The organism is Paracoccus indicus (assembly GCF_003056335.1).
Taxonomy (GTDB): domain Bacteria; phylum Pseudomonadota; class Alphaproteobacteria; order Rhodobacterales; family Rhodobacteraceae; genus Paracoccus; species Paracoccus indicus.
Window position 1 is genome coordinate 220,289 of the sequence record NZ_PYWA01000001.1, and the last position, 353,407, is coordinate 573,695.

Annotated in this window: 345 protein-coding genes, 2 tRNA genes, 1 pseudogene and 3 riboswitches; of the genes and pseudogenes, 177 read left to right on the forward strand and 171 right to left on the reverse strand. The window is 65.7% G+C overall.

Annotation, left to right across the window (positions count from 1 at the left end; genetic code table 11):
* Positions 1 to 8: 8 nt before the first annotated feature.
* From DDE75_RS01160 to DDE75_RS01175, 4 genes are all read right to left on the reverse strand, one after another.
* On the reverse strand, positions 9 to 404 hold the full coding sequence (locus tag DDE75_RS01160) for a hypothetical protein (RefSeq protein ID WP_108500554.1): 396 nt from the start codon (positions 402 to 404) through the stop codon (positions 9 to 11).
* Positions 405 to 414: 10 nt separating this feature from the next.
* On the reverse strand, positions 415 to 1,200 hold the full coding sequence (locus DDE75_RS01165; RefSeq protein ID WP_108500555.1) for a DUF6478 family protein: 786 nt from the start codon (positions 1,198 to 1,200) through the stop codon (positions 415 to 417).
* Between the two features lie 186 nt (positions 1,201 to 1,386).
* The gene (locus DDE75_RS01170) at positions 1,387 to 1,725 is read right to left on the reverse strand and encodes a 4a-hydroxytetrahydrobiopterin dehydratase (RefSeq protein WP_108500556.1); all 339 of its coding nucleotides are present in this window, start codon (positions 1,723 to 1,725) and stop codon (positions 1,387 to 1,389) included.
* Positions 1,726 to 1,738: 13 nt separating this feature from the next.
* The gene (locus tag DDE75_RS01175) at positions 1,739 to 2,530 is read right to left on the reverse strand and encodes a phenylalanine 4-monooxygenase (RefSeq protein WP_108500557.1); all 792 of its coding nucleotides are present in this window, start codon (positions 2,528 to 2,530) and stop codon (positions 1,739 to 1,741) included.
* Between the two features lie 118 nt (positions 2,531 to 2,648).
* Here DDE75_RS01175 and DDE75_RS01180 point away from each other — a divergent pair, with 118 nt between their 5' ends.
* Positions 2,649 to 3,110 carry an Lrp/AsnC family transcriptional regulator gene (locus DDE75_RS01180; protein WP_108500558.1) on the forward strand — a complete coding sequence of 154 codons (462 nt, stop codon included), beginning with the start codon at positions 2,649 to 2,651 and terminating at the stop codon, positions 3,108 to 3,110.
* A gap of 18 nt (positions 3,111 to 3,128) precedes the next feature.
* Here DDE75_RS01180 and cls read toward each other — a convergent pair whose 3' ends face one another.
* Entirely contained in the window at positions 3,129 to 4,556 is a 1,428-nt protein-coding gene (cls, locus tag DDE75_RS01185) for a cardiolipin synthase (RefSeq protein WP_108500872.1), read from the reverse strand.
* A gap of 88 nt (positions 4,557 to 4,644) precedes the next feature.
* Between cls and accD the strand changes: the two genes are divergently transcribed.
* Entirely contained in the window at positions 4,645 to 5,571 is a 927-nt protein-coding gene (gene accD / locus DDE75_RS01190; RefSeq protein ID WP_108500559.1) for an acetyl-CoA carboxylase, carboxyltransferase subunit beta, read from the forward strand.
* A gap of 58 nt (positions 5,572 to 5,629) precedes the next feature.
* Positions 5,630 to 6,901 (forward strand): bifunctional folylpolyglutamate synthase/dihydrofolate synthase, encoded by a 1,272-nt coding sequence (locus DDE75_RS01195; RefSeq protein WP_108500560.1) that lies wholly within the window; start codon positions 5,630 to 5,632, stop codon positions 6,899 to 6,901.
* Between the two features lie 12 nt (positions 6,902 to 6,913).
* Here the strand turns inward: DDE75_RS01195 and DDE75_RS01200 are convergent, their stop codons facing one another.
* Together DDE75_RS01200 and lysM are read right to left on the reverse strand one after the other, a co-directional pair.
* Entirely contained in the window at positions 6,914 to 8,797 is a 1,884-nt protein-coding gene (locus DDE75_RS01200; protein ID WP_108500873.1) for an acyl-CoA synthetase, read from the reverse strand.
* 166 nt (positions 8,798 to 8,963) lie between these two features.
* Positions 8,964 to 9,479: a peptidoglycan-binding protein LysM gene (gene lysM, locus DDE75_RS01205; protein WP_108500561.1), complete on the reverse strand. Its 516-nt coding sequence runs from the start codon at positions 9,477 to 9,479 to the stop codon at positions 8,964 to 8,966.
* A gap of 171 nt (positions 9,480 to 9,650) precedes the next feature.
* On the opposite strand from lysM, the gene DDE75_RS01210 reads away from it, so the two are divergent.
* Positions 9,651 to 10,157 (forward strand): CAP domain-containing protein, encoded by a 507-nt coding sequence (locus tag DDE75_RS01210; protein ID WP_108500874.1) that lies wholly within the window; start codon positions 9,651 to 9,653, stop codon positions 10,155 to 10,157.
* 6 nt (positions 10,158 to 10,163) lie between these two features.
* On the opposite strand, the gene DDE75_RS01215 is transcribed toward DDE75_RS01210, so the two are convergent.
* Both DDE75_RS01215 and DDE75_RS01220 read right to left on the reverse strand, forming a co-directional pair.
* Entirely contained in the window at positions 10,164 to 11,960 is a 1,797-nt protein-coding gene (locus DDE75_RS01215) for an ABC transporter transmembrane domain-containing protein (RefSeq protein ID WP_108500562.1), read from the reverse strand.
* Positions 11,961 to 12,032: 72 nt separating this feature from the next.
* Complete coding sequence (locus DDE75_RS01220) at positions 12,033 to 12,659, reverse strand: 5'-methylthioadenosine/S-adenosylhomocysteine nucleosidase (RefSeq protein WP_108500563.1); 627 nt, start codon at positions 12,657 to 12,659, stop codon at positions 12,033 to 12,035.
* A 128-nt stretch (positions 12,660 to 12,787) separates the two neighbouring features.
* Between DDE75_RS01220 and zapE the strand changes: the two genes are divergently transcribed.
* Entirely contained in the window at positions 12,788 to 13,891 is a 1,104-nt protein-coding gene (gene zapE, locus DDE75_RS01225; RefSeq protein WP_108500564.1) for a cell division protein ZapE, read from the forward strand.
* On the opposite strand, the gene DDE75_RS01230 is transcribed toward zapE, so the two are convergent.
* Positions 13,888 to 14,517, reverse strand: a complete 630-nt coding sequence (locus tag DDE75_RS01230; protein WP_108500565.1) for a DsbA family protein — start codon at positions 14,515 to 14,517, stop codon at positions 13,888 to 13,890. The two genes, zapE and DDE75_RS01230, sit on opposite strands and share 4 nt — an antisense overlap.
* 59 nt (positions 14,518 to 14,576) lie before the next feature.
* Between DDE75_RS01230 and DDE75_RS01235 the strand changes: the two genes are divergently transcribed.
* On the forward strand, positions 14,577 to 14,906 hold the full coding sequence (locus DDE75_RS01235) for an HNH endonuclease family protein (RefSeq protein ID WP_108500566.1): 330 nt from the start codon (positions 14,577 to 14,579) through the stop codon (positions 14,904 to 14,906).
* Between the two features lie 441 nt (positions 14,907 to 15,347).
* Complete coding sequence (locus DDE75_RS01240; RefSeq protein ID WP_108500567.1) at positions 15,348 to 15,935, forward strand: outer membrane protein; 588 nt, start codon at positions 15,348 to 15,350, stop codon at positions 15,933 to 15,935.
* A gap of 65 nt (positions 15,936 to 16,000) precedes the next feature.
* Here the strand turns inward: DDE75_RS01240 and DDE75_RS01245 are convergent, their stop codons facing one another.
* The 4 genes from DDE75_RS01245 to rimO are packed head-to-tail and all read right to left on the reverse strand — an operon-like array spanning position 16,001 to position 20,899.
* Entirely contained in the window at positions 16,001 to 16,903 is a 903-nt protein-coding gene (locus DDE75_RS01245; protein ID WP_162798865.1) for a GIY-YIG nuclease family protein, read from the reverse strand.
* Complete coding sequence (gene ettA / locus DDE75_RS01250; RefSeq protein WP_108500569.1) at positions 16,903 to 18,558, reverse strand: energy-dependent translational throttle protein EttA; 1,656 nt, start codon at positions 18,556 to 18,558, stop codon at positions 16,903 to 16,905. The genes DDE75_RS01245 and ettA overlap by 1 nt, the downstream gene beginning before the upstream one ends.
* 60 nt (positions 18,559 to 18,618) lie before the next feature.
* On the reverse strand, positions 18,619 to 19,497 hold the full coding sequence (locus tag DDE75_RS01255; protein WP_245894575.1) for a sulfotransferase family protein: 879 nt from the start codon (positions 19,495 to 19,497) through the stop codon (positions 18,619 to 18,621).
* Between the two features lie 37 nt (positions 19,498 to 19,534).
* Positions 19,535 to 20,899, reverse strand: coding sequence for a 30S ribosomal protein S12 methylthiotransferase RimO (gene rimO / locus DDE75_RS01260; protein WP_108500570.1), 1,365 nt, complete (start codon positions 20,897 to 20,899; stop codon positions 19,535 to 19,537).
* Positions 20,900 to 21,021: 122 nt separating this feature from the next.
* Here rimO and DDE75_RS01265 point away from each other — a divergent pair, with 122 nt between their 5' ends.
* Together DDE75_RS01265 and DDE75_RS01270 are read left to right on the forward strand one after the other, a co-directional pair.
* The gene (locus DDE75_RS01265; protein WP_108500571.1) at positions 21,022 to 21,384 is read left to right on the forward strand and encodes a dihydrodipicolinate reductase; all 363 of its coding nucleotides are present in this window, start codon (positions 21,022 to 21,024) and stop codon (positions 21,382 to 21,384) included.
* Positions 21,385 to 21,438: 54 nt separating this feature from the next.
* Positions 21,439 to 21,894, forward strand: coding sequence for a hypothetical protein (locus DDE75_RS01270; RefSeq protein WP_108500572.1), 456 nt, complete (start codon positions 21,439 to 21,441; stop codon positions 21,892 to 21,894).
* Between the two features lie 6 nt (positions 21,895 to 21,900).
* Here DDE75_RS01270 and DDE75_RS01275 read toward each other — a convergent pair whose 3' ends face one another.
* Both DDE75_RS01275 and DDE75_RS01280 read right to left on the reverse strand, forming a co-directional pair.
* Complete coding sequence (locus DDE75_RS01275) at positions 21,901 to 22,671, reverse strand: ABC transporter permease (RefSeq protein ID WP_170310906.1); 771 nt, start codon at positions 22,669 to 22,671, stop codon at positions 21,901 to 21,903.
* Positions 22,668 to 23,603, reverse strand: coding sequence for an ABC transporter ATP-binding protein (locus DDE75_RS01280; protein WP_108500573.1), 936 nt, complete (start codon positions 23,601 to 23,603; stop codon positions 22,668 to 22,670). The genes DDE75_RS01275 and DDE75_RS01280 overlap by 4 nt, the downstream gene beginning before the upstream one ends.
* Positions 23,604 to 23,789: 186 nt before the next feature.
* Between DDE75_RS01280 and DDE75_RS01285 the strand changes: the two genes are divergently transcribed.
* A complete protein-coding gene (locus DDE75_RS01285; protein WP_108500574.1) occupies positions 23,790 to 24,512 on the forward strand; it encodes a rhomboid family intramembrane serine protease in 723 nt (240 codons plus the stop codon).
* A 35-nt stretch (positions 24,513 to 24,547) separates the two neighbouring features.
* Here DDE75_RS01285 and mnmC2 read toward each other — a convergent pair whose 3' ends face one another.
* Complete coding sequence (mnmC2, locus tag DDE75_RS01290) at positions 24,548 to 25,252, reverse strand: tRNA (5-methylaminomethyl-2-thiouridine)(34)-methyltransferase MnmC2 (protein WP_108500575.1); 705 nt, start codon at positions 25,250 to 25,252, stop codon at positions 24,548 to 24,550.
* A 44-nt stretch (positions 25,253 to 25,296) separates the two neighbouring features.
* Here mnmC2 and DDE75_RS01295 point away from each other — a divergent pair, with 44 nt between their 5' ends.
* The 11 genes from DDE75_RS01295 to kynA are packed head-to-tail and all read left to right on the forward strand — an operon-like array spanning position 25,297 to position 36,348.
* Positions 25,297 to 26,319, forward strand: coding sequence for an NAD(P)/FAD-dependent oxidoreductase (locus DDE75_RS01295; RefSeq protein ID WP_272482558.1), 1,023 nt, complete (start codon positions 25,297 to 25,299; stop codon positions 26,317 to 26,319).
* A 55-nt stretch (positions 26,320 to 26,374) separates the two neighbouring features.
* Positions 26,375 to 27,646 (forward strand): DUF4202 family protein, encoded by a 1,272-nt coding sequence (locus DDE75_RS17800; RefSeq protein WP_335672027.1) that lies wholly within the window; start codon positions 26,375 to 26,377, stop codon positions 27,644 to 27,646.
* Positions 27,647 to 27,687: 41 nt separating this feature from the next.
* The gene (locus DDE75_RS01310; RefSeq protein ID WP_108500576.1) at positions 27,688 to 29,970 is read left to right on the forward strand and encodes a bifunctional salicylyl-CoA 5-hydroxylase/oxidoreductase; all 2,283 of its coding nucleotides are present in this window, start codon (positions 27,688 to 27,690) and stop codon (positions 29,968 to 29,970) included.
* Positions 29,967 to 30,692: an SDR family NAD(P)-dependent oxidoreductase gene (locus tag DDE75_RS01315; protein WP_108500577.1), complete on the forward strand. Its 726-nt coding sequence runs from the start codon at positions 29,967 to 29,969 to the stop codon at positions 30,690 to 30,692. The genes DDE75_RS01310 and DDE75_RS01315 overlap by 4 nt, the downstream gene beginning before the upstream one ends.
* Positions 30,689 to 31,123 (forward strand): MarR family winged helix-turn-helix transcriptional regulator, encoded by a 435-nt coding sequence (locus DDE75_RS01320; protein ID WP_072296537.1) that lies wholly within the window; start codon positions 30,689 to 30,691, stop codon positions 31,121 to 31,123. The genes DDE75_RS01315 and DDE75_RS01320 overlap by 4 nt, the downstream gene beginning before the upstream one ends.
* Positions 31,120 to 31,932: an enoyl-CoA hydratase family protein gene (locus tag DDE75_RS01325; RefSeq protein ID WP_245894576.1), complete on the forward strand. Its 813-nt coding sequence runs from the start codon at positions 31,120 to 31,122 to the stop codon at positions 31,930 to 31,932. Before DDE75_RS01320 ends, DDE75_RS01325 begins: the two co-directional genes overlap by 4 nt.
* Positions 31,933 to 31,989: 57 nt before the next feature.
* On the forward strand, positions 31,990 to 33,120 hold the full coding sequence (locus DDE75_RS01330) for an acyl-CoA dehydrogenase family protein (protein WP_108500578.1): 1,131 nt from the start codon (positions 31,990 to 31,992) through the stop codon (positions 33,118 to 33,120).
* A complete protein-coding gene (locus DDE75_RS01335; RefSeq protein WP_108500579.1) occupies positions 33,117 to 33,506 on the forward strand; it encodes an acyl-CoA thioesterase in 390 nt (129 codons plus the stop codon). Before DDE75_RS01330 ends, DDE75_RS01335 begins: the two co-directional genes overlap by 4 nt.
* Positions 33,499 to 33,894, forward strand: coding sequence for a RidA family protein (locus DDE75_RS01340; protein WP_108500580.1), 396 nt, complete (start codon positions 33,499 to 33,501; stop codon positions 33,892 to 33,894). Before DDE75_RS01335 ends, DDE75_RS01340 begins: the two co-directional genes overlap by 8 nt.
* 16 nt (positions 33,895 to 33,910) lie before the next feature.
* Positions 33,911 to 35,530, forward strand: coding sequence for an AMP-binding protein (locus tag DDE75_RS01345; RefSeq protein WP_108500581.1), 1,620 nt, complete (start codon positions 33,911 to 33,913; stop codon positions 35,528 to 35,530).
* A complete protein-coding gene (gene kynA, locus DDE75_RS01350) occupies positions 35,527 to 36,348 on the forward strand; it encodes a tryptophan 2,3-dioxygenase (RefSeq protein ID WP_108500582.1) in 822 nt (273 codons plus the stop codon). Before DDE75_RS01345 ends, kynA begins: the two co-directional genes overlap by 4 nt.
* Here kynA and DDE75_RS01355 read toward each other — a convergent pair.
* Positions 36,345 to 37,064, reverse strand: a complete 720-nt coding sequence (locus DDE75_RS01355) for a GNAT family N-acetyltransferase (RefSeq protein WP_108500583.1) — start codon at positions 37,062 to 37,064, stop codon at positions 36,345 to 36,347. The genes kynA and DDE75_RS01355 overlap by 4 nt on opposite strands.
* The gene (locus DDE75_RS01360) at positions 37,064 to 37,804 is read right to left on the reverse strand and encodes a competence/damage-inducible protein A (protein ID WP_108500584.1); all 741 of its coding nucleotides are present in this window, start codon (positions 37,802 to 37,804) and stop codon (positions 37,064 to 37,066) included. The genes DDE75_RS01355 and DDE75_RS01360 overlap by 1 nt, the downstream gene beginning before the upstream one ends.
* 109 nt (positions 37,805 to 37,913) lie before the next feature.
* Between DDE75_RS01360 and map the strand changes: the two genes are divergently transcribed.
* The gene (gene map, locus DDE75_RS01365; protein ID WP_108500585.1) at positions 37,914 to 38,711 is read left to right on the forward strand and encodes a type I methionyl aminopeptidase; all 798 of its coding nucleotides are present in this window, start codon (positions 37,914 to 37,916) and stop codon (positions 38,709 to 38,711) included.
* Between the two features lie 85 nt (positions 38,712 to 38,796).
* Here map and DDE75_RS01370 read toward each other — a convergent pair whose 3' ends face one another.
* The gene (locus tag DDE75_RS01370) at positions 38,797 to 39,402 is read right to left on the reverse strand and encodes a YqgE/AlgH family protein (RefSeq protein WP_245894577.1); all 606 of its coding nucleotides are present in this window, start codon (positions 39,400 to 39,402) and stop codon (positions 38,797 to 38,799) included.
* 104 nt (positions 39,403 to 39,506) lie between these two features.
* Here DDE75_RS01370 and DDE75_RS01375 point away from each other — a divergent pair, with 104 nt between their 5' ends.
* Positions 39,507 to 40,358 (forward strand): protein-disulfide reductase DsbD domain-containing protein, encoded by an 852-nt coding sequence (locus tag DDE75_RS01375; protein WP_108500586.1) that lies wholly within the window; start codon positions 39,507 to 39,509, stop codon positions 40,356 to 40,358.
* On the opposite strand, the gene DDE75_RS01380 is transcribed toward DDE75_RS01375, so the two are convergent.
* The 5 genes from DDE75_RS01380 to DDE75_RS01400 form a co-directional block, all read right to left on the reverse strand.
* Entirely contained in the window at positions 40,355 to 43,705 is a 3,351-nt protein-coding gene (locus tag DDE75_RS01380) for an efflux RND transporter permease subunit (RefSeq protein ID WP_108500881.1), read from the reverse strand. The genes DDE75_RS01375 and DDE75_RS01380 overlap by 4 nt on opposite strands.
* Positions 43,698 to 45,020, reverse strand: coding sequence for an efflux RND transporter periplasmic adaptor subunit (locus DDE75_RS01385; protein WP_162798867.1), 1,323 nt, complete (start codon positions 45,018 to 45,020; stop codon positions 43,698 to 43,700). The genes DDE75_RS01380 and DDE75_RS01385 overlap by 8 nt, the downstream gene beginning before the upstream one ends.
* 65 nt (positions 45,021 to 45,085) lie before the next feature.
* On the reverse strand, positions 45,086 to 45,913 hold the full coding sequence (locus DDE75_RS01390; protein WP_108500588.1) for a uracil-DNA glycosylase: 828 nt from the start codon (positions 45,911 to 45,913) through the stop codon (positions 45,086 to 45,088).
* A gap of 31 nt (positions 45,914 to 45,944) precedes the next feature.
* Positions 45,945 to 46,649 carry a response regulator gene (locus DDE75_RS01395; protein WP_108500589.1) on the reverse strand — a complete coding sequence of 235 codons (705 nt, stop codon included), beginning with the start codon at positions 46,647 to 46,649 and terminating at the stop codon, positions 45,945 to 45,947.
* 7 nt (positions 46,650 to 46,656) lie between these two features.
* Positions 46,657 to 47,175 (reverse strand): MarR family winged helix-turn-helix transcriptional regulator, encoded by a 519-nt coding sequence (locus DDE75_RS01400; RefSeq protein WP_245894593.1) that lies wholly within the window; start codon positions 47,173 to 47,175, stop codon positions 46,657 to 46,659.
* Between the two features lie 156 nt (positions 47,176 to 47,331).
* Between DDE75_RS01400 and DDE75_RS01405 the strand changes: the two genes are divergently transcribed.
* Complete coding sequence (locus DDE75_RS01405) at positions 47,332 to 48,201, forward strand: branched-chain amino acid aminotransferase (RefSeq protein WP_108500883.1); 870 nt, start codon at positions 47,332 to 47,334, stop codon at positions 48,199 to 48,201.
* Between the two features lie 60 nt (positions 48,202 to 48,261).
* On the opposite strand, the gene DDE75_RS01410 is transcribed toward DDE75_RS01405, so the two are convergent.
* From DDE75_RS01410 to DDE75_RS01445, 8 genes are all read right to left on the reverse strand, one after another.
* Positions 48,262 to 48,450 (reverse strand): hypothetical protein, encoded by a 189-nt coding sequence (locus DDE75_RS01410; protein ID WP_108500590.1) that lies wholly within the window; start codon positions 48,448 to 48,450, stop codon positions 48,262 to 48,264.
* Between the two features lie 63 nt (positions 48,451 to 48,513).
* Positions 48,514 to 48,978, reverse strand: a complete 465-nt coding sequence (locus tag DDE75_RS01415) for a PTS sugar transporter subunit IIA (protein WP_108500591.1) — start codon at positions 48,976 to 48,978, stop codon at positions 48,514 to 48,516.
* 88 nt (positions 48,979 to 49,066) lie between these two features.
* A complete protein-coding gene (gene hpf, locus DDE75_RS01420; RefSeq protein ID WP_108500592.1) occupies positions 49,067 to 49,642 on the reverse strand; it encodes a ribosome hibernation-promoting factor, HPF/YfiA family in 576 nt (191 codons plus the stop codon).
* Between the two features lie 198 nt (positions 49,643 to 49,840).
* On the reverse strand, positions 49,841 to 50,578 hold the full coding sequence (gene lptB / locus DDE75_RS01425) for an LPS export ABC transporter ATP-binding protein (RefSeq protein WP_108500593.1): 738 nt from the start codon (positions 50,576 to 50,578) through the stop codon (positions 49,841 to 49,843).
* Positions 50,578 to 51,054, reverse strand: coding sequence for a lipopolysaccharide transport periplasmic protein LptA (gene lptA / locus DDE75_RS01430; protein ID WP_108500594.1), 477 nt, complete (start codon positions 51,052 to 51,054; stop codon positions 50,578 to 50,580). Before lptA ends, lptB begins: the two co-directional genes overlap by 1 nt.
* A gap of 21 nt (positions 51,055 to 51,075) precedes the next feature.
* Positions 51,076 to 51,660 (reverse strand): hypothetical protein, encoded by a 585-nt coding sequence (locus DDE75_RS01435; protein WP_108500595.1) that lies wholly within the window; start codon positions 51,658 to 51,660, stop codon positions 51,076 to 51,078.
* A 4-nt stretch (positions 51,661 to 51,664) separates the two neighbouring features.
* Positions 51,665 to 52,609, reverse strand: coding sequence for a KpsF/GutQ family sugar-phosphate isomerase (locus DDE75_RS01440; protein ID WP_108500596.1), 945 nt, complete (start codon positions 52,607 to 52,609; stop codon positions 51,665 to 51,667).
* Between the two features lie 55 nt (positions 52,610 to 52,664).
* Positions 52,665 to 53,279, reverse strand: a complete 615-nt coding sequence (locus DDE75_RS01445; protein WP_108500597.1) for a ribonuclease D — start codon at positions 53,277 to 53,279, stop codon at positions 52,665 to 52,667.
* Between the two features lie 285 nt (positions 53,280 to 53,564).
* Between DDE75_RS01445 and DDE75_RS01450 the strand changes: the two genes are divergently transcribed.
* From DDE75_RS01450 to DDE75_RS01485, 8 genes are all read left to right on the forward strand, one after another.
* Positions 53,565 to 54,554: an ABC transporter ATP-binding protein gene (locus DDE75_RS01450; protein ID WP_211659276.1), complete on the forward strand. Its 990-nt coding sequence runs from the start codon at positions 53,565 to 53,567 to the stop codon at positions 54,552 to 54,554.
* Positions 54,551 to 55,648 (forward strand): ABC transporter ATP-binding protein, encoded by a 1,098-nt coding sequence (locus DDE75_RS01455; protein WP_108500599.1) that lies wholly within the window; start codon positions 54,551 to 54,553, stop codon positions 55,646 to 55,648. The genes DDE75_RS01450 and DDE75_RS01455 overlap by 4 nt, the downstream gene beginning before the upstream one ends.
* On the forward strand, positions 55,645 to 57,144 hold the full coding sequence (locus DDE75_RS01460) for an ABC transporter substrate-binding protein (protein WP_108500600.1): 1,500 nt from the start codon (positions 55,645 to 55,647) through the stop codon (positions 57,142 to 57,144). The genes DDE75_RS01455 and DDE75_RS01460 overlap by 4 nt, the downstream gene beginning before the upstream one ends.
* A gap of 56 nt (positions 57,145 to 57,200) precedes the next feature.
* A complete protein-coding gene (locus DDE75_RS01465) occupies positions 57,201 to 58,145 on the forward strand; it encodes an ABC transporter permease (RefSeq protein ID WP_108500601.1) in 945 nt (314 codons plus the stop codon).
* Complete coding sequence (locus DDE75_RS01470) at positions 58,145 to 59,014, forward strand: ABC transporter permease (RefSeq protein ID WP_108500602.1); 870 nt, start codon at positions 58,145 to 58,147, stop codon at positions 59,012 to 59,014. Before DDE75_RS01465 ends, DDE75_RS01470 begins: the two co-directional genes overlap by 1 nt.
* Positions 59,015 to 59,027: 13 nt before the next feature.
* Complete coding sequence (locus tag DDE75_RS01475) at positions 59,028 to 60,818, forward strand: gamma-glutamyltransferase family protein (protein ID WP_108500603.1); 1,791 nt, start codon at positions 59,028 to 59,030, stop codon at positions 60,816 to 60,818.
* Between the two features lie 2 nt (positions 60,819 to 60,820).
* Positions 60,821 to 61,567, forward strand: coding sequence for a DUF1028 domain-containing protein (locus DDE75_RS01480; protein WP_108500604.1), 747 nt, complete (start codon positions 60,821 to 60,823; stop codon positions 61,565 to 61,567).
* Positions 61,568 to 61,631: 64 nt separating this feature from the next.
* Entirely contained in the window at positions 61,632 to 62,309 is a 678-nt protein-coding gene (locus tag DDE75_RS01485; protein WP_162798868.1) for a FadR/GntR family transcriptional regulator, read from the forward strand.
* An 81-nt stretch (positions 62,310 to 62,390) separates the two neighbouring features.
* Here the strand turns inward: DDE75_RS01485 and DDE75_RS01490 are convergent.
* Positions 62,391 to 62,475 (reverse strand) — tRNA-Leu (locus DDE75_RS01490).
* 205 nt (positions 62,476 to 62,680) lie between these two features.
* Between DDE75_RS01490 and DDE75_RS01495 the strand changes: the two genes are divergently transcribed.
* The 5 genes from DDE75_RS01495 to gltB all read left to right on the forward strand — a co-directional run bounded on the left by DDE75_RS01495 (position 62,681) and on the right by gltB (position 71,351).
* The gene (locus tag DDE75_RS01495; RefSeq protein ID WP_108500606.1) at positions 62,681 to 63,664 is read left to right on the forward strand and encodes a complex I NDUFA9 subunit family protein; all 984 of its coding nucleotides are present in this window, start codon (positions 62,681 to 62,683) and stop codon (positions 63,662 to 63,664) included.
* Positions 63,664 to 64,467, forward strand: a complete 804-nt coding sequence (locus tag DDE75_RS01500; protein ID WP_108500607.1) for an undecaprenyl-diphosphate phosphatase — start codon at positions 63,664 to 63,666, stop codon at positions 64,465 to 64,467. The genes DDE75_RS01495 and DDE75_RS01500 overlap by 1 nt, the downstream gene beginning before the upstream one ends.
* A 149-nt stretch (positions 64,468 to 64,616) precedes the next feature.
* Positions 64,617 to 66,101, forward strand: a complete 1,485-nt coding sequence (locus DDE75_RS01505) for an NAD(P)-dependent oxidoreductase (RefSeq protein ID WP_108500608.1) — start codon at positions 64,617 to 64,619, stop codon at positions 66,099 to 66,101.
* 7 nt (positions 66,102 to 66,108) lie between these two features.
* A complete protein-coding gene (locus DDE75_RS01510) occupies positions 66,109 to 66,816 on the forward strand; it encodes a hypothetical protein (RefSeq protein WP_108500609.1) in 708 nt (235 codons plus the stop codon).
* Complete coding sequence (gene gltB, locus DDE75_RS01515; RefSeq protein WP_108500610.1) at positions 66,813 to 71,351, forward strand: glutamate synthase large subunit; 4,539 nt, start codon at positions 66,813 to 66,815, stop codon at positions 71,349 to 71,351. Before DDE75_RS01510 ends, gltB begins: the two co-directional genes overlap by 4 nt.
* A gap of 32 nt (positions 71,352 to 71,383) precedes the next feature.
* Here gltB and DDE75_RS01520 read toward each other — a convergent pair whose 3' ends face one another.
* Positions 71,384 to 71,734, reverse strand: coding sequence for an MliC family protein (locus tag DDE75_RS01520; protein ID WP_108500611.1), 351 nt, complete (start codon positions 71,732 to 71,734; stop codon positions 71,384 to 71,386).
* A 104-nt stretch (positions 71,735 to 71,838) separates the two neighbouring features.
* Here DDE75_RS01520 and mtgA point away from each other — a divergent pair, with 104 nt between their 5' ends.
* The 3 genes from mtgA (at position 71,839) to queG (ending at position 74,440) form a co-directional block, all read left to right on the forward strand.
* Complete coding sequence (gene mtgA / locus DDE75_RS01525; protein WP_108500884.1) at positions 71,839 to 72,576, forward strand: monofunctional biosynthetic peptidoglycan transglycosylase; 738 nt, start codon at positions 71,839 to 71,841, stop codon at positions 72,574 to 72,576.
* Between the two features lie 78 nt (positions 72,577 to 72,654).
* Positions 72,655 to 73,341, forward strand: coding sequence for an FtsZ-binding protein FzlA (fzlA, locus tag DDE75_RS01530; protein WP_108500612.1), 687 nt, complete (start codon positions 72,655 to 72,657; stop codon positions 73,339 to 73,341).
* 16 nt (positions 73,342 to 73,357) lie between these two features.
* A complete protein-coding gene (gene queG / locus DDE75_RS01535) occupies positions 73,358 to 74,440 on the forward strand; it encodes a tRNA epoxyqueuosine(34) reductase QueG (protein WP_108500613.1) in 1,083 nt (360 codons plus the stop codon).
* On the opposite strand, the gene DDE75_RS17735 is transcribed toward queG, so the two are convergent.
* Positions 74,437 to 77,949 carry a calcium-binding protein gene (locus tag DDE75_RS17735; protein ID WP_272482559.1) on the reverse strand — a complete coding sequence of 1,171 codons (3,513 nt, stop codon included), beginning with the start codon at positions 77,947 to 77,949 and terminating at the stop codon, positions 74,437 to 74,439. The genes queG and DDE75_RS17735 overlap by 4 nt on opposite strands.
* Before the next feature lie 132 nt (positions 77,950 to 78,081).
* A complete protein-coding gene (gene cobA, locus DDE75_RS01545) occupies positions 78,082 to 78,837 on the reverse strand; it encodes a uroporphyrinogen-III C-methyltransferase (protein WP_108500614.1) in 756 nt (251 codons plus the stop codon).
* A 150-nt stretch (positions 78,838 to 78,987) separates the two neighbouring features.
* On the opposite strand from cobA, the gene DDE75_RS01550 reads away from it, so the two are divergent.
* From DDE75_RS01550 to DDE75_RS01560, 3 genes are read left to right on the forward strand one after another with little or no spacing between them, the layout of a single operon-like run.
* Positions 78,988 to 80,364, forward strand: a complete 1,377-nt coding sequence (locus DDE75_RS01550) for a cryptochrome/photolyase family protein (RefSeq protein ID WP_162798869.1) — start codon at positions 78,988 to 78,990, stop codon at positions 80,362 to 80,364.
* A gap of 11 nt (positions 80,365 to 80,375) precedes the next feature.
* Entirely contained in the window at positions 80,376 to 80,774 is a 399-nt protein-coding gene (locus DDE75_RS01555) for a DUF2177 family protein (protein ID WP_108500616.1), read from the forward strand.
* On the forward strand, positions 80,771 to 81,439 hold the full coding sequence (locus DDE75_RS01560; RefSeq protein ID WP_108500617.1) for an SDR family NAD(P)-dependent oxidoreductase: 669 nt from the start codon (positions 80,771 to 80,773) through the stop codon (positions 81,437 to 81,439). Before DDE75_RS01555 ends, DDE75_RS01560 begins: the two co-directional genes overlap by 4 nt.
* 1 nt (position 81,440) lies before the next feature.
* On the opposite strand, the gene DDE75_RS01565 is transcribed toward DDE75_RS01560, so the two are convergent.
* From DDE75_RS01565 to DDE75_RS01595, 7 genes are read right to left on the reverse strand one after another with little or no spacing between them, the layout of a single operon-like run.
* Complete coding sequence (locus DDE75_RS01565; protein WP_108500618.1) at positions 81,441 to 81,986, reverse strand: glutathione peroxidase; 546 nt, start codon at positions 81,984 to 81,986, stop codon at positions 81,441 to 81,443.
* Complete coding sequence (locus DDE75_RS01570; RefSeq protein ID WP_108500619.1) at positions 81,986 to 82,705, reverse strand: TspO/MBR family protein; 720 nt, start codon at positions 82,703 to 82,705, stop codon at positions 81,986 to 81,988. Before DDE75_RS01570 ends, DDE75_RS01565 begins: the two co-directional genes overlap by 1 nt.
* Positions 82,706 to 82,708: 3 nt before the next feature.
* Positions 82,709 to 83,455, reverse strand: coding sequence for an SDR family NAD(P)-dependent oxidoreductase (locus DDE75_RS01575; protein ID WP_108500620.1), 747 nt, complete (start codon positions 83,453 to 83,455; stop codon positions 82,709 to 82,711).
* Positions 83,452 to 84,711 carry an MFS transporter gene (locus DDE75_RS01580; RefSeq protein ID WP_108500621.1) on the reverse strand — a complete coding sequence of 420 codons (1,260 nt, stop codon included), beginning with the start codon at positions 84,709 to 84,711 and terminating at the stop codon, positions 83,452 to 83,454. The genes DDE75_RS01575 and DDE75_RS01580 overlap by 4 nt, the downstream gene beginning before the upstream one ends.
* Positions 84,704 to 85,864: an SAM-dependent methyltransferase gene (locus DDE75_RS01585; protein ID WP_108500622.1), complete on the reverse strand. Its 1,161-nt coding sequence runs from the start codon at positions 85,862 to 85,864 to the stop codon at positions 84,704 to 84,706. The genes DDE75_RS01580 and DDE75_RS01585 overlap by 8 nt, the downstream gene beginning before the upstream one ends.
* A gap of 21 nt (positions 85,865 to 85,885) precedes the next feature.
* Complete coding sequence (locus DDE75_RS01590) at positions 85,886 to 86,683, reverse strand: DUF1365 domain-containing protein (RefSeq protein WP_108500623.1); 798 nt, start codon at positions 86,681 to 86,683, stop codon at positions 85,886 to 85,888.
* Entirely contained in the window at positions 86,680 to 88,002 is a 1,323-nt protein-coding gene (locus DDE75_RS01595; protein ID WP_245894578.1) for an NAD(P)/FAD-dependent oxidoreductase, read from the reverse strand. Before DDE75_RS01595 ends, DDE75_RS01590 begins: the two co-directional genes overlap by 4 nt.
* A gap of 212 nt (positions 88,003 to 88,214) precedes the next feature.
* Between DDE75_RS01595 and DDE75_RS01600 the strand changes: the two genes are divergently transcribed.
* Positions 88,215 to 89,237, forward strand: coding sequence for a LacI family DNA-binding transcriptional regulator (locus DDE75_RS01600; RefSeq protein WP_108500886.1), 1,023 nt, complete (start codon positions 88,215 to 88,217; stop codon positions 89,235 to 89,237).
* 6 nt (positions 89,238 to 89,243) lie between these two features.
* Here the strand turns inward: DDE75_RS01600 and DDE75_RS01605 are convergent, their stop codons facing one another.
* Together DDE75_RS01605 and mobA are read right to left on the reverse strand one after the other, a co-directional pair.
* A complete protein-coding gene (locus DDE75_RS01605; RefSeq protein WP_108500625.1) occupies positions 89,244 to 90,104 on the reverse strand; it encodes a hypothetical protein in 861 nt (286 codons plus the stop codon).
* Complete coding sequence (gene mobA, locus DDE75_RS01610; RefSeq protein ID WP_108500626.1) at positions 90,091 to 90,696, reverse strand: molybdenum cofactor guanylyltransferase MobA; 606 nt, start codon at positions 90,694 to 90,696, stop codon at positions 90,091 to 90,093. The genes DDE75_RS01605 and mobA overlap by 14 nt, the downstream gene beginning before the upstream one ends.
* A 157-nt stretch (positions 90,697 to 90,853) precedes the next feature.
* Between mobA and DDE75_RS01615 the strand changes: the two genes are divergently transcribed.
* From DDE75_RS01615 to DDE75_RS01630, 4 genes are read left to right on the forward strand one after another with little or no spacing between them, the layout of a single operon-like run.
* The gene (locus DDE75_RS01615; RefSeq protein ID WP_108500627.1) at positions 90,854 to 91,537 is read left to right on the forward strand and encodes a MotA/TolQ/ExbB proton channel family protein; all 684 of its coding nucleotides are present in this window, start codon (positions 90,854 to 90,856) and stop codon (positions 91,535 to 91,537) included.
* A complete protein-coding gene (locus DDE75_RS01620) occupies positions 91,534 to 91,929 on the forward strand; it encodes an ExbD/TolR family protein (RefSeq protein WP_108500628.1) in 396 nt (131 codons plus the stop codon). The genes DDE75_RS01615 and DDE75_RS01620 overlap by 4 nt, the downstream gene beginning before the upstream one ends.
* A 3-nt stretch (positions 91,930 to 91,932) precedes the next feature.
* A complete protein-coding gene (locus DDE75_RS01625) occupies positions 91,933 to 92,319 on the forward strand; it encodes a biopolymer transporter ExbD (RefSeq protein WP_108500629.1) in 387 nt (128 codons plus the stop codon).
* On the forward strand, positions 92,316 to 93,227 hold the full coding sequence (locus DDE75_RS01630) for an energy transducer TonB family protein (protein ID WP_108500630.1): 912 nt from the start codon (positions 92,316 to 92,318) through the stop codon (positions 93,225 to 93,227). Before DDE75_RS01625 ends, DDE75_RS01630 begins: the two co-directional genes overlap by 4 nt.
* A 9-nt stretch (positions 93,228 to 93,236) precedes the next feature.
* Here the strand turns inward: DDE75_RS01630 and DDE75_RS01635 are convergent, their stop codons facing one another.
* The 4 genes from DDE75_RS01635 to DDE75_RS01650 are packed head-to-tail and all read right to left on the reverse strand — an operon-like array spanning position 93,237 to position 96,799.
* Complete coding sequence (locus tag DDE75_RS01635) at positions 93,237 to 93,995, reverse strand: iron ABC transporter ATP-binding protein (RefSeq protein WP_108500631.1); 759 nt, start codon at positions 93,993 to 93,995, stop codon at positions 93,237 to 93,239.
* Entirely contained in the window at positions 93,992 to 94,948 is a 957-nt protein-coding gene (locus tag DDE75_RS01640) for an iron chelate uptake ABC transporter family permease subunit (protein WP_108500632.1), read from the reverse strand. Before DDE75_RS01640 ends, DDE75_RS01635 begins: the two co-directional genes overlap by 4 nt.
* Entirely contained in the window at positions 94,941 to 95,894 is a 954-nt protein-coding gene (locus DDE75_RS01645; protein WP_211659277.1) for an ABC transporter permease, read from the reverse strand. The genes DDE75_RS01640 and DDE75_RS01645 overlap by 8 nt, the downstream gene beginning before the upstream one ends.
* Complete coding sequence (locus DDE75_RS01650; RefSeq protein ID WP_108500887.1) at positions 95,894 to 96,799, reverse strand: siderophore ABC transporter substrate-binding protein; 906 nt, start codon at positions 96,797 to 96,799, stop codon at positions 95,894 to 95,896. The genes DDE75_RS01645 and DDE75_RS01650 overlap by 1 nt, the downstream gene beginning before the upstream one ends.
* 208 nt (positions 96,800 to 97,007) lie before the next feature.
* Between DDE75_RS01650 and DDE75_RS01655 the strand changes: the two genes are divergently transcribed.
* Entirely contained in the window at positions 97,008 to 97,295 is a 288-nt protein-coding gene (locus DDE75_RS01655) for a DUF2218 domain-containing protein (RefSeq protein ID WP_162798870.1), read from the forward strand.
* Here the strand turns inward: DDE75_RS01655 and DDE75_RS01660 are convergent.
* Positions 97,250 to 97,861: an ImuA family protein gene (locus DDE75_RS01660; protein WP_108500635.1), complete on the reverse strand. Its 612-nt coding sequence runs from the start codon at positions 97,859 to 97,861 to the stop codon at positions 97,250 to 97,252. The two genes, DDE75_RS01655 and DDE75_RS01660, sit on opposite strands and share 46 nt — an antisense overlap.
* 119 nt (positions 97,862 to 97,980) lie before the next feature.
* On the opposite strand from DDE75_RS01660, the gene DDE75_RS01665 reads away from it, so the two are divergent.
* Both DDE75_RS01665 and nagA read left to right on the forward strand, forming a co-directional pair.
* Positions 97,981 to 98,820 (forward strand): glucosamine kinase nucleotide-binding domain-containing protein, encoded by an 840-nt coding sequence (locus DDE75_RS01665; RefSeq protein WP_108500636.1) that lies wholly within the window; start codon positions 97,981 to 97,983, stop codon positions 98,818 to 98,820.
* On the forward strand, positions 98,817 to 99,923 hold the full coding sequence (gene nagA, locus DDE75_RS01670) for an N-acetylglucosamine-6-phosphate deacetylase (protein ID WP_108500637.1): 1,107 nt from the start codon (positions 98,817 to 98,819) through the stop codon (positions 99,921 to 99,923). The genes DDE75_RS01665 and nagA overlap by 4 nt, the downstream gene beginning before the upstream one ends.
* Here nagA and iolB read toward each other — a convergent pair.
* The 10 genes from iolB to iolG all read right to left on the reverse strand — a co-directional run bounded on the left by iolB (position 99,920) and on the right by iolG (position 111,356).
* Positions 99,920 to 100,726 (reverse strand): 5-deoxy-glucuronate isomerase, encoded by an 807-nt coding sequence (gene iolB, locus DDE75_RS01675; protein WP_108500638.1) that lies wholly within the window; start codon positions 100,724 to 100,726, stop codon positions 99,920 to 99,922. The genes nagA and iolB overlap by 4 nt on opposite strands.
* 68 nt (positions 100,727 to 100,794) lie before the next feature.
* A complete protein-coding gene (gene iolE, locus DDE75_RS01680) occupies positions 100,795 to 101,709 on the reverse strand; it encodes a myo-inosose-2 dehydratase (protein ID WP_108500639.1) in 915 nt (304 codons plus the stop codon).
* A gap of 12 nt (positions 101,710 to 101,721) precedes the next feature.
* Positions 101,722 to 103,551, reverse strand: a complete 1,830-nt coding sequence (gene iolD / locus DDE75_RS01685) for a 3D-(3,5/4)-trihydroxycyclohexane-1,2-dione acylhydrolase (decyclizing) (protein ID WP_108500640.1) — start codon at positions 103,549 to 103,551, stop codon at positions 101,722 to 101,724.
* Positions 103,548 to 105,467: a bifunctional 5-dehydro-2-deoxygluconokinase/5-dehydro-2-deoxyphosphogluconate aldolase gene (locus DDE75_RS01690; RefSeq protein ID WP_108500641.1), complete on the reverse strand. Its 1,920-nt coding sequence runs from the start codon at positions 105,465 to 105,467 to the stop codon at positions 103,548 to 103,550. The genes iolD and DDE75_RS01690 overlap by 4 nt, the downstream gene beginning before the upstream one ends.
* The gene (locus DDE75_RS01695; RefSeq protein WP_108500642.1) at positions 105,454 to 106,578 is read right to left on the reverse strand and encodes a Gfo/Idh/MocA family protein; all 1,125 of its coding nucleotides are present in this window, start codon (positions 106,576 to 106,578) and stop codon (positions 105,454 to 105,456) included. Before DDE75_RS01695 ends, DDE75_RS01690 begins: the two co-directional genes overlap by 14 nt.
* Positions 106,578 to 107,354, reverse strand: coding sequence for an ATP-binding cassette domain-containing protein (locus DDE75_RS01700; protein WP_108500643.1), 777 nt, complete (start codon positions 107,352 to 107,354; stop codon positions 106,578 to 106,580). The genes DDE75_RS01695 and DDE75_RS01700 overlap by 1 nt, the downstream gene beginning before the upstream one ends.
* Position 107,355: 1 nt before the next feature.
* Complete coding sequence (locus DDE75_RS01705; protein WP_108500644.1) at positions 107,356 to 108,459, reverse strand: ABC transporter permease; 1,104 nt, start codon at positions 108,457 to 108,459, stop codon at positions 107,356 to 107,358.
* Positions 108,460 to 108,524: 65 nt separating this feature from the next.
* A complete protein-coding gene (locus tag DDE75_RS01710; RefSeq protein ID WP_108500645.1) occupies positions 108,525 to 109,448 on the reverse strand; it encodes a sugar ABC transporter substrate-binding protein in 924 nt (307 codons plus the stop codon).
* Between the two features lie 85 nt (positions 109,449 to 109,533).
* A complete protein-coding gene (locus DDE75_RS01715; RefSeq protein WP_108500888.1) occupies positions 109,534 to 110,346 on the reverse strand; it encodes a sugar phosphate isomerase/epimerase family protein in 813 nt (270 codons plus the stop codon).
* 5 nt (positions 110,347 to 110,351) lie between these two features.
* Positions 110,352 to 111,356, reverse strand: coding sequence for an inositol 2-dehydrogenase (iolG, locus tag DDE75_RS01720; RefSeq protein ID WP_108500646.1), 1,005 nt, complete (start codon positions 111,354 to 111,356; stop codon positions 110,352 to 110,354).
* 137 nt (positions 111,357 to 111,493) lie between these two features.
* On the opposite strand from iolG, the gene DDE75_RS01725 reads away from it, so the two are divergent.
* From DDE75_RS01725 to DDE75_RS01735, 3 genes are read left to right on the forward strand one after another with little or no spacing between them, the layout of a single operon-like run.
* Complete coding sequence (locus tag DDE75_RS01725) at positions 111,494 to 112,504, forward strand: LacI family DNA-binding transcriptional regulator (protein ID WP_108500647.1); 1,011 nt, start codon at positions 111,494 to 111,496, stop codon at positions 112,502 to 112,504.
* A 41-nt stretch (positions 112,505 to 112,545) separates the two neighbouring features.
* On the forward strand, positions 112,546 to 113,772 hold the full coding sequence (locus DDE75_RS01730) for a glutathionylspermidine synthase family protein (RefSeq protein ID WP_108500648.1): 1,227 nt from the start codon (positions 112,546 to 112,548) through the stop codon (positions 113,770 to 113,772).
* A gap of 19 nt (positions 113,773 to 113,791) precedes the next feature.
* Complete coding sequence (locus DDE75_RS01735; RefSeq protein WP_108500649.1) at positions 113,792 to 114,370, forward strand: DUF1190 domain-containing protein; 579 nt, start codon at positions 113,792 to 113,794, stop codon at positions 114,368 to 114,370.
* On the opposite strand, the gene gntR is transcribed toward DDE75_RS01735, so the two are convergent.
* A complete protein-coding gene (gntR, locus tag DDE75_RS01740; protein WP_108500650.1) occupies positions 114,367 to 115,386 on the reverse strand; it encodes an HTH-type transcriptional regulator GntR in 1,020 nt (339 codons plus the stop codon). The genes DDE75_RS01735 and gntR overlap by 4 nt on opposite strands.
* 115 nt (positions 115,387 to 115,501) lie before the next feature.
* Here gntR and DDE75_RS01745 point away from each other — a divergent pair, with 115 nt between their 5' ends.
* From DDE75_RS01745 to DDE75_RS01780, 8 genes are all read left to right on the forward strand, one after another.
* The gene (locus DDE75_RS01745; RefSeq protein ID WP_108500651.1) at positions 115,502 to 116,005 is read left to right on the forward strand and encodes a gluconokinase; all 504 of its coding nucleotides are present in this window, start codon (positions 115,502 to 115,504) and stop codon (positions 116,003 to 116,005) included.
* A gap of 23 nt (positions 116,006 to 116,028) precedes the next feature.
* On the forward strand, positions 116,029 to 117,051 hold the full coding sequence (locus DDE75_RS01750; RefSeq protein ID WP_108500652.1) for a TRAP transporter substrate-binding protein: 1,023 nt from the start codon (positions 116,029 to 116,031) through the stop codon (positions 117,049 to 117,051).
* Between the two features lie 55 nt (positions 117,052 to 117,106).
* Positions 117,107 to 117,664, forward strand: coding sequence for a TRAP transporter small permease subunit (locus tag DDE75_RS01755; protein WP_108500653.1), 558 nt, complete (start codon positions 117,107 to 117,109; stop codon positions 117,662 to 117,664).
* Positions 117,664 to 118,980 (forward strand): TRAP transporter large permease, encoded by a 1,317-nt coding sequence (locus tag DDE75_RS01760; RefSeq protein WP_108500654.1) that lies wholly within the window; start codon positions 117,664 to 117,666, stop codon positions 118,978 to 118,980. The genes DDE75_RS01755 and DDE75_RS01760 overlap by 1 nt, the downstream gene beginning before the upstream one ends.
* 169 nt (positions 118,981 to 119,149) lie before the next feature.
* Entirely contained in the window at positions 119,150 to 120,058 is a 909-nt protein-coding gene (gene osmF / locus DDE75_RS01765; RefSeq protein WP_108500655.1) for a glycine betaine ABC transporter substrate-binding protein OsmF, read from the forward strand.
* Entirely contained in the window at positions 120,055 to 121,188 is a 1,134-nt protein-coding gene (locus DDE75_RS01770) for an ABC transporter permease (RefSeq protein ID WP_108500656.1), read from the forward strand. The genes osmF and DDE75_RS01770 overlap by 4 nt, the downstream gene beginning before the upstream one ends.
* The gene (locus tag DDE75_RS01775) at positions 121,185 to 122,102 is read left to right on the forward strand and encodes an ABC transporter ATP-binding protein (protein ID WP_108500657.1); all 918 of its coding nucleotides are present in this window, start codon (positions 121,185 to 121,187) and stop codon (positions 122,100 to 122,102) included. The genes DDE75_RS01770 and DDE75_RS01775 overlap by 4 nt, the downstream gene beginning before the upstream one ends.
* A gap of 14 nt (positions 122,103 to 122,116) precedes the next feature.
* Positions 122,117 to 122,827 (forward strand): ABC transporter permease, encoded by a 711-nt coding sequence (locus DDE75_RS01780; protein ID WP_108500889.1) that lies wholly within the window; start codon positions 122,117 to 122,119, stop codon positions 122,825 to 122,827.
* Here the strand turns inward: DDE75_RS01780 and DDE75_RS01785 are convergent.
* Genes DDE75_RS01785 through glgB form a run of 6 tightly spaced genes read right to left on the reverse strand, consistent with a single transcriptional unit; the run spans position 122,824 to position 134,083 of the window.
* On the reverse strand, positions 122,824 to 125,256 hold the full coding sequence (locus DDE75_RS01785) for a glycogen/starch/alpha-glucan phosphorylase (RefSeq protein WP_108500658.1): 2,433 nt from the start codon (positions 125,254 to 125,256) through the stop codon (positions 122,824 to 122,826). The genes DDE75_RS01780 and DDE75_RS01785 overlap by 4 nt on opposite strands.
* A complete protein-coding gene (locus DDE75_RS01790) occupies positions 125,234 to 127,105 on the reverse strand; it encodes an amylosucrase (protein WP_245894580.1) in 1,872 nt (623 codons plus the stop codon). The genes DDE75_RS01785 and DDE75_RS01790 overlap by 23 nt, the downstream gene beginning before the upstream one ends.
* The gene (gene glgX, locus DDE75_RS01795; RefSeq protein WP_108500660.1) at positions 127,102 to 129,189 is read right to left on the reverse strand and encodes a glycogen debranching protein GlgX; all 2,088 of its coding nucleotides are present in this window, start codon (positions 129,187 to 129,189) and stop codon (positions 127,102 to 127,104) included. The genes DDE75_RS01790 and glgX overlap by 4 nt, the downstream gene beginning before the upstream one ends.
* Positions 129,189 to 130,613: a glycogen synthase GlgA gene (glgA, locus tag DDE75_RS01800; RefSeq protein WP_108500661.1), complete on the reverse strand. Its 1,425-nt coding sequence runs from the start codon at positions 130,611 to 130,613 to the stop codon at positions 129,189 to 129,191. Before glgA ends, glgX begins: the two co-directional genes overlap by 1 nt.
* Positions 130,613 to 131,872: a glucose-1-phosphate adenylyltransferase gene (gene glgC, locus DDE75_RS01805; RefSeq protein ID WP_418304164.1), complete on the reverse strand. Its 1,260-nt coding sequence runs from the start codon at positions 131,870 to 131,872 to the stop codon at positions 130,613 to 130,615. The genes glgA and glgC overlap by 1 nt, the downstream gene beginning before the upstream one ends.
* Positions 131,873 to 131,896: 24 nt before the next feature.
* Positions 131,897 to 134,083: a 1,4-alpha-glucan branching protein GlgB gene (glgB, locus tag DDE75_RS01810; protein WP_108500663.1), complete on the reverse strand. Its 2,187-nt coding sequence runs from the start codon at positions 134,081 to 134,083 to the stop codon at positions 131,897 to 131,899.
* Between the two features lie 119 nt (positions 134,084 to 134,202).
* Between glgB and DDE75_RS01815 the strand changes: the two genes are divergently transcribed.
* Positions 134,203 to 135,804 (forward strand): alpha-glucosidase family protein, encoded by a 1,602-nt coding sequence (locus DDE75_RS01815; protein ID WP_108500664.1) that lies wholly within the window; start codon positions 134,203 to 134,205, stop codon positions 135,802 to 135,804.
* Positions 135,805 to 135,837: 33 nt separating this feature from the next.
* On the opposite strand, the gene DDE75_RS01820 is transcribed toward DDE75_RS01815, so the two are convergent.
* Entirely contained in the window at positions 135,838 to 136,758 is a 921-nt protein-coding gene (locus DDE75_RS01820; RefSeq protein WP_108500665.1) for a LysR family transcriptional regulator, read from the reverse strand.
* A gap of 124 nt (positions 136,759 to 136,882) precedes the next feature.
* Between DDE75_RS01820 and DDE75_RS01825 the strand changes: the two genes are divergently transcribed.
* From DDE75_RS01825 to DDE75_RS01845, 5 genes are all read left to right on the forward strand, one after another.
* Positions 136,883 to 137,815: a ring-cleaving dioxygenase gene (locus tag DDE75_RS01825; protein WP_108500666.1), complete on the forward strand. Its 933-nt coding sequence runs from the start codon at positions 136,883 to 136,885 to the stop codon at positions 137,813 to 137,815.
* Positions 137,816 to 137,835: 20 nt separating this feature from the next.
* Positions 137,836 to 138,372 carry an NADPH-dependent FMN reductase gene (locus tag DDE75_RS01830; RefSeq protein WP_108500667.1) on the forward strand — a complete coding sequence of 179 codons (537 nt, stop codon included), beginning with the start codon at positions 137,836 to 137,838 and terminating at the stop codon, positions 138,370 to 138,372.
* On the forward strand, positions 138,373 to 139,275 hold the full coding sequence (locus DDE75_RS01835; RefSeq protein ID WP_108500668.1) for a LysR family transcriptional regulator: 903 nt from the start codon (positions 138,373 to 138,375) through the stop codon (positions 139,273 to 139,275).
* 107 nt (positions 139,276 to 139,382) lie between these two features.
* A complete protein-coding gene (locus tag DDE75_RS01840; protein ID WP_108500669.1) occupies positions 139,383 to 139,793 on the forward strand; it encodes a DoxX family protein in 411 nt (136 codons plus the stop codon).
* Between the two features lie 8 nt (positions 139,794 to 139,801).
* Complete coding sequence (locus DDE75_RS01845) at positions 139,802 to 140,566, forward strand: VOC family protein (protein ID WP_108500670.1); 765 nt, start codon at positions 139,802 to 139,804, stop codon at positions 140,564 to 140,566.
* Positions 140,567 to 140,570: 4 nt separating this feature from the next.
* Here the strand turns inward: DDE75_RS01845 and DDE75_RS01850 are convergent, their stop codons facing one another.
* Positions 140,571 to 141,176: an alpha/beta hydrolase gene (locus DDE75_RS01850; RefSeq protein WP_108500671.1), complete on the reverse strand. Its 606-nt coding sequence runs from the start codon at positions 141,174 to 141,176 to the stop codon at positions 140,571 to 140,573.
* Between the two features lie 176 nt (positions 141,177 to 141,352).
* Between DDE75_RS01850 and DDE75_RS01855 the strand changes: the two genes are divergently transcribed.
* From DDE75_RS01855 to aroQ, 3 genes are all read left to right on the forward strand, one after another.
* Positions 141,353 to 141,898: a DUF924 family protein gene (locus tag DDE75_RS01855; RefSeq protein ID WP_108500672.1), complete on the forward strand. Its 546-nt coding sequence runs from the start codon at positions 141,353 to 141,355 to the stop codon at positions 141,896 to 141,898.
* Between the two features lie 72 nt (positions 141,899 to 141,970).
* Positions 141,971 to 143,437: an asparaginase gene (locus DDE75_RS01860; RefSeq protein WP_162798871.1), complete on the forward strand. Its 1,467-nt coding sequence runs from the start codon at positions 141,971 to 141,973 to the stop codon at positions 143,435 to 143,437.
* Between the two features lie 51 nt (positions 143,438 to 143,488).
* Positions 143,489 to 143,917, forward strand: coding sequence for a type II 3-dehydroquinate dehydratase (gene aroQ, locus DDE75_RS01865; protein ID WP_108500674.1), 429 nt, complete (start codon positions 143,489 to 143,491; stop codon positions 143,915 to 143,917).
* Positions 143,918 to 144,207: 290 nt separating this feature from the next.
* Here aroQ and DDE75_RS01870 read toward each other — a convergent pair whose 3' ends face one another.
* The 3 genes from DDE75_RS01870 to cobO all read right to left on the reverse strand — a co-directional run bounded on the left by DDE75_RS01870 (position 144,208) and on the right by cobO (position 147,022).
* The gene (locus DDE75_RS01870; protein WP_108500675.1) at positions 144,208 to 145,560 is read right to left on the reverse strand and encodes an alpha,alpha-trehalose-phosphate synthase (UDP-forming); all 1,353 of its coding nucleotides are present in this window, start codon (positions 145,558 to 145,560) and stop codon (positions 144,208 to 144,210) included.
* 15 nt (positions 145,561 to 145,575) lie between these two features.
* Positions 145,576 to 146,298 (reverse strand): trehalose-phosphatase, encoded by a 723-nt coding sequence (otsB, locus tag DDE75_RS01875; protein WP_108500676.1) that lies wholly within the window; start codon positions 146,296 to 146,298, stop codon positions 145,576 to 145,578.
* Between the two features lie 94 nt (positions 146,299 to 146,392).
* On the reverse strand, positions 146,393 to 147,022 hold the full coding sequence (cobO, locus tag DDE75_RS01880) for a cob(I)yrinic acid a,c-diamide adenosyltransferase (RefSeq protein ID WP_108500677.1): 630 nt from the start codon (positions 147,020 to 147,022) through the stop codon (positions 146,393 to 146,395).
* A 39-nt stretch (positions 147,023 to 147,061) separates the two neighbouring features.
* Positions 147,062 to 147,278, forward strand: a riboswitch (cobalamin riboswitch).
* Positions 147,279 to 147,378: 100 nt separating this feature from the next.
* Here cobO and DDE75_RS01885 point away from each other — a divergent pair.
* Genes DDE75_RS01885 through cobJ form a run of 7 tightly spaced genes read left to right on the forward strand, consistent with a single transcriptional unit; the run spans position 147,379 to position 155,205 of the window.
* Positions 147,379 to 147,732, forward strand: coding sequence for a DUF1636 domain-containing protein (locus DDE75_RS01885; RefSeq protein ID WP_108500678.1), 354 nt, complete (start codon positions 147,379 to 147,381; stop codon positions 147,730 to 147,732).
* Positions 147,733 to 147,736: 4 nt separating this feature from the next.
* On the forward strand, positions 147,737 to 148,780 hold the full coding sequence (gene cobW, locus DDE75_RS01890) for a cobalamin biosynthesis protein CobW (protein ID WP_108500679.1): 1,044 nt from the start codon (positions 147,737 to 147,739) through the stop codon (positions 148,778 to 148,780).
* Positions 148,780 to 151,998, forward strand: coding sequence for a cobaltochelatase subunit CobN (cobN, locus tag DDE75_RS01895; protein ID WP_108500680.1), 3,219 nt, complete (start codon positions 148,780 to 148,782; stop codon positions 151,996 to 151,998). Before cobW ends, cobN begins: the two co-directional genes overlap by 1 nt.
* The gene (gene cobG, locus DDE75_RS01900; protein ID WP_108500681.1) at positions 151,995 to 153,098 is read left to right on the forward strand and encodes a precorrin-3B synthase; all 1,104 of its coding nucleotides are present in this window, start codon (positions 151,995 to 151,997) and stop codon (positions 153,096 to 153,098) included. The genes cobN and cobG overlap by 4 nt, the downstream gene beginning before the upstream one ends.
* Entirely contained in the window at positions 153,098 to 153,727 is a 630-nt protein-coding gene (locus DDE75_RS01905) for a precorrin-8X methylmutase (protein ID WP_108500682.1), read from the forward strand. Before cobG ends, DDE75_RS01905 begins: the two co-directional genes overlap by 1 nt.
* Positions 153,728 to 153,730: 3 nt before the next feature.
* Entirely contained in the window at positions 153,731 to 154,474 is a 744-nt protein-coding gene (locus DDE75_RS01910; RefSeq protein ID WP_108500683.1) for a precorrin-2 C(20)-methyltransferase, read from the forward strand.
* Positions 154,471 to 155,205 carry a precorrin-3B C(17)-methyltransferase gene (gene cobJ, locus DDE75_RS01915; RefSeq protein WP_108500684.1) on the forward strand — a complete coding sequence of 245 codons (735 nt, stop codon included), beginning with the start codon at positions 154,471 to 154,473 and terminating at the stop codon, positions 155,203 to 155,205. Before DDE75_RS01910 ends, cobJ begins: the two co-directional genes overlap by 4 nt.
* On the opposite strand, the gene DDE75_RS01920 is transcribed toward cobJ, so the two are convergent.
* Complete coding sequence (locus tag DDE75_RS01920; protein WP_108500685.1) at positions 155,181 to 155,924, reverse strand: cobalt-precorrin-6A reductase; 744 nt, start codon at positions 155,922 to 155,924, stop codon at positions 155,181 to 155,183. The genes cobJ and DDE75_RS01920 overlap by 25 nt on opposite strands.
* Between DDE75_RS01920 and cbiE the strand changes: the two genes are divergently transcribed.
* The 6 genes from cbiE (at position 155,923) to cobF (ending at position 161,206) form a co-directional block, all read left to right on the forward strand.
* Positions 155,923 to 157,113 (forward strand): precorrin-6y C5,15-methyltransferase (decarboxylating) subunit CbiE, encoded by a 1,191-nt coding sequence (gene cbiE, locus DDE75_RS01925; RefSeq protein WP_108500686.1) that lies wholly within the window; start codon positions 155,923 to 155,925, stop codon positions 157,111 to 157,113. The two genes, DDE75_RS01920 and cbiE, sit on opposite strands and share 2 nt — an antisense overlap.
* Complete coding sequence (locus DDE75_RS01930) at positions 157,110 to 157,439, forward strand: cobalamin biosynthesis protein (RefSeq protein ID WP_108500890.1); 330 nt, start codon at positions 157,110 to 157,112, stop codon at positions 157,437 to 157,439. The genes cbiE and DDE75_RS01930 overlap by 4 nt, the downstream gene beginning before the upstream one ends.
* Complete coding sequence (cobM, locus tag DDE75_RS01935; RefSeq protein WP_108500687.1) at positions 157,436 to 158,209, forward strand: precorrin-4 C(11)-methyltransferase; 774 nt, start codon at positions 157,436 to 157,438, stop codon at positions 158,207 to 158,209. Before DDE75_RS01930 ends, cobM begins: the two co-directional genes overlap by 4 nt.
* Positions 158,206 to 159,531 carry a cobyrinate a,c-diamide synthase gene (locus DDE75_RS01940; protein WP_108500688.1) on the forward strand — a complete coding sequence of 442 codons (1,326 nt, stop codon included), beginning with the start codon at positions 158,206 to 158,208 and terminating at the stop codon, positions 159,529 to 159,531. The genes cobM and DDE75_RS01940 overlap by 4 nt, the downstream gene beginning before the upstream one ends.
* 20 nt (positions 159,532 to 159,551) lie before the next feature.
* Positions 159,552 to 159,773, forward strand: a riboswitch (cobalamin riboswitch).
* 33 nt (positions 159,774 to 159,806) lie between these two features.
* On the forward strand, positions 159,807 to 160,472 hold the full coding sequence (locus tag DDE75_RS01945) for an energy-coupling factor ABC transporter permease (RefSeq protein ID WP_108500689.1): 666 nt from the start codon (positions 159,807 to 159,809) through the stop codon (positions 160,470 to 160,472).
* Positions 160,469 to 161,206 carry a precorrin-6A synthase (deacetylating) gene (gene cobF, locus DDE75_RS01950; protein ID WP_108500690.1) on the forward strand — a complete coding sequence of 246 codons (738 nt, stop codon included), beginning with the start codon at positions 160,469 to 160,471 and terminating at the stop codon, positions 161,204 to 161,206. Before DDE75_RS01945 ends, cobF begins: the two co-directional genes overlap by 4 nt.
* Here the strand turns inward: cobF and DDE75_RS01955 are convergent.
* The 8 genes from DDE75_RS01955 to DDE75_RS01990 all read right to left on the reverse strand — a co-directional run bounded on the left by DDE75_RS01955 (position 161,203) and on the right by DDE75_RS01990 (position 169,316).
* On the reverse strand, positions 161,203 to 162,396 hold the full coding sequence (locus DDE75_RS01955) for a CAP domain-containing protein (RefSeq protein ID WP_108500691.1): 1,194 nt from the start codon (positions 162,394 to 162,396) through the stop codon (positions 161,203 to 161,205). The genes cobF and DDE75_RS01955 overlap by 4 nt on opposite strands.
* A 205-nt stretch (positions 162,397 to 162,601) precedes the next feature.
* Positions 162,602 to 165,940: a carbamoyl-phosphate synthase large subunit gene (gene carB, locus DDE75_RS01960; protein ID WP_108500692.1), complete on the reverse strand. Its 3,339-nt coding sequence runs from the start codon at positions 165,938 to 165,940 to the stop codon at positions 162,602 to 162,604.
* 183 nt (positions 165,941 to 166,123) lie between these two features.
* Entirely contained in the window at positions 166,124 to 166,900 is a 777-nt protein-coding gene (locus DDE75_RS01965; protein ID WP_162798872.1) for a DUF1217 domain-containing protein, read from the reverse strand.
* Between the two features lie 4 nt (positions 166,901 to 166,904).
* Positions 166,905 to 167,309 (reverse strand): flagellar biosynthesis repressor FlbT, encoded by a 405-nt coding sequence (gene flbT, locus DDE75_RS01970; RefSeq protein WP_108500694.1) that lies wholly within the window; start codon positions 167,307 to 167,309, stop codon positions 166,905 to 166,907.
* Positions 167,306 to 167,671, reverse strand: coding sequence for a flagellar biosynthesis regulator FlaF (gene flaF / locus DDE75_RS01975; protein ID WP_108500695.1), 366 nt, complete (start codon positions 167,669 to 167,671; stop codon positions 167,306 to 167,308). The genes flbT and flaF overlap by 4 nt, the downstream gene beginning before the upstream one ends.
* A 68-nt stretch (positions 167,672 to 167,739) precedes the next feature.
* The gene (locus tag DDE75_RS01980) at positions 167,740 to 168,588 is read right to left on the reverse strand and encodes a flagellin N-terminal helical domain-containing protein (protein WP_108500891.1); all 849 of its coding nucleotides are present in this window, start codon (positions 168,586 to 168,588) and stop codon (positions 167,740 to 167,742) included.
* 168 nt (positions 168,589 to 168,756) lie between these two features.
* Complete coding sequence (locus DDE75_RS01985) at positions 168,757 to 169,074, reverse strand: hypothetical protein (RefSeq protein ID WP_108500696.1); 318 nt, start codon at positions 169,072 to 169,074, stop codon at positions 168,757 to 168,759.
* The gene (locus tag DDE75_RS01990; RefSeq protein WP_108500697.1) at positions 169,071 to 169,316 is read right to left on the reverse strand and encodes a rod-binding protein; all 246 of its coding nucleotides are present in this window, start codon (positions 169,314 to 169,316) and stop codon (positions 169,071 to 169,073) included. Before DDE75_RS01990 ends, DDE75_RS01985 begins: the two co-directional genes overlap by 4 nt.
* A 100-nt stretch (positions 169,317 to 169,416) precedes the next feature.
* On the opposite strand from DDE75_RS01990, the gene fliK reads away from it, so the two are divergent.
* From fliK to DDE75_RS02015, 5 genes are all read left to right on the forward strand, one after another.
* Positions 169,417 to 170,784 (forward strand): flagellar hook-length control protein FliK, encoded by a 1,368-nt coding sequence (fliK, locus tag DDE75_RS01995; RefSeq protein ID WP_108500698.1) that lies wholly within the window; start codon positions 169,417 to 169,419, stop codon positions 170,782 to 170,784.
* Positions 170,785 to 170,793: 9 nt separating this feature from the next.
* Positions 170,794 to 171,462 carry a flagellar hook capping FlgD N-terminal domain-containing protein gene (locus DDE75_RS02000; RefSeq protein ID WP_108500699.1) on the forward strand — a complete coding sequence of 223 codons (669 nt, stop codon included), beginning with the start codon at positions 170,794 to 170,796 and terminating at the stop codon, positions 171,460 to 171,462.
* A gap of 98 nt (positions 171,463 to 171,560) precedes the next feature.
* On the forward strand, positions 171,561 to 172,247 hold the full coding sequence (gene rpe, locus DDE75_RS02005) for a ribulose-phosphate 3-epimerase (protein WP_108500700.1): 687 nt from the start codon (positions 171,561 to 171,563) through the stop codon (positions 172,245 to 172,247).
* Positions 172,248 to 172,303: 56 nt separating this feature from the next.
* Entirely contained in the window at positions 172,304 to 173,083 is a 780-nt protein-coding gene (locus DDE75_RS02010; RefSeq protein ID WP_108500892.1) for an SDR family oxidoreductase, read from the forward strand.
* A gap of 73 nt (positions 173,084 to 173,156) precedes the next feature.
* A complete protein-coding gene (locus tag DDE75_RS02015; RefSeq protein ID WP_108500893.1) occupies positions 173,157 to 174,236 on the forward strand; it encodes an ABC transporter ATP-binding protein in 1,080 nt (359 codons plus the stop codon).
* On the opposite strand, the gene DDE75_RS02020 is transcribed toward DDE75_RS02015, so the two are convergent.
* Complete coding sequence (locus DDE75_RS02020) at positions 174,233 to 175,906, reverse strand: glycosyl transferase family 90 (RefSeq protein WP_108500701.1); 1,674 nt, start codon at positions 175,904 to 175,906, stop codon at positions 174,233 to 174,235. The genes DDE75_RS02015 and DDE75_RS02020 overlap by 4 nt on opposite strands.
* A gap of 117 nt (positions 175,907 to 176,023) precedes the next feature.
* Positions 176,024 to 176,113, forward strand: a riboswitch (glycine riboswitch).
* A 145-nt stretch (positions 176,114 to 176,258) separates the two neighbouring features.
* On the opposite strand from DDE75_RS02020, the gene gcvT reads away from it, so the two are divergent.
* From gcvT to gcvP, 3 genes are read left to right on the forward strand one after another with little or no spacing between them, the layout of a single operon-like run.
* A complete protein-coding gene (gene gcvT, locus DDE75_RS02025) occupies positions 176,259 to 177,383 on the forward strand; it encodes a glycine cleavage system aminomethyltransferase GcvT (RefSeq protein ID WP_108500702.1) in 1,125 nt (374 codons plus the stop codon).
* Positions 177,384 to 177,397: 14 nt separating this feature from the next.
* Positions 177,398 to 177,754: a glycine cleavage system protein GcvH gene (gene gcvH / locus DDE75_RS02030; RefSeq protein ID WP_072296884.1), complete on the forward strand. Its 357-nt coding sequence runs from the start codon at positions 177,398 to 177,400 to the stop codon at positions 177,752 to 177,754.
* Between the two features lie 56 nt (positions 177,755 to 177,810).
* The gene (gene gcvP, locus DDE75_RS02035; RefSeq protein WP_108500703.1) at positions 177,811 to 180,648 is read left to right on the forward strand and encodes an aminomethyl-transferring glycine dehydrogenase; all 2,838 of its coding nucleotides are present in this window, start codon (positions 177,811 to 177,813) and stop codon (positions 180,646 to 180,648) included.
* 42 nt (positions 180,649 to 180,690) lie between these two features.
* On the opposite strand, the gene DDE75_RS02040 is transcribed toward gcvP, so the two are convergent.
* From DDE75_RS02040 to DDE75_RS02095, 12 genes are all read right to left on the reverse strand, one after another.
* Positions 180,691 to 182,124: a calcium-binding protein gene (locus tag DDE75_RS02040; RefSeq protein ID WP_108500704.1), complete on the reverse strand. Its 1,434-nt coding sequence runs from the start codon at positions 182,122 to 182,124 to the stop codon at positions 180,691 to 180,693.
* Between the two features lie 119 nt (positions 182,125 to 182,243).
* A complete protein-coding gene (argC, locus tag DDE75_RS02045; protein WP_108500705.1) occupies positions 182,244 to 183,161 on the reverse strand; it encodes an N-acetyl-gamma-glutamyl-phosphate reductase in 918 nt (305 codons plus the stop codon).
* Between the two features lie 73 nt (positions 183,162 to 183,234).
* Entirely contained in the window at positions 183,235 to 183,564 is a 330-nt protein-coding gene (locus DDE75_RS02050; protein WP_108500706.1) for a DUF779 domain-containing protein, read from the reverse strand.
* A complete protein-coding gene (locus DDE75_RS02055) occupies positions 183,561 to 184,616 on the reverse strand; it encodes a DNA topoisomerase IB (RefSeq protein ID WP_108500707.1) in 1,056 nt (351 codons plus the stop codon). The genes DDE75_RS02050 and DDE75_RS02055 overlap by 4 nt, the downstream gene beginning before the upstream one ends.
* Positions 184,617 to 184,731: 115 nt before the next feature.
* A complete protein-coding gene (adh, locus tag DDE75_RS02060; RefSeq protein WP_108500708.1) occupies positions 184,732 to 186,258 on the reverse strand; it encodes an aldehyde dehydrogenase in 1,527 nt (508 codons plus the stop codon).
* A 128-nt stretch (positions 186,259 to 186,386) separates the two neighbouring features.
* Entirely contained in the window at positions 186,387 to 187,343 is a 957-nt protein-coding gene (locus DDE75_RS02065) for a GAF domain-containing protein (protein ID WP_170310908.1), read from the reverse strand.
* A gap of 79 nt (positions 187,344 to 187,422) precedes the next feature.
* Positions 187,423 to 188,634, reverse strand: coding sequence for an ABC transporter ATP-binding protein (locus tag DDE75_RS02070; protein ID WP_108500709.1), 1,212 nt, complete (start codon positions 188,632 to 188,634; stop codon positions 187,423 to 187,425).
* A gap of 16 nt (positions 188,635 to 188,650) precedes the next feature.
* Positions 188,651 to 190,177 carry an alpha-amylase family glycosyl hydrolase gene (locus DDE75_RS02075; RefSeq protein ID WP_108500710.1) on the reverse strand — a complete coding sequence of 509 codons (1,527 nt, stop codon included), beginning with the start codon at positions 190,175 to 190,177 and terminating at the stop codon, positions 188,651 to 188,653.
* A 10-nt stretch (positions 190,178 to 190,187) separates the two neighbouring features.
* The gene (locus DDE75_RS02080) at positions 190,188 to 191,321 is read right to left on the reverse strand and encodes a carbohydrate ABC transporter permease (RefSeq protein WP_108500711.1); all 1,134 of its coding nucleotides are present in this window, start codon (positions 191,319 to 191,321) and stop codon (positions 190,188 to 190,190) included.
* A complete protein-coding gene (locus tag DDE75_RS02085) occupies positions 191,321 to 192,316 on the reverse strand; it encodes a carbohydrate ABC transporter permease (protein ID WP_108500712.1) in 996 nt (331 codons plus the stop codon). Before DDE75_RS02085 ends, DDE75_RS02080 begins: the two co-directional genes overlap by 1 nt.
* Positions 192,317 to 192,383: 67 nt before the next feature.
* Positions 192,384 to 193,739, reverse strand: a complete 1,356-nt coding sequence (locus tag DDE75_RS02090) for an ABC transporter substrate-binding protein (protein WP_108500713.1) — start codon at positions 193,737 to 193,739, stop codon at positions 192,384 to 192,386.
* Positions 193,740 to 193,824: 85 nt separating this feature from the next.
* Positions 193,825 to 194,883, reverse strand: coding sequence for a quinoprotein relay system zinc metallohydrolase 2 (locus tag DDE75_RS02095; protein WP_108500714.1), 1,059 nt, complete (start codon positions 194,881 to 194,883; stop codon positions 193,825 to 193,827).
* 146 nt (positions 194,884 to 195,029) lie between these two features.
* Between DDE75_RS02095 and pqqA the strand changes: the two genes are divergently transcribed.
* From pqqA to DDE75_RS02150, 11 genes are all read left to right on the forward strand, one after another.
* Entirely contained in the window at positions 195,030 to 195,122 is a 93-nt protein-coding gene (gene pqqA, locus DDE75_RS02100) for a pyrroloquinoline quinone precursor peptide PqqA (RefSeq protein ID WP_072296681.1), read from the forward strand.
* Positions 195,123 to 195,196: 74 nt separating this feature from the next.
* Positions 195,197 to 196,078: a pyrroloquinoline quinone biosynthesis protein PqqB gene (gene pqqB / locus DDE75_RS02105; protein WP_108500715.1), complete on the forward strand. Its 882-nt coding sequence runs from the start codon at positions 195,197 to 195,199 to the stop codon at positions 196,076 to 196,078.
* Positions 196,075 to 196,827: a pyrroloquinoline-quinone synthase PqqC gene (gene pqqC / locus DDE75_RS02110; protein ID WP_245894582.1), complete on the forward strand. Its 753-nt coding sequence runs from the start codon at positions 196,075 to 196,077 to the stop codon at positions 196,825 to 196,827. Before pqqB ends, pqqC begins: the two co-directional genes overlap by 4 nt.
* Complete coding sequence (pqqD, locus tag DDE75_RS02115) at positions 196,824 to 197,117, forward strand: pyrroloquinoline quinone biosynthesis peptide chaperone PqqD (protein WP_108500717.1); 294 nt, start codon at positions 196,824 to 196,826, stop codon at positions 197,115 to 197,117. Before pqqC ends, pqqD begins: the two co-directional genes overlap by 4 nt.
* The gene (pqqE, locus tag DDE75_RS02120) at positions 197,114 to 198,250 is read left to right on the forward strand and encodes a pyrroloquinoline quinone biosynthesis protein PqqE (protein ID WP_108500718.1); all 1,137 of its coding nucleotides are present in this window, start codon (positions 197,114 to 197,116) and stop codon (positions 198,248 to 198,250) included. Before pqqD ends, pqqE begins: the two co-directional genes overlap by 4 nt.
* A gap of 3 nt (positions 198,251 to 198,253) precedes the next feature.
* On the forward strand, positions 198,254 to 199,045 hold the full coding sequence (locus DDE75_RS02125) for a quinoprotein dehydrogenase-associated SoxYZ-like carrier (protein ID WP_108500719.1): 792 nt from the start codon (positions 198,254 to 198,256) through the stop codon (positions 199,043 to 199,045).
* Between the two features lie 134 nt (positions 199,046 to 199,179).
* A complete protein-coding gene (locus DDE75_RS02130) occupies positions 199,180 to 199,887 on the forward strand; it encodes a response regulator transcription factor (protein WP_108500720.1) in 708 nt (235 codons plus the stop codon).
* A complete protein-coding gene (locus tag DDE75_RS02135) occupies positions 199,887 to 201,050 on the forward strand; it encodes an FIST N-terminal domain-containing protein (protein WP_108500721.1) in 1,164 nt (387 codons plus the stop codon). Before DDE75_RS02130 ends, DDE75_RS02135 begins: the two co-directional genes overlap by 1 nt.
* The gene (locus tag DDE75_RS02140) at positions 201,040 to 202,362 is read left to right on the forward strand and encodes an ATP-binding response regulator (protein WP_245894583.1); all 1,323 of its coding nucleotides are present in this window, start codon (positions 201,040 to 201,042) and stop codon (positions 202,360 to 202,362) included. The genes DDE75_RS02135 and DDE75_RS02140 overlap by 11 nt, the downstream gene beginning before the upstream one ends.
* Before the next feature lie 84 nt (positions 202,363 to 202,446).
* Positions 202,447 to 203,058 carry a hypothetical protein gene (locus DDE75_RS02145; RefSeq protein ID WP_245894584.1) on the forward strand — a complete coding sequence of 204 codons (612 nt, stop codon included), beginning with the start codon at positions 202,447 to 202,449 and terminating at the stop codon, positions 203,056 to 203,058.
* The gene (locus tag DDE75_RS02150; protein WP_108500723.1) at positions 203,055 to 203,393 is read left to right on the forward strand and encodes a hypothetical protein; all 339 of its coding nucleotides are present in this window, start codon (positions 203,055 to 203,057) and stop codon (positions 203,391 to 203,393) included. The genes DDE75_RS02145 and DDE75_RS02150 overlap by 4 nt, the downstream gene beginning before the upstream one ends.
* Here DDE75_RS02150 and ubiB read toward each other — a convergent pair.
* Positions 203,390 to 204,925, reverse strand: a complete 1,536-nt coding sequence (gene ubiB, locus DDE75_RS02155) for a 2-polyprenylphenol 6-hydroxylase (RefSeq protein WP_108500724.1) — start codon at positions 204,923 to 204,925, stop codon at positions 203,390 to 203,392. The genes DDE75_RS02150 and ubiB overlap by 4 nt on opposite strands.
* 4 nt (positions 204,926 to 204,929) lie before the next feature.
* Positions 204,930 to 205,676 carry a bifunctional demethylmenaquinone methyltransferase/2-methoxy-6-polyprenyl-1,4-benzoquinol methylase UbiE gene (ubiE, locus tag DDE75_RS02160; protein ID WP_108500725.1) on the reverse strand — a complete coding sequence of 249 codons (747 nt, stop codon included), beginning with the start codon at positions 205,674 to 205,676 and terminating at the stop codon, positions 204,930 to 204,932.
* Between the two features lie 101 nt (positions 205,677 to 205,777).
* Here ubiE and mutM point away from each other — a divergent pair, with 101 nt between their 5' ends.
* The 8 genes from mutM to DDE75_RS02200 all read left to right on the forward strand — a co-directional run bounded on the left by mutM (position 205,778) and on the right by DDE75_RS02200 (position 215,598).
* Positions 205,778 to 206,623, forward strand: a complete 846-nt coding sequence (gene mutM, locus DDE75_RS02165) for a bifunctional DNA-formamidopyrimidine glycosylase/DNA-(apurinic or apyrimidinic site) lyase (RefSeq protein ID WP_108500896.1) — start codon at positions 205,778 to 205,780, stop codon at positions 206,621 to 206,623.
* Between the two features lie 70 nt (positions 206,624 to 206,693).
* Positions 206,694 to 207,470 carry an enoyl-CoA hydratase gene (locus DDE75_RS02170; protein WP_108500726.1) on the forward strand — a complete coding sequence of 259 codons (777 nt, stop codon included), beginning with the start codon at positions 206,694 to 206,696 and terminating at the stop codon, positions 207,468 to 207,470.
* A gap of 154 nt (positions 207,471 to 207,624) precedes the next feature.
* On the forward strand, positions 207,625 to 207,894 hold the full coding sequence (gene rpsT, locus DDE75_RS02175; RefSeq protein ID WP_072296695.1) for a 30S ribosomal protein S20: 270 nt from the start codon (positions 207,625 to 207,627) through the stop codon (positions 207,892 to 207,894).
* Positions 207,895 to 208,456: 562 nt separating this feature from the next.
* Positions 208,457 to 209,821, forward strand: a complete 1,365-nt coding sequence (dnaA, locus tag DDE75_RS02180; protein WP_170310909.1) for a chromosomal replication initiator protein DnaA — start codon at positions 208,457 to 208,459, stop codon at positions 209,819 to 209,821.
* A gap of 99 nt (positions 209,822 to 209,920) precedes the next feature.
* The gene (gene dnaN / locus DDE75_RS02185; RefSeq protein WP_108500727.1) at positions 209,921 to 211,039 is read left to right on the forward strand and encodes a DNA polymerase III subunit beta; all 1,119 of its coding nucleotides are present in this window, start codon (positions 209,921 to 209,923) and stop codon (positions 211,037 to 211,039) included.
* Positions 211,036 to 212,112, forward strand: a complete 1,077-nt coding sequence (recF, locus tag DDE75_RS02190) for a DNA replication/repair protein RecF (RefSeq protein ID WP_108500728.1) — start codon at positions 211,036 to 211,038, stop codon at positions 212,110 to 212,112. Before dnaN ends, recF begins: the two co-directional genes overlap by 4 nt.
* A 127-nt stretch (positions 212,113 to 212,239) precedes the next feature.
* Complete coding sequence (gene gyrB / locus DDE75_RS02195; protein WP_108500729.1) at positions 212,240 to 214,678, forward strand: DNA topoisomerase (ATP-hydrolyzing) subunit B; 2,439 nt, start codon at positions 212,240 to 212,242, stop codon at positions 214,676 to 214,678.
* Between the two features lie 176 nt (positions 214,679 to 214,854).
* Positions 214,855 to 215,598 (forward strand): outer membrane protein, encoded by a 744-nt coding sequence (locus DDE75_RS02200; RefSeq protein ID WP_162798873.1) that lies wholly within the window; start codon positions 214,855 to 214,857, stop codon positions 215,596 to 215,598.
* Positions 215,599 to 215,652: 54 nt separating this feature from the next.
* On the opposite strand, the gene pdeM is transcribed toward DDE75_RS02200, so the two are convergent.
* From pdeM to DDE75_RS02225, 5 genes are read right to left on the reverse strand one after another with little or no spacing between them, the layout of a single operon-like run.
* Entirely contained in the window at positions 215,653 to 216,318 is a 666-nt protein-coding gene (pdeM, locus tag DDE75_RS02205) for a ligase-associated DNA damage response endonuclease PdeM (protein WP_108500731.1), read from the reverse strand.
* On the reverse strand, positions 216,315 to 218,690 hold the full coding sequence (locus DDE75_RS02210; protein ID WP_108500732.1) for a ligase-associated DNA damage response DEXH box helicase: 2,376 nt from the start codon (positions 218,688 to 218,690) through the stop codon (positions 216,315 to 216,317). Before DDE75_RS02210 ends, pdeM begins: the two co-directional genes overlap by 4 nt.
* Positions 218,687 to 220,237, reverse strand: a complete 1,551-nt coding sequence (locus DDE75_RS02215) for a cisplatin damage response ATP-dependent DNA ligase (protein ID WP_108500733.1) — start codon at positions 220,235 to 220,237, stop codon at positions 218,687 to 218,689. The genes DDE75_RS02210 and DDE75_RS02215 overlap by 4 nt, the downstream gene beginning before the upstream one ends.
* Positions 220,234 to 221,226: a ligase-associated DNA damage response exonuclease gene (locus DDE75_RS02220; protein ID WP_108500734.1), complete on the reverse strand. Its 993-nt coding sequence runs from the start codon at positions 221,224 to 221,226 to the stop codon at positions 220,234 to 220,236. The genes DDE75_RS02215 and DDE75_RS02220 overlap by 4 nt, the downstream gene beginning before the upstream one ends.
* A gap of 30 nt (positions 221,227 to 221,256) precedes the next feature.
* Positions 221,257 to 221,733 carry an Lrp/AsnC family transcriptional regulator gene (locus DDE75_RS02225; RefSeq protein ID WP_108500735.1) on the reverse strand — a complete coding sequence of 159 codons (477 nt, stop codon included), beginning with the start codon at positions 221,731 to 221,733 and terminating at the stop codon, positions 221,257 to 221,259.
* 91 nt (positions 221,734 to 221,824) lie between these two features.
* On the opposite strand from DDE75_RS02225, the gene DDE75_RS02230 reads away from it, so the two are divergent.
* Positions 221,825 to 223,213, forward strand: a complete 1,389-nt coding sequence (locus DDE75_RS02230; RefSeq protein ID WP_108500736.1) for an aminotransferase class V-fold PLP-dependent enzyme — start codon at positions 221,825 to 221,827, stop codon at positions 223,211 to 223,213.
* On the opposite strand, the gene DDE75_RS02235 is transcribed toward DDE75_RS02230, so the two are convergent.
* The 3 genes from DDE75_RS02235 to DDE75_RS02245 all read right to left on the reverse strand — a co-directional run bounded on the left by DDE75_RS02235 (position 223,210) and on the right by DDE75_RS02245 (position 226,143).
* Positions 223,210 to 224,100, reverse strand: a complete 891-nt coding sequence (locus DDE75_RS02235; protein WP_108500737.1) for a DMT family transporter — start codon at positions 224,098 to 224,100, stop codon at positions 223,210 to 223,212. The genes DDE75_RS02230 and DDE75_RS02235 overlap by 4 nt on opposite strands.
* 120 nt (positions 224,101 to 224,220) lie before the next feature.
* A complete protein-coding gene (locus tag DDE75_RS02240) occupies positions 224,221 to 224,520 on the reverse strand; it encodes an HU family DNA-binding protein (protein WP_072296707.1) in 300 nt (99 codons plus the stop codon).
* 138 nt (positions 224,521 to 224,658) lie between these two features.
* Complete coding sequence (locus DDE75_RS02245) at positions 224,659 to 226,143, reverse strand: AMP nucleosidase (protein ID WP_108500738.1); 1,485 nt, start codon at positions 226,141 to 226,143, stop codon at positions 224,659 to 224,661.
* A 97-nt stretch (positions 226,144 to 226,240) separates the two neighbouring features.
* On the opposite strand from DDE75_RS02245, the gene DDE75_RS02250 reads away from it, so the two are divergent.
* From DDE75_RS02250 to DDE75_RS02260, 3 genes are read left to right on the forward strand one after another with little or no spacing between them, the layout of a single operon-like run.
* Positions 226,241 to 227,137, forward strand: a complete 897-nt coding sequence (locus DDE75_RS02250) for an SDR family oxidoreductase (RefSeq protein WP_108500898.1) — start codon at positions 226,241 to 226,243, stop codon at positions 227,135 to 227,137.
* A complete protein-coding gene (locus DDE75_RS02255; protein WP_108500739.1) occupies positions 227,121 to 228,344 on the forward strand; it encodes a UbiH/UbiF/VisC/COQ6 family ubiquinone biosynthesis hydroxylase in 1,224 nt (407 codons plus the stop codon). Before DDE75_RS02250 ends, DDE75_RS02255 begins: the two co-directional genes overlap by 17 nt.
* 57 nt (positions 228,345 to 228,401) lie before the next feature.
* Positions 228,402 to 229,319: a glutaminase gene (locus DDE75_RS02260; protein ID WP_108500740.1), complete on the forward strand. Its 918-nt coding sequence runs from the start codon at positions 228,402 to 228,404 to the stop codon at positions 229,317 to 229,319.
* 3 nt (positions 229,320 to 229,322) lie between these two features.
* Here DDE75_RS02260 and DDE75_RS02265 read toward each other — a convergent pair whose 3' ends face one another.
* Both DDE75_RS02265 and DDE75_RS02270 read right to left on the reverse strand, forming a co-directional pair.
* Complete coding sequence (locus DDE75_RS02265) at positions 229,323 to 230,747, reverse strand: UdgX family uracil-DNA binding protein (protein WP_108500741.1); 1,425 nt, start codon at positions 230,745 to 230,747, stop codon at positions 229,323 to 229,325.
* A complete protein-coding gene (locus tag DDE75_RS02270; RefSeq protein WP_108500742.1) occupies positions 230,744 to 231,979 on the reverse strand; it encodes a putative DNA modification/repair radical SAM protein in 1,236 nt (411 codons plus the stop codon). Before DDE75_RS02270 ends, DDE75_RS02265 begins: the two co-directional genes overlap by 4 nt.
* Positions 231,980 to 232,129: 150 nt before the next feature.
* Here DDE75_RS02270 and DDE75_RS02275 point away from each other — a divergent pair, with 150 nt between their 5' ends.
* The 5 genes from DDE75_RS02275 to glf all read left to right on the forward strand — a co-directional run bounded on the left by DDE75_RS02275 (position 232,130) and on the right by glf (position 236,823).
* Positions 232,130 to 232,720 carry a LolA family protein gene (locus DDE75_RS02275; RefSeq protein WP_108500743.1) on the forward strand — a complete coding sequence of 197 codons (591 nt, stop codon included), beginning with the start codon at positions 232,130 to 232,132 and terminating at the stop codon, positions 232,718 to 232,720.
* A gap of 84 nt (positions 232,721 to 232,804) precedes the next feature.
* A complete protein-coding gene (locus DDE75_RS02280) occupies positions 232,805 to 234,046 on the forward strand; it encodes an MFS transporter (protein WP_108500744.1) in 1,242 nt (413 codons plus the stop codon).
* A gap of 125 nt (positions 234,047 to 234,171) precedes the next feature.
* Positions 234,172 to 234,891, forward strand: a complete 720-nt coding sequence (locus tag DDE75_RS02285) for a 5'-nucleotidase, lipoprotein e(P4) family (RefSeq protein WP_245894585.1) — start codon at positions 234,172 to 234,174, stop codon at positions 234,889 to 234,891.
* A 1-nt stretch (position 234,892) separates the two neighbouring features.
* Positions 234,893 to 235,573, forward strand: a complete 681-nt coding sequence (locus DDE75_RS02290; RefSeq protein ID WP_108500745.1) for a 5'-nucleotidase, lipoprotein e(P4) family — start codon at positions 234,893 to 234,895, stop codon at positions 235,571 to 235,573.
* 104 nt (positions 235,574 to 235,677) lie between these two features.
* Positions 235,678 to 236,823 (forward strand): UDP-galactopyranose mutase, encoded by a 1,146-nt coding sequence (glf, locus tag DDE75_RS02295; protein WP_108500746.1) that lies wholly within the window; start codon positions 235,678 to 235,680, stop codon positions 236,821 to 236,823.
* 53 nt (positions 236,824 to 236,876) lie between these two features.
* Here the strand turns inward: glf and DDE75_RS02300 are convergent, their stop codons facing one another.
* The 4 genes from DDE75_RS02300 to DDE75_RS02315 are packed head-to-tail and all read right to left on the reverse strand — an operon-like array spanning position 236,877 to position 241,420.
* A complete protein-coding gene (locus tag DDE75_RS02300; protein ID WP_162798874.1) occupies positions 236,877 to 237,875 on the reverse strand; it encodes a hypothetical protein in 999 nt (332 codons plus the stop codon).
* Between the two features lie 4 nt (positions 237,876 to 237,879).
* The gene (locus DDE75_RS02305; protein WP_108500748.1) at positions 237,880 to 238,866 is read right to left on the reverse strand and encodes a hypothetical protein; all 987 of its coding nucleotides are present in this window, start codon (positions 238,864 to 238,866) and stop codon (positions 237,880 to 237,882) included.
* A 40-nt stretch (positions 238,867 to 238,906) separates the two neighbouring features.
* Positions 238,907 to 239,806 carry a glycosyltransferase family 2 protein gene (locus tag DDE75_RS02310; protein WP_108500749.1) on the reverse strand — a complete coding sequence of 300 codons (900 nt, stop codon included), beginning with the start codon at positions 239,804 to 239,806 and terminating at the stop codon, positions 238,907 to 238,909.
* Between the two features lie 9 nt (positions 239,807 to 239,815).
* The gene (locus DDE75_RS02315; protein WP_108500750.1) at positions 239,816 to 241,420 is read right to left on the reverse strand and encodes a glycosyltransferase; all 1,605 of its coding nucleotides are present in this window, start codon (positions 241,418 to 241,420) and stop codon (positions 239,816 to 239,818) included.
* Positions 241,421 to 241,615: 195 nt separating this feature from the next.
* Between DDE75_RS02315 and DDE75_RS02320 the strand changes: the two genes are divergently transcribed.
* On the forward strand, positions 241,616 to 242,611 hold the full coding sequence (locus DDE75_RS02320) for a glycosyltransferase (RefSeq protein WP_245894586.1): 996 nt from the start codon (positions 241,616 to 241,618) through the stop codon (positions 242,609 to 242,611).
* Here DDE75_RS02320 and DDE75_RS02325 read toward each other — a convergent pair.
* From DDE75_RS02325 to DDE75_RS02350, 6 genes are all read right to left on the reverse strand, one after another.
* A complete protein-coding gene (locus DDE75_RS02325; RefSeq protein ID WP_108500751.1) occupies positions 242,597 to 243,211 on the reverse strand; it encodes a hypothetical protein in 615 nt (204 codons plus the stop codon). The two genes, DDE75_RS02320 and DDE75_RS02325, sit on opposite strands and share 15 nt — an antisense overlap.
* A complete protein-coding gene (locus tag DDE75_RS02330) occupies positions 243,208 to 244,011 on the reverse strand; it encodes an ABC transporter permease (protein ID WP_162798875.1) in 804 nt (267 codons plus the stop codon). Before DDE75_RS02330 ends, DDE75_RS02325 begins: the two co-directional genes overlap by 4 nt.
* Complete coding sequence (locus tag DDE75_RS02335) at positions 244,008 to 244,733, reverse strand: ABC transporter ATP-binding protein (protein ID WP_108500753.1); 726 nt, start codon at positions 244,731 to 244,733, stop codon at positions 244,008 to 244,010. Before DDE75_RS02335 ends, DDE75_RS02330 begins: the two co-directional genes overlap by 4 nt.
* A gap of 2 nt (positions 244,734 to 244,735) precedes the next feature.
* Positions 244,736 to 245,110 carry a cupredoxin domain-containing protein gene (locus DDE75_RS17830; RefSeq protein ID WP_418304168.1) on the reverse strand — a complete coding sequence of 125 codons (375 nt, stop codon included), beginning with the start codon at positions 245,108 to 245,110 and terminating at the stop codon, positions 244,736 to 244,738.
* A 277-nt stretch (positions 245,111 to 245,387) separates the two neighbouring features.
* A complete protein-coding gene (locus DDE75_RS02345; protein ID WP_108500754.1) occupies positions 245,388 to 246,350 on the reverse strand; it encodes a YVTN family beta-propeller repeat protein in 963 nt (320 codons plus the stop codon).
* Positions 246,347 to 247,546 carry an ABC transporter substrate-binding protein gene (locus tag DDE75_RS02350; protein WP_418304165.1) on the reverse strand — a complete coding sequence of 400 codons (1,200 nt, stop codon included), beginning with the start codon at positions 247,544 to 247,546 and terminating at the stop codon, positions 246,347 to 246,349. Before DDE75_RS02350 ends, DDE75_RS02345 begins: the two co-directional genes overlap by 4 nt.
* A 160-nt stretch (positions 247,547 to 247,706) precedes the next feature.
* Here DDE75_RS02350 and DDE75_RS02355 point away from each other — a divergent pair, with 160 nt between their 5' ends.
* The 3 genes from DDE75_RS02355 to DDE75_RS02365 are packed head-to-tail and all read left to right on the forward strand — an operon-like array spanning position 247,707 to position 249,702.
* Complete coding sequence (locus tag DDE75_RS02355) at positions 247,707 to 248,231, forward strand: DUF3280 domain-containing protein (RefSeq protein WP_108500755.1); 525 nt, start codon at positions 247,707 to 247,709, stop codon at positions 248,229 to 248,231.
* Entirely contained in the window at positions 248,228 to 248,785 is a 558-nt protein-coding gene (locus DDE75_RS02360) for an SRPBCC family protein (RefSeq protein ID WP_108500756.1), read from the forward strand. Before DDE75_RS02355 ends, DDE75_RS02360 begins: the two co-directional genes overlap by 4 nt.
* Complete coding sequence (locus DDE75_RS02365) at positions 248,782 to 249,702, forward strand: YncE family protein (RefSeq protein WP_108500757.1); 921 nt, start codon at positions 248,782 to 248,784, stop codon at positions 249,700 to 249,702. Before DDE75_RS02360 ends, DDE75_RS02365 begins: the two co-directional genes overlap by 4 nt.
* On the opposite strand, the gene DDE75_RS02370 is transcribed toward DDE75_RS02365, so the two are convergent.
* The 11 genes and pseudogenes from DDE75_RS02370 to hrcA all read right to left on the reverse strand — a co-directional run bounded on the left by DDE75_RS02370 (position 249,686) and on the right by hrcA (position 259,408).
* Entirely contained in the window at positions 249,686 to 250,210 is a 525-nt protein-coding gene (locus DDE75_RS02370; protein ID WP_108500758.1) for a PQQ-dependent catabolism-associated CXXCW motif protein, read from the reverse strand. The genes DDE75_RS02365 and DDE75_RS02370 overlap by 17 nt on opposite strands.
* A complete protein-coding gene (locus DDE75_RS02375; protein WP_108500759.1) occupies positions 250,207 to 251,022 on the reverse strand; it encodes a quinoprotein dehydrogenase-associated putative ABC transporter substrate-binding protein in 816 nt (271 codons plus the stop codon). Before DDE75_RS02375 ends, DDE75_RS02370 begins: the two co-directional genes overlap by 4 nt.
* Positions 251,022 to 251,663, reverse strand: coding sequence for a c-type cytochrome, methanol metabolism-related (locus DDE75_RS02380; RefSeq protein WP_418304166.1), 642 nt, complete (start codon positions 251,661 to 251,663; stop codon positions 251,022 to 251,024). The genes DDE75_RS02375 and DDE75_RS02380 overlap by 1 nt, the downstream gene beginning before the upstream one ends.
* Before the next feature lie 201 nt (positions 251,664 to 251,864).
* Positions 251,865 to 253,661: pseudogene (locus DDE75_RS02385) on the reverse strand (methanol/ethanol family PQQ-dependent dehydrogenase); the annotation flags it as partial.
* A gap of 168 nt (positions 253,662 to 253,829) precedes the next feature.
* Positions 253,830 to 254,663, reverse strand: a complete 834-nt coding sequence (fghA, locus tag DDE75_RS02390) for an S-formylglutathione hydrolase (RefSeq protein ID WP_108500761.1) — start codon at positions 254,661 to 254,663, stop codon at positions 253,830 to 253,832.
* Positions 254,660 to 255,175 carry a GNAT family N-acetyltransferase gene (locus DDE75_RS02395; protein WP_108500762.1) on the reverse strand — a complete coding sequence of 172 codons (516 nt, stop codon included), beginning with the start codon at positions 255,173 to 255,175 and terminating at the stop codon, positions 254,660 to 254,662. The genes fghA and DDE75_RS02395 overlap by 4 nt, the downstream gene beginning before the upstream one ends.
* Positions 255,172 to 255,810, reverse strand: coding sequence for an ATP-dependent Clp protease proteolytic subunit (locus DDE75_RS02400; protein WP_108500763.1), 639 nt, complete (start codon positions 255,808 to 255,810; stop codon positions 255,172 to 255,174). Before DDE75_RS02400 ends, DDE75_RS02395 begins: the two co-directional genes overlap by 4 nt.
* Positions 255,811 to 255,891: 81 nt before the next feature.
* A complete protein-coding gene (locus DDE75_RS02405; RefSeq protein ID WP_108500764.1) occupies positions 255,892 to 257,022 on the reverse strand; it encodes an S-(hydroxymethyl)glutathione dehydrogenase/class III alcohol dehydrogenase in 1,131 nt (376 codons plus the stop codon).
* A gap of 95 nt (positions 257,023 to 257,117) precedes the next feature.
* The gene (gene gfa, locus DDE75_RS02410; RefSeq protein ID WP_108500904.1) at positions 257,118 to 257,702 is read right to left on the reverse strand and encodes an S-(hydroxymethyl)glutathione synthase; all 585 of its coding nucleotides are present in this window, start codon (positions 257,700 to 257,702) and stop codon (positions 257,118 to 257,120) included.
* A gap of 114 nt (positions 257,703 to 257,816) precedes the next feature.
* Positions 257,817 to 258,347 (reverse strand): nucleotide exchange factor GrpE, encoded by a 531-nt coding sequence (locus DDE75_RS02415; RefSeq protein WP_108500905.1) that lies wholly within the window; start codon positions 258,345 to 258,347, stop codon positions 257,817 to 257,819.
* Between the two features lie 5 nt (positions 258,348 to 258,352).
* The gene (gene hrcA, locus DDE75_RS02420; protein ID WP_108500765.1) at positions 258,353 to 259,408 is read right to left on the reverse strand and encodes a heat-inducible transcriptional repressor HrcA; all 1,056 of its coding nucleotides are present in this window, start codon (positions 259,406 to 259,408) and stop codon (positions 258,353 to 258,355) included.
* A gap of 72 nt (positions 259,409 to 259,480) precedes the next feature.
* Here hrcA and rph point away from each other — a divergent pair, with 72 nt between their 5' ends.
* From rph to DDE75_RS02440, 4 genes are all read left to right on the forward strand, one after another.
* Positions 259,481 to 260,194, forward strand: a complete 714-nt coding sequence (gene rph, locus DDE75_RS02425; protein ID WP_108500766.1) for a ribonuclease PH — start codon at positions 259,481 to 259,483, stop codon at positions 260,192 to 260,194.
* Positions 260,191 to 260,799, forward strand: coding sequence for an RdgB/HAM1 family non-canonical purine NTP pyrophosphatase (gene rdgB / locus DDE75_RS02430; protein WP_108500767.1), 609 nt, complete (start codon positions 260,191 to 260,193; stop codon positions 260,797 to 260,799). Before rph ends, rdgB begins: the two co-directional genes overlap by 4 nt.
* Before the next feature lie 86 nt (positions 260,800 to 260,885).
* Complete coding sequence (gene hemW / locus DDE75_RS02435) at positions 260,886 to 262,052, forward strand: radical SAM family heme chaperone HemW (RefSeq protein WP_108500768.1); 1,167 nt, start codon at positions 260,886 to 260,888, stop codon at positions 262,050 to 262,052.
* A 3-nt stretch (positions 262,053 to 262,055) separates the two neighbouring features.
* The gene (locus DDE75_RS02440; protein WP_108500769.1) at positions 262,056 to 262,412 is read left to right on the forward strand and encodes a YbaN family protein; all 357 of its coding nucleotides are present in this window, start codon (positions 262,056 to 262,058) and stop codon (positions 262,410 to 262,412) included.
* A 44-nt stretch (positions 262,413 to 262,456) separates the two neighbouring features.
* On the opposite strand, the gene DDE75_RS02445 is transcribed toward DDE75_RS02440, so the two are convergent.
* The 7 genes from DDE75_RS02445 to hemJ all read right to left on the reverse strand — a co-directional run bounded on the left by DDE75_RS02445 (position 262,457) and on the right by hemJ (position 269,724).
* Complete coding sequence (locus DDE75_RS02445) at positions 262,457 to 263,362, reverse strand: ParB/RepB/Spo0J family partition protein (protein ID WP_108500770.1); 906 nt, start codon at positions 263,360 to 263,362, stop codon at positions 262,457 to 262,459.
* Positions 263,362 to 264,147, reverse strand: a complete 786-nt coding sequence (locus DDE75_RS02450; protein ID WP_108500771.1) for a ParA family protein — start codon at positions 264,145 to 264,147, stop codon at positions 263,362 to 263,364. Before DDE75_RS02450 ends, DDE75_RS02445 begins: the two co-directional genes overlap by 1 nt.
* Positions 264,140 to 264,736: a 16S rRNA (guanine(527)-N(7))-methyltransferase RsmG gene (rsmG, locus tag DDE75_RS02455; RefSeq protein ID WP_108500772.1), complete on the reverse strand. Its 597-nt coding sequence runs from the start codon at positions 264,734 to 264,736 to the stop codon at positions 264,140 to 264,142. Before rsmG ends, DDE75_RS02450 begins: the two co-directional genes overlap by 8 nt.
* On the reverse strand, positions 264,733 to 266,592 hold the full coding sequence (mnmG, locus tag DDE75_RS02460) for a tRNA uridine-5-carboxymethylaminomethyl(34) synthesis enzyme MnmG (RefSeq protein WP_108500906.1): 1,860 nt from the start codon (positions 266,590 to 266,592) through the stop codon (positions 264,733 to 264,735). The genes rsmG and mnmG overlap by 4 nt, the downstream gene beginning before the upstream one ends.
* A gap of 12 nt (positions 266,593 to 266,604) precedes the next feature.
* Positions 266,605 to 267,867 carry a tRNA uridine-5-carboxymethylaminomethyl(34) synthesis GTPase MnmE gene (gene mnmE, locus DDE75_RS02465; protein WP_108500773.1) on the reverse strand — a complete coding sequence of 421 codons (1,263 nt, stop codon included), beginning with the start codon at positions 267,865 to 267,867 and terminating at the stop codon, positions 266,605 to 266,607.
* A 10-nt stretch (positions 267,868 to 267,877) separates the two neighbouring features.
* Complete coding sequence (rho, locus tag DDE75_RS02470; RefSeq protein ID WP_108500774.1) at positions 267,878 to 269,149, reverse strand: transcription termination factor Rho; 1,272 nt, start codon at positions 269,147 to 269,149, stop codon at positions 267,878 to 267,880.
* 128 nt (positions 269,150 to 269,277) lie between these two features.
* Entirely contained in the window at positions 269,278 to 269,724 is a 447-nt protein-coding gene (hemJ, locus tag DDE75_RS02475; protein WP_108500775.1) for a protoporphyrinogen oxidase HemJ, read from the reverse strand.
* Between the two features lie 516 nt (positions 269,725 to 270,240).
* Between hemJ and DDE75_RS02480 the strand changes: the two genes are divergently transcribed.
* The 4 genes from DDE75_RS02480 to DDE75_RS02495 all read left to right on the forward strand — a co-directional run bounded on the left by DDE75_RS02480 (position 270,241) and on the right by DDE75_RS02495 (position 273,328).
* Positions 270,241 to 271,095, forward strand: a complete 855-nt coding sequence (locus DDE75_RS02480; protein WP_108500776.1) for a shikimate dehydrogenase — start codon at positions 270,241 to 270,243, stop codon at positions 271,093 to 271,095.
* Positions 271,092 to 271,679: a dephospho-CoA kinase gene (coaE, locus tag DDE75_RS02485; protein ID WP_108500777.1), complete on the forward strand. Its 588-nt coding sequence runs from the start codon at positions 271,092 to 271,094 to the stop codon at positions 271,677 to 271,679. The genes DDE75_RS02480 and coaE overlap by 4 nt, the downstream gene beginning before the upstream one ends.
* A complete protein-coding gene (gene dnaQ, locus DDE75_RS02490) occupies positions 271,672 to 272,376 on the forward strand; it encodes a DNA polymerase III subunit epsilon (protein WP_108500778.1) in 705 nt (234 codons plus the stop codon). The genes coaE and dnaQ overlap by 8 nt, the downstream gene beginning before the upstream one ends.
* Before the next feature lie 61 nt (positions 272,377 to 272,437).
* Complete coding sequence (locus DDE75_RS02495; RefSeq protein ID WP_108500779.1) at positions 272,438 to 273,328, forward strand: YihY/virulence factor BrkB family protein; 891 nt, start codon at positions 272,438 to 272,440, stop codon at positions 273,326 to 273,328.
* Positions 273,329 to 273,361: 33 nt separating this feature from the next.
* Here DDE75_RS02495 and DDE75_RS02500 read toward each other — a convergent pair whose 3' ends face one another.
* Entirely contained in the window at positions 273,362 to 274,165 is an 804-nt protein-coding gene (locus tag DDE75_RS02500; protein ID WP_108500780.1) for a response regulator, read from the reverse strand.
* Between the two features lie 132 nt (positions 274,166 to 274,297).
* On the opposite strand from DDE75_RS02500, the gene DDE75_RS02505 reads away from it, so the two are divergent.
* The 7 genes from DDE75_RS02505 to DDE75_RS02535 all read left to right on the forward strand — a co-directional run bounded on the left by DDE75_RS02505 (position 274,298) and on the right by DDE75_RS02535 (position 280,986).
* On the forward strand, positions 274,298 to 274,408 hold the full coding sequence (locus tag DDE75_RS02505) for a NepR family anti-sigma factor (RefSeq protein WP_245894589.1): 111 nt from the start codon (positions 274,298 to 274,300) through the stop codon (positions 274,406 to 274,408).
* Between the two features lie 55 nt (positions 274,409 to 274,463).
* A complete protein-coding gene (locus DDE75_RS02510; protein ID WP_108500782.1) occupies positions 274,464 to 275,030 on the forward strand; it encodes an RNA polymerase sigma factor in 567 nt (188 codons plus the stop codon).
* Positions 275,031 to 275,039: 9 nt separating this feature from the next.
* Positions 275,040 to 276,830 (forward strand): sensor histidine kinase, encoded by a 1,791-nt coding sequence (locus tag DDE75_RS02515; RefSeq protein WP_108500783.1) that lies wholly within the window; start codon positions 275,040 to 275,042, stop codon positions 276,828 to 276,830.
* Positions 276,831 to 276,900: 70 nt separating this feature from the next.
* Positions 276,901 to 277,581, forward strand: a complete 681-nt coding sequence (locus tag DDE75_RS02520; RefSeq protein WP_108500784.1) for a paraquat-inducible protein A — start codon at positions 276,901 to 276,903, stop codon at positions 277,579 to 277,581.
* Complete coding sequence (locus tag DDE75_RS02525) at positions 277,578 to 278,234, forward strand: paraquat-inducible protein A (protein ID WP_108500785.1); 657 nt, start codon at positions 277,578 to 277,580, stop codon at positions 278,232 to 278,234. The genes DDE75_RS02520 and DDE75_RS02525 overlap by 4 nt, the downstream gene beginning before the upstream one ends.
* A gap of 43 nt (positions 278,235 to 278,277) precedes the next feature.
* Entirely contained in the window at positions 278,278 to 280,332 is a 2,055-nt protein-coding gene (locus DDE75_RS02530; protein ID WP_108500786.1) for a PqiB family protein, read from the forward strand.
* A 3-nt stretch (positions 280,333 to 280,335) separates the two neighbouring features.
* Positions 280,336 to 280,986, forward strand: a complete 651-nt coding sequence (locus DDE75_RS02535; protein WP_108500787.1) for a PqiC family protein — start codon at positions 280,336 to 280,338, stop codon at positions 280,984 to 280,986.
* A gap of 71 nt (positions 280,987 to 281,057) precedes the next feature.
* On the opposite strand, the gene DDE75_RS02540 is transcribed toward DDE75_RS02535, so the two are convergent.
* The 4 genes from DDE75_RS02540 to DDE75_RS02550 all read right to left on the reverse strand — a co-directional run bounded on the left by DDE75_RS02540 (position 281,058) and on the right by DDE75_RS02550 (position 284,549).
* Positions 281,058 to 281,486: a hypothetical protein gene (locus DDE75_RS02540; RefSeq protein WP_108500788.1), complete on the reverse strand. Its 429-nt coding sequence runs from the start codon at positions 281,484 to 281,486 to the stop codon at positions 281,058 to 281,060.
* 137 nt (positions 281,487 to 281,623) lie between these two features.
* Positions 281,624 to 283,369, reverse strand: coding sequence for a S8/S53 family peptidase (locus tag DDE75_RS02545; RefSeq protein ID WP_108500789.1), 1,746 nt, complete (start codon positions 283,367 to 283,369; stop codon positions 281,624 to 281,626).
* Complete coding sequence (locus DDE75_RS17180; RefSeq protein WP_162798876.1) at positions 283,366 to 283,539, reverse strand: hypothetical protein; 174 nt, start codon at positions 283,537 to 283,539, stop codon at positions 283,366 to 283,368. Before DDE75_RS17180 ends, DDE75_RS02545 begins: the two co-directional genes overlap by 4 nt.
* Positions 283,530 to 284,549 carry a phosphatase PAP2 family protein gene (locus tag DDE75_RS02550; protein ID WP_162798877.1) on the reverse strand — a complete coding sequence of 340 codons (1,020 nt, stop codon included), beginning with the start codon at positions 284,547 to 284,549 and terminating at the stop codon, positions 283,530 to 283,532. Before DDE75_RS02550 ends, DDE75_RS17180 begins: the two co-directional genes overlap by 10 nt.
* A 141-nt stretch (positions 284,550 to 284,690) precedes the next feature.
* Between DDE75_RS02550 and DDE75_RS02555 the strand changes: the two genes are divergently transcribed.
* Positions 284,691 to 286,226, forward strand: a complete 1,536-nt coding sequence (locus tag DDE75_RS02555; RefSeq protein ID WP_108500791.1) for an SARP family transcriptional regulator — start codon at positions 284,691 to 284,693, stop codon at positions 286,224 to 286,226.
* Here the strand turns inward: DDE75_RS02555 and DDE75_RS02560 are convergent.
* The 4 genes from DDE75_RS02560 to DDE75_RS02575 form a co-directional block, all read right to left on the reverse strand.
* Positions 286,223 to 287,002, reverse strand: a complete 780-nt coding sequence (locus DDE75_RS02560; RefSeq protein WP_108500792.1) for an inositol monophosphatase family protein — start codon at positions 287,000 to 287,002, stop codon at positions 286,223 to 286,225. The two genes, DDE75_RS02555 and DDE75_RS02560, sit on opposite strands and share 4 nt — an antisense overlap.
* Positions 286,989 to 288,353, reverse strand: coding sequence for a TldD/PmbA family protein (locus DDE75_RS02565; protein WP_108500793.1), 1,365 nt, complete (start codon positions 288,351 to 288,353; stop codon positions 286,989 to 286,991). Before DDE75_RS02565 ends, DDE75_RS02560 begins: the two co-directional genes overlap by 14 nt.
* Before the next feature lie 73 nt (positions 288,354 to 288,426).
* Positions 288,427 to 289,986, reverse strand: a complete 1,560-nt coding sequence (locus tag DDE75_RS02570; protein WP_162798878.1) for a DUF2125 domain-containing protein — start codon at positions 289,984 to 289,986, stop codon at positions 288,427 to 288,429.
* Between the two features lie 124 nt (positions 289,987 to 290,110).
* The gene (locus DDE75_RS02575) at positions 290,111 to 290,452 is read right to left on the reverse strand and encodes a DUF2853 family protein (protein WP_108500795.1); all 342 of its coding nucleotides are present in this window, start codon (positions 290,450 to 290,452) and stop codon (positions 290,111 to 290,113) included.
* Between the two features lie 245 nt (positions 290,453 to 290,697).
* On the opposite strand from DDE75_RS02575, the gene DDE75_RS02580 reads away from it, so the two are divergent.
* From DDE75_RS02580 to DDE75_RS02590, 3 genes are read left to right on the forward strand one after another with little or no spacing between them, the layout of a single operon-like run.
* Positions 290,698 to 291,459, forward strand: coding sequence for an amino acid ABC transporter substrate-binding protein (locus tag DDE75_RS02580; protein WP_108500796.1), 762 nt, complete (start codon positions 290,698 to 290,700; stop codon positions 291,457 to 291,459).
* 1 nt (position 291,460) lies between these two features.
* Positions 291,461 to 292,135 carry an amino acid ABC transporter permease gene (locus DDE75_RS02585; RefSeq protein ID WP_108500797.1) on the forward strand — a complete coding sequence of 225 codons (675 nt, stop codon included), beginning with the start codon at positions 291,461 to 291,463 and terminating at the stop codon, positions 292,133 to 292,135.
* Complete coding sequence (locus tag DDE75_RS02590) at positions 292,132 to 292,872, forward strand: amino acid ABC transporter ATP-binding protein (protein WP_108500798.1); 741 nt, start codon at positions 292,132 to 292,134, stop codon at positions 292,870 to 292,872. The genes DDE75_RS02585 and DDE75_RS02590 overlap by 4 nt, the downstream gene beginning before the upstream one ends.
* Here DDE75_RS02590 and DDE75_RS02595 read toward each other — a convergent pair whose 3' ends face one another.
* The 3 genes from DDE75_RS02595 to DDE75_RS02605 all read right to left on the reverse strand — a co-directional run bounded on the left by DDE75_RS02595 (position 292,873) and on the right by DDE75_RS02605 (position 295,479).
* Positions 292,873 to 293,298, reverse strand: coding sequence for a hypothetical protein (locus DDE75_RS02595; protein WP_108500799.1), 426 nt, complete (start codon positions 293,296 to 293,298; stop codon positions 292,873 to 292,875).
* Positions 293,299 to 293,381: 83 nt separating this feature from the next.
* Positions 293,382 to 294,785 carry an ATP-binding protein gene (locus tag DDE75_RS02600; RefSeq protein ID WP_162798879.1) on the reverse strand — a complete coding sequence of 468 codons (1,404 nt, stop codon included), beginning with the start codon at positions 294,783 to 294,785 and terminating at the stop codon, positions 293,382 to 293,384.
* Positions 294,772 to 295,479, reverse strand: a complete 708-nt coding sequence (locus DDE75_RS02605; RefSeq protein ID WP_108500801.1) for a response regulator transcription factor — start codon at positions 295,477 to 295,479, stop codon at positions 294,772 to 294,774. The genes DDE75_RS02600 and DDE75_RS02605 overlap by 14 nt, the downstream gene beginning before the upstream one ends.
* Before the next feature lie 186 nt (positions 295,480 to 295,665).
* On the opposite strand from DDE75_RS02605, the gene DDE75_RS02610 reads away from it, so the two are divergent.
* The 7 genes from DDE75_RS02610 (at position 295,666) to DDE75_RS02640 (ending at position 307,206) form a co-directional block, all read left to right on the forward strand.
* Entirely contained in the window at positions 295,666 to 296,907 is a 1,242-nt protein-coding gene (locus DDE75_RS02610) for an ABC transporter substrate-binding protein (RefSeq protein ID WP_108500802.1), read from the forward strand.
* Between the two features lie 71 nt (positions 296,908 to 296,978).
* On the forward strand, positions 296,979 to 297,851 hold the full coding sequence (locus tag DDE75_RS02615; protein WP_108500803.1) for a carbohydrate ABC transporter permease: 873 nt from the start codon (positions 296,979 to 296,981) through the stop codon (positions 297,849 to 297,851).
* Complete coding sequence (locus tag DDE75_RS02620) at positions 297,841 to 298,695, forward strand: carbohydrate ABC transporter permease (RefSeq protein ID WP_108500804.1); 855 nt, start codon at positions 297,841 to 297,843, stop codon at positions 298,693 to 298,695. The genes DDE75_RS02615 and DDE75_RS02620 overlap by 11 nt, the downstream gene beginning before the upstream one ends.
* 4 nt (positions 298,696 to 298,699) lie before the next feature.
* Positions 298,700 to 299,806 (forward strand): ABC transporter ATP-binding protein, encoded by a 1,107-nt coding sequence (locus DDE75_RS02625; protein ID WP_108500805.1) that lies wholly within the window; start codon positions 298,700 to 298,702, stop codon positions 299,804 to 299,806.
* 15 nt (positions 299,807 to 299,821) lie between these two features.
* Positions 299,822 to 300,748: a glucokinase gene (locus DDE75_RS02630; protein ID WP_108500806.1), complete on the forward strand. Its 927-nt coding sequence runs from the start codon at positions 299,822 to 299,824 to the stop codon at positions 300,746 to 300,748.
* Between the two features lie 117 nt (positions 300,749 to 300,865).
* Positions 300,866 to 302,728: an autotransporter assembly complex protein TamA gene (locus tag DDE75_RS02635; RefSeq protein WP_108500807.1), complete on the forward strand. Its 1,863-nt coding sequence runs from the start codon at positions 300,866 to 300,868 to the stop codon at positions 302,726 to 302,728.
* Positions 302,728 to 307,206 carry a translocation/assembly module TamB domain-containing protein gene (locus DDE75_RS02640; protein ID WP_108500808.1) on the forward strand — a complete coding sequence of 1,493 codons (4,479 nt, stop codon included), beginning with the start codon at positions 302,728 to 302,730 and terminating at the stop codon, positions 307,204 to 307,206. The genes DDE75_RS02635 and DDE75_RS02640 overlap by 1 nt, the downstream gene beginning before the upstream one ends.
* A 63-nt stretch (positions 307,207 to 307,269) precedes the next feature.
* On the opposite strand, the gene DDE75_RS02645 is transcribed toward DDE75_RS02640, so the two are convergent.
* Together DDE75_RS02645 and DDE75_RS02650 are read right to left on the reverse strand one after the other, a co-directional pair.
* Positions 307,270 to 308,877 carry a PAS-domain containing protein gene (locus DDE75_RS02645; RefSeq protein ID WP_108500809.1) on the reverse strand — a complete coding sequence of 536 codons (1,608 nt, stop codon included), beginning with the start codon at positions 308,875 to 308,877 and terminating at the stop codon, positions 307,270 to 307,272.
* 54 nt (positions 308,878 to 308,931) lie between these two features.
* Positions 308,932 to 310,266: an ActS/PrrB/RegB family redox-sensitive histidine kinase gene (locus DDE75_RS02650; protein ID WP_108500907.1), complete on the reverse strand. Its 1,335-nt coding sequence runs from the start codon at positions 310,264 to 310,266 to the stop codon at positions 308,932 to 308,934.
* A 95-nt stretch (positions 310,267 to 310,361) separates the two neighbouring features.
* Here DDE75_RS02650 and DDE75_RS02655 point away from each other — a divergent pair, with 95 nt between their 5' ends.
* The 3 genes from DDE75_RS02655 (at position 310,362) to DDE75_RS02665 (ending at position 312,028) form a co-directional block, all read left to right on the forward strand.
* A complete protein-coding gene (locus tag DDE75_RS02655; RefSeq protein WP_170310910.1) occupies positions 310,362 to 310,991 on the forward strand; it encodes an SCO family protein in 630 nt (209 codons plus the stop codon).
* An 84-nt stretch (positions 310,992 to 311,075) separates the two neighbouring features.
* On the forward strand, positions 311,076 to 311,618 hold the full coding sequence (locus tag DDE75_RS02660) for an ActR/PrrA/RegA family redox response regulator transcription factor (RefSeq protein ID WP_108500810.1): 543 nt from the start codon (positions 311,076 to 311,078) through the stop codon (positions 311,616 to 311,618).
* 98 nt (positions 311,619 to 311,716) lie between these two features.
* A complete protein-coding gene (locus DDE75_RS02665) occupies positions 311,717 to 312,028 on the forward strand; it encodes an H-NS histone family protein (RefSeq protein WP_108500811.1) in 312 nt (103 codons plus the stop codon).
* 50 nt (positions 312,029 to 312,078) lie between these two features.
* On the opposite strand, the gene DDE75_RS02670 is transcribed toward DDE75_RS02665, so the two are convergent.
* The 3 genes from DDE75_RS02670 to DDE75_RS02680 form a co-directional block, all read right to left on the reverse strand.
* The gene (locus tag DDE75_RS02670) at positions 312,079 to 312,687 is read right to left on the reverse strand and encodes an HD domain-containing protein (RefSeq protein WP_108500812.1); all 609 of its coding nucleotides are present in this window, start codon (positions 312,685 to 312,687) and stop codon (positions 312,079 to 312,081) included.
* Positions 312,688 to 312,693: 6 nt separating this feature from the next.
* Entirely contained in the window at positions 312,694 to 313,215 is a 522-nt protein-coding gene (gene secB / locus DDE75_RS02675) for a protein-export chaperone SecB (protein ID WP_108500813.1), read from the reverse strand.
* Between the two features lie 61 nt (positions 313,216 to 313,276).
* Positions 313,277 to 313,783, reverse strand: coding sequence for an FxsA family protein (locus tag DDE75_RS02680; protein ID WP_108500814.1), 507 nt, complete (start codon positions 313,781 to 313,783; stop codon positions 313,277 to 313,279).
* Between the two features lie 109 nt (positions 313,784 to 313,892).
* Here DDE75_RS02680 and DDE75_RS02685 point away from each other — a divergent pair, with 109 nt between their 5' ends.
* Together DDE75_RS02685 and DDE75_RS02690 are read left to right on the forward strand one after the other, a co-directional pair.
* Positions 313,893 to 314,549 carry a Tim44/TimA family putative adaptor protein gene (locus DDE75_RS02685; protein ID WP_108500815.1) on the forward strand — a complete coding sequence of 219 codons (657 nt, stop codon included), beginning with the start codon at positions 313,893 to 313,895 and terminating at the stop codon, positions 314,547 to 314,549.
* Positions 314,549 to 315,142, forward strand: a complete 594-nt coding sequence (locus tag DDE75_RS02690; protein WP_108500816.1) for a Smr/MutS family protein — start codon at positions 314,549 to 314,551, stop codon at positions 315,140 to 315,142. The genes DDE75_RS02685 and DDE75_RS02690 overlap by 1 nt, the downstream gene beginning before the upstream one ends.
* A gap of 86 nt (positions 315,143 to 315,228) precedes the next feature.
* On the opposite strand, the gene DDE75_RS02695 is transcribed toward DDE75_RS02690, so the two are convergent.
* The 3 genes from DDE75_RS02695 to hslV all read right to left on the reverse strand — a co-directional run bounded on the left by DDE75_RS02695 (position 315,229) and on the right by hslV (position 317,376).
* On the reverse strand, positions 315,229 to 315,408 hold the full coding sequence (locus DDE75_RS02695; RefSeq protein WP_108500817.1) for a PLDc N-terminal domain-containing protein: 180 nt from the start codon (positions 315,406 to 315,408) through the stop codon (positions 315,229 to 315,231).
* Between the two features lie 63 nt (positions 315,409 to 315,471).
* Positions 315,472 to 316,779, reverse strand: a complete 1,308-nt coding sequence (gene hslU / locus DDE75_RS02700; protein ID WP_108500818.1) for an ATP-dependent protease ATPase subunit HslU — start codon at positions 316,777 to 316,779, stop codon at positions 315,472 to 315,474.
* Positions 316,780 to 316,818: 39 nt separating this feature from the next.
* Entirely contained in the window at positions 316,819 to 317,376 is a 558-nt protein-coding gene (gene hslV, locus DDE75_RS02705) for an ATP-dependent protease subunit HslV (RefSeq protein WP_108500819.1), read from the reverse strand.
* Positions 317,377 to 317,477: 101 nt separating this feature from the next.
* Between hslV and DDE75_RS02710 the strand changes: the two genes are divergently transcribed.
* Positions 317,478 to 318,380 carry a capsular polysaccharide export protein, LipB/KpsS family gene (locus DDE75_RS02710; RefSeq protein ID WP_108500820.1) on the forward strand — a complete coding sequence of 301 codons (903 nt, stop codon included), beginning with the start codon at positions 317,478 to 317,480 and terminating at the stop codon, positions 318,378 to 318,380.
* 35 nt (positions 318,381 to 318,415) lie between these two features.
* Here DDE75_RS02710 and trxA read toward each other — a convergent pair whose 3' ends face one another.
* The 6 genes from trxA to dapB all read right to left on the reverse strand — a co-directional run bounded on the left by trxA (position 318,416) and on the right by dapB (position 328,014).
* On the reverse strand, positions 318,416 to 318,742 hold the full coding sequence (gene trxA, locus DDE75_RS02715) for a thioredoxin (RefSeq protein ID WP_272482562.1): 327 nt from the start codon (positions 318,740 to 318,742) through the stop codon (positions 318,416 to 318,418).
* Positions 318,743 to 318,814: 72 nt separating this feature from the next.
* The gene (gene addA / locus DDE75_RS02720) at positions 318,815 to 322,174 is read right to left on the reverse strand and encodes a double-strand break repair helicase AddA (RefSeq protein WP_108500822.1); all 3,360 of its coding nucleotides are present in this window, start codon (positions 322,172 to 322,174) and stop codon (positions 318,815 to 318,817) included.
* Complete coding sequence (addB, locus tag DDE75_RS02725; RefSeq protein ID WP_108500823.1) at positions 322,167 to 325,115, reverse strand: double-strand break repair protein AddB; 2,949 nt, start codon at positions 325,113 to 325,115, stop codon at positions 322,167 to 322,169. Before addB ends, addA begins: the two co-directional genes overlap by 8 nt.
* Positions 325,108 to 325,779, reverse strand: a complete 672-nt coding sequence (locus DDE75_RS02730; protein ID WP_170310911.1) for a nucleotidyltransferase family protein — start codon at positions 325,777 to 325,779, stop codon at positions 325,108 to 325,110. Before DDE75_RS02730 ends, addB begins: the two co-directional genes overlap by 8 nt.
* Positions 325,764 to 327,158, reverse strand: coding sequence for a tRNA (adenosine(37)-N6)-threonylcarbamoyltransferase complex ATPase subunit type 1 TsaE (gene tsaE, locus DDE75_RS02735; RefSeq protein ID WP_108500824.1), 1,395 nt, complete (start codon positions 327,156 to 327,158; stop codon positions 325,764 to 325,766). Before tsaE ends, DDE75_RS02730 begins: the two co-directional genes overlap by 16 nt.
* A gap of 22 nt (positions 327,159 to 327,180) precedes the next feature.
* Positions 327,181 to 328,014 (reverse strand): 4-hydroxy-tetrahydrodipicolinate reductase, encoded by an 834-nt coding sequence (gene dapB / locus DDE75_RS02740; protein WP_108500825.1) that lies wholly within the window; start codon positions 328,012 to 328,014, stop codon positions 327,181 to 327,183.
* Positions 328,015 to 328,087: 73 nt separating this feature from the next.
* Here dapB and rbfA point away from each other — a divergent pair, with 73 nt between their 5' ends.
* The 3 genes from rbfA (at position 328,088) to truB (ending at position 330,227) form a co-directional block, all read left to right on the forward strand.
* Positions 328,088 to 328,519, forward strand: coding sequence for a 30S ribosome-binding factor RbfA (gene rbfA / locus DDE75_RS02745; RefSeq protein ID WP_108500826.1), 432 nt, complete (start codon positions 328,088 to 328,090; stop codon positions 328,517 to 328,519).
* Positions 328,509 to 329,264 (forward strand): phosphodiester glycosidase family protein, encoded by a 756-nt coding sequence (locus tag DDE75_RS02750; RefSeq protein WP_108500910.1) that lies wholly within the window; start codon positions 328,509 to 328,511, stop codon positions 329,262 to 329,264. Before rbfA ends, DDE75_RS02750 begins: the two co-directional genes overlap by 11 nt.
* A 69-nt stretch (positions 329,265 to 329,333) precedes the next feature.
* A complete protein-coding gene (truB, locus tag DDE75_RS02755; protein ID WP_108500827.1) occupies positions 329,334 to 330,227 on the forward strand; it encodes a tRNA pseudouridine(55) synthase TruB in 894 nt (297 codons plus the stop codon).
* Here the strand turns inward: truB and DDE75_RS02760 are convergent.
* From DDE75_RS02760 to DDE75_RS02770, 3 genes are all read right to left on the reverse strand, one after another.
* The gene (locus DDE75_RS02760) at positions 330,217 to 331,032 is read right to left on the reverse strand and encodes a C40 family peptidase (RefSeq protein WP_108500828.1); all 816 of its coding nucleotides are present in this window, start codon (positions 331,030 to 331,032) and stop codon (positions 330,217 to 330,219) included. The two genes, truB and DDE75_RS02760, sit on opposite strands and share 11 nt — an antisense overlap.
* 2 nt (positions 331,033 to 331,034) lie before the next feature.
* Complete coding sequence (locus DDE75_RS02765) at positions 331,035 to 332,408, reverse strand: leucyl aminopeptidase family protein (protein WP_108500829.1); 1,374 nt, start codon at positions 332,406 to 332,408, stop codon at positions 331,035 to 331,037.
* A 78-nt stretch (positions 332,409 to 332,486) separates the two neighbouring features.
* Positions 332,487 to 332,864, reverse strand: coding sequence for a hypothetical protein (locus DDE75_RS02770; protein ID WP_108500911.1), 378 nt, complete (start codon positions 332,862 to 332,864; stop codon positions 332,487 to 332,489).
* A 140-nt stretch (positions 332,865 to 333,004) separates the two neighbouring features.
* Between DDE75_RS02770 and DDE75_RS02775 the strand changes: the two genes are divergently transcribed.
* Positions 333,005 to 333,652 carry a carbonic anhydrase gene (locus DDE75_RS02775; RefSeq protein WP_108500912.1) on the forward strand — a complete coding sequence of 216 codons (648 nt, stop codon included), beginning with the start codon at positions 333,005 to 333,007 and terminating at the stop codon, positions 333,650 to 333,652.
* Between the two features lie 85 nt (positions 333,653 to 333,737).
* On the opposite strand, the gene DDE75_RS02780 is transcribed toward DDE75_RS02775, so the two are convergent.
* The 5 genes from DDE75_RS02780 to DDE75_RS02800 all read right to left on the reverse strand — a co-directional run bounded on the left by DDE75_RS02780 (position 333,738) and on the right by DDE75_RS02800 (position 338,228).
* The gene (locus tag DDE75_RS02780) at positions 333,738 to 334,760 is read right to left on the reverse strand and encodes an aspartate-semialdehyde dehydrogenase (protein ID WP_108500830.1); all 1,023 of its coding nucleotides are present in this window, start codon (positions 334,758 to 334,760) and stop codon (positions 333,738 to 333,740) included.
* Between the two features lie 72 nt (positions 334,761 to 334,832).
* Positions 334,833 to 335,450, reverse strand: coding sequence for a glycosyltransferase family 29 protein (locus DDE75_RS02785; protein ID WP_108500913.1), 618 nt, complete (start codon positions 335,448 to 335,450; stop codon positions 334,833 to 334,835).
* 20 nt (positions 335,451 to 335,470) lie between these two features.
* A complete protein-coding gene (locus tag DDE75_RS02790; RefSeq protein WP_108500831.1) occupies positions 335,471 to 336,511 on the reverse strand; it encodes a glycosyltransferase family 4 protein in 1,041 nt (346 codons plus the stop codon).
* Positions 336,504 to 337,694 carry an MFS transporter gene (locus DDE75_RS02795; RefSeq protein WP_108500832.1) on the reverse strand — a complete coding sequence of 397 codons (1,191 nt, stop codon included), beginning with the start codon at positions 337,692 to 337,694 and terminating at the stop codon, positions 336,504 to 336,506. Before DDE75_RS02795 ends, DDE75_RS02790 begins: the two co-directional genes overlap by 8 nt.
* A 72-nt stretch (positions 337,695 to 337,766) precedes the next feature.
* The gene (locus tag DDE75_RS02800) at positions 337,767 to 338,228 is read right to left on the reverse strand and encodes a hypothetical protein (protein ID WP_108500914.1); all 462 of its coding nucleotides are present in this window, start codon (positions 338,226 to 338,228) and stop codon (positions 337,767 to 337,769) included.
* A 154-nt stretch (positions 338,229 to 338,382) separates the two neighbouring features.
* On the opposite strand from DDE75_RS02800, the gene leuB reads away from it, so the two are divergent.
* The 7 genes from leuB to DDE75_RS02835 all read left to right on the forward strand — a co-directional run bounded on the left by leuB (position 338,383) and on the right by DDE75_RS02835 (position 343,319).
* Positions 338,383 to 339,510, forward strand: a complete 1,128-nt coding sequence (leuB, locus tag DDE75_RS02805; RefSeq protein ID WP_108500833.1) for a 3-isopropylmalate dehydrogenase — start codon at positions 338,383 to 338,385, stop codon at positions 339,508 to 339,510.
* The gene (locus tag DDE75_RS02810; protein ID WP_108500834.1) at positions 339,510 to 340,469 is read left to right on the forward strand and encodes a DMT family transporter; all 960 of its coding nucleotides are present in this window, start codon (positions 339,510 to 339,512) and stop codon (positions 340,467 to 340,469) included. Before leuB ends, DDE75_RS02810 begins: the two co-directional genes overlap by 1 nt.
* Positions 340,470 to 340,518: 49 nt before the next feature.
* A tRNA-Pro gene (locus DDE75_RS02815) sits at positions 340,519 to 340,595 on the forward strand.
* Between the two features lie 171 nt (positions 340,596 to 340,766).
* Positions 340,767 to 341,315, forward strand: coding sequence for a GNAT family N-acetyltransferase (locus DDE75_RS02820; protein WP_108500835.1), 549 nt, complete (start codon positions 340,767 to 340,769; stop codon positions 341,313 to 341,315).
* A gap of 119 nt (positions 341,316 to 341,434) precedes the next feature.
* Positions 341,435 to 341,965 (forward strand): GNAT family N-acetyltransferase, encoded by a 531-nt coding sequence (locus DDE75_RS02825; protein ID WP_108500836.1) that lies wholly within the window; start codon positions 341,435 to 341,437, stop codon positions 341,963 to 341,965.
* Between the two features lie 141 nt (positions 341,966 to 342,106).
* Positions 342,107 to 342,583, forward strand: coding sequence for a GNAT family N-acetyltransferase (locus DDE75_RS02830; protein WP_108500837.1), 477 nt, complete (start codon positions 342,107 to 342,109; stop codon positions 342,581 to 342,583).
* A 115-nt stretch (positions 342,584 to 342,698) separates the two neighbouring features.
* The gene (locus DDE75_RS02835; RefSeq protein ID WP_108500838.1) at positions 342,699 to 343,319 is read left to right on the forward strand and encodes a GNAT family N-acetyltransferase; all 621 of its coding nucleotides are present in this window, start codon (positions 342,699 to 342,701) and stop codon (positions 343,317 to 343,319) included.
* A 62-nt stretch (positions 343,320 to 343,381) separates the two neighbouring features.
* Here DDE75_RS02835 and DDE75_RS02840 read toward each other — a convergent pair whose 3' ends face one another.
* Positions 343,382 to 343,939: a GNAT family N-acetyltransferase gene (locus DDE75_RS02840; protein WP_245894590.1), complete on the reverse strand. Its 558-nt coding sequence runs from the start codon at positions 343,937 to 343,939 to the stop codon at positions 343,382 to 343,384.
* Here DDE75_RS02840 and DDE75_RS02845 point away from each other — a divergent pair.
* The 10 genes from DDE75_RS02845 to DDE75_RS02890 all read left to right on the forward strand — a co-directional run bounded on the left by DDE75_RS02845 (position 343,923) and on the right by DDE75_RS02890 (position 352,803).
* On the forward strand, positions 343,923 to 344,597 hold the full coding sequence (locus tag DDE75_RS02845; protein WP_245894591.1) for a GNAT family N-acetyltransferase: 675 nt from the start codon (positions 343,923 to 343,925) through the stop codon (positions 344,595 to 344,597). The two genes, DDE75_RS02840 and DDE75_RS02845, sit on opposite strands and share 17 nt — an antisense overlap.
* A 146-nt stretch (positions 344,598 to 344,743) precedes the next feature.
* Positions 344,744 to 345,298: a histidine phosphatase family protein gene (locus tag DDE75_RS02850; protein ID WP_245894598.1), complete on the forward strand. Its 555-nt coding sequence runs from the start codon at positions 344,744 to 344,746 to the stop codon at positions 345,296 to 345,298.
* 915 nt (positions 345,299 to 346,213) lie between these two features.
* On the forward strand, positions 346,214 to 347,221 hold the full coding sequence (locus DDE75_RS02855) for a LacI family DNA-binding transcriptional regulator (protein WP_108500841.1): 1,008 nt from the start codon (positions 346,214 to 346,216) through the stop codon (positions 347,219 to 347,221).
* Between the two features lie 62 nt (positions 347,222 to 347,283).
* Positions 347,284 to 347,952, forward strand: coding sequence for an amino acid ABC transporter permease (locus DDE75_RS02860; RefSeq protein WP_108500842.1), 669 nt, complete (start codon positions 347,284 to 347,286; stop codon positions 347,950 to 347,952).
* A gap of 1 nt (position 347,953) precedes the next feature.
* Positions 347,954 to 348,610, forward strand: a complete 657-nt coding sequence (locus tag DDE75_RS02865; protein ID WP_108500843.1) for an amino acid ABC transporter permease — start codon at positions 347,954 to 347,956, stop codon at positions 348,608 to 348,610.
* Positions 348,611 to 348,633: 23 nt separating this feature from the next.
* Positions 348,634 to 349,431 carry a transporter substrate-binding domain-containing protein gene (locus DDE75_RS02870; protein WP_108500916.1) on the forward strand — a complete coding sequence of 266 codons (798 nt, stop codon included), beginning with the start codon at positions 348,634 to 348,636 and terminating at the stop codon, positions 349,429 to 349,431.
* A gap of 49 nt (positions 349,432 to 349,480) precedes the next feature.
* Entirely contained in the window at positions 349,481 to 350,215 is a 735-nt protein-coding gene (locus DDE75_RS02875) for an amino acid ABC transporter ATP-binding protein (protein ID WP_108500844.1), read from the forward strand.
* Entirely contained in the window at positions 350,212 to 351,129 is a 918-nt protein-coding gene (locus tag DDE75_RS02880) for a 2-hydroxyacid dehydrogenase (protein WP_108500845.1), read from the forward strand. The genes DDE75_RS02875 and DDE75_RS02880 overlap by 4 nt, the downstream gene beginning before the upstream one ends.
* Position 351,130: 1 nt before the next feature.
* A complete protein-coding gene (locus DDE75_RS02885) occupies positions 351,131 to 352,063 on the forward strand; it encodes a sugar kinase (protein WP_108500846.1) in 933 nt (310 codons plus the stop codon).
* A gap of 2 nt (positions 352,064 to 352,065) precedes the next feature.
* The gene (locus DDE75_RS02890; RefSeq protein WP_211659280.1) at positions 352,066 to 352,803 is read left to right on the forward strand and encodes a fumarylacetoacetate hydrolase family protein; all 738 of its coding nucleotides are present in this window, start codon (positions 352,066 to 352,068) and stop codon (positions 352,801 to 352,803) included.
* A gap of 324 nt (positions 352,804 to 353,127) precedes the next feature.
* On the opposite strand, the gene DDE75_RS17185 is transcribed toward DDE75_RS02890, so the two are convergent.
* Positions 353,128 to 353,407 (reverse strand): hypothetical protein (locus DDE75_RS17185; RefSeq protein WP_162798880.1); only part of this gene is annotated, 280 nt, incomplete at its 5' end.

Sequence of the window (353,407 nt, forward strand, 5' to 3'; positions counted from 1 at the left end):
CGGCCCGCTCAGCCCGCCAGCACGCGTGAGGCGAAACGCCGCAACTCGCGCTTCATCAGCTCCAGCTCGGCCCGTAGGGCGGTGATTTCCGTGGTCAGATCCTCGTCCAGGGGGTGACCGGCCAACAAGGGCATGCGGGCCAGCAGCTCCGCATCGGGGTGAACCTCCTCGCCCGGTTCGCCCGCGTCGGCGCGCAGCAGCAGGGTCTGCACCCCTTCCGACAGGACGTCGCGGGGCAGATCGACCTCGACCAGCGAGGCATCCTCGCCATCGGCGGTCATGCGACCCTCGGCCATGACCTCTCCGTGAAGGACCAGAACGATGCGGGCGGGGGCGCCCTGCGGGTGGGTCAGACGACCGCGCCACAGACCACCCTTCAGACCGTGGCTTTCGAATTGCATCATGGTCGCCTCCTCAGATCTGGGCACGGGCGTGGCGCGACAGGATCACATCCCGCAACGCCACGGCATTCATGAAGGGGGCCTCGAAGATCACGTCCAGCCAGACCTTCTCGATCGAGCGTTGCGACATGTCGGCATAGCCCAGGTCGAACTCGACGACGCGATGGCAGTTCGCACCCTCGATCGGGTCGCCCATCTGGCGCAGGATCTTTTCGGTATTGGGGCCCTGCTGGATATTCAGCCGGGCATAGACGGTGATCGGGCGTTCCGATTGCAGGGTCGATTCCAGCCGCACGACATGATGGCCGCCCAAACCCTCCAGCGCTTGCGCCGGAAACCCCAGCGAGAACGACAGGAAGCTGCCCTCGAAGCCCATCACCTCCAGCGCAAGCGCGTAATCCGACAGATCGGTCGCCCGACGGTTGCGCGCCTGGCGCAGGATCAGCGCCCGCTTGGGGCAGTCGTGAAACAGCGCGACCTCATCGGACAGCCAGCGCCCGCTTGGCGGGGCGACCAGCGCGGGAATGGCATTACGGGCGCGCAGGATCTCGGGTCGCCAGCGCCAGTCGGTACCGGCAGGCAATTCCATCCGCGACAGCGAATCGCGCGTGCCGAGCGACCGGATTTCGGTGGTGTGCAGATAGCGCGTCAGGATCTGCTGCAGGTCGCGCGCCTCATCGCGCATGTCGCGCGGCACGGGACTGTCGCGACGCTGCGCGCGGTCCAGCAAGCCCTGCCACTGACGCGCGGCGCGCGCGCGGATGCGACGTGAAAGCCAACCCTGTTCATGACGCGCCATGCCGGATGCCCCTGCTTGTTCGTCCGTGCGGGGGGCCGCGTGACCGGTCCGGCCACGGGAAGGGAAACCTTGACCCGCGAAGCCCCGGCCCGGGGAACCGTCAGTCGTTACAACCCCTTGCACTTCCCCCGAAGGAATAGCGGCAGATCGGGGGCGGAACAAGCCTTCTGCAACCGCAGGGTGGCCTTATGCCACCAAAGCGTCCAGCCGCGCGGCGCAGATCAGGTCGTTTTCGGTCAATCCTCCGGCCTCATGCGTCGTGAAGGTCACCGCGCAATACCCCCAGCCGAAGGCGATATCAGGGTGATGACCCTGCTTGTTGCCCAACCAGGCGGCCAGGTTGGCCATCTCGACCGCCTTGGCGAAACCCTTGAAGTCGAAGCGGCGGGTGATCCGCGTCGCATCATCCGACAGCGTCCAGCCGGTCAGTTCCGCCACGCGCGTGCGGGCGGTTTCGGCGTCGAAGGGGGCGATGCCCCCCGCGCAGGGTTCGCAGGTCTTGTCGGCCAGGTTGCAGGTGGTCATGGCGAAGGTCCTTTCAGGCGGCGGTCTTGGGCGGGTATTTCGGCGCGTGCAGCCCAAGGCTGCGGGCATGGGCGATATCGGCCAGCAGGTCGCGGCGTGCGGCGGCGAACAGGTCGTCCAGATCCTCGATGACGAAATAGACCGGCTGGTGGATGTCGATCCGGTATGGCGTGCGCAGGATGTCGATCACGTCGAAAGGCCGCAGTTCGGGCTGTCCCGACAAGGACCATGGCAGTTCCGTGACCGAGCTGGCAAGCCCGCTGCCCAAGGCCTTCAATTCACCGTCCTGCCGCATCAGCCCGAATTCGATCGAGAACCAGTAAAGCCGGATCAGCCAGGCGTAATCGGCCTTGTCGCATTGCGTGCCCGCCTGCCCGATGGCCTGGCTGAAGGCCGCAAAGGCCGGGTCGGTCAAAAGGGGCGTATGCCCGAAGATCTCGTGGAAGATGTCGGGTTCCTCGATATAGTCGAAATGCTTGCGCTTGCGGATGAAGCTGGCGGCGGGAAAGGCCTTGTCGGCCAGCATCCCGAAGAACCGCCCGAAGCCGATCAGCGCGGGCACGGGCTCGACCCGCCAACCGGTCAGCGCCCCCAGACGGGCCGAGATATCGGGACATTGCGGCACGCGGTCGGTGGGCATCTGCAAAAGGTCCAGCCCCCTCAGATAGGGCGTGGCCATGTGGCGGCGCACGGCGGGCATCTGCTGGGCGTAAAGGTCGCGCCAGACGGCATCCTCTTCGGCGTCATAGGCGATGAAGCCGTCCATGTCGGCATGCTTGGCATCATATTCGGTCGATTTCGGCATGACATATCCTCCCTGGGGTCCAGATTACCGCACGGGCGGGAAAAGCCTTGCCGGATATGCGCCAGGGTGGGCATTCTGGGGCATAACCTTCCCCAGGAAAGCCACGGAAAGGCATGCGATGCCCGAATTGGATCAGATCGACCGCCGCATCCTGCGGTTGCTTCAGGACGATGCCACGTTGTCCACGCAGGCGCTGGCCGATGCGGCGGGGCTGTCCTCATCCCCCGCATGGCGCCGGTTGCGCCGCCTGACCGAGGATGGCGTGATCCAGCGGCAGGTGGCCATCGTCGCCCCCGCCAAGGCGGGGCTGCACGCGATGGCGCATGTGCAGGTCTCACTTCTGGATCATACCGAGGCGACGCTGGCGCGTTTCGACCGCTTCGTGCAATCCGAGGATCAGATCATGGAATGTGCGACCATCACCGGCACCTCGGACTATCAGCTCAAGATCGTCGCCGCGGACCCCGAGGGGCTGGAACATTTCCTGATGCGCCGCATGCTGCCCCTGGGCATCATCCGCAGCACGGTGACGCATTTCGTGCTGCGCCAGACGAAATACCGCACCGCCCTGCCCGTCTAATCAGTCGCGTCTGAGCGGTCACAGAAGCGGCGCGGCCAAGGCCATCAGGTTGTTGCGCAGGCGCCGCAGCAGGCTCCAATTCCGGACCTGATCCAAGGTGATGGGCCGCGCCCGCCCGACATAGCTCAGCTGGCGGGCCTCGAGCTGGCCGACCAGTTCCGGGTCGAAGACGGCCATGTTGACCTCGTAGTTCAGCTCGAAGCTGCGGCGGTCCAGATTGGCGCTGCCCAGCATGGCCATGCGGCCGTCGACGGTCATCACCTTGGCATGCAGCAGCCCTGGTTCGAACAGCATCAGCCGCACCCCCGCCGCCAGCAATCCGTGATAGAAGCCCTGCGCCGTCGCCCCCACAATCAGGCTGTCGTTGCGGGCGGGCAGGATCATCGTCACCTGCACGCCCCGTCGCGCCGCCGCGCGAATGGCGGCATCCAGCGCCGCATCGGGCACGTAATAGGGCGTGGTCACCACCACGTTGTGCCGCGCGGCATGCAGCATCCCCGCAAGGCAGTCCGACACGCTGCCCGCCCGCAGATCAGGCCCCGTCGCCACCACCTGTGCCACCGTCGCAGCCCCCGGCACCGAGGGCACCAGCTGCAGCATGTGCCCCAGGTCGCGCCCGGTATAGCTCATCCAGTCGCCAAGAAAGACCGACTGCAACTGGCGCACCACCGGCCCCTCGACCCGGACCAGCAGATCGACCCAAGGGGCGAAGCGCGCCTTGACCGCGAAGGCGGCATCGGCGCAGTTGCGGCTGCCGGTGAAGGCCAGATCGTTGTCGATGACGATGATCTTACGGTGATTGCGTAGGTCCAGCCGCTGGAACAGCACGCTGATGAAGGGCAACCCCCAAGGGAAGGCCGTCACGCATTCCGCGCCCGCCTGCTCCATCCGGCCCCATAGGGGCGATCGGACCAGCCCGCGCGATCCAAGCGCATCGACGATGATGCGGCACTGCACGCCCCGCCCCTCGGCGCGGATGATCGCCTCGGCGACCTTGGTGCCGCTGATGTCGGGCAGCCAGATGTAGAACAGCAGATGGACGTGATCGATGGCCCGGTCGATGGCGCTGACGATCTGGTCGATCGCCTCGTCGCCCTCGGACAGCAGGGTCATGCGGTTGCCCGACAGCGCCGCCATTCCGCCCACGGATTCATTGGCCGCGATCACGGGCTGCGCGTGGTCGGGCGGATCGCGCAGCTGGGCGGGGCTGTCGGTCCACATGCCGGTCAGCCGGTCGCGCACATCGGCCATGCGCTGGACCTCGGCGTGGTTCATGCGGATCTCGCCGAACAGCAGATAGGCGATGACGCCGACCAGCGGCACGGCCTCGACCACCATGATCCAGACCAGCCGGACCGACGGCTCCATCCGCGGGCGCAAAAGCACCCGCACGATGATCGCCAGCGACAGCGCGCTGTGCATCAGAAAGAAGATCGTCGCCCACATGGGCCGCATCATCCTTGGACCACCCGGCAATTGCAATTCCCCGCGTCGCGGCCTATCTGAGGGGCTGAAACAGCCAAGGCCGTCCGCGATGAACTGGATCACCAACTACGTCCGCCCGCATATCAACTCGCTCTTCTCGCGCCGCGAGGTGCCCGAGAACCTGTGGACCAAATGTCCCGAATGCGGAACGATGCTGTTCCACCGCGAATTGGCCGACAACCTGAACGTCTGCACGAATTGCGACCACCACATGGCGATCACGCCCCGCGAACGCTTTACCGCGATGTTTGACGGCGGTGCCTTCGTCGAGGTCAAGGTCCCCGAGCCGGTCACCGACCCGCTGCAGTTCCGCGACCAGAAGAAATATCCCGACCGCATGAAGGCCGCCCAACGCAAGACCGGCGAAAAAGAGGCGATGCTGGTGGCCGAGGGCGAGATGGGCCGCACGCCCGTCATCGCCGTGGGCCAGGACTTCAGCTTCATGGGCGGGTCGATGGGCATGTATGTCGGCAACGCCATCATCGCCGCCGCCGAACGCGCGGTGGAAACCGGCAAGCCGCTGGTCCTGTTTTCGGCCGCCGGTGGCGCACGCATGCAGGAAGGCATCCTGTCCTTGATGCAGATGCCCCGCACGACCGTCGCGGTCGAGATGCTGAAGGAAGCCGGCATCCCCTATATCGTCGTGCTGACCCATCCGACCACGGGCGGCGTCACCGCCAGCTATGCCATGCTGGGCGACATCCAGATCGCCGAGCCCAATGCGCTGATCTGCTTCGCGGGTCCCCGCGTGATCGAACAGACCATCCGAGAGAAGCTGCCCGAAGGCTTCCAGCGCGCCGAATACCTGCTGGAACACGGCATGCTGGACCGGGTGACGCACCGCAAGAAGCTGCGCGACGAGCTGGTCTCGATCCTGCGGATGCTGGGCGGCATGCCCGCGCCGACCCGCGCCGATCTGCCGGCCCCCACGCTCGAGGCGCCGGCGATTCCGCCCGAGCTGACCAAGGCCGATTGATCCTGACATCCGTGACCTGACACCTGGGGGGCCCGGGGCCGCCCCGGCGTGATCCGACATGAGCCAATCCGACGCCATTCTTGCCCGCCTGATGGCGCTGCACCCCAAGGTCATCGACCTGTCGCTGGACCGCATGCACAGGCTGCTGGCGGCCTTGGGCAACCCCGAACGCCGCATCCCGCCGGTGATCCACATCGCGGGCACCAACGGCAAGGGCAGCACGCAGGCCATGATCCGCGCGGGGCTGCAGGCGGGGGGCAAGCGCGTCCACGCCTATACCTCGCCGCATCTGGCGCATTTCCATGAACGCATCCGGTTGGCGGGGGACCTGATCAGCGAAGATGCGCTGGCGGCCACGCTGGAGGAATGCGAGGTCGCAAATGACGGCCAGCCCATCACCTTCTTCGAGATCACGACCGCCGCCGCCTTCCTGGCCTTCTCGCGCACCGCCGCCGATTACACCCTGCTGGAGGTGGGCCTTGGCGGGCGGCTGGACGCGACGAATGTGGTCGATCACCCCGCCCTGACGGTTATCACCCCCATCAGCATCGACCACACGCAATATCTGGGCAATACCCTGCCCCTGATCGCGGGCGAAAAGGCCGGCATCATCAAGCGTCAGGTGCCCTGCATCGTCGGCCCCCAGCAGGATCAGGCCCTGCAGGTGATCGAGGCCCGCGCCCAAGGGCTGTCCGCCCCGATCGTCGCGCATGGCCAGCACTGGATGATCCAGCGCGACCGCGACGGGATGGTCTTTCAGGACGATCACGGGCTGTGGGATCTGCCGATGCCCAATCTGATTGGCGACCATCAGGTGCAGAACGCAGGGACCGCGCTGGCCGCCCTGCGGCAGCTGGGCGCGACGGAGGCCATGGCGCTGGCCGCCGTGACGCAGGCCGAATGGCCCGCCCGGATGCAACAGTTGCATCGTGGCCCGCTGGTCGATCTGGCGGGACCCGAGGCGCAGTTGTGGCTGGATGGCGGGCACAACCCGGCGGGCGGTCAGGCGGTCGCGGCGACCTTGGCCGCCATGCCGCCCCGCCCGACGCATCTGGTTTGCGGGATGCTGAACACCAAGGACATCACCGGCTATCTGCGCCCGCTAGCCGAACATGCCGCCAGCCTGACCGCCATCGACATCCCGGGCGAGCCGAACACTCTGCCCGCCCGCGATACCGCCGATGCCGCAAGTCAGGTCGGCATGGCGACCTTCACCGCAGATGATGCCGCCGAAGCCATCCGCGCGATCGTGGCCGAGGCGCCTGCCGCCCGCATCCTGATCTGCGGTTCGCTCTATCTGGCAGGGCGGGTGTTGCGGGAAAACGGCTGAGGGGTCGCCCCCTCAGGCCCAATCCCATGCGCAGGTGAACTGGCCCAGGGTCGCCTTGACCTTCTCCTCATCGACCTGACCGTCGCGCGACAGCATGGCAACCAGCCCGCGTTTCTTGTCCTCGCGCACCTCGACGACATGGCTGCCCGTGCCCTTCAGCGCATTGTCGTAGACACGCTTGATGGCAAGGCGGCGCAGGTCGGGCTTGAAGATCTTGCCGACGGCGGTCTTGGGCAGCTCGGACAGGATCTCGATATGCTTGGGGATGGCCGCACGTTCGTGGATATGGGCCTTGGCATGCTCGCACAGCTCGTCGACGGTGACCTGTGCATCCGCAACCAGCTCGACATAGGCGCAGGGGATCTCACCCGCGAAGCTGTCGGGCTGACCGATGGCGCCGACGAAGGCCACGGCGGGATGGGACAGCAGGCCTTCCTCGATCTCGGCGGGGTCGATGTTGTGACCGCCGCGGATGATCAGATCCTTGGCCCGCCCGGTGATCCACAGATAGCCATCCGCATCGATCCGTCCCAGATCGCCCGTCCGCAGATAGCGATCGCGCGAGAACAGGCGATGGTTCTTGTCGGCCTCGGTATAGGTCGAGCCGGGGAAGACGCCGGGGTTCGACACGCAGATCTCACCCACTGTGTCGATGCCGCAATCGGTGGCATTGTGCTGTTCATCGTGATGCAGGATGCGCACGTCGCTGTAGGGCAAGGGGATCCCGACCGATCCGACCTTCTTCAGCCCGTCGACCGGGTTGCAGCTGACAAGGCAGGTCGCCTCGGTCAGGCCGTAACCCTCGGCGATCTCGACCCCGGTGGCGGCCTTGAAACGGTTGTACAGCTCGATCGGCAGGGGCGCCGATCCGGAAATCGCCGTCTTGAGCGAGCTGACGTCGGCATTGACCGGACGCTGCATCAGGGCCGCGATGGCGGTGGGAACGGTGATCAGGAAGGTCGCCTGCCAGCGCTCGATCAGCTTCCAGAAATTGTCGAAGACGCCGTCGCCGCGATAGCCCGCGGGCGTCGGCATGACCAGATGCGCACCGGACGCGATGCAGGCCATCAGCACCGGATAGGCGGCAAAGACGTGGAACATCGGCAGAGGGCACATCAGCACGTCGGTCTCGTCGAACAGCAGCTCGCCGCCCAGCCAGCCGTTGTAGATCATGCCGGAATACTTGTGCTGCGCCACCTTGGGCGTGCCGGTCGTGCCGCCTGTGTGGAAATAGGCGGCGACGCGGTCCTGCGGCGGCAGATCGAAATCCAGCCGACGATGGTTCTGGCCGCTGGCGGCCGCCTCGAAGTCGACGACCTTGGCGTGGTGGCGCGTCTTCACCTTGGGCCGGATCAACGGCACGATGAACCGCTTCACGCCGCGCAGGTGCCGGTTCAGGTCGACCTGGACGATATGGGTGACATTCGGGGCCTGGGCCACGGCCTCGGCGGCCTTCTGGGCGACATCGGTCTTTGGAAAGGGTTTCAGCGTGACCAGCACCTTGGCGTTGGTTTCGCGCAGGATGCCCGCGATCTGACCTGCGTCCAGCAGCGGGTTGATCGGATTGACGATGCCCGCCGTCGCACCGGCCAACAGCACGATGGGCGTCTCGATGCTGTTGGGCAGCAGATAGGCGACGGTGTCGTCGGGGCCCACGCCCAGGCTGCGGAACAGGTTGGCGGTTTCGGTCACACGCTCCAGCAGCTTCTTCCACGACAGCGTGGTCGCCGGATCGCGCGGGCCTGACAGCAGCTGGAACGAGATCGCCGAACGGTCCGGGAAACGCGACGCCGTGCGCGACACGAAATCGTAAAGCGTGACGGGAAGATCGCGGGAGGCGTAATCCCCTTCGGCCTCGACCCGATCGCGATCCGCGTAGTTGCTGAACTTGCCCATCATTTCCTCCTTCACGAACCGCGTCCCACGGTTCCTCCCTTCCGCGCAGGATGGTCCGAATTGACCGGTCCGGGCAAGATCAAGCCATGCAAAGATGTGGCAGAACGCCGCGTCACCCGATGCGACGTCGCGGCGTTCGGGGTCGCCCGGACCGGTCGGGATTGGATCAGGCGTCCTTGGGGATGCGCAGGACCTGGCCGGGATAGATCTTGTCGGGGTCGCTCAGCATCGGGCGGTTGGCCTCGAAGATCGCGTGATACTTGTTGGCGCTGCCCAGATGTTCCTTGGCGATGGCCGACAGCGTCTCGCCCTTCTGGACGGTGTGGAAGACGGGCGGGGTCTCGGCCTCGGGCAGATCGGCTTCGACGTTGGCGATGCCTTCGATGTTGCCGACGGCCAGGATCAGCTTTTCCATCTGTTCGCGGCTGGCTTCCTTGGTTTCAAGGATGACCGTGTCGCCACGCAGACGCAGGTGCACGTCGCTGCCGTCCATGCCCAGCGCCCGCAGTTCCGCCTTGAGCGCGGCAACCTTGCGATCGGTGTCCGAGGGCGCGGCAGCCTTCGAGGCCGAATCCGCGGGTTGTGCGGTGGGCTTTTCATCCTTGGGTGCAGGGGGCGTGGCCGCCTCGGCCTTGCCGAAGACCGATTTTCCCGCGTCCTTCACGAATTCCCACAAAGCCATCTTGTCACCTCTTGGTTGATTGCAGGGCCTTTCGGCCCAAGGGCTTAACGCAGTTCACACCGGCCGGATGCAAAACGATAGGAAAAAATGCGCCTATGGCGCGACCTATCAACCCTTGATTGTATATAGCGAACGGGGCAGAAGCCGCGCGCCATGATCGAAGGAAGCCCGATGACCCTGAAACCGATGCGTCTGATCGCCCCCTTGTCGCTGTTGGCGCTGGTTGCCTGCAGCCAGCCCCCCTCGACCACACCCGTCGCGGGTGCGCCCAGCTGCAAGCCGACGAATGCGGCGCTGAATGCCGCTGGCACCGCCGCGACGAACCGGGCCCGCAGCGCGGCCGGGCTGCCGCAGGTGCGGGCCAATACCCTGCTGGCGCAGGTTGCTGCCGACCACGCCTGCGACATGGCGCGACGCGGCCAGATGACTCATCGCGGCAGCTCGACCTCGGGACCGGCCGAGCGTGTGAAGGCACGCGGCTATGACACCCGCATCACCGCCGAAAACATCGCTGCCGGTCCCTTCGACACCAGGCGCGTGCTGTCCGAGTGGCAGAAATCGCCGGGGCATCGCGCCAACATCCTGCTGCCGCAGGTTGATGAATTCGGGATCGGGCGCGCGGTCAGTGCCGATGGGCGCACCCAGTATTGGGCCGCCGTCTATGCCGCCGAGAAATAGCGCCCCTCAGGCCGCGTCGGTGGCCCGGGGGCCATCGGTGAACTGCATCCGCGCAAGGCGGGCGTAAAGCCCCCCCTGCGCCACCAGGTCGTCATGCGTTCCCTGGGCGACGATGCGGCCCTGGTCCATGACGACGATGCGGTCGGCCTTCTTCACGGTGGCCAGGCGGTGGGCAACGACGATGGTGGTGCGCCCCTCGGCCAGGCGGTTCACGGCGGTCTGGACCAGCGATTCGGATTCCGCGTCCAAGGCGCTGGTCGCCTCGTCCAGCAACAGCACGGGGGCGTCACGCAGTATGGCGCGGGCGATCGCCACCCGCTGGCGCTGGCCACCAGACAGCATCACGCCGCGCTCACCAAGGGCCGTGTCATAGCCCTGTGGCAGCGCCGCGATGAAATCATGCGCATGGGCCGCCTTCGCCGCCGCGATCACCTGCGCGTCCGAGGCCTCGGGCCTGCCCAGGCGGATGTTGTCGGCAGCCGAGGCCGCGAAGATCACCGGGTCCTGCGGCACCAGCGCCATCTGTTCACGGAAGTCGGTCCGGCGCATGTCGCGCAGATCGACCCCGTCCAGTGTCACGCGCCCCTGAACCGGATCCCAGAACCGCTGGATCAGCTGGATTACCGTGGTCTTGCCGGCGCCTGACGGACCGACCAGCGCCACGGTCTCGCCGGGGCGGATGGTCAGGTCGATGCCGTCCAGCGCAGGCGCATCGGGGCGAGTCGGGAAGCGGAAGTCGACGCCCTGCAGCGCGATCTCTCCGCGCAGGGGGGCGGGCAGCTCGACGGGATGGGCAGGATCGCGCAAAGCGTCATCGGCCGACAGCAGCTCGGCCAGACGCTCGGTCGCACCGGCGGCCCGCTGCAATTCGCCCCAGATTTCCGACAGGGCCCCGGTCGAGCTGGCGACGAGAATCGCATAGATCACGAACTGCACCAGCTGTCCCGCCGTCATCACCCCCTCGCGCACGTCGCGGGCGCCGATCCACAGGACGCCGATGACGCCCGCGAAGATCAGGAAGATCACGATGGCGGTCATGATGGCGCGGGTACGGATGCGGGTCAGGGCGACGTCGAAGCTTTGTTCGGTGACGCTGTCGAAACGGGCGATGCTGCGCGCTTCATGCGTATAGGCCTGCACGGTCTGGGCGGCCAGCAGCGTCTCGGATGCGGTGCCGGACGATACGGCGATCCAGTCCTGATTGGCCCGCGACAGGGCACGCAGACGGCGGCCCAGCACGATGATCGGGATCAGGATCGCGGGCACGATCAGCAGGACCAGCGCCGTCAGCTTCAGCGAGGTCCAGGCCAGAAGCGCCATCCCCCCCGTCAGGATAAGCATGTTGCGCAGCGCGATCGACAGCGACGATCCCACGACCGATTGGATCAGCGTGGTGTCGGTGGTGATGCGCGACAGGATCTCGCCTGTCATGACGCGTTCGAAGAAGGCGGGCGACAGGGTGATCACGCGGCCATAGACGGCCTTGCGGATATCGGCCACGACCCGTTCGCCAAGCCGTGTCACGAAGAAATAGCGCGCCGCCGTGCCCACGGCCAGCAGGCCCACGATCAGCAGGGCCGCACCGAAATACTTGTCCAGCAGCCCCGCACCATCGTCGAAGTTGTCGACCACCCGGCGCACGGCCAGGGGCAGGATCAGGCTGATGCCGGAGGTGCAGGCCAGCGCCAGCAGGGCCAGCACCACCTGGATGCGATAGGGTCGGACGAAGGGCCACAATGCGCCAAGCGCCCCGACCTTCTTGCTGGTGGGACGATCCTCGGTGGTGCTTGCGCCGCGTCTCATTGCCTGTTCCTGCCTGTCTTGCGGGGGTTTCGGTCTAGGATGCATGCCCTCAAAGGACAAGCGGACGCTTCGTCATACCCTGATCGCGCCGCGGGCCAGCGCGTCTTCCAGCGCGTCGATGGCCTCGGCCAGCTTGCCGTCGATGATCTCAAGGTATTGCGTCCAATCCGACAGGCCGCGCAGATCCTCGGCCCCGTCCGAGATCCCGCGCAGCCCGATCAGCGGCAGGTCGAAATGCTGGCAGACGCGCAGGATGGCAAAGGTCTCCATATCGACCATGTCCTGCGCGATGCCCCGATAGCCCACGCCGCTGACGATGCTGGCGCCGGTGGCAAGGCTGGCCACGGGGATGCTTGGGATGCGATGTGGCAGATCGACCACGGCGGGCAGATCCAGCAGCGGCGTGCAGCCCCGCTCGAACCCCAGGGCGGATGCATCCATGTCGCGATAGGCCACCGATCCCACCTGATAGACCTGCGTCTGCGCCAGCCGCGCCGATCCCGCCGAGCCCAGGGACACGACCAGCCGCGGCCTTTCGGCCATCCCCGCGAGGGCAGCGGTCAGCTGCACGGCGGCCTCTACCGGCCCGATGCCGGTCATCAGGGGTGTGATGCGGGCCTGCAGGGCGGGGCCGTATTCGGGCCGCGCCGCCATCACGAACAGGACGGGCAGATCGGCAAGCGTATCGGGGGTGGTCATGCATCACCTGCGGCAAGGGGTTCCCTTGGGGGGTTTGCCCGCCCCCCGCCATCCGGTCAAGCGCGATGGCCCCTTGCGGGCGCAGCCGCCCCTGTGGCAGGTCTTTGACCGTCAAAAAGGGGACAAGCATGGGCAAGGTCAGCGATCTCTATCGCCAGCGCGTGGCCGAGGGCGTTCTGCGCCCCGATCCCGCACAGGAAGCCGTGCTGCCCCTGATGGACCGCGTGCTGGAGGACATGGCGCATGCCCCGGCGCAGGCACCCAAACGCTCGACCTGGCGGGCATTTCTGGGGGTGGGCAATGCGGCCCCGGCGGCGGCCTCGGTCAAGGGGCTGTATCTTTGGGGCGGCGTGGGGCGCGGGAAATCCATGCTGATGGACCTGATGGCCGAGGCCGCGGGCGACATCCCCAACCGCCGCGTGCATTTCCACGAGTTCATGCAGGAAATCCAGGCCGGGCTGGATCAGGCCCGCAAGCGCGGCGAACAGGACACCGTCCGCCCCGTCGCCATGCAGGTCGCATCGCAGGTTCGCCTGCTGTGCTTCGACGAGATGCAGATCACCGATATCGCCGATGCGATGATCGTGGGTCGCTTGTTCCAGGTGCTGTTCGAACAGGGGGTGGTCGTCGTCACCACCTCGAACCGCATCCCCGAGGATCTCTACAAGCACGGGCTGAACCGGCAGCTGTTCCTGCCCTTCATCGACCTGATCCGCGAACGCATGCAGGTCACCTGTCTGGACAGCGAGACCGACTATCGCCAGAACCGCAGCGCCGGTGGGCAGGTCTGGTTCACGCCGGCCAATGCGCAGGCGCGCGAGGCTCTGGACGCCATCTGGGCCAATCTGATCGACGGTGCCGAAGCCGCGCCCTTGCGGATCGAGGTCAAGGGCCGTCAGGTCGAACTGCCTGCCCATGCGGACCGCGTGGCACGGGCGGGCTTCTGGGACCTCTGCGGCAAGCCGCTTGGACCGGCCGACTACCTGGCCGTGGCGCGGGCGGTCGACGTGCTGCTGATCGACGGCGTGCCACGCCTCTCGGGGTCGAACTACAACGAGGCCAAGCGCTTCGTCACGCTGGTCGACGCCCTCTACGAGGCCAAGGTCCGCCTGATCGCCAGCGCCGCCGACGAACCCGAACAGCTGTACAACGAAGGCGAGGGCAGCTTCGAGTTCGAACGCACCGCCAGCCGCCTTCGCGAAATGCAGGACGCGGCCTGGGGCGCGCGCTAGGCCACGCCCAAGGTCTTGCGGCCCCGCGCCACAAGGTCGCGCAGTTCCTGGATGTCCATCTCGCCGAAGACGACCTCATCGCCGCAGATGAAGCTGGGCGTGCCGCGCAGGCCCATGTGATCGCCCAGAAGGAAGCTCATGGTGACATGGCGCTCGGGGGCTTCGCCTTGCATGTCCTCGCGCAGGCGGGCCTCGTCCAGGCCGACCTGGCGGGCGATGCGCATGACGCTGGCTTCCTCGGCCCGGCCCTTCATGGACATCAGGGCGGCGTGGAACTGCCAGTATTTGCCCTGCTGCAGGGATGCCAGCGACGCCTTGGCAGCAAATTCCGAATCCGCGCCGAAGACCGGCCATTCGCGATAGACCAGCCGCAGCTGCGGATCCTCGCGCACCAGCTGCGACATCAGGGGCAGCATCTTTCGGCAATACTGGCAGTTATAGTCGAAGAACTCGGACAGGGTGATGTTGCCCCCACCATTGCCAAGGACGGGCGCGGTCGGATCGCGCTCCAGCGATTTGCGCAGATCCTCGGGCATGGGGTTGTCACGCTCGGCGGCGGATGCGGGCAGCGCACCAAGCGCGGCGGTGGCACCAGCACTGGCCAGAATGAAACGACGGGTCAGCATGGGTTGTCCTTTCGCAAGGGGCGGGATCACATGGGGACCAGCTAACCGAAGGTTGTCGCATGCGTAAACAACGCCCTGCCCCCCAAGACGTCACGTTGACGTCAGACCTGCAGGACCCCGACCCCATCTGCCCGCTGTGCGGCCGCCCCATTCCCCCCGATGTCCCGCAAAGCCGCCATCACCTGATCCCCAAGCTGCGCGGCGGCAAGGGCGGGGAAACGGTGCTGCTGCACCACATCTGCCACAAGACCATCCACAAGACGTTCCGCGAAACCGAACTGGCCCGGAACCTGAACACCCCCGAGGCCTTGCGCGCCCATCCCGACATGGCGCGCTTTTTGGATTGGGTCGCCAAGCGCCCGCCGGGCTTTACCGGCAAGGTTCGCTAGCGCCGCGACTCCGCCCCCCCGGTCGCCGCCGCTCATCTTGCGCAAAGTGCAAGTGACACGGCATCGGATTGCGGCAGGTTTTCCCGTGTCCGACAAAGCCGTCAGTCCGCTTTTGTCCCTGATATCACCCACATTCCCAACGTTGTGAGCCTGCACGGGTCCGCAGCAAAGGGTCTGTTGCCCCAAGCCTTAACCAGCGGGATCAGGTCGTTTTCCACTGATATCTGATGCATTCGCCCGCAGTGGCATGACAGGTTCGCCACGCGGGCATGGTGCGCGACACATCGACCGGCTGACGTAAAGGCATTTGCCGATCACGGATCCATCACATCGCCGTGGTTGCCCCTGCGACACGCCCATTCGCAGGGGCCTTGAAAGCGATCTTCAATCCGCCGGATGGCAGGACTAGATCAGCCTCACAACGAGAGTTTGGAGACTATCATGAAATTCGTTACCGCAGCCGTCGCCTCCCTGATCGCAGCCGGTGCAGCCAGCGCAGGCGGCTATACCGCCCCCGTCGTTGATGCGGCACCCGTCGAAGTCGCACCCGTCGTGACCATGGACGCTTCGGACTGGAGCGGCTTCTACGCCGGTCTGCAGTACGGCCAGGGCGAAGCAACCGCATCGTTCGACGACGCAGAAGCCGACACCGATTTCGACGCCTACGGTGTGCACGGTGGCTACAACCACGATTTCGGCAAGTACGTCCTGGGTGGCGAACTTGACTACAACAAGATCGACCTGGACGACGACCAGGGCGAAGCCGACCTGACCCGCCTGCGCGCACGTGCCGGTTACGACCTGGGGCGCTTCCTGCCCTACGTCACCCTGGGCGCCGCCCACATCTCGGGCGATGACGACCTGTCGGAAACCGACGTCACCTACGGCATCGGTGCCGACTACAAGGTCACCGAAATGTTCACCGTCGGCGCCGAGTACACCAAGCAGGACTTCGACGATGTCGACGACGTCGACGGTCTGGACCTGGACACCGACATGGTGCAGGTCCGCGCGTCCTACCACTTCTGATCGGGACGGTGGCCGCCCCTGCGGCCATCACCTGACGAAAAAGCCGCCCCCAAGGGCGGCTTTTTTCATGTCGCGGCTGTGGCATCCAATTGTCTTGCCTTGAAGGCGGCATAGGTCTCCATGCCGTCCGACATCAGCCAGTCCGTGCGCCCGTTCCGCGATGTCCCGAACAGAAAGACCGCGGCCGCCGACGGGCTGTCAAACGCGATATCCTCGCGCAGGGTGAAGTTCCCGCTGCCCGATGGCACGATGCGCCCGCTTTCCATTGCCTGATCGCGCAACATCCGTGCCTTGTCGCCGAAGGATGGCGAGGACTGCAGACTGCCCGTCGATCCCGACAGAACGACGAATTCGCCATCGACCTCGGTCGCACGCGCCGCGATCCCCTTCGCCGGATGATCAATGCGGAAGGTGACGGCCTGTGTCCGAGGGGCGGGTTCGACAGGGGTGGTGGTGGCGGGTCTGCGCAGGACATCGATGCCGATGACGGGCAAGATCAGCTGGATCTCGTCCAGAAAGCTGTCCATGTCGGCGATATCGGCTTCGGGAAGGCGTTCGAAATCAGGCTGGGTCCGGTTGACGACCTTGGACTTGCGCGCTGCCTGCAGCAATCCGATCAGCTTGCCTTCCAGATAGCGGACATGCGCCTTGGTCAGGTTCATGTCCTTGCTGGTGATGGCGACGAAACGGTCCCAGAAATCCTTGTCGGGATCGCTGGCGTGGGACCTGAGCCTCGACCCGATGCTGTCGCCCTCACCGACATAGACCGAAGGCAGATCCCCCTCGTGGCTGTCGCCATGGAGGAGATAGACGCCCGTGCGATCCAGCTCCTCTCGCCGGATCGCGGCGTCCAGCCGCGTCCGAGGAGCCGAGAGCACGTGGCCGGTCCAATTGATGATCTCGGCGGTCAGGATGCCCGTCGCCGAGCCTTCCGCCAGATACAGCCGTACGGACCGGCCCTTTCCCATCAGCGCGTGAACTTCTTGTGTTTCACGCGCTTGGGTTCGACGGCATCCGGCCCAAGGCGGCGGATCTTGTCTTCCTCGTAGGCTTCGAAGTTGCCCTCGAACCATTCGACATGGGCGTCGCCCTCGAATGCCAGGATATGCGTGCACAGGCGGTCGAGGAAGAAGCGGTCGTGGCTGATGATGACCGCGCAGCCGGCGAAATCGTCCAGCGCCGCTTCCAGCGCCTGCAGCGTTTCCACATCCAGATCGTTGGTCGGTTCGTCCAGCAGCAGCACGTTGCCGCCCGATTTCAGCAGCTTGGCCATGTGGACGCGGTTGCGTTCACCGCCCGACAGCTGGCCGACCTTCTTCTGCTGGTCGCCGCCCTTGAAGTTGAAGGCGCTGGCATAGGCGCGGCTGTTCATCTGCGCGTCGCCCAGCTGGATCTGCTCGGCCCCGCCGCTGATTTCCTCCCAGACGGTGGCATTGGGGTCCAGTGCGTCGCGGGACTGGTCGACATAGGACAGATGCACCGTGTCGCCCCAGGTGATGGTGCCTTCGTCGGGCTGTTCGTTGCCGGTCAGCATGCGGAACAGCGTGGATTTGCCCGCACCGTTCGGGCCGATGACGCCGACGATGCCGCCGGGCGGCAGGGCGAAGTCCAGATTCTCGATCAGCAGCTTGTCGCCCATGGCCTTCTTCAGGCCCTCGACCTCGATCACCTTGCCGCCAAGGCGTTCGCCGTTGGGGATGATGATCTGGGCGCGGGTCAGCTTGTCACGCTCGGACTGGCCGGCCAGTTCGTTATAGGCGTTGATGCGGGCCTTGGATTTCGCCTGACGCGCCTTGGCACCGGCGCGGATCCATTCCAACTCGCGCTCCAGCACCTTCTGCTTGGACTTGTCCTCGCGGGCTTCCTGTTCAAGCCGCTTGGCCTTCTGCTCCAGCCATGCGGAATAGTTCCCCTCGTAGGGGATGCCGCGGCCGCGATCCAGTTCCAGGATCCAGCTGGTGATGTCGTCCAGGAAATAGCGGTCGTGGGTTACGGTCAGGATCGTGCCCTTGTATTCGATCAGGTGCTTCTGCAACCAGGCGATGGTTTCCGCGTCCAGGTGGTTGGTCGGTTCGTCCAGCAGCAGCATGTCGGGCGCCTCAAGCAGCAGCTTGCACAGCGCGACGCGGCGCTTTTCACCGCCGGACAGGGTGGTCACATCCGCATCGTCGGGCGGGCAGCGCAGAGCCTCCATCGCGACGTCGATCTGGCTGTCCAGATCCCACAGGTTCTCGGCGTCGATCTGGTCCTGCAGGGCGGCCATCTCCTCGGCAGTCTCGTCCGAGTAGTTCATCGCCAGCTCGTTATAGCGTTCCAGCTTGGCCTGCTTGGCCGCGACGCCCAGCATGACGTTGCCGCGCACGTCCAGGCTCTCGTCCAGCTGCGGTTCCTGCGGCAGGTAACCCACGGTCGCGCCCTTGGCGGCCCATGCCTCGCCGGTGAAATCCTTGTCCCATCCCGCCATCACGCGCAGCAGGGTCGATTTACCGGCACCGTTGACGCCGACGACGCCGATCTTGACGCCGGGAAGGAAGTTCAGACGGATGTTCTCGAAGACCTTCTTGCCGCCGGGATAGGTTTTGGACACACCGTCCATGTGATAGACGAACTGATAGGCCGCCATGGGAATTCTCCTGAAAAAGCTTTGCCCCTCCCATACGGCAAAGGGGCGGGCGGTGAAAGGTCAGCGTAGCTCGGCCATGAAGGCCTTGCCCATCGTCTGACGCAGGAAGTCGTATTGCGGTGCCAGCCGCCCGCGCAGTTCGGCCAGCAGTTCGGGCGGGGGCAAGAGGCCGCCGGGGTTGGCGAAGACCTTGTTGCCCGCGTTCTCGTACAGCATGGGTCCGATGCCCAGGTGCTCCTCGACCTGATCCAGCACGACATGGGGCTTGGCGGTGATGCGGCCGAAGGGCAGGATCAGCATGTCGGGGTAATGCGCCCGCCAACGAGGGATATAGGCCGCGTAATCGCCCCGGTCGTAAAGCGCCGGGTTGTCCAGTTCCGCCAGCCATTGCGCGACGTCTGCCGGTTCGCGGCCTTCGCGCCGCAGGTTCATGCGCAGCTGCGACACAAGGCGGTCCACCGGATCGCGCACCAGATAGACCACGCGCGCCTTGGGCAGGAATTGCGCCACGGCGGCGACGCCCTCGGGCGGTAGGGTCGAATATTCGGGGGTGAAATCCATGGGCGTCGCATGGGCGGGGGCTGGCGCGAAGACGCGCTTGTACCACTGGTTGTGGAACATCTTGCCGCCGGTGATCGCCGTCAGGTAATCCTCAAGCGCATCCGGCATGGCGACGCCGCGCGTCTTGTGGCGGTCGCGGATTTCCTGGGGCTTGTTGCGGTAATGCCAGCGGATCCAGCGCTGGTGATCCGGGACATGCAGGAAGTTGAAATACTGCACCTCCTTGAAGGGCGGTATCCAGATCTGAGGGTGCTGCCCCAGCATCTGCGCCAGCCAGCTGGTCCCTGCCTTTTGCGCGCCGATGCACAGCGCGCCGGGCTTGCGGGGCGCACCTTCGGGGTCGAAGGCGGGGCTGATGGTCATCATCGTCTGCGTCATGCCGGTCCTTCCTTGCGGCTGCGGACCGGCGCGGGGATCACAGGCGGCCCCACAGGTCGTATTCGCTGGCCTCATCCACCGTCACCGACACGATATCGCCGGGCGACAGGGCTTCAAACCCCTGATCGATGAACAGGTTGCCGTCGATTTCGGGCGCATCGGCCTTTGTGCGGCAGGTGGCGCCATCTTCATCGATGCTGTCGACGATGACCTCCAGCCGGGTGCCGACCTTGGCCTCCAGCTTGGCCGCGCTGATGGCCTGGGCCTTTTCCATGAACCGCTCAAACCGTTCCTGCTTCACGTCGGCGGGGACATGGTCGGGCAGGTCGTTGGCCCGCGCGCCGGCGACGTTCTCGTACTGGAAGGCCCCCACGCGGTCCAGCTGCGCCTCGTCCAGCCAGTCCAGCAGGGTCTGGAACTCGGCATCGGTCTCGCCCGGGTAGCCGACGATGAAGGTCGAGCGCAGGGTGATCTCGGGGCAGATGGCACGCCAGGCGGCGATCTCATCCAGGGTCTTTGCGCCCGCGGCGGGGCGGGCCATGCGCTTCAGGACGTCCGGATGGGCGTGCTGGAAGGGGATGTCCATGTAAGGCAGAATCAATCCATCTGCCATCAGCGGGATCAGGTCGCGCACATGCGGATAGGGATAGACGTAGTGCAGCCGCACCCAGGCCCCAAGCGACCCCAGATCGCGGGCCAGATCGGTGATATGGGCGCGATGCCCGCGCTCGGTGTCATGCCTGCGGTCAAGGCCATAGGCGCTGGTGTCCTGGCTGATGACCAGCAGTTCCTTGACCCCCGCCTCGACCAGCTTCTCGGCCTCGCGCACCACGGCATGGGCGGGGCGGCTGACAAGGCGGCCGCGCATGTCGGGGATGATGCAGAACTTGCATTTGTGGTTACAGCCTTCCGAGATCTTCAGATAGCTGTAGTGGCGCGGCGTCAGGCTGACTCCGCTGGCGGGCAGCAGGTCGATGAAGGGATCGGGCTGCGGCGGCACGGCCTTGTGGACGGCATCCAAGACCAGTTCGTATTGATGCGGCCCCGTTACGGCCAGCACCTTGGGATGGGCGCCGGTGATGTATTCGGGCTCGGCCCCCAGACAGCCGGTGACGATCACGCGACCGTTTTCGGTCAGCGCCTCGCCGATGGCATCCAGGCTTTCGGCCTTGGCGCTGTCCAGAAAGCCGCAGGTGTTCACGATGACCGCATCCGCGCCCTGGTAATCGGCACTGATGGCGTAACCCTCGGCCCGCAGGCGGGTCAGGATGCGTTCGCTGTCGACCAGCGCCTTGGGGCAGCCGAGGCTGACCATGCCGATGGTCGGCTGTCCGTCGCGCCTGTCATTGGGAATGCGGGCACGGGCAAGGTCGGGGCGAAGATCGGGCGGATTTGTCTGCATCGGCAGCGTATAGGCGATTCGAGGTCGCGGGAAAAGACGTCCCGTGCGTCGCGCCGCCTGCAACTTTCCGGCCCTTGGCGCGTGTCTTGGGGCATCACCTCAGCCGATCAGGGGACCGACCGATGCCATGCGACCTTTCCCGCCCCAGCCTTCTTGCCGCCGCGTTGCTGGCCTTGACCGCCGCCCCCGCCCTGGCCGAGCGGATCACCAGCCGCGATGATTTCGTGCGCACCGTCGATCAGCGTCGCCTGACGACACTGGGGGTGGCGCTGGTCGTCACCCCCGACGGGCGCATCGGTGGCAGCGCCTTCGGTTCGGATGTCACCGGCGACTGGACGTGGGACAAGGGCTGGTTCTGCCGGACGCTGGCCTGGGGCAGCCGCAGCTGGCCGCGCAACTGCCAGCTGGTCGAGCGGACGGGCGACGGGTTGCGCTTCACCTCGGACAAGGGGGCGGGCGACACGGCCACGCTGCGCATCAGATAGGCGCTTCGCCGGAACGTGATTTCCCTTGGCCCCCGCGCCGCGCAAGATAGGCGCATGAAGATCGCACCCGCCCTGATTGCCCTGACGACCCTGCTGATGCCGATGGCCGCCCATGCCGAGATCAAGCATCGGGGGCAGTTCATCGATGTGGTCAACGACCGTGGCGGCAACGTGCTGCAGATGGTCCAGACCCGCCAGCAGCTGGATGCCAGCGGCAAGACCATCCGCATCCGCGGCTATTGCCGGTCGGCCTGCACCATGCTGACGACGCTGCCGCGCGCCTGCCTTGGGCCGGGTGCCACGATCGGCTTTCACGCGCCCCGCATCCAGGGCACGCAGATCATTCCGCCCTATGTCGATCAGATCATGGGGAATTTCTATCGCAACGGCATCCGCGAACGGTGGTTCGCTGGCTGGAACCGGTCGATGGAAATGCAGAAGATCAGCGCGCAGGACTATGTCCGGCTGGATCCGCAGGCGCGCATCTGCGACAGCCTGCGGAATAAGTGACGGGCGTCATTCGCGCAGACGCCAGCCCGTGGCGAAGATCCAGCGGATGACGGCCAGGCAGACGACCACCATCGCCGCCACCGCGATCAGCGAGGCCCCCACCGGCACGTCGGCCAGCCCGAAGAAGGCCCAACGGAACCCCGAGATCAGGTAGAGAACCGGGTTCAGCTTGGCCACGGCCCCCCAGAAGGGCGGCAGCATGCTGGCCGAGTAGAAGGCCCCGCCCAAAAAGACCAGCGGCATGATGACCATCATCGGCACGATCTGCAGCTGCTCGAAGCTTTTTGCCCACAGCCCGATGATGAAGCCCAGCAGGCTGAAGCCCACCGCGCTGAGCAGCAGGAAGGCGATCATCCAGAACGGGTGCAGGATGTGGACGCCCACGAAGGCGAAGCTGGTCAGCAGGATCACCAGCGCGATCAGGATGGCCTTGGTTGCGGCGGCGCCCACGAAGCCCAAAGTGACCTCGATCCAGCCCACGGGCGAGACCAGGTATTCATAGATCGTGCCGCTGAACTTCGGGAAATAGATGCCGAAGCTGGCGTTGCTGACGGCCTGCTGAAGCACCGTCAGCATCATCAGGCCGGGCACGATGAAGGCGCCGTAGGGGACGCCCTCGACCGATTGGATGCGCCCGCCGATGGCCGCGCCGAAGACCACGAAATAGAGGACCGTCGAGACCACCGGCGATGCCAGCGACTGCCAGATGGTGCGGAAGAAGCGGGTCATCTCGTGGTGATAGATGGACCAGACGCCGTGCCAGTTGACCATGTTCATGCCGCATTCTCCGATTCGTCGACCAGCGAGATGAAGACCTCTTCCAGGCTGGATTGTCGCGTGGACACGTCGCGCACGGTGATGTCGCGCGCCGCCAGTTCCCCCAGCAGCCGGGCGATGCCGGTGCGTTCGGCCCGTGTGTCATAGTCGAAGGCCAGTTGGCGGCCATCCTCGGACAGGGTCAGGTTCGGGTCGGCCATGTCGGCGGGGATGCCGGACAGGGGGGCGTCCAGCTCGATGGTCAGGGTCTTGCGGCCGAACTCGCCCATTAGCTGGGCGGTCGGCTTGACCAGCAGCAGCTGACCCTTGGCGATGACGCCGACGCGGTCGGCCATCTCCTCGGCCTCTTCCAGGTAGTGGGTGGTCAGGATGATGGTCACGCCCTCGCGGCGCAGATCGCCCACCACCTCCCACATCTCGCGCCGCAGGGCGACGTCGACGCCGGCGGTCGGTTCGTCAAGGAACAGCACCTTGGGATTGTGCGACAGCGCCTTGGCGATCAGCACGCGGCGCTTCATCCCGCCCGAGAGCTCACGCGTGGCCGCGTCCCGCTTGTCCCAGAGCGACAGCGCCCGCAGGATGCGTTCCAGATAGGCGTCGTCGGGGGGCATGCCGTAAAGGCGGCGGGTGAAACGGACGCAGTTTATGACCTTCTCGAAAGGCTCCAGCGCGATTTCCTGCGGCACCAGGCCGATCATCTTGCGGGCGGCGCGCCAATCCTTGCGGATGTCATGGCCGCCGACACGGACGGTGCCGCCGGTCGGAACGACCAGCCCGCAGATGATCGAGATCAGCGTCGTCTTGCCCGCGCCGTTCGGCCCCAGAAGGGCGATGATCTCGCCCTCCTTGATGGACAGGGACACGTCGTCCAGCGCCTTGGTGCCACTGTCATATTGCTTCGACAGATGGTCGATTTCTATGATCGCGCTCATGCGCCATTCTCCAATTTTGTGCAGACGGGTCGCATGGGCCCGCGCCGCAGATAGGCATTCGGGGGCCGTTTTGCCAGAGCGGCCGGGGAACGAGGTAGTCCAAGGGGCGCTTCCGGACCGACGGGCGGCTTGCAGGCGGGCCGCAGCGCGTCCACTGTCGGGGCCTGTCAGGCAAGGATCGCGCAGATGTTTCCCATCAGGGACCACAACCCCTCATCGGTTCGGCCGATCGTCACCTGGACCCTGATCGCGATCAACATCGCGATGTATCTGCTGACCCTGCCCGTCATGCCCGGCGGGCGGCTCATCTGGGTCTATCTGGCGCTCTACCCGGTCGCGGTCGTCCACCTGGAGCTGGTCTATGGGCTGTTGACACATATGTTCCTGCATGCGGGCTTCATGCATCTGGCGGGCAACATGCTGTTCCTGTGGATCTTCGGCGACAACCTTGAAGAACAGATGGGCCGCCTGCGGTTCATGGGGTTCTATCTGCTGGCGGGGCTGGCGGCGGCGTTCGCGCAGATCCTGGCGGCGCCGATGTCGGATGTGCCGATGGTCGGAGCCTCGGGGGCGATTGCCGGGGTGCTGGGGGGATACCTGCTGATGTTTCCGCGGGCGCGGGTCGACATCCTTGTGATCTTCGTGATCTTCTTCAAGGTCTTCACGCTGCCCGCATGGGTGATGCTGGGGCTGTGGTTCGCCATGCAGATCCTGTGCGGCTTCACCGTGGACGGCGCGGGCGGGGGCGTCGCCTATTGGGCGCATGCGGGGGGCTTTGTGGCGGGCGTGGTGCTGACGCTGCCGCTGTTCATCCGGCGCGGCGGTTCGGCCTTCTGGGCGCGGACCCATGGCCAGCCGCCCCATCCGCAGGCGCATTACACTCGCATCCCCCGCGTCACGCGCCGCTGAGCAGATGCGCCCGACGCCCCCCATCGAGGGGGCCGTCAGCCGCCAGAGCCTGACGGCTCTGATCCCTTCACCTGCATGCGGCCCAAGCTCATGTGGCGCTTGCGACCGAAACCTGGCTGGCGCTGGACGTCGAAGCCCGCCTGCGTCAGCGCACGCCGCACATGGCCCGCCGCGGTATAGGTGGCGAAGCTGCCGCCCGAGGCCGTGTGCCGCCCGACCTGCGCCATGATTGCATCATCCCACATCTGCGGGTTCTTGGCAGGCGAGAAGCCGTCCAGAAACCACGCATCGGCGCGGCCCGACCACGCCGGCAGGGTTTCGGCCACATCGCCCAAGATGACTCGGACCGTCACCTGCCCGACCGTGAATTCCGGCTGCCCCCATCCTGCACGCAGCTGCGCGGCAAGATCTGCCAGTTCAGGAAAGGCGGAGTGGGCCTGTTTCAGCTGGGCCGCGCCCATCGGATAGGCCTCGAAGCTGGTCATGCGGATGGGCTGCGTCGCGATCTGGGCCAGCGCCAGCAGGTTCAGCCCCGTGCCGAAGCCGAGTTCGGCCACATGGAAGCCCGGCACCAGCCGCGCGGGCAGGTCGTTGCCCGACAGAAAGACGTGGCGCGTTTCGGCAAGCCCCCCTGCCAAACTGAAATAGGGGTCGTCGAACCGGGTCGAGACGGGGATGCCGCCGTCCTTCCAGTCCAGCTGCGGGTCGCCTTCGGGCGTCTGGTGGTCTAGGTCGTTCATGAAGGCAGCTTTCGGGAAAGGGCAGCGATTTGGCAAGGGACAGCGTGATTGAGGTGGCCGGGGCAGGCATCTTCGGCCTTGCCGTCGCATGGGAGATGACGCGCCGGGGCGCAAGCGTCCGGGTTCACGAACGCGACCGGGTGGGTGCCGGCCCGTCCGGCGGGCAGATCGGGGCATTGGCCCCCCATGCGCCCGACGGCTGGAACGCCAAGAAGGCGATGCAGCTGGACAGCCTGCTGGCCGCCCCCGGTTTCTGGGCCGAGGTCGAGGATGTCTCGGGGCTGCCGACGGGCTATGGCCGCACGGGCCGCCTGCAGCCCGTGCCCGATCAGACGACCGCCGACCGCCTGCAGGACCGCATCAGGGGGGCACAGCAGAACTGGCCTGCCGATCTGGGGATGTTCCTGACGCAAGCCCCCGATGCCGAGATCATCCCCGACAGCCCCAGTGGCCTCTGGCTGATGGACCGCATGACCGCCCGCATCCACCCCCGCGCCGCGCTGACAGCCCTTGCCGCCGCCATCACCGCGCGGGGCGGAGAGATTTTGACGGGCCAGCCTGCGCCCGAGGATGCGCCTCAGATGGTCTGGGCCACCGGCACCGCGGGGCTGCACGATCTGAACGAGGCGCTTCGGCGCAAGATCGGCCAAGGCGTCAAGGGCCAGTCCGCCAGCCTTGATCACGCAGCCCCCGACAGCCCGCAGGTCTTTGACAACGGCATCTATGTGACGCCGCATTTCGACGGGACGGTGGCGGTGGGGTCGACCTCCGAGAACAGTTTCGACCACGACGGCACCGATCACCAGATCGACGATCTTCTGATCCGCGCCCGTGCAATGTGCCCCGTGCTGGCCGATGCGCCGATGCTGGAACGATGGGCGGGCATCCGCCCCCGCGCCCGCAGCCGTGCGCCCGTCCTTGCCCCCTGGCCCGACCGCCCCGGCCATCTGATCGTGAACGGCGGCTTCAAGATCGGCTTCGGCATGGCCCCCGTCATCGCCCGCATGGCAGCCGACGTGGTGCTGGACGGGCGGACCGACCTGCCCGATCTGGTCGCCCTGCCCTGAGCCTTGCGCCCCCATCTCCGCCACGCCACACTGCCCGAAACACCCGGAGCCGCGCATGACCACCCAGCTTGATCACGCCTTCATTGCCATCGATGCCGCCAATGCCCAGGACCCCAAGCTGGAAGACGGCACCCCCGCCAACCTGCTTTACGGTCAGCGCATGACGGCGGAACAGCAGCGCCTGTTCCCCAATGCCGACGATGTGCTGCGCATCGCCTGTCGCGGCCAGCATATCGAACGCTGGACCCTGCCGCGCAGCAGCTATCCGATGGGGCGGCCCGGATACCTGAAATGGCGTCAGGAACAGGGGCGGCGCCATGCCGAACGCATCGCGGGGATCATGGCCGATGCGGGCTACGGCGAGGATGACATCGACCGTGCCCGCAAGATGCTGACCAAGCAGGGCATCAAGCGCGACCCGCAGGTGCAGGCACTGGAGGACGTGATCTGCTTTACCTTCATTCGCTGGTATCTGGGCGACTTCATGGCCGAGCAGCCCGATGAGAAGATGCCCCGCATCATCGAGAAGACCGCCCGAAAGATGTCCGCCGAGGCGCGCGCCCGCGCCTTGCGGGAATTCCAGATGCCCCCGGCCTTCGCCGATCTGTTCCGCCAGGCGGATGCGGCACGGACCCTGTCGCGCACTGTCATCGTCTCCCACGGCCAGCCCGGCGACCCCGCCCCCCAACAGCAGGCGATCGAGGATCTGGCGGCCGCCGTCGCCCCCCATCTGCCCGGCCTGCAGGTGATGGGCGCGACCCTTGCCATGCCCGAGGCGCTGGCCAAGACCGCCACCAGCGATTGCGTCATCTATCCGATGTTCATGGCCGAGGGCTGGTTCACCGGAATCGAGCTGCCCCGCCGCCTGACCGCCGCCGGTGCCCCCGGTGCCCATATCATGCGCCCTTTCGGCACCGATCCCGGCCTGCCCGCGCTGATCGTCGAAAAGGTGGCGCAGGCTGCGACGGCGCAGGGTTGGGACCTTGCCGAGACGACGCTGCTGCTGTCGGCGCATGGGTCGCAACGCTCTCAGGCCAGCTTTGACATCACCAATGCGCTGGCCAATACGCTGGCCCCGCATTTCGCCCGCGTGGTGACAGGCTTCGTCGAACAGGAGCCCTTCATCGCCGATGCCGCCCGTGGCCTGGACCGTGCCGTCAGCCTGCCGCTGTTCGCGCTGCGGGCCGAGCATGTGACCCAAGACCTGCCGCAGGCGCTGGATCAGGCGGGCTTCGACGGTCCGCGGCTGGATCCCATCGGGTTGTCACCGGAAACGCCCGCGATGATCGCGCAATCCATCGCCAAGGAAATTTCAAGCTTGAAATAAAAACGGACCCATGCCAGCCTTCCCCAAGTGGGAGGCATCCGATGAAGATCCTGTGTCTGGGCGGCGGGCCTGCGGGCCTGTACTTCGCGATCTCGATGAAGCTGCGCGACCCGTCGCATGATGTGACGGTGTTGGAACGCAACCGCGCCAATGATACCTTCGGGTGGGGCGTTGTCCTGTCGGATGATGCGCTGGCCCGGATGGAAAGGAACGACCCGCCATCCACCAAGGCGATCCGCGACAACTTCATCTATTGGGACGACATCGCCGTCATCCGCGACGGACAGCGCGACGTCTCTGGCGGCCACGGCTTTGCGGGCATCGGACGCAAGATGCTGCTGACCCTGCTGCAGGACCGGGCACGAGAGCTGGGCGTCACCATGCAGTTCCAAACCGAGTTCGGCCCCGCCGAAAGCTATCGCCGCGATTACGACCTGGTGGTGGCCGCCGACGGGCTGAACAGCCGGGTGCGGGCGGAATATGTTCAGACCTTCCGCCCCAACATCGACATGCGCCTGTGCAAGTTCATTTGGCTGGGCACGCATCAGAAATTCGACGACGCCTTCACCTTCATCTTCGAGAAGACGCCGCATGGCTGGATGTGGGCGCATGTCTATTCCTTCGACGCGGACACCGCGACCTTCATCGTCGAATGCAGCCAGGACACATGGGACGGCTTCGGTTTCGAAGCCATGACCAAGGAAGACATCGTCGAGACCTGCCGCGCGGTCTTTGCCGACCATCTGGGCGGTCACAAGCTGATGTCGAATGCCGAACATCTGCGCGGCTCGGCGGTGTGGATGAACTTTCCCCGTGTCATCTGCGACCGCTGGTATCATGAAAACGTGGTGCTGATGGGGGATGCGGCGGCGACGGGGCATTTCTCGATCGGGTCGGGGACGCGGCTGGCCCTGGACAGCGCCATCGCGCTGGCCGATTACCTGCACAGCGAAGCGACCTTGGAAGCCGCCTTCCAACGCTATCAGGACGAACGCCGGGTCGAGGTGCTGCGCCTGCAATCCGCCGCCCGCAACAGCCTGGAATGGTTCGAGGAGGTCGAGCGCTACTTCGACCTGCACTCGATCCAGTTCACCTATTCCCTGCTGACCCGCAGCCAGCGCATCAGCCACGAAAACCTGCGCCTGCGCGACCCTGATTGGGTCCGCCGGGCCGAGGATTGGTTTCAGCAGCAGGCCGGTGGCCAGCCCGGCCGCGCGCCGATCTTCGCCCCCTTCCGCCTGCGCGACATGGAACTGAAGAACCGCATCGTCGTGTCCCCCATGGCGCAATACAAGGCGCAGGACGGCTACCCGACCGACTGGCACCTGGTCCATTACGGCGAACGCGCCAAGGGCGGCGCGGGGCTGGTCTATACCGAGATGACCTGCATCAGCGCCGATGGCCGCATCACGCCGGGCTGTCCCGGCCTCTATGCACCCGAACATCAGGCGGCCTGGACCCGCATCGTCGATTTCGTGCACCGCGAAACCGAGGCGAAGATCTGCTGTCAGATCGGTCACGCCGGTCGCAAGGGCAGCACGCGCATCGGGTGGGAAGGCATGGACAAGCCTTTGGACAGCGGCAACTGGCCGCTGATCTCGGCCTCGGCACTGCCTTGGTCCGACGGCAATGCCACACCGCGCGAAATGACGCAGCATGACATGGACGTCGTGCGCGGACAGTTCGTGGGTGCGACCCATATGGCCGATGCGGCGGGCTTCGACATGATCGAACTGCACGCGGCCCATGGCTATCTGGTCAGCAGCTTCCTGTCCCCGGTGTCGAACCGGCGCAGCGACGACTATGGCGGCAGCCTGGAAAACCGCCTGCGCTGGCCCTTGCAGGTGCTGACCGCGATGCGCGCCGCATGGCCGCAGGACAAGCCGCTGGCGGTGCGCATCTCGGCCACGGATTGGACCGATGACGGCATCACCCCGGAGGAGGCCGTGGCCATCGCCCGCGCCTTCCATGACGCGGGGGCCGATATCATCGACGTGTCGGCAGGGCAGACCACGCCGGACGCGAAGCCCGTCTATGGCCGGATGTTCCAGACGCCGTTTTCCGACCGCATCCGCAACCAGGCGGGCATCGCCACCATGGCCGTCGGCAATATCACCGAGGCCGATCAGGCGAACTCGATCCTGATGGCGGGGCGGGCCGATCTGGTCTGCCTGGCGCGCCCGCATCTGGCTGATCCCTATTGGACGCTGCATGCGGCGACGGCGCTTGGCGACACGGGCACCGCATGGCCCCTGCCCTATCTGGCAGGCGCAGACCAGGCCCGCCGCCTTGCCCAGAAACAATCCGAGGAGATCCGCGCATGAGCACCGTCCTGATCACCGGCGGCGGCAGCGGCACGGGCGCCGACATGGCCCGCGCCTTCGCCGAACGCGGCCATGACGTCGTCATCACCGGCCGCGACCGGGCGAAACTGGACCGGGTCGCGGGGGGCCGCATCCGCGCCGTCGCGGGCGATGTCAGCGACCCCGACCAGGTGGCCGAGGTCTTTGCCGCCGCCGGTCCCTGCCAGATCGTCATCGCCAATGCGGGCATCGCCGAGGCCGCGCCCTTCGGCAAGGTCAGCATGGATCACTGGAACCGGATCATCGCGGTCAACCTGACGGGCGTCTTCCTGACCTTTCAGCAGGGTCTGGCGCAGATGGGTCCGGGCGGGCGGCTGATTGCCATCTGTTCCATCGCGGGACTGCGCGGGGCCGCCTATGCCGCGCCCTATGCCGCCAGCAAGCATGGGGTGATGGGGCTGGTGCGGTCCCTGGCCCAAGAGGTCGCCAAGAAAGACATCACCGTCAACGCCGTCTGCCCCGGATATCTGGACACCGAGATGACGCAGCGCAGCATCGAGAACGTCATGGCCAAGACCGGGCGCGACCGCGCGGCGGCCATCGCGGGCATCGCGGGACGCAACCCGCAGGGCAAGCTGATCCCGCCCTCCGACGTGACCGCGGCGGCCTTGTGGCTGGCGCTGGAGGGATCGGGCGCGATGAACGGCCAGGCCATCACCATCGACGGCGGCGAAGGCCCATGAGCGATCTGTCCAAGCAGCGCCTGAAGACCTGGATCCGCATGCTGGCGGTCACGCGCGGGGCGGAAAACCGGCTGCGCGATTACCTGCGGCGCGAACATGCCACGACCCTGCCGCGTTTCGACGTGATGGCGGCACTGTGGCGCTGCCGCGACGGGGTCACGATGTCGGAACTGTCGCGGATGCTGCTGGTCTCGAACGGGAACGCGACGGCGGTGGTCGACCGGCTGGAGGCCGACGGCATGGCCCGACGCGAGGCCGAGGATGGCGACCGCCGCCGAATCCGCGTCCGCCTGACCCCCGAGGGCCTGGCAGCCTTTGAAACCATGGCCAAGGGCCACGAGGCCGAGGTCGATGCCATTCTGGCCAATCTGGATCAGGCCGATCTGGACAGCATGCGCGCGATCCTGTCCCGCGCCGGAGGAACCCCATGACCCCCGTGACGATGGCCGACCGCAGCCCGCGGCATTTCCTGTGGCAGGTGACCGACCGCATCGGCGTGATCCGCCTGAACCGCCCCGAGCGGAAGAACCCGCTGACCTTCGACAGCTATGCCGAACTGGCTGCCCATTTCCGCGACCTGGCCCATGCAGACGACGTGGACGTCGTGGTGATCGCCAGCAATGGTGGCAATTTCTGTTCGGGCGGCGATGTGCACGAGATCATCGGCCCGCTGGTCGGCATGGAGATGCCGCAGCTGTTGGCCTTTACCCGCATGACCGGCGAGTTGGTCAAGGCGATGATCCATTGCAACAAGCCCGTCATCGCCGCCGTCGAGGGGATCTGCGTGGGCGCAGGTGCCATCATGGCGATGGCATCGGACCTGCGGCTGGCCGCGCCCTCGGCCAAGGCGGCCTTCCTGTTCACCAAGGTCGGGCTGGCCGGCTGCGACATGGGCGCCTGCGCGATGCTGCCCCGCATCGTGGGCCAGGGGCGGGCGGCGGAACTGCTCTATACCGGCCGCGTCCTGCGCGCCGAGGAAGGCGAACGTTGGGGGTTCTGGAACAGCCTGCACGATGATGTGGAAAGCGCGGCGATGGGCTTGGCGCGGCAGATCGCCCTCGGGCCGGTCTGGGCGCATGGCATCACCAAGACCCAGCTGAACCAGGAATGGAACATGGGTCTGGACCAGGCGATCGAAGCCGAGGCGCAGGCACAGGCCATCTGCATGAAGACCCGCGATTTCGAGCGCGCCTATCACGCCTTCGTCGCCAAGGAGACGCCGGTGTTCGAAGGAAACTGACAGCCCGGGGGCGCTTCGCCCCCCGGACCCCCGAGGGTATTTGGGACAACAGAGAAGATGGATCGCAGCTTTCTGGACTGGCCGTTTTTCGAGGATCGCCACCGTGTGCTGGCGGCAGAGCTTGAGGCATGGTGCAACGCGCATCTGCCCGTCGATCACGACGACGTGGATGCCGCCTGTCGCGGGTTGGTCGCGGAATTGGGGCGGGGCGGCTGGCTGCGCCATTCGGGTGGTGACGCACTGGACATCCGGGCGCTGTGCATCATCCGCGAGACCTTGGCGCGTCATGACGGGCTGGCGGATTTCGCCTTTGCCATGCAGGGGCTGGGCATGGGGGCCGTTACGCTGTTTGGTAATGGCAGGCAACGGGCGTGGCTGGACCGGACGCGGGCGGGTGACGCCATTTCGGCATTTGCGCTGACCGAACCGGGATCGGGGTCGGACGTGGCGCGGACCGCCACCACGGCGCGGCGCGAGGGCGATGGCTGGGTGTTGGAGGGCGAGAAGACCTATATCTCGAACGGGGGGATCGCGGATCTTTACGTCATCATCGCGCGGACCGGCGAAGGCGATGGGGCGCGCGGATTGTCGGCCTTTCTGCTGCCCGCCGACACGCCGGGGCTGGAGGTCGTCAGCCGGATCGAGGTGATGGCGCCTCATCCGCTGGCGCATCTGCGTTTGACGCAGGTTCGGCTGCCCGGCGATGCGATGATCGGCCAGGCGGGACAAGGGTTCCGCATCGCCATGACCGTTCTGGACCATTTCCGTCCGACCGTCGGCGCCGCCGCCTTGGGCTTTGCCCGCCGTGCGCTGGACGAATCGCTGGCCCGCGTCCGCGAACGCCAACTGTTCGGTGCGCCGATGTCGGATCTGCAGATGGTCCAAGGGCATCTGGCCGATATGGCGCTGAAGATCGATGCCGCCGCCCTGCTGGTCTATCGCGCCGCATGGGCCAAGGATCAGGGTGCAGCCCGCATCACGCGCGAAGCCGCCATGGCCAAGCTTTATGCGACCGAGGCCGCCCAGCAGGTCATCGATCAGGCCGTGCAGCTGTTCGGCGGCGACGGCGTGCGGGTCGGCATGCCGGTCGAGAGCCTCTATCGCGAAATCCGTGCCTTGCGCATCTATGAAGGGGCCAGCGACGTGCAGAAGCTGATCATCGCCCGCAGCGTGTTGGAGGCTCCATGATCTATTCCCGCACCATCGCCATCGAGTTCTGCCACTGCGATCCGGCGGGCATCGTCTTCTACCCCCGCTATGCGGAAATGGTGAACCACATGGTCGAGAACTTCTTTCTTGAGGTGGTCGGCCATGGCTTCGGCCCGATGATGGCGGCGGGACAGGGCATGCCGACGGTCAGCCTGCAGATGGATTTCAAGAAGCCCTCCCGCCTTGGGGACCGCATCCGGTGGGATCTGCAGGTCGTCCATCTGGGCACCAGCAGTGCCCGTTTCCTGATCCGCGCCGAAGACCGGCTGGAGGCGCGCAGCACCGTCGTCTGGATGGCGCGCGATTTCACCCCGTCGCCCTGGCCCGGTGAATTCCGCACCACGCTGGAGACCTATCATGCATGAACCGCTGCATCCCGCGCATTGGAAGCGCGCCGTCGGATATGCCAATGGCATCATGGCCCGCGGGCGGACGATCTATACCGGCGGGCTGGTGGGTTGGGATGCCGATCAGCAGTTCCGAACCGATGATTTTGCGGGCCAAGTCCGGCAGGTGCTTGAAAACATCGTCGCGGTTTTGGCCGAAGGCGGCGCGGGGCCCGAACACCTGGTGCGCCTGACCTGGTACGTCACCGACAAGCATGAATACCTGGGCGCCCTGCGCGAGGTCGGCGCCGCCTATCGCGACGTCATCGGCCGCCACTATCCGGCCATGGCGCTGGTCCAGGTCGTGGCCCTGGTCGAGGATCGCGCCAAGGTCGAGATCGAGGCCACCGCCGTCATTCCGGACTGAAACCTGGGGGATCACCATGCCAGCATTGGGACCAAGCGGACATCAGGACAGCTTCACGCGCGACCACCTGCCGCCCGCCGCGGCCTGGCCCGTGATCGACCTGTCGGGATACGATTATCCCGACTGGCTGAACGTCGGGGCCGAACTGACCGACCGCATGGTCGAACGCGGCTTTGGCGACCGGATCGCACTGGTCGGTAACGGGCGGGCGCGCACCTACAAGGAGCTGTCGGACTGGACCAACCGCCTGGCCCATGCGCTGGTCGGCGACTACGGCGTCAGGCCCGGCAACCGCGTGCTGATCCGGTCGGCCAACAACCCCGCGATGGTCGCCTGTTGGCTGGCCGCGACCAAGGCGGGCGCGGTGGTGGTGAACACCATGCCCATGCTGCGCGCCAAGGAGTTGGGCCAGATCGTCGACAAGGCGCAGGTGGAATTCGCACTGTGCGACACCCGCCTGATGGAGGAGCTGGTCACGACCGCCAAGGCCTCATCCGTGCTGAACACGGTGATCGGCTTCGACGGCACTGCCAATCACGACGCCGAACTGGACCGTGCGGCCCTGACCAAGCCGGTGCGTTTCGACGCCGTCCGCACGGGCCGCGACGACGTGGCGCTGCTGGGCATGACCTCGGGGTCGACGGGCGAACCCAAGGCCACCATGCATTTCCACCGCGACCTGCTGATCATCGCCGATGGTTACGCGCGCGAGGTTCTGGGCGTCACCCCCGACGACATCTTCGTGGGCAGCCCGCCCCTGGCCTTCACCTTCGGCCTGGGCGGTCTGGCGGTGTTTCCGCTGCGCTTCGGGGCCAGCGCGGTGCTGCTGGAAAACGCCTCGCCGCCGAACATGGTCCAGATCATCCAGGATCACCGCGCCACCATCTGCTTCACCGCGCCGACCGCCTATCGGGTCATGCTGCGGGCAATGGATCAGGGGGCCGATCTGTCCAGCCTGCGCGTCGCCGTCAGCGCGGGCGAGACCCTGCCTGCCCCCGTCTGGCAGGATTGGCACGACCGCACCGGCAAGCCCATGCTGGACGGCATCGGCGCGACCGAGATGCTGCACATCTTCCTGACCAACCGCCTGGACGACAGCCATCCCGGCTGCACGGGCCGCCCCGTCCAAGGCTATCGCGCCCGCATCATCGGCGATGACGGCGCCGAGGTTCCGCGGGGCGAGATGGGCCGCCTGGCCGTCATCGGCCCGACCGGCTGTCGATACCTGGACGACCCGCGGCAGGGCGACTATGTGCTGGACGGCTGGAACCTGACGGGCGACACCTTCTGGCAGGATGACGACGGGCGCTTTCATTTCGCCGCGCGCTGCGACGACATCATCGTCTCGGCGGGCTACAACATCGCCGGTCCCGATGTCGAAGCGGCGCTGCTGTCCCACCCCGACGTGTCCGAATGTGCGGTGATCGGCATTCCCGACCCCGATCGCGGCCAGATCGTGCAGGCCCACGTGGTGCTGAGCCAAGGCGTCGCCGCCGATCAGGCCACGGTCGAACGGTTGCAGCGCCACGTCAAGGACAGCATCGCCCCCTTCAAATACCCGCGCAGCGTGGTTTTCTGCGACGCGCTGCCCAAGACCCAGACCGGCAAGATCCAACGATTCAGGCTGAAGCAATGACCTATGATCCCGCGTCCGACGGCGCACGCATGTCCTTTGACGGGCGCATGTCCTATGGAGACTATCTGGGGTTGGACGACATCCTCTCTGCCCAGCATCCGCGTTCGGACGCCCATGACGAGATGCTGTTCATCATCCAGCACCAGACCAGCGAGCTTTGGATGAAGCTGGCCCTGCATGAAATGTCCGCCGCCCGTGCCAGCATCGCTGCGGGCGACCTGCGTCCCGCCTTCAAGATGCTGTCGCGCGTGTCGCGGATCATGGAACAGCTGAACAGCGCGTGGGACGTGCTGCGCACCATGACGCCCAGTGAATACACCGAATTCCGCCCCTCGCTGGTGGAAAGCAGCGGCTTTCAGTCCTTCCAGTACCGGATGATCGAATTCGTGGCCGGGAACCGCAACATGGCGATGATCGGCCCGCATGAACACCGCCCCGAACTGGCGCAGGCGCTGCGCGCCGAGGCCGCGCAACCCTCGCTTTACGATCACGTGCTGGACCGGCTGCGCGCGGCGGGCTTCGACGTCGCCGCACGCAGCGAACTGGACCGCCCCCATCAGCCCGACCCCGCCGCCCGCGCCGCATGGGCGCAGGTCTATCGCGACCCGGGCCGCTACTGGGAGCTTTACGAGCTGGCCGAGAAACTGGTCGATTTCGAGGATTACTTCCGCCGCTGGCGTTTCAACCATGTCACCACGGTCGAACGGGTCATCGGCTTCAAGCGCGGATCGGGGGGCACATCGGGCGTCAGCTATCTGCGGCGGATGCTGGACGTGGTGCTTTATCCCGACCTGTGGGAATTGCGGACCGAGCTTTAGTCCCGCCCGTAATAGGCATAGCTGCCCACCACCGAAAACCCCAGGGCCTCATAGGTCGCCTGCGCCACCGCGTTGGCGCGGCTGACCGCCAACCCGATGCGGGTCGCGCCCTGTTCCGCGGCCCAGAAGGCCGCCTGCCGCATCATCCAGCCGGCAAGGCCCTTGCGGCGGAAGGGGGGCAGAACCTCGACCCCGTGGACCATGGCCACCGACCCATGCGCCGCCACGAAGGCGCTGCCCGCCGCGCGGTCCTGGATGCGGCCCAAGATGGCGGCCTTGGGCTGGGCCACGCGGTCCATGACCGCCTGCCGCGCCGGATTGATATTGCCCGCCCCCCAGATCTGCCGCTGGATCGCCATGGGCGGCCAGAGCGCGAAAGTGGTGACAGGTGGCAGCGCACGGTCGGTCAGGGATGCCATGGGGGCGGACATGACCAGGGTCGGGATCTCGATTGCGAAACCACGGGCGGTCAGTTCGTCGATCAGGTCGCGGTCGTCGTCCCAGGCGCGGAACAGCGGGCGCTGACCCCATGCGGCATGCTGGGTGCAGGCGGCGTCCAGATCGCCGGGCGTCCAGGGGCCATCGGCCATCCCCGAACTGACGCGCCCTCCGGCCCCAAGCCCCCGCCCTACGACGAACCCACCGCAGCGGGTTGTTTCGGTGGCTGGCCAGGTGGCCTCGAAGGCGCGGGCCAGATCGGCGTCGGGCCGTGCCATTACAGCGACAGCCGCGCTTTCAGGGCCTCCATGCCCGCCTCGACGCGGGCCTGATCCAGACCACGTACAACCAGGTTCGTGCCCCAGCCCGTGTCGTCGCGGAAGGGATAGGACCCAAGCGACAGATCGGCGAAATCGGCGGCGACGGCCTTCAGATCCTCGGCCACGTCGCTTTCGCCGCGGCGCACCTCGATCGTCAGGGATTGCACGGGGCGGCCGCCGGGCAGGTTCGGGACCAGCCATGCGACCATGCCGCGGAACACCTCCGGCACGCCGGCCATCACATGGGTGCAGCCGATCGAAAAGCCCGGCGCTCCCGAGACCGAATTGTCGATCAAAGTCGCGCCCACCGGGATGCGGGCCATGCGCAGGCGGTTCTCCGTCAGTTCGGTCCCCATGCGGTCGCAGCGTTCTTGCAGGATGGCGCGGGCCTTGGGGTGGATCTCGACCGTGGTGCCATGGGCGTCGGCGACGGCATCGGCGGTGATGTCGTCATGCGTCGGCCCGATCCCCCCCGAGGTGAACAGCAGGTCGTATTTCCCGCCAAGCGAGCGGTCGTATTCCCGGATCGCCGCGACGATGCTGTCGTGATCGTCGGAGACGACGCGGATCTCACGCAGGTCGAAGCCGGTCGCCGTCAGAACCTGCGCCAGGTGGTGGGCGTTGCCTTCGCGGGTGCGCCCCGACAGGATCTCATCCCCGATGACCAGGATCGCGGCGGTAGGATTGTCCGACTGCATCTGCACTGCCCCTTGGCTTGACATGGTGTTCATCCTTCTATGCCCGTGGGAAGGGCTGGAACAAGTGGCCTCGGGCATCTATCTAGCAGGAATGAAGAAAGGATCAGCGATGGACGACAGCCGCATCACCAAGGAAGGTATCCGCATCCACATGCCCGGCGATTCCGCAGGCATGCACAAGGCGGGTGCGCTTGCCGCGCAGATCCTAGACGAGGTCGGGCCGCTGGTCGAACCCGGCGTCACCACGGGGGCGCTGGACGATTTCATCCGCAACCGGATCACCGAACTGGGCGCCACATCCGCCACCATCGGCTATCGCGGGTACCAGCACGCCAGCTGCATCAGCGTGAACCACGTCGTCTGCCACGGCATTCCGGGCGACAAGGTGCTGAAGGAAGGCGACATCGCCAATATCGACGTGACGGTGATCGTGGACGGCTGGTTCGGCGACACCAGCCGGATGTATGTCGCGGGCAAGGCGCCCCTGAAGGCGCAGCGCCTGCTGAAGGTTACCCATGACGCGCTGATGAGGGGGATCGAGGTAGTGCGCCCCGGCGCCACCTTCGGCGAAATCGGCGCGGCCATCCAGGCCTATGCCGAAGGTCAGCGCATGTCGGTCGTGCGCGACTTCTGCGGCCATGGAATCGGCAAGGTCTTCCATGCGCCGCCGAACGTGCTGCACTTCGGACGCGCCGGCAAGGGCCCGGTGCTGGAAGAGGGCATGTTCTTCACCATCGAACCGATGATCAACCTCGGCCGACCCGAAACCAAGGTCTTGGCCGACGACTGGACCGCCGTGACGCGCGACAAGTCGCTGTCCGCGCAGTTCGAACATTCGATCGGCGTGACAGCCGACGGGTTCGAGATTTTCACCCCCTCGGACAAGTTCTTCCCCGACCTCGGCTGAGGGCCGACCGGCCCACATGCGCGACATCGGGGGGTCCGGGGGGCTGGCCCCCCGGCCCGTCGCGGGACGCAATCGGGCGCGGCGCTCAGGCCCGACCCGCCGCCGCCGACAGGACCGAGGGGTCGATCCCCTGCGCCCGCAGCGCCCGCTGCCATTTGTCGTCATTCGCCTGATCGAAGATCAGGTCCTCGGCGCTGTCTCCTGTCAGCCAGCCGTTGGCCAGCATCTCGGATTCCAGCTGCCCCGGGCCCCAACCCGCATAACCCAAGGCCAGAACCGCAGGCTCAGGCCCCTGCCCCTGCGCCAGATCCTCCAGGATGTCGCGGGTCGTGGTCATCGCCAGCGCCCGACCGATCCGCATGCGCCCCTCGGGGTCCTGCCCGTGTTCGGCCACCTTGTGCAGCACGAAGCCGCGCCCCGGTTCGACCGGGCCGCCAAAGCGGATCTGCACCGGACGCGCGGTTTCCTCGACCTCGATGCCCAGCTGTTCCAGCAGTTCGCCGAAGTCGATCTCGGGCAGTGGGTGGTTCAGCACCAGCCCCATCGCGCCATCGTCGGAATGGGCGCAGACCAGAACCACCGATCTCTCGAAGCGCTGATCGGTCATGCCGGGCATGGCGATCAGGATCTTGCCGGTCAGGTTCGCGGTCTCCGTTTCGGTCGGGGGCGTCATGTCGGGGGTGTTGCTCATCTGTGCTCCTTTGCCTTCCAAGATCGGGACTGGGACGCGATCTTGCAAGGTTCACGCGCATTTGTGACTTCCCTGCCCGGTCCCCGACCCGCTAGGTCTTGGGCATGACACGCATCCCCCCGATCGCCGCCCTTGCCCTGATCGCCGCCAACCTGACCGCCGCCATCCCGGCCTTTGCCCAAGATGCGCTGACGGCAACGCCGTGGCGGTCGCAGGCCACCGAGGCACCGCAGTTGCCGCCCGGCCTGGTATCGGCACGCCTGCTGCCCGGATGGACCGACGACAAGGGCGACCGCGTCATGGCACTGGAGCTGCGCCTGCAACCCGGATGGAAGACCTATTGGCGCACGCCCGGCGACAGCGGCCTGCCGCCGCATTTCGACTGGCAGGGGTCGCGCAACCTTGCGGATGTGACGTTCCACTGGCCGACCCCGCAGGCCATCCGCTCGGGCGATCAGCTGGACCTGGGCTATCACGATCGGCTGGTCCTGCCCTTCACCGCCCATGCAGCCACCGCGGGCCAGCCCATCGAGATCAAGACCCGGATCGAGATCGGCTTGTGCGAATCCATCTGCGTTCCCGCGCAACTCGATCTGGCCGCCCCTCCTGCGGGGACCGATCACGACCCCGGCATCAAGGCGGCGCTGCAATTGCAATCGCAGCCGCTGCCGGATCGCCCCGCCTGTCGCGTCACCGAACTGGACGACGGCATGCGCCTCAGCGTCGATCTGGCCGTTCCCGACACCGGCATGGCCGCGATGGAACTGCCGGGCCATCCGCAGGTCTGGATCTCATCGGCCCAAATCGACACGGCCAATCGCGCGACGGTGGAAATGGTTGCCCCATCGGGCCAGCCTTTCAATGTGGATACCGAGGATCTGCGCGTCACCATGATCGTGTCACCGGAAACCGACCCCAAGGGGTTCGAGACCCGCGGCTGCGATCCGCGCGACTAGGTCGCGCGACGCATCATCGCCGCCGCCCCTGCCATGGCCGCCCCCAGCAGCAGCAGGTAAAGCGCCAACGCCCCGCCCAGTCCCGCGACGGGCCACCATGCGGGCAGCGGCCATCCCGCCACGCGCGCCGCCACCACCGGCAGCAGGCTGACCCCGAAGGCCAGCGCGGCACCCGCCGCCCCAACCCGCATCGCGCGCCGCACGCGGGGGGCGCGCGTCATGGACAGCCCGCGCCGGAACCCGCGGATCGCCCCGCCGATATCGGCCCCGATGGCCAGCACCGCCGGCACGACCAGCAGGACCAGCACCATCCCGAAGGCCAGCCCATAGGCCAGCGTCACCACCGTCGGCTTCAGGAACAAAGCCTGCGACGAGCGTTCATAGAGCAGCGGCGCCAGCCCCAGAACCGTCGTCGCCGTCGTCAGCAGCACGGGGCGGAAGCGGTCGGCCACCGCATCCATGATGGCCGGACGCAGCCCGCGGTCGGCGGCATATTCGTCGATGGTGGAAATCAGCACGATGGAATCGTTGATGATGATCCCCGACATGCCGATCAGCCCGACGATCGAGAACATGCTCAGCGGCAACTGCCATGCGTCATGCCCCCAGACCGCGCCGATCAGCCCGAAAGGAATGACCGACATCACCACCATCGGCCGCGACCAGCTGGAGAAGATCCATGCCAGCACCATGTAGATCCCCGCCAGCGCCAGCGCAAAGCCGGTCAGCGCGTCGGTCAGGAACTCGTTCTCCTGCTCGGAGAGGCCTGTCAGATCATAGGTGACGCCGAATTCCGCCGCGATGTCGGGCAGCAGGACCTGCTGCAATTCCTGGGTGATCTGCGCCGCCCGCGCCGGATCATCCCCCGAGATGTCCCCCGTGACCGAGATCATCCTTTCGCCGTTTTCCCGCCGCACCACGGAAAACCCGGCCTCGGATGTGACGGTCACGATGTCCGACAAGGGCACCCATTGCCCGGATGAGGTCCGCATCAGCATGCTGTCCAGAAAATCGCCGCGGCGTTCCTCCTCGGGCAGCTCGACGGTGATGGCGCCGGTGCGGGTGCCGACGGGGAAGGTCGCGGCCTCGATCCCGCCAAGGCGCTGGCGCAATTCGCGCGCCAACCCTTGGGTGGTAAAGCCAAGCGCCTCGCCCTGCGGGGTCAGGTTCAGTGCCAGTTCGTCCTTGTCGTAATCCATGCTGTCTTCCAGCGCGGAAACCTCGGGGAATTGCGACAGGCGTTGCTTCAGCGCTTCGGAGGCGGCCTTCAGCCCCGTCGCATCGGCCCCGGTCATGCGGACCGAGATGGCATCGCCCCCCGGCCCCGACCGTGATCCGCGAAAGCTGAACGTCTCCAGCCGCGGATCGGTGGGCATGGCCTCTTGCAGGGCCTGGACGAATTCGAAGCTGGAATAGGGGCGGAAGTCGGGGTCGATCAGCTCCAGCTGGACGGCACCCAGCAGATCCTCGTCCTTGGTTTCGGCACCCGGCAGGGGGCGGCCCGCATTGCCGCCGACCATGGTCATCACATGGGTGACGGGATTGATGCCGTATTCGTCTCGATACTCCCCCGCGACCCGTTCGACCGCCGCCTGCACCAGACCCATGACCCGCAGCGTATCGTCGCGGTCCGACCCCGGCAGCATGGCGAAATTGCCCGCGACGCTGCCCTGTTCGGGCGCATCGAAGAACCGCCACGGCACCTTGCCCGACATCAGCGAGGCCGCCGACCACGACAGCCCCACCACCACCATCGCTAGGACCGGATAGCGCCATCCCAGCACGAAGCGCGTCAGCGGCCGCATGACGCCCGCGACAAAGCGGTCCAGCCAGCGGTTCATGACCTTGGAGGGCCGGTCGTACCAGCGATCCTTGGCGGTATGGGCCAGCGCATGGGCCATGTGGTTGGGCAGGATCAGGAAGCATTCCACCAACGATGCGATCAGCACCATGATCACCGTCAGCGGAATATCCCCGACCAGCCGCCCGAAACGCCCGCCGATCATCACCAGCCCCGCGAAGGCGATGACGGTGGTCAGGGTCGAGGACACCACGGGCGCGGCCATGCGGATGGCGGCGCGCTCGGCCGCGACCTGCGGGGGTTCGCCTAGCTTGCGGGCACGGTAATCGGCGTGTTCGCCCACCACGATCGCATCGTCGACGATGATCCCCAATGTCAGGATCAGCGCGAAGAGCGAGATCATGTTGATCGTCATCCCCGCCGCATACATCAGCGCCACAGCCGCCAGCAGCGAGGCGGGGATCCCCGCCGCCACCCAGATGGCGGTGCGTGCATTCAGGAACAAAAACAGCAGCCCCAGCACCAGCGCCAGCCCCAATGCGGCATTGTCCAGCAGCAGGTCCAGACGGGCCGAGATCAGCTCGGCCCGCGCGCGCACCAGCTGGATGTCGACGCCCTGCGGCAGGGTCGGCATCAACTGGGCGACGGCATCCTCGACCTGGCGCTGCATGCCGATGGCGTCGCCCGTGGCGCTGCGCTGGACGGCGATGGTCACGGCGGGATTGCCGTCGACGAAATAGGCCATGTCGCGGTCGATGCCTGTATCGGTCACATCCGCCACATCCCCCACGGTCAGCTGCGTCCCATCGGGCAGCGCCTTCAAGACCAGTGCCGCCACCGCCGAAGGGTCGCGGGTTTCGGACCCCGTGCGCACCCGCGCCGTGCCGGATGCGATATCGCCTGCGGGGGTGGCTGCGGCGGCGGCCCCGATGACGGTCGCGACCTCCTCCATCGTCAGGTCGTGGCGGATCAGATCGGCCATGCGCAATTCGACCAGCGTTTCGGGCGCCGACAGCCCCGCGGTGGAAATCCGCGTCACCCCGCGCGCGTAAAGCCTGTTGGACAGGTCGTCCGCGATGCGCCCCAGTTGCGCCAGACCGACGGGACCCGAGATGACCACATCGGCCACGGAATCGCGCCATGCACGGCGGGTGATCTCGGGGTCCTCGGCGCCTTCGGGCAGATCGCCGGCGGCGCTGATGGCGGTTTCCACCTCGGCCGAGGCGCGGGACATGTCCCATCCCGGCTCGAACTCCAACCGCAGGCGGGCCGAGCCCTGGGTCGCCTGGCTTTCGGTCAGTTCGACCCCCTCGACACCCATCAGCGCGGGTTCCAGGACGCCCACCACGGAGCGGTCGACGTCATCCGCCCCCGCCCCGTCCCAACGGACGTTCACGTCGATCTGCTGGACCACCGTGTCGGGAAAGAACTGCGCCCGCAGGCGCGGCGCGGAATAAAGCCCCGCGACCACCATGACCGCCAGCACCAGGTTCGCCAGCGTCTTGTGGCGGACGAACAGCGACAGGATGCCGCGCGACCTAGCCACGGCCACGATCCCCGGCACGCTGCGCCTGTCGGTCGGGCGCGGGTTCCTCGGGGGCTTCGGCGTCGCGGATGCGGATGCCGGTGCCCAGCTGCGGCGCGCGTTCGGCCACGATCCGGCCACCGGCCAGTTCGGGGGGCACGCGGATGATCACATCGTCGCCCTGACGCCGCAGGATCGTCACGGGGATCGCCTGCAGCCGGTCGTCATCGCCTGCCACCAGCACGGCACCATCGGCACCCACCGCCGTGGCGGGGATCAGGGCGGCATCCTCGACCATGGGTTCGGTGATGGTGGTGCGGACGAAATCGCCCGGACGCAGCGCCCCGCCGTCACCCGTCACGCGCGCAAAGACGATCCGACCGGCGCTGCCCTCGGCGACCGAGGCCGCCGCGCGGTCCAGTTGCGCCCGTGCTGTCAGCTGACCCGCGCTGCCGTCCAGCAGCACCGTCACCGGATGGGCGCCCAGCTGGCCATCCGCGCCGACAAGCCGCGCGAACTGGTCCAGCGACAGCGGGATCTGCACCTCCAGCGCGTCGGGATCGATGATGGTGGCGATCTGTTCGTTCAAGCTGACCAGCCCGCCCTGCACCACCGTCACATCGGTGACGCGCCCGTCGAAATCGGCGCGCAGCTCCGTGTCGGCAAGGTCGCGGCGGGCCTCGGACAGCGCGATCTCGGACCGGCGGAGGGCGTTCTCGGCGGCGGTGACGGCGCTTTCGGCATCGGCCAGCGTGGCGCGGCGGCTGATGACGGACTGTTCCGCCGTCGAGGCCGCCAGTTCGGCCGTTTCGCGATCAAGGCTGGTGCCAAGCCCGCGTCCCGACAGCTCCTGCTGGCGGGTGACGGCGGCTTCGCGCAGTTCGGCCTGGCGTTCGGCGGCGGCCAGGTCCTGCCCTGCGATCAGGACGGCACGGCGGGCGTCCTCCAGCTGGCCCTGGGCGTCGTCGCGCTCGGCCTGGCTGCTGTCCAGCGCCGCCTGCGCCGAGGACGGATCGATCCGCGCCAGAAGCTGACCCGCCGCGACGGTGCCGCCCTCTTGCAGGGCGTCGGCCAGTTCGACCACCCGCCCCGAGGCCCCGGCCCGCAGCTGCAGTTCGCGCCGCGACTGGATGCTGCCATAGACCTGCAGCTGCGGCTGGACCTGCCCCGGCGCGACCGTCAGCAACCGCGCGACATAGACCTGTTCCGACGGCCCCCGCCCGGGGCGCGCATCCGCGTCATCCGTCCGGCTGGCCTGCCACAGCAGAAACCCCGCCAGGAACAGCAGGGCCAAAGTCAGGAAGGTCAGGAACAGCCCCATCAGGCCGCGGGTCATGAATCGCATGCGTCAAAGGTCCATATGTCGGACGGTCCGGATACCCCATGATGGGGAAACGGAACCTAAACGGAAAGCGATTCCAGCCGCGCCGATAGCGACAGAAGGTCCGCCCATGCCTCGCGCTTGGCGGCAGGGTTGCGCAGCAGATAGGCGGGATGCGTCATTGGCAGGGCCGGACGCCCGAAAGCCTGCGTCCATTGACCGCGCAGGCGCAGGATGCCGCGCTTTTCCAGCGCCGCCTGACAGGCGATGTTGCCCATCAGCACGACAACGTCGGGATCGACCAGCTGGATGTGGCGGCGCACGAAGGGCAGGCTGACCGCGATCTCATCGGGGTGCGGATCGCGGTTGCCGGGGGGACGCCAGCTCAGCACGTTGGTGATATAGATAGCGCGCTCCGCGTCGGTCGCATCGCGCGCCATGCCGATCGCGCCGAACATCTGGTTCAAGAGCTGACCCGCACGCCCGACGAAGGGGCGGCCCTGACGGTCCTCCTCGTCGCCCGGAGCCTCGCCCAGGATCAGCACGCGCGCCTTGGGATTGCCGTCGGCAAAGCAGAAGTTCCGCGCGCCCTTCTTCAGCTCGATCCCGTCGAAACCCTGCTGTGCCTCGGCCAGGTCCGAAAGGGTGGCGGCACCGGCGGCCAGGGCCTCGGCCTCGGCCAGACGGGCGGCGCGGTCATCCTCCAACCCCGGCAGCGCGGGTGCGGCGGCGGGGGCCTGGACGGCGATCGGGGGCAGGTCGGGGGCGGCCACGCGCGCGGGCAGTTCGAACCGGTCGACGGGTTCGTCCATGACGGGCACATCCGCGCCCATCTCGATCTGCCATTCCAACAACGCCAAGGCGGCGTCGCCGTTCAGCGCGATTCCCTGATATGTTGCCCCGTCCATCACAGGCCGCAAGCTAGGGCCAAGGGCCGGACTAGTCCACCACCAGCATGTAGCCCGTGCCGCGAACCGTCTGCAGGAAGCGCGGTTCGCGGGGGTCCGGCTCGATCTTGCGGCGCAGGCGGGTCATCTGGACGTCGATGGCGCGCTCGCCGCCCTCGGGTTCGTCTCCGTTGCCGCGACCCAGATCCTCGATCAGGTCGGCGCGGCTGACAGGCTGACCGCGGCTGGCGGCCAGACGACGCAGCAGGGCGGCCTCGGTGCCGGTCAGGCGCATGGGCGTGTCGCCCTGCCACAATTCGCCCTTTTCGGTGTCGTAGCGCAGCTGGCCAAGCGTCAGGAACTTGGGCTGGGCGACCTCGGCGGCGGGGACGCGGCGTAGGATGGCCCCAATGCGCAGCAGCAGCTCGCGCGGCTCGAAGGGCTTGGCCAGATAGTCGTCGGCACCGCTTTCAAGTCCGGTGATGCGATCCTCGATCTCGCCCTTGGCGGTCAGCAGCAGGATGGGTGTCTGGATGCGCGTGCGCAGGTCGCGGGTCAGGGCCAGGCCGTCCTCGCCCGGCATCATCACGTCCAGCACGATCATGTCGAATTCCAGACCGGCCAGCAGGCGACGCGCCTGCGCGGCATCGCGGGCCATGCTGACCATGAAACCGTTCTTGCGCAGGAACCGCGCCAGAAGCGCACGGATGCGTTCATCGTCGTCGACGATCAGCAGATGGGCATCGGGTGCGGTCATGGGGGCCTCAGCGGTCGTCGGGGATATCCTTCAGCGCCTGATACTGCGCCCGCGTCTCGGGGTCCATCATCGCTTCCAGCACCTGCCGGAAACCCGCCACCGCCTGCGGGCCCGCCGTGCGATAGGCCTGACGCATCCGCGCGCGCTGCGCCTCGGTCAGGCGGCGTTCCAGCGCGGTGCCGGCGGCGGTCAAGTACAGCTGGCGTTCGCGCCTGTCGCGCCGCCCGATGCGACTGTCGACCAGCCCGTCCTCGATCAGGGTCCGCAGCACGCGGTTCAGCGACTGCTTGGTCACGCCCAGCACCGCCAGCAGCGACGTGACCGTCAGGCCGGGATCGCGGTTGATGAAATGCAGCGCCCGGTGATGGGCCCGCCCGTAATCCAGATCCGCCAGGATGATGTCGGGATCGGCGGTGAAGGCGCGATATGCGAAGAACATCGCCTCGATCCCGCGACGCAGCTGGTCGTCGGTCAGAAACAGCAGATCCTCGCCCATCATGGTCTGAACCCGCGCCTTGTCCTGCATCCGTTCCATCCTGTCCCGTTGTTTGCCGCCATAGGGCAGTCTTGTTGACTTTCTATCCGGTGATTGCTAGCCGTCAACCGTCTTGCGTAACAAACATGCCAAATCCGCCCTGACATACGCAAGAATCGTAAAATCGGGCGGCGGATGGAGAAAGACATGACGGCGGCTTACGACGATCGCGACGGCAAGATCTGGATGAACGGAGAACTGGTCGACTGGCGCGACGCAAACGTGCATATCCTGACGCATGCGATGCATTACGCCTCCTCGGTCTTCGAGGGTGAGCGGTGCTATGACGGCAAGATTTTCAAGAGCCATGAACATTCCCTGCGCCTGATCGAATCGGGCAGACTTCTGGACATGCCCATCCCCTATAGCGCCGAGGAGATCGACGCCGCCAAGGAGGCCGTGCTGAAGGCCAACGGGTTCGAGAACGCCTATGTGCGCGTCGTCGCATGGCGCGGCTCGGGGCCGGACATGGGTGTCTCGGCCGCGCGCAACCCGGTCTGCATGGCGGTCGCCGCTTGGGAATGGGGCAGCTATTACGGCGATGCGAAATGGCAGGGCGCCAAGCTGGACGTCGCCAAGTGGAAGCGTCCCAGCCCCGAGACGATCCCGACGGCTGCCAAGGCCGCCGGCCTCTACATGATCTGCACCATGTCCAAGCATGCGGCCGAAGCCAAGGGCTGCTCGGACGCGCTCTTCATGGACTGGGAGGGTTACGTCGCCGAAGCAACCGGCGCCAACATCTTCTTCGTCAAGGACGGAGAGATCCACACGCCCCTGGCGGACCGTTTCCTGAACGGCATCACGCGCCAGACCGTCATCCAGATGCTGAAGGACAAGGGCTACACCGTCCATGAACGCCGCATCCTGCCCGAGGAGCTTGAAAGCTTCAACGAATGCTGGCTGACCGGCACCGCCGCCGAGGTCACCCCCGTGGGCCAGATCGGCGACTGGCATTTCCAGGTCGGCCAGATCACCCGCGACGTTGCCGAAAGCTATGAGGCGCTGGTCCGCGCCTGATCGCTTCGCCCAACGAACAGGAAAGGGCCGCCCCGGCATGGGCGGCCCTTTCGCATGGCCTCAGGTGGTGCGGCCGCGTTCGATGCGTGCGTATTCGCCGGTCTTGCGGCCGGCATCATCGCGTGTCTTGGGCTGGCGGTGCAGGCTGTGGATGGCAGGATGCACCGTCGCGGCGCGCTCCTGCCTGAGGAATTCGCGCAGGCGGGCGCCGCCCTGCGTGCGTGGCTGATCGGCAAGATGCTTTGTCATGATGGTCCTCCTCGGGGTCCATCATAGGACCGATTCGGCCATTTTCAAAGCATGGGGATGATTTCAGGCGGCCTTGATACCCTGTGCAGCCGACAGGACGGCGTGCAGGGCGACGGGATCGTCGTTCGCGCGCAGCTTGGCGCGCAGGTCCGTGTCGCGCAGCGTCCGCGACACCAGGGCCAGCGCCTTCAGGTGATCGACACCGCTGCTTTCGGGGGCCAGCAGCGCAAAGACCAGATCGACCGGCTGGCGGTCGACGGCATCGAAATCCATGGGCTTGTCCAAGCGCAGGAACATGCCCGCCACTTGGTCCAACCCGTGCAGGCGGGCATGCGGCAGGGCGACCCCCTGCCCGACGCCCGTCGGCCCCAGGCTTTCGCGTTCCTGCAGCGCATCCAGCACTTCCGAGGCGACCAGCCCGTATTCGGCATGCGCCAGATCGGCCAGTTCCTGGAACAGCCGCTTCTTCGAGGTGATCTGCCCCAATGAACGCACGGCCCCGGGTCGGAGGATTTCACTCAGTTGCATTGTCCAGCGTCTTTCCCATGCTGTACGCCCCCGAACATCACGTCGGGGGCGCCCCAGTCATTCCAGCGTCATAACGCGAAAGGCCCGGTCAGCCGTTCCCGCGCGGATCGATCCATCCCACATTGCCGTCATCACGGCGATGGACGACATTGACGCCGCCATGTTTCTCGTTGCGGAACACCAGAAGCGGCGTTCCCGAAAGCTCCATCTGCATCACGGCGTCACCGACCGACAGGGTGGGCACGCGCGATTCCATTTCGGCGATGATGATGGGCTGAAGACCGCTGTCCTGCGATTCCCAAGCATCCTCGTCAGCGGAAAGGACATAGCTGTCCGCCTGACCGAAGACAACAGGCTCGGCGCGCTGCTGGTGGTGATCCTTGAGGCGGCGCTTGTAGCGACGAAGCTGCTTGTCCATCTTTTCGCGGCAGGCCTCGAAGGCGGCATAGATGTCGGTGGCCACGCCACGGGCGGTCACGTTCAGCCCGGTGGACAGGTGGACCACGGAATCGCACAGGAACTGGTGGGCATCCTTGGAAAAGGTCACGGCCGCGTCGGTGGGACGCTGCGAATACTTTTCGATCGTCTCGCCCAGCTCGGTCTTGACGTGGGTGGTCAGGGCGTCGCCGACATCGATGTGTTTTCCGCTGATGGTGTAGCGCATCGTATTTCCTCTCCGGTTGCCCGTCCTGCATGCGTCGGCCCGTTGAAAGCAGCCGGCGACGGCGGGAACGGGTGTCACGGGCCATGTCATCAGTCCGGCCCGCATGATTCAATTTGGTGACAGCGGATCGGATCTGTCAACGGGTCCCACAAGGGCGTGAACAGGATTTTTCGATGCAGGGCGTGCAGTTGGCTGCCATCAGGCCATGCGGAAATCTTCGCCCAGATAGACCTGGCGGACCTTGGGATCGGCGACGATCTGATCGGTGGTGCCCGACATCAACACGTGACCGTCATGAAGGATATAGGCACGATCGACGATGCCCAAAGTCTCGCGTACGTTGTGATCGGTGATCAGCACGCCAATGCCGCGCGACTTCAGCGCGTGGACCAGGGTGCGGATCTCGCCCACGGCGATGGGATCGACGCCCGCGAAGGGTTCGTCCAGCAGCAGGAAGCTGGGGTCCGAGGCCAGGCAGCGCGCGATCTCGGCCCGCCGGCGTTCGCCCCCCGACAGCGCCATGGCCGAGGCGTGGCGCAGGTGGGTGATGGAAAAATCGGCCAGCAGTTCCTCAAGGCGGTCGCGGCGGTGACGCGGATCGGCGACCGCGACCTCAAGAACCGCCATGATGTTCTGTTCGACCGTCAGCCCGCGAAAGATTGACATCTCCTGCGGCAGATAGCCGATGCCCATGCGCGCGCGGCGGAACATCGGCAGGCGCGTGGCGTCGCGCCCGTCGATCGCCACCTGTCCGGCATCGGGCGTGACCAGCCCGGCGATGCAATAGAAGCAGGTGGTCTTGCCCGACCCGTTCGGGCCCAGCAGGGCCACGACCTCGCCCCGGTTCAGGCTGACCGAGACGTCGCGGATCACCAGACGGTTGCGATATGATTTGCGCAGGTTTCGGACATCCAGCCCCTTGGCCGCATCCGCCATCAGTTGGCACCCGGCTGCAGGACCGAACGGACCCGGCCGTTGACCTGCGCGGCCCCCGTCGCCAGATCGACCGTGACCTTGTCGCCGCTGAGGACGTTCTGGCCCTGGCTCAGCAGCACGTCGCCGGTCAGGACGACATTGCCGCCCTCGACGTCATAGACGGCCTTCTGCGCCTCGGCGGCGTCCGGGCCGCTGACCAGCGTGACATTGCCGGTGGCGGTCAGCGACTGGATGCGGTTCTGCCCGCCTTCGGCATATTGGACGGTGACCTGATCGGCGGAAAGGCGCATCTCGCCCTGACCGATGACGACATTGCCTTCGAACAGGGCGCTGCCGTCGGTCTGGTTGACCGTCAGATTGTCCGACGCCACCTCGACCGGGGCCGAGACATCGGCCTTCATGCCGCCGAAGGTGACGTTCTGGGCAAAGGCGGGCGCGGCAAGAACCGACAGGGCGATCAGCAGGGGGCGAAGCATGAGGTCGTTCCTTGCAAGGGGTCAGGGCTGGTATATCAGACGGACACCGCCCGAGAAATTCAAGATTGCAGGGCTGTCGTCGCCAGCATCATCCTGCGGGGCCAGACGCATTCGGTCGGCACGCAGGGTGCCGAAGGGGGCGTCGGCCTCGATGCCCTGATCGGCGGTGATGACGGATCGGTCGGTCTGCGCCTGCAACTGGCTGCTGCGGACCTGCCACCCGGTCGAGGTCGACATGACCACCCCGCCCTCCAGCTGGACGACGCCGTCACCTGCTCCGCCTGCGGGGGCGGTGACATCGGCGGTGACGCCATCGGGGCGCTGCCAGTCCAGGCGCAGGTCGCTTGCCTGCCCCCCCTCGCCCGCCTGATCCGGCGTGACGCTGTCGGCGCGCAGCGACATCTGCACGCCGTCATCGGTCACGCCCATGTATTCCGGCCCGACGATCCGCCCGTCGCGGGCGGCGGCCTGGGCGTCGACCTCGGCATAGGGGATGCGCGATTCGCTGTCCGATCCGCGCGACAGCAGGAACATGGTCGACAGCATCGCCAGCGCCACCAGCGGCAGCAGGACCCTCAGCCAGCGGACGATGCGGGTGCGGTTCATGGGGTCAGACCAGCCCTGCCCGCAGGCAGTCGTGGATGTGCAGGATGCCCTGCGGCGTGCCATCGGACACCGCGAACAAACAGGTGATCTTGCGGTCCTGCATCTGCGCCAGCGCGGCCTCGGCCAGTGCCTCGGGCGCGATGGTGCGCGGCGCGCGGGTCATCACGGATGCCGCGTCCAGATCCAGCAGCCCCTGCATGTGACGCCGCAAATCGCCGTCGGTGATGATGCCGACCAATGCGCCTGCATCATCCGTCACGCCGGTCACGCCATAGCCCTTCTGGCTGATGACCAGCAGCGCCTCGGACATGGGGGCGGCTTGACCTACCAGCGGCATGTCGCGGTGCATCAGATCGCCCACCTTGGCCAGCAGCGCGCCCAGCTTGCCGCCCGGATGGAAGGTGCGGAAATGTTCGGGGGTGAATTCGCGATGCTCCATCAGCGCGATGGCCAGCGCATCGCCAAGCGCCAGCGTCATGGTGGTCGAGGTGGTGGGCACGATGCCGTTGCCGCAGGCCTCGGCCGCGGCAGGCAACAGCAACCCCAGGTCCGCTTGCCGCATCAGCGTCGATTGCGGCCGCGCCGCGACCCCGATCAGCGGAATGTTGAAGCGGCGGGTATGGGCGATCAGATCGGCCAGCTCGGGCGTCTCGCCGCTGTTCGACAGGACCAGCGCCAGGTCGTCGCGGGTCACCATGCCCAGATCGCCGTGGCTGGCCTCAGCCGGATGGACGAATTGCGCGGGCGTCCCGGTCGAGGCCAACGTCGCCGCGATCTTGCGCCCGACATGGCCGGATTTGCCCATGCCCGACACGATGACGCGGCCCTTGACGGCCAGCAGCATCTCGACCGCGCGGGTGAATTGCGCGTCCAGCCCCTGCGCCAGCGCGGAAAGGCCGTCGATCTCGGTCTGGATGACGCGCCGCGCCGTCTGGATGTAATCCGCCATATGCCCGCCCATCAGTGGTTTCCAAGGCGTCCCCGCTTGGGACCGCACGCCCGTGTCAGTGGTTGAAGATGTCCTTGTCGTCCGACCACCCTAGCAGGTCCAGATGGGCACGCGCGGGCAGAAAGTCAAAGCAGGCCTGCGCCAGACCAAGGCGGTTTTCCCGCCGCAGCCGTTCCTCCAGCGCCTCTTTCAGCTTGTGTAGATGCAGCACGTCCGAGGCCGCATATTCCAGCTGCGCATCGCTCAGATCCTCGGCGCCCCAATCGCTGGTCTGCTGCTGCTTGCTGACATCGACGTTGACCAGTTCCGACAGCAGCATCTTAAGGCCGTGGCGGTCGGTGAAGGTCCGCACCAGCTTCGAGGCGATCTTGGTGCACCAGACGGGCGAGGTCACGACCCCGAAGGCGTTTTCCAGCGCCGCCACGTCGAAGCGGCCATAGTGGAACAGCTTCAGGATCTTGGGATCGGTCAGCACCTTCGTCAGGTTCGGCGCCTCGGTCTGGCCGCGGTCGATCTGGACCAGATGCGCCTCTCCGTCGCCCGAGGACAGCTGCACCAGGCACAGCCGGTCGCGGCGGGGGTCGAGGCCCATCGTCTCGGTGTCGATGGCGACGACGGGGCCCAGCACCAGGTCGTCGGGAAGGTCGTTGGGATACAGATGGATGCTCATAGCCGCTCCTGCCTTTCGTCGCCGATCCTCGGGTGCAGGGTCAGCCGTTGTGGCACCTCTCTGACCAGAAACGGGCGCTTCGATCCAGTGAAAATCGTGCACGCGTTGCTTGGGCAGCCCCATTCCCCCGCGGTGGCAGAGCGTATCGGCCCGCTGATTTCCCCCTTTGATGACCAAGGATTGGGCAGAACCGCCGTCAATATGCAGATCGCGCAAAAATTACCTTGCGTGAAAGAACCATCCGGATACGTTGAACCAATCAAGAATTGGTTCGCACGCATGGTAATGACCCCGAATTCGCCCGCGCCGCTGATGGATCTGCAGGATCTGTCGCTGACGATCGCGCCCCATCCGACGCCCCTTCTGGACGGGGTCTCGCTTCACGTGAATCGGGGCGAGACCTTGTGCATCGTCGGGGAATCGGGCTGCGGCAAAAGCCTGACCTCGCTTGCGGTGATGGGGCTTCTGGCACCCAAGCTGCAGACGGGGATCGCGGGGCGCATGCGTTTCGACGGGCAGGACGTCGCCCTGTCGGATCAAGAGGCCTTGGCGCGGTTGCGCGGCACGCGGATCGGCATGATCTTTCAGGAACCCATGTCCAGCCTGAACCCCGCCCACCGGATCGGCGACCAGATTGCCGAAGGGTGGCGGCGGCACAACAAGGGTGACGGGCGCGAACAGGCGCTGGCCATGCTGCGCCGTGTCGGCATACCCGCCCCCGAACGGCGGATGCGCGACTATCCCCACCAGATGTCGGGCGGCATGCGCCAGCGGGTGATGATCGCCATGGCGCTGGTCAACAATCCCGACCTGCTGATCGCGGACGAACCGACGACGGCGCTGGACGTCACCATCCAGGCGCAGATCCTAGACCTGATCGGCCAGCTGCAATCGGAAGGCCGCATGGCCACCATCCTGATCACCCACGACCTTGGGGTGGTGGCCGAGATCGCGACCTCGGTCGCGGTGATGTATGCGGGCCGCGTCGTCGAACAGGGGCCGGTCGAGGCGATCTTCCAGGACCCCCAGCACCCCTATACCATCGGGCTAATGTCCTCGGTCCCGCCCTTGCGGGGCGCGCGGACGCGGCTGTCGACGGTGCCCGGCATCGTCCCCTCGATCGAGACGATGCCGCAGGGCTGCCGTTTCGCGACCCGCTGCCCCTTCGCGCAACCCGTCTGCGGGACCACGCCGCCGCTGGCGCCGGTCGGGCCGGGCCATCACGCCGCCTGCCATTTCGCACCACTGAACATCACGCAACAGGGGGCCGCATGACCGATGTCATCGTTCAGGCCAAGGGCTTGGCCAAGCGCTTTCCCGTCGGCGGCAGCACCTTCCGCAAGCCCAGGCTGCTGCATGCGGTCGACGGGGTCGATCTGACCGTGAACGAAGGAGAAACCTTTGCCATCGTCGGCGAATCCGGTTGCGGCAAATCCACCCTTGCCCGGCTGCTGATGCGCCTGTTGACCCCGACCGAGGGGCAGATCACCATCGACGGGCGCGACATGTCCACCGTGACCGGCCCCGACCTGCGGGCGCTGCGTCGCGACGTCCAGTTCATCTTCCAGGACCCGTTCAGCTCGTTGAACCCGCGGCTTTCCGTGGCCCGGCTGGTCGGCGAACCGCTGGAGGCGCATCGTCCCGAGATGCGCGCCGCCGACCGCCGGTCCGAGGTCGCGCGCCTGCTGCGCCAAGTCGGGCTGCGGCCCGAACACATGGACCGCTATCCGCATGAATTCAGCGGCGGTCAGCGCCAGCGCATCGGCATCGCGCGGGCGCTCGCCTCGGGTCCCAAGGTGCTGATCGGGGATGAGCCGGTCAGCGCGCTGGATGTCAGCGTTCAGGCGCAGGTGGTGAACCTTCTGTCGGATCTGCGCGACCAGCTGGGCCTGACGCTGATCGTCATCGCCCACGACCTTGCCGTCATCCGGCAGATGAGCGACCGCGTCGCGGTCATGTACCTTGGTCGCATCGTCGAGACGGGCCCGACCGATGCCATCTTCGATCACCCCCGCCATCCCTATACCCGCGCGCTGCTCTCGGCGATCCCGGGCCCCGAGGGCGGGACCGAAAAGCTGGCCCTGTCGGGGGAAACGCCCAGCCCGATGGACCCGCCATCCGGCTGCCATTTCCGCACCCGCTGCCCCTTCGCCGAAAGCCGATGCGCCGATGGCCGCCCCCCGCTGGAGGAGACCGGCACCGGCACCAGCGTCGCCTGCATCCGCTGGCGCGAGATCGCACCCGACGACGCCGAGCCGCCCGCACCCGCCCCCCGCACCCAGGGCGCGATGCAGCGCTTCGACATGTATCGGCGTGCCCTGGCAGCCCAAGACAAGAAGAACGACACCCGACAGGAGGTTACGAAATGACACTGCACAAGACCCTGATCCTTGCCGCCCTTCTGGGCACCACGGCCATCGCGGCCCAGGCCCAGACCCTGAAGATCGGCCTGGAAAGCGACCCCGACGCGCTGGACCCCGACCGCAGCCGCACCTTCGTCGGCCGCATCGTCTTCACCGCGCTTTGCGACAAGCTGATCGACGTGTCGCCGGATCTGGAACTGGTTCCGCAGCTGGCCACCGAATGGACCGTTAGCGACGACGGCAAGACCATCGACATGACCCTGCGCGACGGCGTGGTCTTCCATGACGGCACCCCCTTCGATGCCGCGGCGGTCAAGGCCAACATCGAACGCTCTCAGACGCTGGAGGACAGCGTCCGCAAGTCCGAGGTCAGCTCGATCACCGAGGTCGAGGTGGTGGACGACACTCATCTGAAGCTGCATCTCTCGGCCCCCGACGCGCCCCTGCTGGCACAGCTTGCCGATCGTTCGGGCATGATGATGTCGCCCGCCGCCTTCGACGACATGGCCACGGCGCCGGTCTGTTCGGGCCCGTTCAAATTCGTGAACCGCGTGTCGCAGGACAAGATCGAGTTGGAGAAATTCGCCGACTACTGGAACGCCGATGCGATCAAGCTGGACGCGGTCACCTATCTGCCGATCCCGGATTCGACGGTGCGCCTGGCGAACCTGCGCTCGGGCGATCTGGACCTGATCAACCGCCTGGCCGCCACGGATGTCGAAACGGTCAAAAGCAGTGACGACCTGACGTTCGAACGCGCCGACGGGCTGGGATACCAAGGCATCACCTTCAACACCGGCAATGGCGAACGCGCCGACAATCCCTTCGGCCAGGATGCCCGCCTGCGCGAGGCGCTTTCGCTGGCCATCGACCGCGAGGCGATCAACCAGGTGGTCTTCTCGGGGCTGAATGCCTCGGCCAGCCAGTTCTCCTCGGGGGCCAGCCCCTATTTCGACGATGCCTTCCCCGTTCAGGGGCGCGACATCGAAAAGGCCAAGGCCCTGCTGGCCGAGGCCGGATATCCTGACGGGCTGGAGCTGGAGATGCAGGCGCCCAACCGCCCCGAGAACCAGCAGGTGGTCCAGATGATCCAGGCCATGGCCGCCGAGGCGGGCATCCAGGTCAAGCTGGTCGCCAAGGAATTCGCCACCATGCTGGCCGATCAGGCCGCGGGCGACTTCCAGGCAAGCCAGGTCGGCTGGTCGGGCCGCATCGACCCCGACGGCAACATCCTGGGCTTCGTCTCGACCGATGGCGGCTTCAACGACGGCAAGTATTCCAACCCCGAGGTCGACCGCATCCTGGCCGAGGCCCGCGCGGTCAGCGACCAGGCCGAACGGCAGCAGCTTTACCATCAGGCCAATGAAATCCTGAATGCCGAAAAGCCGCTGTTCTACCTCTACAACGAGGCCTGGCTCTATGGCGTCTCGGACAAGGTGCAGGGTTTCGTGCCCAATCCCGACGGGATGATCCGCCTGGAAGACGTCAGCCTGTCGGAATGACCTGACGGTCGGGCGGCAACCCCGCCCGACCCCAACCGAATGCAAGGCCACAAGCGATGCTGTCATACCTGATCCGCAGATTGCTGATCTCGATTCCGACCCTGATCCTGATTTCGATCTTCGTCTTCGCGCTGCAGAAGATGCTGCCCGGCGATCCGGTGCTGGCCCTTGCGGGCGAGGATCGCGACCCCGAAACGCTGAACCGCCTGCGCGAACTCTATCACCTGAACGACCCGATCTGGATGCAGTACCTGATGTGGGTCAAGGGTGCGCTGCAGGGCGATCTGGGCCAGTCCATCCGCACCGGCCTGCCCGTGACCGAGATGATCGCATCGAAGCTGCCGGTCACGATCCAGCTGGCGGTGATGTCGATGATCTTCGCGACCGTGATCGGGATCCCGGCGGGCATCCTCTCGGCGGTCAAAAAAGGCACCGCCACCGACTATGTCGCCAATGTCGTGGCGCTTTCGGGGCTGTCGATCCCCAACTTCTGGCTGGGCATCATGCTGATCCTGCTGGTTTCAGTGAAATGGCAGCTGCTGCCGGCCTCGGGCTATGTGCCGCTGAGCGAGGATCCGCTGCAATCCATCAAGACGATGCTGATGCCGTCCTTCGTTCTTGGGACCGCGCTTGCGGCATCGCTGATGCGGCATACCCGTTCGGCCATGCTGGGCGTGCTGCGCCAGGATTACGTCCGCACCGCCCGCGCCAAGGGTCTGGCCGAACATACCGTCGTCATGCATCACGCCTTTCGCAACGCCCTGACCCCGGTCGTGACGCTGGCGGCGCTGCTGTTCGGCGAATTGATCGCGGGCGCGGTGCTGACCGAGCAGATCTTCACCATTCCGGGCTTCGGCAAGATGGTCGTCGATGCGGTCTTCAACCGCGATTACGCCGTCGTTCAGGGCGTGGTGCTGGTCACCGCACTTGGCTTCATGCTGATGAACCTCGTGGCCGATGCGGCCTATGTCCTTTTGAATCCGCGACTGAGGGTGGGCTGATGACCGATATGACCGCCGATCCGGTGCTGGAACGCCGCCCCCGGTCCCGCGTGTGGCGCAAGCTGCGGGGCCATCGCAGCGCCCTTCTGGGTGCCATCATCGTGGGCATTTTTGCCTTGCTGGCGATCGCCGCACCGATCCTGCCCTTCCCCGACCCCGCCGCCGCCGATTGGGGCGCGATCCGCCAGCCCCCCTCGGCCGCGCATTGGCTGGGCACGGACGAGCTGGGCCGAGACCAGCTGTCCCGCATGATCTGGGGGGCGCGGGCGTCCCTGATGGCAGGCGTGGTGTCGGTGGCCATCGCCATCGCCATCGGCGTGCCGCTTGGCATCCTTGCGGGCTATTTCGGCGGCTGGACCGATGCCGTCATCTCGCGCTGCACCGAGGCGCTGCTGGCGATCCCCTTCTTGATCCTCGCCATCGCGCTGGCCGCCTTCCTGGGCCCATCGCTGACCAATGCGATGATCGCCATCGGCATCGCCGCGACGCCGGTCTTCATCCGCCTGACGCGCGGTCAGGCCATCAGCGTCGCCGCCGAGGATTACGTCGAAAGCGCCCATGCCATCGGGCTGCGGACCCCCGTGATCCTGCGCCGCTACATCTTTCCCAACGTCCTGCCCCCCGTTCTGGTGCAGGCCACGCTGACCATCGCCAGCGCCATCATCGCCGAGGCGTCACTGTCCTTCCTGGGGCTGGGGCAGCAGCCCCCCGCACCCAGTTGGGGCGCCATGCTGAACACCGCCAAGAACTTCATGACCCAGGCCCCCTGGATGGCCATGTGGCCGGGCATCGCGATCTTCCTGGTGGTGCTGGGTTTCAACCTTTTGGGCGACGGGCTGCGCGATGCGCTGGACCCGCGCGAAGACTGACAGGATTTCCGAGATGAGCAATTTCACCACCCGCCCCGACATCCGCGGCACTTTCGGCACCGTCGCATCGACCCATTGGATCGCCTCGCAGACGGGGATGGGCATCCTGGAACGCGGCGGCAATGCCTTCGACGCCGCCGTCGCCACCGCCCTTGTCCTGCAGGTGGTCGAGCCGCATCTGAACGGCCCCGCAGGCGATCTGCCCGCCATCATCCATGTCGCCGAAACGGGCGAAACCCGCGTGCTCTGCGCGCAAGGCGTGGCCCCCAAGGGTGCGACGATGGACCATTACCGCGAACACTTCGGCGGCGGGCTGATCCCCGGATCGGGCCTGCTGGCCACCGTGGTGCCCGGAGCCTTCGACGGCTGGATGCTGATGCTGCGCGATCACGGCAGCCTCGAGGTCGCGGATGTCATGGCCCCCGCCATCGGCTATGCCCGCGACGGTCACCCGATGCTGCCGCGCGTCGCCAATACAATCGCGGGGCTGGCCGATTTCTTCCGCAACGAATGGCCCAGCAGCGCGCAGACATGGCTGCCCGATGACATCGCGCCCACCGAATGGGCGCTGTTCCGCAACCCCGACCTGGGTGCCACGTGGCAGGGCCTAGTCGATGCCGCAACCGGCGACACGCGCGAGGCGCGGATCGACGCCGCCCGCAAGGCATGGTCGCAAGGCTTCGTGGCCGATGCGATCTGCGACTATCTGGCCGATGCCAAGGTGATGGACGTGTCGGGAACGGCGCATTCTGCAGTGCTGTCGCGTCAGGATCTGGCCGAATGGCAGGCCAGTTGGGAGGATACCCTGTCCATCGACTATCACGGCTGGACCGTGCACAAGACCGCCCCCTGGTCGCAGGGGCCGGTGATGCTGCAAGGGCTGCAGATCCTCAAGAACTTCGATCTGGCCGCAATGGACCCGATGGGCGCCGAATTCGTCCATACCGTGACCGAGGCGATGAAGCTGGCCTATGCCGACCGCGAGGCCTATTACGGCGATCCGGATTTCTTCGACATCCCGGTGGATGCCCTGCTGTCGCCCGAATACGCCGCCGAACGCGCGAAGCTGATCGGCGATACCGCCAGCATGGAACAGCGCCCCGGCCGCATTGCCGGTCTGGAACATCTGGCCGATGACGCGATCCAGCGCGCCGCGACCAATTTCAACGCCGCACGCGGGGCCAGCGCGGGCGAGCCGACCATGGCGCATCTGACCGAAAAACGCGGCGATACTGTGCATATCGACGTGATCGACAGGTGGGGCAACATGGTCAGCGCCACGCCCTCGGGCGGCTGGCTGCAATCCAATCCCGTCATCCCGGGCCTGGGCTTCCCGCTGAACAGCCGCGCGCAAATGTTCTGGCTGCGCGACGGCCTGCCCACCAGCCTGACCCCCGGGGCACGTCCGCGCACGACGCTGACGCCCTCGCTTGCGGAAAAGGACGGCACGCGCATCGCCTTCGGCACGCCGGGCGGCGACCAGCAGGACCAATGGCAGCTGATCTGGTTCCTGCGCTATGTCCACCACGGGCTGTCGATGCAGCAGGGCATGGATGCGCCGCTGTTCCACACCGCGCATTTCCAGTCCAGCTTCTATCCCCGCGACGCGAAGCCGGGCGAGTTGATGGTCGAACCCAGTATGGGCGAGGCGGCCATCGACGGCCTACGCGCCCGCGGCCACAAGGTCGTCGTCTCGGAACCCTGGAGCATCGGGCGGCTGACCGCGGCCCGCCGCGAGGCCGACGGCATGCTGACCGCCGCAGCCACCCCGCGCCTGATGCAGGCCTATGCGGTGGGGCGCTGATCATGACATGGTCGTTGATCGCGCGCGATCGGGACACGGGGGCCTTGGGGATTGCAGTCGCCAGCCGGTTCTTCGCCTGCGGCTCGCTGGTTCCCCATGTGGGACCTTCGGCGGCCTTCGCGACCCAGGCTTTCGTCAACCCGGTCTGGGGCACCGAGGGCCTGCGTCGTCTTGAAGCCGGCGAGGCCGCGACGCAGGTTCTGGCCGATCTGGTGGCCCGCGATGCGGGTGCCGCGCAGCGTCAGGCACACCTGATGGACGCGGATGGTCGCGGTGCCGTCCACACGGGTGGCGAATGCATCGATTGGGCCGGACACCTGATGGGGGATGGCTTCTCGATCGCGGGCAACATGCTGGCCGGCCCGCAGGTGCTTGACGAAACGGCGCGCGTCTACCTGGAATCATCGGCGCTGGCGTTTCCCGAGAGGCTGCTGGCCGCGATGATGGCGGGCGAGGCTGCGGGCGGCGACAAGCGTGGACGTCAGGCGGCGGGGCTGCGCATCCACCACGGACAGGACCATCCGTGGCTGGACCTGCGCGCCGACGACCACGGCGATCCGCTGGCCGAACTGTCGCGCCTGCTGCGCGTGGCCCGCGAACGCTATCTGCATGTCGCTCGGATCATGCCCACCGCGGATCGTTTCAGCGGCGACCCCGATCGCAGCGAAACCGACGCCCGCATCGCAAGGGCCGAGGCGGCCCGGATCGCGGCGGGACAGCCAAGCGCCTCATTCGCGACCGACCCCTGAAATGCTTGCGCCCGGACGCGATTTTGCCAATGAGCAGCCAAGGCGCAACAACCGGAAAGCACAGATGGCCACGCCTGCCGATGAACTGGACGCGGTGATCCAAGCACTTGCCCCCATCCTTGCCGACGCCGCCCGCAGGGATGGTCGCCTGCCCCCCGAACGCGCGCTGACCGACATGCTGGGCGTCTCGCGCCGCAGGCTGCGGCTGGCGCTGGATCGGTTGCAGCGCGACGGCGCCGTCTTTCGCCGCCACGGGCAGGGCACCTTCGTCACGCCGCCTCCGCGCCCCGACAGCGGCCGGTCGCGCCTTCTGGCGGGGCAGCTGACGCTGGAACAGCTGATGGACGTCCGCCGCCAGATCGAACCCCGCCTGGCACAGCTGGCCGCAGCGCGCGCCCTGCCCGATGAGATCGCCAACCTTCAGGTCCTGATGCAGCGGTCGCGCGATGCCGGGAATGCGCATGATTACGACCTGGCCGACGAGGTCTTTCACTATCGCATCGCCGAACTGGCCGGAAACCCGCTGTTCCTTGAAATCTTCGACCTGATTCGGAACATGCGCCAAGAGGCTGGCTGGCGCGAACGGCGTGCCGAGACCAACGTCCCGCAGGTCGTGGCGGCCCTGGGCCAACAGCATCAGCGGATCTTCGATGCCATTGCGGCGGGCGATGTCGCGGGCGCCGGTCAGGCCCAGCTGCTGCACATGGATTACGTGGCCTCGGCGATTCACGTGAAACCCTAGCCATCGCCCGGCCTGCCTTCCGCACGGGCGCCGATGCCAAAGAAAAACCCCCGCAAGCACGAAGCTTGCGGGGGTTTTTAATGGTGCCCAGGAGAGGACTCGAACCTCCACGTCTTGCGACACACGGACCTGAACCGTGCGCGTCTACCAATTCCGCCACCTGGGCAGGTGGTGTAAGCGGCTGATTAAAGAGAGTTACGGGGGGCGTCAATGCGATTCCGACATGTTTGCGAAAGTTTTTTGCGAAATCGTCATTCGCAGGTCGAAACACCCTGCGGGACAGGGCCTGCGCCGCCGTGCCGCCTTGCCGCAGCCCCCACCTATGAGTAAGGATCACGCCAACAATCGGCACGTAAGGAGGCGAGACGCCCATGGCGAAACTGGTCACGATCTTTGGCGGGTCTGGCTTTGTCGGTCGGCAGGTTGCCCGACTGATGGCAAAGGAAGGCTGGCGCGTAAGGGTTGCGGTCCGCCGCCCCGACGAGGCGCTGTTCACCCGCACCTATGGCGCGGTCGGGCAGGTCACGCCCGTTCTGTGCAACATCCGCAGCGAAGCATCCGTCCGTGCCGCCCTGACCGGCGCCGATGCCGCCGTCAATTGCGTCAACATCCTGTCCCCCGAGGGCAAGAGCAACTTTTCCAACGTCTTCCACGAGGGCGCCGAACATATCGCCCGCATCGCCAAGGAACTGGGCGTCGCGCGGCTGGTGCACCTCTCGGGCCTTGGCATCGATACCGAATCCGACAGCGCCTATATTGCCGCCAAGTCGCGCGGCGAAGAGGCCGTGCTGGCGCAATTCCCCGATGCGGTCGTGCTGCGCCCCTCGGTGATCTTCGGGGCCGACGACAACTTCTACAACCGCTTTGCCGGCATGACCCGCATGGGTCCGGTGATGCCCATCGTCGGCGGCAAGACCCGCATGCAGCCCGTCTATGTCGAGGATGTGGCCCGCGCCGCCGTCATGGGCGCGACCGGCACCGCCGCCCCCGGCATCTATGAGCTGGGCGGCCCCGACGTGCTGACCCTGCGCCAGATCGTCGACCAGGTGCTGAAGGCCACCCATCGCCGCAAGCTGGTGGCGAACATGCCCTTCGGGCTGGCCAAGCTGGGATCGATGGGCCTGGGCGTTGCGCAGACGCTGACCGGCGGGCTGTTCACCAACCCCCTCAGCCGCGATCAGCTGGCCCTGCTGCGCGAGGACAATGTCGTCAGTGACGATGCCAAGGGGTTTGCCGATCTGGGCATCCAGCCCGTCGCGGCCGAGGCGGTGCTGGACGACTATCTGTGGCGCTTCCGTCCTTCGGGACAATATGACGCCATCAAGGATTCCGCCAAGAACCTGCGCAACAACTGATGGAACACAACACGATTGTCGCGGCGGTCCTGGGCATCCTCGAGGGCCTGACCGAATTCATCCCGGTCTCATCCACCGGGCACGTTCTGCTGGCCGGGCATTTCCTCGGCTTCGAATCACCCGGTCGTGCCTTCGAGGTGGTGATCCAGCTGGGTGCCATCGCCGCCATCCTGGGCGTCTATGCCGGTCGCATCTGGCAGATCCTCAGCCATGCGCCCCATGATCCTGCCGCGCGGCGCTTCGTTGCCGCCGTGCTGCTGGCCTTCCTGCCCGCCGTGGTCATCGGCCTTGCCGCGCATGACTTCATCAAGACGGTGCTGTTCGAAACGCCGATGCTGATCGCGGTCATGCTGATCCTGGGCGGCTTCATCATGCTGTGGGTCGACCGCCGCGTGACCGACCCCACCTATCACCGGGCCGAGGATTTCCCCTTGGGCATGGCGCTGAAGATCGGCTTCTTCCAGTGCATCGCCATGATCCCCGGCGTGTCACGGTCGGGGGCGACCATCGTGGGTGCCCTGCTGATGGGCGCGGACAAGCGATCCGCCGCCGAATTCAGCTTCTTCCTGGCCATCCCGACGATGCTGGGCGCATTCACTTTGGACCTGATCAAGAATCGCGATATCCTTGATGCTGCGGCCTTGGGCAATATCGCCATCGGCTTCGTCACCGCCTTCATCAGCGCCGTCTTCGTGGTGCGCTGGTTGCTGGGATACGTCTCGCGGCACGGCTATGGGCTGTTCGCTTGGTGGCGGATCATCGCGGGAACCGTGGTTTTGCTGGCACTGGCCGCCGGTAGGTAAGCAAAGCTGACGCACTTTCATGCTGGCGGCCGAAGATTTATGACCGCCAGCGCGAAAAACTGGCATTTAGGTCAGCACTGCTGACTTTTCATTGCAAATGCCTTGGTTTAAGCCAACTGCGGAAGGTCCTGTAGGGAGACAGCGCAGCCATGGCCACGCAAAAGATGCTCAAATTCACCTCGACGCCGCGCGAAATGCCCGAGAAACGCTCGGCCAACGAACGCAGCGAGGATTTCCACGAGATCTATCGTGAATTTGCCGACGCCAAGGCGACCGAGCAGTCCAGCCGCTGCAGTCAGTGCGGCGTCCCCTATTGCCAGTCGCATTGCCCGCTGAACAACAACATCCCCGACTGGCTGCGCCTGACCGCGGAAGGCCGCCTGCTTGAGGCCTATCAGGTCAGCCAGGCCACCAATACCTTCCCCGAGATCTGCGGACGCATCTGCCCCCAGGACCGCCTGTGCGAGGGCAATTGCGTCATCGAACAATCCGGCCACGGCACCGTCACCATCGGTGCGGTGGAGAAATACATCACCGACACCGCATGGGACAACGGTTGGGTCCAGCCCTTCGCCCCCGAACAGGAGCGTGCCGAATCGGTGGGCATCATCGGTGCCGGACCGGGGGGCCTGGCCGCTGCCGACATGCTGCGCCGTCAGGGTTTCCAGGTCACCATCTATGACCGCTATGACCGCGCGGGCGGGCTGATGACCTATGGCATCCCCGGCTTCAAGCTGGAGAAGGACGTCGTCATGCGCCGCAACCAGCTGCTGGCCGACAGCGGCGTGGAATTCGTGCTGAACTGCAACGTGGGCGAGGACATCAGCTTCGACGCCATCCGCGGCAAGCATGACGCGGTGCTGATCGCCACGGGCGTCTACAAGACCCGCGATCTGGACATCGACAACACCGATGCGGGCGGTGTCGTCCGCGCCATCGACTATCTGACCGCCAGCAACAAGATCGACTTCGGCGACGACGTGCCCGACTTCGAGGATGGCGAGCTGAACGCCAACGGCAAGCGCGTCGTCGTCATCGGCGGCGGCGACACGGCCATGGACTGCGTGCGCACGGCCATCCGCCAGGGCGCGCAATCGGTCAAATGTCTCTATCGCCGCGACCGCGCCAACATGCCGGGTTCGCAGCGCGAGGTTCAGAACGCCGAGGAAGAGGGCGTCGAATTCGTCTGGCTGTCGGCCCCGGGTCAGTTCACCGGCCATGTGACCGGCGACATGGCCACCGCGCAGGAAAGCGATGTCGCGGGCAACCCGCAGATCGCATCCGTACGCATCCAGAAGATGCGCCTTGGCCAGCCCGACGTCAGCGGTCGCCAGTCCCCCGAACTGATCGAGGGTGCCGATTACGACGAACCCGCCGAGCTGGTCATCAAGGCCCTGGGCTTCGAGCCCGAGGATCTGCCCAAGCTCTGGGGCGTCGACGGTCTGGAAGTGACCCGTTGGGGCACCATCAAGGCCAATTTCCAGACGCATCACACCTCGATCCCCGGCGTCTTCGCGGTGGGCGACATCGTGCGCGGCGCAAGCCTTGTGGTCTGGGCGATCCGCGACGGGCGCGAGGCCGCAGCCTCGATCGGGCAGTTCCTGCTGGGCGATGCCCGCGTGGCGGCAGAGTAAGCCCGCCATGATGCAGCATCTTGCGACATCATTCCTGGCAGGGCTGGCGCTGAGCGCCCTGCCCCTGCAGGCGGCGACCTTCACGCCGCCCGCGGGCTGCAACCTGCAGATGACGGTTCAGAACCGCGGCTGTTCGGTCAGCCAATACTACATCTGCGACGCCGACCCCGAGGGGTATCAGCGCAGCGCGATCTTCGGCAAGGACGGGATGTTCCACAGCTCGGTCATCGACGCCGAGACCCGCTGGATCGAAAGCACCTCGCCCATGTCGGGCATCACCGACACGCTGGTCGAGGGTGCCGCCGACGAGGCCAGCCTCTCGACCCTGCTGGCGACGGGCCGCGACGATTTCGACTTCGACACCCGTGCCAATGACGGCGTGGTGCTGAACCAGAAGGGCTTCGACGTGCTGACCGGCGAAACCGTCCAGATCGACGGCCAGCAGCTGGAACGGACCGAGTTCCAGCTGACCACCACCGGCCCCGACGGGAACCTGATCAGCGAACGCCGCGGCACCCAGTTCATCAGCCGCGAGTTCGGCCGCTTCTTCGGCGGCATCGAATCGCGCACGGATGCCTCTGGCGAACAGACCAAGACGAATGACAGCCCCGTTCTTTTCGCCTTTCCCGGCGACAAGGGCTTTGGCGACACCACCCCACAATTCGACTGCGATCAATTGCTGACGCAGATCTTGCAGGAAAGGGCCGCATCATGAACAACGATTGGCAAGAACAAGAGCAGGCCCGCCGCGACTGGATGGCCAAGAACAGCCTTTACCGCGAAGAGGACGAACATTCCTCCTGCGGGGTCGGCCTGGTGGTCAACATCGACGGCAAGGCCAGCCGCAAGGTCGTGCAATCGGGCATCGATGCGCTGAAGGCCATCTGGCACCGGGGCGCGGTCGATGCCGACGGCAAGACCGGCGACGGCGCGGGCATCCACGTCCAGATCCCGGTCCCCTTCTTCTATGACCAGATCCGCCGCACGGGCCATGAACCCGACCACGACAAGCTGATCGCCGTGGGCCAGGTCTTCCTGCCGCGCACGAATTTCGCCGCCCAGGAAGCCTGCCGGACCATCGTGGAATCCGAGGTCCTGCGGATGGGCCACTATATCTATGGCTGGCGCCACGTGCCGGTCGATACCAGCGTGCTGGGCGAAAAGGCCAACGCCACCCGTCCGGAAATCGAGCAGATCCTGATCCGCTGCGAGAAGGACATCGACCACGTCCAGTTCGAGCGCGAGCTTTACGTCATCCGCCGCCGCATCGAAAAGGCCGCCATCGCGGCGCAGGTGCCGCAGCTGTATTTCTGTTCGCTGTCCTGCCGGTCGATCATCTACAAGGGCATGATGCTGGCCGAACAGGTCGCGGAATTCTATCCCGACCTCAAGGACGAGCGTTTCGAATCCTCCTTCGCGATCTATCACCAGCGCTATTCCACCAATACCTTCCCGCAATGGTGGCTGGCCCAGCCCTTCCGCATGCTGGCCCATAACGGCGAGATCAACACGCTGAAGGGCAACCTGAACTGGCTGCGCAGCCACGAGATCCGCATGGCCTCCAGCGCCTTCGGCGAAGCGGCCGAGGACATCAAGCCGATCGTCCCCGCCGGATCCTCGGACAGCGCCGCGCTGGATTCGGTCTTCGAGGTGCTGGTCCGTTCGGGGCGCAGCGCGCCGATGACCAAGACCATGCTGGTGCCGGAAAGCTGGTCCAAGGCCACGACCGACATGCCCCAGGCCTGGGCCGACATGTATGCCTATTGCAACGCCGTGATGGAGCCGTGGGACGGCCCCGCCGCCCTTGCCATGACCGACGGTCGTTGGGTCTGCGGCGGTCTGGACCGCAACGGTCTGCGCCCGATGCGCTATGTCGTGACGGGCGACAACCTGCTGATCGCGGGTTCGGAAATGGGCATGGTGCCGGTCAACGAAAGCAATGTCGTCGAAAAGGGCGCGCTTGGTCCGGGGCAGATGATCGCCGTCGACATGTGGGATGGCAAGCTCTACCACGACACCGAGATCAAGGACCGCCTGGCCGCCAGCCAGCCCTTCGGCGAATGGATCGAGAAGGTCGTCCAGCTGAACGACATCATGCGCGACCTGCCGGAAACCGCGCTGCACACGGGCGACGAGTTGCGCCGCCGCCAGACGGCCGCCGGTTTCACCATGGAGGAACTGGAACACGTCCTGGCCCCCATGGCCGAGGACGGCAAGGAAGCCATCGCCTCGATGGGCGACGACACGCCGCCCGCGGTCCTGTCCAACCAGTATCGCCCCATGAGCCATTTCTTCCGGCAGAACTTCAGCCAGGTGACGAACCCGCCCATCGACTCCTTGCGCGAAACGCGCGTGATGTCGCTGAAGACGCGCTTTGGCAACCTCAAGAACGTGCTGGACGAAAGCAGCAGCCAGACCGAGATCGTGCTGCTGGAAAGCCCCTTCATCGCCAACGGCGAATTCGCCGAGATGGTGAAGATGTTCGGTGAGACCGTCACCTTCATCGACTGCACCTTTGCGGATGGCGCCGGACCCGACGCCCTGGGCGAAGGTCTGGCCCGCATCCGCGCCGAGGCCGAGGACGCCGTGCGTTCGGGCGCAGGCCATCTGGTCCTGACCGACAAGGCTCAAGGCCCCGACCGCGTGGCGATGCCGATGATCCTTGCGACCAGCTCGGTCCACAGCTGGCTGACGCGCAAGGGTCTGCGGACCTTCTGTTCGGTCAACGTGCAATCGGCCGAATGCATCGACCCGCATTACTTTGCCGTGCTGATCGGCAGCGGCGCGACGACCGTGAACCCCTATCTGGCGCAGGATTCGATCAACGACCGGATCGAGCGCGGCCTGCTGACCGGCAGCCTGATCGACAACATGCGCCGCTATCGCGCGGCCATCGACGCAGGCCTGCTGAAGATCATGGCCAAGATGGGCATCTCGGTGCTGTCGTCCTATCGCGGCGGGCTGAACTTCGAGGCCGTGGGTCTGTCCCGCGCCATGGTTGCCGAATATTTCCCCGGCATGCAGTCGCGCATTTCCGGCATCGGCCTGCACGGGCTTCAGGCCAAGCTGGAGGAACTGCACCAGAAGGCCTATCACACCAAGGACAGCGAGATGCTGCCGGTCGGCGGCTTCTACAAGCTGCGCCGCGCGGGCGAAAAACATGCTTGGGAAGCCAATACCATGAAGATGCTGCAGGTGGCCTGCGAAAAGGCCAGCTATGACATCTGGAAGCAGTTCAGCGCCACGATGCGGGCGAACCCGCCGATCCACATCCGCGACCTGCTGGACATCAAGCCGCTTGGCAAGTCCGTCCCGATCGAGGAAGTGGAAAGCATCACCAGCATCCGCAAGCGTTTCGTCACGCCCGGCATGTCCCTTGGCGCGCTGAGCCCCGAGGCGCATATGACGCTGAACATCGCGATGAACCGCATCGGCGCGAAATCCGACAGCGGCGAAGGCGGCGAGGCCCCCGAGCATTCGCATCCGCTGCCCAACGGCGACAACCCCTGCGCCAAGATCAAGCAGGTGGCCTCGGGACGCTTCGGTGTCACCGCCGAATACCTGAACGCCTGCGAGGAACTGGAGATCAAGGTCGCCCAGGGTGCCAAGCCCGGCGAGGGCGGCCAGCTGCCCGGCATGAAGGTCACCAAGCTGATCGCGCGGCTGCGTCACTCCACGCCGGGCGTGACGCTGATTTCGCCGCCGCCGCACCACGACATCTACTCGATCGAGGATCTGGCGCAGCTCATCTATGACCTGAAACAGATCAACCCACGCGCCAAGATCACCGTCAAGCTGGTGGCTTCCAGCGGCGTCGGCACGATCGCGGCGGGCGTGGCCAAGGCCAAGGCCGACGTCATCTTGATCAGCGGCCATAACGGCGGCACCGGGGCATCCCCCGCGACATCGGTGAAATTCGCCGGTCTGCCGTGGGAGATGGGTCTGACCGAGGCGCATCAGGTTCTGGCCATGAACCGCCTGCGCGAACGCGTCACCCTGCGCACCGATGGTGGTCTGCGCACGGGCCGCGATATCGTCATGGCCGCGATGATGGGTGCCGAGGAATACGGCATCGGCACCGCCGCCCTGATCGCCATGGGCTGCATCATGGTCCGCCAGTGCCAGTCGAACACCTGCCCGGTGGGCGTCTGCACCCAGGACGAAAAGCTGCGCGCCATGTTCACCGGATCGGCGGACAAGGTCGTGAACCTGATCACCTTCTACGCCCAGGAAGTCCGCGAGATCCTGGCCGAGATCGGCGCACGCTCGCTGGACGAGGTGATCGGCCGCGCCGACCTCTTGACCCAGGTCAGCCGCGGTGCCGCGAACCTGGACGATCTGGACCTGAACCCGCTGCTGATCACCGTCGATGGCGCGGAAAAGATCGTCTATGACCGTTCCAAGCCGCGCAATGCCGTGCTGGAGACGCTGGACAGCGAAATCGTCAAGGACGCCGCCCGCTTCTTCGAGGATGGCGAGAAGATGCAGCTGTCCTATGCGGTGCGCAACACGCAGCGCACGGTCGGCACGCGCACGTCCAGCATGATCGTCCAGAAGTTCGGCATGCGGAACAACCTGCAACCCGACCACCTGACGATCCGGCTGACGGGCAGCGCCGGTCAGTCCCTTGGCGCCTTCGCGGCTCCGGGCCTCAAGATCGAGGTCTCGGGCGATGCCAACGACTATGTCGGCAAGGGCCTGTCGGGCGGCACCATCGTGGTGCGTCCGCCGATGGCCAGCCCGCTGGTCGCCGCCGACAACACCATCATCGGCAACACGGTGCTTTACGGCGCGACGAACGGCTACCTGTTCGCGGCGGGCCGTGCGGGCGAACGCTTTGCGGTCAGGAACAGCGGCGCATCCGTGGTGATCGAGGGTTGCGGCAGCAACGGTTGCGAATACATGACCGGCGGTGTCGCCGTGATCCTGGGTCGCATCGGGGCGAATTTCGGCGCAGGCATGACGGGGGGCATGGCCTATCTCTATGATCCCGAAGGCCTGGCGCGCGATTACATCAACCCCGAGACGCTGGTCATGTGCCCTGTCACGCAAGAACATTGGGAAGATCAGCTGAAGGGCCTGATCGAGCGTCACCTGAAGGAAACCGGATCGCGCCGCGCCGACGACATCCTGTCGAACTGGGATCGCGAAAAGCGAAACTTCCTGCAGGTCTGCCCGCGCGAGATGCTGTCGGCCCTGCCCCATCCGATCCAGGCGGTGCAGGAACCGGATGCGGTTCCTGCTGAATAAGATCTCGAAAGCGGCCCCTCGGGGCCGCTTTCTCAATTCGGCTGGCGGGCGACGGTCCGGCAGGTGGTTTCCGCGGCATCAACCCGCGTCAGGGTCGCCTCTTCCCCCTTGGCCCACCATTCCCACATCCCCGAGACATAGCGCGCCCCCGATGCCGCGACGACATTCACGAAGACCACCTCCTCGCCCTCCAACGGGATGATCGCCAAGCTGTTGGCACCGGCCTCGACATAGCGGACCGCCAGATCACGTCCGTCGTCGCATCGATATCGCGCGGCGGTCACGGTCGCATCCGATGTCAGCGGCAGCGTCAGGGCCAGCCGGGCATGGGCCGCGCCACAAGTCACCAGCAGGCCCAGACCCGCCCCGATCAATCCACGCATATCGTCTCCTTTCACGTCATTGGCCCCGCAGGATCACGCAGGGGCGCGGGCGTGACAAGGTCATGGAACTTGACGCTTGGGCGCGCTGCATGGGACATGCCAGCATGATTCCCCGCAGCCCGCCCCAGGCTCCATTCAACGACGCACCCCCGCCACCACGCCGTCGCCGCGCCTGGCGGCGGCTTGCGCTGTTCTGGTTCCGTTTCATCCTGCTCAGGGCGTTGCTGGTCATGGCGGGGTCGGTCACGCTCTATGCCTTCGTGAACCCGCCGCTGACATGGACGATGGTCGGCGCGGCGCAGCGTGATCCGCTGGTCGATCGCGCATGGGTGCCGCTGACCGGCATCGCGCCCGTCATGCGCCGTTCGGTCGTCGCCGCCGAGGACGCGAATTTCTGCAACCACTGGGGCTTCGACATGGCCGAGATCCGCAAGGTCGTGGCCTCGGGTTCCAGCCGGGGGGCGTCGACCCTGACGCAGCAGACCGCCAAGAACGCCTATCTGTGGCAGACCCGCAGCTGGGGTCGCAAGGCGGTCGAGACCGCCCTGACCCCGATGATCGAGGGGCTATGGTCCAAGTCGCGCATTCTGGAGGTCTATCTGAACATCGCGGAATTCGGTCCGGGCATCTTCGGGATCGAGGCCGCCGCCCGCGAATATTTCGCCACCACCCCCAATCGCCTGACCCGCGTGCAGGCCGCGCGGCTGGCGGCCGTCCTGCCCGCCCCCCGCAGCCGCAGCCCGCATGCCGCATCGGCCCGGTCGCGGGCCATCGCCGACGGGGCCGCCACCATCGGGCGCGACGGTCGGGCGGATTGTTTCCAACGCGACATGGCGCCCTGATCCCCTTCGGTTGAAAGCGGCCATGCTGGCGCGTATCAAGATGGCGTTGCGATAAGAAACAAAGGTCTCGAGCAGTCCATGAACAACAATACGCAGACCACGCGACTGTATCACACCGCGCTGTCCCCCTATTGCCGCAAGGTCCGCCTTGTGCTGGCAGAAAAGAAGATCGAGGTCGAACTGGTCGAGGAGCGCTATTGGGAAAGCCCCCCCGACCTGAAACGACGGAACCCCGCCGGCAAGCTGCCGGTCCTGCGCTATCGCGGGAACCTGCTGTCGGAAAGCCAGGCCATCGTCGAATACCTGGACGAGGCGATGCCCTCGCCCTCGCTGATGCCCAGCACGCCTTTGGAACGCCACGAGGTGCGCCGCCTGTGCGCCTGGTTCGACGACAAGTTCCATACCGAGGTCACCCAGCCCATCCTGAACGAGCGCGTCTGGAAGAAGGTCACGCGGTCGGGATACCCCGACAGTCGCGTCGTCAAGGACGGGTTGCGCGCGATCAAGGAGCATATCGACTATCTGACGGGCCTGCTGGAAACGCGCCGCTGGCTGGCTGGAAACGCGATCAGCCTGGCGGATTTTACGGCGGCGGCGCATTTTTCCTGCCTCGATTACATTTCGGACGTCGATTGGGACCGCTCCGAGATGCTGCGCGACTGGTATGCGACGATCAAGTCGCGCCCGGCGTTCCGGTCCGTTTTGGCCGATCAGGTGCCGGGCATCCATCCGGCCGCGCATTATGCCGAGCTGGACTTCGGATAAGCCCGAGGGGGGCGGGATGCGTCCCGCGACGGCCGGGGGCGCTTCGCCCCCCGGACCCCCCGAGGGTATTTGGGCAACCAAGAAAGCCGAGATCGAAGCCGAGGCGAAGGCCGTCGGATTTTCGCGCATGGGGGTGACGACCACGGATGCCGTGCCCGGACTGGCCAACAGGCTGGCGGCATTCCTCGAGGCGGGGCGTCACGGGCAGATGGGCTGGATGGCCGAGCGGACGCATTGGCGCGGCGATCCGCAGGCGCTGTGGCCCGAAGCGCGTTCCGTGATCATGCTGGCCGAGCTTTATACCCCCGATCATGATCCCCTGGCCGTGTTGGATCAGCCCGACCGGGCGGCGGTCAGCGTTTACGCTCAGGGCAAGGATTACCACGATCTGGTCAAGAAGCGGTTGAAGCGTCTTGGGCGCTGGATGCTGGAGAGATCGCCGGGTCATCAGATCAAGGTTTTTGTCGATACGGCCCCGGTGATGGAAAAGCCCTTGGCGCAGGCGGCGGGCCTGGGCTGGCAGGGCAAGCACACGAACCTGCTGTCGCGCGAGCTTGGCAGCTGGTTCTTTCTGGGGGCGATCTTTTCGACGCTGCCGCTGCCGCCCGATGCCCCCCAGCAGGACCATTGCGGGTCCTGTCGCGCCTGTCTGGACGTCTGTCCGACGGGGGCGTTCCCCGCGCCCTTCCAGCTGGATGCACGGCGCTGCATTTCCTATCTAACGATCGAGCACAAAGGCCCCGTCGATCCCGAGCTTCGGCCCCTGATGGGCAACCGCATCTATGGCTGCGACGACTGCCTGGCGGTCTGTCCTTGGAACAAGTTCGCGCAATCGGGGTCCGAGATGCGCTATCGCGGGATCATCGAGGCTCCGCCCTTGGCCGAGCTGGCGATGCTGGATGACACGAGCTTTCGGGCGCGGTTTTCAGGCAGTCCAATCAAGCGGATCGGGCGGGACCGTTTCGTGCGCAACGTGCTTTATGCGATCGGCAATTCCGGGGATGCGGCGCTGTTGGGTGTGGCGCGGGGATTATGCGGCGATTCTGATCCGACCGTGGCGGATGCGGCGGCCTGGGCCGTGGGGCGGCTGGCAGGCTAAAGCAGGAAGTCGTCGCCCGTCAGGGTCAGCGTGCCCCCTAACCGGATCAGCATGTCGGCCTGATGGTCGCCGTTCAGGTCGATCAGCACATGGGTCTGCGATCCGGTCTGTTCCCAATGCAGCGACCTGCCGCCCCGGAAATCACCGTCGCTGGCATGGGACAGGTTCAAAGGGCGAAGGTCCAGGCGGTCAATGCCGGGCCGGAAATCGGTAATCAGGTCGGCGGCATTCACCCGGCTGTCGGCGGCCTTTGTGAAGCGGAAGGTGTCGCGCCCCGCGCCCCCCTCCAACCGGTCGGCGCCCATGTTGCCGATCAGCGTGTCGTTGCCGCCGCCGCCCTTCAGCGTATCGTTGCCCGCACCCCCTGTCATGCGGTCCGCGCCGAACTGGCCGAACAGGCGGTCGTTCCCACCTCCTCCGTTCAACACGTCGTTGCCACCCTGACCATAGAGGAGGTCGCGGCCATTGCCCCCGTCCAAGGTGTCGCGGCCGCCGCCGCCGTAGAGCTGGTCGTCTTGCGCACCGCCCCGCAGCCGGTCGTTGCCTCCGCCCGCAAGCAGGGTGTCGTTGCCCAGATCGCCCGATAGGGTGTCGTTGCCGCCACCGGTCTTCAACAGGTCGTTGCCGCGTCCGCCCGACAAGAAGTTGTTGCCGCCAAAGGTGATCAGCGTGTCGTTGCCGCCATGACCGATCAGACGGTCGTTGCCGCCATTCCCCATCAGCCGGTCGTCACCGCCCTGCCCAAGCAGCGTATCGTTGCCCTTGTGCCCGAACAGACGGTCGTTGCCGTTGCCGCCACGCAGAATGTCGTTGCCCTGCCCGCCCAGCAGCCTGTCGTTGCCGTCATTGCCGAACAGGCGGTCGTCCTGCTTCCCTCCTTCCAGCGTGTCGTTGCCGTCATCGCCATAGAGCCAGTTGCGGCCGGTGGTGCCGCGCAGGAAGTCGTCGCCCTCATCCCCGTGCAGGGTATCGTTGCCACCGCCGCCGATGAGACGGTCGTTGCCAAGGCCGCCGAACAGCAGATCGTTGCCCGCGTTGCCGAACAGCGTGTCGTCGCCCCCTTCGCCGTAGATCAGGTCATCGTCACCGCCCCCGAAGAGAAAGTCGAAGTCGTCGCCGCCGAACAGCGTATCGGCACCGACATCGCCGCGCAGGGTATCGCGACCCGCGCCGCCGCTCAGCAGATCGTCGCCCTGTTGACCCAGCAGAAGGTCGTCGCCATCCCCGCCGTCAAGCGTGTCGTCGCCCTGACCGCCCTGTAGCCTGTCCGCATCGCCATCGCCGTCGATCCGGTCGTCGCCGTCATCGCCCATCAGGCTGTCGCGGCCCGCCCCACCTTGCAGGACGTCATTGCCGTCGCCACCATGAAGCGTGTCGTTGCCATCATCGCCGATCAGGGTATCGCGGCCCCCGTCGCCATAGATGAGGTCGTTCCCGCCCTGCCCCGACAGGCTGTCATTGTCGTCGCCACCCGACAAATGGTCGGCCCCCGCGCCGCCCATAAGGGTATCGTTGCCCGCATCCCCCAGCAGGCGGTTGTCGCCCAGAAACACCTGAAGCCAGTCGTCGCCGTTGCCCCCCGACAGGGTGTCGTCCCCATCATCGCCGTAAAGGACATCATCGCCGTCGCCGCCATAGATCAGGTCATTGCCCGCGCCGCCATAAAGCGTGTCATCGCCCGCATCGCCGTAGAGCAGGTCGTCATCGTCATCGCCATACAGCAGGTCGTTGCCCTGATCGCCGAACAGCGTGTCGCGCCCTGCGCCGCCCCACAGCCGGTCGTCACCCGCACCGCCGCGCAGAACGTCATGGCCAGCCTCGCCCTTCAGGCTGTCGCTGCCCGATCCGCCCGAGACGGTGTCATTGCCCGAACCCGCCATGATCATCTGCGGTCCCGCCGTGCCCAGCAGTCGGTCGCTGCTGGCCGTTCCGAACAGCCATTCGGGCTGATCGGAGGGGGTGCCGTCGGGGTCGATATCCTCGGGGTACAGATCGGGCAGATCGTAATGCGCGATCGGGAAAAGCGCGTTCGAGAAGTCGGCGATGCTCAGCGAACGTCCGTCGCGGGTCTGGATGTCAAGGATCGTTTCCCCATAGACGATCATCACGCCATTCGCGGTGGGGATGAAGCGCAGCTGCCAGATGCTGCGGATGGTGCCCAGCATCGACAGGTCCAACCGGTCGACCCCGTGGTCGTAATCCAGAATGGTGATACGCCCCTGAAGGCGCGACGGCACGAAGGTGTCGGCGCCCGTCCCCCCCACCAGCGTGATCGAGCGGCTGCCCGCAACCAGGATATCGTCGCCGGCCCCACCCTCCAACCGGGTGGTCGTGGCACCGGCCACCAGCAGGTCGCCGCCATTGCCGCCCTTGACGGTGCCCGCGCCCGCGAAGCCGGTCTTTCCGATCGGGCCGGGCTGGAAGACCAGTTGGGTAATGCCCGTTTCGGTCGAGGATGCGACGAACAGCATGATCCGACCGTCGCGCACCAGCGCCTGGATGTCGCTGACATCGGCCAGGGTCATGGCGTCGGTGTCGACGATGGTTTCCAGGTGCAGCAGGCGCCCATCCGGCAGCACGGTGAAGACCGAGATCCCGTCGTCGGCCCCGCCCGCGAAGACGAAGCTGCGCCCGCCCATCTGCACCGTTTCCAGCGCGGTGACGGATTGGAAGCGGGTCGTGCCTTCGTCAAGCACATGATCCGTGGTCGTCAGCCGCCCTTGGGCATCCAGACGAAAGACGGTCAGCGATCCGGACCCCGAGCCCGCCACCACGACGAAGGTCCGCCCCCCCGAAACGACCGTGCCCAGATCGGTCGGTGTGTCATAGCCCGCCCCCTGCGCCGCCACATGCAGTCTGGCCGTCCCCAGCACGCCTGTCGCCGACATCAGATGGGTCGAGATGAAGTTTCCCCCCGCCGAGACCGCAATCAGCATCTGCTGACCATCGACCGCGACATCCACGATCCGGTCCAGCGTGGCATCGACGCTGCCTTGCGGCACCGGCAGATCGGCCTTGCCCCGCGCCGTCAGCTTGCCGTCCGCGGCGACCAGATGCGTCTGCAGCCGCATGCCGCCGTCCTGCGCGGAATAGATGATGTTGCCCTGCGCCGTCTGGACCTGCCCCAAGGCCGTCAGCGATGTGCCAAGGTCGTTCTTGAATAGGGCCTGGAACTGGCCAAGCGCCCCGTTGCCCGACCGCAGTTCGGTCGCCTGATCCGCGATGCCGCCCATCTGGGCGACATGCACCATGCTGCGGTCGTCCAGTTCGATGACCGACAGCTGCGGTGGACCCTGATAGGTCGCATCGTCCAGATAGGCCCGGTTCCGCAACGCGGCGATCTTCTTGTCAGGGGCCGTCACCGCATAGCTGCTGATCCCGCCGCCCAACTGATTTGCCGCGACCAGCATCGTCTGTCCATCGACCTCGACCGTGGCAAGGTCGGTGATGTTGGACAGCCATCGTTGTTGCGTGACACCAAAGGTGGTCACGTGACGATACTCGATCATGACATTTCGGATATGTGCCGCAAAACCTGCGGGGTGACTTGGGATAGGCTAAAGATGGGCTTAGCCTATCCCTTTGGCTAGTCCGTGTTCCGTTGCATTTTATGCAACCGGTATGGCCCGCCCCCTTGAAATTCAGGCTTCGGGTGGCTCGACCGGCAAGGCCAGGGGGCCATAGATGATCAGCCCGGGCTGGCTGACGGGGCCATCACGCATCATCCGCGCCAACCCGTCGACGGTCGTGCGGACCAGTCGCTGCGTGGGGTGGCCCACGGCCTCGGCAAAGACGGCGGGGGTGGCGGCGGGCAGGCCGTGTTCAACAAGCCCTTGAGCCAGCTTGGGAAAACTGCGCTGGCCCATGAAGACCACCGTCGTCACCGCCGGATCGGCCAGCGCCGCCCAGTTGATGTCGCCGGGCAGATGGCCCGTGACGTCGGCCCCCGTCACGAACTGCACGCGCCGTGCCGTCAGGCGACGGGTCAGGGGCATGCCGATGGCCGCCGCCGCCGCGCTGGCTGACGTTACGCCAGGCACGATCTCGAAGGGGATATTTGCCTGCGTCAGGGCAATCAATTCCTCCTCGAGCCGCCCGAAGATGCCCGCATCGCCCGATTTCAGCCGGACGACTCGCTTGCCGGCGCGGGCGTGCTGGATGATCAGTTCGTTCACCGCCTCCTGCTTGGCCGAGGGGCGGCCCGCGCGCTTGCCGACGGCGATCAGCTCGGCCTCAGGCGAGGCATGGTCCAACACCGGGCCGGATGCCAGGTCGTCGAACAGCACCACATCCGCCTGCCCCAGCAGCCGCGCCGCCTTCAGCGTCAGCAGTTCGGGATCACCCGGCCCTGCCGAGACGAGCGAGACGAAACCGGGGCTGGGGGCGTGATCGGGCAATGTCTGGGGGCCTCTGCGTCGGGTGTGGGGACAGCTATACCACCCCGCGCGGGTGTGACAATGGCGCGCATCGGGAATGCAAGTCGCGGAGGCGATGAAACTTTCCCCGTCCTGATGCGTGATGTCAGGACAGGCTACAAGGAGAATGCAATGACGGTGATCTGCTGGTTCAGGCGGGTTCTGCGGCTGGACGACCACCCCGCGCTTGTCGCCGCGGCCAAGGATGGCGACGTGATCCCGCTGGTGATCCTTGATCCCGCCGAGGCCCGCGACCACCCCGCCAGCGCCCAACGTCAGGCCATGTCCCTGCCCCGGTTGGAGGCTTCGCTGCATCAGCGCCACAGCCGCCTGATCGTGCGGCGCGGCGATCCGGCAGAGGTTCTGGAACAGATCGCCCGTGAAACCGGTGCCAGCGCCGTCCATACCACCGTCGGCTTTCCCTTCGCCAGCGATCACGGATTGCAGGCCGCGGTGGAACGCGGTGGCGCGACCCTGCATCTGCATGAACTGGCCGATCTGGTGCCGCGCGCCTCGGTGCTGACCAAGACCGGCGGCGTCTACAAGGTCTTCACCCCCTTCTGGAAGGCCGTCCGCCAGACCGACATCGCCCCGCCCCTGCCCACCCCGACCTTGTCGTCCCCCGACAGCTGGCCCGACAGCGACGGCACAGATTGGCCCGAGGCCCGCGCCGCCATGGACCGTGGCTGGGACATCGTCGCCGACCATATCCGCCCCGGCGAGGATGAGGCCATGACCCGTCTGGATGAATTCCTGGAAGGCACCCTGCCCGACTACAAGGAACACCGCGACCATCCCTGGAGGCCCCGCGCGACATCAAACCTGTCGGATGCGTTGGCCGTGGGCGAGATCAGCGCCCGCCGCATCTGGCGTCACTGCCAGCCGACGTTCCAGGACGGCCAGAAAGGTGTCGACCACTTCCTGTCCGAACTCTGCTGGCGCGATTTCGCCCGCGAGCTGTTCCACGAGGCCCCCGACATGGCCAGCACCCCCTGGCGCGAGGAATGGACTGATTTTCCGTGGAAACGCGACAACAACGACGCGCGCGACTGGCGGCGCGGAATGACCGGCGTGCCCATGGTCGACGCAGGCATGCGCGAGCTTTACGTCACCGGCCAGATGCACAACCGCGTCCGCATGATCACCGGCAGCTACCTCTGCAAGCACCTGCTGACCGACTGGCGCGTGGGGTTGGATTGGTTCGCGCATTGCCTGATCGATTGGGACGCGGCCTCGAACGCGATGAACTGGCAGTGGGTGGCGGGCTGCGGGCCCGATGCCTCCCCCTTCTTCCGAGTGTTCAACCCCGAAACCCAGGCCGAAAAGTTCGACGAGAAAAGCCGCTATCGCGATCATTGGCTGAAGCCCGACGCCGAGGGCGCCAAGGAATTCGCCGCCGCCACCCCCAAGTCGTGGAAGATCGACCTGACGCATAAACCCACCCCCGCCATTTCCCTGGCCGAGGGTCGGGAACGCGCGCTCGACGCCTATGAAACCGTGAAATCCTGAAGGAACATCCGATGCAAATGGTCATCCTCTATGTCTCGACACTGGTCATCTTCCTGGCAGTGGACGCGGTCGGCATCAGCAAGCTGATCCGCCCGGTCTTTGAACGCCACGTCGGCGATCTGCTGGCCGATCCCTTCCGCGTGGGTCCGGCGGCCTTCTTCTATTCGCTCTATATCGTGGGCGTGCTTTATTTCGTCTCGGTCCCGGCACTGAAGTCCGGCCAGCCGGCGCAGGCCCTGATCGGCGGGGTTCTGATCGGGTTGATGTGCTATGGCACCTATGAATTCACCAACCTGGCCACGCTGCGCGACTGGTCGTGGGAACAGGTGATCACCGATACGCTCTGGGGTGGCGCGCTGACGGGTGCCTCGGCCTGGGCGGGCGTGATGATCACCCGCGCCTTCGCATGACCCGGGCGCTGATCATCGGGGCCTCGGGCGGGATCGGCGCGGCCCTGTGCCAGCAACTGGGGGCAGACGGGGCGGATGTCGTCGGCCTGTCGCGGCGCGACGACGGGCTGGACCTGACCGATCAGCAGAGTCTGCGCGACCATGCCGGCCGCCTGTCGGATCAGCGCTTCGATCTGATCTTCAATGCGACCGGGGCGCTTGTCGTGAACGGGCATCAGCCGGAGAAGACGATGGACGCCGTCGATGCGCAGGCGATGGCCGCGCAATTCGCGCTGAACGCAACGGGCGTGGCCTTGGTGATCCGGCATTTCGCGCCGCTGCTGGCGGATGACCGGCGCTCGGTCCTGGCCTCGCTTTCGGCACGGGTGGGCTCGATCGGGGACAATGGACTGGGGGGATGGGTGTCTTATCGCGCCGCCAAGGCCGCCCAGAACCAGATCATCCGCACCGCCGCCATCGAATACAAGCGCCGCAATCGCCACGCCATTCTGGTAGCGCTGCACCCCGGCACGGTCGAGACACCGCTGACCGCGAAATACGCCGCCCGTTATCCGACCATCACGCCTGAACGCAGCGCAGAGGCCCTTTTGTCGGTGATCGGCAAGCTGACACTGGATGACAGTGGCAGCTTTTACGACTGGAAAGGCGAAAGGGTGCCTTGGTAGCCTAGCCCCTCAGATATGGGGCAAAAGCGCCGGTGATCTGCGGACCGCCGGGCTTGGTGAACGACCCCCAGCTGCCAAGGATCGCGCCATTCGGGCCGATCAGCACCTTGTTGAAGTTCCACTTGGGGACGAAGCCTGTCTGATCGCGAACCCAGGCATAGAAAGGGTGCACATCGCCCTTGGCCACCGGCAGGATGTCGGTCATCGGCAGGGTGATGCCATATTCCATCTGGCAATATTCGCTGACCTCCTTACCGCTGTCCAATTCCTGGTTGAAATCATCCGAGGGCACGGCCAGCACGACCAGCCCCTGGTCGGCGTATTCCTCGTGCAGGGCCTGCATGTCGGTCAGCTGCCCCGCAAAGCCGCAGAGCGAGGCCGTGTTCACCACCAGCACCGGCCTGCCGCGCCAGTCGCGGGTGTCATATTCCCCGCCGTCGATTGAGGGAAAGCTGAAATCCGGCGCCTCGGCCGCGCGCGACGCAGCGGGCGATAGTCCGAGGGCCGAGATGGCCGTGGCCAGGGACAGGAACAGACGGCGTTTCATCAGGCATGACCCTTTCGCTTCAGGCCCGTCACGGCGCGGAAGGCCAAGGCGGCCGCACCGATCAGCGCCAAGACGGTGACGATCGTATTGCCCGCCGCGACATTGGCGGCGATCACCCCGATCAAAGCCCAGATCACCGCCAAGGGATAGGCCCATTCGTCAGGCCGCATCGCCATGATCGTCAGCGCCAGTGCACAGACACCAATCAGGCACAGGATGGCCGCGACCTGCTGCGACATGATCCCATGCCCCGCCAACCAGATGCCGATCGACACCCCCGAGGCCGCCGTTAGCCAGCCTGCATAAAGCGCGACGGGATGCCCCTCGAACCAGGGATCGCGGCGACCGGCCCACAGCATGGCGACGACCGCCAGCGCCATCATTGCAAGGATCATCAGCGTCGCCAGTCCCGGCAGAACCTGCGCCACCGGGATCCACAGGAAGCCGACCGCAAGGCTGCCCAGGAGGGCGGGCCGCATGGTCGCCCAATCGTCATCCTCGGCCCGTTTCAACAGGCCGAAAGCCGCCCCCATGATCAACCACAGATAGATCACCCCCCAGATCGAGAACGCCCAGCCCGCAGGCTGCACGGGCGGGTCCCGCTGCGGGATCGGGAACAAATCGGCGCTGTATCCAGCAAAGCCCGGAAAGATCGCGGGCGACACGGCGAAAGCCACCGCCGCGATCAGAACAAGGATGGCATGGGTGCGGTTCGTCATGGATCACTCCTCGCGGCTGAGGCGGCGCGTCAGGCGCATCGACAAGCCATAGGGCAAGGCGCGGATGAACTTGAGCGAGCGGGTCAGGCGGTGGGGGAAGTGAATCTCGAAGCTGCTACCGTGCAACCCCTTCATGATGGCCTTGGCGGCTTCCTCGGGCTTGATGATGGCGGGCATCTTGAAGTCGTTCTTTTCGGTCAGCCGCGTTTCCACGAAACCGGGACAGATCAGGCGGATGTCCAGATCGGTGCGTTCGGCCCGCAGCGATTCGGCCAGGTTGATGACCCCCGCCTTGGATGCCGAATAGATCTGCCCCTGCGGCAGGCCGACATAACCCGCGACCGATCCGGTCAGCGCCAGCTGCCCGCCCTTGCGCAGGACCTCGGGGCCGATCTGGGCGATATGGAAGCTGCCGGTCAGGTTCACGGTGACGATCTGGGCTGCCTTGTCGGGGTCCAGATCGGCGATGCGGCCCGGGTCGTACATCGCGGCCAGATGGACGATGCGGTCCACGGGGCCGTGGGCCTTGATGGCATCGGCGGCGGCCTGCACGCTGGCGCGGTCGGCCACATCCAGCACCTGCACGCTGGCATTGCCCAGTTGCGCGGCCAGCTTCTCCAGCGGCTCGCGACTGCGGGCGGACAGGATCACATGCGCGCCCTTGGCCGACCAGGCCTTGGCCAGCGCCTGCCCGATGCCGTCGCTGGCGCCGATGATCCAGATGCGTTCGGGGGTCTTGTCGCTGCTCATATCCGGCCCTTCCGGTGAAATTGGATCAAGAGGCCGATGGCCAGCGCACGCAGCACCAGCGGCAGGCCCGCATAGGTCCAACGCAGCGCGTCCAGCGCCTGTTCCGGATTGGGCGCGGCGGGTCTGAACCCCGCCCGCGCCAGCAGCGGCAGCGCGATGGCCCCCGCCAAGGCAAGCGACGCTTTGGTCAGGAAGGCCAACCCTGCATGAGCACGCGTGGCGGCCCCCGCGCTGCCCGTCGCCCCGATCCGCGCCGAGAGGATCGCGGGCGGCAGGACCAGATCGGCGCCGAAGGTCAGCCCGGTCAGCAGGCAGATGACGAAGAACAGCCCCACCGTCCCCGGCCCAAGCGCCAGCGCGCCCGCAAACCCCGCAATCGACAGGATCAGCGCGCCCGTCCAGACCGGCACGGCGCCGAAACGCCCCGCCAAGTGACTGGCAAGTGCTGCCCCCGGCAAGGCGGCCACGAAATAGGCCAGAAGAAAGGCCCCGGCCAGATCCTCGGCCCCCAGCAGGTCGCGGACCAGCATCAGGATCAGCGCGGCGGGAAAGGCCGCCGACAGCAGGACCAGCCCCGCCACCGCATAGAAAGGTCCGAAGGCGCGCAGGCCCGGTGGGGCGACATCGGGCGCGGCCCTCAGGTCGAAACGCGCGGTCGCCTGCCATCGCAGGAATAGCGGCAGGCAGATCGCCATGCCGATGGCCAGCACCCCCGCCAGCGCCAGCAGCGACGCCTGACGGCCCACAACCACGGCCAGCCCCGCAGGCAGCGAGACCGCCAGGATCAGCCCCGCCAGCCCAAAGCCTTCGCGAAAACCGCTGATCCGGGACTTGGCGGCGGGCGCGCCACGCCAGACCCCGCCATAGGTCATCAGGTTCACCGAAATCAGGCTGTGCCCCAGGCTGGCCAGCACCATCATGAGCGCGAACCAGACCAGCAGCGGCAGGCCCATCGGCGCGAACAGCCCCGCCACTCCGGCGACCAGCGCCACCGCGCCCGCCACCATCATCGCGGGTCGCGCATGGGGCCAGCGGTCGCCCGCCCAACCGACCAAAGGGTCCTGCACCGCATCGACCGCGCGCAGGGCGGCCAGCACAACCCCCAAGGCCGCCAGCCCCACCCCCAGATCGGCGGCATAGAAATCCGGCGCATGGATATAAAGCGGCAACCCGCCAAAGGCCAGGGGCGCGGCCAGCGCGCCATAGGCCAAGACCTCGGCCCGCGGTGGATCCGCTGGCCGGGGGCCGTCACGCATGGGCAAGACGGTATTGGATCACATCGGTGCGCCCGACCTCGAACGACGCCGCGCAGGCGGCCAGATAGAAGCGCCAGACGCGGATGAAGGCATCGTCGAAACCCAGGCTGCGGATTTCCGGCAAGGCCGCATCGAAGCGCAGCAGCCATTCGCGCAGGGTTCGGGCATAGTCGCGGCCGAAACCGAAGCTGTCCTCGACCCGCAGGCCGGCGCGGGCGGCCTCGGCCTGGAAACGCGAGGGCGAGGGCAGCATGCCGCCCGGAAAGATGAAGCTGCGGATCATGTCGGGGCCGCTGCGATAACGCTCGAAATAGCGGTCGGCGACGGTGATCGTCTGGATCATCGCGCGGCCCTTGTCGGCTAGCACATGGCCCAGCTTGCCGAAATAGACCGGCCAGAACTTCTCGCCCACGGCCTCGAACATCTCGATCGAGACGACGTGGTCGTATTTTCCGGCCTCGTCGCGGTAATCCTGCAGGGCGATGTCGGCACCCTGCCCCAGACGGTTGCGGGCATATTCGGCCTGTTCCACCGAGAGGGTCAGCCCCTTGGGCGCGAAATCACCCCGTGCCAGCGCCCGCTCGGCAAAGCCGCCCCAGCCACAGCCGACTTCCAGCAGGCGGCCCGAATTGCCCGACAGGTTGTCGATGATGCGGTCGTACTTGCGATGCTGGGCCGCGGTCAGGTCGTCGCCCGGCGCATAGATGCCCGAGCTGTAGGTCATGCTGTCATCCAGCCACAGGCCATAGAACTGGTTGCCCAGATCGTAATGCGCCTGGATGTTGCGCCGCGACCCGGATTTCGTATTCCGGTTGAAGAAATAGAGCGCCTTGGTCGCCATCGCCTGCAGCCGGTTGCCATAGATATAGCGGTCCAGCACGTCCTCGTTCAGAAGGGCGACGGTCAGCAGGGCCTCGAGGTCGGGGGTGTCGCACCAGCCGTCGCGATAGGCTTCGGTCATGCCGATGTCGCCCTTGGCGGCCAGCGCGGGCACCATGCGCCAGTCGTGGATGATCAGTTGCGCGTCAGGGCCGGGATGCACGCCGCCGAACGCATGAATGGCACCATCGGGCGTGGTGATGGTCAGCGTGCCGCGTTCGATACGCTCGGCGGTTTCCAGGAACTGGCGCGACAGTCGTCCTTGCAGCAGCATCGTGATTGGTCTTTCCCTGTCTTATGATCCCTTGCCACGATCCAACGTGGCCGCATCCGAGGCCCTGACGGCCTTCTGCACGGGCTTTTTCAAGTAACGGACTCCGCGTCCGAAAAGTTGCGCGGCCTGCCAGTGGATCAGGGCCATGATCCGCTGCGCCTGAAAGGGGCGTCGCAGGGCGGCGGAACGGATGGCACGCGGCGTCATCGCCCGCGCCGGTCCCACCATGGATGTGCCCAGCTTGACCGCCCCATCCGCACCGATCCAGTCGACCCAGGCCCCGAAGCGGTCAGGCCCTGCGTCAAAGCGGAACACATAGCGCCCCGACCGCGGCAGGAAGGGCGAGACATGGAACAGCTTTTCCCCCGTCAACCGGTCGCTGCGCGTGATCGGACCCAGATCGGGGCGGTGGCACAGATACAGATGGCGTTCGCCGAAGGTGTTCGAAACCTCGGCCAGAACGGCGCGCAGATCGCCCGCATCGTCGCGGCACAGCCAGAAGCTGACCGGGTTGAAACCGTATCCCGACGTCCGCGGCGTGGTGACCAGCGTGACATGGCGCGCATCGGACAGACCTGCAGGTTCCAGCAGCCCCATGATGAAACTCTGCAGCGACGATCCGTCCCGCGCGCCGAAGTCACGACGACGCAGCTGCCAAACCGCCGCGCTATCCACCGCGACAGGCAGATCGCCCGCGTCGAAGCCGGTCACCGGCACCGCCAGATAGGTTGCGCGATAGTGGAAATCCCGCGCCACGTCGCCCCGCCGGCCATGCCAGATGCGGGTGTCGATCAGCGCGCCTTCCCACAAGTCGGTCATGCAGCCTGCGCCTCCTCGGCCCATGGGTCCAGCCCAAGGGGCCATTCGATGCCCATGGCCTGTGCGACGCGCAGCGCCGACAGCAGGCCGTCTTCATGGAAACCATAGCGCGTCCAGGCGCCCGCGTGATAGACCCCGCCCCGCCCCTGGATCGAGGGCAGCCGCAACTGCGCGGCCATGGCGGCATCGTCGAACTGCGGATGCGCCAGCATGGCTTGGTCGTGGATGTCGCGCGGTTCGAATTCCGGATTCAGCGTCACGATCAGGGGTTTGGGCGTGTCAAGGTTCTGCAGGCGGTTCATCCAGTATGACAGGCTGATGGGCTGATCCGGCACCGGACGGCGTGCCTGCGTGATATAGTTCCACGATGCCCAGGCCGCACGGCGACGCGGCATCAGGCGTTCGTCCGAATGCAGCACCATGCGGTTGGGCTGGGTGCGGAAGGCGCCAAGGATGGACCGCTCCTGCGCGTCGGGATGATCCAGCATCGCAAGGTTCTGGGGCGCATGGGCGGCCATGACGACGCGGTCGAATTCCTGCGGCCCGTGGGGGGTGACGACGGTGACACCCTGCGCGTGACGGATCACCTTGAAGACCGGCGCCCCCAGGTGGACCTTGCCGCGCAAACCCTCGATGATCGCCCGCACATAGGCGCGCGAGCCGCCCGTCACCGTCAGCCAGTCCGGCTGCCCGCTGACCGACAAGAGGCCATGGTTGTCGAAGAACCGCACGAAGCTGGCCGCGGGGAAATCCAGCATGTCGCCCGAGGGCGTGGACCAGATGGCACCGGAAATCGGCTGCAGGAACATCTCGCGGAAGTCGCGGCCAAGGCGCAGCCGGTCCAGCATCTGGCCAAGCGACAGGCCGCTGTCGTGATAGTCATGCGCCTGGCGGAAGAACCGCAGGATGTCGCGCAGCATCATCAGGTGGCGGGGGTCAAGCGCGCGCACCTTCTGCGCGAACAGCGCCGCCGTGGTGGCGGTCCCGTATTCGTAACGCCCGCCCCCGAAGCTGGCCGAGAACGTCATGTCGGATTTTTCCAAGGCCACGCCCAGATGCTCCAGCATCGGGATGAACAGCGGATAGGTGCGACGGTTGCAGACGATGAAGCCGGTATCGACGGGGGTGCTAAGGGCCTCGACGGTGCGGGCATGACCGCCGGGGCGGGTTTCGGCCTCGAACAGGGTGACGTCGTGATGCGGGTCCAGCAACCAGGCGGCCCCCAGCCCCGAAATGCCGCCCCCGATGACGGCGATGCGGGCGCGGGGGCCCGGGCTGGACATGCGGGGGGCGGGGCGGAACTGGGAAGGGTCGGTCACGGTCTGTCTCCTGCTCTTGGTGCCAAGACACGGACAGGGCCGGGAAAAGGTTGCACCTTGCGACTTCGGTCGGTGGGGGGCGGAAAGTCAACCGCGATTGCGCGAACCCATTGAAAGCCCGAAACTGTTGCCATGGTGGAATGAAACCTGCATTGATGGAAACCGATACCCGACCCGGCGCGACAACGCGCCGCGGCAAGATGCGGACGAACATGACGCTTAAGGAATTCGCCAAGCTGGTCGGCATGTCGCAGACCACCGTCAGCCGCGCCCTGAACGGCCACCCCGAGGTCAACGAACGCACCCGCGCCCGCCTGGTCGAGGCCGCCCGCCTGCACGGCTACAGCCCCAATGCCCATGCACGTTTCCTGGCCACGGGCCACGCCAGCATCATCGGCTGCGTCATCCCCGTCACCGGCCGGAACGAGATCGTGAACCCGATCTATGCCGATTTCCTGGCCGGCGTGGGCGAGGAATGCGCCGCCCGCCGCTTCGACATCAATTTGTCGATGGTGCCCGACGACGATCAGGCGCAGGCCTATCGCGGGTTGAAGTCCAAGGGGCTGATCAGCGGCGTCATCGTCCAGTTCCCCCGCCATGACGACACGCGGCTGGCGCTGCTGGACAGCATCGGCCTGCCCTATGTGGTGCACGGGCGGGTCAGCGGTCACGCCGCGCCCTATTCTTGGGTGGATGTGAACAACCAGCGCGCCTTCGAACGCGCGGCGGGTTTCCTGCTGCAACTGGGTCACCGGCGCATCGCCCTGCTGAACGGGGACGAACGTCTGGATTTCGCCCACCGCCGGCGCGAAGGTTATGTGAAGGCGCTGCGCGAAGCGGGGCTGGCACCTGACCCCGACCTGATGGTCTCGGCCGAGATGACGGCGGCTTACGGCTATGCGCAGGCGCTTCGGCTGCTGGATCTGCCCGAACCGCCGACGGCAATCCTCTGCGCTGCCACGACCATCGCCACCGGCATCCGCCAGGCGGTCGAGGAACGCGGCATCATTCTGGGCCGCGACCTGTCGGTCGTGACTTTCGACGACGACCTGTCCTATTATAGCAACCGCGACACGGTGCCCTTCTTCACCGCCATGCGGTCGCCCGTGCGTCTGGCGGGGCAACGCTGCGCCGCCCGCCTGATCGAGCGGGTCGGAAACAGGAATGCCCCACATGTGCAGGACGTGCTGGAGGCCGAACTGGTCGTCGGGCGATCCACCGCGCCGCCGCGCTGACGGGGATCAGGTCAGAACCTGCGCCGCAGCTTCGCGCAGGGAGGCTTCATGGCCCGTGCCGAGGATCTGGCCCTCGGCCATCAGATCGGCAATGCGGGGATCGGGTTTGAACAGCGGCAGCAGCGCGTCCTTTTCGTCCAACACGCGCAGCGCCCGCGCCAGCACCGTCACCTGCGCCTCATCCAGGCAGCCGAAGCCAGTCTCCGCGCCAAGCTGATCCCCGATGATCGAAGGATAGACCTCGGCCAAGACCACGGGCGCATCCTGCCAGTCCTGAAAGGGCCAGACGCGGGCATCCTGCCTGTCGCGCAGCCGGGCCAGCCAGGGAATGCCCGTCAGGCTTTGGGCACCGACGCTGCCTGCCCCCGCCAACTGGAAGGGCGACTTGGGACGCGCCCCGGTGATGGCGGTTTCGGTCGCGCGATGTTCTGGCAGCTTGGGATGGGCGGGCGGCTTCAGGCGCGGCAGATCCGCGATCTGCTGCTTGCGCCCGTTGCCCCAGAAGACCGGCCTGCCGATCTGACGGTTCATCTGCGCGGCAAGGTCGCGATAGTTGCTGGCGTTGCGGTCGTCATCCTGATGCAAGGCCGCCAGATGATCCCACAGCGCCATGGCGGCAGGTTGCCCCGTCACCATCGCCGCCACGCCCGAGGGATGTCCAAAGGCGAAATCCACTCCGATCAACACGCGGTGCCCCGCCTTGCGGGACTTGGACAGCTGGCAAACCAACAGCTTCCATGCACGTTTGCGGGTTTCGGGATTCACCGCCTCGGCGCCATCGCTGCCGATCCAGATCGAGTTCGCACCCCGACAGGGCACCCCCGCCGCCGACCAGTCGACGATCAAGATGCGGTCAAAGCGCGGCAAGCTGCGCCTCGGTCCGGGTCAGGTCGTCGGGTGTGTTGATATTGGCGAAGGGGTCGTGCGGCATGGCATCCCAGACCGCCTGTACCGCCCCGTGACGCGCGGCAAAGCTGCGCACGCGGCCCTGTCCCTGCGCCAGCGTCGCACGCAGATCGTCGCGCAGTCCCACCGGCCACAGCCCGAAGGTCGGATGGTCGCGCAGCACCCCGTCATCCCGCGTCGCCGCCAGCGCCAGCCCCTCGGGGCCGGCGGCCTGCGCCAGCTTCGCCACCAGATCGCGCGGAAACAGCGGCGTGTCCCCCGCCACCGTCACCACCTGCGCCGCCCCCTGTGAGGCCGCCCATTCCATCGCCACCAGAATCCCCGCCAGCGGTCCAGGGTATTCGGGCAGACTGTCGGCCAGGACGGGCAGGCCGTATCGCGCGAAGCGGGCCGGATCACCATTCGCGTTCAGCGCCAGCGGACCATTCTGCCCCTGCAACCGGTCAAGGATGATCGACAGCAGTGTCTGGCCGCGCAGCTGCAGCAACGGCTTGTCCCGACCGCCCATCCGGGTGGCCCGACCGCCGGCAAGAATGACGATTGGCGTGTTCATGCGCCATCCTTGGCGCGGGACGGGGGGCAAGGCAAGCGGCTTCCCGCGCCTATTCTTGACATCTTTACTAGGATTACGGTATCGGCTTTCGAAACGCGGCCCATCGGCCCCTTCCATCCCTGCGGTCGTGCACCGCCCAAGCATCAGGAACCGACCCATGACCGATCTCGGGACGACATTGGCCGCCATTCCCCTTTTCGCGATGATCCGTGACGGCGGCTGGACGATGTGGCTGATCGCGGCGCTCTCGGTGATCCTGCTGGCGGTGGTGCTGTGGAAGGTGCTGTCGCTCTGGCGCTTGGGGGTCTGGGGCGGCAGCCATTCCCGCCGCGCGCTGGAGCTTTGGGCGCAGGGCGAGCGCCGCGCCGCGCTGGATCAGGTGCGGGGCCGTCCCTCGGCGCGGGCGCGCGTGGCGCAGGCGGCCATCGGCACCTCGCTTGACCCGGCCTTCGACGATCAGGCCGCGCGCGAGGAAACCGCCCGCGTGGCCCGCCAGACCCTCTATCGTTCGCGCGAAGGGCTGCGTGCGCTGGAGCTGATCGCCACCATCGCGCCGCTGCTGGGCCTGCTGGGGACGGTGCTGGGCATGATTTCGGCGTTTCAGGTGCTGCAGACCTCGGGGAACCAGGCCGATCCCTCGGATCTGGCGGGCGGCATCTGGGTCGCGCTGCTGACGACGGCGGCGGGCATGGCGGTCGCCATTCCGGCGGGCGTGGCGCTGTCCTGGTTCGAAAGCATCAGCGACCGCCTGCAATCCGACCTTGAAGACCTGGCCACCCGCGTCTTCGTCAAACGCGACGCCGCCCCCACCCGCGCCCAACTGCTGCAGGCCGCGGAATGAGCGAGGGCGGTTTCGATCTGGGCCCAAGGCGGCACCCGCGTCGGATGTCCCTGACGCCGATGATCGATGTCGTCTTCCTGCTGCTGATCTTCTTCATGCTGGCCTCGCGCTTCGGCATGGATGTCGCGCTGCCCATCGCGGGCGGGGCCGAGGGCGGGGCCACCGAATGGCAGGGCGCGCCGCGCCTGGTCGATGTGACCCCCGATGCGGTCATGCTGAACGGCACGACCACCGCCCCGTCCGATCTTGCCGCAGCCGTCGCCGAACTGCTGCCCGAACCCGGCGATGCCGTCATCCTGCGCCCGCGCGAGGGGACCGACCTGCAACGGGTCGTGGCCGTCATGGACCTGCTGCGGACGGATGGCATCACCAACATGATCCTGGTGGAATAGCCCATGCATATCGACATGCCCAAGCGCAGGCCGCGCGGCGAATCGATCATCCCCATGATCAACGTCGTCTTCCTGCTGCTGATCTTCTTCCTGCTGACGGCGCAGATCTCGCCCTCGACGCCCTTTCCGGTGACGCCGCCGGACAGCACTTCGGACATCCGCGCGCAGGCACAGGATGTGCTTTATGTCTCGGCCACCGGCGAATTGGCCTGGAACGAGGCGCGGGGCGATGACGTCTGGCCGCTGATCGCGGCGCGGACCGAGGACGGTCCGGTGCAGATCCGCGCCGATGCCTCGGCCCCGGCGGCCATGCTGGCGGCCCATCTGAAACAGCTGCGACAGGCGACGGACGCCGGGGCGCAGCTTGTCGTCAACAAGGGCCAGCCATGATCTCGCGTCGCACATTCGAAACGGCGGGCTTCTTCACCATCGCCGCAGCCCTGCACGTTTCGGCGGCGGCGCTGATGCTGCCGCAGGACCAGCTGCAACGGGGCGAGGCGATGGATGCGCCCCCCGCGACCCTCTCGGCCGGTGGCCCCGAGGCGCAGGCCCTGGTCGAGGCGTGGGAGACCGAACCCGAAACCGCCGATCAGCCCGAACAGGTGCAGCCGGAACCCGAAACCCCCGACCTGCCGGAACCGGTGGCGGACATGGCGCCCGATCTGGCCGCCCTGCCCGACATGGCCCCGCCCATGCCCGAGGCCGTGCGCCCGAACCTGCCGCCGCCACCCGAAACGCGGATCGATCCGGCGACGCTGGACCTGCCGGACCTGAAACCGATGTCCCCGCCCGAGATCAAGCCCGAGACGGCGCTGGCATCCTCGGACCGGCCCGATCGCAAGCCTGCCCGCCCGAAACCGCAGGTGCAGGCCAAACCCAAGGCGGAACCCGCGCCCCAACGCAGCGAACCCGCCCCCGCCCGTGCCGCGCAGGCCCAACCTGCGCGTCGCCAGGGCAATGGCGGGCAGTCGCAGGGGTCAAGCCAGGGTGGCGGAGGCGGCGGCATCAGTGCCCAGACCCGGGCCAACCTGAAGGCGCAATGGGGCGCGCAGATCAACCGCTGCCTGGCACGGCAGTTGTCGCGGATCAGCGGCGGTCGCGGCCAGCAGGTGAACATCGACGTCACCGTCGCGCGCAGCGGGCAGGTGCAGCGGGCCTCGCTGGCCGGATCGACGGGGAACGCGCGGGTCGATCAGCAGATCCAGCGCGCCTTGCAGCGCACCGGCAGCTGCCCGGCCGCACCGGCAGGGCTGACCGAGGCCTCGGTCCCCTTCCGTCAGCCATTCGTCTTGCGCTGAGGTCGCGCCTCAGGCGTGGTGCAGGACCAGCGGGCGGTCCTTGTGCCGCCCGACGCTGATCGGCGCATCATAGAGGTCCGACAGCACGGCTTCGGTCAGAACATCGTCCGGGGTGCCCTCGGCCATGATGCGCCCGTCCTTCATGGCGATGACGTGATCGGCCCAGGCTGCGGCATAGTTGATCTCGTGCACGACCAGCCCGACGCTACGGCCCTGCCGGTCGACCAGATCGCGCAGCCGCGCCATCAGCGCGCGGGCATGGGCCATGTCGAGGTTGTTCAGCGGCTCGTCCAGCAGCAACCATTCGGTGTCCTGCGCGAAAGCCATGGCGATGTGGGCGCGCTGCGCCTGACCGCCTGAAACCTCGTCCAGAAAGCGGTTCTTTAGCTTGCTGAGCGCGAAGGCATCGATGGCCTGGGCGACCTTGGTGCGGTCCTCGGGGCGCGGACGGCCCTGGTGATGCGGCCAGCGGCCGAAGGCCACCAGCTCGCACAGGCGCAGGCGGCTGGCCACGGCGGTCTGCTGGCCCAGGATCGCCATGACGCGGGCCAGATCGGCGGTGGGGGTGCGGGCCACGTCATGGCCCGCCACGGTGATGGCGCCCTGCTGCAAGGGCTCCAACCGGCCCACGAGGCGCAGCAGCGTCGATTTCCCCGCCCCGTTCGGCCCGATCAGCGCCGTCAGCTTGCCCTTGGGAAAGCTGGTCGAGATATCGTGCAGGATCTGCGTCCCGCCGATCTTATGGCCAAGATTGCTGATCTGGATCATCGGATACGGCCTTTCAGCAGAAGATAGAGGAAGAACAGCCCGCCCGCGAATTCGACCACGACGGAAAGGGTGGCGGCCTGGCCCAGGATACGCTCGAACAGCCATTGGCCGCCGACCAGCAGGATGGCCGCGATCAGCCCCGCCGCGGGGATCAGCCCCGCGTGACGCGCGTTCTGCATCGCCCCATGCGCCAGCCCCGCCACGATCAGCCCGAAGAACGCCACCGGACCCACCAGCGCCGTCGAGACCGAGACCAGCATCGCCACCAGCGCCAGCGTGCCCATCACCAGCGCACGATACCGCAGCCCAAGCGAGACGGCGGATTCGCGCCCCAGTGCCAGCACGTCCAGTTGGGGCGACAGGCGGATGGCGGCCATGACCGCCACCGCCGTCAGCACCCCCGCGACCGGCAGCAGCGCCGCATCGACGCGGTTGAAGCTGGCAAAGCTGACCGCCTGCACCACGGCGAATTCATTGGGATCCAGCACGCGGCCCAGGAACTGTGAAACCGATCGGAACAGCACGCCCAGGATCACCCCGGTCAGGATCATCCGCGGGATGTCGCGTGCGCCCTTGGCCAGCAGCGTGCCGAACAGCACCACGGCCAGCGCCGTCATCACGCCCACGTCGATGCCGAACTTCGGCCCCGCCGACAGGCCCGCGAAACCGGCATTGCCCAGCAGCACGATCATCAGCGTCTGCATCAGCACGTAAAGCGCGTCGAACCCCATGATCGAGGGCGTCAGCACCCGGTTCGCCGCCACCGTCTGGAACAGCACCGTCGCCACGCCGATGGCCACGGCCACCGTGACCAGCGCCGCCAGCTTGGTCGCGCGCAGCGACAGGATGAAGCCGCGATTGCCAGCCCCCAACCCTTGGAACATCCACAACGCCGACAGCCCCGCCAGCAGCAGGGCCAGAACGGCCAGCATTAGCGTTGCGCGCCTATCCATGGGCGGGCCTGCGATGCAGCAGCCACAGGAACAGGGCCGCGCCCAGGATGCCCAGAATCATGCCTGCGGGCACCTCGTAGGGATAGATGACCAACCGCCCGACAAGATCGCAGGCCAGCACCAGCACCGCCCCCGACAGCGCCACCACCGGCAGGGACGCCCGCAGATTGTCGCCCATGACGCGCGACACCAGGTTCGGCACCACAAGCCCGACGAAGGGGATCATGCCCACCGTGGTGACGACCATCGCCGTCACGACGGACACCACCGCCAACCCAAGCCGCATGACCGAGGCGGTGGACAGCCCCAGCCCCGTGGCCACCTGTTCGCCCAGACCCAGGATCGCGAAGCGGTCAGCAGCGAACCAGGCCAGTCCCGCCGCCCCCGCCGCAACCCACAGCAATTCGTATCGCCCGGCGATCACGCCGGAGAATTCCCCGCTCAGCAGCCAGGTGCCGACATATTGCATCAGATCGGTCTGCCAGCCGATGAAGGTCACGACCGACCCCAGCACGCCCGACAGCACCAGCCCCGCGATGGGGATCAGCATCACCTCGCGCGCGGGCAGACGGCGGATGACCCCAAGAAACAGCCATGTCGTGACCATCGCCGCAAGGCTGGCCGCGATCATGCGGACCCAAAGCGGGCTGGCGGGGAACAGGATGGTGACACCCAGCAGGCCAAGGGCCGCGCCCTCGGCGGTGCCGACGGTGTCGGGGCCGACAAAGCGGTTGCGCACCAGCGCCTGGATCAGCACCCCGGCAACCGACAGCGCGGCCCCGGTCAGGGCCACTGCCACGGTGCGCGGCAGGCGCGATTCCAGCAGCACCAGCATCGCGCGGTCGTCGCTGAAGATGTCGCGCAGATCGACATGGGCTGCTCCGACGGTCAGGCTGGCCAGCATCAGCGCGATCAGCGCCGACAGCAGGGCGGGCATCCGTCGCATCAGCTTGCGGGGCTGTCGGTCAGCGCCTTGGTCAGCTGGTCCAGCGTTGCGATCAGCGATCCATAGCCGCCCGCCGCGATATAGTTCGCTGCCGGATCAAGATAGACCACCTGCCCCTTGGACCAGGCCGTCGTGCCCGCCACCAGATCCGAGGTCAGCGTCGCCTTGGCGCTCTGCCCGTCCTCGCCGATGGCAGCGCCGCGGTCCACGACCAGCAGCCAGTCGGGGTTGGTCTCGGCGATGAATTCATGGGTGATGGCCTGGCCATGGGTGGCTTCGTCCAGATCGGGCGCGGCCTCGGCCAGCCCTGCGGCGTCATAGATCCAGCCGAACCGCGAATCCTTGCCAAAGGCCGACATCTTGGGCCCGTTCGTCATCACGATCATTGCATCGTCATGCCCTTCGGCGGCCTTCTTCAGGGCGGCCAGCTTCTCGTCCAGCGTGGCATGCATCCGGGCGGCGCGGTCTTCCTTGCCGAACAGCGTGCCATAGGCGTCGATGCGGGCGCGGGCCTCGGGCAACAGGTCGGTGTCGATGGTCATGTCGATGGCGGTCGCCACCTGCGACACCGTCTGCAGCTGGGTCGAGGACCGCCCGCCGACGATGACCAGATCGGGGGCCAGCCCGGCCAGCGCTTCCAGGTCGGGTTCGAACAACGTGCCGACATGGGCCGCATCCTTGGCCCCCTCGCGCAGCGCGGGGACAAGGATGTCGTCGATGGTGCCGGCGGGCGTCACGCCCATTGCCTGCAGCGTGTCCAGCGCCGCCATGTCGTATACGGCGACCGTCTGCGGCTTGGCAGGCAGTTCGACCTGCCCTTGGGCGGTCTGGATGGTGACATCCTGGGCAAGGGCGGCCGAGGACAGGGCGACGGCCATCAGGCCGGACAGCGCGATGCGACGCATGGCAGATCCTTTCATCTTCGCGCGCCGTCGTTGCCGAAAGGGTGTCATGGCACGCAGGGCAAGGCCCTAGCCTGCCCTTGAACCAAGGTAAAGAATGCCCTTTGGTTTTTGTCAGGTTATCGCGCCGATTTGTTGACAAATTCACTTTGCCGACCTAGCTGACGCCCGATTGCCCCCCTTTCGGGGGCGGATGTCAAAGGATCCCGCCATGCAGATGACCGCAGATTTCGCCACCGAACGTGCAACGGGCCTGATGACCACGATGGGCAAGCATTTCGGGCACAAGATCCCCGTGACCATGGCCGACGATCACGTGATTCTGGACTTCGAGATGGGCCGGGCGCATATCGCCCCCGACGACCAGGGTCTGCACCTGTCACTGGAAGGCGATGATGCGCAGTCCCTCGAACGTCTGCGCGAGGTCGTGGAAAGCCACCTGCTGCGGTTCGCTCAGCGCGACGATCCGGCGCCGCTGACCTGGTCCGCCGCAGGCTGATCGGATCCTGCCGGATCGGGCCCCGGCTCAAGGGTCCGCAGGCGATCGTCCCGCGGATCCCATGCCACCTGCCATGCGCCCGTCAGACCGCGCTTGTTCTTGGTCAGCGCCCATCGGTGGCAGGCCATGTCGCCACCCGTGCCCGCCACCGGACTGCAATGCCAGCGGCTTTCGGTGGCGTTCGACCCCGCCCCTGCCCCGATCATCATCAGCCCCGTGGTGCGTCCGGCTTCTGCCGCCAGTTGCAACCGCCGTCCGGCAGTCAGGGACAGCGGGCGCTCGGGCTCGGCCAGGACGAAGCCGGTCAGGGGCGCGCGCAGGGTTTCCTCGACAGCCCAAAGCAGATCGACCTCGGACCGGGCGCGAACCTGATAGAGGCGCGCCGCCAGCCCCTTGGGCAGCGCTGCGGGCAGAAAGCTGCCCTGATCGCGCAGCGGTCGCACCCAGAAGACCGGCCCCGCATGGCGGGCGGCCTGAAAGATGGCAAAGGCATGGCGTCCCGCGCCCTCGACCTCGTGGATGCGGGCGGACACAAGCTGGAAGGGTGTCTGGTCGGGTGGCAGCATGGTGAACCTTGATCAAGACAAGAACATTGCATGAACATGAGTGATTTGAAAACCCGGCTGCGGGTGAAAGGGGCTTTTCATTCGCAACGCCATGGCGTTCCTTGCCCGCAGGAGGCGTGATGGTGCTTTATCTGGGACTGGATGGCGGTGGGACGGGTTGCCGGGCGGCGATCTGCGACCACATGGGACGGCTGCTTGGCCAAGGTCAGGGCGGCCCCGCCAACATCAACTCGGACCCCCATGGGGCATCGGTCAGCATTCTGGCCGCCGCCACCGCCGCGATGGTGCAGGCAGGTACCACGCCCGCCGATCTGGTCGCGGTGCTGGGCGTCGCGGGGGGCGGTCTTGCCGGTCCCGCCGCAGCGCTGCGCGACAGCCTGCCCTTTGCGCAGACGCTGGTGGTCAACGACGCCGTGACCGCCGCCCGGGGTGCCTTGGGGACTGCCGACGGCATTCTGGTGGCCATCGGCACCGGATCGGTTCTGGCCGTGCAGCGGTCGGGCGAAATGCGCCAATACGGCGGCCGTGGCTTCCTGATGGGGGATGAGGGCAGCGGCGCCGTCCTTGGCCGCACCCTGCTGGCGCAGGCCATGCGGGCGGGCGACGGCTTTGCCCCCGACAGCCCGCTGCTGGCGGCGATCCGTGACGAATTCGGTGGCCATGACGGCATCATCGCCTTCGGCACCAAGGCCACCCCCGCCGAATTCGCGGGTCTTGCGCCACGGTTGGTCGAATCAAACGACCCCGCGGCGCTGCACATCCTGGATCAGGCCGTGGCCCAGATGTCCGATGCCATTCGCGTGTTGCAACGGGGGCAAGGCATGCCGGTGGTCTGTCTTGGCGGACTGGGGCCGTTCTATGCCACGCGGCTGGCGCAGGATTGGGATGTGCGACCGGCCAAAGGCTCTGCAGTCGATGGCGCGCTTGCCATGGCGCGGGACCTGGGGGGCACGGCATGACCCGCATCCTGACCCCCGATCTGCTGTTCGACGGCACCGATTTGCTTGAGGGCATGGCCGTCGCCATCGACGGCGACCGGATCACCGGCGTCACCCGCGCCGCGCCAAAGGGTGCCGAACCTCTCCCCGGCATTCTGGCCCCCGGTTTCATCGACCTGCAGGTAAACGGCGGCGGCGGTTTGATGGTCGGGGCCGAGACGGATGCCGATGCGCTGGCCCATATCTGCGCCGCCCATCGCGGGCTTGGCTGCGCGGGCGTTCTGCCGACGCTGATCACCGACCGCGCGGAGGTGACCGCCAGCGTCATCGACGCCACCATCCAAGCGGCCCGCTCAGGCACGCCCGGCCTGCTTGGCCTGCACCTCGAGGGGCCGCATCTGGACCCCCGCCGCGCCGGTGCCCATGACCCCGCACTGATCCGGCCCATGCAGGACGACGACCTGGCGCGGCTCTGCGCCGCCGCCCGCGACCTGCCGGTGCTGATGGTGACCCTGGCCCCCGAATCGGTGACGCCCGACCAGATTGCACAACTGACCCATGCAGGCGTGCTGGTCAGCCTGGGCCACAGCGATTGCAGCTTGGAAACCGCCCGCGCGGGCTTCGCCGCCGGTGCGCGCCTTGCCACCCATCTGTTCAACGCCATGAGCCAGATGGCCCATCGCGCCCCCGGCCTTGTCGGGGCGGTCCTTTCGGGCGAGGCGCATGCGGGACTGATCGCGGACGGCGTCCATGTCGATCCGGCGGCGCTGTCGGTGGCCCTGCGCGCGCGACCATCGGGGCTGTTTCTGGTCAGCGACTGCATGGCCGTGGCGGGCAGCGACATGGACAGCTTCGACCTGCATGGCCGGACGATCCTGCGCCGCGAAGGCCGCCTGACCCTGCCCGACGGCACGCTGGCGGGGGCCGATCTGCGGCTGGACCGGGCGATGCAGACCATCGTGGCGGCGGGGGCTGACCCCGCGCGGGCGCTGGCCATGGCGACCAGCATCCCCGCCGCCCTGATCGGCGCGGATGACCGCTTCGGCCATATCGCGTCGGGACGCAGGGCGGATCTGATCGTGCTGGATCACGACCTGACCCTGCGCGGCCCCTTGGAGATTTAGGCGTCGCGGGCGATGATCTCCTCGACCTCTGGGGCCGGGACGAAGCGCCAGTTGCGGCGGGGGCCGGCCATGACGTTCAGGTAGTACAGCTCGAACCCGTAGGGCGCGCCGCAGGGGTGGTGGCCGCGGGGCACCAGCACGACGTCGCCATCCTTGACGGCCATCACCTCGTCCAAGGTGCCGTCATCGGTATAGACCCGCTGGACGGCCCAGCCCTTTGCGGGGTTCAGGCGGTGGTAATAGGTTTCCTCCAGATAGGTGATGCGCGGAAAGTCGTCTTCATCGTGGCGGTGGCTGGGATAGGACGACCAATGGCCCGCGGGGGTAAAGACCTCGGTCACCAGCAGGCTGTCGCAGTAATCCTCGGCCTCCATGGCGATATTGTTGATGTGGCGGGTGTTGCCGCCCTTGCCGCGTTGGGTCAGCGTGATGCCGTCGGGCCCGATGCGGCGCGCGTCATGCCCGCCATGTCCGGGGGCGGCGCAGACCGCGATGACGCAATCGGTTTCCGCCGTCGCGGCCCAATCCTGCCCGTTCGGCAGATAGAGACAATGCGGCGGGGTCTTCTCAAAGACGTCCATCCGCTCGCCCAGCACGCCCCAATCCTGCCCTGCGGCGGTGAAGGCGGCCTTGCCCTCGACCATGACCAGGATCACCTCGTTGCTGCCCGTCGCCTCGGCGGCGCTTTCCCCCGCCCGCAACCGATAGAGCGAGAACCCCACGTGCCGCCATCCGGCATCCTGCGAGGTGATCTGATGCACCTTGCCATGCTGCCCAAGGGGCTTTCGAAGAAGATGGCTCATGGGTTGCTCCTTGCGTTTGGTCCTGTGGTGCGGCCAAGGGGTCGCCCCCCTTGGCCGCGTCATGTCGATCAGGCGGCCGCGTCGCGGTCCAGACCCGCGTCGCGCGCCATGCGGCGCAGGGCTTCGCAACCCATCGACTGATAGTGCAGCGGGTCGCGGATGGCGCTGTCCTGTTCGGCCTCGATCACCAGCCAGCCGGAATAGCCCGCCTCGGCGGCGACCTTCAGCACGGCGGTGAAATCGACGCAGCCCTCGACGTCGCCCGGCACGGTGAAGGCCCCGCGACGCACGCCCTCGATGAACGAGAGACCCTGATCGCGGACCTGCGCCATGATGTCGGGGCGGACGTTCTTGCAATGGATATGGCCGACGCGGTCCATGTATTTCTGCGCCACCGCGACGGGGTCCGCGCCTGCGAAGGTCAGGTGGCCGGTGTCCAGCAGCAGCTTCAGGTCGGGTCCGGCGGCGGCCATGAAGCGGTCGACGTCATCCGCGCTTTCCACGCAGGTGCCCATGTGGTGGTGATAGCAGGCGCGCACGCCTTGCGCCGCTGCATGGCTGGCCAGCGCGTTCAGCCCCTCCATCAACCGGTCCCATTCCTCATCCGACAGGATGGGGCGGTCGTTTACGGCGACCTGATCGTTGCCATGCACCGCATTCGAGCATTCGCACAGGATCACCACATCGCTGCCCGCGTCCTTGGTCATGGCGATATGCACGTCCAGCGCCGCCATCTCGGTTTCCAGTGTCGCGCCGGCGGCCAGGATGTTTGTCGAATGCCAGCCGCCCACGAAGCGCAGCCCGTATTCGCCAAGCGTGGCCTTCAACGCGCTGCCTTCGTTGGGCATCTTGTGGCCCTTTTCGATGCCGTCGAAGCCGATCTTGCGGCAATCGGACAGGCAGTCGTCCAGCGACAGATGGGCGCCGATGCTGTGGTCGTCGTCGTTCGACCAGGCGATGGGGTTGGTGCCGTAAAGGATCATGGTCTTGTCCGTTCAGTTGAGCGTGGCCTGACGGCCCGCCTGTTCAAGATAGCGTTCGTGGGCACGGCGCAGCGCATCGGTATCGCCCACCTCGGGGACGGCGACGTCCCACCAATGGCCCGCATCGCCGAAACCGGGGCCTTGGGCGGCGGTGGTGTCGATGACGATGACGGTGGGGATGTCGCGCCCGCGTGCCGCCTCGATCTGGGCCTGAAGGTCGGCGATGTCGCGGGCCTTGACGGCATGCGCCCCCATGGCACCGGCATGGGCGACGAAGTCGATCTGCGGCTGCGCCTCGATCCGGCTGTCGACATACATGTTGTTGAAGGGCGCACCGCCGCAGCCCTGCTGCAAGCGATTGATGCAGCCATAGCCGCGGTTGTCGGTCAGGATCACCGTGAAGGGGATCCGCCGCATCACCGCCGTGGCCAATTCGCTGTTGGCCATCATGTAGCTGCCGTCGCCCACGAAGCACAGAACCTCGCGTTCCGGACGGGCCAGCTTCAGGCCCATCGCGCCGGCCAGCTCATAGCCCATGCAGCTAAAGCCGTATTCCATGTGATAGCCGCCTTGGCTGGGCTGCCACAGCAACTTCAGCGCACCGGGCATGGTGCCTGCCGCGCACATGGCGATGCTGGCGGGGGTCGAGGCCCGCTGCACCGCGCCGATCACCTGCGCATCGGTCGGCAACCCCTTGCCCGTGGGGGCAGCGCAATGCACGTCCACCGCCGCCAGCCAGGCCGCGCGGCTGTCGGTATCGGCGGCATCGGCGCGATGGTCGCCAAGCGCGCCGCCCAGCTGTTCCAGCGCCACCTTGGCATCGGCGACCAGCGTGACCGAGCCATGCTTGGCCGCGTCATAGGGCTGGACGTTGATGCTGACCAACCGCCCGTTGGCGAAGAGCGTGCGCGATCCGGTGGTGAAATCCTGCAAGCGTGTACCGATGCCGATCACCAGGTCGGCCTTGCCCGCCGCCGCATTCGCCGCCGCCGATCCATCGACCCCCGCCGCGCCGAAGTTCATCGGATGGTCCTGCGCCAGCGCCGATTTGCCGGCCTGCGTCTCGATCACCGGGATGTTGTGGCGGCTGGCGAAATCGGCCAGCATCGCCTCTGCGCCCGAATAGATGACACCGCCACCCGCCACGATCACCGGCGCCTTGGCCGCGCGGATCAGGTCGGCGACCTGCGCCAGTTCCTGCGCATCGGGGGCGGGACGGCGGATGCGCCAGACGCGGGGTTCAAAGAACGCCTGCGGCCAGTCGTATGCCTCGGCCTGCACGTCCTGACAGAAGGACAGGCAGACCGGCCCGCAATCGGCGGGATCGGTCATCACCCGCATCGCGCGGGGCAGCGCGCTGAGAAGATGCTCGGGTCGGGTGATGCGGTCGAAATAGCGCACCACCGGACGGAAGCAGTCGTTGGCGCTGACCGTACCGTCGGTGAAATCCTCGATCTGCTGCAAGACGGGATCGGGGCGGCGGTTGGCGAAGACATCGCCCGGGATCAGCAGCAGCGGCAGGCGGTTCACATGCGCCAGCGCCGCGGCGGTGACCATATTCGTGGCCCCCGGCCCGATGGATGCGGTGATCGCCTGCGCCCGCTTGCGCCCATGCCCCTTGGCAAAGGCGATGGCGGCATGGGCCATGGTCTGTTCGTTCTGCCCGCGCCATGTGGGCAGCGCGTCGCCGATACCGTGCAGCGCCTCGCCCAGGCCCGCGACGTTGCCATGGCCGAAGATTGCCCAGACCCCGCCGATGAAGCGTTCGCCGTCCTCGGTCATCTGCACCGACAGCCAGCGGGTCATGGCCTGCGCGGCCGTCAGTCGGATCGTAGCCGTCATGCTGCCACCTGCGATGCGGCGCGCGCATCGTCCCAAATATTGCAAAGTCTTTCATAGCGTTGCGCCATCGTGGCCACCGCTTGCGCGTCGTCGATGCGCCCGGCCAGCCAGTCGCGGGCCACGCTGCCAAAGATGGTCCGACCCACGGCGAAACCGCGCACCAGCGGGAATTCGGCCGCGACCGCAAAGCTGGCGGCCAGCTGATCTTCGGGGGCGTCGAGGCCCAGAACCACGATGCCGCGGGTGTTCTTGTCATGCGCCTCGATGGCGGCAATGGCCTTGGACCATGCCTGCTTGCTGGTCAGGGGTTCCAGCTTCCACCAGTCGGGGAAGATGCCCGCGGCATAGAACTGGTTGATCAGCGTCGCGGTGGTGTCGTCATCGACCGGACCGACCTTGGACGGAATGATCTCCAGCAGGAAATCCAGCCCGTTGCGGCGTGCGGCGGCATAGAGCTTGCCGACCGTCGCTTCCTGATCGGCGCGGGTGGCGGCATCGTCGTCGGGGTGGCAGAAGCACAGCACCTTGACGACATTCTCGCGCGCCCATTCCTGCAGGGCACCGCAATCGGGGCCCAGTTCCGGCTCCAGCGTCAGCGGACGCGAGGCCGGCCATTCGGCGGGGCGTCCGATCCACAGGCCCGTGCCCGATGCCGCATGCAGCGCCGCGCGGCCGATGCGATTGTCGCACAGGATGCCATAGCCCGCCTGCCCGTCCTGCACCTGCAGCGCCGCCTGCAGGCAGAGCTTCTTGAAGTCGCCGCCCTTGGCGGGGGTATAACCCTCCATCTCCTCCAGCTGGATGCGGTGGTCGAAGGCGAAGACCCGCATCGTCGACCAGTCGCCGCCCATCCGGCCCTGACGGTTCGTCGCCCAATGGATCTGTTCCAGATCGGGGTCGTTGCGCAGATCGGCGCGCACCACGCCGCGATCCAGGAAGAAGCGCAGTTCCTCGAGGCTGGGATAGGCGGGGGTGCAGCCGTGGCGGCTGACCGCGAAGGCCCCGCAGGCATTGGCGTATTCCAACGCGCGCGGCCAGGGCTCGTCGTCCATCCAGCCCTTCAGCAGGCCCGAAAAGAAACCGTCGCCCGCGCCCAGCACGTTGAAGACCTCGATCGGGAAGCCGGGACCGGCCTGTCCGGCATCGAGGCTGTCGGGGATCGCGCCTTCGAAGGCCACGGCACCCGCCGCCCCGCGCTTGCAGACCAGCGTGGCATCGCTGACGGCGCGGACCGCGCGCAGGGCGGCCAGCGTGTCGGTGGTGCCGCCGGCGATGTGGAATTCCTCTTCGGTGCCGACGATCAGGTCGAAAAGGTGCAGCGTCTTCTGCAGACGTTCGGTGACGGCGGCGCTTTCCACGAAGCGGCTCTCGCCATCGCCATGCCCGGCCACGCCCCAGAGGTTCGGGCGATAGTCGATGTCCAGCGCCGTCCGCGCGCCATGCTGCCGCGCCAGATCCAGCGCCTTGAGGACGGCAGCCTCGGTCTGCGGGTGCGACAGATGCGTGCCGGTGGCCAGAACGCAGCGGGCATCGGCAATCAGCGCCTCGTCGATGTCGTCTTTGGACAGCGCCATGTCGGCGCAGTCCTGGCGATAGAAGATCAGCGGAAAGCTGTCTTCGTCGCGGATGCCAAGGATCACCAGCGCGGTCAGCCGGTCGGGATCGGTGCCAACCCCGCGCACGTCGACGCCTTCGCGCACCAGCTGTTCACGGATGAAGCGGCCCATGTGTTCGTCGCCGACCTTGGTGATCACCGCCGAACGCAGCCCGAGGCGCGAGGTCCCGCAGGCGATGTTCGTCGGGCTGCCGCCGATGTACTTGGCGAAAGACCCCATGTCCTCCAGACGGCCGCCGATCTGCTGACCGTAAAGATCGACCGAGCTTCGGCCGATCGTCACAACATCAAGCGTCTTCATGGTGCTCCTCCTTCATCATCACCGGGCGCCCGTCCGAGGCCGCCATCGCGTGAATGATCCGTTCTATTTCAAGGCCCGCCGCGAAATCGGGCGTGGCTGGCTGTCCGCCACCGATGGCCCGGATCAGGTCGCGGCACTCGATGACCTTCTGTTCGTTGAACCCGAAGTTGTGGCCTGCGCCGGGGCAGAAGGCCGCGAAATCGGGCTGATCGGGTCCGGTCAGATGCCGCACGAAGCCCGCATCCCCTGTCCGGTGCACCCAAAGCTCGTTCATGTTTTCCTGATCGAAGACCAGGGTGCCCTCGCTGCCGTGAACCTCCCATTGCAGGCGGCACTTGCGGCCCCGCGCCACGCGGGAGGTGGCAAAGGACCCCTGCGCGCCATTGGCGAAACGGATCAGGGCCAAGGCGCTGTCGTCGTTTTCCACCGCGCGCGGACCGTTCGGGGAGGGGCGCTGAGGGACCGCGATCTGGGTCATCGCCGTGACCTGATCAACCGGTCCCATCAGCGCCACCATGAGACTCACGAGGTGGCAGCCCAGATCGCCAAGCGCGCCCAGACCCCCTTCCCCGCGAGTCATCCGCCAGGACCATGGGAGGAGCGGGTCGGCGGAATAGTCTTCGTCATAGACGCCGCGAAACGCCAGCAGACGCCCGATCGCGCCATCGGCGATCAGGTTGCGCGCCGCCTGGAAGGCCGGGCTGCGCAGGTAGTTGTAGCCCAGGAGCGTCACCTGCCCCGGATTGCGTGCCGCCAGATCGGCCATGGCGCGGGCGTCCTCAAGCGTCAGCGCCATGGGCTTTTCCAGCCAGACATGCTTGCCGGCCCGCAGTGCCGCCTCGGCCATGGGGCGGTGAAGCCCGTTGGGGGTGGTGATGCTGACCACATCGACCGACGGATCGGCGACGGCCTGCTGCCAGTCGGCCGTTCCGCGCTGAAAGCCGAACTGTTCGGCCATGGCGGCGGCACGATCCGGGGTGTCGCAGAGGACCTGCAACCGGGGATGGGCGCCCCCGAAGACGGTGGCGACATTGCGCCATGCCATCGCGTGGCATTTGCCCATGAACCCGGTGCCGATCAGGGCGACGCCAAGGGATCGCGCCTGCGCCATCAGATGGTGCCCCCCAGGCTGCCTTCCAGCTTGGCCAGTTCCTGCCCGCCGGCCATCAGGTCCTGCAGCTCGGCGGCGTCGATCTCGCCCTTCAGGGCGGTGCCGAGGGTCTGGCCGCGGTTCAGCACCGTGAAGCGGTCGCCCACCGCCAGCGCGTGGCGCACGTTGTGGCTGATGAAGACCACGCCGACGCCCTGGCTGCGCACCCGCGCGATGGTCGCCAGCACGTTCGAGGTCTGGCGCACGCCCAGTGCGCTGGTCGGTTCGTCCAGGATCAGCACCTTGGCCCCGAAATAGACAGCCCGGGCAATGGCGACCGTCTGGCGTTCACCACCCGACAGCGTGCCCACGGCCTGGTCCGGCGCACGCAGGTTGATGCCCATGCGGCGCATCTCCTCCATGCAGATGTCGTTGGCGACATCCAGGTCGAAGCGCTTGATGAAACGACCCTTGGTCGGTTCGCGACCCATGAAGAAGTTTCGGGTCACGCTCATCAGCGGGATCATGGCCAGATCCTGGAAGACGGTGGCGATGCCCGCCTCCATCGCGTCGCGGGGGCTGTCGAAGGACAGGGGCTTGCCCTCGAACATGATGGAGCCTTCGGTGGGCTTGTGGACGCCCGACATGGTCTTGATGAAGGTCGACTTGCCGGCACCATTGTCGCCCAGCAGGCAATGGCATTCGCCGGGACGCACGTCGAAGGTCACACCGTTCAGGGCGATGACGTTGCCGAAGTGCTTCTTGATGCCTTCCATGTGGATGATGGGATCGGTCATGTCAGCGTTCCCCCGTCACGCGCTTGCGGATCGCGTTGTTGAAGACGACGGCCAGAAGCAGCATGCCGCCAAGGAAGACCTGGAACCAGTCCTGGTCGAAGCCGGTATAGGTCAGGCCGATGGTCACCATGCCGAAGATGATCGCCCCGAAGAAGGCACCGATGGCCGATCCGTAACCGCCCGTCAGCAGGCAGCCGCCGATGACTGCGGCGATGATCGCTTCGAATTCCTTCATGAAGCCGCGGCGTGCATCGGTCGAGCCGGTATCGATCACGGTGATGATGGCCACGATGGCCGCCGCGCAGGCCGTCAGCATGAACAGCGAGATCTTGACCTTGCGCACCGGCACGCCCGAGTTGCTGGCCGCGTTCTTGTCGCCGCCGGTGGCGAAGATCCAGTTGCCGGCCGGGGTGCGCAGCAGGACGAAGGTGGCGACGACGGCGACGGCGATGAACCACAGGATCTCGACGGGGATGCCGGGCACCTTGGGCGCGCCGGAATTCATCGAGTCGATCCAGCCGTTGTCGGCCATCCACTGGAAGGCACCGCCGAAGGCATCGCCCGAAAAGACCGGCGTCAGCCAGTCGCCCTCGACCGCGTCACGCACGCCGCGCAGCTGGGTGGAACCGCCGGTGAACAGCTTCAACCCGACCAGCGAGGCACCGCGCAGGATGAACAGGAAGGCCAACGTCACGATGAAGCTGGGAAGGCCGGTGCGCAGCACGATGGCACCGTTGACGGCGCCCATTGCGCCGGCAAAAGCCATGGTCAGCGGAATGGCGAAGATCAGGGGCAGACCCATGTTCACGACCAGGACGCCGAAGATCATGCCCGCGAAGGCCACCATGGACCCGATCGACAGGTCGAATTCGCCGCCGATCATCAGCATGGCCGCGGCGATGCCCAGGATGCCCAGCTGTGCGGCGGGCGTCAGGAAGTTCATGATCCCCGAAAAGGTGAACATCGACCCGCTGGCGGTGAACAGGAAGAAGATCGTGACAAGGATCACCCCGCCGATCGCCCCCAGTTCTGGCCGCTTCATCAGGCGCGTGGTGATGGATTCGGTCTTTATCCGCTCATCCGCGGATGCGGTGGCATTGGCCATGGGTTCCCTCCCCCCTATCTGTCGGAATGGGCGGGCGCTTCACGCGCCCGCCGCGTCAGGTCGGATCAGCGGATGCCCTGCGAGGACAGCTCGATCACCTGTTCGGCGTCTTCCTGCATCACCAGGTTCGGACCCGAGGGCACGTCGCCGCCCGGCATCAGGCCGTATTCGGCGTTCAGCGCCAGGAAGGTGACCGGCAGATAGCCCTGCAGGTACTGCTGCTGATCGATGGCAAAGGCGGCATTGCCGTCGGCGACCGCCTGCAGGAAGCCCGCCGACAGATCGAAGCTGGCGACCATCACGTCGTCACGGCCAAGCGCCTGGACGGCGGCGACGGCCGGTTCACCCACAAGGCTGGCGCCCAGGCCCAGAACGGTATCGACCTCGGGGTCGCTGTCCAGTGCGGCGCGGACCTTGGACTGCACCTCGGCCGGGTCGTTCTGGGTCGGCACCACCGAAACGGGGTTGCCGAAGCCCTCGGCAAAGCCCTCGCAACGCTGATCCAGCGAGACGTTGCCCACCTCCTGGTTGACGCAGATGCCCTTCTTGCCGCCCATCTCGGCCAGCTTCTCGCCCGCGATCTTGCCTGCCTCGAACTCGGACTGACCGACGTGCAGCAGCGCGCCCAGATCCTTGGCCACATCCGAACCCGAGTTCATCGAGATCACCGGAATGCCCGCATCGACGGCGCGCTGGATCGACGGCCCAAGCGCATCCGCATCGGGGATCGACACCACCAGCCCATCGGGTTCCTGGTTGACGGCGGCATCGATCAGCTGGCCCATGGCAACCATGTCGAAGACTTCGGGCGAACGGAAATCGACGGTCGCGCCGGTGTGTTCGCCGGCCTTGGCCGCGCCGTTCTTGACGACCGACCAGAACGGGTCGTTCGCCTGGCCATGCGCCACGACGATGATGTTCTGCGCCATTGCCGGTGCGGCAAGGCCCATCAATGCGGCGACGGCCGCTGCGGTCTTGAATTTGGTCATGTCTTCCCTCCCAGGTTTCAGGTCTGATCCCGCGGCCCCTCCTTGGGCCCCGGGGTGAACCGGCGCATCTTCGTGCGCGCGGATGTCAGCCGCCCAAGCTGCGGATCGCCCGGACGGACCGGGTCAGCATATCCTCGAGCGTATCTTCAAAGCCGGGGCCCTTGTTCGTGTTGAACGGATCGGGGCCGGGGGCTGCGGGTTCGACGATCATCGGCCCCGCGTAATCGATGGCATCCAGCGCGCTGAACTGGGCGGCAAAGTCGATGTGACCGTCCCCCACCGCCCCGCGATTGCTGTCGGCCAGGTGATAGAGGCCGATCCGCCCGGCACCGGCCCTGAGGGCGGCGGCGGGATCGGCCTCTTCGATGTTCATGTGATAGGCATCCGGCAACAGCGCCAGGTTGCCCGCGCCGACCGCGTCCAGCAGGGCCAGCCCCTCGGTCACGGTACGGACCTGATGGCTTTCATAGCGATTCAGGATCTCGAAGCAGACATCCAGCCCGGCGGCATCGGCCATCGCGCAGATCTGCGTCGTGCTGTCGACCAGCAATTCGTTTTCCTGCGCAAGATCGCTGACGGGGCGGATGCGCTGCACCAGACCGTGGCAGCCGACCCGCGGCCCATGGTCCAGGGCCACGGCCCAATCGACCATCTTGCGATAATAGTCCAGCGCCGCCTGGCGCACCGAGGCGTCGGGATGGCTGATGTCGGCATCCCCCGGCGTGATCGAGAAGGCCCGCAGCCCGTGGTCGGACAGGATACGTCCTGCCTGGGCCGGATCGATCGAGAGATCGCCGTGGATCTCGACCCCGTCCAGCCCCGCGCGTGCGGCACGGGCCGCGATGGCCGCGATGTCGTTCGTGCCGAAGATCCAGGTACAGCAACCGATTGGACGCATGTCGGTCATCCTAGCATGTCAGGGGTGATGGCGACAGTTTCGCCGGTCTGCATCGACCGCGTCGCGGCCTCGGCACAGGCAAGGGCCGCAACGCCTTCGCGCAGCGTGACCGGCATGGTGCCGCCCGACTGCACCGCATCCAGGAAGGCCGTCCATTCGTCCTGATAGGCCCGCATGTAGCGTTCCAGGAAGAAATAGACCGGCTTGGCGCTGACGGCGCCTTCGGTGGTGATCTTCTGGACGGTGTTTTCCAGCATGTTGGCCGCCGAGAGCAGTCCTTCGGATCCCAGGATCTCGATCCGCTGGTCATAGCCGTATCCGGCGCGGCGCGAGTTCTTGATGACCGCGATGCGCCCGTCGTCCCAGACCATCGTGACGGCGGCGGTATCGACATCGCCGGCGGCGCCGATCTCGGGATCGACCAGGGACGCACCCGTGGCGGTGACCTTGGCGGGGGCGCCGCCGAAGATCCAGCAGGCCATGTCGAAATCGTGGATCATCATGTCGCGGAACAACCCGCCCGAGACCTTGACATAGCTGACCGGCGGCGGCGCGGGATCGAACGAGGTGATGGACAGCAGCTCGCCCTTGCCGATCTCGCCCTTGTCGAAGGATGCCTTCAGGGCGGCGAAATTCGGGTCGAAGCGGCGGTTGAAGCCGACCATGACCGGCTTTCCGGTGGCCTCGGCCTTGGCCAGCGTCGAAAGCGCGCGCTCCAGCGACAGATCGACCGGCTTTTCGCACAGGACCGCCTTGCCGGCGGCGGTGGCGCGTTCGATCAGGTCGGAATGGGTGTCGGTCGATGTCGCGATCAGCACCGCATCGATCGAGGTGTCGTCGATGATCTCCTCAACGGTCATGGGTTTCGCACCGATCTGTCCGGCCAGGTCCTGCGCGGCCGCGGCATTCACGTCGGCGACGGCGACCAGTTCGCAGGACTTGGTCTGGACGATCGATCTGGCATGGACCTGACCGATCCGGCCAGCCCCCAGCAAGGCAACCTTAAGCATCCTGCACTCCTCCCTCGAATCATCTGCAGAACTGTATGTGACGTAACGTTGCACCGACTTGCACGCGCGTGCAACAATAATCTGCACGCGCGTGCAAAACGCTTCCCGTCAGGTGACGTGCAGGTTAGGATGTCCACATGGCAGAATCCGAAGACAACACCGACAGCGTGACCGCAGACGACGTGGCCGCAGCGGCAGGCGTATCGCGCTGGACCGTGGCGCGCGCCTTCAAGAAGGACGCCTCGATCTCTCGGCAAAGTCGGGAACGGGTGATCGCCGCGGCCGAGGCGCTTGGCTATGCGCCCGACCTGATGGCCTCGTCGCTGGCCTCGGACCGATCGAACCTGATCGCGCTGATCACCAACGACTTCAACAACCCCCACAAGCTGGTGCTGCTGGAACGGCTGACGCGCATCCTGTGGTCGCGGGGCTGGGGAACGCTTCTGGTGCACATGTCCGACAGCGAGGATGCCTCGGCGGCGCTGCTGGCCGCCAGCCAGCGACGGGTCGATGCGGCCGTGGTCATCGGCACGCGCTTCGACGACAAGATGCTGGAGACGGCCCTTGGCGCGCGACGGCTGAAGAAGCTGGTGATCTTCGCGCGCTACAGCCAGAACCCCAACACGCTGGCCATCGCCTGCGACGACGAGATCGCCATGCGCCAGATCGCCGATCACCTGCTGGAACGCGGCTATCATCGCCCCGTCTTCCTGGCGGGACCCGACACGCAATCGGCCAAGCTGCACCGCAAGTCGACCTTCATCGAATACTGGCGGGACCGCACGGGCACCATCGTGCCCTCGATCAACACCTCGGCCTATGACTTCGGCCCCGCGATCGAGCGTGTGACGGCGCTGCTGCAGGACCGCGACGCGGCCAGCCGCCCCGACGTGCTGGTCTGCGAAAACGACATCATCGCCATCGGCGCGATGGATGCGATCCGCTATCGGATGGGGCTGAGGGTGCCGCAGGACATCGCGGTCACGGGCTTCGACGACATTCCGCTCTCCAGTTCACCCGCCTATCAGCTGACCACCTATCGCCAGCCGATCACCGCCATGGCCGAACGCCTGTTGGACGTGCTGGAGGGCAAGCTGACCGGGGACGTCGCCCTGCCCGGTCAGTTTATCGCACGCCTGACGACCTGAGGCCTCTGGTCGTGGCGGTCGGCAGGGCTTAGATAAACGTCATGCGCAAGATCACCCTTCCAGAACGCCCCGACCTGGCCGCCAAGGCCGAGGATGCCGGTTTCACCTTCGCCCATATGCATGGCGAACCCTATTGGGACGAAACATCGGCCTATCAGTTCACGCTGGAGCAGATCGAGAACGATCTGGAGGACCCGGCCACCGAACTGCACGCCATGACCCGCCAGGCCGTAGACCGCATCGTCGGCGACAAGGCACTGATGGCCAAGCTGGGCATTCCGCCCGCGCATTTCGATCTGATCGCCGACAGCTGGGCCCGCAACGAACCCGAGGTCTATGGCCGCATGGACCTGGCCTATGACGGTACGGGTCCGGCCAAGCTGCTGGAATACAACGCCGACACGCCGACCTCGCTTTACGAAAGCGCGGCCTTCCAGTGGCAATGGCTGGAGGATCAGCTGGCGGCGGGGGTCCTGCCCGAAGGGTCCGACCAGTTCAATGGCATCCACGAGGCGCTGATCGAACGCTTCAGGGAACTGTTCGAGCCGAACACCGACATCCATTTCACCGCCATGCCCGACACGCCGGAAGATTACGCCACCGTCGAATCCATGGCTTGGGCCGCGCGCGAAGCGGGAATGGGCGCGCATTACACCGATCTGGACAAGATCGCGATCAGCAAGAACAAGCAGTTCCTAGACGATCAGGACCGCGTCATCGGCACGCTGTTCAAGCTGTATCCGTGGGAGGACATGCTGGCCGATGATTTCGGCAAGCACATCAAGGGCGCGGGCTGCCTGTTCATCGAACCGGCATGGAAGGCCGTCGTATCCAACAAGGGCCTGCTGCCCGTCCTGTGGCAGATGTTCGAAGGGCATCCGAACCTGCTGCCGGCCTTCTTTGCCGATGATGTGGCCGATGCGCTGGTCGCGGGCGGCCAGACTGCCCCCGAGGTTGCCGACGCCTTCGGCCGCGTCGCCGACCAGATCCGCGCAGCCCATGTGGTCAAGCCGATCTTTTCGCGCGAGGGGGCCTCGATCAGCATCGTCGAGGGCGGGGACGTCACCGAAACCAGCCCCAATACCGATTACGACCGCCATCCGCGCATCGTTCAGGCCTATCACCCGCTGCCGGAATTCGACGGCTTCCGCCCGGTGGTGGGCGCATGGATCGTGGGCCACGCCTGCGCAGGCATCGGCATGCGCGAGGATCGGTCGCGGATCACCCAGGACCTGTCGCGCTTCAAGCCGCATTTCATCGCGGAGTGATCCGCGCTAAGGAGGGAATATGAGAAAACGTTCCAGAACCGTCGCGCTGACCATCCTTGGCGCCGCCGCCTTCACCGTCGCGGGCTGCCGCGAGGAACAGGTCGACGCGCAGGCCTTCCCCGACATGGCAAGCTGCGAGGCTGCCGCCGCGCAGGACGGCCTCTTCTCGGTCGAGGAATGCGACAAGGCCTTCGCCGAGGCCGAGGCGCTGCACGTCGAATCCGCCCCCCGCTATGACAGCCTGCAGGTCTGCGAGGAACAGCACGGCGAAGGCAACTGCGGGTCCGAGGAACAGCAGGTCAGCAATGGCGGGTCGGGCAGCATCTTCATGCCGCTGCTGGCCGGTTACCTCATCGGGAACATGCTGGGGCGTGCGGGCGGCGGGATGGCGGCCTCGCAGCCGATGTATCGCAATGCGCAGGGCGGCTTCACCAATGCCACCGGCACGACGAATTTCGGCAGCAATGCGGGCCGCGCCACCATGGGTGCGCAGAATTTCGCCCGCCCCGCAGCCACCGCAGGTCGTGCGCCGATGACCCGGGCAACCGCCGGATCGCGCGGCGGCTTCGGCGGCAGCCGCAGCAGCTTCGGCGGTTAGTCGCGCCGCGCCGTGCTGACGCGCGGCACCAGCCTGTATCCCAGATCGACCGCATGGCCGCGCGGATGCCCCTTGCCCGCCAGCCGGTCGCGGATCTGGCGGATGGCGGCGCGCCCCATCTCGTAGCGGTCGGTTTCGACCGAGGTCAGGGGCGGTTCGGCCGCCGACATCATCTCGTGGTCGTTGAAGCCGCAGATGCCAAGCTGGTCGGGAATGCGGATGTTGCGGCGCTGCGCCTCGAACAGCACGCCAAGCGCCAGGTCGTCGTTGTTGCACAGCACCGCATCGGTCCGGGGCCGCGTGGCAAGCAGATCGGCGAACAGGCGACACCCCAGGCTGACGGATGACGGCTCGGGCGTGGTGACAACGGGATCGTCAGCCCCCATGCCCGCCGCGATCAGGCAATCGCGGAACCCCGCCAGGCGGCGCTGGCTGCGCGGGTCCATCTGCGCCCCTAGGAAAGCCGGCGCCTTGTATCCCATGTCCAGCAGATGCTGCGCCCCGTCCCGCGCCGCCTGGTAATGCGACAGCCCGACGACCAGATCGATGGGCTGCGGACCGACCTCCATGATCTGCACGACGGGGCATTCGGCCCCCTGCAACAGCGCACGCGCGGCAGGCGATTGGTCATGCCCCGCCACGATCAACCCGGCGGGCTGCTGGGACAGGAAGACGCGGACCAGCTGTTCCTCGGTCGAAGGGGAATAGCGGGTGGTTCCCAGCTGCACCCCAAGCGGGCTGTCCTGCAACCCGTCATAGATGCCGCGCAGCACATCCGCGAAGACGTTGTTGCTGACCGAGGGGATGATCACCCCCACCACATCCGTCCGCCCCGATGCCAAGGCCCGCGCCGCAGGGTTCGGGACATAGCCCAGCTGGGCGATGGCCCGGGTGATTCGCGCCCGTGCATCCTGCGATACCTTTTCGGGGTCCCGCAGCGCGCGCGAGACCGTGATAGGGCTGACATCGGCCAAGGCCGCAACGTCCGACAATGTTGTCTTGCGCGTTTTTTCCATGATGTCGGCACGTTATCCCGTTCCGCAAGAAAAGTAAGGGGGTTGACGTATGACAGCGCTGTCATACATGATTGCGCTGTCATCGAGGAGGTGGCACGACAGGAGGACAATCACGATGAATGTGCGACCGATTCTGGTCATGGGGATCTGCGGCGTCGGCAAATCGACGATTGCGCAGGGCATCGCGGACCGGCTCGGCGGCTGCTTCATCGAAGCCGACGAATATCACGACGAAACCAGCGTCGCACAGATGCGGGAAGGCCGCCCCTTGACGGATGACATGCGTTGGGGCTGGCTGGACCGGTTGGGACAGGCCGTGAATGCGGCACCCAAGCGTGCGGTTCTGGCCTGTTCCGCGCTTGGCCGTGCCCACCGCGACCGTCTGCGCAGCGTGACCGGACCGCTGGACATCGTCTTCCTGCACGGCGACCGCACCGTGATCGAGGAACGGATGAACGCCCGCAAGGGCCACTACATGCCGACCAGCCTGATCGACAGCCAGCTGGCGGCGCTTCAGGCCCCCGACGCCCAGGCCGAAAACGCGCTGTGGCTCAGCGTGGCCCTGGCGCCCGAACGCATCATCGAACTTGCCGCCGAGGCCTTGGCCCCGGCTGCCTGAATACCAACCCGGAGGAGAACCGAATGACCAACCTGACCCGCCGCACCCTGATGGCCGCCACCGCGCTGATGGCGCTGGCCGCCCCTGCGTTGTCGGCCGATTACACCTTCCGCTTCCAGTCCTCGGACCCGGCGGGCAACCCCAACTTCATGCTGCAGCAGGGCTGGGCCAAGGATGTCGCCGAGAAATCGGACGGCAAGATCGAGATCAACCTGATGCCCGTCGAATCGATCGTCGCGCATAACGAAACCCAGGACGCGATCGCCACCGGCATCCTGGACGGCCATGTCACCGACCTGTCCTATTTCTCGGGCAAGGATCCGGCATTCGGCCTGATGGGCAACCCCGTCGGCGCATGGTCCGCCCCCGAACAGATGCTGGACTTCGTCGAGAACGGCGGCGGCAAGGAACTGCTGAACGAGATCATGAACCCCTATGGCCTGCAGTTCATCGGCGCCACGACCCCCGGTCTGGAAGCACTGGTCAGCGCCGTGCCGCTGGACGGCGTGGACGACCTGTCGGGCGTCAAGATCCGCGCCCCCGAAGGCCTGGTCCAATCGGTCTTTGCCGCCGCCGGCGCATCGCCCGTGAACCTGCCCGGCTCCGAGGTTTTCACCTCGTTGGACAAGAAGGTCATCGACGCGGCCGATTATACCGTCTTCTCGACGAACCAGGCGCAGGGCCTGAACGACATCGCGCCCCATCCGGTCTATCCGGGCTTCCACTCGATGCCCCTGGTCGAGATCTCGATGAACAAGGACAAGTGGGACGCCCTGCCCGAGGATCTGCAGCAGGTCATGACCCAATCGGTCCACGACTTCGCCCGCGTTCAGGTCGCAGCGCTGGCCGAGGCCGATGAAGAGGCCGTCGCGGCAGCCAAGGAAGGCGGCAAGATCACCATCCACGACTGGTCCGACGAGGAACGCGCCAAGTTCCGCGGCATTGCCATGGGCGAATGGGAAAAGGTCGCAAGCCAGTCCCCCGCCGCCCAGAAGGTCTATGACGCATTGACCGCCTATCTGACCGAAAAAGGCCTGGTCGAGTAAAACACGCTTCGGGTCGGGCCACGCGCCCGACCCCACCCGAGGGAGGGGAAACACCATGTCCGCATCCGACGAGATGCCGCGCGAGGAGCATGCCGCCGTCGCGCAATCCGGCTTTCTGGGTCGATGGATCGACCGTTTCGCACTGATCCCCGCCATGGGGCTGGTCGTCGCCATGCTGATCCTGATCCAGGAGGTCATCCTGCGTTACGTCTTTGCCAGCCCGACCAATTGGGCGCATGAGACGACGGTGTTCCTCTGCGCGATCTCGTTCATCTACGGCGGGCTGCTGTGCACGTCGCGCGACCGCCATATCCGGGTCGTGCTGGTCTATGACATCCTGCCGCCGGCCGCGCGCCGCGTGGCCGATTTCCTGATCTCGGCGGTCTGCGCCCTTTCCGCTGGCGCCTTCGCTTGGGCCGCATGGCAGATGGTCAAGCGCGCCGCATGGCGTCCCGACGGCAGCTTTCACCTTGAAACATCCGGCAGCGCCTGGAACCCCGCGTTCCCCGGCATGCTGAAGATCCTGCTGATGGTCTCGCTGATCGTCATGGCAGTGCAATTCGTGATCCTTGCGATCAACTATGCCCGCGGGCAGGGCATGGGGGCCCGCTGATGGAGATTTTCGGTTCGCTTCAATCCCTGGGGATCGAGACCGGCACGCTGGTGCTGTTCGCGATGCTTCTGGGCCTTCTGGTCACGGGCATTCCGCTGGCCTTCGTCACCCTGCTGGTCACGCTGATCTTCGCGCTTGGCTGGTTCGGGCCGAACGTCGTGCCGCTGATCACCAGCCGCGTCTATTCCTTCGTCAGCAGCTTCGTCTTCGTCTCGGTGCCGATGTTCGTGCTGATGGCGGCCATCCTGGACCGCAGCGGCATCGCGCGCGACCTGTTCGAGGCGATGCGCCTGATCGGTGGCCGCATCCGTGGCGGCGTGGCCGTCCAGACGATCTTCGTGGCCGTCATCCTGGCCGCCATGTCCGGAATCATCGGCGGCGAGGTCGTGCTGCTGGGTCTGATCGCCCTGCCGCAGATGCTGGCGCAGGGCTATGACCGCAAGCTGGCCATCGGTGTCGTCTGCGCAGGCGGCAGCCTCGGGACCATGGTGCCGCCCTCGATCGTGCTGATCATCTATGGCCTGACCGCCAACGTCTCGATCGGCGACCTGTTCACGGCGGCCTTCGTGCCGGGCGGACTGCTGGCGCTGCTTTATGTCGGCTATGTCCTGATGCGCGCCTGGCTGACGCCGAACGCCGTCCCCCCCGCCGTGACCGATCCCGTGCCAATGGCGGAAAAGCTGCGTCTGCTGAAAGGGCTGTTCCTGCCGATCGTCGTGGTCGTCATGGTGCTTGGCTCGATCTACGGCGGCATCGCATCGGTGACCGAGGCCAGCGCTGTCGGCGTGGCGGGCGTCCTGCTGTCGACCATCGTGCGCGGCGAATTCACCTGGAGCCTGCTGCGCGGCGCGGCCATCCAGACCCTGCAGACCGTCGGCATGATCGTCTGGATCGGTATCGGTGCATCCGCGCTGGTCGGCGTCTTCAACCTGATGGGCGGCATCACCTTCGTGTCCGATCTGATCACCGGCATCAGTGACAATCCGACCGTCATCATCCTGTTCATGATGGCCATCCTGTTCGTCCTGGGCATGTTCCTGGACTGGGTCGGGATCGCGCTGCTGACCATGCCGATCTTCGTGCCGATCATCGTCAGTCTTGGTTACGATCCGGTCTGGTTCGGTGTTCTGTTCGCGATGAACATGCAGGTCAGCTTCCTGTCGCCGCCCTTCGGGCCTGCCGCCTTCTACCTGAAGTCGGTCACCCCGCCCGACATTTCCCTGGGCGAGATCTTCCGCGCCCTGCTGCCCTTCATCGGGTTGCAGATCCTGGCAGTGGGGCTGCTGATCGCCTTCCCGATGATCGCCATCTACTGAGCCTGAGCTTGACCGGGGCTGGGGCTGGGGCCGGGGGACGACCCCCGGCCCCGCGTTTTTTCATGGCAGTGCGATGACGGTCGGAACCTTTCCCCTTGCCTTGCGCTTGGGTCACGACCCAGAATCCGAACCACCGGATCGCGCCGGGCGCGCCACGAAAGGACGACCCATGAAGACCATTCCCGTCATTGCCGCCGCCCTGATCGGGCTTGGTTCCGCCGCAGGAGCCCAGGACATCACCGTATCCTCGAAGATCGACACCGAGGGTGGACTTCTGGGCAACATCATCCTGATGGCGCTGCAGGACGCCGGGCTGCCCGTGAAGGGACGCCTGCAACTGGGCGGTACGCCGATCATGCGCGATGCCATCACCTCGGGGCAGGTCGACATCTATCCCGAGTATACCGCCAATGGCGCCTTCTTCTTCAACGAGGCCGACAGCGAGGTCTGGAAGGATGCCGAGGCCGGATACCAGCGCGTGGCCGAACTGGATCTGGAGCAGAACGACGTGGTCTGGCTGCAGCCCTCGCCCGCGAACAACACCTGGGCCATCGCCCTGCGTCAGGACCTGGCCGAGGAAAACAACCTTGCCAGCATGTCCGACCTTGGCACCTGGATCAGCGATGGCGGCGACATCAAGCTGGCGGCCTCGACCGAATTCGTGACCTCGGCCGCGGCGCTGCCGGCGTTCCAATCGACCTATGGCTTCAAGATGACGCCCGACCAGCTGGTTCAGCTTTCGGGGGGTGACACGGCAGCCACCATCGCGGCGGCCGCGCAGCAGACCTCGGGGGTGAATGCGGCCATGGTCTATGGCACCGACGGCGGCATCGCCCCTGCGGGTCTGGTCGTGATGGAGGATGACAAGGGCGTGCAACCTGTCTATCAGCCTGCCCCCATCGTGCGCGCCGAGGTTCTGGAGGCCCATCCCGAAATCCGCGACGTGCTGGCACCCATCTTCGAAGGGCTGGACCTGAAGACCCTGCAGGACCTGAACGGTCGCATCCAGATCGGTGGAGAACCTGCCGAAACCGTCGCCCGAGACTATCTGACCGGCGCGGGCTTTCTGGACGGATGACCCTGCGGGCTGACCGCCCCGGCCTGCTGTTTGCCCTGATCGGGCTGGCGGGGCTGGTCCTGCCGCTGGTGCAGTTCAAACCCAACCGCATCGTGCCGGGCGAAGGCGTTGGCTTGCCGCTGCCACTGACCGCCCTTCTGGCCCTGATCCTGCTGGCCGGTTGCCTGCACTGGCCACACATCTGGCGATTGGCGGGCGGTCTGGCAGGCTTGGGCACGGTCGTCCTGACCCTAGGCGGCACCGCGCGCATGTTGATGGACCAAGCCCCCGATCTGGCGCGCGTGGCCCCCGCCGCAGGGTTCTGGCTGCTGCTGTTGGCGTTTTCCCTGATGCTGACCGATGCCGTCACCCGGCTGCGGCCATCGCTGAGATGGCGCTGGTTGATGCTGGCAGGGGTCGTGGGGCTGGTGGTCCTGGTACTGACAACGGGTTGGCTGGATCAGGTCTCGGTCATGCGCGAATACGCCGCCCGCCGCGATGCCTTCCTGCGTGAAGGGGCGGCCCATCTGTTCCTGGCCTTCGGATCGCTTGGGCTGGCGCTTCTGGTGGGACTGCCCTTGGGCGTCGCCATCCACCAATCGCCCGCGGCGCGCGGTCCGGTCCTGTCGGTGTTGAACATCCTTCAGACCATTCCGTCGCTGGCGCTGTTCGGGATCATGATTCCGATCTTCGGCTGGATCGCTGCCAACGTTCCGGGCGCGGCGCAGGCGGGTATCGCAGGCATCGGGGTCTTTCCCGCCTTGGTGGCGCTGTTTCTCTATTCGCTGCTGCCCGTCGTCTCGAACACGCTGACCGGCCTGTCGGGTGTCAGCCCCGCCACGCAGGATGCCGCCTTGGGCCTTGGGCTGACCCGCTGGCAGGTGCTGGCATGGGTGCTGGTGCCGCTGGCGCTGCCCGTCCTGCTGGCGGCCATCCGCATCGTGCTGGTCCAGAACATCGGGCTGGCCGTCATCGCGGGCCTGATCGGCGGCGGCGGCTTCGGCACCTTCGTCTTTCAAGGCCTGAACCAGACGGCGATGGACCTGGTCCTGCTGGGCGCGCTGCCCACCATCGGGATGGCTCTGGTGGCGGGCATCGCGCTGGACCTGCTGGTCCAATCCCTGAATCGCCACACCCCGAGGTCCGCATGATCCAGATCCAGCACCTGACCAAGCGCTATGACGGCAAGCCGGTCGTCGATGACGTCAGCCTGACGGTCGAACGTGGCCAGATCGCGGCGCTGGTCGGCACATCGGGGTCGGGCAAGACGACGCTGCTGCGGATGATCAACCGGCTGGTGATGCCGACCTCGGGGCACGTGCTGATCGACGGACAGGACACGGGCGGCATCGCGCCGCATCTGCTGCGTCGCCGCATCGGCTATGCCATCCAGGGGCACGGGCTGTTTCCGCATCGCACCGTCGGACAGAACATCGCCACCGTCCCGCGCCTGCTGCGCTGGCCCGCGGACGAAATCCGTGCCCGGGTCGACGAATTGCTGACGCTGTTCCAGCTGGACCCAGATGCCTTTCGCGACCGCATGCCGCATGAACTGTCGGGCGGCCAGCAACAGCGCATCGGCGTGGCACGCGCCTTGGCCGCCAAGCCCGACGTGCTGCTGATGGACGAACCCTTCGGCGCGCTGGACCCGGTGATCCGCGCCAAGGCACAGGCCGACCTGCGACAGATCCAGCGCCAGTTGGGCACCACGCTGGTTCTGGTCACCCATGACATGACCGAGGCGATCCTGCTGGGCGATCAGATCGCCGTCATGGATCAGGGACGCCTGCTGCAATATGCACCGCCCGCCGAGATCCTGCGCGCCCCCGCCACCCCCTTCGTCGAGGCGCTGATCGGCCCCGACATGCGCCCCTTCCACCTGCTGTCGCTGACCCCCGCCTTCAGGATCGCGACCGAGGGTCATGCCACGGGCACCCCCATCCCGCGGGATGCGACCCTGCGCGACGCCTTGGCCGAATGCCTCTGGAGCGGCCGCGACGCCCTGCCCGTCGAAGGCGGCGGCGTGGTCACCTTGACCGCCCTGCGCGAAAGGGCTGCGCCGTGATCGGACGCATCCTGATGGCGGCTGCGGGGTTGTTCTTGCTGGCCTTCCTGGCCAGTCCCGGCAGTTTCAGCTGGCTGTTCGCCCCCATGACCCGCAATGGCGCACCGGCCATCTATACGCAGACCCCGCTCTGGTCGCTGACACTGTCGCATCTGACGCTGGTCGCGGTCGCGGTTGCGGCTTCGACGCTGGTGGCCTTGGTGCTGGGGGTGTTGGTGACGCGACCTTCGGGGCGGGAATTTCTGCCCTTGGCGCGGACCATCACCTCGGTCGGTCAGACCTTTCCGCCGGTCGCGGTGCTGGCGCTGGCCGTGCCGGTGATGGGTTTCGGAGCAGGCCCGACACTGGTGGCGCTGTTTCTTTACGGTTTGCTGCCGGTCTTCGAAAACACGCTGGCCGGTCTGACGAACCAGCCCGCCCAGATCCGCGAGGCTGCACGCGGCATGGGCCTGACCCCGGCCCAACGTCTGTGGCAGGTGGACCTGCCCTTGGCGCTGCCGGTGATCCTGACGGGGATGCGGCTGACGGCGGTGATCTCGCTTGGGACGGCGACGATCGGATCGACCGTCGCCGCCCGCACCCTGGGCGAGGTGATCATCGCGGGTCTGCTATCGTCCAACACCGCTTTTGTCCTGCAGGGCGGCATGGTCGTCGGCATCATCGCCGTCATGATCCACGAGGGCTTTCAGGCGCTGGCACGCCTTGCGTCGCGCCGTACCGGTTAATCCGGCAGGGTGACCGACTTGGCGTCCCAAATATCTTGCATATAGCCTCGGATCGTGCGGTCCGACGAAAAGAACCCCGACCGCGCGATGTTCAGCGCAGCCATCCGGTGCCAGTCGTCCTGATCGGCATAGGCCGCATCGACCCGGCGTTGCGCCGCGTAATAGGCGTCGAAATCCGACGCCACCAGGAAGGGATCGTCGTTCCATGTTCGGTCCAACAACCCGTAATAGGTCTCGGCCCGGCCAAAGCGCCCCTCGGCGATCAGCTGCAGGGCGATCTTCATGTCCTCGCTGCGCTCGATCGCGGCGCGGGCATGACCGGGGCGTGATTTTTCGACCGCCGCCTGCTCGGCGGTCATGCCGAACAGGAAGAAGTTCTCGGGGCCGACATGGTCGCGGATTTCCACGTTGGCGCCGTCCAGCGTACCGATGGTCAGCGCGCCGTTCATGGTGAACTTCATGTTGCCGGTGCCCGAGGCCTCTTTCCCCGCAGTGCTGATCTGTTCGGACAGATCGGCGGCGGGAATCAGATCCTCGGCCATCGAGACGTTGTAATTCGGCGGATAGGCGATCTGCAGGAACTTCGAGGTCACCGGATCGCTGTTGATCGTCGCGGCCACGTCATTGATCAGGTGGATCACCGATTTCGCCAGCCAGTATCCCGGCGCGGCCTTGCCGCCGAAGATCTTGACCCGCGGGGTCCAATTGCCGTTCGGGTCGTCGTGGATGCGGGCCCAAAGCGCGATGGCCTCCAGCACGTTCAGAAGCTGACGCTTGTATTCGTGAATGCGCTTGATCTGCACGTCGAAGATCGCGTCGGGATCGGCCTTGACGCCCAGCCCTGCCAGCAGGCCGTTCGACAGCAGCACCTTGTTGTCACGCTTGGCGCTGCGCAGGCGGTCGCGGAAGGCGGCGTCCCTGGCATGGGGCTCCAGCCCCTTCAGCTGATCCAGATCGCCGGTCCATCCGGTGCCGATGGTGTCGTCCAGCAGGCGCGTCAGGGCGGGGTTCGCCATGCGCAGCCAACGGCGCGGGGTGACGCCATTGGTCTGGTTCACGATGCGGTCGGGGTGCAGCCGGTGCAGATCGGCAAAGACGGTGTCCTTGACCAGATCCGTGTGCAGCGCCGAGACGCCGTTCACCCGTCCCGCCATGATGAAGGCCAACTCGCCCATGTGGACCTGGTCGCCATGCACGATGCCGATGTGGTTCGGGCGGCCGGTGGTGCGGCGGTGGTCGTCGTCGATCATCTGGATGATCTGCATGTGGCGCGGCAACACGCGACCCATCAGCCATGTCGACCACCGCTCCAACGCCTCGGGCAGCAGCGTGTGGTTGGTATAGTTCAGCACGCCGCGCGCCAGAACCATGGCCCGGTCGAAGGGCAGCCCGTGTTCGTCCATCAGCAGGCGGATCAGTTCGGGGCCTGCGATGGCGGGATGGGTGTCGTTCAGTTGGATCGCGACCTTTTCGGGCAGCAGGTCCAGATCGCCATGTTCGGACATGAAGCGGCGCAGGATGTCCTGCAGCGCCGCCGAGGTCAGGAAGTATTCCTGCTTCAGCCGCAATTCCTTGCCCGCCTCGGTCGTGTCGTCGGGATAGAGGACGCGCGACAGGGTCCGGGCCAGCGCCTCGGGTTCGGCGGCGGCGGTGTGGTCGCCCGCGTTGAAGCGGTGCAGGTCCAGCAGCGTCGTCGGATGCGCCCCCCACAGGCGCAGGCTGTTGGCCCAATCGCCGCCCCACCCGATGACCGGCGTATCATAGGCGCGCGCCAGCACGCTTTCGGCAGGGCGCCAGACGGCGCGGCCATCGACCTGATCGACATGGCCCTTGAATCCGATGTCATAGCTGTAGTCGATGCGCACGAATTCCCAGGGGTGGGGCTGGTTCAGCCAGTCCTCGGGGGTCTCGACCTGCTGGCCGCCCTCGAAGCGCTGGCGGAACAGCCCGTGTTCGTAGCGGATGCCATAGCCGAAAGCCGGGCAGTTCAGCGAGGACAGCGATTCCATGAAGCAGGCCGCAAGACGCCCCAGCCCGCCGTTGCCAAGTGCCGCATCGGGTTCGTCGTTCAGGATGGCGTCCTCGTCCTGACCCAGCATGGTCAGCGCCTGCCCCATAGCCGGTTCCAGCCCCAGGTTGATGATCGCATCGCTGAGGATGCGGCCGATCAGGAACTCCATCGACAGGTAATAGACCCGCTTGGCACCCTGATCGCGGGCGGCGCGGATGGCATTCACCCAAGGCCCGACCATCTGGTCGCGCACGGTATAGCTGACCGCCATCCGCCAATCGAAAACGGTTGCGAATTCGGGACCGCGACCCTGGGTGTGGGTCAGGTGATGCAGGATCTGGTCGCGCAGGTCTTGCGCGGTCAAGGCATGGGTCACTTGGGGCCTCTTACACGTGTCAGGACAGCCAGATACGGCCATAGGGGGGCAGAACCAGCGTGTCGTCATGCAGGGTCACAGTCGCATCCGACAGGATGTCCCGCATGTCGGTCACGCCTTGAAAGCGCAGCCAATTTCCATCGACGTGTTGCCAGCTTTCGGTGAAGTTGAAAAGGCAAACAACGCTTCCCTGCGGCGCGCGGCGCGCAAATCCGAAGACTGCGGCATTTGCGCAATCCAGGATCTGGGTCGGATGGCCGCCATGCAGGCGGTCGCAGGACCGGCGCCGTGCCATGATGGTTCGCGTGCCATGCAGGATCCGCCCCTGGATCGAATCCGCATCCGCGACCGCCTGTGCGGCGACGTCCCAATCCATTACGGGGCGGTGGATCCAGCGGCTGTCATGGGCGTGTTCGGGCACGTCGCGATAACCGTGGTCGTTCAGCAGGCCCAACTCGTCGCCCATATAGATCAGCGGCACCCCCCCGAAGGATGCGATCAGCGCATTGCCCATCAGGATGCGGTCGATGGCCAGGTCGATGCCCGCGCGGTCGCCCCGCGCCATCGCCCCCTCCAGCCCCGCCATCGAGGCGAAGCTGCCCGAGATCCGCTTGTCCCCCGTTTCCGGGTTCACCTGGAACAGCGCTCCGTTCGAGAAGCTGCCCGGGAAGCTGCCGTCATAGAAATCCGACAGGAAGGCCCGATGCGCCGCCCCCGAGATGCCCACCGCCGCCGCATCCTCGTCGGTGATGGCCCATCCGATGTCGTCGTGGCAGCGGATATAGGTCGCATAAGTGGCATTGGTCAGCACGGGCGGGAAATGGGTCGCCAGCACATGGGTCATCAGCCGCGTGTCGCGGGTTGCCAACGCCCCCCAGAACTGGACCATCAGGCTGTTGTGATAGGCCAGGTTGCCTTCCTTGCCGTCATGTTCGCCCCGCCCGAAATAGGTCAGCATGTCGGCCGGCCCGACGATCGCTTCTTCAAGGTGCAGGACGGAATTGGCGGCGATGCGCGTGCAGGCGCGCAAGGCGCGCAGCAGCAGATGCACCTCGGGCTGGCCCTGGCAGGTGGTGCCCATCCGCTTCCACATGAAGGCCACCGCGTCCAGTCGCAGCACGTCGACGCCCTTGTTGGCCAGGTTCAGCATGATCCGCACGATCTCGAGGAAGACGCGCGGATTGGCCCAGTTCAGATCCCATTGGTGTTCGTTGAAGGTCGTCCAGACCCATTTGCCGAAATCGGGGTAATGGGTGAAGCTGCCCGGCGCGGTGTCGGGAAAGATCTCGATCAGGCTCTGCTCATAGGCATCGGGCATGGTCCGGTCGTCATACATCAGGTACATGTCCTGATATTCGGTGTCGCCCGCGACCGCCGCCTGCGCCCATTCATGTTCCTTGGCCGTGTGGTTCAGCACCAGGTCCACGCAAAGCGACATGCCCCGCGCCCGCAGCGCCGAGGCCAGCCGCGTCAGATCGGCCATCCGCCCATAGGCCGGGTTCACCTGCCGGTAGTCAATCACCGAATAGCCGCCGTCGCTGTCGCCGGGGCGCGGCTTCAGGCAGGGCATCAGGTGGACATAGGTCACGCCCAGATCGCGCAGGTAGTCCAGTCGGTCGTGGACCCCCGCCAGATTGCCCGCGAAACGGTCGACATAGAAAACATAGCCGACCATCTGCGGGCGCTGGAACCAGTCGGGCTCCAGATCGCGGGCCAGATCCAGCCGCTTCAGATCGGCGGGACGCGCCGCCCATCCGTCGCGCAGCGCCTGCAGCAATTGCGTGCAGAAGTCGTCGTAATCGGCACGCTCGCCGTATATCCGCTCAAGGATCGGCCAGAGGTCGGGGGCGCTGCGCGACAGGCGCATGTCGAAGATGGTCGGTGCGGTCATGCGGGGCATCCCTCGGTCAGGACGAAGACGACGACGCTCTCGGCGGCGATCTCTTGGGTGGGGGTGGCGGCGATGTCGGTGTCGTCGTCACGCGCACTGTCCAGCTGGCGGCGCCAGTGGCTGCCCTTGGGGGCGTCAGGGATGGTGACGGTGACATCCGCGCCATTGTTGTAGACGACGAAGACCGCCCCCGGCAGCGCGACATAGGCGGGCGTCCCCGAGGCCATGCGCATTTCCGCCGCCAGCAAGCGCAGTTCCGGGTTGTTCCAATCCTCGGGGCGCATGGGGGTGCCGTCGGCGCGGCGCCAGAACAGGTCCGGCAGCCCGTCCTGTTCGCGCGGCTGGCTGTGCAGGAAACGCTTCTGGCGCAGGATGGGATGGGCCTTCCGAAAGGCGATGACGCGCCGGCAGAAGGCCAGAAAATCGGGATCGGCATTGTCCCAATCGACCCAACCGACGGGGTTGTCCTGACAATAGGCGTTGTTGTTGCCGCCCTGCGAATTGCCCAGTTCGTCCCCGGCCAGCAGCATCGGCGTGCCCTGCGACAGCATCAGGGATGCGATCAGGTTGCGCCGCCGTCGATCGCGCCGCGCGATGATGGCGGGATCGTCGCTTGGGCCCTCGACGCCCATGTTGTCGGACAGGTTGTGGTTGTGGCCGTCGCGGTTGTCCTCGCCGTTGGCGTCATTGTGCTTTTCGGCATAGCTGACCGTGTCCATCAGCGTGAACCCGTCATGGGCCGAGATGAAGTTGACCGAACTGGTCGCCGCCCGCCCGTCGTGGTCGAAGCGCGCCGCCGATCCGGCGATGCGCTTGGCCAGCTTGCCGATCAACCCAGCATCGCCGCGCCAGAAGCCGCGCAGCTGGTCGCGATAGCGGTCGTTCCATTCCGCGAAGGGCGCGGGATAGGCGCCCAGCTGATAGCCGCCCTCGCCGATGTCCCAAGGCTCGGCGATCAGCTTGACGCGGTTCAGCACGGGGTCCTGGCGCACCGCGCGGAAGAACGGCCCGTCGCGGTCGAAGACGCCCCGCGTGCGGCCCAGGACGCTGCACAGATCGAAGCGGAAGCCGTCGACATGCATCACCTCGACCCAGTAACGCAGGCTGTCCATCACCAGCCGCAGCGTGAAGGGGCTGTCCATGTCCAGGACGTTCCCGGTGCCTGCGTCGTTGACATAGAAACGCCGATCCTCGGCCAGACGATAGTAGGATGCGTTGTCCAACCCGCGGAAGGACAGCGTCGGGCCCATCTGGTTGCCCTCGGCGGTGTGGTTGTAGACAACGTCCAGAATGACCTCGATCCCGGCCTTGTGGAACCGCGCGACCATCTGCTGAAACTCGGCGATATCGCCATCGCGCATGTATCGCGGCTCGGGCGCGAAGAACCCGTAGGTCATATAGCCCCAGTAGTTCGTCAGCCCCTTGTCCACCAGGAAGCGATCGTCGGCAAAGGCCTGCACGGGCAGCAGCTGGATCGCGGTGGCGCCCAGCTTGTTCAGGTGGTCCAGCATCGGATCGGATGCCATGGCCAGATAGCCGCCGCGCCCCGGAATGCCCGGACGGCCCGCGGTCAGGCCCTTGACGTGCGCCTCGTAGATCACCGTGTCGGTCATGGGGCGGCGCAGGGGCCGGTCGTCGCCCCAGGTGAAGGACGGATCCACCACCACGCTGCGCGGCACATGGGTCGCGCTGTCGCGGCGGTCATAGGAGAGATCGGCGTCCGCATGACCGGCGCGATAGCCGAAGACCGCGTCATGGGGGGCCAGCCGCCCCGACAGCCGCTTGGCATAGGGGTCGATCAGCAGCTTGTTGGGATTGAAGCGGTGCCCCTCGTGCGGCTTGTAGGGGCCGTGCACGCGGTATCCGTATCGCTGGCCGGGGCGCAGGCCGGTGATATGGCCGTGCCAGACATGGCCGTCGCGTTCGGGCAGATCGACCCGCGTCTCGCGGTTCTTGTCGTCGAAGAGACACAGCACCACCCGCTCGGCGTGCTTCGAGAAGATGGCGAAATTGACACCGGCACCGTCGAAGGTCGCCCCCAACGGCGTCGGGTGCCCGGCAGTCATCGCATGGTGGTCGTTCATCAGCTTGCGGTCAGTCCGGCGTAGAGTTCTGCGTAGGCCTTTGCCGACAGCGCCCAGCCCACCGGCTGCGCCATCGCGTTCGTCTGAAGCCGGGACCATGTTTCCCTGTCCTTGTAAAGGGTGCCAAGCCGCACCAATGCGTTACGCAGCGCCCCCGCCGTCACCGGCGCGAACTGGATGCCCGTGGCCACGTTCCGCGCAAGGGCTGCGGGCGATGCATTGATGACCGTATCGGCCAGCCCGCCCGTCAGCGCCACGACCGGCACGGTGCCATAGCGCAACCCGTAAAGCTGGGTCAGGCCGCAGGGTTCAAAGCGCGACGGGACAAGGATGGCATCCCCGCCCGCGATCAGCCGGTGCGAGAAACCCTCGTCATAGCCGATGCGGACCGCGACATTGGGATTGCCCTCGCCCGCCGCACGGAAGGCGCGTTCCAGATCGGGATCGCCCGACCCCAGAAGCGCCAGCTGCCCGCCCTGTTCCAGCAGGGTCGGCAGAGTTTCAAGCACCAGGTCCAGCCCCTTCTGATGCGTCATTCGTGACACGATCACGCAGAGCGGCCCCTCGGCCTGCGGCAGGCCCATCTCGGCTTGCAGGGCGGATTTGGCGGCCGCCTTTCCGGCGGGGTTGGAATAGGGGGTGATGGCCGGGTCCGTGGCGGGGTTCCAGGCGTCCTCGTCGATGCCGTTCAGGATGCCGTGCAGCGACGCGCGGCGGTGGCGCATGACGCCTTCCAGCCCCATGCCGAACTCTGGGGTCATCAGTTCCTCGGCATAGCTGGGCGAGACGGTGGTCAGCGCATCCGCCCCCATCAGTCCCGCCTTCAAGGCCGAGATCGCGCCCCAGAATTCATACCCCTCGCTGTGGAAACGACCGGGGTCCAGCCGCAGCGAATGCAGGCGGCCCGGATCGGCGGGACCGTTGAATGCGATGTTGTGGATGGTCAGCACGCTGCGGACATGGCCAGCCTTCATCTGGCGCAGGTATTCTGTGGCAAAACCCGCCTGCCAGTCGTGGCCATGCAGCACCTGCGGCTGCCAGCCCCCTGCCCCCTTGGCGGCGATATGCGCACCGACCCAGGACAGGGCTGCAAAGCGTTCGGGATTGTCCGGCCAGTCGCGCCCATCCGGCCCCAGATAGGGGTTGCCCGGCCGCGCATAAAGATGCGGCGCGTCGATCACCAGCAGGTCCAGCCCCGCGATCCTGCTGGCCAGAACCTTGGCCGGACCACCGAACAGATCGTCGAAATCCAGGAGGGGTTCGGCCTCCACCAGCGCCGCCATCACGGCGGGATAGCCGGGCAGCAGGGTGCGCATCTGCACCCCCTGCTGGGCCAGGGCGGCAGGCAGCGCTCCCACGACATCGGCCAGCCCGCCGGTCTTGACCAGCGGCGCGCATTCCGAGGCGACTGACAGGACCTTCATCACAGCGACGCCGCCCGCCTGTCCAGCATGTCCTGGGTGATCAGCGTCACGCCCTTGTCGCTGACACGGAACCACTTGGCGTCATCCAGGGGGTCTTCGCCCACGATCAGCCCCTCGGGGATGGTGACGCCCCGGTCGATGACGACATTGCGCAGCCGCGCGTGCCGTTCGACGGTGACATAGGGCAGCACCACGGCGTGATCCAAGATGGCATAGGAATTGGTGTGCACCTCGGTGAACAGCAGCGAATTGCGGATTTCCGTCCCCGAGACGATGCACCCCCCCGAGACCATCGAGGATATCGCCACCCCGCGCCGGTCCTTTTCGTCATGGATGAACTTGGCGGGCGGCCTGCTTTCGGAATAGGTCCAGATCGGCCAGTCGTTGTCCCAAAGGTTCAGCTCGGGGGTGAAGTTCGTCAGGTCGATATTGGCCTGCCAGAAGGCATCGACGGTGCCGACGTCCTTCCAATAGGCGGGCGCGCCGGGGGTCCTGACGCAGGACACGTCGAAACGATGCGCCATCGCCTTGCCGTTCTTGACGATGTCGGGGATCAGGTCGGTGCCGAAATCATGACTCGAATTCGGGTCCTCGGCGTCGGTCAGCAGCAGATCGCGCAGGAAGGCCCAGTTGAAGACATAGATCCCCATGGAGGCCAGCGCCTTGTCGGGATGGCCGGGCATGGCGGGCGGGTCCTTGGGCTTTTCCAGGAACGAGACGATGCGCCCCTTGTCGTCCACATCCATGACGCCGAAGGCGCTGGCTTCATCGCGCGGGACGGTCAGGCAGCCGACGGTGACATCGGCGCCGCTTTGGACGTGTTCGCGCAGCATCACCTCGTAGTCCATCTTGTAGATGTGGTCGCCCGCCAGGATGATGATGTAATCGACGTCGTAATCATCGACGATGTCGATGTTCTGCGTCACCGCATCGGCCGTCCCCTGGTACCAATGCTGTTCCGAAGTCCGCTGGCTGGCGGGCAGGATGTCCAGAAACTCGTTCCGCTCGGCGCGAAAGAAGTTCCAGCCGCGCTGGCAATGGCGGATCAGGCTGTGCGCCTTGTATTGCGTGGCGACGGCAATCTTGCGGATGCCGCTGTTCATCGCGTTCGACAATGCGAAATCGACGATGCGGGTCTTGCCGCCGAAATAGACCGCGGGCTTCACACGCCGGTCCGTCAGCTCCTTCAGGCGGCTGCCCCGCCCCCCTGCCAGCACGAATGCCATGGCACGCCGTGTCAGACGCTTGTTCTCAGCCATCATTAAATCCTCCCCCTTTGAAATTCACGTCTCGGCGACGAAGATCACCACCGACAGCGGCGGAAGCGTCACCGCCATGCTGGCCGGTTGCCCGTCCTGGCCCGCGCCATCCGCGACCACGCCACCCATGTTGCCCATCCCGCTGCCGCCATAGACGGCGGCATCGGAATTCAGCGCCTCGGTCCAGCGCCCCGCCTGCGGCGCGCCGATGCGGAAATCGGGGCGCGGCACGGGGGTGAAGTTGCAGACCACGACCACCGGCGGATCGCCCGCGTTCCCCCTGCGGATCCAGGCATAGGTCGATTGCGCGGGATCGGTCGCGATCCACTGGAAGCCGTCGGCGTCGCAATCCTTGACGTGCAGCGCGGGCTGGTCGCGGTACAGGTGGTTCAGGTCGCGGACCAGCGATTGCACCCCCTGGTGCATCGGCTGTTCGGCGGCGTTCCAGTTCAATTCGCCATTGTGGTTCCATTCCTCGGGCTGGCCGAATTCGCAGCCCATGAACAGCAGCTTCTTGCCCGGATGCCCCCACATGAAAGCGTAATAGGCGCGCAGGTTCGCGAATTGCTGCCATTCGTCGCCGGGCATCTTGTGCAGCATGCTGCCCTTGCCGTGGACGACCTCGTCATGGCTGATCGGCAGGATGAAATTCTCGCTGAAGGCATACATCAGACCGAAACTCATCAGGTCGTGGTGATAGCGGCGGTGGACGGGATCGCGGCTCATGTAGCGCAGCGTGTCGTTCATCCAGCCCATGTTCCACTTGAACCCGAAGCCCAGGCCCCCCGCATCCACGGGGGCGGATACCTTGGGATAGGAGGTGCTTTCCTCGGCCACGGTCATGATGCCGGGGGTTTCGCCATAGGCGGCGATGTTCATCTTCTGCAGGAAGTCGATCGCCTCGTAATTCTCGCGGCCGCCGTCCTTGTTGGGGACCCATTCGCCATCCTTGCGCGAATAGTCGCGATAGAGCATCGAGGCCACCGCATCCACGCGCAGCCCGTCGATGTGATATTCCTGGAACCAGTAGATCGCATTGGCGATCAGGAAGTTCTGAACCTCGGTCCGGCCATAGTTGTAGATCAGGGTGTTCCAATCCTGATGGAAGCCTTCGCGCGGATCGGCGTGTTCGTAAAGTGCCGTGCCGTCGAAACGGGCCAGCCCGTGGGCATCGGTCGGGAAATGCCCCGGCACCCAGTCCAGCAGCACGCCCAGGCCCGCCTGATGCGCGGCATCGACCAAGTCGCGGAATTCATGCGGCGGACCGAAACGGATCGTCGGCGCGTAAAGGCCGACCGGCTGATAGCCCCATGACCCGTCGAAGGGAAACTCGCTGACCGGCATCAGCTCGATATGGGTGAAACCCATGTCCTTGACATATGCGACCAGATCGCGGGCCATTTCCTGATAGGACAGAGGCCGCCCACCGTCGTCCCATTTGCGCCGCCAACTGCCCGGATGCACCTCGTAGACCGAGATCGGGGCGCTGCGATCCTGCGCGGTCGCGCGACCCGACATCCATTCGCCGTCCTTCCAGCCGAACCCCGCGATGTCGCGCACGACGCTGGCCTTCTCGGGGGGATGCTGGCTGCCGAAGCCCACCGGGTCGGCCTTTTGCAGCACGCCGCCATGGGCATCGACGATCTCGTATTTGTAGAGCGTCCCTTCCCCCAGATCGGGCAGGAATATCTCCCACACGCCGCTGGCGCCAAGGCGGCGCATCGGGTGGCGACGCCCGTCCCAGCTGTTGAACTGGCCGACGACCGAAACGCGCTGCGCATTGGGTGCCCAGACCGCGAAATGCGTGCCCCGCGTGCCTTCATGGGTCATCACATGGGCGCCAAGCGCCTGCCACAAGCGGCGGTGCGTGCCCTCGCCCAGCAGGTGCAGATCCATGTCGCCCAAGACCGGACCGAAGCGATAGGGATCGTCGAAATCCCATGTCACGCCGCCGCCGCTTTCAGCCTGCAGGCAGTAATCTCCGGCGGGGATAGGGCCTGCAAACAGATCGCCCGCCACTCGCGGCAGGTCCTGCGTCTTGCCCTTTGTCAGAACCCGCAGCGCCGCCAGATCGGGGTGAAAGACCGTCAGCCACCTGTTCTTGCCCGCGCCCCGCGGACCCAGGATGCGGAACGGGTCGTCGCATCGCCCCCGTTCCAATGCGATCTGGTCGTCGACGTCAGGCAGAGAAGGCTTTGTCGGTTTTTTCATCGGTCCACTCTATCCGGGTCACAGATTCGGGCAATCGGCAGGTTAACGCTAACCTCTGGTTTTTGATCCGGCTATAGTGGTCTTGTCCGAGAAGGAATCCACGAACCGAAAGGTGCACGATGACGGAATGGTGGCGCGATGCGGTGATCTATCAGATCTACCCGCGCAGTTTTCAAGACAGCAACGGCGACGGCATCGGCGACCTGCCGGGCATCACCCGCAGGCTGGACCACGTGGCAGACCTGGGGGCGGATGCGATCTGGCTGTCGCCGATCTTCACCTCGCCGCAGAAGGACATGGGATACGACGTGTCGGATTACACCGACATCGACCCGCTGTTCGGATCGCTGGCCGATTTCGACGCCCTTGTGGCGCGTGCCCATGAACTGGGCATCAAGGTGATCATCGACCAGGTGATCAGCCACTCCAGCGACAAGCACCCCTGGTTCGCCGAAAGCCGTGCCAGCCGCGACAACGACAAGGCCGACTGGTATGTCTGGGCCGACCCCAAGCCCGACGGCACGCCGCCGAACAACTGGCCCTCGGTTTTTGGCGGTCCGGCGTGGGAATGGGATGCGCGGCGCAAGCAGTATTACCTGCACAACTTCCTGATCGAGCAGCCCGATCTGAACATGTGGAACCCCGCCGTTCAGGATGCCCTGCTGGACACGATGCGCTTCTGGCTGGAACGCGGCGTGGACGGTTTCCGGCTGGATACGGTCAACTATTATTTCCACGACAAGAAGCTGCGGCCGAACCCGCCCAACCCGGATTACGACGGGCCGGAGACCTATCCGCGCCAGCAGCATATCCGTTCCAAGAACCAGCCGCAGAACGTCGCCTTCCTGAAGCGGATGCGCGCGCTGACCGATGAATTCCCCGACCGCATGATGGTCGGAGAGGTCGGCGACGGCGGCCAGACGGCCATCGACATCATGGCCGAATACACCGCCGGCACCGACCGCCTGCACATGTGCTACAGCTTCGAGATGCTCAGCCCCGAGTTCACCGCCGCGCATTTCCGCAGGTGCATCGAGGGCGTTCAAATCGGCGCCCCCGACGGCCACAGCTGCTGGAGCTTTTCCAACCACGACGTCATGCGCCATGTCAGCCGTTGGGCGAAGCATGCCGCCGACCCCGCCGTGCTGGCCCGCCAGTCCGCCGCCATGCTGATGTCCTTCCCCGGCACCATCTGCATCTATCAGGGCGAGGAGTTGGGCCAGACCGAGACCACGCTGGTCTACGAGGAACTGACCGATCCCCCCGCCCTGCGCTTCTGGCCCGAGGTCAAGGGCCGCGACGGCTGCCGCACGCCGATGGTCTGGGACGCCGGCCAGCCCAACGCGGGCTTCTCGGAGGGCAAGCCGTGGTTGCCGGTCAAGGATGCGCAGGCCGCCCATGCCGTCGCCGGACAGCAGGGCGAGGACAGCGTGCTGGCCGCCTATCGCGCCACCATCGCCTTCCGCAAATCGCAGCCCGCGCTGCGGTGGGGCCAGACGCGCTTCCTCGACCTGCCCGAGCCGGTGCTGGCCTTCACCCGCACGCATGAGGGCCAGACGCTGACCTGCGTCTTCAACCTGTCGGCCAACCCCGTCACCCTGACCCTGTCCGGTGACGGCACGCTGACCGGCCCCGTCCATGCCTCGCTTGAGGGGCAGAGCCTGACCCTTCCCGCCAACGGCTTTGCCTGGCTGCAGGGCGACATCGGTCTGGCCATGTGAACGACGGGCGACCGGGGGCAGCCCCCGGTCGCCTCAGGCCTCGGGCGGCAGGGTGATTCCCTGTTGCCACGGGGGCACATTCTGGAACGCCTGCACCATGTGATCCACGAACAGCCGCGTCTTGCGCGGCATCGGCCTGGTGGGCGGCCAGACCACGCTGATCGGCAGCAGCTCTTGCGGCAGGTCCGGCAGCAGCTGCACCAGCCGCCCGTCCCGGATTGCGTCATGCACGATGAACAGCGGCAGCAGTGCCAGCCCCAGCCCGCCGATCGCCATGTCGCGCATCGCCTCGCCGTTGTTGGCGGTGATGCGGCCTTGGGCGGGGGGCCGGGTGCCCGGGCCAAAGGGCCAGATATCGGACAGGCGGACATTCAGATAGCCGATGCACTCGTGCCCGGCCAGATCGGCGGCACTGTCGATGGCACCATGCCGCGCCAGGTAATCCGGGCTGGCCACCAGCGCGCGCGGGTCCTGACACAGCCGCCGCGCCATCAGGCTGCTGTCGCGCAACTGCCCGATGCGCAGCGCCACATCGAAGCCCGCCCGTCCCAGATCGGTGTTGCGGTCGTCGTAATCCAGCACGACCTCCAGCGCGGGATGGGCGCGGGCGAAATCGGCGATGATCGGGCCAAGGTGACGGATGCCGAAGCTCATCGGGGCGGCAATGGCCAGACGGCCGCGCAGCTGGGTTTCGGCGCCGCCGATGTTTTCCGTGGCCGCAACCAGCTCGGCCAGCGCGGGGCGCAGGCGGTCGGCCAAGGCCCATGCGCTGTCAGTGGGGGTGATGCGGCCTGCGTGGCGGGTGAACAGCGGCACGCCCAGCGTCGCCTCGAATTCGCTGATGCGCTTGCTGACGACCGATTTCGACAGATCCGCCCGCACGGCAGCCCCCGAGATGCTGCCGGCATCCAGAACGGCCAGGAAAGTGCGGATATCGGTCAGGGTCCATGTCATCCCCCGACCATAGCGCCACCCGCATCGTTCGCAAGAACCGAACGCGGCGTTGCCTGCGCGACGGGTGCCACGAACGGGCGGCAGGTTGCATATTCCCCTCAACGCTTATCGAAAGGGGCATCTCATGCAACTGACCGGCATTCACCACCTGACGGCGATCACCGCCGACGCGCCCGCCAACAACCGCTTCTATACCCAGACGCTGGGCCTGCGCCGCGTCAAGAAGACGGTGAACCAGGACGACACCTCGGCCTATCACCTGTTCTTCGCCGATGGCGCGGGCACGCCCGGCACCGACATCACCTTCTTCGACTGGCCAGCCGCCCGCGAACGCCGCGGCACCAATGCCATCACCCGCACCGGCCTGCGCGTGGCCGAGGCCAGCCTGGATTACTGGGCCGACCGCCTGTCGGGCCTGGACGCGCGACTGACGACCATCGACGGTCGCCCCAGCCTTGATGTCGAGGACCCCGAGGGCCAGCGCCTGCGCCTGGTCGCGGCACCCCAACCCGTGGGCGAGCCTTGGGCCGACAGCGAGGTGCCCGCGCAGCACCAGATCCGCGGCCTTGGCCCGATCACCATCTCGGTTCCCGAACTGGCCCCGACCGAGGCCGTGCTGACCCAGGTCATGCACATGCGCAGGGTGCGCGATTACGCCAGCCCCGACGGGCACGGCCAGGTCCATGTCTTTGAAATGGGTCCGGGCGGCGCGGCGGCCGAACTGCATGTCGCGGTCCAGCCCGACCTGCCCCGCGCACGTCAGGGAGCGGGTGGCGTCCACCACGTGGCCTTCCGCGTGCCCGACAATGCCGCATTGACCGAATGGACCGATCACGTCGCCAAATACCGGGTCCCCAGCTCGGGCGAGGTGGAGCGCTACTACTTCCGGTCGCTTTACTTCCGCGAACCGGGTGGCAATCTGTTCGAACTGGCCACCGACGGTCCGGGCTTCGACGTGGACGAACCGCGCGACAGCATGGGTCAGGGCCTGTCCCTGCCGCCCTTCCTGGAAGGCAAGCGCGCTGCAATCGAGGCCAAGCTGAAGCCCTTGGCCTGAACCTTGAAAGGACCGACGCCATGACCACCATCCTTGGACTTGCCGGAAGCCTGCGACAGGCGTCCTTCAACGCAGGCCTTCTGCGCGCTGCCCGCGACGGGGCGCAGGGGGCGGACATCATCATCGGCGACATCGCCCATGTGCCGCTTTACGATGGCGACGCCGAGGCAGCCGACGGCCTGCCCCCCGCCGTCAAGACGCTGCAGGACCAGCTGGCCGCCGCCGACGGGCTGCTGATGGTGACGCCGGAATACAACAACGGCGTTCCCGGCGTCTTCAAGAACGTCATCGACTGGATGTCGCGCGGCGACGGGATGGCGCTGTTCAAGGGCAAGCCCGTCGCGCTGATCGGGGCGACGCCGGGCGGTTTCGGCACCACGCTGTCGCAGGCGCATTGGATGCCCGTCTTCCGCTTTCTGCAGGTGCGCCCTTGGCTGGAGGGGCGCATGACGATTGTGGGCGCGGGCAAGCTGTTCGACGATCAGGGCAACCTGACCGACGACAAGACCCGTGAACAGCTGGACGCCTTCGTGGCGGGCTTTGCGGCCAGCCTGTGAATGGATCGCCTGACCGCCGACCGCATGTTCGTCCAGGTCGTCCGCACCGGCAGTTTCTCGGCGGCGGCGGCGCAGGCGGGCGTGTCGCCGGGTCAGGCCTCCAAGCTGGTGTCGCGGCTTGAGGCGCATCTGGGCATCCGCCTGCTGACCCGCACCACCCGCGCCATCAGCCTGACCCCCGAGGGCGAGGCCTATCTGGCCGGCATCGCCGCCATTCTGGACCAGATGGACGATCTGGACGACGGCCTGCGCGACGCGGTCGCCAATCCATCGGGGATGGTGCGGATGACCGCGCCCCTGACCTTCGGCACCGCACAGCTGATGCCCGCGCTGAACGATTTCGCCCGCGCCCATCCTGCGGTCGGCCTGCAGGTCGATTTCACCGACAACATCGTCAGCCTGGCCGAACAGGGCGTCGATCTGGCCATCCGCGTCGGACCGCCCAGGGATTCGGCGCTGATCGGGCGCAAGCTGGGCGTGATGCGCATCCAGATCGTCGCCTCGCCCGCCTATCTAGCGGCCCGGGGCACCCCGCGCGTGGTCGAGGATCTGCACGACCACGACATCATCACCGACCTGAATTTCACCCAGCCCGACGATTGGCAGTTCCTGGACGACGGTCGGCGCATCGGCCTGACCCTGCCCGGACGCCTGCGCTTTTCCAATGCCGAGGCCTGCGTCAGCGCCGCCATCGCGGGGCTTGGCATCACGCGGGTGCCGGATTTCATCTCGGCCCCGGCGGTCAGGGACGGCAGGCTGGTCGCCCTCTTTGCTCGGATGAACCCTCAGGCAATCCCGGTCATGGCGATCACTCCCGCCGGACGTCACATGCCGACGCGGGTCAGGCTGCTGGTGGCTTTCCTGCGCGACAGATGGGGTCCGGACCACCAATGGGGCAATTGATTCCATATCGTCACAGATCATCTTCCAGATGGGCGGATTATCGCGCACATCGCAATGGCGCATATGGGTCGGGACATGCCCGCCACGGGCCCGAAAGGAAGACCCCCATGCCGACCATATTGAATGCCCGCCTTCGCAACCCCGACCTTGCGGCCCTGATCCTGCGCGTGACGCTTGGCGTCCTGTTCCTAGCCCATGCAGGCCTGAAGATTTTCGTCTTCACCCCCGCCGGCACGGCGCAGTTCTTTGGTTCGATCGGACTGCCCGGTTTCCTGGCCTATCTGACCATCGCGGCCGAGATGCTGGGCGGCATCGCCCTGATCCTGGGCCTGCAGGTGCGTCTTGTCGCGCTGGCACTGGTGCCGCTGATGCTGGGCACCATCGTCTTTTCGCACGGCGCCAACGGCTTTTTCTTTAACAACCAAGGCGGCGGTTGGGAATACCCCGCCTTCTGGGCCATCGCGCTGATCGTTCAGGCGCTAATCGGTCCCGGCGCCGCCGCCATCAGCAAGGAGTAGACCGCATCATGTCCCCCAAGCGCACCATCGAACAGGTCGTCCTGCGGGTTCGCGACCTGCCCGCCATGACGGCCTTCTACGAAGAGGCCATCGGCCTGCGGGTCATGGGCCGCGACGGGGACAGCCTGCAACTGGGCGTGGGCAGCACCGCGCTGGTTACGCTGCAGCCCGACCCCGCCGCACTGCCCGTCGATCCCTCGCAGGCGGGCCTGTATCACACGGCCTTCCTGCTGCCCTCGCGCGCCGATCTGTCGCGCTGGCTGCGTCATGCCGATGACATCGGGCTGCGTCTGTCGGGGGCCTCGGACCATGGCGTCAGCGAGGCGCTGTATCTGGCCGACCCCGAAGGCAACGGCATCGAGATCTATCGCGACCGCCCCGAGAGCGACTGGCCCCGCATTGGCGATCAGGTGCAGATGACCACCCGCCGGCTGGACCTGTTCGCCTTGGCGCAACAGACGAACGACAGCTGGCAGGGCGCACTCTTGGGAACCTGCATCGGGCATGTCCACCTGCAGGTTGGCGACGTCGATCTGGCCAGCCGGTTCATGACCCGGGACCTGGGGCTGACCCAAAGCTTCGCTGTTCCCGATGCGGGCTGGTACGGCTGGAACGGCTATCACCACCACATCGCGGCCAACGCGTGGAACAGCAAGGGCGCAGGCCTGCGCGATCCGCGCCTGGCGGGCCTTGTGCAGGTCGTCATCGGCGCCCCCGACCGCGCCGGAGAGGTGCTGACCGACCCTTGGGGCACCAGCTTCAGGATGGTCTGATCCGTCAGCCCAGCCAGTCGGCAGCCAGCCGCAGATCCTGCGCCGACAGCTCGTGCCCCGCATCGACGCGCTGCATCCGCGCCTTTGCGCCGGTCCGGACCAGCCAATCCTGCAAGGCCGGTGCGTGAACGCCGTAAGGGTCGCGCGCGCCCTGCAGACCCAAGACCCGGACCTTGGACAGATCGACCAGCGGCGGGTCCTGCAACGCCAGCATCGGGCGCAGCAGGATGGCGCGCCGGATCAATGTCGGATGCAGCGCCATCACGGCAGCGGCGAAATTCGCGCCGTTGGAATAGCCCAGCACCGTCACCCTGGCGGGGTCCAGATCGTATCGGTCCATCGCGCCCAGCCAGAATTCGTCGAAAGCCGCGGCCTCGGTCCGGATGTCGTCCTGATCGAAGCGGTCCATCGACAGGCGGCGGAAGAAGCGGGCAACGCCCTCGTCGTTCGATCTGCCGCGCAAGCCCAGCAGTTGCGCGCGCGGTGCGATGCGGGCGGCCAGTGGCATCAGGTCGGTTTCCGAGCCGCCGGTCCCATGTAGCAGCATCAGCGTGCTGCCGTCGCTGTCCTGCGGACGATGCAGGCTGTGGATGAAGGGCAGTTCGCGCATCGGGGCTCCTTTCGTGATCCCGCCGGGACAACGGTCGACCCGAAGATGCCCGCCCCCGGTCGTTCGCGCCAGACCACCCCTTGGCGAACCCCGCGTTCTTCCCTGCCGAACGCCATGCGGCTTGCCCATGCGCCCCGAACGGCCCACCATGACCCCACCCCAGCAGGAGAAGCCCCATGCCCGTCAGCACCGCAGCCGAGGTTCTGGAATTCTGGTTCTCGGACCGGATGCAGCCCTTCTGGTTCGCCAAATCCGATCAGATCGATGCCGAGATCGCCACGCGCTTCGGCGACACCTATCAGGCCGCCCATGATGGGCAGCTGGACGGCTGGATGGGCAGCGCCGACGATGCGCTGGCGCTCTGCATCGTGCTGGACCAGTTCCCGCGCAACATGTTCCGCGGATCGCCGCGCAGCTTCGAAAGCAACCAGCTGGCGCTGGATCATGCCCGCAAGGCGCTGCAACTGGGCCATGACCGTGAACAGGACCCCAAGCGCCGCCAGTTCTTCTATCTGCCCTTTATGCATTCCGAGGATCTGGCCGATCAGACCACCTCGGTCGAGCTCTACGAGGCGCTTGGCAACCAGCACTCGCTGCATTTCGCGCGTGAACATCGCGACATCATTGCCAAGTTCGGCCGCTTTCCGCATCGCAATGCCGTCTTGGGCCGCGACAGCACGCCGGCGGAACTGGCCTTTCTGGAAACCCACAAGGGCTTCTGACCCAAGGGCGGGGGCTGGATCGCGCCCCCCGTCCCGCCCTATAGGATGCGAAAGACCATCACGGGGGGCATCATGCGGATCTGCGTCATCAACACCGGCGGCACCATCGCCTGCACGGGGACGCCGCTGGCGCCCATGCCCTCGGACCGCTTTGCGCAGGCGGCACGGGATCTGCTGGGACCGTCGCTGGCGGCCAGCCTGCCGGGGATCAGCCTCGAATTCGACACCGGGCTGCGGTTTTCCGACGATGGCCCCGGCACGCTGGACAGCACCGACCTGCGCCCCCGCGACTGGTGTCGGATGGCGGCCCATGTGCTGGACCTCTATGACCGGCATGACGGCTTCGTCATCCTGCATGGCACCGACACGATGGATTACACGGCGGCGGCGCTGTCCTTCCTGTTGAACGTCGCGGACGGTCAGGGTCGGGCGCGGGGCACGCTGTCCAAGCCCGTGATCGTCACCGGATCGCAGCTGCCGCTGTTCGTCCATACCGCCGAAGGGTTGGCGCTGAACGCGGCCAGCGATGCGCTTGGCAACCTTGCCGGTGCGCTGGCCATGACCCGCCTGCGCCTGCCCGAGGTGGCGCTGTTCTTCGACGGGAAGCTGCTGCGGGGAAATCGGGCGCTGAAGTCGTCGACGACGGATTTCGCGGCCTTCGACAGCCCGCATCTGCCGCCGCTGGCCCATGCCGGAATCGGCATATGGCTGGGCAATGCGCAGCCGCTGACCGGCCCCGCGACGCCTGCGCAGGCGCTGGACGATCCGGCTGCCATGGCGCTGGTCCGCGCCCAGCTTGACGCGGTGGCGGATCGCATCGACGCGCAGAACATCGCCCAGATCCCCGCCGTGCCCGCCGCAGGTCCGCTGATGGGCCAGCTGATCAAGGCGGCGTTGGCCTCGGGTGCAACCGGCCTGATCCTGCAAGGCTTCGGCGAGGGCAACATTCCCACCAGCCCCGCCACCCGCGATGCGCTGCAGGCGGCGCGGGACGCGGATGCCGTCACCGTCATCACCAGCCGCGTGACGGGTGGACGCGTGGGGGCCTTCCACTATGCCGCCGGGGCCTGGATCGCCGAGACCGGGGCCATCGGCTGCGGGGACATGACGCCCGTGGCCGCGCTGGCCAAGCTGACGGTCCTGTCGGCGGCGGCCGATCACCACGGGTGGGACCGCGCCACCCTGCAGGCACTGATGCAGCGCAGCCTTGCGGGCGAATGCGCTGCGCCCGATGTGGCTGCGGGACCGCTGTGGCCGGGGCAATCGTTGCGGGCGGTCGACGGGCCGGTGACGCTGACGAACGACCCCGACCACGGGCCGCTTCTGCGCGCGGGCGACGACATCCTGTGGCAGGCGGGCGCGGCGGGACGCTTGCAGATGCAGGGCGACCGGCTGGTGCTGGTCGCGCATGACGGGCAGGCCGCCTGGACCGGCCCGCAGGCCCATCCGCAGGCGCGGATCGCCGTCGCGGCAAACCCCGCCCGCCTGCTGCTGATCGATCCGGACGGCCAGATCACCGCCGCCGCCCTTCAGGGCTGACAGGCGCCGCATGGATTGCTAGCAAGGGCTATCCCCTGCCAAGGAAAGCCCATGTCGCTGATCTATGTCCTGAACGGCCCGAACCTGAACCTGCTGGGGCAGCGCCAGCCCGAGATCTATGGCAGCACCACGCTGGCCGATGTCGAGGATCTGTGCCGCGACGCCGCCGGTCCCCACAAGATCCGCTTCCTGCAGTCGAACTGGGAAGGCCAGATCATCGACTGGATCCACGAGGCACGCCATGACGGCGCGGCCATCGTCATCAACCCCGCCGCGCTGACCCATACCTCGGTCGCGGTGCTGGATGCGCTGAACGCCTTCGACGGCCCCGTGATCGAGGTCCACATCAGCCAGGTCCACAAGCGCGAGGCCTTCCGCCACCACTCCTATGTCTCGATGCGGGCGGATGGGGTGATCGCGGGCCTGGGCGTGCGGGGCTATGCCGCTGCCATGCGCCATGTGGTTTCACTGATCGACTGAACGCGAAGGACCGCCATTCCGGACCGCAGGGAGGAGGAGGTGCGGTGGGAATGACGGCCCTGGCGTGGTCCGTTTCCGAACCAAGGGAGGAGGAGCCCCGAAGCATTCTGGCTTCGTATCTTCAGGATGCGCCCAAGCTGCGGCCGGGTCACGCACCCATGCTGCGCTGCGGCACGAAGGATGGAAATTGGGCAGATCCCATGCAGGATTTCCCTACCATGCCCATGAAACGGGCAGGAAATGGACGCACCGCCGGTTTCAGGTGATTCGAAATCCGGCGGCATGCCCGGTCAGCAGGCACCCTCCAGCGCGGAAAGATAGCTGCGCGACCACCATGCGATGTCATGGTCGATCACGCCCTTCAGCAGTTCGGCATGGCGTTCGCGCCTTTCCTCCAGCGTCATCCGCATGGCCTGCGCCATCGCGCCCGCCGTGTCACTGGGATCATGGGGGTTGATGATCAGCGCCTGCTCCATCGTCTCGGCGGCGCCTGCAAAGCGCGACAGGACCAGAACACCCGGATCGACGGGGTCCTGCGCGGCGACATATTCCTTGGCGACAAGGTTCATCCCGTCGGCCAGCGGCGTCACCAGACCGATGCGCGCCTGCCGATACAGCCCCGCCAGAACCTGACGCGGCATGGCGCGGTGGATGAAGCGGATGGGCGTCCAGTTCAGGCTGGCGAACTGGCCATTGATGCGGCCCGCCAGGTGCTCGGTCTCTTCGCGGATGTCCTGGTAGGCCTCGACCTCGCCTCGGGTGGGGGGCGCGATCTGCAGGAACGAGATCTTCTCGTGCAGGTCGGGGATCTTTTCCAGCAACAGCTGATAGGCGCGGAAGCGGTGGGGGATGCCCTTGGAATAATCCAGCCGGTCGACGCCGATCATCATCTTGGCGCCGGTCAGGCTGCGCATCCGGTCCGAGTCGGGCGCGTCCTGCGCCTCGGCGATGAAATCGGCGGCGTCGATGCCGATGGGAAAGACCCCCGCCTTCAGCTTGCGACCCGACAGGCGGAAATCGGTATCCGAGATGTGGTCCATGTCCGACAACTGCCGCCCGCTTTCTGCAAAGGCCCCCAGATCACGCTCGGCCTGGAAACCCAGCAGGTCGTAATGCGACAGCCAGTCGAACAGCTCCTCGGGGTTGGGCAAGGCACCGCAATCGGCGGGACCGGGGAAGGGGATGTGCAGGAAGTGCCCGATGGGCGCGGTGGCGCCTCGCGCGCGCAACTCGGCCGCCAGCGGGAACAGGTGGTAATCCTGCACCCAGATGCGGTCGTCCTCGCGCAGATGCGGCAGGATCATGTCGGCAATGCGCTGGTTCACCTGCCGATAGCCATCGACATATTCCGGTCTGATCCGCATCAGGTCGGGACGCCCGTGGCATAGCGGCCAGAGGATCGAATTCGAATACCCCAGGTAATAGCGGTCGTGTTCCTGCGCGCTCAGGTCGAAGGACAACCGCTGGAAGGGCGCGCCGGGATGATCCTGCAGGCTGTTGCCGGGTTCTTCGGTGACTTCGCCGGAAAAGCCGATCCACACGCCGCCGGAATTGCGCAGGGCGTCCTCGAGCGCGACCACCAATCCGCCGGACGGATTGTCACCCAGAGGCAGGCGGTTCGAGACGACGATCAGGCGGGACATATGGGCTCCTTCGGTTCAGTTGATCGACGCGTCCAGCCATTCGGCCAGCGCAACGGGATCGGTCAGGCGGTGGTTTGCGGCGGTATCTCCGTCGCCGATCTTGATCGCGAAACCGCCAAGGGACTGCGCCTGCCGCATGGCGGGCTCGTCGGTGTGGTCGTCGCCGGCAAAGACCGGCATGCGCCCCGCGAAAGGCGGGCGCTGCATCAGGCCGGCCAGCGCGCTGTCCTTGCCCACACCGCCCGGACGCAGTTCCAGCGCCATCTTCGAAGGTTGCAGCATCAGCCCCGGGTTCGCCTCCAGCATCTCCTGCATCACCTGTTGGACATAACCTTCCAGCGAGGGGTCGGCGCGGTAGTGCAGCGCGACGCCATGGGGCTTTTCCTCGACCAGCAGGGCGGGATGGGGGCGGGCCAGTTCATGGGCGCGGGCATGCAGGGTGGCGGCGTCGAAGGGTTGGTCGTGGACCGCCTCGATCTGGCCGGGGGCCAGCGACAGTTCCGCGCCATGGCTGCCCGCGACGATGCCCGCGAAATCGGGCAGGAAGCCGCGCAGATCGGCCACGTCGCGACCCGAGATCAGCGCGACCGCCCCGTCCAGCATCCCATGCAGACGCGCCAGCCGGTCCCGCAGCGCGTCCGAGACCACGACCGCATCGGGGCGGTCGGCAATCTCGACAAGGCAGCCGTCGAAATCCAGGAAAAGCGCGGCGTCTTTCGGCAGGTTTGGCGGGGTCATGTTCGGTCCTTTGATCGTGACATGATGTGAACCCCGCTATCGGGTCACGGGTTCGCCCCGACGTCAACTTTTTGTGCCGCGATGCAGCGATCTTTCAGAACTCGACCCCGGCCTGTGCCTTGATGCCCGCGCGGAAGGGGTGCTTGACCTGCCCCATTTCCGTGACCAGATCGGCGGCCTCGATCAGGCTGTCAGGGGCGCCGCGCCCGGTCAGCACCACATGGGTCATGGGGGGCTTTTCGGCGGCCAGGAAGGCCAAGACCTGTTCGACATCCAGATAGCCATAGCGGAAGGCGATGTTGATCTCATCCAGCAGGACCATGCGGATGTCGGGATCGCGGATCAGGTCCTTGGCCTTTTCCCAGCCCGCCTGCGCCGCGGCGATGTCGCGTGACTTGTCCTGCGTTTCCCATGTGAAGCCCTCGCCCATGCTGTGGAACTGGCACAGATCGGCGAAATGCGTGGTCAGCAGGCGGCGTTCGCCCGTGTCCCACGCGCCCTTGATGAACTGCACCACCGCGCAGGGCATGTCGTGCGCGATGCAGCGCATGATCATGCCGAAGCCGCTGCTGGACTTGCCCTTGCCGGGGCCGGTGTGGACGATGATCAGCCCCTTTTCGCCGGTCTTGGTTTCCATCATCCGGTCGCGGGCGGCCTTCTTCTTGGCCATCTTCTGCGCATGGCGGGCCAGATCCTGATCGGGAATGGGGTCGGGCTGCGTCATCGGGTCGCTCCTTCGGGTTGACAAATCGGGGCTGCGGGCCTTTGGTTGGCGCGTGTTGGTTCCTGTCGTAAGGCAGGTGAAAAGGGAATGCGACAGGCAAGGCGTCACCGCCCCGCCCAAGCGCAGCCGCCCCCGCGACCGTGACCGGAAAGGTCGCCCGATCCACTGGCCCCCCATGGGCTGGGAAGGTGGGACGACCGTTGGGCCAAGCCCAGAATTCGCAAGCCGGGAGACCTGCCAGCACCTGTTGATGACGGGCGAACGGGGTGTTTCGCGACCGGCAGGTGATGGCCGGATGCCCCGTGCCATGTCCTCTCGGCCTTTTCCCCCTGATGCCACAGAAGGGAAGGGCCGCAATGCGCGCCATCTTGCATGTCTGCACCACCTGCCGCGGCACGGTGCCCATGGACGACCCCGATGCCCCCCGCCCCGGCGCGGTGTTGCATCAGGCCTTGTCCGACGATCCCCCCGCAGGCGTGGAGATCCGCCCCGTCGAATGTCTGTCCGCCTGTTCGCAGGGCTGTTCGGTGTCGCTGACGGGACCGGGCAAGTGGTCCTATGTCTATGGCCGCCTGACCCCCGCCGACGCCGCCGATATCGCCCAAGGGGCCGCCGCCTATGCCGCCACCGGCGACGGCATCGTGCCTTGGCGCGAACGCCCCGCCATCTTCCGCAAGCAGAGCCTTGCCCGCATCCCCCCGCAGGAGTGACCCCATGTCCGATCTGACCAAGACCCCCGTGACCGTGATCACCGGCTTTCTGGGGGCGGGAAAAACCACCCTCGTGCGTCACCTGATGCAGAACCCGCAAGGCAAGCGCCTGGCCGTGCTGGTCAATGAATTCGGCACGATGGGCGTCGACGGCGAAATCCTGAAGGGCTGCGCCGACGACAATTGCCCCGCCGAGAACATCATGGAGCTGTCGAACGGATGCATCTGCTGCACCGTGGCCGACGATTTCATCCCGACTCTGGAACGGCTGATGGCCCTGCCGCAGAAGCCCGATCACATCCTGATCGAGACCTCGGGGCTGGCGCTGCCGAAACCGCTGCTGAAGGCCTTCGACTGGCCCGCGATCCGGTCGCGCATCACCGTGGACGGCGTGATTGCATTGGCCGATGCCGAGGCCGTGGCCGCGGGCCGTTTCGCCCCCGACATCGCCGCAGTGGACGCCCAACGCGCCGCCGACGACAGCCTGGACCATGAAACGCCCCTCTCCGAGGTCTTCGAGGATCAGATCGCCTGCGCCGATGTCGTCCTGCTGACCAAGGCCGATCTGGCCGGTGATGAGGGCGCCGCCGCCGCCCGCACCGCCATTCTGGACCACGCCCCGCGCAAGCTGCCCATCCTGACCGTGACCGAAGGCGCGATCGACCCCCAGGTGATCCTTGGCCTGAACGCCGCCGCCGAGGATGACCTGGCCGCCCGCCCCAGCCATCACGACGGTCATGACGATCACGAGCATGAGGATTTCGACACCGTCGTCATCGACCTGCCCGAAATCACCGATCCCGCCCATCTGGTCGCGGCGATCGAGCGTCTGGCCGTCGAACAGAACATCCTGCGCGTGAAGGGCCATGTCGCCGTGCAGGGCAAGCCGATGCGCCTGCTGGTGCAGGCCGTGGGTGCGCGCGTCCGCCATCAATACGACCGCCCTTGGGGCAGCCAACCGCGCAAATCGCAGCTTGTGGTCATCGCCGAACATGACGATGTGAACCCCGACGCGATCCGCGCCATGCTGACGGGCGTGCCTGCCTGATGCATGTCGTCTTCCGCGAACGCCACGGGCTGGACCAGTCCGACGCCCCCTATGACCCCGGCCAGTCGCCGGCGGATCTGGTGGCGCTGTCCTTTTCGGACAGCGATCTTGGCGCCTTCGCGGCGGGCTGGCATCGCGCGGCAGGGGGGCTGCCGTCCCTGCGGCTGTGCAACCTTGTGGCGCTGCGCCATCCGGTCTCGGTCGATACCTATCTGGACCAGACGCTGTCGGGCGCCAAGGGCATCCTGATCCGCCTGATCGGGGGCGAGGCCTATTGGCCCTATGGTCTGGCATCCGTGCAGGACATGGCGCGGCGGCGGGGTATCGCGCTGGCCGTGCTGCCTGCGGACGGGCGGGACGATGCGCGGCTGGATCAGGTGTCCACCGTGCCGGCATCGGTGCTGCGCGTGCTGCGCCGTCATTGCGATCAGGGCGGGGCGGTGGCGGCACAGGCGGCGCTGGCGCAGATGGCGATTGCCGCAGGGCTGAACGCGGCCCCCGTGACGGGGCGGAAGACGCTGCCGCAGATGGGGCTCTATGATCCCGAGAATGGCGTGATCGAGACGCCTCCGTTCGGCCCCTTGGCACTGGTCACCTTCTATCGCAGCTGGTTGGCCGCGGCCGATACCGCCGCCATCGACGCGTTGATCCATGCCCTGCGCGCGCGTGGCTTTGCCGCTTGCGGCGCTTTCGCCCCTTCGCTGAAGGCGCCGGGCTTCAACGAATGGCTGCGCGGCAGCCTGCCCGAGGCCCCTGCCGTCATCGTCAACGCCACGGGCTTTTCGTACGGCCAGAATGGCGCCTTCGATGACTTCGACAGCCCCGTCTTTCAGGTCGCCCTGTCCACCAACCGCCGCCGCGAATGGCGCAACGCCGAACGCGGGCTGTCGCCGTCCGACCTTGCCATGAACGTTGTCCTGCCCGAGGTGGACGGGCGCATCCTTGCGGGCGTCATCAGCTTCAAATCCCCCGCCAAGCGCGACCCGGACCTGCAGTATTCCCGCTTTGCCCACCGCCCCGACGCGGCGCTGGTCGAGGCCGCCGTCGACCGCATCGCCGCCTGGCACCGCCTTGGCGCGACGCCTGCCGCCGACCGCCAATTGGTGCTGATCCTGTCCACCTATCCGGGCCGCGACTGGCAGATGGCCCATGCGGTGGGGCTGGATGCGCTGGCCTCGGCGCAGCAGATGGCGAAGCTGCTGGCCGATCACGGCCATGACGTCCCCGCCGTTCAGGGCGACCTGTCCCGCGACCGGATCACATGGCCGCTGGAGGAATACCGTACTGCTCTGACCACCCTGCCCCCAACCCTGCGCGACGATCTGCATGCCGCATGGGGCGCACCCGAAACTGACCCCGACATGCGGGACGGTGCCTTCCATTTCGCCGCCATCCGCGCGGGCAAGCTGCTGATGGCGCTGCAACCCGAACGCAGCCATCGCGCCAACCGCGACGATGATTATCACGACCTGACCCGCGTGCCGCGCCACGCCTATGTCGCCTTCTACCTGTGGCTGCGATCCCAAGGGCTGCATGCGATGATCCACATGGGGGCGCATGGCACGCTGGAATGGCTGCCGGGCAAATCGGTGGCGCTGTCGGGCGACTGCTGGCCTCAGGCGCTGACGGGGGCGCTGCCGGTGATCTATCCCTTCATCGTCAACGACCCTGGCGAGGCCGCGCAGGCCAAGCGCCGCATCGGGGCCGTGACGCTTGGGCATCTGCCGCCGCCCATGCTGGCCGCCACCCTGCCCGACGCCATGGCGGGGCTGGAACGGCTGCTGGACGAATATTCCACCGCCGACGGGCTGGACCCCGCGCGCCGCGACCGGCTGGTGGCCGACATCCGCGACACCTCCCGCGCGCTTGGGGTGGACCGCGACCTGGGCATCCCGCCCGATGCGTCCGAGGCCGAGGCGATCACCCGCATCGACCGCTTCGTCTGCGACATCAAGGAAAGCCAATACGGCCAGGGTCTGCATATCTTCGGCCAAGGCGAATGCGGGGCGCAGGAACGCGCGGGCCTGCTGGACGCGCTGTCGGGACGTCATGTCGCGCCGGGACCGTCGGGATCGCCCGCGCGGGGGCGGCGGGACGTGCTGCCTACGGGGCGCAACCTGTTCGCAACCGATCCTCGCGCGGTGCCGAGCCGCGCCGCCCACGCCCAAGGCGTCAAGCTGGCCGAGGAATTGCTGCGCCGCCACCTGCAGGATCACGGCGATTGGCCGCGCGGCCTGGTCGTCGATCTGTGGGGCAGCGCCACGATGCGCACCGCGGGCGAGGAGTTTGCCATGGCCCTGCATCTGGCGGGGCTGAAGCCTGTCTGGGATGACGGCTCGGGCCGGGTGTCGGGCGTGGAGATCGTGCCGCTGGCCCTGCTGGACCGCCCGCGCATCGACGTGACGCTGCGGGTGTCCGGCCTGTTCCGCGATGTCTTTCCCGTGCTGGCGCAGCTGTTCGAGACCGGCGCGCAGGCGCTGGCCGACCGTGACGAGGCGCCCGAGATGAACCCCTATGCCACCCGCATGGCCCGCGTCTTTGGCCCCGAACCGGGGCGATACGGGCTGGGCATGGGCACCGCCCCCGACACCTTCACCGATGCCGCGCGGCAGGCCGCGGGCGAGGCGTGGATCGCGGCCTCCAGCTGGACCATCGGTCAGGATGGCGCGGTCACGCAGGACCGCAGCGGCATCGAGGCCCGCCTGCAGACCGCCGACAGCTTTGTCCATGCGCAGGACCTGCCCGAAAGCGACCTGCTGCTGGCCGCCGATTACGCCGCACATGAAGCAGGCTTTGCCGCCGCCATGGCCCGTATCGGTGCGGATGCGCCCGCGCTCTATCATCTTGACGCCACGCAGCCCGACCGCCCCCGCGCCCGCACCCTGACCGAGGAGATCGCCCGCACCGTCCGCGCCCGCGCCACCGATCCGCGTTGGGCCGATGCCATGACCGCCCATGGCTTTCGTGGAGCCGCCGAGATCGCCGCCACGCTGGACCACATGGCGGCCTTCGCCCATCTGGCGGATGCGGTGCCGCCGCATCTCTTCGACCTCTATCACGACGCCACCTTGGGGCGCGATGACATCACCGCCTTCATGCAGGACGCCAATCCCGCCGCATTGGCCGCCCTGCGCGACCTGTTCCGGCGGTTGCATGATGCGGGACTGTGGGCGACGCGCAGAAACTCGATCGCTGCCGATCTGGGTGCGGGCGCATGATCGGCGTGAAGGGCTGGTGCCCCGGCGCGCTGCGCCCCATGCAATCGGGCGATGGCCTGGTCGTGCGCATCAAGCCACGGGGCGCCATGCTGAGCCGCGAACAGGCCGCGGGCATCGCCGATGCCGCCGAAACCCACGGCAACGGGCTGATCGACCTGACCGGACGCGGCAACCTGCAACTGCGGGGCGTCACACCCGCAACCCATGCGCCCCTGATCGCCGATCTGCGTGCGCTGGACCTGATCGATCCCGACATCGTCACCGAGACGCGGCGCAACATCATCGTCACCCCCTTCGGCGGCGATGCCACCGATGCGCTGGTGCGCGATCTGGAAGCCGCGCTGGCCGCCAGCGCCCTGCCCCTGCCCGCCAAGTTCGGCTTTGCCGTCGATACCGGCTCTGTGCCGGTGCTGACGCACGACCCGGCCGACATCCGCATCGAATGTTCCGGGCAAGGCCTGATCCTGCGCGCGGACGGGATGGCAAAGGGGACGGCTTTCGGCACCCCAAGCGATGCGGTGGGACTGGCGCAATGGTTTTTGGAACAAGGCGGCGCCCCCGACGGGCGCGGCCGCATGGCAGCGCTGATCGCAGGCGGCATCACGCCCCGCGCCGACCTGGCGCCGAATGATCCGGCCCCTCGTGCGCAGCCTGCATCCCTGAGCCAAGGCGTGCTGGTCGGTTTCGAATTCGGACAGGTCCCCCCCGGCACGCTGCGCCGCCTTGGCAGGCTGGGGCCCTTGCGCCTGACGCCTTGGCGGATGCTGCTGGTGCAGGGCGCGCGCCATCTGCCGCCGATGCCCGGGCTGATCCTTGATGCCGGGGACCCGCGCCTTCGGGTGCGTGCCTGCACAGGCGCACCGGGTTGCACCCAATCCCATGCCGCCACCCGCCCGCTGGCCCGCGACCTGAGCCCCCTGATGGCCCCGGACGCCGTGCTGCACGTCTCGGGTTGTGCCAAGGGTTGCGGCTGGCCGCGTGCCGCCGACATCACCCTGACGGCCACGCCGTGGGGCTTCGACCTGATCCGCTATGGCTGCGCACATGATGCGCCCGCCCTGCGCGGGCTTCACCCCGACCAATTGCCGAAGGTGCTTTGATGCCGCATGTCTACGAAAAGGACGGGGCCGCGATCTATCGCCAGTCCTTTGCCACCATCCGGTCCGAGGCCGACCTGGCACGCTTCGACGCCGATGAGGAACCCGTCGTCACCCGCATGATCCACGCCGCGGGCCTGGTCGGGCTGGAAGCCCATGTCCGCTTCACCCCCGGCATGGCGACCATCGCCCGCGCCGCCTTGGCACAAGGCGCGCCGATCCTGTGCGACGCCCGCATGGTCAGCGAGGGCGTCACCCGCGCCCGTCTGCCTGCCGACAATCCGGTCATCTGTACCCTGAACGACCCCCGCGTGTCCGACATGGCCCGCGACATGGGCAACACCCGCAGCGCCGCCGCGCTGGAACTGTGGCGCCCCCACCTGGAGGGTGCGCTGGTCGCCATCGGCAATGCGCCGACCGCGCTGTTCCACCTGCTGAACATGCTGGAGGACCCCGAGTGCCCCCGCCCCGCTGCCATCGTCGGCTGCCCCGTGGGCTTCGTCGGCGCGGCGGAATCCAAGGATGCGCTGATGGCCGCCCCGCCCGTGCCCTCGGTCATCGTCAAGGGCCGTCTTGGCGGGTCGGCCATCACCGTCGCCGCGATCAACGCGCTGGCCAGCCGCAAGGAATAACCGATGGGACAGATCATCTGCGCAGGGCTGGGACCGGGCGATCCGGGCCTGATCTCGGTCCGGGCCGACCGCGCCATCCGCAGCGCGCGCCATGTGGCCTTCTTCCGCAAGCCCGGACGGCAGGGGCAGGCACGTCGCATCGTCGAGGGCATGTTGGCGCCAGATGCCCGCGAATACCCGATGGAATACCCCGTCACGACGGAAATCCCCTTCGACAGCCCCGAATACAACGACCTGCTGGCGGCCTTCTATGACGATTGGGCCGCGCGCCTGCAGGAACTGGCAGCAACCGAGGATGTCGTCGTCCTCTGCGAGGGGGATCCCTTCCTCTATGGTTCCTTCATGCATCTCTACGTGCGGCTGCGCGACGTGGTCCCGATGCAGGTCATTCCGGGAATTCCCGGCATGGCGGGATGCTGGAACGCCAGCGGCACGCCGATCACATGGGGCGACGATGTGCTGACCGTGCTGATGGGCACCCTGCCCGAAGCCGACCTGCGCCGCCATATCGCCGCGACCGACGCACTGGTGGTGATGAAGACGGGCCGCAACCTGCCCAAGGTCCGCCGCGCCCTGGCCGCCTGCGGACGGCTGGAGGACGCCTGGCTGATCGAGCGCGGCACCATGCCCGGCCAGCGCATCGCGCGGTTGGCCGAGGTCGCCGATGCCGATTGCCCCTATTTCGCCATCGTCATGGTCCACGGACAGGGCCGCCGCCCCATGGCCCTGCCGCAGGTGGCGGAATGAGCGGCTGGATCACCGTCGCGGGTCTTGGTCCCGGCGATGACGCGCTGGTCACGCCGCAGGTCGCGCAGGCGCTGGATCAGGCCACCGATGTCATCGGCTACATCCCCTATGTCGCGCGGGTGGCGGCGCGTCCGGGGCTGGCGCTGCACCCCTCGGACAACCGGGTCGAGCTGGACCGAGCCCGCATGGCGCTGGAGATGGCGGCGGATGGCAAGCGGGTGGTGATCGTATCCTCGGGCGATCCCGGCGTCTTCGCCATGGCCTCGGCGCTGTTCGAGGCGCTGGAGGGTCAGCCCGACCGATATGACACCGACATCCGCATCCTGCCCGGCATCACCGCGATGCTGGCGGCGGCGGCGCGTGCTGGTGCGCCCTTGGGGCATGATTTCTGCGCCATCAACCTGTCGGACAACCTCAAGCCCTTCGAGCTGATCGAGCACCGCCTGCGCCACGCCGCACGGGGCGATTTCGCCATGGCCTTCTACAACCCGCGATCGCGCAGCCGCCCGCATCAATTCGCCCGCGTGCTGGAGATCCTGCGGCAGGAATGTTCCCCCGAGACGCTGGTCATCTTCGCCCGCGCCGTCACCACGCCGCAGGAGGCGCTGACCACCCTGCCCCTGTCGCAGGCCACCCCGGAAATGGCAGACATGCGGACCGTCGTGCTGGTCGGCAATTCGGCGACGCGGCGGGTCGGCAAATGGGTCTATACCCCGCGCGGGGCTTTCTGATGCAGCCAGGCCATCGCCAGTTCGGGCTGCGCGACCACATGCCGTTCGGGCATGGCGGGGCGGTCGATCATGATCACCCGCAGGCCCAGATCACGCGCGGCGGTCAGCTTGGCCTCGGCCCCCGATCCGCCCGCGTTCTTGGCGACCAGATGGGTGATGGCATGGTCGCGCATCAGCCGGGTGTCATCCGCCACGTCAAACGGCCCACGCGCGATCACCACACGCGCATCCGGCAATGGCAGGCTGTCGGGCCGATCCACCAGACGCAGCAGAAACCGATGCGGCAGGCCCGCGAAGGCCGAGAGGTTCTGTTTGCCGATGGCCAGAAAGACATGCGTCCGGTCCGGCGGCAGCGCCTGCGCCGCCTGCGCAATATCAGTGACATGGGTCCAGTCATCGCCCGCAGCCGCTTGCCATGCAGGTCGCTGCAGGACCAGCAGGGGGACGCCCGCCATATCAGCCGCGCGGACCGCATTGGTGCTGATCTGCGCCGCAAAAGGATGAGTCGCGTCGATCAGATGGGTGAAGCCGCCCTGCCGCAGATGCCGCGCCAGACCCTCGACGCCGCCGAAACCGCCGATCCGGGTCGGCAGGGGCTGCGCCACCGGGGCCGCCGTGCGTCCGGCATAGGAGAACTGCGCCTCGATGCCCGCCTCTGCCAGCAGTCGCGCCATGGCGCTGGCCTCGGATGTGCCGCCCAGCAGCAGGATGCGTGTCATGGATAAGCCTTGGCTGACGATCATCGGTTTGACCGAAGATGGCCTGCCCGGCCTGCCCGATGCAAGTCGAGAGGCTCTGGCCGCTGCCGATCTGGTTTTTGGTGGGCCTCGTCATCTGGCGCTGGCCGCGGTCGCAGACAAGGGCTGCCCCTGGCCCGTGCCCTTCGACATCGCGCCGGTTCTGGCCGCAAGGGGTCGGCGGGTGGTGGTGCTGACCTCGGGCGATCCCTTCTGGCATGGCGCGGGCGGCACGCTGGCGGGGCATCTTGCGCCCGATGAATGGATCGCGCTGCCCGCCGCGGGCGTCGTCGCGCTGGCCTGCGCACGCCTTGGCTGGCGGGCCGAGGGCGTGGTGACGCTTGGTCTGCACGCGGCGCCCTTCGCGCGGCTGCGCCTGCATCTGGCACGCGGTTGCCGCATCATCGCCACCCTGCGCGACGGAGCAGCGGTGGCCGCGCTGGCCGAATGGCTGCGTGCCCAAGGTTCAGGTTCCGCGGAGCTGACGGTGCTGGAGCGTCTTGGCGGCCCCGCCGAACGCATCCGCCGGACCCGCGCGGACGACCCTCAGCCCGACGACATCGCCGCCCCCGTGGCCGTGGCCATCGACGGCGCGGATCTGCCGCGCGGCACGGGGATCGGCACCGTTCCCGGTCGCCCCGAAGATGGCTTCACCCATGCGGGCCAGATCACCAAATCCCCCATCCGCGCGATGACGCTGGCCGCCCTTGCCCCCCGCCCGGGTGCGCTGCTGTGGGACATCGGCGGAGGCTCGGGGGCCATTTCGGTCGAATGGGCGCTGGCGGGTGGGGATGCCATCTGCATCGAGCCGCGCGCCGACCGGCTGGAGCTGATCCGCGCCAATACCGCCAGCTTCGGCGTCGGTCATCTGGTAACGCCCTTTCATGGCCGCGCCCCGGATGCGTTGTCGGATCTGCCCGAACCGGATGCGGTCTTTGTCGGTGGTGGCGGATCGGCGGCCCTGTTCGACGCGCTGTGGCCCCTGATGCCATCCGGCGCGCGACTTGTGGCCAATGCCGTGACGCTGGAGACCGAAAGCCTGCTGACCGTCCTGTCCGCCCGTTACGGCGGCGACCTGATGCGCATCGAGATCGCCCGCGCAGCTCCCTTGGGCGGCATGCGCGGCTGGCAACCTGCGCGCTCCGTCGTGCAATGGGCGGTGACGGCATGAAGGTCGCTGGCATCGGCTGCCGTGCCGACACCCCGTTGGAGGCGCTGGCCCATGCGGTCGGCAATGCGGATGTGCTGGCCACTATCCCCGAGCGTGCCGCGCTGCTTCGCCCCTTGGCCGACCATTTGGGTCTGCCCCTGCGGATCGTGTCGGTGGCGGGCGTCGAAACCCCGACCCGATCCCCGCGCGTCCAGTCGCTTCACGCCACCGGATCGGTGGCCGAGGCTGCGGCCCTTGTCGCCGCCGGACCCACCGCCCGCCTGACCGGCCCGCGCATCGCTTCGGCCTGTGGCCGGATCACCATCGCCATCGCAGAGGTTCCATGACCATCCATTTCATCGGCGCAGGCCCCGGCGCGGCCGATCTGATCACCCTGCGCGGGCGCGACCTGATCGCGGCCTGCCCCGTCTGCCTTTATGCGGGCAGCCTCGTGCCCCCCGCCCTGCTGAGCCATTGCCCGCCGGGTGCGCGGATCGTGAACACCGCGCCCCTCAGCCTTGACCAGATCATCGCGGAAATGCAGGCGGCCCACGCCGCAGGACAGGATGTGGCGCGGCTTCATTCGGGCGATCTGTCGGTCTGGTCGGCGATGGGCGAACAGCTGCGCCGTCTGCGGGCGCTGGATATCCCCGTGCAGGTCGTGCCGGGGGTGCCCTCCTTCGCAGCCGCCGCCGCCGCGCTGGAAGCCGAGCTGACCCTGCCCGGTCTGGCGCAATCGGTGGTGCTGACCCGCACGCCGGGGCGGGCATCGACCATGCCTGCGGGCGAAAGCCTGACCGCCTTCGCGGCAACCGGCGCGACGCTGGCGATCCACCTGTCGATCCATGCGCTGGACCAGGTGGTGGCCGATCTGACGCCGCATTACGGGCCTGACTGCCCCGTGGCCGTCGTCTGGCGGGCAAGCTGGCCCGACCAGCGGGTGATCCGGTCGATCCTGTCGGGCATTGCGGCGGCCGCCCAAGGCATCGACCGCACGGCGCTGATCCTTGTCGGCCCCGCCCTTGGCGCCGAGGGCTTCGACGACAGCCGCCTCTATGCCGCCGATTACGACCGCCGATACCGCCCTCTCGGTCAAGAACCGAGGTTTCCCGAATGAGCACCCCCGGACTGATGATCTCGGCCCCCGCCTCGGGGACGGGCAAGACGATGCTGATGCTGGGCCTGCTGACCGCGCTGCGGCGGCGGGGCATGGCGGTGCAGCCCTTCAAATCGGGGCCCGACTACATCGACCCGGCATTCCATACGGCGGCATCCGGGCGGGCGTCCTTCAACCTGGATGCCTGGGCGATGCAGCCGGGGCGGATCATCGGTCATGTGACGGGACAGCCCGATGCCGACATCATTCTGGCCGAAGGGTCGATGGGGCTGTTCGACGGGGTGGCGACGCCCGGCGAAACCGGCATCGGTTCCAGCGCCGAGGTGGCGCAGATGATGGGCTGGCCGGTCGTGCTGATCCTCGACGTCTCGGGCCAGGCGCAATCGGCGGCGGCGGTGGCGCGGGGCTTTGCGACGCTGCGGCCCGATCTGCCCTTTGCGGGCGTGGTGCTGAACCGCGTGGCCTCACCCCGCCACGACGCCCTGATCCGCGAAGGCATGGCCGAGGCGGGCATCACCGTCCTGGGCGCCCTGCCCCGGCAAGGCAACATCACCCTGCCCGAACGCCACCTGGGACTGGTGCAGGCCGAGGAAACCCCCGAACTGCAGGCCATCCTTGACCACGCGGGCGATTTCGTCGGCGCGCATTGCGATCTGGACGCCATCATCGCCGCCGCCGCCAGCCGCGCCCTGCCCGAGGCCGATGCACCCCTGCCGATCGTCCCGCCGGGGGGCCGCATCGCGCTGGCCCGCGATGCGGCCTTCAGCTTCACCTATCCCCATGTCCTGCAGGCGTGGCGCAAGGCGGGGGCCACGATCCTGCCGTTTTCGCCGCTTGCGAATGAAGCCCCCGATAACAGCGCCGATTGCTGCTGGCTGCCGGGCGGTTATCCCGAACTGCACGCGCCGAAACTGGCCGCCGCCAACAATTTCCGCGACGCCATGCACCGCTTTGCCGCGACGCGCCCCGTTCATGGCGAATGCGGCGGCTACATGGCGCTTGGGGCGGGGCTGGTCGATGCGGGGGGCGAACGCCACCGCATGCTGGGCCTGCTGGGGTTGGAAACCAGCTATCACAAGCGCCGCATGCATCTGGGATACCGCCGCGCCGATCTGGTCGCACCCTTCCCGGGCATCGGTCAACAAGCGTTGCGAGGGCATGAGTTCCGCTATGCCTCGATCACCGATCAGCCGGATGCGCCGCTGGCCCGCGTCACGGATGCCAATGGCGCGGCGGTGCCCGAAACCGGGTCCTTCCGCGCCACCCATGGCGGTCAGGTCACCGGCACCTTCTTTCACATGATCGCCCCCGCGGCGACTTGACGCGCGCGGGCCGATCACGTCTATCTGATCCCCTGAATGGTGCCCGTGAAGACGCCCAAGCGTCGGGCTTCATCGGGAATGAGGAAGGGTGGACCCAATCGCGGCACCCGAAGCCTCAGCCGCCCCCGCGACTGTATGCGGAGAGCGTGCGTCACTTGTGTCACTGGGCCGGAGCGCCCGGGAAGGCCGACGCCACGCGCTGACCCGCAAGCCAGGAAACCGGCCATGCAGAGAATTTTCCCGCCGTCGGGGATGACGGCTACAGGAGACTGAACATGCATATCGAACATGGCGTCGTGACCGGCGCCAAGCTGATCCTTGGCTATGCCACCGCAGCCACGGCAGGCATCTATACCCTGAAGATCGCCTTTGATGCCCTTCGCGAGCGCGGGCTTCTGTCGCTGGCAGGCCGCAGCCTGCTGGCCACCATCGCCACCTTCATCTTTTTCCAGGTGCTGCCCACCGCCCCCGTCGGCGTCTCCGAGGTTCACCTGATCATGGGGTCCACCCTGTTCCTGCTGTTCGGCGCGGCGCCTGCGGCCATCGGGCTGGCGCTTGGGCTGCTGACGCAGGGGCTGTTCTTTGCACCCGCCGATCTGCCGCAATACGGGATGAACGTCACCTCGCTTCTGGTGCCGCTGTTCGCAGTGTCGGCGCTGGCTGGCCGGATCATCGCGCCGAAAACCGCCTATGTCGATCTGACATACGGTCAGGCGCTGGCGCTGTCGACGGCGTTCCAGGGCGGGATCGTTGCATGGGTCGCCTTCTGGGCCTTCTATGGTCAGGGAATCGAGGCATGGTCCGGCGTCGCGACCTTCGGCGCGGCCTATATGCTGGTCATCGCGCTGGAGCCGCTGGTCGATCTGGCCGTGCTGGCAGGCGCCAAATCCATGCGCGGGCTGGGCCGGACCGGGCTGGTCACGCAGCGCCTCTACGCATGATCGCGCTGACCCTGATCGGGATCGGCACGGGCAATCCGGACCAACTGACCCTGCAGGCGATCACCGCCATGCAGCAGGCGGATCTGGTGCTGATCCCGCTGAAGGGTGACGACAAGGCCGATCTGGCGGGCATCCGCCGTGCCATGCTGGATCGGCATCTGACCAAAGGGACGGTGCAGCTGGCGGAGTTTGAGCTGCCTCGCCGCGATGCAGGCGACCCCGACTATCTGGGCGGGGTCGATCGCTGGCACGATGCCATCGCGGACGCCTGGCGCGGCCAGATCGATCGCCACCTGCCCGATGGCGGCAAGGTGGCGCTGCTGGTCTGGGGCGATCCGTCGCTTTACGACAGTAGCCTGCGGATCGCGGCACGGCTGGATCTGGCGGTCTCGGTCATTCCCGGCATCACCGCCATTCAGGCACTTTGCGCGGCCCATGCCATTCCGCTAAACGATCTGGGCGCCCCGGTGCAGATCACCACCGGGCGCCAATTGCGCGACCACGGCTGGCCCGAGGGCGTCGAGCGGGTGGTCGTCATGCTGGACGGCGGCTGCGCCTTCGACCGGATGCCGGGGCAGACCCGCATCTGGTGGGGGGCCTTCCTCGGCATGCCGCAGCAGATGCTGGAGCATGGCACGGTCGCGCAGGTCGGCCCCCGCATCATCGACAGACGCGCCGCCGCAAGGGCCGCGCATGGCTGGATCATGGACTGCTATCTGCTGGCGCGGACCTAGAAAAGGAAGATGTCGTCGGCCACATCCTGAACCGAGATGCCCTGCCCCTGCACCAGGATGCGGTTGTTGCCTGACAGGTCGATCACCACGCCATCGGCGGTCTGGCGGATATGATCTTCCATGAAATCGGCCATCGATCCGGGGACCAGCCGATCCGCGATCAGCAGGCGATCCTGCCCTGCGGTGAAATCGGTGACCGTATCGCGGCCGATGGTGCCCCCGAAGATGAACTGATCCGCGCCCGCCCCACCGGTCAGACGGTCCGCCCCCGCCCCTCCGATCAGCGTGTCGCGGCCAAGCCCGCCATCCAGCGTATCGTTGCCGCCGCCGCCCAGCAGGCGGTCGTGGTCCGCCTGCCCGAACAGGCGGTCGTTGCCCGCATCCCCCTTCAGGTGGTCACGACCCGCGCCGCCCAGCAGACTGTCCGAACCCGCCCCGCCTGAAAGGACGTCGCGGCCCATCTGCCCGACAAGCCGGTCGCTTCCCTTCTGACCCATCAGGAAGTCATGCCCCTGGCCGCCGCGCAGCACGTCGTCGCCTGCGCCCCCCGCGATCAGGTCATCGCCGCCCCGGCCCGACAGCGTGTTGTCGGCAGCGCCCTTGATGATGCGGTCATCCGCGCCCGTTCCCGTGGGGTTTGGCGACAGAGGGTCATGCGCGTCCAGCCAAGCGGCTTTGGACATGGCCCCCATGAAGGGGCGGTCGATCTGCGTGACCGTGACCCCCGCCGCCAGATCCAGGTTCACCTCCCCCAGCGTCGAGGCGAAATTCTGCGTGGCCATGACGATCTGATGGCCGTTGAAATCGCCAACCTGAAGCCCGATGCCGATGTATTCGACGTCCGGGTCCAGAATATTGGCGCGGTGACCGGGGCTGTTCATCAGGTTGCGATGCAGCTGCTCGACCTCGTCCAACAGCGATCCGTCCCGATCGACCGAGATGTAGGCCAGGTTCTCGGTCACGCGCCAGCTGACCTCTAGCGGGAAATCGGCAGCGCGTACGCGGTCGGTCGCCGAGGATCCACCCGCGCCCCGATGCGAAAAGACGTCGTTGCGCAGCATCCACCCGCTATGGCTGTTCGACGAATCGTTCAGATGGGTTTCCAGTGTTACTGGGCGCAGGCCCTCGGCGGCGCGGGCGCGGTTGACCAGTTCAAGGAAATATCGTTCGGCTTCGGTGGCTTGCGACATGGGATCCTCTGACATCAGATGGGTGATCTTGGCCCATCAGGTGCCTTCGACCAAATACGATATGCATCGAATGCCATCGATCCGGGCGCAGCGGGCTGCAATCCCAAGTTGCATTAGCAGAAGACGGTCGCAAATCGAAGCGTGGACCTTGCCAGACTGACAAAAGTCAATCGCCGGCCCCGCGGGGGGGCCGGCGATAAGCGCCTTATGCCTGCAGGCTGCGGACGCCCACCTCACCCTCGCCGCGCGACTTGATCGCGGCGACGGCCGCGATGCTGGCCGCGGCGGTGGTGAAATAGGGGATCTTGTCATAGAGGGCGACGGCACGGATCTCGCGGCTGTCGGCGATGGCCTGCACGCCCTCGGTCGTATTCAGGACCATCGCGATCTCGCCGTTCTTCAGACGGTCGACGATGTTGGGACGCCCCTCGTAGACCTTGTTGACGCGCTGCGTCTGAACGCCTGCGGCGGCCAGGAAATCGGCCGTGCCCGAGGTGCTCATCAGCGTGAAGCCCATGGCCACCAGATCGCGCGCAGCCTCGGCCAGCGCCTCGGATTTGTCGGTATCCTTGACCGAGACGAAGACGCAACCCTCATGCGGCAGGGCCACGCCCGCGCCCATCTGCGCCTTGAGGAAGGCGCGCGCGAAGTTGCGGTCCCAGCCCATCACCTCGCCCGTGGAGCGCATTTCCGGCCCCAGCAGCGTGTCGACGCCGGGGAAGCGGGCGAAGGGCAGCACGGCCTCCTTGACGCTGAACCACGGCGTGATCGGATCGGCCAGGGTCAGGGGATCGGCGAAGGGCAGATCGTCCTCGGGGCCGGCATCGGCGGGATAGGGCGCACGCTCGGGGAAGTTCGACATCGGCTCGCCCGCCATCAGACGTGCAGCGATCGAGGCGATGGCGCTGTCGGTGGCCTTGGCGACGAAGGGCACTGTGCGGCTGGCGCGGGGGTTCACCTCGAGGACGAAGATCTGGCCGTCCTTCAACGCGAACTGCACGTTCATCAGGCCGACCACATGCAGGGCGCGGGCCATGGCGACCGTCTGGCGCTTGATCTCGGCGATGGTCTCGGGGGAAAGCGTATGCGGGGGCAGCGAACAGGCGCTGTCGCCCGAATGGACGCCCGCTTCCTCGATATGCTCCATGATGCCCGCGACATGGACGTTCTCGCCGTCCGAGAGGGCATCGACGTCCACCTCGATCGCGCCGGTCAGATAGCTGTCCAGCAGCACCGGGTTCTTGCCCGAGACATTGACCGCCTCGGTGATGTAGCGGCGCAGGTGGTCCATGTCGCGCACGATCTCCATCCCGCGCCCACCCAGGACATAGGATGGGCGGATCACCAGCGGGAAGCCGATGTCGGCGGCGATGGCCATGGCCTGTTCGTCGGTGCTGGCGATGCCGTTCACGGGCTGGCGCAGGTCCAGACGGTTCAGCAGATCCTGGAAGCGTTCGCGATCCTCGGCCAGGTCGATGGCGTCGGGTGTGGTACCCAGGATCGGGATGCCCTCGGCCTCCAGCGCATTGGCCAGCTTCAGGGGCGTCTGGCCGCCGAACTGGACGATGACGCCGTGCAGCGTGCCGTTCTGCTGTTCGGTGTGCAGGATTTCCAGCACGTGTTCGAAGGTCAGCGGCTCGAAGTACAGGCGGTCGCTGGTGTCATAATCGGTGCTGACCGTTTCCGGGTTGCAGTTGACCATGATGGTTTCATAGCCCGCATCCGTCAGCGCATAGCAGGCGTGGCAGCAGCAATAGTCGAACTCGATCCCCTGACCGATCCGGTTCGGACCGCCACCCAGGATGACGACCTTCTTTGCGTCGGTCGGGCGGGATTCGCATTCCACGTCGCCCATCGCGGGCGCTTCATAGGTGGAATACATATAGGGGGTCTGCGCCTCGAATTCGGCGGCGCAGGTATCGATGCGCTTGAAGACGGGGCGGATGTCCAAGGCGCGGCGGGCGCGGCGCACGGCCTCTTCGTCCTGGCCGGTCAGATGTGCGAGGCGGGCGTCGGTAAAGCCCATCATCTTCAACTGGCGCAGGTCGTCGGCATCCTGCGGCAGGCCGTTTTCGCGGACCTGATGTTCGGCATCGACGATCTCGCGGATGCGGGCCAGGAACCAGGGATCGAAGCTGGTGACGCGCTGGATCTCATCGTTGGACAGGCCGAAGCGCATCGCCTCGGCGATGACGCGGATGCGGTCGGGGGTTGCCTTGGACAGCGCTGCGATCACGGCGGGCTTGCCCTGTTCGGCGGCGCCTTCGATGGCGATCTCATCCAGACCGGTCAGCCCGTTTTCCATCGCGCAAAGCGCCTTTTGCAGCGATTCGTGGAAGCTGCGGCCGATGGCCATCACCTCGCCCACGGATTTCATGGCGGTGGTCAGGTCGGGCTTGCTGCCGGGGAATTTCTCGAAGGCGAAACGCGGGATCTTGGTGACGACATAGTCGATGCTGGGCTCGAAGCTGGCGGGCGTCACCTTGGTGATGTCGTTGTCCAGCTCGTCCAAGGTATAGCCCACGGCAAGTTTCGCGGCGATCTTGGCGATGGGGAAACCCGTGGCCTTCGACGCCAGCGCCGAGCTGCGCGAGACGCGGGGGTTCATCTCGATCACGACCATGCGGCCGTCTTCAGGGTTGATCGCCCATTGCACGTTCGAGCCGCCGGTTTCGACGCCGATCTCACGCAGGACGGCGATGCTGCCGTTGCGCATGATCTGGTATTCGCGGTCGGTCAGGGTCAGCGCGGGGGCGACCGTGATGCTGTCGCCGGTATGGACGCCCATCGGGTCGACGTTCTCGATGGCGCAGACGATGATGGCGTTGTCGTTGCGGTCGCGCACGACCTCCATCTCGTATTCTTTCCAGCCCAACAGGGATTCGTCGACCAGCACCTGCGCCATGGGCGAGGCATCCAGCCCCGAACGCACGATCCGTTCATAGTCGTCGCGGTTATAGGCCACGCCGCCGCCGGTGCCGCCCAAGGTGAAGGCGGGGCGGATGATGGCGGGCAGGCCGATCTCCTCCAGCGCCTCCATGGCCTGGGTGACACCGGCGTTGATGTCATATTTACCCGATGCCAACTTGGGGGCCGCGATGATGGTGGCCTTGGGGTTCTCGATGCCGATGCGGTCCATCGCCTCGCGGAACAGCTTGCGGTCCTCGGCCATCTCGATGGCGCTGCGCTGCGCGCCGATCAGTTCGACGCCATAGCGGTTCAGCGCGCCATTGTCGGCCAAGGCCAGCGCCGTGTTTAGACCGGTCTGCCCGCCCATCGTCGGCAGAAGCGCGTCGGGGCGTTCCTTGGCGATGATCTTCTCGACGATCTCGGGGGTGATCGGCTCGATATAGGTGGCATCGGCCATTTCCGGATCGGTCATGATCGTCGCAGGGTTCGAGTTGACCAAGATGACCCGGTATCCTTCCTCGCGCAGGGCCTTGCAGGCCTGGGCGCCGGAATAGTCGAATTCGCAGGCTTGGCCGATGACGATCGGTCCTGCCCCGATGATCAGGATCGATTTGATGTCGGTTCTTTTCGGCATGGTCTTGCCCCCGGGCTTGGATGATGGATCGCGGCAAATCGTCCGGGGTTATAGCCAAGCAAGGCTTGGACGCAAGGTGCGGCAAGCGGGCAAGGGGCCTAAAACTGGCCCTGCGTCAGCTTTGTCGCGATCGGCACGCTCGTCAAGTCCGCGATGCGCAAGACCCAAGGGTTTCAGGCCCGATCACAGACCGGTCAGCAGGGTCAGCGCCGCGCTGTAGCGATTCTGCGCGACGCTTTCGGTCAGCTGCGACCGCGCCATGAAGGTCACCATCAGCTTTTCGGTCACCTCGGGGGTGGTGATGTCCTTAAAGCTGGAACTGCCGAGAATACGTTCGGCCGCACCCATGAATTCTTCAAGCTGCCTTTCGACCGGAAGGTTGCCATAGCTGGATCCGAAGCCGAAGGCCCCTTCGAAGACCTTCTTCAGTGGCTGGTTGCCGATCACCTCGTACCACAAGGTCTTGTCGGTCGAGCTGCGCCCCTGTATCGCCTTCAGCTCGCGCGTGGCATTCAAGGCAAGGCGCATGTTTTCGTCGCTTTCGCCGACCCGCTTTTCATATTCGCGCTGCACAAAGGCCTCGGACACGGTTTCCGCCAGATCCGTTGCGGGGGTTTGGCTGCCAAAACCGAAGGCCTCGGCCAGCTTCAGATAGCGCTTGTCGGCCAGTCGGTTCACCAGGCTGCTCTTGTCGCTGGTATCGGATTCCAGGACCTTCTGGATGAAGGCCTTGTTGGCGATGTCCCCTTCAAGACCGAAGGCGGAGAGGGCCGTGTTCAGCAGGCTATAGTCCTTGACCAACTCCTCGGCCTTGGCCGCCTTGACGATGTTGTCCTTGAAGTACGTGGTCGAGCGGACAACGACCGGGTCCTTGGCAACCATCTCCAGCTGGCGCGCCTCGGTGCGCTGCAGGGTCTTCCATCCGGCAAGGCCGCCGATGCCGATGGCGATCGCACTCATGGCATCATCCCGCAGCGGCGGCGAACAGGCGGGCTTCGCGCGGCAGAAGTTCGCGCAGCTTGCGCATCGCCTGATAGGGGTTCTGGTCGATCGCCGCCTGCGTCGCATCAGCCAGCAAAAGGCGGCTGTCGCGATCCTCGAAGACCTGGCTCAGCTGTTCGATGGCGACCAACAGCTGCTGGCGGCCTTGCCCCGGATCGGCATCGCCCGACAGGATCAGCTGGGCGATATAGCAGGCACGCGACACGGGCGTGGCCGCCTTCTCGGGGTGGATGGCATCGCGCAGCCGCAGCACGTTCACATTCGGCGTCTTGATGGCGATCCGCGTGCGCCGGTCCCCGTTCTCGATCACGGCGCCATTGATCAGCACCCTTTCGTTCGGGGCCAGCTTCAGGACAAGGCCGCTCATGCGCCGACCTCGCCGCGCAAGCCGCGCATGACGGTCATGTTGATGTCGATCAGCGGATCCGAAACCGCCTCGCCCGCGAGGACGGCATGGCCGTGACGGATCGAGAAGCTGGCAAGGGACAGCAGTCCCGCCTTGGTGGCATCGGGCAGGCCGTTGCCGGGATCCGCCAGGTCGATGGCCAGCAGCGTCCAGAGTTCGTTGTTCTTGTGGACGGCCATGATGGTGTCACCGTTGTCCGCCGTCTGCCCCGCCTGACGCATCATGCGCGTCACCCGCGAGAAGACATCGTATTCCGCATCCCGCGCCGTGCGCAGGCCGCTTGTCTTGTACCCATGCTGGGTCAGTGGCGTTACCGCGTTCAAACTCGTGTTCCCGTTCTGGAATGGTGATGGGGGTCAGGGGGCGCGCTTCGGCGCCCCCTGTGCTGTCATCAGCGGAACAGCGACATGACGGCCGAGGGCGACTGGTTCGCAATCGACAGCGCCTGGATGCCCAGCTGCTGTTGCGTCTGCAGCGCCTGCAGGCGGGCGGACGCCTCTTCCATATCGGTATCGACCAGCGAGCCGACGCCTTGCTTCAGCGAGTCGCCCAGCTTGCCGACGAAATTCGCCTGGTCGCTGACACGCTTGCCGTCAGAACCCAGCTGCGCCGCGCCTTTGACCGAGGCGTCGATCATGGTTTCGATCGCCGTGACCATGGCTTCGGCCGAGGCAGTGTCGGTGATGCCGGTGTAGTCCGAGGACACACCCGTCGCCAGATCGAGGTTCAACCCGCCTTGCAGATCGACGGATGCGATGTCGATGCGGTTGGCGGTCGTTTCCGCCGTGCCGTTGACACGGTCGAGCGAACCCACGACGCTCATCGAGGTGCCGGTCTTCAGCAGGTTCACACCGTTCAGCTGCGTCCCCGAGATGACCGAGGCGATCTGCTTGAACTTGGCGTCGATATCCGTGTCGATCTTGGCGAAGTCGGCGGTGCTGACGGTTGCCCCGATGGCCAGGTCCTTGATTTCCTGCAGCAGGTTGGTGACCTGCTCGGCCCCCGTGCGCGAGGTTGCGACGGTCGCGTCGGCCACGTTCAGGTTCGACTGGATCGCCTTGAACGCCGACTGGTCGGTTTCCATCACCTTCGAGATGGCCCAGACAGCCGCGTTGTCCTTGGCGTTCGCCACCGATTTGCCGGTCGCGATGTCGCTCTGGGTTTTACCCAGTTGCGAGTTGATCGACTTCAGGGTCTGAAGTGCGACGATCGAGCTGTTGTTGGTCAGAATGCTGGACATGTTGTCCTCCGTCAAAAGGTGCTTTGCACCGGGGTTTGCATTGATGGCCTTCTGACCGGACGGGCCTTTGCCCTGCGCCTTTTCTGGCATGTCACCGTTCTAACCGGCGGTGATTTACAACTAGTGAATGCAGGGCCTCCTCTCAAACAAACCTTGCGGTGCATTTTATCAAAATCTTTGCGGTGACGCGGCCCGGGTCGCGGTGACCGTCCTGCGCCCCAAGGCGTCATAGGTCTGCAGGCTGCGCGCGGCCTGGATGATCGCGCGCACCTGATCCGCGGCCTGTTGCGCGCCCGACAGGGATGCCTGCGCCAGATCGCGCAGTTCGGCCAGTGCCGGTTCCAGCGCCTGTCTGGTGCCCGCATCGACGCCGTGACGGGTTGCCGTGCGGACCAGATCCTCGATCCGGGCCAGGGCGGCCTGCGGATCACCGGCCAGCAGCGCGGCGCGAATCTGGCCGATCTGGCGCGTCAGGGCGCGGCTCATGATGCAGCCCTGCCAAGGCTGCGCGACAGGCCGAGGTCAAGGCGCCCCGCCAGGCTGGTGGCATATTCGCGCGTCAGGAAGCTGTTGAACTGATCCTCTCCGGCGCCGCCCGAGAATTCGCCCTTCATCGAGGTGGGGCCGCAGTATTTCAGCATCTCTTCCAGGAACGCCTGTTCCAGTTTCGATTCGACGACCGCCCGCGGGCTGGCCGTCTGTGCGGGGACGATAGGCTCGATCTTCATGGGGTTTCCCGTCAATGTCTGCATGCGTCCAAATAAGCAGGCAGCCGTAAATAATTGGTAAGGAATCCGGGCTAGACAGGCAGAAACCACGGGGGCCGACATGCCTGAGATACAAGCCATCACCAGCCCGATCCAGCTTGCCGAGATGCCGTCCGGCACGGCCCCCGACCAGCCGGTCGTCGATTCGGGCTTCGAGCCGATCTTGCTGGACCGGACCGTGGCCGCCATGCAGGTCGCGCCACGGGCATTGGCGACGGCTCTGCCCGCGATCCCGAAGGGTGATCCGCTGGCCCAATGGCTGGAACAGGCCAGCGGCATCAGCGCGGATTTCACGCCGCCCGCGACCACCCTCCCCCCCGAGATCGAGGCGATGATCGCCACGCCCCAGCCTGTGGTCGTCATCGACGAGGCCGAGGTTCTGACGGACGCCCCCCCGGCGTTGCCGGTCGATGCCCCGTTGGGGCCGAAGGGCACTGTGGCAATGAAGGCGGCCTCTGCCGAGGAAACCGTCGAGATTGCAGATCTGGCCCCTACCCCCGAGATGGCCGATCAAGCCGAACATGAGCAAGCGGCCACGCGCACCGTCGCAACGCCTCCGGACATGCACATCGCCGCCCCGATCGCTTCGATTCACGTTCCCAACGACAAGGCAGCACCCGGCCAAGGGCTTGTCGTGCCGTCTGTACAGCCCCTTCTGAGGCCCTTCCAGGCGACGCCTGCCATTGCCCCCTCTGCGCAAGCAGGGATCGCCCCGGCAACTGCAACCCGGTCGACGCCGGTCCAGGCAGTCTCTGCCGCGACCATGCTGTCCGAACCCGCGACGGCGCTTCAGCCCGAAACTGCGATTGCCCCCGATGCGCCGGTCGATACGCCGCCCCCCTTGAACCGCGCCGGGTTCGTGGCCGAGGGTGCGGCGCAGGTATCGCGGCCGCTGCCTCAGGCCCTGCGCGAGGCTGTCGTCACCGCCGAACAGATGCCCATGCCCGATGCATCGCCGCTGCAACAGCACCGCGGCGATGCCCCACAGGCGACCCCGACCGGACAGCCGCAGCAGGCCTCGCCCCATGCGCCTGCGCCCCATGCCGATCCGCGCCCGGTGATGCAGCAGGTCACCTTGGCCATGGTCACGACGCGCAAGGATGCCACCGAGATCGCCTTGGCCCCCGAGGAACTTGGCCGGCTCCGCCTAGTCATCTCGGGTCCCGACCGCAACCATGTCACCATCTGGGCCGAACGCCCCGAAACGCTGGACTTGGTGCGCCGCAATGCCGACATGCTGACCCAGCACCTGCAGGACGCCGGGATCGAGACCGCGGACATGGAATTTCGCCGGGACGACAGCGGCCCTTGGCACAGCGACGATCGGGGCCACACCTCGGCAGAGGCTGAGGGCGGCGAGACCCCGATGATCACCCGCGTCCAGATCACCCCGCCTTCCAGCGACCGCCGCGTCGATATCAGGCTATAGGAGAGACCCATGGTCGATGCCATCACCAGTCCCGCCACCCAGACTGCCGCCAAGGCGCAACCGACCGCCTCCGGGTTTTCCGGGGCGACGGGGGGCGATTTCCAGACCTTCCTCACGATGCTGACCGCGCAGCTGAAGAACCAGGACCCCCTGAACCCGATGGAGGGCACCGATTTCGCCATCCAGCTGGCCACCTTCGCCGGTGTCGAACAGCAGGCACTTGGCAACAAGTACCTGGAACAGATGGCCGGTGCGGGCGGATCGGGCGGGCTTGGCAGCATGGCCAGCTGGATCGGCAAGGAGGCCCGTACCACCGCCCCCGTCTGGTTCGGCGAGGCGCCCGTCACGCTGGACATCGCCCCCCATGCGCAGGCCGATGTCGTGCAGCTGATCACCACCGATGCCGCCGGCAATATCGTCGGGCGCGAGGATATCGGCACGGGAACCGGCCAGGTCGACTGGTATGGCCGGACCGAGGATGGCGGCAAGCTGCCCGACGGCACCTACAGCTTCACCCTGGAAAGCTGGCGCAACGGCGAGCTGATCGACCAGGTGCAGGTCGGCGCCTATGCCCGCATCACCGAGGCGCAGCTGGGCAGCGACGGGGCATCGGTGATCTTCCAGGGCGGCAGCGCGGCCCCCGCGGATCAGGTGACGGCGCTGCGCGACCCCGCCTGACGCCCTGCCTGTTGACGCGGGGCGGGTTTCGACCGTAACCCGTTCCGACATCCGCCCGCACACCGGCCGCCCCCGGACCGCCGCAGAAAGGACCAGCCATGACCTTCGACCGCTCCATCAAGATCGCGCCCTCGATCCTCTCGGCGGATTTCGCCAATTTCGGCGCCGAGATCCGCGCCATCGAGGATCAGGGTGCGGATTGGGTGCATGTCGACGTCATGGACGGGCATTTCGTCCCGAACCTGACCTTCGGCCCGCCCGCCGTGAAGGCATTCCGCCCGCATGTGAAGACCTTCATGGACGTTCACCTGATGATCGCGCCGGTCGACGCCTATATCGAGGCCTATGCCGAAGCCGGCGCCGACATGATCACCGCCCATGTCGAGGCTAGTCCCCACCCCCACCGCACCCTTCAGGCCATCCGCGCGACCGGCAAGAAGGCTGGCATCGCCCTGAACCCCGGCACCCCGGTCGAGGCGGTCGAATACCTGCTGGACCTAGCCGACATGGTGCTGGTCATGACCGTGAACCCCGGCTTCGGCGGGCAGAAGTTCATCCACAGCCAGGTGGACAAGATCGCCCGTCTGCGTGGCATGATCGGGGACCGGCCCATCCACATCCAGGTCGATGGCGGGGTCGATCCGGTCACCGCACCGTTGGTCGCCAAGGCGGGCGCGGATGTGCTGGTGGCGGGATCGGCGGTCTTCAAGGGCGGCTCGGTCGATCAGCCTTCGGTCTATGGCGACAACATGCGCGCAATCCGGACGGCCATCGAAGCCGTTTGACAAACGGCCCGCCCGCGCGTCTGCTGCCCGCCGACAAAGCCAAGCAGGAGGACGCGATGGATCTGGGCATCAAGGGAAAACGGGCGCTGGTTTGCGCGGCATCCAAGGGATTGGGGCGCGGCTGCGCCGAGGCGCTGGCCGCGGCGGGCGTCGATCTGGTCATCAACAGCCGGACCGAGGCCGAGATCACCCAGACCGCCCACGAGATCGCCGAGACCTATGGCGTCAGCGTCACGCCGGTCGCAGCCGACATCACCACCGCCGAAGGCCGCGCCAAGGTGCTGGATGCCGTCCAGCAGGCCGATATCCTTGTCACCAACGCGGGCGGCCCACCCCCCGGCGACTGGCAGGATTGGAGCCGCGACGACTTCATCAAGGCCATCGATGCCAACATGCTGTCGGCCGTGGCGCTGATGCAGGCGCTGGTGCCGGGCATGATGGATCGTGGCTGGGGCCGGGTCGTCAACATCACCTCGCAATCGGTGAAATCGCCCATCGCGGTTCTGGGGCTGTCTAACACGGCGCGGGCCGGACTGACGGGCTTTGTCGCGGGCATGTCGCGGCAGGTCGCTGGCAAGGGCGTCTGCGTGAACAACCTTCTGCCGGGCATCCACGACACCGACCGCGCCACGGGCTTGGATGCGGGCGTGGCCAAGTCCAAGGGCATCACCCCGTCCGAGGCACGCATGCAGCGCGAGGCGACCATCCCCACCGGCACCTATGGCCGGGCGGATGATTTCGGCGCGACCTGCGCCTTCCTCTGCAGCCAGCAGGCGCGCTTCATCGTCGGCCAGAACATCCTGCTGGATGGCGGGGCGCTGAACGCCACTCTGTGATGGTGCCACAGTTGCGGGACGGGGGTCGCCCTGCTAGGCACCCTCCGACCCGCTTCATGTGAAGGCCAAGATCGTGACGACGCCCCCAAGACTGGAAGTCCAGAGCCTGAGCCGCGCCTTCGATGGTGCGCCCGTCGTCGACGACGTCAGCTTCCAGGTGCAGGCCGGACAGGTCGCCTGCCTGCTGGGGCCCTCGGGGTGCGGCAAATCCACGACGCTGCGGATCGTCGCGGGCGTCGACATGCAGGACAGCGGCCGGATCATGGTGGACGGCAAGCTGGTCTGCGACACGCATTTCCGCGTGCCCCCCGAACGCCGCGCCATCGGGTTGATGTTCCAGGATTTCGCGCTATTCCCCCATCTGCCCGTGCGCGAAAACGTCGCCTTTGGTCTGCCCGGCGGCTTCAAGGCCAACCGCGACCGCGTGACCGAGCTGCTGGACCGTGTCCGCATGTCTGCCCATATCGACAGCTTTCCGCATGAACTCTCGGGCGGCGAACAGCAGCGCGTCGCATTGGCCCGCGCCTTGGCCCCCCGCCCCCGCGTCCTGCTGATGGACGAGCCGTTCAGCGGGTTGGACGAACGCCTGCGCGACGGCATCCGCGACGAAACACTGGCCTTGCTGAAGGAAGAGGGCACCGCCGTCCTGCTGGTCACCCATGAACCGCATGAGGCGATGCGCATGGCTGACCAGATCCTGCTGATGCGCAAGGGGCGCATCGTGCAGCAGGGGGCGCCCTATAACCTCTATAACGCGCCGGTGGACCGGCAGGCGGCGGGCTTCTTCAGTGACATCAACGTGCTGGAGGGCACGGTCCAAGGCGCGCTGACCGACACGCCCTTCGGCCAGTTCCTGACGCCGGGCATGCCGGACGGGGCGCAGGTCGATATCGTCATCCGCCCCCAGCACCTGAAACTGGACTTCGACCGTGCGGGTCAGGGCCCCGCCCCCACGGTTGAAAACGGCACGGCGGCGCGGGCGCGGGTGACGCGGGCGCGTTACCTTGGCCGCGAATCGCTGGTGGAATTCGCCACCGATCAGGGCAACATCAGCCTGAACGCGACCGTCCCGGGGGTCTTTCTGCCGCCGGTCGGCACGCAGATGTGGCTGATGCTGCGCCGCGACCGGGTCTTCGTCTTCCCCCGCAGCTAGCCCTGCCCCGTGGCAGCGCGATAGGCCGCCAGCACCTGCGCCAGATGCGCCTGCCGCCCGGCGGGATCGGCCAACCCCTCGCAGATGCGCCGCGCCCGCCCCGAAATGCGCTTGCATTCATCCGGGTTCGCCCGCGCCCAAGCCAGCCGCTCGGCCAGATCCGCACCGCCCGAGGCCAGCGGGATGTAGTGCCGCCACGGCTTGAACAGGCCGGTGACGAAGCTTTCCCAGCCGTCCTCCTCTTTCAGGACGACGGCATGGCTGTTGGCCAGCGGCAGGAAATCGGCATCGCCATCGCCGCCCCCCATGCTGATGGCATAGCGACCCTGCGGGGCATCGCCGCGCATTGGGGCAGAGAGGCCCACCCGTGCCAGCACGCCTGCGGTCCGGTCGTCGGGATGCAGCGCCAGATCGGTCCCGGGCAGCCCGGCGTTCCGTTCAAGGAACCGCCAGCGGGCACTGCGCCGGATGGCACCTGCGTCAGGGCTGTTGCCCGTCGCGCCATCGACCCAATGGCGCAGGTCATCACCGTGGGGATCCTGCGCATAGCCCGACAACCGCCCGCGCCAGACCGCCAGATCGGCGCGATCCTGGAAGGGCGGATCATCGCCCAAGGGCGCACCCGGAAAGCCGTCATTCCCGATGCGGTGCAACCAGGGCGCGGGCCACAGAAAGACGTCCTCGGCCCCCTTGCGCCGCAATCCCGCGATCACCGGCCCGCCCGAGGGTTGGACGCTGCCCGTCAGGCAGGCGGGCCGCATGTCCAGCCAATAGCGTCCCCCTCGTGCCACCTGCGCGATGTCATTCGCGGTAGAGGTGCTGCGCAACAATCCGAAATGCCCCGCATCCTGAAAGAAGCGCCCGCCCGGCCCGCGCATGACAGGCAGTTGCCGCCCCTTTGCATCGCTCAGCCGACCCGCGTCCATATCCAGAAGGACGGCGTGATCGCTTGGGCAATCCACGCGCCCCGACAGCCGCGCGGGCTGCGCAAAGCCCGCCAGCCGCGCGGCCAGTCTGTCGCGACGCGGCGCATGGACCCTGGGGGCCGGGGCATCCAGCATCTGTTGCAACCGCGCCGGATAATCCTTGCGCGCCTTGCGCACCCCCGCCCCGGGCAGCTTGGGTGCCACCGACAGGTCGTACCAGGGCGCAAGTGCGGTGCGGTAATCGTCGGGGGTGGCCTCGTCGATGTCGATCTCAATGAAGCGATCTCGGCCCGCGAAATGGGCGCGGCACCCTGCGATGTGATCCTGCCACTCCTGCCGCCAGATGTCGCCCAGATCGGCCAGACCGACCCCAAGGCTGGCGGCATAGCTGCGCGCATAGCGCCCGCCCCAATGCAGGTATCGGCTGGCCACCCAGTCATCGACATTGCGGGTGTTCAGCAGGAAGACCGCCCCCGGAAAGCTGGCATCAAGGAAGGCATATTCCTTGAAGGCCTCGATCACGGGCATGTTCAGGAAACGCACCGATTCCATGTCGGTGAAGGCCACGGTCTCGCCCGCCCAACGCTGCAAAGGTGCGCGGCCCGTCATTTTCGACCAGGCGATGTCGTCGGCCAGCGCCCCTTCGGCCCAATGGACCGCCGGTATGCCGTTCAGATCGAACAGCTTCGCGATGAAGGTCGTGCCGCATTTGTTGAAGCCGATCTGGAAGAACTTGGGCAGCATTTCGACCCCTGCAAGGCGGTTTGCCCAGACGATGTGGCGGCCCGGCCCTGCCTGTCAACCATGCCCCGCCCTGCGACAAAAGGCTTGATTTGCCTGTGCCCCGACAGTAGCACCATCTGCAGGAATTCGGGAGAAACCGGCGAATAGCCGGGGCCGAAGGAGCAGCCGCCCCGGCGAACTCTCAGGCAAAAGGACCGTTTTCCCCAAGAACTCTGGAGAGTGGCCGCAAGGCCCGCCGAAGGGATAACGATCTCAGGCGCCCGATCCGGGCAGGGACAGAGGGGGCATCGACGTGCGGGCATTCTGTCCGTCCAACCGATGCCGAGCTTTCGGCAGAACCGCAGGAGGCCCCATGGCCGACACGACCCGCCGGACCGGTCTTTACGACCTTCATATCGAACTTGGTGCCAAGATGGTGCCCTTCGCGGGATGGGACATGCCCGTCCAATTCCCGATGGGTGTGATGAACGAACATCTGCACACCCGCGAACATGCCGGTCTGTTCGATGTCAGCCACATGGGACAGGTGATCGTCCGCCCGCTGGACGGCAACATGCAGACCGCCGCGCTGGCGCTGGAGACGCTGATCCCCGCCAATGTGCTGGACCTTGCGCCGGGGCGGCAGCGCTATGGCCTGTTCACCAATGATCGGGGCGGCATCCTGGACGACCTGATGTTCGCCAATCGCGGCGACCACTTCCTGCTGGTGGTGAATGCCGCCTGCGCCGATCAGGACATCGCCCATCTGCAGACACTGGAAGGCGTCAGCGTCGAACCAGTGACCGATCGCGGGTTGATCGCGCTGCAGGGCCCTCGCGCAGGCGCCGCCCTTGGCCGCCTGATCCCCGCCGCCACCGACATGCGCTTCATGGACAGCCTGACACTGGGCTGGCAGGGGCATGACCTGTGGATCTCACGCTCGGGCTATACCGGCGAGGACGGGTTCGAGATCTCGGTCCCCGACCACGCGCTCGAGGCTTTCGCCCGTGCCCTGCTGGACCAGCCCGAGGTCGCCCCCATCGGCCTTGGCGCCCGCGATAGCCTGCGGCTGGAGGCCGGGATGCCGCTTTACGGTCACGACATGGACCCCGAGGTCACACCCGCCCAAGCCGCGCTTGGCTGGTCCATCCCCAAGGTCCGCCGCAACGGCGGCCCCCGCGCGGGCGGTTTCCCCGGTGCGGATGCGGTGCTTGCCGAACTGGACACAGGCCCCGCCACGACGCGCCGCGGGTTGCGCCCCGAAGGCCGCGCCCCCATCCGCGAGGGCGTGGCCCTGTTCGCCGATCAGACCGGCGACGCCCCCCTTGGCACCGTGCGCTCGGGGGGCTTCGGGCCCTCGGTCGGCGGGCCCGTCGCTATGGCGATCATCGACGCCAGCCTTCCCGAGGGCACGACCATCTGGGCCGAGTTGCGCGGCAAGCGCGTTCCGGTCACCATCGCCGCACTTCCCTTTGTCACGCCCTCCTACAAACGCTGAAGGACAACGCTATGCTGAAATACACCGACGACCACGAATGGCTGCGCGCCGAAGGCGATGAGATCGTGGTGGGCATCACGAAGCACGCCAGCGAACAGCTGGGCGACGTGGTCTTCATCGAACTGCCCGAGGAAGGCACCGATGTCATCGCCGGGGACGAGATCGTGGTGATCGAATCGGTCAAGGCCGCCTCCGACATCACCGCCCCCGTCGGCGGCACCATCACCGCCGTCAACACGGCGCTGGCCGATGCGCCGGGCGACGTGAACGCCGATCCGATGGCCGCGTGGTTCTTCCGCATCAAGCCCGCCGATCCGGCCGCGATAGAAGGCTTCATGGATGAAGCCGCCTACAAGGCATTGGTCGACTGACCTCTTGTGCGGGGGCACGCGGCCCCCGCATCCCCCCTGCCAGGAGCGTGACCCGAATGACCCGCTGGACTGCAAGCGACTACAACCCCGACGATTTCGCCAACCGCCGCCACATCGGCCCCTCGCCCGTCGAGATGGAGCAGATGCTGAAGGCCGTCGGCACCGACAGCCTGGACGTGCTGATCGACCAGACCGTGCCACAGGCCATCCGCCAGAAGGACGTGCTGGACTGGCCAGCGCTGTCCGAGGCTGGTCTGCTGGACCGCATGAAAGAGGTCGCGTCGAAGAACCGCGTGATGACCAGCCTGATCGGTCAGGGGTATTACGGCACCGTCACGCCCCCCGCGATCCAGCGCAACATCCTGGAAAACCCGGCGTGGTATACCGCCTATACCCCCTATCAGCCCGAGATCGCCCAAGGGCGCCTGGAAGCTTTGCTGAACTTCCAGACCATGGTCGCGGATCTGACTGGCCTGCCGGTGGCGAACGCGTCCTTGCTGGACGAGGCCACCGCCGCTGCCGAGGCGATGGCCATGGCGCGTCGCCAGTCGAAATCCAAGGCCCAAGGCTTCTTCGTGGATCGCAACCTGCACCCGCAGTCGATCGCCGTGATCCAGACCCGCGCCGCCCCCCTGGGCATTCAGGTCATTCAGGGTGACGCGCAGGACATGGACCCCGCAGCCGTCTTCGGCGCGATCTTCCAGTATCCCGGCACCTATGGGCATGTCCGCGACCTGACCGCCGATATCGACGCCCTGCACGGCACCGGTGCGCTGGCCATCGTCGCGACCGACCTGCTGGCACTTTGCGTGCTGAAAGAACCGGGCGCGATGGGCGCCGACATCGCCGTGGGTTCCGCGCAGCGCTTCGGCGTGCCGATGGGCTATGGCGGGCCGCATGCAGCCTTCATGTCCTGCCGCGATGCGCTGAAGCGTGCCATGCCGGGGCGGATCGTCGGCGTCAGCATCGACGCATCCGGCAATCAGGCATACCGCCTGTCGCTGCAGACCCGCGAACAGCATATCCGCCGCGAAAAGGCGACCAGCAACGTCTGCACCGCACAGGCGCTTCTGGCGGTGATGGCGTCCTTCTATGCGGTCTTCCACGGGCCGGTCGGTCTGCGCGCCATCGCACAGCGCGTCCACCTGCATGCCGTGACCATCGCCGACGCCCTGCGCGAGGCCGGTGCCGATGTCGCCCCCGAGGCCTTCTTCGACACGATCACAGTGCGTGTGGGCGTCGGTCAGCAGGGCATCATGGCCGCCGCGCGCCACCGGGGCATCAATCTGCGCAAGGTCGGCCGCGACCGTGTCGGCATCAGCGTGGACGAGACGACGGACGCGACCGTCATCACCAAGCTGCTGGACGCCTTCGGCATCACCGAGGCTGCCACGCCCGCCACCGCGCCCGCCATCCCCGACGACCTGCTGCGCGACAGCGATTACCTGACCCACCCGGTGTTTCACATGAATCGCGCCGAATCCGAGATGATGCGCTATATGCGTCGCCTGTCGGACCGCGACCTGGCGCTGGACCGGGCCATGATCCCGCTTGGCAGCTGCACCATGAAGCTGAACGCCGCCGCCGAGATGATGCCCATCACCTGGCCCGAATTAGGCGCGCTGCACCCCTTCGCGCCGCATGACCAGGCGGCCGGATACCACGAGGCGATCGGCGATCTGGTCGAAAAGCTGTGCCGCATCACCGGCTATGACGCCTTCTCCATGCAGCCCAACAGCGGCGCGCAGGGGGAATATGCGGGGCTGCTGACCATTCAGGCCTATCACCGTTCGCGCGGCGACGATCAGCGCGACATCTGCCTGATCCCCGTCAGCGCCCATGGCACCAACCCGGCCACGGCGCAGATGTGCGGCATGCAGGTCGTGGTGGTGAAATCGGCCCCGAACGGCGATATCGACCTCGAGGATTTCGCCGACAAGGCAGCCAAGGCCGGCGACCGGCTGGCGGCGGTGATGATCACCTATCCCTCCACCCATGGCGTCTTCGAGGATACCGTGCGCCAGGTCTGCGACATCACCCATGACCACGGCGGACAGGTCTATATCGACGGGGCCAACATGAACGCGCTGGTCGGCCTGGTGAAACCGGGCGAGATCGGCGGCGATGTCAGCCACCTGAACCTGCACAAGACCTTCGCCATCCCGCATGGCGGCGGTGGCCCCGGCATGGGCCCCATCGGGGTCAAGGCGCACCTGGCGCCCTTCCTGCCCGGCGATCCGCAGACGGGCGAGGGCGCGGTCAGCGCGGCCCCCTATGGCAGCGCCTCGATCCTGCTGATCAGCTGGGCCTATTGCCTGATGATGGGCGGCGAGGGCCTGACGCAGGCGACCCGCGTGGCGATCCTGAACGCGAACTATATCGCGGCGCGGCTGACCGGGGCCTATCCGATCCTCTTCATGGGCAACCGTGGCCGCGTGGCGCATGAATGCATCATCGACACGCGCCCCTTTGCCGAATATGGCGTGACGGTCGATGACATCGCCAAGCGCCTGATCGACAACGGTTTCCACGCCCCCACCATGAGCTGGCCAGTCAGCGGCACGCTGATGGTGGAACCGACGGAATCTGAAACCAAGGCCGAGATCGACCGCTTCATCACCGCCCTCCTGGCGATCCGGGATGAGATCACCGACGTCGCCGAAGGCCGGATCGAGGTTGCCAACAGCCCTCTGCGCCACGCCCCCCACACGGTCGAGGATCTGGTCCGCGATTGGGACCGCCCCTACAGCCGCGAACAGGGTTGCTTCCCGCCGGGCGCCTTCCGCGTGGACAAATACTGGCCGCCGGTCGGACGCGTGGATAACGCCCATGGCGACCGCAATTTGATCTGCACCTGCCCCCCGCTGGAAGCCTATGCCGAGGCGGCAGAATAACCGCAAAACGCCCTGCGCAGTCACCCTGCGCAGGGCACCCCGTCACAGGATGAAGTCGTCGGCGCCCAGGTCCAGCTGGCCGTTCAGGCGGATCATCATGTCGGCGACGGCATCGCCATCGACATCCACCACAACGCGCGTCTGGTTGCCCGCGGTCAGGATGGCCAGTTGCCCCGCCTGCCCGGTCAGCCCATCCGTATTCGAGATCGTGAAGGCCTGATCGCCCTGCACCATGCCGTTGGCGTCGATCCCGGACAGGTCGATGCGGTCCAGCCCGACCTTGAAGTCCCTGATCAGATCCGCCCCAACCGGGAAACGCCCCGAATCCGACAGCGCGTTGAAGCGGAACTCATCCGCGCCCTGACCGCCGGTCATGATGTCCATGCCGCGCCCGCCGATCATCAGGTCGTTGCCCTTGCCGCCGAACAGGCGGTCGGCACCGAAGTTGCCATCGACCCGATCATCGCCGTTGTCGCCATAGACCCAATCGTTCCCCGCCCCGCCCGAGACCAGATCGACGCCATTGCCGCCGCTGACGGTGTCATTGCCGAAATCGCCCCTGACCACGTCGCGCCCGAAGCCGCCGTCCAGGAAATCATCGCCCTGCTTGCCGAAGATGCGATCGGCCCCGGCATTGCCCCGCATCAGGTTGTCCTGCGCATTGCCGTTCAGCAGATCGTCGCCGCGCCCCGAGAAGATGCCCTCGATATTGGTGATGGTGTCGCGCCCCAGGCCCGTGACCTGTGCACCTGTCTTCGCCAGATCGATGCGCAGGTCGCGCGAACCCAGATAGGACAGCGTGTCATAGCCATCGCCGCCGTTCAGCAGATCCGCGCCATTGTCCATGACCAGAACATCCGCACCGACGCCGCCGAAGATCCGGTCGTTGCCATTGCCGCCAAAGATCAGGTCGTTTCCGCCGCCGCCACGCAGCACGTCCGCACCATTGCCGCCGCGCAACTCGTCCATGCCCGTCCCGCCCAGCAGCGTGTCGGCCCCGTTGTTCCCCTCAAGCGTATCGTCGCCACCATTGCCCAGCATCCGGTCATTGCCGTTCAGACCCATGGCGCGGTCGTCATCGGGGCTGAGGCGGAACAGGTCGCCGCCACCCAGAATGCGCCCGATCACGCTGCGGTCGTCTCTGCCATCAGGACTGTCGCTGGCCGAGACGAAATCGGCCAGCGGGATGTTGAAGTCATAGACCTCCCAGTCCTGATCGTTTTCGGCATAGATACCGACCGCCTGCAGGTCGCCCAGGATATCATCGCCATCAAGTCGGAAATCCGAACCGCCCAGGATCGCATTGGCATAGCTGCCGCGATCGAAATAGGTGACCAGCAGGACGTCTTCGATGAACTGGCCATCCAGATCCACGAAGGCATCGTCAAAGAACTCGATGTCGATCAGGTTGCGGCTGAGCACGTTCAGATCGAGGAAATCCTGATCGAACGCCTCGCGCGCGATAATTCTTGCCATGTCGGCCTCCCATGAAAAAACCCCGGTCGCCCGGGGTTGATTGCGGGCTGTCCGGACATCGTTACCGTCAGAAACGTTAACGACCGAATTTTTCCGCTGTCAAAGGGAAACGTCGGGCGTCACAGCCCCGCGGTTTCAGGCAGGCCCAGCATGATGTTCAGGTTCTGGACCGCAGCACCCGAAGCGCCCTTGCCCAGATTGTCCAGAACGGCGATGACATTGGCGCAGCCCGCATCCTCGTCTCCGTGAACGCTGATCTGCATGACGTTGGTGCCGTTCATTGCGGTCGGATCGATGCGCGCGCCGATCTGATCGGCCGGGACGACCTGCACGAAGTCCTGACCGGCGTAATGGTCGGCCAGCGCCTGATGCAGGCCAGCGATGCTGCGTTCGTCGTCCAGATGCAGCGGCAGCTGAACGGCCATGCCTTGCGCGAAATTCCCCACCGAGGGCGAGAAGACCGGCTGGATCAGCAGACCGCCATGGGTCATGATCTCGGGGATGTGCTTATGGCGCTGCGTCAGGCCATAGACGAAATGCGGGGCGGCGGTGCCTGCCTCGTATTCCGCGATCAGCGCCTTGCCGCCCCCGGTATAGCCGCTGACGGCATTGATGGTCAGCGCCTCGTTCTCCTCGATCAGACCGGCCGCCACCAGCGGGGCGATCATGGCGATCGCTCCGGTGGAATAGCAGCCCGGATTGCTGACGAAGCGCGCGCCGGCGATCATCTCGCGCATCTCGGGGGCCAGTTCGGCGAAACCGAAGACCCAATCGGGATCGATCCGATGCGCGGTCGAGGCATCGATCAACCGCACGTCCATGTCGCGGGTCAGTTCGACCGCCTCGCGCGCGGCCTCGTCTGGCAGACACAGGATCGCCACATCGGCGGCGCGGAACGCCTCGGCCCGCGCCTCGGCGTCCTTGCGGCGGGCGGGGTCGATCTGGATCAGTCGGATGTCCTCGCGTCCCAGCAGGCGGTCGCGGATCTGAAGGCCGGTGGTTCCGGCTTCGCCATCGATGAAGACGCTGTGGGTCATGTGACAACCTCCGTTTACAGGGTTGCCGTTTGTCTAGCGGATCGCCGTCGCGGTCACAACGCCCATGCGGGGGTCAGATTTCGCAGATCTGCGAGCGGGTCAGGAAGCGTTTCTCGCGCCCGTTGTCCAGGCTGAACATGCCGCCGCGACCTGCCACCACGTCGATGATCAGGTCGGTGTGCTTCCATGCCTCGTATTGCGTGGCCGAGATATAGAAGGGCGCACCGCCGATCTCGCCCAGCTTCACGTCGCGGTCGCCGATGCGGAAATCGCCTTGGGGATAGCACATGGGCGAGGACCCGTCGCAGCAGCCGCCCGACTGGTGGAACAGGACGGGGCCGTGATCGGCGACGATTTCGTCGATCAGTTGCAGGGCTTCGGGGGTGGCGGTGACGGTGCTCATGACTTCAACCTTCTCTTCAGCAGGCGCAGCACCTGCTTTTCCTCGGGGCGCAGGTCGGCGCTGTTCAGATCGTCCTCGATGCTGTCCTGCAGTTCCAGCTTCAGCTCGTCGGCCAGATAGGCGTCGATGATCTGCGGATGGATATAGCATTTGCGACAGATGGTCGGCGTGTTCCCCAGACGCGCCGCGACCGTTTCGATGGCGTCGCGGATGTTGCGCTTGGCGGCGGCATCGCTGTCGGCCTTTTCGTATTCGGCCAGCGCCAGGGCGGCCAGGACCGTGCCGGTCCAGGTGCGGAAATCCTTGGCCGTGATCTGCCGCCCCGAGATGTCGCGCAGATAGGCGTTCACGTCCGAGGATGTCACCTGATGGCGCTCGCCCTCATCATCAAGGTACTGGAACAGATGCTGGCCCGGAATGTCCTGCGCGGCCCGCACGATGCGTGCCACCCGCCGGTCGCGCAGGCCAAGGTCCCATTCCTTGCCGCTCTTGCCGCGGAACCGGAAGCGGATCTTGTTGCCGTCGAAGCTGACGTGGCGGTCGCGCAGGGTGGTTAGGCCGTGCGACTTGTTCTGCTTGACGTAATCGGAATTGCCGACGCGGATCATCGTGTGTTCCAGCAGATAGACGATGGTCGCCAGCACCTTTTCGGCGGGCATTCCGCGCCGCGACATGTCCTGATCGACCTGCGCGCGGATCTTGGGCAGGGCCTTGGCGAAATCCAGCATGCGATCGTATTTGGCACTGTCGCGGACCTCGCGGAAGTCGGGGTGGTATCGGTACTGCTTGCGCCCCTTCGCATCGCGGCCCGTCGCCTGGATATGGCCGCGCGGGTCGGGGCAGATCCAGACGTCCTCATAGGCGGGCGGGATGGCCAGCGCCGCTAAGCGCTTGCGTTCGGCCTTGTCGCGGATGGTGCGGCCCTTGGCGTCGCGATAGGAGAACCCCTTGCCCGCCCGGACGCGGGTGATCCCCACCATATCGTCGTTCACATAGATCAGACCCGCGCTTTCGGCGGCGTCTTCGGGGTCGATGATGCTGTCCTTGGGCATGGTGGCCTTGATGATATGGGGCAGTCCGACAGGGAGGGGATGCGTCCTGCCCCAACGCCGCAGCGGCATCGGCGGTTGCCTTGGGGCGGTCCCGGTCGACCGCCCCCGCTGCGGATCAGAAGAAGCCAAGCTTCTTGGGGCTGTAGCTGACCAGCATGTTCTTGGTCTGCTGATAGTGGTCCAGCATCATGCGGTGGTTTTCGCGCCCGATGCCCGACTGCTTGTAGCCGCCGAAGGCCGCATGGGCCGGATAGGCGTGGTAGCAGTTGGTCCATACCCGGCCCGCCTGGATGGCGCGGCCAAAGCGATAGCAGGTGTTGGCATCCCGCGACCACAAGCCCGCGCCCAACCCGTAGAGCGTGTCATTGGCGATCGAGAGCGCCTCGTCCTGATCCTTGAAGGTGGTCACCGACACGACAGGACCGAAGATCTCCTCCTGGAAGACGCGCATCTTGTTGTGACCCTTGAAGACGGTCGGCTTGATGTAATAGCCGCCCGAGAGTTCGCCGCCATGGTCGGCGGTCTCGCCCCCCGTCAGGATCTCGGCGCCCTCTTTCCGGCCGATGTCGAAATAAGAGAGGATTTTCTCCTTCTGCTCCGACGATGCCTGGGCGCCGATCATCGTGGCTTCGTGGCGTGGATCGCCCTGCACGATGGCCTCGACCCGCTTCAGCGCCTTTTCCATGAACTGGTCGTAGATCTTCTCGTGGATCAACGCGCGCGAGGGGCAGGTGCAGACCTCGCCCTGGTTCAGCGCGAACATCACGAAGCCCTCGATCGCCTTGTCGAAGAAATCGTCATCCTCGCGGCAGACATCCTCGTGGAAGATGTTGGGTGATTTGCCACCCAGTTCTAGCGTCACTGGGATCAGGTTTTCGGACGCATATTGCATGATCAGCCGGCCGGTGGTGGTTTCCCCGGTGAAGGCGATCTTGGCGATGCGCGGGTTCGATGCCAGCGGCTTGCCGGCCTCAAGGCCGAAACCGTTCACGACGTTCAAGACACCCGGCGGCAGGATGTCGGCGATCAGTTCGGCAAAGATCATGATCGTCGCGGGCGTCTGTTCGGCGGGCTTCAGCACCACGCAGTTGCCTGCGGCCAGCGCGGGCGCCAGCTTCCAGCAGGCCATCAGCAGCGGGAAGTTCCACGGGATGATCTGTCCGACGACGCCAAGCGGTTCGTGGAAGTGATAGGCGATCGTGTCATTGTCGATCTCGCTGATGCCGCCTTCCTGCGCGCGAAGGACGCCCGCGAAATAGCGGAAGTGATCGACGGCAAGCGGCAGGTCGGCAGCCATCGTTTCGCGGATCGGCTTGCCGTTGTCCCAGGTTTCGGCAGTTGCCAGCAGTTGCAGGTTCTGTTCCATCCGGTCGGCGATCCGCAGCAGCGCGTTCGAGCGTTCCGTGGTCGAGGTCCGCCCCCAAGCGTCCTTGGCCTTGTGGGCGGCGTCCAGCGCGGCCTCGATGTCGTCGGCGTTCGAGCGGGCGATCTCGCCGATGGCGGCGCCGGTGATGGGGGTGGTGTTGGTGAAATACTTGCCCGATTTCGGCGCGACCCATTCGCCACCGATGAAGTTGTCGTAACGGGCGGCAAAGGGCATCACGCCCACGCCCTTGAATTCATGCGTCTGGTCGTTCGGCATCGGTTTCCTCCTTGGGGTGTCTTCCCGGATCTCCCCGTCCGGGTCTGTCCCAAGGCTGTGCCGCGCAGTGATTCGCGGCAACGGGTGATCCTCGCCGCGGCGCAGAAGCTGTATCAGCGGTGGGACAGTCAGCCGTGGTTTTCGCTGATCCCAAGCCGGGCCATGCGGCGATACATCGTCGCCCGCCCGATCCCCAAAGCCCGCGCCGCAGCCGAGACATTGCCCTGTGCCCGCGCCAGGGCCCGCATGACGGCGGCGCGTTCGGCCCGGTCGAAGCCGGTCAGATCGTCCTGACGGCCCAGCAGATCGGCAGCGGGACGCGGGCGGATCGTGCCTTCGCGTTCCAGCCCCAGGACGCGCCGGGCGGCCCGCGTCGCGCCGATGGCCAGATCGTCCTTGTCCACCGCCAGCAGCACCGCCGCGTCCGAGTGATCGTCGGATGCCACCACGATCCGCGCGTCGGGAAAGCTGGAACGGAAGAACAGCGCCTCGATCCCGCGCGCCGTCTGCGCCACCTGCGCGCCGATCAGCCGATTGTAGCGTTCGGTCTGATCCGCCCGCGCGCTGCTGACATCCAGCGCCGCCAGCAGCCGTCCGTCTGGCCCCCAGATGGGGGCGTCCATGCAGGACATGCCGGTGTTGCGGGTGCGGAAATGTTCGTCGCGGTGGATGGTGACCTGCCGCCCTTCGGCCAGGCAGGTGCCGATGCCATTGGTGCCCTGCGCGGCCTCGGACCAATCGGCGCCGCGCCACAACCCCCATTCGCGGAACTGCGCCGCATCGCCTTCCGACACGCGCTGGTCAAGGACCACCCCATGCGCATCGGTCAGCAACACGTTGCAGCCCGACAGGCCGACCAGATTGTAAAGCTGGTCCAGCTGCGGTCCGGCGACGGTCAGAAAGGCCTCCATCGCCTGATGCCGGTGCTTCAGTTCGGATGCCGAAAGCCGTTCGGGACTGCGGTGATCGCCCGGGTCCAGCCCGTGCTTCATCAGCGACCTGCGCCAGGATGCGGCCAGCGCCGATGTTGCGCTGCGCGATTGCGATTGCTCGGCCACCAGATCGGCGTGGTTGCGTTGCATCATCTTCCCCCTCCCAAGGTAGGAGAAAGCATAGCAGATTTTGCGGGGTGCGATGCAGAACTTTGGTCGCACCCCGCAGGGATCAGCGCACGGGGCCTTCCGGCTTGATGATGCCATCCTTGGGCGCATCGCCGTCGTGACCCGCGGGTGTGCTGCCCAGGCTGCCCGAGGGCGCGGTCCGCGGCTGATAGGGCGGCAGGTCGTTGCCGTCGCGATACAGAAGCGATTGCCCCTTGTGGAACAGGTGCAGCGCATCGGGGTCGGCGGTCAGGCGCACCTTCTTGCCGTTCAGGCCGGGGTGGATGCCCGGCAGCTTGGCGATGATCGGCACGGTTTCGGCATTGGTCCCGAAATAGAGCAGCGTCACCTCGCCCAGTGCCTCGGTCAGATCGACGGTGCCCTCGAAGATCGCATCGCCATCGGCCTCGCGCATGTCCTCGGGGCGGACGCCCAGGTTCACCGGCATGTCCAGATCGCCTTCGCGCGTGGGGATGGCAACCTGCGCCTCAAGGCCGCCGTCCAGCGCGACGGTGGTGACAGGACCGACGGCCTTCACGCGCCCCGGCAGCAGGTTCATCGCCGGGCTGCCGATGAACTGGGCTACGAATTCATTGACCGGACGCTCATAGAGCTCCAGCGGAGCGCCGACCTGCGCGATGCCGCCGCCGGCCAGCACGACGATGCGGTCGGCCAAGGTCATCGCCTCGGTCTGGTCATGGGTCACATAGATCATCGTGCGGTCGGGCATGGATGCCTTCAGCTGCGCGATCTCGATGCGGGTGGCGACGCGCAGGGCGGCGTCCAGGTTCGACAGCGGCTCGTCGAACAGATAGACCTGCGGGTCGCGCACGATGGCACGGCCAATCGCCACCCGCTGACGCTGGCCGCCCGACAGTGCCTTGGGCAGGCGGTCCAGATAGGGCGTCAGCTGCAGCATCTTGCCCGCGCGGTCGGTGGCGGCCTTGATCTGATCCTTGGACTGACCCGCGATCTTCAGCGCGAAGGCCATGTTGTCGCGGACCGTCATATGCGGATAGAGCGCATAGGACTGGAACACCATCGCGATGCCGCGCTGGCTGGGGGGTATGTCGTTGACCACCTGCCCCGCGATCTGCAGCTCACCCCCGGTGATCTGCTCCAGCCCCGCGATCATCCGCAGCAACGTCGATTTCCCGCAACCCGAAGGGCCGACAAAGACGATGAACTCGCCGGACTTGATGTCCAGGTCGATGTTCTTCAGCACGCTGACATCGCCATAGGACTTGGCGAGGCTGGTCAATTTGAGGTCGGCCATTTCGGTTCTCTCTCCCTTATCCTTCGATGATCTGGACCTGCCACGGCATCAGCCCGGCGACCTCGTCTTCCGACAGGTTGGCGCGGATCAGCAGGGTCTGCTGGTCGTCGGCACGGCGGAAGGACAGGACGGGTCCCTCGGCCTTGATGTCGGTCATGGTGCCGCGGCGCAGGGCGCTGTGCTTGTTGCGCAGCCCGATGGCCCAACGGTAGTGGTGCAGCATGGATTGCGCATCGGCCTCTTGGCCCACGACGGTGCGCTGCAGATGCTGATGCGGCACAGGCAGCCAGGGCTGGCTGGTCGAGAAGCCGCCGTTGACGCCCATGTCCCAGACCATCGGGGTGCGGCAACCGTCGCGACCCTTGAACTCGGGCCAGAACTCGATGCCATAGGGGTCGCGCAGCTCCTCGAACTTCAGCTCGGCCTCGGGCAGGCCCAGTTCCTCGCCCTGATAGAGACAGACCGAACCGCGCAGGCACATCAGCACCGTGGCATATGCCTTGGCGGCCTGATCGCTCAGGTTCCAGCGGGTGATGTGGCGCACCACGTCATGGTTCGACATCGCCCAGCAGGGCCATGCGTTGGGCGCGGTGGCCAGAAGCCCCTCGAAGACATCCACCACGCGGCTGGCGGGCAGATCGTCGCCCGACAGGAAGTCGAAGACATAGGACATCTGCACGCGCCCCGGCACGCCGGTGTATTCCTCCAGCAGTTCCAGACCGCGTTCGCTGTCGCCGATCTCGCCCACCACGGACGCGCCATAGGGCACGATCGCCTGGTTCAACCGTTCCAGGAAGGCCAGGTTCTCGGGCTGGGACTTGCTGTAGCGGTGGCTCTGGTGGTTGTAGGGGTTCACCGCGGGCGCGGTATCGGCCTTGCGCAACTCGGGTGCCAGGGGCGGGTTGTCGCGCAGCTGGGCGTCGTGGAAATAGAAGTTGATCGTGTCCAGCCGGAAGCCGTCCACGCCCTTTTCCAGCCAGAAGTTCACCATGTCCAGCAGGGCGTCCTGAACCTCGGGGTTGTGAAAGTTCAGGTCAGGCTGCGAATTCAGGAAGTTGTGCAGATAGTATTGTTCGCGCCGCGCGTCCCACTGCCACGCGCTGCCGCCGAAGATCGACAGCCAGTTGTTGGGCGCGGTACCGTCGGGCTTGGGGTCGGACCAGACGTACCAGTCGGCCTTGGGGTTGTCGCGGCTGGCGCGGCTTTCCTTGAACCAGGGGTGCTGGTCCGAGGTATGCGACATCACCAGGTCGATCATCACCTTCAGGCCCAGTTCATGGGCCCGTTCGACCAGCCAGTCGAAGTCGTCCATCTTGCCGAAGATCGGATCGATGCCGCGATAATCGCTGACGTCATAGCCGAAGTCCCGCATCGGAGAGGTGAAGAAGGGCGACACCCAGACCGCGTCCACCCCAAGCGAGGCGACATAGGGCAATCGCTGCGCGATCCCCGTCAAATCCCCGATGCCGTCGCCGGTCGTATCCTGGAAACTGCGCGGATAGATCTGATAGATCACGCCGCCCTTCCACCAATCCGTTTTCATTTCAGTCAATTCAGCCACCTTTCACTGACCCGGCCAGCAATCCGCGGACCAGGTATTTCTGCATCGCGAAGAACACCACCAGGGGCACCGCGATGGAGATGAACGCAGAAGTCGCCAAGATCTCCCATTCACCTCCGCGCGATCCCATCAACTCGCGCAGCAGTCCGGTCATCACAAGCTGTTCGCGCGTATTGCCCAGAAAGACCGTGGCGACCAGCAGGTCGTTCCAGACCCAGAGGAACTGGAAGATCGCAAAGCTGGCCAACGCCGGGAAGGACAGCGGCAGGATGATCCGTCGGAAGATCTGGAACTCGGTCGCGCCATCGACGCGGGCGCTCTCGATCACCTCGCGCGGCAGGCCGACCATGTAGTTTCGCAGCAGATAGACCGCCAAGGGCAGGCCGAAGCCGGTATGGGCCAGCCAGATCCCCAGATAGCCCTTGCCGATGCCCAGATCGTTGTGCAGGCGCAACAGCGGGATCAGCGCCACCTGCAGCGGCACGACCAGCAGGCCCACGACGCAGGCGGTCAGCACCGCGCGGCCCGGAAACTGCATCCATGCCAGCGCATAGGCCGCGAAGGCCGCGATCAGGATCGGGATCACCGTCGCGGGGATCGTCACCGTCATCGTGTTCATGAAGGCCCGCCCCAGCCCGCCCGCCGTCATCACGCGGGCATAGTTGTCGGTGGTGAAGCTGGGAGGCGATTTCGTGGTGGTGAAGATCCGTTCGCCGCGGCGCATCTCAAAAGGTTGGGCCGAGGTCATCAGGTAGCTGCCGTCCTCAGCCACGGTCAGATTGACGCCGGGGTCGATCTCGACCGTGTCGCCCGGTGCGTTGGCATCGGGGGCGCGGGCGTTGGTGCCCCAGGACACCAGCTCCTGCGTGCCTTCCAGCGCACTGCCCTCGATCACGTACAGCCCGTCGCGCTGGATCTGGTCGTCGGTCGTGCCAGACCGCACGAAGCCGGTCTGCACCGAGCCCGAGAACGACTGCCACCACCCCGAGGTCGCGATCTGGTCGCGGTCGCGGAACGAGGATACGAACAGCCCCAAGGTCGGGATCGTCCACAACAGCACCAGCAGGAAGGCGGCAAGATTGACCGCCCATGCCAATGATGATTTCTGTCCGGCCATGCCTTCCATCAGCGTGCCTCCTTGCGCGCGTTCCAGATGTTCCAGACCATGATCGGCGTGACCAGGATCATCAGCACGATGGCGATGGCCGATCCGCGACCGTAGTCGGGCGTGCCGCGGAACATCCAGTCGTACATCAGGTTGGCCAGCACCTGCGTGCCCCATTGGCCGTTGGTCATGACGAAGACGATGTCGAAGACCTTCAGCACGACGATGGTGATGGTGGTCCAGACGACGGCGATGGTGCCCATGATCTGCGGCACCTTGATCTTGAAGAAGACCTGCAGGGGGGATGCGCCGTCCAGGACGGCCGCCTCGATGGTTTCCTCGGGGATGCCGCGCAGGGCGGCGGACAGGATCACCATGGCGAAGCCGGTCTGGATCCAGACCAGCACCATCATCAGGAAGAAGTTGTTCCAGCCGGGCAATGTCAGCCAGATCTGCGGCTCGCCCCCGAATTGGGTCACGATCCAGTTCAACAGGCCGATCTGCGTTTCCCCGGATGCGCGGTATTCATAGATGAACTTCCAGATGACGCCCGCGCCGACAAAGCTGATGGCCATGGGCATGAAGATCAGCGACTTGCCGATGTTGCCCCATTTGATCCGGTCGGTCAGCTGCGCGGCCAGCAGGCCGAACAGCGTCGACAGCGCCGGCACGACCAGCAGCCACAGCATGTTGTTCAGCATCGATTCGCGGAACTTGTCGTCGCCCACCAGCCAGACATAGTTGTCCACGCCCACAAATTGCGATCCGTCCGAGTTGAACAGCGACCGCCACAGGCTGTCGAAGACCGGATAGACCAGGTACATCCCCAGGAACAGGATGGCGGGGCCCAGGAACAGCCACGGCCTGATCTGACCGGCGCGGCGGATGTTGTCGCCCGCATTCTCGCCCTTGGCGGGATAGATCCGGTCCAGCAGCCAGTTCGACCCCCAGAACCACGCCACGCATCCGAACACCCCGATGGCGATCGTGCTGACGGCCAACCACAGCAGTTCCATGTCCTACCCCCTTGGTCGCGAAAGGCGCGGCAGATTCACCTGCCGCGCCGGTTTGTCATGTCCGTGATCAGTTCAGCGACGCCCAGGTGTCCTGGATGCGGTCCGCGACCTCTTGCGCCGAGGCCCCGCCCACGAAGTCGATCATCCCGGTCCAGAAAGCGCCTGCACCGATGGCACCCGGCATCAGGTCCGACCCGTCGAAGCGGAAGACCGTGGCGTCCAACAGGATCTGACCCATGCGCTTGAGCGTATCGTCGCCATAGGCATCAGGGTTCGCGCCGGTATAGGGCGTCAGGAAGCCCTTCTGCGCCATCCAGATCTCATGCGCGGCGGGGGTCTTCAGGAAGTCGACGAAGGCCATGGCGGCGGGGTTGTCCGACAGCACGGCGAACATCGTGCCGCCACCCAGGACCGGCTGGCCCAGATCACCCGAGGCGGGCGCGGGCATGTAGAAGAAGTCCGCATCCTCGCCCACGATGGTGCCTTCGGGGAAGAAGGTCGGGATGAAGCTGGCCTGACGATGCAGGTAGCAGGCGGGCGGGCTGTCGAACAGACCCGCCGGGCTTTCGCGGAAATCGGTCGAGCTGACGGCACCCACGCCACCCGCGACATAGTCGGGATTCTTGGCGAACCAGCCGAACTCCTCGATGGCCGCCACGACCTTGGGGTCGTTGAAGGGCATCTGGTTGGTGGTCCAAGCGTCGTAATCCTCGGGGGATGCGGTGCGCAGCATCAGATCCTCGACCCAATCGGTCGCGGGCCAGCCGGTCGCGCCACCCGAACCCAAGCCGATGCACCAGGGCGTCTCGCCTTCCTCGGCGATCTGTTCGGTCAGGGCCTTCAGGTCTTCATAGGTCTCGGGGATCTCGTATCCGGCATCCTCGAAGTTCTCGGGGACATACCAGACCAGCGATTTCACGTCGGCCTTGTAGGGGAAGGCGAAGAGCTGTTCGCTGCCATCCTGCCCGGCATAGGTGCCAAGCGCCGCCCAGCTGTCACCGGCAGCGTAATTGTCTTTCAGCCATTGCGCCGTTTCCTCGCCCAAGGGCTGCAGAAAGCCCTTGGCTGCCAGGTCCGAGGCAAGGCCCGGCTGCGGGAAGACCGCCATGTCGGGCGGGGACCCCGCCTCGCTGTCGATGACGATCTGCTGTTCGAAGCTGTCCGAGCCGGAATAATTCGCCCGCGCGCCCGTCGCCTCGTTGAAATATTCGATGACCGACTGGAACAGCTCCTGGTCGCCCCCAAGCCAGGGCCCCAAAATGTTGAAGCTTTCGCCTTCCAGATCGGGATGGGCAGCCTTGAATTCGTCCAGGCTGGCCCAGTTGATGCGGTCGTCGCTGCCCGGTTCGATCACCAGTTCAGCCTGCGCGATGCCGGCACCCAATGCGATGATGGCGGCGGTTGTCATCAATGTCGTCTTCAAGTCGTCCTCCCTGAACGCTGCGGACCCTGCCCGGGCCCCTTTGCCGTAAACATTCGACAGTTTCAACGATGCTGTCAAACGCTTCTCATTCCCATTCAAGTTCCTTGTAGGCGGCGGTGGCGTCGCGTGCGACCGTCATGTCGAAGGAGTTCCATGATGGAGCGAATGTTTCCAAGTCTTTGGCGATAAGCGGCACCGCCTCGGACATGGGAATCCCTTCGGCGATCCGGGCACGGGTGGCCTCTGCAAGCGCTTTCAAAAAATCTTGTTGGGGCCGGTGCGCCAGCGCCCAGTCCGCGGTCGGTTCGCCATGTCCCGGCACGATCAGGCGTGCCTGGCCCGCCGGTTCACCCTGCAACCATGAGAGCCATCCCGAAAGCGATCCGTCAACCACCGGCGTCAGGTCGCGGAAAACCAGATCGCCGGTGAAGAAGGTCCCCGTGGCGACATCCAGCGCCGTCAGGTCGTTGTCGGTATGCGCCGAGGGCCAGGCCCGCAGATCCACCCGTCGGTCGCCAAGGTCGATGCTGTCCGCATCGGTGACGCCCAGATCGGGCAGCGCAACCGCGGTTGCAATCCATTCGGCAGGCGGGAACAGGCGCTGGAGGTTTTCCAGATAGGTTCCGGCACGATATTGCAGCGCGTTCGCCATGGCGTGATGGGCGACGATGGTGGCCCCGGCCTCGGCCATCACCTGGGCGCCAAGCACGTGGTCGGGGTGCATATGGGTCAGGACAAGGTGGCTGATCGGCTTGTCGGTCATCCGTCGGATTGCGACATACATCGCCTGCCCCTGCGCCCGCGATACGCCCGCATCGATGACGGCGACGCTGTCCCGACCTTCGATCACGCCAAGGTTGGCAATGCGGCCATCGGGCGATTGTTCCATCTGGACGGGATCGCCCTGAAAGACATGGACGCCCGGGGCCAGTTCGGTCAGGGGCGCGGCGGCCAGATCGGCATTGTCGACGCATCGCGGCCCCTCGCCGCGCAGCTGCGGGCGGTCCTGAAGCCAGTCATCCGCGATTCGCCGCGCCTGCGACATGCAGGACTGCTGCGTCGCGGCATCGCCGGCGGGCAGCAGGACAGGCGCGCATTCCAAAGGTGCCACGGACAGGCAGACGTTCACGATCAGATGAAACATGGCGAAAAAACCCAGTAATTTCGCGATCCGCCCGCTTCGGACCTATCCTTAAGACTTTTGTCGGGTTGATTCATCCTGCCCCTGATCTACATTTGAATCCAGTCGCCTTCGATGTGGCGGTCCCTGACATGAAGGAGGATATTCATATGGCCTGGAAGAAACCGACGCTGACGGAAATCGCCTGCGGCATGGAAATCAACATGTATGCACCGGCCGAGGACGAACCCGTCCTGTTCTAAGCCTTGCCAAGCTGGCAAGGTGACGGCCCCGTCCGATTCCGTCGGACGGGGCCTTTTTCATCAAGCGGGGTCTGATGCGGATCATCATCTTGGGGGCGGCGGCCGGTGGCGGATTGCCCCAGTGGAATTGCGGATGCGACAATTGCAATGCGGCGCGGGCGGGAAGGATCCCCTCGCTGACCCAAAGCTCGGTCGCGGTCAGCGCGAACGGGCGGGACTGGGCGATCCTGAACGCCTCGCCCGACATCCGCGTGCAGCTGGCGGCGACCCCTGCGCTGTGGCCGACCGGCCCGCGCGATATGCCGCTGCGGTCGGTTCTGGTCACGAACGGCGATATCGACCATGTGGCAGGGCTGCTGACGCTGCGCGAAAGTCAGCCCTATGACCTGTTCGCGACGCAGGCGATCCATGATGCCTTGGCCGCGAACCCGATGATCGGCGCCCTGCGTGCCGATCTGGTGCCGCGCCGGACCGTGGCGCTGGACCAGACCATCGATTTGGCGCCCGGCCTGACCGCGACGCTGTTTGCCGTGCCGGGCAAGGTGCCGCTCTATCAGGAACAGGGCGAGGTTCAGACCGGCCTGATGGGTGAAACCACCGTCGGTGTCGAGCTAAAGGCGGGGGACAAGCGGGCCTTCTATATCCCCGGCTGTGCCGACATGCCCGACTGGCTGAAGGCCCGGATCGAGGGCGCCGATGCGCTGCTGTTCGACGGCACCCTGTGGGAGGATGACGAGATGATCCGTATGGGTCTGGGCGTCAAGACCGGTCGCCGGATGGGCCATATGGCCGTCACCGACACGATGCCTGCGCTGGATGGCGTGACCATCGGGCAGCGGGTCTTCGTGCATATGAACAACTCGAACCCGCTGACCGATCCGGACAGCGCGCAGACGGCGCAGGCCCGCGCGCAGGGATGGCAGGTCGGCCGCGACGGAATGGAGATCGTGCCGTGAAGGACATTCAGGACCAACCGCAATCGCGCGAAGACTTCGAAGCCCGGCTGCGCGCCATCGGGGCCGAAAGATACCACGACCGCCACCCCTTCCACGCCCGCCTGCATGGGGGCGACTGCACCCCGGACGAGGTTCGGGCCTGGGTCATCAACCGCTGGATGTATCAGTCGCGCATTCCCATGAAGGACGCCGCCTTCATGAGCCGTGTCGAGGATCCGGACCTGCGCCGCGCCTGGCGCAAGCGGATCGAGGATCACGACGGCGGCACCACCGAGGGCGGCGGCATCCGGCGCTGGCTGGCCTTGGCGCAGGCTGTGGGTCTTGACCCGGATTATGTGGCATCGGGTGTGGGCATCATGCCCGCGACGCGCTTTGCAGTGGACGCCTATGTCCGCTTCGTGCGTGACATGCCGCTGCTGGATGCCGTCGCCGCCAGCCTGACCGAGCTTTTCGCCCCCAAGATCCACGCCCAACGCATCGAGGGACTGCTGGCCCATTACGATTTCGCCGATGACAGCAGCCTGTCCTATTTCCGCAAGCGCCTGACCGAGGCACCGGACGATGTAGCCTTCGGACTGGATTATGTGCTGACCCATGCCGACACCCGCGAAAAGCAGGATGCGGCGGCGGCAGCGCTGGTCTTCAAGACCGATGTGCTCTGGGCGCAGCTGGACGCGCTGTGGAACGGCTATGTCATGGGCAACACGCCGCCGGGTGCGTGGCAACCGGGCGAAGGGATGCTGTCATGACCCCGCTGATCACCCCGCAGGACATTCCCTATCTGCCGCGCGGCGTCCGCCTGCAGGACGACCGCATCCGCGGCATTCGCGTGCTGCAGGCCCCTGAACGTGCCATGCAGCTTGACCAGATCGGCGATGCCATCCTGGCCGAGCTGGACGGCGCGCGCAGCCTGGACCAGATCACCCGCGACCTTGCCGCCCGCTATGACGCCCCCGTCGAGGAGATCGCCGGCGACGTGCGCGATTTCCTGACCGGGCTGATCGAAAGGCGCATGGTCTTCCTGCGGGACATCACATGAAGGATCTGCCCGCACAGCCACGCGACCTTGACGGCAACACGGTCACGCCCGGCCTGCCCATGGCCATGCTGGCCGAGATCACGCATCGCTGCCCGCTGGCCTGCCCCTATTGCTCGAACCCGGTCGAGCTGATCCGCGCCAAGTCGGAAATCTGCGCCGATGACTGGGGCCGCGTGTTCCGCCAAGCGGCCGAGATGGGCGTGCTGCAGGTCCATATCTCGGGCGGGGAACCGGGGGCGCGGCGCGATCTGGCTCAGATCGTGGCGCATGCGCGCGCCGCGGGGCTATATGTGAACCTGATCACCTCCGGCATCGGCATCACCCGGGACCGACTGCTGGAACTGGATGCGGCGGGGGTCGATCACGTCCAGCTGTCGCTGCAGGGCATCCGCCCCGACATGGCCGACCGCATCAGTGGCCATACGGGGTCCTGGGACAAGAAGATGGGCTTTGCCGATTGGGTGACCGAGATCGGCTTTCCGCTGACCATCAACGCCGTCGTCCACCGCCAGAACATGGACCGCCTGCCCGACATGCTGGAACTGGCCGAACGCCTCGGCGCCCGCCGGATCGAGGTGGCGACCGTCCAGTTCCACGGTTGGGCCGATCTGAACCGCAAGGCCCTGATGCCGACCCGCGAACAGGCCGCCATGGCCCGCAAGATCGTCAACGAGGGTCGTGACCGTTTGCGCGGGCGGATGGTCATCGACTACGTTCCCGCCGATCACCACTCGGTCTATCCCAAGGCCTGCATGGGGGGCTGGGGCTCGCTTGGGCTGAACGTCGGACCGGATGGCACGGTGCTGCCCTGCCACGCCGCGCAGTCGATCACATGGATGCAGTTCGAGAACGTGCAGGACCGCAGCCTGTCCGACATCTGGCACCTGTCCGACAGCTTCAACGCCTTCCGTGGCACGGAATGGATGCCCGAGCCCTGCGCCAGCTGCGAACGGAAAACCGTGGATTTCGGCGGCTGTCGGTGTCAGGCTATGGCCTTGGCAGGTGACGCAAGGGCAACCGACCCGGTCTGTTCCAAGTCACCGCTTCATGCGCAGATCGTCGCGCGGGCCGAGGAGGATGCGGCCGCCGACACGACGGAATTCGTCTATCGGCGCATGTCAAAGGGAGGATAGGAGATGAAGCCATGGCTGATCGTCGCGGCGCTTGCGCTGGCCACGCCTGTCTGGGCACAGGGCACGCCGCCGGACAACCCGATGCAACCCTCGCCCACATGGGAGGATATTCGCGAATCCGTGGTGGGGTTGACGGCAGAACCGCCCATCGACGCCGCCGTGCTGGACCTGACCGCGCCGCATCGCGCCAATGATCCAGCCATCGTGCCGGTGCATCTGCTGCAACCGCATGACGCGCCCCCGCTGACCGCCGCCATGGTGGTGGTCGATGAAAACCCCGCCCCCGTCGCCGCGGAATACACCTTCGGCGAGGCGCTGATGCCGCTGGATTTCGAAATCCGGGTCCGCGTCGACCGCTATTCCGACGTGCGCGCCATCGCGACCACGGCGGATGGCGGTCAGGTGATGGCAGGCCGCTTCGTCAAGGCTGCGGGCGGCTGTTCGGCCCCGGCGGGCAAGAACATGGCCGAAGTGACGCGCACCATGGGCCAGATGCGCTGGCGTGCGGCATCCGAAGACGGTCGCGACATCGGCACGTTGATGATTCGCCACCCCAACTTCTCGGGGCTGCAGCGCGACCAATACACGCTGCTGAACATTCCCGCGCATTTCATCGACAAGCTGGAAGTGCGTCAAGGCGACCAGATGCTGTTCACCATGTCGGCAGGCATTTCAGTCGCCGAGGATCCGGTCTTCCGCTTTGCCTATCAGGCCAATGGCCAGCCCATCCACGTCCACGTCGAGGACACCGAAGGCAATATCTGGGACGAAACCTTCCAGCCTGTCAGCGGCTAAGACCAAAGCACCAATCGCGCTTATTGCGACTTAGGTCGCGCCATGACGCTTGCTTTACGGGCAGCCCGACCTAAACTGACCTTTCGGATAGCGCCTCGAGGAGGGGGTGCCGCCGAAAACCAGGGAGGAATGCCATGACCGCAGCCGCCATTCAGGCGCGCCCTGCGACGTCAGCGCGACCCACCGCCGATCAGGTCCGCGAAATCCTGATCGTCGATGATCATCCGCTGATGTGCGACGCGCTGGCGCTGACACTGAAGATCAGCTTCGGCCTGAAGAACGTCCGCACGGCCCGCAGCCTGTCTGCCGCCGTCGAACAGATCCGGGTGCAGGGCGCGCCCGATGCCGTGATCCTTGACCTGAACCTGCCCGACGCGCGCGGTGCCGAAGGGATCGTCACCCTGCGCCGCCAGCTGCCCGACGTGCCGATCACCATGATCTCGGCCGATCTGGAAGGGGCGATGATCTCCGCCGCGATGGCCGCGGGGGCCCAGGGCTACATCAGCAAATCCCTGTCGCGCGAGGCGCTGGTCGACAGCCTGCGCCGCATGTGGGAGGGCGAACATGTCACCCCCGAGGGCTATTGCCCCGAAGAGGATGGCGCCGAGGATCAGGCGCGCGCCGAACTGGCCCGGCGCTTTGCATCCCTGACGCCGCAGCAGATGAACATCCTGCGGCTGATCTGCAAGGGCAAGGCCAACAAGGAAATCAGCTATGATCTCTCCATCGCCGAGGCGACGGTGAAGACCCATATCACCGCCATCATGTCAAAGATCAACGCCCGTCGGCGGACGCAGGCGGTGCTGCTGGCAAACTCGATCCGGTTGTTCGAGGCCGGCTGATGCATACCGACCCGGCGGCGAAGGAGGGCGCATCCGGGCCGGTCGCCGTGCAGGCCGACCGCGGCGGGGCCGATCTGTTCCCGACCCTGCTGGACGGTCTGCGCGGCATCAACCCCGCGCTGGTGCTGCTGTTCGGCGCCCAAGGCCGGCAACTGGCCGAACTGGACGCAGGCCTGCGCGACCACCTGCCACCAGGCTGCGTCATCGTGGGGTGTTCCTCGGCCGGTGAAATCGGACCGCAGGGCTATGCCAGCGACAGCGTCGTGGCCATCGGCTTTCCCGCAAGGCAGTTCCGCGCACAGGCGATGGTCCTGACGGACATCCCGGCACTGCCTGTGTCGGACTGGATGGCGGGGCTGCGCCACCTGCATCGCGCATTCCGCCCCGACCCTGCGCGCAACCTCTTCGGGCTGCTGCTGGTTGATGGGCTGGCGGGCCAGGAGGACGCATTGGTCGCGACGCTGGATGCGGCACTGCCATCGCTGCCGGTGATCGGCGGCTCGGCGGGCGACGGCCTGGACTTTGAACGGACGTCGCTACTGGCGGAATCGCGGGTGATGTCGAATGTCGCGGTCTTCATCATGGTCGAGACAGATCTGGACATCTCGGAGGTGACATTCGCGCATTTCAGCCCCACCCCGATCCGCGCGGTCGTCACCGCGGCCATTCCCGAAAAACGCCGCATCCTCGAATTGAATGCCGAACCCGCGGCGCTGGAATACGCACGGCTGACGGGCCTGAACCCCGATGCGTTGACACCGACGGAATTCGCCCGACACCCGCTGCTGCTGCGCATGGGCCATCGTCACCATGTCCGCGCCATCAGCGCCACGACCGATGACGACGGGCTGTCGCTGCTGTCGGCTATCGATATCGGCACCGTCCTGACCCTTGGCCGGGCCGAGGACATGACTCAAGGCTTCAGCGACGCGCTGGATGCCCTGCCCCGCCCGCCGCTGATGGTCTTGGCCTTTGACTGCATCCTGCGGCGGCTGGCACTGGAACGCGCCGGTCTGACCGACCGAATGTCCGAGATGTATCGCAGGTATCGCATTGCGGGCTTCAATACCTATGGCGAACAGCATTGCGGCATGCATGTGAACCAGACCTTCGTGGGCATGGCCTTCATGGCGCCCGAAATCGGAACCGATGATGCTGCGTGACGACGATTCCTCTGCCCGACAGATCCAGAAGCTGGATCGCATCAATGCCGTCCTGATCGACCGCATCGACCGGCTGGAGGAATCGCGCGGCTCGGCCTGGTCGATGTTCCAGGCCGCCGTCGCGTTGGAGCAGGAGGTTCTGGCCCGCACCCGCGATCTGGAACGCGCCATGACCGATCTGTCGCAACGCAACCGCGAACTGGCCGTGGCCCGCGCCTCGGCCGAAGAGGCGAACCGCTCGAAGACCCGTTTTTTGCGCGCCGCCAGCCATGACCTGTTGCAACCCCTGTCGGCGGCACGGTTGTTCCTTTCGGCGCTGGCCGACACGCCGATGGATGATCACCAGACCGAACTGACCGACAGGCTGGGCAGCGCCTTCGAATCCGTGGAACAGTTGATGCATGCGGTCTTGGACATCTCGCGCCTGGACAGCCAGCGGATCGAGTTCAACCGCCAGCCCGTCCCCTTGGGCGATCTGTTCCGCAGGCTGGCCGCCGAATTCGCGCCGATGGCCGAGGGCAAGGGCTTGCGGCTCGGGTTCCGCCCGACCGATCTGGTGGTGGAAAGCGACCCGGTATTCTTGCGGCGCATTGCACAAAATCTTGTCTCGAACGCGATCAAGTATACAAACAAGGGTGGCGTGATCGTCGGCGCACGGCGGCGTGGCGGCATGTGCTGGCTGACCATTCATGACACCGGCATCGGCATCCCCGCTGTTGATCGCAACCGCATCTTCGACGAATTCCAGCGGTTGACCCATGATCAGGCGACGCCCGGCATGGGGCTGGGCCTGTCGATCGTGCGCCGCGCCTGTGCCAAGCTGGGCCATCCGATCAGCTTCAATTCCGAGGCGATGCGGGGCACGACCTTCCGCGTCGGCCTGCCGCTGGTCGATGCCCGCGAAGCGCGCCCCGATACCCCGACCGATGCCGCCATGCTGGCCCTGCGCGGGCGCGTGGCACTGGTCGTGGAAAACGATCCGGACATGCGGCGTGGCTATCAGATGATCCTGCAGGACCGGCTTGGCATGGTCCCCCGCATCGCGGGCGACACGGCCGAGGCGCTGGCCACCATGGGCGACGAGCCCCCCGACGTGATCCTGGCCGACTACCACCTGGAAAACGGCGAAACCGGGGTGGCCGCCATCGAGGCGCTGCGGGCGGCATCCGACCGCCCCGTGCCCGCCGTGATGATCACCGCCCACCGCGACGCGATGATCGCGCGGATCTGCGCAGCCATGGGGGTCCACCTGCTGGAAAAGCCCGTCCGCCCCAATGAGCTGGCCGAGATGCTGGGCCGCCTGCTGGCCTAAGACCAAGGGTGGACGGCACCCCCGGCAGGGCTTGCGATCCCCGCCCGCTGCCCCATCATGGCCCAACGTTTGGGAGGACGAGACATGATCACACGCGCCATAGCCATTGCCCTTTGGGCGGCCCTTGCATCACCCAATGCGGGCCTTGCCGCCGAGGCGGGCGATGCGGTCTTTTCCGAACGCGGGCCATGGGATCTGGGGCAGGAAACGCTGGAATGGCAGCTGACCGTCGAAGGTCCCGCCGCCGAAGGCTTTCGCCCCACCGCCGATGGCCGCCTGACGATGACGCAGGTCATCGACCCTTCGGACGATCAGCCGGTGCTGCAGCTGGAACAGCAGGGCGGGGCGATGGACCGCAAGATCGGGCCGTTTCCCATCTCGGCGGGCGATCCGGTGCTGACCTATTTCCTGGAACAGACGGTGCGCGACATGGCGACCCTGACCGGCGGCAGCCCGCATTACATCCGCAACCGCATGAAGGACGCCATCTTCCGCGGCGGCGAGATCGCCGATCAGGACGGCCGGAAGGTCGCCACCTTCCGGCCCTTCGCGCAGGATCAGAACGCCGCGCGGATGAAGGGGTTCGAGACGCTGACGCTGACCTTCGTGATGGACGACCCGAAGGCCCCGATCCGCGAATTGCGGGCGGCGACCGATCAAGCGCCTGGCTATCGCAATACGCTGGTGTTGCAATGAAGCGCATGGCCGCGGGGTGTTGCATCGCGCTGCTGACTTCTCCGGCGGCGGGGCAATCGGTGAACGATTATCCGACGAACGCGCGGGTTGAATATGTCACCACCTGCATGGCGACGAACGGCGGCACGCGCGAGATGCTGGACCGCTGTTCCTGCGCCATCGACCGCATCGCCGAGATCCTGCCCTATGACGGCTATGTCGGGGCGGAAACCATCCTGCGCATGCAGCAGACCAGCGGCGAGCGGTCCTCGATGTTCAAGGGCATGGCCCAGATGAACGAGACCGTCGCCACCCTGCGCCGCGCCGAGGCCGAGGCCGAGATCATCTGCTTCTAGCCCAGACCCATCCCGATACCGGCACCCGCTGCCAGCGCCAGAACCGCAACCAGCCACAAGGGCACGGCGGGCTTGGGCTGGACCACGGTCAGCCGGGCTTCCTCGGGGTGGGCGCGTTCCCACAGCGCCTGTTCGACGATGCGCGGCAGCAGCGGGCCATAGCGGCCGATGGTCTGGGCGACTTCCGACAGGTCATGCAGCGCCGCCTTGGGGCCGATGCTGCCCTTGATGTAATCCGAGACCACCGGCTTGGCCGCGTCCCAGATGTTCAGCTGCGGGTCCAGCGAACGGGCGACGCCTTCGACCACGACCATGGTGCGCTGTAGCAGGATCAGTTCGGTCCGCGTGGGCATGCCGAAGCGCTCGGTCACCTCGAACAGATAGGACAGCAGGTTCGCCATGCTGATGCGGCTGGCATCGGCGCCGAAGATCGGCTCGCCCACGGCGCGCAGGGCGCGGGCAAAGGCGGCCTCGTCCTGGTCGCGGGGGACATAGCCCGCCTCGAAATGGACGCGGGCGACCATGCGGTAATCGCGCTGGATGAAGCCATAGATGATCTGGGCATAGACCCGACGGGTGTATTCGTCGATCTCGCCCATGATGCCGAAGTCATAGGCGATGATATCGCCATTGGCCGCGACCTTCAGGTTACCGTGGTGCATGTCTGCGTGGAAGAAGCCGTCGCGCAGGGCGTGGGACAGGAACAGCTGCATCACGCGCCGGGCAAGGTCGGTCGTGTCATGTCCCGCCGCGATCAGCGCCTGCGGATCGCCCATCGGAAGCCCCTCGGCCCAATCGGCGGTCAGCACGCTGCGCGAGGACCAGGCCCAATGCGGCATGGGGATCTGGAAGCCCGCGTCCTGCGCGGTATTTTCGGCAAATTCCGATGCGGCGGCGGCCTCCAGACGCAGGTCCTGTTCGCCCATCACGGTATGTTCGAAATGGTTGACCACGTCGCGGGGGCGCAGGCGGCGCGTGCCCGGCGACAGGATCTCGATGATGCGGGCGCCGAAGTGGAAGGCGTCGATGTCGCGCTTGAAGGCGGCCCCGATGTTGGGGCGGACGACCTTGACCGCGACCTCTTGGCCGGTGTCGCGCAGGCGGGCGCGATGGACCTGCGCGATCGACGCCGCCGCCACGGGTTCCGAGAACTCCGAAAAGATCTGATCCACGGGCTTGCGCAGCTCCGCCGCGATGGCCTCTTTCGCGATCTCGGTCGGGAAGGGCGGCAGGCGGTCCTGCAGCATCCGCAGCTGGCCCGCCAGTTCCGGCCCCACCACGTCGGCGCGGGTCGAAAGGATCTGCCCGAACTTGATATAGGCCGGCCCCAAGGCGGTGATCGCCCGGGTGATCGGCGGCAGGTTCGGATCGCCCTTGTAGCCGAGCCAGCGGAACGGCCAGCCCAGCACCCTTGCGGCGACGCGCAGCCGGACGGGGGCTTCGACCGCGTCGAGCACGGCCTCCATCGCGCCGGTGCGCTCGAAGGTGGCGCCCGTGCGGATCAGGCGCAGGATGTTGTGGGGGCCGCGCATGGGGTTACAACTTCCAGCCGGAATGCAGGGCAGCGATGCCCATGGAAAGGTTGCGGTATTGCACCCGCCCGAAGCCCGCGTCGCGGATCATCTGGGCGAAGGTTTCCTGATCGGGGAAGCGCCGGATCGATTCGACCAGATATTGATAGCTGTCACGATCGCCCGTCACCGCCTTGCCCATCGCCGGGATGACGTTGAAGCTGTAACGGTCATAGGCCCATTGCATCGCCGGCACCGGGATCTGGCTGAATTCCAGCACCATCAGGCGACCGCCGGGCTTCAGCACGCGATACGCCTCGGCCAAGGCATCTGGGATGCGGGTCACGTTGCGGATGCCGAAACTGATCGTATAGCGGTCGAAGGTGCCGTCCGCGAAGGGCAGCGCCATGGCATCGCCCGTGACCCAGGACAGGCGGTCGGCCTTGTCCACGGCATCTGCACGCTTGCGCCCCTCGACCAGCATGGATTCGGTCATGTCGCAGACCGTCACCCGCCCCCCCGGCGCGCGGTCCAGAAAGCGGAAGGCCACGTCGCCCGTGCCGCCCGCCACGTCCAGCAGGTGCTGGCCGTCGCGCGGTGCCAGCCAATCCATCAAGGATGTCTTCCAGATGCGGTGGATGCCCACGCTCATCAGATCGTTCATCACGTCGTATTTCGACGCGACGCTGGAAAACACCTCGTGGACCATTCCGGCCTTGGCGTTTTCGTCCACGGTCTGGAAACCGAAATGTGTCGTCTTTGAATCCGTCATCACGCTTGCCGTTTACCTGTTCCATCGCCAGATAAGTCCGGCCAGCCGCTGGCACAATGACCGCGATGCGCCACGGGTGCAATGCGACGAAAGGAACCTGCGTGCCCGAACTGCCCGAAGTCGAGACCGTCCGCCGTGGCCTGCTGCCCCATCTGGAGGGTGCCCGCATCGCCCGCGCCGAGGTCCGCCGCCCCGATCTGCGCTGGCCGATGCCGCCCGACCTGGTGCAGGTGATGACCGGCGCCACCGTGACCGCATTGCGGCGTCGGTCGAAATACCTGCTGGCCGATCTGGACCGCGGCGGCAGCGTGCTGTGGCATCTGGGCATGTCGGGCCGGATGCTGGTCGAAGGGGCGGGCTTGGCCGGTTTCCACCGCGATCCGGGCATCATCGCGCGCCACGATCACGTCGTGCTGACCACGGATGCAGGCACCACCATCACCTTCAACGACGCGCGCCGCTTCGGCATGGTCGATCTGATCCGCGAGGGGGAATCGCACCCCCTGCTGGACCACCTGGGGCCGGAACCCTTCGATCCGCTCTTCACCCCCGAATACCTTGCTGCGCGTCTGGCGGGCCGTCGCCTGCCGATCAAGCAGGCGCTGCTGGATCAGCGCATCGTGGCGGGCCTGGGCAACATCTATGTCAGCGAATCCCTGTGGCGGGCGGGGATCGATCCGCGCCGCGCCTCGGGGCGGATCGGGGCGGCGCGGCTGGCGGCGCTGGTCGGTCATATCCGCGACGTCCTGTCGGATGCCATCGCGGCGGGCGGTTCGTCCCTGCGCGACCACCGTCAGGCCAGCGGCGAGCTGGGCTATTTCCAGCACAGCTTCCGCACCTATGACCGCGAAGGCCAGCCCTGTCTGCGGGACGGATGCGCGGGCACCATCCGCCGGATCGTGCAGTCGGGGCGGTCCAGTTTCTATTGCCCGGCCTGCCAGCGCTGAACGCTTGGATTTCCGGCGGGCAAGCTGATAGGACTTGTGCCAATGCAAATTGGCAACGAGGTCCAAGCCCATGGCTTTTGAAACCATCATCGTGGAGATCGAGGACGAGGTCGCCCTGATCCGGCTGAACCGTCCCGAGGCGCTGAACGCGCTGAATGCCACGCTTCTGGACGAGCTGTCTTCCGCCTTGGCCGAGGCCGACCGCAACGACAAGGTGCGCTGCATCGTCCTGACCGGCAGCGAGAAGGCTTTCGCCGCAGGCGCCGACATCAAGGAAATGTCAACGAAATCCTTCGTCGAGGTCTATGAACAGGACCTCTTCGGCGCCCAGATCGAAAAGATCACCCGCGTGCGCAAGCCGATCATCGCCGCCGTCAGCGGCTATGCCCTGGGCGGCGGCTGCGAGCTGGCCATGGTCTGCGACTTCATCATCTGCGCCGAAAACGCCAAGTTCGGCCAGCCCGAGATCAACCTGGGCGTCTGCGCGGGCATCGGCGGCACGCAGCGCCTGACGCGATTCGTCGGCAAGTCCAAGGCCATGGACATGAACCTGACCGGCCGCTTCATGGATGCCGCCGAGGCCGAGCGTTCGGGGCTGGTCAGCCGCGTGGTGCCCACCCCCAAGCTGATTCCCGAGGCCCTGACTGCCGCCCGCAAGATCGCCGAGAAATCCCAGGTCGCGGTCAAGACGGTCAAGGAATCGGTCAACCGCGCCTATGAGACCACCCTGGCCGAGGGTCTGCTGTTCGAACGCCGCGCCTTCCATGCGCTGTTTGCGACCGAGGATCAGAAGGAAGGCATGGCCGCCTTCCTGGAAAAACGCGAAGCCCAGTTCCGCGACCGCTGAAAAGGGTTTTCTTTTTCCGCCCCATGTCCTATAGGCCCACCCTTACATGCGTGTGGGCCCGCTTAGGCAAGAATCATGACCGTACCTTCCGGGGTGCGGCGCCATGGGGCTTTTGCGCAATCGAAATGCAACCGACCCGTTAGGATTCAGACCCATGGCCAATACGCCCCAGTCGAAGAAACGCGCACGCCAGACCGAGCGTCGCACCGACATCAACAAAGCCCGCCGTTCGCGCATCCGCACCTACCTGCGCAAGGTCGAGGAAGCCATCGCCAGCGGCAACGTCGACGCCGCCCGCGAAGCCCTCAAGAACGCCCAGCCCGAACTGATGCGCGGCGTCACCAAGGGCATCGTGCACAAGAATACTGCATCGCGGAAAGTGTCCCGCTTGGCAGCCCGCGTGAAGGCGCTGCAGACGGCCTGATGCCCCGCCCTTCGGGGCCGCGGATTATCCAGACATATGGCCATCATAGGCCCATGAAACGACCGATCGGGTGCAAGCTTCGCTTTGCGCCCGATCTGCATTTCTGCACCTGCATAATGTAATAAAATCCTTTGATATCAAGGCTGTCAGTTTTTTTGCCTTTGGAGTCAAAGGGCTCGCAGATTCGATTTCACCAAGATGCTGTCAAGCGCATAGTTCGGTTGCAGCCCTCGTCGCGCTGAGGCTAATTTCCTCCTTGCGATTCACGTCGCTTGGGGGACGGGTCGAACCTCGGGGCCGGCATATGCCGACCATGAAATCGACCGGGCGACGAGGTCGGGACAACCGTCCTTCTTCTGCTCTCGGGTTTCTGACTGTCGGCTGCCATCGGCTGTCATGGGATCTGTGTCTGTGAACTGGAAAAACGGGCTGGCGCCCTTCTCGCGACCGAAGGTTTCGGACGCAGGGGATGCCTGTTTTTCTGCGTCACGGCCCTGGCTGCGTGAACGTTGTCCCGTCGGATCGCCCGGCGGGATTTGGGGACAGGCACGGGAAACGGAAGATGATGGACAAGATCTGGGGTCAGGCATGCGCCGAACTGGAAAGCAGCGTTGGGCCGAACAACTACAACCACTGGATCAAGCCGCTTCGTCTTGCCTCGATCGAGGAAGGCGCCGCGCGGTTCATCAGCCCAACGCGCTTCATCTCGGATTGGGTGAACCGTCACTTTGCCAAGGAAATCATGGCGGTCCTGAACCGGTCGGGTGAAACGGTCGAGCGGCTGCGCTTCGACGTGGGCAGCGCTGCCGCACGCCCCGCGGCGCAGGCTGCGGCCCCCGCCGATGTTCCCGCCCAGGCCCCCACGGCGCGCGTCGCCCCCCGCGCCGATCTGGGCGCGCCGCTGGACCCGCGTTATACCTTCGGGAATTTCGTCGTCGGCAAGCCGAACGAGCTGGCCCATGCCGCCGCCCGTCGCGTGTCCGAAGGCGGCCCCGTGGGCTTCAATCCGCTGTTCCTCTATGGCGGCGTGGGTCTGGGCAAGACGCACCTGATGCATGCCATCGCGCATGACTATCAGACGCGCCACCCGAACGCGCAGGTGCTGTATCTCTCGGCCGAGCAGTTCATGTATCGCTTCGTGCAGGCGCTGCGCGAAAGCACCATCATGGACTTCAAGGGCATGTTCCGGAACGTGAACATGCTGATGGTCGACGACGTGCAGTTCATCGCCGGCAAGGACAGCACGCAGGAGGAATTCTTCCACACGTTCAACGCGCTGGTCGATCAGGGCAAGCAGATCGTCATCTCCGCCGACCGCGCCCCCGCCGAAATCAAGGGCCTCGAGGAACGCATCAAGTCGCGCCTGTCCTGCGGTTTGATCGTGGACCTGCACCCGACGACCTATGAACTGCGCTTGGGCATCCTGCAGTCCAAGACCGCCGTCTTCCGCGCCCAGCAGCCGGACCTGGAAATTGGTGCGGGCGTGCTGGAGTTCCTGGCGCATCGCATCACCACCAACGTCCGCGTGCTGGAAGGCGCGCTGCAGCGGCTCTTCGCGCATGCCAGCCTTCTGCGCCGCGAGATCACGCTGGAAGTGGCGCAGGAATGCCTGGCCGACATCCTGCGCACCAATGATCGCAAGATCAACATCGACGACATCCAGCGCAAGGTCGCCGAACATTACAACATCCGCCTGGCCGACATGATGGGTCCGAAGCGCGCCCGCAACGTCGCCCGGCCCCGTCAGATCGCGATGTATCTGTCGAAACAGCTGACCAGCCGGTCGCTGCCGGAAATCGGTCGCCGTTTCGGCGGGCGCGATCACACCACCATCATGCACGGCGTCCGCAAGATCGAGGAACTGATCATCGACGACAGCGCCATGTCCGAAGACATCGCCGTCCTCAAGCGGATGCTGGAGGCGTAAGCGCCCACCCCCTCACGTTATTCTTGTGACCGCCCGCGCGGGCGGTTACACATCAGGTCCGACAAACCGGCCGATGCGCCTGAATGACAGGGGAAGCTTATGAAATTCTCGATCGAGCGCGCCGTATTGGTCAAGGCCGTATCGCAGGCCCAATCCGTCGTCGAGCGCCGCAACACCATCCCGATCCTGGCCAACGTGCTGATCGAGGCGACCCCCGAGGGCGTCAGCTTCCGCGCGACCGATCTGGACACCGAGGTGCTGGACCATTCGCCCGCCCAAGTCGAACGCCCCGGATCGACGACCGTCAGCGCCGTGATGCTGAACGAGATCTCGCGCAAGCTGCCCGACGGGGCGCTGGTGCAGATCAGCTCGGACGATGCGACGGGCCGGCTGGCGGTTCAGGCCGGGCGGTCCAGCTTCAGCCTTGCGACCCTGCCGCGCGAGGATTTCCCGGTCATGGCGACTAGTGAATACAGCGCCACCTTCACCGCGCCCGCGAAGGTGCTGCGCCGCCTGTTCGACAAGTCGAAATTCGCCATCTCGACCGAAGAGACGCGCTATTACCTGAACGGCGTCTACATGCATGTCGCCAAGTCCGAGGATGGCCCGGTCCTGCGCTGCGTGGCCACCGACGGCCACCGCCTGGCGCGCATCGACGCCCCCCTGCCCGCGGGTGCAGACGACATGCCCGGCGTCATCGTGCCGCGCAAGACCGTCGGCGAATTGCGCAAGCTGCTGGACGAGGATGAGGACGAGATCTCGGTTTCGGTCAGCGAGACGAAGGTGCGCTTCGCCACCACCACCATCACCCTGACCTCGAAGGTGATCGACGGGACCTTCCCCGACTACAGCCGCGTCATCCCGCAGGGCAACACCCGCAAGCTGGAGGTGGACGCCACCGATTTCGCCCGCGCCGTCGACCGCGTGGCCACCGTCAGCAGCGAACGGTCGCGCGCCGTCAAGCTGTCGCTGGATGCCGACAAGCTGGTCCTCTCGGTCAACGCGCCCGATTCCGGCGCCGCCGAGGAAGAGCTGGTCGTGGCCTATGACGCCGATCCGCTGGAGATCGGCTTCAACGCCAAGTACCTGCAGGAAATCGCCAACCAAGTCGATCGCGACAATGCGGTCTTCCTGTTCAACGGCTCGGGCGATGCGGCCCTGATCCGCGAGGGCAGCGACCTCAGCGCCGTCTATGTCGTCATGCCGATGCGCGTTTGACGTTAAGCCGTCTGTCCTTGGCGCAGTTCCGGTCCTGGCCCCGGCTGGACCTGGAACTGGACGCCCGCCCCGTGGCAATCTTCGGACCGAACGGGTCGGGCAAGACCAACATCCTGGAAGCCGTGTCCATGCTGGCCCCCGGTCGCGGGCTGCGCGGATCGGCTGCGCCCGAACAGGCGCGGCAGGGCAAGGACGCAGGCTGGCGCATTGCCGCCGATCTGGGCGACCACCGGGTCGTCACGCAGGCCCCGCCCGACCAGACCCGCAACGTCGCCTTGGACGACAAGCCCGTCCCGCAAACCGCCCTCGCGCGGCTGGTGCGCGTCATCTGGCTGGTGCCCGCCATGGACCGGCTGTGGACCGAGGCGCCCGAAGGTCGCCGCCGCTTTCTGGACCGCGTGACCCTGTCGCTGATGCCCGATCATGCTGATCTGGCCTTGGCCTATGACAAGGCCATGCGCGAAAGGAACCGCCTGCTGCGTGATCAGGTTTCGGACCCCGGATGGTATCGCGCGCTCGAGGCGCAGATGGCCGAGGCGGGCGCGGCGCTGACCCGCAACCGCCAGGCCGCGCTGGCCGCCATCATGGCCGCGCAGGGGCCATCGGATGCCTTTCCCGCCGCGACCCTGACCCTTCTGCCGGGCGAAGGCCATGCCGATGATGCAGACGCCGACAGCATCGCCGCGCGCATGGCCGCGATGCGCCCGCGCGATCTGGCCGCCGGGCGCAGCCTGACGGGGCCGCATCGCGCCGATCTGGGGGCGACATGGGGGCCGCAGGACATGCCCGCGGCGCTGTCATCCACCGGCGAACAGAAGGCGCTGCTTTTGTCGCTGATCATGGCCAATGCCCGTGCCCTGTCCGACCAGCCGGTTCTGCTGCTGCTGGACGAGGTCGCGGCCCATCTGGACGGCGACCGCCGCGCGGCCCTTTACGACCTGATCCGCGACCTGCCCGCCCAGAGCCTGCTGACCGGCACGGGGCCTGAACTTTTCGCGGATTTCGGCGATGACGCCCGCCACTTGGCGGTCGAAAAACACGGCGGTAGGTCCGAAGTGACGCCCCTTTCGTGACCGGCCCCGCCCCTTTGGCCACGCAAGGGCAGAAAACCCGCCCATGACGGGGAAAAACCCTGTCAAAGCCGTGACTTTGCCACCCCGAAGGGCTATATCGAAGCATAGTGAACAGGAAGCCCGACGCATGACCGACACCGCCTCTCAGCCTGCCGAATACGGCGCCGATTCCATCAAGGTTCTCAAGGGACTGGAGGCCGTGCGCAAACGCCCCGGCATGTATATCGGCGATACGGACGACGGGTCCGGCCTGCACCACATGGTCTATGAGGTCGTGGACAACGGCATCGACGAAGCGTTGGCTGGTCACGCCGACTTCGTCCGCGTCAAGATCCATGCCGACAGCAGCGTCAGCGTGCGCGACAACGGACGCGGCATTCCGGTCGACATGCACCAATCCGAAGGGGTCAGCGCCGCCGAGGTCATCATGACCCAGCTGCATGCGGGCGGCAAGTTCGACCAGAACAGCTACAAGGTCTCGGGCGGCTTGCATGGCGTGGGCGTCTCGGTCGTGAACGCGCTGTCGGACTGGCTGGAGCTGCGCATCTGGCGCAACGGCAAGGAATATTACGTCCGCTTCGCCCATGGCGACACCGTCGAGCCCCTGCGCGAGGTCGGCGACGCCCAGCCCGGCGAAAAGGGGACCGAGGTGCGCTTCCTGGCCTCCTCCAAGGTCAACGACCCCGAGGGCACGTTCAGCAACCTCGAATACTCCTTCAAGACGCTGGAAAACCGCCTGCGCGAACTGGCCTTCCTGAACAGCGGCGTGCGCATCATCTTGGAAGACGAACGCCACGCCGAGGTCCAGAAGACCGAGCTTTACTATGACGGCGGCGTCCGTGAATTCGTGAAATACCTCGACCGCTCCAAGACCTCGGTCATGCCCGAGCCGATCTTCATGACCGGCGAGAAGAACGGCATCGGCGTCGAGGTCGCGATGTGGTGGAACGACAGCTATCACGAAACGGTGCTGCCTTTCACCAACAACATCCCGCAGCGCGACGGCGGCACGCATATGGCGGGCTTCCGCGGCGCCCTGACCCGCGTCATCGGCAAATACGCCCAGGACAGTGGCATCGCCAAGAAAGAGAAAGTCGATTTCACCGGCGACGACGCCCGTGAAGGCCTGACCTGCGTGCTGTCCGTGAAGGTGCCCGATCCGAAATTTTCCAGCCAGACCAAGGACAAGCTGGTGTCGTCCGAGGTGCGTCCGGCGGTCGAGGGGCTGGTCGGCGAGAAGCTGGCCGAGTGGTTCGAGGAGAACCCGGCTGAGGCCCGCCAGATCGTCGGCAAGATCATCGAGGCCGCCTTGGCCCGCGAAGCCGCCCGCAAGGCGCGCGAGTTGACGCGGCGCAAGACGGCGATGGATGTCGCATCCCTGCCGGGCAAGCTGGCCGACTGTCAGGAAAAAGACCCTTCGCTGTCGGAACTCTTCATCGTCGAGGGTGACTCGGCGGGCGGTTCGGCCAAGCAGGGACGTGCGCGTCAGAACCAGGCCGTGCTGCCTCTGCGCGGCAAGATCCTGAACGTCGAACGCGCGCGTTTCGACCGGATGCTGTCCAGCGACCAGATCGGCACGCTGATCACCGCGCTAGGGACCGGGATCGGGCGCGATGAATTCAGCCTGAAGAAGCTGCGCTACCACAAGATTGTCATCATGACCGACGCCGATGTCGACGGCGCGCATATCCGCACGCTGCTGCTGACCTTCTTCTTCCGCCAGATGCCCGAGCTGATCGAGGGCGGGCACCTCTATATCGCGCAGCCGCCGCTCTACAAGGTCGGCCGCGGCCGGTCCGAGGTCTATCTGAAGAACGAAGCCGCGCTGGAGGATTACCTGATCCAGCAAGGGGTCGAGGGCGCCACCCTGCGGCTTGCCTCGGGCGAAGAGATCACCGGCAACGATCTGGCCCGCGTGGTCGAGGAAGCCCGCATGGCGCGTCGCATCCTTCGGCTCTATCCGACGCATTACCCGCCGCATATCACCGAACAGGCGGCCATCGCCGGGGCCTTGCGCCCGGGTCGCATCGACGAGGATCCGCAGGGCGTTGCCGATGACATCAGCGCACGGCTGGACCTGATCGCCGAGGAATACGAACGCGGCTGGCAGGGTCGCCCGACGCAGGACGCCGGCATCAGCCTGATCCGCACCCTGCGCGGGGTCGAGGAAAGCCGCACGCTGGACGGCCAGATGCTGCGCAGTGGCGAAAGCCGCCGCTTGGGCGAGATGACCCAAGCCCTGCAGGACATCTATGCCAAGCCCGCGCATCTGATCCGCAAGGACCGCGACCAACCGATCTATGGCCCGCTCGGCCTGTTGCAGGCCGTCTTCCTGGAAGGGGAAAAGGGCCTGTCGCTGCAGCGCTACAAGGGTCTGGGCGAAATGAACCCCGAACAGCTTTGGGAAACCACGCTGGATCCGGTTGCCCGCACCATGCTGCAGGTGCGAATCGAGGATGTGGCCGAGGCCGAGGATCTGTTCACCAAGCTGATGGGCGATGTGGTCGAACCGCGCCGCGAATTCATCCAGCAGAACGCCCTGAACGTTGAAAACCTGGATACCTGAGCTTTCGCGGACATCTTCTTGTTGCGAATTTGGCACGCTCGACGCACCCCATTGGTGCCATGTCGGGCGTGTCCATGCGGTTTGGTTTGCCTGAAAGCATGCTTTCGTAGTAGATGGTGGGCAATATTTCGCTGACGAAGCCCGCAAACGGCATCCCGCAGTTTCAGGAGTTAACCATGAATCTCAAGTCAATGTTCGCGACCTCCACCGCCTTGATCCTGATTGCCGGGGCTTCGCATGCCGGCGGCGCCGTGGCCCCCGTGGTCGAGGCCGAGCCCATCATGATGGAGCCTGCCCCCGTCGCCAGCGATTGGGCCGGTGCCTATGTCGGTGGTTCGCTGAACTACACCTTTGGCGCCGACGACGAAATCGGCATCGAGATCCTCGAGGATGGCGAGTCGGTCGCACGCGACACCGATCTGGGCGATGCCAACCTCGAAGGTGTCTCGGCAGGGATCCACGCAGGCTATCGCTGGCAGCGCGACAAATGGGTCTATGGCCCCGAACTGGGCATCGAAGCCGGCAGCGTCGACCATGAAATCGACATCATGCCCTTCGGCACCGCCGCCACCGCCGAATCCGAGATGAACTACCTGGTCACGCTGGTCATGAAGACCGGCTACGAGGTCATGCCCGGGACGCTGGTCTATGGCACCTTCGGCGTGGCCCATGGTGATTTCGACTACAACCTGTCGGTCGACGGCATGAAGTATTCCGATGGCTACACCGCCACCGGCGTTGCCGCAGGTCTGGGCGTCGAGCGCAAGATCAACGACAAGATGTCGGTCTTCGCATCCTACCAGTACCGCGACCTGAGCAAGGAAACCGCCCGCTTCACCGATGACAACGGCGATGTGGCGGAAACCAAGCCGACGACCGCACACAGCAACATCCGCCTTGGCGTGAACTATCGTTTCTGATCCGAAGGGATCGCGAAACAAGGGCCGGCACGCATCACGCGCGCCGACCCTTTTTCATGCCCGCCTGCGTGTCTTGGCTGCTCCGACGGGCACCGGGATCGCGCGATGGGCGCAGGCGATGGCCAACCCCTGCGGCACCAGCCGCCGCAGCACCGGATCATCGACGGCCAGCCCGCCGGTATAGGCCCCGAAGGCGGGCAGGATCAGGTGATCGCTTCCCTTCAGGAAGCAGCGCAGCCGTTGTCCGGCCAGACGCAGGCAGGGGTGGAAATGCCCCGAAACATCCGGCCCCCGCCCCGCCTCGTGACGGAAGGTCAGCCCGTCGGACAATTCCACCGCCACCTGCCCCGGCAGTTTCGGGTTCAATGCGCCCGGATCGTGGTTGCCACTGACCCAGATCCAATCCCGTCCCTGCGCCATGGCCTGAAGGGCGTGACAGACGGTATCGGGCAATGCCATTCCGGCTGCATCGTCATCGAAACCGTCGCCAAGGCTGATCACCGTCACAGGGTCCGTTGCGGCAATCTCGGCCCCAAGGCGATCCAGCGTCGCCTGCGTTTCATAGGGCGGCAACAGCGATCCGCCGCGCCGCGCCATACGTTCGGATTTCCCCAGGTGCAGATCGGCCACGACCAGCCAGCGACGTTCCGGCCAGAACAGCGCCCCCGAGGCCCGTGCCTGAAGGCCGTGCCCGTCGAAGGTGAAATCATGTGGTGTCACGTCAACCCTGCCTCTGCCATCAGGGCCTCGGCTTCAGCCTCGGCCAGGCGTTCACGACCCTGCCCCGCGATCGGAACGCGCCCCTTTTCCAGCATCAGGGGGGCCGCAAGGGGGGATACGCGATCCAGCATGCGGTGATCAAGGCGAAGGGTGCGGGCCAACATTTCCTCGATGCGGTCGAAATCGACCAGACCGCGCCGCGCCTCGTCGGCGGTGATGCGCAGCATCAGGTGGTCGGGATCATAGCGGCGCAGCGTGTCGTAAAGTATATCGCTGGAAAACGTCGCCTGCCGACCCGATTTGCGCTGCCCCGGAAGATTGCGCTGGATCAGCCCCGCGATGGTCGCGACATTGCGGAAGCTGCGCTTCATCACCGCATTGCGCCCCAGCCAGTCGCCCAGACCTTCGCGCAGGGCATCGCGGTCCAGCAGCGGTGCGGGGTCGGTGACGGGGTCCAGCGACCAGATCAGCAGGGCGTAATCGGTGGCCAAAAAACCAAGGGGGGCAAGGCCCACCTCCTCCATCACGCGGGTCATCAGAAGGCCAAGCGTCTGCAGCGCGTTGCGACCGGCAAAGCCATAGACCGCCAGGTGCCAGCGCCCCTGATGCGGGAAACTTTCGCTGACCAGCACGCCGGGGCGCGGCAGGGTGCTGACATTGGCCTGCAGCGCCAGCCATTCGGCGGTATCGGCAGGCAGCGTATTGTGATGCGTGGGGTCGCCGATCAGCGCCTGCACCCGATGCGACAGCTGGGTCGAGGTCGCCATCTTCAGCCCCGAGAAGACCGCGATCTTGGGTTCACGGGTGGGCTGCTTCGTCACCTCGACCACCATGTCGCGCAGCCCGTCATAGCGGACGGTCTGCCCGCCGATCAGGAAGGTGTCGCCGGTTTCCAGCGTCGCGGCGAAACTTTCCTCGACCTCGCCCAAGGGGGCGCCGCCGCGACCGCGAAAACGGACCTTCAGCATCTCGGCCTCGACGATGGTGCCGATGTTCATGCGCAGATCGCGGGCGGCACGGGGGTCGCGCAGCCGCCACAGCCCGTCGCGCAGCATCAGCCGCTGCCATCGGTCATAGGCGCGCAGGGCATAGCCGCCGGTCGCCGCAAAATCCAGGCAGGCGTCGAAATCCTCCTGCGTCAGGTGGCGATAGGGACCAGCCTTGCGCACCTCGCGGAACAGGTCGTCGGGATCGAAGGGGCCTGCGCAAGCCGTCAGCAGGATATGCTGGCAAAGGACGTCCAGCGGGCCGGGACCGCGCGGGTCGCCGTCCAGATCGCGTTCGCGCACGGCCTGCAGGGCGGCGGTGCATTCGATCACCTCGAAGCGGTTGGCGGGCACGATGCGTGCGCGGCTTGGCGCGTTGTAGCGGTGGTTGGCCCGCCCGATCCGTTGGACCAGGCGCTTGACGTTCTTGGGCGCGCCCACTTGGATGACCAGATCGACCGCGCCCCAATCGATGCCCAGATCCAGGCTGCCGGTCGCCACGACCGCGCGCAATTCACCGGCGGCCATGGCGGCTTCGACCCGCTGGCGGGCCTCGCGCGACAGGCTGCCGTGGTGCAGCCCGATGGGCAGGTTGTCGTCATTGGCGGCCCAGATGGCCTGAAAGAACAACTCGGCCTGGGCGCGAGTGTTGATGAAGATGATGGTCGTGGTGGCCTGTTTCACCTGTGCCAACACGTCACGGACCGCGTAATGCCCCCCGCCGCCAGCCCAAGGCGCGGGTTGCGACGTCGGCAGCATCGCGATGTCGGGATCGGGGCCGGGATCGGCATTGATGACCTGCCCGCCGCCCATGAAATCGGCCAGCCTTTGCGGATCCTCGACCGTCGCCGACAGGCCCGTGACAGTGACATCGGGGGCCAGCGCCTTCAGACGCGCCAAGCACAGCATCAACTGATCGCCGCGCTTGTTTTCCGCCAGCGCGTGCAACTCGTCCAGCACCACCCGGCGCAGCCCGCCGAAGATGCGGGGCGCCTGCTCATAGGACAGCATCAGCGCCAGCGATTCGGGCGTCGTCAGCAGCACGTCGGGCGGATCGACCTTTTGGCGCGCGCGCTGGCTGGCGCGGGTGTCCCCGGTGCGATCCTCGATCCGGATATCGAGGCCCAGATCGGCCACGGGGCGGGACAGGTTGCGGGCAATATCGGCGGTCAGCGCCTTCAGGGGCGAGACGTAAAGCGTGTGCATCCCCTCATGCGGTTCGGCCAGTTCGACCAGCGTCGGCAGGAAACCGGCCAGCGTCTTGCCGCCCCCCGTCGGTGCGATCAGCAGCGTATCGCCCTTGGCCTGCAACAGCGCGATCTGGTGGGGATGCGGCTGCCAACCCTGACGGGTGAACCAGTCCTGAAAGCGCGGGGGCAGTGTCACGGGATCATGGCTTTCAGGGTCTCCAACCGGTCGGCCTCGGGGGCGGGCTTGTCCCACCTTATGCGGCTGATGCGCGGAAAGCGCATGGCAACGCCGGATTTGTGGCGGGCGGAGGCATTCAGCCCCTCGAACGCGACCTCCAGGACCAGCTTGGGCGCGACCGAGCGGACGGGGCCGAAGCGTTCGGTGGTGTTGTTGCGGACGACGCGGTCCAGCTCGCGCAGTTCCTCGTCGGTGAAGCCGAAATAGGCCTTGCCGACCGGCACCAGCACGTCGCCATCCCACAGGCCGAAGGTGAAATCGCTGTAGAAGCCCGACCGCTTGCCGTGCCCGCGTTGAGCATAGAGCATCACCGCGTCGATCACCATCGGGTCGCGCTTCCACTTGAACCATGGCCCACGTGGGCGACCGCCGACATAGGCGCTGTCGCGGCGCTTGATCATCACCCCCTCGATCACGATGCTGGGCGGATCGGCGCGCAGGGCGGCAAGGTCGTCCCATGTGGCGAAATCCAGCAGGGGTGAGACGTCGATCCTGTCGCTGCCGAAATCGGCCTGTTGCAGGATGGCGCGGCGGTCCTGATGCGGCATGTCGCGCAGGTCGCGGCCCTGCCAGATCATCAGGTCATAGACGCGCAGCCCCGCCGGATGGCTCTCCAGCATTGCCTTGCCCACGACCTTTCGGCCAAGGCGCTTTTGCAGATCGCCGAAGGGCGCCACATTGGCCCCACGCCGGACCAGCAGTTCGCCATCGACCGCGCCGTCGAAGTTCAGCGCCTCGATCACGTCGGGGAAGGATCCGCTGATATCCTCGCCGGTGCGGGAATACAGGCGGCGCACCCCGTCATCATTGACCGCCTGCACGCGGATGCCGTCCCATTTCCATTCGGCGACATGGTCGGCGGGGTCCAGTGCGCGCAGCTGGTCCAGATCGACGGGGGTGGACAGCATCACGGGCCGGAAGGGCGCCTTGGCCGCATGTTCGGGCCGCGCCCCGCCAGCGATCCAGTCGAACAGCGGCTGATAGGGGGGCGTCAGGCCGTGCCAGATCTCCTCCAGGTCCTTGACCTGCGGGTCGCCCATCTCGGCCAGTGCCATGCGGGCCATGCGGGCGGACAGCCCCACGCGCATATTGCCGGTGGCCAGCTTCAGGAAGGCCAGCCGTTCCGAGGGGCCCAAGCGGTCAAGCATGGCGCTGATGGCGGCAGGCAGTCCCGCGCGTCCCGTATCTGACAGCAGCGCCACCGCATCGCGCAGAGGGACGTCGTCGTCCTGATCACCGTCCCAAATCAGGGCAATGGTCTCGGCCAGATCGCCCACGAAATCATAGGACAGCGCGAACAGCTGTTCGTCCACCCGCTCGGCCATCAGCCCGCGCAGCAGCTTGGGCGTCACGGCGCGCAGCTTCAGATCACCGGTCAGGGCGGCCAGCGCAAAGCCGCGATCCGGGTCCGGCGTCTGTTCCAGGTAGTGACGCAGGATGCGCAGCTTGGCATTCCGGGCGGCGGTGAAGGCCAGACGTTCCAGAAGATTGGCGAAGGCCTTCATTCGGGTTCGTCCTCGTATCCGACCAGCCGCAGGGGGCGGGCGGCGATCTGGTGCAATTGGCACCAGCGCATCAACCCGTCCTCGTTGCCATGGGTGATCCAGACCTCGGATGGGGCCAGCTCGCGGATGGTCTGCGTGACCTGTGGCCAATCGACATGGTCGCTGATGACCAAGGGCAGCTCGACCCCGCGCTGACGGGCGCGGGCGCGGACCTGCATCCAGCCCGATGCGAAACCGATGACGGGGTCGCGGAACCGCTGCACCCATGCGCTGGCAAAGGCCGAGGGCGGCGCGATGACCAGCTGCGCAGGCACATCGGCGGCGGTGGCGGGGATCAGCTCGCCCAGATCGATACCCTGTTCGACATGGTAATCGCAGAGCCGCTGCAAGGCGCCGTGGATGGCGATGGGACCGTCGATCCCGGCCTGACGCGCCAGAGAGATCACCCGCTGCGCCTTGCCAAGCGCATAGGCCCCGATCAGGTGCTGGCGTTCGGGGAATTCGGCCATGCTGGCGCGAAGGCGAGCCATTTCCTGCAGCGGGTCGGGGTGGCGAAAGACCGGCAGGCCGAAGGTCGCCTCGGTCACAAAGATGTCGCAGGGGACGGGTTCATAGGGCGCGCAGACGAGGTTGGGGCGGCGGCAGTAATCGCCCGAAACGACGATCTTGGGGCCCTTGTCCGGCTGCACCGCGATCTGCGCCGAACCCAGGATATGCCCGGCGGGATGGAAGCTGACGGTGGTGTCGCCTACGCGGATCGGGCCCTCGGCCACTTGGCGGGTTTCAGTGAAATCGGCACCATAGCGGATGGCCATGATCTCGAGCGTCTGGCGGGTGGCCATGACCGCACCGTGACCCGCGCGGGCGTGATCGCCGTGGCCGTGGGTGATCAGCGCGCGGGGGACCGGGCGGATCGGGTCGATATGAAAATCCCCCGGCGGGCAATAGAGCCCGGCCTCGGTCGGGTGCAGGATCTGATCGGCGCGCATGTCATCCAGATGGCGAGTGTTTCGCGAAAATCAACGCGGCAGGCGCAGCGGGCGGGCCGTGAAGATCGTCTCCATCGAGAAAACGCCGGTAACGCGTTCCAGATCCATGTCGCGGATCAAAGCCTTGTAGCAGCGGTCGTAACCCGACATCGAGGTCGTCACCAGCTTGGCCATGTAATCCCATTCGCCGCCGATGCGGTGAAACTCGGTGATCTCGGGGATGGATTCGACGCGGGCGCGGAAGCGGGCGGCCCAGGCATCGTCATGGTGGCGGGTGCGGATCATCACGAAGACGGTCAGGTGCAATCCGACACGGGCAGCATCGATCACCGCGCGGTTGCCCTGAAGCATGCCGGCCGCAGTCAGTTTCTGAAGTCGTCGCCAGCAGGCGTTCTGCGACAGGCCGATCCGCTCGGCCAGATCGCGTTGCGACAGGGTGCCGTCCTGTTGCAGGGCCGAGAGAATGCGGTTGTCGATTTCGTCGATCTGATGGGTCTGTTCGTTCATTTGACCCGCAGTATAGGGGTATTTGTTCAACCGAGAAGTCACATTCTGCATCATGTCGTGTCACCCTGCCTGCAACCAAACGAGGGACGACATGGATATCTTCGACAGTTTTCGCGCAAGCCTGGGACGTGCCGAGGATCTGCACCGCGACATCATCGGCGCGGATGCGGTCATCGACGGGCCGTTCGGACCGCGTCGGATGATCTATGCCGATTACGTCGCCTCGGGGCGGGCGCTGCGGCAGGTGGAACGGGCTGTCATGGAGCATGTGCTGCCGTGGTATGCCAACAGCCATACCGAGGCGAGCCATTGCGGCGGCGTGATGACCCGCATGCGCCGCGCGGCGCGGGCGCAGATCCTGTCCTGCGTCGGCGGGGGCGCGGATCATGCGGTCGTCTTCACCGGATCGGGGGCCACGGCGGGGATCAACCGGCTGGTGCATCTGCTGCAGGCAGGACCGGGCGTGACTGTCATCATCGGCCCCTACGAGCATCACTCGAACATCCTGCCGTGGCGGGAAAGCGGCGCCACGGTCGTCCAACTGCCCGAGGGCGCGGCGGGCGGACCCGACATGGAGGCGTTGCAGAATGCCCTGCGCGGCAGGGGGCGGCGGATCGTGGCGATGTCGGCGGCATCCAACGTTACGGGCGCCATCAGCGACGTGACGGGCATCACCGCCGTGGTCAAGGCGGCGGGGGCCGCGATGGTCTGGGACTATGCCGGTGGCGCACCCTATCTGCCGATCGACATGGGGCTGGGGATGGATGCGGTGGTCGCCTCTCCGCACAAGTTCCTGGGGGGGCCGGGGGCCTCGGGGGTGATGATCCTGCGCCGCGATGCCATGATGTCGGACCGCCCCAGCCTGCCCGGCGGCGGCACGGTGAAATTCGTCAGCGAGGCGGGCCATGACTATGCCACGCAGGTCGAGGCCCGCGAGGAGGCCGGCACCCCCAATGTCGTGGGCGATATCCGTGCAGGGCTGGTCTTTGCGCTGAAGGATCACGTCGGCCAGGATTGGATCGACGAAAGGCATCGTCGCTGGCTGGCAAAGGCGGCCGCCCTACGCGGCGTGGCGGGGCTGCAGATGCTGGGGCGTGACGACATTGCACGGCTGCCGATCCTGGCCTTCAGGCTGGGCGATGGCGCGGGCGGGCTGGTGCACCAGCAGCTGGCGACGCGGATGCTGTCGGATCTGTTCGGGGTGCAGGCGCGCGGCGGCTGTGCCTGCGCGGGGCCCTATGTCCACCACCTGCTGGGGATCGGGGCGGCAGAATCACGGGCCATGCGCAGCGCGATCCTGTCGGGGCGCGAGATCGAAAAGCCGGGCTTCGTTCGCCTGAACCTCTGCTGGGCGGCGCCCAAGGCCGAGATCGACGCGATCCTGGATGCCATGACGCGCCTTGCCGCAGAAGCGCCTGCGCATCTGGCGCATTATCAGGGCGATCCTGCGACGGCGATCTTTACCCCTCGTGCGGCCTAGCTGAGGGGCGGGCGCTTGACCGGCGGGGCCTTGGACAGTTGGACGGCCAGGATGCCGACCATGATGATGGCCACGCCGATCACATCGCCCGCGCCCAGGTTTTCCCCCAGAAGCAGTGCTGCCAGCGACACGCCAAAGAAGGGCGTCAGGAAGTGGAAGGTCGCGGCACGGACGGCGCCGATGCGGCTGACCAGCAGAAACCAGACCCAGGTCGCCCCGATGCCCGGCACCACGACGGTATAGAGGAAAGCTCCGATCAGCCGCGGGGTCAGGGTGATGTCCCAGCTTTCGAAGAAGGGCGCGATCACGCCAAGCGTCACCGCCCCGACCAGCATCTGCAGGCCCACGATCATCATGACATTGCCGCCCGAACTGGCCCCCCGCACGGTGAGGGTTGCGACCGCCAGCGCCAAGGCCGCGGCAAAGCACATGGCGATACCGGTCGGATCGCTGCCCCCCTGCAGACGCGCGCCCATGATGATGGCCACGCCCACCACGCCAAGCGCAAGCCCCGCAACGCCAAGGCGGCGCAGGCGTTCGCCCATGAGGGTCCAGCCGAGGAAAGCGACCATCAGCGGCATGGTGGCGGCGATGATCGAGGCAAGACTGGCCTCGATCGCCTGCATCGCGATCCAGTTCAGCCCCAGGTAAAGCGCGTTCTGGCACAACCCCAAGATGATGACAGCGCGCCATTGGGGCCGGGTCAGGCCGCGCCAGGACTGGCCCATGGCCCATGCGATCACGATGCCCAGAACGCCCGACAGGGCAAACCGCAGGGACAGGGCGGTCAGCGGCGGGGCCTCGGTCACGATCATTCGGGTGGTGGTGAAGGCCGAGGCCCACATCACCGCGAAACCCAGGCCCATCGCCAATGCCTTGAAGTCCATTCCAGCCCCGTTTTCTTCACATCATGCAGAATGGCTAACAGAGAGGTTCGGCATTGACCAAAGGAAAAGGGGCCGCCCCCGAAGGTGCGACCCCTTTCCGACCGGCTTGCGGTCAAAGGATCAGCTGTTGACGCTGTCCTTCAGGGCCTTGGCGATGGTCACCTTGACCTGCTTGTCGGCAGGCTTGGTCATCATTTCCTGGGTCTGCGGGTTACGCACCTGACGCTCGGGGCGGGCGCGGCAGGCGATCTTGCCGATGCCCGGCAGGGTCACGGCGCCACCGCCGGCGACTTCGCGCGTCACGATCGCGACGATCGCATCCAGTGCGGCCGAAGCCGACTTCTTGTCCGAACCCATTTCCTCGGCGAGCGTCGCCACCAGCTGGGTTTTGGTCATCGGTTTTGCAGCAGCCGTAGTCATGGTCTGTCTCCTCTTGCCCTGTTCCGACGGGGCCCAAATATTGCGCCTTTTGCGGCATATCGCCTGCTACACACGGTTTTGACGAGCAGTTCAAGCCTTTTTCGCCCGACCTGCGGAAACCTGCGTTCGAAGGCCGCCTTACAGGAAGGCCGTCTCGCTGAATGAGCGGAGTTTGCGCGAATGGATCTTCTCCAGCGGCATGCCCCGCAGCTTTTCCATCGCGCGGATGCCGACCAGCAGGTGGTTGGCGACCTGCGTGCGATAGAAGTCGGTGGCCATGCCCGGCAATTTCAGTTCACCGTGCAAGGGCTTGTCGCTGACGCACAAGAGCGTGCCATAGGGCACGCGGAAGCGGAAACCATTGGCCGCGATGGTGGCGCTTTCCATGTCCAGCGCCACGGCCCGCGACAGCGACAGCCGGTGGACGGGACCGGAATGATCGCGCAATTCCCAGTTGCGGTTGTCGATGGTGGCGACGGTGCCGGTGCGCATGATGCGCTTCAATTCGTATCCTTCCAGGCGGGTCACCTCGGCCACGGCTTCCTGCAGGGCGACCTGAACCTCGGCCAGGGCGGGAATCGGCACCCAGACCGGCAGGTCGTCGTCCAGGACGTGATCCTCGCGCAGATAGGCATGGGCCAGGACGAAATCGCCCAGGGACTGGCTGTTGCGCAGCCCCGCACAGTGGCCGACCATCAGCCATGCATGGGGGCGTAGCACCGCGATATGGTCGGTGGCCGTCTTGGCGTTCGAAGGCCCCACCCCGATGTTGACCAGCGTGATCCCCTGCCCGTCCGCGCGTTTCAGGTGATAGGTCGGCATCTGCGGCATCTTGGACAGCGGTGTCAGCACCCCGTCCGCCGTGGTGATTTCCTGATTTCCGGGCGCGACGAAACCAGTATAGCCCGCATCCGGATCGGCCAGCACGCGGCGGGCATAGGCCTCGAATTCGTCGACATAGAACTGATAGTTCGTGAACAGCACGAAGTTCTGGAAATGCTCGGCCGCGGTGGCGGTGTAATGCGCCAGGCGGGCCAGCGAATAATCGATACGCTGCGCGGTGAAGGGCGCCAGGTATTGCGTGCCGTCGGGCTGGGGCACCGCCATGCCGTTCACGATGTCGTCGTTCATGCTGTTCAGGTCCGGCACGTCGAAGACATCGCGCAGCGAGAACGCCAGCACCCCTTCCTGCGGCACCGCCAGATCGCTTTTCGAGGCGACGGCGAAATGCACCGGCATCGGCGTGTCCGACAAGCCGATCCGCACCGGAACCCCGTGGTTGCGCATCAACAGGCCGATCTGCTCGATCAGATAGTTCTGGAACAGGTCCGGGCGGGTGATCGTCGCGGCATAGCTGCCGGGCTGGACGACATGGCCGAAGGACAGGCGGGAATCGGTCTTGGTATGGGTCGGCACCGTCAGGCGGACTTCCGGATAGAAGGCGCGATAACGCGCCGTCGGCTGATCGCCTTCCAGGATGCGCGTGAAATTGCCCAGCAGGAAGTCGGTCGCCTGATCATAGAGGCTGCGCAGCCAGGCCACGGCCTCGGTCGCATCGGTGAATTCGCGGCGGGCGGGCGTTTCGGGGCTCTCGACGGGCAGGAAGCGGGAATCCGTTGTCATGGTGCTTTATGTCCTTGTGATTGCACAAAGCCTGCCAGCACCGCCTGCGACAGGCAAGCGTCTGGCGCTGCCCGAATGGCAAGGTTACGATAGCGTCATGGAAATGCTTGTTTTCGGTCACGGCTATTCGGCCAGCCATCTGACGCCCCTGCTGCGGGCGAATGGCTGGAATGTCACGGGCACCACGCGCGGCGATACGGCACGGGTCGCGGCGGCGGGTGCGCGGCCGCTGCTGTGGCCCGGGCCGCGCGGCCCGCTGACGGATGCCATCGCGCGGGCGGATGCGATCCTTGTCTCGGCGGCGCCGGACGACGGGGGCGATCCGGTGCTGGCGGATTTCCGCGATGAAATCGCCGCCGCACGACCGCGCTGGCTGGGATACCTGTCCACCACTGGCGTCTATGGCGACCGCAACGGCGGTTGGGTCGATGAGGACAGCGAGTTGGACGGCTCCGGCCCCCGCGGCCAGGCCCGCATCCGCGCCGAGGCCGACTGGCAGGCGTTGGCGCGCGCCCACGACCTGCCGCTGCGCATCTTCCGGCTGGCGGGCATCTATGGCCCCGGCCGCGGCCCCTTCAAGAAGGTGCTGGACGGAACCGCGCGCCGCGTGATCAAGCCCGGGCAGGTGTTCTCGCGCATTCACGTCGAGGATATCGCACAGGTGCTGTTGGCCTCGATCCGGCAGCCGGAGGTGGGCGATGTCTTCAACCTCTGCGATGACGATCCGGCGCCCCCGCAGGATGTGATCGCCCATGCGGCCCATCTGCTGGGCGCGCCCCTGCCCCCCGCCGTGCCCTTCGATCAGGCCGACATGTCGCCCATGGCGCGGTCCTTCTATGCCGACAGCAAGCGCGTGCGGAACGACCGGATCAAGACGCAGTTGGGTGTGCGCCTGCTCTATCCCGATTATCGCAGCGGGTTGGCCGCCCTGCTGCAAGCGGAAACCGCGCCCCGTCCGTCCAACCAAGGATCGCCCCATGACCAAGATGCATGATGTCCTGATTGCCGGAGGCGGGCTGAACGGCCCCGCGCTGGCCCTGGCCCTGTCGCAGGCGGGCCTGTCGGTCGCCGTCGTGGACCCCCGCCCCGCCCAGGACCGCGCGGGCGACACCTTCGACGGGCGTGCCTATGCGCTGGCGGTCTCGTCGCAGCGGTTGCTGAAGGCGCTTGGGCTGTGGGAGGGGCTGGCCGCCGACAGCCAGCCGATCCGGCAGGTCAAGGCATCGCAGGGCCGTGCCGGCGAGGGCGCCGCCCCCTTCTTCCTGCACTTCGACAGCGCCGAGACCGAGGAAGGCCCCGTCGGCCACATGCTGGAGGATCGCTTTCTCTACAAGGCGCTGTTGGGCGCGATGCAGGGGTCCGTCACCCATCTTCCCGGCCTTGCCGTCACCGATCAGCAGGTCGATCAGGCGGGCGTCACCGTGACCCTCTCGGATGGACGGCAGATGCGCGCGCGGATGCTGGTCGGCGCCGACGGGCGCGGATCGGGCGTGGCGAAACGCGCGGGCATCACGCGTCGGGGCTGGGATTACGGCCAGACGGCGCTGGTCGCGGCACTTGACCACGATCTGCCGCACGAAGGCATCGCCCAGCAATACTTCATGGCCACCGGCCCCCTGGCGATCCTGCCCCTGCCCGGCAACCGCAGCAGCGTCGTTTGGTCCGAGACGCAGGCCAACGCACAGGCGATCCTGCAGCTGGACGACGCCGATTTCCTGAACGTCCTGCGCCCGCGCTTCGGCGATTTCCTTGGCGACATCAGCTTGGCGGGGGCAAGGTTCTCCTATCCGCTCAGCCTGTCGCTGGCCGACCGCTATGCGGTGGCGCGGGTGGCGCTGGTGGGGGATGCGGCGCATGGGGTGCATCCCATCGCCGGTCAGGGGTTGAACCTCGGCCTGCGCGATGTGGCGGCCCTTGCGCAGGTGCTGGTCGAGGCCACCCGGCGGGGCGAGGATATCGGATCGGAACTGGTCCTGCAGCGGTATCAATCCTGGCGGCGCTTCGACGCCACGGCGCTGGCGCTTGGCATGGACAGCGTCAACAGGCTGTTCGCGACCGACAATCCCGTAGTCTCCGCCGTCAGGGGCCTTGGCATGGGGGTCGTCACGGCGATGCCCGTGCTGCGTCGCGGCTTCATGCGGCAGGCGGCGGGACTGTCAGTCGATCCGATGCCGCGCCTGCTGACCGGACGCCCGCTTTAGGCTTTCCCCAAGGCCCGTTTCGCGCGATAGCCTTGCCGCAAGGCAAAAGGGGGCAGCATGACCGGCGATCTGGGGGAATTCCTGGCGGGCTTGGACCGCGATATCCGCAAGGGCGGCGATTGGGGCAAGGTCGCCGATTACATCCCCGAGCTTGGCCGCATCGACTCCGCGCAATTCGGCATTGCCGTCGCCACCGCCGACGGGCAGGTGCTGACGGCCGGACAGGCGGATCAGCCGTTCTCGATCCAATCCGTCAGCAAGGTCTTTGCACTGGCCTGCGTGCTGGGGCGCATCGGGGAGCAACTGTGGCTGCGCGTCGGGCGCGAGCCTTCGGGCGACCGCTTCGATTCGATCCTGCTGCTGGAACAGGAAAAGGGCCGCCCCCGGAACCCCTTCATCAACGCCGGCGCGCTGGTGGTGACCGACGAGCTGCTGACCGGTCGCAGCCCCAAGCAGGCCCTTTCCGAGGTGATCGGCTTCCTGCGCACCGCCGCCGAGGATAACGACATCCACATCGACAAGGCCGTCGCCAAATCCGAGGCCGCCACGGGTCACAGGAACGCAGCCCTTGCCCACTACCTGCGCAGCTTCGGCAATCTGAAGAACCCTCCGACCCATGTCACCGGCACCTATTACCACCAATGCGCGGTCGAGATGTCCTGCATCCAGCTGGCCCGCGCAGGCCGCGTCATCGCGGGCTTGGATTGCGCGCCGGGCCTGCTGTCGCGCGTCAAGCAGCGGCGTATCAACGCGCTGATGATGACCTGCGGGCAGTATGACGGCTCGGGGAACTTCGCCTTCCGCGTCGGTCTGCCAGCCAAGTCGGGCGTGGGCGGCGGGCTGCTGGTAATTGCGCCAGGGCGCGCGTCCATCGCCATCTGGTCGCCGGGGCTGGATGGTTGGGGCAATTCCCGCGCCGGCACCCTGGCCGCCGAGAAGCTGGCCGAGTTCACCGGCTGGTCGGTCTTCGGCTAGGCCTCACGCCGCCAGCATCCGCCCCGCCTGCCGCAGGTCGGCCAGCAATTCGGCCCGCGCGGCGGCGGCGCGATCATCGGGTAGGCGCAGGATAAGGCTGGGGTGCCATGTGATCAGCACCGGCCCGCCATCCAGCCCCGCCTGCACCTTGCCCCGCCGTAGCGTCAGGGGCGTCCTGTCGCCCGTCAGCGCAAAGGCCGCCGTCGCGCCCAAGGCGACCGTCAGGTCGGGGGCCACGAAGCCGCGCTCGATCCCCAGCCACCAGCGGCATTGTTCGATATGGGGGCGGTCCGGGGTCTGGTGCATGCGGCGCTTGCCGCGCGGGGTGAAGCGGAAATGCTTGACCGCATTGGTCAGCCAAGCCCTGTCGGGGTCGATATCGGCCTGGGCCATGGTCTGGCGCAACAGCTGACCTGCGGGACCGACGAAGGGGCGACCCGAAAGATCCTCGTGGTCGCCCGGAGCCTCGCCCACCAGCATCAGGCGTGCATCGGGATCGCCCAGCCCCCAGACGGTTTGCGTGGCGGCATGGCACAATTCGCAACGGGTGCAGCGGGCCGCCTGTTCCTGCGCCTGCGCCAAGGTTTCGGGCGGCGTGTCTTCCAAGGGCTGGCGAATGCGGGCCGTGACCTTGCTGGCAAAGGCGGGGGCGTCGCTGGCGCCCGCCTCGCGCATGGCCTGCACGCGTCGCGGCGCATCGGCCAGCATCTGCGGGATCAGATGCGTCTCGGGCAGGTTCTTCCAGTATTTGACCGGCATCTCGGACCGCATGGCATTGGTCTTGATGCGGGCCGGATTGAAGATGTTGGCGAAATAGGTCTGCCACAGCCCGTGATTGGCGTCCTCGGGCAGGTCGGGACGAGTTGCGGGCGGATCATAGGCGATGGTGTCGCCGGTGAAGCGCGCGATGCCTTTCGGCGTGGCGATCAACCAGTCCATGTCGGCGAAACGCTTGGCGAAGAAAGGCGTGGCGGCCTGCAGGATCAGATGCTCGGGCTCGAACCAGGCGCCGAAGCTGCGGCGCGGGCCGTCCGAGGGCAGCTCGTGGAACCGCACGAAGGCATGCATCTTGTGGATGTCGCGGCGCACCGATTTCGCCAGCCGGTTCAAGCGGTCGATCAGCGGGTCGGCGGGGTTGCCAAGGAAAGCGCGGTCGGTCTGCGCCCGCCACAGCGCCGTATAGATCAGCGACCAGCGTTCAGGATCGGAATGGCTGGCGACTGTGCGGGCCAGCGTCAGGAAGTCCTTGGTCGCGGTGACCTTGGCATCGCCCGCAGGCGGCATCGGATCGCTGCCGAACAGATCCGCGGGTGCATCGGGATCAGCCCATGTGATGCGCTCGGGGGCAATGCCCGCGCCGACCAGATGGCGGGCGGCATCGCGCCATGCCTCGAACCGATCGAAACGGGGCAGATCGACGCGGATCATCCAAACAGCGACAGCTGTTCGAGGGCGGGGGCGAAGCGGGCGCGTAGGCTGTCGCTGTCGGTCAGCGCGCCGGGGTGCCAGTCGGGCAGCGTCACGAAGGGCTGCGCCTTGGACATGATCGCCCCCATGCGCAGCAGATCGGCATAGCGCACCGCCCCGCTGCGCCGTGCAGCCAGAATGCGGCCCACGGTCTTGGTGCCGAAACCCGGCACCCGCAGCAGCATGTCGCGCGAGGCATTGCGCACATCGACCGGAAACTGCCCTCGGTTCGCCAAAGCCCAAGCCAGCTTCGGGTCCACCGCCAAGTCCAGATTGCCCGACGGGTGGGCGGCACCGATCTCCTCGGCGTCGAAGCCATAGAAGCGCATCAGCCAGTCGGCCTGATACAGGCGGTGTTCACGCATCAGTGGCGGCTTGATCAACGGCAGCGCGGCGGATGCGTCGGGAATGGGGCTGAAGGCCGAATAATAGACGCGCTTCAGATGATAGCCCGAATAGAGGTTCGAGGATGTCTTCAGAATGTCCCGATCCGTCGCCCCATCCGCGCCCACGATCATCTGCGTCGATTGACCGGCAGGGGCAAAGCGCGGTGGCCGCTTGCCGGTGAAGGTCTTTTCCTTGGCAGCCTCTCGGCCCAGGCGGACATCGGCCATGGCGGCGCGGATCGTCTCGGGGCGCTTTTCGGGGGCCAGCTGGCGCAGGCTGGCATCCTGCGGCAGTTCGACATTCACCGACAGGCGATCGGCATAAAGCCCGGCCTCGGCCACCAGTTCGGGCCCGGCATCGGGGATGGTCTTCAGGTGGATGTAACCTTTGAAGCCGTGATCGACCCGCAGCATCTTCGCGATGCGGACCATGTCGCCCATGGTCTGATCGGGACTGCGGATGATGCCCGACGACAGGAACAACCCCTCGATCATGTTGCGGCGATAGAATTCCAAGGTCAGGTTCACCACCTCTTCGGGGGAAAACCGCGCGCGTTCGACATTGCTGCTCACCCGGTTGATGCAATAGGCGCAGTCATAGATGCAGAAGTTCGTCATCAGGATCTTCAGCAGGCTGATGCAGCGCCCGTCCGGCGTATAGGCGTGACAGATCCCCGTCCCCCCCGCCGAGCCGATGCCCCCCGACCGCGAATCGCGCCGCGTCGTCCCACTGGAGGCGCAGGATGCATCGTATTTCGCCGCGTCCGAGAGGATCGCCAGTTTCTGATCAAGGGTTCTCTGTGCCATGTCCGGAATATATGTTCCGTTAATGTTCCCGGCAAGCATCATGGGCTGAAACAAACTGCGCGGAACTGTCACGCCCGCGCGATCGTTGGCCGCGCAGCCATCCTTGAGACGTGATGTGCAACGCTTTCGCGAAAGGATAAGATCGGGGTCATGAACATTCGCACCCTCGCACTTGCGCCCGCCCTCATCATCGGCCTTGCCTTCCCGGCGCTGGCCGAACGTATTCCGCTGTCCCAGATATCCAGCTATCTGAACAAGTTGACGACGCTGACGTCCGAATTCACCCAGATCAATCCGGATGGCACCGTGTCGACCGGCACCGTCTATATCCAGCGCCCCGGACGCGTGCGCTTCGAATACGACAACGACAATACGCTGGTCCTGGCATCGGGCGGCAATGTCGCGGTCTTCGACAGCAAGTCGAACGGCGGCCCCCAGCAATACCCGCTGTCGCAGACGCCGCTGTCGATCATCCTGGATGCCAATGTCGACCTGGGACGCGCCAATATGGTCACCGGACACAGCGAAAAGAACAACGCCACCATCGTGACCGCGCAGGACCCGCAGCGTCCGCAGAACGGCAACATCCAGATGGTCTTTTCCAACCCGACCGAGCTGCGCCAATGGATCGTCACCGACGACAGCGGCCAGAAGACAACCGTGATCCTGGGCGAGATGACCAAGGGCGGATCGATCCCCTCGTCGCGCTTCTCGATCCAGTCCGAGATCAACCGCCGCTGAGCGATTGCGACCATACAATTGCGTGATTGACCGGATGGGACCTTCGCGCAAACCTGCGGCCCTGATCCTTTCAAGGCCGCAGCCATGTCCCAGAGCACGCGCATCTTCACCCCCATCCTGATCGGCGGATCGCTGATCCTGCTGATCAATTTTGCGCTGCGCGCCAGCTTCGGCGTCTTTCAGATCCCCATCGCCACCGATTTCGGCTGGCCCCGGGCCGAGTTTTCGCTGGCCATCGCCATCCAGAACCTGGCCTGGGGGATCGGCCAGCCGATCTTCGGGGCGTTGGCGGAACGGTGGGGCGACCGATGGGCGATCATCCTGGGGGCCGCGCTCTACAGCCTTGGCCTGATCCTGACCGCCTTTGCCACGACCGCCGCCGGCATCCAGCTGCTGGAAGTCATGGTGGGTTTCGGCATCGCGGGCACCGGCTTCGGCGTCATCCTGGCCATCGTCGGACGCGCAGCCAGCGATGAAAACCGCAGTCTTGCCCTGGGCATCGCCACAGCGGCAGGGTCCGCCGGTCAGGTCTTCGGCGCGCCCCTGGCCGAGATCCTGCTGGGCTTCTACAGCTGGCAGGCGGTCTTCATCATCTTCGGCGTCATCGTCCTGACCACGCTGCTGTTCCTGCCGATGCTGGGCGACGGCAAACCCGCAACCCGCAACCAGCTGGAGGACAGCCTCGGCACCGTGCTGAAGCGCGCCTTCCGCGACCCGTCATACCTGATGATCTTCGCGGGCTTCTTTTCCTGCGGCTATCAGCTGGGCTTCATCACCGCCCATTTCCCCGCCATGATCACCGAGATGTGCGGCCCCATAAACCCCGCAGGCATCCTTGCGGGGCTGGGCATCACCACGACCTCGGCCCTGGGAGCGGTTGCCATTTCGATGATCGGGCTGGCCAATATCGCGGGGGCGATCCTGGCGGGGTGGTTGGGCAAGCGCTACAGCAAGAAATACCTGCTGGCGGGCATCTATACCCTTCGCACCATCGCCGCCGCCGCCTTCATCCTGGCGCCCATCACGCCGGGGTCGGTGATCCTGTTTTCGCTGGTAATGGGGGGATTGTGGCTGGCAACGGTACCGCTGACCTCGGGGCTGGTCGCCTATATCTATGGGCTGCGCTACATGGCGACGCTATACGGCTTCGTCTTCCTGTCGCATCAGGTCGGGTCATTCATGGGCGTCTGGCTGGGCGGCTGGCTGTATGACGTATCCGGCGACTACCTGATGGTCTGGTGGATCGGCGTGGGCGTCGGGGCCTTCAGCGCCCTGATCCACCTGCCCGTGCGCGAGGCGCCTGCCCGCGTGCCGCTCGCTGCCTGACGCCACCTGTTTGACCCTGCGTCAAGCCTTGCATAGGGTCATGGCGCCGACATTCACGCTAGGACCGGATGGGACCCTTGACCATGATTGCACGACCGACACTGGCCCTTGCTGCCTTGCTTGCAATGACGACCGCAGCCGCCGCGCAGGGGCAGGACGACTGCAAGGTCTCGGAGTTCACCATGGGCCTTCGCTATCAACAGCAATCGGCCGAGGTGCGCGCCCTGCAGATGCAGGCCTACAACATCGCCACGATGCGCCTGGATGCCGCCGTCGAGGGCGCCGAGGACCCGTCCAAGCTGGCCGTCGTCACCGATCTGGACGAAACCGTCATCGACAATTCGGCCCTGCTGGCGCGCGATCTGGCCGATTGCCACATGTATGACGCATGGGACACCTGGCTGCCTTGGGAACGCGACGGCATGCCCACGCTGATCCCCGGCGCGATGGAGTTCCTGACCCATGCCGACGATCTGGGCGTGTCCATCCGCTATGTCTCGGACCGTTCGGACGCGCAGAAGGTCGACACGATGGCCACCCTCACCGCCCTTGGCCTGCCGCAGGTCAGCGAGGCATCGGTCCTGCTGCTGGGCCCGCCCAAGGTCGAACGCCGCCAGATCGTCAGCAAGGATCACCAGATCGTCCTGCTGCTGGGCGACACGCTGCATGATTTCGACGGCGGCTTCCGCAAGACCCCGCTGGAGGATCAGCGCAATCTGGTCACCGAACAGGGCGACAAATGGGGCGCCGAATGGATCGTCTTCCCCAACGCCGGCTATGGCACCTGGTCCGAGGCACCCTTGACCGAATGGACCGCCGACCCCGTCATCGAGCCTTGGGAATGACATGACCCGCCAGCCCCACGACCACGCCATCGCCGTCCGCTATCAACAGGCCTCGGCCGAGATCCGCGCCCTGCAACGCCAGTGCTATGCGCTGGCCACGCTGCGGCTGCGCGATGCGGTCGATGCGGCGGGCGGCGGCAAGGGGCTGGCGATCCTCAGCGACATCGACGAGACGATCCTGGACAACAGCGCCGTCATGGCGCTGGCCATGCATCACGACGGCATGTTCGAAAGCCTGGACACATGGAAGCTGTGGGAACGCGAAGGCGACCCGCATCTGATCCCCGGCGCGGCAGCCTTCTTCGATCTGGCCGATCGGTTGGGCGTCACGATCTTCTACGTCTCGGACCGCTTCGACGAGAACAAGCTGGCCACCATCGCCACGCTGTCCCATCTGGGCCTGCCGCAGGTCCATGCCGATCAGGTGCTGCTGTTCGGCCCGCCCAAGGCCGAACGCCGGGCCGCGGTCGAACGCGACCACCGGATCATTCTGCAACTGGGCGACACGCTGCACGACTTTCACGGCGCCTTCGCGGGGGCGGCGCTGGACGATCAGCACCGGCTGACCGAGGATCATGCCGACCGCTTCGGGCAGGATTGGATCGTCTTTCCCAATGCCGCGCATGGCACCTGGATGAAGGCCGACCTGCGCCCGTGGCAGACCCCCCACATGCCCGGCTGAACCGCACCCCCGATATGGTATCGCGCGGGTCTTTCATGCTAACGCAGGCGGCGGGTGCGGCGCTTGCGCATGGCACCCCCGTGATGCGCAATATTGGGGACTGAATGATGATACTTCTTGTCGGCGCCGGATTGTCGGGTGCAGTGATCGGCCGCCAGCTGGCCGAGGCCGGGCATGACTGCCGCATCATCGATGCGCGTCCCCATATCGCCGGAAACTGCCACACCGAGCGTGATGCCGACAGCGGCGTCATGATGCATGTCTATGGCCCGCATATCTTCCACACCGATGATCAGCAGGTCTGGGATTACGTCAACGGCTTCGCGACCTTCATGCCCTTCCAGAACCGCGTCAAGACGACGACGCAGGGCGCGGTCTATTCGCTGCCGATCAACCTGTTGACGATCAACCAGTTCTTCGGCCAGACCCTGCGCCCCGACGAGGCCCGCGCCTTCGTCGAGGCCAAGGCCGACACATCGATCACCGACCCACAGACCTTCGAGGAACAGGCCCTGCGCTTCGTCGGCCCCGAGATGTATCGCGCTTTCTTCAAGGGCTATACCGAGAAGCAGTGGGGCTGTTCGCCGACCGAACTGCCCGCCTCGATCCTCAAGCGCCTGCCGGTGCGCTTCAACTATGACGACAACTATTTCTTCCACCGTTTCCAAGGCATGCCGAAGGACGGCTATACCGCCATGGTTCAGGCGATCCTGGATCACCCGCGCATTTCGGTCGAACTGAACACCCCCTATACACCCGAGATGGCCGAGGACGCCGATCACGTCTTCTGGTCAGGCTCGCTGGACGGGTATTTCGACTATTGCTTGGGTCGCTTGGGCTATCGCACGCTGGACTTCGAACGCTTCGATTACCAGGGCGACTATCAGGGCTGCGCGGTGATGAACTATGGCGACCCCGAGGTCCCCTATACCCGCATCACCGAACACAAGCACTTCAGCCCCTGGGAAGCCCACGAAGGCAGCGTCTGCTATCGCGAATTCTCGCGCCTGGCAGAGCCGGGCGACACGCCCTATTATCCGATCCGGCTCGTGCAGGAAAAGGCGCTGCTGGCCGATTACGTGCAGATGGCCCGCAACACGGCCGGCGTCACCTTCGTCGGACGGCTTGGCACCTATCGCTATCTGGACATGGACGTCACCATCCGCGAAGCGCTGGACACCGCCCGCAGTTTCCTGACGCGAACGGCCGAGGGACAACCGATGCCCGCCTTCGTCGCCGATCCCAGCTGAAACAGGTGGGTTACCGCGTCGTAAAGGCGCGGTAGCCCGTGCTCTCTGTGGACCTACCTATCGCTAAGATAGGTGATCAATTCCTGCATGAAGGGCGCCACAAGACGCTGCATCACCAGTTCCGGATCCTCCGGTAGGGCAGGCGTTTTTACCGCCAGCGAGGGATCGGGCAGAGGATCGAAGAACAGCTGGTCACGCCCGAAGAATTTTCTGGCGACCTTGCGATTGCCCTCGGCGTATTGATCCATGATTCGGTTTCTCTCCTGCCATGGAATCATCAGCGTGGTGGCGTCCTGCTGCCTGATCCGGCGGTCCACCCCCTCGGCCATCTCGATAAGCTTCAGGCGAACCTTCATGGGCGCATCGATGAACGGCAGATGCCGGACGAACTCCGATGTTTCCGGCGTCAGGCTGATGTTTTCGCCGCCTGCCTTCTTCAATCCCTTGAACCTCGAATATCCCACGGCCTTGCAGAAGGCGGCAATGGGTCCATCCGGCATCTGTCCCCGTTCGAAAACATAAGGAATGACGCTGCCTTCTCCGAAGACCTCTTCAAGATGCCCAATGTAGCGATCATAGTCTATCCAGTGGAAGATGTCCCTATTGGCCATAAATTCCGGCCAGGACCGGTGGCACAGCTCACGGTCCCACTGGCCCTTTACGTTCTGCGCCCACCAGCTTTCCAGCCACAGATCCTGTCGGCGCAAGCCGATGACGACCTTGACGTCGAAATGGTCGCAGAAACCGGCAAGAACACCAAGGTCCGGACGCTTGCTGACTGCTTCATCACTGAGTATCAGGCTGTGGATATCATGCTTCTGGGCGTCGGCCCGCGCCTGCAACATCCGCCCCACGCGATCGACATTCTTCCGGCCGGCAAATATTTCGTTGAACAACCCTATGTGGCGTTGCACGCCCAGAGGATAAAGAAATCCGCCGGACCGCATCTTGTCGCGGTTGGCAAAGAGAGTCGCCTGGATCGCCGTTGTCGCAGTCCGGTGAACGCCGAAGTGCAGATATAAAGTCCTGCGCGATCTGGTTTTCCCGGGCATTCGTTCAACCCAACTTTACGAGGCTGTTCGCCTTCAACAATACTTCGAACGTGTTGATGGTTTTTGCCTGCTCGAACACCTTCGCATCATCAGCAATATCTTCGAACAGGTTTTTAAGCCCTGTCGCACTGGGATGCGCGGCTGATATCGCGCTGTTCATCGCACGGTAACGCTCCATGATCTGCAGACGTGTCTGAAAATCCAGCAGACGCATGCGCGTTTTCCCTCGAGCCTTTGCCGCAGCCTTGTCCAGGCGGATCACATGATTGGTCAACTGCATATGCTGTGCTGCCGTCATCGGCAGGGTATTGCACTGACGCATGAATTCCAGGGCTTCCATATGGAGGTTGGTCTTCTGGTCTATCACCGGTCCCGAGGGAGCTTCGAAGCCTTCTGCCGACCCGATCCCAAGCACGTTCAGGAAATCGGCACCGATATCACCGTCCTTCATGAACTTTTTGTCGAAGACCCGGACATGCATCTGTTCGCCCGCGGCCTGCCATTGCTTCAGCAGGCGCTGATAGTCGAGAAACGCCAGTTTGCTGGTTTCGAGGTATTCCGCAATCGTCTGCTTCAACCGCGGATGATAATCACGGATCTGCTGACCATAGAGCGATTCTATATAATCGTCCTGCCGACGCAGATAGATGATGGGGCGGATGGTAACATTCGGCAGGAACTGCTTGATCAACGAGGGGTCCTGCACCCACTCGAACTCTTCCGAACTGATGACGATATTTTCATATCGGACCTGCTCGATCTCTCGTTTGAACCGCTCCCATACAGGGATGCCATCCAGCTTGTCGTTGGGTGATTTGCGGTTGAAGATCGCCTGCCCCAAGCGATGCTGCGCCTGCGTCACACGTCCCGAATTCGGATAGTAGAACCCAAGGTCATTCAGATGGTCGCTGTTCTTGGCAAGATAATGCTGCAGCCATGTGGTTGCCGTCTTGTGAGTGCCCACATGAATATAAAGGTTCTGCATCGTCATTTACTTTCTTGTCCAAATTCCATTCGGATGATTGTGCAACTTATACCCGCTCGATGCGGGGTCGGAAGCTGAGGCCCTTCAGGATCGCGCCATAGATCTGGCGGCGGTGCGCCTTGGGGATGTTGGCGCCCTTCATCTGGCGGCGCACGCCATAGGCATAGGCCAGGACGTTGACCAGACCGCCCTCGCGGCGGCGGAAAGAGGTTTCGTTGCGGGCGCCGTATTTGAATTTCCACAGGCTCTTGTCGTCGATCATCCCGAAGTTGACGCCCCGGTTGTCGGGGGTGTCATGCATGACGACGCTTTCGGGAACGAAGATGCCCGGATAGCTGCGCGCGATGCGGCGGGTGTATTCGGCGTCATCGAACCAGATGAAGTAATCCGGGATCGGCAGCCCGTGTTCGCTGACCGCCCAACGCGGGATCAGCACCGACACGAAGGAGGCGCTGTCGACCAGCGGCCAGTTCTGCGCCGCCGTGACGAAGCGCGGCCAGTCCCAGACCGGGCGCGGGGTGTTCATCTCGCACAGGGAACCGTCGATCCATTCGACCCGCGAACAGGCGAAGCTGGGGCGCCAGGCGTGGTCTTCCTCGAAGGTGATGATGGCGTGCAGCAGCTTCTCGATGGCGGCGGGTTCGGGATAGGCATCGTCGTCCGAGATCCAGAAGTAATGCGCACCCATGCCATAAGCCGCCTTGAGGCCCGCGTGGAAACCACCCGCACCGCCCACGTTCTTGGGCAGGCGCAGATAGCGCAGGCTTTCATCCTCGCGCGCACGCGCCTCCATCAGGGTCTGCGTGTCGTCGGTCGAGGCGTTGTCCACGACCAGCACGATGTCGGGGCGGCGGGTCTGGGCGTTCAGCGCGTCCAGCACCTTCAGCAGCTTGGGCGACCGGTTGAAGGTGACGATGATCGCCGCGGTCTTGTTCAGGGCAGGCATGGCGGGCACCTATTCTTGGGTCGTATCGGCCGCATCGCGATAGATCGGCATCAGGATTTCTTGCGCGGTGGGATCGGCGGCGATGCGCGTCCAGGCGGCCTGCAGTTCGGCCTTCTGACGGTCGCAGAAGTCGCGATCCTTCCACAGGCGGTCCACGGCGGTGACGATGCCCTTGACGCAGGCCGCAGGCTCCAGCGGGACCAGCAGATCGGCGGGCACGATCTCGGATTGCGAGCCGACGTCGGTCGAGATGGGGATGCAGCCCTGCTCGATCGCCTCGTAGCAGACCAGCGCCAGGCCCTCGTTGTTCGAGGGCAGCAGCAGGATGTCGCTGTCGGCCATGATCTGCGGCACTGTCGATCCCGCGGGCAGCAGTTCGACCTTCGAGGTCAGGCCATGGCGTTTCAGCAGGGTCCGCACCGTGTTCAGGAAGGGGCCTTCGCCGATGATGCGACCGCGCAGCGTCACGCCGTTCGCCATCGCCCATTTGTCCAGCGCCCGCAGCGCCTCGACCACGACGACGGGGCGCTTCTGGTAATAGAGCCGGCCCACGAAGGTCACGCGCAGGTGGTCCTGCCCCGGCATCATGTTCATCGCGAGCAGTTCGCGGGCAGGCTCGGCGCGGTCCAGCATGCGGCCAAGCCGCAGCTTGCCGATGACCTGGAAGTTGTCGCGATAATAATCGACCAGCTCGCGGCTGATGACGTGGTGCATGTCGATGAATTCCGACCACACGCCCGAGGTCCGCGGATAGCCGCCATCGGCATATTCCACGATATGCGTGCTGTCGATCACCTTGATCCAAGGCATGGTCGCGCGGATCTGCGGCAGGGATTCGTAAAGCGGGATGCAATGGTGAATGTGGACAAGGCCGATGTTCTCATCCTCGATCAGCCGGGCGACGAAACGGGGCCATTTGTCATGCGGCAGATAGCGGTCCAGCCTCAGGAAGGTCACGTCGGGGCTGTCGGGCAGCTTGTCCTGCAGGCGCTGAAGCGCCGGAACGCTGGCCGCGACGAAGACGCGCAGCCCCGCCTCAATCGCCCAACGAATGGTGTCGAAGCCCAGCTTTTCCGCGCCGCCCACCTCAAGCCAATGCATGCCGATCAGGATGGCGGGCTTCTTGTCGCTGGCGGGGCGCGAGGGCACGGGCAGATGGTCCCAGCCCTGGCCGCGAAGGTTCAGGCGACCCGGCTTGCGCCGTTTCTTGCGCAGCATCTCGGCCTGGTAGCGGATCTTTTCGTATCCCAACGGCCAGACGCTGAACAGGCGCCGCAAGGGTCGCATGGGGACCCAGGGTGCGTCGGTCTGCTGCGCCTCGGCCGGGTTCGGGCGGCGCGGAATGGCCAGGGATATGGTGATCTGGGGGGCATCGGGATGCGTCCCGGGGCGCATCACCTGGCCCAGGTATTCCGGGCTGAGGTGCTGGGCGCGGAAGGTGAAGGCCCCTTCGGTGATCTCGGGTTTTCCGTGGATGGGATCCTTGCCTTGATAGAACAGGAACCGCAGCGACTGCGTGGGATAAAGCCGCGCATAGATCGCCATGGCTTCGGAGATCTCGTGGTCAATATACGCGCTTTCCGTGCCGAAAGCGGAAGGTGTCAGGCTGGTCATGCTGTCTCGGATCTCACTTCGGCTTTCGAATGCCACATCTGTGCAACGTGCGACAGATAGCAGGTCGCTGCGGGCGATGAAACTGTCTAGGCCCCCATGCCGCCTCCATGCCGCAAGCTTGCCCGGACGGGCGTGATCATGCTAACGCCTTTGGCAATTGGCCGGGCTTAAAGCAGGTTTCTGGCATCCCCAGCCGTGATCGAACATCCCATGCCGCAGACCCCGCCCACCATCGCCGCCGCCGTCGTGACCCATGACAGGCTGGACAAGCTGAGGACGACCATTGAACGGCTTTTGGCCGAACCCGTCAGCCATGTCGTGGTGGTGGACAACGCGTCAAGCGACGGGACGGCGGAATGGCTGGCGTCGCTTGATGACCCGCGCCTGCTGGTGCATCGCAGCGACAGCAACCTTGGCGGGGCGGGCGGCTTCTCCATCGCCATGCAGATCGCGCGCGATCGGACCGATGCCGATTGGATTGCGGTGATGGACGACGACGGCCGCCCCCGGCCGGGCGCCATGCAGGCATTCTCCCGCATGGACCTGTCGGCATGGGATGCCATCGGCGCGGCCGTCTTCCACCCCGACGGCACCATCTGCGAGATGAACCGCCCATATCGCAACCCGTTCTGGCACCTTGGACGCTTTTTGCGCACGCTGGCGCGGATGCCGCTTGGCAAGGGCCGCGAGGGGTTCCACCTGGGCGATGCCGACTATCGCGACGGCGGTCCGGTTCTGGCGGTGGACATGACCAGCTTTGTCGGACTGTTTCTGTCGCGCGATGCCCTGATGCGGGCCGGTCTGCCCGACCCGCGGTTGTTCATTTATGGCGACGACCAGCTTTATACGCTCCAGATGCGGCGCAAGGGGCTGCGGATCGGCTTTGCCCCTGAAGTCCGTTTCGAACATGACACCATGGCCCTGCAGGGCAAGACGGGGGTTGTGCTGCGGCCCTTGTGGAAGGTCTTCTACATGTATCGCAATGCGCTGATCGCCTATCGCGTGGCGGCGGGGCCGTGGTTCTGGCCGCTGGTGCCCGTGCTGCTGCGCAAATGGCGCCGCAAGGCGGCCGATTACGGCGATGATGCCGCGACCTTCCGGGCGATGCTGGATCTGGCGGTGCGCGACGGCCTGGCCCGCAGGCTGGACCGTCCGCACGCCGAGATCCTGCGCAGGTCAGGGTCCGACTGATCCGTCCTGTTCCAGATGCGCACCGATGGCGCGGCCAAGGGCGAAGGCGCGCTGTTCAAGGATGACGGGCGTTTCGCAGACATAGGTCAGCGATTTCTGCCGGTCGTCGAAGATGCGCATGTCCCAGTCCAAGGCCTCTTCCTCGGCGTCGATGGCGTCGAAATCGGGGGGCTGGGCGGTCTGCAGTTCGTCGAACCGGCTGCGGCGCGACTTGATCCGATCGGCCAAGGCAACCTGCGCGCGGCCATAGCGTGAAATGCCCGCGATCAGCGCACTGCGATCACGGTCGATGCGCGTGAAGATCGCCTGCATCAAGGCCGTCAGGCGGGCATCATCGGCCTCTGCCGCGAAATCATCGATCAGGGCGGTCGCCTTCTCCAGCGGCAGGCGGCGCTGTTCAAGACGTGCCGCCAGCTTGGCGATCTCGGGCGTCTTTGCCAGTTCGATCACCGGGTCGTCCGGCACGGGGCCTGTCCACAGCTGCCCCAATGACAGATGCGGCTGCTTGCGCTGGATGCAGGGCCAATCGGGGTCGTTGCCGGTCGCGGCAAGCGCAGGCGTGGTCGCCAGCAGCGCCAGCAGCAGGGGAATGCGGATCATGAGTGCCCTCCTTTCCGGCGGGCCCAGAGACCCTTTTGCGGATCATACATGAAGACCGCCGCGCCGAAGAACCCCGCCAAACATCCTAGAACCACCGCAAGCGAGGTCCAGTTGATCTGCAGATAGAGCGCGAAACGGATCAGCTCGACCGCGTGGGTGAAGGGGTTGAAGGCGCAGATGTCATGCAACAGCGGCGAGCTTTCGCGCATCCGCCACAGCGGATAGAGCGCGGATGAGGCGAAGAACATCGGGAAGATCACGAAGTTCATGACGCCCGCGAAATTCTCCAGCTGGCGGATGGCCGACGACAGGAACAGCCCCATCGCCCCCAGCATCAGCCCCGACAGGATCAGCGCCGGGATCACCGCGACATAGCCCCATGCGGGCGGGGTAATACCCCAGAACCATGCGATGGCCAGGAAGGTGAAGACCTGGATGATCGAGACGATCACCCCCGCCACCAGCTTGGATCCCAGCAGGAACCAGCGCGGGAAAGGGCTGACCAGCAGTGTGCGCATGGCCCCAGTTTCACGGTCATAGACCATCGACAGCGACGACTGCATGCCGTTGAACAGCTGGATCATCGCGACAAGGCCAGGGGTCACATAAACCTCGTAGAGGACATAGGTCTGGTATGGCGGCGTGATCGACAGGCCCAGCACGGCGCGGAAGCCTGCGGCGAAGATGAACAGCCAGACCAGGGGTCGCACCAATGCCGCCAGAAACCGTCCGCGCTGGTTGACGAAGCGCAGGGTTTCGCGGCGGCTGATGCCAAGGAATGCGGTCAGCCAGCCGGTCACGGCGCCACCCCCGTCATGTGCAGAAAGGCCTGTGTCAGCCCCTGCGATCCTGCGATGGCATCGGCCCTGCCCTGCCGCAGCACCTGACCGCGGTGCAGGACGACCAGATCGTCGTCGGGGGCGATCTCATCCATGATATGCGTGGCCCAGAGCGCCGAGACCCCGTCACGGGCGATCAGGCGGCGGGTCAGGGCCAGAACCTCGGCCCGGGATTTCACGTCCAGCCCCACGGTCGCCTCATCCAGCAGCAGCAGGTCGGGGCGATGGATCAGGGCGCGGGCGATCTCGGCCCGGCGGGACTGGCCACCGGACAGGGCCGTGACGCGAGCATCGGCCTTGTCGGCCAGATCGACCTGTTCCAGCACCTGCATGATGCGGGGGCGGGCGATGCGGCCCGGAATGCCGTGTAGGCTGGCGTGATAGATCAGGTTCTGGAGGATGGTCAGGTCCGCGTCCATGGCGCGGCTTTGAAAGACCACGCCAAGACGCGCCAGCGCCTGCGACGGGTTGCGTCGCAGGTCATGCCCGCCGACGCGGATCACGCCGGACCGGTTGTCGTAAAGCCGCGTGATCAGCGAAAACAGCGTCGTCTTGCCTGCCCCGTTCACGCCCAGCAGCGCCGTGAAGCCGCCGCGCGGGACGGTCAGCGACACATCCTGCAAGGCCTGAACGGCCCCGAAATTATGGCTGACATGGTCGATTTCCAGCGCGGCTGCGGTCATGCTTACTGGATGTTGAAGACGGCTTGCAGGCTGTCACCCGACGATCCCGGAACCGACAGTGTATAGCGTCCCGGCAGCACCGCCACGAAGCTGAGGACCGCCGTTCCGTCGCTGTCGAATTCGATGCTATGCACGCCCATCGGCCGGATCTCGGTGTCGCCGATGACGATCTCATTGATCCAGATCGCGCGGAAGAAGTCGCCGCCCGACAGGGCCAGTTCCTGGCTGCCGTCGGCCACGATCCTGATGCGATAGTAGCCGCCCGACTTGATGGTGTATTCGCCGCCCGCGACGGGCTGGCCGGATGCCAGTGTCAGGGGCGCCAGATCGGTGCGGTTTTCCCGCGCCAGCAGACCCGAGAAGCCGTAATCAAACATGCCGGTCGCGTCATAGGTCCCCTCGGACGGCGCCTCTTCCTCGTCGTCGTCGTCATCATCATCCGCTTCGACGGCCTCGCCCGATTGGGTGCCTGCCTCGGCGGGTTCGCCCACTACGGCATCGCCGCCGGGAACCTGCTCGGCAGAGGCGTCGGGGGTCGCGGCATCCTGGGCGGTGGCGGGCACCGCCAGGATCAGTGCCAGGGCGGCGCCGGACATCAGCTTCGTCAGCGTGGTCATGGAATATCTCCTCCTCAGGATATGCAGGGATGCCGGATCAGTCCGGGGCGACGACGACACCCCAGGGCTGCTGCCCCACGGGAACCGAGCGGACGACCTCGTTGGCGGCCACGTCGATGATCGACACGTCGTTGGAATTGCCGTTGGTGGTATAGAGGTATTTCTCGTCCGGGCTGAAAGCCAGCTGCCAGACGCGCTGTCCGACCAGCAGGTAATCGGTCACTTCGTCGGTGGCCGCGTCGATCACCGCGACCCGATTGGCCGGCCCCAAGGCCACGAACAGCTTGGAACCATCGGATGTCACACGCGCGCCGACCGGCTGGATCGCCTCGGGCAGGACGCCGTTGATGTCAAAGGTGATCTTCTTGGTGATCTGCTGCGTGGAGGGGTCGATGACACTGACCGTGCCGCCGATTTCCGAGGTCACGTAAAGCTTGCTGCCATCGGCGGTGTATTGGGCAAAGCGCGGACGGCTGTCGACCAGCACGTTGGCGGTGATCTTATAGGTTTCGGTGTCGATGAAATGCGCCATGTTGGTGGTTTCGGAGGTGTTGATCACGACGCTGCCGTCGGGGCTGACGCCCATGCCTTCGGGTTCGACGCCCACGGGAATCTCGGCCAGCATCTGGTGGGTCTTGGTATCGACCACGGTGACGATGTTGTCGTCCTCGTTGGCGATGAACAGCGGATTTCCCGACGGGTGCAGCACGAAGAGTTCGGGGTCCGGGCCGGACGGCAGGGTGTGCAATTCCTCCATCGTCTGCGGGTCGAAGACGCGGACCAGGTCGTCGTCGGATGCGCAGACGTAAAGCTCGGTCCCGTCCGGGCTGATGGTGATGCCGCGCGGGCGGTTTCCGGCAGGATAGGTGCCGATCACCTCGAAGCTTTCGCCATCCAGCACGGTGATGTCGTTGCTGCGTTCATTGGTGACGAAGACGCGGTTGGCAAGCGCGGGCTGGGCCGCGCAGATCAGCGCCGCGGTGGCAAGCAGATGTTTCATGACGGGTCCCCAAGGCGACATTCGGTTTCGGCACGGTCCACGCCCAGCGTGTCCAGCTGGCTGGTCTGATGCAGATATTGTTCCTGCGGGCTGACCGAGGTGGTCAAATCGCCCGTCGTCAGCAGGATCGGCTGGCGCACCTGGTGGTCCCAGTCGCGCACCGTCAGCGCCTGACCCTTGAAGCCCGCCACGTCGAATTCGGGCGACAGGATGAAATCGCGCAGGGTGTCGGGATCGCCGGAATTGGTGCGGGTCGCGGCCTCGCCGATGATGCGCAGGGACAGCCAGGCCTGGTAGTCGGCCTCGCGCATGCGGCGGTTGGCCAGGGCCTCGAAGCGGTTCTGGAACTGGGTCGCGCCCCAAGCCTCCATCGCGGGATGCCAGCTGCGGGAGACCAGCCCCGCCGAGCCCGCCACCGGGCGTGGATCCCAGGTCAGATAGGGCAGATAGACGGCAAAGACATCGGCCTCATCGGCGGTGATGACGATATCGTGGTCCTCGGCGCGTTGGGTGAAGACCGGCATCTGCGCCTGGACCTGCACGTGGCCACTGTCGGTGCGCCGTGCGCCGCCGGTATCCTCGAACTCGCGCTCCTCGACGATATCGGCGCCGAACTTGGCGGCAGAGCGGCGATAGGCCTCGGCCATGGCTTGATCCTGCGGATGGCTGCCGTGGATCAGCATCCATCGCGGCCAGTTCTTCCACATCAGGAATTGCGTCAAGGCATCGGCCAGCATGGCGCGGCTTGGCGCGACATGGATGGTGTTCATCCGGCAATCGGCCCCGCGCAGGTTGTCGCCTCGCGCCATCGCGTTGATCACCATGGCGCGGTCGCCCACCTGATCGGCCAGTGCCAGCGTGACGTCGTCGTCAGCCATGACCACGATGAAGCGGATGTCCTGATCCAGCAGGTCGCGCATGCTGTCGGCCGCCGTGTCGGGCGTGGCGGCCACCGTCACGGTCTGGAAGTCCTGCCCCATGAAACGGCCGGTCGTGTCATTGTCGTCGGTGGCCAATTGCGCGCCTGCAAAGCCCAGATCATCGGGCGGCAGCTCCAACCGCGATATCGGCGGCAGGCCGGGGTCGTCGACGCGCAGAACCGCGGCGCGGATGACCACTGGTTCCGGTGACTGGCCGTGAACGGGCTGGGCCAGTGCCATGGCACCAGCCAAAAGCCCCATGATTCCCTTGAACATTCCTCGTCTCCCTGTCGGTCATGGTGCGGGTCTGGGGGGTCTGCGGCAAGCCGGTTATTGTTCCCGCCCGTATCGGGAAGTTTTCCCTGCACCCTTGGTCTGAGGACCTCAGGCTTTTGTCTTATGGACGGCCCGCCCCGGCCGGGTTCAAGCTCTGGCCATGACCATAGCGCTTCATATCCGGGCATTGGCCCTTGCTGCGGCATCGCTGCTGATGTCGGTCGGCGCCGTGGCGGCGCAGGATCTGACGCCGGGGACGGCCACCTGGTTCGGCATCCATTACATCGACAGCTCGACCGAGGGCGACATCAACGGCGTGCGTCAGGATGAAACCGACCGCATCGCCATGACCGAGGATTACGTCGCAGACCTGCTGACCGAACGCGGCTTCACCCTGACCGAACCCGACCCCGAAGCAACGGCCCGCATCCTGAACCCCGCCCATTCCAACGGCGCGGACACGCGGATCGCCGCGGAAATGGGGTTGCGCTATGCCATCATGGGCGAGGTGCAGAAGACCTCGAACCTGATCCAATCGGTGAACCTGCGCATCCGCGATGCCGACACGGGCGAAACCCTGCGGGCGGGGGCGGTCGATATCCGCGGCAACACCGACGACGCCTTTCGTCGCGGCTATCGCTACCTTTTGAAGAACGTCATTTTCCGGGAGGATAAGAAGGAATGAGGAAGACCCAGCTTGTTGCAGCGACGCTTGGCGCGGTGATGGCCGTGACAGGGGTGGCATCCGCGCATGGCCCGTCCCGGCTGAAGACCGAACAGAGCGTGGTTCTGGACGCCACCCCCGCCGAGGTCTGGGAGGTCATCGGGCATTTCGACGACATGAGCTGGCATCCGGTGGTGGCCTCGACCGCGATGACGCCCGAAGGCGCACCCGCCGATGTGCCCGACGAATCGACCCGCGTGCTGACCCTGGCCGCCGATGGCGATCCCACCATCACCGAACAGCTGATGGCTATCGACGATGCCAAGATGAGCTACAAGTACATGATCACCGAGGTCGATACCGCTGTCCTGCCGGTCACCAATTATTCCTCGACCCTGATGGTCAAGGACAAGGACGGCCATGCCGAGGTGACCTGGAAGGGTGGCTTCTATCGCGGCTTTCCGAACAACGATCCCCCGGCCGAGCTGAACGACGATGCCGCCATTGCCGGGGTCGACGGGGTCTACAAGGCCGGGTTGGACGCGCTGGCCGAACGGTTCGGCATGGTCGAGTGAAGCCCGCGCTGCTGCTGGCGCTGCTTGCATCCCCGGTCATGGCCGGGGACCTTGCGTTCGTGACCTCGCAGAACGGCAATGCGCTGTCGGTGGTGGATCTGGGTGACGGGCAGGTCACGGCGCAGGTCGAGATTCCCGGTGCCCCTGCCCCCGTCGCCTATGATGCCGAACGCGGTCGGGTCCATGTCATCGCTGCCAATACCGGGCGCCTGCATGTTCTGGACAAGACCCTGGCCCCGCTTCGGCAGCTCGATCTGGGCGAGGGTGCCTTCGGCATCGCCACGGGCCCCGATGGCGCCCTGTTCGTGACCGATTGGTTCGGCGCCCGATTGACGCGGCTGGACCGCGATCTGGTGCCCGTCTGGCAATCGGCGACCGGCGCGGCCCCTGCCGGTGTCTCGGTCAGTGCCGACGGCAAGCTGGTCGCCACCGCCGATCGCGATGCCGATGCGGTCAGCATCTTTGCCGCGGGTGACGGCAGCCTGCTGCATCAGGTCAAGACGGCTGGTGCGCATTCCTTTGGCATAACTTTCCACGACGGCCTTTTCTGGACGGCGGATGTGATGGGGGACAGCGTCTCGGTGATCGATCCTGCGGCAGGGCGACTGGTGGGGCAGATCCCGACCGGCAGCCATCCCTATGCCCTGGCCTTCGCCAAGGGGCGCGGCTTCGTGACCAACCAGTATGACGGCACCGTCACCGTCTTCGATGCCGCCAGCCATGCCGTCCAAGGCACCATCACCGTTGGCGATTACCCCGAGGGCATATCCACCCTGCCGGACGGCAGCGGGGTCGCCGTCGCGAATTGGGACAGCGACACGCTGAGCATCATCGATGCCACCGATCTGACCGTGACCATGACGGTCGATCTGCCGTCCGGGCCACGCGCCTTCGGGGTCTTCACGGGTCCGCCGTGACCAGCGAGGCACCACCCTCGGCCAGCCAATCGTCCGTGCCGCCGGGGAACCAGTGGATACCCGAGAACCCCCATTCGACGGCGCGACGGGCGGCATTCCAGCTCATCCAGCAGTCGGCGCGGCAGAAGATCACCAGCGGGCGGTCGTCCTGACCCTTGGCGGCGGTCAAACCGTCGCGCAGGCGAGCCTCTTCTTCCGGCGACAGTGCCTGATATCCTGTGTTCCACAGCCAGATCGCGCCGGGGATGGTCTGATGCGACGGTTCGCGCCAGATCGTGCCCTCGGGCAGCCCCTCGGGGCGCAGGGTGCGGGGGAAGACGTCGACGAAGACCGCCTGCCCCGCATCATGCAGATCAAGCGCCTGCGCGCCACCTATGACCTGCGCGCCCTGCAGGGTCGCCGGAACCGGCGCGCGATAGGGTTCGCCGCGATAGCCGTCGGGTTCCGGAATGCTTTGGGCCGCAGCTGGCAGGGCCAGCAGCACCGCCAGCACCGCCGCCCGGATCACGGCATCACCTGCTTGCCGTAATCATCGACCAACGGCACGCCGGCATCGTGCAGTATCTGGTTGATGCCGTCCTGATTGCGGCGGATCAGGCTGTTCAGCTGACGCTTCCATTCCTGTTCGCCAAGGCGGACGCCAATGGTGATGCGATAGAACAGCTTCGGGTTGCCCTCTTCATGCAGCAGAGGGGTGAACTGCAGGTCCGGATCATCCTTGACCAAGGGTCCGGCCAACGGCCCCCACATGACGGCGATGTCCAGATCGCCTGCACGGATGCTGTCCAGCATCTCGCCCGTGGGGTCCTTGACCCGCCGATCGACGAAGAGATCGGCACCCCGCATGTTCGCCGCCAGACCGTTGCGCGCCAGATGGGTTGCGGGCGGCGTGCCCGCGACGACGCCGATGTCGGCCTTCTTCAGCAGCGGATCGGACAGGCGGTCCACCTGCGCCAGATCGCCGTCGCGCCGCGTCACCAGGCCATAGACCGAGGTATAGTAATGGTTGGTGTTCTGCACCATCTCATCACCTTGGGCATAGCCCATGACCACGTCGCAGGTTCCCGCACGCAGCGTCTTGGTGATGAAGCCCATGCCCGACGGGAACCAGGCATAGGTCACAGGCATATCCAACAGCTGCCCGAAGTAATTGGCCAGCTTGTTTTCGAATCCCGTCCCGTCACGCGTCGTGACGGGGACATTCGCCGGATCGGCACAAACCCGGAACTGGGTCGTCGATCTTATGTCGGCAACCTGCGCCGAGGCCGTTCCCGCCATGACGACGATCGCCAGCATCAACCCGTGACGAAGAATGCGCATCACATCTCCATGCAGGAATCTTCAAGCGCGCTGTATTCCTCGGGCTTGTCGGCACGTTCGGCAGGGCGACCGCGACCGATGGTTTCGGTGCCATGGGCAACCAGATAGGTGTAGATATCGTCGATGTAGCACCAGACGTTCCTGTTGGTGGCGAATGCCGGCATGACCGAATTGGTGCCTTGGCGACCAGATGCGACGACCTCCATGAAGTCGTAGTAATCCATGCGCAGCACCGATTCCTTCAGCGCCGGGGCATAGGTCGAGCCCTCGCCATCAGGACCGTGGCAGACGTGGCATTCGGCGTGATAGCGGCGGAAGCCGTTGAAGGTGGCAAAATCAACGACGCCGTCCTCGACCTTGAAGGTGGGGATGCCTTCGTCGTTGCGCCAGCGCCCGTCCATCATCTCGACGGCATGGGTGCTCTGACCATTGGGAAGGACCTGATCGCCGCCCGCGTCTTCCGCCTGTTGCGTATCCAGGGCGGCTTCAGGGGTCGCGGCTTCGCTATTGCCCGAAACGGCCGCCGCCGCGCCTGCGCCTGCTTCGGCGGCCGGTGGTGTCGTATCGGTCTGCGCCATGGCCGTGGTGGCCAGCGAGGCACCAAGAACCAGCGCCGTCAGGCTGGTGGTGGCTTTCATCATGGGTCTCCTCCCGTTGATCGGACTGCCTGCTCTCCTCGGACAGAACCGCCCCGAGCTTAACCTCGGGGCGGCTCCTTCACAGTTCAACTTTCACTTTGCGGAACGAAAGTATTAGCCGTTGGTGGCACCTTCTGCCGGTGCTTCGCCTTCGGTCGGCTGTTCCATCGAGGCGGGCTCGGCTTCGGGCATGTTGCCGTCGCCCGGCAGTTCGAAGACCGTCAGCTGGCCGCCCAGTTCGGTATAGTCGCTGAGCGCGGCATAGCCGCCCACGGCACCCAGACCGTCGTTGGGGTTGGTCAGACCGGCCGCCAGGCCGATGCCAGCCCAGCCACCCACGCCCGACAGGACGGCGATATACTGCTTGCCGTCATGCACGTAGGTCATGGTGTTGCCGATGATGCCCGAGGGGGTCTTGAAGCTGTAAAGCTCTTCGCCCGTCTCGGCATCGACGGCCTTCAGATAGCCTTCAAGCGTGCCATAGAAGACCACGTCGCCTGCCGTCGACAGGGCGCCGGACCAGACCGAGAACTGTTCGGGCAGCGACCATTTGATCTCACCCTTGGTGGCGTCCCAGGCGATGAAGTTGCCCATGCCGCCGTGGCTGTCGGGCGCCGGGAACATCGACAGCGTCGCGCCGACATAGGGCTGACCCGCGGTATAGGCGACGCGGAAAGGCTCGTAATCCATGCAGACGTGGTTCGTAGGCACGTAGAACAGGCCGGTCTTGGGCGAATAGGACGCCGGTTGCTGGTCCTTGGACCCCAGTGCCGCCGGGCAGACGCCGGTGGTGTTGGTGTCCTCGCCGTTCTGCGAGGTGGAATATTCCGCGACCACCTGCGGGCGGCCGTATTGGTCGGAGTCCTTGTCCATCACGACCTCGGTCGCCCAGTTGACGGCGGGGTCGTATTTCTCGGCGACCAGCAGTTCGCCCGTCTCGCGGTCCAGCGTATAGCCGAAGCCGTTGCGGTCGAAGTTCACCAGCAGCTTGCGCATCTCTCCGTCGATTTCCTGATCGACGAGGATGTTCTCGTTCACGCCGTCATAGTCCCATTCGTCATGCGGCGTCTTCTGATAGAACCACTTGGCCTCGCCGGTGTCGGCATCGCGGGCCATGATGGTCATCGACCACTTGTTGTCGCCCGGCCGCTGGCTGGGGTTCCAGGTCGAGGGGTTGCCGGTGCCGTAATAGACCAAGTTCAGGTCCGGGTCATAGCTGAACCAGCCCCAGGTCGTGCCGCCGCCGATCTTCCACTGATCGCCTTCCCAGCTGTTCAGCGAACTGTCCGCACCGATCGGCTTGCCCAGCGACATGGTCGTTTCGGGGTTCACGAGCATCTCTTCGTCGGGGCCGACCGAATAGGCCTTCCAGACCTCCGAGCCGTCCGCAAGGCTGTAGGCCGTCACGCGGCCACGCACGCCGTATTCACCGCCCGACACGCCGACGATGACCTTGTCACCCACGGGCAGCACGGTGGCGGTGTTGGTTTCGCCGATGGCGGGATCGCCGGTCTTGACCGACCACTTCTCCTCGCCGGTCATGGCGTCCAGCGCGACCAGCGTGGTGTCGGCCTGATGCGACAGGATCATCCCGTCGGCATAGGCGACACCGCGGTTCACGGTGTCGCAGCACATGACCGCGATGACTTCAGGGTCCTGCTGGGGCGTGTGGCGCCAGACGATCTTGCCGTTGTCGGACAGGTCCAGCGCGAAGATGTTGTTGGGGAAAGGCGTGTGGACATACATCATGTCGCCCACGACCAGCGGACCGCCTTCATGACCGCGCAGCACCCCCGTCGAGAAGGACCAAGCTACCCGCAGATCGCCGACGTTGTCGCGTGTGATCTGGTCAAGTTCGGAATAGCGCTGGTTGGCATAGTCACCGGTCTGGATGGCCCATTGCTCCGGCTTGGCCGTTTCGGTCAGAACGCTTTCGTTGGCATAGGCCGACGCGCCCGTCAGAAGCAGCGCGATTGCCGCGCTGTTCAACAGATGTTTCATTGAAATGCTCCTCCGCTGGATTTTGCGCCGCGGTGTTTCCTCCTCCCACGGCTTTCCATGATCCAAGTGTTGGTTGCGCATTTCCTTGCGTCAATCGAACGCCCTGCCGTTTGCCCCTAAAGTCTGATGGGCAAACGGCAAGGCGTCCGGGAAGTTTTGGCAGCTGGGTTACAGCAGGCGATCGGCGTGCCAGAAGACGTGATCGCCCATGACGCTTTGCACGAAGAAGTAGCTGTGGTCATAGCCCGGCTGCATGCGGAACTGGCCGGGCTGGCGACGCTCCATCATGGCATGGGCCAGCGATTCGGGCCTCAGCAGATCCAGGAACTGATCGCCGCTGCCCTGGTCGATTAGAATCTCGCCGGGGTAGCCGCGTTCGCGCATCAGGATGGTGGCATCATGGGCGCGCCATGCATCGCGGTCATCGCCCAGATAGGCCGTCAGTTGCTTGCGGCCCCAATCCGATTCACTGGGGTGGGCGATGGGCGCGAAGGCCGAGACGCTGCGATAGCGGTCGGGATGGGTCATCGCGATGGTCAACGCGCCATGCCCGCCCATCGAATGCCCGGTGATGCCCATGGCATCGCGGTCGATGGCGAAATTGTCGCCGACCAGTTCGGGCAGTTCATGGACGATGTAATGCCACATCTGGAAGTTCGGCTTCCACGGGTCTTGCGTGGCGTTGACATAAAAGCCAGCGCCCTGCCCCAGGTCATAGGCGTCATCATCGGCGACGCCCTCTCCGCGCGGCGAGGTGTCGGGGAAGATGATCGCGATGCCCGCCTCGTCGCAATATTGCTGGGCGGCGGCCTTGGTCATGGCGTTTTCATGGGTGCAGGTCAGGCCCGACAGATACCACAGGACCGGCACGCGGCCATATTGCGCGATCTCGGGCAGGAAGACCGCGAATGTCATGTCGGTCCCCGTCGCCTGCGAACGGTGGCGATAGACGCCCTGCGTTCCGCCAAAGCTGCGGTTCTCGGAAAGGGTCTCAAGGCTCATGGGGTCTCTCCCTTCAAGGTCTGGAACATGACCAGCCCGTCGACCGGCCCATGCTGGGGGTGAAGAAACGCAGCCGGAAGCCGCCCGACAATGGCAAATCCGGCCTTGTGCCACAAATGGACGGCATCCTGGTTGGTCGAGACGACGAAATTGAACTGCATCGCCCGGAAGCCCTGATCGACGGCCCAGGTCTTGGCATGTTCGACCAGGCTGCGCGCGATGCCTTTGCCGCGGGCATCGGGATGGGTGGCGAAGGATGCGTTGGCCACATGCGAACCGCCTGCGGGGCGGTTGGCGCCGACATGGCTGGTGCCAAGAATGCGGCCATTCAACTCGGCCACGAAGGCGGTGAAGGGTCGGGCGAACCAATCCTGCAGCGCTTCATCACGTTCCACGTCGCGCGGCATGCAATAGGTTTCACCAGCGCGATAGACCGGGCGCAGGATGTCCCAGATCGCATCGTGGTCGTCTTTGGTCGCGGGGCGGATCACCGCCCCGCCATCGGTCGTCATGCGAGCTCATCCACGCTGCGGATGACCTTGCCCAGCAGGCCATAGTCCAACGCTTCCTGGGTGTTCAGCCAGAAGTCGCGGTGGGTGTCCTCCTCGATCTTCTCGACCGACTGACCGGTCGCATCGGCGAAGATGTGGTTCAGACGGTCGCGCATCAGGCGCACCTGTTCGGCCTGGATCATCATGTCCGAGGTCGTCCCGCCGATCCCGCCCGAGGGCTGGTGGATCAGGAAGCGGGTGTTGGGCAGGCAGTAGCGGTTTTCCTTTTCCGCCGCGACAAAGATCAGCGCGCCCGCGCTGGCCACCCAGCCCGACCCGATGGTGCGGACTGTGGGGCGGATGAACTTGATCACATCGTGGATCATGTCGCCCGATTCCACGTGACCACCGGGCGAGCTGATCAGCATGTTGATGGGTTCGTCGCTGTCCTCGGCCAAGGCCAGCAGATGCGCCACGGTGCGCTGCGCCAGCTTGTCGTTGATCGGGCCGGCAACGATCACCGTGCGCGACTTGAAGTAGAGTTTGCCGATCTTGTCGCCTTCCGGCAGACCCAGACCACCGTCCTTGTCGCCCTTGGGCTGGCGGTCGTCGTCTTCTTCGTGATCGTCGTCGTCATCCAGCCACTGATGGCGCATGGGCCTGCTCCTTGTTCTTACTCATGGCGACGGCGGGACCGCGCGGCCCCGCCGTTCTTTTACCTAAGCAGCCGCGAAGGATCAGTAAAGGACGACCGAGCGGATCGATTCACCCTTGTGCATCAGATCGAAGCCCTTGTTGATGTCGTCCAGCGACATGGTGTGGGTGATCATCGGGTCGATCTCGATCTTGCCGTCCATGTACCAGTCGACGATCTTGGGCACATCGGTCCGCCCGCGCGCACCGCCGAAGGCCGTGCCCTTCCAGACGCGGCCGGTGACCAGCTGGAACGGACGGGTGTTGATCTCGGCACCGGCCGCCGCCACGCCGATGATCACCGACACGCCCCAACCGCGGTGGGTGCATTCCAGCGCATCGCGCATGACCCTGGTGCTGCCTGTCGCGTCAAAGCTGTAATCCGCGCCGCCGATCTGGTCGAAGGGGGTCTTGGTCATCTCGACGATGTGCTGGACGATGCCGCCTTCGATTTCCTTGGGGTTGACGAAATGGGTCATGCCGAAACGCTCGGCCATTTCCTTCTTCTCGTTGTTCAGATCGACGCCGATGATCATGTCGGCACCCGCCAAGCGCAGGCCTTGAATGACGTTCAGACCGATGCCGCCCAAGCCGAAGACCACCGCCTTGGCGCCGATTTCCACCTTGGCGGTGTTGATGACCGCGCCGATGCCCGTGGTCACGCCGCAGCCAATATAGCAGATCTTGTCGAAGGGCGCGTCCTCGCGGACCTTGGCGACCGCGATTTCCGGCAGCACCGTGTGGTTCGCGAAGGTCGAGCAGCCCATGTAGTGATAGATCGGCGTGCCATCCAGCATGCTGAAACGGGTCGTGCCGTCGGGCATCAGGCCTTGCCCCTGGGTCCCGCGGATCTTGGTGCAGAGGTTCGTCTTGCCCGACAGGCAGGACGCGCATTCGCGGCATTCGGGCGTATAGAGCGGGATCACGTGATCGCCGACCTTCAACGAGGTGACGCCTTCGCCAACCTCGACCACGACGCCCGCGCCTTCGTGGCCCAGAATGGCGGGGAAGATGCCTTCCGGGTCGTCGCCCGAGCGGGTGAATTCGTCGGTGTGGCAGATGCCGGTGGCCTTGATCTCGATCATGACCTCGCCGGCCTTGGGGCCTTCCAGGTTGACCTCCATCACTTCCAGCGGCTTGCCAGCCTCGAGGGCTACGGCGGCACGGGTTCTCATAGTGTCGTCTCCTATCGCTCAGGCAGGGCTTGGATCGGGCAAGGGATCGACAGGCGAACCCATGCCCCGAATCTCATCTTTGTGGACGATCCGGTTCAGGCGGGCAAGGCACCCGAACGCTTGGCGACATGCGTCGCGATCGCGTCCATCAAGGGTGGGGACAGCGCATCATAAGGGTCCAGCCCAAGCTCGCGCAGGCGCGACCTGATGCCGTCCATCCGCGACGGATCGACCCCCGATTCGATGACCGAGCTGACGAAGGCCGCGAATTCAGGTGCCGACCAGCCGCTTTCCCCGGACAGTTCGGTATGCACGAAATCAAGGCCATAGAACGGATGGTCCTTGTTTTCGATGCGGCCGATCATGTGGACGCCGCAATCGCGACAGCGGTGTCGCTGGATGGCCGCCGTTTCATCGACGATCTGCAGCTTGTCGCCATTCTCAAGGATGCGGACGCTGTCGCGCGATACCACCGCGACCTGGCTGAAGGTGGCCCCCTCGGGCTTCCAGCACTTGGTGCAGCCGCAAACATGGTTGTGCGCGGACTGTGCGCCGACGCCGACCTTCACGGGATTGCTGCTGCAGTGGCAGGTGAGGGTTCCACCGGAAAAACCGGGGTTTCCCTGTTTGACGCCGTGATCCACGGCCGGGTGGATCGTCACCCCGTCGGTGCTGGTCATGGTCCCCTCCTCCAATTGACCGGACATTGGTCAAGGTCGCGCCGATGGGAACATTCGGCAAGTGGGAGGAAGGTTGTAGCAGCCCGCACCATTGCCGGCGCGGGCCGCCATCGTTCAGCTGGCCGGGGTCGACGACACGCCGACCTTTGCCGGGCGCAGCAGGCGGTCGTGCAGGCGGAAGCCGTTGTCCATCACCTGAATGATCTCACCGGCGTTGGTGCCGGGCGCGGGGGCCTCGAACATCGCCTCGTGGAAGGTAGGGTCGAATTTCTCGCCCAGTTCGGGGCGGATGATCGTGATGCCATGCTTGGTGAAGACGTTCGACAGTTCGCGCAGGGTCAGATCGACCCCCTCGATCAGGGCCGAGGCCGCCTCGCGCTGTTCGTCGGTGGCCGCATCAAGCGCGCGGGTCAGCGCGTCATAGACGGGCAGCAGGTCCCGCGCCAGGCGCGAGCCGCCATAGTTTTCCGCGTCGCGACGGTCCTTGTCGGCCCGCTTGCGCGAGTTTTCCGCATCGGCCAACGCGCGCATCCACTTGTCGCGCAATTCGTCGCGTTCGGCCGTCAGGCGCGCGACCTCGTCATCCTGGGCGGCCAGCGGGTCGTCCAGAAATTCTTCCATCGGCTGTTCGTTCTGCTCGGTCATCTTCTTCATCCTTTCCGGCCAGACAGCACCCGCCCGACCAGCTGCGCGGTATAATCGACGATCGGCACGATCCGGCCATAATTCAGCCGGGTCGGTCCGATGACTCCGACCGCGCCTACAATCTTACGGTCGGCATTCATATAGGGTGAAACGACCAGAGCGGAACCCGAAAGTGAAAAAAGCTTGTTTTCCGACCCGATGAAGATGCGAACGCCCTCGCCGCGCTCGGTCAGGTCCAGAAAATCGACGATGTCGCGCTTGCGTTCCAGATCGTCGAACAGAACCCGCACCCGGTCCAGATCCGCGATCTCGCTGTCCAGCAGGTTCGACCGGCCGCGCACGATCAGCCGCGGGTCCATGGCCTCGGGGCCCCAAAGCGCGATCCCCGATTCGACCAGTTCGGCGGCCAGCACGTCCAGTTCGCGCCGTCGCGTGGTGATCTGCTGGGCCAGGTGCCCGCGCAGTTCGGCCAGGGTCTTGCCCTCGGCCATGGCGTTCAGGAAATTGCCCGCCTCGCGCATCGAGGACGGCGTCTGCCCCGGCGGCGGGGTGAAGATACGGTTTTCCACATGCCCGTCGGCAAAGACCAGCACCACCAGCGCGCGGTCCGGCCCCAAGCTGACGAATTCGATGTGGCGGATCGGCGCCTCGTGCTTGGGCATCAGCACAAGGCTGGCGCCGCGGGTGATCGATGACAATGCCGTGCTGACACGGTCCAGCAGCACGCCGGTTTCGGGGTCGTCGTTGCCAAGCGTCTGGTCGATGGCGGCGCGGTCCTGGGGGGCCACCTGATCGACCTCCATCATGCCGTCGACGAACAGGCGCAGCCCCTGCTGTGAGGGCATCCGCCCCGCCGAGGTATGCGGGCTGTCCAACAGCCCCATGAATTCAAGGTCCTGCATCACGTTGCGGATCGTCGCCGCGCTGACCTTTTCCGACAATGTCCGCGTCAGCGTCCGCGAGCCCACAGGCTCACCCGTATCAAGATAGCTTTCGACGACCCGGCGAAAGACTTCGCGGGACCGTTCGTTCAGCTGGTTCAGCAGCGTTTCCTGGCTCATGTGCCTCGTGGGGTTGCGTGACGGTGCCCTCGGGCGATATTGGGCGGGTAATCTTCACGAAAAGGATGAATCATGCGCCCCTCTGGCCGGAATCTAAGCGAAATGCGCCCGATTTCAATTGAAACCGGGGTGATGCGCCACGCCGAAGGGTCTTGCCTGATCCGTTGCGGCGATACGCATGTCCTTTGCACCGCCTCGATCGAGGATCGCCCGCCGCGTTTCCTGAAGGGCACCGGCCTTGGATGGGTTACTGCCGAATATGGCATGCTGCCCCGCGCCACGAACAGCCGCAATCGCCGTGAGGCCGCATCGGGCCAGCAGACCGGTCGCACCCAGGAAATCCAGCGCCTGATCGGGCGCAGCCTGCGCGCGGGCATCGACCGTTCGGCCTTGGGTGAACGTCAGATCACCATCGACTGCGACGTGATCCAGGCCGATGGCGGCACGCGCTGCGCCTCGATCACCGGCGGTTGGGTGGCGCTGCGGCTGGCGGTCAACAAGCTGCTGAAGGCGGGCACCATCACGTCGGACCCGATCCTTGACCACGTTGCAGCCGTCAGCTGCGGCATCTATGCGGGCCAGCCGCTGGTCGATCTGGATTACGCCGAGGACAGCGAGGCCGGCACCGACGGCAATTTCGTCCTGACCGGCGCAGGCCGTCTGATCGAGGTGCAGATGTCGGCCGAAGGGGCGACCTTCTCGCGCGATGAAATGGGCAAGCTGCTGGATCTGGCGGAAACCGGCATGGCCGATCTGGTCGCCGCGCAGAAGGCCGCCATCGCATGAGGAAGTTCACCGAGAAGCGCCTGCTGGTCGCCACCCATAATGCCGGCAAGCTGGCCGAGATGCGTGCCCTGCTGGCCCCCTACGGCGTCGAGGTCGTCGGCGCCGCCGAGATGGGCCTCGGCGAACCCGTCGAGACCGAGGACAACTTCATCGGCAACGCCCGTATCAAGGCCCGTGCCGCGATGGAGGCCACCGGCCTGCCCGCCCTGTCCGACGACAGCGGCATCAGCGTCGACGCGCTGAACGGCGCCCCCGGCGTCTATACCGCAGATTGGGCCGAGACCGGCAACGGCCGCGATTTCCCCATGGCCATGAAACGCACCTGGGACGAGCTGGAGGCCGTGAACGCCCCTGCCCCGCGGCTTGCGCAGTTCCGCTGCACGCTGGTCCTGATGTGGCCCGATGGCCATGATGAGGTCTTCGAAGGCGTGCTGCCCGGTCAGGTCGTCTGGCCGCCGCGTGGTGCCGAAGGTCACGGCTATGACCCCATCTTCATGCCCGACGGTCACGAAATGACCTTGGGCGAAATGTCGGCCGAGGCCAAGAATGCCCTCAGCCATCGCGCCATCGCGGTGGACAAGATGATCAAGGCCGCCTTCACCTGACGGCTGCGGCCCGCCCCTGTTCGCGGGGCGGGTCGGCAAAATCAGGACGGATGCCCCTGCCGGACGGGGGCTAGGATATTCTCGACATGACACCGACTTCCGAAGATTGGCGCGCAGGTGGCTTTGGGCTTTACGTCCATTGGCCCTTCTGTGCCGCGAAATGCCCCTATTGCGACTTCAACAGCCATGTCGTCGCCCATGTCGATCAGGCCCGATGGGCCAAGGCGCTCTCGTCCGAGATCGCCCGACTGGCGGCCGAGATTCCCGACCGCCATCTGGGCAGCATCTTCTTCGGCGGCGGCACGCCCTCGCTGATGCTGCCTGAAACGGTGGATGCGGTCATTCGGACGGCGCAGGCGGGCTGGGGCTTTACCAATGATATTGAAATATCGCTTGAGGCGAATCCCACCAGCGTCGAGAAGACCCGCTTTCAGGGGTTTGCCGATGCGGGTGTGAACCGGCTGTCGATGGGCATTCAGGCATTGAACGACGACGACCTGCGTCGCTTGGGACGCATGCATTCGGTGGCCGAGGCAAGGGCGGCCTTCGACGTCGCCCGCGAGACCTTCGGGCGGGTCAGCTTCGATCTGATCTATGCGCGCCAAGGACAGGACCGTGCCGCCTGGCGGTCCGAATTGCGTCAGGCCCTGTCGATGGCAGTCGATCACCTTTCGCTCTATCAGCTGACCATCGAGCCCGGCACCGCCTTCGGCGCCCGTGCCGAGATCGGCAAGCTGCGCGACCTGCCCGACGACGATCTGTCAGCAGACATGTATGCCGATACGCAAGAAATCTGCGCCGCGGCGGGGATGAATGGATACGAGATCTCGAACCACGCGGCGCCGGGTTCCGAGAGTCGGCACAATCTGGTCTATTGGCGGCAGGGTGATTGGGCCGCAGTCGGCCCCGGCGCTCATGGCCGGATGACCTTGCCCCAAGGCCGTGTTGCGACCGAGGCCCTGCGCGCCCCCGGCGCATGGATCGATGCCGTCGAACAGCACGGAACAGCCGAGCTTCCACGCGAGTTCATCCCCCATGAAGAACAAGCCAACGAATATCTGCTGATGTCGATGCGTCTGAGCGAGGGGATGGACATGGACCGTTTTGCGGCATTGGCCGGACAGGAACCCGATGCACAAGCCGTATCGTCGCTGATCGACCTGGGAATGGTTCGCCGGCAGGGAAACAGGCTGCATGCGACCGATGCGGGACGCCCCGTCTTGAATGCCATCCTTCGCGAATTGGCCATCTGACCCATGCGCCGCAAATTATGGCTGATGATCGGCTGGCTTTTCATGGGGTTGGGCATCATCGGGGTCGCATTGCCCGTGATGCCGACAGTCCCTTTCCTGCTGGTTGCCGCATGGGCCTTCGCCCGGTCTTCCCCTGCCCTGCGTCAGCGCATTCTGGACCATCCGACCTATGGCCCCCCGGTACGGGCATGGCAGGAACGTGGCGCGGTTGGCAGTAAGGCCAAGGCTTGGGCGATTACGGCGATGACCGCAGGTGTGGCGCTGTCCTGGTGGGTTGGCATGCCGCCATGGGTCGTTGCAACGCAAGCGGCAATCTGTGCCTGCGTGGCAATCTTCCTGTTGACCAGACCTTGCGCGTGACATTCTTGGTTGCGGTCCAATCACTATGAACCGCAAGATAGCGGTCAGTTATGACCACCCAGTAACTGGCAAAGTTGGTCCAGCTGATCCAGGTCCTTGTATGAAATGACCAGTTCGCCGCCATCCCTGCCCGAATGACTGATCTGCACCTTCATCTTCAAATGCGCGCTCAGATCGCCTTCCAACGCACGGGTATCCGCATCTTTCTCAGCTGACGCACTTGCTTTGCCCCGTGGCTTGTCCTGCGGCGACTGAGACAGCTTGCGAACCATATCCTCGGTCTCGCGAACCGACATTCCCTTCTCGACGACCCGACGTGCCAATTGAAAGGCATTCGGGGCCGTGATCAGGGCACGTGCATGGCCAGCGCTCAGCTTGTTTTCCTTGACCATCTCTTGGACGGCATCGGGAAGGTTCAGCAACCGCAGAAGGTTCGCGATGTGGCTACGGCTTTTGTTCAATGCTTCGGCAAGACGTTCTTGAGTATGACCGAACCGGTCCATCAACTGACGAAAACTGGCCGCCTCTTCGATCGAATTCAGATCGGCGCGCTGGATGTTCTCGATGATGGCAATCTCGAGAACTTCGGTATCGGTCATTTCGCGAATGATGACCGGAAGTTCATGAAGTTGCGCAATCTGCGCTGCCCGCCAACGACGTTCACCGGCAACGATCTGATAGATGCCCGCATCATCGGGATGCGGTCGAACGATAAGGGGCTGGAGGACACCGCGTTGTTTCAGCGAAGCCGCAAGTTCCTGGAGGGCTTCAGGCTCGAAGTTGCGACGGGGCTGATCAGGGTTTGCGGTGATCTGTTCGATCGGCACGACAACCCGATCCTTCAGCGCCGGTGACGGGGTGTTCGGGGTGGGATCGGACAGATCCATGTCAGCCATCAAAGCTGACAGGCCACGACCCAATCCGCGCTTTCCAGCCTTTCCATCCGACATTAAGCCGCCTCCGTCACAAGTTTCAATCTCTCACAGAACTCATCGGAAAATTGTCGATAGGCCAAGCTGCCCTTGGAATTTGGATCATAACTCAGGACCGGCTGCGCATGTGACGGCGCTTCCGATACGCGAACGTTTCTAGGGATCACCGTTGGATAAACCAGATCGCCCAGTGTTTCGCGGACATCGGCCTCGACTTGCTGAGACAGATTGTTGCGATAATCGGACATGGTCAGCAAAATGCCGTTGATGCGCAACGCAGGGTTTGCTGTCTGACGAACCTGTTTGACGGTCCCAAGCAGCTGCGACAGACCTTCCAAGGCATAGAATTCGGCCTGAAGAGGAACCAACACGCTGGTCGCTGCAACCATCGCATTGACCGTCAACAAACCAAGTGCCGGCGGACAGTCGATCAAGACGATCGTACCGGCGGAAGCTTGGGAAAGCTGTTTGCTGAGCAACCGCATTCGATCGGGCGTTTGCGACAGTTCCACATCGGCAGAAGCCAAATCCGATGTTGCCGGCACCACCCTGAGGTTCTGGATGTCGGTTGCCATTGCGGCTTGGATCAAGCTGGCTTCGCCCGTCAAAAGATCATAGACCGTGAATTCTCTCTGATCCGAGCCGATGCCAAGACCGGTCGATGCGTTTCCCTGCGGGTCGAGGTCGACCAGGATTGTGGGCCATCCGGCTTGCGCCAAGGCAGCTCCAAGATTGACAGCCGTCGTCGTCTTGCCGACCCCACCTTTCTGGTTCGCGATTGCGACGATATGCTGCTCACGCATGAGAGACTCCGGATACTTTCAGAATTGCCGCTTCTGCATCTGTTGTACTGGGCGAATGTTCAAGTTCAAAGTGCCATTCTTTTCGCGCCAGTTCGACCTCTTCTTGCCAACTGCGTCCTTTCATAAGCAAAGCTTTCCCATTGGCGCCAAGGTGACGTTCCACGAACCCAAGAAGTTTTGGTAGGGCGGCAAGTGCCCGTGCAGACAGATAATCTGCATTCAAAGGCGTGATTTCTTCGATACGTTCGCTGATGACATCAACATTCTCCAAGCCAAGTTCACGAATGACCGTCCGCAAGAATTGGCATTTTCTCTTATCGCTTTCGACAAAGCTGAAATCTATTGACTGTTCGCGATAGTAGATCGCCAACACCAAACCTGGAAGACCGCCTCCGCTGCCGATATCCACCCATTTTCCGCTGATATACTTTGGCAAAGAACTTACGATTTGAAGACAGTCTTCGATATGACGTTCGCGAAACTCGCCAAGTGTAGAAGACGCGACAAGGTTGATCTTGGGATTCCAAGTCGCCATCAAATTTCGATATTTTTCGAAAAGCAACTCTGTTTCACGTGAAACATCGGTCATGCGGACATTCTTACCTTAGATTTGACAAGGGCAATTAACAGCGTGAGGGCTGCGGGCGTCATACCCTCGATCTTGGATGCCTCTGCCAATGTTTGCGGACGTCTCTCGCCCAGCTTTCGCGCTAGCTCGGCAGAAAGCCCCCCAACGTTTGAATAATCCGCGTTCGGATCCAACGTCAGTGCCTCATTCGCTTTTATCGCCGACGCGTCGCGATCCTGTCTTTCAGCATACTGATGGTACAAGGCGTCATTAGCCAGTTGGCTCACTGTTTCACGTGAAACATCGGCCAGTTCTGGGATACTTGCGACAAGAACATCCCTATCGATATCGGCCATTCCCAACAGGGCAAAAACAGATCTCTTCTGTCCGTCCAACCGCACTTTGAACCCCAAGTCTGACAACTCGTTCGGTGAAAACTTCAAGCCCTCGGCTAGGCTGCGTGCAGCGGAATAGGCTGCACTTCTTTTAGCAAAATGGGCACGCCGTTCACTACCTACGCAACCCAGCTCAATGCCGACAGGCGTCAGGCGCCGGTCGGCATTGTCAGCGCGTAGACTGAGGCGAAACTCGGCTCGTGACGTGAACATTCGGTATGGCTCAGTGACGCCGCGAGTCACCAGATCATCGATCATCACTCCGATATAGCTGTCGGTGCGACTGAAATGATGCGCATCACGGTCTTGGGCGGACAATGCAGCGTTCAGCCCGGCAACCAAGCCCTGCCCGGCTGCCTCTTCATAGCCGGTCGTTCCATTGATCTGCCCGGCCAAAAACAAACCTTCAACTGAGCCAACTTGAAGACTGTGCCGCAAGCAAGTTGGGTCAACAAAGTCATATTCGACAGCGTATCCAGGTTGAAGAATGACGGCATTCTCCAATCCGGCGATGGAATGAACATAAGCCTCTTGAACTTCGACTGGCAGGGAGGTCGAAATTCCATTCGGATAGACCGTGGAATCATCCAGTCCCTCGGGTTCCAAGAAAATCTGATGCGACGTTTTCTCGGCGAACCGGACGACCTTGTCTTCAATCGACGGACAATAACGCGGACCTCGTCCCGAGATATGCCCGCCATACATTGCCGATCTGTGAAGATTATCTTGGATGATCTTGTGCGTTGCCTCATTCGTATGAGTTATGCCGCAGGATATCTGCTTCGCATAAGGCCGGTCGTTCAGATAAGAAAACACGACTGGATCGTCATCACCCGGTTGCATATCCAATGCGGACCAGTTGATCGTCCCTCCATCCAATCGCGGCGGTGTCCCGGTTTTGAGCCGCGACATTGGAAGTCCGAATTTGGCAAGCGACCCGGCCAATCCAACTGACGCATCATTGCCCCAACGACCTGCCGGACGGCTGACGTCTCCGACGTGGATAACCCCATTGAGGAACGTACCCGTGGTGAGTACCGTCGATATCCCGGCAATCTCGGAACCGTCGGCCATCTGTACACCGGTGACCTTCCGATCAGTCCCGGTGAATGCAGTGACCTCACCGAAGATGAGCTCGACGCCAGGATAGCTGGACAACATCTCCCAAGCAGTTTCACGATACAACTTTCGATCCATCTGTGCGCGTGGACCTTGGACCGCAGGACCTTTGCGCCGGTTCAGCAGGCGAAATTGGATCCCGGCTTTGTCGGCAATGCGGCCCATCACGCCATCCAGCGCATCCACCTCACGGACCAAATGCCCTTTGCCCAAGCCCCCGATCGCAGGATTACACGACAACGTACCGATGTCTTCCTTTCTCATCGTCACCAGAGCGACCGAGGATCCCATCCGCGCGGCAGCGGTCGCGGCCTCGAGACCTGCGTGACCAGCACCCACAACGATGACATCAAAATGTTTCACGTGAAGCAATCCCTATTTGCCGATGCAGAATGAGGAGAAGATCTTGTCAAGATAGTCCTCGGCGTCGATTCGTCCAAGCAGTCTGTCCAAGGCGTGACCGCACTTGCGCAGCTCTTCTGCCAGGATCTCGACAGGAAGACCGCGGAGATCTTGCAGTGACGCTGCAGCCGAATGCAGTTCATTCAACTGACGTTCGTGGCTGACAATTCCGGCGCCCGCGGTTTTCTGGCTCAGCAGATCATAGATCCGATCAAGCAAATTGGCGACCCCTGCCCCAGTAACTGCAGACACCGCGCTTTCTTGACTGCCGACCAGATCGGCCTTGCCCTTGAGAACTATATCCCCGTCCTGAAACAGGTCCGGCACCGAGTCTCCGTCATCGGACAAATGCACCCGCAAGTCTGCCGTAACAGCGCGATTGCGTGCACGTTCGATCCCTGCAATTTCGACCTCGTCTTCCGATTCACGCAGACCGGCCGTATCCAACAGGGTAACGGACAGCCCCTTTAGATCCAGACGCAGTTCAAGAACATCACGGGTCGTACCGGCAACAGTAGAGACGATCGCGACATCCCTTTTCGCTATGCGATTAAGAAGGCTCGATTTTCCGGCGTTGGGAGGGCCGACGATGGCCACTTCGAACCCCTGCCTGATGCGTTCGGCGGCAGAGAAACCCTTGATCTCGACTTCGATTGACGTCCTGAGACGCTCCGTTAGTTCATAAACCCGTTCCGGGACTTCGTCGGGAACGTCCTCATCTGCGAAGTCAACGCTGACTTCTACGAAGGCGCCCGCTTCGATCAACCAGGACCGCCACTCTTCGGTTCGGCGGGCCAACTCTCCGCTTGTTGCGCGCATCGCCAACCGACGCTGCGCCTCTGTTTCCGCGGCAAGCAGGTCGCCAAGCCCTTCGATCTCTGCCAAGTCCATCCGGCCATTCAGAAACGCACGACGGGTGAATTCGCCCGCCTCGGCCAATCGGGCGCCCCTTGCGAACAGCTCTGCGTGAACACGACGGGCGATGACCGGTGCGCCGTGCAAATGCAATTCCGCGACCTCTTCCCCGGTAAAACTTTGACCGCTGGCGAACCAGATTGCCAGAACCTGGTCGATTGTTTCGTCTTCAACACGAAGATCACGGAAATAGGCACGACGGGCAGTCTTCATGGGACCGACCAATGCCTCGGCAGTCGACCGGGCGGCATCGCCGCTCAATCGAATGACGGAAACTCCCCCCCGCCCGGGCGGGGTGGCTTCGGCGAAGATCAGGTCCATGTCTGCCTCGTCAGGCGTTCATCGAGTCGAAGAACTCGGAGTTGCTCTTGGTCTGCTTCAGCTTCGAGATCAGGAATTCGACCGCATCGGTCGTTCCCATCGGGTTCAGGATGCGCCGCAGCAGATAGGTCTTCTGCAGATCCTTGCTGTTTACCAGCAGTTCTTCCTTGCGGGTGCCCGATTTCAGGATGTCCATGGCCGGGAAGACGCGTTTGTCGGCGACCTTGCGGTCCAGGACGATCTCGCTGTTACCCGTGCCCTTGAATTCCTCGAAGATCACCTCGTCCATGCGCGACCCAGTGTCGATCAGCGCCGTGGCGATGATGGTCAGGCTGCCGCCTTCCTCGATATTGCGCGCCGCACCAAAGAAACGCTTGGGGCGTTGCAGGGCGTTTGCATCCACACCACCGGTCAGAACCTTGCCCGAGCTGGGGACGACAGTATTGAATGCTCTACCAAGTCTTGTGATCGAATCAAGCAAGATCACCACATCTCGCTTATGTTCGACCAGGCGCTTGGCCTTCTCGATCACCATCTCGGACACCGCAACGTGGCGGCTGGCCGGTTCGTCGAAGGTCGAGGACACGACTTCGCCACGCACGCTGCGCTGCATGTCGGTGACTTCCTCGGGGCGTTCGTCGATCAACAGGACGATCAGATAGCACTCGGGGTGGTTCTTCTCGATCGAATTGGCGATGTTCTGCAGCAGAACCGTCTTACCCGTGCGCGGCGGTGCCACGATCAACGACCGCTGGCCCTTGCCGATGGGTGCTACCAGGTCGATGATGCGTGCGCTGCGATCCTTGATCGTGGGGTCTTCGATCTCCATCGTCAGGCGATCATTGGGGTAAAGCGGCGTCAGGTTGTCGAAAGCCACCTTGTGGCGTGCCTTCTCAGGCTCCTCGAAGTTGATCTGCTCGACCTTGGTCAGCGCGAAATAGCGTTCATTGTCGCCGGGCGCACGGATCACACCTTCGACGGAATCGCCGGTGCGCAGCGAATGCTGGCGGATCATGTCGGGGCTGACGTAGATGTCGTCCGGACCGGGCAGATAGTTCGCCTCGGTCGACCGCAGGAAGCCGAAACCGTCCTGCACGACCTCCAAAACGCCTTCACCGCCGATGTCCCAGCCCTCTTCGGCATGCTCCTTCAGGATCGAGAACATCATCTCGCCCTTGCGCATGGTCGAGGCATTCTCGATTTCCCATTCCTCGGCCATCGACAGCAGGTCTGCCGGGCTTTTGGCTTTCAGATCAGAGAGATTGAGGCGTTCTTCGGTCATATTGGCGCAAACTTTCGGCCGCACGACGAATCGTTCGGAACAGGAAAAGTGTCGTTGGGAATCCTGCGCCGGACGGCCAGGGTTGCGGGGCATTTAAGCCCCACCCCGTGACGAGTCAATCTTTTCGATCAGAACTTGACGATCACCGCTGTGACGATCGCCACCATCAGCAGGGTCGGCAATTCGTTCAACATCCTGTAATTCCTGCCGGATTTCGCCTTTCCCATGGCCAGAAACCGGCGTTCGCGGGCGCACCACATGTGAAATCCGCTCATCGCAATGACGCCTGCGGCCTTCACCCATGGCCAAATCATCGACCAGTCGACGATTCCCGGGGTCATCACCATCGTCAGACCGCTGATCCAAGTCGCGATCATCGCCGGATTCATGATCAGGCGCAGAAGCTTGTCTTCCATGATGACGAAGCTGGACCTCGGCTCGGCCCGATCAGCGCCGCGTTCGGCGTGATAGACGAACAATCTGGGCAGATAGAACAACCCTGCCATCCAGGAAATGACGGCCATGACGTGAAATGCCTTCACCCATGGATAGATCACGAACAGCCAGTCGAACATGCGCACCTCTCTTCCTCTCACTTAAATAAAAGAAAGAAGAAAAGGAATGTTGTTGAAGTAGGGGCTGTGGATAGCAGGATTATCGTGTTTTTCACCTTGCGATCCCCAGAATCAGCACCTGTGGATAAATGTGTTGAAAATTTAGATCGCGAAGAGAAAATCTTTTGTAAACAAAGTTATCTTGTGTGGATAATTTTGCGGATAAGGAGGCGGCGAACGATTCGTCCACAATCGAGCATCTCGGTGAAATCAAGTTGTGCACTTGTGGATCACCGCCTTCGGTTCGCCCTTCGTTCCAAGGGGAAATTCAATGACGATTGGGACTTGACCGACTTGTCACCAAGCACCCGGACGATTCCCCCCGACTCTTGTCCACAGGGTTCGGGGGCTGATGGTGATCACCCGAACGCGCCTTCCGCGCCACAGGCCGCGCCTTGTGCATTCTTTGGGCTTTTTTCGACCGATTTTGGCACATACTCTGGCCCGCGATACCAACCAGCCAGCGACAAGGTCCCCATGACGGACGAGATTCCCGCCAGCCAGATCAGCCATGCCCCCCTGGCCGGGGTGATCGGCATGCCCATCGCCCATTCCCGTTCACCGCGCGTGCATGGGCATTGGTTGAAACGCTACGGGTTGGCCGGACATTACGTGCCGATCCCCGTGATGCCCGAACATCTGGCCGAGGTTCTTCGCGTCCTGCCCCGCGCAGGCTTCGTCGGCGCCAATGTCACCATCCCGCACAAGGAGGCCGTGCTGACCTTGGCCGACACGGTCACCGATCGCGCCGCCCTGATCGGGGCCGCGAATACGCTGATCTTCCGCGCAGACGGCAAGATCCATGCCGACAACACCGACGGTTATGGCTTCATCGCCAATCTTCGCCAATCCGCCCCAGATTGGCGGCCCGAGGCAGGCCCCGCCGCCGTGATCGGCGCGGGTGGCGCGGCACGGGCGGTCGTGGCGTCCCTGCTGGACAGCGGCGTCAAGGAGCTGCGGATCACCAATCGCACCCGCCTGCGCGCGGAACAGATCAAGGCGGAATTCGGTGCAAGGCTGGTCGTCTATGACTGGGCGCAGGCCGGCAATATGCTGGAAGGGGCGACGACGGTGGTCAACGCGACCTCGCTTGGGATGGATGGCAAGCAGCCGTTGCGGGTGCCGCTGGATGCGTTGTCGCCGGACGCGCTGGTCACCGATCTGGTCTATACGCCGCTGATGACCCCCCTGCTGACCGAGGCGCAGGCCCGCGGATGTCGCGTCGTCGATGGTCTTGGGATGCTGCTGCATCAGGCCGCCCCTGGCTTCGAACGCTGGTTCGGCCACCGTCCCGAAGTCGACGATGAGATTCGCCGCGTGGTTCTGGAATGACCTATGTGCTGGGCCTGACCGGCAGCATCGGCATGGGCAAATCCACCACCGCGCAGATGTTTCGCGACCTTGGCCATCCGGTCTGGGACGCGGATGAAGCCGTGCACAGGCTTTATGCCGAACAGGGGGCGGCGGTGGCGCCGGTCTCGGCCATGTTTCCCACCGCGCTTTCCGGGGGCATGATCGACCGCACGGCCCTGCGTCAGGTGTTGGCCCGTGACGATCAGGCGCTGGCGCGGCTCGAGGCCATCGTGCATCCGCTGGTGGCGCGTGATCGTGCCGATTTCATTGCCATGCACGCCGATGCGCCGCTGGTGGTTCTGGACATCCCGCTGCTGTTCGAAAGCGCCAGCCCGCCGGACCTGGACGGCGTGGCGGTCGTCTCGACCGATGCCGAAACGCAGCGCGACCGGGTGATGGCACGCCCCGGCATGACCGATGACACCTTCGCGATGATCCTTGCGCGACAGATGCCCGATGCCGATAAGCGGGCCCGCGCGGATTGGATCATCCCCACCGACACGCTGCAGGGCGCCCGCGCCGCCGTGCAGCAGATCGTTTCCGAGGTTGCCCCCCATGCGTGAGATCGTGCTTGATACCGAAACCACGGGTTTCGACGCCGAAAACGGCGACCGCATCGTCGAGATCGGCGCGTTGGAACTGTTCAACCACCTGCCGACCGGCAAGACCTTCCACGTCTACATCAACCCCGAACGCAGCATGCCCCAGGGCGCCTTCGAGGTTCACGGGCTGGGCGACGAATTCCTGGCCGACAAGCCCAAGTTCGCCGAGGTGGCACAGGGCTTCATCGATTTCATCGCCGATGACGCCAAGCTGGTGATCCATAACGCCAGCTTCGACATGAAATTCCTGAATGCCGAGCTGAAGCGCGCGGGCCATGCGCCGATCCCCTATGACCGCGCCTTGGACACGCTGATGATCGCGCGCGAACGCTTTCCGGGGTCGCCTGCCACGTTGGATGCGCTTTGCCGCCGCTTCGGGGTCGACAACTCGAACCGGGAACTGCACGGGGCGCTTCTGGACAGCGAACTGCTGGCCGAGGTCTATCTTGAGCTGATCGGCGGCCGTCAGCCGGATCTTGTCCTTGCGCAGGCGCGCAGCAAGGATGACGAACCCGGCATCGACGGCCAGATGCGCCCCCGCGCGCAGCGTCCAAACCCCCTGCCGCCCCGCCTGACCGAGGCCGAGGCACAGGCTCATGCGGAATTCGTCGCCAAGCTGGGCGAGGATTCGCTCTGGTCCCGCTATCAGGTCGGCTGACGCCGGTCTTGCGCGGATCGTTTCCCCGCATCATGCTGGCCGAAACGGGAAACGGAACGGCATGATCGATCGGCTCAGGGATATCGGCAGCTTCTGGGGTGCGATCTTCGAACGCATGGACCAGACCCACATGACCCTGATCGCGGCGGGCGTCGCATTCTATGGCATGTTCGCGGTCTTCCCCGGCATCGGCGCCATCATCGCCCTGTGGAGCCTGTGGTTCGATCCCGATGTCGTGCTGACCTATCTGGATGTGGCGCATGAATTCCTGCCCGAGGGTGCCTCGACGATCGTGGACGACCAGGTCACCTCGCTGACCTCGAACGGGCGCACCTCGGTCGGGTGGACGTCCTTCCTGTCGTTCATGATCGCGACCATCGCCGCGCGCGCGGGGGTCGATGCGCTGATCCGTGGGTTGAACGCGGCCTATGGGGTCAGGGCGCATTCGACGATCTTCGGTTTCATGCTGGCCTATGCCCTGACGCTGGTGATCGTCGGAATCTCGCTGGCGGGGCTGGCGACCATCGTGATCGTGCCGGTGGTATTGAATTTCTTCGTGGTCGCGCCCGTCAGGTCACTGATGATCACGGCGCTGCCATGGGCAGGGATGTTCCTGGCGGTCATCCTGACCATCGGCATCCTCTACCGCTATGGTCCGAACGTGAAGACGCCGCGGACGCCGATCTTCACGTGGGGGGCGCTGTTCGCGGCCATGCTGTGGGCCGCCGGATCGATCGCCTTTTCCGCCTATCTGGGCAGCTTCAACAGTTATAACCGCATTTACGGGTCCATCGGAACAGTCGTGGCACTGCTGATGTGGTTGTACCTGGCAGGGTTCTCGGTGCTGCTGGGAGCCCTGATCAATGTCGAGCTGGCCCGCCGCCGTCGCCTCAGCGCCGCACGCGAGGCTCGCCGGGGCTTCGATGAACTTCTGGCCGAGAAGAAGTCATGAAAAAGGGCGCCGCGAGGGCGCCCTTCCGTCGTTTCAGGCTTCCAAGCCCTCGGTCGAGGCGAAGAACATCGCCTGGCTGACTGCCGAACGAACCTGTTCCTCGCTATAGGGCTTCGAGATCAGGAAGGCCGGTTCCGGACGATCGCCCGTCAGCAGACGTTCGGGGAATGCGGTGATGAAGATCACCGGGATGTCGCCCATGCTGCTTAGCAGCTCGTTGACCGCATCGACGCCCGAAGATCCGTCGGCCAGCTGGATGTCGGCCAGGATCAGGTCGGGACGGTGCTTGCCGGCCAGGTCGATGGCGGCGGTATGGGTGCGCGCGACGCCCGTGACCTCGTGGCCCATGGCTTGCACGATGCCTTTCAGGTCCATGGCGATGATCATTTCGTCCTCGATGACCATGACCTTGCCGCGCAGGGTATTGCCCATCTCGTTCAGGGCGATCTGGACCAGTTCCTCGGCCTCGGCGGTATCGATCTGCATGACGCGGGCGATCTGGTCGGCGCGCAGCTCCTCGATGGTGCGCAGCAGCAGGGCTTCGCGGGAATTCGGGGTCAGGCCGCGCAGGTGGTCCTGGGCACGGCGTTCGCGGGCGGTCATGTCGGCATCCTCGACCGGTTGGCCCGAGCTTTGCCAGATCGCGTGGAACGTCTTGAACAGCGCGATACGCAGATCGTCTTCACCGTCAAGCACGCTCCGATCCGACAGGATCGCCTCGAGCGTGGCGGCCGCATAGTTGTCACCGGCACCTTGGCTGCCGGTCAGGGCACGCGCATAGCGGCGCAGGAACGGAAGCTGTTGGCCGATCGATTGGGCCAGATCTGCAGCAGTCATCACACAGTCCTTTTAATTCGTCTATTGCAAGGAACCATCTTGGCCCCCTATCGGTTGCATGGTTGTGCGCACAAGTTTGTCGGGACTAACATTATTATGACGTCAAAGCGAGATGACCGTAGGAAAGCGGCCGTGGAAAAACAGATCGATGAGAACTTGAAACGGGTCTACGAACAGGATTCCACCACCGAGGTTCCTGACCGCTTCCTCGAGCTTCTTCAGAAGCTCAAGGAACAGGGATGATCATTTCCCGGACCATCCTGCTTTCCGATCCCTCGCTCCACGGTGCCTTTCCCTCATGACGAACACAGCCCTGCCTGATCCCCGCGACCAGCTGGTCGATCACCTGCCGGCGCTGCGGGCCTTCGCCCTGTCGCTGACCCGCGAGGGTGCGGCGGCCGACGACTTGGTGCAGGACACCATCGTCAAGGCATGGACCAACATGGACAAGTTCCAGGCGGGCACGAACCTGCGCGCATGGTTGTTCACCATCCTTCGCAACACCTTCTATTCCGCCCGACGCAAGACCAAGCGCGAGGTCAGCGACAGCGACGGCATCCATGCCGCGCGTCAATCGACCCGACCCGACCACGACGGGCGTCTGGCCTTGCGTGATTTCCGCTTTGCCTTCGAACGCCTTCCCGACGAACAGCGCGAGGCATTGATCCTGGTCGGCGCATCCGGCTTTTCCTATGAAGAGGCTGCCGACATGACCGGCGTTGCCGTTGGCACCGTGAAATCGCGCGCCAACCGGGGGCGTCGCAAGCTGGCCGAACTGCTGCATCTGGAACATGGTGAAGATCTAAACATGACCGATCAGGCGACACTGGCGGTGATGGCGCAGAACAACTCAAGCTCTCGCTGAGTTGCGGCGATGCTTCGGCGCATATCAGGTCATCTGGAATTCACGCGCAAGCTTGGCTTTCGGCTTGGTGCGCTGCTGTCCGTGGCGATCCTGCCCATCGGGCTGATCTCTTTGGTCCAGAACCTGCATCTGTCGCAAGAGGCCGAACGCAGCGCCGAGATCGCGTTGCTGGGACGAACCGCATCCGCTGCATCGGGCGAAAGAGCGCTGCTGCAAAGCGCTCTCGGATCGGCCGATGCCTTGGGACCGGCGGTGCTTGAAACCATGGACCGTCCCGAACAATGCGCCGAACTGCTGCGGAACTTCATGCAGCGCAGCGGGACGTACACCCACGCGGGCTTCGTGCCGGTGGACGGTTTCATGCAGTGCAGTTCGGACCCCGATGCCTTGGAAGGCTTCGATCTGTCCGACAATGACGTCGTGAAGAACTTTCTTGAAAATCCGGTCACCTCGGTCACTTCGGTCCGCCGCGGGGCGGTGACGGGCAAGGCGGTCGTGGTGGTCCAGCAGCCGCTCTATCGTGATCGCGAACTGCTGGGGTATGTCGCACTTTCGCTGTCCCAGGATCTGCTGCGATCCACGCATGCGATGGATTTCGGCACCGAAGGCACCCGCATCATGACCTTCAACAGTCGTGGTCGCGTGCTGAACGGAGATGACCTGACCGGCGAGAATACCGATGACCTGTTGCCCCGCGACCGCGATCTGGTCGAGTTGCTGGGTCAAGGGGAAAGCACGTTCCGCGCCACCGCGAACAACGGGGAAACCCGCGTCTTCACCGTGGTTCCCGTCATCCCCGGCCTCGTCTATGCCCTTGGCAGCTGGAGCCCGCAGACCGCCGGTGTGGGCGTCTTCCAGCTTTCGCGCTTCGGGGCGGTGCTGCTGCCCGCGGCGCTTTGGGTCGTGTCGCTGGCCGTCGCCTATTTCGCGGTCTTCCGGCTGGTGCTGCGCCATATCACCGTCCTGCGGGGTCAGATGCGCCGTTTTGCCATCGGAAACCGCGTCAGCGCACCGCCCGTGCTGTTGGATGCACCGACCGAGATCACCGACGTCAGCCAGACCTTCCACAACATGGCCCGCATCCTGATCCGCGACGAAGAGGCGATGGAAAAGGCCGTCGCCGAAAAGACCGTCCTGCTGAAGGAGGTCCACCACAGGGTCAAGAACAACCTTCAGCTCATCGCCTCGATCATCAACATGCAGAGCCGCCTGATCGACGATCCCGATGCCAAGCAGGTGCTTCGGTCGGTGCAGGATCGCGTGGCGGCCTTGGCGACCATCTATCGCAACCTTTATCAGGCCGAACAGCTGGATGCGGTCGATGCCGACCTGCTGATCACCGACATCATCGGCCAGCTGACCAATGTCACCCAAGGCTCGGGCAACCGGTTGAAGGTGCATACCGACATCAGGCATCTGACCATGATGCCCGATCAGGCGGTTCCCCTGACGCTGCTGGCAACCGAGGCCTTCACCAACGCTCTGAAATACGCGGGCAGGCCGCAGGACGGCGGGCGCGCTTGGGTCAGCGTCTCGCTGACCTCGCCCGAACCGGGCGTGGGCAAGCTGCAGGTCGCCAATTCGGTCGGCTCGGCCCCGTTCGAAGGTGGCACGGGCCTTGGAACCCAGCTGATTGAGGCCTTCTCGATGCAGTTGGAGGGGGAGGTCGAGACGCGTTCCGAACCCGACAGCTACGTCCTGACCATGGTCTTCAAGCTGACGCAGGGACAGCACAACCATGATGCCGATGTGCGCAATGTCGTGCTGACCTCGGCCGCCAAGGCCGGATCGCGTCACTAGGGCGGCATTTCTGCAACGTGGACGGGCCTCGATGCTTGCGCCGGGATGCCCGTGGCCTATCTTGACCAGCATGGAACATGAACCAAGCTATGATCTGGCGACCGGGCGCGGGCTGATGGCCTGCCCCAAATGCGACGCCCTGCACATCGAGGAAGAGCTGGAGCTGGGCGAGACCGCCCGCTGCACCCGATGCGGCACAGTCATGGCCAAACCGCGCGACGGGGCCTTCGTCCAGCTGATCGCGCTGTCCTTCACCTCGATGGTGCTGCTGGTGGGCGCGGTCTTCTTCCCCTTCCTCGAGGTCTCGGCGATGGGGTTCGGCAACGCCAGTTCGCTGTTCGACGTGGCGCTGGCCTTTGCGGACGGGGTGCTGCTGCCCCTGGTCATCGCGGTGCTGGCGATGATCATCGGTCTGCCGATCACGCGTGCCTTCCTGCTGGTCTATGTGCTGGCACCCTTGGCGCAGGGCCGCAAGCCGCATCGCCACGCCGCCCGTGCCTTCCGCTGGTCCGAGGTGATGCGCCCCTGGTCCATGGCCGAGATCTTCGTCATCGGCACGGCCGTCGCGCTGGTCAAGGTGGCGGGGCTGGCCTCGGTCCACCTGGGGCCGGCCTTTTGGGCCTTCTGCGCGCTGATCTTCGTCAATATCGCCAGCCGCGCCTTCATGTGCCAGACCTCGATCTGGGACGCGATCGAGGATGCCGGCCAGACCGTCGAATTCCACGGAAAACCGCGCAGGGCCAAGGCATGAGCGCGCCTTCGGAAAGCAATGCGCCGGTCATGACCGCCCATCGCGCGGGGCTGATCGGTTGTCACAGCTGCGGCCGCGTCTGGACGCAGGATCACGATCAGTGCCTGCGTTGCGGGGCGCATCTGATGCCGCCGGACCGCCGCAGCCTGCAGAAGGTCTGGGCCTGGTGGTTCGCCGGGCTGATCATGTACATTCCCGCCAATCTATTTCCGATGATGAGCACGCAGACTTTCGCGGGCTTGGCGGGCAGTTCGGAATCCACCATCATCGAGGGCGTGTTCGAGCTGATCCACCACGGCAGCTACGACATCGCCATCATCGTCTTCGTCGCCTCGATCATTGTGCCGATGGGCAAATTCGTGGCCATCGGCTGGCTGGCCATCGTCGCGGGTCGACCCGCCACCGTGGATCAGGCCCACACCCGCCTGAAAATCTACGAGGTGGTGGAATTCATCGGGCGCTGGTCGATGATCGACGTCTTCGTGGTGGCCATTCTGTCCGCGCTGGTGCAATTGGGCTTCATGGCATCGGTTCATCCCGGTCCGGCGGCGGCCTCGTTTGCGCTGTCGGTTGCCTTCACGATGCTTTCCGCGCAAAGCTTTGACGCGCGATTGATCTGGCGCGGCCTGCCCCTGCGGTCGAAAAGCGAATGATCCGCCCTGAAACAGACCAAGACGGCCAAGGACAGCGACGAAGATGACTGATACCCCCCAGCCCCCCAAGCCCGCCAGCCCGGTCCGCAAGACGGCCACGCGCGCGGCGCAGGCAGGGGTCAACGTCATCTGGATCGTGCCCATCGTCGCGCTGATCGTGACGCTTGGCATCGCCTGGAATTCCTTTCGCGACCGCGGCAGCCTGATCGAGGTGGAATTCGCCGATGCCACCGGCATCACCCCCGGCGACACCACCCTGCGCTTCCGCGAGATCACCGTCGGGCAGGTCGAAAGCGTATCCTTCAGCGGTGATCTGTCGAAGGTCATCGTCTCGATCCGCGTGGACAGCGATGTCGCGCAATACATCGACACCGACGCCAGTTTCTGGATCGTCCGGCCTCAGGTAAGCGCGCAGGGCGTCACGCGCCTTGATACGGTGCTGTCGGGCGCCTTCATCGAGGGCTATTGGGATTCCCAGGTCTCCGAGGTGGCGACCGAATTCGAGGGGCTGGAACGCCCGCCCCTGGTGCGCGGCGATCAGCCCGGCACCTGGGTCAAGCTGTCGATGAAAAGCGCCGATGGCATGAGCGAGGGCGCACCCGTCCTCTATCGCGGGGTCGAGGTCGGTCGGGTGGAAAACATCCGCCTGTCCGACCAGGACGACCGCGTGCTGGCCGATGCCTTCATCGAGGCGCCGCAGGATGCCCGCCTGACCACCGCCAGCGTCTTCTGGGACACCTCGGGGTTCTCTCTGTCGCTTGGTGCGCAGGGGATCAGCTTCAACGTCAACTCACTGTCCTCGGTCCTGCAGGGGGGCGTGGCCTTTGACACGATCACCAGCGGCGGCAACCCCATCGATGCAGGGCATGAATTCCCCGTGCAGGATGACGAAGCCATGGCGCGCAGCACGCTGTTTGCCAGCGACGACACCGACCGCCTGCGCGTCGGCATGCTGATCGACGATTCCCTGCAGGGTCTCGAAAAGGGCGCCGACGTCCAGTTCCAAGGCCTGCGCGTGGGCCAGGTCACCGATCTGGCGGTGAATGTCACCACGGGCGAGGCCGAGGATGCACAGGTCAAGCAGCTGGTCACCATGTCGATCTCTCCGCGCCGCATGGGCCTGCCGGAGGGTGCGACCGCCGAAGACGCGATGGCGCTTCTGGAAGATGAAGTCAGCCAGTCCGGGCTGCGCGCCCGCGTGGCCAGCGCAGGCTTTCTTGGCACCAGCCTGATGGTCGAACTGGTCCAGATCCCCGATGCGCAGCCTGCGACGGTCGATGTCGGTGCCGACCCCGTGCCGCTGATCCCCTCGGTCGAGGGTGATCTGGACGATTTCACCGCAAGCGCGCAGGGGCTGGTCAACCGCATCGGCAACCTGCCGATCGAGGAGTTGCTGAATTCCGCCCGCGACGCGCTGGACAGCGTGACTGCCATCGCCAGTTCGCAGGACACGCGCGCGATCCCCGGTGCCCTGCGCAAGGCGATCGAGGATGGCAATGTCGCCCTGTCCGACATCAGCAGCATCACCACCGATCTGCGTGATGCCGACAGCGGCGAAACCATCGCCCGGATGCTGGACGAGGCTTCCGCCGCCTTCAAGGCGGTCAACGATGCCGCCGTCGACGTCCCCGAGATGGTCGATCAGATCAACGAGGCCGCAGCCTCGGTCGAGGAATTCGGCTTTGCCGAGGTCAGCCTGCAGGTCGAGGGCATCCTGGCCGACCTGCGCGCCATGCTGGGCAGCGAAGATGCCGAGGCCCTGCCGCGCAACTTGTCGAACACGCTGGAAGCCGCCAGCGGTCTGCTGAACGACCTGCGCGACGGCAATGCGGCCGGCAGCCTGAACAACGCGCTGGATTCGGCCAGCGCCGCCGCGGACGAGATCCAGCGGTCCGTCCAGCAGCTTCCCGAACTGGTCCGCAGCCTGCAGACCACCGCCGCGCAGGCCAATTCGCTGTTCGCCAGCTATGGCAACCGCTCGGCCTTCAACAACGAGCTGATCGGGGCGCTGCGCGAATTGCGCCGTGCGACGGAATCCTTCGGATCGCTGGCACGCCTGATCGAACGCAACCCCCGCGCCTTCATCCTGGGACGATAAGACATGACGACATCCTTCCTTCGCCTGCCGCTGATCGCCCTGTCGGGACTTGTCCTGCTGGGGGCCTGTTCGGACCCCGAAAAGACCGGACGTTTCCTGCTGGACCCGCCGACGCAGGGGGTGCGCGTGGCCAACCGTCTTGGAACCGCCGAGTTGAAGGACGTGTCGCTGCCCGAATATGCCGCCAACCAGGAGGTCGCCTTCCAGACCCAGGATGGCGCGGTGCGGTCCAACCCTGAAAGCCTCTGGGCGGACACCCCGTCGCGGGCCTTCACGACGACCCTGGCGCGCGCCATCAGCGACGTGTCGGGGGCCACCGTCATCGGCGAACCCTGGCCCCTGGCCGAACCCCCCGCCCGCGTTCTGGAGGTGCGGGTCGAGCGTGCCTTGGCGCAGACCGACAACATCTATCGCCTGTCGGGGCGGTATTTCGTGTCCGACGACGGGCTGAAGGGCAATGGCGCGAACCAGGCGCGCAGCTTCGACATCCGCGTTCCCATGACCGAAGCCACCCCGGCAGCCACCGCCACGGCCGCCAGCCAGGCCATCGCCCAGCTGGCCCAGCAGATCGCGACGCTGTCGGGTCCCGGCTCGACCATCGCCACCCAACAGCCCGCAGCGGCGGATGCCTTCGACCTGCCGCCGCTGTTCTAGGCATGAAGAAGGGGCCGGCAGTTCACTGCCGACCCCCATCCCCACGGGCGTAAAAAAATCAAGGGTACTGATTACACGACCTTGCCCGCGGGGAATCCGGCCCGGCGCAATGCGTCGCGGGAAATCCTGAGGTCCTCATCCTCGTCACGACCCAGCACGCGGGTGATGACGGGCAGGACGAAATGGTCGAAGCACGACCTGTCGGGGTTGAAGGCCCCGGGGGTGCCGATGCCGCCGCAATCATCGCAGTCGGGAATGGTGCCCCAGCAGTTCGGACAGGCACCCAAGGCGCAGGCCAGCATCTCGGCGTGATCGACCAGCAGCGCGTTCTCCCGCTGCAACTGGCGGATCGTGCGGGACTTGCCACCGCTGTCGTCATCGTCGTGAAGACGCGCCAGCGCCTGGCGCAGATCGTCCTGCGCGATGGTGTCGGGCTTGGCACCCAGCATCTGCAAGGCCGAGAACATGGCCCGATATTCGGAAATCCTTTGATCCTTCATGGTGCTTGCTCCTGTCTGGCGTGGCATCGCTGTCAGGAGGTGTTCTGGACCTGCGCCGTGAAACGGGCGTGAAAGGAATCACGCCAAATCCGTGAAACATGCAGCCTTGGGTTGAAAACAGCGGTTTTTCGTGCTGTTCAGCCGGGAATATCGTCGGAAAACGATGGCAGCACCGGCGGGGTGCCATCGGGCTGCCCACCGGCCAGCGCCCGAATGGCGGCGCGATCGGCGGGTCTTGCACCTTGCGCCAGCTGTCCCGCCAGCCAGCGCGTGACCTGCGGCGCCGCCAGCGAACTGCCCGACATCATTGAGAAGCTGCCGCTGCCGCGCCCGCAGATCGGCATGCCCGCGTGGCAGACGGCCCGATCCACCGCGATCAGCAGATCGCCCGCCAGATCCGCCCCGATCAGCGAATTGTAATCGGCGACGCTGCCCTCGCGGCGGGTGACGACCCCTGCCCTCAGCGTTCTGCGGCCGGTGGCATAGGCGTTGATCGTATCGCCGCGCTGCACACGGTTCGCGGCTTGATCGCGGGGGTCGAGGGACATGGCGCGGTCGCTATCGTCGCGGTCGCGATAGGCGGGGTCGTAGAGGCGGCTTTGGCGCGCCTCGCGGGGAAAGCCCCGAAGCACCTCGTCGCGCTGCAGGGAAATGGCGTGATCCCCCGGCGCGGCATCTTCTGGCAGGGACAGATGCCACATCCCCGGCGCAATCCAGCCCTGCCCCGGCTTGTCAGGGCATGTGGGCTCCAGAACCAGCGTCACCGTCTGGCGATATCCGCCCTGCGGCAGCGCGACGGTGCCGTGATAGGCGCGGGCGATGTCATGGCCCTCGTCATCGCGCAGATGGGTGACCTGATTGTCCTCGGTGAAGGCGGTCCAAGCCCTCTTCAGACCCGGCCCCGACAGGCCGACCTGCATGGGGCGTTCGGGGCGGGTCGGGTGCACGGGGCCCCAGACCTCCAACGGGGTGACGGTGCGGTCGTCGGGGTGCAGCTGCCAGCCAAGCGTGCCGCCTGGCTGCAGGACGCCACGCAGCCGCGCCATGCGGTGATTGCCACTGGGCAGGACGACGTGCACCGGTCCAAGGTCGTCGGACGGATATTCGGCCACCTGATCAAGCAGCCGCTCGATCAGGCTGGAGCCGTCGCGCGGCCCCGCCGTCAGGCCAAGGCTGATGTTCAGCACGACGGGCAGGCGCACGCTGTTCGGGGGCAGGCTGCGTCGCGCCTCGATCAGGCGGCACAGGCGACGCGCACGCGAGATGATGAACAGGACCGAGGCCGCCAGCACCCGCGGTGCCAACCCGCCCGAGCTGTCGGCGATGACGCGCGGCGCAAGGTTCACCCCGATCAGGGGTCGGTTGCGGCCATCCGGATCGCCCATCGCATGCCCCGCCGCCAAAAGAGAGACCGCCGCCCCGTGACCCGCGGCAAAGCCCGCCGCATGGGTGGTTTCGCGGGCCATGTCGACGACGCCCGACAGGCGATAGATGCTGTCCTCGGTCGGGATGGTCCCCGACTGCAACTGTTCCAGCCATGTGCCGATCCGGGCGCCGCGCAACTCGCGCCCCGCTGGCAGGTCGTGTCCGGGGCCTTGCGGGTCGAAGGCGGCATCCTGCACCCACAGCGCCGCCACGCGACTGACAGAGGGCGACAGGCGCAGACGTTCATGCACGAAGGGAATGGCATCGTCGAGCACGCCGATGATGCATCCGTGCTGCGGATCGGGCAGCGCCGCATCCTCCAGATAGGCGTGGTCCGGGTCGGTCAGATCGGACCCGTCCAAGGCGCGCGGATCGGGGTTCACGGCATCGGGTGGCAGAACCAGACCCGGCGGGCCCAAGGCCGCGACAAGCAGCGGCTCCTGACCCGGCGCGATCATGACTTGAAGGCGCGTTCGACCAGATCGCGCAGCAGAATCTCGGGGGTGGGTTCCGGGGCAGGTTCCGCCCCGCAGGCGTTTCGGGCGAACCAATCCTCGGTGCAGCCGCTGAAGATGGTGGTCTTTCGGGGGGCGGGTTCGCTCCAGCCCGGGGGGGATTTCAGCTCCATCTTGTGTCCCATTCACGTTGGGCCGCGGCGACCAAGGCGGACCACAGCGGCGCAGGTGTCACGAAATCGGCCTTGGTGTCGAAACGGGTCGAGTCGTCGCGTCCCGTCACCATCCGGTCCAGCACGCCATAATGAAAGTCGCGCGGCTGGTCGTTCTTGTCGACGAACTGGCGCCCGTCGAAGCTGGCCCGGGCCACCGCCCCCACCGGCGTCGCCCGCCCCAGCAGCAAGCGCCCCAGCTGGATGCCCAGCACTGCGCCCGCCGCGCTGTCGGCCGGGAAATGCACGCCTGCCACCGTCCGGTTCACCGCGATCCGGCAGGCCAGCCGGAACAGCTGGTCGCCCGCCTTGACCGGCGCGCCCGGCGTCTGCAGCCCCGTCAGCAGGGTCGCCACGCAGAAGGCCTGGGTGGCATGGCCGCTTGGCAGGGTCGGATGGCCGGGACAGGCGATGATCGGCTGCAGCCGGTCGCTGAACTGGGTCGGACGCGGACAGGCCAGCGCCAGCTTGAAGCGCATCACCACCTGCGTAGTCAGGTCCAGCGCGATCCGCAGCATCTCGGTGATCCGGTCGCAGCGGTCGGGTTGAAGCATGACGACCGATCCGAAGAAGGGCAGGAGGTCGCGGGTCTGGATGTCGATCTCGGCGGCACGATCGGCGCGCAATTCGGCGTAATTCCCGACAAGCGGGACGGCGGCGCGAAACTGCGGCAGGTAAGGCCTGTCTATCTGCACCAGCATCCGCCCCGCATGGGACAGCGTGGCGGTCGTCGGGGCACCGTTTTCGGGATCGTCGGGGGTGAAATGGCCGACCGAGATCCCCTCGGACAGCTCGGACAACAGGACGGCGCTGCGGTGATCGGCCTGCAGGCGGAACAGGCGTTCACCGGAGGACAAGGTGACGGGGGCGGCGGTCGCGCCCGTGACCTGTTCGGTCCCCGCGATGGCATCGCGGCTGCGCATCAGGGCCAGCGCCAGCTCCAGCGAGGCACCGTCGGGACCATCCGTCATCTTGGCGTGTTTTGCGTGTTTGGCATGAAACAGGGACATGGCTACTCGCGACAAAGGAACGGTTTTGCTTCATTAACCTATCACACAAACCCGTGAGCGGTTAAGCCTGTTGGCAGATGCCATGTCGGGACGATTGCCACGATGCCGATACTGACCCTTCGCCTGATGGGCCCGGTCGAGCTGACCGGCCCGGCCGACCTGCGCTTGACGCCGCGCGGGATGCGGGCACGCGGCGCATTGGCCGCCATCGGCACCGCACGGTCCATGCGCATCACCCGGGCGCGGCTTCAGGATCTGCTGTTCAGCGAACGCGACCCCGAACAGGGCAACGCCAGCCTGCGCCAGGTCCTGCGCGAGATTCGCATCAGCCTTGGCCCGCACCGCGAGGCATTGCTCTCCGGTCCCGGCTGGGTGGGTCTGGACCCGGCGATCATCCAGCTGGACATGACGGCCCGCCCCGCCGCCGACGGCCAGATCCCCGAGTTCGCCTCTGATCTGGACATCCCCGACCCCGAATTCGAGGATTGGCTGCGCGACGCCCGTCAGGCTGCGCAGGTCCGCGCCCCTGCGGTCGCTGAATCGGCGCTGCCGGATCTGGTGCTGGGGACGCCCGTATCCACCAGCCAGGACGCCATGGTGCTGGCAACGATGATCCTATCCGAGGCGGCGGGACGCACTGCCGACCTGCTGCCAATCGCGATCCATGATGCCGATGCCGCGCCCGCGGGGCCGCATATCCAGATCACCTCGCTGGCCAGCCTGCAGGCAGAGGTCTTCAACCTGTCGGCAATGCTGACCCACCGTCCCAGTGGCCGCGTGCTGTGGTCGCAGCGGATGACCTGCCCGCTGGGCGAACTGGGCGCGCAGATGGGGGATTTCACCGCGCGCTGCTGTCTGGCGATGGTGCAGGTGGTGGATCAAGGGCGGGCGCTGGGGGCGGCTAGCGGAATCTCGTTCGGGGATGTCTTCAGCTTTTCCGCCGACCGTCTGGCCCGCGCCGACAAGGTTCTGGAACATCTGGGCGACAGCATCACCCCCGCCGTTACCCTGTCGCTGCGGGCATGGATCCGTACCACCTATGCCTTCGAGCGTCTGACCGACGACCCCGGCCGCGCCATTTCCGAGGCCGCCGAACTGGCCGCCCGCGCGCGTGAGGCCGCCCCCTTCCACGCCACCGCGCTGGCGGTGAATTCGGTCATCGAGGCCTATCTGGACCGCGACCAGATCGCCTATGACCTGGCGCGTCAGGCGGTCATGGCCGATGGGCAGAACCCGCTGGCACGGCTGTCGCTGTCCCGCGCGCTGGCAGGCATTGACCGGCTGGAGCAATCGGCCGCCGAGGCGCAGGCAGGCTTGGGGCAGGCGCTGTCCAGTCTGAACCCCGCCAACTGGCACCTTGGCATCGGCGTCGCCAAGATGCGCGCGGGCGATCTGCCCGCCGCCATCCATCACCTCGAGGCCGTGCATCGCTTTGCCCCGGACAACCGCCCTGCCCTGCGCTTTCTTGCGGCACTGCGCTATGCGGTCAAGGATGAGGCCGGCGCACGAAAGGCCTTGCAGGCCCTGCAGCGGCTAGAGCCGGATTTCAGCCTGGATCTGATGGGCAGCGACGGCTATCCGGTCGACACGCTGCGCCGTCTGGGCCTTCTGCAGGTGGCGAAGTCGCGGCTGGTCTAGGCCAGCGCCGCCAGCAGCTGACCGTGCAGATTTGGGCCCGCGACGATCAGCCCGTCGACCTGCGCGCGGGGGCTGTTGAACTGCATCGGCTTGCCGCGACGGTCGGTGACGCGGGCGCCTGCGCGTTCGGCGATCAGGCTGCCCGCCGCGATGTCCCATTCCCACGCGGCCCGCAGCGATAGGGCGGCATCGAAGCGTCCCTCGGCGGCCAGCGACAGACGCCATGCCAAGGATGACCGGAACTCGCGCTTGAACGGCGGCATGACGCCGCTGCGCCAGTATTGCGCATCGGATATGGCACGATAGGTCAGCACCCCTGCCCCGTCGATGTCGGGATCGGTCGGCGCTATGGGCTTGCCGTTCAGCAGCGCCGGGCCGTCGGCGGTGGCGGTATAGGTCAGGTCCAGCACCGGCAGATGCACCACGGCGGCGATGATGCGGCTGCCATCGGCAACGGCCAGAGAATGCGAAAACCCGTCCTGCCCGTCGATGAAGGCCCGCGTGCCGTCGATGGGATCGACGATGAAGCAGCGCTGCGCGTCTAGGCGGGCGGGGTCCGCCTCGCTCTCCTCGGACAGCCAGCCGTAATCGGGGCGTTCGCCCGTCAGCAGCGACAGCATGGCGTCGTTGACGGCCAGATCGGCCTCGGTCACGGGACCGGCGCCGCCACCCTTGTCCCATGCCACCGGATCGCGCCGCCAGAAGCCCATGGCGATCCGACCCGCCTGACGGGCCGCGCGGGTCAGCAGGTCAAGATCGTCGTCATGCGCCCGCAACGGTCATCCCCTGCACCAGCAGGCTGGGCACCTGCAGGCCGCGCCACGGCAGCGCGTCGTCCGCTGCGACCAGCGTCATCAGCATCTCGCGCAGGTTGCCCGCGATGGTGCACTCGTTGACGGCATGGGTGATCTGGCCGTTCTCGACCCAGAAGCCCGCCGCGCCGCGCGAATAATCCCCTGTCGTCCCGTTGATCGAGGCCCCCAGCATCGAGGTCACCACCAACCCGCGCCCCATCTGCGCGATCAGCTGGTCCTGGCTGACATCGCCCGGCGTCAGGATGACATTGCTGTTGGCGGGGGACGGCGCCGATGCAAGCCCGCGGGCCGCCGAGGCGGTGCTTTCCATCCCCAGCTTGCGGCCCGTCGCCAGATCCAGCGTCCAGCCCTGCAGGATGCCGCCCGCCACGATGTCGCGGGGGCGCGTGGCCAGACCTTCGGCATCGAAGGGACGGGACGAGGGATAGCTTGGGCGGTGCGGATCCTCCGACAGGGTCATATGCGCGGGCAGAACCGCCTCGCCCATGTCGCGGCGCAGCCAGCTGGCACCCCGCGCGACCGCCGATCCGTTCACCGCCGACAGCAGATGCGCGATCAGCGATGACGACACGCGCCGGTCGAACAGGATCGGAAAGGCCCCGGTAGGGGGCTTGCGGGCCCCGGCGCGGGCCAGCGTGCGTTCGGCGGCCAGCAGGCCGATTTCCTCGGGGGTGGGCAGATCGACGGCGAAGACGCGGGATTCGCCGGCATAGTCACGCTCCATCCCCGTGCCCTCGCCGGTGATGGCCACGGTGGAAATCACATGACCCGTCCGCGCATAGCCCCCTGAAAACCCGTTCGAGGCCGCCATCCACATCCGCCGGTGGCTGTAGCTGGCATTGGCGCTTTCGATCTGGCTGATGCCCTTGACCGACAGGGCCGCGGCCTCGGCGCGCAGGGCCATATCCTGCAAGTGGGCGGGATCGGGTTCGGGCAGGCCGTCGCAGATGCGCAGGCTGTCGGCATCGCGGACCGTCGCCAGCTGGTCGGGATCAGCCAGCCCCAAGTTGTCGTCCACCGGCGCCTCGCGCGCCATGGCGACGGCGCGGGCGGCCATCTGGGCGATGGCATCCGACGAATGATCCGAGGATGAGACCGCCGCCTGACGCCCGCCGATCAGCACCCGCAACCCGATGTCGATGCTCTCGGCGCGTTCGGCCTGTTCCAGCGCCCCGCCCCGCACGTCGATCCCCACCGACCGGCCATCGATGGCCAAGGCATCCGCCTGATCCGCGCCTGCGCGGCGGGCCGCATCGACCAGCGCCTCGGCCAGATGTTTCAAACGGTCGGGATCGGCAGAGGAGACGGTCATGCAATGCTCGTGTTCATGAATGGGGACGACGGGCCGGGGTCGCGGTGGACACCGGCCCGTCGCAGGGGCATGGTTACTTGACCTGCTGCCCGTTTGCAAAGATGGACCCGCCCTCGCGGAATTCCAGTTCGGTGGTCAGCGTCTCGGGGTCGTCCTGCGACGGGCGGGCGAACATCGCCAGCATCATGCGCAGGCCCATCATCTGCTGTTCGGGGGCGATGCCCATGGCGACGGCATTGTCCAAGAGCGCATTGATGCCGGTGAAGCTGCCCTGAACCTTGCCGACGGGCTGGCTGGGATTATCACCGAAGGTCAGATCACCGGTGACGTCCGCCGTCGCGCCCACGGCATCCAGCGAGATATCCTTGATGGACAGCTGACGCGGCAGGAAGGGCGCCTTGTCGGATTCGGGATCGGCGAAATCGGGGTCCATGAAGTCGGTGACCAGAACGGCCGTTCCTTCCAGGTCGATGTTCAGGCTGGCCGGATCATGGGGCAGAGTCGATTGCGGGTCGATCGCCTGCCAGATCTGGTCGTTCAGCGCCAGGTCCTTCAGGCCGTAAGCCAGCGCGAAGGGCTGTTCCTGATCGGATGCGATCATCGGCATCGCCAGCCGCATGGTGTTTTCCGCCGCCGTGTATTCGATCGCGAAGGGCAGATCGTCCGAGGTCATGCTGACGGCGATCTGTTCGGCCTCGCCGTCATAGCGCAGGCTTTCCTTGTCCATTGCCATCGAGACGGTGCCGTTCTGCGCGCCGAAAGTGCCCTGTGCCTTGTTGACACGGTCCTCGGCCACATCATGCGAGCTTGCGTCGAAGTCGCCCTGGATATTGCCCAAGGCAAAGGTCACATCGCCCGAATAGCCGGCCTTCAGCGCCCCCGAGGGGTCCGAGGCCATGTCGAAATCTCCCGAAGGCAGGGTGCCCTTGCCGTTGAAGGTCAGGTCCTCGATGGTGATGTCCGAGGCGAAATCGTCCATCGGCGGGTTCTCGGGGTCGGGCCGGGGCGCGCCCTCGGGCAGATCGGCCGGATCGAAATGCGCCGGACCCGAGGCCTTGATCGCCATCACGGTCGTCGCGACGGCGCCCTCGAAGCTCTGGCTGCGGGTGCCGTCGGCGTCCTTGGTGGTCGACTGGCTGGCGGTCATGTCGGTCAGGGTGACGGTGACCGGGGTTTCGTTCACCTTGTCCTGGCTGCGGCCGTTCACGATCATCTTGGGGACGGTGAAGGCATGCTGCATCGCATCGGGCGTGCCGGTGGTCAGCGTCTCGTTTCCGGGGGCGTCGATGGACAGGGTGAAGCCGACCGGCTTGTCGTCATCCGTCTGCCCCTTCATCTGCAGGTCCATCTGGCCGTCGATGACCGAACGCACGTCACCGCCACCGGTCTGCTGCATGGTGATCTTCGGGATGCTCAGCGACATGTCGCCCTGCGCATCCCTGGGCGTCAGCACCAGATCCGTCACGGTCAGCGTCTGGCCCGCGTCATCGGTCGCGCCGATCTGCATGTCATAGCCCATCTGGCCATAGGTCTGCTGCAGGCTGTCCCAGACCTGGGCCGGGGTCACATCCGCCAGCACGGGCCCGGCCCCGACGACCAGGGCGATGACTGAGGTGGCAATCGGGCGATACATGGCAAAAACCTTTCGGACGCGGAATGTCTGAGGAATTCTTGCCACAGCGCCCATCGAAGGTGAAGGGAACTGTTCGTGATCCACGCGGCCCTTCGAATTGCGCAGGCCGCGTGGGACACTGGTGTCAGGCGTAGACGGCTTCCTTGCCGAAATGGCGGCACAGCATGTAGTAGACGACGGCCCGGTACTTGTTGCGGTCGCTGCTGCCGTATTGCTCCATCACGGTCTGGATGGCACCGTCGAGCCCGTCATCGTCGGAAAGCCCCAGCTTCTTCTTCAGATAGCCCTCGCGCACGCGGTCGACCTCGGACTTGTCGCTGGCGGCGATGGTTTCGGAATCCGCGCTGTAGATCGAGGGCCCGCAACCGATGGTGACCTTTCGCAGCAGGTCCATGTCGGGTGTCTGGCCCAGCTTGGTCTCGATGTCTTGCGCGTATTTGGCGATCAGGTCGTCACGTTTGCCCATGGGCACCTCCCGGTCGAAAGAAACAGCTTGTCTGAGACACGAGAGGTCAGCTTGGCCGCGGCATCATCATTTATCAAGCGTTTCGCACCCGGTGTGGAACGATGTTCCGGCGGCGCGGTTCTGTGGGAATGCCCTGTTTCGATCGCGGCAGGGCCGTGCCAAAAGATGTCCTTATTTGCCAACCGCCGCTTGTGCAGTCGCGGGCAAGCCCGCATCTAAGGGCCAAGAACACAAGGAGAATTCCGATGCGCAACCTTGCCGTCGCCGCCGTTTTGGCCCTGACCACCGCCCTGCCCGCCGCCGCCGACACGATCCGCGTCGGCATGTCGGGGGGCTATTTCCCCTTCACCTTCACCCGCGCAGACGAACTGCAGGGCTTCGAGGTGGACTTCATGCGCGCCATCGCCGAGGAGACCGGCGATGACGTGGAATTCGTCACCATGTCCTTTTCGGGCCTGATTGGCGCGCTGGGTTCGGGTCGCATCGACACCGTCGCCAACCAGATCACCATCACCCCCGAACGCGAGGCGACCTTCGCCTTCACCCAGCCCTACGTCTATGACGGCGCACAGGTCGTCGTGAAGAAGGGCAACGAGGATACGATCACCGGCCCCGAAAGCCTCAAGGGCAAATCGGTCGCGGTGAACCTCGGCTCGAACTTCGAGACGCTGCTGAACGAACTGCCCTATGCCGATGAGATCGACATCCGCACCTATGAAAGCAACATCACCCAGGATACTGCGCTGGGCCGGATCGACGCCTTCGTGATGGACCGGGTGTCTTCCTCGCAGGTGATCGCGGAAAGCCCGCTGCCGCTGGCCCTGGCCGGTCAGCCGTTTTCGGAAATCCGCAACGCCCTGCCCTTCCGCAATGACGACGAAGGCAAGGCCCTGCGCGACCGCGTCGATGCGGCCATCACCACGCTGAAGGAAAACGGCAAGCTGGCCGAGATTTCGCAGAAATGGCTGAACGCCGACGTGACCCAGCCTGCTGCCGCGGCTGAATAACATGCGGGGATTGGACACCGCCTACATGCTGGACCTGATCCCCGTGATCGCCAGCTATGTGCCGCTGACCCTGTTCATGGCCATCGTTGCGATGATCGCCGGCCTTGCGCTGGCCATCGTCATGGCGGTCATCAGGGTCATCCGCGTGCCTTGGCTGCATCGCGTGGTGGCGGTGTTCATCAGCTTCTTCCGCGGCACGCCGCTGCTGGTGCAACTGTTCCTGTTCTACTTCGGTCTGCCGCAACTGGTCCCGGCGTTGAACAACCTGGACGGAGTGACGGCGGCGATCATCGGCCTGACACTGCATTTCTCGGCCTATATGGCCGAGAGCATCCGGGGCGCGATCATTGGTGTCGACCGCAGCCAGTGGGAGGCTGCGCAATCCATCGGCATGACGCAAAAGCAGGTGCTGACGCGGATCATCCTTCCGCAGGCGTCGCGCACGGCGGCGCCGACGCTGATGAATTACTTCATCGACATGATCAAAGGCACCTCGCTGGCCTTCACGCTTGGCGTGACCGAGATGATGGGCGCCGCGCAGAAAGAGGCCTCGAGCACCTTCCTCTACCCCGAGGCATTCCTGGTGGTCGCGGTCTTCTACTGGATCATCGTCGAGGTTCTGTCCGTGGGACAACGGCAGTTGGAAACGAGGCTTGGAAAGGCGGTATCGCGATGAGCTGTCAGATCGACATCGACGGGCTGGTCAAACGCTTCGGCGACAACACCGTGCTGAACGGGATCGACCTCTGCCTGCAACCGGGAGAGCGCGTGGCGATCATCGGGCCATCGGGCACAGGGAAATCGACGCTGCTGCGCTGCCTAAATTACTTGGATCGCCCCGATGAAGGGCGCATCACGGTCGGCGATCTGACGGTGGATGCGACGACCGCCCAGAAGTCGGACATCCTGGCGCTGCGCCGCCGGACGGGTTTCGTGTTCCAGAACTACGCGCTTTTCGCCAACAAGACCGCCCGCGACAACATCATGGAAGGTCTGACCACTGTGCGTGGTTGGTCCAAATCCAAGGCGCAGGCCCGTGCGGATGAGATCCTGTCGCAGATCGGGCTGGGCGATCGTGGCAACAGCTATCCCGCCGCCATGTCGGGCGGACAGCAGCAACGCGTTGGCATTGGGCGTGCAATGGCGCTGGATGCGGATCTGCTGTTGTTCGACGAACCGACAAGCGCCTTGGACCCCGAATGGGTGGGCGAAGTTTTGGACCTGATCCGCCGCATCGCGGATGGCCGCCAAACCATGCTGATCGTGACCCACGAAATGCAATTTGCCCGCGAGATCGCGGACAGGATCGTTTTCATGGAAGGGGGACGCATCGTCGAGCAAGGCCCGCCCGATCAGATCTTCGGCAATGCTCAGGATGATCGGACGCGGGCGTTCCTGCGGCGAGTGGGCTGATCAGAGGCCCGCGACCTCGTAATAGGCTTGGGTGTCGGCCTGATCGTCGAATCCGATGCCCGATGCGATGATGCAGCTGGTCTGATCGTCGCGGGCGGCGACCAAGGTCCATGTGCCCATCTGTTCCGATCCCCACAGCTTAGTGCCGTCGGCATTCGTGGTATCGACGGGCAGCTCGTTGAAATCATGCTCCAAGGTCGCAGCGATCTCGGCATCGGCCGCGCAATAGGGTTGATCCTCGGTCGACTCGGCCGAGACGGGCATGGTCTGGACGTCGCGCAGCAGGGTTGCGGTGTCGACATCCTTCATCGCGCTCCAACCCTGAATGGGGTTGTTGGCGGTTGCAGCCAAGGAGGGCATGGCCGTCAACAGCGTCACGCTGCCGACCATGGCAAGGCGGGCGATGCGGGTTGCGGTGCGGGTCATGGGTTCAGCCTCTTTCTGCGTTCTTTGCGTCGTCATGTCAGCAAAACGCGGGCTTTTCGCGCAAAGTTCCCCTGTCCCTTGGGTCAGGCCCATTGCCGGGCCAACCGCAGGCGCGCCTGAAGCCCCTCGGGCTGGTGCAGGAACTCCAGCCGCCCGCCATGCTGCGCGGCGATGGTCGAGACGATGGCAAGCCCCAGCCCGACCCCCGATTGTCCCCCCGCATTCTCGCCCCGCTGGAAGGCGCCAGTCAGTCGCGCCATGTCGGTCTCGGTCAGGACCGAGCCGCGGTCGGTGACGCTGATCCAGGCCTCGTCGGGGGTGGCATCGACGCTGACGACGGCCTCGCGCCCGTACTTCAGCGCATTGTCTATCAGGTTCGTCAGGGCGCGACGCAAGGACGTCGGCTGACCGCGCATCACCACGGCGTGGCTTTCGACGATGGGGCGGGTGACGGCGCGGGCGAAGATGGTGCCTGCGCGGGTCGGACGCGGCGCGGGATCGACGATGCTGACGGGCAGCCCCACGTCCTGGTAATCGGCCACGACCGCCTCGGCCAGCGATGTCAGGGACAGGCGTCGGAAGGGTTCGGCCCCGATCTCGGCGCGGGTATAGGTCAGCACGCCGTCGATCATGGTCGTCATCTCGTCGATGTCGCGGTCCAGCTTGTCGCGCAGGGCGGCATCCTCGATCAGGGCGGTCCGCAGGCGCAGGCGGGTGGCGGGGGTGCCCAGGTCGTGGCTGACCCCCGACAGCACCAGCGCCCGGTTTTCCAGCGCGGCACGGTCCTGCGCCACGAATTGGTTCACGGCATGGGCGGTCTGGCGCAATTCCTCGACCCCGCCGACGGGCAGGGCGGCGTTGCGGGCGCGGTGATCGCCAAGGGCCTGTGCAAAAGCGGCAAAGGCGCCCGAGACCTCGGCCACCCAGCCCAGCAGCAGGCCCAGACCCGCGATGGCGATGGCCGCGGCGGGCAGCCTGCGGTCGGCAGGGGCGGCGGCACAGCCCCAGACATCGTCGCCGTCCACCCGCAGCCAGGGGCCGGTGTCCATCTGCACGAACAGGCGCGGATCGCTGCAAAAGCGCGCCAGGGTCCGCGTGACCGATGCCAACCCCGCCGCCTGCGTCCCCCCGCCGACGCTTTCCACGCGCGATGCCGGATACTGGATGTCCGGCGACTGGATGCGCAGCGACAGGCGTGCCCCGCGTGCCAGGTCGGGCCGCCCGCCGCCGGTCAGGGTGATCACCGTCTGCCGCCAGCCCGCAGGCAGGGCGGGCGCGTCGCGCAGCTGCGTCAGGCTGACACCGGGCGGCAGGGCGCTGCCGTTGTCCAAACTGTCGTGAAGCGCCAGCCCCGCGACATAGGCCTGCGTCAGATGCGTCCGCCAGGCGGCGTTGCTGGCCATCCACATCCAGACGGCCACGCCCCCGAACAGCATCGCCAGCACCACCCAGAGGCTGGCCAGCCTGCGCAGGCTAAGCCGGGTCATCGGCGGTGACGCGGGTCGAGAGGACATAGCCGGTGCCGCGCTCGGTCCGGATCAGGGCGGGGTCGGTCTTGTTGCGCAAGCGGCCCACCAGCACGTCGATGGCGCGACCCTCGGCGGCATCATCGTCGTCCAGGGCGGCGGCGATCTCTTCGCGGGTCAGGGGGATCAGGGGGTTGGCCAGGAAGATCCGCAGCAGGGCGGTTTCACGCGATGACAGGGATACCTGCCAGCCGCCGGGTGCGGTCACCTCGTTGCGGGTGGCGTCATAACGCCAGCCCTGAAAGACCAGCACCCCCTCGCGGCGGCGGTGGGTCAGGCTGGGGGCGCGACCTGCACGGCGCAGGACGGCGCGGATGCGGGCCAGCAGCAGGTCGGGGTTGAAGGGCTTGGCGATGTAATCGTCCGCCCCGACCTGATAGCCCGCCATCCGCTGGTGATCCGCCGAGAGCGCGCTGACCATGATGATCGGCACATCCTGCGCGGCCCGGATCTCGGCGCAAAGCGCCACGCCGTCGTCGTCGCCCAGGGACACGTCCAGCAGGATCAGGTCCACCCGCCCCGCCTTCAGCGCCGACAATGCGCCCAAGCGGTCGTTCGCGGTGGTGACGTGAAAGCCCTGCCGTTGCAGATAGGCGGCCAGCATCGCGGCCATGTCGATGTCGTCTTCCACCAGCAGCAGGCGATGCAGGCTCATGTTCGTGGTCCCCCCTGTCGTCGCCTTAACATCGGCGGGCGGGGCTTCGGTAACAGTTTGTAACGTCACGCGGGGATTTCTTCTTGGCGCATGGCTGGGATGCGTTGCGGGCATGGCTGCCCATCTGCCATCATCATCCCAGCAGGCAGAGGACCGAATCCGCCTGAACAAGATCTGGGAGGATCCATGTATTTGAAATCCGTTCTGGCGGCCTCGACCGCCGTGATGCTGGCCGGCCCCGTGATGGCCGAACCGACCGCCGAAGTCCTGCACTGGTGGACCTCGGGCGGCGAGGCGAAATCCGTCGCCGTCCTTCAGGACCAGTTCAAGGCCGAAGGCGGCACCTGGACCGACATGCCCGTCGCGGGCGGTGGCGGCGATGCCGCGATGACCGCGCTGCGTGCCCGCGTCCTGTCGGGCAACGCGCCCACCGCCGTGCAGCTGAAGGGCCCCGCCATCCAGGAATGGTACGAGGAAACCGGCCTGGCCGACATCAGCGCCGTGGCCGATGAAAACAACTGGGCCGACGTCCTGCCTGCCCAGATCGCCGAGCACATGAAGTGCGAAGGCCAGTGGTGCGCAGCCCCGGTCAACGTCCACCGCGTGAACTGGCTGTGGGGCAACAAGCAGATCCTGGACGAGCACGGCATCGAGATGCCGACCACCTGGGACGAATTCAACGCCGCCGCCGAAAAGTTGCAGGAAGCGGGCGTCACCCCGCTGGCCCATGGCGGTCAGGCATGGCAGGACGCGACCATCTTCGAAACCGTCGTCCTGGGCCTTGGCGGCCCCGAGTTCTTCCAGAAGGCCCTGGTCGATCTGGACCCTGAGGCGCTGCAGTCCGACACGATGAAGCAGGTCTTCGACGAGATGCGGACCATCCGCGGCTATGTCGACGACAACTTCTCGGGTCGTGACTGGAACCTGGCCACCGCGATGGTCATGAACGGCGAAGCCGCCTTCCAGATCATGGGCGACTGGGCCAAGGGCGAATTCCTGGCCGCGGGCAAAGAACCGGGCACCGATTTCGTCTGCGCGCAGACCCCGGGCGAAGGCTTCCTGTACAACGTCGACAGCTTCGCCTTCTTCGAGCTGGACGGCGAGGACAAGCAGCAGGGTCAGGCGCTTCTGGCCAAGCTGATCATGGGTCCGGAATTCCAGAAGACCTTCAACCTGAACAAGGGCTCGATCCCGGCCCGCACCGACGTCGCACTGGACGATTTCGACAGCTGCGCCGTCGAATCGAACAAGGCGATGAACGCCGGTGCCGAGGACGGTTCGCTGCTGCCCAGCTATGCCCACGGCATGGCCCTGCGTGGCGCGCCCGCCGGTGCGATCACCGACGTGGTGACCGCGCATTTCAACAGCGACATGTCCTCGGACGATGCCGTGCAGCAACTGGTGGATGCCGTCGCCAACGCGATGTGATCACCGCATGACGGCCCCGCGCCTTGGCGGTCGCCAGGGCGCGGGGTTTTTCTTTGGAGGTAGTCCGAAAAATGGAATGGCTTGAACGCAACGTCCCCAAGATGGTGCTGGCGCCGTCATTCGTGGCGATCATGATCTTCGTCTACGGCTTCATCGCCTGGACGGCCTGGATCAGCTTCACGAAATCGCGCCTGATGCCGAAATACGATCTGGACGGCATCGGTCAATACGAGCGCCTGTTCGCCGCCCCCCGTTGGGATGTGGCGATGAACAACCTGTTCATCTTCGGCGGGCTGTTCATCGTCATCTCGATGGCGATCGGGCTGGCGCTGGCGATTTTCCTCGACCAGAAGATCCGCGCCGAGGGCGTGCTGCGCACCATCTATCTGTATCCGATGGCCCTGTCGCTGATCGTGACCGGCACCGCGTGGAAATGGATCCTGAACCCGGGCCTGGGAATCCAGGAGACCGTGCGCGGATGGGGCTTCGAAAGCTTCACCTTCGACTGGATCATCCGCCCCGACATGGCGATCTATGTCATCGTGCTTGCGGCCGTCTGGCAGGCCTCGGGCTTTGTCATGGCGCTGTTCCTTGCGGGCCTGCGGTCCGTCGATGGCGAAATCATCCGTGCCGCCCAGGTCGACGGCATCCCGACGCATCGCATCTATTCCGCCATCATCATCCCGACGATGGCCCCGATCTTCCTGTCGGCCTTCATCGTGCTGGCGCACCTGGCGATCAAGGCCTTCGACCTTGTCATCGCGCTCACCGGCGGTGGCCCCGGCTATGCCACCGATCTGCCCGCGACCTACATGTACGCCATGGCGTTCTCGCGCGGTGATCTGGGTCAGGCGGCATCGTCGGCCATGATCATGATGATGGTCATCTTCGCCATCGTCGTTCCCTATCTCTACAGCGAATTGAGGCCGCGCCATGACAAGTAAGACCATGCTGCGGGCGGGGCTGTACCTGATCCTGATCCTGTTCGCCCTGTTCTACCTGATGCCGCTGTTCGTCATGCTGACGACCTCGCTGAAAAGCCTCGAGGAGATCCGCACCGGCAGCCTGCTGGCCCTGCCCCGCGACATCACCTTCGCCCCCTGGGTCGAGGCCTGGTCCACCGCCTGCGCCGGCACCCAATGCGAGGGCCTGCGCCCGTTCTTCTGGAACAGCGTGCTGATGGCGGTGCCTGCGGTGATGATCTCGACCGTGGTGGGCGCGCTGAACGGATACGTCTTCGCGCAGTGGCGCTTCCGCGGCGCGAACCTGTTCTTCGCGATGATCCTCTTCGGCTGCTTCATCCCCTTCCAGGTCGTTCTGCTGCCGATGGCGCAGATGCTGGGCCTGATGGGGCTCGCGGGGTCGATCCCGGGGCTGATCTTCGTCCATGTCATCTATGGGCTTGGCTTCACCACACTGTTCTTCCGCAACTACTATGTCACCATTCCGCAGGAACTGGTGCGGGCGGCCAAGGTCGACGGGGCGGGCTTCTTCCGCATCTTCTGGTCGATCTTCCTGCCGATCTCGCTGCCGATCATCACCGTGTCGGTCATCTGGCAGTTCACGCAGATCTGGAACGACTTCCTGTTCGGCGTCAGCTTCAGCGGGGCCGGGTCGCAGCCCGTGACCGTCGCGCTGAACAACATCGTCAACTCCACCACCGGCGTCAAAGCCTACAATGTCGACATGGCCGCCGCGATCATCGCAGCCCTGCCGACCTTGCTGGTCTATGTCGTCGCCGGAAAATACTTCATTCGCGGCCTGACCGCCGGTTCCGTGAAAGGGTGATCCCATGCCGATCCTCGAAATCGACCACCTGCAGAAATCCTATGGCGAGACCCATATCCTGCACGACATCAACATCAGCATCGAGGAAGGCGACTTCCTGGTGCTGGTCGGGCCTTCGGGCTGCGGCAAGTCCACGCTGCTGAACTGCATCGCGGGGCTGGAGCCGATCAGCGGCGGCAATGTCAGCATCGCGGGGCGCAACGTGACGGGCGTGTCCCCGAAGGACCGCGACATCGCCATGGTGTTCCAGTCCTACGCGCTCTACCCGACGATGTCGGTCGCCAAGAACATCACCTTCGGGATGAAGGTGCGCGGCGTCGACAAGGCGACCCAGGACAAGAAGCTGGCGCAGGTCGCCAGCCAGCTGCAGATCGAGCCGTTGCTGCACCGCAAGCCCGGTCAGCTGTCGGGCGGCCAGCGCCAGCGCGTCGCCATGGGCCGCGCCCTGGTGCGCGACCCCAAGCTGTTCCTGTTCGACGAACCGCTGTCGAATCTGGACGCGAAACTGCGCGTCAGCATGCGGACCGAGATCAAGAAGCTGCACCAGGATCTGAACGCATCCATTGTCTATGTCACCCACGACCAGATCGAGGCGATGACGCTGGCCACCAAGATCGTCGTCATGAAGGGCGGCGTGATCCAGCAGATCGGCACGCCGGCGGAAATCTACAACCGTCCGGCGAATATGTTCGTGGCCGACTTCATGGGCAGCCCGGCGATGAACCTGATCCCGGCCAAGGTCCGCGCCGAAGGTGGCCAGACCCGCATCCAGATCGAGCGTCCGGGCGATGCGCCCCTGGTCATCACCGATCCGGTGGCGCGCAACCTGCCCGCCGACATCATCCTGGGCGTCCGCCCCGAGGACATCCACGAGGCCACGGGCAACGCCCATCTGCCCGGCACCGCCGAAGGCGCGGGTGGCGATGTGATGATCGACATCGTCGAACCTGCCGGTGCCGATACCTTTGCCGTCACCCAGTTGGGCGGCAAAGCTGTCACTGCCCGTCTGCGGGCAGAAAGCGCCGTCAAGGCACGCCAGCCCTTCCCTCTGGCGTTCGACCTCTCGAAAGTGTCGTATTTCTCGCCTAGTGATGGCGAAAGGCTGAACTGAGGAAGGGTGACGGCGATGGCGATGCTTCTGGGGGATGTGGGTGGAACCAATGCGCGGCTGGCGATCGCCCGCAACGGGGCCATCGATGCGGCGACGGTCACCCGGTTCCGGGGCGACGATTTCGCCAGCTTCGATGATGTGGTGCGCCAATACATGGCCGAACAACATCAACCGCATGTCTCGTCCATGTGCATCGCCGTCGCCGGTCCGGTCAGCGGTGGTCGGGCCAGCCTGACCAACCGCGACTGGTCCTTTGACGAAACCCATCTGGCGCGGCTGACCGATGCCGACCAGGTGCGTCTGATCAACGATCTGACCGCGCTTGGCTATGCCACGCCGGTCCTGTCAGGCGAGGGCGTCAGCCTGCTGCGTCCCGCCCCCGAGGATCGCGCCCGCAACGGCCAGTCGCTGGTCGTGGGACTGGGCACAGGCTTCAACGTCTGCGCCGTGCGCGTCCTGCCCGGCGGCGCCATCACCGCGCTTGAGGCGGAAGAGGGCCACACCCATCTGCCCGCCAACATCATGGCCATGCTGGTCGACCGCGTCGGCGCTAATGCCGCCGCGGGCTTCTTCTCGACCGAGGAGACATTTGCCGGGCGCGGGCTGTCGCGCCTGCATGCGGCCATGACCGGCACCGAACCGGTCCGCAGCGAACAGATCGCTGCCGCGATGGAGGCGGGCGATCCCGATGCCATCGCGACCTATGATTTCTTCACCGAACTGGTGGGCCTGCTGTGCCGCGAACTCGCGCTGCGCTTCATGCCGCTGGAGGGGCTGTTCCTGGCGGGCAGCGTCGGGCGCAGCATCGCCGACCGGATGGCGCGTTTCGAGCCTGCCTTCCTGTCGCAAAGCCACATGGGCCATATCCCCGGCAACACGCCGGTCCTGCTGATTCGCGACGACATGGCGGCGCTGCACGGCTGCCTCGCCGCGCTTGGCTGAATATCGCCGCCCCACATAAAGGTTAACGCCCCGGCCCCGGTTTTCCCCAAGTATTGGTGGATTTCGCGGGGTGATCCTGTTTCAATCGTGCCAAGCAAGAAAAGCAGGGCAGGCGTGATGCGGGCATATATTAGGGCAGTTCTGGTCGCCTCGACGGCGCTGGTCGGGACGGGGGCGGCACTGGCGCAATCCTCGTCGCCGTTTTCGGGGTTGTTCGGCGGCAGCAGCCAGGCCGAGGGGCCGGTCACGCTGGACATCCAGGTGGCGGGCAATGAAGACGGGCTGGACGACAAGATCCGCGCGACCTCGCTGGTGGCAGGCGCCCTGAAAGAGGATCGCACCACCGGCCAGGACGTGCTGGCCGCCGCGCGGGGCGATTACGCCCGCATCCTGGGCCTGCTGTATGACGAGGGCTATTACGACGGCAGCGTGAACATCATGCTGGACGGGGTCGAGGCATCCGAGGTGGCGCCGCTGGACGCCCCCGACGTCGTGCGCCAGGTGACCGTCAGCGTGAACCCGGGCCGGATCTTCCGCTTTTCGCGCGCCCAGATCGCCCCCGTCGCCCCCGAAAGCGAGATCCCCTCGGATTACGCCGTGAACAAGGTTGCAGGCACCGGCGTCATGCGCAGCGCCGCCGTGGCGGGCGTCGAGGGGTGGCGCAACTATGGCCACGCCAAGGCCGATGTCGGCGGGCAGGAGATCATCGCCGATCACGACACCCGCCGCGTCGACAGCCGCATCGCGCTGGACCCCGGCCCCGCCGTCAGTTTCGGCCGGATGACGGTCGCGGGCAACCAGCGCCTGAACGAACGCCGCCTGCGCAAGATCGCGGGCTTTCCCGAAGGCGAACGCTTCGACCCCGAGGAACTGGACACCGTCCGCAAGCGCCTGCGCCGCAGCGGCGTGTTTTCCGCCATCACCCTGCAGGAATCCGATGATCTGAACGCCGACAATTCCATGGACGTGGACCTGACGGTGGTGGAACAGAAACCCCGCCGCTTCGGCGCGGGGTTCGAGGTCTCGAACGTCGACGGGGTGCTGCTGTCGGCCTATTGGATGCATCGCAACCTGCTGGGCGGCGGCGAGCGGCTGCGCGTGGATGCCAAGGTCAAGGACATCGGGTCCCAGACCAGCGACCGCGACGACGAGGTGACGATCCGGCTGGACCGACCCGCCACGCTGACCGCCGATACCACCGCCTTCGTCGAGATCGAGGCCGCCCGCATGCGCGAGGAGGATTACGACGAGGATCGCGCCAGCATCGGCATCGGCCTGGAGCATATCTTCAACGACCAGCTGACCGCCGACACCGAGCTGGAATACCAGTATTCCCGCGTCTTCGATGCCAATGGCCAGACCGACTTCAAGGTGCTTGCCCTGCCAAGCGAGATTGTCTGGGACAAGCGCGAGGAACCCAACAACGCCAAGCGCGGCTTCTATCTGTCGGGCGACCTGACCCCCTTCGTGGGCTTCGGCGACACCGGGTCGGGGGCGCAGCTGCTGGGCGAGGGGCGTGTCTTCAGGTCCTTCGGCGAGTATGACAAGTTCACGCTGGCCGGGCGCGCCCGCGCCGGCACCATCCTTGGCAGCGATATCGAGGAGACGCCGCGCAACTACCTGTTCTTCTCGGGCGGGGGCGGGACCGTGCGCGGCCATCCCTACCAGGAACTGGGCGTCAACGCGATCGCGGGTCCCGACGGCGGCACCATCAAGACCGGTGGCATGAGCGTGGCGAACGCCACCGCGGAAATCCGCTATCAGGTGCGCGAAAAGATCGGGCTGGTCACATTCGTGGACTATGGCCAGGTCTGGACCGAGGGCAGCTTCGGCGGCGACAGCGGCAGCCATTCGGGCGCGGGCATCGGGGTGCGATACGACACGCCTGTCGGACCCTTGCGTTTCGACGTCGCCGCCCCGGTCAGCGGCGATGACGACAACGGCGTTCAATTCTATCTTGGTCTGGGGCAGGCATTCTGATGCGCAAGTTCTTCATCATCCTCTTTGCCCTGCTGTTCCCCCTGGCCGTCATGGCCCAGAGCGTCACCGAGATCTCCGAGGAGGTCGATGACGACAAGGGCTTCCTGACCAACCTGCTGGAAAAGAACCTCTCGGGCGAGGGGCGTCAGGTCCTGATCGACGGCTTCGAAGGGGCGCTATCGTCCCGCGCCACCTTCCGGCAGATCCAGATCCTGGATGCCGACGGTGCTTGGCTTACGCTGAAGAACGGCGCGATCCAGTGGAACCGCTCGGCGCTGCTGCGCCGCCGGGTCGAGATCGCCGAGCTTTCGGCCGAGGAGATCCTGCTGCCGCGCCTGCCCCAGGGCGGCGAGGCCGACGTGCAGGCCGAGGCGCCGGTCTTTGCCCTGCCCGAACTGCCGGTGTCCCTGACCATCGAGAAGATCGAAGCCAATCGGGTCGAATTGGGCGAACCCGTGATCGGCGTGGAAGGCGCGCTCAGCGTCACGGGCGGCCTGTCGCTGGAGGGCGGCGAGGGCAAGGCCCAGCTGACCATCGATCGGCTTGACGGGCCGCGCGGCGAATTCGTGCTGGACGCGGGCTATTCCAACGAAACCAAGGTCCTGAGCCTGAACCTGGGGCTGGACGAGGCCCGCGACGGCATTCTGGTCAACCTCGCAAACATCCACGACCATCCCGCCGTCACCGCCCAGATCAGCGGCGAGGGCGAGTTGCGCGATTTCGCCGCCGACATCCGCTTGGCGACCGATGGCACGCAGCGCATCACCGGCCGCGTCAGCGCCAATGGCGAACAGAAGAACGGCGCCGAGGGGACGGCCTTCCGCTTCCAGCTGGGGGGCGATGTGGCCACCCTACTGGCGCCCGAGAACCGCGCCTTCTTCGGCAAGAACACGCAGGTGCTGGCAGAAGGCTGGCGGGCCGAAACGGGGCGTCTTGAAATCCCCAACCTGGATATCAGCACCGAGGCGCTGCGCATTCAGGGCGGCCTGTCCACCAACGACAAATCCGCGCCTGAAACCGCGCGGCTGCTGGTGATGCTGGGTCGCGATGCGGAAGCCGATCAGATCCCCGTGCAGATGCCCTTTGCAGGCCCCGATGCGACGGTGGAAAGCGGGCGTCTGACGCTGGATTACGATGCCGCCGAAGGTCAGGGCTGGGTGCTGGACGGTCGCGTCGGCGCGCTGGACACGGGGCAGGTCCAGCTGGGGGCCGTCGATCTGTCGGGCAAGGGTGCCGTGGTCCTGACCGATGGCGCCCTGTCCGAGGTGACCGGCGCGCTGGATTTCGCCGCCCGCAACCTCGGCTTCGACGACGCGGGCCTTGCGCAGGCCATCGGTCGCCAGATCGAGGGCACGGCGGATTTCAACTTTACCCCCGGCAATGCGATCGACATCTCGGACGTGCGGATCGATGGGTCGGATTACGGTCTGAACGGCAACTTCCTGGTCGCGGGCCTGTCCAGCGGCATCACGCTGTCGGTGGATGCCGATGCCCGCTATGCCGATCTGGGGCGCCTGTCGACGCTGGCGGGGCGGCCCATGTCGGGTCAGGCGGATGCCTCGGTCCTTGGCTATTACACGCTTTTGAACCAAAGCTTCGACATCGACGCGCAGGTGGTCGGTAATGATATCGCGGTCGATGTGCCGCAGGCCGACCGCATGCTGGAGGGGCGCTCCACCATCGACCTAAAGGCCCGCCGCGACGAGGTCGGGATCGAGATCGAGGATTTCGCCATCAACGCCAAGCGCCTGACCGCCACCGCGCAGGGTCTGGTCAGCAGCCTGTCCAGCGACCTGACGGCGCAGATCTCGATGCCCTCGCTGTCGGACGCGGACCCCGCCTATGGCGGATCGCTGGAGGCCGAGGCCAAGCTGAACGGCCCGCAGGGTCAGCGCCGCCTGACCCTCAGCGGTCTGGCGCAGGATCTGCAGATCGGGATCGAGGCGCTGGACAACGCGCTGTCGGGGCAGACCAACCTGACCGCCATCGCCGCGGAAACCGAAGCAGGCTATCAGCTGGAGACCTTCCAGCTGGCCAACCCCCAGCTGAGCGCAGAGGCCGAGGGCAGCTTCGCCCAAGGCGCGCTGGATGCGGTCGCCAGCTTCGACCTGGTGGACCTGTCGGCGATCAAGCCCGAATGGTCGGGCAATTTCGCCGCCAAGGCCACGCTGTCCGAAGATGAGGGCACGCGCCGGATCGCCGTGACCGGCATGGGCCAGGATCTGTCGCTCGGTCAGTCGGGTGTCGATGGCGCGCTGACCGGCACCACCCGCCTGGCCGTCAACGCCATCGAAAAGGACGGCGTGATCACCATTCAGGATGGCTCGTTGGAAAACGACCAGATGAGCGCGAACCTGCAGGGCACCTATGGGCAGGGCGTCACGGATATCAGCGGCGATGTCGATGTCGCCTCGTTGGCGCCCTTCGGACCAGGCTGGCGCGGGACGCTGACGGCCGAGGGCAGCTTCCGCGAGGCGGGCGACGGCATCCGCCGGTTGGAGCTGACGGGCACGGGCCGCGATTTGTCCTTTGGTCAGGCGCAGGTCGATGGCGCGCTTGCGGGCGAAACCCGCCTTGCCGTCACCGGCACCGAACAGGATGGCATCTTCACCATCCAGAACGCGCAGATCGAAAACCCCCGCCTCAGCGCCGAGGCCACGGGCCAGGTCGGTGCGGGCGCGACGGATGTCACCGCCACCGTGAACGCCAGCGACCTGCGCTTTGTCGGCAATGGCATCCGCGGTGCGGTGAATGCCGATGCGCGGATCACCGATGACGGCACCACGCGACGGGTCACCGCCAATGGCACGGCCAACGGTCTGGCCGTCGGTCAGCCCAAAGTCGATCCGGTCTTGGCGGGCACCACCCGCTTCGATCTGGCCGCCAGCATGGACGCTCAGGGCCTTTCGGTTCAGCGTCTGGATGTCCGGAACCCGCAGATCACGGTGAATGCCGATGGATCGCCCGCACAAGGCATCAACCTAGATGCGCGGCTGGCCAATCTGGGCCTGATCGTCCCCGAGTTTCCGGGCCCCGTGACGGTCGCGGGCACCCTGCGTGAGGAAGGGGCCAATCTCGCCATGGACCTGCGCGCCACGGCGCCCGGGGATGCCGATCTGCGGATCGTCGGGACGGCGGCGCGTGACGGATCGGACATGGATGTCGCCATCACCGGCAGCGCCGATTCCGCCCTTGCCAACAGCAGCCTTCGCACGCGCAGCGTCTCGGGCCCGCTGGCGATCGATCTGCGGATCGACGGGCAGCCCTCGTTGCAGGGGCTGGCCGGGCAGGTGCGGTTGCAGAACGGCCAGATGGCCGATCCTGGGTTGGGTCTGCGGCTGGACGGGATCAATGTCACCGCCGATTTCAACAACGGTCGTATCAACGTCGATGGGACCTCGAACGTGGCGGCGGGGGGCAACCTGTCGCTGCGCGGTCCGGTCGATCTGTCGAACCGGACCGTCGATATCGCCATCGGCCTGAACGAGGTCGTGCTGCGGGACCCGAACCTCTATGAAACCAATTTGACGGGCAACATGCGCATCGCGGGGTCGATGGTGGCGGGGCCGCTGGTGTCGGGCCGCATCGATCTGGGCCTGACCGAGATCCGCATCCCTTCGACAGGTCTGGGCGGGGCCAAGGCCATTCCCGACATCCGCCACGTCGGCAGCCAGCGTCCGCCGGTTCGCGCGACACGGGCGCGGGCGGGGTTGGAAGGCTATCCCAGCCAGGCCGCCAAGGATGCCGGTCTGGCGGGGCCGCCCGCAACGCCGCCTGCCAATCCGCCGCGGCTGGATCTGGTCATCAATGCGCCGAACCGCGTCTTCATCCGCGGGCGGGGGATCGATGCGGAACTGGGCGGCGGTTTCCAGATCACCGGAACCCCGCGCAACGTGATCCCCATCGGCAACCTGGAACTGATCCGGGGCCGGGTCGATCTGCTGGGCAACCGCTTTGACCTGACCGAGGGGCTGGTCGAACTGCAGGGCAGCCTGATCCCCGTGATCCGCCTTGTGGCCGAGACCGAGCGTGACGGCATCACCACCCGCATCATCATCGACGGAGAGGTCCGCGACCCCGAGATCACCTTCGAATCCTCGCCCGAACTGCCGCAGGAGGAGGTGCTGTCGCAGCTGCTCTTCGGTCGCGGATTGGACAGCATCAGCCCGCTTCAGGCAGCGCAGCTGGCCAATGCCATCGCGGTGCTGGCTGGCAAGGGGGGTGACGGGATCATCGCAAACCTGCGTGAAAGCGCGGGCCTCGACGATCTGGACCTGACGACGGATGACGAGGGCAATGTCCAGCTGCGGGCGGGGCGTTACCTGTCCGAGAACGTCTATTCGGACGTCTCGATCGGGGAAGGCGGCAAGACCTCGATCAACCTGAACCTGGATATCACCAAGTCGCTGCGGGCGCGGGGATCGGTCGGCAGCGACGGGTCGTCTTCGCTTGGGGTGTTCTTCGAGCGTGATTACTGATCCCGCCGACAGCGCATGGAAAAGGCCCGCAGCATCGCGTTGCGGGCCTTTTCGTGTCAACGGTCAGCGGGCGCTGACCGCATCCTGCATGTCCGGGTCGCCCTGCCCCAATGTCAGCGGCTGGCCCGAGCCGACACGAAAGCGCAGCATCCTGCGACCGCCCGTCAGGGGGCTGACCGTCCATCCCAGCAGTTGCCCGTGGGGGCCGGCCATGGCGCCGCTGACATCGGACGGGCAGCGCGGCTGCAGCAGGGCATCGCGCAGGGCGGCAAAGCCGGGACCCGTCGTGTCGCCATCATGCCACGAGGCGATCGCCTCGGAGAGGTTCGTGGCGGGTCGCTGCCACAGGTCGCGATAGACCTGGTTGTCCAGCAGCAGCTTGCCGTCGGGCGCAAAGACCGCCAGCGCGTCGTCCAGCGCGTCCAGCACATGCGACCCCAGCAGCAGGTCGGCGCGGAACTTGCGCGTCAGCGACATTTCCGAGGTGATGTTCTCGAAGAGGAACGCCACCGCGCCGTCGGGATGCGGGCGCCCCGTCACGCGATAGGTCTGGCCGCCGGGAAGCGACCATGTCTCGACATGGTGGCCGGTGGCGGCGGCGCTTTCGAGGTTGGCCATGTGCTGGCGCCAGCTGCGGTAGTCCTTGGGCTCGGGCACCATGCGCTGTTCGCGCAGCTGGTCGAGGAAATCGAACAGCGTCGGGCGCGCCGTCAGAAAGCCCGTGGGCAGCCGCGTCAGGTCGATCAGCGAGGGGTTGAACAGCTGCAGCTTGCGGCTCTGATCGAAGATCGCCAGGCCGATGGGCAGATCGGCGAAGGTCTTTGTCAGCGTCTGGACGAATTCGCGCAGGGACCGTTCCGCGCGGACGGCGGCATCCGCGGGCAGTGCGAACATCATCAGCTGATCGCCCATGCGGTGGCTGTGGCAATCGTACCAGGACACGATGCCCTTGTCCTCCAATGCGGCGCGGCGGGTGCCGTGGCCTGCACCGGGCACGGGGCGCGGCGTGTCCAGCAGCTTGGGCAGGGGCCAGCCGAGCGCACCTTCGCTGCGCGCCTCGGCCCGGCGCAGATAGGCGGCATTGGCCCAGGTCACGCGGTCTTCCTGATCCAGCCGCCAGACCAGCATCGGCGTCTGGTCCAAGGCGCCGCGCAGCAGGTGCAGCTCCTCCTCCATCGCCTGCAGGGACATGGAATCGACGACGGTGCCGCAATGCTGGGACTGGGGGTCGGTGATGGTGACGCGCCACAGGTGGTCGCCCAGATCCTCGGCCAGCAGGCGCAGGGTGGCGCTGCCTTGGCCCTGCTGACCCAACAGCTCGACCTGGCCAAGGTGGGACAGCTGCGACAGCTGTTCGGCGGCATGGCCGAAGCGCGGTCCGACCCATTGCATCAGCCGCAGCCAGTCGTCGTCAGGCACGGCCACCCGGTCCAGAAGCGCGCGGGCAGGGGGCGTGGCATCCACCAGCGCATTGCCGCGAAACAGGAAGACCACCGGCTGGACCTGACCGTCCAAGGCCGCGGACTTGCCACCCCTGCCCTGCCCTTGCCCCAGCCCGGGACCGCGCCGATCCCACATCCGGATCAGCGCCACTGCCAGCAGGACGGATGCCGTCCCGCAGAAAAGCGCCGTCAGAACCAGTTGTGCACCCTGCATATCCACAAGAACCATCCCCCTTCATGTCCGATCGAACATAGGGGCGGCGTGCTTAACAAGCTGTTAAGATCATGACGTGGCGATATGGGGATTTTCCGACAGCGGTGCGCGATCCTCGGATCGGATGCGGTCCAGCGGCCAGCGCACCGACACGATGGCGCCCGGTCCGCCGTTTGCGAAGGTCAACCGCGCGCCCGACCGTTCCAGCAACGTCTTCGCGATGAAGAGGCCCAGCCCCATGCCCTCGTAACTGCCGCGCTGAACTTCTGATCGGCGGCTGAGATAGGGATCGCCTATCCGCGACAGCAGATGTGGCGGATAGCCGGGGCCGTCGTCGCGCACCGTCACCGTCAGGGCGTTTGCTGTCACCTGCGTTTCGATCACCACGCGGCTTTCGGCGAAATCGACGGCGTTCTGGATCAGGTTGCGCAGGGCGTGGATGATCGCGGGATCGCGGCGGATGACGGGGCCCTCGGCCAAGATCTCGATCACGGGGCCGCGGTCGGCATGGGGGCTGGCGGCATCCTCCAGCACGGCCCGCAGCGGGGCGGCGCGCATGTGCAGGTCGTCCTTGCCCGCCTGCCCCATGCTGCGAAGAATCCGCGCGCAGCGGTCGGCGGATTCGCGCAAGGCCAAGGCATCCGCATGCAGGTCGGGATCGTCCTGCAGTTCATCCGCCAACTCGCCCGCGATCAGCTTGATGGTGGCCAGCGGGGTGCCCATTTCATGCGCCGCCGCCGCGACGACCCCGCCCAGGTGCTGCAGGCGCTGTTCGCGCGACAGGGCCATCTGCGTGGCGAACAGCGCATTGGCCGTGTCCGACAGTTCGGCCGTGACGCGATGCGCATAGCCCGCGAAGAAGACCACGCCGATGACCAGCGCCACCCAATGGCCGACCTGCAGGATCGGCTCCATCTGCAGGATGTCGCCGTCGGGTTCGCGCAGGGACAGCCCGAAGACCGCCGCGAAGGAGATTAGCGCCACCGTCGCCAGCCCAAGCGCCATCACCTGCCGTCCGTTCAGCGATGCCGCCGCGATCGTCACGGGCGCCAGCACCAGCAGCGCGAAGGGATTGGCCATCCCCCCCGTCAGCCACATCAACGCCGAGATCTGCACAAGGTCGAAGCTGAGTTGCAGCACCGCGTGACGCGGCGACGTCCGCTTGGCGGGACGGAAGAACAGCCAGCAGTTCATGATGATCGAGGTGGCGATCAGCGCGATCACCGGCGCCTTGACGAAGCCCACCCCCATGAACCAGGCGACAATGACCGCCGCCATCTGCCCGCCGATCGCGAACCAGCGCAGCAGCACCAGCGTGCGCATGCGGATCGGTTCGGCATTGGGCGCCTCTGCCAGCGGCATCTGGAAGGGGGATCGGTCATCGGCTTGGGTCGTGTCGGTCATCATCGGCCTTCCGCTGCGACGTCGCATGCCTTGATAGACGCGGCGCAATGGGCGATCAATGCGCGGATTTGACGCCCATTGAACAGGAGGCCGCAATGGTCGACCGCAAGATACTGATGATCGGCACCGCCGCGACCATCGCCGTGCTGGTCGCGGGAACGGTCTTTCTGACCCAGACCCGTGCCGGGGACGATTACGCGCAATGCAGCAACAGCGCCGTCTCGGGCGGCATGGACAGTTTCGGCACGGATTTCACCCTGACCCGCGAGGATGGCGAACGCGTTACCGCCGCCGAGGTATTTTCCAAGCCGTCGCTGCTTTACTTCGGCTATACCTTCTGCCCCGACATCTGCCCGCTGGACAGTGCCCGCAATGCCGATGCCGCCGACCTTCTGCGTCAGCAGGGGCATGACGTCCAAAGCGTCTTCATCACCGTTGATCCCATGCGCGACACGCCCGAGGTTCTGGCAGATTATACCGATATGTTTTCGGATCAGATGGTCGGCCTGACCGGTTCCGAGGAGGAGATCGCCGCCGTGAACAAGGGCTGGCGCAATTACTTCAAGCTGCAGAATGACGATGATCCGGAATATTATCTGGTCGATCACATGACCAATACATATCTGGTCATGCCCGGTAACAGGACGGTCGAGTTTTTCAACCGTGATGCCTCGGCCGAAGCTGTCGCCGAAAGCGCAGGTTGTTTTATTGAGGCCTCTGCCTAAGGCAAATTGTCACATATGTTTGAAAATGGCGGGACGTGATGCCATTTAGATAATCCGATAACCGAATGGCCCTGGGAGGGTAACATGAACGCGCAAATCGGCCCCGATGCGTCGCTGCTGCTGGTTGACGATGACGAAATTTTCCTGACCCGCCTGGCACGTGCCATGGAAAAACGCGGGTTCCAGACGGAAACCTCGCTGACCGTGGCCAGTGCGTTGAACCAGATCCGCAAGAAGGCCCCCGCCTACGCGGTGGTGGACCTGCGTCTGGAAGACGGCAACGGGCTGGATGTGGTTGAGGCCCTTCGTGAAAAGCGCCCGGATGCACGCATCATCGTGCTGACGGGATATGGTGCCATCGCCACGGCGGTGGCGGCGGTGAAGATGGGCGCCACGGATTATTTGGCAAAGCCTGCGGACGCAAACGACGTCACTTCGGCCCTTCTGTCGTCCGAGGAATTGCTGCCGCCTCCGCCCGAAAATCCGATGTCCGCGGACCGCGTTCGTTGGGAACATATTCAGCGGGTCTATGAACAATGCGACCGCAACGTCAGCGAAACGGCACGCCGCCTGCATATGCACCGGCGGACCCTGCAGCGGATTCTTGCCAAACGCGGACCGCGCTAAAATTTAAAATTCACCTATGCAAACGGCTATATTGAATTCGGTCTTATTCGGAGTATATTAAGTTTATTAATTCAACTCAGAAAAGAAAAACCAACCCGATGAGCATTGATTTCGATAAGATGTCCCTCAAGGAAATGCGCGACCTGCGGACCCGTCTGGATCGCGCCATCAACTCCTATGAGGATCGCAAGCGTCGCGAAGCCCTCAGCGCGATCGAAGAGGCTGCACGCGAACATGGCTTCAACCTGGCCGAGCTGACAGGTGGCAAGCCGCGTCGCACGGGCACCGTTGCGCCCAAATATGCCAACCCCGAGGATCCGACCATGACCTGGACCGGTCGGGGTCGCAAGCCGCGTTGGGTTCAGGAAAACCTGGCCGAAGGCAAGGATCTGGAAGATCTGCTGATCTGAGGAAGCCGACGGCTGACGAACGATTTCAAGGGGGGCATCTGCCCCCTTTTTCAATGCCCGCTGTCCATCAGATCCATCAGTTCGGCAAAACGGGCCAGATAGGCGGCACGGGTCTGTGCAGGGGGGCGCAGCTCGATCTGCCATCCTTGCAACGATGCCGAGGCGGGCACAGGGAACAGCCGTCTGGCCTCGGCATCGGCAAAGCCCGCGATGGCTGTCGCCTCAAGCCGGGCCGAGATGCGGTCAGCCAGCTTGATTCGCTTCTTCACGACCGCAGGCAGTGCCGCGGGCAGACCGAAGCGACGGTGGATGGCCGAAGCCAGCCTTTCGTCCATCACCCCGTATTCCTGCCCCAGGGCCGATTTGACCGGCGATATCATGTCCCCGATCACATATTCCGGCGCGTCATGCAGCAGCGCGGCCAATCGCCAGCGCACGTCGGCATCGGGATCGACAGCGGTGAAGATCTGTTCCACCAGAAGGGAATGTTCGGCCACGGAATAGGGCCAGTCGCCCCGCGTCTGACCGTTCCAGCGCGCCACGAAGGCAAGACCGTGGGCGATGTCCTCGATCTCGATGTCGAAGGGCGTGGGGTCCAGCAGGTCGAGCCTGCGGCCCGACAGCATCCGCTGCCAGGCACGCTTGGGCCGGGTGGCCATCGGGCCTTACGACAGGCGCTGGTCTGCGGGCGACTGCTGGTTCTGCTGGGCACGGCGCGCCAGTTCCTGGCGATAGAGCGCCACGAAATCGACCGGGTCCATGTTGAAGGCGGGGAAGCCGCCGTCGCGGGTCAGGTCCGACACGATGCGACGCACGAAGGGGAACAGCATGCGCGGGCATTCGATCATCAGGAAGGCATGCAACTGATCCTCGGGCACGCCTTCGATCTGGAAGACCCCGCCGTAGTCCAGCTCGGCCAGGAACAGCGTGCTGCCCTCGGTCTTGTTGGTCGAGGTGACGCGATACTTGGTGATGACCTCGAACTGGTTGTCGGCGCCGCGCTTGCGGGCGTCCAGGCTGACCTGAACCGAGATCTCGGGCTGGACGTCACCCGAGGGGGCACCCTTCTGGGCCACCATGTTCTCGAACGACAGATCGCGGACGAATTGCGCCAGGATGCGCATGCTGGGGGCCTGCTGGGCCTGCGGTTTCGCCTCGGTCCCGTTCTGCGTGGTCTCGTCGGACATGTTCTTTCCTCACCGTGTCTTCAAATTCTTGAATTCTGTCTAGCAGGCAGGGTGCATGCCCTCAATGGCGTGTCCAGCCCGAACTGCCGGGCGGGTTCAATTCGGGGGATCGGTCGGGGCTGTCTTGGGGGTCCGGATCGGCGACGGTGAACTCTCCGTCGATGGTCCCGTCGTCGGGACGCGGGCGATATTGCCCACCCATCTGGCCCCCCATCTGCGTCACGGTGACACGGCTGGCGATGCGGCGCATGACCCCGTCGCGGACCCTGGGCACCAGCAGCAGCAGCCCAAGCGTATCGGTGAAGAACCCCGGCGTCAGCAGCAGCATCCCCGCCATCAGGATCATCACGCCGTGGGCCAGGGGGCGCGTCGGATCGCGCATTTCCCCGAAGCTGGACTGGATTTCCCGCCATGCCTGCGCCCCCTGGCTGCGCATCAGGCTGGTGCCGATGATGGCGGTCAGGACCACGATGGCCAGCGTCGGCCACAGGCCGATCAGCCCGCCGACCTGGATGAACAGGGCGATCTCGATGATGGGGACGGCAAGAAACAGCCAGAACAGCCGCATGGATTTTCCCTTCCTTTCGGCGCACAAACTGGACTTGCGCCTGTGCGCTCCCTACATAATGACCTGACCGCCATTTACAAATAACCGTTTCGAACTTGAGGTTGCCTGAATGTCCAACCCCCTGCTTCAGCTGCTTGTCCTCGCTGGCATCGCGATCTTCTTGATCCTGCGGCTGCGTAACGTGCTGGGCACCCGTGACGGGTTCGAGCCGCCCAAGGTCGACCGCCCCGCCCCCGGCCCTTCGCGGTTCGAGGTGATCGAGGGTTCGGCCGATCAGGTCGATCACGACATCCAGGACCACGTCGAGGCAGGCAGCCCTGCCGCACAGGCCCTGGCGGCGATGAAGCGCGTCGAGCCCGACTTCGGCGTGCGCGACTTCCTCAACGGCTCGCGTCAGGCCTATGAGATGATCCTGATGGCCTTCGAACGGGGCGATCTGTCAGATGTCCGGGCCTTCCTGTCCGATCCCGTCGCCGATGCCTTCCAGTCGGTCATCGACCAGCGCACCGCGCAAGGCCAGACGGTCGAGGCGCAGTTCCTGGGCACCCGCGACACGACACTGGCCTCGGCCGAGTTCGATCAGGCCACCGGCATGGCGGAAATCACCGTCCGCTTCGTGGGTGAATTGATCGCCGCGACCCGCGACGCCGAAGGCAATGTGATCGAAGGTGATCCCAAGGTCGCCCGCAAGCAGAAGGATCAATGGACCTTCGCCCGTCACATGGGCGAGGATGATCCCAACTGGCAGCTTGTCGCGACCGGCTGATGCGACGCCGCAAGGGGCTGACGCCCGAGGATAAGGAAGTCTGGTCGCTTGTCGCCCGTTCGGCCACGCCGATGCATCAGCGGCCCATGTGCCCGCTGGTGCCTGATGACGACCCCTCGGCCCGACCCCAGACCTCGGTCACGCCGCCCAAGGCGCAGCCCCTGCCCCGGTTCCGCGTCGGGCAGGCGGCCATGCCGCCCGCGCCGCGCCTGCCCAAGCCCAGCTCGCCCGCCGAGCGTCTGGCGAATGCCGAGCTGCGCATGGACGCCAAGACCCACCGCAAGATGAGCCAGGGCAAGTTGCGCCCCGAGGCGCGGTTGGACCTGCACGGCATGACCCTTGCCGCCGCCCAGCCCGAGCTGATGCATTTCATCATGTCCTGCCATTCGTCAGGGCTACGGCTGGTGCTGGTGATCACCGGCAAGGGGCGTGGCGATTACGGTCCCCTGCCCACGCGCCCGGGCGCCTTGCGCCACCAGGTGCCATATTGGCTGCACAGCCCGCCCCTGTCGATGGTGGTCCAGCAGGTCAGCGCCGCCCATTACCGCCACGGCGGCGAGGGCGCCTATTACGTCTATCTGCGCCGTTTGTGAAAACGCGCCCCCTGCCCGACATCCGGACATGAAAAAACGCGCCCTTCTGGGCGCGTTTTCCATAAACAACAGGTTTGTCGATCAGATCACAAGCTGTGGTTCGATTTCGGACCTGCAAAGTACCAGATGATGAAACCGATGACCGGCAGAACGATGATCAGAAGGATCCACAACAATTTCGCCTTGGTGCTGGTGTTCGTATTGATGATCTGCGCGATCGCCCAAACATCCAGAACGAAGATGATAACGCTAAATAGCCAACCCATGTGATCCGTCCCTTGTCTGCAGTCGCATACCAAACACGGTCACATGGGTTTGGTTCCTTCGTCTTACAAAACGTAACGCGAAAGATCGGTCGAGCGTGACAGATCACCCAGATGCTTTTCGACGAAGGCATCATCGACGCTGATCGTCTCGCCGCCGCGGTCGGGGGCGTTGAAGGACAGCTCCTCGAAGACGCGCTCGATGACGGTGTAGAGACGGCGTGCCCCGATGTTCTCGACCGAGCCGTTCACCTCGGCGGCGATGCGGGCAAGGGCGGCGATGCCGTCGTCGGTAAAGGTGACCGTAACCTGTTCCGTCGCCATCAGCGCGGTGTACTGGCGCGTCAGGGCGTTGTCGGTCTCGGTCAGGATGCGGACGAAATCGCTTTCGGTCAGGGCGCGCAACTCGACGCGGATCGGCAGACGGCCCTGCAGTTCGGGCAGCAGGTCCGAGGGTTTCGCGACGTGGAACGCCCCCGAGGCGATGAACAGGATGTGGTCGGTGCGGACCGCGCCATGCTTGGTGCTGACGGTCGTGCCCTCGATCAGCGGCAGCAGGTCGCGCTGCACGCCCTCGCGGCTGACATCGCCACCACGGCCTTCGGTCTTGGCGCAGACCTTGTCGATCTCGTCGATGAAGACGATGCCGCTTTCCTGGACGCTCTCCAGCGCGGCGGTCTTGATCGTCTCGTCGTCCAGCAGCTTGTCGGCCTCTTCGGCGATCAGCAGGTCATAGCTTTCGGCGACGGTGACCTTGCGGCGCACGCGGCGACCGCCAAAGGCCTTCATCAGGCCCGACAGGTCCATCATGCCGCCCATCTGCTGACCGGGCTGGCCGGGCATCTCGATCCCGCCAAGCGGGTTCGAGTTGTCCTGCAATTCCAGCTCGATGACAGTGTCGTCCAGCTGACCGTTCTTCAGCTTGTCGCGGAACATCTGGCGGGTGCCGTCGCGGGCGTCCTTGCCGGCCAGCGCCTCGATCACGCGGTCCTCGGCGGCCTTGTGGGCACCGGCCTTGACCTCTTCGCGCATGCGTTCGCGGGTGTCGATGACAGCGGCATCGACCAGGTCGCGGATGATCTGTTCGACATCGCGCCCGACATAGCCGACCTCGGTGAACTTGGTCGCCTCGACCTTGATGAAGGGGGCGTTGGCCAGCTTGGCCAGACGACGGCTGATCTCGGTCTTGCCGACGCCGGTCGGGCCGATCATCAGGATGTTCTTGGGATAGACTTCGTCGCGCAGGTCGTTGCCCAGCTGCTTGCGGCGCCAGCGGTTGCGCATGGCCACGGCCACGGCACGCTTGGCCTCTTGCTGTCCGATGATGAAACGGTCCAGCTCGGACACGATCTCGCGCGGGGTCAGGTCGCTCATGGTGGAAATCCTTATGTTGCCTTGGGGCGAAAGCGGGTCTCAGCTGTCCGCGATTTCGACGGTCAGGCGGCCGTTGGTATAGACGCAGATGTCGGATGCGATCGCCATCGCCTTGCGGGCCACGGCCTCGGCGTCCAGATCGGTTTCCAGCAGACCGCGCGCGGCGGCCAAGGCAAAATTCCCGCCCGAGCCGATGGCGGCCACGTCGTGTTCGGGTTCCAGCACGTCGCCTGCGCCGGTCACGACCAGCAGATCGGTGCCATCGGTGACGATCAGCATGGCTTCCAGGTTGCGCAGGTATTTGTCGGTGCGCCAATCCTTGGCCAGATCCACGCAGGCACGCTGCAACTGACCGGGAACGGCCTCCAGCTTTTTCTCAAGCCGTTCCAGCAGGGTGAAGGCATCCGCGGTCGATCCGGCAAAGCCCACAATGACATCGCGGCCACCGGGCGACAGGCGACGCACCTTGCGGGCCGTGCCCTTCATCACCGTCGGTCCGACACTGACCTGACCGTCGCCTGCCACGACGACCTTGCCGCCGCGCCGCACCGCCAGGATGGTCGTGCCGTGCCAGCCGGGGAATTTGTCATCTGCCATGGGGACACCTTCGAAAAAATTGCGTTGGGCAGCAGATATGAAGCCCCCGCGCGGCTTGCAACCCGTTGATAATCACGCCTTCGCGCCCTAGCGTCGCCGCCATGGACCGCGACAAGCTGCTGACCGTCTATCTGCACCCCCCGATCCTGCAGACAGCGCAGGCGGGCAAGCTGGGCTTTCTGAACCGGCTGCGCGGGCTGCTGACCGACCGCGGTTGGCGCGTCGAAATCGAACGGTCGGGTACGGCGGCGCGGAATGCGGCCCCTGCCCGTCCGGGTTTTGCGCTGTTCAACATGGAAAAGCCCACGCACGACCGCGCGCTGACCTTCCGGCTGGCCTATCACTATCCCTTCTGGCGACTGGAGCCGCTGGCCGAACGCTGGCGCTGGCCCGTGGCGCTGGCGCCCTTCGAGGGCGCGCTGATCGACCATGCCGAGGCCCGCGATTTCGCGCGCGCCCTGCGCGACCGCGTGCTGCCCGGCCCGGCCCCCGTCGCGGGCGATCACGTGCTGATCCCGCTGCAGGGTCACATCCGCCGCCAGCGCAGCTTTCAGGCCGCAAGCCCCTTGCAGATGGTGCGCGACGTGGCAGCCACGGGGCGTCCCTGCATCGCCACCCTGCACCCCAAGGAGGCCTATGACGACCGCGACCGTGCCGCCCTTCAGGCCGCAGCCGAGCGGCATCCGAATCTGACCATCGGCGGCGATACCAAGGCGCTGCTGCGCGATTGCGCCTTCGTCGTGACCCAGAACAGCAGCGTGGGTTTCGATGGGCTGATCCTGGAAAAGCCGGTGGTGCTTTACGGGCAGTCCGATTTCCACCACATCGCGCTGAACGTGGCGCAGATGGGGGCGGCCAAGGCGCTGGAGCGTGCGCCCGCCCACAAGCCACCCTTTGCGAAATACCTAGATTGGTTCCTGCGCCGGACCAGCCTGGACATGATGGCGCCCGATGCCGATGACCGCCTGCTGGCGGCCATGAAAAAAGGCGGCTGGCCCGTCTGAGGGGCCGCCGCCTTTCGCATCATATCATCACGCGATCAGATGGATTCGTCGATCCAGCTTTTCAGCGCCGCCTTGGGGGCCGCGCCCATGCGGTTCGAGACGACCTCGCCGCCCTTGAACATGAACAGTGCAGGGATGCCGCGAACGCCCAGCTGGGCCGCCTGTTCGGGGTTCTCGTCGACGTTGACCTTCACGATCTTGATCTTGCCGGCGTATTCGTCCGACAGCTCTTCCAGTGCGGGGCCGATCTGCTTGCAGGGGCCGCACCATTCCGCCCAGAAATCGACGATGACTGCGGTTTCGGCCTGACGCACTTCGGCGTCGAATTCTGCGTCGTTCACATGCACGGTTGCCATGTTCAGCTCCTGTATCTTTCGGGCCGGACGGGACCGGCATCGGTTCACTTCAACAGCTAGGTTCCGAGACCCCTTTGGTCAAGGGGCGGCCAGCACCTGATCCAGCGCCCGGTCCAGCAGATCGTCGGGCAGTTCCATCAGTTCCGCGGTCTGCGTCCAGAAGACCGCGACGCGCACCGGACGGTCCGCCCAGATGCCCTGCAGTGCCAGCCGATAGGCCGCCATCTGCCGCAGGATGCCCTCGGGGGTGGCCTCGGGGGTGGCGGGGACGGCGCTGTTGGTCTTGTAGTCGACCGCCATGACGTGATCGGGGGCGACGACCAGCCGGTCGACGATGCCGTTCAGGATACGACCGTTCGGCATGGGCGTGGTCAGCGCGACCTCGGGCAGGACCTGCGTGCCGGGGGCGGGGCGCAGGACGCTGTCCAGCGCGGGCGCCGCGATCAGGTTGCAGGCCTCGGACAGCAGGTCGTCCAGTTCGTCCGCGTCGGGCAGACCGCCCTCGGCCCCCGCCAGCAGCGTGCGCGCAAGGCCCGGCCAGTCGCCCGCCGGATAGTCCGGCAGATGTTCCAGCAGCAGATGCAGGCGCGTGCCCCGCAGCATGGCCGCGTCGCGGTCGCCTTGGGTCTGGGCCGCGATCACCTTCGCCCCCCCAAGCCCCGTCGCGGTCAGCACGCCGACGTAATCGGCGGGATGGGGCGGCATGCGCATCGCCCAATCGGGGGCGGGCTGCGGGGGCAGGGGGGCGGCATGTCCGGTGACCGCCTGTTCGGGCCAGTCGCCGAAAGACAGGCGCAGACCCTCGCCCAGGCCCTCTACCGGCAGCTTGCTCCGGGTCAGATCGGTGCGGGTCGCGCCATCGGCGATCATGCTGTACCAGCTGTCCAGACCATCGCCCGTATCGCCAGCCGCGGCCACGATTAGCCAGCTTTCGGCCCGCGTCATCGCGACATAGAGCAGCCTGCGGCGTTCCTCCTCCTGCCGCTGGTCCCATTCGGCCACGGCCAGTGCCACGGCGTCGCAGCGATCGCCCGCCGCGCCCTTCCAGACAGGCCTGTCATCGACGCGCACGATGCGCTGGCGGCTGTCGGGGCGGCGCTTCTGGGTTTCAGGCAGGATCACCACCGGGCTTTCCAGGCCCTTGGAGCCGTGGACCGTCATCACCCGGATCAGCCCGCCCTCGCCACTGGGCAACTGGCGCTTGACCTGCACGTCGTCGCTTTGCAGCCAGACCAGGAAGCCCGTCAGCGAGGGCGTCTCGACCTGCTCATAGGCCAACGCCTGCGACAGCAGTTCGTCGATGCCATCCTCTGCCTCGGGGCCAAGGCGGGCCAGCAGGGCGGCGCGGCCCCCATGGCGTGTCAGCAGGCGGGCGATGATGTCATAGGGGCGGACGTAATCGGCCCGCCCGGCCAGATCGTTGAGAATATCCAGTGCCACAGTATGTTGTGAATCGCGAAGTCGTGCCCACAAGAATTCGTTTCGATTGCGCTGCGACAGGTGGAACAGCTCATCCTCGGTCAGGCCGAACAGGGGCGATCGCAGGGCCGCGGCCAGCGAGAGGTCGTCCTCGGGGGTGGCAAGGACCGAGAGGGTGGCGGTGATGTCGCGCACGGCCAGTTCGGCGGCCAGTTTCAGCCGGTCGGCCCCGGCCACGGGCAGGCCCGCCGATTTCAGTTCCGCGATCAGCGACCCGAACAGATCGCTACGGCGTTGCACCAGGATCTGGATGTCGCCCGGCCCGATGGGACGCAGATCACCCGATTTCGCGTCCAGAATGGGCGTGCCCAGCATGTTGCGGATCTGGCGGGCGATGATGCGCGCCAGTTCGGTATTCGCGTCGTTTTCGGCGGGCGCGTCGATGGGCTGCTTCCAGTCGGGACGCTCGGGGGTCTCGGGTTCGGGCAGGGCGGGCCAGATGTCGACCCGACCGGGCAGGGTGCTGCGAAAGGCGACATGGCGGGGCGGGTCGCCCAAACCCTGCGCCGCATCGCCCTGAAAGACCGCATCGACCAGCGACAGAACGGCCGGAGAGGACCGGAAGCTGTGCGCCAGCCCCCGCTGCTGCATCGGCTGCTGGACGGCGGCGAAATCGGTGTCGAAGCTATCGCGCATGGCCTCGAAGACGGCGATGTCTGCGCCTTGGAAGGAATAGATCGACTGCTTCGGGTCGCCCACCACGAACAGGGTGCGGGGCCGGTCATGCGCGCCCTCGCCCCCGGTGAATTCATCGGTCAGACGACGGATCACCCGCCATTGGTCGGGGCTGGTGTCTTGCGCCTCATCCACCAGAATGTGGTCGATGCCGCCGTCCAGCCTCCACAGCACCCATTGCGCCATGCTGGATTCCTCCAGCAGTTGCGCGGTGCGGTGGATCAGGTCGTCGAAATCCAGCCAGCCATGCGCGGTCTTTTCCGCCGACATGCGGGTGGTGAAGGCATGGCCGAAGCGGTGCAGCGCCAGCGTCTTTTCGGCGGTGGCCAGTGCCAGAGCCTGCGGGCGGGCCAGCTCGACCCGGGTCATCAGGTCTTCCAGATCGTCCATGAAGGGCGCGCAGGCCCCAAGCCGCAGATCCTTGGTCGGGATGCTGCCGATCTTGGCGCTGAAGGGCACCTTGGCGCCTGCGCCGGTCAGCAGGCAGCCGCAGAGGATCCACAGATCGGCCATCCCCGGATCGCGCCAGCGGCCCTGCGACAGGGTGGCGGCCAGCTTTGCGTCGGTGGATTTCCCGGTCCGCAGAATGGGGATCAGCGCGTCGAACAGGTCGCCCTCGATGCCGGTGAAGACATCCGCCAGCAGGGCGTCGGCCGTTACGCCCGGCGGCAGGTCCAATGCCCGCCAGATGGCATCGGCATCGGGGGGCGCCTGGTAATCGACCTGCGACAGGCCGGCCATGAAGCCGTCCAGGTTGTCGCCCGACTGCAGGCGGGTCAGGTCGCGGATGGCGGGATCGCCCGCCTCGGCCATGTCGTCCAGGATCTGGGCGCGAAGGGCGCGGGCGCTGCGGTCGTCCAGCTCGGCAAAGCCCATCGGCACGCCCGCTTCCAGCGGGAAGCGCCGCAGCAGGGCCGCGCAGAAGCTGTGGATGGTCTGGACCTTCAGACCGCCCGGCGTCTCGATGGCGCGGGCGAACAGGCGGCGGGCCTGCGGCAGGTCGGGATCGCCCGCCTCGCCCAGCTGCGCCAGTTCGGCGCGCAGCTCGTCCTCGGGCAGCATGGCCCATTTGCCAAGCCGCGACAGCAGACGGTTCTGCATCTCGGTCGCGGCGGCCTTGGTATAGGTCAGGCAGAGGATGCGTTCGGGCGCGGTTCCCGCCAGCAGCAGGCGCGCCACGCGGTCGGTCAGCACGCGCGTCTTTCCCGACCCCGCATTGGCGGTCAGCCAAGTGGTGCGCGCCGGATCGGCGGCGGCGATCTGGTTCAGCGTGGCTTCATCCATCGTCGCCCACCTTTCGCGGTTCTGCGGGATCGGTCAGCGCCCATTCGCCGTATCGCGCCAGATGATCGTAATCCCCGGCATAGGAGGTTTTTTCGGGCGCGCGCATGGCGGTGAAGCCCGCCCGTCCGGTCAGATAGGCCTGGATCAGCTCGACGAAACCGTCCCAGGTTTCGCCCTCGAGTTCGTCGCTGTGGTCGCGTTCGAAGGTCTTCCCCTCGCCGCCCAGCTGGATATAGCGGATGGCCCCGACATCGACCGGCCCCAGGTCGGAAAAGCCGCCGCGGCGGGCCATCGCGGCTTCCAGCATCAGCTGCTTGTCGAAATGACGGATCTGGGCGTCGGTGGGCGGCGTGCCGGATTTGTAGTCGTAGACGACGACCTGGCCGTCATGCAGCAGGTCGATCCGGTCGGGCTTGGCGGTCAGGGTGAAATCCATCCCCGGAACGGACACGCGGCCCCGGTTCTCGATCACGGTGGGCGTGCCTTCGGCCAGACGGGCCAGCTCGTCGGCGACGATGCGCTCGGCGATACCCTCGATCCGGGCGGCCCAGAAGGCGCGGGCGGTGGGCCAGGGAACCTCGCGGTCCAGCGTCTCGCGGGTGATGGCCAGGAATTGTGCCTTCAGCACCTCGGGCGGGGTGTCGGGGGAAGGGCGGCTCTTCAGCAGCGCCTCGACGATGGCATGCAGGGTCTGGCCGCGCAGGGATGCGTCGGCTTCGGGGCGCAGGGGGGGCAGCGGGCGCAGGTTCAGGACCCGCTTGGCATAGACCGCATAGGGGTCGCGGATCAGCAGAGAGATATCCGTGACCGGCAGTTCCTTGAAAGGAGGTCCCGGCGGCACGGGCGACGGACGTCGCGCGGGTGGCACGGTTTCGGTCGGCCGCGCCACGGCCTCGGACATCTGCAGCCAGCGGTTGCCGCGGTCGCGCATGGCGGCCAGCGCCTGCGGGCCGTTCCGGTCGGGCAGGCCGCCCATCAGGTTCATCATCCGGTTCAGCCAGCGCGAGGGGATGGTCTCGGCCTCGGCGTCGCGGCGGGCGCGGGTCAGGATGACGCGTTCGGCGGCGATACCCTGCTGGAAGTCATGCGCCGCCAGCCCGATCTGGCGTTCCGGCACCGGCAGGCCCGCCGCCAGCCGCATCTGGCGCGACAGCCATGGGTCGGGGGACAGCGGCTGTGGCCAGCCGCCCTCGTTCAACCCGGACAGGATGACGGTGCCATTGGCGTAAAGGCGTGCCTCGCGCGGGCCATGGATGCGCAGGCTGTGCCAGGCGGCGACGTCTTCGCGCACGGCCTTGGCCTGCAGTTCGGTGATCAGCAGCGCACAAAGGTCGTTCGGAGCCACGTCCGGCCCGTGGTGGGCATGTTCCAGCAGGTGGTCCAGCACGGCACGTGACATGGTGCCGGCCTTGTCCTGCCACAGGCGGGAGGCATCCGCCGTGCCGCCCGGACCTGCGGCCAGGGCCTCGGCCAGATCGATGACGTTGCGCAGGCGGTCGGGCAGGGGGCGCGGGGCGCGGTCGCGGGCCAGCGGCGTGATGCGGTCCAGCATGGCGGCCAGCCATTCGGCCCAGATCTTACGGCTTTCGTCGCCCTTGGTGCCGAAATCGGTCAGCGTGTCGCTGTCCGGAAAGGCAGGACCGTATTTACGCAGCTTCAGTTCCAGATCGCGGGTGTGGCGCAGGATGTCGTTGCGGCCGACCTGCTGCGATCCGGTCGCCGTCATCGGATGCTTCAGCAGGATCAGCAGGCGGTCGATGGTCAGCGCCTCGCCGAAAAGCGCCGCGACCTGACGCAGGAACAGACCCGGAGCGGTCAGCGGTAAGGGGCGGCCCGCGCTGTCGTCGGGCAGGATGTGCCAGCGGTCCAGCGCCGCCGTCACGCGGCGGATCAGCCCGCTGTCCGCGGCGATCAGGGTGACACATTCGTCGCGTTCGGCGGCATCGCGCATGACCAGGGCGATGGCCTCGGCCTCCTGGCCCGGCTGGTCGGCCTCGATCAGGGTCAGATCGGCGGTGGCGGGGATCAGGTCGGGCAGCTGCGGGCCTTCGGCGATCCACTGGTCGGTGACGGGGGCGGGACGCAGGGCCAACGACAGCAGGCGGTTGCGGGCCGGGGACGCGGGCTGCGCATCCGTCCAGCGCGCGGGATAGCCCGCGTCGCGGATCAGCGGGGCAAAGCGCGATTGCGGGTGGTCGTCGGCGGCATCGCCCAGGTTGTCCCAGACCGATTGCGGCTGATCGAAATCGAAGCCGGGCAGCACCACGGCCCCCTGCGGCAGCGCGGCCACCGCCTGCATGTAGAGCCGCGTCGCCCCATGCGACCCGGTCGAGCCTGCGACGATCACCGGCCCCTCGGGCAGGTTCAGGCCCTGCGACCAATCGGCCAGTGCCGCCTCGGCTGCGGCGCGCTGGCGGGCGGGGCGGTCGCGCCAGTTTTCGTCCAGGTGGAATTCGGCGGCGATGCGCAGGAAGGCCAGCGCATTCTGCCAATGGCGGGCGTGATCGCCGGTGTCGATGTTTTCCAGATCCGCGATGTCGCGGCCCTCGGTCTGCATCTCGACCATCAGCAGCGTCAGGGATTGCGCCAGAACCGGGATCGAATGTCCCGCGCCCAGATCGGGGCGCAGCTTGACCATCCGGTCGATCAGCCGCGCCAGCTGCAGGCGGCGGGCCAGGGGGGCCTCGGGCAGGTCGGGCATGACCAGCGGCCCCGGATCGACCGCGGTGATGGTGCGCAGTTTCGGCAGCAGCAGGGGACCCGCGCGGTCGAAGGCGCGGCGGATCTCGCCCATGGTCTGGGATGCGTTGACCAGGATGGTGACACGGGCCAGCGCCTCGGGCGGTTGGCCCGACATGCGGTCCAGCAGGCCGCGCACGAATTCATTGGCGAAATGGACGCCGGGTGGAAGGGCGAAAAGGCCGCGCATCGGATCAGCCATCCAGCAGCGCCTTGGCCATCGGAATGGCCTCTGGATAGCCGACATCGCACCAGCCGCCGGTGTGGACCATGCCGAAGACGCGCCCCTTGGCGATCAGCATGTCCCACAGGACGTTCAGCGAAAAGACCGCATCGGGGATGTCGGCCAGCAGGTCGGGGCGGATGATCTGCGCACCGGCATAGACGAAATCGCCCTTGCGATGCAGGCGGGCGTGGCCGTCCATGCCGAAATCGCCCGCGCCCTTGCGGGCGGTGGCCTGCGCGACGGGGATCAGCGCCAGCAGCGCGTCCATGCGGTCGCCCTCCCACGTCGCTTGCAGGGCGGTCAGCGGGTTCGGGCCGGCCCAGACCACGTCGGGGTTCAGCGTCGCCAACGGCCCCTCGCCCAGCAGGGGCAGCGCCTGACGCAAGCCGCCCCCGGTGTCGAGGATCTGCGGCTCGTAGCTGATGGCGATGTCCTGCCCCGCCAAGTGGTCGGCGATCTGCTGCCCAAGGTAATGCGTGTTCACCACCACGGGCGCGCAGCCCGCATCCCGCCCCAGATCCAGCGCGCGGTCCAGCAGGCTGCGGTCGCCGACCTTGACCAGCGGCTTGGGGCGATCGTCGGTCAGCGGGCGCATGCGCGTGCCAAGCCCCGCGGCAAAGATCATCAGTGGCGGGCGCATCTTGCACGGGTCCTTTCGATCAGATCGGCGTCGGGGGCGGGCAGGGCGTTCACCTGCGCGGCCAGTTCGGCCAGCGCGGGATGTGACAGGTTGCGTTGCACATAGCCCCAGACCCGCGGCATGAAATCCAGGTATCGCGGCTTGCCGTCGCGCAGGCACAGGCGGGTGAAGATGCCCAGGATCCGCAGATTGCGCTGCGCCCCCAGCAGGGCATAGGCCGCACGGAAGCTGTCGGCCTCGACCCCGGTCGCGGCCAGATAGCGGTCGATGGCGCGGGCTTCCAGCGCAGGGTCCACGTCGCGGCGGGCGTCCTGCAGGGCCGAGACCAGGTCATAGGCGGGATGTGCCGCCACCGCGTCCTGATAGTCGATCAGCCCAAGGGGGGCCGGGCCGCGCCAGATCAGGTTCTCGGCGTGGAAATCGCGCAGGGCGGTGACGGGGGGCAGGGTTGCCAAATCGTCATGCAGGCGGGCGATGATGGGGGCGATTTCGGTCCCCCCCGCGACGCCTGCCGCCTGCGGATACCATTCGGCGAACAGCCCGACCTGATCGGCAAGCGCCGCGCCGTCCAGCGCCGGGATGAAATCGGGCAGCGGCTGGCGGTGCAGATCGACCAGCAGGTCGGTCACCCGGTCATAGATCAGCGGCGCCATGGCCGGATCGCGTTCCAGCACCCGGGCGACAAGATCGTCGCCCAGATCCTGCACCAGCGCCAAGCCGCTGGCCTGATCCTGCGCGATGATGGCGGGCGCACCGAAGCCATGCGCGTTCAGCCAGTCGGTCATGGTCAGGAAGGCGGGCATCGCGCCTGCAGGATCGTCCATCAGGATCGCCGAACCCTGCGGCCCATGCAGTCGGAAATAGCGCCGCGCCGAGGCATCGCCCGCCAGCGGCATCACCCGCGCATCCCCCCATCCGGCCTGCGTGACGAAGGCCGCGCGGGCGGCCATGCGGTCCGCGCCCGCGAAATCCAGATCGATCTGGCGCAGGTCGGGGTCGGGGCAGGGGGCCAGGGTGATCCGCAGCGGGTCGGGCGGCGGCAGGTCCAGCCGGTCGGGCCATTCGATCAGGCAGATGGCGTCCTGCATGGCATCGTCCAGCCCCAGTTCGAACAGTTCCGAGGGGTCGGTCAGGCGATAGAGGTCGGCGTGCCAGATCTGGCTGCCCATCGGGTCGTCATAGGTCTGGACCAGCGTGAAGGTGGGGCTGGGCACATCCTCGGCCAGATCGCCCTGGCGGGCGCGGATGAAGGCGCGGGCGAAATGCGTCTTGCCCGCGCCGACCGGCCCCTCCAGCAGCACGGTCTGGCCGGGGTGCAGGTCGGCGGCCATCATGCGGGCCAGGGCGGCAGTCAGGGTCTCATCGGCGATCAGGGTCATGCCTTGGCCTTTCGCAGCGGGATCAGAGCCCCAGCACGTCGTTCATGTCGTATTCGCCCGGACCCTTGTCCTGACCCCAGATGGCGGCGCGGATGGCACCGCGGGCAAAGATGGCGCGATCGGTGGCCAGATGCCGCAGCACGATGCGTTCGCCGTCGGCGGCGAAGATCACGTCGTGTTCGCCCACCACATCGCCGCCCCGGATGGCGGAAAAGCCGATGCTGCCGGTCTCACGCGCGCCGGTGATGCCCTCGCGGGCGGGGGTGCGCAGGTCTTCCAAGGTGGCGCCGCGACCCTCGGCTGCGGCCTGGCCCAGCATCAGGGCGGTGCCGGATGGGGCATCGACCTTGTGGCGGTGGTGGGCCTCGACGACCTCGATGTCCCAATCGGTGCCAAGGGCGGCGGCGACCTTGCGGGTCAGGCCGACCAGCAGGTTGACGCCAAGGCTCATGTTGCCGGCGCGGACGATGGGGGCGTGGCGGGCGGCGGCGGCCAGCTTGTCCAGATGTCGCTGTTCCATCCCGGTGGTGCCGATGACATGGACGGCGCGGGCCTGGGCTGTCAGTTCGGCAAAGGCCACGGTGGCATCAGGGGCGGTGAAGTCGATGACCGCCTGCGCCTGTGCGATGGTCGCCACGGCGTCGTCGCTGACGGTGACGCCCACGGGCGCACCGCCCATGGCCTGCCCGATGTCGCGCCCGATCCAGTCATGGCCCGCGCGTTCCAGCGCGCCCGCCAGTCGAACATCAGTGTTGTCCAGGATCAGCCGGATCAGCATCTGTCCCATGCGGCCCGATGCGCCCGTGACCACGATCCCGGGGCGGGTCGGTGCGTCGGTGTTCTGAAAATCGCTCATCTGTCACCCCTGTTGGCTGTTACTGCGTCATATCCCGTTGCGGGCCGGCCCGCGACCCCCTACATCGGGGCGCATGGCACAGAACCGCAATTCCCAAGATCGTGGCCCGTCGCAGCGTCAGCTGCGTGTGGGCGAAGTGATCCGCCGCAGCCTCTCCGACGTGCTCATGCGCGGGGATGTGCACGACCCGGATCTGAACCGGCATTCCATTACCGTGGGCGAGGTTCGCATGTCGAACGACCTCAAGGTGGCGACGGCCTACGTGCTGCCGCTTGGCGGGCGCGACGCTCAGGAGGCGCTGGCCGCCCTGCGCCGCAACACGCCCGAGCTGCGCCACCTGATCGTCAAGGGCATGTCGCTGAAATTCGCGCCCCAGCTGGTCTTCCAGCTGGACGAGACCTTCGACCGCATGGACGACACCCGCCGCCTGTTCGAGGATGAGCGCGTCCGCCGCGACGTCGAGGCGCCCGATGACGATGCCCCCGAGGATGACGATGACCGCTGATCTGCCCCGCCGCCTTGCGGTGGCATTGGGCATGCTGGTCGCGCTGGCCATCCCCGCCGGGGCGGCCACCTGCGACCGGGTCGATCACGACGGGCAGGGCTATGTCATCTGCACCGTGCCCGCCGATGCGCAGGGCGACCTGCAGATCTGGCAGGACGGTGCGGACGGCAAGCCGCTGCGCAATTTCAACAACGTCCGGCGCAGCCTGCGCGACGGGCAGGCGCTGGCCTTCGCGATGAACGCCGGGATGTTCCACCCCGATTACCGCCCCGTGGGCCTGCTGGTCATCGACGGGCAGGAGCTGTCGCCCATCGTCACCGGCGGCAGCGGCGGCAACTTCGGGATGCTGCCCAATGGCGTCTTTTGCGCAGGCGGCGACCGCCCTTTCCAGGTGATCGAGACCCGCGCCTTTGCGACCGCACGTCCCGACTGCCGCATCGCCACCCAATCGGGGCCGATGCTGGTGGTGGACGGCGACCTGCACCCGCGCTTTCTGGAAGACAGCGACAGCCGCTATATCCGCAATGGCGTCGGCGTGTCGCCCGACGGGCAGACGGCATGGTTCGCCATTTCCAATCGTCCCGTGACCTTCCATGAATTCGGTCGCCTGTTCCGCGACGGGCTGGGCGCGCGCGATGCGCTCTATTTCGACGGGTCGATCTCGCGGCTTTACGCCCCTTCGGTCAATCGCGCCGATTTCGGGCGCAGCATGGGCCCGATCATCGGGCTGGTCGGGCAGGATTGATCCCTTGGCCGGTTGACGGCGGATGCGGGCGGGGCTATCCCCCCGCCCCTTGATTTTCAGGAGTTTTGGATGGCACGCAAGAAGGGCCGTGAGGTCAATGGCTGGCTGATCGTGGACAAGCCCGCAGGGGTCACCTCGACCTCGGTCGTGGCGAAGGTGCGTTGGGCGTTGGACGCCAAGAAGGCGGGCCATGCGGGCACGCTAGACCCCGATGCGACGGGCGTTCTGGCCGTGGCCCTGGGCGAGGCGACCAAGACCGTTCCCGTCATCACCGATGCGCTGAAATGCTATGATTTCGTGGTGAACTGGGGGGCGGAGACGACCACGGACGACGCTTCGGGCGATGTGGTCAAGACCGCCGATGCCCGCCCGACCCGCGATCAGGTGCAGGAGGCGCTTGCGGCCTTCACCGGCGAGATCATGCAGATCCCGCCCGCCTATTCCGCCGTCAAGGTCGATGGCGAACGCGCCTATGATCTGGCCCGCGAAGGCGTCGAGATGGAGCTGGCCGCGCGTCCGCTGTGGGTTGAAAGCCTGACCCTGCTGGAGGCCGACGACAACACCGCGCGGCTGGAGATGGTCTGTGGCAAGGGCGGTTATGTCCGCTCGATCGCGCGCGATCTGGGGCGTGCGCTTGGCTGCCTCGGCCATGTCGCGCATCTGCGCCGCACCTGGTCCGGCCCCTTCGAGGCCGAAAACGGCGTCGCCTTCGACAAGATCGACCGCGAGGCGCAGGAATGGCTGGAAAGCCAGCTGCTGCCCTTGGAAACCGGCCTGACCGACCTGCCGATGCTGCGTGCCACACCCGAGGGTGCCACCCGCATCCGCAACGGCAACCCGGGCGAGGTGACCAACGGCGCCGAATGGGGCGAGCTGGTCTGGGTCTCGGACGCCAAGGGTCCGGTCTGCATCGGCCGCTATCAGGGCGGCACGGTCCAGCCGGAACGCGTCTTCAACCTCTAGGCCGGCGCGCCCCCTGAAACGGTCCGTCGCCCGCCGCATCGATGCGGGCGATGGCATCGGGGATGGATTCGCGGATCACGGCCATCTGCCATGCCGTCGCATGGATCATCATGTTGGGCGACAGCGCCACCGCGACATGCCCCGGCCAGAACAGCAGGTCGCCGCGCCGGATGCTGTCCGTCACCGGAAAGGCATCGCGTTGCAGGTCGCTGTCGCCGGGGCAGGCGATGCCGCATTCGGTCAGCGCCAGCTGCGCCAGCCCCGAACAATCGATCCCCGCCCTGCTGTTGCCGCCCCACAGATAGGGCGTGCCCAGCAGGGTTTCGGCCACCCCTGCGGGGTCGTCTGACGGCTGGTCGCCCACGTGCTGGGCCGGAACGAAGCCGCCACCCGCCAGTTCGGCAAAGCCGCCCGCGATCCCTGTCACCGACAGCCGCGATCCGCGTGTCAGCGACATGCGCTCGGGGCGCTTCATGTCGGGGGCCGGATAGACATGGGTGGCAGGGGCCGTGACACGATGCGTCAGCGCGGGCAGGTCATGGGTCAGCGCATCGGCGCAGACCCAACCACAATAACCATCCAGCGCCGATTGGACGAAGGTCATGTCGTCACGCTCCTCGATCACCGTCAGGTCGGTACCGAAGACCAGCTGCCGGTCGCGGCGGCCATCGGGGGCGGTCAGCAGATCGGACAGAGGCACCGCCAGCCGCGCGGGGCGTCCGGCGGTATAGGCGGGGCGGTCCAACTGGCCGCGCAGGCTCTCCAGGGCGACGCGGTCGGTGGCGGGGGTCAAGCGGCGGTCCATGATCAGGACAGGATCTGCGGCAGGGCGGCCAAGATGGCGCGGGATCCTTGGCCGACCCCACCCTTGGGACGACCGGGCGCGGCAGCGGGCTGCCAACCATAGATGTCCAGATGCGCATAGCGGCCCGCGCCATCGGCAAAGCGCTTCAGGAACAGCGCCGCCGTGATCGACCCTGCCATCCCGCCCGAGGGCGCATTGTCCAGATCGGCGATGCCGGGTTCGATCATGGCATCATAGGGTTCCCAGAAGGGCATGCGCCACAGCGGGTCGCCCACCTGCATCGCTGCCGATTGCAGCGCTGTCGCCGTCGCATCATCGTCGCAATAGAAGGGCGGCACATCCGGTCCCAAGGCCACGCGCGCGGCCCCCGTCAGCGTCGCCAGCGAGATCATCAGGTCGGGGCTTTCCTCGGCGGCATAGGTCAGGGCGTCGGCCAGAACCAGGCGGCCCTCGGCGTCGGTGTTGTTCACCTCGACCGACAGGCCCTTGCGGCTGGCCAGGATGTCGCCGGGGCGGAAGGCATTGCCCGCGACGCTGTTTTCCACCGCGGGGATCAGCACCCGCAGGCGGATGCCCTGCGTGGCGCCGGTCCTGACCAGCATCCTCAGCAGCCCAAGCGCGGTCGCCGCCCCGCCCATGTCCTTCTTCATCAGCCCCATCGAGGCACCGGGCTTCAGGTTCAGCCCGCCCGTGTCATAGCAGACGCCCTTGCCGACCAGCGTCAGCATCGGGCCCGTGTCGCCGATGCGGATGTCCAGCAGGCGCGGCTCGATGGCCGAGGCGCGACCCACCGCATGGATCAGCGGAAAATTGGTCTTCAGCAGGTCCTTGCCCGTCGTCACCTCGATCTTGGCGCCGAGGTCGTTGCAGAGCGCGCGGGCCGCGGCCTCCAGCTTGTCGGGGCCGAGATCGCTGGCGGGGGTGTTGATCAGGTCGCGCGTCAGGAACTCGCCCGCGGCGATGGCCAGCGCGCGATCGGCGTCGGCGCCTTCGGGGCAGACGAGGCGCGGCCCCTTGCCCTGCGTTCCGGCATAGCGGGTGAAGCGATACTGTCCCAGCAGCCAGCCAAGGGCCAGCTGGTCGGCATCGAAACCCTGGGGGTGGCCGGCCAAGTGCCAGTCGCCGGCGGGCAGCGCGTGGGCGCGGGCAATCTGGAAGCGGTCGCGCCCGGCGCGGTCGCTGTCGCCCAGACCCATCAGCGCACCGCGCAACCCGCCCTGTCCGTCCGGCAGCAGGCAGATCTGTCCTGCCTTGGCGGCAAATCCGGTGGTCTGCGGCCAGCTGCCCGCATCGGCATCCGCGGGCAGATCCTCTCCGGCCCAGACCAGCCAGAGCGGGCGTGTATCGTCGGAGGCGGGGGCGAATTCGGGGGTCATGTGATGTTCCTTCGCAAATCCGCGACAGCCTACAGGTCATGCAATCCGCCGCAACCCCATCCGCCTGTCGCGACCCCGTCAGGGCAGGACCGCGCGATCCCAGATGGCCGTCAGCGATCCGTTGCCCACCCGTTGCAGGCGTTGGCGGATGGCGGCCAAGGCGGGGTGATCGCCGCGTTCGGCGGCCCCGCCCAAGTCCATCGCCACGCCTGCCAGCGACACCAGCCCGATCTGCCAGGCCAGCCGCGACATGCGTTCGGCATCGGCCACCGCCTGCGCCCGATCATCCCGGGCCAGGGCCGTTTCGACCGAGGTGAGGATCGCCGCCAGCTGTTCCAGCGCCATGCAGATGACCTGCTGCGCCGCCGCCTCGCCCAGTTCGGCCATGATGGCGGCCACGCGTGCCCTGTCGACATGCGCGTGCTCTGCCGGGGTCAAAGCCGTGATCTGTGCCATCCGCATCTCCGTGGGGTCCTGCTTCTACGACGGGCAAGATGGCCGCAAGCGGTGAAGAAAGCCTTGCGCCCGTGGGAATAAACCTCTCGAATTTGGTTCAATTCCGGCCTATGACGCTGATCCAGAAAGCGAGGTTCCTGATGCACAACCTGTCTCCGTTGCCCCAATATCTGATCAAGCGCTACCAGGGGTGGAAAGCCACCGCGCATGCGGAAAACCACGCATGGTATCGCCGCCTGGCCAATGAGGGTCAGCGTCCGCGCGCCATGGTGATTTCGTGCTGCGACAGCCGGGTCCATGTCACCAGCATCTTCGGTGCCGATTCGGGCGAATTCTTCATCCATCGCAATATCGCCAACCTCGTGCCGCCCCATGCCCCCGACGGGCTGCAGCACGGCACCTCGGCTGCGGTCGAATACGCGGTCGAGGCGCTGAAGGTCGCGCATCTGATCGTGGTCGGCCACACCAAATGCGGTGGCGTCGCGGGCTGCCATGCCATGTGTTCGGGCCAGGCCCCCGAACTGGAGGAGAAGACCAGCTTCGTGGGCCGCTGGATGGACATCCTGCGCCCCGGCTATGAACGCGTGAAGGATCTGCCCGCCGAACAGCAGGTCGGTGCGCTGGAAAAGGAAGCGGTGTTGGTCTCGATCGAGAACCTGATGACCTTCCCCTTCGTGCGCAGCGCCGTCGAGGCGGGCGCCCTGTCGCTGCACGGTCTGGTCCATGACATCGCCGAGGGCACGCTGCTGCAGGCCGAGGATGCCGGCAACAAGTGGGTCGCCGTATAAGGCACGCGCCATGCGCGCATGAAAAGGGGGCGGCAAGGCTGATGCCTGCCGCCCCCGTTTCGTTGGCAATGGTCCGAAGGGACGATCAGCCCTTCTTCAGCACCTTGTTGCCCAGCAGTTCGGCGATCTGGACGGCGTTCAGCGCCGCACCCTTGCGCAGGTTGTCGCTGACGCACCAGATGTTCAGACCGTTCTCGATCGTGCCGTCCTGGCGGATGCGGCTGATGAAGGTGGCGAAATCGCCCACGCATTCGACGGGCGTGGTGTAGCCGCCGGGCTCGCGCTTGTCGACGACCATGATGCCGGGGGCCTCGCGCAGGATGTCGCGGGCCTCGTCCTCGTCCAAGAAGTCCTCGAACTCGATGTTGATGGCCTCGGAGTGGCCGACGAAGACGGGGACGCGGACGCAGGTCGCGGTGACCTTGATCGACTTGTCCATGATCTTCTTGGTCTCGGCGACCATCTTCCATTCTTCCTTGGTCGAGCCGTCATCCATGAAGACGTCGATCTGCGGGATCACGTTGAAGGCGATCTGCTTGGGAAACTTCGAGGGCTCGACCTCCTGACCGGGGACATACATGCCCTTGGTCTGGTTCCACAGCTCGTCCATGGCATCCTTGCCGCCGCCCGACACCGACTGATAGGTCGAGACGACGACGCGCTTGATGCGGGCGCGTTCGTGCAGCGGGTTCAGCGCCACGACCATCTGCGCGGTCGAGCAGTTGGGGTTGGCGATGATGTTCTTCTTGGAATAGCCGGTGATGGCCTCGGGGTTCACTTCCGGAACGATCAGCGGAACATCGGGGTCGTAGCGATAGAGCGAGCTGTTGTCGATGACGACGCAGCCCGCCTCGGCGGCGATGGGGGCGTATTTCTTGGTCGCATCCGATCCGATTGCGAACAGCGCCATGTCCCAGCCCGTGAAATCGAACTGATCGATGTCCTTGATCTTGAGAGTCTTGTCGCCAAAGCTGACTTCGGTTCCCTGGCTGCGACGCGATGCCAGAACGGCAATCTCGTCAATCGGGAACTGGCGCTCATCAAGGATGTTCAGCATTTCGCGGCCCACGTTTCCGGTGGCACCTGCGACGACGACTTTATAACCCATTTTCCGGGGACTCCTTCTCCTGCGGTCGAAGGCGTTTACCGCAATTGCTGGGTCATTGGAAGGGCTTGGCCCCTAGCGGACCAGCCTCAGGCGGGAATCGCTGTGCAGCAGGTCGTCGACCCAGGCCCCCTCGGCGCTGAAATCATGGGGCACATCGGCGGCGGCGCGGCGGCCCGACAGGCTGAGGCTGGCGAAGAAATCGAAGCCGTAAAGCGTCAGCGACGCCAAGGGCCCGCGCAGCAGCAGGTCGATCATCATGGCGCCCGTGGTGGGCGGGGCCGACAGCCGGTCGCGCAGGGCCTGATAATCGGCCAGCGGGTGCAGATAGAAGCCTGCCCCGCTGGCCGTGCGCCAATCCAGCCGCTTGCGCTTGGGCGACATCCACAGGATGCGGTCGGGGTCCAGCCGCGCACGATCCGCGTCAGGCAGGCGCGTGGCCAGCGCCAGCCAGTCGGTGCGGGTGCCGTGGCTGGCGGCGGCTGGCATGGGCGCGCGGTTGATGCGCACTACAAGGTCAGCGGCGTCGATGGCCGGACCGTGGGACGCCTGCGCCAGCGATCGGGCATTGCCGATCAGCGCGACATGGCGGCCGTCCAGATCGGCCAGCAGGTTGCCCTGCGGGATCGACATGCGGGCGATGCGCCCGTCATTGCGCAGCAGTCGGGCGGTCATGAAGTCCAGGCGCGACAGGGCGGGGGTGGGAAGATCGCTCATGCCTTGGCCAAAAGGTTTTCATAGACGGCGACGAGGGCGCGGGCCTCGCCCTCGATGGCGTGGTTGGTGGCGACATGGTCGCGGGCGGCAAGGCCAGCGGCGGTGCGGGCCGCGTCGTCGGAAAGCCAGCGGTCAAGGGCGGCGGTCAGGGCGGGGGCGTCGTCCTTGGGGACAAGGCTGCCGGTTTCGCCGTCGCGGATCAGGGTTTCATAGGCACCGACGCGGGCGGCGACGGTGGGAACGCCGCAGGCCATCGCCTCGAGCGGGGTCAGCCCGAAGCCTTCCCATCGGGCGGGGGCCGCGAACAGGTCCAGCGCCTGGTAATGCCGCACCACCTGGTCCCAAGGCAGTTCGCCTAGGAACCGGATGCGATCGGCCAGACCCGCGGCCTTGATCCGGGCCAGAAGGTCGTCGGTGAAGGCGCGATTGTCCTGGGTGATGCGGCCGGTAAAGATGATCTGGGCCTTCGGGTGCTTCGGCAGCAGCTCCAACCCCGCCTGCACCAGCAGATCGACGCCCTTCTGTGCGCGCACCCGCCCGAAACAGCCGATCAGCACGGCGTCGGGGTCCAGCCCCAGCTCGGCCCGCAGGGCGGCGCGGTCGGGGGCAGGGCGGAAGATCTGCGTGTCGACGCCATGCAGGATGACGGTGGCGGGACGCTCCAGATAGCTGGCCGCCTGCGGTGAGGTCGCGACCAGCGCGTCCTGCTGCCGGATCAGCCAGCGGGTGAAACCGGTATGGCTGCGCTGTGCGGCCGAGGTGAACAGCAGCCGGTATTTCCGGCGCAGCACCCGCCGCAGGATCAGCCCAAGCGCCATTTCCGTGTTGCGCCGTGCATGCCAGACGCGCCAGCGGTCGCGGGGCAGGGTGGCCGCGCGGGTCAGCGGGATATGGGGGACGTCCTCGGGCAGGCCGGGGCCGGTGGCGCGGATGGCGATCATGCGTGCCTGCACGGGGATCAGCCGGACCACGGTCGCCGTCACGCCGGACAGCCGCCGCTTCAGGTTCGGGGCCACGACCAGGGGGGTGTCATCCATTCTCGGCCTCGGGCGTCAGGAAATACAGCAGGAACCCGACCACCAGCGGGATCAGGAAGAACAGCCACAGCATAGCGAAGGCCTGCGCCGAGGGGTAGGCCGCCTGCGCCGCCCCGAAAACCGGCCTTGATGCGAATTGCATCACCCCCGCGCCCCCGATGGAAAACATGTTCAGGAAGGTCACGCCCCGCCCAACCAGATGCCGCGGCAGGAAGGATTTGCCATGCGCCATCAGCAAGGGATAGCCCGACCCGAAGAAGCCCAGCACCACCAGCAGAGCCGCCGCCCATGCAGGCCCAAGGCCCGGCGCCAGCCACATGATGCTTAGCGCCGCGATCATCACGGCGGTGAAGGTCAGCATGGCGCGCCGCGCACCGCCCAGCAGACGCGTCGCGGGTCCGGCGGCAAAGCTGCCCGCCACCATCGCCAGCCCCATGGCCAGGGTGTATCGTCCAATCTGGGTGGCATCGGCGCCGTGCACCTGTTCCAACCACGGACCCGCCCAAAGACCGCGGATCGCCGCGGCCACGGCGTAGTTCACCGCAAACAGCGGCAGGATGAACCACAGCGCCCGCAGCCGAAGGATCTGCGCGACCGAACCCTGCGGCTGGTCCGACCCAAGCGCCGCCGGATCGCGGACCTTGGCCAAGACCAGCCCCGCTGCCATCAGCGTGACCGCCGCCAGCCCCCACAGCGTCGCGCGCCAGCCAAGCGTCTGGATCACCCAGACCAGCGGCGCGGCCCCCAGGATGTTGCCAAGCGAGCCGAACCCCACCAGCACGCCTGCCAACGTTCCGAAGGCCGAGGCCGGGTATTCCCGCGCAAAGATGTAATAGGGACCCATCAATGCGGGCGAACAGCCGATGCCCAGCAGGGTCATGGCGACATGCAGATGCCAGGGTGCCGTGGCCAGCGCGAAGGCAGCGGCCCCGCCCGCTCCGCCCAGACCCAGCAGCAGGCCCACGGTCCGGCGCGGTCCCCATCGGTCCAGCGCCGCCCCCACGGGCAACTGCAACAGCGCGAAGGCGATGAACCACAGCCCCGACGACAGCGCCAGATCGCCCGCCGTCGCGCCCAGCTGCTCGCGGAGCGTGGGGGCCAGTACCGCCAGAAACGCCCGATAGAACTGGCTGAGCATATAGCCCAGCACCAGACTGGCCAGACCCGCTGAATATGCCGGCATGTGATCCTCCGCTTCCCGACGGCAGGCTGTGCCATGGCAGCGGATCTTGCAAGATGTGCAAGTCGGCGCGGATCAGTCCGCCGGGGCGTCCGCTTGCGGCGCGGTCTGGGCGGCCGATTGTGTGCCGCCGCCCATCGCGATCAGCTTGTCCACGGTGTCCTGCACCCCCGGTCCCAGCTTGTCGCAGGCCTGCGGATCCTCCATCAGGCCGAAGGCAGGGCGGAAGTATTCGCGGTCATAGGTGATCGGGTCCAGCTTCAGCTTTTCGGTCAGTGCATCCGTTGTGCCGGTCATCAGCTGCCACGCGCCGTCGCCCACGTCATGGTCCGGACAATTCGAGGTGATGACATTCGCCCGCGCCAGTTCATGCGCCAGATCACGCGCCTGCGCGTCGTCCAGGCCCGAAACATCGGGCAGCGGCACCACCAGGCGGTCGCCGGGTATTCCTTCGGCACCCTGCGCCAAGGCGCCGTTCAGGGGCATGGCTGCACCGGCCGACAGCATGGCTGCCATGACGATCCGCATGGTTCTCATCGCGTTTCCCATCAGTCACTCTGCCCATAAGGTCGGCCAGCGAATGCCCGCATGCAAGGCAACTCACCGTGAGCGGGCCCGTGATCTTGACCCTAGGGCGGGGCTTGTCTAACCCGAAACGAAACGCGCCGCGGCTGGCGCAAACGGAGGGATCATGTCCGACCAATACTCGCTTCTCATCCTGCCCGGCGACGGGATCGGCCCCGAAGTCATGGCCGAGGTCGTCAAGGTCATCGGCTGGTTCGAAAGCAACCGCGGGATGAGCTTCGATGTCAACCAGGACCTGGTCGGCGGTGCCGCCTATGACGCGCATGGCGTGCCCCTGGCCGATGCCACGATGGACAAGGCGCAATCGGTCGATGCGGTCCTGCTGGGTGCCGTGGGCGGCCCGAAGTACGATGTGCTGGATTTCAGCGTCAAACCCGAACGCGGCCTGCTGCGCCTGCGCAAGGAAATGGACTTGTTCGCGAACCTGCGCCCCGCGCAATGCTTCGACGCGCTGGCCGATTTCTCGTCCCTCAAGCGCGAGGTCGTGGCCGGTTTGGACATCCTGATCGTGCGCGAACTGACCAGCGGCGTCTATTTCGGCGAACCGCGCGGCATCCATGCCGATGACAACAACCCCGACAACGAGGGTGGCCGCGTCGGCATCAACACCCAACGCTATACCAGCGGAGAGATCCGCCGCGTCGCCCGTTCCGCATTCGAGCTGGCCCGCCGTCGCGGCAATCGCGTCTGTTCGATGGAAAAGGCCAACGTCATGGAATCGGGCATCCTGTGGCGTGAAGAGGTGCAATGGGTCCATGACAACGAATACCCCGATGTCGAGCTAAGCCATATGTATGCCGACAACGGCGCGATGCAGCTGGTCCGCCGCCCGCAGCAGTTCGACGTCATCGTCACCGACAACCTGTTCGGCGACGTGCTGTCTGATGCGGCTGCGATGCTGACCGGATCCTTGGGCATGCTGCCCTCGGCCAGCCTTGGCGCCAAGATGGCGAACGGTCGTCCGAAGGCCATGTACGAGCCCGTCCACGGCTCTGCCCCCGACATCGCGGGTGAAGGCAAGGCCAATCCCATCGCCTGCATCCTCAGCTTCGCCATGGCGCTGCGCTACAGCTTCGATCAAGGCGATGCGGCGGCGGAGCTGGAGCGCGCCGTTGAACGCGTGCTGGCCAAGGGGGTTCGCACCGCCGACCTGATGGGCCCAGAAGGCGGCACGCCCGTCAGCACCGTCCAGATGGGCGACCATATCATCGCGGCACTGTCGCAGGGGGTCTGATGGCACTATCGGGAAACGTCAAAGGGGCGCTGCTGCAGCTTGCGGCCATGGGCCTTTATGCCACGCATGACGTGATCATCAAATCGCTCGGGGCCACCTACCCCGCGTTGCAGATCCTGTTCTTCGCCTCGCTTCTGTCTTTCCCGCTGGTCTCGATCATCCTGATGAGCAACCCCCAACCCGGCACCCTGCGTCCCGCAAACCCGGGTTGGGTGGTCCTGCGCACGATCTGCGCCGTCGTGGCGGGGATGGCGGGCTTCTACGCCTTCTCTACCCTGCCGCTGACGCAGGTCTATGCGATCCTGTTCACCACACCCTTGCTGATCACCCTGCTCTCCATCCCCCTGCTGGGGGAACGGGTGGGCGTGCATCGCCTTGGTGCCGTCGTCGTCGGCCTGTCGGGTGTGCTGATCGTCTTGCGCCCCGGCACGCAGGAACTGCAGCTGGGCCATCTGGCCGCCATGTGCAGCGCGATGGCCGGCGCGGTGGCGGCCATCGTCATCCGCCGTCTGGGGTCGCGGGAACGCCCGCTGGTCCTGATGATGTGGCCGATGCTGGGGAACTTCCTTGCCACGGGCGCGGCCCTGACCGTCAGCTATCAGCCGATGCAGTTGCACCATTTGGGCATGACCGGCATCATCGCCAGCCTGGGGCTGATCGCCAGCTTCCTGGTCATTCAAGCCTATCGCGCGGGCGAGGCCACGACCGTCGCACCGATGCAATATTCCCAGATCCTCTGGGCGACCGGCTACGGCTGGTTCCTCTTCGGCGAGGGCGTCGATCTGCCGACGATCGTCGGTGCGGGCGTCATCATCGCCTCGGGCATCTACATCCTCGTGCGCGAGGGGCGCGGCGGTGTCTCGGCCAATCGTCCCGTGACGTCTTCGCGCATGCGCAGCGAAACGGTCACGACGCCGAAATCCACGATCATGCAAAGATTGTGGCCGCAGCGCAGCTGATTGGGGCTTGCATTCGCGCCCGTTGCGCGATACCTGCCCCACCTACGGTCGGAGCGTAGCGCAGCCTGGTAGCGCACCTGCTTCGGGAGCAGGGGGTCGGAGGTTCGAATCCTCTCGCTCCGACCATTTTCCCGTTGTTCTGTAGCGCATAGTTCTGCCTTTTCTATTGGGCAGTCTGCCTCTCGGGGCTGCTAGCTTAACGAAAACGGACGGCCAGCGGTCGGCGTTGCATCAACGCGAAGAGCCCAATGCCGACATTCGTTGCATTTTCAAGTATCATCAATATACCGGTGAAGCATGATCTTTCGCCCTGCATTGCGCCCGGACCGTGACTCTATCATCTCGCTTCATGTCGAGATCAGCCAGCAGGCATATGCACAGATCCTTCCGCACGACTATCTGCGGAATGCGATGCCTACCGAAAAGCTGCGCTTGTGGAAGCAACGGTTCGAAGACCTCGATGATCCGAACACACAGATCACCGTTGCGCAGCATGAAGCCAGCGTGGCTGGCTTCATCTGCTTTCAGTTTGACCATGAACCCGAGTTTGGCAGCTACTTGCACAACCTGTATCTGGGAAGGGATTGGCGGGGCAGTGGACATGGCCGTGCCCTGATCCGAAATGCGCTAGATCGCTTCGATCCTTATAGACTTGGCCATGCTGTGCATCTGATCGCGTTCTCAGAAAATGCGCCTGCACGGCGCCTTTACGATGGTCTTGGTGGAACTGTGGTTGAGCAGTCGATAAGGCGGCGTGGCAACAACCCTCCGGTCGAAGTGGTGCGCTACCAATGGCAGAGCGCCCGCCTCCTTGCAGACGCCACTCGCGTGCATCACCGTCCCTAAATGGCAGCTAGGTCCCGCAGAGCTGACGCCACCTATTTGCGGCGACAGCTACCTGAAGAGCCCATAGCAGCCCTCCGTTACTGCTGGTAAGGTATTTTCTTGCTTACTAAGATGCTGGCATGAGCATAGAAACCTGTCTTCATATTCGTTCGGCCGAAGTGAGCGATGCAGCGACCGTCGCTGCCTTCGCTAACTTGCCCGGCGTCCGGCATGGCACGCTATGGATGCCCTATGATTCACGTTCCAGGATTGAGCGCCGGATCACGGAGAGCTCGGGATGCCACCTCCTGGTAGGGTGTCTTCATAAGGAAGGTGTCGAAAGGATTGTTGCATATGGCGGGCTGCTGCCACGCAGCAGGCGAGCGGCGCACGTTGGAGAAATCTTTCTGATTGTTCACGATGACTATACAGGATGTGGCTATGGAACCCGCCTTCTGATGGCTCTTCTTGACCTTGCAGACAATTGGCTGGGTCTGCGCCGCGTCGAACTTGAAGTGAATGTGGATAACGCTCCTGCCATACACATTTACACACAACACGGCTTTGAGCTGGAAGGAACCAAGCGGGGAGACGCTCTTCGTAACGGTGTATTGATCGACACGCACATTATGGGAAGATTGCGGGAAGCTCCGGTTCGGCAGACACCTTAGCACCGTCCGCTGGTGTGAACCCTAAAAGCCCACTTTGTCCCGCAGAGGCCCAACCAGAGTAGTGCTAAGGCACCGGCGTAAGGAGCCCTTTGCAAACCTTCGTCCTTTAGGTGCTACTGTCGTAGCAACGGGGGAACGCATATGCCTGCTGACTACAAAATCCGCCGCGCGGAAGCGGAAGACTACGACCTCTTGGTCAAACACTATCTAGCTTTGTGGGACAGCTATGGCGTGCCGCGAGCACATCACAGGGCAGATGCAAGAAATGTGGTGCATGACTTTCTAGAGAAAGGCGGCACTGAGCTAGAACTGGGTGCTTTCATCTGTGAGCACAGGAGTATCGCCGTAGCCTCCGCCTGTTGCCAAGTCCGGCAGTCACCTTACCCTGAAGTGCTGCAAGAGCCGCATCGAAAAATTGGGTATATTTGGAGTGTCTATATTGAAGAGGGTCATCAGAAGCAGGGGCTTGGCAGCGCTTTAATGCGTTCTTGTTTGGACCACCTGCAAAGCATCAACTGCACATCTGTAGTCTTGCATAGCTCTGAAGCAGGAAAGCGCCTCTATCAGAAGTTTGGTTTCAGTCCAACCGACGAGTTGAGCGTTTCTTGGCAAGGTTAGGTTGGATGTCGGCTTGGTCCCGCGCGCCGGTCGGAGGCTGCCGTGAGCCCGAAGCCGTCATTCCAATCGCTCTCTATCCGAACGATGATCCCGCAATCAGCTCTTGGAAGAACCCATGCCACTGCCATACGCGCGCCTTGCAGATCCCACGTCATACGAGTTGCCGCAAACTGTACGGACACCCCGGCTTCAACTTCGCCCGGTAACCGCGGATGACGCCGCAGCGGTGAGGCAGGCAAGGGGCGAAAGCTATGCAGAGCTTTTGCCGTGGTTTCACGAGTTGATGGGGACACCGGACCAAGAACACGATTTACAATGGCAGTCGAAGCGTCTGGCACAAGCCGCAGAAGCCGCTCAACGACGCGAGCGATTGCCCTATCTTGCATGGGCCTCAGGCGTCTGCATCGGAGCCGTCGATCTCATCCCGCTTTGGCGACGGGGCCAATTCCGCCTGTCCTACTGGGTGCGATCCTCGGCTTCTGGAAAAGGGTACGGAGCTGAGGCGGTAAATGCGATGATACGAATTTCGTTTGAAGTATGGGATGCACGCTTGGTAACCACAGGCCATGCAGCGCCCAATACAGCAAGCGCGCGCTTGGCACAGAAGCTGGGCTTCCGGAAAATAGCGCACCAACCTCTTGGTTGTGAACTGCCTGACGGGCTTCTCGTTGACGGTATCGCCTACGCCATCGAGAACGTTTCTGTATTGCCACCGCTGAAAGTTTCATGGGGCTGAATGGCGGCTTGGTCCGCAGAGCTGACGCCACCTATTTGCGGCGACAGCTACCTGAAGAGCCCTTACCGGACCTTCGCATACATTCGGCAATCCCTTGGAGCATCGGAAACATTTGGGTGCAGGAAGTAGCGCCTAAGCACACCCTCGAATGCCATACCCACTTTCTCAAGCACCCGCGCTGATGCAGCGTTATCCACATCGCAAAAAGCTTCGGTACGGTGGATCTGCGGGTGGTCCAATGCGTGCTCTACAAGCCATCTCATGACCTCGGTGGCACAGCCCTTTCCCCAGCTCGCAGGGCTGAGCACATACCCGTAGCTTACGGTCGATCCCCGCATGTGCGGATGAAACATGCCAACAAGTTCACGCGGTGCCTGACGATCAAAGGCAACCAGGGGAAAGCCAGCGGCATCATCCCATTCTTTCGCCACCCGCTCAAGAAACGCCCTTGTCTCTTGGACACGCTGATGTGGTTTCCAGCCTAGGTAACGGGTTGCGATGACATCCGTCCCGTAGCTATCGAAGATTGCTCCGGCATCATCTGACGTGACCCGTCTTAGTAGATAGCGGTCAGTCTGAAGTTCTTCGGGAAGGCGATAGGCGTTGTTCATCTCGGGCATGATAAACTTCTTCCGCCAGCAAGCAACGGCAGCTTTGTCCCGCATCTCGGACATTAAAGCCCTAATCGGATCATATGATTGCGCTGATAAAGGCAATCAGTATCGTAATCTCGATACCGCCGAAGGACATACAATGTATACCTACCGACCGCTCACGGCCGACGATGCGTCATGCTGGAAGGAGCTATACACCATCGGTGCGCAAGATTTTCCCTTGGGTTTCTTGATGACGCCTGCCGAGGTTGATGACCTAAGCCTAGAGAAATGCCGAAGCGTCCTTGATGCAGGCGGCATGCGCGGCGTGTTCTCCCACGACGCCCTTGTAGGGTTCTGTGGATTTCGTCGGTTTATGCCGTCACGCGTCAGGCACAGAGGTGAAATCGGGCCTTTCTTCGTGAAGAGAGAATTTCAGGGCGCAGGGGCAGCGCAAGCTCTCATGGCTGGGGTTCTTGCAGAGGCAAAGGATGCTGGCATCAAGCAACTCGAACTTGGGGTTGCACAACAAAACCATCGAGCGATCGCTTTTTACGAACGGCGAGGGTTCAAGAGATACGGGGAGCATCCCGATGCAGTGCGAGATGACGGAGGCGAGGCAGCGGCTTTCTATACCGCCTGCTCATTCCTGAGTGACCGCTTTGTCCCGCATAGCAGACGCTAGTACGTCGCTGCCGTGCGTCTGCTATGCAGGACTTTTCAGACATTGACCAATAGCAGGCGCACTATGAGTGTCCTGCTATCAGCGCCCGTCACCATAGGCTCGCCATGCCCCAGATCGTCCGCTATTTGACACATCCACAGGTTCTTATGGAGCCTCTTAAAGACGTTCGGGCGTGGTCACTGAATGAAGTTGGCAGCACTCGAGTCGCTACATTGGCTGCCCAACTCGGGTCTCTCTCGGGAACTCGCAGGGTAATCAGCAGCGATGAAACCAAGGCTCTTGAGACTGCTACGCCTCTCTCGTTGGCATTGGGCGTACCTCTAGAGGTCCGACCGCGAATGCACGAAAATGACCGCAGCTCGACCGGTTTCCTCCCGCCACAGGAATTTGAGGCCGTTGCGGATCAGTTCTTTGCCGAGCCTGCCGTGAGCGTGCGCGGTTGGGAGACGGCAAACAGCGCGCAGCGTCGCATTGTGGACGAGTTTGAAGCCTGCCTGGCAGGCCCGCATGAAGGGGATATTCTGTTCGTGGGGCATGGAGGGGTCGGTACTTTACTGTTCTGCGCATTGTCGGGCATCGGTATCGACCGCCGCTTTGATCAGGGCCCGGGAGGTGGTGGTTGCTGGTTCGCCTTGGACTCCCAACTTCGGAGGCCACAAAATGAATGGCAGCCGATGGAAGCCCTCATGACCGGTAGTTAAGGGCTCTTTGCGTTGACGCTGCCTGGCAGTCGAGAGGCTGCTTTTCAGAGATATGGTGATCGCGGGCACCGCGATCGCTGATCCAACGGACAGCCGCGCCTCCGCTTCGCTCTGGTACGGCTGACGATCTTTCATTTCTTTTTCCGCCTGCCATCCGGCCGGCGATCCGAACACGGGCTCTGGTGCCGCTGCGCGTCAGCCTCCACGGAGAAATCCGGTTCCTCCCACGCGCAAGCGCGCGGGCCCCTCCCAATTTCACCGCTCCGGCCCCGTGTGTCAGATCACCGTCCGGCCGCAGGTCGGGCTGCGCCCACCCTGCTTTGCCCTTCGGATGACATGAGGTCATCCAAAGTGAAAAGCAGCGATGGCTTCGCCACTGGCGGAACAGGAAGGAGCGCCACGACATGTCGGACCAGTTCGGAACATGGGCCAGAGATTGGGCTGCGGCCCATCAGAGGCAGACCTTTGTGACAGGAAAGGCAAGACCGTCTTTGCATCGGAAACAGGCCCCACTGATTTCATGCAATTTTCCCCACCGCTGAAGGCAGAACTATCTGCGCCCTGCCACCCGTTTGTTGATTGCCACTGATGGCTTCCTTGCGTAGCAACGATTCCTCCTTTGCGGCAGCAGCACTGTCGTAATTCTCAATGAACAATCATTCGAGCATTCCGCCAGAATTCTCATCTCCAACGTTCAATGCGACCGCTGTTTGTGGGGCTGCTGCGCTGCCACCCTCGGCGCTGCAATCATTATGTCCTTGCTATAATCCGCAACTGGTCTTGGGTACGAGACTTTCACGAAGCGCGAATGACACACGGGCCATCGGGTCGGGAGGGACGGGTGTCAGGAATTCCCTCCGGGGCGGATTGTTCCTATAGGCCTAGGGATGTGTTTGAATGGCGGGGGGTGTTGGGATGAAGCGGAACAGGGTGACCTTGGATCAGGTGGCCAAGGCCGCCGGGGTGTCGCGGGCTACGGTTTCGCTTGTGGTGCGCAAGTCGTCATTGGTGGCGGATCGGACCCGTGACCGGGTCGAGCAGGTCATGGCCGATCTGGATTATGTGCGTGATATCGGCGCGGCGCGGCTGCGCAACAACAGCAGTCGTACGGTCGGCGTGGTGGTTCCGAACCTGCTGAACCCCTTCTTTACCGAGTTCCTGTCGGGGGCCGAGCAGGTTCTGGGACAGGGCGACCGTGTCGTCTTGCTGGCCAACAGCCATGATGACACGCATCTGCAATCCCAGATCCTGCAACGGTTTCGCGGGCATGGCGTGGACGGGCTGATCCTCTGTCCTGCGGCGGGCACGGATCCGGCACTGCTGACGCGGGTGCGGGACTGGGGGCTGCCGGTGGTGCAATCCATGCGCGAGGTGGGCGACAGGCTGACGGATTATGCTGGTGGCGACTATATCCAGGGGGTGCGCCTTGCCGTGCGGCACCTTGTCGAGGGCGGGTATCGACGGATCGCCTTCCTGTCGGTGCGTGCGCGGACCTCGGCGCGGGCGGAACGGTTGCAGGGGTTTGATCTGGCGCTGGCCGAAACGGGTGCGACCAATGCCGGCATCATCGAAACCGAGCTGACGTGGGAGGCCTCGGTCGCTGCCGCCAGGGAAATCCTGACCGGCGGGCCGACCGCCATCCTGTGCTTCAATGACGTTCTGGCCGCGGGGTTGATGGTGGGGCTGCGCCACGAGGGCTGCACGCCGGGGCGCGATGTGGCGGTCGTGGGTCTGGACGATCTGGAAATGGCGCAGATGGTCTGGCCGCCCCTGACCAGCGTGGCCATGCACCCCACGCGCATCGGCGCCAGCGCCGCACGGTTGCTGATGCGACGGCTGGCCGAACCCGATGCGCCCGTGCTGCGCGACCGCATCGATCCGCATCTGATGATCCGAAGCAGCAGCCGCAACGAAAAGGTTTGACTTCGCCATGTGTCGAATTTAGATCGTTCTAAATAGGAATGGAAACATCTGCGGGGAGGCCGATGTATCAATTCAACTTCCAACCTGTCTTCGACAGCATCGACCTGTTGCTGAACGGTGCCTGGCTGACGGTGCGCCTGTCGCTGATGGCCATGGCGGCGGGGCTGGTGGTCTCGGTGCTGGGGGCGGTGGGCAAGACCTCGGGGATTCGCGCGCTGAGGGTCCTGATCGACATCTATGTCGAGGTGATCCGCAACACGCCCTTCCTGATCCAGATCTTCTTCATCTATTTCGGGCTGCCCGCGGTGGGGCTGTCGATGTCGCCCGACAGTGCGGCGCTGCTGGCGCTGGTCATCAACGTCGGCGCCTATGGGACCGAGATCATCCGTTCGGGCATCGAATCCATCCCGCGCGGCCAGATCGAGGCGGGACGCGCCCTTGGCCTGAGCCCCGTGCAGATCTTCCGCCATGTCGTGATCCGTCCGGCGCTGCGCAACGTCTATCCCTCGCTGACCAGCCAGTTCATCTACCTGATGCTGACCTCCAGCGTGGTCTCGGTGATCTCGGCCAACGACCTGGCCTCGGCGGGGGCGGATCTGAACGCCCGCACCTTCGCCAGCTTCGAGATCTATCTGGTGCTGACGATCATGTATTTCCTGCTGGCCCTCGGCTTTTCGACGGCCTTCGGGATGATCCGGCGCGTGTTCTTCGATTATCCGGCGGGGCGTTGACATGATCCGTGAATTCACCTCGGCCGAGCTGCTGTTCATCGTGGGCGCGATCCGCTGGACGCTGATCCTGTCGGCCATCGCCTTTCTGGGCGGGGCCATCGGCGGGCTGGGCATCGCCTTGGCACGCACCTCGCAGGGTCGCGCGCTGCGCCGCGTCGCGGCTGGCTTCATCCAGGTGTTCCAAGGCACGCCGCTGCTGATGCAGCTGTTCCTGGTCTATTTCGGGCTGGCCGTCGTGGGGCTGCCGATCAACCCGCTGCTAGCCGCCGCCGTCGCCCTGACCCTGCATGCCAGCGCCTATCTGGGCGAAATCTGGCGCGGTGCCATCCAGGCGGTTCCCCAGGGCCAGTCCGAGGCTGCGACCGCGCTGGCCCTGTCCTATTCCGACCGGATGCGCCACGTCGTGCTGCCGCAGGCCATGCGCCTTGCAGTCGCGCCGACCGTCGGTTTCCTGGTGCAGCTGATCAAGGGGACCTCGCTGGCCTCGATCATCGGCTTCACGGAACTGACGCGGGCCGGTCAGATCATCAACAACGCGACCTTCAAGCCGTTTCTGGTCTTTGGCACGGTGGCCGCGCTGTACTTCATGCTGTGCTGGCCGCTGTCCTTGCTGGCACGCCGTATGGAAACCCGCATGCGCCGCGCCATCACGCGCTGATCTTGTCCTTGGAGGAGGAAACCATGACCCTGAACCGCCGCCTGTTCACCACCATCGCCGCCAGCGCGCTGGCCCTCGGCCTTGCCGGTGCCACCCTTGCCGCCGATCTGGCCGACATCGAAAGCGCAGGCACCGTCAAGGTCGGCATGCTGGTCGATTTCCCGCCCTTCGGCCTGCAGGACAATTCGGGCAATCCCGACGGCTATGACGCCGATGTGGCCAAGGCGCTTGGCGAATACCTGGGTATGGACACGCAGATCGTGCCGGTGACCGGCCCCAACCGCATTCCCTATCTGCTGTCGGGTCAGGTCGATGTGCTGGTCGCATCCCTTGGCATCACCGAGGAGCGCGCCCAGAAGGTCGACTTCTCGGACCCCTATGCGGGGATCAGCATCGCCGTCTATGGCGACAAGGGGGTCGATGTGTCCGAGGCCGCGGGGCTTGACGGTCAGGCCATCGCCGTGACCCGCGCCTCGACCCAGGACAGCGGCGTGACCGCCGTCGCGCCCGAGGGCACGCAGATCCAGCGCTTCGACGATGATGCCACCGCCGTGCAGGCGCTGATGTCGGGGCAGGTCAAGCTGATCGGGGCCTCGAACATCATCATGGCGCAGATCACGCAGGCGACGGGCGATCGCTTCGACAAGAAGTTCGATCTTTCCAGCCAGGTGCAGGGCATCGCGGTGGCGCCCGGGTCGGACGCGCTGCTGGACAAGGTGAACGCCTTTGTGGGTCAGGCCACGGAAGACGGCACGCTGGACGGCATCCACGAGAAATGGCTGGGCGAGCCTCTGCCCGATTTCGTCAAGACCGCCAAGTGATCCGACAGCCCGGCCATTCGTGGCCGGGCACTTCCGGAAGGGACGCCCCATGACCGAACACGCCATCATCATGCGCGCCGTGAACAAGTATTACGGTGCCTTCCACGCCCTGACCGACATCGACCTGACGGTCCAGCCGGGCGAACGCATCGTCATCTGCGGCCCGTCGGGGTCCGGCAAGTCGACGCTGATCCGCACCATCAACCAGCTTGAGGCGATTGAATCCGGCACCATCACCGTGGACGGGGTCGAGCTTACGGCGGGCGGCGACAATGTCGCCAAGGTGCGGCGCGACGTGGGGATGGTGTTCCAGTCCTTCAACCTGTTCCCGCATATGACCGTGCTGGAAAACTGCATGCTGGCGCCGATGAAGACCCGCAAGGTGTCGCGGGCCGAAGCGAAGGCCACCGCACAGCATTATCTGGAGCGCGTGAAGATCCCCGAACAGGCCGACAAATATCCCGCCCAGCTGTCGGGCGGCCAGCAACAGCGTGTCGCCATTGCCCGCGCCCTGTGCATGAAGCCGCGCATCATGCTGTTCGATGAACCGACCAGCGCGCTGGACCCCGAAATGGTCAAGGAGGTGCTGGACACCATGATCGATCTGGCCCGCGAAGGTATGACAATGCTTTGCGTCACGCATGAGATGGACTTCGCCCGCGCCGTGGCCGACCGCGTCATCTTCATGAACAAGGGCGTCATCGTCGAGGAAAACGCCCCCGAGGCCTTCTTCGGCAATCCGACCAACGACCGGCTGAAGAATTTCCTGGGGCAGATCGCATGACCCGGCCCCGGATCCTGGCATTGGCCGACCTCAAGCCGCGCGACATGGCCGACAGGCTGGCGGCGGATTACACCCTTGTCCATGACATCGCCGAGGCGGGCGATGTCACTGCCGTCGTGACCGCCGGAAACATCGGGCTGTCGGCACAGCAGATGGAGGCCATGCCGGCGCTGCAGATGATCGCGGTCAATGGCGTCGGGCTTGACGCGGTCGATATGGATCAGGCCGCTCAGCGCGGCATCCGCGTCACGACCACCCCCGACGTCTTGTCGCCCGCCGTGGCCGAGATGGCCCTGGGCCTCGCCCTTGCCTGCACCCGCCAGATCGCCCAAGGCGACCGTTTCATCCGCGCGGGCGAATGGCAGCAGGGTGGCAAGCTGCCCCTTGGCCGGTCGCTGACCGAGATGCGCGCGGGCATCCTCGGCTATGGCCGCATCGGGCGGGCGCTGGCCGAGATGTTGCGCGGGCTTGGGATGCAGGTGCTTTATACGGCACGCAGTGAAAAGCCGGGTGCGCCCGATACCTTCCGACCCGATGCGCTGACGCTGGCCCGCGATTGCGATGCGCTTTTCGTCACGACCTCGGGTGGGGACAGCACGCGGGCGCTGGTCGATGCCCCGGTGCTGGCGGCGCTTGGCGCGGGCGGTATCGTGGTGAACGTCGCCCGTGGCCCGGTGGTGCAGACCCAAGCCTTGGCCGATGCGCTGCGTGACGGGACCATCGCGGGGGCCGGGCTGGACGTCTTCGACGACGAACCGCAGGTGCCACAGGCGCTGCTGGATGCGCCCAACTGCGTGCTGACCCCGCATATCGCCTCGGCCACGGAACAGGCGCGGCGTGCGATGGCGCAACTGGTGCTGGACAACCTTGCGGCGCATTTCGCGGGACGTCCCCTGCCGACACAGGTTGGCTGAGATGGATTACCTCTGCATCGGCGAGCCGCTGATCGAGTTCACCGCCATGCCCGACCGCCCCGAGGGCTTCTTGCGGAACGCGGGTGGCGACACGCTGAACACCGCCATCTATCTGTCGCGCCTGCTGGGGGCGGGGCGGGTCGGCTATCTGTCCTGCCTTGGCGACGATGGCCACAGCCTGTGGCTGCGCGATCGCATCGCATCCGAAGGCATCGACACTACTGCGCTGTCGGCCCGTGCGGGCGCGCGACCGGGGCTGAGCTTCGTGACCACGGATGGGGCAGGCGAACGCAGTTTCGCGTATTGGCGCGACCAGTCGCCCTTCCGCAGCCATTTCGACGATCCCGCCATGCTGCGCGATCTGCCCCCTGCGGATACGATCTTCCTGTCGGCCGTGGCGCTGGCGGTCCTGCACCCTGCGGGGCGCGACCACCTGATGGCCTGGCTGCAAGCGCGCCGGGACCGGGGCGCGTGGCTGGCCTTCGATACGAATTACCGCGCCCGCCTGTGGCCCGACCCGCAGATGGCGCGGCAGGTGATCGGGCGGATGGTGGCAATGGCCGATCTGCTGATGCCCTCGCTGGACGATCTGAGCGAGCTGTTCTGCGTGGCAGGTCCGCAGGCGGCGATGCAGGCCCTGATCCCGATGACCGGGGCCGAGATTGTGCTGACCACCGGCGGCGGCCCGGTCCTGCATCGAGCCTCCGGGGCGGCGGATTGGACCACTCACGACCTGCCACCCGCCGTCACGGCCATCGACACCACGGGGGCGGGGGACAGCTTCAACGCCGCATGGCTGGCGGCGCGACGGCAGGGGGCGACGGTGCCGCAGGCCGTGCAGGCCGCCGCCCGCCTTGCCGCCGTCGTGGTCCGCCATCCCGGCGCGATCCTGCCCCGTGCCGCCATGACACAACTGACACTCAAGGACGCCTGACGATGACCGATGATTTCGACGCGACAGCTGCCGCTGCCCCCTTGCTGAACGCATGGCAGGGCGGTCCGCGCCCCAGTGGCTTGACGCCATGCCCGCAGAACGTGGCCGAGGCCTATGCCGTGCAGCGTGCCGTGATGCAGGGTCTGGGCGATCCGGGCGGCGTCTGGAAGATGGCGCTGCTTGAGGGGCGCGACCGGCAGGCCGCCGTCCTGACGCGCCGCAGCCTGCATGCCTCGGGCGCGACCGTGGACCTGCCTGCCGATGCCGCGGTCGAGGTCGAGACTGCATTGGTCCTGTCAGCCGAACCCGAGGCGGCCGATCCGATGGCCGCCATCGCGGACATCCACCTTGCCTTCGAGCTGGTCGCACCACGCTTTGCCCCCGACGCCGGGTTCTCGGCATTGGAGAGCATGGCCGACGGCTTTTGCTCCAGCGGCGTGGTTCTGGGAGACCCGATCGAAGGGTGGCGGGACGGGCTGCCGGACAGGCTGGGCATCGCGCTGACTTTGGATGGTGCAAGCGTTCCCGCCACCGAAGCTGCCGCGCCGATCGATCAAGCGATGGATTTCCTGATCTGGCTGACCGCGCATGCCCGTGCGCAGGGCATGCCCCTGAAGGCGGGCGACGTCATCATCACGGGCGCCAGGATCGGTCCGCTGCCTTTGGCGGGGGCCACCGGGCTGCGCGCAACCGCCATGGGGGCGGCTGTCGGTATCGATGTCGCGTATAAGGGGGAATAAGGTGGCGGGAACCGCAGCGACCGCGTCGGCGTCAGATTTCCCGAAAGCCTGATTGTACAGGTGGGTACCGGGTAACGTGACCAGGGCCACGACAGAGCCAGCGCCCTCGGAAAACTTATAGGCCAGTGGAAATTTGGCCGATCGCGCGAAGAGCAGAAGCCCGCCGCCCTCAGAATTAGGACGCGGTGGGTGGCATTTCAAGATCCGGCGGCATCGCGCTGCGATTCATACGTGCCTGATCGTGGTGATTCCCGTGCGATTCGCGCTCCTGCTGGCGTTTAGGTGTGTTTCTGGTTGTTGGCTCTGATTTTTATCCCTGCATTATCAGCGGGTTGCGTTTGTTTTTGTGTTTTGTGTCGTTTTTCTTTGGAAACCTGCTTGCGTCCCCCGGTGGCTGTGTCTAAACACCGCTTCACCGAAGGCGGGAACGCTGGAGGGGCCGGGCAGGCGGCGCTGGAAGGCGCGGTTGACCGGGACGAAATTCTGGTTCGGATTGTCTGGAGCGGGCGTCGATTGATTGGCGCTTCTCTGGTGATTTTGTTCCTCTGCTTTTTGACATTGATAGTTTATCTGAAGAGATATGTGGGCGGTCTGGTTGTCTAAC

Coding starts and splice junctions, on each gene's coding strand:
- DDE75_RS01160 (WP_108500554.1), bottom strand. CDS start 404: ATGATGCAATTCGAAAGCCACGGTCTGAAGGGTGGTCTGTGGCGCGGT.
- DDE75_RS01165 (WP_108500555.1), bottom strand. CDS start 1,200: ATGGCGCGTCATGAACAGGGTTGGCTTTCACGTCGCATCCGCGCGCGC.
- DDE75_RS01170 (WP_108500556.1), bottom strand. CDS start 1,725: ATGACCACCTGCAACCTGGCCGACAAGACCTGCGAACCCTGCGCGGGG.
- DDE75_RS01175 (WP_108500557.1), bottom strand. CDS start 2,530: ATGCCGAAATCGACCGAATATGATGCCAAGCATGCCGACATGGACGGC.
- DDE75_RS01180 (WP_108500558.1), top strand. CDS start 2,649: ATGCCCGAATTGGATCAGATCGACCGCCGCATCCTGCGGTTGCTTCAG.
- cls (WP_108500872.1), bottom strand. CDS start 4,556: ATGTGGGCGACGATCTTCTTTCTGATGCACAGCGCGCTGTCGCTGGCG.
- accD (WP_108500559.1), top strand. CDS start 4,645: ATGAACTGGATCACCAACTACGTCCGCCCGCATATCAACTCGCTCTTC.
- DDE75_RS01195 (WP_108500560.1), top strand. CDS start 5,630: ATGAGCCAATCCGACGCCATTCTTGCCCGCCTGATGGCGCTGCACCCC.
- DDE75_RS01200 (WP_108500873.1), bottom strand. CDS start 8,797: ATGGGCAAGTTCAGCAACTACGCGGATCGCGATCGGGTCGAGGCCGAA.
- lysM (WP_108500561.1), bottom strand. CDS start 9,479: ATGGCTTTGTGGGAATTCGTGAAGGACGCGGGAAAATCGGTCTTCGGC.
- DDE75_RS01210 (WP_108500874.1), top strand. CDS start 9,651: ATGACCCTGAAACCGATGCGTCTGATCGCCCCCTTGTCGCTGTTGGCG.
- DDE75_RS01215 (WP_108500562.1), bottom strand. CDS start 11,960: ATGAGACGCGGCGCAAGCACCACCGAGGATCGTCCCACCAGCAAGAAG.
- DDE75_RS01220 (WP_108500563.1), bottom strand. CDS start 12,659: ATGACCACCCCCGATACGCTTGCCGATCTGCCCGTCCTGTTCGTGATG.
- zapE (WP_108500564.1), top strand. CDS start 12,788: ATGGGCAAGGTCAGCGATCTCTATCGCCAGCGCGTGGCCGAGGGCGTT.
- DDE75_RS01230 (WP_108500565.1), bottom strand. CDS start 14,517: ATGCTGACCCGTCGTTTCATTCTGGCCAGTGCTGGTGCCACCGCCGCG.
- DDE75_RS01235 (WP_108500566.1), top strand. CDS start 14,577: ATGCGTAAACAACGCCCTGCCCCCCAAGACGTCACGTTGACGTCAGAC.
- DDE75_RS01240 (WP_108500567.1), top strand. CDS start 15,348: ATGAAATTCGTTACCGCAGCCGTCGCCTCCCTGATCGCAGCCGGTGCA.
- DDE75_RS01245 (WP_162798865.1), bottom strand. CDS start 16,903: ATGGGAAAGGGCCGGTCCGTACGGCTGTATCTGGCGGAAGGCTCGGCG.
- ettA (WP_108500569.1), bottom strand. CDS start 18,558: ATGGCGGCCTATCAGTTCGTCTATCACATGGACGGTGTGTCCAAAACC.
- DDE75_RS01255 (WP_245894575.1), bottom strand. CDS start 19,497: ATGACGCAGACGATGATGACCATCAGCCCCGCCTTCGACCCCGAAGGT.
- rimO (WP_108500570.1), bottom strand. CDS start 20,899: ATGCAGACAAATCCGCCCGATCTTCGCCCCGACCTTGCCCGTGCCCGC.
- DDE75_RS01265 (WP_108500571.1), top strand. CDS start 21,022: ATGCCATGCGACCTTTCCCGCCCCAGCCTTCTTGCCGCCGCGTTGCTG.
- DDE75_RS01270 (WP_108500572.1), top strand. CDS start 21,439: ATGAAGATCGCACCCGCCCTGATTGCCCTGACGACCCTGCTGATGCCG.
- DDE75_RS01275 (WP_170310906.1), bottom strand. CDS start 22,671: ATGAACATGGTCAACTGGCACGGCGTCTGGTCCATCTATCACCACGAG.
- DDE75_RS01280 (WP_108500573.1), bottom strand. CDS start 23,603: ATGAGCGCGATCATAGAAATCGACCATCTGTCGAAGCAATATGACAGT.
- DDE75_RS01285 (WP_108500574.1), top strand. CDS start 23,790: ATGTTTCCCATCAGGGACCACAACCCCTCATCGGTTCGGCCGATCGTC.
- mnmC2 (WP_108500575.1), bottom strand. CDS start 25,252: ATGAACGACCTAGACCACCAGACGCCCGAAGGCGACCCGCAGCTGGAC.
- DDE75_RS17800 (WP_335672027.1), top strand. CDS start 26,375: ATGACCACCCAGCTTGATCACGCCTTCATTGCCATCGATGCCGCCAAT.
- DDE75_RS01310 (WP_108500576.1), top strand. CDS start 27,688: ATGAAGATCCTGTGTCTGGGCGGCGGGCCTGCGGGCCTGTACTTCGCG.
- DDE75_RS01315 (WP_108500577.1), top strand. CDS start 29,967: ATGAGCACCGTCCTGATCACCGGCGGCGGCAGCGGCACGGGCGCCGAC.
- DDE75_RS01320 (WP_072296537.1), top strand. CDS start 30,689: ATGAGCGATCTGTCCAAGCAGCGCCTGAAGACCTGGATCCGCATGCTG.
- DDE75_RS01325 (WP_245894576.1), top strand. CDS start 31,120: ATGACCCCCGTGACGATGGCCGACCGCAGCCCGCGGCATTTCCTGTGG.
- DDE75_RS01330 (WP_108500578.1), top strand. CDS start 31,990: ATGGATCGCAGCTTTCTGGACTGGCCGTTTTTCGAGGATCGCCACCGT.
- DDE75_RS01335 (WP_108500579.1), top strand. CDS start 33,117: ATGATCTATTCCCGCACCATCGCCATCGAGTTCTGCCACTGCGATCCG.
- DDE75_RS01340 (WP_108500580.1), top strand. CDS start 33,499: ATGCATGAACCGCTGCATCCCGCGCATTGGAAGCGCGCCGTCGGATAT.
- DDE75_RS01345 (WP_108500581.1), top strand. CDS start 33,911: ATGCCAGCATTGGGACCAAGCGGACATCAGGACAGCTTCACGCGCGAC.
- kynA (WP_108500582.1), top strand. CDS start 35,527: ATGACCTATGATCCCGCGTCCGACGGCGCACGCATGTCCTTTGACGGG.
- DDE75_RS01355 (WP_108500583.1), bottom strand. CDS start 37,064: ATGGCACGGCCCGACGCCGATCTGGCCCGCGCCTTCGAGGCCACCTGG.
- DDE75_RS01360 (WP_108500584.1), bottom strand. CDS start 37,804: ATGCAGTCGGACAATCCTACCGCCGCGATCCTGGTCATCGGGGATGAG.
- map (WP_108500585.1), top strand. CDS start 37,914: ATGGACGACAGCCGCATCACCAAGGAAGGTATCCGCATCCACATGCCC.
- DDE75_RS01370 (WP_245894577.1), bottom strand. CDS start 39,402: ATGAGCAACACCCCCGACATGACGCCCCCGACCGAAACGGAGACCGCG.
- DDE75_RS01375 (WP_108500586.1), top strand. CDS start 39,507: ATGACACGCATCCCCCCGATCGCCGCCCTTGCCCTGATCGCCGCCAAC.
- DDE75_RS01385 (WP_162798867.1), bottom strand. CDS start 45,020: ATGACCCGCGGCCTGATGGGGCTGTTCCTGACCTTCCTGACTTTGGCC.
- DDE75_RS01390 (WP_108500588.1), bottom strand. CDS start 45,913: ATGGACGGGGCAACATATCAGGGAATCGCGCTGAACGGCGACGCCGCC.
- DDE75_RS01395 (WP_108500589.1), bottom strand. CDS start 46,649: ATGACCGCACCCGATGCCCATCTGCTGATCGTCGACGACGATGAACGC.
- DDE75_RS01400 (WP_245894593.1), bottom strand. CDS start 47,175: ATGCAGGACAAGGCGCGGGTTCAGACCATGATGGGCGAGGATCTGCTG.
- DDE75_RS01405 (WP_108500883.1), top strand. CDS start 47,332: ATGACGGCGGCTTACGACGATCGCGACGGCAAGATCTGGATGAACGGA.
- DDE75_RS01410 (WP_108500590.1), bottom strand. CDS start 48,450: ATGACAAAGCATCTTGCCGATCAGCCACGCACGCAGGGCGGCGCCCGC.
- DDE75_RS01415 (WP_108500591.1), bottom strand. CDS start 48,978: ATGCAACTGAGTGAAATCCTCCGACCCGGGGCCGTGCGTTCATTGGGG.
- hpf (WP_108500592.1), bottom strand. CDS start 49,642: ATGCGCTACACCATCAGCGGAAAACACATCGATGTCGGCGACGCCCTG.
- lptB (WP_108500593.1), bottom strand. CDS start 50,578: ATGGCGGATGCGGCCAAGGGGCTGGATGTCCGAAACCTGCGCAAATCA.
- lptA (WP_108500594.1), bottom strand. CDS start 51,054: ATGCTTCGCCCCCTGCTGATCGCCCTGTCGGTTCTTGCCGCGCCCGCC.
- DDE75_RS01435 (WP_108500595.1), bottom strand. CDS start 51,660: ATGAACCGCACCCGCATCGTCCGCTGGCTGAGGGTCCTGCTGCCGCTG.
- DDE75_RS01440 (WP_108500596.1), bottom strand. CDS start 52,609: ATGGCGGATTACATCCAGACGGCGCGGCGCGTCATCCAGACCGAGATC.
- DDE75_RS01445 (WP_108500597.1), bottom strand. CDS start 53,279: ATGAGCATCCATCTGTATCCCAACGACCTTCCCGACGACCTGGTGCTG.
- DDE75_RS01450 (WP_211659276.1), top strand. CDS start 53,565: ATGACCCCGAATTCGCCCGCGCCGCTGATGGATCTGCAGGATCTGTCG.
- DDE75_RS01455 (WP_108500599.1), top strand. CDS start 54,551: ATGACCGATGTCATCGTTCAGGCCAAGGGCTTGGCCAAGCGCTTTCCC.
- DDE75_RS01460 (WP_108500600.1), top strand. CDS start 55,645: ATGACACTGCACAAGACCCTGATCCTTGCCGCCCTTCTGGGCACCACG.
- DDE75_RS01465 (WP_108500601.1), top strand. CDS start 57,201: ATGCTGTCATACCTGATCCGCAGATTGCTGATCTCGATTCCGACCCTG.
- DDE75_RS01470 (WP_108500602.1), top strand. CDS start 58,145: ATGACCGATATGACCGCCGATCCGGTGCTGGAACGCCGCCCCCGGTCC.
- DDE75_RS01475 (WP_108500603.1), top strand. CDS start 59,028: ATGAGCAATTTCACCACCCGCCCCGACATCCGCGGCACTTTCGGCACC.
- DDE75_RS01480 (WP_108500604.1), top strand. CDS start 60,821: ATGACATGGTCGTTGATCGCGCGCGATCGGGACACGGGGGCCTTGGGG.
- DDE75_RS01485 (WP_162798868.1), top strand. CDS start 61,632: ATGGCCACGCCTGCCGATGAACTGGACGCGGTGATCCAAGCACTTGCC.
- DDE75_RS01495 (WP_108500606.1), top strand. CDS start 62,681: ATGGCGAAACTGGTCACGATCTTTGGCGGGTCTGGCTTTGTCGGTCGG.
- DDE75_RS01500 (WP_108500607.1), top strand. CDS start 63,664: ATGGAACACAACACGATTGTCGCGGCGGTCCTGGGCATCCTCGAGGGC.
- DDE75_RS01505 (WP_108500608.1), top strand. CDS start 64,617: ATGGCCACGCAAAAGATGCTCAAATTCACCTCGACGCCGCGCGAAATG.
- DDE75_RS01510 (WP_108500609.1), top strand. CDS start 66,109: ATGATGCAGCATCTTGCGACATCATTCCTGGCAGGGCTGGCGCTGAGC.
- gltB (WP_108500610.1), top strand. CDS start 66,813: ATGAACAACGATTGGCAAGAACAAGAGCAGGCCCGCCGCGACTGGATG.
- DDE75_RS01520 (WP_108500611.1), bottom strand. CDS start 71,734: ATGCGTGGATTGATCGGGGCGGGTCTGGGCCTGCTGGTGACTTGTGGC.
- mtgA (WP_108500884.1), top strand. CDS start 71,839: ATGATTCCCCGCAGCCCGCCCCAGGCTCCATTCAACGACGCACCCCCG.
- fzlA (WP_108500612.1), top strand. CDS start 72,655: ATGAACAACAATACGCAGACCACGCGACTGTATCACACCGCGCTGTCC.
- queG (WP_108500613.1), top strand. CDS start 73,358: ATGCGTCCCGCGACGGCCGGGGGCGCTTCGCCCCCCGGACCCCCCGAG.
- DDE75_RS17735 (WP_272482559.1), bottom strand. CDS start 77,949: ATGATCGAGTATCGTCACGTGACCACCTTTGGTGTCACGCAACAACGA.
- DDE75_RS01550 (WP_162798869.1), top strand. CDS start 78,988: ATGACGGTGATCTGCTGGTTCAGGCGGGTTCTGCGGCTGGACGACCAC.
- DDE75_RS01555 (WP_108500616.1), top strand. CDS start 80,376: ATGCAAATGGTCATCCTCTATGTCTCGACACTGGTCATCTTCCTGGCA.
- DDE75_RS01560 (WP_108500617.1), top strand. CDS start 80,771: ATGACCCGGGCGCTGATCATCGGGGCCTCGGGCGGGATCGGCGCGGCC.
- DDE75_RS01565 (WP_108500618.1), bottom strand. CDS start 81,986: ATGAAACGCCGTCTGTTCCTGTCCCTGGCCACGGCCATCTCGGCCCTC.
- DDE75_RS01570 (WP_108500619.1), bottom strand. CDS start 82,705: ATGACGAACCGCACCCATGCCATCCTTGTTCTGATCGCGGCGGTGGCT.
- DDE75_RS01575 (WP_108500620.1), bottom strand. CDS start 83,455: ATGAGCAGCGACAAGACCCCCGAACGCATCTGGATCATCGGCGCCAGC.
- DDE75_RS01580 (WP_108500621.1), bottom strand. CDS start 84,711: ATGCGTGACGGCCCCCGGCCAGCGGATCCACCGCGGGCCGAGGTCTTG.
- DDE75_RS01585 (WP_108500622.1), bottom strand. CDS start 85,864: ATGCTGCTGCAAGGACGACTGTCGCGCCAGTTCCTGGAAACCGCCGAG.
- DDE75_RS01590 (WP_108500623.1), bottom strand. CDS start 86,683: ATGACCGACTTGTGGGAAGGCGCGCTGATCGACACCCGCATCTGGCAT.
- DDE75_RS01600 (WP_108500886.1), top strand. CDS start 88,215: ATGACGCTTAAGGAATTCGCCAAGCTGGTCGGCATGTCGCAGACCACC.
- mobA (WP_108500626.1), bottom strand. CDS start 90,696: ATGAACACGCCAATCGTCATTCTTGCCGGCGGTCGGGCCACCCGGATG.
- DDE75_RS01615 (WP_108500627.1), top strand. CDS start 90,854: ATGACCGATCTCGGGACGACATTGGCCGCCATTCCCCTTTTCGCGATG.
- DDE75_RS01620 (WP_108500628.1), top strand. CDS start 91,534: ATGAGCGAGGGCGGTTTCGATCTGGGCCCAAGGCGGCACCCGCGTCGG.
- DDE75_RS01625 (WP_108500629.1), top strand. CDS start 91,933: ATGCATATCGACATGCCCAAGCGCAGGCCGCGCGGCGAATCGATCATC.
- DDE75_RS01630 (WP_108500630.1), top strand. CDS start 92,316: ATGATCTCGCGTCGCACATTCGAAACGGCGGGCTTCTTCACCATCGCC.
- DDE75_RS01635 (WP_108500631.1), bottom strand. CDS start 93,995: ATGATCCAGATCAGCAATCTTGGCCATAAGATCGGCGGGACGCAGATC.
- DDE75_RS01640 (WP_108500632.1), bottom strand. CDS start 94,948: ATGGATAGGCGCGCAACGCTAATGCTGGCCGTTCTGGCCCTGCTGCTG.
- DDE75_RS01645 (WP_211659277.1), bottom strand. CDS start 95,894: ATGCGACGGATGCCCGCCCTGCTGTCGGCGCTGATCGCGCTGATGCTG.
- DDE75_RS01650 (WP_108500887.1), bottom strand. CDS start 96,799: ATGCGTCGCATCGCGCTGTCCGGCCTGATGGCCGTCGCCCTGTCCTCG.
- DDE75_RS01655 (WP_162798870.1), top strand. CDS start 97,008: ATGCAGATGACCGCAGATTTCGCCACCGAACGTGCAACGGGCCTGATG.
- DDE75_RS01660 (WP_108500635.1), bottom strand. CDS start 97,861: ATGCTGCCACCCGACCAGACACCCTTCCAGCTTGTGTCCGCCCGCATC.
- DDE75_RS01665 (WP_108500636.1), top strand. CDS start 97,981: ATGGTGCTTTATCTGGGACTGGATGGCGGTGGGACGGGTTGCCGGGCG.
- nagA (WP_108500637.1), top strand. CDS start 98,817: ATGACCCGCATCCTGACCCCCGATCTGCTGTTCGACGGCACCGATTTG.
- iolB (WP_108500638.1), bottom strand. CDS start 100,726: ATGAGCCATCTTCTTCGAAAGCCCCTTGGGCAGCATGGCAAGGTGCAT.
- iolE (WP_108500639.1), bottom strand. CDS start 101,709: ATGATCCTTTACGGCACCAACCCCATCGCCTGGTCGAACGACGACGAC.
- iolD (WP_108500640.1), bottom strand. CDS start 103,551: ATGACGGCTACGATCCGACTGACGGCCGCGCAGGCCATGACCCGCTGG.
- DDE75_RS01690 (WP_108500641.1), bottom strand. CDS start 105,467: ATGAAGACGCTTGATGTTGTGACGATCGGCCGAAGCTCGGTCGATCTT.
- DDE75_RS01695 (WP_108500642.1), bottom strand. CDS start 106,578: ATGGCGCAGGCGCGATCCCTTGGCGTCGCCCTGATCGGCACCGGGTTC.
- DDE75_RS01700 (WP_108500643.1), bottom strand. CDS start 107,354: ATGACCGATCCCATCATCCACATGGAAGGCATCAAGAAGCACTTCGGC.
- DDE75_RS01705 (WP_108500644.1), bottom strand. CDS start 108,459: ATGGCCAATGCCACCGCATCCGCGGATGAGCGGATAAAGACCGAATCC.
- DDE75_RS01710 (WP_108500645.1), bottom strand. CDS start 109,448: ATGACCAAATTCAAGACCGCAGCGGCCGTCGCCGCATTGATGGGCCTT.
- DDE75_RS01715 (WP_108500888.1), bottom strand. CDS start 110,346: ATGCGTCCAATCGGTTGCTGTACCTGGATCTTCGGCACGAACGACATC.
- iolG (WP_108500646.1), bottom strand. CDS start 111,356: ATGCTTAAGGTTGCCTTGCTGGGGGCTGGCCGGATCGGTCAGGTCCAT.
- DDE75_RS01725 (WP_108500647.1), top strand. CDS start 111,494: ATGGCAGAATCCGAAGACAACACCGACAGCGTGACCGCAGACGACGTG.
- DDE75_RS01730 (WP_108500648.1), top strand. CDS start 112,546: ATGCGCAAGATCACCCTTCCAGAACGCCCCGACCTGGCCGCCAAGGCC.
- DDE75_RS01735 (WP_108500649.1), top strand. CDS start 113,792: ATGAGAAAACGTTCCAGAACCGTCGCGCTGACCATCCTTGGCGCCGCC.
- gntR (WP_108500650.1), bottom strand. CDS start 115,386: ATGGAAAAAACGCGCAAGACAACATTGTCGGACGTTGCGGCCTTGGCC.
- DDE75_RS01745 (WP_108500651.1), top strand. CDS start 115,502: ATGAATGTGCGACCGATTCTGGTCATGGGGATCTGCGGCGTCGGCAAA.
- DDE75_RS01750 (WP_108500652.1), top strand. CDS start 116,029: ATGACCAACCTGACCCGCCGCACCCTGATGGCCGCCACCGCGCTGATG.
- DDE75_RS01755 (WP_108500653.1), top strand. CDS start 117,107: ATGTCCGCATCCGACGAGATGCCGCGCGAGGAGCATGCCGCCGTCGCG.
- DDE75_RS01760 (WP_108500654.1), top strand. CDS start 117,664: ATGGAGATTTTCGGTTCGCTTCAATCCCTGGGGATCGAGACCGGCACG.
- osmF (WP_108500655.1), top strand. CDS start 119,150: ATGAAGACCATTCCCGTCATTGCCGCCGCCCTGATCGGGCTTGGTTCC.
- DDE75_RS01770 (WP_108500656.1), top strand. CDS start 120,055: ATGACCCTGCGGGCTGACCGCCCCGGCCTGCTGTTTGCCCTGATCGGG.
- DDE75_RS01775 (WP_108500657.1), top strand. CDS start 121,185: ATGATCCAGATCCAGCACCTGACCAAGCGCTATGACGGCAAGCCGGTC.
- DDE75_RS01780 (WP_108500889.1), top strand. CDS start 122,117: ATGGCGGCTGCGGGGTTGTTCTTGCTGGCCTTCCTGGCCAGTCCCGGC.
- DDE75_RS01785 (WP_108500658.1), bottom strand. CDS start 125,256: ATGGCCGTATCTGGCTGTCCTGACACGTGTAAGAGGCCCCAAGTGACC.
- DDE75_RS01790 (WP_245894580.1), bottom strand. CDS start 127,105: ATGACCGCACCGACCATCTTCGACATGCGCCTGTCGCGCAGCGCCCCC.
- glgX (WP_108500660.1), bottom strand. CDS start 129,189: ATGAACGACCACCATGCGATGACTGCCGGGCACCCGACGCCGTTGGGG.
- glgA (WP_108500661.1), bottom strand. CDS start 130,613: ATGAAGGTCCTGTCAGTCGCCTCGGAATGCGCGCCGCTGGTCAAGACC.
- glgC (WP_418304164.1), bottom strand. CDS start 131,872: ATGGCTGAGAACAAGCGTCTGACACGGCGTGCCATGGCATTCGTGCTG.
- glgB (WP_108500663.1), bottom strand. CDS start 134,083: ATGAAAAAACCGACAAAGCCTTCTCTGCCTGACGTCGACGACCAGATC.
- DDE75_RS01815 (WP_108500664.1), top strand. CDS start 134,203: ATGACGGAATGGTGGCGCGATGCGGTGATCTATCAGATCTACCCGCGC.
- DDE75_RS01820 (WP_108500665.1), bottom strand. CDS start 136,758: ATGACATGGACCCTGACCGATATCCGCACTTTCCTGGCCGTTCTGGAT.
- DDE75_RS01825 (WP_108500666.1), top strand. CDS start 136,883: ATGCAACTGACCGGCATTCACCACCTGACGGCGATCACCGCCGACGCG.
- DDE75_RS01830 (WP_108500667.1), top strand. CDS start 137,836: ATGACCACCATCCTTGGACTTGCCGGAAGCCTGCGACAGGCGTCCTTC.
- DDE75_RS01835 (WP_108500668.1), top strand. CDS start 138,373: ATGGATCGCCTGACCGCCGACCGCATGTTCGTCCAGGTCGTCCGCACC.
- DDE75_RS01840 (WP_108500669.1), top strand. CDS start 139,383: ATGCCGACCATATTGAATGCCCGCCTTCGCAACCCCGACCTTGCGGCC.
- DDE75_RS01845 (WP_108500670.1), top strand. CDS start 139,802: ATGTCCCCCAAGCGCACCATCGAACAGGTCGTCCTGCGGGTTCGCGAC.
- DDE75_RS01850 (WP_108500671.1), bottom strand. CDS start 141,176: ATGCGCGAACTGCCCTTCATCCACAGCCTGCATCGTCCGCAGGACAGC.
- DDE75_RS01855 (WP_108500672.1), top strand. CDS start 141,353: ATGCCCGTCAGCACCGCAGCCGAGGTTCTGGAATTCTGGTTCTCGGAC.
- DDE75_RS01860 (WP_162798871.1), top strand. CDS start 141,971: ATGCGGATCTGCGTCATCAACACCGGCGGCACCATCGCCTGCACGGGG.
- aroQ (WP_108500674.1), top strand. CDS start 143,489: ATGTCGCTGATCTATGTCCTGAACGGCCCGAACCTGAACCTGCTGGGG.
- DDE75_RS01870 (WP_108500675.1), bottom strand. CDS start 145,560: ATGTCCCGCCTGATCGTCGTCTCGAACCGCCTGCCTCTGGGTGACAAT.
- otsB (WP_108500676.1), bottom strand. CDS start 146,298: ATGACCCCGCCAAACCTGCCGAAAGACGCCGCGCTTTTCCTGGATTTC.
- cobO (WP_108500677.1), bottom strand. CDS start 147,022: ATGACGCAGCCCGACCCCATTCCCGATCAGGATCTGGCCCGCCATGCG.
- DDE75_RS01885 (WP_108500678.1), top strand. CDS start 147,379: ATGCGCGCCATCTTGCATGTCTGCACCACCTGCCGCGGCACGGTGCCC.
- cobW (WP_108500679.1), top strand. CDS start 147,737: ATGTCCGATCTGACCAAGACCCCCGTGACCGTGATCACCGGCTTTCTG.
- cobN (WP_108500680.1), top strand. CDS start 148,780: ATGCATGTCGTCTTCCGCGAACGCCACGGGCTGGACCAGTCCGACGCC.
- cobG (WP_108500681.1), top strand. CDS start 151,995: ATGATCGGCGTGAAGGGCTGGTGCCCCGGCGCGCTGCGCCCCATGCAA.
- DDE75_RS01905 (WP_108500682.1), top strand. CDS start 153,098: ATGCCGCATGTCTACGAAAAGGACGGGGCCGCGATCTATCGCCAGTCC.
- DDE75_RS01910 (WP_108500683.1), top strand. CDS start 153,731: ATGGGACAGATCATCTGCGCAGGGCTGGGACCGGGCGATCCGGGCCTG.
- cobJ (WP_108500684.1), top strand. CDS start 154,471: ATGAGCGGCTGGATCACCGTCGCGGGTCTTGGTCCCGGCGATGACGCG.
- cbiE (WP_108500686.1), top strand. CDS start 155,923: ATGGATAAGCCTTGGCTGACGATCATCGGTTTGACCGAAGATGGCCTG.
- DDE75_RS01920 (WP_108500685.1), bottom strand. CDS start 155,924: ATGACACGCATCCTGCTGCTGGGCGGCACATCCGAGGCCAGCGCCATG.
- DDE75_RS01930 (WP_108500890.1), top strand. CDS start 157,110: ATGAAGGTCGCTGGCATCGGCTGCCGTGCCGACACCCCGTTGGAGGCG.
- cobM (WP_108500687.1), top strand. CDS start 157,436: ATGACCATCCATTTCATCGGCGCAGGCCCCGGCGCGGCCGATCTGATC.
- DDE75_RS01940 (WP_108500688.1), top strand. CDS start 158,206: ATGAGCACCCCCGGACTGATGATCTCGGCCCCCGCCTCGGGGACGGGC.
- DDE75_RS01945 (WP_108500689.1), top strand. CDS start 159,807: ATGCATATCGAACATGGCGTCGTGACCGGCGCCAAGCTGATCCTTGGC.
- cobF (WP_108500690.1), top strand. CDS start 160,469: ATGATCGCGCTGACCCTGATCGGGATCGGCACGGGCAATCCGGACCAA.
- DDE75_RS01955 (WP_108500691.1), bottom strand. CDS start 162,396: ATGTCGCAAGCCACCGAAGCCGAACGATATTTCCTTGAACTGGTCAAC.
- carB (WP_108500692.1), bottom strand. CDS start 165,940: ATGCCGAAAAGAACCGACATCAAATCGATCCTGATCATCGGGGCAGGA.
- DDE75_RS01965 (WP_162798872.1), bottom strand. CDS start 166,900: ATGAGTGCGATCGCCATCGGCATCGGCGGCCTTGCCGGATGGAAGACC.
- flbT (WP_108500694.1), bottom strand. CDS start 167,309: ATGAGCGGCCTTGTCCTGAAGCTGGCCCCGAACGAAAGGGTGCTGATC.
- DDE75_RS01980 (WP_108500891.1), bottom strand. CDS start 168,588: ATGTCCAGCATTCTGACCAACAACAGCTCGATCGTCGCACTTCAGACC.
- DDE75_RS01985 (WP_108500696.1), bottom strand. CDS start 169,074: ATGAGCCGCGCCCTGACGCGCCAGATCGGCCAGATTCGCGCCGCGCTG.
- DDE75_RS01990 (WP_108500697.1), bottom strand. CDS start 169,316: ATGAAGATCGAGCCTATCGTCCCCGCACAGACGGCCAGCCCGCGGGCG.
- fliK (WP_108500698.1), top strand. CDS start 169,417: ATGCCTGAGATACAAGCCATCACCAGCCCGATCCAGCTTGCCGAGATG.
- DDE75_RS02000 (WP_108500699.1), top strand. CDS start 170,794: ATGGTCGATGCCATCACCAGTCCCGCCACCCAGACTGCCGCCAAGGCG.
- rpe (WP_108500700.1), top strand. CDS start 171,561: ATGACCTTCGACCGCTCCATCAAGATCGCGCCCTCGATCCTCTCGGCG.
- DDE75_RS02010 (WP_108500892.1), top strand. CDS start 172,304: ATGGATCTGGGCATCAAGGGAAAACGGGCGCTGGTTTGCGCGGCATCC.
- DDE75_RS02020 (WP_108500701.1), bottom strand. CDS start 175,906: ATGCTGCCCAAGTTCTTCCAGATCGGCTTCAACAAATGCGGCACGACC.
- gcvT (WP_108500702.1), top strand. CDS start 176,259: ATGGCCGACACGACCCGCCGGACCGGTCTTTACGACCTTCATATCGAA.
- gcvP (WP_108500703.1), top strand. CDS start 177,811: ATGACCCGCTGGACTGCAAGCGACTACAACCCCGACGATTTCGCCAAC.
- DDE75_RS02040 (WP_108500704.1), bottom strand. CDS start 182,124: ATGGCAAGAATTATCGCGCGCGAGGCGTTCGATCAGGATTTCCTCGAT.
- argC (WP_108500705.1), bottom strand. CDS start 183,161: ATGACCCACAGCGTCTTCATCGATGGCGAAGCCGGAACCACCGGCCTT.
- DDE75_RS02050 (WP_108500706.1), bottom strand. CDS start 183,564: ATGAGCACCGTCACCGCCACCCCCGAAGCCCTGCAACTGATCGACGAA.
- DDE75_RS02055 (WP_108500707.1), bottom strand. CDS start 184,616: ATGCCCAAGGACAGCATCATCGACCCCGAAGACGCCGCCGAAAGCGCG.
- adh (WP_108500708.1), bottom strand. CDS start 186,258: ATGCCGAACGACCAGACGCATGAATTCAAGGGCGTGGGCGTGATGCCC.
- DDE75_RS02065 (WP_170310908.1), bottom strand. CDS start 187,343: ATGATGCAACGCAACCACGCCGATCTGGTGGCCGAGCAATCGCAATCG.
- DDE75_RS02070 (WP_108500709.1), bottom strand. CDS start 188,634: ATGGCCGACCTCAAATTGACCAGCCTCGCCAAGTCCTATGGCGATGTC.
- DDE75_RS02075 (WP_108500710.1), bottom strand. CDS start 190,177: ATGAAAACGGATTGGTGGAAGGGCGGCGTGATCTATCAGATCTATCCG.
- DDE75_RS02080 (WP_108500711.1), bottom strand. CDS start 191,321: ATGGAAGGCATGGCCGGACAGAAATCATCATTGGCATGGGCGGTCAAT.
- DDE75_RS02085 (WP_108500712.1), bottom strand. CDS start 192,316: ATGGAACTGCTGTGGTTGGCCGTCAGCACGATCGCCATCGGGGTGTTC.
- DDE75_RS02095 (WP_108500714.1), bottom strand. CDS start 194,883: ATGTTTCATCTGATCGTGAACGTCTGCCTGTCCGTGGCACCTTTGGAA.
- pqqA (WP_072296681.1), top strand. CDS start 195,030: ATGGCCTGGAAGAAACCGACGCTGACGGAAATCGCCTGCGGCATGGAA.
- pqqB (WP_108500715.1), top strand. CDS start 195,197: ATGCGGATCATCATCTTGGGGGCGGCGGCCGGTGGCGGATTGCCCCAG.
- pqqD (WP_108500717.1), top strand. CDS start 196,824: ATGACCCCGCTGATCACCCCGCAGGACATTCCCTATCTGCCGCGCGGC.
- pqqE (WP_108500718.1), top strand. CDS start 197,114: ATGAAGGATCTGCCCGCACAGCCACGCGACCTTGACGGCAACACGGTC.
- DDE75_RS02125 (WP_108500719.1), top strand. CDS start 198,254: ATGAAGCCATGGCTGATCGTCGCGGCGCTTGCGCTGGCCACGCCTGTC.
- DDE75_RS02130 (WP_108500720.1), top strand. CDS start 199,180: ATGACCGCAGCCGCCATTCAGGCGCGCCCTGCGACGTCAGCGCGACCC.
- DDE75_RS02135 (WP_108500721.1), top strand. CDS start 199,887: ATGCATACCGACCCGGCGGCGAAGGAGGGCGCATCCGGGCCGGTCGCC.
- DDE75_RS02140 (WP_245894583.1), top strand. CDS start 201,040: ATGCTGCGTGACGACGATTCCTCTGCCCGACAGATCCAGAAGCTGGAT.
- DDE75_RS02145 (WP_245894584.1), top strand. CDS start 202,447: ATGATCACACGCGCCATAGCCATTGCCCTTTGGGCGGCCCTTGCATCA.
- DDE75_RS02150 (WP_108500723.1), top strand. CDS start 203,055: ATGAAGCGCATGGCCGCGGGGTGTTGCATCGCGCTGCTGACTTCTCCG.
- ubiB (WP_108500724.1), bottom strand. CDS start 204,925: ATGCGCGGCCCCCACAACATCCTGCGCCTGATCCGCACGGGCGCCACC.
- ubiE (WP_108500725.1), bottom strand. CDS start 205,676: ATGACGGATTCAAAGACGACACATTTCGGTTTCCAGACCGTGGACGAA.
- DDE75_RS02170 (WP_108500726.1), top strand. CDS start 206,694: ATGGCTTTTGAAACCATCATCGTGGAGATCGAGGACGAGGTCGCCCTG.
- rpsT (WP_072296695.1), top strand. CDS start 207,625: ATGGCCAATACGCCCCAGTCGAAGAAACGCGCACGCCAGACCGAGCGT.
- dnaA (WP_170310909.1), top strand. CDS start 208,457: ATGATGGACAAGATCTGGGGTCAGGCATGCGCCGAACTGGAAAGCAGC.
- dnaN (WP_108500727.1), top strand. CDS start 209,921: ATGAAATTCTCGATCGAGCGCGCCGTATTGGTCAAGGCCGTATCGCAG.
- gyrB (WP_108500729.1), top strand. CDS start 212,240: ATGACCGACACCGCCTCTCAGCCTGCCGAATACGGCGCCGATTCCATC.
- DDE75_RS02200 (WP_162798873.1), top strand. CDS start 214,855: ATGAATCTCAAGTCAATGTTCGCGACCTCCACCGCCTTGATCCTGATT.
- DDE75_RS02215 (WP_108500733.1), bottom strand. CDS start 220,237: ATGAAGGCCTTCGCCAATCTTCTGGAACGTCTGGCCTTCACCGCCGCC.
- DDE75_RS02220 (WP_108500734.1), bottom strand. CDS start 221,226: ATGCGCGCCGATCAGATCCTGCACCCGACCGAGGCCGGGCTCTATTGC.
- DDE75_RS02225 (WP_108500735.1), bottom strand. CDS start 221,733: ATGAACGAACAGACCCATCAGATCGACGAAATCGACAACCGCATTCTC.
- DDE75_RS02230 (WP_108500736.1), top strand. CDS start 221,825: ATGGATATCTTCGACAGTTTTCGCGCAAGCCTGGGACGTGCCGAGGAT.
- DDE75_RS02235 (WP_108500737.1), bottom strand. CDS start 224,100: ATGGACTTCAAGGCATTGGCGATGGGCCTGGGTTTCGCGGTGATGTGG.
- DDE75_RS02240 (WP_072296707.1), bottom strand. CDS start 224,520: ATGACTACGGCTGCTGCAAAACCGATGACCAAAACCCAGCTGGTGGCG.
- DDE75_RS02245 (WP_108500738.1), bottom strand. CDS start 226,143: ATGACAACGGATTCCCGCTTCCTGCCCGTCGAGAGCCCCGAAACGCCC.
- DDE75_RS02250 (WP_108500898.1), top strand. CDS start 226,241: ATGGAAATGCTTGTTTTCGGTCACGGCTATTCGGCCAGCCATCTGACG.
- DDE75_RS02255 (WP_108500739.1), top strand. CDS start 227,121: ATGACCAAGATGCATGATGTCCTGATTGCCGGAGGCGGGCTGAACGGC.
- DDE75_RS02260 (WP_108500740.1), top strand. CDS start 228,402: ATGACCGGCGATCTGGGGGAATTCCTGGCGGGCTTGGACCGCGATATC.
- DDE75_RS02265 (WP_108500741.1), bottom strand. CDS start 230,747: ATGATCCGCGTCGATCTGCCCCGTTTCGATCGGTTCGAGGCATGGCGC.
- DDE75_RS02270 (WP_108500742.1), bottom strand. CDS start 231,979: ATGGCACAGAGAACCCTTGATCAGAAACTGGCGATCCTCTCGGACGCG.
- DDE75_RS02275 (WP_108500743.1), top strand. CDS start 232,130: ATGAACATTCGCACCCTCGCACTTGCGCCCGCCCTCATCATCGGCCTT.
- DDE75_RS02280 (WP_108500744.1), top strand. CDS start 232,805: ATGTCCCAGAGCACGCGCATCTTCACCCCCATCCTGATCGGCGGATCG.
- DDE75_RS02285 (WP_245894585.1), top strand. CDS start 234,172: ATGACGACCGCAGCCGCCGCGCAGGGGCAGGACGACTGCAAGGTCTCG.
- DDE75_RS02290 (WP_108500745.1), top strand. CDS start 234,893: ATGACCCGCCAGCCCCACGACCACGCCATCGCCGTCCGCTATCAACAG.
- glf (WP_108500746.1), top strand. CDS start 235,678: ATGATGATACTTCTTGTCGGCGCCGGATTGTCGGGTGCAGTGATCGGC.
- DDE75_RS02300 (WP_162798874.1), bottom strand. CDS start 237,875: ATGCCCGGGAAAACCAGATCGCGCAGGACTTTATATCTGCACTTCGGC.
- DDE75_RS02305 (WP_108500748.1), bottom strand. CDS start 238,866: ATGACGATGCAGAACCTTTATATTCATGTGGGCACTCACAAGACGGCA.
- DDE75_RS02310 (WP_108500749.1), bottom strand. CDS start 239,806: ATGCCTGCCCTGAACAAGACCGCGGCGATCATCGTCACCTTCAACCGG.
- DDE75_RS02315 (WP_108500750.1), bottom strand. CDS start 241,420: ATGACCAGCCTGACACCTTCCGCTTTCGGCACGGAAAGCGCGTATATT.
- DDE75_RS02325 (WP_108500751.1), bottom strand. CDS start 243,211: ATGATCCGCATTCCCCTGCTGCTGGCGCTGCTGGCGACCACGCCTGCG.
- DDE75_RS02335 (WP_108500753.1), bottom strand. CDS start 244,733: ATGACCGCAGCCGCGCTGGAAATCGACCATGTCAGCCATAATTTCGGG.
- DDE75_RS17830 (WP_418304168.1), bottom strand. CDS start 245,110: ATGTTTGATTACGGCTTCTCGGGTCTGCTGGCGCGGGAAAACCGCACC.
- DDE75_RS02345 (WP_108500754.1), bottom strand. CDS start 246,350: ATGAAACATCTGCTTGCCACCGCGGCGCTGATCTGCGCGGCCCAGCCC.
- DDE75_RS02350 (WP_418304165.1), bottom strand. CDS start 247,546: ATGTTCAAGGGAATCATGGGGCTTTTGGCTGGTGCCATGGCACTGGCC.
- DDE75_RS02355 (WP_108500755.1), top strand. CDS start 247,707: ATGACCATAGCGCTTCATATCCGGGCATTGGCCCTTGCTGCGGCATCG.
- DDE75_RS02360 (WP_108500756.1), top strand. CDS start 248,228: ATGAGGAAGACCCAGCTTGTTGCAGCGACGCTTGGCGCGGTGATGGCC.
- DDE75_RS02375 (WP_108500759.1), bottom strand. CDS start 251,022: ATGCGCATTCTTCGTCACGGGTTGATGCTGGCGATCGTCGTCATGGCG.
- DDE75_RS02380 (WP_418304166.1), bottom strand. CDS start 251,663: ATGATGAAAGCCACCACCAGCCTGACGGCGCTGGTTCTTGGTGCCTCG.
- fghA (WP_108500761.1), bottom strand. CDS start 254,663: ATGAGCCTTGAGACCCTTTCCGAGAACCGCAGCTTTGGCGGAACGCAG.
- DDE75_RS02395 (WP_108500762.1), bottom strand. CDS start 255,175: ATGACGACCGATGGCGGGGCGGTGATCCGCCCCGCGACCAAAGACGAC.
- DDE75_RS02400 (WP_108500763.1), bottom strand. CDS start 255,810: ATGCGCCATCAGTGGCTGGATGACGACGACGATCACGAAGAAGACGAC.
- DDE75_RS02405 (WP_108500764.1), bottom strand. CDS start 257,022: ATGAGAACCCGTGCCGCCGTAGCCCTCGAGGCTGGCAAGCCGCTGGAA.
- gfa (WP_108500904.1), bottom strand. CDS start 257,702: ATGACCAGCACCGACGGGGTGACGATCCACCCGGCCGTGGATCACGGC.
- DDE75_RS02415 (WP_108500905.1), bottom strand. CDS start 258,347: ATGACCGAGCAGAACGAACAGCCGATGGAAGAATTTCTGGACGACCCG.
- hrcA (WP_108500765.1), bottom strand. CDS start 259,408: ATGAGCCAGGAAACGCTGCTGAACCAGCTGAACGAACGGTCCCGCGAA.
- rph (WP_108500766.1), top strand. CDS start 259,481: ATGCGCCCCTCTGGCCGGAATCTAAGCGAAATGCGCCCGATTTCAATT.
- rdgB (WP_108500767.1), top strand. CDS start 260,191: ATGAGGAAGTTCACCGAGAAGCGCCTGCTGGTCGCCACCCATAATGCC.
- hemW (WP_108500768.1), top strand. CDS start 260,886: ATGACACCGACTTCCGAAGATTGGCGCGCAGGTGGCTTTGGGCTTTAC.
- DDE75_RS02440 (WP_108500769.1), top strand. CDS start 262,056: ATGCGCCGCAAATTATGGCTGATGATCGGCTGGCTTTTCATGGGGTTG.
- DDE75_RS02445 (WP_108500770.1), bottom strand. CDS start 263,362: ATGTCGGATGGAAAGGCTGGAAAGCGCGGATTGGGTCGTGGCCTGTCA.
- DDE75_RS02450 (WP_108500771.1), bottom strand. CDS start 264,147: ATGCGTGAGCAGCATATCGTCGCAATCGCGAACCAGAAAGGTGGGGTC.
- rsmG (WP_108500772.1), bottom strand. CDS start 264,736: ATGACCGATGTTTCACGTGAAACAGAGTTGCTTTTCGAAAAATATCGA.
- mnmE (WP_108500773.1), bottom strand. CDS start 267,867: ATGGACCTGATCTTCGCCGAAGCCACCCCGCCCGGGCGGGGGGGAGTT.
- rho (WP_108500774.1), bottom strand. CDS start 269,149: ATGACCGAAGAACGCCTCAATCTCTCTGATCTGAAAGCCAAAAGCCCG.
- hemJ (WP_108500775.1), bottom strand. CDS start 269,724: ATGTTCGACTGGCTGTTCGTGATCTATCCATGGGTGAAGGCATTTCAC.
- DDE75_RS02480 (WP_108500776.1), top strand. CDS start 270,241: ATGACGGACGAGATTCCCGCCAGCCAGATCAGCCATGCCCCCCTGGCC.
- coaE (WP_108500777.1), top strand. CDS start 271,092: ATGACCTATGTGCTGGGCCTGACCGGCAGCATCGGCATGGGCAAATCC.
- dnaQ (WP_108500778.1), top strand. CDS start 271,672: ATGCGTGAGATCGTGCTTGATACCGAAACCACGGGTTTCGACGCCGAA.
- DDE75_RS02495 (WP_108500779.1), top strand. CDS start 272,438: ATGATCGATCGGCTCAGGGATATCGGCAGCTTCTGGGGTGCGATCTTC.
- DDE75_RS02500 (WP_108500780.1), bottom strand. CDS start 274,165: ATGACTGCTGCAGATCTGGCCCAATCGATCGGCCAACAGCTTCCGTTC.
- DDE75_RS02510 (WP_108500782.1), top strand. CDS start 274,464: ATGACGAACACAGCCCTGCCTGATCCCCGCGACCAGCTGGTCGATCAC.
- DDE75_RS02515 (WP_108500783.1), top strand. CDS start 275,040: ATGCTTCGGCGCATATCAGGTCATCTGGAATTCACGCGCAAGCTTGGC.
- DDE75_RS02520 (WP_108500784.1), top strand. CDS start 276,901: ATGGAACATGAACCAAGCTATGATCTGGCGACCGGGCGCGGGCTGATG.
- DDE75_RS02525 (WP_108500785.1), top strand. CDS start 277,578: ATGAGCGCGCCTTCGGAAAGCAATGCGCCGGTCATGACCGCCCATCGC.
- DDE75_RS02530 (WP_108500786.1), top strand. CDS start 278,278: ATGACTGATACCCCCCAGCCCCCCAAGCCCGCCAGCCCGGTCCGCAAG.
- DDE75_RS02535 (WP_108500787.1), top strand. CDS start 280,336: ATGACGACATCCTTCCTTCGCCTGCCGCTGATCGCCCTGTCGGGACTT.
- DDE75_RS02540 (WP_108500788.1), bottom strand. CDS start 281,486: ATGAAGGATCAAAGGATTTCCGAATATCGGGCCATGTTCTCGGCCTTG.
- DDE75_RS02545 (WP_108500789.1), bottom strand. CDS start 283,369: ATGATCGCGCCGGGTCAGGAGCCGCTGCTTGTCGCGGCCTTGGGCCCG.
- DDE75_RS17180 (WP_162798876.1), bottom strand. CDS start 283,539: ATGGAGCTGAAATCCCCCCCGGGCTGGAGCGAACCCGCCCCCCGAAAG.
- DDE75_RS02550 (WP_162798877.1), bottom strand. CDS start 284,549: ATGACGGATGGTCCCGACGGTGCCTCGCTGGAGCTGGCGCTGGCCCTG.
- DDE75_RS02555 (WP_108500791.1), top strand. CDS start 284,691: ATGCCGATACTGACCCTTCGCCTGATGGGCCCGGTCGAGCTGACCGGC.
- DDE75_RS02565 (WP_108500793.1), bottom strand. CDS start 288,353: ATGACCGTCTCCTCTGCCGATCCCGACCGTTTGAAACATCTGGCCGAG.
- DDE75_RS02570 (WP_162798878.1), bottom strand. CDS start 289,986: ATGTATCGCCCGATTGCCACCTCAGTCATCGCCCTGGTCGTCGGGGCC.
- DDE75_RS02575 (WP_108500795.1), bottom strand. CDS start 290,452: ATGGGCAAACGTGACGACCTGATCGCCAAATACGCGCAAGACATCGAG.
- DDE75_RS02580 (WP_108500796.1), top strand. CDS start 290,698: ATGCGCAACCTTGCCGTCGCCGCCGTTTTGGCCCTGACCACCGCCCTG.
- DDE75_RS02585 (WP_108500797.1), top strand. CDS start 291,461: ATGCGGGGATTGGACACCGCCTACATGCTGGACCTGATCCCCGTGATC.
- DDE75_RS02590 (WP_108500798.1), top strand. CDS start 292,132: ATGAGCTGTCAGATCGACATCGACGGGCTGGTCAAACGCTTCGGCGAC.
- DDE75_RS02595 (WP_108500799.1), bottom strand. CDS start 293,298: ATGACCCGCACCGCAACCCGCATCGCCCGCCTTGCCATGGTCGGCAGC.
- DDE75_RS02600 (WP_162798879.1), bottom strand. CDS start 294,785: ATGACCCGGCTTAGCCTGCGCAGGCTGGCCAGCCTCTGGGTGGTGCTG.
- DDE75_RS02605 (WP_108500801.1), bottom strand. CDS start 295,479: ATGAGCCTGCATCGCCTGCTGCTGGTGGAAGACGACATCGACATGGCC.
- DDE75_RS02610 (WP_108500802.1), top strand. CDS start 295,666: ATGTATTTGAAATCCGTTCTGGCGGCCTCGACCGCCGTGATGCTGGCC.
- DDE75_RS02615 (WP_108500803.1), top strand. CDS start 296,979: ATGGAATGGCTTGAACGCAACGTCCCCAAGATGGTGCTGGCGCCGTCA.
- DDE75_RS02620 (WP_108500804.1), top strand. CDS start 297,841: ATGACAAGTAAGACCATGCTGCGGGCGGGGCTGTACCTGATCCTGATC.
- DDE75_RS02625 (WP_108500805.1), top strand. CDS start 298,700: ATGCCGATCCTCGAAATCGACCACCTGCAGAAATCCTATGGCGAGACC.
- DDE75_RS02630 (WP_108500806.1), top strand. CDS start 299,822: ATGGCGATGCTTCTGGGGGATGTGGGTGGAACCAATGCGCGGCTGGCG.
- DDE75_RS02635 (WP_108500807.1), top strand. CDS start 300,866: ATGCGGGCATATATTAGGGCAGTTCTGGTCGCCTCGACGGCGCTGGTC.
- DDE75_RS02640 (WP_108500808.1), top strand. CDS start 302,728: ATGCGCAAGTTCTTCATCATCCTCTTTGCCCTGCTGTTCCCCCTGGCC.
- DDE75_RS02645 (WP_108500809.1), bottom strand. CDS start 308,877: ATGGTTCTTGTGGATATGCAGGGTGCACAACTGGTTCTGACGGCGCTT.
- DDE75_RS02650 (WP_108500907.1), bottom strand. CDS start 310,266: ATGACCGACACGACCCAAGCCGATGACCGATCCCCCTTCCAGATGCCG.
- DDE75_RS02655 (WP_170310910.1), top strand. CDS start 310,362: ATGGTCGACCGCAAGATACTGATGATCGGCACCGCCGCGACCATCGCC.
- DDE75_RS02660 (WP_108500810.1), top strand. CDS start 311,076: ATGAACGCGCAAATCGGCCCCGATGCGTCGCTGCTGCTGGTTGACGAT.
- DDE75_RS02665 (WP_108500811.1), top strand. CDS start 311,717: ATGAGCATTGATTTCGATAAGATGTCCCTCAAGGAAATGCGCGACCTG.
- DDE75_RS02670 (WP_108500812.1), bottom strand. CDS start 312,687: ATGGCCACCCGGCCCAAGCGTGCCTGGCAGCGGATGCTGTCGGGCCGC.
- secB (WP_108500813.1), bottom strand. CDS start 313,215: ATGTCCGACGAGACCACGCAGAACGGGACCGAGGCGAAACCGCAGGCC.
- DDE75_RS02680 (WP_108500814.1), bottom strand. CDS start 313,783: ATGCGGCTGTTCTGGCTGTTTCTTGCCGTCCCCATCATCGAGATCGCC.
- DDE75_RS02685 (WP_108500815.1), top strand. CDS start 313,893: ATGTCCAACCCCCTGCTTCAGCTGCTTGTCCTCGCTGGCATCGCGATC.
- DDE75_RS02690 (WP_108500816.1), top strand. CDS start 314,549: ATGCGACGCCGCAAGGGGCTGACGCCCGAGGATAAGGAAGTCTGGTCG.
- DDE75_RS02695 (WP_108500817.1), bottom strand. CDS start 315,408: ATGGGTTGGCTATTTAGCGTTATCATCTTCGTTCTGGATGTTTGGGCG.
- hslU (WP_108500818.1), bottom strand. CDS start 316,779: ATGAGCGACCTGACCCCGCGCGAGATCGTGTCCGAGCTGGACCGTTTC.
- hslV (WP_108500819.1), bottom strand. CDS start 317,376: ATGGCAGATGACAAATTCCCCGGCTGGCACGGCACGACCATCCTGGCG.
- DDE75_RS02710 (WP_108500820.1), top strand. CDS start 317,478: ATGGACCGCGACAAGCTGCTGACCGTCTATCTGCACCCCCCGATCCTG.
- addA (WP_108500822.1), bottom strand. CDS start 322,174: ATGGATGAAGCCACGCTGAACCAGATCGCCGCCGCCGATCCGGCGCGC.
- addB (WP_108500823.1), bottom strand. CDS start 325,115: ATGGCTGATCCGATGCGCGGCCTTTTCGCCCTTCCACCCGGCGTCCAT.
- DDE75_RS02730 (WP_170310911.1), bottom strand. CDS start 325,779: ATGCGCCCGCCACTGATGATCTTTGCCGCGGGGCTTGGCACGCGCATG.
- tsaE (WP_108500824.1), bottom strand. CDS start 327,158: ATGACCCTGATCGCCGATGAGACCCTGACTGCCGCCCTGGCCCGCATG.
- dapB (WP_108500825.1), bottom strand. CDS start 328,014: ATGAGCGATTTTCAGAACACCGACGCACCGACCCGCCCCGGGATCGTG.
- rbfA (WP_108500826.1), top strand. CDS start 328,088: ATGGCACAGAACCGCAATTCCCAAGATCGTGGCCCGTCGCAGCGTCAG.
- DDE75_RS02750 (WP_108500910.1), top strand. CDS start 328,509: ATGACCGCTGATCTGCCCCGCCGCCTTGCGGTGGCATTGGGCATGCTG.
- truB (WP_108500827.1), top strand. CDS start 329,334: ATGGCACGCAAGAAGGGCCGTGAGGTCAATGGCTGGCTGATCGTGGAC.
- DDE75_RS02760 (WP_108500828.1), bottom strand. CDS start 331,032: ATGGACCGCCGCTTGACCCCCGCCACCGACCGCGTCGCCCTGGAGAGC.
- DDE75_RS02765 (WP_108500829.1), bottom strand. CDS start 332,408: ATGACCCCCGAATTCGCCCCCGCCTCCGACGATACACGCCCGCTCTGG.
- DDE75_RS02770 (WP_108500911.1), bottom strand. CDS start 332,864: ATGGCACAGATCACGGCTTTGACCCCGGCAGAGCACGCGCATGTCGAC.
- DDE75_RS02775 (WP_108500912.1), top strand. CDS start 333,005: ATGCACAACCTGTCTCCGTTGCCCCAATATCTGATCAAGCGCTACCAG.
- DDE75_RS02780 (WP_108500830.1), bottom strand. CDS start 334,760: ATGGGTTATAAAGTCGTCGTCGCAGGTGCCACCGGAAACGTGGGCCGC.
- DDE75_RS02790 (WP_108500831.1), bottom strand. CDS start 336,511: ATGGATGACACCCCCCTGGTCGTGGCCCCGAACCTGAAGCGGCGGCTG.
- DDE75_RS02795 (WP_108500832.1), bottom strand. CDS start 337,694: ATGCCGGCATATTCAGCGGGTCTGGCCAGTCTGGTGCTGGGCTATATG.
- DDE75_RS02800 (WP_108500914.1), bottom strand. CDS start 338,228: ATGAGAACCATGCGGATCGTCATGGCAGCCATGCTGTCGGCCGGTGCA.
- leuB (WP_108500833.1), top strand. CDS start 338,383: ATGTCCGACCAATACTCGCTTCTCATCCTGCCCGGCGACGGGATCGGC.
- DDE75_RS02810 (WP_108500834.1), top strand. CDS start 339,510: ATGGCACTATCGGGAAACGTCAAAGGGGCGCTGCTGCAGCTTGCGGCC.
- DDE75_RS02820 (WP_108500835.1), top strand. CDS start 340,767: ATGATCTTTCGCCCTGCATTGCGCCCGGACCGTGACTCTATCATCTCG.
- DDE75_RS02825 (WP_108500836.1), top strand. CDS start 341,435: ATGAGCATAGAAACCTGTCTTCATATTCGTTCGGCCGAAGTGAGCGAT.
- DDE75_RS02830 (WP_108500837.1), top strand. CDS start 342,107: ATGCCTGCTGACTACAAAATCCGCCGCGCGGAAGCGGAAGACTACGAC.
- DDE75_RS02835 (WP_108500838.1), top strand. CDS start 342,699: ATGCCACTGCCATACGCGCGCCTTGCAGATCCCACGTCATACGAGTTG.
- DDE75_RS02840 (WP_245894590.1), bottom strand. CDS start 343,939: ATGCCCGAGATGAACAACGCCTATCGCCTTCCCGAAGAACTTCAGACT.
- DDE75_RS02850 (WP_245894598.1), top strand. CDS start 344,744: ATGGAGCCTCTTAAAGACGTTCGGGCGTGGTCACTGAATGAAGTTGGC.
- DDE75_RS02855 (WP_108500841.1), top strand. CDS start 346,214: ATGAAGCGGAACAGGGTGACCTTGGATCAGGTGGCCAAGGCCGCCGGG.
- DDE75_RS02860 (WP_108500842.1), top strand. CDS start 347,284: ATGTATCAATTCAACTTCCAACCTGTCTTCGACAGCATCGACCTGTTG.
- DDE75_RS02865 (WP_108500843.1), top strand. CDS start 347,954: ATGATCCGTGAATTCACCTCGGCCGAGCTGCTGTTCATCGTGGGCGCG.
- DDE75_RS02870 (WP_108500916.1), top strand. CDS start 348,634: ATGACCCTGAACCGCCGCCTGTTCACCACCATCGCCGCCAGCGCGCTG.
- DDE75_RS02875 (WP_108500844.1), top strand. CDS start 349,481: ATGACCGAACACGCCATCATCATGCGCGCCGTGAACAAGTATTACGGT.
- DDE75_RS02880 (WP_108500845.1), top strand. CDS start 350,212: ATGACCCGGCCCCGGATCCTGGCATTGGCCGACCTCAAGCCGCGCGAC.
- DDE75_RS02885 (WP_108500846.1), top strand. CDS start 351,131: ATGGATTACCTCTGCATCGGCGAGCCGCTGATCGAGTTCACCGCCATG.
- DDE75_RS02890 (WP_211659280.1), top strand. CDS start 352,066: ATGACCGATGATTTCGACGCGACAGCTGCCGCTGCCCCCTTGCTGAAC.